This is a genomic window from Mycobacteroides immunogenum (genome assembly GCF_001605725.1).
GTDB classification, from domain to species: domain Bacteria; phylum Actinomycetota; class Actinomycetes; order Mycobacteriales; family Mycobacteriaceae; genus Mycobacterium; species Mycobacterium immunogenum.
The window spans coordinates 2,398,072-2,859,444 of the sequence record NZ_CP011530.1 but is presented as its reverse complement, the minus strand read 5'-3'; the positions used below and the strand labels follow the sequence as shown (position 1 = coordinate 2,859,444).

Genomic DNA, 461,373 nt, shown 5'->3' with positions numbered 1-461,373 from the left:
GCCGCGTAGGCGCCCACCAAACGGGCCTGGCACTCAACGAAGGGAAACAGCGATGGCACCGCCTGGGCCAACCCCACGAAAATCAGGTCATCAAGGCCCGGTTTGAACATCCGCTTGTACAAATCGATGCGATTGTCCGGTGCGCTGAGGAACTCCGGATCAAAGAACGGGAACGTGATGTTGTATCCGGTCGCGAAGATGATCACGTCGAAGTCCGCGCAGGTACCGTCTTCGAAACACACCGTGTCACCGTCAAGACGGCTGATGTTGGGTTTGGGGACAATATCGCCCGATCCCAGCCGCAGAGGTAGTTCGACGGACTGGGTGAAATGCGCCTCTCCGAACTTGTGGTTCGGCATCGGAAGACCGAGTTGATCGGGACGGCCCGACATGAGCGGCTGCATCATCTGAAAGAGCCTGCGCTGCCAGGACATCGGAATGTGCGGGCTGGTGCGGAAGTACTTGTCCGCAGGCTGCCCGGCGACGTACTTGGGCACGATCCAGGCGCCGGAGCGAGTGGACAGGGTCACCGAGTTTCCGGTGGCACGCGAGGACAGCTCAACCGCGATGTCTGCCGCACTGTTGCCAAGTCCAACCACCAGGATTCGTTTGTCCATGAGATTCAGCGGGGTGCGCGGATCGATGTAGTGATGCGAATGCAACGTGGTGCCGGCAAAGGAACCGGGAAAGTGGGGATATCTTGGATCCCAATGATGGCCGTTGGCGACAACGAGAAGCTCGAAGTGTCGCCGTTCGCCCGACTGTGTCAGCAGTTCCCAACCGCCGCGCGGTAGCCGTTCAGCGTGCACGATTCCATTCCGGAATTCGATGTTGCGCTTGAGATCAAATGCCGCGGCATAGTCCTCGAGATACTGCTTGATCAGCGTGTGATGCGGAAAGTGTGGATAGCTGTCGGGCATCGGGAAGTCACGAAACGAGAGTTGATGCCGCGAGGTATCGATATGCAGGGAGCGGTAGGCGCTGCTATGGCCGTTGGGATTGCCAAAGGCCCAATTTCCGCCGATCCGGTCTGAAGTCTCGAAGCAGGTATGAGGGATTCCGTAGTCGGAGAGCATTTTCGCGGTGGTCAGCCCGCTGATTCCAGCTCCGATGATTGCGGTACTAGGTCGGGTCACGGCACTCCTTGGGGTGCGACCGCGCCATTGCGGTCACCTGTGAACACTTCTGAAGATCTGTACATTCGGAGTGTACACAGATCTTGAAATGTGTCTACGCCTTGTTTAGATTGAGGGCATGACCGCAGCGTTCGAAGAAGGTCCGACGCCTGAATCCGACAATGACTCGGTGGCCTCGCGGCTACTCGATGCCACCGAGAAACTATTGTCCGACAAAGGTATTCGCGCAACCACGATGACTGACGTGGCGGAGGAGGCGGGCGTTTCCCGATCCTGGCTGTATCGGCACTTTCCCGACAAGCAGGCTCTGGTGGGGGCGGCGATCATTCGCTTGATCGAGGTCAGTTGGGCGCAGTCCGCCGCGGAACTAGCGGCCATTACAGGGTTCGAGGCACGACTGGTTGCCGGCGTGAAGATCGGCCGACGCGCCTATGACGATCCGGGCACCCTACTGATGCGCATGCGGCTGCGCGAACCCGAGGAATTCATGGCCTGCGCCGGCGCCGGCGTCCAGGGTCTGGTACCCGACCTGGCCGGATTCTGGCGGCCGTACCTCGAAGCGGCCCGCGACGCCGGAGAAATCCACGCACGCACGGATATTGACGAGGCCAGCGAGTGGATCGCGCGCGTGATGATCAGCCTGGGCACCGTGCCCGGAAACTGCATCGATCCTGACGACCCGAACTCACTGACGCGTCACTTCCGGCGCTATGTCCTACCGGCACTTCGCATTGCGCCAGCGAAATAGCAGCACCACAAGGAGAATCCGCATGTCCATGAGCAGCGCTGCCCATTTCGACACCGTGATACGGAATGGGCGATGGTTCGACGGAACAGGTGCGCCATCAGCCGTACGGAACATCGGTATCAAGAACGGCCACATCGCAGCGATCTCCGCCGACCACCTTGACGAAGCGGATTGCCCCAAGGTGATAGACGCCGAAGGAAAATGGGTGCTCCCGGGGCTGGTGGACATCCACACGCACTACGACGTCGAGGTGCTGGCCGCACCTGCACTGTCGGAGTCGGTGCGTCATGGCGTCACAACCGTGCTACTGGGTTCCTGCTCTCTATCGGTCGTACATGTCAATGGCATCGATGCCGGCGACATCTTCGGCCGGGTGGAGGCGATACCGCGCGACCACGTGATTCAGGCGGTCGATCGACACAAGACCTGGACCAACGCCGGGGAGTACATCGCCGCACTGGAGTCACTGCCATTGGGGCCGAACATCGCGACCTTCCTCGGGCATTCGGATATGCGAGCGGCGGTGATGGGGCTGGATCGCGCCACCCGCAAGAACGAGCGGCCTACCTCCGCCGAGCAGGCCCAGATGGACCGGTGGTTGACAGAGGCCCTGGACGCCGGATTCATCGGCATGTCGTCTCAGCAACTCTTGTTCGACAAGCTCGATGGCGAAATCTGCCGATCCCGCACGCTGCCATCCACCTATGCCAAACCGCGCGAACTCAGAAGACTGAAATCGCAATTACGCCAACGAGACCGGGCGCTACAGTCTGGGCCGGACATTGCGAACCCGCTCAATGTCTTGTCGCAGGCCGTCCAATCACTGGGCGTTCTGCGTAAGCGGCTCTCGACATCGCTGCTTTCGGCCGCGGACATCAAGGCCAACCCGTACGCGATCCGGGCGATGGGTCCGGTCGCCCGGATTATCAACAGACTGGGCGGCAACTTCCGCTGGCAGCACCTGCCGGTGCCATTCGAGGTCTACGCCGACGGAATCGACCTGGTGATCTTCGAAGAGTTCGGAGCCGGGGCGGCCGCGCTGCATCTACGTAGCGAGGTCGAGCGAAACAAGCTATTGCGCGATGAGGCATATCGCCGCAGGTTCCGCAAGGAGTACGAAAGCAAGTTCGGCGTAAGGGTATGGCACAGAGACTTTTTCGATGCCGAAATTGTCGCATGCCCGGATGCGTCCGTCGTTGGAAAGTCCTTTGGCCAGGTCGGCGTGGATCGCGGTGGCCTGCATCCAGTGGATGCATTCCTCGACTTGGTGCTCGAGCACGGTACGTCCATACGCTGGCGCACCACGATTTCCAACCACAGGCCTGAGGTGCTCAAACAGCTTGCCCAAGATCCCGGCGTCCAGATCGGCTTCTCCGACGCCGGTGCTCATCTCCGGAACATGGCCTTCTATAACTTCGGGCTTCGGCTCCTGCGCCATGTGCACCAAGCGCACCAGGCCGGACGACCGTTCATGACCATCGAGCAAGCAGTACACCGCCTCACCGGCGAGCTGGCCGACTGGTATCAGATTGACGCGGGGCACCTCAGAATCGGCGATCGCGCAGACCTTTTCGTGATCGACCCGGAGAAGCTCGATGAAACACTGACCGAGTACGCCGAGGAGCCAGTTCCCGCCTACGGCGGATTGTCGCGAATGGTCAATCGCAACGATGCCACGGTGAGCACTGTCTTGATCGGCGGGCAGCCGGTGGTCATCGACGGGCGACCGGCCGAGCTTCTGGGCAAGCGACGGACCGGTTGCTTCTTACGGGCAGGGGAGAAGGCGCGTGCGGTCACTGCGCACAGAGCGCCTGCGGCTGGTTAGTACATCTAGAACTGAATACAGCTCTTACTGTACTATTTTGGTGTGCAGACGCTGGTTCATCGTGACGCCCTGACGAGATTCGGATGCGCGCTGTCCGACCCGACCCGGGCAGCCATCCTGCTGAGCCTGCGCTCGCGGCCCGGGTACCCCTCCGATCTGGCCGAGGAGGTCGGGGTATCCCGGCAGATCACCTCGAATCACCTCGCCTGCCTAAGGGGTTGCGGGTTGGTCGTCGGAATTCCGGAGGGCCGGCGCACACGATACGAACTCGCCGACGAGCGGATCGGCCGGGCTCTCGACGACTTGGTGGACCTGGTACTGACGGTGGACCCGTCGTACTGCCCGGCAGATGAGGATTGTTGCTGATGACACTCACGCAGCGACGGCGGCAGCTGCTCAACCATCGGGTTCGGTTGTTCGTTGCCGCCACCATTACTTACAACGTGATTGAGGCCATCGTGGCCCTGGCCGAGGGCGCCCGGGTGTCGTCAACGGCTCTGGTCGGCTTCGGCCTCGATTCGGTAATCGAGGTGTCCTCGGCCACCGCCGTGGCATGGCAGTTCAGCGCCAAGGACCCCCAAGTCAGGGAGCGGGCGGCGCTTCGGGTCATCGCGTTCTCATTTTTCGCCTTGGCCGCCTATGTGAGCGTGGAATCCATCCGCGCACTGATGGGCTTCGGGGAGGCCAGGCACTCGACGGTAGGGATTGTCCTGGCGGCGGTCAGTCTTGTGATCATGCCCATGCTCTCCTGGGCGCAGCGGCGGGCCGGCAGGGAACTGGGGTCCGCCTCAGCGGTGGCGGACTCCAAACAGACGTTGCTGTGCACCTATCTCTCCGCGGTATTGCTTGTGGGGCTGCTGGCCAACTCCCTGCTCGGATGGTCATGGGCAGACCCGATCGCGGCGCTGGCGATCGCCGCGATGGCGGTGCGCGAGGGCATGAACGCTTGGAACGGCGAATCATGTTGTGCGCCAGTTCTTACCACTGGAGCTGAGCGATCTGACGACGTTCACCGCGATTGCTGCGAGCACTAGGCGGCGCGGTGGTCTATTATCTGCGTATCAATGCAGATATGCAGAAGGAGCGCTCCCGCGATGGGACAAGTGGACCGAGCGTCGCTCGGCGATGAACAGGTTGGTCTGGTAGTCGAGGTATTCCGCATGCTGGCCGATGCGACCCGAGTCCGGGTGTTGTGGGCACTCACCGCCGGCGAGTTGTCGGTCAACGATCTGGCCGATCTGGTCGGCAAGCCCGCGCCGTCGGTGTCCCAACATCTGGCCAAGCTGCGGATGGCCCGGCTGGTGCGCACCCGCCGTGACGGCACCACCGTCTACTACAGCCTGGAGAACGAGCACGTCGAGCAGCTGGTGACCGACGCGGTACACAACGCCGAGCACGCGGGCCCGGGAATCCCGCCGCACCACCGCACGGAATCAACCCTTCGTACCGTGGGGCGTACCGTGGGGCGCGGTGGTAAGTGATGAGCCACACCCGAACTGCCCCAGCCCATCACGATCACCACCACCATGACCACCATCACCGGGCCGGCCTGAAGGGGATGCTCGCCGACATCGTGGCCCCGCACAGTCACGACGCGGCCGACAGCATCGATGACGCACTGAGCTCCAGCGCGTCGGGCACCCGCGCGGTCAAGATCAGCCTGGTGGCGCTATTGATAACAGCCGCCTTCCAGGTGGCCATCGTGATGGTGTCCGGCTCGGTGGCGCTGGCAGCGGACACTATTCACAATTTCTCCGATGCCCTCACCGCGGTTCCGCTATGGATTGCCTTCGCGTTGGGCACACGCGCCGCGACACGGCGATACACCTATGGATTCGGCCGCGCGGAGGATTTAGCGGGGCTGTTCGTCGTGTCAATGATTGCCTTGTCGGCGTTGGTCGCGGGCTACGAGGCGGTGATGCGTCTCATCCATCCTGTGCACATCGGTCAGCTGGGCTGGGTAGCCGCGGCGGGTGTTGCCGGATTCGTCGGTAACGAGCTGGTCGCCATCTACCGCATCCGTGTGGGCCGGCGGATCGGCTCGGCAGCACTGGTCGCCGATGGGCTCCATGCGCGTATTGACGGGTTCACCTCGCTGGCCGTGGTGTTCGGCGCGTTGGGGGTCGCCCTGGGATATCCGTTGGCGGACCCCGTCATCGGATTGATCATCACCGTGGCGATTCTGGCGGTACTACGTACTGCGGTGCGAGATGTCTTCCGGCGGTTGATGGATGGGGTTGATCCTGCTTTGGTGGATGCGGCCGAGGAGGCGCTCGCCGCCCAGCCCGGAGTGCGAACGGTACGTAGTGTTCGCTTGCGCTGGATCGGACACCGGCTGCACGCGGATGCCGAACTCGACATCGATCCGGATGTCAGCCTTGTCGAGGCGCACCGCATTGCCCATGTGGCCGAACATGAGCTCACCCATGCGGTTCCCAAACTCGATACGGCTCTTATTCACGCATACCCGAGCCATTGATGTGACGCAATGCGTACACAACAACACCGAGTGCTAACACGCACGTACCGGCGAATACCGAGGACAGCGGCAACGCGAGTGCCACCACCACACACCCCATGAGACCGAGCACCGGAATGATCTGTGGGGGGCGCCCCTCGGCGGGGGACAAGGTCCAGGCCGAGGCATTTGCCACGGCGTAGTACACCAGCACCGCAAAGGAAGAGAAACCGATAGCACCACGCAGATCCACGGTGGCAGCAAGTATCGAAACCACCAGACCGACAAGAAGTTCAGCGCGGTATGGCACCCCATATCGGGGATGCACCGCAGCCAGGGCAGGGGGCAGGTGACGATCGCGGGCCATCGCGAAGGTCGTGCGAGATACCCCGAGGATGAGCGCAAGCAGCGAGCCGGTGGCGGCGACGACAGCGCCGACCCGCACCACCGGTTCCATCCAGCGCACACCCGCAACGGTGACGGTATCGAGCAGGGGGGCTGCCGACGTCGCCAGCCGCATGGGACCCAGCGTCGTCAACACCGCCACAGCGACAACGACATAGACGACCAGTGCGATGCCCAACGCGATCGGGATGGCACGGGGGATGGTGCGCGCGGGATCACGCACCTCCTCACCCAGGGTTGCGATACGGGCATATCCGGCGAAGGCGAAGAACAACAGACCCGCGCCCTGCAGCACCCCGGTGAGCGAGACGTCGGTGACGTCAAGAGCCGCGATATCGATTCCGCCGGAGCCGAATGCCGCGACCACGATCGCGGCCAACACCGACAGCACGATCGCCACGATCAGGCGCGTCAGCCATGCAGATTTCTGAACGCCCACATAGTTGATCGCTGTCAGGGCTACCACTGCGGCCACCGCGACGGCGTGTGCATGCGCCGGCCAGGCGTAGTAGCCAACTGTCAACGCCATGGCCGCGCAGGAAGCCGTCTTTCCGACCACGAACCCCCACCCGGCGAGATAACCCCAGAAGTCGCCGAGACGCTCGCGGCCGTATATGTAGGTGCCGCCCGAGGCGGGATACACCGCGGCTAGCCGAGCCGACGAAGTCGCGTTGCAATAGGCGATCACGCCAGCGAGGGCCAGACCCAGCAGGAGAGCGGACCCGGCGGACTGTGCGGCGGGGGCCAGGGCGGCAAAAATTCCCGCGCCGATCATCGAGCCCAGCCCGATCATGACGGCATCGAAAGTGCCCAGTTCTCGCCGCAGCGATTCGGGCCGTTCGCTGCTCATGCGCCCCGGGGCATGTACATGATGACCCCAACTCCCGTCAGGCAGACCATCGCACCGATAACGTCCCAGCGATCTGGGCGGAATCCATCCGCCGCCATGCCCCACAGCAGAGATCCGGCAACGAAGACCCCGCCGTAGGCCGCCAGAATCCGGCCGAAGTGAGCGTCAGGTTGCAGAGTCGCGACGAATCCATAAGCACCCAAGGCGATCACGCCCAGTCCCACCCATGCCCAACCGCGATGCTCGCGCACGCCCTGCCAGACGAGCCAGGCGCCGCCGATTTCCAGGACAGCGGCCACGACGAACAGCAGGATCGACCGTGCGACGAGCATGTCGGTGAGCCTAGTTGCCCACGCGAGGGCCGGGGTGTACACAGATCTGAGAATCTGTTTAGTCGGCGAGGGGAACCGGTGCATGTCGGCGGAAGCTGCGGTGGCTGTTGGTTTGTGGTTGGCCCTTTCGCAACGCAATTGGGAAGCGGCGAAGACCTTCCTTGGCGACGAGTGCATCTACTTGGACATGCCGGTGGGCCCGGCCGCGGCGGCGCGTGGACCGGAGGACATCGTCAAACGTCTGAAGATCGGATTGGAGCCCCTCCAGGACTACATCCACCATGGAGGTTTGATCGTCGCGAACGGCGCTGACGTGATGTACGAGCACTCGGAGACGTGGACCTGGGATACGGGCCATAGCGCGTTGCTGCGCTTCGCTTCGGTGCTACGGGTAGTCGACGGGAAGATCACCCTGTGGAAGGACTACTGGGACATGGGCGCGCTGACCAACTTCGCGCCACGGTCCTGGATGGAAGACCTCATGAAAGCGGACATGAGCTGGATCTACGACGCATCCGGGCAGGTCTGAGTTTCATCCCAGCTTTTGGCCATAAACCCGATCGACCTTCAGCGCCATGAGCACCCTGCGATCGGACACCATGACCGACCGGTACTCCTGCCAGTCGGGATGCTCGCCGGCGGCACCGCGGTAGTACTCGACAAGAGCCTCGACCTCCGGCCCGTTGGGGTCGGCCCCGGGGCCGGTGAGCATCACGCTTCCTTCGGCGGTAGCCCAGGACCGTCCGTCCGAGCTGGTGAACTCCAGGGCCGCGCGGGGATCGCGGCGCAGATTTACGGTCTTGGCACGCCCGTCCGTCATCGAGACGTAGATGACACCCTTGTCCTGGTCGTAGTAGGGGGTGACGGGCGAGAGCTGCGGTAACCCGTTGGACTTGATCGTCGCGAGGATGCCCAAACGGCTGCCGGCGATGAGGGCATAGGGATCAAACTGATCGGAGGCCATACTTGCCAAACCCGGTGCGTCACGCTGGTATTCCGCCCGCACAGGATATTTGAGGCTAGACCACCGTCACGGTGCCGGTACACTGAGCGAGGTTCTCATCGTTCCAGAAAAACCCGGAACGCCCGCCGTACTCGGTGTTGATCTCCACCTGGCCGGGGCCGGTGACAACGTTGAATGTCGACGCGCCCGCGGTACCGGAACCCTCACCATGAGCCTCACCCACAGCACCAGTGGTGAGGTTGCGCCAGTGAAAGTAAGCCTGCTTGGGGCCGGCGAGGCCGTCGGTCGCGTTCATGTTGATGGTGCCGGGAATCAGCGCGCGTCGTTCGTCGGCCTGGCTTGCTTGCCAGGCACTCACCCGTACATCACCGTCGAAGCAGAGAGCCACCTCGCCCGATGGTGCGGCCGCCGCTATCGGGCCGGTGATAAGTCCGGAGCCGACAACGGCGAGGGTGACGATGGCGGCGTGGCCGGCAGATATCGAACGCATGGGGGGAGTATTGCTCATGTGCGCTCGGTCTGGCCGCAGATTCTCCCGGGACAGATCTCAGGCGGCTCCGAGCGCGGCAGCGATCAGCCGCCATAGCCGCTCGGTGATCTCTCCTGGCTCGGGGAGGGGCGTGAGCTGGAGCTGCTGAGCTATTCCGTGCCTGATACCACCGATGATGAAGGCGCCGGCGCTATCCGGGTCGATGTCGGCGGGCAGTTGCCCCAATGCCTGTCCGCGCCGGATGTTCTTCGCGGCGTTGTGGCTGATGCGTCGCAGATATGTTGCCTCGAGCTCGGCGAGCTGCGGATCGAGTGCGGCCCGGTTCAGCAGTATCGGCGCCAGTGGATCAGCCACGTGATAGTCGACGAAACGGTGAGTGCGCTCCAATTCGTGAACGCCCCAGTCCGTTTCCAGGTCCAGATGCGTATCGGCGATGGCGTGGACAAGACCGTCGTAGAACTCGTCGTAAATCACCACGAGCAGACCACTTTTGGACCCGAAGTGGTGATAGAGCGCGCCTGTGCTTAGCCCCGCGCGGCGAGTCAAGCCGCCGAGGTCCATGACACCGTCGCCGCGGACGAGTTCGTCGCGCGCGGCATCCAGAAGTTGTTGACGTCCGATTGGCGAGCGTGCCATCATGTGATTCTACAAAACATAATTATCTTATGTTTAGGAGTCGAGATGGGTGCGGAAGTTTCTTCCTTGGTGAACCTCGCGGGCGATCTCGCGGGAACCTATCGATGGACACCCAGCAGCGGCGGCAGCGTTGATGCGGCGACCGCAGACGCCGATCTCGCAGCGCTGCAGCGCGACGGTTATGTGATTCTCCCGGACCTGCTGACCGCGGCAGAGCTCAGCGAGATTCGGGAAGCCGTTGTGCCACTACTCAATCCGCATGGGCGCAACCACTTCGAAGGGCACGCGACACAGCGGGTATACAGCGTCCTGAACAAGACACGCGCGTGCGATCGGATCGCCGATCACCCACGGGTGCTTGCATTGTTGGATCGGCTCTTCTTGCCCAACTATCTGCTGTCGATGCTTCAGGTGATCAATATCCTGCCCGGCGAGCAGGCACAGATGCTGCATACCGACGACGGCTTCTACCCGATCCCACGGCCCCGCGCCGCTCTCGGCGCGGCAACGATCTGGGCGATCGACGATTTCACCGCGGAGAACGGCGCCACCGATATCATTGCGCACAGCCATCTTTGGGGAGATCGTGCGCCCAGCGAGGCCGAACGCGCCCCGGTGGTGATGGCCGCGGGATCCTGTGTTTTCTTTCTCGGCACGCTGTGGCATGGTGGCGGCGCGAACCGATCCGACACGGCACGCCTAGCGCTGACCGCCCAATACTGTGAGCCGTGGTTACGACCGCAGGAGGCATTCACGCTCTCGATGACCCGCGATACCGTGCGCGCGGTCTCCGAGGACATCCGGCGCATGCTCGGATACAGCATCCATCCTCCTTTCATCGGCCAGGTCGACGGCATGCACCCCAAACGACTGTTGGAACCAGAGAGGCCCAGGTGCTCTGAGTGAGCACGCCCTCGTTCTCAGCGAAGTCTCAGCGGCACTGAGGCAATCTCGGGGCATGTCCAACTTCGACGATAAGAACGAATCGCCCGAATCCAACGTAGATGCCCCAGCAGCCGGCGCAGACGCACCGAGCGCTCCGGCGCCCGCGTCCCGCCGCAGGTTCGCGACGCCGTGGAAGATCGCGGGAGCGGTCTCGGCCGTCGCCGCTGCCGTCGTGCTGGCCTTCGGCGCAGGTGTATGGGCCGGTAGCGAGTTCTTCGAAGGCCACGAGCACGAGCACAGCGAGTCCCGTGGGAGTGATCGCGACGACATCGAGCGTCGACACGAAGACCACAAGACTCACGAGGGTAGCGAGCATCGGTTCCGTGACGATCGTGCGAATGATCGTGAGTCTGATGCGCGCACCGATCGCAGCTCTGCGCCTGGCGCGTCCCCGACAGCGACGGCCACCCCGACGTTGCCGCCGCGCCCGTAGGGCCAGCATGATTGTCTGATGTGGATGCTGAGCGGATGGTGAATGCTTCCGCATCCCTGCGTGCGGCACTGAGCAGGCTCCGACGTTGGTGCGGTGGCATCGCGACCCGGTCGGCATTCGTGGCCGCCGCGGTGGTCCTGGCAAGCCTGGTGATCGTGGGGATCGTCTCGGTCGAGCTCTTGTACCGGTCGATGTGCGCCGATGTTGATGACGCCGCCAAGGCCCGCGCACAAGCGGTCGCCGAAGCATTGCGCAAGGAGCCGCCCCGCGAGCTGGAATCGGTGCTGTTGTCCACGGATCAACGGGTCGTTGCGGTGCAGGTCGTCGACAGTGGCGGCGTAGTGGTGCGACGTTCGGAATCTTCGCCCAAAGACCCGTTGATCATGTTGCAGGAGAATGACTCCCGAGTCGGTGTGATCGCTTCCATCGACGACGATATGCGGGTCAGCACCGCGACGGTCACCGGCCGCAAGGGCCAGTACCGGGTGCTGGTCGGCGGCGGTATCGAGCCGATCGAGTCGATGGTGTCGACGGTGGCGACGATGCTGGGCGTCACCGCGCCGGTCGTGTCTGTGGTGGCGGGTGTGGTGACCTATCTGCTGGTACGGCGCTCGTTGCGATCGGTGGACGCGATAAGGTCCCGTGTCGCCGAGATCAGCACTTCCGACCTTGACGAGCGGGTGCCGGTGCCGAACCGATCCGATGAGATCTCGGCATTGGCTGTCACGATGAATGAGATGCTTGCGCGGATCGAGGCCGGTCATGCCGCCCAGCGCCGATTCGTCGGTGACGCGTCTCATGAGTTGAGAAGCCCGCTGGCCACGGTGATCTCGGCGCTGGAGATAGCGGCAAATCATCCGGAGGTCTTTGATCGGCAACTCGTGCGGAGTGCGCTGTTACCCGAAGCCCATCGCATGCAGGCGCTGGTGGAAGATCTCCTGCTGCTGGCGCGGGCTGACGAACACGGGCTACCGATGCGCCGCACCGAGATCGATCTCGACGACCTGGCTGTCGCGGAATCACAACGGCTCAAGCGAGAGACGCAACTGACGATCTCGGCGCAGCTGTCGGCGGTGAAGATCGTCGGCGACGCGCATGGTGTGGCACGAGTCCTGCGGAATCTGGCCGATAACGCGGCCCGCTACGCCGCCGGCACGGTGATGATCACGGTGAGCTCGGACGTGCACTACGCCTACCTGGAGGTAAGCGATGACGGCCCGGGCATTCCACCGGCCGAACGACATCGGGTGTTCGAAAGATTCGTACGCCTGGATTCTGCGCGCTCACGCCAGGGCGGCGGCAGCGGCCTAGGACTCGCGATAGTGGCTGAAATCGTTGCCGCGCATCACGGTACGGTCAAAATAGATGACCGAACCGGCGGTGGGGCAGCGGTGACGGTTCAGCTGCCACTGGCGAATTCGCCGGACTCAAGTCGATAGCCCACACCCCGGACCGTCATGATCATGCCGGAACCGATCTTGCGTCGCAGATAACCCACATAGACCTCGACGACATTGTCTGGTCCATCGTAGTGATTGTCCCAAACATTCTGCAGGATATCGGTTTTGGTAACCGCAGTGTCTTTGTTACGCATCAGATACTCGAGAAGGCCGTATTCACGGGGCGTGAGCGCCACCGGCATGCCATCGCGCTCAACAACTCGGCGACTGGGATCGAGTGACACGCCACCGGCGGTGAGCACCACTGGGCGCTTGGGTGCGCCCCGGCGCACCAGGGCACGCAGGCGGGCGGTGAGCACCATGAACGAAAAAGGTTTGGTCAGATAGTCATCGGCACCCAGGTCAAAGGCATCGGTCTGATCGTAGTCGCCGTCTTTGGCGGTGAGCATCAGCACCGGCGTCCACACCTCGGACGCGCGCAGCTTGCGCAGCACCTCATATCCGTTGAGGCCGGGCAACATGATGTCCAGCACAAGCACATCGAATTGATCATTGGTGGCTTGCCACAACCCATCTACACCATTGTCAACGGCGACGACAACGAAACCCTCGGCTTGCAGACCGGCGGTGACCGTCTCGGCAAGGAGGGGCTCGTCTTCGACCAACAGGACTCGCACGCGGGGCCTTTCAGGGGTTGATGGTGCCGTGCACCGAATAGTCTGACACCGATGCGCTCACCGAGGCGGCCGTCTGGGCATGAGCCCGTTCTTCTGCCTCGGCTACCGTGGTGGCGGCGCCGAACAACATCAAGGCGCCGATGATCAGGGTTATCGCTTCCCGCTTTGAACTCATGACATTCCGCCTTCTATTGAGACTGGGACATTCCGGTCCGAATTGGCCGGTGACGAAGGTAAGAGTCCCAGCCGGGTGCTGTGAGAACGCTGAGCGGCCGGCGCGGTGCGACTCTCAGCGGACTCTCAGCGCCGGATCGCTAGGGTGCGGTCGGAATGCGGTTGACGTCTAACAACGGGATGCGGTGGGTACGCAATGGCTACGTCGAGCTACAAGTTGCCTCAGGTCACGGCACTGTTCTGGATCTTGAAAATCGCGGCAACGACGCTGGGTGAAACGGGTGGAGATCTGATAGCCCAAACGCTGGGCCTCGGCTATGCCGCCGCGTCGATCCTCTTCATCGCGATCTTCATCGTGAGCCTGATCGTCCAATTGCGTGCCCGCCAGTTTCACCCGGCGCTCTACTGGACCGTGATCGCCGCGACGAGTACCGCGGGAACCACGATGTCCGATCTCATCAACCGCGGTCCTGGATCGGATACCTCTACCGACGGCGGGCTGGGCTACGGTGCGGGCGCAGCGCTTCTGATTACCGGGCTCGCCATTGTGTTCTTGGTCTGGAGGCTCAGCCGCGAAACGTTCGATGTGGCCAACATCAGCACCTTCCGTGGCGAGGTCCTCTACTGGGCGGCGATCCTGCTGTCCAACACGCTCGGCACCTCGCTCGGCGACTACCTCGCGGACAGCTCTGGGCTGGGCTATTGGGGCAGCGCGATGCTTATCGCGAGCATCATGCTGGTCATCTTGGCGGCGCACTACTTCACGAACGTGTCCGGTGTCCTGCTGTTTTGGGCAGCATTCATCCTCACTCGTCCGCTCGGAGCCACGGTGGGCGATCTGCTGTCCAAACCACTCGAGTCCGGCGGATTGGCGCTGGGGACGTGGGGCACATCTGCCGCGCTGTTAGCCGTCCTGGTTCTTGGGATCACCTTCGGGTATCGCCGGGTGCGGCCCGCAACACCCGATGATGAACCGGAGGCCGAGAAGCGTGAATTCGCACGCGACTAGTGCTGGTAGACGTCGTTGAGTGTGACGGTGCGCAGCTGTCGCTCCCCGATGACATCGAGGAGCTGGTGATAGACGGTGGTCACCGGTGGGTGGTTGAGGTGCCCGATGACGATCGCCTGTGGGTTGAAGTACTTGCGGGCCATATCGACGATGTATTGCGGTGTCACAACTCCGGAGTCCGATAGCGACCCGTACCACAGCACAGGCGGGCCGTAGCCCAGTCCATGTGTAACGGAATCAGTTGCGGCATTGCGCTTTCCGTACGGAGGCCGGAAGTACGGGGCCGGGTCGACACCGTAGGTGTTGGTCAGGAACTTCGTGTTGCGGGTCATCTGGTCGGCGATCTGCTCGGCCGTGAGTGTCGTGAGATTGGGGTGTGACCAGGTGTGATTACCCAACTGGATCTGTCCGCTGTCAACGAGCGGCCGCAGCAATGGGGCATGCTGCGTCCATCCCGGGTTCACCCCATTGACGAAGTAGGTCAGGCGAATTCCGGTGTCGCGGGCCAACTGGGTGTAGGCGGCGATGACATTTGCGTCGGTGCCGTCGTCAAGGGTCAAAGCCAGTAGCCGCTGGCCATCGGTGCGATCAGGCAGCGCGGTCAGGGTGCCGCCGCCCGGCAACGGTACTCGCGCCAATCCTGTGCTTGCGCCTCCAGCGGAAACCCCGGGGTCGGCCACGGCCGCGGACAGTGATTCGACAACAGCGGCACCGGCTGCGGCGGCACCTGCCAGCAGCGTCAAGAACCGACGACGGTCGAACACGATGTCAGGGTAGCGCCGGAACCTGGCTATCAGGCGGCGCCGCACTGGATGTCCGGCTAACGTTTCTTTTGTGATCAACTTTGCTCTGCGGTCGTGCGGTCTGCGTGGACACGCGACATTCAATCCCGATGAACAGCCGCTACGCGAACGGCTGCGGGTTGATACCCCGGTCGGCGAGGCCTGGCGTTGCTTGCGATGCGAGACATTTGTGGTGGGAACACCCCGCTATCGGGGCCCGGCCGACACCGCTCCCGAGGTACCCCGAGGACGGTTGCTGCGCGACCGGACCTTGATGCGAGTACTTGCCGTGGAGCGTGTGTTCCGTGGATTGGTGTTCATGCTGCTGGCGGTCGGTGTGGTGAAGGTTCGGGGGTCGCGTGAGCATCTTCAACAGGTCTTCGAGCAGGACATTCCGCTGATCCGTCCGCTGGCCAATCAGATCGGCTGGAACCCCGACAACTCCAAAATCATTCACCACATAGGCCAGGCCTTCTCGCTGTCGTCTTCGACGCTGATGTGGGTGGCGGTGGGTCTTGCCGCCTACGCCGCCATCGAATTCATCGAGGCGATCGGCCTCTGGATGATGAAGCGATGGGGCGAGTACTTCGCCGTCATCGCCACCAGCATATTTCTGCCGCTCGAGATTTACGAGCTCATCGAAAAGCAAACCGTACTCAGGGTTTTGGCGTTGCTGGTGAATATTGTGGCGGTGGTTTGGCTGCTCTGGAGCAAGCGGCTGTTTGGGCTCAACGGCGGCGGAAAAGCCTATGAGGACGAGCATCGCGCCGAGAGCCTGCTGAGTGTGGAGCGGGCGGCGCTGGGGGACAAGCTGCAGCAGGCCTAGCCTGCATCGGCGAGTAGCCGATCCAATGTCCGACGGCCGATTCTGCTCATGGCCGGATTGCTCTGCGCGTAATACCAGACGAGCCCCATGGCCTGCTGGAATGCCCATGCTTGCCCGCGTTGCCACTGTGGCTCGCTGGGCGCCAGAATGTCGCGGAACACCTCTCGTGGGCCGGTATTGAGAAGATGCCACGCACCTACCAGGTCGAGCGCGGGGTCGGCAGGCGCTAGACCACCGACGTCGAGGACTCCCACCAAACGCCGGTCAACGGACACGAGGACGTTGCCCGGTATCAGGTCGCCGTGACTCATCACGTCGACCTCAGCTCCGCGCGGCAGCCCGCACATGCGATCCCACATATCACGTAGTCGTGGAACATCGAGTAGTTTCTCGCTGCGCTCGAAGCAGGTACTCATCCAGGCCGTGTGGCCGCTGAGGGCACCGCCGCGCCCGGTACCGGTAAAGATCTGCTCGTCAGTGGGGATTGCGCGGACATCACCGATGAACTCGGCAAGGTCACGCGCGAAACTGTCGGAATCGGCCGGATCGCGATCGGTGGCCACCACCCCCGGTAGCCACGTCTGGACCGACCACGGCAGTCGGTAGCCTGCTCCCGGCTGCCCTATCGCGACCGGCCGCGGCGTTAAAAAGCTCGTCGAGTCAATAAGCTTCTCAGCAGCTACAGACTCGATCTCCAGTTGCCTGGCCAGCTGAACAGGATCGTCCCCCGACAGCGGGAACCGCAGCGCGAGACGATCACCGAGCCGAAAGATCGCGCTGACCGTTCCCGATCCGCAGATCGGAGTGATGGGCAGGCAGCGCCACCGGGGAAATTGCTCGTCGACCAGGGCGCGCGCCACCGGCGCGGTGATGTTGACCTGTCCGGCGTGCATGTCCACAACCGGAAGCATTCGCCGCCGTGTTCGCGGCACGCAAGCCGATAACCGGCGCGGCGGTCAATCGGCCAGTCGGTGACTCGTCAACCAGTCATCGACGGTCATAGCGGCCGTGACTTCGTCGAGGTCCAACACCAGGCGGGTCTGGTGATTGATCATTCGAACCGCGCGCTCGCAGACGGCGACGCTCTCATGGCGGACGGCGGCCTTGATCGCGTCGTTGATATCCGGTGACAGCCCGGTGTCATCGGTGAGCCGCGCCGCCGTGTTAGAGGCGGTGGCAGCTATGTCACGCAATGTGCGCCCCGCGTGGCGCCGGATCTGCTCCACCTTGGTGATCGCGGTGGCCAGCGCCAAGTATTTCTGGCGAGAGTCCGATTCAGGAGCCTGTTGGCTGCCTACCCAATTCGCGGCTTCCCGAAGCCGGTCGGAGTCATCGACGGCCTCAAAAGCCAAATAAAAGCCTGCGGCAGCGCGACCGATAGGAGTCGATGTGTCGGCAGCGGGAGAGGGCGGGCGCGACGGACGTTGCGGAGGCGCCGACAGAGATTCAGTGAGTGCCGATAGAGCGCACCGCGGGACGTCCATCTATACATACTGCCCGAAAAATAGACGGACTGTACAGAAGTTCAGCCGGAGAACATTTATCGGGGGAGAAGTCTGCGGAGGCTCAGCGTTGTCCGAACCGGTCGCGCAGTTGAGGATCGTTCTCCCACCATAGCGTCGATGGCGCCGGATCCTCAGTCGGGTCGGCGCGCTTCAGCGATGACGACCGGTCTACGCGGTCAAGTTCGGCGTCGATCTGAGCGGCATGCGCCTTGTCGTCCGCTGACAACGCGCGCATGAGCAGCAGCAGGAAAGGCAGCCCCAGCACATCGCCCAGGATCCAGAGAACTCCAGCACCGATCGTCTGATCGGTGCGCAGATCTGGCCCCCAGGACCGGTGCAGCGCGAGGTAATACGCCGATGCCAGGAGAGGCCCTTGCCACAGCACCAATCCGAGCACTCCGTCGCCGATGGTCTCGGCGACGCTGATCAGCAGCGATATCAACTGCGGATACTTGCGCGGAACCGGATCCACCTGCAGGCGGGCGTAGAAATACGCAAACCCAATTAATACCAACAGCATTCGCGTTACTGCCGCGAGCGTCCCATTCGAGAGCGACGCCGTGTACCAGGGGGACAGATACAGCAGCCAGGGCGTGGCCAGCATGGCCACAGATGTCGTGAGCGGATGCGTCAAGATCCTTGCGGGCGTTGACGATAACGCTTGGTCGAACCTTTCCTTCGTGGCCGGTTCCAGTGCGCCACGCAGCACCGTCACCGGCCTGCCGAGAGTGAGAAAGAAGGGCACGACCAGGAGTAGCAACACAACCTGCAACGCACGCACCCAAAACAAGATCGGCGCATAGACGCCCACGAAGCTCATACAGGCCAAAACCCAGCATGCGAGCCCGGCCACGTAACAACCCACCCATACGCCGCGGATATCCGATCGGTGACTCCGCGCACGGGACAGTGCCACGCCGTAGCCGGCGCCCAGTACGACGGCGCCCAGGACCCCCGCGATGTCGAGTTGCCACGCGAGACCCACCATCGTCCACGTGAGAGGCTCGGTGGCCATGTTGGGTGTCATGGTGCTCTCCTCGTCGGTTTGTAGATCAACGGATCAGGTTAGATCTCCTACCTGCAAATCTGCTGTAAGCGGGCCGGAAGCGTCCTCGCACGAAGGTGAGCATCTACCGAAACACGCTGCGCAGAAATCGATTAGGCCGGCGCAGGCCATGCGGTACCGCAGGTTCTCCCGGAGATAGCGGGTTGTTTTTCATTCTGGTGTTGCCGCCCGAGTTGTGCCGTATTGTCTTGCTTCCTACAACTGGATTTCGTTTGAAGGAGCAAGTCGGCATGAGCTTGGCGCGGCAAATTGCAAGTAGCGTGGCGGCATCGATCTATCGGCCCACCGACATTGCGGCCGATGAGTACCACCGGTGGTACTACGGAACCGGAATCTACGATAAGACCACATGGATGGGTGTTAAGTGCCTCAAGTCCGTCAGTGATATGTGGAACTACCAAGAGATTCTGTTCGACCTGAAACCGTCATTGGTCGTCGAGTTCGGCACTCGGCACGGTGGATCCGCCTTGTTCTTCGCAAGCACCATGCGCCAGATCGGACAACCCTTCAAAGTCCTTTCGGTCGACATCTCGCACGCCGTTTTGCACGACACAGCCCGCCGCGACCCCGATGTTTCGTTCATCGAGTCCTCGTCGACAGATTCGGGGGTCGCGCAGGAGATCGCCCGCCTCAAGGCCGAGTACCCAGGCAAAATCTTCGCCATCCTCGACAGCGATCACTCCATGAATCACGTCCTGGCGGAGATGAAACTGCTACGGCCCGTATTGTCTGCGGGAGATTATCTGTTGGTAGAGGATTCAAATGTCAACGGTCACCCGGTACTGCCCGGCTGGGGGCCTGGCCCATTCGAGGCAATCGCCCAATATGAGCGGGAGTATCCGTCCGACTATCGGCATGATCTAGACCGCGAGCGCAAATTCGGATTCACCTTCGCGACCAACGGATTCATGATTCGCAATTAGGCACGGGCCGAACCGTCTTCAAACCAAGCCGGGGGTAGAGGCTTCTTCGCGGGTATCACCCACGTATGCTCGCGAAGAAGTTAATGGCGGCTTACAGCCGGATGGTCAGAGTCCGCATCTTGTGTGGCGCTCACGCGATTCCTATGTGACACAGCCACATAGCGAAAGGATCAGCTGGCGCCATGACTGGCGATGAGCTTGAACAAGGTACACAGACGTTTTCCCGCCGCGCCCTGCTGGGTAGCACGGTTGCGGCTGGTGCTGTCGCAGCGGCCGCGGGTTTCGCAGCCGGGCACGCGAGTCATGGACAGTCGGCCACGAGCACAGCTGGCACGGCCTTGCCCACCCCCGAGAATGTTGGCGACGCGAAGGCGATCGGACTGCTGCTTTTCGACGGTGTCGAAGAGCTGGACTTCGCTGGCCCCTGGGAGGTATTTGGGGCGTGGTCCATCGACTTCCCTCAGGACAACTACCGGCCGGTCAGCATCTCTCTGGACTCGCGACAAGTCAGATGCGCACAGGGACTCGAAGTTGTCGCGCAACATACGTATCACGAGGCGCCGCCACTCGATGTCCTGCTGGTCCCGGGCGGCAAGGGATGGAGAAGACTCGTCAATGAGCCTGCATCGATTGCCAAGATTCAGAAATTGACGGAGCACGTCAATCTTGTCGCGAGCGTTTGTACGGGCTCCTTGCTACTGGCCAAGGCCGGCTATCTCAGGAATCGGCGAGCCACTACCCACTGGAGTGAATTGGACACGCTCACAACGCTAGACCCCACCATCTCGGTGGACCGCGACAGTCGGTACGTCGACGGCGGCGAGTATGTGACCTCGTCGGGAGTGAGCGCGGGCGTAGACATGGCGCTGTATATGGTCTCGAAACTGATCAGCCCCGCGCGAGCCGGCGAAGTGGCGCACGCGCTCCAGTACACGCATCGGTGGCAGCTCTAACCTTGCCTCGCCACTAGTAGGGATGCCGCGCTTCAGGGTGTTTCGACGGTGCGGCGTAGCAGTTCGAGGAAGGTCGCCTGCTCATCCGGCGAAAGATTCTGCAGTAGTTGGTCGGCGACGGCGGCGGCCGGCTGGGTGAGTCGCCGCACCGTCGCCGCACCACCCGCGGTAACCACCATCAGTTTTCTCCGCAGATCGCGATCATCGGAACGTGTGGTCACCAGTCCGCGCTGCTCAAGTCTTTTCAGGATGGGGGTCAGCGTTGATTTATCGAGGTAGCAGAGTTCGGAAAGCTCGGAATGATCGAGCTCGCCGATGTCGGTGAGCCGCGCGAGCACCGTGAACTGCTGGCCGGTCAGCTGCGCGTCCACGTTCTCGTGCCAGAGGCGGGTGTGCTTTTGATAGAGGCGCCGGGCCAGCGGGCCCGGCCCATCAAGCACGGGTCTCATGTTGTTCACTGGCTCCTCCTCACATCCGCTTGCCCAAATAGTACGTGTACGTCCTATACTAGTTAGTACGTACACAAACTAAATTGGGAGACGCGGTGAAATTGGTAGTCGGTATGACTGGTGCGACGGGGGCGCCGCTGGGCGTGCGACTTCTGGAAGCACTCCACGAGATGGGCATCGAAACCCATTTGGTGGTCAGCCGATGGGCACGGGCGACCCTCCGCCAAGAGACCGGCCTGAGCGTTGCGGCGCTCTCCACGCTGGCCACGGTGAGCTACTCACCAGAGGACCAGGCAGCCGCCATCTCCAGTGGGTCATTCCGCACCGACGGGATGGTCATCGTTCCGTGCAGTATGAAGACGTTGGCGGGCATCAGGATTGGCTTCGGTGAGTCGTTGATCAGCCGTGCGGCAGACGTCACCCTCAAAGAACGACGCAAACTCGTGCTGGTCACGAGGGAAACGCCGCTGTCGGTTATCCATCTGGAGAACATGCTCGAGCTCAGCCGCATCGGGGCAGTGGTGATGCCGCCGGTGCCCGCCTTCTACAACGAGCCCACGACGGTGGCCGACCTTGTTGAGCATCTGACCGCTCGCATCCTCGACCAGTTCGGTCTCGAGCTGCCGGGGGCGAAGCGATGGAACGGGATGCACCTTGCGGCCAGTGAGCTCTTGTCACAGTAAGGAAAGGGACTCATGGTGCAGCATGGCAGCGCACTTAATTTTCGTGACTTCGTCGACGAACTCGTTCGCGTGGGTGACGCGGTCATGATCGACGCGTCCGTGGACGCGCACTTGGAAGCCGCCGCCGTCGCACGGCGTGTGTACGAATCCGGCGGGCCGGCCCCGGTGTTCAACCATGTCAACGGAGCGGCACCGGGATACCGGCTGATGGGTGCACCCGCCGGAATGAGCGCTCTCGGTAGTGGTTACGGGCGGATCGCGGCGCACTTCGGCTTACCGCGCGCAAGCGGGGCACGAGACATCGTGGAGCAGCTGGTGGCAGCCATGGCCGCCGAGCCCATCGAACCGGCCATCGTCGATACCGGCCCGGCAAAAGAACACATCATGGTGGGGGACGAGGTGGATCTCGAGCGGTTCGGGGTGCCGCTTTTGCATCGGCAAGATGGAGGCCGGTACTTCGGCACCTACGGCATGCATATCGTCCGCACCCCGGATGGGTCATGGACAAGCTGGTCAATCAGCCGACTGATGTTGCGTGACAAGCGCTCTCTCGTTGGCCCGGCGATGGCCCAGCAGCACCTGGGGATGATCCATCGTCAGTGGGCAGCGTTGGGAAAACCCACACCATGGGCCTTCGTGCTCGGCGCTCCGCCTGCCGCTATCGCGGCTGCGGGCATGCCGCTGCCGGACGGCATCAATGAAGATGGTTACGTCGGCGCACTGACAGGCCGCGGCGTCGAGGTAACACGGGCCCAGCTGCACGACCTCATGGTGCCCGCAAATGCGGAGATCGTTGTTGAGGGATACATCGATCCGGTCGAAACCGACCTGGAAGGCCCAATGGGCGAGTATCACGGCTATCAGTTCGAGGACAGCAAGCCGCAGCCGATCTTCCGCGTCGAAGCAATCACGCACCGCGACCGCCCCATCTTGCCGTTTTGTGTCGCCGGAATGCCTCCCGAGGAAAACCATACGATCTGGGGCACCATGATCGCCGCCTCCGCACTTGACCTGTTGCGCCGAGCGAACTTTCCCGTGGACTTCGCGTGGTGCTCCTATGAAGCAGCGACCTGTTGGATCGTCGTCTCTGTAGATCTCGACGCATTGAGGCGACAACCGGTGGGTGAAGCAGAACTTGTCCGTCGTATCGCGGACATATTGTTCACTTCTCACGTCGGGTGGCTGGTACCGAAAGTCTTGTTGGTGGCCAACGACATCGACATCACCGATATCAATCAGCTGGTGTGGGCAATGGCGACACGGTACCGACCGGGCATGGGGGAGTATGTGTTCCGGGATGCACCCGGCATACCGCTAGTGCCCTACTTAACAGCCGAGGACGTCAGGAACCAGCGCGGAGGAAAAGCGATCACCAGCCTGCTTCAACCTGAACAGCTTGCCTCGGGCCGCACGCATGGAATTGCTGCTCAATTCACTACGTCTTATCCAGAAGGCTTGCAGCAGAAAGTGATAGATCGGTGGACCGAATACGGCTTCCCTGAGAACTCGAGCCTGGCCAACGGCACTTGAGAATTAACCCTTGCGTCAGTCCGTGATTGATCAGTCAGCGAACAAAGAACCGCCGTACCGATTGCAGAAACTCAAGAAAACCGTAGTAGTTCGTGGGCGCAAGACGCATCAGGGCGTCGAACATGTAGGCATCGGGACCCACCAAGATTCGGGCCTTCCCGTTCTCGACGCCACGGTGAATGATCTCGGCAGCCTTCTCGGGCTCTGTCATCGCCGTTGCCGCAAATTCATTGATGACCTGCTCTCGGGTGACGCCGACTTCCTCGGTGGGGAAGCGCCCATTGCGGACGATGTTGGTATTGATGCCGCCCGGGTGCACGTTGATTGCCTTGACGCCGGTACCTCGAAGCTCTTGCCGTAGGGCGTCGGTGAATCCACGGACGGCGAACTTGGCGGCGCAGTAAGCACTGTGCGTGGGCCAACCGGCCAGGCCGAGGACACTTGAGGTATTCACGATCGCACCGCTGTTTTGCTCGACAAGAATCGGGAGGAATGCACGAGTACCGTAGACGACTCCGTGAAAATTGATGTCCCACAACCATTCGTCGTCTGATGGATTGGTATCGAGTACGGTCGAGCCGAGGGTAACCCCGGCGTTGTTGAACACAGCGGCAATCGGCGTGGGCGCCCAGTTGCGAACCTGCTCAGCGAACTCGCGTTGCGCATCGGCGTCACGTACATCCAACACTTTTGTGAAAGTCGGTCCGTTTAGCGATAATTCCGTCTGTTTCAGGCCATGCTCGTCGATGTCCGCGATAGCGACCGCGTACCCGTGAGCCGTGAGGCGCTGGGCCAGAGATCGCCCGATTCCTGACGCGGCTCCGGTGACAACAGCTGTGCGACCCTCCACGGCCTTGCGCCGAGCGCTAGTCATGCGTGCTCCTTCAAAAGGTTTGGCGATCAGGAAATGGGCGCGCTGTTACATCCAGGGACTGCTATTTCCGAAATGCCGCTTGTGAAGGTGTGATTCGAAGTTAAACTGCTACCCCGCCCAATGCCGCGCATCTACTACGTGACGCTGATTCCCCACCCCCGGCACACGGCATACCCCGCGCCGCTCTAACGCTACGCGCGTGTACCCGCGGGGTGCAAGTGGTGGGTTTGGTTACGCGTGATGTTCGGTCCCCGAGAAGATTTGGATGCGGGGCGTGTCCAATTAGTCGGGCTAGGCCTGAACTCGGGCACAGAGGTCCGCGTTATGCCCCGGGGTGATGAGCGGCGAACACTCACTCGAGAGCCCGAAGCCAAAGCGAACGCACAGGCCGACTCACGCGCCTTCGTCGATTTCGCCGCGTCGCTCACGCCTATCCGGCCCCCGCTGTTACCTCCACCACGCCAATCGGTCACTAGCCGATCTTGCCGCCGGTCCGGTTCACCGGCGCGGCAGTGCTCGTCTCCCAAGAGATGGGCTACCCGCCGAAACGCAGCACCGCAGACAATGGAAGTCGCGAAGTAGGCACGGGCGGCGGATCCACCTTCAAACGACGCATCGCGTCCGCGTTCACATGGAAGCCTGCCACGAGGGACGCAACCCGTACGCGTAGCCGTCGTGAAGGTGGTCGAATCCCGCAGCGCAGGCAGCCAACGCTGGGACCCGCGCCGAACTGTTGATCAACGAAATCATCTACGACGTCGAGGAAGTGCTGAAGCTCTGCCTTGGTGAACACACGGCGCGCCGTGGGTACCGCATCTTCGGTGGAATACCGCGGCGTGTTCGACTCGAAATAAATCGGGGTCGGAAAGTCTCTGATTGGCTCTCGCAGAAGTCAACCCGTCCTGCGGTGGCCACCCTAGCGAGTCAGGCGGTGCTAGCTAGCCCACTAGGGCAGCCACCTTGCTGTGAAAGCGGGTTGGCTAGCCTTTTCCGGTCAGCTTATCCTTGACGGCCTCAACACCCTCTTTGACTTTGTCGGCAGCATCAGCAACCGTTTTCCTAGCAGAGGCGATAGCCTGATCGGCTTGTCCTTCGGCTTTGAGATCGTCGTCATTGGTGACGGACCCTGCGGCTTCCTTAGCGCGGCCCTTCAGGTCATCGAACTTGTGCTGAGCGTCATCGGCGATTCCCATGTGGTCCAACCTTTCTCATAGTTTGTACCCAACTTCGATCAGTTCCGGAGTTGTCAGCGGCACGGGTCGTCGGCGTTGATTCAGTGGCCGCCGACGACCCGTGCCAGTACTGGCGTTTTACCGGTCACTCAGTGTGTAAGTGAGACTTTCGCATCGGCATCGCCGGGTTTGAAAGTGATCGTTCCGTGCTCGAAGGTGGACTTGAACGAGCCGTCGGTCTCGGTCGTCTCATCGGCGGTGGGATAGCCAAGTTTGCCTTGTGAGGCTTGGTTGTCATTCCATGCGTCTCGGATCTTGCCCCACACGAAGTAGACCGGTTCTCCGTTGCGGTAGATCAGCACTCCGCCGTCAAACTGCTGGTAGATCCCGGTACGGTCCAGCGTTTCCTTTTGGTTGTCGTACGGTGCGCCCAGGTCTTTCTTCTGCACATCGCTCAGGGTGTTCCACTTGGCCAGGATCGGCCCCTCCACGGTATATGGAGTGCCGTTTTTGCCCGGAATCTCTGTGGTGCTGGGTTTTTCGGAGGGTGAGGCGGTGATGGAGGAAATCACCGACGAGGCGGCCGAGCTAGCAGAACTGACCGAAGGTGTGTCGCCAGTCTTGTGTGAGCAGCCCACCGCGACTAGAGCGATGATTCCGACTGCCGCGGGCAACGCGGTGGCGTGCAATTTTTTCATGCGCATCTTCTTCTCTCCTTGGCGTGTATCGATCTTCTGCAACAAACACGTACTGCGAACATCCCGATCTTGCCCGGCAAGACACATCCCGGCAATAGCCATCTACGCGGCGAACCAACCTCCGGTATCCGACGATGCTAGCAATTGTTTACGGCATAAACTAGGGTTTGTTGCTATGACGAGTGAGCCTTCACGCCACATAGACCACCGGATGTTTAGCGGAGCGCTGGTGGTGTGCGGAGTGGTAACTCTGTTCGGCGCCGCCGTCACCACCAATCACGGCAACGGCGGCGGTCTTTCCGTGGTGGCGGCGCTTCCCAGCGGTTCCGAGGTGTCTGATCCCGACGACGATTCCTCCGGGGGGTCGGGCGTCACTGGCCCGATTGGAACTTCCGATCGTTCCGATGTGACCGGTCCCATCGGCGGTTCACCCAGAGGTCCCATCGGCGGTTCCGCCGATATGAATGTTCCCCCTAGCGGTGGTCCAGGAGGCGATTCGGCGGGAGGTTCCTCCAATGGCCCCGCTGGTGTGAACGGTGCCGCCGGCGGGGCGCCCAGCGGCCCGGCCGACATGAACGGTCCTGTCGGAGGCGGTCCCGGCACTCAGTGATTTCTTCAGAGTTTTCCCACCCCGGGGACTATTTCGGTAGTTCGGGAGTGCGGATCGAAAACCTAGTCGCGGAGTCCGAAGATCCTGGCAGCGTTCTGTCGCCCGATCCGCTCGCGATCCCTCTCGCCGATCTCGGAGGCATCGAACCACGTGCAGGCTTCTTCCATCGACTCGAACGGATAGTCGGTGGCGAAGAGCACTCGGTCGGCGCCGAGTTCTTCCATGGCGTTGCGCATGGCGATGGTGCGAAAATCTCCGCTGGTGGTGACGTAGAAGTTTCGCCGAAAGCAATCGATGAACGACTGTTCGGTGGCCACGCCCATGGGGTTCTTGCCCTGAGGTGATGCCCAGTGTGAGGTGCGCCAGATATTGGTGGTTACCAACTCGCCGAGATGTCCCAGGATGACGGTCAGGTGGGGGTGTTCATCAAAGAGTCCACTGCCGATGAGCCGAAGTGCGTGGAGGCCCGTTTCCATGGAGAACGCCCAGGCTGGACCCAATAGCCAAGGGTGCCCGTGATAGCCAGATTGTTGACTTGTCGGTGGATTTCGGGGATGAAGGTAGAACGGTACGTGCAGTCGTTCGACCTCAGCCCAGAATGGACGATATTGGGGAAGGTCGTAGTAGGTCGCGTTCTCTGGTTTGTCGATCTGGCTGAATCCGTTGACCAGGGCGCCTTTGAAGCCCAGCTCAGTGACGGCGCGCCGCAATTCCGTGACTGCGGCATCGGGGTCTTGCATGGGCAGCGCCGCAAAGGCCCCGAGCCTATCCGGATATGCCGACACCTGTTCGGCTAGTGCGTCATTGGCCCGGCGGGCGACCTGAATGGCTCGGTTAGTGTCCGTGATTGACTGTACTGCAGGAGAATTCAACGACAGAATGCTGTATGCGATACCGCACGCATCCATTTTGTTGAGACGTTCACTAGCGAGGTCGAGGAGCTGACGTCGACGTTCGGGCCATGCCTCGGCCCCGAAGTACTCCTGCGAATCGTTGACGGTTTCCGCCGTGGCGAAGTGTTCCTCGAGGGCGATCTTGTTTTTCATGGTTCGCCTTTCTTTGGTGAGCATTGGGATTCAGTGTGATTGCGTATCGTTCTCGTTGTTGGAGGCCACGTTTGAGGCGGGAAGTCCCAGCAGACGTTCGGCATTTCCATAAGCGATCTTGCGACGGTCTTTCTCGCTGATCGGCGCGGTATCAAGCCAGGGGCCGGCAACCTCCGGGTCAGCGAATGGGTAGTCCACGGAGAACAGGATGTTGTCGGCGCCAACGCTGAGGATCGCACTGATCAGGGCCTGGTCATTGAAGTTACCGCTAGTTGTGATGTGAATATTGGAATAGAAGTATTCGGACAGCGGTCGCTGCAGGCTGTGGCCAAACGGATTTGCGTTGAAGTAGTGCTGGATACGACCCAGCAGCGCCGGCAATCCCTCGCCGAGGTGTCCAACGATGATCTGGACATCTGGGAACCTGTCCAGGACACCGCTGAATATGATCCGGAGCAGATGGGTGGCGGTTTCGGGAGCAAATGCCCATGTGGCACCGACGATTTCAGGATGGCCGCGTAGCGCGCAAACGTCTCCGGCCATCGGCCGTGGATGAATGTAGAGGGGCACTTTGAGTTCTTGCAGCGTGCTCCACAGCGGTTCGTTGATGTCTTCGTCTAGGTAGATCGCTTTGTCATCGCCTAGGCCGGTGTAGCCGTTAATCATGGCCCCGCGGAAGCCAAGCTGGTTGACCGCGCGTTGTAGCTCCGAGGCTGCCCGCGCCGGGTCAATTGTCGGCAGCTGAGCGAAGGCGCCGAAGCGGTCTGGATAGGCGCTGATCGACTCGGCAAGATAGTCATTGACCTCTGCGGCAAGGGAAACCGCAACGGCGGTATCGGTAATACCTTGAATGCCGGGGGCGTTGTGGGACAGTATCGAGTACCGCACGTTCGCGGTATCCATGGCGGCGATGCGCTCGGGGCCGATTTCCAGGAGCCGATCCCAGACCGGGCGGAACCAGTCGGGCTCTAGCCCCTGGGAGGTGGCGACGTAGGCGGGATCGTCAGACAAGCTCCCGGTGGCGTCGTGGGCGTAGTAGAACGCTTCCTCTAATGCAATCTTGGGCAACATCTGGGTCTCCTGACTGAGATTTCCTGAAAAGAGTCGCGCTGCGCGACATCACTGATCACGCTATTGGCGTATTCGCATGTCAGAAAGGGATGGAGAAGCCAACTGATGTGCATAATCAGACAATGCGCGGTGAAGAATCACCTATACCGAATGCCGCTTATGTCGAACGCGTCGGCACCCCGCCGGGGATCCAGATGCACCCCACTGCTCTTATTGCCGAGCGCTTGGCCAGCCGCGGACTGCGGCAGGGGGCGCCGTCGCGTTTGGGATTTCACCTGCTTCTCGGCGTCCGTGCCGACACACTCGAATGCGCCGTGGACTTCGTCGACTACACCATTTCCATCGGGGAGTGGCTTTGGATCCGGCCCCGGCAGGTACACCAATATCGGTGCGATTTGGCCGGCACGACCGGGACCGCGATTCTCTTCGCGAACGGATTTATCAGCCCCGCGACAGCAGGGCTCGTACGCCTCGATGATCCTCTTCGCCAACCACTTTGGTCCCCGTCGTCTGGTACGAACCGATCGGTCGAGACCTTGGTGGACGCTCTACGCGCCGAGTACGCGGCTGTATCGGGCGAGCGAATCACAGCGCACGTCGCCACCCTTCGCCACATTCTGTCAGCGCTGCTGCTGACAATCAGTGCAACGGGCGCCGTAAGTGACCAACCGTCTAATCGCGTATTCGACGCATTCTGTAAGGCCGTAGAGGCAAGATTCACGCAAACCCGCAAGGTTGCGGACTACGCCGATCTCTTGGGATTCAGCACCCGCACCTTGACGCGCGCCGCGATTGCCGCGACCGGGCACGGCCCGAAAAATTACATCGACGATCGCGTTCTATTGGAGGCCAAACGTCTACTTGCGCACACCGATTCCTCATCAGGTGCGGTAGCCCGTCTTTTAGGCTTTTCGACGCCATCTGATTTCAGCAGGTTCTTTCAGCTACGTACCGGCACGACACCCGCCCAGTTTCGAAGCATCACCTGAACACCGACGCAGCAGCGCTAAGTTGAACTCAGCTAGAGGACGAGCCGCTACGAATCTACGTAAGGTTCCCGACTCGGAACGTTGGCGGCCAATCATTCCGAACAAGGTAGTGATGGTGCCGGTAAAGGACATCCGGCACGAGTCGGTAGGCAAAACGCCGCTGAACTCTTTAAGTGCGTAGCTGAGTTCTCCAACACTAAGCGCTCAAAACCGGGCCCAGCACAACGAGTCTGACGAAGGCGCCGGCAGTGCCCGCACCTGACGGCTTACCGTCAACACACGCAATATGTACGCTGCCGGACGGTACGATCAGCTGCCATAGCGGCGTCCACATGCTGCCGTCTTCCGCCGGCTCCGGTTCCTCGTGTGTATGCGACCGGATCAGCTGTATCGACTGGCCGTCTGGGCTCACTGCGGTGCAGTTCAGACGCCCCCTCTCGGACTGGTCTTCCCCCTGGATCTCCAGCTGCAGGGACGAGGACGTCCTGACCGGAACCCTCAATCCGACTGGAATGCGGACTGAGTTCCCACTATGGCGCCGTTGGACCGCCGTGACGGGAACGGCATCTGAAGCGGTATCCGTGGGCTCGGCGCGATCGCCGATACGTGTGGGACCGACGGCGACCAGCGACAGCATGACGAACATCGTGCTGAGTTTCACTACTCGTTCCTCCTACTTCTGGTGGAGATGCCTGTCCCGCAGTGGAGCCTGTGAGGCAGCCGAGCCCGCGAGGTCGGTGCCTCCAACTTCGCTGAAGGCGATCTCAAACTTTGCAGGACGCGAACGTCAAGCCATAGGTAGATCCATGCTTAATTACGGTCAGAAATGGACATCGCTCGCCTTGCCATTGAGTTTTCGAAGGGATTTAGGTAAATCTCCAGTGATTAGACACACAGTTTGCCTGTGCTTCACGGGATGCGTTGCGTCAATGTCCATTTTCAATCGGTTTTAGGTAGGAAACCACCTGGCAAAAGCCATGTATCGCGACAAATATCGAAGCAGGCAGCCCGCCAGCCCGAGGTGAAACCTCTCTAGGGCTGCTTGCTACAGCCCCGTTGATCAGTGCTTCAGTGAGGAGATTCGATGCCCAGAGTAATGGTGGGAGAATCCGTGAAATTGCAGGAGGGTGGTCGGTTGATCGTCCAGGTCGGAGACTTGAGTGTCGGAGTTTTTCGCACAACTCAGGGTTTGCGTGCTTACGAAAATGTATGTGCGCACCAAGGTGGACCCGCGTGCCAGGGGCGCGTCGTGCCCCGCGTGCGGGAAGTGCTCGATTCAGGCAAGCGAGTTATCGGACAGGACTTCGACTTGAAAGAGATGCATGTCGTGTGCCCTTGGCATGGGGCCGAGTACAAGATCGATACCGGTGAGCACGCCACAATTCCGCGAATTGCTCTGCGCCGCTTCGAGGTAGACGAAAGCGAGGGGCATATCTATGTCAATGTCTGATGTACAAGACGTGACTGCCTTCTCGTCGATCAGTTCAGATCTAGAGAATCTGGTGGGGGAGTTGGAAGCTGGTGCCACCCAAAATATTTCGCGTGCAGACATGTCATCTGCCATCGGGTCGCTGGGGAAAATGCTCGCAGTGCTACATCAACGCGGAGTCGAGTCAGTTGTCACTCCGGAACACCTCAGCGTTACCGACGCCGTAATCATGATCCAGTACCTGATGGAATCGCACAACATCAACAATTTCGATCTCGCAATGTGGGTGTCCCGTGCGCGGGCGAGCGCGGAGGAGTGCTGACATGAAAAATGAACTGACAGTATCGCTTTCGACTGAACCTGAGATCACCACGCGGACCAACACTCTAAAAATACTGGAGAATGCGCAACGAGATCGAGAGCACTACGGTTTGGATGACTATTTCATCGTAGATGTCGATGCCCATCACGTAGAAAGCGATTCTTGGGAAGACATCATTGAGTTCATCCCGAATCCTGTGATACGCGACTATGGCGAACAATTCGTCAAGTACGTTCCGGGCGACACTCGATTTGCTTTGACCAACGAGATGCCGGGGCTAAAGTTTCAGGATGCCGGAGCGCGAATCCCGCATCAGGCGGCGTTGGCAGAGGACGTGCCGCTGTCGGATGTACATCGCGATGTGACTCTTGTCCGCCGCGCCATCGAAGCGATGTCGTTGAACTATCAAATCGTGTTTCCCCAGCCCATGCTCGAGGCGGGACTGCACCCAGTTCCTACTATCGCCGTTCAGATCAACCTGGCTTACAACGAATGGTTCACCCAAACAATTCTGGGGAAAGACCCGAACATTAAGACGATGTTAGGGCTGCCGTTTCACGATCCGGACGCGTGCCTGGAGACGATACGCCGATATCACAACAACCCTGACGTTATAGGGTTCCTCGTCACAAGTCAGCGGCATGTAGCAGTGCACGATAACCGTTACATGCCCGTGTATGCAGAATTGGAACGGCTGGGGATGCCGATAGGGTTCCACGCTGGTCCAACATGGGGTGACACCATGACGTCGACTATGAATCGCTTCCTCAGCGTTCATGCGATGTCGTTCGTCACCTGCAATATGACACACATGACCAACTGGATAATCAACGGAATCCCCGAAAGATTTCCCAAGTTGAAGACAATATGGATTGAGAGTGGACTGGCCTGGCTGCCTTTCATGGCACAAAGGTTGGATCACGAATACATCTTGCGGACCGCCGACGCGCCGTTGCTCACGAAGCTGCCGTCGGAGTATATGCGCGACATGTTTTATACCTCGCAGCCGCTTGAAATGACGGACTTCAAATTGTTGAAGTCAACATTCGAGATGATCGACGCGCCGAACACACTGCTCTACTCATCCGATTGGCCGCACTGGGATTTCGATCTTCCCGCCCAGATCCTGCGTCTCGATTTCCTCACCGAGCAAGAGAAGCGAAACATCCTGGGTGGCAACGCCCAGAGGCTCTTCGGCGCGGACAAGCTTCCCGATAACAGACACCGCTAGCAGGCGCGGTCCGTGAGGTGGTCATCCCGCCGACCTCACGGGCCGCGTTCGCCGTCGGCCAACACAACGTCAGGCAGGAGCACATGCGACTAATCGTCGGCATCACGGGTGCCACGGGTGCTCCGCTGGCGGTGTCTTTGCTTTGCGCATTGCGTGAAATCAACCAGCGGCGCCGCACGGAAAAAGGGGAGCCGGTTGTCGAGACCTATCTCGTGCTGACGCGCTGGGCCCGGACCACAATCCGGCTGGAAACAGCCTATACGGCAACGGATATTGCTGCGCTGGCCGATCACCACTTTGGTCCCGATGACCAGACTGCGCCGATCTCCTCGGGGTCATTCGCGGCCGACGGCATGGTGATCATCCCGTGCAGCATGAAGAGCCTCGCAGGTATTCGCAGCGGCTATGCGGACGGACTGCTAGGCCGTGCCGCCGACGTCACTCTGAAGGAGCGCAGAAGGCTGGTGCTGGTCCCACGTGAGTCGCCTCTGAGCGAGATACATCTCGAAAACATGCTCGCGCTCGCCCGGATGGGCGTTCACATCGTTCCGCCGATGCCGGCGTTCTACAACAAGCCGGAAACCGTGGCGGACATCGTCGATCACACCGTAGCAAGGGTACTGGATCAATTCGGGCTGCCCGCGCCCCGTGCACGTCGTTGGGCAGGGCTGACCAAGACAACCGATGAGGTGAATAACATTGAACGGTAATGCATTCGATGATCTACGCAGCTTCCTTGCTGAACTGGAGTCACACGGTCAGCTCCTGAGGATCACCGAGCAGGTATTGCCCGAACCGGATGTCGCGGCGGCCGCGAATGCTGCCTGTCGTCTAGGCGACACCGCTCCGGCACTGTTCTTCGACAACATCGCCGGCTTCGTGGATGCGCGTATCGCCATGGGGGTACACGGCTCCTGGCGCAATCATGCGCTCGCACTGGGCTTACCCGTGGATACGGGGGTGAAGGAGCAGATCGCTGAGTTCATCCACCGTTGGGAGACGTTCCCGGTACCGCCTGAACGTCGAGACGGCCCACCGTGGGCGCAGAACACATTGGCAGGAGATGACATTGATCTTTTCAACCTCCTGCCGTTGATACGCCTGAACGATGGCGACGGCGGGTTCTACCTGGATAAGGCTCCGGTCGTCTCGCGCGACCCAGAAGATCCCGGCAACTTCGGCAAGCAGAATGTCGGCATTTATCGGATGCAGGTCAAAGGAAAACGCAAGCTGGGCTTGCAGACCATCGCGATGCACGACATCGGGCTGCAGCTGCATAAGGCCGAAGAGCGCGGCGAGGATCTACCGGTCGCGATCGCCGTGGGCAACGACCCCATCATCACATTGATGGGTGGCACACCCCTGGAGTACGACGAGTCGGAGTACGAAATGGCCGGCGCGTTGCGCCAGGCGCCCTATCCGATCGCGGCGGCACCTCTGACGGGCCTTGATGTTCCCTGGGGGGCGGAGCTTATCTTGGAAGGCGTCATCGAAGGCCGCAAACGCGAGCTCGAAGGTCCTTTCGGGGAGTTCACAGGACACTACTCCGGCGGGCGCAAGATGAATGTAGTTCGTGTCAACCGTGTTTCGTTTCGCAGTAACCCCATCTTCGAATCCCTCTACCTCGGTATGCCGTGGACCGAGGTCGACTATCTCATAGGACCGGCGACGTGCGTACCGCTCTACCAACAGCTCAAGGCGGAATTCCCCGAGGTGGAGGCCGTCAATGCCATGTATTCCCATGGGCTGCTCGCCATCATCTCCACGCATAAGCGCTATGGTGGATTCGCCAAAGCCGTTGGAGTCAGGGCGATGACAACGCCGCATGGCCTTGGATACGTCAAAATAGTCATCGTCGTGGACGAGGATGTCGACCCCTTCAACCTGCCGCAGGTGATGTGGGCGCTGTCCACCAAGGTGAACCCGGCCGGCGATTTGGTGCAGCTTGCGAATATGTCTGTCATGCAACTAGATCCGGGCGCATCCCCGTCAGGAATTAGCGACAAGTTGGTGATCGACGCCACCACGCCCGTTGATCCCGATGTGCGTGGGCATTACGGACAGTCTGTCCATGACTTGCCCGAGACGGCCGATTGGATCGTTCGGCTGACCAAGATGATGGCCACTCGAGGATAGTGCCCGTAGATAACGAAAGGAGTTCTGATGACCATGGATAGCGTGCAAATACCTTGTCCACGTTGCGAAGACGGGACGGCGACAGTGATCGCGGTATCGCCCGTCCCGTTGGTCTGGCAGATCTATCAATGCGCAACTTGCCTGTACTGCTGGCGTTCGACGGAGCCCGCCAGACGCACTGACCGGGCTAGTTACCCCCGTGAATTCCGCCTCACTCGCGCCGGCATTGACGGTGCGCGCGACGTTCCGGCGATCCCGCCGTTGCGGCAACAGCCGTGACCGCACGGCCAGATCAAATGTCTACAGAGTATAGAAAGGTAACCCTGCGATGACCTCACCACAGCAACCGCCGTGGGAACGAAAGATATACGTCGGAGGCTGGGTCGACGGCGCTGGGGACACAGCTGATGTTGCCGAACCTGCCACGGGGGCAAGCCTCGGGAAAATAGGCCTCGCCAGCGGCGCGGACCTGGAACATGCAGTCAGCCTGGCGAAATCAGCCCAGCAGCCATGGGCCGCAGTCGACCCGGAAGGACGCGCGGGTCTGCTGCGACGCGTTGGAGAGGCATTGACCGCCATGAAGGAAGGCGTCGTGGGATGGCTGATACGAGAAGGCGGCGCTACCCATGAAAAGGCGAACTTCGAGACCGACCTAGCCATCCGCGAGTGCTACGCAGCAGCGGCATTGGCCCTGCACCCAACGGGCGAAATGATTAGCACCAACGGTGGTGACATGAGCTATTCAGTGCGGACTCCCGCCGGAATTCTCGGCGTGATCGCCCCATTCAACGCACCTCTACAGCTAGCGATTCACTCGATCGCACCGGCGATAGCGCTGGGTAATGCGGCCATTCTCAAGCCAGATCCGCGTGCCGCGGTGTCGGGCGGAATGATGCTGGCGATGGCGTTCGAAGCGGCAGGAGCACCTCGGGGAATCTTGGCGGTTCTCCCGGGTGGAGCAGAATTAGGTGAAGCGCTGGTTGCCCATTCGGGAATCGATGTGGTCTCGTTCACCGGCTCGACGAAGGCCGGCAGATCGGTGGGTCAAGCGGCCGCACGCCACTTCGCGAAGGCGCACCTGGAGCTGGGAGGGAACTCGGCGCTACTGGTCCTTCCCGGCGTCGATATCGACTGGGCGGCGCATATGGGTGCGCGAGGCTCCTTCTTTCATCAGGGACAGATCTGCATGGCTACGGGACGACACCTGGTGCATCGGGACGTCGTCGACGCGTACGTGGAGCGACTCGCGCAAATAGCGGCAAACCTGCGCATCGGTGATCCCACCGATCCCGAGGTAGAGATCGGGCCGATCATCGATGCGCACCAGCGCGATCGTATCCATGCGCTGGTCCTCGAAAGCCTGGAGCAGGGAGCCACGCTGGTAACCGGCGGCACCTATGACGAACTCTTCTATCGCCCCACAGTCCTGACCAATGTGGGCCCACAGACATCCGCGTACGCCAACGAGATATTCGGACCTGTCGCGGTGGTGCGTTCCTTTGCCTCCGACGAAGAGGCAGTAGCAATGGCGTGCGACTCCGAGTATGGGCTGACGTTGGGCATCCTCACCCCGGACATCACCAGGGCGCTTGACATCGCAGAACGAATTCCGACCGGGGCAGTGCATATCAACAACCAGACCATTGCGGACTCACCGCTAGCCCCAATGGGGGGAGTCCAAGCTTCGGGTGTGGGCTCACATTTCGGTGGCACCGCCAATCTCGATGCATTCACCGAAACACGCTGGGTGACAGTTCAACCAGCACAACGTCGATCAGTCTATTGACCGTCTTGACCGGGAGCGGCTACGCATCAGTCCGGTGTCAGCAACCCACCCTCGCATTTTACATAGCTATATTAGAATGTATGCATGTGTTATGACCAGAACCTCGCCAACGAGGACGGTTCAGCGTCGGGACGCTCGGCGCTCAGCTACAAGGTGCGCGACGAGCTAGGGCCCGAGCATTCGATCAAGGTCCACCGCACGCAGGAGCTCGCCGCCCCGCCGGAACCGCACCACCTGACGGCGCACCGTCTTCTGCTTGTCAGAAAGGGCAGCGCAACCATAGGCATCGACTCTGAACGATATGACTGCCCCGCGGGGACCCTCCTCTACACCCGGCCCGGCCAGGTGCAGCACATACCCGTCACGCCGGAGGGTGATGTCGAGTGGGCTGACGCGATCCAAATCTGTTTCACCGGCTCAAGTCCTACGAGGTTCGCCATCCGTGTGCCGAGCGTGATCGACGACGCCTTCGGTACACGGAAATGGCAGCTCGGAGGCGGCATGCTCACCGCATGCGACCAGTCTTTCGCCGAGATTGCGGACGAGTACGACAAGTCGGCCGGCGATGCCACGGGCGTCACGTGCGAGTTGGTCCGGATGCTGCTGGCGGGGCTGCTTCTACGGATCACCCGTATGGCGACAGAGAAGCAAACCGATGTCGTGGTGCTGTGCTCGCAGACCTATCACTTGTTTGGCTCTATTGCCATGAATGTGGGTCGGGTGGGGTGTGCTATGTCTCGCGTGGCGGAGTGGTCTGGGCGCACGGGTAGCTCATAGGTTCGAAAGCTCCTACACCTCGTACCAAGGAGCTTGCCCGTGCGCGCGACCACTTTACTCAACCGTGTCCTCGACCTGCCGAAGACCACGGTCCGCGACGTCGAGTGCGGCGACAAGGTGACGGTGTGGGTGCGCCCGCAACAGCGGGTGATGTCCTGTCCGCATTGCGATTTCCGTACCCGGCACCGCTACGACACACGGATGGTGGATTCGGCGTGGCGGCACCTGGACCTCAGTGGGCGGGTATGTGTGCTCAAACTGCGGCGACGTCGGTTGCGCTGCCCCGAGCACGGTGTCCTGGCCGAGTCAGTGCCGTTCGCGCGGCCGGGATCGGGGTTCACCCGCGACTTCGAGGACCTTGCGGTCTGGCTGGCCGCCAAGTGTGACAAGAAGACGGTGTCGACGTTCTGCCGCGTCACGTGGCGCACCGTCGGGGCGATGTGTTCGCGCGTCGTGGCCGAGAAACTGGACCCCGACCGGCTGGCCGGGCTGGTCGACATCGGCGTCGATGAGATCTCCTGGCGCAAGCACCACAAGTATTTGACTTTGGTGTCCGACCACGACACCGGCACAATCGTGTGGGGTGCGCCGGGCAAGAAGGCAGCCACTCTCGACGCGTTCTTCACCGCGGCCCTACCCGCCGATGGCGCGAAGAAGATCGAGGCCGTGTCGATGGACCTCGGGCCGGCATTCGCGAAATCCGTTCGCGCACATGCCCCGCAGGCGGTGATCTGCTTCGATCCGTTCCATGTCGTCAAACTAGCCACCGACGCCCTCGACGACGTTCGCCGTCAGGTATGGCAGTCCGCGCGCAAACTGTCGGACAAGCAGATCGCCAAAACCTACAAGGGAGCCCGCTGGGCGCTGCTGAAGAACCCCGAATCCCTCACCGACACACAGAAAGCCACCCTCGCCCAGCTCAAACGCGAGGGCGGCGCACTGGTCCGCGCCTACGAACTGAAGGAATCGCTGCGGGCGGTGTTCGCCGGGGATCTTGACGCCGACACCGTCACCGACATGCTCGGGAAATGGTGCTCATGGGCGCAGCGGTGCCGGATCCCGCAGTTCGTCAAGGTCGGCCGAACCATCAACAAACACCTCGATGGCATCCAAGCCGCGGTGGAGCGCGGACTGGCCAACGGCCGCCACGAAGGGCTCAACAACAAGGTCCGGTTGATCATCCGCAGGGCCTACGGCTTCCACAACGCCGAGAACGCGCTCGCCATGATCATGCTCGTCTGCGGACCGGTGACCCTCGAACTCCCATACCACACATGAGGTCATCCACATTCATGGCAATAGAGCCACTTGTTTCGCCGGGAACTCGAAGAATCGTTCACGCGACTTCATACGACGAATGAATACGCCAACGTATTGGGCTATTCCGCGCGCACTCTAAATCGCGCCTGCATCAAAGATAGCGGCCACACAGCGAAGGAACTCATAGATACCCGCATAGCCCTGGAGGCTAAGCGGCTGCTCACCTACACGAACCTTCCTGTATCGACTATTGCACGAAAGCTGGGATTCAGTGAGGCGACAAATTTTAGTAAGCATTTCCATCGAATGACCGAGTGCCAGCCTGGCGCGTTTCGGCGTGCCCATCAGGGGCTGTGGTGAACCACCCAGGCCCGAGGAATGTGTATCGATGGTCCATTCCTGACCATAACTAGACTCAAAAGTATCGGTTTCCAAGCATTTCGAGGTGCCGCATCGAAGTACTCTGCAACAGAGTCCTTTTGCGACAGGGCGCACATACATAGATCTGTGTGCTTGTCGCATTGAAAACACCAGACGGAATGGTGGTTGATAAATTGAGTACGCATTTTCCAGACGGGTGTTCGCGCAGTTATGAGTGACTACCGCACCACGATGTGGGAGGTGGTTGCTGCCGTGAACCAACTCGATCGATTACTGATCTGGGCATCCGAGGTTGTCACCCCGGTTCTTACGGAGGCAGACCCCTCGTGCGTGGTCCAAGTCTTCTATTCGTCCGACAACAGAGTCGCGATAGTCGCGACGGGAAGTTCCTCGCCCCCTGTTGTGCCGGATCCACCGTCGTGGCTGTGTTATCGAAAGCCGCATCAGTGGCTGTTTGAACGCCTGGATCGATTCGACGCCTCCGGTGATCAAAAACAGCAGCACCCTGACGTTGGGCGAGGGCACCCAAGGCGATTGCCATGATTCATGGCCTGGCGGGTTTTCAATCGGGTTGCCGGTGCCAACAGTGTTGGACGGCAGAATGTGGTCGCATGCGACGCATCGGTAAGGCCGAACGTTCTCGGTGGCGCGAGATCAATCGAATGGCAGATGAGAGCTGGTCAAGCTACTGCGTCGACGAGCTGGAGGAGCGCGGCGCGCCGAACCGTACCTGGAGCGCCGACGAAACTTCATTGGCAAACAACCGATCAGTTCCCGTACGGCGTGTTGCCGCAGTCCTTGGCCGCTCCATCGCAGCTGTCTCGACGGTGCGCTACAGACCAGCGCCGTCCCTGCCAGAAAACTCCAAACCAAGTGGCTGACTGATGATGCGCCCATGCACCCAGTTGACCTGGGGCGGTGGAGAAAATGGGGACACATTCCAGGAACCGCTCGACGAGTTCATGGCGGCCGCAGACGCGCTCTACTTCGCGACGCGACGCCGGCAGGAAGCACGCGGGTAAGGCCCGCTCTCAGCTTGAGCTGCTGACGCCACTACTCGATCGGGAGTTGATGTCCGTGAGCAAGCTTGTCGGTTGTGCACAACTCGATCTAACGCTTCTGTCTTCTGTGGCAAAGTATTTTCGGCTACAGAACCTCATGTCGGTCAGCCAGGAATCTTTTGGCTGAATCGGCGGCGGTCCATAGAGAGGCCCCGAGCATGATCGCGTCCTTAATTACAAGGCGTCCTGGTGCGGCCAAGAACGGAAATCCGTGGGTGCTTGATCCAAGGTCCGGAACCCACACTTCCGGTGTCGTTACGAGGAAGGAGAGTGTAACAAGACTCATCCCTGCCAGTAGCAGTCCACCGATCATTCCGGCGGCAGGGTAGGCGAAGCCTAGAGCGATCATGATTCCGATGGTCACGATGCATGCCCCGATAATCATGGAGGTGGTGTACGTCCCATTTTGTAAGTGCCAACTCATGTTGTCCCCGTTGACCGCACCTTCGGGAGTCCGGTGCAGTGGGTAGCCGCTAGGAGTTTTCAACATCCAGCTAAGAAATGGGCTGTTAGCGACGAACGGCACGATGCCCTCGGCCTCGTAGCTAGTGACTTTCAGGCCACCAATCCACAGGGTCACAATGACAAGTCCCAGCCGGGTAAGGAAGGTGGCGAGGCGGTCTAGTCGAACTGTCTGTCGCGCGATTGTGTTTATGAGATCCGTCATGATGATCCGACTCCTGTTGCACTGTCCATGGGTTTACTGGGCGCTTGGTTTGGCAGACGCCCCGTGGCTACGTCGCCACACCCAAAATGCCTTGGCATAGGTGAGTTATCAACGCATAATTGACTCACTATCATGCTTAATCGGCTCAATTTTGGCGGATGAGATCGGTATGGATTGGCTAAGTAAGCTCTTGCGGCAATCTCAGCCCGGTGCGCGTATCGACACGCGGTGTCAGCTGCCCGCGGGCGCGCGCCGCTTCCACGACGCGGTGTCCGGATCTACTGCCCCGTTTCATCTAGTTGTCGAGGGGCAGTGCGACATCGTTCTAAATGAGCGCATATTGGCGATGCGAGCTGGAGACTTCCTGCTACTGCCGCGCGGGCAAGAACATGAGATACGGATCAGTGGTAACGCAAACGCGGGACAACCGAGAGAGTCGGTGTCTGTGCACTACGGCCAGGCCCTTGCGCATGTTGTAGTAGGCAGCGCTGTTCCCACAATTGACTTATTCTGCGGCCACTACTCGTTCGAGACTGGGGCTGGACATGTGTTCCTGGCCGGCATTCCGAACCCCCTGCAAGTCAACGTTGCGGAGGCATCGCCGAGTGGCTTTCGTGATCTGGTGTCGCTGCTGCGGCTCGCGGCAGACAACGACAAACTGGGCGCGTCCGTGATGCTCGATTCCTTAGCGCAAGTGCTTCTTGTGCTTGCCTTGCAAGTTGATTCGACCGACCACGTCCCGAGCATTCTCAAAGCAACAGATACTGCAGTGAGAGCCGCAATAGCGGCAGTTGTCGCTCAACCGGGCGAGAAATGGACAGTCGACCGTATCGCAGAAGTCTGCTGCGTTTCCCGGTCCACGTTGGTAAGACGATTTCGCAGCGACACAGGAGCTACAGTCGCTGATTTCGTAACATGGGTACGCGTTATGTATGCCGCCGATCTTCTGCGTAAACCCGGTTACTCCGTAGCCAATGTCAGTGACACTGTGGGGTATTCGTCTGCATCTGCCTTCAGCAAGGCGTTTCAATCAGCCATCGGCATATCCCCAGGGCGATACGCTCGACAGGCGCGTGACTGACATTGCAGGTTCAGGCTGGCCTCAACAAGCGTCACCCGTTGAGTACGAATCCGAGCCGCCGCTGCTTGTCAGTTGACACGATGAGCAGTGATGTCGCGCAGCCGATACGGCTCGAACAGAAGGCTCATGGGGCGAAGGCTCCTCGCGTCCGATTCAGCTCTTGATGGGCGAGCATCTCTGCATTAGAAGCCCTAGGTAGATGCGTGAGGTAGCAAACATTCATGCCAAGCATGTGCCTATGGCATTGGTAGTCAACATGTTCCGTTCGGTTAGGTTGAAAGCCGCTCCCGTATTTCTTGAAGCTTCTGGGCCAGTTCCTCTTCGCTGAAGACTTCCCTCGTGATCAACGAATGAGCCAGGGAGACAAGCTGGTTCTCCGGATAGGGGAGTTCTGAGTACTTCTCTTGATTCAGTGCGTCTTCCTCGTGCCGGCGTTCAACGAAGCTAGGAATCTGGCCCGGGTTTCTACACGCTGACTCGTCTAGGGCATCGCACATACCGTCAAGGCTTGTCTTCCATGGCGGCAGAGGGTTTTCCACCCCCCACTTATCGGTGAGAGATTTCCAATAGTGAGCAGTCTGTTGAGTGATTATTTCAAGAACTCCTATTGACTCATCGCAGAGCTCAAACCCCTCTGTTTTAACTGGTGGGTCATCATTAGCGTGCACCTCGCCGCGCCTCCTTCACTCTTGCCGCAGTAGTGTTGGCGGTCACGCCAGGTTTGGGAAGCGCTACTCCGATCATGCAATCCCTCGTGATGATCTCGGCCAGCTGATCCTCGGACCATCCTTCAGTGCCAGCCGGTCTCACGGGCAACACCATGAATCGGTGCTTTTGGTTTGAGTCCTCCACGCGGACTTCAACATCTTCGGGCAGAAATGTACCGAATTCGGTTAGCACCGCACGAGGGTTCCGCACGATACGGCGTCGATAGTTCGGAGTTCGGTACCATTCTGGCGAGTTGCCAAGAATTGGCCGAGGGTAACAAGAACAGAGAGTGCAAACAACTACATGGTGCAGGTTTGGGGTGTCGCGGAGAATATGCAGTGCAGTGAAGTCGCTGGGGGTGCCAAAACCTGTCGGGTGTAGCCAATCGACGCCGACTTCCTTGCATGCACTCAGAGGGTCGTTGACCGCCTGATCCGCAAATTCCGGGTCAAGCCAGCATTTTGCAACCAAATGAGAGGCAGGTAGCGGCCCAATTTTCTCTGAGAACTCAGTAAAGGCTCGATGATCTTCGGCGGTAAAAATGCCCTTTTCGAGACAAAGCTCCCGCATAGCAACTTCGAGGACTTCAAAATCGGAAACCTCTTCAACCATCGGCGCGGGTGGATTATGCCCATGGTCGTGGTCATGTTCTGTGTCGTGGGGTGACATAACTAGCTCCTGATCTGCAGTCTGTCTATGAATTAATTTTAAGCTGGCATTAGCCAGCGTTCAGGCAACTCCGTTTGTAGAGTGTCGAATTCTGCGCCAGAATACTCCGGCCACAGGTCGACCATTTTGAATCGCACAATGTAGAACCATTCAGGCCTAGGTGAATTGATAGCCTCGTAGTCAAATCCCTCGTCCTCTGCTGCGGGTGATTCATAGGCCACGGTGGCGATCTCTCCGGTAACACCCCGAAGGTATTCCTGAGTTCTCGTATAAAAAAGTGCTTGCCATTCGCGCACAACCACGCGATCGCCGACGTTGAACGAGGCGGCTTCGGCCTGGCCTGTGTATATCTGTGGATCGCCTACCCCCACAGCGTGAATATGATGTCTGTTGCGGGGAATGTCATCTCCACTGAGTATCTCGCGGGGGCGTGGTTCTAGTAACTCTCCAGGCTTCAGGTTCGCGACGCGTTTCTTGACTGTATTGAATTTGGCAGTTATCTCCGTCAGCGTCATAATATGTTTGTCAATCAGGACACGTGGTACGCTCATTAGCCATCGGCCATAATAAGGAAACCCGAGGTACATGGCGCGGCCTATGTCGACATTATGTAGCCTACGGCGCTCTTCTGAAACCCAAATCCCCCTCAGCCCGAGTAGTTCGCACATGATGTAAGTATTGTGTTCCCAGTTTTCATCCTTCTTTTCGATCCACTCAATTGGTGCATCGAGCTCACCGCCGACGTCGTGCTGTGTTTTTAGGTAGGCTTCGATCCGGTTGTTGGGTAGCCCGTAGGGCGCCTCCGGTATATCTTCGAACGAAGACCGCAGTCGTCTGACCAGGGCGATTCGATTTGCGCGTTCACGGCTGGTGGACATGGTTGTACTCCTTTCGTTGCGATAAGTAGCTGTATGCATTGTTGTGCGGTATTTGGTGCGCTAACTTGCTGCGGCCCAGCCAATGTGGCGCAAGTCCGCAGAACATCGATACAGTCGGCGCCCTTCTAATATGCAGTGCGGCAGGCACCGCTTGACTGACTTAGGTCCAGTCTTCATCGAGATCCCGCCATCGAGTGGATAGGCTCAATCATTACTATTGAACTTGGCCCGTGCGAGGTAGCTTTCTGTCAGTCACTGATTAAAACCGGACAGGGAGAGTCATCACCGATGTTGCCGGTCATCGATAGGGCTAATGCGCTAACCGCCTCATCCAACGAACAGTGGGTACTCGATCAGTCGAGTTGTCGATGTACATGTTTCAATTAAGCAATCTCCCTTCCGTGAAAGATGTTGTGGGGTAGGGGATTTCGATATCATTATCGTCACGGTGACGAAATATTGAGGAGAAGGGGGAGTGTTGCTGATGGGGGAGCATTCAGCGGTAACTGTTTATGCGATTGCGCAGCCTCGGTTTACCGCCCGTACCAAGCGCGATTCCTTGAAGTGTTCAGAAAGTTCGATGGAACGTTGTTGACGGCAGATGGGTCGGCGCGGAGTATTGAAGCGATTCGATCCTAAAAAGGTCGTGCGGATGCCGTTTCCTGGCGAGACGCCATTTCACACCTAGGCAGATTCGGATGAACATCAGCGCGCCGGCGCCGTTGCATTGCTTGTCGACGGGTTGAGGTAGGTCCAGCCGAACTAGGTCATATCGTCACAGTGACGTTTTTCGAGTGTGGGCCGGGATCGGTAAAACAGCCCTGGATTCGCGAAATGGGTTGAACGAGAGAGGTTTCAGTCGCTCCAGTAATACCATGCGGGTGAATTTGTATCGGGCCCGATGATTGCGCCGCGATGACTCCCCAAAGTGAATCTCGCTTGTCGTCCACGTTTGGGTCATGGAGTGGGTGACTGGTGGAGTCGAGTCGCGCGGCCTGGTGCATCCCAAGCGTCTGTGCAGGTTGGACACTTCGGGCAGTTGTCGCTGGTGTGTTAAATGCCGATAAGACACATTATGTCAGTTAAAAGTCTCCGTTTTCATCAACAACCCGAGCCGGCGGATCGCCAGGCTCGTCATAGATTGCGCTACTGGTCTTCAGTGCCTCCTCGGCGGTGGCGAAAACGGCGGGAATCACGGCGAAATCCATGCTCACCCAACTAGTAAATCGCAACAGCCAATCGACCTGCGGTCGAATCACTGCCGGCGACTCATATCTTGAAGGCGCAGTACACCAACCGGTGTCCACCGAGGAACTCCCGCACCTCGGCAATAAAGTTCCCCGACAAGTCGTTCCAATTCCAGAACGTCAGCCCCAGAGCCGAAAATGCCCAGGGCGAGCCCCAATCCCAGTCATTGAGCCCGATCCCAACGCCGCACCCCCCACAGGCCACCAAGCCTCCGCCGCCGTCGAGCCATTCGTTGAACGCATCGTTGAACGCGGTGTCCCACCGACCTAGCTCTCTGGGCCACAGAGTTTCTCGGTATCCGCACCGGGGACAATCCACTGCCTCTAGCTCCAAGTTCCAGTACACCTGCCGGCCGACGTCGATCGACACCCCGTTCGTCAGAAACGGGGGTAGGGCAGCCGATGCGTCACCGATCGCGTGCCCATAATTGGCGCCAGGTGCGTAACCGCCTTCGCTACCTAATACGCAGTCGGTGAGCTCAGGCGCGATGATCCCCCCGCCAATCAGCCAGGACGTCAGCGGTTGCTTCATCTGAACCGCAGCCCGATCATCGATCTCCACGTCGACAAGTGTCTGCATGTAGTCACCCACACGACAATCGTAGAGTCGCCCCTGACACTTCCCGACGGGAAAGATCGTGTCACCGTCTGCGAATGCAGCACGCATCACGCATAAGGACTCCACGCGGTGCACCCTCTCCCTCACCAACGGCCAAACTCGCCTGGCAGCACCGATACCCCCACCACCTCATCGAGGCCAACTAACAACCGACCAATCCACAAGACTTGACGATTGCCCGGAACCAGAGGACCCGGACACGTCTCCGCGCTACCGGCGAGCTCCGTCGGCTCGGCCCGCCTGCCAGAAGCGCGCAGCAAATACAACAGGCGTTTCTGGGATCGCCCGGACATCGCCGACGAATACGGGCCTACGCAATTGGCTCCACGGCCCTCCTATCCGCGACTGCCGCTCGCTCCAGGGAGGAATACGGCGGAATCGAATACGGCGGGTTACCACTATTAGTCTGATTGTCGCAAAGGATGCCCGATCCGCCTCTGCCCTGTGTCCGTTCTCAATGGATATGGCAGTACTCTCAGCCATCATGGCAGTACCCGGAATCGGGGTGTTTTCTCTGAGATCTTGGCAGCACGAGGGTGCCGTTGGTATGTGAGGTCTGCCTGGAAGTTAGTAGAGCTGATGACCTTTCAGGGGTTTAAGCGGGTGTTGATGAGTCGTACAAAGCCTTTCATTACTGTGCGGCTGGCGTTGTGACTTATCCGTTCGACTAGGCTTCGCGGGTCGGAATTGACGGGCACCGAGCCGAGTCGCGGGAACAATGCGAGTGCATTGCTGCGCCCTATCGCGTTACGCGCCGAGGTGTCTAGTGCTGGATATGATTCCAGGCCCGCTGCGAAGTATTTACCCGCCGCGACGGGCGCGAAGGGCCAGTCGGATCCGAAAGTGATGTGCCCAGGTTTGGCGAAGGCCAGCAGCGTGGGTAGCGCCGCGGCGCTGGAGGACAGTGCGGTGTCGAAGTAGAAGCTCGCGAAGTCGTCCAAACTGTCGGCGGGACTGCGGCCCAGCTCCCCCATGATTGCCACAGCCATGCGGTGAGATGCATAGGGGACGAATCCGCCGGCGTGACTGAGGATGAACCGGATGTTGGGATACTTGCGGCGGATCCCGTTGCGTACCAATAGATAGGCGGCGCGGGTGGTGTCGAGGAGGAAGTCGGCGGCAAAGGGCGCCACTCCTGGGACGGTCGGGCCTGGCAGGTCTGCTGGGTGAATGAACACGACCGCTGAGCGTGCATCCAGTGCTCTGAACAGGTCGTCCTGGCCGTCCTCGCCGAGGTAGGTTCCCGCGTTGTTAGCGAGCAGCACTACCCCATCGGCTTTCAGGTCATCGAGTGCACGTGTCACCTCGGCGACCGCGTGATCGATGTGCGGCATCGGGACGGTAGCGAAGAATCCGAAGCGATCGGGGTGTTCTGCCACCATCGCGGCGGTGTAGTCGTTGAGATCACGCGCCAACGCCGCAGCATCGATGGCCGACGGCAGGAACGTGGTGCCGGGGGTCGAGACGGAAACGATGGCGGTACCGATGTCGAGATCGGCCATCGTCTGAAGCGAGCCTTCGGGGCTCCACTGTGGCAGTTCCCGTCCCCCGGCTTCATCGATTCCTGCTCGCTGTAACGCTTTACGGTAGTCGGGCGGAATGATGTGGTGGTGTGTATCGATGCGCAACATGATTGTCCTTGATGTCTAGTTGGGGTGTCAGGTATCGGCGATTCCGGCGCCTGCGAGTGCGGGCACAGCGTCTTCACGGCGCAGCAGTGACTGCGCGCCGGATTTCAATTGGGCAAGTTTGTCGCCAATGAGGTGTCCTTGGGGCGTGTGGCCCCAAATGCTTATACCCTGGTAAGTCGTTGGCCGCCAGGTGGCTTCGTCGACAACGATGGGGTTCCATCCGACTTCCCATTCGAAACCTGATGGAGTTACCGCGTAAAAGGAAAGTTCCTTGTCGTTGGTGTGCTGGCCGACGCTCAGTGCCATGCCGAAGCCGAGTTCTTTGACCCGCTGATAAGCCGCGGTCATGTCATCGAGTTGGGCTACTTGGATGTTGAGGTGCTGTACCCGGGTGCGGATCGGGTTTACGGGAAGTCGGTTCAGTGCCGCGATGGCGATGGAGTGGTGGCGTTCGTTGACGCGTAGGAACCTGATTTTCACCTTGACACCGCTGATGGTTTCGTCGATATAGTCACTCAGGCGAGCATTGAACACGGTGTCGTAGTAACCGCGCATCTGCTGGGGCTTCTTCGAGGTGATGGCAACATGCCCCAGTCCGGCCTCTCCGGTGACGAATCCGCCGCGGTTGGCCATCGTTAGTGGGGTTGAGCTGGTGTGGGCCTGGGTGAAGATTTCCTGAGTAAGGCCGTTGGGGCCCGGAAACCGTACGAGCCGCTCCACCCCGCGCAGCGCGGCTTCTTCGGCGGCACCGTCAGTAACAGGTACGCCGTGGCGGGTGATTCGGGAGATGATTTCGTCGAACGCCTGATGATTGTCGACGTGCCAACCTAGGGCGGTCACATCTTCTGCGGGCCCGCGCTGTAGCAAGAATCTGCAGTCATTGTCATCGAGACGAAAACGCATGACGCCGGGCAATGTCTCATCGACGTGCATGCCGATGGCGTCGCGACCAAAGCGACGCCAGTCGGCGAACATGTTCGTTTCGATGGCGATGTATCCGAGGTGCACATCGCCGAATACTGAGGTGCTGCCCCGCCCGTTCATGAGATGAAACTCGAATCGTCAGAGAGGAAATCGGCGACCAGCTGATTGAAGAACCGGGCCCGCTCCCATTGCATCCAGTGGCCGGTGCTTGAGGTCATGACCAACTGCGCGTTCGGCATGATGCTGGCTAGCATCGGCCCGCCCGCCGGACGGTTGACTTTGTCGTCTTGGCCCCAGAGCACGAGCGTAGGAGTCGGCAGGCTCTTGAGCCGGGAATCGCGGGTGAGGTCCATGCGCCACAGTGTGCGCAGTGCGGTCGGTCCGGCAGGACGGCGCAGTGGCGGGTTGGCGACGACCTCGGGGTCGATGGAGGCCTGGTATCTCAGGTCGATCAAATCGTCTGGCACCGAGGCGCCGTCGTAAACGAGGTACGTGCGGATGAAGGCTTCGAGCTTGTCTCGGGTGGGACCGTCGCCACCGTAGTAGCCAAGGAGGCTGTTGAGTCCGGCGGTCGGCAGGTTTCGTGTCGTGCCGATACCGCCGGGCCCCATCAGCACCAACTTGCCCACACGGTGCGGGGTGTCTAACGCCAACCGTAACGCCGCGGCCCCGCCGTAGGAGTTGCCGATCAGGTGCGCGGTATCTATGCCGAGTAGATCGAGCAGTCCCCTCATCGTGTCGGCGAGGTATCCGAACGGGTCGGATTGGTTCAGGCTCTTGGTGGAGCGTCCGTAGCCGGGCATATCGGGCACGATGACACGGAAGTGTTTGGCTAGTGCATCGATGTTGCGGGAGTAGTTCGATGTTCCGGTGGCACCCGGACCGCCGCCGTGTAGGAGGACAGCGGCAGGGCCGGAGCCGGTTTCGGCGTAGAAGATGTCTTTGCCGCGCACGGTTACTGTGCGTTCGGTGAGCTGTCCGGTAGTCATGCGATTTCTCCATTGCAGATAGTGGCGCTCGTGAGTGCGCGTGCGGAAAGACTGGTGAATCCAACCGGCGGCGAAGGCAACTGTTGGCCAGGTTCGACGGCCGCGTAGATGAAGCCGTCGGGCCGAACCACCACGGCGGCAGCCGATTTCTCGCGCAACCAACGCAGCAATGTGCCGCCGCTGTCGACCATCGCCTCAGGGTGTGGGCCGTTCTCAGGACCGGTGATCTGCACAACTGACACGCCCGCGGATATCCAGGCGTCGGCGCCCCCTGTGAGCGCGGCGGTGCTCACGATCGCCCATTGGCCGCCCAGGACATCATCTAGTCGCACAGCCGCACCATCTTTATCGATCAGCCACGGCTGTGGAATCAACCATCCCGTAGCGCGGTGCTTCTGGCCAGCAAACAGGCCGCCGTTGTATCGCGCAGCCGGGATCCAAATGATGCGCTGCAACAGATTCATGACGCCAGGGATTCGGGTCAGCGCCCGCAGGGCGTGGTTGCGGATCGCGGCGACAGCCTTGTGCCGCTCGGTGATCACCCGTCCCACCAGAACCGCCCGCCGCGTCGTCTCGGTTACGTGCGGCTTCCTTTCGATTTGATAGGTATCCAGGATCGACTCGGGCAGTATCCCTTTGAGCACTGCCGACAACTTCCAACACAAATTGGCGGCGTCGCGAACCCCGGCCGACATGCCTTGACCGATCCACGGCGGCATGGCATGCGCGGCATCGCCGGCCAAAAACACTCGCCCGACCCGCCATCGGTCGGCCACACGAACATGGTGGCTGTAGACCACCGCACGCAAGATCCTCACCTGTTCCTCAGTGATGCCTTGGTCATTGAGGATTTTCCACACTTCCGCATCGCTGGTGAGCACGTTGTCGTCCTCCCCCGTGCGGGCGGGGAACTCCCAACGGTGATGCCCCAACGGGGTTGGGCAGTCCACTGTCGGTCGTGCGGGATTGCAATGGAAGCGCAGACGGTCATGGCCGGGCCACTCGGTGAGGACCTTGGTATCGATGACCACCCACCGCTCGGCGTAAGTGCGCCCGGCATACCCGATACCCAATTGCCCACGAGTTGGCGATGATCCGCCCTCTGCCACGATCACGTAGGAGGCCCGCACCCGCTTGAAAGTGTCATTGCGCAGATCGGCCAGCATCAACTCGGCCACCGCGCCTCCGGCGGCTACACGCAGACATTCATGCTCAAGCAGGATCTCGACGTTGGGAAACCGCTCCACTCCCTCGCGCAGCACGTGGTCCATCGCCGGTTGATAGATGAACTGTTGAGGCGGGTGGCCACACCCACGCCCCAAGATCGTCGTCTCAGCGAAGGGCCTGCCCTCCGCATCAACAAAGGCCACCGGCCGGTCCGGCAGCATGTCGAGCTGCAACCGGTCGGCCAACCCCACTGACTGCCAAACACGCAACACCTCCTCGTCGGTGGAGATGGCGCGGGCCCGAGTGTAGACATCGGGATCACGTTCGATAACGAGCACTTTCAGTCCCGCTTGACCCAGCAGATTGGCGGCGGTGGCGCCAGTGGGTCCGTAGCCGATGACAGCCACGTCATAGATCAGATCGGTCACTGCGAGCTTCCATCTGTCGTGCGTCGTTGCCGACACTTGTTTCGTAGTGATCACTACGGTACTGTAATGATCACTACAGAGTCAAGGGTGTATGGGAGTGAACTGCGATGGGCAACGATTCACCGAATGAAAAGGGGCGGCGGCGGCGCTTAGACGGCGAGATTTCCCGTACGCGGATCCTCGACGCGGCTACCGAAATTGCGACCGAGCGCGGCTATGAAGGCACCAGCATCGGCGCGGTCAGTGCGAAATGCGGGCTGCCCGCTAGTTCGATCTACTGGCACTTCAAGGACAAAGACGACCTGCTGGCCGCGGTCATCGAGCGCAGTTTCGGCGACTGGCTCACTGCCTGGCAGCTGCCACCGCAAGGAACCGCCCTTGAGCGAGCCGAAGCGGTCGCCATACAGACCGCCAAGGCTCTGCTGGACTCACCGAGTTTCATTCGGCTGGGGCTAATGCTGGCCCTGGAACAACGACCGGTGGAACCCCGTGCGCGGGAACGGTTCTTGAGTGTACGGGCCGAAGCGCGCAGTGCCCTGGTTCTCAGCATGGGCGAACTGGCGCCCGGCCTACAGGACGCGCAGGTGCAGGAACTGGCCACCTATGCCATGGCAGGCGCCGACGGACTATTCATCGCCAAGGAGATCGGCGGAGACAGTGTGGACCTGATCGCCCTGTTCAAAGTGCATGCCCGCGCCATCGTGGACACCGCAGCACGCATGGTCGCCGAAGCGGGACAACTGTGAACGCCGAGGCCGCTGGCATCCGCAGCAGCGCAGCCAAACTCTGGTCCGCCCAGCACGACCGCGCTCCCATCGCCCCGCTGACCACGACCTACCCGGACCTGGATGTGGCCAGCGCCTACGCGATTCAACAAATCAACCTCGGTCGGCACCTAGAGGCCGGCGCGAGCTTAGTGGGCCGCAAGATCGGCCTTACCTCCACACCGATGCAGACCCTACTCGGCGTCAACGAACCAGACTTCGGCTTCATCCTCGATCAAATGGTGATCACCTCAGGCACCGTCGAGGCCGGTCAATTCTGTGCGCCCCGTGTCGAGCCCGAGGTGGCGTTCTTGCTGCGCACTGCCCTGCGTGGTCCCGGTATCACCGTCGCAGATGTATACGCGGCCACCGCCGCCGTGGCTGTGGCCTTGGAGATCGTCGACAGCCGAATCGCCGACTGGAAACTGACACTGCCCGACACGGTGGCCGATAACGCCAGCTCCGGCGCGGTAGTACTCGGCCACTGGCAGCCCTATACCGACCAGCTGGCACTACCAAACGCCACAGCATCGCTGACACTCAACAGCATCGAAATCGACTCAGGCGCAGGCTCGGCCGTTATGGGTGATCCTGCCGCCGCAGTGGCCTGGCTCGCCAACTCGCTCGCTGACTACGACACCGAACTATCGGCCGGTCAATTCGTCATGTCCGGTTCGTTCACCTCAGCGGCCTTTGTACACAGCGGTGATGTCGCGGCCGCCACGATCACTGGCCTCGGCTCGGTCTGCCTGGCTTTCACATAAGGAAAACTATGACTGCACAACACGAATATCCGGTGGCGATCATCGGTTCGGGCAACATCGGCACCGACCTCATGATCAAGATTCTTCGCAGCGACAGCCCGCTGCAGATGGCTGCCATGGTCGGCATCGATCCGCAGTCCGACGGCCTGGCCCGTGCCGCACGGATGGGCGTGCCCACCACATCAGCGGGCATTGACGGACTGCTGGACATGGCGCACTTCGCGGATATTCGCCTAGTGTTCGACGCTACCTCTGCCTCGGCGCACCGCTACAACTGGGACAAACTGCAACCAACTGGTGTGCGCGTGCTCGATCTCACGCCCGCCGCCATCGGCCCCTACTGCGTGCCGGCAGTCAATCTCCAAGAGCATCTCAACGCACCTAACCTCAACATGGTCACCTGCGGCGGCCAAGCCACCGTACCGATCGTCGCCGCCGTCTCTGCGCACGCCGTGGTGCCCTACGCGGAGATCGTATCCTCGATTTCATCGCAATCCGCAGGCCCCGGCACCCGGGCCAATATTGACGAATTCATCGAAACCACCTCGGCCGCATTACAATCGGTGGCAGGAGCGCAACGAGCCAAAGCGGTGATGATACTCAATCCCGCCGATCCACCGATCTTGATGCGCAACACCATCTACTGCCTAGTCGCAGGCGACGCCGACCAGGCAGCCATCGAGACCTCAATCAACGAGATGGTGGCGCGCGTCCACGACTATGTCCCGGGCTACCGACTCAAGCAACGCGTCCAGTTCGAGACATTCGGCCCCGGCGACCCGCTGTACATCCCCGAGACCGGCAAGTTCACCGGCACCCGCGTCACCGTCATGCTCGAGGTCACCGGCGCGGCACACTACCTGCCCGCCTACGCCGGGAACCTCGACATCATGACCTCGGCCGCCAAAGCTACCACTGAACACATCGCCACCCACACAGCCCAAACCACCGAAGCAACAACATGACTGAACAGGAAAACAGGCTATACATCAGCGATGTCACACTGCGTGACGGCATGCACGCCATCCGTCACCAATACTCCATCAAACAAGCGACCGCGATCGCCACAGCCCTCGACAATGCCGGGGTCGACTCCATCGAAGTCGCCCACGGCGATGGACTTGCCGGATCCAGCTGCATCTACGGATTCGGCGCCTACACCGACCTGGAATGGATCGCGGCCGCAGCCGCGGTGGTCCAGCACGCCAAGATCGCCACCTTGCTATTACCGGGAATCGGCAGCATACGCAACCTCAAAGATGCACACCGCGCCGGCGCGGACATCGTGCGCGTCGCCACGCATTGCACTGAAGCAGACGTGTCCGCCCAATACATCACGGCCGCGCGAGGACTGGGAATGGAAGCAGTCGGCTTCCTGATGATGAGCCACATGACCACCCCGGCACTGCTGGCCTGGCAAGCCTCACTCATGGAAAGCTACGGCGCCACCTGCATCTACGTGGTTGACTCCGGCGGAGCCATGACCATGCGCGACATCGCCGACCGCGTCGACGCGTTGCGGCAAAAACTATCGGAAACCACAGAAATCGGGATCCACGCACACCACAACTTGTCACTGGGAGTAGCCAACTCCGTGGCCGCCGTAGAACGCGGCGCCAACCGGATCGATGCCTCCCTGACCGGGATGGGAGCCGGAGCAGGAAACGCCCCCTTAGAGGTGTTCATCGCCGTCGCAACCAAACTCGGCTGGCAGCACGGCTGCAATCTACACGCCCTACAGGACGCCGCGGACGATCTAGTGCGGCCCTTGCAGGACCGGCCCGTGCGGGTGGACCGCGAAACCCTCACCCTCGGCTATGCCGGGGTGTACTCCAGTTTCCTACGCCACGCAGAGGCGGCATCGGCCCGCTACGGCATCGATGTACGCACCCTCCTGGAAGAAGCCGGGCGCCGCCACATGATTGGCGGCCAGGAAGACATGCTCATCGACATAGCCCTGGACTTAGCTGCCCCGCAAGGAAATACCGCATGAGAGGCGCCGCTGTCGCCATCGTTGCCGCCGCGACCCGCCCTGTCGTCGTGTGACTTACCGCTGGGATGTTCTGCGAAAGCAACTAACGGCTTGGGGCACAGCCTATTTGAAACCCGACGCTACCTGACACCGTTTCACCGTGAAGGACGTGGATCCGAACGCACTTCAAACATCGATCCCCTACTGGCAGTCCGCAATCAAGTTCTGCCAACCTAACTAGCTAGTCAAGAAGCTGTTACCAACCGAGCGCCGACCGCATAGTTCTAAGTCGAATATGCAGGATTACCAGTAGACGTCCGATTACTGCAACGGATGCACGATCCGCCCTGGTGTGCGGACTCTTTGTCCGGCAGGTAGGAATCGTCCTGTCCCCCAGCGTTTTCCGAATCCATCGGCAAAATGGCCGTTCTGGTAGACGACTTGGCCATTGATAATGGTCGCAGAGACGGCACGATCGTTCCTGTTGACCATCCGACAAAGATCGCCATATTCAGGGATCAGCTGTTGGGCCAATCCGTGTACCGACTGATCAAGGCCCTCAGGGTCGACAATCACGATGTCCGCGCGATCTCCCACGCGCAGATGGCCCGCGTCCAGGTTGTACCAGTCGGCCAGCTCGCCGGTGAGACGGTTCACGGCTTGCTCAATCGTCAGGAAGGGCTTGCGCTTTCCCTGAGCCGATTTGACACGCTCCAACAATCGCAGGTGATAGTTGTAGAACGCCATATTGCGAAGGTGAGCTCCAGCATCGCCGAACCCCATATGTACACTTCGGTTCGCCGCGAGCTTGTCGAGATACTTGGGGCGGTGGTTTGCAATCGTTGTCCGCCAGCGAATATCGCGACCATACTCGACGACCAGGTCCAAAAACGCGTCTACCGGGTGGATTCCACGTTCGTCGCCGATTTGGCCAAAACTCTTAGCGATCAGTGTGTGGTCTGGACACTCGACCACAGTGGCGTCGTAGAGATTGCGGTGCCAGATCTTAGGACTGAATTTATTCTCGTAGTCGCGACGGAACCAGCGTCGGTACTTCTCTGATTTCAGTAGCTCAGTGCGTTCGAGTTGATCCTTAATATCGAGTGCGGCTGCGCCTGAACCGAATTCCTCGAACACCACCAGATCAATTCCATCGGCGTATACCGTGAATGGCACCGGTAGGTGCTGCCATTGGAAGCCGCCCTTGAGCAGACGGTTGAGAATTGGGGCGCCGTACATCATGAAGTAGATCATCGGCGGGTAGGCCTTTGAGTCTGCGGCCGCCAGCAGCGAGACCTTGAGCTTGCCGCGCCGGAATCGGCTGCTAGCAGCTAGAAAGAACTTGGCCACGTTGGGGTTCAACGTTATGCGCGGCGTGCTCTGCAATATGCGACCCCGTCGCCGCAAGATCCGATTGAGTGCCCTGAACTCTCGGCCCTTTACGAATGTCGAGGGCAGCGCGCGTGAGCGGTAACGGTCTCCATCCAGCTTGTCGATCCAGTTGGTGGTGGCTGACAGTCCCAGAAAACCCTCGTCGAGTGCATCAGTGAGGATGGTCTCCATCGCTCTGATCTCGGACTGGCTGGGTACCACATTCTCGTCGACTGCCCGGTCCATTCCCATGACAGATACTCGTAGGTCTGATTGCCCAAGGAACGTAGCAACATTCGGCCCTAGATGCAGGTTGTCGATGGCCTTGACGTACTCCCCTGATGACAACCATGTGCGGTGCGATTCGAGGGCGCCCACTACTGCGCTGCGCGGCACTGCTTCTACCCGGCTGAAGATGTCTGCGCAGTCCTCATTCGAGGACAGGATGGTAGTAAGCGAGCAGTTCCCAATGATGACCGTGGTGACACCGTGACGGACGGATTCGGACAACTCCGGCAGCACCAACATCTCGACGTCGTAATGTGTGTGAACATCTACAAATCCGGGCATGACCCATTTCCCGGTGGCGTCGATCACGCGATCGGCGGTTGATGGGTCGATAGGTTTCGAGCTGACCTTCACCACCTCACCGTCCCGTACCGCTAGATCAGCGGTACGCGCCGAGGTCGCTGACCCGTCGAACCAGATCCCGTTACTGATCAGCAAGTCATAGTCACTCATGTCGCGACCTTCCCCTTTCGTGCAGGTTCGCACGGTTAGCTTGAGTCCGATCAGTTTCGATGGCTAATTGAAATTGACTGGTAATCAACGAATATTCATAAGCTCCCAAGCATGCTACGGTGAGCGCGCCACCTAAACCATGCATCACTGCATGGTTCTATCGCAAGTTGGGAAACGGAATGTCACAGACGCCACAGTCAGACCCCGTGCGCGCTAGCAATCCAGAGCCGCTCAGCGTGTCATTTCGGTTTGCCGAGGTGGACCTCAAAGCGCTGACGTGGGGCACCCCCGGGGATCCGGTTGCGATCTTGGTCCACGGGTTTCCCGATAGCGCGTGGACGTGGGATCAGATCGGGCCAGCTCTGGCCGCTCGTGGTTGGTATGTAATTGCACCGTTCACTCGCGGTTATGCGCCAACATCATTGGCACATAACGACGACTATTCAATCAGCTCCTTGGTCGCCGATCTACGCGACCTGTATCGCGCGATTGCCGCGGACTCGCGGACGGTGATCGTTGGCCACGACTGGGGCGGGGCCATCGCCAGCGCCGCCACAAACGCCCATCCAGAGATGTTTGCTCGGGCCGTCCTGATATCGATCCCTCCGCTTGCAGCGATCAAAGCACTTTTCTCGCCAAGCAAACTGTTGCAGAACCTGCCAACCCTACTGCGACAGTGGCCACGCAGCTGGTACATGCCTGTGCTGTCCACGCCCGTGCTGTCCGACCTACTCGGGCATCGGCTGGTTGCGACACTTTGGCGGCTCTGGGCGCCGACATCCGGCCTCTTCGCATATCAGACCCGGGGCCTGGCGGCACTCAACAGTCGTCGGCGTCTGCGCGCAGCATTCAGCTATTACCGAGCCGTCTGGAATCCCCTGTACCGTCGCAGCAACCCCGAGCCCGCCGCGCAACGGCAAGCGTTCTCCCCAGGGAACGTTCCCACGCTGTATCTCCAAGGCGCCGACGATACCTGCGGGCTAGAGCGCACTGGTGCCCGCGCTCTGGAAGTAATGCCCCCGGGCAGCCGTCGTGTGGTGGTCGCTGACGCTGGGCATTTCATGCATCTAGAACAACCCGACACCGTCACCCAACACATTGTTGACCACATCACGGAGGACATCGCGCCATGAAATTCAGGAAAAAGGATCGTTTCCCTATGGATACGGTCGACATTGGTCCGCTGCAGCTCAAAGCACGAAACGTAGCATTCGATCTCAGCGTGACGCCACTGCACTGGATCCCGGGACACCCCGTGGCCTCGCACACCATCAGTGCCTACCACTTGCTGTTTCCTGAAGTGGAACGCTTCTTCATCGCCGCGTTCCGAGAAGCACTGCCCCATATTGCCGACGCCAGACTGCGCGAGGACGTGTTGGGCTTCATCGGGCAAGAGACCATGCACGCCAACGCCCACGATGAGTCCCTCGACGATTTCTTCCAACGCAACGGCATCAACCCCGAGCCGTTGCTTGCTCAATCGCGCTACATGCTGGCGAATATGCTCGGGCCCCGTACATTTCGGTCTCCGAAGCAGGCACGTCAACACCTGATTAATCGTCTCGCCATCACCGCAGCTTTCGAGAACTTCACCGCGTTTCTCGGCCACTTCGTGCTGAATTGCCGCTGGAATCAATATCAAGCCGACCCAAACATGTCAGCCATATTCCGTTGGCACGGCGCCGAAGAAATGGAGCATCGAACGGTAGCCTGGGACGTCGCCATGTACTTCGACCGCCGTTACTGGCGGCGCGTCCGAACAATGTTGATGGTGTTCCCTCTGGTCATCTGGATCTCTAGCCGGTTCATCTGGTATTTGGTGCAGAACGACCCACAAGCTCCGAAGTCCAGACTCAAAGTGCTGTACAGCGTCATCCGGGACGGGCATCGCGGCCTGCTCCCCACGCTGACAATGGTTCTCGGGTCGGCATTCGATTACCTCAAGCCTCGTTTCCAGCCAGACGAGACGGGATCGATGGCACAAGCCCTGTCTTATCTCGCCACTGTCGAGACTCGCACGGCCGCCGCATAGGAGCCTCTTCGCATGTTCACCAAATATCGCAGGCTGGCCGTACCTGCGCATGCTCACGGCAAGTATCAACGCGATCCGCTGATGGTGTTGATGACAATTGGCTACAACGCCCTTAACTGGCTCGACCGGTACACGTCCGTCCCGCCGATGCCGACCGGAACCAACGAATTCTTCGAGGCAACGGTCGAAGCGCAGGACCACGTCAGTCCTGATCACTCAGTGATGGCTCTGACGCTCGTCCGCCCCGATCGACTTCCCCTGCCTGTGTGGTCACCGGGGGCACATATCGACATCAAACTACCGTCCGGCCTGCTACGGCAATACTCGCTGTGCGGAGATCCCACCGACTCGACTCGGTACCGCATCGCCGTCCGGCAGGTTAACGACGGCCGCGGCGGATCCATCGAGGTTCACACCAACCTTCGCCCCGGAACGGTGGTGAATATCAGCAAGCCGCGCAATGCATTTCCGTTGGCAGTGGGTGGCTATAACCAGCGCACCGAGGCCTTCAGACTCATCGCAGCCGGTATCGGGATCACCCCGATCTTGCCGATGATTCGCGTCCTGGAACAGGTTTCGGCGCAGTGGTCACTGATCTACTGCGGCCGAAGCCGCGAGTCAACAGCGTTCCTGAATGAACTTGAGGAATTTGGTGACAAAGTCACGATTCACTTCGACGACGATTGTGGCCCGCCTACCGCCGAAATGCTATGCGGTGAACTTGCCGGCTCTTCGGCGGTCTACATCTGTGGACCTGCCCCAGTGACCGCTGCGGTCGAGGACTTTGTCTCTGACCGTGCAGACGTCGAGTTTCACTACGAGCGGTTCTCTGCGGCACCGGTGGTGAACGGTCGGGAATTCGAGATTGCGTTCTCATCCTCGTCCGACTCAGTCACGGTCGCAGCAGATCAGACGGCACTTTCGGCGATCCTGACAGCTCGCCCCGATGCCACATACTCCTGCCAGCAGGGATTCTGTAGATCCTGCGCGGTACGTGTGCTCAACGGCGAAGTCGACCACAGGTCCACCTCACTGAGTCAGGTCGAGATGGACGCGGGATACTTCCTGCCATGCGTATCACGTGCGACCGGCCGCCTAACCGTCGATCTCTAAGCCTTTGATGACGCCGGCCAGCGGCAGTGGCCGCGCGCCCCAAAACGAAAACGGCATCGCCACCCACCAGCGCATCATGGACGCAGCCCTTGACGTTCTGTCCACCAGCGGCTGGCGTAACGCCAGTGTGGCCGAGGTCGCCGCACGCGCCGGCGTGACCCGTGGAGCGATTCAGCATCACTTCAAAGACCGCGACGGCCTGTTCACCGCCGCCATCTCATACATCCTGAACATGCGCGTGCACCAGATCGAAGCGCTCGTCCAAACGCGGCATCCCAACCTCGAACAGACCCGCGCGATCATTCGTGAGATCATCGAACTACACCAGGGCCCCACCTTCAAAGCAGCGCTGCAACTCTGCATTGCGGCTAGCGACGACCCCATCCTCCAGCCACGCGTTGCGGCCATGGAACTAGAGGTTGGTGCCCGCGGCTTCTGGGCGCTGATCAGCGTGCTCGAACTCGATGGCAACAACGCCACCGTAAGAACTACGGTTCAGGCATTCTTGGACTGCGCGCGTGGACTTGGCCTAGCGGGCATGCTCAACGACGACTCGCGCCGCCGCCAACACCTCGCCGACCACTGGGCCGAGACACTGTCGCAGCTACGCAGCCCATCTACGGCTCAGTAGACGAGCAACGCCTCCATAGGCGGGGTCCGGCCTAGAGTCCGGGAAAAGATGGCCAAATAGCATGTCGCAGTAGTTTGCCCGTCAACTGGATCCCGGTGGCCGCAGGGACGGTGAAGGAGTCGTTAGGGTGGCGAGCATGACTGCGCACGACCGGCTCAACGGGCTTTCCCAGCGGATCACCGCGCTGACGGGGCAAACCATCAGCGGCGACCAGCTGGTGTCAGTGGCCGACCAGGCCTTCAAGCAGCAGATCAATCTTGACGACGATGGCCAGCTGCGCGCGCTGGTAGCAGAACTCGCTGCACCGCTGGCTTCCGATGGACCCGCAGTAACGGGCATACAGTCTGGCCAGTCTGCTGAATCGCAGAGCGTCGCCTCGGCCTTGCCGGCCCCCACGCCTTCCGCCGCGGCGTCCGGGAACCGCCGGATGCGATGGGGGGTAGTCGGAGCTGTCGCAGTACTACTGATCGCGGGGGGCACCGCCGCCTACTTCGTGATCCGACGCGCCTCGAACCACTGCGACACTACGGTTGCCGCCGCCGAGCAGGTTGCCCGCCTGAGCTTCGAGTTCACCGGTCTGGCAGATCAGAACCTGCCCGCGCTCAAGGAATATCTATCCCCCGAGGTTTACACGCAGTCCGAACAGGCATTCCACTCCGTCAGCTCGATTCCGGGCGCAGATCGATACGTCTCGCATATCGCCGAGCTGACCAGCAAGCAGGTCGAGTGCTCCGATACCAACGCCCGTGTTGAGTCACAGATCACCTGGTCGGTAACGACACCTCGAAGCCCTGCACCGCAGACCACGCACGGGACCTGGGACACCGCTCTCGAGTACCAGAAGAACCGGTGGATCGTCACCAAGGTCGAGTACGCGTCTAAGCACTGATGTGGCTGGTCCTCAGCGATTTCGCCGCGAAACGCCCACCTCCGCGCCGGACGATTGGCGGCGTCTCTCGCCCGCCGCAACTCAATTGAATCGCAGATAGTCGTTGTAACGTGCGCGCTGCCGCTCGAGTCACGAGCCGACCGCCGAGGCCGGTTGACAGCCGCGCCAGAAATCCCGGGGCGTCCGCATTTTGCTCAGCGGAAAAAAGGTTCCACCGTGCCACTGAGCTTGACGACCATCGGATTTCCGCGGCGATCCTTCGCGGTGGGGACTTCAACACGCACCCAACCCTCGGCCACGTTGTATTCGTGAACATTGGTTTTCTCGACACCATTAAAGCGAATACCCACGTCGCGGCGAAGCACCTCTTCGCTATAGAAGGCGCTACGCGGATCGATGGAGAGGTGATTCGGTGGAACGTCTGTGTTCTGATCCTCGGACATGATGACCTTCGTTGAATGCTGCGTTAGATGCTCGGATTGTTCTCAAAGAATCTACGCGCCCCTGCGGTAGAGGGTTGCGCGTAGGTCTAGGAGGGGCCGCTCTCCCCTGCCACTTCTGATGAATTCCGCACGTTTGTATCGAGAGGTTGCTGCGTGCCTGGGTGGCGACTCGAACTGACGTCTGGCTCGGCGGCCTGACCACTGAATGTAGCCCGACTGCTCGGTGGGCACCACTTGGGTGGACACTATGACGTGGCCCTTTCTGCAACAGTCTTCAAAGTCGAACTTGGCGTCTCCGATATCGATCACGGTTACTACGCCGATCACGCACTGACCGTGGCCCGTCATCCCAGTGAGACCGATGAGCGGATGGTGGTGCGGTTGTTGGCTTTTGGACTCCGTGCACACAGACTCAGCGACGTCGACGGGGAGTTGGAGTTCGGGCCAGGCCTGTCCACTCCTGGTGTGCCGGACTTGCGGCTAGTTGACTACACCGGCCGGATCCAGGAATGGATCAACGTCGGCCAGCCCGATGAACGCGCATTGGGCAAAGCGGCCAGCCAGGCCGATCGGGTGCTGCTCTTCCCATTCGCCGCCGGCGTGACCACCTGGTGGCGCACCGTCGGCCCCAAAGTGGCGGGGCTGTCGAACCTGTCGGTAGTGCAGATACCGCATGCAGCAGTGCAGCAACTGGCCCAGACTGTCGCTCGACGGGTCTCAGCACAGGTGATGGTGATCGAAGGTCAGGTAACGATGACCGTAAGCGGGGTCGACCTCACATTCACGCCCGAGCCATTGGAGTGAAGGTCTGAGCCCAAGGTGCCACCGGCTCCCCTGACGCCGTTTTCACCTGTTGCCCAATTTTTCTCGGCCGCAAGCCCGCGCAGTGTTCACCTGCAGTCGGGACGTTCTACCGGACCAGTAGGCAGTGGAAGGTGCTGCAGCACCGAGAACGGGGTCATCGTCGTCTCTCTGGTGCGGCGGCGGAAAGGATAAAGCCCCAGTCGCATCCGGCGCTTTTGCGCGAGACGTCGACGCTGAGCTGCTACCGCGCGATTGGATCGACCGGTTCGGGCAGCAATCTCATGATCAGTGAGCGTGTCGGCTGTTATGAGTGCTATCTCGGCGGGCGACCAACGCCTACCACTGACCCGACCTAGCGGACTCGCAACCACAGCGCACCTTTCTATTGCTGGAATTTTTACTGCTACAAAGTATTTCGATGCAATTGGTTGTTTTTTGGTTAGAGAAGTCGGCAGGCTATCGAAGCGAACGTCGGCAGCCGAAGGTCGCCAACGGCGGTGAGACGACTACCGAGATGGTTGGTCACGAACGCTATTGACAAACCCGACGCAGGAAACGCCATGCCACCTGAGCCGCCGGTACCGTAATGCCCAAACCCGCTGGAGGTCGGCCCGCCCCGCAGTAGCGCGCGGTGGTAGCCCAGCCAGTGGTGCGGCGAGACACCGAGCACGTAGTCATAGCGGCTGTTGGGACGCATCTCCGCGATGTGCTCAACGGTCCCTGGCCTGAGGTACTCAATGCCTTCGACTTCACCGGCGTTGGCAAGCGCGCCATACATCTTGGCGAGAGCACGAGCTGTGAACACCCCGTTCCAGCCCGGTTGGACAGCGTCGTGGACCGAAGGGTGATTCTGCGACCCGACCAGTCCAGCCGGAATGCTCTCAACCAGCGCGCTGCCGCGTCGGTACCGTCCAGCTGCCGCCGCGAAGTTCTCATAGTCGAGCCCGGCAACGCGGACCGCCGGGAACAACGGGGCGATCCGAGCACGCTCCTCGCACGGGACTCGGAACCAGAAATCAGCCTCGCTAAGAGGCTCGCTGAGCTCGGTCTGCACAATTTCAGGGAAAGGCATGTTCGTGACGCGTTGTGCCAGCTCTGCGACAAGAGTCCCGAACGACACCGTGTGATATCCCTGCAGGCGCAGCCGGCGCGGATCTGGAGAGCTCGCTGCGAGTGCTGCGGCGACGGTGTCGTGGTCAAAGAATCCATTCCCTGGCACAAGTCCACGTTCGCGGTGCAGTCCAGCGCGGTGATTCAGCAGCTCCCGGACAGTGATCGACCCTTTCCCGGCGGAACCAAACTCGGGCCAGTAGTCCGCAACTGGCTGCTCGTAGTCGATCAGTCCACGGTCAACTAGGCGGTGGATGACTGTGGCCGCCACTCCCTTGCCGGTCGAGTACGACATCGCCATCGTGTCACGACGCCACGGGTTGCCGGGCCCGATGTCGCCTGCCCAGATATCCAGCACGGGCCTGCCGCGCAAAAAGACCGCGAGAGCACCGCCACCTGCACGACGGGACCTGAACACCCGAAAGAACTTGATGGCCAAAGGGATAAACCGGGGGTCGACAATCATCGAAGTTTCCTCGCCGCTGTCGATGGTGTCGCGTTCAGCACGTGCGGCAGTCATGGCGATAGCTCCCCTTGTTTTTGGTCCGGCTAGCCATAGTGCACGCCTTAAGCCATTCTGGCAAGAGTCTTGTCAGATACTCCTTCCGTGTCGTTCTACTAGCATCGACACGTGACGGCACAACGGACCTACGGCGGAATGAGTGCCGATCAGCGGCGCGCAGATCGTCGGATACGCCTACTGGCCGCCACCCGCGAGTTGTTGGAATCGGGAGGACTCGCCCAGATCACCGTCACTGCCGTATGCCGCCAAGCACAGCTATCCGAGCGCTACTTCTATGAGAGCTTTCCCGACACAGACAAACTGCTCGGAGGCGTTTACGACGCATTCGCCGACGAATACATCGGCGCGGTGCTGACCAAAGTCGCCCTCGCCACCGACCTCACCAGCCGGCTACGAGCCGCGCTGAGTGTGGCTCCAGAACTGGACGCCGCACACCCAGGCCTTCGTCATGTTCTCGGGCGTGAGGCCGACGACGGTGAAGCGGCACGCGCTCGTGCGCACGTCGGGCGCAAGATCCTTGATCTGTATCTTGCCAATCATTCGATTCTGTTCCAGGACCAGGCTGTCGACCCCCTCGATGCGGAGCTGGCACTGCGGATAATCGTCGCGGGTGGCTTAGATCTGACTTTTGCTTATTGCCAAGGAAAATTCGATGTTTCCGCTGACGAACTTGCGACTCGAATGGCCAGCTTGCTGGAACCGCTCACCCGATCATTTAGCGTTGACGGCCAGGCTAAGCCGTAGACATCAGTCGCACACCGCCGTGGGTTCGGACTGCGCTGCTCGCTACCCAAGGTTTCTAGAATGTCGAGCTGTCGTCTGGGCCCAACGCGAGGAGAATCGGCTCGTGCTTCGAAGCTATTGAATGGCCAAACATTATCCGGACGAACTGTTGCTCAATTTTCAAGAAAAGATGGCCAGGCATACTAGAGCAGGGCCGGACCATCGAACTCTGCCTAGTTCCAGCGTGAATGCCGTGGGTGTGCTTCGCGCAGACTTCACCACCAACCGCTCTGCGGTGGGACGGACGCCGTGTCCGCGGTTCAGCGTTCCATGGGCTTCGAAGTCGACGCCGCCCTTGACGACGTACACGTGACCGAACGGGCCATCGGGCACAGTGACCACGGCGCCCGCCGCGAGTCGGGCGGTATCCAGGGTAGCGCTGCGGTTTCCAATGCTGATCGTTGCGCCGTCGCGATGTTCCACAGTGCTCTCGGCTTCTAGACCACCTGGACGGCGGCCACTACCCCACTGTCGGTCGGTCTCATCAACGTGCGCCGCTACGTTGGCTCACTTTGTCGAACCACAAGCCTTCCGTGTCCGACTCCATGACTGAGCGCAGGAACGGCTTGCCGTCATCGACGTAGAGGTTTGCGTCGATGTAAGGCAACCGTAGGTCACGGATGCACTGGTCTGCGAAGTCGCTTCGGACGATCTCCTTGTCCGCGATGTTGGCTTCGAAGGCCTGCAGCTTGGCGAACGCATGGCTTTGATGCTGCAACCACGAATGGTGGAAACCGAGGAAATCCTCGGGGCAGTGCACGCTATCCATGAGCGCCTCGGCGATCCCCTTCTTGCGCAGATAGTCGCCGCTGAAGGGCATCTTGCGAAAGTACCTGCCGGTCATTACGTAGGTGCGGTAACTGAAGTCCTGCGCACCGTGGCTCTTGTCGCAGAACAGGTTCAGGTAGAACACCGAGAAGTGCATCCGCACGGTGATGATCTGGTGCTGCTTCACCGCATCGATGATGCGATCGGCCTGACGGCTGTCGAGGATCTCGTCGACGTCGGAGAGGATGACGATGTCGTCGTCGCCGACCGAATCCCTCAGGAGCGTGCACTGATTGCGCTGGACTGCCTCGTTGAAGTACGCGGAGTTGTTGGCGAGCAGGTCCCAGTACCACTCGTCGAAACCCTCGGCGCCACAGGTGTCCAAGTCAAAATAGGAAGCGTCCGGCCGAACGGGGTCGAAGCAGCCCTCAGCCTGCAACCGGTGGTACTTGACGCTGTCGTTCACGAGGGCGATGTCGAAGTTGAACGGCTTGTCCTGGTAGCTGAATGTTTTGTTCGCCTCGCACAGGTGCAGTTCGTCGATCCAGTGGCTGGCCTCCTTGATCTTGAGCTCGGCGATCTCGCGCTCGTTGAAGAAGGGGCTGTATTCGAAGATCTTCATCGGATGACCTCCTGGTGCAGGTTGATTCGGGCGATGTCCCGCAGGTGGCGCTCGAACGAGCTAGTGAGTCGGCTAATGGTGATTTGATCGAAGTGGGCGCCGCTGTAGTAGACGGTTAGCCCCAGGCCCGCCGCGTCTAGCGTGGCGGTGACGTTGATGAGGTAAGCGGACGGGTTTCGGGGCGAATGAGTCAACCCGACAGGGACTTTCAACGGTACGCAGAATTCATGCGAGGCGCTGTCGCGTTCGTCGGCGTAGTGGAACAGCATCGGGTACGGATGGTCGAGTCCGTCGTACCGTCCGCCGCCGAGCGGCATGAAACGGGTGACCAAGTAGTCCAGGCCTCCCTTTGGCACGCCGAGAAGTGCCTCCTTCACGTTCTGCGCCGTCTGATCGATGTCATGGGGTGAGATATCAAGCACGACGGGGTACGCGCCGGCGAAGAATCCCACCGATCTTGTCAGGTCGACATCCTCAAGGAACGATTCGCGTTGGGCGCTCATCACGTAAAGCGGCAGTGACGTGCGTGGCTGCAGCTCGTGACAGGCGTGACCGAAGGCAGCCAGTAGGAGGTGAAACGCGTTGGCCTGCAGAGCCTCTACCGCATGGTCTAGGCGCAACACATCCACGACGCCATCAAGGGGGCGGGTGGTGTGGTGGAGCATCTCCCGCTGAAATGCAAACGGCCGTGGGTTCGAGTCCGGCAAGAAGGGCTCCCCTCGCGCCACCATGGTCTGCAGTTCGGCCGCGGTCGTCGCGAACGATCCGTCGTTCGCGTAACGCCGCAGGCGCAGACACCATTCGTCGTAGGGAGTGGCACGGCTGGTGGGAATCGGTTCACCACGGCAGTGACGCCGAAACTCGTCGAGGACGATTTCCCGCGATGCACCGTCGAATACCAGATGGTGAAACAGGAACAGAATCACCGGTCGGCGACCGTGACAGTAATTGTCAAAGAGCACGACGCGGTACAGATGCCCTGTACCGATGTCGAATTGGGTCTGTAGCGCGGAACCGTACGCATGAATGGCAGCGTTGTGTTCCGACGCCGGCAGCCGTCCCAAGTCGACTCGCGCAAAACACTTCCTCGGCTCGGACTCTTGGTAGTGCTGACGCCATCGGCCCGGTCCGTACTCCTCAAAGCGCGCGGTGAGGATGCGGTGCCGGCGCGCGATCGAGCGCACAGCCTCTTCGACGATGTCGGGGGCTACGGGTTCCATCAATTCCACGAGGAACGGGCTGTTGAAAGTGTTGCGATCGACCAGATCGCGTTGAAAGAAGCGGTTTTGCACGGCAGATAAGGGGAAGCCATCCAGTGACGTCGCCCCGAGTGGCGCGCAAGCCGCGGCGCCGAGACGCCGCACGACCGGCGTCACCTCGCGGATGGTTGGGTGCCGAAACAGATCGCTCACGGACACCGTATAACCCCGCGACCGCAGCAGGCTGACAATCTGCAGCGCCTTCAATGAATGCCCGCCCAGCGCGTAGAAATTCTCGTCGATGCTCACCGCATCTAGCCCAAAAACACTGCACCACACGGTAACAAGCAGCTTCTCTATGAAGTGGTCCGGTGGCGTGTGGGTGCGACATGGCGACCGCGTGATCGGTCGGATGCCAAGTGCGCGGCGGTCGATCTTTCCGTTGCCGGTGAGCGGAAGTCGAGCAGCACGGACGAAGTAGTCGGGGATCATGTAGCAAGGCAGAGATGCCCGCAGATGGGTCTTGAGATCGGCGTCGTCGAGGGTTTCCGCACTGGTGTAGTGAGCGACAAGGCGGTCTCCGCTGACGACGACAGCACATTGTCCGATGTCGGGGTGAGCATGCAAGTGGGCTTCGATCTCAGCGGGTTCGATGCGGAAGCCACGCAGTTTGACTTGGTCGTCAATGCGCTTGAGGTAGAGCAGGTTTCCATCATTGCGCCATTTGACGAGGTCTCCGGTCTTGTACATGACCTGTCCCGGGGTCCAGGGGTCGGGAACGAAACGTTGGCTGGTGAGCGCGGGGGCTCCCCAGTAGCCCAGGGCTACCCCGTCGCCACCGACGTAGAGCTCGCCGGGCACGCCGAGCGGGGTGGGCTGGCGCCGCGAGTCCAGAACGTAGAGAACGGTGTTAGGTAGTGGCTTCCCGATTGGAACGTCGTCCACGGCGCAATCGATGGTGTAGGTGGTGCTGCACACGGTGGCCTCGGTGGGTCCGTACACGTTGACCAGCCTGCCTGCGCCCAGACGGGCGAAGGCCTTGTCGACGTGCGCGGCGGAGGCACGCTCACCGCCGAACAGCACCTTGCGTAGCGGGGCGAAGATTTCGGGATCGATGTCCACGTAGGCGTTGAACAAGGCGGTGGTCATCATCACCATAGTGACGGCGTACTCGTCGATGACGGACGCCAAACGTTCGGGATCAGTGATGTCGTCATGGTGAGGCAGCACCAGAGTAGCGCCGTTGAGCAGGGTGCCGAAGATGTCGAACACCGATAGGTCGAAGGCGTAGTTGACCAACTGCAGGACATTGTCCTCAGGGGTGACGGTGAGGTCGTTCGGTGACATGACCGTGCGCATCACGCCGTGATGGGTGACCGCGATCCCCTTCGGTATCCCCGTGGATCCTGAGGTGTACATGACGTATGCCGGTGCCACCGGCGGCCCCAACGGTGGCAGGCCCGAATTCTCGGCATTGCGCGTCGCCGCCTGGATCATCGCAACGGTCAGGCAGACCCGGACGCCGCTGTCGCACAGGATGGCCTGAGTTCGTCTGGGCGGCAAGGCTGGATCGATCGGAACGTAGGTGCCACCCACCCGCAGGATCGCCCAGACACCCACCACCATCTCCACCGAGCGTGGTGTCATCAGTGCCACCGGCTCCCCCGGGCTCACACCGAGTTCCTGCAGACGTACGGCCGTCGCCTCGGCGCGTTCGTGCAGCTGCGCGTAGGTCAGATCCCCATCGCGGGAACGCACCGCAGCACGCCGCGGGTATCGCCGAACACATTGCGCGAAGAGCTGATACAGCGACGCATCCTTCGCATACGTCACCACTGACGAGCCCGTCATGCCGAGGGCGCAGGGGTCATTTCCCTCAGGAAGGCACCTCAGCAGGCCTATGTGCTTTTCCGGATGGGCGATGATCTCCGATATCAGATGATTAAAGGACTTCGCCATCCGCGCGATGGTGTCCTCGTGGAACAATGCCGTCGCATAGGTGAATGACAGTCGTATCTCGTCGGCGTACTCGACCGCCTCGAGCGTCAAGTCGACTTTGGCCGAGGTCTCGGGTACCGGATAGGGCTCGATGCGCAGTCCGTCGATGTCGAGGATCGCCGGGCCGGTGCTATGGAACACGAACATGGTGTCGAACAGCGGGTTTCGAGACGGATCCCTGTGGCCTTGGACCTGCTGGACGATCCGTTCGAACGGGTATTCCTGGTTCTCGAACACGGCCACCGCCGCCGCTTTGATTGCCTCGACGTGGTCCCCGAAGGGCACGTCAGCCCTGGGCCAGGTCCGCCAGGGCACCATGTTCACGAACATGCCGGCGATCGACTCCACGTCGGGGTGGGTGCGGTTGGCCACGGGTACCCCGACAACCAGATCTTCGCAACCCGAGTACTTATGCAGCAAAACGGTGTATGCGGCGAACAAGATCGTGAACAACGTCGTCCGATGCGCGGCAGCCTCTCCACGCAGCTGGCGAGTCTGTGCGGGGTCCAATTGCAGAGTCACAGTGTGCCCGTTGAAGTTCATCTCGGCGGGGCGCGGATGGTCTAGCGGTAGCTCCAGCACCGGTAACGGCCCGCGGAGTTGCTTGCGCCAAAACCGTTCCTGCTCCCGATAACCGCCATCGCTCCAACGGCGCTGCTGCCACAGCGTGTAATCCGTGTACCGCAGCGCACACGGATTCAGCGACTCACCGCGATAGAGCAGGCTGATCTCCCTCATCAACAAGGCCTCGGTGACGCCGTCGGAGACGAGGTGATGATTGGCCAGGACGAAGATGTACCGCTGCTCCCCCACCTTCAACAGGCTGGCCCGAAACAGAGGCGGCGCAGTCAGGTCGTACTCCTCGCGAAGCCCCGCGACAAGGGCCGCGACGTCGGCTTCGGTTCCCTCGGCTTGTACCAGTTGGACGTCGACATGGTCGGCCACCGTCTTGACCGGAATGCCCTCGCGTAGCTGGAATCCGCTGCGAAACGCGTCGTGCCGTCGTATGACGGCGCGCAGCGCGCTCTCCAGGCGCACCACATCGAGGACACCGGCGATGAGCATCGGAAAGATGGAGTGATAACCGTGATTTCGCGTGACCGCGTGCTGATGGGCATACACCATGCGCTCTGCGAAACTCAGCGGATAGTACGGCAGCGTCGGGCCCCGCGGCACCCGGTGAGCTGGCCGCTGAGGGCGACAAATACCGGCAAGGTGGGTCGCGAGTTCGGCGATCGTCGGGCGTTCAAAGATGTCGCTGAGCCTGACGGGCATGCGCAGGGCTGACTCCAGCCGACTGGCCAGGATCGTCGCGGTCAGGGAATGTCCTCCACACTCGAAGAAGTCCTGATGGATATCCACGCCCCTGAGGTTCAGCACGTCCATCCAGATTGTCGAGATCGCCTTCTCATCCTCGGTAACTGGCGGGTGCTCCGTTGCCGCACAAGAGTTTTCCTCGGCAACCGCCGGCAGATACCTGCGATCGATCTTGCCGTTGCCGTCCAGTGGAAAGGCTTCGATTTCGGTTATGAGTGCCGGGATCATGTAGTCCGGCAAGCTTCCTCTGGCATGTGCGGCCAGCACTTCCGGGGCGAGCACGGGGCCGGTGGTCCGCGTGTACAGGGCCCGTAATCGCCTGTCTCCCCGCGGATCGTGATCGACGACCACGACGGCCTCCCGCACCCCGGGATGGCTCCGCAGGACGGCCTCGACCTCCTCTGGCTCGATCCGGAAGCCACGGATCTTCACCTGCCGGTCCCTGCGGCCGATGAACTCAATGGCGCCATCGTCCCGCCACTTCGCGATGTCTCCTGTCCGATACCACCGGTCACCCGCGATATGGACGAACCGCTCTGCGGTGAGCGCCTGGTCCAGGTATCCCGCGACCAGGCCGTCGCCCGCGATGCACAGCTCGCCGACGACCCCTACCGGGACCGGAGATCGGCCGTTCACGATCGATATCCGTCTGTTGGACAACGGGTATCCGATAGGAACAGTGGTCGCACCGTCGGCCACCTCGTCGACCGGGTAGTACGTGGTGAAGACTGTGCCTTCGGTGGGGCCGTAGACGTGCGACAACACGCCGGGGCGGAGGTAGCGCAATGCTCGCCGCATGTGATCGGCGGAGGCGCACTCGCCCCCTGTCAGGATCGCGCGCAGTCCGCTCAAAGCGCTCGGCTTCTCGTCGACCATTGCGTTGAAGAGAGCGGATGTCATGAACGTGACAGAGATGTGTTCCTCATCGAGCAGATGGGCGATGTGGCCGAGATCTCGCCGCGATGCTTGGTCGGCGATCACCACGGTCGCGCCGTTCAGCAGGCCGCCGAACACCTCCAGTAGCGACGCGTCGAACCCGAGGCCGGCCAACTGAAGAAGACGGTCGGTCGGCTGGATCTCGAGATAGTTACTGCCCACGACGGTGTGCACCACATTGAAGTGCCGCACCAACGTGCCCTTGGGACGTCCCGTGGAGCCCGAGGTGTACAGCACACAGGCGAGCGCGGCGGGATCGCATTCCGGCGGCGGCTGCGGCTCAGCGCAATGATCCTCGGCGAGACGGAGTTCGACAACGTCGGCGTCCAACTCACCAGCCGGAACATGTTCGACGAGAACCAGTTTTGCCCCTGCGGAGCACAGCATGTCCGCGATCCTCCCGGTGGGGAGATTCGGCGCGATGGGCAGGTAGGCACAGCCAACCTTGAGGATGCCCAGCATGCCCGCCACCGCATCCAACGAGGAGGGCGCGAGCAGTGCCACGACGTCACCGGCGCGGACGCCATGCGCTCGCACCATGTTCGCCATCTTGTTTGCCCGCGCGTCCAACTCGCGATAGCGGACCGTCTCACCTCGGCAGCGGATTGCCGGGCGTTCAGGTGAGCGGGCCACCTGCTCTTCGAACAGGCTATCAATCGTGCCCTGAGGAAAATCCCGCGTCGTGCCGTTGAACGACGCGATCAGTCGCCGCTCGTTCTCGTCGAGGACGTCGATGTCGCCCACGGCGATCTCGGGCGAAGAGACGATCGAATCCAGAACGGCAAGAAGGTGTTTTGTCATCCGGTCGATGGTTGAAGAGTCGAAGATCGAGGTGGCGAACTCGATGGAGAATTCCAGGCGATCGTCCGTTTCCAGCAGGCCGAAAGTGAGATCGACCTCCGCCTTGTCGTGACGGAACTGACGAGGCGTCGCCTTGAGCGTGCGGTAGGTCCGAGTTCGCACACGGTGATGGAAGAACAGAACATCGTAGAGAGGGTTCCGGCTCGGATCACGCGGCGGCCGCAGTCGCTCCACCAAATGGCCGACGTCACAACGGAAATGCCGACTGGCCTCATGCATCGAATCAGAGACCTCGGCCAGCAAGGTCTGAACGGCCTTATCTGTGCGCACGTCCGCCCGGATCGGCAACGTGTTCAAGAACAGGCCCACAACCTCCGCTAGGCCATCCTCGGGCCGGAACTCCCGTGGTACGCCGACGATGAGGTCATCCTGGAAGCTGTACTTGGCCAGCAAGACGAACACTGCGGTGAGCGCCACGTCCTCTATTGAGACTCCTTGCGACGCCGCGAAGGCGCGCAACGACGCAGTCCGCTCGATGCCCACCGGGAAGTGGCGAATCGTTCCACGGAAGTCGAAGATTGCGGGCCGACGGTGATCGGTAGGCAGCCGGAGCACGGGTAGCTCGCCGGCCAGCGTCGAACACCAGAAGTCTTCGTCCGTCTGCTGTGAGGATGCGGTCGACCGGGTGATCTCCCTGCGCGCGTGTTCGACGAAGGAGACGCCGATCTCGGGTAGCGGCAGGTCGTGATAGAACGCGAGCAAGTCGTGAACGAGAGTCTCCTCCGAGGAGAGATCGCAGACGATGTGGTGCAGATCCATCACAAGGACGTAGGAAGGCATGCCGTCCGCGCCGTCCGGCACATGGAGCAGAGCCACTCTCAGCAATGGCGCCTGATCCAGCGCGAACGGCCTGATGAATTCAGTGATTGTTCGTGATACATCCTCTGCCGCAATATCTTCCAGATAGTGAAACTCGGGTGACTCGACCTCGGTGATCGTCTGCACTGGTTCGCTGCCGAGTAGCGAGAAGGACACCTGAAGCTGGTCGTGCCGACGCGCCAGTTCACTGAGTGCCTGTTCCAGCCGTTGGGGATCGACCCGTCCCCGCAGCGTTCTTACGACGGGCGAGTTGTACGCGGTGCTCGCGGGATTCAACTGATGCACGATCCACATCCGTCGCTGCGCGGGTGTGAGAGGGTGCGGGCCGGTCGCTGTCACGGCAACTCCGACGCGGCGTGGGCGAAACACGCGCGGATGCGCGGCACGTCCACCGCACAACTCGTGCGAAACGTGCACAGCAGTGTGTCGGAAGACACTGCGGTAATGCCGTTGAGCAGTGTCTGGATGGGCAATGGGTGCGGCGTGACCCAACTCGTCTCGACAAGGGAATCGGCGGGAAGTTCCTCGACTTCGCCGAGGAAGTTGAACATCAAGGTATCGAGGTCCGCGAAATCCTCGCCGGCGTCTACGAGCCGGCCGACGTCCGACCAACACGCCTGCGACTCAGGGTCCAGCATCAAGTGCAGGAAGTTCACGTTGTGCCGCGTGGCGAGCTCGAGGCGCTCGACGATGGACTGGGTGATCGCGTGTACGGACTCGCGCGCATTCACCAGCATCGGGACCATGTCGGTGAATTCGCCGACCGTGTCGTAGTACCGCCGATTTTCGTACTGACGACCGTTTGTCACGAACAAGAGCGGCAATTCGTCCATCTGCAAGTATGTTTGAAGACCCTTCGCGTGAACACCGAGCGCCACGTCCAATGGATGCTCCTTCTGCCAAGCGCTGTGCAGCGGCACCACGATGGTGAAGTTGGTGGCCGAGGATGATCCAGTCGCCGCGACCACAGGCTTCGTGGACTGTTTGGCTCGGTGGAAGTCTTCGAGTCGAAACGCCCGGACGACGTCAGGTACGTCAAGTCCTTGGGGGCCGCGGGCCAACTGGCGAACGTAGTCCTCGAACGACGGCGCCTCGGTGAACGGCGACCGCCCCTGGCGCACGACGTCATAGTGACGGATCAGGTGCCGGGAGAGAATTTCCTGGGAAACCTGGTCGAAGATGACGTGACTCACGATCCATGCGAGCAGGTGCTGGTCTCCGTCCACTCGCACTACGGCGAGCTGATGCAATAACTGCGAGCCTGAGTAGATGCGCGTGCTGAGTTCCTCGATGAGCGTCGGCAGGGCGGAATCCGTCGCGGCGTAGATGGTCGCGTCGATTATCGGGACCCGAGGCGGATCCTCCGCGCGGTAGTCATGCTCGCGCCATAGGTGACGGTCATCCCCTTCCACCGGTACACTCCGAAGCAGCCCGTGCTGGGTGATCAAGGCGCCGTAGGCCTTTCGAAGAGAAAGAAGGTCAAGCGGTCGTCGCAGGGGTTCCATCGCGAAGCAGGCCGCGGTGTCGAAGCCAATCTGCAGCTCCTGCATGGCAGTCAACGCGTATTCCTTTATCACGGGAGTGCCCCCGATGAGCTGGCCATTGCCGGCGAGTGATTCATCGAGCAAGCCAGGCACGTCGTCGTCGAGGCGCACGACTGGCTGTCCATCCGGGTCGAATGTCCCGGAATCGCCTCCGCCCCCGGCCACGTCGCATATCTCCGCCAGTAATGCGTCGATCGTCTGGTGGTGCAGGATCTCGCGCGCCGTCACTGGATACCCGGCACGGGTCAGACGCGACGCCAGCGTCATCGCAACGATCGAGTTGCCGCCTATGTCGGAGAAGCACTCGTCCGGCCCCACATCGGGGACGTCGAGCACGTCCGCGAAGAGCCGGTGCATCACGTCCTCTCGCTCCGAGCCGTGCCGTCGCGGGACGTACGTGCGCGAGGGCGGCGTCGCGGTTTCCGCGGCGAGTCGTTGGCGGTCGATCTTGCCGTTGGGGGTCAGCGGAAGTTGGCTGGCGTACGCGAGATGATCAGGGATCATGTAGTGGGGCAAGGCTTCCCGAAGGTGATTCTTGAGTTCGGCGCCATCGACGGGTTGGCAGCCGGTGTAGTGAGCCACCAGCTGATCGCCGCTGACCACGACGACGCATTGCTTCACGAGGACGTGTTCCTGGAGCCGTGATTCGATCTCCCCGGGTTCTATGCGAAAACCGCGTAGCTTGATCTGCTCGTCGATACGCCCTCGATAGATCAATTCGCCATCTTCGGCCCGCTCGACCAAGTCTCCGCTCCTGAACATGATCGCGCCCGGTATGCCGGGTTCCGGCACGAACCGTTGGCTGGTGAGCCGCGAGTTTCGCCAGTAGCCATAGCCGACACCTTCCCCGCCGATGTAGAGCTCCCCAGGAACACCAGCCGCGGCGGGACGGCCCGCACTGTCGAGGACGTAGAGGCGGGTGTTGGGTAGCGGCTGCCCGATCGGCACCTCGTCCATGGGGGCGTTGACGGTGTGGGTGGTGGTGAACACGGTGGCCTCGGTGGGGCCGTAGACGTTGACCAGCTTGCCTGGACCCAGCCGACTGAGAGCTCTGTTGACGTGTGCAGCCGAGGCGCGTTCGCCGCCGAACAGCACCTTGCGTAACGGGGCGAAGATTGCGGGATCGATGTCGACGTAGGCGTTGAAGAGCGCGGTGGTGACCAATGCGATGGTGACCGCGCACTCCTCGATGATGCTCGCGAGGCGTTCGGGGTCGGTGGCGTCATCATGGTGAGACAGCACCAGTGTGGCCCCGTTGAGCAAGGCGCCGAAAATGTCGAACACCGATCCGTCGAACGCGTAGTTCACCAGCTGTAGGACGTTGTCCTCAGGGGTGACGGTGACGTAGTTCGGCGAGATCACCGTCCGTGTCACGCAGTGATGAGCAATGGCGATTCCCTTAGGGGTTCCAGTGGATCCCGATGTGTACATGACATAGGCCGGAGCCACGGGTGGCCCCAGCGGCGGCAGAGCCGAGACCTCGGCGTCATCGTCCTCCACCCGGATCATCGCCGCCGTCAGGCAGACCCGGGCGCCGCTTTCGTGCAAGATGGCCTGAATTCGTCTGGGCGGCAAGGCCGGATCTATCGGAACATAGGTGGCGCCCACCCGCAGGATTGCCCAGATGCCCACCACCATCTGTACCGATCGCACCGTCGCCAGTGCTACCGCATCCCCGGGCTGAACGCCCAACTGAAGTAGCCGTGCGGCCATCGACTCAGCGTGCGCGTGCAGCTGCGTATAGGTCAGTACCTCGTCCCGCGAGCGCACGGCAACACGCTGCGGATACCGCCCAACGCATTGCGCGAAGAGCTGATACAGCGACGCGTCCCGTGGATAGACGACCACTGTCGCCTGCTCTGGCTCCACTACCGCTCCGGTCATGAGCCAGGGTCCAGCGAGTAACTTGTCCGGCAAGACCCTGGAGGAACCGACTTGCCTTCTTCCACAGTGATACCCACAGGGCGATCTTGCGCCGTCACCGGTGGGCGGGGGTCAACCGAACGACTGAATCCCCTGTAAAGAGCGCACCTCGCGGGGTTAGCATCGCTCCATGGATGAGACCGGTCCGGCCGGTGGGCGGCCGTCGATCTGGTACACCTACGTAGTCGGCATCGGCGCGTTGGCTATTGTCGCTGTCCTGCTGCCGACCGATAGCTCTCAAGGTAGCCCCGATGCCGCCGCAGCGACATTGGTCGCCTTTCTGGGCTGCGCAGTGGCCTTCGCGCGCACTCCCCCGGGCACGGGCGAACTCACTTTTCGAACGCTCGCTGCTGCGGCAATTGTGGTGGCGCTGTGCATATCTGCGGTGTGGCTCGCTCCTGCCGCAGTGATGGCGATCCCGGCGCTCTACCCTGTCGTGCTTTCGTTGTTGCCTCTGACGTCGGCGCTCATGCTGGTTGCCGTGGCCAACGTCGCGCCCCTGGTGATCGAGCTGATCGCGCCACGATTCTTCAATCTTCCCCTGGTCGCGGTGGCCACGTTGGTCGCCATGATCGCGTCGGCGGTGACGGGCACAACGTTCAACATCATCGTGCGGCAGCGCGCTGAACTGGCCCAGTTGTCTCACGCGGCCGGGGCCGCCGATGAGCGGCAGCGGTTCGCTCGGGAGATTCATGACACCCTGGCACAGGGTTTCACCAGCATCATCGCGCTGGCCCAGGCTATCGACGCCGAGCTAGAAGCCAACCCGATAGCTGCCCGAAAACATCTGGAACTGATCAGTTCTAGCGCACAGGAGAACTTGACCGAGGCACGCATGATGGTCGAGAACTCGACACCCGACGCACTCCGTGACGATGTGCTTGTTGGCGCGCTGCGCCGGGTGTGTGACCGATTCATGACAGAAACCGGCATCGCGACCACAATATGGATAGACCCGGCGCTGCCAGCGCTGGGAACCGCAGTCGATGTTGCCGTGCTGCGAGTCACCCAGGAAGCATTGGCGAATGTACGTAAACATGCCCAGGCACAAGCTGTTCGGGTCGAGCTGAGATCTACGCGCGGTCGCATCGAACTGCTGATCATTGACGACGGTGTCGGGATCTCCGTCGATCAGGCCGAAGGTTTTGGGCTGCGCGGTATGCGGGCGCGCCTCACAGCGGTCGGCGGGGAACTAACAATCTCAGCCGAACCCGACGGCGGCACCAGACTGTATGCGGAGGTTATGCGATGACAACGATTCTGCTTGTCGATGACCACCCCGTTGTCCGGGAGGGCTTCCGTGGGATGCTCGATGCGGAACCGGATTTCACCGTCATCGGAGAAGCAAGCTCTGCACTCGAAGCAGTTGCTGCCGCCCAAACATTGCATCCTGACGTCATTCTCATGGACCTGCGGATGCCCGGCCAAGACGGGGTCTGGGCAACGGAACGTATTCTTAGCGTCCAACCCAGCACCCGAATCCTGATTGTCACCACCTATGAATCAGATTCGGATATCGTTCGCGCCGTTGAAACAGGTGCCGCGGGGTACATCCTCAAAAACGCGAGCCGGCACCAACTTGCCGACGCGGTGCGCCAAACTGCCACTGGTCATACGGTATTGGCGCCATCAGTTGCCGAACGTCTGACTCGGTCAACCCACCAACGCGCCGCGGTACCGAATCTTTCGGCACGAGAAATCGAGATACTCACCCATGTGGCCAAAGGCGCAACAAATGCTGATATCGGTCGCGCCCTGTTCATCAGCGAGGCAACGGTAAAGACCCACCTGCTCAGGACATTCAACAAACTGGATGTCTGCGACCGAACCGCGGCGGTGACAACGGCCCAGACATTCGGACTGCTTCCCCACTCTGGATGACGTCTAGTAATGCGCCACGGGACCTAACATGTTGCAGTACCGGCGAATAGGGCTAGACAGATTGTGCCGACGAGAAACCTGTCGCGATGCGGACGAGATCAGCGACGGCTTGGGATCGGCTCAGTGGCGGCCAGGCGATCACGGTTGTAACGGCCGGAGCGTCGGGTACGCGCACGGTGACAAGATCGTCGCGCAGCGACGCGCGGAGTGACTCTGGCACGAACGCGCAAACCCGCCCGAGCGCGATCAGCTGAAACAACTGGGTGTGATCGCGCACCCGTGGGCCGGGGCCGTCGCAATAGCTGCCGTCCGGCCGCGGCCAGCGCGGCATGGGCAGGTCAATCAGCACCTTGACCTCGGCGGTCGATATGTGTGCTCGATGAGCAAGAGGATGGCCCGCGGGTAGCACCAGTACCTGCTGTTCGGTGTACAGGTCCTCAGTATCGAATCCGGCGGTCGCGTCGTAGGGCCGCTGGAGTAGCGCGACGTCGGCGCGCCCGTCGCGCAGCATTCCTTCCTGCTCGCGGGGCCCACACAACACCACCTCGACATCGACGGCGCCAGACTCTCCGGCGTAGGCATCCAGCAGCCTCGACAATAGTTCGCTGGAGGCTCCCCCTTTGGTGGCCAACACAATGCCGGGCCGCTCGGCAGCGGCTCGACGAGTGCGGCGCTGAGCGGCTTCGACTGCCTCCAGAGCCGCCCGAGCCTCCACCAGCAGAACCTGCCCAGCTTCGGTCAGAGAGATTGCGCGGGTATTGCGGTGGAGCAGCATCACCCCAAGGCGCCGTTCGAGCTGTTGGATAGCCCGCGACAGCGGTGGTTGCGCGATCGCCAGCCGCTGCGCTGCCCGCCCGAAATGCAGCTCCTCGGCGACAGCGACGAAGTACCGTAACTCGCGCGTCTCCATCGGGTCACCATATCTGGCCTCCACCACTATCGATACCCATGCGGTATCGGCGCCTACCCAGCCGATCTTGGACGGATCATTCGGTCCAGTCCCAGGATTGAGGCATGAGTGAGCAAACGATCGCGCCGATGACCGTTCGGGACACAGGAAACTCGACGACTAACGTCGCAGTGATCTACTACAGCGAAACCGGCAGCGTCAAAGCACTCGCCGCAGCGGCCGCGGAGGGCGCTACCACGACTGGGGCCCACGTACGCCTGCTGTCCGTCGAAGCGGCGAGCAGCGCGGACATGGAATGGGCTGATGTTGTCCTGTTCGGGACGCCCAGTCACTACGGCACTATTGCCGCTGGGCTCAAGACGTTCATCGACAGCACCGGCGACCTATGGCGCGCGGGCAAGTTAGCAGACAAGGTGTACGGAGCCTTTGTCTCCAGCGCGAGCACACACGGCGGCCAAGAAACCACCCTGACGAACTTCACGACGATCTTCACTCACTGGGGCGGGATCATCGTGCCGCCCGGCTTTACTGCCCCAGTTCCGTTAGTGGAACAGATGCTGTCCGGCAACCCCCACGGGGCTGGACACGTCGCCGGCTTCGGAAACCCTCCCACGAAGTTCGCTCTCGATGCTGCCCGCCACCAAGCTGAACGCGCGGTCATGGTTGCCGCCCAGCTGATGAGCACTCGCCTTCTCGGCGGTGTTCATTGATGAGCGGGCTGTGCTGCCTATCGGGTGGGCTGACTATCGTCCAGCTGATATCCGATGAGACGCGAGCTGTTGGTCACCACCGCCACCGAGGATGCGTTATGCAGAATGGCCGCCAGCACCGGAGATAGTGCGCCTCCGGCCCCGACCACCAACCCGATGGCGTTTACCGCGATCGACATCGCATAGTTCTGCCGGATCACCGAGACGGCCCGTCCGCCCAGCCCCCGAATATCGAGCAGCCTCCGCAGGTCGTCGCTGGCCAGCGCAACATCAGCGGTCTCCACTGCCACATCGGTTCCGTTGAGTCCCATGGCTATTCCAATATCGGCGGCCGCCAGCGCCGGGGCATCGTTGACGCCGTCGCCCACCATTGCCACCACATGCCCCTCATCGCGCAGTCTGCTGACCGCCTGGAGCTTGTCCTCGGGCAGCACCTCGGCCTGCCATTCGGTGATGCCCAGTTCGTCGGCGACCGCCCGCGCGGTCTCGGCGTGATCACCGGTCAGCATCACCACCCGATGCACTCCGGACGAGCGCAGCGCGTCGAGCACCGCAGACGCTTCCGGACGAATCTCATCGCGCAAGCTGATGAGCCCGACGAGGACGCCATCGACGGCAAGCAGCAAGGGGGTCTCGGCGCGGCGCCGCAACCGGGCGACCCACTGCTCAGCCTCCGCGGTGACGTGAACCTGTTCCTTGAGGAGCAATGCCGGGCTGCCTAGCAGCAGGGTGCGCCCGTCGGCGCGAGTGCGCATCCCCAGGCCGACAAGCACTTCGCACTCTTCGTGCGGAGGAATACTGATGTGGCGTTCTTCCGTGGACCGGATCACCGCCTCACCCAACGGATGCCGAGCATGGATCTCCGAGCTAGCCGCATAGGCCAGTACCTGCTCCGGCTCCCAATCAGCATCGAACGCAACGATGTTCGTGACGACAGGCCGGCCGACGGTCAAGGTTCCTGTTTTGTCGAACACGACCGCGTCTACCCGGCCCGCCAGCTCCAGATGCGAGCCTCCCTTGACCAGGATTCCCCTACGCGCGCCGTTTCCGATGGCCGCACTGATCGCAGTGGGGGTTGCCAGCCCGACGGCACACGGACACGCCACCAGCAGCATGGTCATCGCCCGCCGTACATCGCCGGTCACGGCCAGGGTGAGAGCCGACAGCAGGAATGAGGCGGGTACGAACCGTCGGGAGAAATTCTCCCCGACGGTCTGGATCGGCGCGCGGTCTTGTTGCGCCTCTTCGACACGCGTAATGATCCGGCCGATGATGGTCTGACTTCCGACGGCGGAGGCGCGCACGATGATACGGCCGCGCATCACCACCGAACCGGCGTGCACCATGGCGCCCGCGGCGACGCTGACAGGCAGGGTCTCGCCGGTGATCGCCGACTGGTCGACGATGGCGTCGCCCTCCACGATCTGTCCGTCGACCGGTATAGCCACCTGCTCGTGGGCGATGACTTCGTCACCCACGGTGAGTGAGTCGGTGGACACCTGAACCTCGGTGCCGTCCGCGAGGCGGACCCAGGCCGTATCTTGTCCGCCCGACAGCAGGTCCGCGATCGCGCGCCGGGTGCGGCGCAGCGTGAGGTCCTGGAGGTACTCCCCTATGTTCAACAGCCACAACACAGTGAGCGCTACGACGTTTTCACGGAGGATCAGACTGGCCACGGTAGCCGCCGAGACCAGGAGGTCGGTACCGGCCGACCGCCCGCCACGTAGTGAGGCCAGCGCCCCCTTGAGGAATGGGTACCCGGTGAAAATCGTCACCCCGGTCGCCGCCAGCCTGCTCGCCGGACCCAGTAGCGGTGGCCGCCCCAGCGGATAGCGGCGGATACCCAGAAACACCAAGGCCAGACCGCCTGCGGCCATTCGGATCACGTCCGCGTTGCGCACGTCTGCCGAGTGCGGCATACGCGAAAGTGTTTGCGGCGGAACCAATTCAAGGGCTTCCTTGAGCGCCGCAAGCATATCGCCGGTCGTGGTGCGCTTGGCCGAGTACCAGACGACCACCGAAGCTGTTCGTGGGTAGGCGTGCACGGCACGAACGCCCGCTACCTGCGCCAGTGCGTCCTCGATCGCTACCGCTCGACGTACGTCGCCCCGGAATTGCTTGGCGGTGACCCGGAGCCGACCGGCTGCGTTCGACTCGATGGTTACCACAAGTGGCTCAGTGGTCGTGGTCGTGTTCGGCATCCACCGCAGTGGGTGGCGGAGCCTCCTCGCCTATACGTTCGCGCGCCTCAGCGACAACGTCTCCGACGGCGAGCCGGGCGCGTTCGGCGCCTTCCTCGGCTTTGCGTACGCCACGCAAGGACCACTCGGCAACGGTGACGCTCGCGTCGCGTACAGGCACCTTCGCGGCGGCCTTGCGAAGGACTTCATAGGCCGCGACTCCGACGGCTCCGGTCGCCACTGTCGAGGCTGCCTTGATCAACAACGCATGCCATGCCATATGCCAGTCACCTTTCCGCCGTGAGCATCCTGTGTGCGCGGACTTCGCATCAAATTACCCCGATTGCGGTCCGAGCAGGCGGTAGTTCACTAATGATAACGGTTATCGTTACCGGTAATGTATACCAGACTGGCCGCCGCGCCGTCGAGCAACCCCGTTCCCGGCGACCCCAAACTCAGGAAACGCGAATGACCGACAATGCACGATCAGTCCATCGCGCCATCGGACTGCTTATGCAGCTGCAACATTGCACCGAGCTGGACGCACACGCCACGCTTGCCGTTCTGTCCGCGTCGCCCTCGCGGATAACCGCGAACGACGCGATAGCTACACCCGCCGCCTATGACCACAGTCCACGACAGACACCCTCGCTGATGCAGGCGGAGTGGCGCCTCGGCGCCCGCTGCCGCGGATTGCCCACCGATATCTTCTTTCCGCCCTCGGATGAGCCACGCGCTAGCCGCCGGGACCGTGAGGACGCTGCCAAAGCGCTGTGCGGTACGTGCCCCGTGCTGGCCCAATGCCGTCGCTATGCACTGGACTCCGCTGAGCCGCACGGCATCTGGGGAGCGACCACGCCCGAGGAGCGGGCGGCCAGAAGATCGCGGTAGCACGGCATTCCACGGCAGGAGTCCGCCCTGATCCATGTAATCCGACCGACAGTTCTGCGCAGATATCCGGTTGACTCCCCGCGGCGGTGTCGTAAGGATGTCGCGATGCCCACGAACAACGGTGACGTCCTCCTGCGTACAGCGCGTAGACCCGGCGACTACCCCCAACTGGTCGATATCTGGTGCAGCGCGGTACGTGCGACGCACGATTTTCTCGCGGAGTCCGACTTCCAGCGCATCGAAAGCAATCTGGCTTCGGCATACTTCCCCGCGGTCACGCTCACCGTCGCTGAACGCGACGGACGGGCCGTCGGCTTCGCGGGCACCGCAGAGGGAAACCTGGAAATGCTGTTTGTCACGGACGACGCCCGCGGCAGCGGAATCGGAAGCTTGCTCCTCGCCGAGACGATCGCGAAGGACGGCGTCATCAAGGTTGACGTGAACGAACAGAACGTGGGAGCACTCGGCTTCTATCTGAGCCGCGGGTTCTCACAAGTCGGTCGCAGTGAACTCGACGGGGACGGTAGGCCGTATCCGATCCTCCATCTTGCCCTTCCAGGCTGAGGGCATACCAAGGAAAGCGACCCGCCCCTAGCCGGTCGCTTGTGGCCGGCTGAGCCCCATCATGGTTGTAGCGACCAGTAACGGACGAAGGTCGTCCGAATCGTCGGGCGCTATCAGCTGTGCTGCGGCACCTGATTGCGCCGCCATGACCGCACGAGTGAAAGTCGTGGCGTCAGTGGTCAATTCGCGCCCTGCGCGGTCGACCACGTCCAGCAGGTACGGCTCTAGAGTCTGACGAAGCCGATCCCGCTGCGACGTGAGCTGATCGGCCAGATGCGGGTTGTGTTGTGCGCGTGCAGTTAACGACGACTGTAAAGCGAGGCGGCCTCGATCGACCGTAATCGTCGAGATGAACGTGTTCACGAATGCCAAAAGGTCACCAGTGTCATCGACAACGCTACGCGCGTGAGCAAGCGCCGCCGCAACAGATTCGATCAGATCGGCGTTTTGACGTTCGTGAACGGCGACAAGATGGTCGTCCATTGACTCAAAACTGGAGTAAAACGCACCTCGCGTGTACCCGATGGAGTCGCACACGTCTTTGACGGCAAACCTGGTTCTTCCACTGCTATCAATGAGCCGGCGGGTGGCGTCGATCAGTTCCATTCGAGTTCGACTTCGATCTCGCAGTGCGGTGGCACTCACTCAACTCCCCTGTTCGACAAGTTTCGCAGTTCGCCCATCCGGTTATAGTATCGGCGACAGATCTCGATACATAGTGTATCGACACTGGTGGAGCAAGTAAGTTCGGCGCGGACCGGCACGCGATGAATGGAGGCTACCGATATGAGAGATAGCGAAAGATCGCCGTCCATCATCACGGCCGATCAGATCGATCAAGAGGTGGCGTTACTAAACCGATTGAAGAGTCGGGTCACCGGTGCCGTCGAGCACGAGGAGCTGATCAAGCACATCGAGACTCAACTCTTCGATTCGGGACTCGATGTGCGCAGCGACGTGCTGCCCTTTACGCGCTGGGCGCCGCAGGGTGACGCGGGTCCCACTCTCACGGTCGCCGGGCGGCCAGTTCCGATTGCGTCCGCCTTTCCGTACTCGGGGACTACTGGGCCTAACGGCGTATCCGGGCACTTGGTCCGGCTACGCGGACCAATACCCGCCTGGAGCAAGGCGCGAGGAGAGATCGCGGTTCTTGAAGTCAACAACTTCGGGTTGCCTTTTGCCGCAGTCATCGATACCTGGGGAAACGATGTGCCATGGCCTGCGGTGCGCAACCCGCTGATCGCCGCGACGATTGCCGGACTTGGCCTGTCACGTGCACGGAAGGCGGGAGTCAAGGCAGTTATCCTATTATGGCGCAACATAAGTGATAATCACGCGCGCGGCCAGTATATCCCGTTCACAATGGACTATCAGGGCATCCCTGTCGTATTCGTCAGCGGCGAAGCTGCCGCTACCGTGCGTGAGCGCGCGACCAGTCGCGAGCACGCGACGCTGGTACTGAACTATCAGATCATCCCTGATTCATCTACCCGGACCATCTGGACGACGGTAGAAGGAACCAGCAGGCCGAATGAGACCGTCTTTGTCGTGACTCATACCGATGGTGTCAATATCGTTGAGGAGAACGGGCATATAGCAATGGTTGCTATGGCCCGCGCCGCCGCAGCCGATCCCCCCGATCGCACGACTGTCTTCGTTTTCACCAGTGGGCATATGCGAATCCCTGCAGTCACGTCCAAGGGACAAGCGACCCAACGCTTCCTGGCCGACCACCCTGAGTTGTGGGCTGGCGGCGCTGGACAGCGGCGCGCAGTCGCGGGCCTCGCTGTTGAGCACCTTGGTGCTCGCGAATTTATTGACGACCCCGACGCAAACGAATTCCGGCCGACTGGCCGGGTAGAGCCCGAGCTTCTGTATGCGACCACGCCAGAACTCGCTCACCTTGCACGGGCGGAGTGGCAGGCTGCAGACGAGGGGACCGCCCGCGTTTCCAGACCTACTGCACTTGTTCATTTCGGCGAGGGCGAGCCTCTACTGCACGCCGGTATACCAGCAATTTCCCTCGTCACTGCACCGCTGTACCTGCTTGCCGAGCTGCCAGGCGATGAAACAGAACTGATCGATAAGGCAGCGCTGCAACGGCAAGTGGACAACTTTGAGCGCCTCTACCGGCGGATCACCTCGGTGCGCACCGTAGACTTCGGCCACGCCAAGAAGCCAACCAAAGCCGCCCAGCTCCGCGGTTTCGTCTTGCTCCTGTGGTCGCTCGCGGTGACGAAGCTGGCTGGCGTGCGATGCGCTTGCCCTGCGCTGGATCGCGGGTTGGGTCAACGCTCCACCGCAGAACCTCGGTGACGTCGCTCGTCCGCAGTCGATGAAGGCGGACACATCATGGCGGCTCCAGCCCGTCTATTGGACTGACTGCTACGCCAACACAGGATGATTGCTTCGGAACACGCTCCGAGGATCGTACCGGCGCTTAGCATCCCGCAGCCGGGCCAACGTAGGCCCATCGAAGGCTTCTGCCGCCTCTTGTTCCGGCGCGAGAAACGTAAACAGTGTGCGGCCGCCGTCTATGGGAGACAGCATGCCGAGATTCTCCGTGATGTGCCGACCGATCTCGGTCGCTGCTAGTTCCGCGGTCGGAACTCCGCCCAGGGTTATGTAGTAGGGCTCGGCAACCTGCCCGGCGGGACTGTCGGAACCGCGCGCCAACGCTCCGCCCAGATGGCGGATTTGTATAAATGACAGCGGAGCAATGGGTTTGGTGAATAGTTCGGTCATGCTCGCGTCATCGAGACTGGTCAGTAGTGTCCCTCGCTGGATCAACGGCGAGGGATCGGTGGGCTCATTCGTGATCGTTCCCAATTCGGCTGGCCGTAGCTTTCGGTGGCTGTCGAAGAATCGGCCAGTGATCTTCTCGAGGGGGCGAAGCCAGGACTGCTTAGGGTCCGACGAGCCAAGATAGGTGCTGTAAATGCCGACGAACGGCTCCATACCCGGCAGGTTCGCCAGACCGCACCAAACACTCAATCCGTCTGGTGCTGTTGCTGTTACATCACGGAAGGCTGTCAGTACGTCGCTCGCTTTAGCAGCGGGCCAAAGCATCGAACCTCCATAGAGCGATGTGAGGGGATGGAGTGCGAACTCTAGGGCGGTGACCAATGCGTAATCGCCTCCTCCACCGCGCAACGCCCAGAACAGCTCGGATGCTGAATCCGCCGTCACATGGATCGCGTCGCCTTCTGCACTGATGGCCTCATAGGCAATGACGCTGTCGGCCGCCCAACCGAAAGAGCGGCTGAACCAACTCAGCCCACCCCCCAGGGTGTAGCCGGCGACACCTACCACAGGAGAACTTCCGGATGCGCCTATCAAGTTGAACGATTCTCCCGCGGCCAGCACGGCTCCCCATGACACGCCCGCGCCAACTCGTACGGACCGCGCCTGCGGATCTACGCGGATCTCATTCATGCGCCGCGTTCGCACCAGTACCGTCCCGTTTAGCGCCTCGGTCGCCCCATGTCCGTTGGGCTGAGCCGCGATTGCGATTTCGTTATCGCGAGCGAACCGAACCAGCGCGCACGCATCCGCAGTGTCTGCGACCTCCGCAACGGCACGTACCGATTGATTCACGGTCAGATCCCACGGCATGCTCAGCCGCTCGAAATCGACATCCCCCGGTACAGACACGTTGCCCCGAATGGCAGTTCGTAGATCGCTGAGATCAACTGCCGCTGTTGATTTCTCCGCAGCCTGCTGATCTTGCGGCCGAACGTTCAGTTGCTCTTGATACCTACTGTGCGGTGCTGAAGACATCGACTCGCAACCTTCCTGATATGGCACTCAAATGAGAATTAGGCGCCTTCAACACGGTAACGCTCTCGCGACTGCCGGTTGGCTAGCCATCACGTGAAAAAGAACATGTTGCATTCGAGCAATATTTAGTGACCCATCTACGCGTCGGCGTGAGCCTGCTTCGACTGACATGCACGGACCGGCTCCCCAAACGAGGACTAACCGCCGTGGGTGAGGTATCGACTTCGTTATCCGGATAATGGTTTTCGTAAGCAGTTGGCCTTACGGAGAAGAATGGATGATGTGTGATCAGGGGCCGGGCCGTGCGACTGTAGAGAAAGACGGCGCAGACGAAGGGAATGGTTACCGTGATTCGAACCGTATACAGCAGTTGGACTGTCCCCCACAACGAAACACCCTGCGCTACATTGCATTCCAGCCGACGTGAAGATCCACTATTGGACGTACGCCCGTGGTGAGTGCGCGCGACCGTAACGCCTTGGCGGCAGCCAATTTCTTCATGGCGGACGTGCAGGCGGGTGTCGGTCCATTTCTAGGGGTCTTATTGGCCGGTCGCGGCTGGGCAACAGGAGCCATCGGCGCAGTCACCGCGCTGGGTAATGCTGTGGGACTGGCATCGACCACACCGGCGGGCGCCCTCATCGACGCGACGGGCCGTAAAAGGTTCTGGGTTGTCCTGGCTGCGTTATGCACGGTCGCGGCATCGGCGCTGGTCTTGGTTTCCGGAAGATTCTGGGTAGTGGCCGCCGCTCAGGCAGCGTCGGCAGTTGCCGCGGCTGTTCTTGGCCCAGCGATCATCGGGATCACCCTCGGGGTGGTGCGCCAGTCGGGGTTCGTGACACAAAATGGCCGTAATCAGGCATACAACCACGCCGGAAACATGGTGGGGGCAGCGCTCTCCGGGGTTCTTGGTTGGTACTTCGGATTCGCTGCGGTTTTCGCGCTCGCGGCCCTGTTCGCGGTAGCCGCGATCATCGCCGTATTGTCGATTCCTGCTCGCCACATCGATGACCAGGCTGCGCGCGGCGCTACAGACGAAAATTCCTACCCCGCAAGCGGTTTACAGATTCTGGCGCGCTCTCCCGTGTTACGCGCTGCGGCGGCAGCGATCCTGCTGTTTCACCTGGGGAATGCGGCAATGCTGCCCCTGTACGGTCTGGCGGTCGTCGCCCACCAGGCTGACCCGTTCATTACCGTCGCCGCGACTGTGGTTGTCGCGCAGGCGGTGATGGTGATCGCCTCGCTGGCCGCGACCCGGATAGCTCGCATACGCGGTTACTGGACGGTGTTTGCCATCGCCTTCGTCGCCCTGCCGGTACGTGGACTCGTCGCCGCCACCATTGTCACTACGTGGGGAATTGTTCCGGTTCAGATCCTCGATGGCATAGGGGCAGGGATGCTTTCAGTCGCGGTTCCCGGGCTGGTGGCACAGCTGCTGGAAGGGAGCGGACACATCAACATCGGGCAGGGAGCGTTGATGGCTGCCCAAGGCGTCGGAGCGTGTCTGAGTCCACTGCTCGGCGGGTACATCGCCCAGGAATGCGGGTTCCGGGTTGCGTTCGCGTTCCTCGGTGCGCTTTCCGTGGGATCGCTTCTTATCTGGCATAAGTACGCCCCAACGATACGAGCCGCGGCGCCGCGCCCGTCAGACTGCTAGCGTTCCGCGGCGGCCAGCTCGATGCCGGACATGAGTGGCCGGTGTTACAGCCCGGACGGTACGACCTTGCCGTTCACCGTCACCTCGACCTGGCCGGTCTTGGCGTTGTATTCGATCTTGCCGTGCTCGAAGGTCGACACCAGCAGATCGTCCTCGGTGTTCTCGTCGCTGGTGGGTAGGCCCAGCGGACCAGCGGAACCGTTGTTCCCCGTGACGGACGGTGTGCCGTCCGGGTCTCGCTGGATGTTCCACGCGTCCCGGATCTTGCCGACGACGATGTATGCGGGCGTGCCCGTCTGGTTGTTCTTGGCGATGATCGCACCGCCCTGGAACTGCTGGAAGACCGCGCCGCTGTCGCGCGTGCCCGCGTTGTGGTCGCCGGTCAGCGCCTCGCCGAGTGCCTTCTTCTGGTCCTCCGTCGCCGATGAGTATTTGGCGGCGATCGGACCGGACAGGGTCACCTCGACGCCCCTGTCCCCGATGAGCTTGACCTCGGTCGGCTGCGCCGGCGCTACCGACGAAGACGTGACGATCAACCCGATCTGAGGCGATTGAATGTCTGGGGTCTTGCCATTGCTGCAGCTCACGGTGATCAGCGCGACGGCAGTCAGACCGACGACTGCCTTCTGGCGGTATGCGATCGTCCTCATGGACTTCCTCTCGCGTCGTCCTACGATGTAGGTCAGTTCAGCTGAGCCCCTCGACCGGCCGGACTATACCTAACCAGGGCGATACCGACAGTGCTGGTCTCTTCCTGTTGTCACACCGATCAGGCGCCACCACGCAGCTGTTAGCGTGACAACCGTGAATCCCTCGCGTGTTTCCCCCTCCGTCGCACTTGCCGCCTGCGCCGCCTCATTCGTCGTGGCGCTCGCAGCGTGCGGATCCGATTCCGAGGCCAAATCTGCCCCGGCTGACCCCGCCACCACGGCGAGCGGATGCCCGACGGCAGCACCGCAGGGCGGTGGCACACCCGAGTGGACGCTGGCAGGGAGCACCGGCAATGTCGCGGTGACCGGCTCTACGGATACGGCGGCGCCGTCGGTGAATGTGACTGCCCCGTTCAGCGTGACCGAGACCCAGGTGCACACGCTGCAGGCCGGGTCGGGCACGATCGTCGGAGACTTGGCCACGGTTTCGGTCTGCTACATGGGCGTCAACGGGCGTGATGGGTCCGTGTTCGACAGCAGCTATGAACGCGGCACGCCGGCCCAGTTCCCGCTAGGCGGAGTAGTGCCAGGCTTCAAGAAGGCCATCGCAGGCCAGAAGGTCGGGTCCACGGTCGCTGTCGCCATGACCTCGGCCGACGGCTATCCGGCGGGTCAGCCCAGCGCGGGCATTCGCGCGGGTGACACTCTCGTCTTCGCCATCAAGATCCTCAACGCCACAAACTGATCGCCGGCGGGCACAATCGCACTTAGGTACAAGGGTATTGCCGGTTGAGCACACAATTCAACGGTGGCGTGTAGGAGCCACTCAGTACGCCTCGTAGGCCACCGGTGGCTGAACCACCCGCTGGAATGATGCGATTCCAATTCGCAGGGGTGAGCACATAGTGCGTGCCCGATTGGGTGATGGTGCTACTCCAGGTGTGCCGGATGGACTCGCCTATCGGCAAGTCGAATTCAAGCGCCCAATCAGACAGCGGTGTCGAACTCAAATTGGTGATGGTGAAATTGGCGATGAAACCCGTCTGCCACGTCGACGTCACCGACAAGGTGGCCGTGACCGCAGCCGCATGGGCTACGGGCACAACAGGGAGTCCGAGTGCAGCAAGCATCAAAGCTGACACACTTGCGTAAAGCGCTGCGCGCCATCGCTTCACGTAGTTGCCAAGTCCGGCCATAACAGCTGACACTAGGGTCGAGCAGGCAATTTCGACCCCCGCCTCGCGGGTGTGCCACGGTACCTTTGCGCAACTGAGACCATCGTGAGACTTGGCCTCGACCTCACTTCCTTCGTCGGGGCCATTCACTGGTTGAGCCCGGAAGTTGGCCGGTAGTGACTGATGCGTGGCACTTCACGGGTTTCGCTGGACAGGAACGGCGCGATGCCGGGGATCGGTGCGGCCTCGGTGTAGCAGTCGATGCGAATCTCGCCGGAGATCCAGTCGATTTCGTCCGCCGCGTCGTCGAGAACAGGGATAACCCAGTCCGCGAGAGTGCCGGTGACGAGGGACTTGTTCGGCACCTGGTCGAGGGGACCTGCGTGGAGTGGCTTCCAGCCGGGGTTCCGGTCTTCGTTACACATGACCTGGTACCAATACGACTGCCAGTACGGGCTCACGGGAGTCGCCTCTTTCGGTTCGGCTATGTCTTGGTGATCAGGCTAGCGGTGTCCCGCGCTTTGGTTATCGGTCCGAGGCTCTGATATGGTGAAAACGGTTGATTTTCTTAGTGACACGCTCGCGAAGATTTTCCGCGGCGGACACACTCCAATCTGCGTGACTTTTACCGGTTGCTTTGATTTCGCGTACCTCCGCAGACCCAGGATCGAACGTCGGTCCCGTATCTAGATACTCAGGAGAGTTATCGCATGGCCCAAGGCACCGTCAAGTGGTTCAACGCCGAAAAGGGATTCGGGTTCATCACCCCGGACAATGGCAACAAGGACCTGTTTGTTCACTTCTCAGCGATCGTCAGCAACGGCGGATTCCGCACCCTCAATGAGAACGATCGCGTTAGCTTCGAAGAGGAAGCCGGCGATCGCGGCCCCCAGGCCGTCTCGGTGCAGACCATCTAAGTTTCACTAGCTGGTAGAACAAAGTAAGGCTGGCCGTCCAGGATTTCTGGGCGGCCAGCCTTATTTCTGAATCTCACCGCCGCTGAATGCGAAGCTCACTAAAGTCCTCTGCCATGAATGGAATGAGCAGAGGCGGGCGGGGCCTTTTGTGTGTGGGTATGGCGGCAGGACTGTCCTGCTTAGCTGTTGCGATAGCAGGGCAGGCATACGCTGACGATTTGAACACCACCACATGCTCTGAGCAGCAGGTGATGTCGTCGCTGCAGCAGAACGACCCCTTGATCTGGCGCAAGATCAGCCGTGACCCGAAGCTGGAGAATGAGTTGCGGATCGGGCTCGCCGGACTTCTCGCGGCCCCGCCGGGACAACGCCAGCAGGAGTTGAACACGTTCGAACAAACCCTGGGCCACCAACAGTGGCGAGGCATCAGCGATGACATCATGGATTCGTCGTCGGGGCCGGTAGGCAGAGCAGTCAACAACTGCCACAACTTTTAAGACTGCGGCCGAAGGACTCCTGCTCTTACAGTTGTCGGCATGTCTGCGCCTGTTGTCGAGGACGCCCATAACCGCACTCCACCGTTCGCGACGGGCCCTGTCGCGGCCGTAACCATCGCAGCGGGGATTGTGGCGGTGTTATCGGCCACGAGATACGGCTACTACTACGACGAGCTGTACTTCATCGCAGCAGGCAAGCGACCCTCGTTCAGTTACGCCGATCAGGGTCCGTTGGTGCCGTTCCTTGCTCGTGGAGTGGACTGGGCTTTTCCGGGATCGTTTGTTGCACTGCGGGTTCCGGGAATTGTTGCCGTTCTGGTCGTCGTGGTGGTCAGTGCTCTCATCGCGTGTGAGCTGGGTGGCGGCCGCCGCGCGCAGGTTCTGGCAGCGATGGGCTGTAGCACCGCATTCGGCATACTGGGCGAGGCAGGCACCTTGACCACCAACATCATTGATACCGCGATGTGGGCGGTGCTGACCTGGTTGGTGGTGCGCTGGGTACGAACCCGGCACGACGGGTTGCTACTTGCCGCCGGGTTGGTAACCATGGCAGCCCTACAGGTGAAGTTCCTCATCCCGGTCTTCTGGATCGCAATGCTCATCGCCGTCGCGTGTGTAGGCCCCCGAGAATTGCTGCGCCGGCCCGCACTGTGGTGCGGCGCCATCGCGGTGACGCTGTCGGGTGTCCCGATGCTGGTTTGGCAGTCACAGCATGGGTGGCCGCAAGCAGCGATGGGCACGGTCATCCGCGGCCAGACCAGCATGCTGTACGGGTCGGCGACCTTCATTCCCCGAGCTATACAAATGTGCGGGTTAATCGGCGCGGTGCTCTTGGTGTACGGAACATGGCGACTGTGCCGATCACCGCGCTTGCGCCCGTACAGATTTCTCGGCGTGGCGTTCCTGATGGTGGTCACCGTGTTCGCATTAACCGGTGGGCGCATCCAGTACGGCATCGGCATCTACGCCGCGGTGATCGCCGCCGGAGCAGTTGAGTTGTCGGCATTACGCAATCGCTGGGTCATGGCTACTGCGATACCCCTAACGGTCGCGTCAATCGCTGTATTCGTGCTTTGGGCCACACCGTGGCGTCCTGCCTCACGACTGATCCCCGCAGCCGACTTCACTGAGGGACTGGCAAGTCAGGCCTACGGAGAGTTCGGCTGGTCCGAATTGACGACGGAGGTGAGTAACGCCTACCGGGAACTCCCGTCCGCACAGCGCAACAATGCGGTGATTGTCACGGAACGTTACATCCAGGCCAGTGCGCTCGACTACAACCGGGAGAGAGCCGACCTTCCCGCGATCTTCAGCCCCAAACGCGGCTTCGGTTACTTCGGCGCTCCACCTGATAATGCGGAAACCATATTGTGGGTCGGCAGCAACAGGGCCGACCTGCAAGCCCGATTCGCCTCCGTCGTAGAAGTAGAGAGATTCGGGGTACGCCTGGGGATGCCGCAAGTGACCCGGGGAATCACGATCTGGAAGTGCGTGGGTCCGCTGCAGCCCTGGTCGATCATGTGGCCGAGAATGCAATCCCTCTAGCTAATAGACGTCGCGCAAGTAGCGCTTATTGGCGACGAGTTCGCGTTTGTAATCTCGGGCTTGCTCGGCCGAAAGCCGTCCGTACGTCTCGATAACCGTGGTCAGGGCGTTATCGACGTCCTTGGCCATTTTACTTGCGTCACCGCAGACATAGAGATGAGCACCATCCTGCAGCCAAGACCATAGTTCGGCACCATGTTCGATCATCTTGTGCTGCACGTAGACCCGCTTCTTCTGGTCGCGGGAGAAGGCAAGCTCAAGTCTGGTCAGAAACTTGTCGGCAACCATATCAGTCAGGTCATCACGGTAGTAGAAGTGTTGGGCGGCATGCTGATCGCCGAAGAACAGCCAGTTAGGTCCGGTGTGACCGAGCGCGCGACGTTCATGCAAGAAGCCCCGAAATGGTGCGATGCCGGTGCCGGGTCCGATCATGATCATCGGCGTCCCAGAGTCCTCCGGTGGTCTGAAGTGAGGTGATTTCTGCAGAAAGATCGGCGTTGGCGTCTCCCCCGCGCGGTCGGCGAGAAACGTGGAGCACACACCACCACGTTCGGCACCATTCGCCGTCTGATATCGCACAACCGAGACAGTCAGCTGCACTTCGTCCGGACTGGTCAGCGGGCTCGACGAGATGGAGTACGAACGCGGCGTCAATCGCACCAGGACGTCCTGCCACTGCTCGATGTCTGCCCTCACCGGAAAGTCTTGCACCACATCGATTCCGTTGCGGCCGAATGCCCACGCGCTCAGCTCACCCCGGGCGGCACGCAACGTCTTGGCCGAGCCGGAATCCGTGGTGGTGTCGGCCAGAAAACTCAGCAGGTTCGGTGTGATCCGGCCGATGTCGTAGGACGTGGTCAACGCCTGTCGCAGTGATTGTTCGGTGCCGTCGACCTCGATGATCTCCTCTGCCCGCAAGCCGGTCGCGGCAAGCCAGGCGTCGACAGCGCGGTCACTATTGGTCGGATAAACACCGAGCGCGTCGCCGACACCATAACTAACACCCAACTCCGAGAGATCGAACCCGAACTGGCGCACCTCTTTTGCTGAACCCTCAGGTGTGAGCACTGTGTTGCGACAAAGTGGGGCGATTACCGGGTTGGCGCGCGTGAACATCTCGACAGTGGCGAGGGATCCACTTGGCATAAAGCTGGGCGTGACCACCTCAACCACTGGGGCGACAGTGACTTCGGCGACCGACTGATCGGGGCGTGCGCGCTGCGTCGCGATCAGTGCGGTGACCTGCTGGACCCACTGCTCGAGCGGTCCGTCGTCGTAGATCTCACAGTCCAGCCGATCCATCAGCCGAGTGGCCCCCAGCGCGGCCATCCGCTCGTCGATGGATTTGGCATGGCCGCAGAAATTTTCGTAGGCGCGATCACCAATTCCCAGTACCGCGAACCGCATTCCATGCAGTGATGGCGCCTCAGATCCGTGAAGTCCGTCCCAAAAAGCGGCGCCGTTGTCTGGCGGGCCTCCGTCGCCAAAGGTGCTGGTCACCACCAAAACGTCGTGGACCGCCGCCAGATCCTGCAGCGTGCACTGGTCCATGTTGACGATTCGTGCGGCGGTTCCGGAGGTATCGAATTGGGCGGCAACCCGAGCCGCGAATTCCTCGGCATTGCCGGTTTGCGACGCCCACAGCACCAGCGGAGCCGGCGTCGCGCGGTCCATCGGCGGATTCACGATGGGGGCCATGGTGGTTCCGTTGGCACGCGAATACATGCCGGCCAGCGCGCCATCGATCCACAGCCGGGTGTCGGCGTGCAGCGGTGCCGCGTGCGGCAACACTGGCACACCGGCGGCGCCGTTTCCTATCATGGCGAAAAACCCTGAGAGATACAGCTGCTCCTCGCCGGAAAGTACTGGCATGGGCAGCGCTGTCAGACCGATCGCCTCGGCGACAGGGTGCATGGATGGCGCCTCCGGCCGTGTTGGTGGTTGAACAGTTTTGGTGGGACGCATGCTGACGGCGCAGACCTTCAGCTCGGGCTGCAACGAATCGGGATCCACAGCATCGGAGGTCAAGGCATTGATGGCGAGGTACTCTCCGTGCTCGTCATTCCAATGGAACGGCACAAAGCAGTTCCCTGGCCGCACACGGTCGGTCACGACAGCGGGGAGTACCGCCCTCCCCCGCCGCGACTGCAGTTCGATCGCTTGCCCCTCCACGATATGGAGTTCAGCGGCATCATCGGGATGCACTTCGACGAAAGGGGCGCTGTTCAGTTTGTTGAGCTTGGCGACCTGCCCTGTCTTGGTCATGGTGTGCCATTGGTGTTGCAGGCGACCGGTATTCAGAATGAACGGGTAGTCGTCATCGGGCAATTCACGTGCATCCATATGCGGTCGCGGATGGAAGATCGCCCGGCGTGACGGGGTGGCGAAGGCCAGCCTAGGCCGTCCACCTTCTGCGTCGACGAACAGGTTTTGACTGATGCCGTCGTTGAGGTAGCGGATCGGATGCCGGTCATTGGTGTCATCTGGCGGGCAGGGCCACTGCAGTGGGGTCTGGCGTAACCGGTCATAGCTCGCACCGCGAAGGTCGTAGCCGGTCTTCGGATTCCAGAACCGTTTGATCTCGTCAAACACCTCTTCGCTGGACGCATAGGTGAAGTGATCCCCGAATCCCATCGCCGCCGCCACCTGACAGATGAGCAACCAGTCAGGCCGCGCCTCGCCGATCGGCTCGACGGACTGCTGCAGCAGGGTCAGGTTGCGCTCGGAGTTAATCATCACCGCGTCAGCCTCGGCCCACAGGGTGGCCGGCAGCGCGATATCGGCATACCGGTTCGTTGCCGTGGCTTCATAGGTGTCCTGCGTGATGACGAGCTCAGCTGTTTCCAATCCCGTGATGGCATTGGCACGATTCGCTACTGTCGCAACCGGATTCGTGCAGATGATCCAACACGCCTTGATGTCGCCCGCCGCCATCTGATCAAACATCGCAATGGTGCCCGGGCCTACATCGGTGCGTATGGTCCCCGGCGCCAGTCCCCAGACCTGTTCGACAAACTCTCGGTCGTCGGCACTGACCACCGACCGCTGCCCCGGCAAGCCCGGCCCCATGTAACCCATCTCGCGGCCACCCATCGCGTTGGGCTGACCGGTCAACGACATAGGGCCGCTACCCGGCCTGCAGATCGCGCCCGTCGCCAAATGCAGATTGCAGATGGCGTTGGTGTTCCAGGTACCGTGCGTGCTCTGGTTAAGACCCATCGTCCAGCAGGTCATCCATTCGCCGGCATCAGCGATCATCGCGGCGGCGGCCCGAATATCGGCTTCAGCGATCCCGGTGATCCCGGCCACCACCGCGGGCGGGTAGTCCGCCAAAAACTGCGGCATCGCCTCCCACCCCTCGGTGTGCTCGGCGATGAATTCTTGGTCAATCGCACCGGATTCCACCAGTAGATGTAGCAGCCCGTTGAGAAGCGCCAGATCGGTTCCCGGGTTGATCTGCAGGAACAGATCGGCTTTGTCCGCCGTGGCAGTGCGGCGCGGATCGACCACAATGAGTTTCGCGCCCGCCTTCAACCGGTCGGCCATCCGCAGAAACAGGATCGGATGGCAGTCAGCCATGTTCGCGCCGATAACGAAAAATACGTCGGCGCAGTCGAAGTCGGTGTATGAACCGGGCGGCCCATCGGACCCCAGTGACTGCTTGTAGCCCGTTCCGGCACTGGCCATGCAGAGCCGCGAGTTGGACTCGATGTGTACCGTGCGGATGAAACCCTTGGCCAGCTTGTTCGCCAGATACTGGGCCTCGATCGACATCTGCCCGGACACGTACAGGGCTATCGAATCCGGACCGTGCTCGTCGTGAATCGCACGCAGCCTCCGGCCTGCCTCGGCCACCGCGACGTCCACCGGCGTCGTCACGAATTCGGCACCTCGCTCGGGACGAACCAGCGCGCTCGTCATGCGCCCGTCGGCGGCCGCCATCAGCTCGGCGTGGGTGGCGCCCTTGGTGCACAACCGGCCAAAGTTCGTCGGATGCAGCTTGTCGCCGGACACGCGGGCGATCACAGTGCCCGCTGAACCGGACTTGGTCTGAACCTCGATCCCGCAGCCAACACCGCAGTACGAGCACGCTGTGCGCGTGGAATTACCCGTATCTGCTGGTCCAGACATGCCTCAACAGTCGCCAATTTCTGTTTCCAGACGGTTTCCGGCGACGTTAGGCCAAAGAAAAACTCCCCTCACAGCGGCCGAAGGCGAGAGGTGATCACACGACGCCGCGCGCTCCCCACCGGACGACGCGGCACGCGACGGGGTCGGGGGGGGGTCTTCGTCGCGTGCCGCATCCTGCACGATGGCCTCCACCGCGGGCTTGCCTCGCAAATGAATGCCGTGCAACCAAAAACTAGTGCGCCTGGATTTGCATGAGCTAGCTACAGCCTGTGCGTTCACTGTGAATGCCGAAGTCCACTCACCCGTGTCAGACCCGACAAGGCCGAACCTTCGTCCGTGCCGAAATGTGTGGTTGGTAAGTTCACTGATAAATGTCCTGTGCGGGAGAGGATTTGACTGTGAACGGTGCCGAGAGCCTGGTGCGTACCTTGGTGGCTTCTGGGGTAACGACGTGCTTCGCCAACCCAGGTACCTCAGAAATGCATTTTGTCGCCGCCGTTGACAAGGTTGAGGGAATGCGCACGATTCTTGGCCTTTTCGAGGGCGCGGTGACCGGCATGGCGGACGGCTACGGGCGCATGTCGGACTCGCCTGCCGCGACGTTGCTGCATCTGGGTCCGGGGTTGGCCAATGGGCTGGCGAACCTGCACAACGCTCGCCGCGCGGCCACGCCTATCGTCAACATCGTCGGCAATCACGCGACCTACCACGAGCAGTACGATGCCCCGCTGACTTCCGACGTCGCAGGATTCGCGCGGCCGGTGTCCGCCTGGATTCACTCATCGCCCAGCGCCCTGGACATCGCCGCCGATGCGGCGCGAGCGGTTCAGGCAGCACTGCAACCACCGGGGCAGATCGCCACGCTCATCTTGCCCGCGGATACCGCCTGGTCGGCGGCCGAGCGTCCCGCCGCGCCATTGCCGCGCCCGATCCCCGCCCCGGTGGACGGCGCAGCCGTGGATCAAGTGGCTGAGGCGCTGCGGTTAGGCAAGAAGTCCATGATTCTGCTCCGCGGCGCCGCACTGAGGGAAGACGGCTTGCTCGCCGCGGCACACGTCGCCTCACTCGCTGGTGCGCGCCTGGCCTGTGACACTTTCGTGCCACGGTGGCAGCGCGGCGCTGGGCGACCAGTCATCGAGCAGATCCCCTACTTCGCGGAACAGATCGTCGACTTCATGAAGGATGTCGAACTACTCATTCTGGTCGGGGCGAAACCCCCGGTGTCGTTCTTCGCATACCCGGGCAAGCCGTCCTGGTGCACTCCCGCGGATTGCCAGATTCTGCATCTGGCCCATCCACACGAAGATGGCGTCGGTGCGTTGCAGGCGCTCGCCGAGGCATTCGGCCCCACCTCCAAAGCACCTGTGCTTGCGTCATTTTCACCTCCCGATCTGCCCACCGGGCCGCTCAACGCCGTCACCGTGGCTCAGGTGATCGGCGCGCTGCTGCCCGAGCAGGCCATCGTCTCCGACGAGGCCGCGACCTCGGGTGTGGCGCTGAATGCCGCCACAAGTCATGCAGCCCCGCACGATTGGCTCGCCCTTACCGGAGGCTCCATCGGTCAGGGGATACCGCTGGCCGCCGGCGCGGCGGTCGCGTGCCCCGACCGCAAAGTCGTCTGTCTTCACGGAGATGGCGGTGCCATGTACACCCTGCAGGCGCTGTGGACCCAAGCGCGCGAAAACCTGGACGTCACAACGGTGATCTTCGCCAACCGTTCCTATGCCATCTTGAATGTCGAACTCTGGCGTGTCGGCGTGGAAGAGCCTGGCCCCAAGGCACTTTCGATGCTCGACTTGCATAACCCCACCCTCGATTGGCAGCACCTGGCCACAGGTTTGGGAGTCGAGGCCAGCCGAGCCACCACCATCGAGGAATTCACCGACCAGTTCGGGCAAGCCATGCGCCAGCGTGGACCGCGGCTCATCGAGGTAGTTCTGTAGACCAATTCGGGTGTTAGTCGTCATCTCGAGTTCTCGACCGCTGCGGAGACGGCTCACGCGCGCTCTTGATCGGATCAATCCGCGGGCAATTCTCTTACCGCGCCTCGATCGGCCGAGGTGGCCAGGGATGCGTACGCGCGCAGAGCCGCCGATACTGAGCGGTCTCGCTTGGCCGGCCGGTATCCGATCCCGGATTCCACGAGATCTCTTCGCGTTCGCAGCAACTCGTCATCCACATCGATGACGATCGCACGGCGGGCAATATCGATACGGATGATGTCGCCGTCCTCTATCAGCGCAATCGGACCGCCGGCGGCCGCCTCCGGAGAGACATGACCGATCGAAAGCCCCGACGTACCGCCCGAAAAACGTCCATCTGTGATGAGCGCACAGCTAGCACCGAGTCCTCGGCCCTTGAGAAAGGCCGTTGGGTACAGCATTTCTTGCATACCTGGACCACCACGCGGCCCTTCATAGCGGATCACCACCACGTCGCCCGGTCGCACCCGATTGTTCAGGATGGCATCGACGGCATCGTCCTGGGACTCGAAGACGATGGCCGGTCCCGTGAAGGTATGGATCTTCTCGTCGACACCGGCAGTCTTGACGATGCACCCGTTCGGCGCGAGATTGCCAGTGAGCACCGCCAGACCGCCGTCCGCGGAATAGGCGTGCGCGACGTCGCGAATGCAGCCGCCCGACGGGTCCAGGTCGAGCGCATGCCAGCGGCGGGACTGCGAAAACGCTTGTGCGGAACGCTCACATCCGGGCGCGGCGTAGAACAGCTCGATCGCCTCCGGCGACGGCGCCGTACCACGCACATCCCATTCGGTGAGCCACACGGACAAATCCGGAGCATGAACACTGTGCACGTCGCGGTGCAACAACCCCGCCCGATCGAGCTCCCCGAGCAGTGCGGGGACACCACCGGCACGGTGGACATCCTCGACCAGATACGCGCCGTTCGGAGCTACCTTGCACAGACATGGCACATGCCGCGAGAGTGCGTCGATGTCACCGAGGGTGAAATCCAGCTCCGCTTCGTGCGCTGCCGCCAACAGATGTAGCACAGTGTTGGTCGATCCGCCCATCGCGATGTCCATACACATCGCATTCTCGAAGGCCTTGCGCGAAGCGATCTGCCGCGGCAACGCCGCGATGTCGTCATGCTCGTAATACCGCCGGGCGAGGTCGACGACCAGCCGGCCGGCACTCTCGTACAAGCTCTTGCGCGCAGTATGCGTGGCCAGCGTCGTGCCATTGCCCGGAGGCGCCAGGCCAAGCGCCTCGGTCAGACAGTTCATGGAGTTGGCGGTGAACATCCCCGAGCATGATCCGCACGTCGGGCATGCCTGCTCCTCGATCCGGCGCAAATCCTCATCGGACACCTCCGGGGATGCGGACTCTGCCACCGCGGTGATGAGGTTCATCCCCGTACGCACTGTGCCGTCCTGCAGCGTGGTCCGCCCACCCTCCATCGGTCCACCGGACACGAAGACTGTCGGGATGTTCAGGCGCAGAGCTGCCATCAGCATGCCCGGAGTGATCTTGTCGCAGTTGGAAATGCACACCAACGCGTCGGCCCGATGAGCCTCGACCATGTATTCGATCGAGTCGGCGATCAGGTCGCGCGACGGCAGGGAGTACAGCATTCCCGCATGACCCATCGCGATGCCGTCGTCCACCGCGATCGTGTTGAACTCACGAGGCACCGCACCCGCCGCCACGATTGCTTCAGCGACGATCCGCCCGACGGGTTGCAGGTGGGTGTGGCCCGGGACGAACTCGGCAAAACTATTGGCAATGGCAACAATTGGCTTGCCGAAGTCCGAGGCGGACACGCCGGCCGCGCGCAGCAGCGCACGAGCTCCTGCCATGTTCCGGCCGTGGGTGACGGTACGTGAGCGAAGTGCGGGCATACCGTCTATTCGCCCATGAACTGACCGAACCCGGAAGACGGCGGTACTACTAGTAGTGGGACTAATAGGATCAGTCCATGGCGGGACGCGACGAACGACGTAGGGAGCTTGGCGCGTTCCTGCGTACCCGCCGCGAGCATCTTCTGCGCGCCGATTACGGGTTACCGCCCATCGGGCGCACCCGCACCAGCGGATTGCGGCGCGAGGAAATCGCGGTCCTCTCGGGGGTGAGCGTGACCTGGTATACGTGGCTTGAGCAGGGCCGCGATATCAACCCCTCCCGGCACGTGCTTGAGGCCATCGCCCACAACATGCGGCTCACCGCCGCCGAGCGTGGCTACGTACTGGAGCTGGCCGGCTTCACCGCGGCGCCTACCGATGCCACAGCTGAGCCGATCTCGGTGCCCGATCACCTCCGGCGGTTGATCGAGAGCCTGCTGCCCTCCCCTGCCTTTGTGGTATCGCCTGACTGGAACATCGGCGCATGGAATCGCGCTTACGAGATTCTCTACCCGAACATTGCCCAGGTGTGCGCGCAGGACCGAAACCTGCTGCAATTCATCTTCACCGACCCATATGTGCGGCAGATGTTGCCCGACTGGCCGACGACAAGCAGTCAATTCCTCGCCGAGTATCGCGCCGAGGCGCGCCCACTCCTCGGAGATCCGGCGCATGTCGCGTTGGTGGAGCGACTTCAGCGACAGAGCACCGAATTCGCCACGGCATGGGCCCAACACGAGGTCGGGCGATTCAGCTCGCGCGAACGCCGATTCCACCACCCGACCGCGGGCACACTGGCCTTCGAGCACCACCGGCTGGCACCGTCCGACGTGCCCAACATGCACATCGTCATCTACTTCCCGCTGCACGGCACCGAGACCCGCGAGAAACTCGAAACACTGTTGGCGACCGGCACGCAGTGACGGCCACTGAACACTCTGCGCGCTAGATGACGTTGATGGCGAGTTCAGCCAGCAGGTTTCGCACCCGCTGCTCGATATCGTCCCGGATCGGACGGATCGCTTCGGCGGATCCCGGTGCCCGACGCTCTCACCGCGCTGTGCACTGTGCTCGATCCTTCCTGCTGCCAGTGACCGACAGCGGAACTTGAGACCACCGCAGCGATGTTCAGCCGTTGCCCAGCGCGGTCCGCAACGCGTCCACGGCGAGCTTGCGCGCGACGATGGCCGCACGAGTACCGCGGAGACTGTCCAACAGCATGAAATCGTGGACCGTCCCGCTGATCCGGACGGCCGTGACCTCGACCCCCGCTTCGCGGAGCTTGTCCGCGTAAAGCTCACCACCGTCGCGCAGAACATCGGCCTCCGCGGTGATCACCAACGCTGGTGGCAGGTCTTTCAGCTGTGCCAGACTTGCCAAGAGCGGTGAAGCATAAGGCTGTTCACGTTCCGCCGGGTCGGTGGTGTACGCATCCCAGAACCATTTCATGCCATCGCGCGTGAGGTAGTAGTGCTCGGCGAACTGGTGATATGACTGAGTATCGAAATCGGCTGCGGTGACGGGATACAGCAAGATCTGCGCCTTCAATTCGAGTCCACCGCGCTCTTTGTTCTGCAGTGCGAACACGGCCGACATGTTGCCGCCCACGGACTCCCCGGCAACCGCGACTCGGGACACATCGAGTCCGTACTCGGCTCCATGCTGGGCGAGCCACTGCCCCACCGCGTAATTCTGTTCGATCTGGGTGGGGTACTTGGCTTCCGGGGCCCGGTCATAAACAGGGAACACCCCGGCCGCGCCTACACCGGCGGAGAGTTCACGAAAAATCCTGTCGTGTGTCTTGTCGTCGCCGAAAACCCAACCGGCACCGTGGATGTAGAACACCACAGGAAGTGTGCCGCCGACTCCTTTAGGGCGAATGATGCGCGTGCGCACCGTACCCCAGGAACCAGCGTCGACATCAACCCACTGCTCATCGACATCCGGCCTTGAGACGGAGACATCGCTCTGCAGATCGACAAGTATCTGTCGGCCTTCCTCCGGGGGAAGCTCGTAGATCCGGGGATGAGGGTCGGTGGCAGTGGTCAGCGCACGCGCGGCTTCCTCCAAGTAGGGCGTGATCGGTGCCGGTTGGTCAGACATGGCGTCCCTTCAATCGTTAACCGTGCCCACCGGGCCTTCGTGTACCCGAGGGTTGGAATTCCAAGGCTAGATAGTTACCAACGTGACGACAACGGCGGAAACGGCATGACTCTTATCAATGGGGATAACCGCCACCTGAGCGCCGACATCGCCGACGATACCCGGCAGCACCTGATCTCCTAAACAGGTTGCTCTACAGCGCTATTGGAAAATAGCCGTTCATACGAAGATCTTATGACCCAGTTCGGTGAAGTCCATCTCGATCTCGTCGCCGTCGCGCTCGACCTTGCAATAGCCACTGCGGCAAAGTTCGTCAAGTGCATCCCACGGCGGCTCATCATCAGGGAGGTACCAGCCAATCGCGGTGGGCCACTCCCGGTCGTGATGATGATCGACGAGTTGATCCACCAACTCGGTGGCGCCAGGGCTGAGCTGAACAGCCACTTCCTTCTTTCCCCGTCTCCGGGAGAACCAACTCATTGCGGAAGTGTACGTGGCAAGGCGGTCACCCGGTCGACGCCATAATTGCGCGTACCAACGAACTCGCTCATATCCGAATGCTTGGAATTGTTGCCTCCCAGTGAAACTGTCCCGAGCGCCGAGCTGGCTTGGCATCTGGAGCTACCGTTCTCGTCGGCCGATGGAGTTCCGTTCCAGATCTCCCCGAATGAAGTGGCCGAAAATCCGGCGACCCATCGGCAACAGTGGCAGCGAACCTTGGCCGCCGACCTTCGTCATCCCCTGGACACCTACCAGCACCCGAGCGGTCACGTCGTGATCCTGGATGGGATTCACCGACTCTTGAAAGCTGCGGTCATGAAGCAGGAATTCATTACGGTGCGCGCACTCGCCGCGTACCACTTCGATGCGATCGCCGTGCCCGTTCCGCGGTGAGTCTCGTAACTGCGGCCTGTCGACCGACCGCGTTTACTAGCCTCAATGGATATCCCGACTCCAAGGAGATGTCATGCGCCTGTCCACCCGCAATCAATTGACCGGAACTATCACGGAAGTCAGCATCGGAACAGTGATGGCCATCGTGAAAATTCGGCTCGACGGTGGCGATCAGGTCGTCACTTCTTCGATCACCAAGGACGCGGTAGCCGACCTCGGACTCACCGTCGGCCAAGCCGCGACGGTGTTCATCAAGTCCACCGAGGTGACCGTGGGAGTCGAGTAGCCCGCCCGAACCACATTGCGCTCAGCGGGATCTCAGCGGCTCGCAGGCACTCTTACGTCACGTCCGATACCTACACATCACTCGACATCGCCAACGATAACCGGACGGTCGCCAAGTCGTTGGTAGTGTGCGGCGCCACTACCGGTGCCATCGCTGCCTTGGGTTGGCTTATCGAAGCATTTCTCTTGCGATCAGCGCTGTCTCGGAGACCAAGTTCAGTGGCTGGCCTCGGCAGCGGCCGACTGGCTGTTCTCGGCCGCGCCGAATACTGCGACGGCCACCGCCGAAACAACCGCCGCGAGGAACGCCACCGTGACGAGCCAGCCCATTCCGGGGCGCGCGCTGTCCCCCAACAACACAACACCGATAACCCCAGGAACAACGGTTTCGCCGACCACCAACGCGGCGGCAGCACCGTTGACCGAACCAATCTGCAATGCGACGGTAAATAGATAGAACCCGCCTACGCCGGCGATGGCCACGGCATAGGCGGCCGGATCGGCGAGCAGTACTTTGAGGCTGAACGGATCAATACCGCTGACCACCCGCACCGCAACGGCCATCCCGCCATAGAGCACACCCGCCAACAACCCGGCCGGGATCGCGGCACCACTGCCGAGTATCCGGATCAGACAGATGCCCGTGAGCAGCACCGCGATTGAGACGATCAGCACCCCCCAATGAAAGGCCGGCGGCGCCGTATCGCGACCAAGAGGCCCCGCCGTCGCGGCCAACACGCACAACGACAGCAGGACGGCGGAGATCGCGATCCAATCGCGACGCTGTAGCCGAACACCTAGTATGACGATGCCGAGCAAAGCAGTGACCGCAAGGTTGGCGCTCATGATCGTCTGGGAGAGAAACAGCGGGATCAGTCGAGCCGAAATCAGGCTGCCCGCGAAGCCGACGAGATCGAGAACCATGCCGGCGATGAACGCGGGTGTCAGTGCGGCGGCCACGGTTGATTTGAGCGTGGGGCCGCGGTCACCGGTCTGCACATGCGTCTCGGTAGCGGATTGGCGAGCGCCGTAGCCCTGAAGAACAGAAGCCGTTCCATACCCGAAGCAGGCAAGCAGCGCCGCCGCAACGCCGATCAGCATTGGATAGTCCGGTCACAGGTTGTTTGCACCGGTCGATTGTATTTGCCGGGACCACGTACCACCGCTAGCCCGCAGATTCCCTACCGCAGTGGGAAATTCGTTCCATAGGCATCGCCCGATGTGTTTGGCCTGATCAAGATCGCCCTCGCTATATGCTCGGGCGGTGAGCGCGCGCAGCCTGAGCTTGGATGATTTGCGCTGCTTCGTCTCGATTGCGAACAAATTGAGTTTCTCCCAGGCCGCACGAGAACTGCATTTGACGCCGTCCGTCCTCAGCAGACGGATTAGCAACGCAGAGCGAGTGCTGGGTGCCAACCTGTTTGTTCGTGATACCCGAACCGTGGCTCTCACCGCCGAGGGAGCCCGACTGCTACCTCTCGCACGCGAAGTCATCGAGAAGTTCGACAGTGTCCCGGGCGAGATTTCAAAGGGCCCACTGCCGGTCAGGAGGATCCCCTGCGGCGTTCCCCCGTGGCTACCCCCCATTTTGCAAACCAGATTGACGAGCCTGGGCGACAGCAAGGGCGAGAAGTTCAAGCTCACTCAGTCGCCGCTGGTGAGCGCCGACATTATCGATGGGATCCTGCGAGGAAGGCTCGATTTCGGGTTCGTCAGACCGAACGCGCACGCTACGGTGCTGTCGTACACCACCGTGTGGAAGGAACGAATCGGCGCCGTGCTGTCGCGCGAGAAGTACGAATCCGTCGAATCCATCACCGTGGCCGAGCTACTCACCTTGGACTACATCGGCGATCGGCGCGATAGCGATACCGAGTACCGGCGCGACGTTGAAGCCGAGCTGGACAAGCTCGGCGAACTCAGGCGAGCTGAATTTACCCTCGGCGACGGAGCTCGCGTCAAGGACGCAGTCGCGTCGGGCCGCGCTTTCAGCCTGGCCCCACTTCCCTCACCCGGCGAGCCCACCTCATTGGAATACGACGAATTTGTCCTGGTCCCGGTAGCGGATTTGAATTTCAGACTGTTGACATGCCTGGCCTACCGCGACGACACGGCGGTGCGCGATCACGAGCTGCAAGATGTCCTTGACACAATAATTCTGCTGTTCCGTTAGCTTTCTCGTGCTTCACGCACTGCTGCCGCAGAAGTGACCGGCACCCACCGCGCGCTGCGGGCTGGATACTCACTGACGCGATCCAAACGCTCGGCCCCGGCAGGCAGCTGAAGACCTTTCAAGCCACACTGGCAGCAAATAGCTCCCCAGAAGATGGATTTATCTTGAAATTTGCCATCGACAGATAGGTACGAGAAGCCGATTTCCGTGGAATACGCCCGCGAACTTGAGATATGGTGCCACGTCAACCTTAATTACTAAAGCATGTTGCGTAGCCGTGGTAATTAATTGTTGGATTTCAGAAAATTTAGAGCAATGGCCAAACAGCTTGATTAATCACAAGTCGGGATTAGTCGAGCCGACGGAGGACCGGCAGCACTTGCGATTGTGCAGTATGTTCTTTTTGCAAAAGTAAAGACACCACATCGGCGCCCAAGGGGGTTTAATGAAGCTTGGGCAGGTGTTCGATCCGCGGCACAACGCACTCACCTCATGGCGCCTCATTCTCGCCACCGGCGTCGTCTTCTGGCATTCGTGGCCCCTTACCGGCCGCGAAATCGGCTATGCGCCGGCGGCGCGATTGCTCGGAGACATTTTTGCTGACGGGTTCTTCGTCATTTCCGGATTTCTCATCACGGCGGCGTGGATACGCCGCCCAAGCCTGAAGGAGTACTGGGCATCCCGGGTCTTGAGGATCTTCCCCGGCCTCTGGATATGCCTGGTGATGATCGCTTTCGTCATCGCACCGATCGCGGCGCGCGTTCAACACACTTCGATCACCTTCTCCGCAGAGCTCGGTTACGTAGTCAACAATGCCCTGTTGAACGTGGCCTACTTCGACATAGACGGAACTCCCACCGATGTGCCGTATCCGGGCGTGTGGAACGGATCCATCTGGACCCTGTTCTTCGTCTTGCTCTGCGATGTGATGGTGTCGGTACTCGGCGTGGCCGGCCTGCTGAAGCGAAACTGGGTGATTCCGACCCTGCTTGTCACCGCGCTGTATTGTTCCGCCCACTTCTCGTACAGCCCAGAGTCGTACACGTGGCCGCAGATGCTATCGCGATTCTTTGCCGTATTCCTCGCTGGTGCGCTTCTCCATGAGTACCAAGACAAGATTCCCGCGCGCTGGTGGTTGGTCGCATTGAGCATTGCACTTGTCGTGGCATCGGGTTTCACACAGAATTACCGAGTAATCGGCGCGCTGCCGCTGGCCTACGCAGTCATTGTTTCCGGTGCGCTGATCCGCAGGACACGACTGCGCAACGATCTTTCATATGGCGTATACATCTACGCATTCCCGATTCAACAGTTGCTGGCGACGTTCGGGCTCGCCCGGTTACATCCGTTCCTGTTCTTTATCCTGGCGACGACGGCCACTCTCCCTGTTGCCGCCTTGAGTTGGTTCGTCGTGGAGAAACGCGCCATGGCGCTCAAGAGGCGGATCTTCCGGAGACCAGTCGGTCAGGCCGTCGCTCATCGCGCGGCAGTCCCTTGAGCATGGCGGCATGGATATCGACACAAAGGAATTGCCGTGAGCCAAAACAACCATCGCCGGAACCGCGCTACTGCGACATAGGCCCCGCACTTGCGCGGGCACGCCCCCAAGGCTTTCGTAAAGCTTGATATGCAATGGATTTTGGCTATCAGGGCGGCCATCGATCGGGTGCGGATGCCGCTCCAAGCAGACCAACACTTCGCACGAATTGACAGTCACGGAACGGTGTCGATCCAGCACGCGATCGGCATGTCGACCCACACGCGACCAGAACGTGATAGCTTTCTGTAACTGCTGGATACGGGTACTGCTAGTTGCAGTTTCTGTCTGGCCCACCGACACGAGGAATGTATCCATGCAGAAGGATTTCACCGATCTCGAGCTGCTGTACGAGCTCGAACCTGTGGTCGAGGAGAATGTTCACCGTCACCTCGGTGTCACCAAGGACTGGAATCCGCACGATTACGTGCCGTGGGCCGAGGGCAAGAACTTCAAGGCCCTGGGTGGGCAGGACTGGGATCCCGAGCAGTCCAAGCTCTCCGAGGTCGCCAAGGTCGCGATGATCACCAATCTGCTGACCGAGGACAACCTGCCGTCGTACCACCGCGAGATCGCGATGAACTTCACCATGGATGGTGCGTGGGGCACCTGGGTGAACCGTTGGACCGCCGAGGAAAACCGGCACGGCATCGCCATCCGCGACTATCTCGTCGTCACCCGCTCGGTCGATCCGGTGGAGCTGGAGAAACTCCGTATCGCACAGATGACCAGTGGCTTCTCCCCCGGGCAGAACCGCCAGAACATCCCGTTCTCGGACAGCCTGTTCGATTCGGTGGTGTACGTGACCTTCCAGGAGTTGGCCACCCGCGTCTCGCATCGCAACACCGGCAAGGCCTGCGCCGAGCCCGTCGCCGACGAGCTGCTCAAGCGCATCTCCACCGACGAAAACCTGCACATGATCTTCTACCGGAACATGGTTTCGGCAGGTCTGGAAATCTCCCCGAACCAGGCGGTCAAGGCTGTTCACAAGGTGCTCGACAACTTCACCATGCCCGGCTACACGATTCCGGGATTCCGCCGCAACGCCGTCACCATCGCCACCGGCGGCGTCTACGACCCACAGTCGCACCTCGACGAGGTGGTGATGCCGGTGCTGCGCAAGTGGCGCATCTTTGAACGCGACGACATCAGCGGCGACGCCGAGTGGTACCGCGAGGATCTGGCCCGCGTGGTGTCCGACCTGAAAAAGACGTCGGCGGACTTCGAAGAGGTCAAGGCCAAGTACCTCGACCGTCAGGCCAAGCGCGCCGAACGCCAGGCCGCCAAAGTTCTTGTGTAACTCTGCAACTGCCGGGTAGGCAGGTCTATGAGATCAGGGCCAACCGTAGCCGGGTGTACCGAATCCCATGCCGAACCCGTCGTCGCCGGGCCACAGCCACGGTGATGTGACATCGTCGTCGTCCCGGGATTGCGTACAAGCGGCATCAGGTCCGAGGCCTCCCGAGAACTGACAGGGCGGCTCTCGCGTGGCGGACGCCCCCAGTGCCACTGCGGCGGCCAATATCGCCGTGGCACACACACTATGACGCATCTTCTACACCCCCTCTTTACGGCAGTGACCTGCGGGGTTGCCCATGAGATTAACATCAGAACCGTCCCCAGACCGGATATCGGGCGACCGGTTCACACATGCCGGCGTGCGCCACTTGCGACAATGAACGCATGGTGGAGCAGAGCCTCTGGATGCAAAAGGTTGCGGCCGACCCCGACCATTCGCAGTGGTACATCGAGCGCTTTCGGTCGATGGCGCGCTCGGGCGCGGACCTGGCCGGCGAGGCCCGGCTCGTTGACGCGATGGTGCCGCGCGGTTCCAGAATCCTTGACGCCGGGTGCGGCTCCGGACGGGTGGGCGGATTCCTGGCGGCGGCCGGTCACCTCGTCGTGGGTGTCGACGTCGACCCCGCGCTCATCGAAGCGGCCGAACACGACCACCCCGGACCACGTTGGCTCGTTGGTGATCTCACCGAACTCGATCTGCCCGCACGGGGAATCACCGAACCGTTCGACCTCATCGTGTCAGCGGGCAACGTGATGGCGTTCCTGGCCCCGAGCACCCGCGTCCGCGTGTTAAGCCGACTACACGCGCATCTTGCCGACGACGGCCGGGCGGTGATCGGCTTTGGCGCCGGCCGCGACTACGCGTTCAGCGAGTTCTTCGACAATGCCGCGTCGGCCGGACTTATCCCCGATCTGCTGCTGTCCACCTGGGATCTGCGGCCGTTCACCGACGGTTCCGATTTTCTGGTCGCGGTGCTTCGCCGAGAGATTCCGGCATGAACCCCGAAAGCCACCGGGTGACCGCCGTACGCGGCAAGGCGAAATCCTTGGCACTGGTGGCTCTCGCCTACGTTGTCGCCGTGGGAGTCGGCGCCGTGTGGCTCACCCTGGGTCCCGACACCAATCGCCTGTGGCTAGACACCTTGATCGCCGATGTGCTGGCCACCCTGGTGATCTTCGTGTTCAGCAGGCTGTATCGGAACTCCAGTTTTTACGACGCCTACTGGAGTGTGATACCGCCGCTGCTGCTGATCTATTGGTGGAGCCAATCCGGCATACACTCCGTGCGCTGCTGGCTCATCGTGCTGGTGGTGGCACTTTGGGCTATACGCCTCACGGCCAACTGGGTGTATAGCTTTCCCGGTCTGCACCATGAGGATTGGCGCTACCCCATGCTGCGTGCCAGGGCGGGCAGCTGGGCCTTCCTGGCCGATCTGGTGGCGATCCACCTCATCCCCACCGTGCTGGTCTTCGCCGGGATGGTGCCCGCATATGTCACGGTGACGCGGCCGGGCGGCGACCTGAGTTGGCTGACCGCCATCGCTTTCTTGATTGGGCTGGCCGCCGTCGCAATCGAATTCGCCGCTGACGGGCAGATGCGGCGGTTTACCCGTGATCGGCGGCCCGGCGAGGTGATGGACCGCGGCCTGTGGTCGTGGTCGCGGCATCCGAATTACTTTGGAGAGTTCAGTTTTTGGCTTTCCCTGGCCCTCTTCGGTATCGCCGTATCCCCTACCGACGCGTGGTGGCTGGGTCTCGGCGCGGTGGGTATGTTGGGTATGTTCCTGGGCTCCAGCATCCCGATGATGGAGCAACGCAGTCTGCAGCGCCGCCCCGAGTACCAGGACGTGATCGCCCGGGTATCGCGGTTTGTGCCGCGCCCGCCACGGATATCGGCGTGAGCCGACGACGGATTGTCGTGGCCGGTCTCGGCGACAGTGGGCTGCTGACCGCTATCCGGCTTGCTCGGTACAACGATGTGGTGGGCATCTCGGTGAAACCGGGGTTGGTCAGCGGACAGGAACTGGGTGTGCGGCTGTCCCGCCCTGAAAAGTGGGCGCAGAACTACTGGATCTCCTTCGACAGATTCCGCGCGCTGGATCGCGTACGCACCGCGCACGCCACCCTTACGGGCGTCAACCTCAGCGCCCGAACGATTTTCGCCCGGCACCGGGACGGCTCGCCGCTGACCGAGCCTTACGACACGTTGATCATCTCCACCGGAGTCAGCAATGGCTTCTGGCGACAGCCCAATCTGCAGTCCAGCACCGACGTGGCTTCTGACCTGTATGAGGCACACCAACGTCTGGCCTCTGCAGGCTCGGTGATCGTCATCGGCGGCGGGGCCGCGGCCGTGAGCAGCGCCGCCAATGTGGCAATGAGGTGGCCCGGGCTGACCGTCGATCTGTATTTTCCCGGCGAGCGGCCACTGACACACCATGCGCCGAAGGTCTGGGACCGGATCCGCAAGCGGCTCAATAAACTAGGCGTTGGATTGCACCCCCGGCACCGCGCGCTGATCCCCGATGGATTCGCATGTGACCGGATCACCGACCAACCCGTGGCATGGTGTTCGGGGCAGCCACCGGCATCCGCCGATGCCGTGATCTGGGCCATCGGACGGGTGCGACCCAACACGGATTGGTTACCGCCAGCGCTACTGGATGAACGCGGGTTCGTGCGCGTGACACCGCAGCTGCAGGTACCTGACCACCCCGATGTCTTCGCAGTCGGGGACGTCGCGGCCACGGACCCATTGCGCACTTCTGCCCGCAATCGTGCGGATCGACTGGTCGCTCACAATGTTCGCGCGGCGGCATCGGGACGCCCGCTGCGGAGTTACCGTCCACCACAGCACCGTTGGGGCTCGGTACTCGGCGTACAGCCAGACGGGCTGGAGGTGTTCACGCCCGCAGGTCAGGCTTTCCGCTTTCCAGCCTGGTCGATCGAACGGGTGCTACAACCGTGGATCGTCCGGCGCGGTATCTACCACGGCATCCGCACGAGTCAGGAATCCCCGCATCGTGCGGAAACACCCAATCCTCCCTGGAAGGACTGATGACATGAACGTGCGCAGCATGATCCTGGTCGCGGCCGGCGCGGCCCTTGCCGCTCTGACCGCGGCCTGCGGATCTTCGGACACCGATCCGGTACGTGAACCACTGAGCCGCACCGATTTACAGCGCCACGACCTGAGCGTCCCGGGCCGCGAAGCCCTGCAGACCCGCGTCGATTTTCAGCCGGGCGCTCAAGCTGCCCGCCATAAGCATCCTGGTGAAGAAATCATCTATGTGCTCAAGGGGACGCTCGTCTACGACATCGATGGGCAGGGGCCGAGGACCGTCACAGCCGGGGATGTGTTGTTCGTTCCCGCCGAGACCTACCATTCCGTCCGAAATATCGGCAATGACGAAGGGTCCGAGCTCGCAACCTACGTCGTCGAGAAGGACAAGCCGCTCCTGGAACTGGCCAAGCCGTGAGCCTGAAACTGTATCGGCGTCGCTGTATGGGTGCTCAGCTCGGCACTTCGTGGCGGATCTGACCGTTCATCATGGTCAGCACGACCGTTGCCCCGTGAATGTCATGCGGATCGCCCTCCAGGATGTTGCGGTCAAGGACGATGAGGTCGGCGAGCTTACCGACCTCGACCGAGCCCACCTTGTCTTCCATCCGGATTTGGCGCGCGGCACCTAATGTGTTGGCACGCACTGCTTGCGCGACCGACAATTTCTGGTCGACAGGAGCAAGCGTCTCGGCATCGGACACACCGATCAGCTGGCGAGTGACGCCGATCTGGATGGAGTCAAGCGGCTTGTAGGTGGAGAAGTAACCGGCGGCGGGCCAGTCCGTTCCGAGCGCGACATGCGCACCGGTCCGCAGAACGTCTTGGATTCGATACAGGTTGTCCTTACGCGGCGAGCCGTAACTGGCCGCCAGGTTGACCACGGTATCGGGGTCCGCCGAGAACCAATTCGCGGAGAACTGCGCACCAATCCCAAGCTTTGCGAACCGCGCGCTGTCCGCGTCATCGACGTAGATCAGGTGGGCGATCGAATGACGGCGGTCACGCGCGGGGTTCTTGGATATCGCCGCCTCAAACGCATCCAGTGCCACGCGAACCGTGCGTTCTCCGCAGGCATGCACGTGCATATCGATACCCGCGGAGTCGATCTCACCGACCAGCTGCCTCCATTGCTGCTCGGTGAACGGAGACACACCGATCGAATCGGGCTTGTCCGCATAGGGTTCGATCAGCCACGCGGTATGGCCACCCTGCGTGCCATCGCCCATGATCTTGACCATGCCCACGCGGACAAGTTCACTCGAGATCTGATCACGAGTCGCAAAGAACTCCGTCACCACGTCATCGAACGGAGGTGCCTTCACGAGGTAGGACGCCACCACACGAAACGGCAACCTGCCCTTGCGCTCAATGTCGGTGTACAGCCCAATGAGTGCGGCCTGGCTCCCCACAGCAGGCGCCCCGGCATCGAATACCGAGGTGATACCCGCGGCGGCGGCTTGGGGTAGCCAATCTTCTAGCGAACGTTGCAGGCTTTCGGCCGTGACCGGCTCGATGGCGTCGACCAAGTCCAGTACCGCGCTCATCTCCATGACGAAACCGGTTGGGTCACCCTTGTCGTCTTTGACGTAATAGCTGAAACCCGGTACTGGATCGGGCGTATGGCGATTGATGCCCGCCACCTCAAGACACTTGCTGTTGGCCCACATGCTGTGCGCGTCGACCGCGAAGAAGAACCCAGGACGATCGGGCAGCACGCGGTCCAGCTCCTGGCGCGTGGGCCCTTCTGGACCGAACATGTCGACGCGCCAGCCGAATCCGCGCACAGGACCCTCGGGGTTCTCCTTGGCGTACTTGGCGATAGCTGCCAGCGCGTCTTCTTTAGTGGGCACTTGCAGATTCACCCCGCCGCTCAGGAAGGCGCCGAAGAATGGGTGAATGTGCGCTTCGACGAATCCGGGCATGAGCAGCTTGCCGGCCAGATCGATGACACGGGTGGCCGATCCCACCATGGCCATCGCCGCCGCGTCGTCGCCGACGTGTGCAATGACGTTGCCCTTCACGGCGACGGCTTGGGCCCACTCCCGCTGCCCGGCCACCGTGTAGACGCGACCGTTGCGAAATACGAAATCCGCGTGGGAACCGTGCGGTTCGACCTTGTTTGAATCCGGCGAGGAATCCGTCGTAGTGGAGCACGCCGCGCCCGAGCCCGCAATGAGTGCCACCGCGGCAGCGGCCCGGAGGGCCGTCCTACGGGATGGCTTAGCGCTGAGCGATGAGAAGTGTGAAGACCACTCGCATGCGGTGCACATATGGACACGCTATCAAATCTTGACTGAATTTTCAGTTTGTCCTACGGTCCAGAGATGCCATCGGGATTTATCGTTGAAACCGCGTTCACCCCGCCGAACTCACCGGCCCGTGTGCGGGCCACGCGGCGCGCACCACTGCGGGTGGCCCTCGTGCAGCACCGCTGGCTCGCCGATCCACAAGACCTGCGTGACCAACTCCGCGAGGGCATCCGGCTGGCCGCCGGGCAGGGCGCACGGGCCGTGTTCCTGCCGGAGCTGACACTGTCGCGTTACCCCGCGGATGTACGTGCGGGCGCGAATCCGGGCGCGGCCGCCGAGGACCTGCTGACGGGCCCCACCTTCGCTCTCGCCGCCCAGGCCGCGCAGGAACACGACGTGCTGGTACACGCATCGCTGTACGAGCACGCCGATGCCGGCGACGGACTCGGCTACAACACCGCCATCTTGGTGTCTCCCGGCGGGGAGCTTGTCGGACGCACCCGGAAACTGCACATACCCGTCACCGCGGGCTACTACGAAGACACGTATTTTCGGCCAGGCCCCGCGGAGAACGCGTACCCGCTTTACCACGTGGATGAGCTCGATGGTGCCGCAGTCGGCATGCCGACCTGTTGGGACGAATGGTTTCCCGAGGTCTCGCGGATGTACTCGCTGGCCGGCGCGGAGATCCTGGTCTATCCCACGGCGATCGGCTCGGAACCTGCTTTTCCCGAATTTGACACCCAGCCGCTGTGGCAGCACGTGATCGTCGGAAACGGAATCACCGCAGGGACATTCATGATCGTGCCCAATCGGTTCGGGGATGAGGGAAGTGTGAATTTTTATGGTTCCTCGTTCATCTCCGACCCCTATGGCCGGATCATCGCGCAGGCACCCCGTGACGCCGCGGCGGTGTTAGTGGCAGATCTCGACCTTGAACAGCGCCGAGATTGGCTAGACCTGTTCCCCTTCAACACAACTCGCCGCCCCGATACCTATGCCCGCCTCGTGGCGCCCGTCGATCCCGCCAATCCATATGGGACGGACGCGTAGATGAATTGGCTCATGCCGCCAGAAACCGCTCGGCAAGAACGTATCTGGATGGCCTTCCCATCTCTGGGCGCCACCGTCTTCGAGAACGCGGCATCTGTTCACGACGCGCGCCGCGCGTGGGCGGCCGTGGCGCACGCGATCCTCGACTTCGAACCCGTCTCGATGATCGTTGATCCCGCCGATCACGATGCGGCGCGCGGGTACCTGTCGCGAGAAATCGAGGTCCACGAATCGCCACTCGACGATGCCTGGATGCGCGATATCGGCCCTACCTTTGTTCGGTCCGCAGATGGCGAGCTGGGTGCGGTCAACTGGGTATTCAACGGATGGGGTGCCCGTGACTGGGCCCGTTGGGACAACGACGCGCGCGTCGGCGAGATCGTCGGCCGGCTCGCCGGAGCGCAGGTCGTGCCCTCACCTTTGATCAACGAAGGCGGCGGCATTCAGGTTGACGGTCAGGGGACGGTGCTGGTGACAGAGACCGTACAGTTGGACCCGGCCCGCAATCCGGGGCTGGACAAGGCCGCAGTGGAGGCTGAGCTGGCGCGCACGATCGGTGCACGACATGTCATTTGGCTGCCGCGTGGGCTGACCCGCGACGCGGAACGGTTCGGCACAAACGGTCACGTCGATATGGTCGTGGCAATCCCCTCTCCGGGGCGGCTGCTGGTCCACACACAGAACAACGCCGCGCACCCCGACCACGAGATCACTCAGCAGATCATCGATGTGCTGGCACAGAGTCAGGATGCGCAGGGAAAGCCCTGGGAAATAACGCAAATACCGGCACCGGAACTGTTGCGTGACACCGAGGGATGGGTTGATTACAGCTATATCAATCACCTGGTGGTCAACGACGGTGTCATCGCCTGCCGCTTTGGCGATCGTGCCGACGACACCGCGAAAGCGATTCTTGCCCAGGAGTATCCGGGCCGGAACGTCGTGACCGTAGACGCGCAGGAGATCTTCGCACGCGGCGGCGGGATCCACTGCATCACCCAGCAACAGCCGGCCCTACCGGAGTAACGAGTTGGGTGCGGGGCGTAGCTCGGCACAGTGGACTTCCCTAGCATGTAGCGAGCCGACCGGATCGAAAGGAGGTGTCGGGGGTGAGTCGACAGGAAGCGATCCTGCAGGCCAGTGCGGCCGCCATCGCTCAGAACGGCGTCCGGGGTCTGCGCGTCAGCGACATAGCACGGGTGGCTGGGGTCTCGTCAGGCCTGCTCTACTACCACTTCAAGGACCGTGACGGTCTACTCGCGGCAGCACTCACCTATATCAATGACCAGTCGCGGGTCTACCGGCAGGCCGCAAGCGGTTCCGGGATATCGCGGGCACAGCTCATCGAACACATCCTGGGGGAAATCCAAGAGTCCGCCGCGGTGATGGAGAGTTCGTTGGTGTGGAACGAACTACGCGCCTCAGCCGTCTATGAAGAGCCGATACGCCAACCGCTGGCGCGAACCTCCGCGGAATGGACGCGGGAAACCGCCGGCGCCATCCGGGCCGCCCAGGAGGCCGGCGAAGTGCCCAAAAACGTTGATGCCGATAGCATCGCCATAGCCCTCAACGCACTCACCGAGGGCCTAGCGTCGCGCTGGCTCTCTCGTGAACTCACCACAGCAGAGGCACGTGCCCATCTGCGCGCCACGGCCGAAATTCTGTTGCCCGTAGATGGTCGAGAAGAAAACAAACCGGCAAGCTCGTGAAGCAGCGAAAAGCGTTATCCTGCGCTCGGATTCGAATAGACACGGACCGGGCTAATGAATACCGCGGCACGTCGCTCCGCTGCCATCACACGGTCATAGGTATCCCAATCATCATGGGTACCACCCGCCGCTTGAAAAATACCGCGCAGTAGCAGCCTCAACGATTCGCTATCGACTCCCGTCGCGGGGTCGTCGGGGCCGATGATCTCAGCGGTTCCTTCGACCGTCGCCCACTGCCACCCCGCACGAGCGACGATGGTGGTACGTGGGTTGGCACGCAGGTGGTCCAATTTCCGGGTACCGCCGGCCGCTACCAGAGCGACCACCGATTCCCCGGTTCGCGGATGTGGCATGACGCCGGCATTGATCACCGACGACTGGACGCTGCCGTCCCTGCGCACGGTACTCAACACGCACAGCCCGTGGTCGCGGGCAGCCAACTCGGAAAACGTAGCAATATCGGTCACGCCGGGGTTCCTTCCGCGGGGCATCACGACTGTCCTCACCCAACTGTAGGTCCGCCCGATTATTTGAATCCAATTCAGAAAATTCTTGACGCCGGCCTGTCGGCGCGGTTAGTTTCTGAATCAGATTCAAATAATGGAGGTGAGGATGGTCGGCAACCGCAGAGGCGTGGCATCACGTGCTGCGCTGCTCGAAGCGGGGCGCACCGCCTTCAGCGCACAGCGGTACGACGAAGTGTCGATCGTGGACGTGGCCCGCTCTCTTGGCGTGGCAGCGGGATCGATCAGCTATCACTTCGGCGGAAAGCGGGCCTTCTACCTGGCAGTCATTGAGCAGGCGGCAGACGAGTTCTGGGGTGATCTCATCCAGATGCGCGGCCCGGCACTGGACCGGCTGTCCGACGGTATCGGCAAGTTCCTGGATCGCGCGCAACGGCAGCCACGTGCCTTCGAGGCGCTACTGGCCGATGTGGCCGATGCCGAGGTCCGGCGCATTCGCGAACAGCATCGACAGCGTCTCGCCCGCGCGCTGGCCATCGAGATCACCGGCACCGAATCGACGCCGGTGCTGCGCGCCGCGATCAGTGGATGCCTCTCGTTCATGGAGGGCATCGTGCTGCACTGGATGCATTCCGGCGAGGTCTCCCGCGACGCCATACGCGACCTGATCACCGCCAACTTCATCGGCACGGTCCTCGGCGCGGTGCGATCGGATCCGAAAATCGAGCTGAGCCAACGCGTGGCCGAGGCGGTGCTGCCGGACACCCAACTGCTGTCGGAATTCACCGATCTCGCTTCGACATCCCTCTCAACACACCACACCGAATAGCCGAAAGCACAAGATGTCAACGTCTTTACCCTCTGGGCCCTCCCCTGTCGTGCATCACCCGATCGCCCGCGCGGCCGCCCACCTCATCGGGCCGCGCGGCCTGCGGAACATGGACCGGTTGCGCAACGAAGTGGCGGGCAAGGTCGTCGTCGTCACCGGCGCCTCCTATGGGCTGGGCGCCGCCACCGCCGAACTATTCGCGCGGGCCGGCGCGCAGGTGGTGCTGGCAGCACGATCTGTCGAGCAGCTGCGGCAGGTCGCAGCGGGAATCGCCGAAAAAGGCGGTGACGCAGCGGTTTATCAACTCGACTTGACCTCGGAAGAATCGGTGACAGAGTTCGCGGACGCGCTTCTGCACGATTTCGGCGGGGTCGACTATCTCGTCCACAATGCCGGCAAGTCCCTACGCCGCTCGATACATCTGTCCTATGACAGGCCGAAGGACGTCAACGCGACGTCCGGCGCAAACTACGTGGGCCCCATGCGGCTCACGCTGGCATTGCTTCCCAGCATGCGCGCTCGCGGAAACGGGCACATCGTGAATGTGTCGACGGTCGGTGTCATGTTCGGCGTGGTGCCCAAGTGGGGCTTTTATCTGTCGTCAAAGGCGGCGTTCGATATCTGGATGCGCGCGGTGGGGATGGAAGCCCGCGGCGACGGCGTCACGCTGACGACGTTCTATGCGGGCCTCATGCATACCCGGATGAGCGCCCCGAGCCGCTGGATGCGGCGGCTCCCCGGTCAGACACCGCAGGACGCGGCCCGAGTACTGGCCCGCGCGGTCGTGGAGAAGCCGAGAACGCTGACTCCGATTTACGGGCACCCGTTCGCGATACTCGCTCCAATACTGCGCTTTCCGATGGAACCGATCCTGGGTTTTGTCTATCGCCGATTGGGTGACACCGAGGCGTCACTGGCTCGGGCGGAGGCGATACGGCCAGGGGCCACCCGCATCCAGCTCGCGGAAACGGTGGGTTCCCATGCCGAGTGACGTCACCCAAAGCCTGCGCCGATGGGGGTCCGCAGTCCCCGCGGTGATCGCCTCCGGCGCGCTGGCTCCGGTCGGGCCGCGCGCGATGGCCGCGCTCGCCCGCAGCCTGTGGCAGTTCGGGCCCACCCCGGCGTTGCTGTTGGCCGCCAGTGCGATTCGTTTTCCTGAGCGAGCGGCCCTGGTCGATGATGCTGGGCAACTCACCTATCGCCAACTCCACGAGCGCGCCCAAGCGATCGCCGCTGCCGTGTACGCGCTCGCGACTTCGGCTCCCGGGTCGGTGGGGATCGTCTGTCGCAACCACCGCGGTTTCGCCGAGGCCATGCTCGCCGGCGCGCAGCTCGGTGCAGAACTGGTATTCATCAATACCGAACTAACACCTCAACAACTGCGCGCGATCCTGCAGCGTCATGAACCCGACGTCCTGGTCTTCGACGAAGAGTACACACAGGCCATCGCGGATGCGCAATACCGCGGACTTCGCGTCTTGGCCTGGCACGAATCCCCAGAAGAGGATCATTTGACGCTGGATTTCCTTGCCGCTCAACAGTATCCGAAGCCACCCCCGGTGCGCCGTCCCGTCAAGCTCACCTTGCTCACCTCCGGCACGACCGGACTGGCCAAGGGAGTCCCGCGCGCCATCAATCCGCGTCAACTGCTTCTCATGTGTATAACCGCGATGGCGACCGTGCGGCTTCGCTCCAACGACCGGGTGTTCGTGGCGCCGCCGTTCTTCCACGGCTTCGGCCTCGCGGCGCTGCTTGGCCCACTGGCACTCGGCGGCACCGCGGTATGCCGACGGCGATTCGATGCCGAGCAGGCCATGCAAGACATCGCGGATCAGCGTGTCACCGTATTGATGGCCGTGCCGGTCATGTTGCAACGGATACTGGCGCTGCCCGGCGTAGATCGGCGGATAGTCAGGGAACTGCCACTGCGGATAATCGTCACCGGCGCAGCACCCATCTCATCGTCAACCGTGACAGGAGTGCTGGACACCTTCGGGCCGATTCTCGTGAATGGCTACGGCTCCACCGAAGCTGGGGTGGTCACCATCGCCTCACCGGAAGACCTTGTCGCCGCGCCGAACACCATCGGCCGGACGGCTCTTGGAGTCTCGGTGCGCATCCTTCGGGAGGATCGCGCGGAGGTGCCTGCCGGGGAAACCGGGATGATCTTCGTGCGCGGCGGGCTCGCGTACGAGGGCTACACCCCCGACAAAGTAGCGCTTCCCACCGCAAAGGAGATAGTCGACGGTCACGTAAACACCGGCGATATGGGACATTTCGATATCCATGGTCGCCTGTACATAGACGGCCGCTCCGACGACATGATTGTCTCCGGGGGCGAGAACGTCTTTCCCGGCGAAGTGGAAGACCGCCTCACGATGCATCCGGCGATCGGTGATGCCGTCGTTATCGGTGTGCCCGACACCGAATTCGGCCAGGTCATGCATGCGTTCGTCGTCGCCGCCGCCGGCGCGCCAGCTCCTTCCGAGGACATGCTGAAGGCCCACGTCCGAGCGGGCCTGGAACGGTACAAGGTACCCAAACGATTCACCGTGCTTGACGAGATACCCCGCAACGCGAGCGGAAAAGTGCTCCGCGGAAAACTGAATTCACCTGGCGCCCGGTAAGCGTCACCTACACCCGAGGACAACGATGTCTTACACCCCGGTGCGCACCCGCCGCGACCGTGATTGGTTCTACCGGCCACCGTATCTCGACGAGACGGGCTGCCCCGGTGACCTACTGCGCGCCGCGCCCATGACTGCCAGAGTGCTTCCTGGCGTGGCACTGCCCGCGCGGGCGTGGCGCGTACTGTATCGATCGACGACCGCCACCGGCGAACCCACCGCGGTATCCGGGGTCGTGCTCGTCCCCAACACCCCAAACCCCCCGACGACGAGGTCACTGCTCGGATTCGCTCCCGGCACACAAGGATTAGCGCGATCCGCCACCGTCTCCCGGCTACTGGAACTCGGCCTGGAGTATGAGGCAGGGTTTCTGTCGGCGGCGGTACGCCGTGGCTGGGTGGTCGCCGTCACCGACTATCCGGGCCTAGGAACTCCCGGCGTGCATCCTTACGTGGTCGGCAAGGCCAACGGCCGCGCACTTCTCGACATCATGCGTGCGGCAAGGCATTTACCCGAGGCCGAACTGGATCCGGAAGGCCCCGCGGCCATTTACGGATACTCCGAGGGCGGGAACTCGGCAGCATGGGCCGCTCAACTGCAGCCAGGCTATGCCACAGAGGTACGACTGAAGGCGGTGGCGGTGGGCGCGGCGCCGGTGGACTTCCCGGAACTGATAGCCGACCTGGATGGTGGGCTGTTCTCATTTCTTCTGCTCTACGCAGGGCTTGGCTTGAACAGCGCTTACCCAGAGCTGAGATTTCAGGACTACCTGAACCGGGGCGGCCGGCTCGCGGCCGCGGTTCTCAGGCACACGCACATCCTCGCCGCCATCACGCTAGGACTGTTGTTGCCCAAGAAGAGACAGCGATATCTCTCGGCCGATCCTTTCGCAACACCAGATTGGATCATCCAACTGCGCGAGAACAGCCTCGGGCACCTCCCACCTGCCGCTCCCGCATTGATAGGCATCGGACGCCAGGACCAGGTGATCCCGTATCGACAAGCGGAGCTGTTGTTGCGGCGCTGGGGCGATCTTGGCGCAGATGTGCGCGAACATCCCATCCGGTTTGGTGAACACATCACGGCGGCACCGCAATTCGCCAAGGCCGGATTCGCCTTTCTCTCCGAACACCTCAGCCGCTCCGAATCGAGCACGCCATTCAGGGAAAGGGAAGCGGGATGACCCGGATACAGCGGAGCCTCAACGTGGTAGCCGCCGCCACGCGTGGTGTGGCCCGCGCCATCAACCCCGTATCGGCGGCGAAACGGTGGCCTGATCACGTGAATGACTGGAACGGACGTGCACAGTCCCTCAGTGGCATTCCCGTGGTGTTGGTGCCCGGTTCGTTCGTACCAGGCCAGTTCTATTGGCATCGCATCGCGCCCGTGCTGATCTCGGATGGGCATCCCGTTTTCGCATGCAATCTGCCAGGCTGGGGTACTCGCGGCCCAGATGTGATGGTGGCCGCACTGGAAACATTTGTGGAAAGAGTTAAGCGCGCCACCGGATCGGGCGAGGTGGTTTTGATAGGTCAATCGTTCGGTGGGGTGATCATCCGAGACCTGCTACAGAGAAGCCCTGAAAACGTCCTCTCGGCAATCACCATCAGTAGTCAGCACAATGGGTTTCGGCGCGTCTGGAACATCCTCTTCAGCGCACCAGGGATACGGCAGGCAGTTACGGTGATATGCCCGATGGCGCTCGAACTCGTGACCGGGTCCGACTACCTGAGCAAGATCAATTCTGCGGGCGATCCACGCTCCCCCATCACCACCGTCACGAGCGTCCTAGACGCATTCGCGCCTGCCGCCAGCTCGGCGATACCTGAGGCCACCAATATCGTGCTGCAAGAGCTTGATCCATCAGTCCGCAGTGGGCACATGCTTATCGGCTACGACCCCGCGACAATCAAGGTGATCCGAGACGCACTCGCCGACGTGCGCTGACCGGACTACCCGGACCGGCGCGATATCCGATAGCCGGCGGCGAGCAACAACAGCCAGGCCGCCCCGACGAACAAAGCCACCCGGGTATCCGTGCTGAAACCGAGCAGAACCATGACGAACACCAGGAACACTGTCGCGAACACCTGCAGATAAGGCCACCCCGGCACCGGGAAAGCCGGCGCAGATGCCGCGCCGATGGTTGTCTGCGCACGTGACCTGAAGTGGGACAAAAGGATCATCAGCCACACAAAGATCGTCGCGAAGGTCGCAACGGAGGCGATGATCACGAATACGCGTTCCTCTATCGCGTAGTTCAGCACCACACCGATAAGCAATGCCACGGTCATGACCACCACTGTCATCCACGGCACCCCATTGCGGGATACCCGCCGCATGACCGCCGGAGCTTGGCCGCGCTGAGCCATGCCGTAGATCATTCGGCCGGCGGCAAAGATGTCGCTGTTGATCGCCGACAACGCCGCCGTCACCACGACAACGTTCAGCACCGTCGCCGCCGAGGTGAACCCCAACCCCTCGAAGATCTGAACAAATGGGCTGCTGTTGGAGTCGATAGACCGCCACGGGTACAACGACATGATCACGGCCAGCGTCAGGACATAAAACAGGATGATGCGCACCGGAACTGTGTTGATGGCGCGGGGAATCGTGTATGCCGGATCCTTGGCCTCGCCCGCGGTGATTCCGATGATCTCGGTACCGCCGAACGCGAACATGACGATCATGAAGCTGCCCACGAACCCGGCCAGCCCGTGGGGGAAGAAACCTCCGTCGTTCCACAGATTTGCGATGCCCTGCGATTCGTCGTGCCCAGCAGAGTTGCCCCACACCAAGATTGCGATACCACCGCCGATCATCGCCACGATGGCCAGCACCTTCACCAGACTGAGCCAGAACTCGACCTCTCCGAAAACCTTGACGCTCAGGAGATTTATCGCCCCGATGAAGAAGATGATCGACAGCACCCAGATCCAGCGCGGCACGCCCGGGAACCAGAAACCCATGTACACACCGAATGCGGTGACATCGGCCAGGCAGACGACGACCATCTCGAGGGCGTAGGTCCAGCCGGTGAGCAGACCGGCCAACGGGCCCATGTATTGCGTCGCATACTCCCCGAACGATCCCGCGACCGGGCTACGTACCGCCATCTCTCCCAGAGATCGCAACACGATGTAAATGACGGCCCCACCCAGCAGGTAGGCCAGCAGCACCGAGGGGCCGGCTTGCCTGATCGCTTCTGCCGATCCGTAGAACAGTCCCGTACCGATCGCCGAGCCCAACGCGATGAAGCGGATGTGACGCGTAGACAGCCCTCGCGTGAGCGTTTCGGCGGCGCTGTTCACAAGGGCGAACTCCTATCGCGTGGCAGCACGCAGGCGTAAGGGATGACGGAAGTTAGCTGAGTCTAGGTGCTCTGCCGGAAATCTCTACTTGCCGGTGCGTTCGCGGTGCTTGCAGCCGGGCCAACAGCAGGGGCGCCGCTTGCCTTCTTCCAGCTCTTCCTGGGTGCGTCGAATGCGGCGCTCGCGGGTGGCCTCTTGTTTGGCGTCTTCGACCCAGCAGATGAACTCATTGCGCCCCAGCGGCGTGATGTCCTGCCACAGTGCCAGCGCCGAAGGGTTGGCGACCAGTGCCGCGCGCAGGTCGGCGGGCAGCTTGTGCACCACGCCACCGGCAATCTTCGGGGCGCTCACGGCGTGGTGCTGGCCGGCGCGGGACCTGTCGGCTCGTACCCGGGAGGCGGCGGTCCGTTCAGCGAGTGATACCCGGGCGGCAGCGGCGGCCCGGAGGGCTCGGGGGCGGCGTACGGATCCCGGATCCTGCCGGGATTTGAGGACTCGGGTGCGTTCGTGGAGATGTATCCCGGGGGCAGCTGGGGCGCCGGGCCCGCGCCCGCGGGACGTCCGGCCACGCCCTCGGGCGTATCGAGCGGACCGTCATGTGCCTGATGCCACAGGTCACGAATGGTGCCGAAAGGACCACCCGAACCCGAACCGTAGGACGGGTTCGCGATCTCGGGAACCGCCGGCTGTGCTGGCGGTGGTGGCGGCGGCCCCAGGGGCTCGTTGGCGGGCGCCGCGGCACCTGGAGTTGACGGACCCGGCGCGGGTCCCGGCACCGCTGGATCGGCCCCAGCGGACGTCGAGAGAGAGACCGCGGCGCCGGCGACGATCGCGCCAGCGATTAACAGCTTGGCTGCGTCCATCGGGTCATCGTCGCATAGCCGATCTACAGCCGCTGGTCAGTGGCGGTTCAGGACGGCTCACGCCATCCTGCACGGTAGAGTCCGACGCCGTCACCGCCCGGATTGAAGACGCCAACAGGCCACTCACAGAATCGGTTCCCCTGACATGATCAGCAGACGCGGATTTTCCAAGGTTGCGCTGGCCGCCGCGGTCGGCACCACCGCACTCGGGGCGTGCACCAGCGGTGCCAGCGTCGATACGACCCGGCCGCGCACAGAATTTCCGTCCCTCAAGCAGATCGATGCCGGCCTCCTCAACGTCGGTTACGTTGACGAGGGGCCTGCCGACGGACCACCGGTCATTCTGCTGCACGGCTGGCCCTACGACATTCATAGCTACCTCGATGTGGTTCCCCTCTTGACCGCCAAGGGGTTTCGCGTGTTGGTGCCCTACCTGCGCGGCTACGGAAGCACACGATTCAGGTCCGGCGATACCTTCCATAACGGCCAACAGGGCGCGCTGGCCACCGATGTCATCGACTTCATGGACGCACTGCAGATCCCGTCGGCCGTCTTGGGTGGATTCGACTGGGGCGCCCGTAACGCCGATATCGTCGCGGCCATCTGGCCTGAGCGCGTCAAAGCGCTTGTGCCCGTCAGCGGCTACATCATCGTCAACATCGACGCCAATCAACAGCCGCTCTCCCCACAGGCCGAACTGGGATGGTGGTACCAGTACTACTTCGCCACCGAGCGTGGCCTGCGTGGCTATCGCCAGAACACCCGCGACTTCAACAAGCTCATCTGGCATAACGCCTCACCTGCGTGGAAGTTCGACGATGACACCTTCAACCGTTCGGCCCCGGCATTCGACAACCCTGACCATGTCGACATCGTGATTCACAACTACCGATGGCGGCTCGGGTTGGCCAAAGGCGAACCGCGTTATGCCGCCCTCGAAGCCAAGCTGGCGGCCAGACCCACCATCGGCGTGCCAACCATCACCATCGGCAGCGATTTCGATGGGCCGACCAAGGACGGGACTGCCTACCGGAAGATGTTCACCGGGAAATACGCCCACCGAGTACTCGACGGAATCGGGCACAACGTCCCCCAGGAGGCGCCCCAGGAATTCGCCGCCGCCATCATCGACGCGCATGCCCTCTGAGCCTCTCCCCGGCGATCCCCCGCCTAGAATCACAGGGAACAGGCGAATAGGTAGGTAATGAACTCACTGGGAATGTCGATCGGGGCTACACAACTAGTTGCCACCGATGGCAACCCGGATGGTGTTCCTGTTGTACGAAGTTCGCTACTCACCCTGCATGAGGACCGCCCCTCCGAGGTCGGCATCCCCAAGAGGCCGGGCCTGGGACTGGCCGGATTCGTCGATCGGGTGGGAGACCCCGTAGGAATCGTCGGCGCCGACGGATCGGTGCACAGCGCCGATTGGGTGATGGCCGAAGCCATCAGAATCATGGTCGCGGACGCGGCCGTGATCGCGAACTTCGCCAGCCCACCGGCACTCGCCGCCGCCGTGCCCGCCCATTGGGACGCGCACTCCATCACTGCCCTGCGCGCCGCCATAGACAAGATTCCCGCATTGGCCCCGGGGGGCACGCCGATGAAGTTGGTGCCGGACGCCCGCGCCGCATTGGCGAGCATGCGCGACCGTCTACCCGGCCATGGCGTCGTCGCGGTCTGTGATTTCGGCGGCACCGGCACCAGCATCACGCTGGCCGACGCCGCGAGCCGATGTGCGCCAATAGGACGGACCGTTCGCTTTCGCGACTTCTCCGGGCAGCGGATCGACCAGGAACTCCTGACCCAGGTACTGGCCGACCTCAACCAGGATCCCGACGGAACGGCATCCCTGGGCGCACTGACACGTTTGCGTGATCGCTGTCGTGCCGCCAAGGAGCATCTATCCACCGACACCGCAACGGTTGTCCCGGTGGAGCTGCCGGGCCTGACCTCCGATGTCCGACTCACCCGCAGCGAGCTCGAAGAGCGCATCCGCCAGCCGCTTTCCGCGCTGATCAGCACAATCCAAGAAACCCTGGAATACAACAACATCGCGCCCGCCGATGTCAGCGCCGTCCTCACCGTAGGCGGCGGCTCCGGCATACCCCTTGTCACGCAACAGCTTTCCGAACGATTGCGCTGCCCAATCATCGTCGCCCCGCGACCCCAGCTGGCCGCGGCGTTCGGTGCCGCCATCATGGCCACCGAAACCGACGAAACACCTCCTGCCGAAACGACAACGCGGTCTCCCGAGGCCACCATGATGCGGCCCGTCGCTACCGGTGAGGCAACGGCCAAGAGCCCGGCATCGGTGCCCATCGATACCGTCGACTCCGGGCTGGCCTGGTCCGAATCCGATACCTCCCCAGAGCTTGAGGAGTTCCAGGACTACTCGGTGCCGACCACAGAGGCGCGGCCCGAGGTGACGTTCAATCCCGCACCGGGCGATTACCGGGACAACGAGCCGGTGCGCTGGTTCCAGCGGCCGATCCTGTGGTTCCTGGCCGCGACAGTGTTCTCGGCGACGGTGTTCACCGCTCTTTTCATCGCGTGGCAGGACCGCGACGAGGCGCCCGCGCCAAGCAACCGTACGTCCACCACCACGACGGTAACCAGCACCCCGCACCCCTAGTACGACGCGAGTCGCGGATTAGACCAAGATGTCGGGATGATGGTGTTCAGCAAGCAGAGACCATGACTGGCGCCAGGCGGTTCTGGGTCGCGCTGGCGATCGGAACCATGGTCGGCGTATTAACCGGGTCCTTGCTGCAGCGGTGGCAGGTGGCATTGCTCGCGGTGGTCATCGTGACCGCTGCCATCAACGTCGTGTGGTCGCTCGCCGTGCTATGGCCCATGGATCCCGATCAGACGCAGGCCCGCGCCAGCAGCGAGGATATGGACGACGAGCTGGGCGATCTCGCCATGCTGCTGATCTTGGTGGCCAGCCTATCGGCGATCGGGATTCTCCTGATCTCCGCCAACGACGAGGACAAGGGCGCCTACGCGGGACTGTGCATCGGCGCGATTCTGACGGTCTGGGCAATGCTGCACACGATCTACGCCGCCCGGTACGCACGCATCTACTACCAGGGCGCCCCCGGCGGCATCGATTTCAATACCGATGTGCCGCCCCGCTATGTGGATTTCTACTACTTCTCTTTCAATCTCGGCATGACCTACCAGGTATCCGATACCGCCGTCACCACATCGCACATTCGCGACGTGGTGTTGAAGCACTGCCTGTTCAGCTACATCTACGGCACGGTGATCATCGCCTGCACGATCAACCTGGTGATCAACCTCGTCGGCTAGCCTCCGCACCGCGTGCGCGATGATATCGGGCCGTGTGGAAGTCACGATTGCCGAACTCCGACTCAATGACGGTGAGACGCTTGAAGTAGTGGCCGATGGCCAACTCTTCTGTCATCCCCATGCCGCCGTGTAGCTGAACAGCTTCTTGCCCCACCAGACGCGCCGCCCGCGCGATCGTCGCCTTTGCCGCCGAGACCGCGCGGGCACGGCGTTGGCTATCGAGATTCAGCGAGGCCAGATAGGAAGCCGCGACGGCCTGCTCTACCTCGATGTGCATGTTCACCATGCGATGTTGCAACGCCTGGAAATTGGAGATCGCGACGCCGAACTGCTGACGCTGTTTGGTGTATTCGACGGTATCGGCGAGTACCTTGCGCAACACTCCGACCGCCTCGGCGACGGTCGCGGCGGTGGCTTCGTCGAGGGCGACATCGACGAGTGGCCACGCTTGATCGACTTCCGAGATTCGTGCCGAATCCGGCACGCGCAGATCGGATATCACAAGGTCGCTGGCATGGTGGTCGTCAATGGTGCGGTAGTGATGCGCCTCGATGCCCGAATTTGGGCCCGTGGGATCGAACGGCACCACGAACAGGGTCAGACCCGAGGTGTCGGTGGCGTCGCCGGATGTCCGTGCGGTGATGATCAGGTGAGTGGCGATCGGCGCGTCGCTCACTACGATCTTCTCGCCATCGAGCAGCCAGTGCTGCCCGTCACGACGGGCGGTGGTGCGCACCGAATGAAACGACTGTCCAGACGTGGGTTCCAGTGCCGCGAATCCGGTCACCACGTCACCAGCCGCGATTCCACCGATGAGGTCTTTGGCCACGGCGGTGCTCGAACGGCGCAACAGACCACCGCCGAGCACCACCGTGCCAATGAACGGCTCCACGACAAGGTGCCGTCCGAGCACCTCCGAGATGACTAGAACTTCCTCCGCGCCACCCCCAAGACCGCCCCGATCCTCCGGCAGTGGCGCGGCCAGAATGCCGAGCTCTTCGGCGAAGGACTTCCAGACCTGAGGCTGCCATCCGGCGTCTGAACGCGCCGCACGCCGGCTGGTGTCCAGCGCGTACCGATTGGAAAGATAGTCCGATACAGAGTTCTTGAGGAGTTGTTGTTCGTCGGTAAGACTGAAATCCATGTGATCTTCGCTCTTGTCTGTCAGAGGCCCAGCTGGGCCTTGGCAAGGATGTTGCGCTGAATCTCGTTGGATCCGGCGTAGATTGAGCCGGCCCGATCGTTGAAATAGTGCAATGGCGCCACCGCCTGCCACAGCTCACCGCTGTGGTAGCCGTCGGCCGGTGCCGTGTACTCGACCACCGGACCGCCCGGTTTAGTGACGTGTGGCTGATACGCCCGACCTCGCGGGCCCGCGGCCTCCAGCGCCAGCGTGGTCAGTACCTGCGATAGCTCGGTACCGAGGATTTTGAGCATGGAGGAAGCCGCGCCCGGATTACCGCCTGCCGCAACAACAGCCAGCACCCGATGTTCGAGAACCTCCAGCACGTCAACCCGAATCGCGAGGTCGGCCAGCTTGGCCTGAAACACCGGATCGTCTGCCAGGACGCCGCGCTCGGCAGGTAGCGACTGCGCATCCGCGCTCAGTTGGTCGAGACCCACCTGAAGCATCGGGGCCACCGCGCCACCGCCCCGTTCGAACTCGAGGAGGTATTTCGCGACGGTCCAGCCCTCGTCGACCTCGCCAAGGACGTTGGCCTTGGGGACGCGCACATTATCGAAGAACACGACATTCTGCACCTCCTCCCCCGAGCTCATTACCAACGGTTTCACGTCGATACCGGGCGAGGTGAAGTCGATGAGAATGAAGGTGATACCGAGTTGCTTCTTCGGGCCCTTACTGGTGCGAACAAGCGCGAACATCCAATTCGCCTCGCGCGCATGGGTAGTCCAGATCTTGGAGCCGTTCAGGATGAAGTCATCGCCATCGGCGACCGCCGACATCTGCAAAGAGGCCAGATCGGATCCCGATTCGGGCTCGCTATAGCCCTGACAGAAGAACACCTCACCCGTCAAGATGCGAGGCAAGAAGAACTTCTTCTGCTCGGGAGTTCCGAATTTGACGATGGCATGCGCGACCATCCGAATTCCCATGGGCGACAGCGCAGGTGCACCGGCAACCATCGATTCAACCGAAAAGATGTAATGCTGAGCGACACTCCACGGTTGGCCGCCATACTTGACCGGCCACGCGGGTGCGGCCCACCCCTTCTCGTGCAGGATCGCCTGCCATTGCATGCTCGCCTCGTGATCGCTGTACACGCTGGTCTGAAGGCGCCCCGCCGCCCGCAGATCCTCGGTGAGGTTCTCATCCAGAAACTCCTGGACTTCGGCACGGAATTGTTCTTCCACTGCCGAGAAGGACAGATCCATATGCACTCCGTTGCGTTGAGGCTGCGGCGATCAAAGCGATGACTGCGACCAATCTGGATGCAGGCGCATTCAGATTAATGTGCGTTCCGTTCCCAGGCAATACCAGCTCCTGCAAGACTGGGCACGTGTCCACTCCAACCGGCCGCTCCTACAGTGGCCTCGCCGCCGCCGAGCGCCTGGCCCGGCGCAGGCAGCGACTCCTGGAGGTGGGCCTGGACATTCTCGGCGCCCCGGATGGGTCCGGCGATCTCACCCTGCGCACCGTTTGCCAGCATGCCGGCCTCGCGCAGCGCTACTTCTATGAAAGCTTCGCCGACAAGGACGAGTACGCCGCCGCGATCTTCGACTGGGCAGTCCAACAACTCGCGTCCACCATCGAAGCCGAGGTCGCCGCGGCGCCCGCGCACCTGCAGGTACGTGCGGGGATTACCAGCGTCGTGCGAGCAGTCGGCACCGACCGGCGGATTGGGCAACTCCTCTATAGCCGCACACAGGTGAACCCGGTACTCGTGCACAGAAGATTCGAGGCGACGGCAATGTTCGTTTCGCTGTTCGCCCAGCATCTCCACGACTGGTTCCGCCCCGACGATCAAGGCAACCTGCCGGTGCTGGCGCACTTCATCGTCGGCGGCGTCGGGCAAGCCGTCACCGCGTGGCTGCACCGAGAGGTGGCGATCAGCGAGGACGAGCTGATCGAGCAGCTGATCACGATGCTGTTGGCCCATGGGCCCACCGGGTCGGCGCAGCGCTGACCGATCACCACATCGCGGCGGCCATCGAGCGTCCTTGTGCCATTGGGCGCGATGAGTCCAACCTCAATATTTGACAGTCAATACTGCGCAGTTTAGCCTGCGTATATGTCCCGACATGCGAGTGCACCGTCCCAGCGGGCTTCACGATCCGCCTACAACCTCAGGCTGCTGGTCAGCCGGTTGCGTCGTCGTCTCAAGGGGGTATACGACAACCAGGACATGACGCCCTCGCAGATTTCGGTGATCAGCCGCCTGTCGCACGACGGGCCCGCATCCACCAGCGATCTTGCTGTCGCCGAAGGCGTACGACGTCAATCGATGGCCACCATCATCGCCGCCCTTGAAGAGCGCGGAGCGATTCACCGGGCATCCGATCCGCTCGACGCACGCCGCCAGCTGATCGTCCTGTCCCCCAGCATTATCGAGGAGCTGGAAGGAAGCCGGCAGCTGCGGGATCGATGGCTTGCTGATGTGTTGGACGAGGCCTACGACAAGGAGGAGCTCGAAATCATCGACCGCGCGCTGATCTTGCTCGAACGAATCGCGACCACTGGTGACGATGCGGAGGCGAGTGCACGATGACCGCCGCGGCGACGCTCAAGAATTTGATCCAGTCCCCCGAAATAGTCGTGATGCCAGGCGTTTTCGACCCCTTTAGCGCCCGGTTGGCGGAACGGGCAGGCTTCTCTGCCCTGCAATGCAGCGGGGCGGCTATCTCAGGAGTGCATTTCGGCCGGCCGGACTATTCCTTGATCTCCATGGAAGACATGGTGGCGTGCACTGCTCGTATCGTCCGCAGCGTGCACGTACCGGTAATGGCCGATGGCGACAACGGATTCGGCAACGCCGTGAACACTCACTACACGGTGCGAGCCTTCGAAGAAGCCGGGGCTGCGGGCGTGAATCTGGAGGATCAGGTCACTCCAAAGCGATGCGGTCACCTCGATGGAAAACACATCCTGGACGTGGACGAGGCGGCCATCAAGATCCGGGCGGCCGCCGAAGCCCGCGCCGATCCCGACTTTGTCATCAACGCACGAACGGATGCGCTGGCCGTGGAAGGTATTCCCGGGGTCATCCGGCGCGGCAACGCGTATCTGGCGGCAGGCGCCACGATGGTCTTCGTGGAAGGTGTCACCTCCCGCGATGAAATCCGCGCGGCGGTGGCCGGCATTGAGGGCCCGGTAGCGGTCAACGTGATCGAAGGCGGGAAGTCGCCACATCACTTGACCTTTCGCGAGCTCCAGGACCTTGGCGTGGCCCGGGTCAGTCTGCCTGGAGCCCTATTGATGTCGGCGTTGGGCGGGATGCGCAATGCACTCGAACGTATCCAGGCCGACGGTGGCACTGCCGACCTGGATGACCTTTTTCTGCCTTTCCGTGAAGCGCACGACCTCATTGGTATGCGTGAGATCGAGAGCCTCGAAAGACGGTATCTCGCATGATCACACGAGCTCGCACCATCGTCGAGAAGATCTGGGACCAGCACACCGTCGATGAGTTGGCCGATGGCAGCTCCCTGCTCTACATCGACCGCGTGCTGCTGCACGACCGTAGCGGCGGTATAGCGCTGCGATCGTTACGCGACGACGGCCGTGAAGTGTTCGATCAGAAACTGGTCTTCGGAACCATGGACCATGTTGTTGATACCCGGGCGGGCCGCGGGTCGACAACTCCCGTACCTGCTGGGTCGATGTTCATCGACGCCTTCCGGACAGAAGCACGCCTGCAAGACATCACCTTGTTCGACATCGGTGATGAACGTCAGGGCATCTCCCATGTGGTCTTCCCCGAACAGGGCATCGCGTTGCCCGGCACCACCATGGTCTGCGCCGACTCGCACACCCCCACGCTCGGGGCTGTCGGTGCGCTCGCATGGGGTGTCGGTGTCACAGAATGCGAACACGCCCTCGCCACTCAGACACTGGTGATGCGCAGACCCGCTACCATGCGAGTCGAGTTCACGGGAGCTCCGGGAGAGCATGTCTACGCCAAAGACCTTGTGCTGGCCCTCATCGCGGCTATCGGCGCGGGCGGCGCCACCGGGTATGCGATCGAGTTCAGTGGCCCGGCTGTCGAACTACTCGACGTGGAGGCACGACTTACGCTATGCAACATGGCAACTGAGGCCGGTGCCCGCACCGGCCTCATCGCGCCCGACGCAACCCTACTGACGTATTTGAAAGGGCGCCCCTTCTGCCCTGTGGACGACGAATGGGAGGTGGCCGCGCAGGCATGGCTGGATTTGCGCAGCGACCCAGGCGCCGCCTACGACCGCACCGTGCGACTCGATGCTGGAGGACTAGGGCCTCAGGTGACTTGGGGTACCAGTCCGCAACACGCATCGCGAATCGATGCGCCGATCCCGCTTCCCGGGGACACCTCCGACCCTGTCGCGGCACAGCGCGCGCTGGACTACATGGCGCTGCGGCCGGGCATGTCGCTCACCGGGTTACCCGTTGACGCCGTCTTCATCGGGTCCTGCACCAATGCCCGGTTAAGCGATCTCCGGGTCGCGGCCGATGTGCTGCGCGGCCACAAGGTTGCCGCGGGAATCACGGCTCTGTGCACGCCCGGATCCACGGCAGTGCGCCGAGCGGCCGAAGCCGAAGGCATCGACAAGATCTTCATCGACGCGGGCTTTCAATGGCGTGAATCCGGTTGTGGGTTGTGCTTTTACGCCGGAGGTGACCGCTTCGAGCCGGGCACCCGCGTTATCAGTTCCACCAACCGGAACTTCGAAAACCGCCAAGGCCCCGGTGTGCGGACACATTTGGCCAGTCCCGCGACGGTGGCCGCATCGGCCATCGCCGGATGCATCAGCGATCCTAGGCGTGGGTGAGCCCATGGAGCCCTTCACGTACGTGACCGGCATTGCGGCACCGCTACTGCGTGCCAATGTCGACACCGATGCCGTCTGTCCCTCGCATTTCAAACCTGCCGAATTGTCCAAGCACGGGTTTGGGCAGGCCTTGTTCCTCGACTGGCGGTACCACCCTGATGGAACCGTCAACTCCGGCTTCGCGCTCAATCAGGATCGCTACCGTGCGGCGTCCATCCTGATCGCGGGGCCGAACTTCGGCTGCGGTAGCTCCAGGGAAACCGCGGTATGGGCGCTGCGCGACGCCGGCTTTCGGGCGGTCATCTCCCCCAGTTTCGCACTGATCTTCGAAACCAACTGCATACGCAATGGCATTCTGCCCCTTGCCATCCCGACAGATGTTCACAGAGAACTCGTCGATGATACTTTCGGATCAGGTACCCAATCCGTGCTCAGTATCGATCTCGTAGATCAGCTGGTCGGTGTACCCAACGGGCCGCGACACAGCTTCACCATCGATGCCAGAACGCGAGCGCAGCTGATCAGCGGTCTGGACGCAATCGGTCAGACCCTTGCGCATCGCGGCCTGATCGATGACTTCCGGCGCCTCGACCGACAGCGCCGCCCCTGGGTCTACGGCGGCCCCGACCGGAGGGCCACTGCCCCATGACACTGTCACTGGATTCATATCCCGCCCTGGTACTCATCGACCTACAAAAGGCCATCGCGCGGGCCGCTCCCGCGCGGCTCGCCATCAAACATGCCGCGCAACTTGCCGCCGCATTCCGGCGCTGTGGACTGCCCGTCGTGCTCGTCGGGCTGGCATCGCAGCATGGTTCGGCTCCCCCGGGCCGGACTGACCGCCCGCGACTCCAACCGCCCACCAGCGCAACACCTTCGGATGGACATCACTTCGTCGACGACCTGTCCAAGCACCCAGACGACATCGTCATCACCAAACGAAACTGGGGCGCGTTCTATGGAACCGACCTCGACCTGCATCTACGACGCCGAGGTGTAACCCAGATCGTTCTTGGCGGAGTCGCCACCAGTATCGGCGTCGAGTCCACCGCCCGTTCTGCCCATGAACACAGCTACCACCTGACACTCGTCACCGACGCCATGGCGGACCTGGATCCCGACGCACATCGGCACACCGTCGACAAGATCTTTCCCCTCATCGGCCAAATAGGCTCCACCGCTGAGGTTCTCACGCTCCTCCAACCGGCGGAGGTGGGTGCGGCGCCGATCATCCCTTAGGTGCCGCATCGTGCATGGCCAAGCTGATCAATCGGGCGACCTGTGTGGACACGATCTCGAGCGGGGCCTGTGATTGGCGTACACGGGCGAGCAAGGTAGCGCCCTCATATGCGGCGACCACCGTCACGGCGATCCCCTGGGCATCTGATTTCGATAGACCAAGATCCTCCAGGAGCGCGCTGAATCCGTTTTCCATGGAATCGAACGCCGATGCGCATGCGGCCCGGATCGTATCGACCTCGCTGCCACCATCGAGAGCCGGCGTGCCGACCGGGCACCCGCTCATCCACTGAGAGCCGGACAGTTTGGCCGCCATGAAATCGAACAACGATGTCGAGGTCGCAAATACATCTTCGGAGGCCTGCTGAATCATTCGGCCGACCAATTTCCCGGTTCCCGTGATCGCGGCGACCGCGATTTCTTCCTTACCCCCCGGAAAGTGATGGTAGATAGAACCATAGGGCAGGCCGGCCGCTTCGCTGAGCGCCTTCAATCCGAATCCGTGGTATCCGTGCCGCGCCAATAGCTCAGCGGCCGCCACCTCGACTCGCCGCTTCGAATCAGATGCCATGGGACAACCGTAAGGCTTACACCTTCTCGCATTTGATACTTGACTAGAAAGAACGTTCTAGCGAGACTGGTCGGGTGAGAAGACTGATGCTGGACGGACCCAGAAGTCTGCGATGGGAAGACTGCCCCGAACCCGTCATCGAGCAGCCATGGCAGGCGCTGATCCGGCCGGTCGCGCTCGCCACCTGCGATCTCGATCCGGCAGTGCTGCGTGGCGCATTCCCCCTGCCCGGACCGTTCCCCTTTGGACATGAAGGGGTCGCCGAGGTGGTGGCGGTTGGCGGGGAGGTTCGCACCGTCGCCGTCGGCGACCGCGTAGTCGTGCCTTTTCAGATCTCTTGCGGCACCTGCGTTCCCTGCGTGCAGGGCCGCACCGGTAACTGTGCCAACCACCCGATGATGTCGAGCTACGGCTTGGGGCCCATGGGCGGCCTGGAATGGGGCGGTCTGTGGGCCGATCTGGCTCGCGTGCCGTACGCCGACGCGATGCTCGTACCGCTGCCCCCGGAAATCGATCCGGTCGCAGTAGCCAGCGCCAGCGACAACATTCCTGACGCATTCCGTGCGGTGGGTCCGCAGCTCGCTGCCGCACCCGGGGCGGAGGTACTCATTCTGGGCGGACCGGCGGCGTCCTCCATCGGCCTGTACGCCGCGGGCCTGGCAGTGGCCCTTGGAGCGTCCCGCACCGTTTATCTGGATACCGACCCCGAGCGGCTGGCCATCGCGGCCAGATTGGGTGCCGAGCCGGTCGAAGGAGCGGCCGATGCGCGGGTTGGAAGGTTCCCGATCACCGTGGAAGCCTGTGGCATTCCCAGCGCACTGCGCGCGGCGATCAATGCGACAAGCCCGGACGGGGTCTGCACCAGCGTGAGCGTGCAGCGCGAAGATGTGGCCTTCCCGCTCTTGGCGATGTATTCACGCTGCTGCACTTTCCACACCGGCCGAGCTCACGCGCGCCGGCACATTCCGCAAGTGCTGAGCCTGGTCGCCAGTGGCGCATTCGATCCGTCCTTGGTGACAACGAATGTCTCCACGTGGGACGACTCTATCGACGCCTTGCTCGGCACACCTATCAAACTTGTTGTGACGAAGTGAATTCCAGCACTGGTGTACACCCGAATGAAATGCTCTCAACACCAACCGTTCACCCACATCACCGGTTGGCGGCACAGTTGACAATCACATCTGAAAAAGTCTTGAGAACACGGCGCACACCGCCAAAGATGTAGGCGTGAATTACGGCGAGGTGCTTGAGCGGTTGGTCGGGTGGGCTGCCCAGACGGACTCCGTCCGGGCCGTCATCCTGACCGGATCCGGCGCCAACGGAGACGACCATCCCCTGTCGGACCGAGATGTCGAGCTGTACGCGACAGACCCCGATGACCTGGCAGACGAGGAGTCTTGGTGGTCGGGACTGGGCGAGGTCCTCGTTGTCGAGCGTCTGGAAGATGAGGACTCTGGGTACCCCACCCGGTTGATCTACTACGCGGGCGGCAAGCTCGACTTCACCCTGATTCCTGCCGAGGATCTATCCACAATCGAGTACGACCGGCCCTTTCGAGTCTTACTCGACAAGGATGGTCACGCACCCGACCCGGATTCGGTAAGCACGCCGCGGGGTGAGCTACCCGATGAAGAAGAGTTCGAGGAATGCGTGCACTGGGGCTATGCCGCCGCGTTGATGTGCGCCAAAGCTGTGGTGCGCGAAGAACTCTGGTCGGCGAAGCTCCGTGACCAAGACCTCAAGGAAGAACTGCTGCGGATCATCGAATGGGATCACTTGGCTCGGTACGGCACCGCCCACGACACTCGGTATCTAGGGATTGGGATGAGCAGCTGGATGGATAGCGATATCCGCGATGAGCTCAACGAATGCTGGGGCCACTTCCCGGCCGATGACACCGTCAAGGCACTGAGACACACCATTGACCTATTCGCCCGGCTCGCCACACGCGCGGGCTCCGGTCTTGGCCTGCGGCCCTTCAACCACGACAGGCTTCGCCGTGAGATTGACGCGATATTGGCGCTGCGCGAAATCCCGGTGCACTCATAGGTTGACGCGCTAGTAGACGTCGCGCACGTACCGATGACTCTTGATGAGATCGTTGACATACGCGTGCGCTCCGTCGGCGCCGAATCCGCCACATCGGGCCACAATCTCATGCAACGTCGCGTCCACGTCCTTGGCCATGTGATCGGCGTCGCCGCACACATACAGGTACGCGCCGTCCTGCAGCCAGCCGAACAGCTCCGCGGCATTCTCCGACATACGGTGCTGGACATACTGTTTGGGATCACCCCCGGACCCGTCACGGGAAAACGCAAGATCGAGTCGAGTCAGGGTGCCCGAGTCCACGAAGGCCTGCAACTCCTCGCCGTAGAGAAAACTGGTGGCACGGCGCCGGTCCCCGAAGAACAGCCAGGAACGTCCCGGAGCGCCGATGGCCTGACGCTCTTGTAGGAAGCCACGGAACGGTGCGATCCCGGTTCCCGGCCCGATCATGATGATGGGGACGTCGGGAGCGGGCAGCCGGAAGGTGTGATTTGGGCGCAGATGCACCCGCATGGTCTGCCCGCGATCGGCCAGAAATGTCGACGCCACACCGCCATACGCGCGCTCGGCATCGGTGTATCTGATCGTCGCGACGGTCAGGTGAACGGCATCGGGGTGCACGACCGGGCTTGATGCGATGGAGTAATCGCGGAACTGCAGCGGGCGCGAGTTGTCGACCAGCTCGTCAACGGTCAACTGACCCAACCTGATCAGATCGAGAACGTCCTTGCCGTACAACCACGACCCCGGAGCGGGAGTGACATCGCCGCCGAGGGCGGCAATCGCGTCCGCGTTGTCGGTACGGGTGGCCACCAGTGCCCGTAGCGTCCGGGACGGGGTGCGGATCTCCAGATGATCGGACAACAGCTCGCCGAGCGGCTCATCGTGCCCGGCCACCCGATGTTCGGCCCCGACTCCCAGCTCGGCGAGTATCGCCTGAACCAGCGCAGGGTCATTGGTCGCGTGCACGGCGATCGAATCGCCTGCCTGGTAAGAGATTCCGGATCCGGCGAGATCCACCTCGTAGTGGCGAACCTCTTTGTCGGATTCGGCCGTGGTGAGCATCCGGTTGACGACAAGCCGAGCCTCGACTGCCTCATTACGTTCACGTTTGGGTGGCGCGGGGGCCTCGGCGACCGCTGGTGGTGCGGCACTGATGTGCCCCGCCGCCAGTCGCTTCACCAGGTCGGTGGTCCACTCCTTCGAGAGTTGGAGGTACGGCCCATCGATATCGACACGTTCGGTGAGCCGGCTACCGCCCAGCGCTTCCAAACGCTTATCTAGCAGCAGTCCCGCATTGCAGAAGAACTCGTAGCTGCTGTCGCCAAGTGCGAGTACCGCGAAATTCAGATGCTCCAGCCGCTCCGCTGCCTCGGCGCTGATCGCCTCCCAGAACAACAGCGCGTTGTCGGGAAATTCACCATCCCCGAATGTCGACACCACCACGACAAAATGGGATGCCGATTGCAGATCCGCGATATCGACCTGGTTGAGTTCGACCGCCTCGGACTTGATGCCGGTGGCCTCTTCCAGCGCCTCGGAGAACGACATGGCTGCGTCCTCGGCGTTGCCCATATCGGTGCCATAGCCGACGATCAACGAGAAATCCGGCTGGGCGGTCACAGCACTCCCTCACTCGTGCGCGGGGCTGGTCCCAACGCTGGGTAAGGGCGACCTTACTTCAATGACGGTGGCCATGGGGGTCCCCCACTTTCTCGGCGGGATACTCGCCTTAACCGCTAGCATCCGAACGTGTCGTGGCTAAACACCTGGTGGCACTACGACGTCGTGGACGGCTACAAAGGCCCGCTGCTGCTGGGTTTCGTCGCGTTCGTGGTGACCTTTGTGGTCACTCGCACGATCACACGGCTCATCCGCGACGGCAAGGGCCCCTTCCACAACATTTCCGGCGGCGGTGTCCATATCCACCATTCGACACCGGGCGTGCTGCTGCTCATCGTCGGCGGTTTCACCGCGCTGGGGTCGCCCCCACTGTCGGTGTGGACGTATGTGGCCGGCCTGCTGGTGGGAATCGGCGCCTCACTGGTGCTCGATGAGTTCGCGATGATCTTTCACCTCGAAGACGTCTACTGGTCCAACGAAGGACAGTTGTCGGTGGACATGGTGACGCTGGCTACCGCATGTATCGGCCTGGCCGCGGTCGGGGTGTCACCGCTGAACGTCGACGGACTGACCGGTGTGAACGCCATTGCGCGCGGCGTCGCAATGGTCGTGCTGCTGATCCACCTCGCGCTGGTGGCGATCACCGCGTTGAAAGGCAAATATCCCACCGCGATGCTCGGCATGTTCGTGGCCCCCAGTGCGTGGGTGGCCGCGGTTCGCCTGGCCCGCCCGACGTCGCCGTGGGCGCGATGGCGCTACTCGCCGGAGAAACTGACGCGTGCCCAGCAACGGGCCCGAGAATTTGATCTCCGTTGGGGTCCGGTGCGGCGGCGGTGGCTTGACGCCATCGGGGGAACACCGACGCCCGAGCTCGCTCACCCCCCGACGGATTCGCGGACCCGGTGAGCTATCTGGGCCAGTACCGATTCGTCGTGCACCGGTGTCGCCCACCGCGGATCGGTCTGTAGCTCTACCCAACTCGAGCACCCACGATGTTCATCGCCACGCACGATGGACACGGGCGCGACCAACGGGTAGGCGCGCACGACCAAGACCGTGAGGCGGTGCTTGGGCCGAAAATCCAGGCGCTCGGCCTGTATTGATTCTGCTGTCCAGATATGCAGTGCGGCAATCTCTTCGAGCGCCTCGGGGCGGTTTACCTCGACCGCCGCGACTACCTCGGCACCGGCTCGCACCACAACCTGCGCTTCGGCGCTATCCGCGGCCGCAGGTTCCAGCAGGTCGTGATGTTCGGGCCGTATCCGTTCAGCATGGCCGTGCACCGCCGTCGGGAAGAAGAGAAACCGCGAATCAGCGAGGGTGAATCGCTTCTCGTGAATCCCACCCTTGCGCAGCAGAATCGTCTGCCGGCCATCGAGGAGGGCATGTACGGCCGCACTCCATTCCTTAAGTGCGGTGCTCACTCTTCGAGGCTACGTGCGTGGCGCCACCAGCACCGGGCAGGTGGCCTTGTGTATCAGGGCATGGCTGGTAGATCCCAGGAAAAAGCCGGCGATATCACCGCGCCCCCGACTTCCCGTGACTATCAACTGCGCGCCCGCGGCATGTTTGAGCAGAACATCGGCGGGATGCCCGATTGCCACCACACGGCGAACCGGCACCTCCGGGTACTTCCCCTGCCAATCCGCCAGCTGATCGGCAAGAATCTCCTCCTGCCGCTGTTGCTCCCCGGTCGAATCCATCGCCGTCCAGGCGGTGTAGGCGTATACGTACCCCGGCGGAATGTTGTTCCACACACGCACCGCCACCAACTCGGCATCCCGCATCGCAGCCTCTTCAAATGCCCAGGCAATCGCGCTGTCGGCGGATTCGGAGTCGGCGACCCCCACGACCACCGGGCCGCCCGCCGGTATCGGCGATTCCCGCACGACGACAACCGGACCGTGCCCCTTCGCGGTCAATGACACCGACACCGAGCCGGCCATCATCCCGGTGAATCCGCTCAGCCCGCTGGAGCCGAGCACGGTCATCAGGGCGTTCCTGGAGAGCTCCACGAGGACGGGCACCGGCTTACCGGTCGCCTTGACCGTGGATACCTCGACATTGGGATGTAGTGCGTAGACATGGTCTTTGGCCTGACTCAGGAACTCGGCACCATCGGTCTCGAGATGCTGAAAGAAGCTCGCCGACGCGCCAAGGTTATAGCCCTGCGCGAGGCCGCTGTGGTCGATCACATGGACCAACGTCAGTGGCAGATTCCGCCGCTGGGCTTCGGCACCCGCCCAGGTCAGGGCATGCAGCGCCGATGTCGATCCATCGACACCGACGACGATGTGGGAGTGTGGCGTCGAGGTGGTCATGGCGTCTCCGATATCCGATAGGGCGATTGCTCCTATCCCCAACGCTAGGTAGCGCGGGCGGCGGCTCCCATGGGCCAAAATCCCTACTAGTAGTGACTTTCGGCCATATAAACGTGCGCTACGTCACTCAATGCGGGGTCATTCGTGTTGGCAGAGTTCCCTTTTGGGGTCCAAAGCCTGGTAGATAGCAAGTCTAAGGACTCTGCTGACCCTGCTAGCGTTGTGCGTAACGGAATCTCGCCGATCGTCGATATGGACGTCGGGGGAATTGGCGGAAGGTAGACGAGAATGGCCCTGACTGCGAAGTTGATTGTTGGTTCTGGCGCGGTGGCATTGTCACTGGTTGCCGGCGGTGGAATCGCTTCCGCCGACCCGGATGTGACCGCCATTGTGAACACAACATGCAGCTACCCACAGATCATGGCGGCACTGAACGAGCAATCGCCGGCTGCTGCACAGCAGGTGAACGCCAACCCGATCGCCGGTGCCTGGTTGCAGCAGTTCGTGGCGTCGCCGAAGGCCAAGCGCCAGCAGATGGTGAACGAGGTCAGGGGCATGCCCGCGGTCCAGGAGTACACGGTCCTGATCAACCAGGTCGCCAACTCCTGCAACAATTACTGACCGGCGATTTTCTCGCCGCTGCCCCATAATGGTGATGGGGCGGCCGGTCCACTGACGCGCCGGCTCCCTTGCTAAGGCTGACCGCCGGTGTGACGTATATCCCGCCGGCTATCAGAGCTTGTCGACTTAGGCTAGGCTTGGTTTAACTGACCCCAAGAGGCCGGGCAACCGGCGTCTGTCGGGTCGCGACCATGCGGAGCGCTGGTCAGGGCGGGTTCGCTCAACGGACGAGAGACCCAACGTCACACGCTGGATACGCCGTGCCACGGCGCTGGGTGAGGAGAATCGTCTGAACGGGTTGTATGACCAAGACCAGGAGAAAAGTAGCTGCGGCGTCGGTTTTCTGACCCGGAAAGACGGCGTCCAGACCCATGACGTCGTGCGTAAGCTGCACGAGGCCCTCTGCGCCGTTCCGCACCGCGGGGGCATGTCCTCGGAGGGCGTCGGTGACGGCGCGGGCGTCAACCTCGACCTCTCGCTGCGCTTCTTCTCCGCACTGACGGGCATTCCAGACCTGCGGCGCGGAGAGTTCGGAGTCGGCAACTTCTTCCTGCCCAACGATCCGGCATTCCACGGCGAGGCCGAGCTGGTGATCGAGGAAGCGCTGCGGGCACAAGGATTCACCATCCTGCTTGCCCGCGACGTGCCGGTGAACAACGACGCCATTCGCCCGGCAGCCATCAAATACCAGCTGCCGATACGGCAGTGGGTGTTCCGCTCGGACTCCGAACGCAAGACCCACGAGGCACTGATGGCGATCGAATCGGTCGCCTACACCCGTCCTGAACTTCTTGGGCTCTACCCGCTTTCACTGAGCACTCACACCCAGGTCCTCAAAGGGCGGCTCAACTCGAACGAGGTCGTGCCCTACTTCAGCGACCTGTCCGATCCGCGGATGGAAGTGCATTCGATGTTCTTCCACACACGGTTCTCCACCAATACCGCGCCGAATGCCACCATGGCCCAACCGTTCCGATTGATGGCGCACAACGGTGAACTCAACACCGACAAGAAGAACCGGCTGTCCGAGAACGCGATAGCCCGGGCCCGTAATCGCGCGATCATCCGGCCGGCTGGTCAATCAGACAGCTGCCGACTTGACCAGACGCTGCAGAGCCGGGTGCTCGAAGACGAGCTGGACCTGGTCACCGCCGTGGTGGCGATGATGCCGCCCGCCTGGGAGAACGACACGACACTGTCCCCGCGGGTGACCGCGATGCTGGAGTACTTCAGCCTCTACGAGGAGAAGAACGACGGCCCTGCCGCCCTGATCTTCGGCGACGGCAACATCATTGGCGCACGCCTGGACCGGCTGGGACTCAGGCCGCTGCGCACCGTCGAGACTGCCGAGTACCTCGGCGTGATGTCCGAGGCCGGACAGATCTACTTCGAACCCGACTCAGTGCTGGAGCGCGGCCGCATCGAAGCCGGTGGCATGCGCTACTACGACCATTCCGAAGGCAGGTCGTACGACACCGTCGAAGCGCTGGAAATGCTTGCCGCACGGCATGATTACCCAGCCATGCTGGCACAGGCCCGCGTCAACATCGCCGACTTGCCGCACGTGCCACCGGCGGGGCAGGGCTCGCCCGCCCGGTACGACGGCGACCTCGAGCGCCACCAGCGGTACGTGGCGTACTCGCTGAATCAGGAGAGCTTCAAGTTCCTGATGGACCCCATGCTGGCCACCGGGCAAGAGAAGATCTCGGCCATGGGGTACGGCGCGGCCATCAATGCGCTGTCGAATCAGGAAGGCGGCGTTGCGAAATACTTCTCGCAGCGGTTCGCACAGGTCACCAATCCGCCCCTGGACAGCATCCGCGAGGCGGACGGCATGACCCTGCGCGTCGCGCTGGGTGCCAAACCCAACAGCGGCGCGCAGCCCGCACCTCAGATCGTGGTGCCCTCCCCCATCCTCACGCATCTCGACATGCTCAAGATCCGTGAGCAAGAACGTACGCCGGTCCGGCGCTTCGGAATGCGCTACCGCGTGGACCTCACCGATCCCGCCTCCAACGCCGACAAAATTGTGCGGGCGATTGACGACCTGTGTGATGCGGTGGAGGAATTCGCCCGCGAGACCGGCGGCATCGCGGTGATCTCCGATCGCCACGTCTCCAGCGACCGTGCCGCGATGCCTCTCATCATCGTGATCTCCGCGATCAACCAGCGCCTGATCGAAGAGGGCCTGCGGCTTCGGGTCTCGCTGATCGCCGAGAGCGGTCAGCTGTGTTCGTCTCACCATGTGGCTTCGGTGCTGGGATTCGGGGCCTCCGCCGTGTATCCACTGGCGGTACAGATGCGGGCCGAGGAGAAGTACGGCGCCGACGCCGACAAGGCCTTCAAACACTTCGCCAAGGCGGCCGAGAAGTCGCTGATGAAGACGATGGGCCGAGTCGGGCTGTGCACTGTCGAGAGTTACATCGGTGGGGAGTTCTTCGAACCCAATTACCTGGACACCTCAGATCCGGTGTTGCGCAAATACTTCCCCAATGTGGTGTCGCCGGTGGCCGGTGTCGGGTTCTCGACACTGGCGGCGGCCGTCGCCGACTGGCATGCCCGGGCCCTCGCGGTCACCGGTGAGAAGGACGTCCCGCTACTCGGCCTGTTCAAAGAGCGCGCCGAGGGCGCCGGTCACTCCTACGGCACCACGGCGGTGCGCGGGTTCGTGGACATGACCGAAGAGGCGATCTCCTTCGGCGATGAGGCCCGGCCCGAGAACCCCGACATGGCAGACCCGACGTATCTGCGGTTGCTGCCCCTGCATCAGCTGGAGGGCGCGTTCGGACTGGACGACGAGGCATACCGCAACAACAGCTTTGACGAGCTTTCGACGCGTGCCATCGACAGTTTCGACATCACCCCCGGATACCGGAACTTCGTGCGTGCGATGAACTCCGAACGCACCAGGCGCCCGGCGGCGCTGCGCGACGTGCTGGCGTTACCCGCCGACGTCAACTTTGTGCGTACTGCCGATGAGTTCCGCAGGGAAATGGGCCAATTCGCGCGGTTCGGGAACAACGACTTCCAGGTCCGCGGCCTATCCTGCGAACAGACCGACGGCAGCTTCGTGCTGCGGCTTTCGCATTCCGCCGGACGGCTGACGGCCCTCGCGTCCTCGTTGCGTACGCGGTTCGGGGGCGAAATCACCAACCAGGAGATCGTGGGCGACGAACTCAGGCTGACGGCGACCGGCCAGGCTGAGGCCTACTTGGCCAAGATCAGGACAGCACCCGATTCGGTCCCGCTGTCCTCGGTACAGCCGGCCAGCGAAATCACCCCCGCACTGACATCGGGAGCCATGAGCCACGGCGCCTTGGTGGCCCCGGCCCATGAGGCCGTGGCACACGGAACCAACTTGGTGGGCGGCCTCTCCAACTGCGGCGAGGGTGGCGAACACATCAGCCGATACGGCACCATCCGCGGCTCCCGCATCAAGCAGTTCGCCTCCGGCCGCTTCGGGGTGTGGGCAGGCTACCTCGCCGACCCGATGCTCCAGGAGCTCGAGATCAAGATCGGCCAGGGAGCCAAACCCGGTGAGGGCGGACAGCTTCCGGCGCCCAAGGTGACCGTTCAGATCGCCGCGGCCCGCGGTGGAACCCCGGGTGTCGAGCTCGTCTCGCCCCCGCCACACCACGACACGTATTCGATCGAGGACCTCGCCCAGCTGATCCACGATTGCAAGGCGGCCCGGGTCCGGGTGATCGTCAAGTTGGTGTCTTCCGAGGGCATCGGAACCATCGCGGTGGGTGTCGCCAAGGCGGGCGCCGATGTCATCAACGTGGCCGGGAACACCGGCGGTACGGGCGCGGCGGCGGTGACTAGCCTCAAGTACGCGGGCCGGTCGGCCGAAATCGGTGTCGCCGAAGTACATCAAGCCCTCTGCGCCAATGGAATACGGCAGAAGGTGGTACTGCGCTGCTCGGGTGCGCACCAAACCGCCAGCGACGTGGTCAAGTCGGCGCTGCTGGGAGCGGACAGTTTCGAGTTCGGAACCACCGCGTTGATGATGCTCAAGTGCGTGATGGCCAAGAACTGCAACATCAAGTGCCCGGCCGGGTTGACCACCAATGCCGAGGTATTCGAGGGCGACCCGCGCGCACTGGCTCAGTACTTGCTGAACATCGCTCACGAAGTGCGGGAGATCCTGGGAGCGCTGGGGATGCGGTCACTGCGTGAAGCACGCGGTCGCAGTGACCTGCTGCACCTGCTTGATCATCCCTCCAGCATCGGCACCCTGGATCTGCGCCGCATGCTTGCGGTCGCCGAGGAATTTGTCGTCGAAAACCCGGTGTACATGGAGAAGGACTACTCGGTGGACGATGCGTTCGCCGCGCAGTTCGACGGGCACGGGGCCGTGCTGAGTCCGGTGGCACTGACCAACCAGAACAAGAGCGTGGGCGGGCAGTTCGCGATCGATATCGAGCGAATGCTCAACTACCGGAACGTCATCGGCTCGGCGGTGGCGACCGACGAGCGCGGCCGCCGCTACTTGCTACCGGAGAGCGTCACCATCACCACGACGGGTTCGGCGGGCCAAAGCTACGGCGTCTTCTGCAACGACGGCATGGCATTGACGCACACGGGTACGTGTAACGACGGCGTCGGCAAGAGCGCGTGCGGCGGCACCATCACGGTGCGCTCGCCCGGAGGCGGCTCGAGTGAACCGGGCGGAAACGTCCTCATCGGAAACTTCGCGCTCTTCGGCGCCTCCGGTGGGCGATTGTTCGTCGAAGGCCAGGCCGGAGATCGCTTCGCGGTCCGCAACTCCGGTGCGACAGCAGTTGTCGAAGGCACCGGTGAATTCCTGTGCGAGTACATGACCAACGGCGCCGTGCTCAACATCGGCGATTTCGGCAAGGGCGTGGCCAACGGGATGAGTGGCGGCTTCCTCTACCAGTACGACCCCAAGGGCCAGCTGCCGTCAAAGGTCAGCCACGATTCGGTGCTGGTGCTGCCCATCACCGACGCCCCGTTCCACGAGGCCGCGGCACACATCCTGCTGCAGTGGCATGTGGCAGCCACCGGGTCCGCCAAAGGCAAAGCACTGCTTGATGATTGGCAGTCCACCAGAGATCACATGGTGTACACCATGTCACGGGCGCTACTGCAGTACCAGGACTCCGACGCCATTCTGCAGGGCAAGACACGCAAAGAACTCTTGGATGAGCTCACCGCGGCCCTCGCCGGATATCAGGTGCACAAGTTCAAGCTGTCCTACCGCGACCAGCGCGATGTCCTGGGCGGATCGGTGCCCGCGTACGGAGACACTGACACCGAGGGCATGTATGCGCTGCTGAATACCTACACGGTGCTGAACATGGCCCAGCAGCTCGCACTGTCACGGATGCCGAACATCACGGATGTGACCGACCCCCGGATCGGCAAGGCGGTACGCAATCTCGTGCTCACGGAGGATTTCTTCCTGATCCAGAAGCTGCAGAAGTACGCGCGTGAGGCGATCGACGGGTACAGCGACGAAGACCTGGCCGTGCTGATCGCGGACAAGCGGCTCACCGATTACAAGGACGCACTGAGCCAGCGCAACGTCCTGTCAATGGACAGTCCCGGCACCTATGGCTGGATCCTGTACCAGAGCGCCAAGAACATCGACAAGATCGGCCGGTTGCCCTCCTTCGAAGAGCTGTTCGCGCACCGTGCGCTGCCGGCCGTCGCCCTCTCCGGACCGTCCCTCCAGACCACGTGAAGAAGCCATGAAGATCGCCTACATTCCCGAAGACGCACCGTTCAACGAGGACCAGAGAGCCTGGCTTTCGGGCTTCTTGGCGGGGTTGCACTCTCGCCTCGCCATGAACCTGGCGGCGCCCCCACCGGTTGCCACCGCAGACCTGGCGGCCCCACGGCCGCCGCTGCGCATCCTGTACGGCACCCAGACCGGCAACGCCGAAATCGTGGCGGGCGACGCCGCGGCAGCCGCCAAGGCGCAGGGGTTCGACGTGACGGTCAGCGGTCTCGACGAGATCGCTCTCGACGAGTTCGCGGGCCTGCGGTACGTGCTGATCGTCACGTCCACCTACGGCGAGGGTGAGATGCCCGATAACGCCGAATTATTCTGGGACGCACTGTCTTCTGCGGTAGCTCCGCGACTTGAAGGGGTTTCCTACGGCGTGCTCGCGCTGGGTGACACCAGCTACGACGGGTTCTGTCAGGCAGGCAAGCTGATCGATACCCGTCTCGAGCAGCTCGGAGCAAGCCGGGTGGTCGGGCGCGCCGACTGCGATGTCGACTACGAGGCACAGGCCGCGGAATGGGTTCAGGGCGCCGTGGGAAGCCTGGTCACCCTCGCCGGGGCCAGTGGCAGCCCGGGCACTCCCCCGCCAAGCACGGTCGTGCGCTCCGGATGGACGCGCAAGAACCCGTTCCCAGCCGAGGTCCCCGTCAACCGGCTGCTCTCACGGGCGGGCTCGGACAAGGAGATTCGGCACTACGAGTTCGCGCTCGCCGACAGCGGGATCACCTACGAAGCCGGGGACGCGCTCGCCGTCATCCCGGAGAATGACCCGGCGCTGGTCGAGGCGATCGCAGATCACTTCCGCGTCTCGGTCGGCACGCTTGTCGACGGAGAGCCACTGGGTGAGCTGCTGCGCCATCGGTACGAAATCAGCACTCCATCACGAGATCTGTTGAGTGAGGTGGAAAGCCGCGCCGAGAGCGAGGAGTTCTCACATGCCTTACGCGGCGGGGTGAAGGAAGTACTGGACACCTGGCTGTACGGCAAGGACATCCTCGACATCCTGCGCATCGGTGGAGACGCGCTGAGCCTCGAGGAGTTCATGGGACTGCTCAAGCCGCTTCAGCATCGCGCCTACTCGATCTCGTCGAGCTCACTGGCTCATCCGGATCGGATTCATTTGACCGTGGCCAGTGTGCGGTATCAGAGCCTGGGCCGCGAACGCGGCGGCGTCTGCTCGACCTTCCTGGCTGATCGCGGCAGCGGCGCACGAATCTTCCTGCAGCCCAACAAGTCATTCCGGGTACCGAGCGACGACGATGCTCCGATGATCATGGTCGGTCCCGGTACCGGTGTGGCCCCATTCCGGGCGTTCCTACAAGAACGCGAACAGCGCGGGGCGAATGGCCGCAACTGGTTGTTCTTCGGCGACCAGCACCGGGATCACGACTACATCTACGAGAGCGAGCTCGACGCCTGGCATGCCTCGGGCGTCTTGGACCGTTTGGATCTGGCCTTCTCGCGCGATCAGACCGAGAAGGTCTACGTGCAGACACGCATGCGCGAACAGGGCGGTGAGCTGTTCGCGTGGCTGCAGGACGGTGGCCATTTCTACGTGTGCGGTGACGCGACCAGGATGGCCAAGGACGTGGACAAGGCCTTGCACGAGATCGTCGGAGAGCACGGCGGATTCAGTACCGACGACGCGTCCGAGTACGTGAACACCCTCAAGCGGGAAAAGCGGTACGTCCGCGATGTGTACTGACGGCCGACGCTGCGAGCAGTGCCCCGCCCGCCGGATCGCGGCCGGGCCCAAGGCTATTGCCGAAGCGCTACCTGCCCTCGGCACAGTAGTCGCCGTCACCGCCAACGATGCCGCCTTGCTGAGCCACACCGGCGAATACCTTGAACCCTCGTTTCCTGGCGAGGCACTGAGCTGCGATGACGAGTACATCGCGCTGCGGCTCAACCCGGCGCTCGTCCGTGACGCGTTTCTGGCGCCGCGCGCCCTGACCATGGTCGGCGAAACCGGGACACACCGCGCCTATCTCACACCGCTCTCGGATCCGTTGACGGTCAGCGCCCTGGAACTGGCGCCGGCACCCGCCCCGGAGGCATTCCCCGTCACGGACTGGTCGGACATCAGCTGGCGTGACAGCGATCAGCTCACGCATCTGGACGCACTCACCCCGGGTCGCTATCGCGTGCTCCCCTTCACCGGCGCCCGCAAGATCGACGCGGGGGTCGTGCCGCACCTGCTGACGCATCTGGTGGACGTGGACATGCCGTTCACCATTGCGGTACCGGGAGGCGGCTGCGTGCAGCTGCATCGCGGCCACGCGGCGATGGCGGAACAGGCCGGTACCCACCTTGCGGTGATCTTCGGTGCCTCTCGGTATGCGATGGACCCGGTGTTCATCGCGGAAAGCTGGGTGACGCAGGCGCACGGAGCCCAGGGGGTGACGTCAGCGGTGGAGCTCTACGACCACGAACATCGATGCGTCACCGCCATCACCCAGACGGGGCCGATCACCCCCCGTCTGCACCGGGCGTGGGAGCACATGGTGGCCTCGCTTCCGGACTGTGCCTGACCCGCCGGAGTCCCGGCTGTTGATGCGCTTCTCACACGGAGTCGACGGCGCGGTGTGAACAGATTGAGATGTCCCGGTGAATTGGGGGCAGCGTCAAGGAAATTGGACGGTCCTAACGTGTGCCCATGAACGCGACAGCCGGAGGGCGCAATATGGGCGGTGAACGGTGAGCGGCCTGGTCAAGGTAGTCGATCCGATCGTTCCCGCGCGGAGCGCTGACCTGCGGCAGGCGCAGTACTACCAGGATATCCTCGGCGAATTGCGGTCGGTGGCGCACCGAGAATTGGATGAGCATCTCGCTGCCCTGGAGCGACGCAGGCAAAGCGGCAAGCCCTCCAGCCTGGCGCGGCTGCACCGGCTGGTCGGCGCCAAGCGGGCGGAGCTGGCGGCCCTGGATCAGCTCTTGGTAGCGCTCAGCGACCGATTCGGAGACCATTCGACCCTGTCAGCCGGGTAGCCGCACCCGGCGGTAGGCGGTACCCGGGTGATCATCGGCCAGGTGCGGACCCCCACCATCGAATTGTTCACGCAACGTGCGCCTTTCACGCCGATGGGGCACCCTGCCACGGCGGCGCAGTTCTGGCACCACCAAGCGTGCGAAGTCGGCGAAGGTTCCGGGTGTGATGACATACGCGATGTTGAACCCGTCGATATCGGCCTCATCGACCCACCGTTCCAATTCATCGGCAACACCGGATGCCGTGCCGACGAGAACCGGCCCGCGACCACCAATTCCTATCTCCTGCGCCAATTCCCGGGTGGTCCACGTACGGCCCGAGTCCTTGGTGAACGAGGCCAGGGCCGAACGGTTGGCATCCGTCTCGATGTGGCGCAGCGGCTCGTCGGGGCGCAGTTCAGCCAGATCCACACCTGTCCAGCCACCGAACAGGGCCAATGCGCCGGCGGGGCTGACGAACCGGCGATATTCATGCAGCATCGAAACCGCCGCGTCGTGCGTCTCCGCGACTATCGGCGTCACCATCGCGAAGACCTTGATGGACCGAGGGTCACGCCCCAACCGGGCAGTCTCCTGACGCAGTGCCCGCACTGGCCCGCGCACGACCTCGGGTGTGGGACCCGACACGAACACCGCCTCGGCATGCGCGGCGGCGAACCGCACTCCACGCGGCGACGCGCCGGCCTGGAAGAGTAGCGGGGTGCGCTGCGCCGACGGCTCACACAGGAATGGTCCCGGCACGGTGAAGTACTGACCCTGATGCTCGATGTCGTGCACCTTGGTGGGATCGGTGAACACCCCACGGACCGGGTCGCGCTCCACGGCATCCGGCTCCCAGGAGCCCTCCCACAGCTTGTAGCAAACCTGCAGGTACTCCTCGGCGATGTCGTAGCGCCGGTCATGCGGTAGCTGCGCATCCAGCCCCAAATTCCTTGCCGCGCTGTCCAAATACGACGTGACAATGTTCCACGCCACGCGCCCTTCGGTCAGGTGGTCCAGTGTCGAGAGACGACGGGCCAACGCGTAAGGCTGTTCGTAGGTAAGTGACACAGTGATTCCGAACCCCAGTGTTTCGGTGACCGCGGCCATCGCCGAGACCGCCAGCGTCGGGTCGTTGACGGGGAATTGCGCGGCGTCGATCACCGCGGCATCACGGGAGCCCCCGTACACGTCGTAGGCACCGAGCACATCGGCAAGAAACAGCAGGTCGAAGCCACCCGCCTCCAACGTCTTGGCCAGCTCTGTCCAGTAGCTCAGCGTCTTGTAGCGGTGTCCCTGATCTTCCGGGTGGCGCCAGAGACCCGGCGATTGGTGGCCGACACAGGCCATATCAAAGGCATTCAGATAGATCCTGCTCATGGGGTATCTCCGATCTGGTCTCGGTAGGTATCGCGCGCCAGGTATGCCGAGACGAATGTGAGCACCGACAGCGCCAGGTAGTAGACGACGATGAGCCAGGGGTTGCCGTGGTTCACCGCCAACAGTGCCGCCGCGATCAGCGGAGCGAAGCCTCCGGACAACACGGCGCCGATCTGGTAGCCCAGCGAGGCCCCGCTGTACCGGACCCGGGTATCGAAGAGTTCGGCGAACCACGCGGCCTGCGGTCCGTACATGGCATCGTGAACTACGTTGATGCCCAACATAATCGCAAGCACAATCAGGAGCTTCGACCCCGTCTCGGCGGCCAGGAAGAACAGCGCCAAGGCGACCGGGCCGGCGGCGGATCCAAACAGATACAGACGACGGCGCCCCAGTTTGTCCGAAAGCGCAGCCCACCCGGGGGTACTCAGCATGCCGAGCGCCGAGGCGATCAGCACGGCGGTCAGCCCCACCTGGCTATCCCTGCCGAAAAAATCTTGCAGGTATGTCAGCGAGTACGTTGTCAGGAGCACGAACAAGGCGATCTGAGACAGCCGCAAGCCGGTGGTGAGCAGCACGTTACGAGGTTGTGTGCGTAGCACTTCCACTACGGGAAGCCGCGCCACCTCCCCGCGCTCGATCACCTGCCGGAAGACCGCCGCCTCACTCAGCCGCAACCGTATCGCCACACCGATGGCTACCAGGATGATGCTGCTCAGAAACGGGATCCGCCAGCCGAATTCCAGAAATGCCTGCGGCCCGGCGAGAACGCGCGTGAGCCCAAACACTCCGGTGGCCAACAGCATTCCGGCGGGTGAGCCCAGTTGCGTGAAGCTGCCGAACAGACCGCGGCGGCCGGCAGGCGCGTGCTCGACCGCCAACAGCGCGGCGCCGCCCCACTCCGCACCGGCGGCGAGACCCTGCAACACCCGCAATGTTGCCTGCGCGGCGGGGGCGAGCACACCCACCTCGGCATAGGTCGGCAAGACACCGATCACCGCGGTGGCCACGCCCATGAGCAGCAGCGCGCCCACCAGAACGGCTTTCCGCCCCATCCGGTCTCCGAGGTGCCCGGCGATCACGGCCCCGATCGGGCGCGCGCCGAAGCCCGCCGCGTATGTCGCGAACGACGCGAGAGTTCCTGCCGTCGACGAGACGTTTGGAAAGAACAGCGGCTTGAGGACCAACGCCGCGGCCGTCGCGTACAGGTAGAAGTCGTACCACTCGATCGTGGTACCGACCATGCAGCTCAACGCCACCGTGCGTGCGCCGGGAGCGCGACCATCAGCCGTTTCACCCGCATGGACAACAGGTGCCGCGCTGGTGGTAGTCACGTGACGCCATGGTGTACTGCCTGGTGCTACACGGGAACCTTTGCGCTCGGCTGGATTTCAGGAAGGTCAGAAGCGCTCGGCTCGCATATCAGGCTGTGAATCCTCCAGCGGCGCCAGGATGGTCGCGAGCCAGGTGAGTGTGAGCGTGGCCGAGGAGAGTGCCGCGAACAGCGTCCACACCAATGGGTCGGATCCCACCGCGGTCTGATGCCACCACAGCGCGGCGAGGCTGGTCACTGTGCTGAGCGCCGCGGTGTAGGCCGCCGCGCAGCACCAGCGGAAACGTCGCCTGCGCAGCGCGATGAGCGAGACAGCGCAGGCCACCAGGAACATGACCGAGGTCGCCGGCACGACGGCGTCGACATGCAACGACGGACTGGCGTGCGCGCCGAGGTTCGACCAGCGCCCCAGCGCGGCCACGCCGAGGGCAACGGCCGCGAGTAACGCGGCCCAATGGCGGGGTCTGCTCATCCAGACGTCCTCAAGCACGCCGCGCTCGATGGCGCGCAGCGTCTCCTCAAACCCGACGTCCTGTCGCTGCGTCCTCACTCAATGCCTCCCAAAATCGAACACCTCTGAGACTAGAGGTCGGATGCGGTGGCCCGGCGGTTCCATGCCACATGATGCGCACAGCACCCCTGCTGCCGAGGACCTAGGTAACTGGTATCTAGACAGGCCGACCATTTAGCTGGGACCGCGGCTAGCATTGGGACATGACAACGCAGTTTGATGCCGTCATCGTCGGGGCCGGTTTCGGCGGCATGGGGGCGGCAATCCAGCTCAAGGAGCTGGGCCTGACCAATCTGGCGATCCTGGATCGCGAGGATGATCTTGGCGGTACGTGGCACGTCAACCACTACCCCGGCCTGGCGGTCGACATCCCGTCGGCAACGTACTCGTACTCGTTTGAGCCCAACCCCTACTGGTCCCGGCTGTTCGCGCCGGGCTCGGAGCTGAAGCAGTACGCCAGCCACGTGGCCGACAAGCACGACCTGCGCAAGTACATGCGTTTCAACACCCCGGTGTCGGGCGCCCGCTGGGATGAGGAACATCAGCACTGGGTGGTCGCCACCGAATCCGGCGACACCGTCACCGGCAAGTACCTGCTCACGGCCACCGGATACCTCTCGCAGCCGAAGATGCCCGATATCGAAGGCATCGAGTCGTTCGCGGGCAAGGTCATCCACACCACCAAGTGGGACAACAGCTATCGAGCCGCCGGCCACCGGATCGGCCTGATCGGCACCGGCGCCACCGCCGTTCAGCTCATCCCCGAGCTGGCCAAGGACGCACAGCACCTGACGGTGTATCAGCGCACGCCGATCTGGGTGGTACCGAAGGCCGATGCGAAGGTCCCCGGCGTGATCAAGAAGCTCTTCGCCCGGGTACCCCGCACCCAGAAGATTGCCCGGACCGTCGGTTCGGCGATCCTCGAAGTGATCATGGTGGGTGGTGTGCTGCATTTCCGCCAGTTCCGGCAGGCCAACAACGGGGCTTCGCTGCTGGCCAAGGCGCATCTGTTCGCGCAGGTGCGCGATCCGGAACTGCGCCGCAAGCTCACGCCCGACTACGATTTCGGCTGCAAGCGGCCCACCTTCTCGAACACGTACTTCCGCGCGTTCACCAAGAAGAACGTCAGCCTAGAGACGGCATCGATCGCACGCATCGAGCCCGACGGCATCGTCACCACCGATGGGCGCAAGACGGTCATCGACACGCTGGTGCTAGCGACCGGATTCAACCTGTGGGAGTCAACCTTCCCGGCATTCGAGGTGATCGGCCGCGAGGACTACAACCTCGGGAAATTCTGGCGCGACACCAGGTTCCAGGCTTTTGAAGGCATCGCGGTGCCCAAGTTCCCGAACCTGCTGACACTCAATGGGCCGTATTCCTACAGCGGACTGTCCTACTTCGACACCATCGAGTCGCAGATGCGGCACATCAAGCGGCTGTTCGAAGAGATGGCCCGGACCAGCACACAAACCTTCGAGGTGACCGACGAGGCCAATACCGAATTCCTGGACCGAATGACCCGCAACCTGGACAACTCGGTGTTCTACCTGGGCAGCTGCCAGACGTCGAGAAGCTACTACTTCAATCAGCACGGAGAAGCCGCGCTGCTACGCCCCACCTCGACGGCCAGCGCGTACAAAGAGCAGGAGTCCTTCCCGCTGGAGGCCTACCAGCTGGCCTAGCAGGTTCAGTCGGTCATCGGCTCCAGAACGCAGTCACCGCATACCGCCGAGCGATCGTCGGTGAGCTGGTAGATGAGGCAACAGCTGCGCCGGCGAAAGGCCGGCCCGGCCCGCAACGCTCCGCCATCGACACGCACGTCGCGCAGATAGCTGTTCGCGGCCTCATGAGCGGCGTCGCTCAGGTCGGGCCGTGCCGCGCCGATAAGCCGGGCCGCGCTGTTGGCGGACGATCCGACGTTTCCCCACAGCACACGGTCACTTACCCCGGTCTCGTCGAGCACACACTGTGTCACCGATTCCACGGCAGACCCGAGGCCGTTGTCCCCAGCTTCTCGTTCGCCGACTTGCTGCTGCAGTACGGATAGCGGAAACGGGCCGCCCAATTGATCCTGCCACCACACGTCGTTCAGTTTTAGCGAGATGCGCGGGCCACCGGTCACTACGGCGGCAATGGTCGGCGCGATGACACGCGCGATCACGCCGAGATGGGTGACCGAGGCCGCAACTCGCAGATCGACCCCGTCCGGGCTTTTCGCGACACGGTCGGCGAGATTGCGCCGGACAGCCTCGATCCGATCCCGTAGCGCGCCCGACCCATCGGCCAGGTCCGACAAGAACCGCCACGGAGGTTCGGGCTTCTCCCCCGCGACATGTGTCTGGACGGTGAAGAAGGGGCCGAAGGCTGACTGGTCCACCGCGCTCACAGGCCGATGATGCCACCAGCACGATCAAGATCACGCGCGGGCGGGGCATTCGGATTAGGTTGTTGTGCGTCGGCTCGCTTGGTGGGTGGTGCGCACGAAAGGTGTATTTGGGTGACGGAGCAGGTTGGGGACCTCACGACTGTCAAGTTCGATCATCACTACCCTTATCCGGCTCACCGGGTCTGGTCGATCCTTGTCTCACCGCATCTATTCGGGCAGTGGATCAAAGATTTCGAGACTGCGAGATATGAGACTGGACTTACCTTTTCGTTCAGCGTCTTCCCGTTCATGGGAAGCGGTTTCGTGGGCGAGATCGACGGTAGCTTCACCAAGGTGGTCGACGATGAGCTGTTGGCATACCGGATGACAACCCGGGACGGGTCGATCTCCATCGACTCGTGCTGGACGCTGAATCCAGATCCGAGGGGCACCCGGCTGATGGTCGATGCCACCGGTTTCCAGCCTGCCGACACCGATCAGATGCGGTTCCGGCAGTTGTGCCTTGTCGGATGGCCCGCGGTGCTGGACCGGATTGACGAGCTTCTGCGCGAACGCTGACCGCGCAGAAGCCCGACAGTCGGCGATCAGTCGATCACACGCACCAGGTACGGGGCCATGTCGTTGAAGCGAACCTGCGAGACCTGCACGGCGGGTTCAGACGCCTCCAGCATCAGGTTGTTTCCCAGGAACATGGTCACGCTCTGTGTCCCGTCGGGTCCGTAGAAGATGAGATCACCCGGAAGGGCCTGCGCCGGAAGGATTTTGCGACCAACGTTGTACTGGTCACCGGACCGGCGAGGCAGCTTCACGCCGGCGGCCGCATACGAGTACACCATCAGGCCCGAGGCGTCGAATCCCGGAACCTTCGGAGTGGGTGCGGCGACCGGGGCGGGGATCAGCCCGAGCAGGCTCGTCGTCGCATCGGCCGAGGCCGGCGCGGCGGGCGAGGTGTCGGTACTGGTGGTGGGGCCGTCGGTGTTGCCTCCGCCATAGGTATAGGGCACGCCACGTTGCGCGAGTCCCCTCGCGATCACCGCGTTGATGACCTGCTGTCTATCCACAGGGCTCCGCGGGACATCAGCGGACGCCAACCCGGGGGTGGCGAGCAATAGGGCGATGCCGACCATGGCGGCGAGGGTGCGTTTCATTCGATTGTCGCTTCTCTCCGGCCGCGGATTCTCTGACTCCCGGGTGGTTCCTTCCGGCCGGCGATGACCACCAAGATCATTTGTACCGCCGCCCGCTCGCAGATCCCAATTGGGTTCTGCGACATGGCCAATGAGTTGTCGTACCGTGACCGAACGGTGACACTGCGCGCCCGCGCGAATTAGTCAACCTTTGTACTCAACGTTTCCTGAGCGCCACTGGCCCACCCGCCGTAGGCTGGCGCCATGACCGATCACGATCGCCTTGCCACCCGTCGCGAGATTGCCGATGCACTCACGAGTGCGTTCGAACGGCGTCACGAAGTGCTTGACCTGATTGTGGAAGCCGATGACCGAAAGAGCGCCATCGAGGCGATCGCCACCCTGCTGGGCACGTCGCACTTGGGCGGCGAAGCGGTCATGGGCATGTCATTCGACAAGCTGACCAAGGATGAGCGCCGCAAGAACGCCGTAGAGCTTGAAGACCTCAACAGCCAGCTCACTTTCACACTCATGGAGCGCCCCGCGAGCTCGGGAGACAGCCTGGAGCTGCGCCCATTCTCCGGCAGCACCGATGCCGACATCTTCGCGGCGCGCACCGAAGAGGTAGGCGAGGCCGGTGATGGATCTCGCGCACCGGCGGGCGTTCTAGAAGATGAGTTGCGGGCGGCGCTGGCCCGTATCGACGATGAAGAAGCGGCCTGGTTCGTCGCGGTGGAAGGGCCCAGCAAGGTGGGCATGGTCTTCGGTGAGCTGATCGACGGCGAGGTCAACGTCCGGATCTGGGTTCACCCAGATCATCGGAAGAAGGGTTACGGCACAGCGGCTTTGCGCAAATCGCGATCAGTGATGGCGGCCTACTTCCCCGCGGTCCCCATGGTGGTGCGGGCTCCCGGCGCTCAGCCGTCCTGATCCCCTAGGGGCCGCACACCCATCAAGGGTGTTGATCAATGTGCTTGATGCACTGATGAATTGGCGCGAGCCGGCAGGCGACACGCCACTGTCCCACGCCACTGAGGACAGTGGAACATCGGTGAAGTCCGCTACTGTAAGCGCAGTATGAGCACATACGAGGAATCTCCCATGGGCATCCTGGTGTCTCAGATCTACCGACTGCTGTGGTCACGAGCCTCGGTGATCGTGCGCGACTTCGGGGTAACCGTTCCACAAATGGAATGCCTGGCCGTACTGTCCGCGCAGCCAGGGATATCCAACGTGGAGATTGCCGCGGAGCTTCGCATCACCCCGCAAGCGGTAAGCCTGGTTCAGCGTTCACTCGAAGAGGCAGGCCTGGTCCATCGTTCACGCCGACAAGCCGACGCCAGGGTGCTGACCACCGAGTTGACCGCCAAGGGCCGGAAGCTCTTCGAGCGTGCCGACGCGACGCTGCGCGAGGACGACGAAGAAGTTCTCGCAAACATGACAGAGCGGGATCGCGTCCAGCTGCGCCGACTGCTCGGCGGCGTCATAGAAACGATGTCGGCGAGGTAATCGCCGCCCATTGGCGCCCCCTTTCGGGCACTTCCCGCAGGTCGGGCGCATCTTCCCTGCCCGATCAACTGTTTTTCGCATTTCCTGGATTCATTCCAGATAATTGGGCATACTGGCCGCATGGCCTTCACATCGGATGAGTACGCGGCGCTGCTGCGCACGGCCGATCTGCGCGTGACCCGGCCCCGGGTCGCCGTGCTGGAAGCCGTGGAAGCGAACCCGCACGCCGATACCGAGACAGTTTTCGGTGTCGTCAGGACAGGGCTGCCCGAGGTGTCGCGCCAGGCCGTTTACGACGTCCTGGCAGCACTGACCTCCGCAGGCCTGATACGCAAGATTCAGCCTTCCGGCTCCGTCGCACGGTACGAATCGCGGGTCGGCGACAACCACCACCACGCGGTATGCCGCTCCTGCGGCGTCATCTCAGACGTCGACTGCGCAGTCGGTGCCGCCCCCTGCCTCACCCCATCGGATCACAACGGCTTCATCCTCGAAGAGGCGGAAGTCATCTACTGGGGCCTATGCCCCGACTGCGCTTCCCGGGAAGCCGCATCGCGAATTTCGGGATCACACACGTGATCACAGCCCACATCACCCCCTCCCGAAAGGAATGTTGTGTCTCAAGAACACCCTCCCATTGCAGAGGCGAACTCCGAACCTTCGAACGGTTGCCCGGTCGCGGGCGGTCGTCTCAACTACCCCGTCGAGGGTGGTAATGCCAATCGCGAATGGTGGCCCACCCAGCTCAACCTACAAATCCTGAAGAAGAACCCGCCCGCCGCCAACCCGCTGGGCGAGGACTTCGACTACGCCAAGGCTGTCCAGACGATCGATGTCGACGAGCTCAAGGCCGATGTCGCCAGGGTGCTCACCGACTCGCAGGACTGGTGGCCTGCCGACTTCGGTAATTACGGGCCGATGTTCATCCGCATGGCCTGGCACGCCGCCGGCACCTACCGGGTCGGCGATGGCCGGGGCGGCGCAGGCGCCGGCATGCAGCGCTTCGCACCGCTGAACAGCTGGCCCGACAACGTGCTGCTGGACCGCGCACGCCGCCTGCTGTGGCCCGTCAAGAAGAAGTACGGAAACACACTCTCGTGGGCCGACCTCATCGTCTTCGCGGGCAACCATGCCATGGATACCATGGGGTTCAAGACCTTTGGCTTCGCGTTTGGGCGCGAGGACCGCTGGGAGCCCGAGCAGGACGTCTACTGGGGCCCCGAGCACACCTGGCTGGGCGATGAGCGCTACACAGGAGATCGTGACCTGGAAAACCCGCTCGCCGCGGTACAGATGGGTCTGATCTACGTCAATCCTGAAGGCCCGAACGGCAACCCGGATCCGCTGGCCGCAGCGATCGACATTCGCGAAACCTTCGGCCGGATGGCGATGAACGACGAGGAAACCGCGGCACTGATCGTGGGCGGTCACACCTTCGGCAAGACGCATGGCGCGGGCGACGCAGGGCTGGTCGGCCCCGATCCCGAAGCCGCACCGCTGGAGCAGATGGGCATCGGCTGGAAGAGCTCGTTCGGTTCCGGCAAGGGCAATGACGCGATCGGAAGTGGGCTCGAGGTCATCTGGACCCACACCCCGACCAAGTGGGACAACAGCTTCCTGGAGATTCTGTACGGCAATGAGTGGGAGCTGACGAAGAGCCCCGCCGGAGCACACCAGTGGAAGCCGAAGGACGGCGGCTGGGCCAATTCGGTACCGATGGCTCAGGGCGCCGGCAAGACGCACCCGTCCATGCTCACCACCGACCTCTCGATGCGCTTCGATCCGATCTACGCCGAGATCACCAGGCGCTGGCTCGATCATCCCGAGGAACTCGCCGACGCGTACGCAAAGGCTTGGTACAAGCTGATCCACCGTGACCTGGGACCGCTCTCCCGCTACCTCGGTCCGCTGGTGCCCGAGCAGACCCTGCTGTGGCAGGACGTCGTCCCCGCCTCGGAAACCAATATCGGGGCAGAGGACATCGCCGAGCTCAAGAAGCAGATCCTGGCCTCTGGACTCACCGTGCCGCAGCTTGTTTCGACCACGTGGAAGGCTGCCGCGTCGTACCGCAACAGTGACAAGCGCGGCGGCGCCAACGGTGGGCGTATTCGCTTGCAGCCGCAGGCGGGCTGGGAGTCCAACGAGCCCGACGAACTTGCCCAGGTGATCCGCACCCTGGAGGGCATCCAGGAGTCGTTCAACGCCGGTGGCAAGAAGGTCTCGTTCGCCGATCTGGTCGTACTCGGTGGCGCTGCCGCCGTCGAGAAGGCGGCCAAGGATGCCGGGTTCGACATCACCGTTCCGTTCACACCCGGTCGGGGCGACTCCACGCAGGAACAGACCGATGTGGATTCGTTCTCCTACCTGGAACCGACCGCCGACGGCTTCCGCAACTACCTCGGTAAGGGAGCGCAGATTCCGGCTGAGTACAAGCTCATCGACAAGGCCAACTTGCTGGCGCTGTCACCGCCGGAGCTGGCTGTCCTGGTCGGTGGACTGCGCGTGCTCGGCGCGAACTACCAGGGCTCCGAACTCGGGGTGCTCACCGATAAGCCCGGAACATTGACCAACGACTTCTTTGTCAATCTGGTCGATATGGGCACCCAGTGGACGCCGTCGTCTGCCGACGACGGCACGTATGTGGGAACGGATCGTGCCACCGGGGCGGCGAAATGGACTGCCAGCCGAGTCGACCTGGTGTTCGGCGCGAACTCCGAACTGCGGGCTCTGGCAGAGGTCTACGCGCAGGACGACGCCAAGGAGAAGTTCGTCAAGGACTTCGTAGCGGCCTGGGTCAAGGTTTCGGACGCGGACCGCTTCGACGTGAAGTAGCCATTCGAGTGCGAGCCTGACGCGAGTTTCAGACCGAATTCTCGCGTCGGGCTCGCATTCGATTCGGGGGCTAGGACTCCGATGCCGGCTGTGCCGTCAGCGCGACCCCGGCCTCTTCGAAGATCTCCTCGATGGTCGCCCAGTCCTTCTTCCCCACGGCCGACTTGATGCGGACGGCATCGCGCAGCACAAATCGGAATGGTTCATCTTCGGGAGTACCGAATCCCCCGCGCAGGCAGTCGACGAGGGCGTCGAGATTGCTGCCGAAGTAGCCGCCGGGCCCGTTGACCGCACGTCCGAGTTCGGTGAAGAAGTCTGCCCGGGTGCGAACACGAGAGCCATCGACAACGTAGGTCTTCATGCGCCTTCCACCTCACAGAATGACTCGTAGTGATCGCCCGTGTAGTAGACGTGTGGCGGATCGTTCAGCGGGTTGCCGCCGGTGATGATGCGCCGCGTGCCCCGCGTCTTGCTGCCCGGCGTGCGGACCGTGTACTCGTGGTAGTAGCCACGAGGCTCCGACGGCAGCACCCTCTCGCGATTCTGGAAAACGACGCCGTCATTGCGCGGGTACGGGAACGGCCCGCCGGCATGAATGAGGTCCACGGTTCCGGTGGCCTCTGATGGAAGCTCCGAAAGGTTGCACTGGGCGATGGTGGCACGTGCCGGCGAAGGCTCCGTGCAACCGATGAGTGCCAGCGCAAGGAGCGCAGTACCCACCACACGCAAACGCTGCGACATGACTCGACGGTACTGCATGCCGGTTGCCTAGAAGACCGACCGATGCGGCTGCGGCTATCTTGCCCGCAGTGCGGCACATTCCGCCCGCGCGGCGGCATCGTCGGCTTCGGCCAGTGCGTGTTGTTCTTCGGTGGGGTCGGCGAACAGGAACGAGCCGGTACCGGGTGCGCCGGCGGAGCCCAGCTTGTTCATGCGCTGGGGCACCGGTGCGCCCTGGTATTCCAGCGGGATCGCGTGGCCGTGCTCATCGACACCGGCCAGCGGCTGGTGGATTTCGATGTACTCGCCGTGCGGCAGACGCTTGATGATGCCGGTCTCGATGCCGTGCTCCAGGACCGCGCGGTCGCTGCGCTGCAGGCCGATGGCCCACCGGTAGGCGATGTAGTAGACCACCGCGGGCAAGATGACCATGCCGATACGGCCGATCCACGTGGTCGCGTTCAGCGAGATGTGGAACTTCAGCGCGATGATGTCGTTCATGCACGACAGCGTCAGCAAGAAGTAGAGCGAAAAGGCCGATGCCCCAATGGCTGTGCGCACCGGGGCGTCACGCGGACGCTGCAGCAGATTGTGGTGAGCGTCGTCACCGGTGAAGCGCCTCTCCAGACAGGGCCAGGCGATGATCACCGCGAATGCCGCCATGATGCCCAGCACTCCCCGCAGCACCGCGGGCACGGTGTGGCCGAGTATGTACAGTTCCCAATTCGGGACGAGCCGCAGCAGGCCGTCGGTCCACATCAGGTAGATGTCCGGCGGCGACCCAGCCGCCACCTGAGATGGCTTGTACGGGCCAAGATTCCAGACCGGATTGATCTGCAACAGACCGCCCATCAACGCCAGGATGGCCGTCACGAGTGCGAAGAGAGCACCGGATTTCAGCGCGAACACCGGAACTATCCGTACCCCAACGACATTCGATTCGGCGCGGCGCGGACCCGGAAATTGGGTGTGCTTCTGATACCAGACAAGAGCAAGGTGCACGGCGATAAGCGCGATCATGATGGCGGGAACGAGAAGCACGTGCAGGGCGTAAAGCCTTGGCAAGATGATGTTCCCGGGAAAATCGCCCCCGAACAGAGCCCAGTGCAGCCAGGTGCCGATGATCGGCAGCGACATCATGCCCTGGGTAACCACCCGAAGCCCCGTTCCGGATAGCAAGTCATCGGGCAACGAATAGCCCGCGAATCCCTCTGCCATGGCAAGAATCAGCAGCACCGAGCCGATGGCCCAGTTGGCCTCGCGCGGACGACGGAATGCCCCCGTAAAGAAGATACGCGCCAGGTGCACCACGATCGAGGCGGCGAACATCAGCGCCGCCCAGTGATGGATCTGGCGCACAAACAGCCCGCCACGCACCTCGAAGCTGATGTTCAGGGTCGCCTCGTATGCCTTGGACATCGGCGTGCCACGTAACGGTTGGTACACGCCGTTGTAGGTGACCTCGGCCATCGAGGGGTCAAAGAAGAGCGCCAGGTAGATACCCGAGATCAGCAGCACCACAAAGCTATACAGCGCGATCTCGCCCAGCAGAAACGACCAATGCGCCGGGAAGACCTTGTTCAGCTGTCTTCGCAGCCCCGATGACGCGTGATAGCGCGAATCGACCGCACCTGCAAGCTTCGTTGCTTGACCCATAGCTGCTCCCTAGGGAAGAGACTTTGTGCCTACTACGAAGGGTAGTACGTAATTACTACCTGCGGTAGTACCCGTCGCTCATTGCTGTGTCGGAATCTTTTCCAATGTCAGCTGCTGTCGGACGTACCAGCCAGGAAGGGCCCCGTACCAGAGGCTCCAAGCGATCATGGGTCCACCGATCGCAACGACACCGCTGGCGGCGTTGAAGGGGCCGGACACCGTGAACAGTCCGCCTGCGGCGCATAGGTTTCCCGCTACAGCGATCGCGGCGATGACCACCAAGTACGTGGGGAACATTTTGGTGGCCCGCTGTAGCGCGATGATGGCGACAAAATAGGCCATTCCGGCGAATGCTACGGGCGCGGCGATCACGAACCCCGCCACGTGAAGCACGTAGAGCGCTTCATCGCCGATCCGGTCGGCCAGGAGATGCGCTGTGGCCCATACCCCAATCTCCACATTGAACACGGTCATGAACATCAGCTCGGCACCGAAGGTGATCCAGGTGTACGGCCCTATCCCCTCGGCGCGCCGTATCACGGCGGTCAGCCAGCCGAGCGACCAGATCTGTCCGAAGAAGAACACCGTCAACGCCACGAGGCCGAGTAGCACCCACGCAGACCAGTGGTTGTAGAAGGTGCGTATCTGTCCGCGAGCGGAGGCGTCGGGAAATACCGACAGCGCCAGGAATGTCGCCGCTATCACCAGCGCCGCTCCGGTCATGCCTGCCGCATCGACAAGGCGGGAATTCCTCTGGAGTAGTGCTGTGTAGCGACTGGACACCGTTATCCCTTCGGGGGTGGATTCTGTTCTGGATGGTTTGGAATTGCGATGAGGCGTACAACCTCGGTCAGATCCGACGTGAGCGCGGCGAGATCGCCGGGTTGATGGTCGGCAAGGAATTCAGTGATCAGCTCGATACTCGCCGCGACGATCAGGTGACAGTGTCTGCTGGTCAGTGGCGGAAGATGGGGGTCGGTCAGACGGCGCAATTCCTGCATGCCGGGAGTGATCGCCGCGACGAACTCGTCGATCGCGGCGTTGCGACGGGTCCGTACCCGTGGGCCAGCGCCCACCGCCTCCAGATAGAACATGCGAGTCGCAGATCCATTGGCAGCCATGGTCTCCAGCAGCGTGGCAATCGAACGTGACACTTGTTCGATGTTTCCGGCGGGCCGCTGACTCGTTGTCGCGCTCAGTCCGATCTTCTTCAGCAGCGCGCCCAGCGTCTGGTACGTGTCGAGAAAGACCGCCTCCTTGCTGGGGTACAACTCGTAGAAGGTCTTGCGGGATACGCCGGCTCTCTGCGCGATGTGCAGAACGGTGGTGGCGGCATACCCGGTGTCGGCAAAGAGTTCTATGGCAGCCGCCGAGATCCTGGCGCGCTGCGCTTGCAGCACATCCTCACGGGAAAGTTGGTGACGGTGCCGCGGCAGGCGCTGCGCTGCTCCCCCCGCCAGGAGGTCCAGAACCTGCGCCGATGCCTTGGGGATCATGTCGTCCATCCCGCCGACATTAGATGGCCGACGCTCGCTCGTGCGGCGCAAAGGGACGGTAATAGACCCGTGTTCCATGACGCGGTACCAGTACCACGGAGCGGCGCACCGGTTTTTCCGGCCTCTTTGCCGCAGCCCGAAACTCGCCGCTACGCAAGATCGTATGCAATACAGTTTGCAGTTCGAGCATCGAAAAACTTGCTCCGAGGCAACGTTTGATCCCGCCGCCGAACGGCAACCAGGCGTATGTCTGCGGCCGCGCGTCCAAGAAACGCTCGGGTAGGAATCGTTCCGGATCTGGATAGATGCCCGGATCGTGGTTGATCGCGTTGATGTGCACAACGATCCGCGTGCCGGGCGCGACGGTGCAGCCGGCGAGGCGGAACGGGGCCGCGGTGTAGCGGCCGGTGAAGGGCACCGGGGGGCGCAGCCGTAGTGTCTCGTTGATGACCGCCGTGGTGTAGCCGTGCTCACCGGTCCGGGCTTCGGCGCTCACGCGATCCAGCGCTTCGGGGCGGTGTAGCAGTAGATCCACAACCCAGGCGAGCGTGGTAGCTGTGGTTTCATGCCCGGCCAACATCAAGGTTATCAAGTCATCGCGGATTTCATTGTCGGACAGGCCTTCTCCGTGATAATCGACCGCGCGCATCAGGATGGAGAGGATATCGCGCCGCTCTCCCAGGTGTGGATCGAAGCGACGTTCGGTGATCAGCGACCGCACTGTGTGGTCGATATCGCGATTGATCCTGGATAGCCGCGGCCACCAGCGCAACGCACCCAGCTGCCGCATGGCGTAGCGAAGTGTCACCTGTTCGGACACGCCGAGTTCCAGCAGGCGTTCGAACGGGGCCCCGAGGCGACGGACATCGTCGGGTTCAGAGACGCCAAAGACTACCTTGACGATTACATCAAGCATCAGATGTCTTGCCGCATTCAGCATCTGGAAGGGTCGATCCGTGGGCCATGACGAGATGGCAGAGGTCGTGGCACGTTCGATCACTGGTAGGTACGAATCCAGCGCCCGTCCGTGAAGCGGCGGTGTCAACAGTTTCCGCCGACGAAGATGTTCGGGCTCTTCTTGGACGAACATCGAACCCGCGCCGTAAATCGCCGCAGCAGGTCCCACGCCCTCGCCGCCCAGCAGGATATCTGGCGCGGCGGTGAGGACCTCCTTAGCCAACACCGGGTCGGACACTATCGCCAGGTCTCCGAATCCCGGCATCGTCGCCCGCATGACGGGTCCGAAATGACGGAGAGTCGGCAAGAGTAGTCGCTCGCCGCCAAGTAGGTATCCCATGCCGTAGAGCGCTCCGCACGCGGCGCCCAGCACTCGCCCCGGCGTAGGGAGGCCGGGCATGGGTGCAGTCGCGACCGCTGATGAGTCGTTCTCTACATCCAGTGTCACGGAGCGTCCTGACGTCGATTAATAATGAGAAACAATCTGTATTTCTCTCAAGAGAGTACACACTGTTTCTCTGTAAGCAAGTCGTCGGCGCGGTAACAGAGCAGTTGCTCTGTTATCCTTCCCGTGTGCCTCGCCCGCGTATCCATTCCGTCGGCGATCTGCTCGATGCCACCGAGCGCATCGCGGTGGAAGACGGTCCGGCGGCAGTGACGGTTCGAGCGGTGTCCCAGGTAACGGGTATCTCCAATGGCGCCATCTACCACGCCTTCGGATCTCGCGGGGGGATGGTTGGGCAGGCCTGGTTGCGCGCTGCGCAAAGATTTCTCGATATGCAACGCGACGCCGTGGACGGCGCGCTGTCGGTGAGCGGGCCCGTTGAAACCGCTGCGGTGAACGCCGTGGTCGCCGCGGCCGATACTCCCGTGTCCTTCGCGGAACGCTTCCCTGAATCGTCTCGATTGGTCCTGCGCGTGCGGCGCGAGGATCTTCTCGGATCTGATGTGCCGCAGGGAGTTTCTGATGCCATGGCGGGTATCGACTCCCGGTTGGTCGCTCTGTTCGTCCGGCTGTCGCGAGCGCTGTGGGGCCGCGAGGACGGACGGGCGGTGCAGGTCATCGAGGATTGCATCGTGGGATTGCCCAGCGGTCTGCTACTGCGCGGGCGCCGCCCGCCCGACACGGCCACCCGCGCACGTCTGGCGGCTGCGGTACGCGCCATTCTCGCCCTCGATCCACCCCCGATGAGCCCAAAAAGCAAGGCCACCACCACGAAAGGAAACGCGTCATGACTCCCACCCTCGAATTTCAGGACACCATCGCGGTTCTGAATCTCGGCACCGACGAGAACCGCTTCTCCCCCGACTGGCTGGATACCGTCGACGGTCTGCTCGACGCCGCGCTGACGCAAGCACAGGCGTTGGTGACCGTGGCATCCGGAAAGTTCTATTCGAACGGGCTGGATCTGGATTGGCTCATGACCCATGCTGATCGCGCCGATTGGTATGTAGCGCGTGTGCAAGCCCTACTCAGCCGGCTGCTCACCTTCGGCCTGCCGACCGTGGCCGCGATCAACGGCCATGCGTTTGGGGCTGGTGCGATGCTTGCTGTTGCCCACGACTACCGGGTGATGCGGTCCGACCGGGGATACCTGTGCTTCCCCGAGGTCGATATCAACATCCCGTTCACGCCAGGAATGGCCAGCCTCATCCAGTCCAAGGTGGCTCCACAGACGGCGGTCACCGCCATGACTACCGGGCACCGCTACGGAGCAGAAGCCGCCGTAGCGGCCGGGCTGGCCGATCGGGCCGCCACTGAACACGAAGTGCTGAGCGCCGCAGTCGATCTGGCGAGGCCTCTGGTGGGCAAGGACAGCGGGACGCTCGGTGCCATCAAGGCGACCATGTTCTCCGCGACCGCAGCGGCGCTGGCGGCCTGACTTACTGAGGCGGGATCACCGGCGGGCGGCACACGTTGCCCACCGGGTCCCACCACCAACCGTTCTCACAGTTCAGGGGCGTCGTCGATACCGGTGGCCGACAGATGTTGGCGGCTGGATCCCACCATCCACCTGGGCAATTGGGCACGATCGGGTCGGCGGCGCCGATCGCGGGCGACATGCCGGAGAGCGCGGTGATCGGCATCAACGTCGCGGCCGCTGTCATGAGCAGACGGCGGGTAATCAAGTTCATGCGAACCACCTCCGGTATCGGGTAACGCGGTTCGGGTGAGCCTACCCGCCACCCGGTACGCGTAACCCCGGCGCCAGCAGCCTTCTCGCCGCCACATCCAGAGCGTATCCGAGCGCCCCTATCACCACGATGACCGCTACCACCTGGTCGTAGGCCAGCTGGTCGCGTGCGTTGAGTATCTGATAGCCCAAACCTGATCGCACACCCAGCATTTCAGCAGGAACAAGGACAACCCAGGCGATACCCAGGGCGATACGTACACCGGTCTGGATGTGGCTGCGTATCCCCGGAAGAAGCACCGAGGTGAGGACCTCGAATCGGGTGGCATGAAACGACCGCGCCACATCCAGGTACCCGGGTTCGATGGCGTGAATGCCCGCCGTGGTGTTGATGAGGATCGGCCATACCGCCGCCGCGGCGATGAGAAAAATGACCGGCTGGTTCCCGATGCCGAAGACAGCCACCGCGATGGGCGTCCAGGAAAGCGGTGAGATCATCCTGAGAAACTGGATGAGGGGACGTGCGGCACGCTCAGCGGTGGCGCTCACCCCCAGTAACAAACCCAGCGGGACGCCGATCACAGCGGCCAGCGATAGCCCGATCAACAATCGCCACAGACTGACTCCCGCATCCTGCAGCAATACCCCGCGATTCAACAGATCGATCGCGGCGGGCCACACCTTGTCCGGGCCTGTCTGCCGCAAGAGCGAATGTGGTTGGCTGAGCACTGCGCTAGCCAGCCACCACAGCACGATACTCGTCGCGATGGCCAGTCCGGGCGCCAATAACTTGTTCAACAGTAGGGACTTTCGCGGCGCCGGCGTGCTGGTGGCGGTGACAGGGGGCACGATGCTCATAACGTCTGTATCTGTTCTGTTCGAGTGAAGCCGGGCGTGATGCCGAAGGCCTCCGGTCCCCCGTACGCGGCAATCGCACTGCGCACAAAGGTGTCGTCGACCAGATCGTCGTGCACTCGCGCCGGATCGAGCCGATCCAGGAACCCGCGATCACCGTCGACAACCGTCTCGTGCATCGACTCAACCAATCGCTGGGTGAAGCTCCGATAGGGAAATGGCTGATATCCCACACGTTGCGGCAGCCAATCCGGGTGATGCAACGGATACGGCAGATTCGGGTAGGTCAGCGCCGTCTGGACCGCGGGTACGGGTTGCGGCAGATACTTGCCACCACCGAGCGCGGCCGCCGCCAGCTTTCTGTCGGCGGTAATCCGGAGCTGGGCGGTGACCACCGCATCGGTAACACCCTGCACTGCCGGGGCGTAGCTTTCGATCACATCCTCGCGGGTGACCAAGACGCAGCACGCGTGGTCACGCCACACATCGCCGAGAAATGTATGAATCCGCCCGATCTTCTTGATCTGTGCGATGGCGTTGAAAGGATCAGCCACGACATAGCCACCGATCGATTGATTCGCCAGCGCCGGAACCATATCGGAAGGACTCATGACCACCAGCTCGACCGTGCGCCGGGCACGCGAGGCGGCGCTGCGGATGACCGGCCGCAACCCATGATCGCGCAACAGTTCTTGCAACACGATGTTGTGAATCGACCACCAGAACGGAATGGCCACCTGAGTACCCGCGAGGTCTTCAAGGTGCTCGATGTCCGGGGCCACAGTGAGTGCCGATCCGTTGGTGTGATTCCAGCCAAGCACCCGAACACCGTGGCCCAGCACCTGCCGCAGCTGAATGGCCATGGGCATCAGCAGATGCGCGATGTCGATCTGCCGCGCCAGGAACGCCTCCGCCAGCGCGGCCCAACTGCGGAACAACACCGGTTTCGCGGCACTGACGGTGCCTGCCGGGTACAGCCCAGCGGAATGTGCGAGCAACAGTGGCGCCGCGTCGGTGATCGGCAGATACCCGATTCGCAGTCGCCCGGTGGCATTCGTGGCATCGGAGCCGGCGGCACGAATCAGCCCGGCGGCGCCGAAAAGACCTGCTGCGGCAGTTATCCCCGCCGCACCCGCCAGAACTGTACGACGCGGCGTGTCCCCGTTCACCGGAGCACGGCTTCGATCGGCTGATACTGGGCAAGGATCTGCCGGCGTATTTCGGGCCTGTCCCCCGGCGCATCGTCCGTGAGCACCCACTCCTGACGGATCGTCCCGTCGTCTCCGAGCAGCATCACCCGGTGGGCAAGGGACAACGCCTCATCGACGTCATGGGTTACCAGGACAACGGTGACCGCCAACTCATCGGCCAGCTTCGCCAGCCAGGCTTGCAGATCGGCGCGCGTCACGGGATCGAGCGCGCTGAACGGTTCGTCCAGTAACAGCAGCGCCGGCCGGGTCGCCGCAGCACGGAGAATCGCGACACGCTGAGCCTGCCCACCTGACAATTGGTCCGGATATCGGCCCGAAAGCTGTTGGAGCCCGAAATGGCTGACCAGGTCGCACACGTGCGCGTCATCGAAAGCCGCGCGGTGCGCCGCGAACCGCCCGGCGAAGGCGATGTTCTGCGCAACTGTCAGCCACGGCATCAGCAGGGCGTCCTGGAATACGACGCCGGTTCTCGGCCGTCCGCCGTGCGAGGCCCACACGATGTCTCCGGCGTCCAACTCGTCCAGTCCCGCCAGCACGCGCAACAGGGTGGATTTCCCGCTGCCACTGGGACCGAGAATCGCCAAGAATTCGCCGAAGGCCACCCGAACGTCGATATCGCGGAATGCCGTGGTCGACCCGAACCGCTTGGTGCCGTGAGTTATTCGTACTGCGTCAGTTCCCACCGCAGCTGTCCTTCCGAGGGTGACTGGATAGGGAGAAAGGCGGCCTCGCGGAACCGACGGTTGGCCGCGGTGCCCAGCGCGTACCCGGTGCCACCGGCCAAGGTGAACTCGAGCCGGGACGCCCGACCGGCCAACTCGGCCGCGTCGAGCCGCAATCTCAGCAGCTCCGCGACGCTCGGCGTCCCAGGAGCGGCCGCGTAGCGGTAAAGACGTTCTCGGAGCCCGTGGTATTGCTGGGCGAGCTCATCGAGTTCGGCGCCGAACTGATCGGCGAGTACCCCACGCGCGGATCGCGCTCCCCGTAGCGCCGTGCCGCTGACTCCAGAGCAAAAGGCTGTCTGAAGCAACAGGAAAGCCGGCCGGATGCGCGTCACAAACCCGGGCAGGTCGGTACTGAGCACGTTCTCATGGGGAACCCGGACATTGTCCAGCCGCAGCGCCGTCGACCCGGTAGCCGTCAGCGCCATCAGGTTGGGGGGCCGCTCGATGCACACCCCGTGCGCACCGACATCAATAGCGGCCACGTAGGTGGCGCCGTCCGCCCCGAGTGCCGGCAGCACCATCAGCGCGTTCGGGAAGACGTTGGAGGCCCATCGGATCGGACCGGTGATACGCAGCCCATCGGGATGCTTCGAGGCCCGTAGCGGAACCTCCCCCAAGCCCGCGACCTGTTTGAGGCCGGCCGCCATGGCGGTGACTCCGGGGCGCTGTCCGAGAATCAGCCCGGGCAGATGCGCGGAACGGAAGACCTCAGGAGCCAGACTCACATACTCGATGGTCATGCGGTGTGCCCAGGCCGAGAAGCCCACGGCCAGGCTGCCGGTAGCGACGCTCTCGATGACCCGCACCATCGGCGCGAGATCCGCACCGGCGATACCGGCATCGAACAATCCGTGCGCGCCCAGCGCCGCGATGTCCATCCGTACGTCGGTCTGATCAGTGTCGAGAGCGGCCGCGCGCGCAGTCACCTCATCGACGACGCGTTCCAGCGCATCGTCGATGTTCCGGGCCACTGCCGCCGTCATAGCGAGATTTCCCCGAGCCCATGCAATCTGTCGACGGGAGTATCCACAGCCTTACGCGCCCGCAGCACCGCATCCTCGTCAGGAGCATCGTAGAAGCACAGGCACTTGTCCATGTCCTCACGGACATACGTACGCAGAAAACTCACCTCGGGAACATCGGCATACTTGGGCGCCTTGGCCCTCTTGCGCGCCAGGTACGTCTCCATATCCAGATCCGCGGGCAGATCCCATTCCACCAGGTAGCCCGCTGCCGGGCGCACAGACTTCAGTTGGTCTAGGTCGGCACCCACCAGGCGCACCCGGTGCGGGCCCGAGACCGTCTCGACACCAAGGGAAGCCGCGTCCCACGGCACTGCGTCCCCACTGAACTCGGCGATGACGAAGATTCTCCGGGCAGCACGTGTCACCTGGGCTTCGATGAGCTCACCACCGTCTCGGTGAATGCGCGCGTCGATCTCCTTCAGGAGCTGCGTGGCGTCGGGCTTCTCCACGGGGGCAACAGCGATCTCATACAGGTGCAGCGGCACGGCACATTCCTAACTTCGGTGGACGACTTCTGTGCGACAACGTGACAGTTACATGGACAGACCGGTCTGTCTATGACCGCGGACTGAGCTACCCTGCTCTCATGAGCCCAGCCACATCGCCTGCTGCCGCCGATGCCGCACAGACGGCACGTGTGCTCGGACCTGCCGATCGGCTCCTTCGAACTGCCGCAGATCTCTTTGCGACGCAGGGCATTCGGGCGGTCGGGATAGATCAGATCTTGAGCGAGGCCGGAGTTGCCAAGGCCAGTCTGTACAGCAGCTACGGATCCAAGAACGCGCTCATCGTGGCCTACCTCGAAGAATTGGATCAGCGTGATCGCAACCGATGGAATGCGGCGGCCGCGACTCATCGGGATCCCATCACGAAGCTCCTGACATTCTTCGATCTGGCTGCCGCCGGTGCAGCGGCCAAGAACTTCCGTGGCTGCCTGTATGTCAATGCCGCGACCGAATTCCCCGATCAAGAGTGGGAACCGGTGCGTGACCATCGAGCGTGGTTTCGCGCCACCGTGGCGACGCTGTTGCGCGAGGCCGGCTTGTCCCGCCCGGACGCCCTGGCCCGGCAGGTGCAACTGCTCTACGACGGCGCGCTGACCGCCTCAAAGGTCGAGAAGTCCGTCGCCCCGATCGCCCTAGCGCGCAGGCTGACTCGCCAATTGATCGGCTAGACGTCGACACTCTGGTTGGATGGACCGTATGGCTGAAGATGATGGCAGAGTGGTGTCCGCGAGCCGTGAGGTGCAGGCGCCCGCTGCGGCAATATTCGAGCTCATCGCAGATCCGGCGCGACAGCACGAATGGGACGGCAACGAGAACCTCGCCGCGGCCGCCACCGGGCAACGAGCCCACGCGGTGGGAGATGTATTCGTGATGACCCTGACCACCGGCGCCGATCGCGAAAACCACATCGTCGAGTTCGAAGAGGGGCGCCTGATCGCATGGTTGCCGTCGGAAGTGGGCAAGCGCCCGCCCGGTCATCTGTGGCGGTGGGAGCTACAGCCGCTTGACGACGGGCAGACCCGGCTGACCCACACTTACGACTGGACGAACCTCACCGATGAGAAGAGGCTGGTCCGTGCGCGCAGCACCACATCGGATCGGCTACAAGCCTCGGTGGACAGACTCGCGGCGTTGGCAGAGTCTGGCGAATAGCGGCCAGCGCCGGACATATGGACCTGCATCAGCTCGAATGCTTTGTCGCGGTGGTTGATACCGGTACCTTCACCGGCGCCGCCAAACGAATTCATCTCGCCCAGTCCGGCGTCAGCGCCCATGTCAAGGCTCTTGAACGCGAGGTCGGACAGCCTCTCTTCGAACGGCGTCCACGAGCGGCCGTGCTCACCCAGGCGGGCGAGGCACTGCTCCCCCATGCCCGCGCGGCGCTGGACTCCCTGGCGGCAGGGCGCGCGTCCGTGGAGAGCGTGACCGGACTGCTGCACGGACATCTGGCGATAGGGACGATCACCTCGATCTCGCCGCGCAGTATCGATCTCCCCCGGGTATTGACGACCTTTCATCGCCAGCATCCCGGCGTGGAACTCTCGTTGGTCGAAGACTCCTCGGCGACGCTCGCGCGGCGCGTGTCCAACGGCGAACTGGACGCGGCCTTTGTGAGCCTCACCGAGGACTCGCCTACCGGTGTGCATACCCGAGAACTCACCCGTGAGCGGATTACGGCGGCGTTCTCGCCGTCACACCCGTTGGCGGACAACGGCACCACGGTTTCTTTAGCGGAGCTGGCACACTACCCGCTGATCGCGCTGCCACCAGGTTCCGGCATCCGCTGGCAGCTCGACAAGGCACTACACGCGGCGGGTGTCAGCGCCAGGATCAGCTTCGAGGCCAGCGATCCCGATGTGTTGGTAGCGCTCGCGACTCAAGGTCTCGGTGTGGCGGTGGTACCCGAGTCGGCCATCCGCCAGACCAAGAGCGCCGCACACGCCTTGCTGCCGGAGCTACCACCGGGCCGCATCGGAATGCTGTGGCGCCAGGGCAGGTCAACCAACCCCGCCACCTCGGTATTCGCCCGCCATGTTGTCGGATACGTCGAAAGCACGGTCGACTAGCGCCGCCTCGTGGCGAGCCGCGTCCAGCCCTTCCCATCGTTTTGCGTAGGGTGTCTCGACACCGAACTGATCGAGAATCCGGGTCACACAGTGATCCACGATGTCCCCGATTTTCTGGGGGCGGTTGTAGAACGCGGGCATGGGCGGAACTATGCGAACACCCATCTTGCTCAGAGCCAGCATGTTTTCCAGATGGATGGTGCTTAGTGGGGTCTCCCGTGGGGCCAACACCAGCCGTCGCCCCTCCTTGAGAACCACATCCGCGGCCCGGCAGATCAGGTTGTCTGCCAGCCCGTAGCGGATCGCCGCAAGGGTTCGCATGCTGCACGGGACGACGATCATCCCGTCCGTGCGGAACGACCCGGATGATATTGCCGCGCCCTGCTCCCCCAGCTTGTACGTCACATCGGCCAGCGCACACACCTCGCGAACCGAATGCGTGGTTTCCATCTCGATGTTGGTACGCGCCCAGGCACTCATCACCAGATGTGTTTCCACTGAGGGCGTTTGTTGCAGTGTCTCGAGCAGACGAACGGCGAACGGGGCGCCGCTGGCCCCGGTGATCCCAACGATTATCCGGGTCGACGAGTCAGCCACCGGCCACTCCCCGGCGCGGCGCGCCCCCGAGCGTCGCCAGCATCGCGGTGCTCAGCTGCCAGTTCTCCTGCTGCGCCAACTCTGCGGACGTCCGAAAGCACATGGGCTGCAGTGCGATACCAATGTCGTCTCGCCGGTATTCGGTCAGCGTGAACACACATCCCATGAGCCCGCGCTCGGTGGTGGACCCCGTCATACGAAGCTTGGCGTGATGACATGTGGTTCCCCGCACCGCGAGCAGGCTCGCGGTCCCCGTGCGTTTGAGATTAGCGCGGGTCACCCGGCCCGCCACCGCCGCCAGCAGGCTCACGCCGTCCGGGCCGGGCTCCAACTCGGACCGGGACAGCAAGGCAGTGTGCGGATATCCGCCCGTATCGACGGTCACGAAGGGAAAGGCCTGCTCCGTGGCATCGATCTCGGGGAATCCCCGGAGCAGATCGCTCAATTCGCCGGGTATCTGCTGGGCATTCATAGCGGCAGAGTCCCCTTCCAACGATCACGGATCTGGCTGCGATAGCCCTGATCGAATCGATTCGCCTTGGGATAGCTGTCTTTCCACGCGAACGGCTTGCACGCGTCGATGAGCACGATGCCCATCGACAAGTCATTGGCCTCACGTTGGGACGGCGATAGACGAGGGTCGATCGCCGTAGTGGGCGTGCGGATCACGTGAATGGACTCCGCTGGCTTGACCCGGGTGAAAATCGCCCACAGCACATGGTTGATGTCGGTGACGTCGATGTCTTCATCGACCACGACGAAGTAGCGGTCCATGCCGCCGGTGCGCTTGCGCCCGGCCGCCGCCAGCAGGGCCTGCATGGCGTCGCCGGCCCCGGTCTGCTTGATGGAGATGACCATCATCAGCTGACGTGCGTATGCCCAGACACCATGAATGTTCTGGACCCCGGCTGCCTCAAGGTGATCCCAGGTAACCGAGGCCGAGTACAGCGGCACCGCTTGATCACCCGCGGGAACCGTCGGGATCATCGGTGGCGCACCAAGGATGATCGGGTTGTTGCGGTGCAGAATTCGATGCACGCGCACGACCGTCTCATTTCCGGCGTGAGTGAAGTAGCCGGTCCACTCCCCAAAGGGGCCCTCGGGCACCGATTCCTCCGTCACGGGTGGCATCTCGCCCTCGATGACAATCTCTGCGTGTGCGGGAATCGGCAATCCGCTTCCGGGGGCGGCGAGTACCTCGACCCCCGTGCCCCGCAGTCCACCTGCGACGTCGTACTCACAAACCTCCGCAGGCGCTGCGATGGCGGCTGCCGTGGTGAGAATCGGATCGCAGCCCACCACGACCGCGATCGGGCATGACTTCCCGTTATCCCAGTACTTCTTGGCAATCGCCAGGGCGTGGCGATTACCAAGCATCCACAATGACAGGCGATCCTTGCCCTGCACGCACCCGCGATAAGTGCCGACATTGACCCAGCCGGAATCCGGATCCCGGGTGATCACCATGCAGGCGGTGCCGATGTAGCGGCCACCATCACCGTCGTGCCAACGTGGCGTCGGGAAGATGGTGAGGTCGACATCGTCTCCCTCGATGACATTCTCCAGGATGGTCCCGGTGGAAACCTCCACGGGCGGGATGGGATCGATGCGCTTGCTGAGGTCCTTCCAGGTGCGGACGACGTCTATCGCGGATGTGTCGGCCGGTAGCCCGAGCGCCACGGCGCATCGTTGCACCGTTCCCATGAAGTTGGTGAAGACCCGATATCCGGCCGGATATCCCGAGATGTTGTCGAACAACAGCGCCGGGCCCTCTTTCTCCGCGAGGAGCTCGGTGATACAGCCGATCTCCAGGTCCCAATCGGCCCCGTCGATCGTCATCACCTCGTCGTCACCCAGTTCACGAGTCAGTGTGTCGATGTAGTCCCGCAGATCACGAAAAGCAACCATGGCTCATTCGGGCCGCGCGCAGCACGCGGCCCTATCTCCTTTCGCCCGTGCGTAATTGGTTGGACATTGGTTGGACGCGGTGTGCCCGCATCGTTCATTTCACTGTGCGGCGACGCTTGACATAAGTCCAATAGCTAGTTCAGCTGGAAAGCATCCGTAAATCAGATGCCATCGAATAGGCCTCGACCTCAAGCCCACTAGAGGCCCGATCCTGCGGGAGACGCGCACCGATAGCCCCTTCGCCGGGCTGACCACCCACGCCTACCTGTGGACGTGCTGTTCCACAGCCCCGCCACCGAGTCGTCGGGGCATTCTCGGGGGCCTGGACCTGATCGACGCAAATCCGATGACTGACCGCGACTACGGCCGAACCGCCTGCGCGAACCCGAAGACCCCGTTCGGATCATAACTGGCGGCGATCGCTCTCAGCCGCGGCAGGTTTTCTCCGTAATACGCGGCCGCCCACTCGGGCAACCGAGGGTCGATGTAATTCACATACGCGGCGGGGCCGCAGATCTCACCAAGCCGGTCCCGAGCCTCGTTCACGCGCTCGTACGCCATGGCGGCGTCCCCACCGACACCATGGTAGATCTGCACCGAGGCCGCCGCTTTCCGGTGAGGGAAAGCCGTGGCGTCAGCCGGTATTCGGGCCGCAGCCCCACCCAGACTGTCGAAGATGAAGGTAAGCCCGGCCTTGTCCGTCAGGAGTGCTTCGATGCGCGCGGTATCGGCGGCCGCATCCGGAACCATGCGCGAGGACGCCACGAATGCCTCCCTGCGCAATTGACCCTCCTGCGCGCCGGTCCACGACGGATGGCACTGGGCAACAGTCAAAGTGGAGCATCCACCCATGAACTTCATGGCGTCGAGAAAGGGCATTTCGGCAATAAATCGGTCGGTGACCGTACCCCCGACCGAGCCGCGCAGGTCTTCGGCCAGCTCGCGCGGATCTTCCTCCTGGGCAATGCATCCCACAATCCGGCAGTGCGGCACGGCGCCGCCGATCGCTTGCAGCGTAGTCCACAACCCATCGGGAGCACCGGCCATGACGGCCAGCCATCGGCGCATGATCGCAGCCATGTCGCCTGGAGCGTAGTCAAGGGTGAACACCGTCAGCTCGACAGTCTCGGCCGTTTCGAAAGTGAACTCGGTTGCAATGCAGAAGTTTCCGCCGCCAACGCCGCGAATTGCCCAGAACAGATCCGGCTCGGAGTCCTTCGATACCACCCGAACCTTGCCGTCCCCGGTCACCACGCGAGCCGAAACGAGTTGATCGCAGGTAAGCCCGAGCTTGCGGGTGAGCACCCCCACCCCGCCGCCCAACGTCAATCCGGCGATGCCGACTGTCGGGCACGACCCCCCGGCCAGCATTCGGCCGGCGCCCGCAACGCCGGCATACACGTCGATCAGGCGCGCTCCGGCCCCGATCACTGCCTGCGTCCCGGTGACCGTGACCCCGGCCATACGGCCCAGATCTACCACCAAACCAGCATCGGGAACGCAGTAGCCGGCATAGCTGTGCCCGCCGCTGCGCGCCGCTATCGGCAACCGGGCACCCGCTGCGAATTCCACGCAGCGTGCCACGTCCTGCTCGGACGCGCAGAACGCCACCGCACCAGGGCGGTTCACGTCGAACAGTGGATTGAATGCCCGTGCGAAATCGTCCATGGCAGCCTCGCCACGCAGCACAAGAGTTCCAGATAGGCTGCGGCGCAGCACTTCCCATCCAAGATCAGACGGCGCACCGACGGGAGAATCGGGCGCGCATCCGCTCACCGATGTTGAGGCGAGTGCCAGCATGGCCCCAGCGCACAGCGCCGCACGCCTGCTGATCAGCACGGGGGCTCGTGCGGTGCGCGACCGTGGATCCATCACCCCATCTTGTCTTCACGGACCCGTGTGCGCCGGGCAACGGTAGATTGACGGCTATGACGGCCAACTCGGCATCCGATCCCGTGGCCGATCTGGCGCTCAGTGCCGGTGGCGCGCGAATAGGGGCCTTCTTCGATCTGGATGGCACCCTCGTGGCCGGATTCACGCCGACGGCACATGCCCGCGATCGGATGCGCCGACGTCAGGCCAGCGTGGGCGAGGTGCTGGGAGTTCTGGAGGCCACGTTCCGGTACAAGCTGGGCCGCATGGAATTCGAACGACTGGTGGTGCGGGCGGCCGGATACCTGCGCGGCGACTCACTGAGCGAGCTTGAGGCAGTGGGTGAACGAATCTTCCACCAGCACAACGCCTCGATGATCTACCCGCAGATGCGTGAGCGGGTACGGGCCCATCAGGAGCGGGGCCATACCGTGGTGCTGAGTTCCTCGGCACTGACCATCCATGCCGTGCCGGTGGCGCGTCACCTGGGGATCAGCCATGTGCTGTGCAACCACTTCGACGTCGACGATCGCGGACTGCTCACCGGCGATATTCGCAAACCCATTGTGTGGGGCCGCAACAAGGCGGCCGCCGTTCGGCGGTTCTGCGACTCCAACGCCGTTGACTTGCAGCGCAGTTACTTCTACGCGGACGGCGAGGAGGACATAGATCTGATGGCCCTGGTCGGCGCACCCTGCCCGGTGAATCCGCGCGGCAGGCTGGCGGTGCTGGCATCCGAGCAGGGCTGGCCGGTGCTGCGGCTGGACGATCCACGCCCACGCGGAGTGGGGTCGTCGCTACGGCGGCTTGCCGCACTCACCCGCCGATAGGCTGGGCATATGGCGGGACGCTACGTGGCCCTGGGAAGTTCGATGGCAGCCGGGCCGGGCATCGGCCCGCGCGTGCCAGGATCGCCCCGGCGGGCGGGGCGATCGGCACGCAACTACCCGCACCAGATTGCCGAGCGCATGGGGTACCAGCTGGTCGATGTCACCCATTCCGGGGCCACCACGGCACATGTCCTGACCGACCCGCAGCACACCGCCGCACCACAGATCGACGCGCTCGACGGCAGTGAGGAGCTGGTGACCGTCACCATCGGCGGCAATGACGTGGGATATGTGCCGTTCCTGGTGGCCGCCGCGCTACCGCGCATCCTGCGTGTGCTGCCCGTGGTCGGTGTTGCGCTACGAGAGCTGCTGGACACCGGCAAGCGCGAGGCGGCTGTGACGGTCATCGGGGAATCCCTGCGCGCGGTGGGTGAGCAGGTGCGAAGCAGGGCACCACGCGCCCGGGTGCTCTTTGTCGACTATCTCTCGTTGCTACCGCCTCAGGGCGAGCCCGCGCCTCCGTATACATCCAGCGAGACGGCAACCGGACATCGCATCGCCGCAGCCCTCGCGTCGGCGACCGCGGCGGCCGCGCACGCCACTGGCTGCGAGATCGTTCAGGCATCAGCCGCCAGCACCGACCGCCACGCCTGGTCAGCGCACCCCTGGACGACACGGCCCGGCATCCCCTGGCCGTGGCACCCGGCACCGCTGCACCCCAACGAGGAGGGCATGACAGCCGTCGCAGATCTCGTATTGGCCCTATTGGACGACGCGTCTAATGACTGAGGTTGTGTCTTGAGGGCGCCGCCGCATTGCGATACTTGACCCGTGCGCACAACTCCCCTGCTGATGGCTCCCGTCTTCGCAACCGCGCTGGGGATCGCCTGCGCCGGCCCGGCGGCGGCAGTGGCGCCTCCGGCCGACGGGACCTACCGGCTGATCGAGGAGGGCCTCGGCGATGTCACCTGGACAATGTCCGCCGTCTGCGTGCAAGCCTCAGGCACCCGCATCCAATCGGACTACACCGATCCCACGATCCAGGCCGACGGCTGCACCCTCACCGTCACCAGCGCAACACCGGACATCGTCAAGCACGCCGACAAGCTCCAGAACTTCTCCATCCCCGCCAAACTGGTTGATGACCAGTGGACCTTCATCCATGCCCGCCCGCAGGGTATGACCTGCCCCGACGGCAGCTTCGCCGCTACCCAGGAGAAGTACGTCTTCAACGACGAGACCCTCGCGGGCACGCACACCACCATCCACAGCGCGGTCTGCGGCGGTCAGCCCGGGATGACGAAGAAACCCTTCAGCCTGCAATTCGTGAAGCCCCTCGAGGTACCCGTCGAACGCTTCCCGCAGTACTGCGACGGATTCGCACACTGCTGGTAGCTGCTCAGGGCAGTAACGGCACCCGCCACAGCGCCATACCGGGCTCGATCACCAACAGTCGCGTCAACGTCAATCGTGTGATCAGCAACGCTCCCCGAATCATCACCACCGCAATGGGCAGCTCCACCGCGACAGCCGTCAGGATCGCCCACCACACTTCGCTCGGGCCGGCTGTCATCACATCGAACCAGGCATCACAGATGAGGAGCACTCCGGTGGTGAACGCCGTCAACACCAGCAGTTGACGGCGCAACAGGCCTAACACCGCGGTGGCTGCCATGAAGGCCACCAACAGCATGTCGAACCCGACCCACGTCACCGTCCACCGCTGTGCCACATAGTTTTCGGGCAGTGTGAACGCAAGGTAAGTGATCCATGGAATCAAGGCGACAGAGCCACCGATCATCAGGCCCAGCCGCAGCGCGCGAAACCTGGCCAGATTTGGCGGAGCCACCTCACTGAGCGGGCGTTCCAGCCGCTGGATCAGCTCTCGGCGCTCGTCGGCGGACATCAGCGCGATCGCCTGGTCCGACAGGTAACTCTGGGTCATGTACAGCTTCCTCCCAGGAAACGTCATCACAATGTCAGCGTGCCACCGACTACGCCGACGCCAGCTCCGGCGCCGACCCCTATCCCACAGTTGCCCGCCAACGATTTCCATCAGTACAGCCACGGGGTTTCCGCCCTCGGCGGCTGGTTTCCGATCGTTGTTCAGGTGCTGGCGGTGGTGGCACTACTGGTTGTCATCGGATGGCGCACCCGCCGCTGGCGTCTGCTGTGGGTGCCCGTGAGCGTAGCCGTCGGCGCGCTAGGCGCCGTGGCGGCGTGGGTCTACATGAACTCCGAGGGTCTGGCTTCGGATCCGGCGCCGTTGCGGCTGTGGTTGTGGATCGGGGTATTTGCCACATCGGTCGCGGTCGCCGTCATCGGCTTCCGCGGCGCGCCATGGTGGCGTCGCGGTATATCGCTGCTGGCCATTCCGCTCACGCTGCTCGCGGCGCTCGTCGCACTCAACACCTGGGTCGGCTACTACCCCACCGTGCAGGCGGCGTGGGGCGCGATCTCCGCGGGCCCGCTGCCCAATGAGGTCGATATGAACGACCTTGCCGGTCTGCGCAACTCGAACCCCGCGACCGGCAAGCTGGTGCAGGTGGACATCCTCGCCGACGCGAGTGGATTCAAACACCGCGGCGAATACGTCTACCTGCCGCCCGCCTGGTTCGCGGGTGATAGCCCGCCCCGGCTGCCCGTGGTGATGATGATCGCCGGGGAATTCAACACCCCCGCCGACTGGGTGCGCACCGGTAACGCCACCCAAATGATCGATGACTACGCCAAGTCGCACAACGGGCTGACGCCGATCTTCGTCTTCGTCGATGTCGCGGGAAGTTTCAACAACGACACCGAATGCGTCAACGGGCCCCGGGGGAACGCCGCGAACCATCTCACCGAGGACGTACGGCCATATGTGGTCTCGGAATTCAACGGATCACCCGACGCCGCGAACTGGGCGGTCGTCGGCTGGTCCATGGGCGGCACCTGCGCTATCGACCTGACAGTCATGCATCCGGACCTGTTCTCCACGTTCGTCGATATCGCCGGCGACCACGGACCCACTGCCGGAACCAAACAACAGACGATCGACCGTCTGTACGGCGGCGACGCCGCCGCATGGGATGCCTTCGATCCCCGAACTGTCATGGCCAAGCACGGACCGTACACCGGTGTGACGGGATGGTTCGAAGAGGCGATCCCGCCGGCCGACGCCAAAAAGCCGAGCGGTCCCAAGCGGCCCACGGCCGACACGCCCACCGGAATCGGCGGGCACGACGACGTGACCGACGACGACAGGGAGGGCGCCGCGCAGGATCTGTGCACGGCGGCGCAGCAGGTCCACATCTCCTGCACGATTCACCAGATGATCAGCGGGCACACCTGGCAGTTCGCCAGCCGCACCTTCTCGGACGCGTTGCCGTGGCTGGCCGCACAGATACGCACACCGGGGTCAACCAGCTAGGACTTCGGCCGTGCGGGCGCAGGCCTAGAGAAAGTGGACCATCGACACCGCACCCGCCAGCAGGCAGTACACCGCGAACGGGATCAGGGTGCGGGTGTGGAAGTACTTGGTGAGGAAGCGCACCGCCAGATAGGCGGCCACCGCTGCGACCAGGGAGCCGACCACGACCTGCCCGAGGATGCCGTCCCCCTGCGGGCCGGCCAATGTCGGCAGCTTGAGCACGCCTGCGGCCAGGATCACCGGAGTGGCGAGCAGAAACGCGAATTTGGCGGAGTCCTCATGGTCTAGCCCGCGAAGCAGTCCCCCGACCATCGCCACACCCGAGCGGCTGATGCCCGCGAGCAACGCCAGGCTCTGCGCCACGCCGATGGTGCCCGCGTCCACGTAACTCAGATCCGCGATCTGCTTAGGGCTCTGCGCGTTGTGTGCGTTGGCGGCCTGAGCTACTTGCCGCCGGCGCAGTACCTCGGCGCCGGCCAGCAGGAGCCCATTGATGAACAGGAACACGGCGGCGGCGCTGGGTTTGGCGAATAGGGTGCGCAGCGAGTGCTCAAGCAGTAGCCCGAGCAACCCCACCGGAATGGTCGCGACCACGATCAGCCAGCCAAGCCGCTGAGCCGAGGTCTCGATCTTTCGGGTGCGTACCGAGGTGATCAGCCCCGCGATGATGCCGACCCAATCGCGCCAATAGAACACCAAGAGCGCCAGCGCAGTGGCCACATGCAACCCGACCACAAATGCCAGGTACGGGGTGCCGGTATCCGAGTCACCCTGAGTCACAAGGTTCTGCCACGAGCCGCCGATCCATGCCGGCACCAGTACCGAGTGGCCGAGGCTGGACACGGGAAAGAGCTCGGTGACTCCCTGCAGGGCTCCGATGACGATGGCCTGGGTATAGGTCAACGCGGACAATGGCTTTCCTTACGAGTGGGCTGGTTGAGGGCTATCCGGGCGGTCCGGACGGAATGCGGCCCACACCCTGCCACAGAAACCTGGAGATCGTCCGGGCGGGTGCCCCGTGGCCGCAACCACGGCGTGCGGACGCAAAAGTCCCCGAACACGCGATGTGCCGGGGACTTTTGCGTCCGTGCGCGGAAAGAACGAGGCGCTGGGGATTGACCGCTAGGGATTGACCTTGGAGACGACGTGTTCGGCGAAGCTCTCCAGGTTTCTGATCTTGGTCTCCAGCGGCTCGGTGTCGTTTCCGATCATGTACGGAATACGGAAGCCCACGATGACGTCGGTGACGCCCTTGTCCTCCAAGCGCTTTACGCCGTCAACGGTGAATCCGTCGAGAGAGATGACGTGGACCTCGAACGGTTTGTCGGCGGTTCCTTCTTCTTCACGGAACTTGTTCAGCTTGGCCAGCAGCTCATCCAGGTCCTCGGTGCCACCGCCGTGCATCCAGCCGTCGCATCGGGCCGCGCGCCGCAGGGCCGCGTCGGCATGACCACCGATGAGGATCGGGATGGGCGCCGTCGGCGCAGGGCACATCTTGGTCTTGGGGATGTCGTAGAACTCGCCGTGAAACTCGAAGTAGTCGCCGGTGGTGAGTCCCTGAATGATCTCGATGCACTCGTCCATACGCTTACCGCGCTTGGCGAAGGGCACGTTCATGAGCTCGTAATCCTCGGGCCAGGGGCTGGTGCCCACGCCCAGACCCAGACGGTTACCGGTCAATGCCGCGATGGACGAGGCCTGCTTGGCCACCAGCGCGGGCGGCCGGATCGGCAACTTGAGGACGAAGATGTTGAACCGAAGAGTCGAGGTCACGGCGCCCAGCGCCGCGGTGAGGGTCAGCGCCTCGATGAACGGTTTGCCTTCCAGGAATTCGCGATTCCCGTCGGGCGTATACGGATACTTCGCATCCGACTCGTAGGGATACGCCAGACTGTCGGCGATGGTCATCCCGTTGTATCCGGCAGCCTCGGCCGCCTGGGCCAACGGGATGTAGTACGACGGGTCGGTCATCGCCTCGGCGAAGGTGAACCGCATAGATTCCTCCTGGAGTGCCTCCGGCAGCACCGGCGCTGTCGGTACTACGCACTCTAGCGGTTACGAAATCTGAACTCGCATATTGTTTTTGCGGCGTCAACGAGCCTTCTCGTCTGCGCCTGCGATGGCGAAAAACAGTGCCGGAACCGCGATTTCGACGACGAGCATAGCGATCCAGAACGGGTGCGGCTGCCCACTGTCGATCAATGAAACCACCCGGCCAAGGCCACCGGCCAGCAGCCCCGCCGCCAGCAGCCGAATCGCGATACCCGGAATCGGCGAGAGCCGCGCTACCCAGATCCACGCGACCCCGTACACGGCGAAGAGCCCGGCGAAGAACCGTTCCTGGCTGTCCGTACTCGCATTGACCTCGCCACCGCCGAACACCGTTTCCGGCCCGCCGACAACGTGATACAACCCGATCGCCACGCAGGTCACCCCGGTCAGGACGGCCAGATACTTGAGCACTTTGTCCATGTCACGTCCTTGGAAATCTCAACGGAATTGATAGAACGTTCTAGTAGGACCGTACAATGCGTGCCACGCGGAGACAAGGTTCTTGAAGGATCCGAAAGGACATGCGATGCCCGCCGACACTCGCGATCGAATAGTCGCGGCCACCTGCGAACTGTTCCGCCGGCAGGGCATGACCGGCACCGGGCTCAAACAGATCGCCCAGAGTGCGGGCGCTCCGTTCGGATCCATCTATCACTTCTTCCCCGGAGGCAAAGCCCAGCTGGCCGATGAGGCGATCCGGGCTTCGGGTGCGATGTATCGGGACCTGGTGATGGCGGTCTTCGACCAGGGCGGTCCCGACCTACCGGAAACCATTCGAACAGCATTCACCACGGCCGCCGACAACCTCATGGCAACCGACTACGCCGACGCCTGCCCGATTGCCACCATCGCACTGGAGGTGGCAAGTACGGACGAAACACTGCGTCGCGCCACTGCCGACGTCTTCACCGACTGGATCGAGCAGGGCACCGAGCGAATCGCCGGATCAGGCCTGCCGCATACCGTGCGCCGCCGCCTCATCCTGGGATTCATCAGCAGCCTGGAGGGCGCGTTTGTGCTGAGCCGGGCACTGCGAAGCCCCGAGCCATTATTGGCCGCGGGTGAGGCGGTGGCCGCCGCGGCCGCCTGCGCCCTCAACACCCGGCCGGAATAAAGCGGACTGCGGTCCGGTTGATGAGGGCATAGCGACACAACCCCCAAGGAGGTTCTCATGCCAGCTATCACCGTATCGTCGACGGAAGCCCTGACCCTGCCGCGCATCACAGCCCCCGAGCCCACCGACACCGAACGCCCGGTGCGATCCATCACCACCGGTCCGCGCGGTTACGAGGGCGAGGGCTTCCCCGTTGTGCGCGCCTTCGCCGGCGTGTCCTCCGCCGAGTTGGATCCGTTCATCCACATGGACCAAATGGGCGAGGTCGAGTACGAACCGGGCGAACCGCGCGGGACGAGTTGGCATCCCCACCGCGGCTTCGAAACGGTCACGTACATGATCGACGGCAGATTCGCGCATCAGGACTCCCATGGCGGCGGCGGGCTCATTCACGACGGTGCCACCCAGTGGATGACGGCGGGATCCGGAATTCTGCATATCGAAACTCCCCCAGCAGAACTGGTGGAGAGCGGCGGCACCTTCCACGGCATCCAGCTGTGGGTCAATCTTCCGGCACGTGACAAGTTCCTGACCCCCGCGTATCAGGCGATCGAGGGAGCGCAGACCACACTGGTGACCTCAACCGACGGCGGCGCGCTGGTGCGCATCATTGCCGGCGACATCGGCCCACATCACGGCCCGGGTAGCACCCACACGCCAATCACCCTGGCACATGCCACCATTCAGCCAGGCGCACAATTGAACGTGCCCTGGAACCGAGAGTTCAATTCCCTGGTTTATGTGCTCTCTGGGCGCGGTACCGTCGGCACGTTGGGTCACCCCATCGAACAGGGACAACTCGCGGTACTGGGCCCGGGAGACCGGATCACGGTCCACGCCGGTGAGACCCAGGATGGCAACCGTCCCGCGATGGAGGTGCTGCTCTTGGGTGGCCGGCCGATCCGCGAGCGCGTAGTGGCCTATGGCCCGTTCGTGATGAATACCAAGGCCGAACTGATTCAGGCGGTCGAGGATTATCAGGCAGGCCGCTTCGGCGTCATTCCGCCCGATGCCCTGATGCCACACGTCGCGCGCTGACGGCAACGCGCCTACCGCCGGAAGGCCCGGCGGTAGGCGCTCGGCGTGGTGGCGGTAACCCGGCGCAGGTGTGTCCGCATCGCGGTAACACTGCCGAATCCACACTGTGCGGCAATGGATTCCATCGTCATCTCGGTGTTCTCCAGCAGCTCGCGAGCCCGGGTGGCACGCTGTAGGTCAAGCCACCGTTTGGGGGTGGTACCCACCTCCTCGGCGAAGCGCCGGTTGAAGGTGCGCAGACTCAGATGCGCGCGGCGCGCAAGCGCCGACACGTCATCGATCTCGGCGAGGTGCCCTGCTGCCCAACTCAGCGCCGGACCAAGGCCGACGGAATCATGAAAGGTCTTGGCGGGCGGGATGAACTGAGCTTGGCCACCATCACGATGGGGCGCCATGACATTCCAGCGGGCCATATCGGATGCGGCCGCCGCACCCAACTCGCGCCGCACCACGTGCAGGCACAGGTCCATACCCGCCGACAGCCCCGCCGACGTGAGAATGTCACCGTCATCGACGTACAAGACGTCGGGCCGCACGTCGACCAGCGGATAAAGCCGGCGCATATCGCCGCAGTACTCCCAGTGCGTGGTCGCGGGCCTTCCGTCCAACAGGCCCGCGGCGGCCAAGACAAAAGCACCCAAGCAGATGCTGAACACCACGGCTCCGCGCTGATGCGCGGCCACCAAAGCGTTCAGCACGTCATCCGGTGGCGGATAGTCGTGTGGGGCACGCGCGGGGACGACCACGATATCGGCGGACTCGAGGGCATCGATGCCATGCTCCACCTCAAGAGTGAAACCGTCCGGTGTCCAGACACTCCCGGCCCGGTGACCGCAGGTCACCAGATCGAAGCCGTCCGGCGCACCCGCGCGCCCCGGCCCCCTGCGGAACATCTGCACAGCACACGCCAGGTCATAGGTGATCAGACCGTCGAGGGCCAGCGCCGCGACCGTCTTGGTGCCCATGACTCACTATGGCATGAATCCGAGTATCTGTGGCATTCATGCCACTGGCTGCTCTCGGCGCGCTCGACTTGACTTACGTCATGACGACATTCGAACTGGACTGGGAGTGGGCGACCCGAACCGGCGGGACGATCACAGCCACACAGCGGCGCGCACTGTTGGGGCGCCTGATCCGCACGCTGCCAGGGATGGTGAGCGACGCCGTCAGAACCCGGATCGGACGGCGCGGGCAGGGACGCGTCGAATTCGGATCAATTGCGGTGCCCGATTCCGCGCTCGCGTTGGCGGCCGAGCAGGAGGCACGCGACTGTGTCACGCCGCACGTGCTCGAACATTCGTATCGCACCTACTTCTTCGGAAAGGCATTGGCCGAGCTGGACGGGATCCGCGTCGACGATGAGCTGGTGTACGTCGCGAGCCTGTTGCACGATCTGCAGCTGGAACATCCGACACCCGGGCGATGCTTCGCCGTGGTGGGCGGTGAACGCGCCGCGCAGTTCGTGAGGGATCAGGGCGCGCCCGAGACGCGAGCACAGGCGGTCGGCGCGGCAGTCGCCGCGCATATCACCCTGGGCGCCAGTGAAAACCTGTCAGATCCAGGCGGATTCGTCTCAGCGGGGGCCGGAACCGATGTGTTCGGCCTGCGACTCTCCGACCTCGATACCGAGTGGGTACAGGAGCTGTTACGGCGCCATCCCCGACTGGATTTCAAACGGCACATGCTCAAGGCCTGGGCAGCAGAAAGCTCCGCGGTGCCGTCCGGACGTGCCGCTTGGCTGACCCGATACGCGGCCTTCCCGATGCTGATCAAGGCGGCCCCGTTCAGCGAATAGGACTATTGCTGTAACAGCCGGCGCAGCAGATGCAGGGCGACGGTAGTGGCGCGTTCGCGGATTTGGTTGCGGTTCCCGGGGATAACGACCCGCAGATCCGCCCGCTCCCCCGCTACCGTCTTGACACAGAAACACACAGTGCCCACCGGCTTGTCGGGCGAGCCGCCGCCCGGTCCCGCGACCCCCGTCGTGGACACCGCGATATCGGCACCCAGAGCCGTCAAAACACCGTCGGCCATGGCCGCTGCCACCTGCGGTGATACCGCCCCGTGAGTGGCGAGAAGCTGCGGGTCCACCTGCAACTGGCCGATCTTTACGTCGTTGGCGTAGCTGATGACACCGCCGAGGAAGTATGCCGAGGATCCCGGCACATCCGCGATCCGGGCCCCCAGCAGCCCTGCCGTGCACGACTCGGCGACGGCAAGGCGTCTTCCCCGCAGCAGCGCGGCCACCACCTGGTCGACGGTTGAACCATCGGAGGAGAACAGCGCCGCGCCATGTCGAGTCGCGATGAACTCGTGGAGGCGTTCCCAGGCGGGCCGGGCGGACGGTTCGAACCGGGTGACCACCTCGACCTCGCTGCGCCGCAGGCAGGTGGTGATCTCCAGCGCGGCAAGACTTCCCAGCGCTTCCTCGGCGAGACGAAGCGTCTCGGCGATATCCGGCTCGGTGATTCCGTACAGCCGCAGGATCGTCTGCTCGATGGCCACCGCATCGTCACCGACAAGTCCGCGAAAAGGCTCGGCACGCACCACCGCGGGCCACATCCGCTGCAGTTCGTGCGGCGGCCCAGGCAAAACCACAATGACCACTTTGCCCGCGGTCACGATCGCTCCCGGCGCGGTACCCACCGGATCCAGGATCTGTCCCCGAGCCGGAACCAGCGCCTGCTTGGCAATGCCGACCCGCAGCGCCTCCCAGTCGACATTTTCCCAGCGATCGGCCATCGGACGCAACCGGTCCATGATCGCCGCTTCCAGTGCGGCATCGAAAACAAGTGTGGTGTCGGCAAATTCAGCCACGGTAGGCAATGTCATATCGTCGGCGGTGGGCCCGAGGCCGCCCGATGTGATGATGAGATCGACGCCTTGATCGGTGAGAAACTGAAGCTGCGCAAGCAGATCGTCCTTGCGGTCTCCGCACACGCAGATATGCGCGACATCGATTCCCGCTTCGCGTAGGTGTTCGGAAAGCCATGGCCCGTTCGCGTCGGCGACCCGCCCGGTGAGGACTTCCGTGCCCGTGACCACGATTCCCGCTCGCAACATGTGAGCAGCCTAGGCCGGTAAGTTTGGCGCCATGGCTGTGGGCATCGACGAGGGCGCCGTCATCGAATACATCGTCACCACCTTCCCCGACCTCCAACACGAGGTCATGCAGGGTAATTGGTTCTTCTTCAGCGGCACCGATCGTCAAGTACCGGTGATCACGCTGATGTCGAACGCCGCATACGACTCCCACTCCGATTTGGAGCGCCCGTCGGTGTACCGCCTCAACATCGGGGTGGGTGGCACCACATTTACCAACCTGCTGCGAGGCCAGGATGCGTCGAGTGCCATCGACTACACCGAATTCGACCGGGTCTTGCCGCATCCGGAGTACAGCGGTGCCAAATGGGTGTGCGTGGTCAACCCCAGTGAGGACACATTCGCCGAGGTGGTGCGACCGCTGCTGGCCGAGGCCCACGCCCGTGCGGCGCGGGATTAGTCAGCCGTGAGATACGTCCACAGATGGCGAGTGATACCCGACTCGCCATAGGTGGGCAGAGTAGGCCCCTCGCCCTGGAAGCCCGCTGCCGCGAGGGCCTCGATCAGGACCAGATCGTCGGCGCGCGCGGCCACGACGACCCGCCGCGTGGGTGCCGGAGCCGCCCGCACCCGCGCCGCGAGTTTCACGAGATCCGGCGTGAACGCGTCCTCGGGCGCATCAGCATGCGCTCTGACGATGAGCTCGGTCGTGGAGCTTCCGGGGTCGACGGATATCTCGATCACCCCCGCCGGACGTCCCGAAATATCAACCGGTACTGTCGAATTAGCGTTCGGTGTGGTGCGCCGAAGCCGATTGCGCAGCTCGTAATGGCCGCACGCCAACAGCTGGCTCCACGGGATCGCCGGACGGCCGGCGCGGACCCGTTCGGGCGCGCCGTTCGACAGCGCGTCCCGTTTGCCGCGCAAGGCGGCGAGGTTCTCGGCGGAATTGGCCTGAAACCAGATCTCGTGATCGCTGGGAGCGCCATCGAAGATGCGGAGTCTGCGACACGTCTGCAGCCTGGACCAACCCACGGCCTGGGCAAGTCGGTGAACGGCCACGTTCTGCACCGCCAACGGTGCCACCGCGTGCGGAACATGCGGATCGGCCTCGAATCCGGCGATGATCAACGCGGTCTGCGCCCACATGGTGACCGAGTGCGGAACCCCGGCCGTCCATGTCGACACCTCCGTACCTCCGGTCCGTGGGTGTCGACCAGCCATGACCAGATGACCGGCCACGCGCTCTTGGCCACTGTCGAGATGGACCAACAGGTACGAAACCCAGCCGCGCGCCGCGTCGGCAAGCGCCTGCCGCCGGGTGTGGACCCACATGTACGGCGAGTGAGCTTCGGGCCACGACATCTCCTGGTGCGCGAAGGCCGGCGCCAAACGCCGCTCGTAGCGCAGGTTCGTTTCCCGCCAGGACGGGCCATCTGACAGTCGGGGTTTACGCAACATGACGGTCATGCCGTCAACCCGGACCGGCCCCAGGCAAGCCGGGGCGCTATGTCGATCGCGTGCGCGCACCTGGGCAGGGTAGCGCACCACACAAACACGCGATGCGGTGATTAATCAACTACTGCGAGAACATCATTGCGTGTACATCGTGTCTATTTCGCATCCGGATTCCGCAGCCGCGTCCACATCCGTCGCGGTGGCCCATCTTCACCCAACGCGGCCGGCGCCGTGCCCTCGTCGGCAAAACCGAGTGCCGCGAGCCGATCCGCGAGCATCGCATCGCTTTCCTGGGCCACGACAGTTGTTCTGCACGACACCGCCGGACCCTGCGCCAGGTGACCCGCGAGCCCGGACACCACGGCGACGCGGGCGGAATCGGATACCCACAGGGGCAGCCGGGGCACCAATTCCGTTGTTGCCGTTCCTATATCGGAATAGACGTCAATCGAGCCGGCCGGACGGCCGCCAATCGAGACACGATACTGACCTGACTCACCGCGTTCGATCCGAGCCACTTCCCCACTACCGGAAGGAATTTCCAGAGGTGACTCCGCTATCGCCTTGCGGCGGAGAGTGCCGAACCGCAGGCGCGCGCGTATTGCCACGAATCGCAGCCACGCGGCCAGATATTCGGCGCTCGGCATGCGGGGCGCCGGCGCGGTGAACGGCGCTCGGGTGAAGGGGATTGCCGAAAGGCGCCGCCGGGCCCAATCCCGGTACTCGGCCGTATTGGGCAAGAACCAGATGTGATGGTCAGACACCTGCCCGCCGTAGCGGCGCAGCGCACGTCGTGTCTGTAGCTGGGTCCACCCCATCGATTCGGCGAACCTGTTTGCACCCACATTGGAAACTGCCGCCGGTGCCAGGGCGTGCGGGATGGCGGGGTTACCGTCGAAGGCGGACAAGACCGTGGTCAGCTGCGCCCACGCGCTCACCGCGGAGGGGACGTCCGCGGCCCAGGTGGAGATCTCAGCCCCGCCGGTGCGGTGATCTCGGCCCGCCATCAAGAAGTGGCCCACCACCCGCTCGGAACCATCGTCGATGCGCACCAAGAGGTATGAGACGCCGCCGGCCCGGGCGTCGGCGCTCGCCGCGCGCCAGGTATCCACCCACATGACCGGCGAATGCGCGCTTTCCCAGTCCATATCGTCACGGTCGAATGCCGGCGAGAGCCGTTCCTCGAAAGCCAGCGCTGTCTCCCGCCACGACGGCCCGTCGGCCAACCGGGGCGGCCGCAGCAGCACCGTCACCCCATCGATCGTGACGGGGCCAAGGTGCACCGAAGACCCAGTACTGAATTTGCTGCGCACGGCGCCAGGCTACCGCAGCAGCATTCGCCCCGCGGCAATAGTCAGACGGCGGGCACCAGCACCAGCGGGACTCGCCGCGCGCCGATGAGGCGATGCGACACCGATTGACCCAGCAGCGTGTCGAGTGCGGATGCGGGACCACCCCGAGGGCTGCCCAAGATGATCATCAGTGCGTCGCACTGCTGCGCCAAGGCCAGGAGCTGAACCGCGGCGGGTCCATGCGCACGGTGGTACTCCCACGACACGTCGCCGGTCACCAACTCTTCGCGCGCCGCACTTTCGGCTTCGGCAATTGCCATGCGCGACTGCGATTCCCAGCTGTCACAATCGGGATCCACCGGTTCGTCGTCCATGTCCTGGATGTGCACCACGTGTATGTGCGCATGCAGCCGCCGGGCCATATCTATCGCGAAGCGCAACGCGGCAGTACTCGGCGGATAGTGGTCCCATCCGATCACCAATTGCGCAGCGGGCGACTCGCTCATGACTCCATCCTCACGCTAGTACCCACCCCAGCGCCAGACCTGCCGCACACGCGCCCACGGTGCCCAGCAGCGTGCCGAATGTGTTGTACAGGGCCAGGGACCATTGGCGTTGTTCGACAAGGCGCACCGATTCGACACTGGCTGTGCTGAAAGTGGTGTATCCACCGCAGAACCCGGTACCCAGGACGGTGAGCAGTTGCGGTGCGCTGTGGTGGAACATCACCAATCCCGCCAGCAGGCCGATGAACGCCGATCCGGTGAGATTGATGAACAGGGTCGTCCATGGGAAGCGATGGGTCCACCGCTGTTTGACGGCCGAATCCACCACAAACCGCAGCACCGCACCGAGCGCCCCCGCCAGGACGACGACCAGAACCGTCACTCGGCCCCTCCCGAATAGCGAGCGAGAACTTTTGCCGCAGTAGCTATTCCACCGATCGCGGCGACCATACCGGCGAGCACACTCACCAGCGCGTAGACCACGCCCGTCACCAGGAAGCCGTTGCGGGATAGGTTGCTGATTTCCAGCGCGAGGGCGCTGTACGTGGTGAAGGCGCCACAGAAGCCCGTTCCGAGGAACAGCCGGACATGCCGGCGCCACCCGCCGTCGGGCCCGAGCAGCGTGAGTGTCTCCAGAACCGCGCCGAGCACGAACGCCCCGCAGAGGTTGGCCGCGAAGGTCCCCCACGGCCAAGAGGTTCCGGAGGCCGGCCACAGCTGCTCGAACCAGTAACGCAGCGCCGTCCCGCACACGCCGCCGAAAAAGACCCAGAACAGCGCGGAAGGCCGCAGATACGGCCGTGGGAGCTGGGGTTTTTGGCGATTCGCAGCGGTCACATTCGGTCCCATCGTGTCACGACACATCAACACAGGAACTATCAGCCGTCAGTGGCGGTTCGGGACAAGCCCTGGCGAGATCCATCGCGCGTCACGAATATAGCCGACGTGTCCTAGTACACGTCGCGGACATAACGCTTCTGCGCCACCAACTCCTTGCGGAACTCTAGAGCTTGCTCTCCCGAGAGCCTTCCGTACTTCTGGGCGATGGCCAGTAGCGTGCTGTCGACATCCTTGGCCATCCGGCTGGCATCGCCACACACGTACAGATGCGCACCCCCACAGAGCCACCGCCACAGTTGTGCTCCCTGTTCCATCATGCGGTGCTGAACATAGATGCGTTTGGCCTGGTCACGCGAGAACGCGAGATCGAGCCTGCGCAATGAGCCGTCGCGCAGGAAACCGTCGAGCTCGTCGCGATAGTAGAAATGCTCGGACCGGTGCTGATCACCGAAAAACAGCCAGTTGGCTCCGGTATGCCCGAGTGCCCGACGTTCCTGCAGGAACCCCCGGAATGGCGCGATCCCGGTGCCGGGCCCCACCATGATCATCGGCGTGTCAGAAGCCTCCGGCGGGCGGAAATGTGGCGACCGCTGCAGGAAAATCGGGACGGGCAGTCGCTGGGCCCGGTCGGCCAGGAAGGTCGATCCCACACCACCTCGCGACGAGCCGTCCGGCCCGCGATACCGCACGATCGACACCGCCAGCGAAATGGCCTGTGGGCTGACCAAAGGGCTCGACGAAATGGAGTATTGACGCGGAGTGAGCCGGATCAGAACCTGCCGCCACTCCTCGAGATCGGCGCGGACCGGGAATTCGCGGATCACGTCCAGGGCATTACGGCCCCGCAGCCACACCGCACGCGCCTCAGTATCGGAACCCCGCAACAACTTGATCGAGTGTTTGTCGCGGCGCCGCTCGGCGACGAAACGCAGCAGATCATCGGTGACCCGGCAGATGTCGTAGTGATCGGTCAATGCGGTGGCCAGGGGAAGCTCGCCCCCGTCGACGGCTATGGGAAGCCCGGCATCCAAACCGGTTGCTTCGAGCCAACGCTGGACATCTTCCTCACGGTTCGTCGGATAGATCCCCAGCGCGTCACCCACCGAATAGGCCACATCGTGGCCCGTCAGATCGAACTCGATGCGGCGCACCTCTTTATCAGAGCCCGGCGCGGAGAGAATCTCGTTGTGCGACAGTGCCGCCAGAATGGGCGCTGCCCGCGTGAAGCGTTCCGGTGCGGCCGCCGGTAGCCCCGTGCTGCGCAGCGTTCTCACGGTCTCGGTGATCGCGGTGGCACCCTCCCCGATCGTCTCCAGCAAGTCGGCAGTCCAGGACGCGACAAGCGTTCGATCGGTGGCCTCACCGTCCACCCGGCCGAGCACCGGGCTTGCGCCCAGCTCACACAGCCGTTCGTCGAGCGCCCTGGCATGACCGCAGAAGTTCGCGTACGCACGGTCACCGAACCCCAGCACCGCATAACGCAGGTGGTTCAAGGGTTTTACATATCCTGACAACGCTTCCCAGAATCGCGATCCATTGTCAGGCGGCCCACCCTCACCGAAACTACTGGCGATGACCACTGCGGTGCGGACCGCCACCAGATCATCGGGATCACACTCGTCCATCGCGGTGATCGTGGCCGAGATTCCCGCCGTTCGCAGGACCCGGCACACCGAGACCGCCGCCATCTCGGCATTCCCGGTCTGCGAGGTCCAGAGAATTGCGATGTCCCCCAAGGTTTTCGTCTGCTTCGCCGGCGCGGTGTCGGCGACCGCCCGCCCGGTCGGTCGCAGCGCGACGGCGCTCACCTTGAACTCGGGTTGCAGTGAATCCGGATCGACGGCATCGTTTGTCACGGCGTTGATCGTCAGGCCCGGTCCGTGCGCGTCATTCCAGTGAAAGGGCGCAAAACAGCTGCCGCGCTTCACCTTGTCGCTGACGATTGCGGGCAGCTCCGCGCTACCCCGGCGCGAGGCGATTTCGACGATGTCGCCGTCGGCGATGCCCAACGTCGCAGCATCGTGCGGGTGGATCTCCACGAACGGCGATGGGTGCAATCGGTCAAGAGTCTTGATCCGCCCAGTCTTGGTCAACGTATGCCAATGGTGTTGCAGGCGTCCGGTGTTGAGAACCATGGCATATCCCTCGCCGGGCAGCTCCGCGGGCTGACGGTGCGCGCGGGCATGGAACACTGCCCGGCGAGACGGGGTCGGGAAGGCCAGCCGCGGTACGACGTCAGCGCCGTCGGTATGAAGGTGCTGGCTGATTCCGTCGTTCAGGTAGCGAATCGGGTTGCGATCCCCCGAATCCACGCTTGGACAGGGCCATTGCACCGGCCCCTGCCGCAGCCTCGCATAGCTGATGCCGCGCATGTCGTATCCGGTGCGCGGGTTCCAGAATGCCCGGATCTCCTCAAAGATCTGCTCACTCGAGGAGTAGTCGAACGCGTCCCCGAAACCCATCGCGGCGGCAATATCACAGATCAGCCGCCAGTCGGGTTGGGCGTCACCAGGGGCCTGCACCACCTGGCTTGTCAGGGTGGCCGTGCGCTCGGAGTTGATGGATACACCGTCTGATTCAGCCCACAGCGCGGCCGGCAGAAGTATGTCGGCGTACCCGTTGGTGGCCGTGGCCAGGAATGCGTCCTGGGCGATCACCAATTCCGCGCGCCGCAGTCCTTCGATGACGTTTTGTCTATTCGCCACCGAGGCAACTGGGTTCGTACAGATGATCCAACACGCCTTGATGCTCCCTGTGGCCATCTGGGTGAACATATCGACAGTGCCGGTACCGAATTCCGCGCGGATAGAGCCTGGCGCCAGTCGCCATTGCCGCTCGACGAACTCGCGATCGGCCGCGGATTTGACGGAGCGTTGACCCGGTAGCCCGGGCCCCATGTAGCCCATTTCCCTGCCGCCCATCGCATTTGGCTGTCCGGTCAAAGAAAACGGTCCGCTGCCGGGTCGGCAGATGGCTCCGGTCGCGAGATGCAGATTGCAGATGGCATTGGTGTTCCAGGTGCCGTGAGTGCTCTGGTTGAGCCCCATCGTCCACAATGTCATCCATTCGCGCGCTTCCCCAATCCATCGGGCGGCGGTACGAATATCGTCCTCGGCCAGTCCGGTGATCGCCGCCACGACAGCCGGCGCATAGCCAGCGAGGAACTCGGGCATGCCCGCCCAGCCCTCCGTATGTCCGGCGATGAATTCGGCGTCGATATCACCGTTCTCGACCAGTAGGTGCAGTAACCCATTGAGTAGAGCCAGATCGGTGCCCGCGGTGATCTGCAAAAACAGATCGGCCCGGTCGGCGGTGGCAGTGCGCCGCGGATCCACCACGATCAGCCGTGCACCACTGCCAAGCCGGTCGGCCATGCGCAGGAACAGGATCGGGTGACAATCGGCCATGTTCGCGCCAATGACAAGAAACAGGTCGCTGTGTTCGATGTCCGAATAAGAACCGGGCGGTCCGTCGGCACCCAGCGACTGTGTATATCCCGTGCCCGCGCTTGCCATGCAAAGCCGGGAGTTCGACTCAATATGCGAGGTGCGGAGGTAGCCCTTGGCAAGCTTGTTGGCCAGATACTGCGCCTCCAGGGTCATCTGGCCGGACACATACAGCGCGATCGCGTCCGGCCCATCAGTGTCGAGGACCTGGCGCAGCCGACGGCCCGCCTCGGCGATCGCTGTCTTCAACGGTGCGGGAACCGGTTCCTGCCCCCGCGCGGCACGGATGTGCGCCGCCGTCATTCGTCCGTCGGCCGCCATCAACTGCGCATGGGTAGCTCCCTTGGTGCACAAACGCCCGTGGTTACTCGGGTGCAAGGTGTCGCCTTCGACAGTGGCGATCGTGACCGGGCCCGCCGCGCGGTCGTCAGCGCGCACCACGACACCGCAGCCGACGCCGCAGTACGAACATGCGGCGCGACGCGCGGCGGGCGGCGCGCTTGTCTCAGTCACTCCGCCATGGTGTGCGAGGCAGATTCCCGGATTCTTCCGTCAGCGTTATCCGGCTGTCACAGCGTCCTCACGGCACCGACCCACGCGGTGTGAGGCGCTCATTGCCCGTCGCGCGCGGTAATAGCGCCCAGGAAGCGCCGTTCCACTAGCATCAGCACCGGGTCGACGCTCGTTTCCTGAAGTACAGATACGCGAGGAGCTAGACATGGTGTTGAACATCATTTGGATGATCATTCTCGGCCTGATCGTGGGCTGGATCGCTCGGTTGATCGTGCCCGGCAAGGAAAACTTCGGCTGGATCGCGACGGCGTTGCTAGGCATCGTCGGCGGATATGTCGGCGGCACGCTGGGAAGCTTGGTGTTCGCTCCGCACAAGTTCACCGTTACCCCGCCGATCAATCACGCGTTCCTCGGCGCACTGGTCGGCGCGGTGATTCTGCTGGTCGTCTACAAATTCATCGCGGGGAAGACCAAAAGCTAGGCGCTTCCCCGGCGCGCACGCCGACCGGTCGGGCAACGAACTACAAAGTGCCCTAAACCGGCACGCCGGGCGCAGCAGGTGCGGCGGGCGGTGCCGGCGGCGCGGGTTGTCCCGGCGCGGCCGGCTCCGGCGCGGGTGCTGCGGGTGCGGCAGGCGCCGCCGGAGCAGCGGGCTGGTTCGGATCAGCCGGCGGCAGCGGCGGCTGATTCGGGTCCGCGGGCGGCGGTTGGTTCGGGTCCGCGGGCGGTGCGGCCGCGGGAGATGGCGGAGTCGGCGGTGTCCAGGGACGGATCGACTCGGTCAACGCCTTGGCCACACCCTTGTCGACGGGCGACGCAGAGGTACCCAGCCAGACGATGAACCAGCGATCCTTGCCCTTCCCCACGGCGGCGGCCCAGATTTGGCCCGGCTCCTTGGCCGCGTCATCAAACTTGACCTCGTAATATGAGGAAGCCGCGGACATCCCCGCCACATCGAAGCTCTGATCTTCCTGATTCACGCGGTTGCCCGGGTACGGCATGAAGAATTCACCCATATCCGAGGCAAGCCGGCGCGCGGCCTTCTGGTTGTCCGGCTCGGCCCCGGCGAAAAGCTTGAGGTCCAAGCGTCCCAACAGAATGCTGCCGTTGGGCGCGGCGGGATTGGTCAGCAGCGCCGACCCGTACGTCAGCCGGCGCGCGTCCGACTGCATCCAGCCTTGGGGCACAACGAAACTGAACCCACCTTGATCGTTGTTGACGCGGCCGCCGTCGGCCGGGGCGCCGGGGACCGGCGGCGGGGTAGGCGCGGGTTGACCCGGAGCCGGTGCCGGCGGAGGCGTCGTCACCGTCGTAGGCGTTTCCGGGTTGGGCGCGGGTTGACCGGGAGCCGGCGTTGCGGGCGGTGCGGGCGGCGGCGGTGCGTCGGTGGTCACCAGGTGGATATTCGCCGTGCGCACCGATGCCGGCGCCTGACCGACGGGCACCGCACCCAAGGCGCCCAAGGTGTAGGCCCCCGCCCCGGACAGCGACGTGACCGCGATGGCCGCCGCTATCACTCGCGCCCGGTGTGTCCGATTCGGCGCCGCTATCGCCCGTGGTTGCTGCATGCCAATGAACGTACCGTTTTGTTGTGCACGTGCAAGCGTAACCGGCAATCGGCGCGCCCTATTTGGCGAAAGCCGCCAGAAGCGCCCATTCGAGATTATTCGACGCGGTGACAAGGGGTTTGGTCGACCAGAAGCAAACATAGGTTTCCTCTCCAAGTCCCCGTCCCCAGCTATTGCGCCGCCTGAATGACGACCTCGTGGGCCTTCACGGCAAAGTATGCCGACGCGCCAGGCGTCAACCTCAGTTCTGCCGCGGCAGCCGCGGTGATGTGCGCCGTGAATATCGTGACCCCAGCGGTTGCCGTTACAACCACGCTGTCGTCATGTGCGGTGAGGGTCGTGATGGACACGGCAATCACGTTGCGCGGACTTCCGCCCGGCGCGGACAGGTGTACCGCGACATCACGCGGCCTGAACACCGCGACGGCATGCTGCTCGTGTGCCGGGCCGCCGGGCCCGGACCATACCCCGTGGAGCACGAGGTCGCCGGCGTGCAGGGCTCCGCCCTCCCCCGCAATGCCGCGGACAAAGTTCACTCCCGCAAAACGCGCACCGAACTGGCTGGTGGGACGCGCCAATACGGTGGCCGTATCCCCGAGCTCGGCCACCCGCCCAGAATCCAGAACCATCACGCGGTCAGCAATCGCGACCGCGTCCATAATGTCGTGGGTCACGATCAGCGCACTTTGGCCATCACGTCCCAGCACCTGACCCAGCAGCGCCCGGATGGCGGGCGCGCTGTCGGCGTCCAGCCCAACCAACGGCTCATCGAGCAGCACCAGATCGGGTTCGGTCGCGAGTGCGCGTGCGATGGCCACCCGCTGCGCCTGCCCCCCGGACAATTCACCGGGGCGACGCGTGGCGAGGTCGCCCGCGCCGACAGCGTCGAGCCAATGATCGCGCCTGGTGGATACGTCACCGCGCCCACCACGAATCCCGAACTCGACATTGCCCGCCACACTCAGATGCGGGAACAACAGCGCCTCCTGCAACAGCAGAGCTGTCCGTCGCCGATGAGTGGGAACGAATGTGCCGGTGCCACAGTGCGCCAGCACATGATCGCCAAGACTGATCTCCCCGGTGTCGGGACGCAGCAGCCCGGCGACGAGTGCCAGCACGGTGGACTTTCCCGCTCCGTTCGGGCCGACGATCGCCAATGTCTCGCCGGCAGCGACGGTGAAGGCCGCCCGCACTCCCCGGCCGGCATGTCCCGCGTCGAACCGCAGCTCGCTCACTACCGCCACCCAACGGGGCGCCAGGTGCGCGCACCGACCACGGCAAGGACCACCGCCGCGACTGCCACCAACAGCAGCGACAGCGCCACCGCCGACTGTGGATCGGATTCGCGTTGTAGGTAGATCTCCAAAGGCAGCGTGCGTGTCACACCTTGCCTCGATCCCGCGAATGTCAGCGTCGCACCGAACTCGCCCAGCGACCGCGCGAACGCCAGCACCGTGCCCGAGGCCAACGCCGGCATCACCAGGGGCAGCGAGACCCGGCGCAGCACGGTGGTGGGAGGTGCGCCCAGGCTCGCCGCCACATCGTCGTACCGCTGCCCGGTCGCGGCGAGCGCACCCTGCAGACTGATGACAAGAAACGGCAGGGAGACGAAGGTCTGTGCCAGCACCACGGCAGAGGTGGAGAAGGCGATGCGGATTCCCGCCGCGTCCAGGTAATGGCCGAGCAGCCCCAACTTGCCGAAGGCGTAGAGCAGCGCGATACCGCCAACGACGGGCGGAAGCACCAGCGGTAGCAGGATCATCGGGCGCAGCACCCGGGTCAGCTGCCGGGGCCCGCGCGCCAGCACCACGGCCAGCGGCACCCCAAACAGCAGACACAGCGCTGTACTTGCCAGGCATGTCCTGACACTGAGCAGCAGTGCCGCCTGTGACGCGGGGCTGCCGACCAGCGCCGGGAATTGCGCCCAGTCGGCTTTCACCACCAGCGCGAGCAGCGGCAGCACAATGAGTACTGCCCCGATGGCCGCGGGCAGATAAACCCAGCGCGGCAGGCCCGGGGCCGGACTCACGGCGCGGAGAACCCCGCCGCCGCCAAGATCTGGTGCCCTACATCGCCGTTGACGGTTTCGATGAATTGGTTGGCACGTTCGGGATTACGCGAATTCGACGTCACCGCAATGGGATAGGTATTCGAGATCGATTGCGCCTCGGGGAACCTCACAGCGGTGACCTTGTCGCCCGCCGCCTTCGCGTCGGTGAAGTACACCAGTCCGGCATCGGCCTGGCCCGCGATCACCTTATTCAACACATCGGTCACCGAGGATTCCTCACTGACCGGATTCAATTGCACCCCAGCCTCTTTCGAGGTAGCGGCGGCCGCCGCTCCACACGGGACCTGCGGAGCACACACCACCACATCTAGGCCCGGGCGGGCCAGATCGGCAAAACCGCCGATGCCCTTCGGGTTTCCCGGCGCCACCACGATGGTCAACGTATTTGCGGCGAAGTCCACAGGGTTGATCACCGAGTGCGCCTTCCAAGCCTTGTCCATGGTCGCCGAATCCGCGGTAGCCAGCACGTCGGCCGGCGCTCCCTGAGTCAGCTGGGTGACCAGATCGGAGGAACCCGCGAAGGTGAACTCGACCGTCGTCCCGGCATGGGTCGACTCGAAGGACTTCCCGATGTCCGTGAAGGCCTTGCGCAGCGACGCCGCGGCCAGCACATGCAATTGGACGCTCGCTGCGCCGGAGCCCGCAGAGGTGGCCGTCGAGCCCTCCTCGGACGCGGTCGGCGAGCCACAACCGGCCACCATCAGCGAACCCGAGAGAAGGGTTGCGGCGAGAAATTTGCACGTTCTGCTGGTCAGGACAATCCATGTGCTGCCGGTCACCGGCACAACCCTAGCCGCAGCCGGGCCGATACGCGGTGGTCAAGGGTATTGCTACCGTCCAGTAATATTGGGCGTCAAACCCGCGCGACCCGGCCGCTAAATCCGGGGCATGAGGTCCGGGTTGTGTCACGATCAAGCTGATCAGGCCTGGCAACAGGTGCAGATCGGTAAGGCTTGCAGGAAGGTGAGGAAGGTACCGCCATGGACGTACTGGTAACCGGAGCGGTTAACGAGGTCGGCCGGGCGGTGGCCGCGGAATTCCGCAACGCCGGCCATCGCGTCGTCATCACCGGCCCCAACGCAGATGAGCTGGAGATCGCCGCCAAGGAGCTCGAGGTCGACGCCATCGTGTGCGATAACGCCGACCCGGACAGCCTGGAAGAGAACGTCGAGCTCTTCCCCCAGCACCTCGATGCCATCGTGAACATCCCCAATCCCGTGTGGAGCGAGCCGGGGCCGCATCTGGGCACCCTCACCGACACCGGCGAGGCGTGGTTGTCGCGATACGAGTCGAGCGTGTTGACCGCGGTGCTGACCGTGCAGGCCATCGGGGATCACCTCCGTTCGGGGGCGGCGATCATCAACCTGTGCACGCTGGGCAGCCGGGACCGATCGGGCGCCACCACCGCGGCCAAGGCCGCGCTGTCGGCATGGACCGCCGAGCAGGCCGAACGCATGGGCACCCGCGGAATCACCATCAACACCATCGCCCCCGGACAGTCGGCTGAGGCCAACTACGACGGCCTCGACAGCACCGAGGACACGCACGAGCTGATTGCCGGCGAGATTGCCCGGCTGGCGTTGTTCCTCACCAGCCCGCAGGCGCGTCACATCACCGGCCAGACCCTGCACGTCAGCCGCGGCGTCCCCGCCGGAGTTAGCTGACCGAAGCTGGAGTGCACTCCAGCTTCATTTCCCGAATTGCCTTGCCGGGCAAGACCGTAATGCCGCACCGGCAGATCGGGCGTACGCTGACCGAGTGACCATTCGGCTCGGATATCAGATTCCCAATTTCTCCTACGGCACCGGTGTCGCGGAACTCTTTCCCACCGTCGTCAAACAGGTGCGCGACGCGGAAGCGTCGGGCTTCGACACCGTCTTCGTGATGGATCACTTCTATCAGCTCCCCATGATCGGTACCCCCGATCAGCCGATGCTGGAGGCGTACACGGCGTTGGGCGCATTGGCGAGTGCCACCAGCACCATTCAGCTCTCCACGCTGGTCACGGGCAATACCTATCGAAACCCGACACTGCTCGCCAAGGCCGTCACCACGCTCGACGTCGTCAGCGGCGGACGCGCGATCCTGGGCATCGGAGCCGGATGGTTCGAGCTGGAACATCAGCAGCTCGGCTTCGAGTTCGGCACCTTCACCGATCGGTTCGAGCGGTTGAGCGAAGCGCTGGAGATCATTCCGCCGATGCTGCGTGGCGAGCGCCCCACCTTCGAGGGCAAGTACTACCGCACCGAGACCGCGCTGAACGAGCCGCGGCTACGGCCGAACATCCCGATCATGATCGGCGGCAGCGGCGAGAAGAAGACCTTCGGCCTGGCGGTGAAGTACGCCGATCACCTGAACCTGCTCAGCTCACTGGACGAGATTCCACACAAGCTGGCGGTGCTGCGGCAGCGCTGCGAGGAGGCCGGCCGCGATCCGTCCACGCTGGAAACCTCCGCCTTCTTCTCCGTCTTCATCGACGACGACTCGGCGACGGCATGGAAGTTGGCCGCGGCACAGCTGAGTAAGAACGGAATCGACCTGGACACGCTGCCGGACGAGGCCCGGGCGCAGGTACTCGGGCGCACCCTGGTGGGCAGCCCCGACGAGATCGCCGAGCAGGTACAGACCCGAGTCCTGGACCAGGGCATCGACTCCGTCACCCTCAACGCGCCTGCCAATGGGCATCTGCCGGGAGTGGTGGAGCTGATCGGCAGTACTCTTCGCCCCCTGTTCAAGGACTAGTCGGCGGGATCGGGGTTCACCTCTCACCGGCCGTCGGGCAGGATGTGAGATGTGGAAGTACCGTTCAGTTTGCGGCCGGCGGCAGCTGCCGTGGAGGCACTGCTTCCCGGAGTCCGCGACGACGCACTCGACAGCCCGACGCCCTGCACGGGCCTGACGGTGCGCGCCTTGGTGAACCACCTGATGGGGCTCTCCTCGGCTTTCCGGTACGCCGCGATCCCCGAGGAGGCCGCGACGGCGGGCTTTGTGCCGTCGGGACCCACGTTCACCGAGGATCTCGATTCGCAATGGCGCACCCTGCTGCCCCGGCGGCTGGCCGGTCTCGTCGAAGCATGGGAGCGCCCCGCGTCCTGGGTGGGCGAGTCGACGATCGCCGGCAACGTGATGCCCAACGACCAGGTCGCCATGGTGGCCCTCGACGAATTGGTGCTGCACGGTTGGGATTTGGCGGTCGCCACCGGTCAGCCATTCGAACTGCCGGAAGGGACCGATCCGGGCCTTTTCGGGTTCCTCAGCGCCCTGGCGTCCGACGGCGGAATACCCGGCCTGTTCGGCCCACGGCTGCCGGTGCCCCCGGGCACCGGCCGTTTCGATCAGATGCTGGCCATGTCCGGACGTGATCCAGGCTGGCGCCCGGAGGCCATGTGAGATATTTCGCTAAGCTAACTGACGCGACGTACGGGGAAATCCCAGCTACGGTTGGGGTGTTGCACAAAGTGTCAGACAAGGTGAAAAACCCCAGTTGAGACACCATTCGACGAGGAGTGATCGATGAGCACGACACCAGACGCCGCCGGTGCCGCGGCGCCTGTCGCGGCCGACCCCAAGACCAAGATCAAGGACGCGCTGACGCCGAAACACCGAGTGGTGATCATCGGGTCGGGATTCGGCGGCCTGACCGCCGCCAAGACACTCAAACGTGCCAACGTCGACGTCACATTGATCGCGCGCACCACCCACCACCTGTTCCAGCCGCTGCTGTACCAAGTGGCCACCGGCATCATCTCCGAGGGCGAGATCGCGCCCCCCACTCGGCAGATCCTGAAGGATCAGGACAACGCCCAGGTCGTCCTCGGCGACGTGACGAGCATCGACCTGGCGAATCAGGTCGTGCATTCCTCGCTGCTCGGACACGACTACTCGACCCCCTACGACAGCCTGATCGTGGCGGCCGGCGCGGGTCAGTCCTACTTCGGAAACGACCACTTCGCCGAGTGGGCCCCGGGGATGAAGTCCATCGATGATGCCCTGGAGCTGCGCGGACGCATCCTCGGCGCGTTCGAGCAGGCCGAACGGTCCAGTGACCCAGTTCGGCGCCGCAAGCTGATGACTTTCACGGTGGTCGGGGCCGGCCCCACCGGTGTGGAGATGGCCGGACAGATCGCCGAGCTGGCCAACGAGACCCTCAAGGGCACCTTCCGCAACATCGATTCCACCGATGCCCGGGTGATCCTGCTGGACGCGGCCCCCGCGGTGCTGCCGCCCTTCGGCCCGAAGCTCGGCGACAAGGCCCGTAAGCGCTTGGAGAAGCTCGGCGTCGAAATACAACTCAGCGCCATGGTCACCGACGTCGACCGCAATGGGTTGACCGTCAAACACGCGGACGGCACCGTCGAACGCATCGAATCGTGGTGCAAGGTTTGGTCGGCAGGTGTTTCGGCGAGCCCCCTCGGCAAGAACCTGGCCGAGCAGTCGGGTGTGGAGTTGGACCGCGCCGGACGCGTCAAGGTGGGTCCTGACCTGTCAATTCCGGGTCACCCCAACGTGTTCGTGGTCGGCGACATGATGGCGGTCGACGGCGTGCCCGGTGTGGCCCAGGGGGCCATCCAGGGTGGGCGCTACGCCGCCAAGCAGATCAAGGCCGAACTGAAGGGCCGCAGCCCACAAGAGCGCCCGCCTTTCAAGTTCTTCGACAAGGGCTCGATGGCCACCGTGTCTCGCTACAGCGCGGTCGTCAAGATCGGCAAGATTGAGTTCAGCGGATTCATCGCCTGGCTCAGCTGGCTGGCGCTGCACCTGGTCTATCTGGTCGGATTCAAGAATCGGTTGGTCACACTCATCCTGTGGTCGTTCGCCTTCGTCACCCGCTCACGCGGTCAGATGGCGATCACCGAGCAGCAGGCTTGGGCGCGAACACGTTTGGATCAGCTCGAGGAACTCGTCGCGGAGAAGAACGGCGACGAGGAGCAGGCCACCCAGCCCGAGACGGAAAGGGCCGCAAGCTAGCCCAGGCCGACAAGCGGCGGTAGACGCTGTCCCTGCCAGGTGAGCAGGGACGCGTCGCCCGCCAAGCTCAGCACCGTGGCACCTGCGGGTTCCGGCACCGCGGAAGCTGTTGTCGGGTAGCGGAGTTCACTGATCAACGCCAGCGGGCAGCCCAGTTCGTCATCGGTCACCGACCCGGCACCCAGCTCGATGCGATGCCGCAGTAGCGGGTTGTCGTTGATGTCGACGTGAAGCTGGCCGCTCCAGAATCCCGATGACTCCCCCGCCCGCCCGATCTGCACCCGTTCCCGCATCCGCAAGCCGGCACCGGCCGCCCCGCGAACGGTGACATCGGAGTGATGGGAGGCGTTCGCAGCCACAATGGTCGGCGCCGGGTCCAGGTCCAACTCGCCGGCCACCGCGCAGTCCCATGCCGTCGAGGATCGCCCGGTCACGCGGCCAGGCAGCGCGACAGCCGCTGCCACCGATCGCACCCGCAACGTCGCCCCCTCCCCGACTTCGATGCGCACCGAGATCTCGTCACCACCGAGTGGATTGGCGGCGATCCCGACGAGATGAACGGTGTCCGGATCGGTGATCCGGCCCTGCAGGCTGCCGGTACACCGCAGCCGAGGGAACCGCCCTTTCTCCGCAATGATCTGGACGTCAGTGCGCATGATCCGATTGGTGCGCTTCGGCGAGATGCGCACGCACCCAAGCCAATACCTCGGATGCGGCCGGGTCTTCGGTCAACGAGATCATCGCTGTCGGTCTGCCCTCGCGCACGGCCGCGGCATCCCGGGCCATCACGGCCAGGTCGGCACCAACCATCGGAGCCAGATCGGTCTTGTTGATAACCAACAGATCCGAGAACGTCACGCCCGGGCCGCCCTTACGTGGCACCTTGTCGCCGCCGGCGACATCGATGACGAAGATCTGCACGTCGATCAGTCCGGACGAGAAGGTTGCGGTGAGATTGTCGCCGCCGGATTCAACGAGAATGAGATCGAGCGCGTCGTTGGCGGCGATCAGATCCTCTATCGCGTCGAGATTCGCGGTGATGTCGTCGCGGATGGCGGTGTGCGGACAGCCACCGGTCTGCACCGCGGTGATGCGCTCATCGGGCAGCACCGCGTGGCGGCGCAGGAAGTCGGCATCCTCGGTTGTGTAGATGTCGTTGGTCAACACCGCCACCGAGATCTCGTCGCGCAGCGTGCGGCACAGCGCGGCGACCAGCGCGGTCTTTCCCGATCCCACCGGGCCGCCGATACCGATGCGCAAAGGCTCGCCGGGTTGACGAACGCGTCGCGGGCGGTCGATGTGCTGGTGCGGCTGGCCGTCGATCAGGTGCGGGGGCATGGGGATCCAATCTTGTGAGAACTACGAAACAAAAAGGGGGCGTTCACGCATCAGGTGCTGCTCGGCGAGCACATCCAACAAGGGGTCGGACAAGCTGGCCAGCTCGGTGTCGGCCAGGGTAGCCGTCTGCTCGCACAAGCCCGTCAACTCCAGTGTGCCCACAGCCACCTCGGCCGGATCCAGCGCCAGCAGACGCTGGCCGGCGGTCGCCGACCCGGTCAACGTGGTGTACACGACCACCAGCGCGATATCGCGCCCCGTCAATCCCGTGGCTGCCCCGATGATGCCGTACACGACCGCCAGGTGCGGCTGACGCCCGTGCGGGCTCCAATCGATATGTGGCCACGCGATACTCGCCAGGCGCCGCAGCCCGCGGCCCTGCGCCCGGGACGCGTCGCGGGCCGCACGCGACGGTGTACGGGCGTCCGTTTCGGCGTCGGCGCGCACCGGGTCGAGCCTGCCGGTGCTGATCGCGGCGGCAATCGAGCCCGCCACCAGGCCGTGGGTCCGGATACGTCGACGCAGATAGGCCATGAGTGTCGAACGGTCCCACACGAGTCCCTGGGCGATGGCCTCCTCCACCCCGCCGGAATGCACGTGCGAACCGGTGGGCAACCGGGAATCCGCGAGCGACAACAGCAACGCGGTGGTGGCAGAGGTATTGGCTAGGTCCATCAGAACAGGAAATATCGTTGTGCCATCGGCAATTCTGTCGCCGGTTGCTCTTCCCATATCTCACCGTCGATGCGCACGGTGAAGGTATCGGGATCCACTCGGATGTCGGGCATCGCGTCGTTGAGTGGCAGATCCGCCTTGCCGCGATTTCGGACATCGCGCGTGGGGACGAGTCTGCGCCGCAACGCGAGTCGTGCCGCCAGGTCGTCTTCGATGGCCGTCGGCGATACGAAATGCACTGCCAGTCCCGCCGCGACGGCATGCATGGCACTGAACATCGGACGCGGAAACACCGGTTGTGGCGTGGGAATTGACGCGTTGGCGTCACCCATGGCCGCCCAGACGATGCCACCGCCCTTGATGACGGCATGGGGCCGCACCCCGAAAAAAGCCGGTTCCCACAACACCAGGTCGGCGAGCTTACCCACTTCCACCGAACCGATCTCGTGGTCGATGCCGTGCGTTATCGCCGGGCAGATCGTGTACTTCGCGACGTATCGGCGCACGCGATTGTTGTCGTTTCCGTTGGGCCCGGAGGGATCCCCCGCCAATGCGCCGCGACGTTTCTTCATCACGTGTGCCGTCTGCCAGGTCCGCATGACCACCTCACCGATGCGCCCCATGGCCTGACTGTCGCTGCCGATCATGGAGATCGCACCGATATCGTGCAGCAGATCCTCGGCGGCGATGGTGGACGGCCGGATGCGGCTCTCCGCGAAGGCCAAGTCCTCCGGCACCGCGGCATTGAGATGATGACAGACCATCAGCATGTCGAGATGTTCGTCGAGGGTGTTGACCGTATGCGGCCGGGTGGGGTTGGTGGAACTGGGCATCACGTTCGGATAGCTGGCCACGGTGATGATGTCAGGTGCATGACCGCCGCCCGCGCCCTCGGTGTGATACGCGTGGATCGCGCGCCCACCGATGGCCGCCAATGTCCCTTCCACGAAACCGGTCTCATTGAGGGTGTCCGAGTGCAAGGCGACCTGGACGTCGGCCTCGTCGGCGACCCGCAGACAGGCGTCGATCACCGCCGGGGTGGTGCCCCAATCCTCGTGCAGTTTGAAACCTGCTGCCCCGCCCCGCAATTGCTCCCACATCGCGTCCGGGTTCACGGTGTTGCCCTTGCCCAGCATCAGGATGTTCATGGGCCAGCCGTCCAGGGCCTGCAGCATCCGTCCCAGATGCCACGCACCGGGCGTCACCGTGGTGGCCTTGCTCCCCTCGGCCGGCCCGGTACCGCCGCCGATCATCGTGGTGATACCGCCGCTAAGCGCCTCGGGCAAGATCTGCGGGCAGATGAAATGCACGTGACAATCGATGCCCCCGGCGGTCACGATCCGGTTGTTGCCGGCGATGATCTCGGTGGACGGCCCGACGATCAGGGCGGGGTCTACCCCATCCATGATGTCCGGGTTGCCCGCCTTGCCGATGCCGACAATACGGCCGTCACGGATACCTATGTCGGCCTTGATGACTCCCCAATAGTCGATGATGATGGCGCCGGTGATCACCGTGTCTGGCGAACCGCCGGCCCGCGTGAGACGGCTCTGCCCCATCGACTCCCGGAGCACCTTGCCGCCGCCGAAGACGGCTTCTTCGCCCGCCAGACCGGGTCCCCCAGAACGATCTTCGGTGATTTCGATGATCAGATCGGTGTCGGCCAAACGAATCCGGTCACCGGTCGTTGGGCCGTACAGCTTGGCGTAGTGCTCTCGCGTCAACCTGGTCATGCCGGATCACCTCCGTCCAACCGCCCCGGCGGATCAAGGGTCAGCCCATGCACTTCGCGGCGGCCACGCAACGGCACCAACTGAACTCTTTGCGCGACACCGGGTTCAAAGCGCACCGCGGTGCCCGCCGGAATATGTAGCCGGTGACCGTGCGCCGCTGTGCGGTCAAAATCGAGCGCCGGATTCGACTGCGGAAAATGCACATGGCTGCCCACCTGGACAGGGCGGTCTCCGGTATTGACGACATCGACCTCGATGACGGCCGCACCCGCGTTGAGCTCGATTTCGTCTGACGCGAAAAGGTATTCGCCGGGGATCATCTGGCTCATCCGATCGGGTGATGCACGGTGACGAGTTTGGTGCCGTCGGGAAACGTCGCCTCCACCTGGACATCCGGAATCATCTCGGGCACGCCGTCCATGACGTCGTGACGCCCAAGCACTTCACGGCCGCTGACCATCAGTTCCGAGACGGTGCGACCGTCGCGGGCACCTTCGAGCAGATGGTCGGTGATGACCGCGATGGCTTCGGGATGGTTGAGAAGCAGGCCTCGGGACTGGCGGCGGCGCGCCAATTCCGCCGCGTACGAGATGAGCAGCCGTTCCTGCTCGTGCGGGGTCAATCGCATAAGGGGCGATCCTGCCACGATCCGTGCGGCCCGGCATTTTCACAGAACCCGCACAGGCAGTACCGGGTTTTGCGGCGCAGTAGAGATCGTGAATGCAAGAATCTCCCCGAGTTCGCTGTGTAGTGAGTCGATCAGGAGGGTGCACATGCGGTATCGAATGGCGTTGGGGTGTGTGGTGTCGGCAGCGGTGCTGATGACCGGATGCACGCAACCCAGCGAGGGGATCAAGCCGGTGGCAGCGCCGTCCACCACTACCGCGGACATGCCGATGACCGCGGGCACCTCGGCGCCCCAGTCCGTCCCCACCACCACCAAGGCGCCCGCGCCGCCACCTCTGGTGGTCACGCCGGACAAGATCGAATCGATCCTCGGCTCACGTGCCGATATCGGGAAGATTCTGGGCACCACGCTGGAGTTCGATCAAAACCGTTCGTCACCGCCGACAGACACGCTGACCGGCCCGCCTGATTGCACCAACCTGGACCATCCACGGGCCGCGCAATTGGGATCCGAGTGGACCACGTACCGCTGGAACTACTACCGCGAGACCAAGGACCAAACCTCGTACATCGTCGGACAGGTGGCGGTTCTGTACCCCACGCGTGAGGAGGCCGCCGCGGCGTTCGCGCAGGCATATCCGGCCTCCGCGTTCAAGACCTGCCAGGGTGCGGAACTCACCGTGCTGGATCAGCACTGGAAGATCAGCAGCCTGGCACAAACCTCCCCTACCTCGGCCACCTGGGCTCAGCTGCAGACCACGGAGAGCTCGCCATGGCACTGCTTCTTTGACTTCCGCACCAAGAACAACGTGCTCTTCGGGGGATATCTGTGCCAGTACGGCGACGGCGTTCCCGGAGTCACGACCATTACCGATCGGATCGCCGCATGGATCCCACAGTGAAAGGACCGACGGTGACTGGCGCATCGGTTTTCCGTAAGGCCGCGATCGTGGCCGGTGCAGGAATTGTCGTGACGGGGTGTTCGTTCTTCGGCAGCAGCCAACAGGGCACGACGACATCCGGGCCTTCGGCGGCCTCGGGCGCGTCGCAGACATCGGCGGCGGCCACGGCAGACGTGATCAGCCCGGATAAGGCCAACTCGCTCATCCTGCCGAAGGACGACGTGAGTCAGCTGGTCGGTTCCGAACTTGACTACGAGGGAAAGTCCTCCAACCCGGGGAAGCCGACGATCGATGGCAAGGAGTCGTGCCGGTCGCTTGTCGCTCCTTTGACCCTGAGCCTCGGCGAATCGTGGACGACCTACCGCAATGTGTGGTTGCAGGAGGCCGAGAAAACCTATGACCATTGGGTGAGCCAACGCGTGGTGCTGTATCCCAAGGCAGATGCGGCAGCAGAGGCATTCGCCAGCCAATATCCGGCGGATATCCGCAGCTGTACGGGCGAGGTGCTCAAATCCGGTGAATCGTCGTGGCGGGAGACGGTCAAGGACGTGACCTCCGACCGGGCGCAGTGGGCGGACGAATCCCTCGATAACGGGCAAGCCAACGGATGGCGCTGCAGCGATGAAGCACGTGTTATCGACAATCTGCTGCTATCGGTGACCGTATGCCAGCGTGGCAACAGCGCGCCGGCAATGAAGGCGATCATCGACCGGATGGTGGCCGGCGCTACCAAATCGAAGTAGGTAGTCGATTTCGGCGCTCGTGTAACACTGGGCGCGGGCGATCCGATCTAGCCATGATTTGGGTCGATGTGGGCCCATGTCGACAGGGAGGGAATGGGATGCGTCACGTGTTGACCGCCGGATGGCTTGGCCTGGTGGCGGTGCTCGCGGTCGGGTGCGGCACACAAAGCGGTGGTATCAAGCCGATACCGGTCGGGGCGACCCAGACGTCGACCGCTTCCGACAAGGGACCGGACGCGGCAATCGCGAGCCCCAAGTCCAGTGCACCACCGGTGACGACCTCGCTGGCACCACCTGCGCCGGTGGTCGTGACACCGGACAAGGCGGGGTCGATCATCATTTCCGCCGACGATGCGGGCCGACTCGTCGGCTCCCCGCTGACATACGAGTTCAAGTCGTCCAGCCCGAGCGATTCGCTCGCATCGGGCAAGTGTCAGGCATTGACGGGGCTGCGCACCGAGGTGCTGGGCGACGAATGGACCACCTACCGGGGTGCTCGCCAGCAGGAAACGGAAAAGCGCTACGACCACATCGTCTGGCAGTCCGTGGTGCTGTTCCCGGACCCTAAGGCCGCGGCGAGCCAGCTACAGGCGGCCTATCCACGGTCGTTGTCCTCCTGCACGGGCTCCCGTCAAACCGAGGGTGATGCCGAATGGCAGATCGGCGACATCACCAACGACGGCACCAGCGTGAAATGGATGCGGCAAGCAACCGAGAACGGGAAGCCCACGGGATGGCGGTGCTTCTACGACTACCGCACGAAGAACAACGTGCTCTTCGGAAGCCTGTTGTGCCAGAACGGCAATGGCGCTCCGATAGTTTCCGCGATCGTCGATCGCATGGCCGAGTGGATTCCGGCATGACCGCGGTGAAGAACACAGCAGGGGGGCTCATGGCGGGAAAGGCCGTGCGGAAGCAGGTCAGCGCGGCGCTGTGTGCGACGGCGATCGCCGTGCTGGCACTGGCCGGGTGCGGCGCCCAGCAGGACACGCACGAGACTGCCGCCCCTGCCACGGCGACAACCTCACGGAGCGTGAACGCACCGGCGCCGTCGCTGCCGGACACTGGACCGGCCGGGCTGACGGGATGGCCCGGCCAGGACAAGATCACCGAGGAAGCCATGGTGGCGGCGCTGTTCACCGACGAGGAGATCGCCAGGGCCCTGGACACCGAAGTCGCCAAAACGAACAAGCGGGACAAGCCCTTCACGGCCACCGCATCCGACGACACGAGCTGCAATGTGACGCAGGGGCTTACGGTCGAGTCGGTCGGTAAGGACTACGAGACGTTCCGCGGTACCGAGATGCTGCTCGGCGACGCCAAGAGCCCGGACGCGCAGGTGTATCAGGCCATCGCCGCCTACAGCGACAAGAACGCGGCTCAATCGCAATTCGCGACGGCCAGCGACCAGGTCAAGGAATGCGACGGGAAGACCTACAACTTCACTGATCCGGAGGGCAACAAGGTGCCGGTGACGGTTTCCGTGTCGCGCACCGAAGCCAAGAGGGCGAACTGGGTCTTGACCTACGGGCCGAGCAAGTACCGCTGCTTCGTGTCGTACAACGGGGTCGCCAATGTCGTTGTGCAGACCCAGGTGTGCGCGCGAAGCAATTCAAAGCAGCTGGTGCAGAAGATGGCCGACATGATCGTCGACAAACTGCAGCTGAGCTGAAAGGCCTTCCCGGATCCTTGCGGGGACCGGATTCGGGGGGGACGAGGGTGGCGGCCCGACCATCGGGGGGCCGGCCGACATCTCTCGCATGGGCTCGGGTGGGCGTACGGGGAGTCGCGCCCACCCGAGTCTCACAGGTTCTGCAGACGCACCTGCCCGCGCGCGATTGTTCGGCCTTGATCGTCGGTGATGGTGACGAGCCACAGCTGCTGGCGACGGCCCCGATGTATGGGCGTGGACGCCGCGGTGAGCGTGCCGGTCGAGATCGCTCGCAGAAAGTCGGTGTTGTTGTTGACGCCGACCACCGCGCTCTCCTCGCCCAGCGCATGGGCCCGCCACACGAATCCGGACACACTCGCCACACTCTCGACCACCGAGCAGTACACGCCGCCATGCACGATCCCGTTGGGCTGCAGAAGGTTCTCGGTGATGGTGAGGCTGGCGGTCACACCGTCGGGTGTCAGCGACGTGTATTCGAGCCCCACAAGTTTGTCGAAGGGCGCGGTGGGCATGGCGCTGAGCTGCTCCGGCGTGTCTGGCATCTGATGTTCATATCAGTGCGACACCGATAACGAAGAAGTGCCCCACCCGCCGAAACGGGTGGGGCACTTCCTTCGAGTGGACCGGGGGTCTCTGCAGCCCTCAGGACTCCGGCGCGGTCCGGGTGTCTGGTCGCGCTGTGGCGCGTTCGACAAGACTTAGGATAGGCAAGGCTGCCCTAAATAGCAAGGGCTTTGTGGCGGACCGGCAATCCGAGTGTCATGAACCGGTCCAGGATCGCCTGCCCGCGCCGCATTCCGTCGGTCTCACTGGACCGCGCCAGCAGCGGAACGTGGGTGGCCGCACCCACCACTGTCGAGCCCACCAGCTGCCACATCTGGCCGATTTCCATCGCGCCGGAACCGACCTGCGACAGGCGCGTGAACAACGGCGCCAGCGCGCGGTGGCATCGGTGCGCGGTCCAGGCCGCCAAAGCGTCCTCGCCCGGAAAAACCACCACCTGCTCACGGTCCCGATCAGGGTCGTCGGGCAACACGCGCAGCGTCGGGTCGACCACGCCGGCCCAGTCGATGCAGCCTTCAGAGTCGAAGTAGACCCATAGGTTGCCGAGCCCCGGATCCCAGGCACGACCCTCCAGCACCACAAGAGCCACCAGGCGCCCGACCACGGTGTGCACCAGCGCGTCCGCGAGCTGATGGACGGCAATCGAGCCACTGCCAGTCTCATCGACAGCGCGGGCATACATCTGCTCGAGCCGATCGGTATTCAGCGCGCGCGCCAGCGGCCACCATCGTCGTCGGCCCACATCGGACATCACGGCGACGCCGTACGCGCGCGGACATTCCGGGTACAGCTCACGAAGCCGCGCGCTGGATTCATGCAGCGGCAGCGACCGGCGGATGGACATCCCGGCGATCAGCGGATCGTCGGCGATGAGACTCCTGGTCGAAGAGGTTCGGTCGATGGCCAGCGTCACAGTTGGCAGCCTCCCTTCACGTAGACAAGATAGGTAAGCCTAACCACATGTACGATGACATCGCCAGGTGCGGGTGTTGTGACTGCCCTCACCGAAGTTCCTGATCGTGGGGCCGTATAGGCAGCGAGCGGCCCGCGCTCTCCAGGACGAGCGAGAACGGATCGAGCGCCGGAACAAAGACCGCGTCCCGGATCGTTGGCTGTCAGAAGCAGTACGACTGGATGTAGTACGGCATTGCGTCGGAGGTGAACGTAGAATGTTCGGAATGGCACGCCTGGGCGAACTTGAACGCGCGGTGATGGACCACCTGTGGTCCTCCCCCGAGCCTCAGACCGTCCGTCAGGTCCACGAAGCGTTGTCGGTGCGGCGTGATCTCGCCTACACGACCGTGATGACCGTGCTACAACGCCTTGCCAAGAAAGACCTGGTCGTTCAACACCGCGATGACCGCGCGCACCGCTATGCCCCGGTGCATGGCCGCGACGAACTGGTGGCCGGCCTGATGGTCGACGCATTGGCGCAGGCCAACAACTCTGGCGCGCGCGAGGCCGCATTGGTGCACTTCGTGGAGCGCGTCGGCCCCGATGAGGCAGACGCACTACGCCGTGCGCTGGCCGATCTTGAGGCGAAAGATCCATCTGCTGGCGGTCGCCCCACCGCGTAAGGGACACTAGTTATGTGTCCGCCCTGGCGTTCGCGATTCTCGCGCTGCTGCTGACCGGTCCCGTACCGGCGTTGCTCGCGCGTGCGCGCTGGCCGTACCGCGCACCCCGCGCCGCCATGGTCTTGTGGCAAGCCATTGCCGCGGCCGCCGTCCTCTCCGCCTTCAGTTCCGGGCTCGCCATCGCCAGCAGACTGCTGGCCCCAGGTCCGGACGGCCACCCCACCGCCACCATCACCGGCGAAATCGACCGTCTCGGTTGGGGTTTGTGGCTGCTCTACGTGACGGTCTTCGCGATCACGATTCTGATCGGTATCCGGCTGATGGTGTCGGTGATCCGGGTCGGGGTACGCACCCGGCGCCGGCGCGCCCGGCACCGGGCGATCGTCGACCTGCTGGACCACAAGCGCTACTGCGAGAACTGGCGCGGTGGCTACGACATCCATCGCCGGCGCGACCACGATCTGCGTGTTCTGGAAGTCGACGAGCCCCTGGCCTACTGCCTGCCCGGCGTACGCAGCCGGGTCGTTGTCAGCGAAGGCACGCTGAGCACCCTGGGGCACAAGGAGGTAACCGCGATCGTCGCGCATGAGCGCGCGCATCTGCGAGCCCGCCACGATCTGGTGCTGGAGGCGTTCACCGCCGTACACGATGCCTTCCCCGTCATTGTCCGCAGTAAGAACGCGCTGGACGCGGTCAAGCTGCTGGTCGAACTGCTTGCCGACGACGCCGCGGTCCGCACTGCCGGCCCGACTCCCTTGGCCCGCGCCCTGGTCGCCTGTGCCGGGGGCCCAACACCGGTCGGCGCGATGGCCGCCGGCGGACCCACCACCCTGATCCGGGTGCGACGTCTCGGCGGCAGCGGCAACAGCCTGATGTTGTCCTGCGGCGCCTACGTCGCGGCGGCGGCCATTCTGGTGGTACCCACCCTGGCCGTTGTCATCCCGTGGTTCACCGAACTGCAACGCCTCTTCAGTAAGTAACCTCCAAGTAGACGACCCGCACTCGCGGGCTGATTGTGACTGCGCGAGAATCCGTGGAGCACAACACGTCAACGAAAGGATGTGCTGGTGACGGCTGCAGAGGGCTCGGCGCAGGGTAAAGCTCAGATCGGCGTGACGGGTCTGGCCGTCATGGGATCGAATATCGCGCGCAACTTCGCGCGACATGGCTACACGGTTGCGCTGCACAACCGATCGGTAGCCAAGACCGACGCCCTGCTCGCCGAGCACGGATCCGAGGGAAACTTCATCCGCAGCGAAAGCATCGAGGAGTTCGTGGCGGCCCTGGAGCGGCCGCGTCGCGTGCTCATCATGGTCAAGGCCGGTGATCCGACCGACGCGGTGATCAACGAACTGGCCGATGCCATGGAGCCCGGCGACATCATCATCGACGGGGGCAACTCGCTGTACACCGACACCATCCGCCGCGAGAAGGCGATGGCCGACCGTAACCTGCACTTCGTGGGGGCCGGCATCTCCGGTGGCGAGGAGGGCGCACTGAACGGCCCGTCGATCATGCCGGGTGGGCCGAAGAAGTCGTACGAATCCCTCGGCCCGCTGCTGGAGGAGATCTCGGCACACGTCGACGGTGTGCCCTGCTGCACCCACATCGGCCCCGACGGCTCCGGCCATTTCGTGAAGATGGTGCACAACGGCATCGAATACTCCGACATGCAGCTCATCGGCGAGGCCTACCAGCTGCTGCGCGACGGACTGGGGATGAGCGCACCGCAGATCGCCGACGTGTTCACCGAGTGGAACGCCGGTGAGCTGGAGAGCTACCTCATCGAGATCACCGCGGAGGTGCTCCAGCAGGTCGACGCCAAGACCGGCAAGCCGCTGGTGGACGTGATCGTCGACGCCGCCGAGCAGAAGGGCACGGGGCGCTGGACGGTCAAGTCGGCCCTCGATCTCGGGGTGCCGGTCACCGGCATCGCCGAGGCCGTGTTCGCCCGCGCACTGTCCGGCTCGAAGCCGCAGCGTGCGGCATCGGCCGGCTTCACCTCCGGCAAGCTCGGCGAAAAGCCAAGCGATGCAAAGCAGTTCATCGAAGACGTGCGACAGGCCCTGTACGCCTCGAAGATCGTGGCCTACGCGCAGGGGTTCAACCAGATCGCGGCGGGCAGCGAGGAATACAACTGGGACGTCAAGCCCGGCGACCTGGCCACCATCTGGCGCGGCGGCTGCATCATTCGTGCGCAGTTCCTCAACCGCGTCAAGGAAGCCTTCGCCGAACAGCCCGACCTGCCGACGCTCATTGCGGCTCCGTACTTCCGGGACGCAGTCGAGAAGGGCATCGACAGCTGGCGGCGCGTGGTCATCACAGCGACGGCGCTGGGCATTCCGGTGCCCGGGTTCGCCTCCTCGCTGTCCTATTACGACGGCCTGCGCACCGATCGCCTGCCCGCGGCACTCACCCAGGCGCAACGAGATTTCTTCGGAGCGCACACCTATGAGCGCATCGACTCCCCCGGTAAATTCCACACGCTCTGGAGCGGCGACCGTAGCGAAGTAGAGGCGTAGCGGCCGGACGACGAGGCATAGGGCAGCACACGATGAAGTTTCTGGACGAGCAGCGGCCGCCGTACGACCTCACGTACGACGACGTCTTCGTGGTCCCGAACCACTCCGATGTGACCTCCCGGTTTGATGTCGACCTGACCACCGCCGACGGCACCGGCACCACGATTCCGATCGTGGTTGCCAATATGACGGCGGTGGCGGGGCGGCGGATGGCCGAGACCGTGGCCCGCCGCGGCGGCATCACCGTGTTGCCCCAGGACCTTCCGGTGCAGGCCGTCGCGGAGACCGTCGAGTTCATCAAGAGCCGGGATCTGGTCTACGACACTCCGGTGACGCTGGCCCCGGACGACTCGGCCGGTGAGGCCATCGCGCTGATTCACAAGCGCTCGCACGGGGCTGCGGTGGTACTCCAGGACGGCAAGCCACTGGGCCTGGTCACCGAGGCCGCATGTACCGGCATCGACAGATTCACCCGCGTCCACGAGATCGCGGCCACCGACTTCGTCACGGTGCCCACGGGGACCGATCCGCGGGCGATCTTCGACCGGCTGGCCGAGGCGCACGTGCCGGTGGCGGTGCTGACCCGCCCGGACGGGACCATGGCGGGCATCCTGACCCGCACCGGGGCGATTCGGGCGGGCCTGTACACGCCGGCCGTTGACGCCGCCGGGCGGCTGCGTATCGCCGGTGCCGTCGGCATCAACGGCGATGTGCGGGCCAAGGCCAGCGCCCTGGTGCGGGCAGGGGTAGATCTGCTGGTCATCGACACCGCCCATGGGCATCAACAGAAGATGCTCGAGGTCCTGACGTCGGTCGCGGAGTTATCCCTGGGCGTACCGATCGCGGCGGGCAACGTGGTGTCGGCCCAGGGCACCCGGGACCTGATTCGGGCCGGCGCGGACATCGTGAAGGTAGGCGTGGGTCCGGGTGCCATGTGCACCACCCGGATGATGACCGGAGTGGGCCGCCCGCAGCTCTCCGCGGTCATCGAATGCGCTGCCGCGGCAAGGGAACTCGACGCTCACGTGTGGGCGGACGGCGGGGTTCGGCATCCGCGCGATGTCGCCCTGGCGCTCGCGGCCGGTGCCGCCAACGTGATGATCGGCTCGTGGTTCGCGGGGACTCATGAATCCCCCGGCGACCTGCAGCTCTCCCCCAACGGCCGCCGGTACAAGGACAGTTTCGGGATGGCCTCCAAACGTGCCGTCGCGGCCCGCACCGCCGGCGACAGCGCCTTCGACCAGGCCCGCAAGAGCTTGTTCGAGGAGGGCATCTCCACGTCCCGGATCGAAGTGGACCCGCAACGTCCCGGTGTGGAGGATCTGATCGACCACATCATCTCGGGCGTGCGCAGTACCTGTACCTATGTCGGTGCACGCACACTGGGCGAGTTGCATGAGCGCGTGATTTTGGGCGTTCAGTCCGCCGCCGGATTCGCCGAGGGACGCCCTCTTCCCGAAGGTTGGTGACCGGTCGGTACCCTGCCGGCCACCTGCCCGGTTACCATTGAGCCTCACGATGGTCACACGGTGTGACCGCTCAACCTAAGGGGCCAGCAAGCGGTGACGGTCTTACTCACCGGGCTGAGCCTGCTTGCCTTCGTCGCGCTGACCGCCGGGACCGCACTGTTCGTGGCGGCAGAATTCTCGCTGACCGCGCTGGAACGTAGCGGTATCGAGGCACGTGCCAAGACCGGAGACGGCCGGGACAGATTGGTCCGACGAGCGCACAGCACGCTCTCGTTCCAGCTGTCCGGCGCCCAGCTGGGCATCACCATCACCACGTTGGTCACCGGATACCTCGCCGAACCGGTGATCGCGCGCCTGCTGTCGGAGCTGTTCGGATACACCGGAATCGCGGTCAGCAGCGCCATATCGCTGACGTTGGCGTTGCTCATCGCCACCTCTGTCTCGATGATCTTCGGCGAGCTCGTCCCCAAGAACTTCGCGCTGGCGCGTCCCATTTGGACCTCGCGCGCCACCGCGGGCCCCATGGTGCTGTTCTCGGCGGTGTTCGCCTTCGCCATCCGGGCCTTGAACGGAACGGCCAACTGGGTGCTGCGCCGCATGGGCATCGAGCCGGCCGAGGAACTGCGGTCGGCACGCTCGCCACAGGAATTGGGGTCGTTGGTGCGCACCTCGGCCCGCAGTGGCGCACTCGACGAAACCACCGCGGTGCTGGTAGACCGCTCGCTGCGGTTCGGCAGCCGAACCGCGGAGGAACTCATGACCCCGCGCACCGAAATCGAATCACTGGAGGCGACGGACACGGTGGCCGATCTCGTCACGATCGCCGTCGAGACCGGATTCTCACGCTTCCCCATCACCGAGGGCGATCTGGACGCGACCATCGGGATCGTCCACGTCAAGCAGATCTTCGAGGTGCCGCGGGAACGGCGCGCCACCACGACACTGGCTAGTCTGGCCCGGCCAGTGGCGGTGGTGCCCTCGACCCTCGACGGCGACGCGGTCATGGAGCAGGTACGGGCCAACGGCATGCAAACGGCGCTGGTGGTCGATGAGTACGGCGGTACCGCGGGCCTGGTCACGGTCGAGGACATGATCGAGGAGATCGTGGGCGATGTCCGTGACGAGCACGATGACGCGACGCCCGATGTCGTCTCATCCGGCGGGGGTTGGGTGGTGTCGGGTCTGCTGCGCATCGACGAGGTGGCCGCGGCTACCGGCTACCGGGCGCCCGAGGGTGAATACGAGACCATCGGCGGCCTGGTGCTGCAGGAGCTCGGCCACATCCCCACGGTGGGCGAGACCGTCGAGTTGTCCGCGGTAGTGCCGGATCATCCGCTGGCCGAGCTGCCTCGCTGGCGGGCCCGGGTGGCCAGCATGGATGGGCGCCGGATCGATCAGATCGAGCTCACCGAGCTGAGCGATCCCGAGGGTCAGGGGCATGACCACGATGGGTAGCGACATATTCGGCGTATTACTCACCGCCGCATTGCTTTTGGCGAACGCGTTCTTCGTGGGCGCCGAATTCGCCCTCATCTCGGCGCGCAGGGACCGGCTGGAGGCCCTCGCAGAGGCCGGCAAGAAGCGCGCCGTGACGGTGATGATGGCGGGCCAAAATCTGTCGCTGATGCTCGCCGGCGCCCAACTCGGCATCACCATCTGTTCGATTCTGTTGGGCCGCATCGGAGAACCGGCGGTAGCGCACCTGCTGGAGCGCCCCTTCGAGCTGTTGGGCGCACCGCCCGCGGTGATGCACACCGTCGCGTTCGTGGTCTCACTGTCGATCGTGGTGCTGCTGCACGTGCTGCTCGGCGAGATGGTGCCCAAGAACATCGCCATCGCCGGCCCGGAATCGGCGGCCATGCTGCTCATCCCGCCATACCTGGTCTACATCCGGTTGGCGCGGCCCCTGATCGCCTTCTACAACTGGTGCGCCAACAGCGCGCTGCGGCTCATCAAGGTGCCGGTGAAGGATGAGCTCGAGGTGACTGTGTCCACCGTGGAGCTCTCCGAGATGATCGCCGAGTCGCTGTCCGAGGGGCTTCTGGATGAGGAGGAACACACTCGACTGCGCCGCGCGCTGCAGATCCAGCACCGCGTGGTCGCGGACGTGGTCGTGCCCGCTAACCAGATTCGGGCGATCGCCGTATCGGGCTCGGCACAGGCACCTTCCGTCGCCGCGGTAGAGCGCGTCGTGGCCGAAACTGGATACTCCCGTTTCCCAGTTATTGGCCCTCGCGGGGATTACCTCGGCTATCTGCACATAAAGGACGTCCTGACAATGGGCGACGATCCGGACGCGATTGTCGACCCCGCCTTCATTCGGCCGCTGCCCCGCTTACACGGGTCGGTTCCGCTACCGGAGGCGCTGTCGACCCTGCGTCGTAGCAACAGTCATCTGGCACTCATGTCAACCACCGACGGCAGCGTAGTGGGCCTGGTCACACTGGAGGATCTAGTGGAGGATCTCGTCGGCACCGTGCGTGATGGAACTCACCGCATATAGAGCGGTTTCGGGGTTGGTGGCTACCAATGAGTAGGATCAATGTTTACCGATTCGCAGCAGCGTCCGGTCCCTGACCCCCGACAACACAGAGGAGTTGCGATGAGTGATCGCGTCGATGTGGGCAACTTGCGCGTGGCGCGGGTGCTGTATGACTTCATCACCAATGAGGCCCTTCCGGGCACCGGTGTGGATGCCGACGCTTTCTGGGCAGGGGTCGACAAGGTAGTCACCGATTTGGCTCCGCGGAACCGCGAGCTACTCGAACGGCGCGACGATCTGCAAACTCAGATCGATCGCTGGCACCGCCAGCGTGCCATCGAGCCGCTCAATGAGTCCGCGTACCAGGAGTTCCTCACCGAAATCGGATACCTGGTTCCCGAGCCCGAAGATTTCACCATCACCACCACCAACGTGGATGACGAGATCACCACGACGGCCGGGCCGCAGCTGGTGGTGCCGATCCTCAACGCGCGCTTCGCGCTCAATGCCGCCAACGCACGATGGGGCTCCCTCTACGACGCGCTGTACGGCACCGACGTCATCTCGGAAGCCGATGGCGCCGAGAAGGGCTCGTCGTACAACACGATCCGTGGCGACAAGGTCATCGCGTACGCCCGTGAGGTGCTCGACGGTGCGGCGCCGCTGGCGGCCGGGTCGTGGAAGGACGCCGTCGGCCTGAAGATCGACGACGGCCAGCTGCTCATCGAACTGGGCGACGAATTCTCGACAGGCCTGCAGAACCCCGATCAGTTCGTCGGCTACACCGGCAAGCTGGGCAAGCCGCAGTGGTCGGTGCTGCTGATCAACCACGGCCTGCACATCGAGATCTTGATCGACCCCGACTCCCCCATCGGAGCCACCGATAAGGCCGGCATCAAGGATGTGGTGCTGGAATCGGCGATCACCACGATCATGGACTTCGAGGACTCGGTCGCGGCGGTGGACGCCGAGGACAAGGTGCTCGGATACCGAAACTGGCTGGGGCTCAACAAGGGTGACCTGTCCGAGGAGGTGTCCAAGGGCGGCAAGACGTTCACCCGCGTGCTCAACGCGGACCGTGTCTTCACCACCCCCGACGGCAAGGGCGAACTGACACTGCCCGGGCGCAGCCTGCTGTTCGTTCGCAATGTCGGTCACCTCATGACCAACGACGCCATCGTCGATGCCGAGGGCAATGAGATGCCCGAGGGTATCCAGGATGCGCTGTTCACCAGCCTCATCGCCATCCATGGCCTGCGTTCCGGCAAGAAGAACGGCGCGCTGAAGAACAGCCGCACCGGCTCCATCTACATCGTGAAGCCCAAGATGCACGGGCCCGAGGAAGTCGCCTTCACCGCCGAGCTGTTCGGGCGTGCGGAAGAGGTGCTCGGACTGCCGCACGCCACTCTCAAGGTCGGCATCATGGACGAGGAGCGCCGCACCACCGTCAACCTGAAGGCCGCCATCAAGGCCGCCTCGGACCGCGTGGTGTTCATCAACACCGGGTTCCTGGACCGCACCGGCGACGAGATCCACACCTCGATGGAAGCCGGCCCGATGTGTCGCAAGGCCGTCATGAAGTCGCAGCCGTGGATCTTGGCGTACGAGGACCACAACGTCGACACCGGACTGGGCGCCGGCTTGGCAGGAAAGGCACAGATCGGCAAGGGCATGTGGGCCATGCCCGATCTGATGGCCGACATGGTCGCGCAGAAGATCTCCCAGCCGCGCGCGGGTGCCACCACGGCGTGGGTGCCTTCCCCCACTGCGGCGACCCTGCACGCGCTGCACTACCACCAGGTGGACGTCAAGGCGATCGACCAGGAATTGGCCGGGAAGCACCGCGCCAAGCTGGAGTCTTTGCTCACCATCCCGCTGGCCGAGTCGCGTCAAGGCTGGACCGCCGAGGACATCCGCGAAGAGATCGACAACAACTGCCAGTCCATCCTGGGCTACGTGGTCCGCTGGATCGATCAGGGCGTCGGCTGCTCCAAGGTTCCGGACATCCACGACGTCGGGCTGATGGAAGACCGCGCCACCCTGCGTATCTCCAGCCAGCTACTGGCCAACTGGCTGCGCCACGATGTGATCACCGAGGCCGAGGTGGTCGAGGGTCTGCAGCGGATGGCTCCGGTGGTCGACCGGCAGAACGCCGGCGACAAGGAGTACCGCCCGATGGCTCCGGACTTCGACAGCAACATCGCTTTCCAGGCCGCCAAGGAGCTCATCCTGGAGGGCAAGGACCAGCCGAACGGCTACACCGAGCCGATCCTGCACCGGCGTCGCCGCGAGTACAAGGCCGCTACGGCCAAGTAGCCGATGACGGCCCGGCATGCCTCTACCTGTGATGCCGGGTACGTCTGCGTGTCTTTTCGGACGCGGTTTGGTTTCGCGTACCCGGGTTTCGGCGGTCAGGGACAGTAGACTCGGGCCGACGCGCAGCGGGGCTCGTCACAGCCGTAGGACAAGTATCTAAGACAGGATCAGAGGGGTCGCGACAACATATGGGCAGGCACAGCGCATCTGGGTCGGATAGCCCAAACGATCCGGACGAAAATGACGGCTGGGACGCGAACGCCGAGCAGGGCTACGAATCGAACTACGAATCGGGCCCCGCTTCGGAGTTCGATACCGGCAGCTGGCAGCGATCGCATCGCAGTGGCGGTAGCAACTGGGGTGTCAGCAAGGGATTGATCGGAGTCGTCGCGGCGGTACTGGTCGTGGCGGTGTCCATCGGCCTGTGGTGGTACTTCGACAGGCGGACCTCCGACAACCAAGCCGAGGCCGCTGCCACCTGCGTGCACGGAAACAACGCCATCGCCGTTGTTGCTGACCCATCCATCGCGGACCGGATCGGCGAACTGTCTGAGCGGTTCAATAAGAAGCACGAGGTGATCGGCGACTACTGCTTCACCGTCTCGGTACGCCCCGCGGACACGGCCAATGTGATCAAGGGACTGACCGGCCAGTGGCCCGCCGAGCTCGGTGAGCAGCCGGCCCTGTGGATTCCGGGCAGCTCGATCTCTTCCGCGCGCCTGAAGGCGGCCTCGAAGACCAATATCGTCAGTGACAGCCGCTCCCTGGTGAGCACACCCGTCGTGATCGCGACGACGCCGCGGCTGCGCCAGGCCCTTCCGAACGACAAGAGCTGGGCGGATGTGCCCGCCCTGCAGAACGTGCCGAACTCCCTGGACGGTGTCGGCCTGCCCGGCTGGGGTTCGCTGCGGCTGGCCTTGCCGTCAAGCGGCAACGCCGACGCGGCGCAACTCGCTGCCGAAGCGGTGGCCGCGGCCAGCGTCCGCCCCGGCGATTCGCCCGAGTTGGGCGCGGGTGCTGCCGGATCCTTGACCGCGACGGCCCCGAAGCTGCCCGCGAACAACCTGTCCGACGCCATCGGCGCGCTGTTGGACGGTGGCGAGCAGCCGGGTGCCGCCGTGCATGCGGTGGTCACCACCGAGCAGCAGCTCTACGCACGCACCCGCAATAACAGCGACGCCAAGAAGGTCATCGCCGAATGGCAGCCCGCCGGGGCCACCCCGATCGCCGACTACCCCACCGTGCAGTTGGACGGTGCGTGGCTGTCCGAGGAGCAGCACACCGCGGCCAGTCAATTCGCGCGCTTCCTGGGCGACAAGGACCAGATCAAGGACCTGGCCGCTGCCGGTTTCCGGGCCGAAGGCACGGACCTGCCCAGCAGCGATGTGGTGAGCTTCGCCAAGATCGACAAGCCGCTGAGCATCGAGGACAAGGTTCGTGTCGCGCTGGCCGATGGCACCTCGTCGGGCTCCGGCAGCACCACGATCATGTTGGCCTCCTCGCCCGCTCCCGACGCGAAGCTGTCCGATATCACCGGCGCCCTTGCGAATCGGGTTCGATCGCTAGCCCCTGGTTCGGGTATCGGCTTGTGGGTGTACGACGGCAAGGAAGGCAACACCGTGGTGCGTCTGGGTGGTGCCGGCGATGACGTGGAGGGCGTGCCCCGTTCGCAGAGCGTCGCCGACGCGCTGACGGCGCTGCAGCCGACCGGCAATGGTGCGGTGGCGTATACGACTCTGCGCGCGCTGTATCAGGACGCTGTCGGCGGTTTCCGCCCCAACCAGGTGAATTCGGTGTTGGTGATCGCGGGGCGCTCGCACACCGACCAGACCCTGGACGGTCCTGGCCTGATCGACACCATCAACCGGCTCAAGGATCCGGCGAAACCGGTGCGCATCAACGTGATCGACTTTGGTGCCGATTCCGATCAGCAGACCTGGCAGACGCTCGCCCAGCAGAGCGGCGGTGTCTATCAGAACGTGCCGGCCTCGAACAGCCCGGAGCTGGCCGCGGCCATCACCCGCTTCGTGTCCTAGATTCCCTACCGCGAGCAGGCCCCCGCAATCGGGGCCTGCTCGCGCGTGCGGCGACTACTGCGCGAACGCCTCGATCGGCGGGCAGGAGCACACCAGGTTCCGATCTCCGTACGCCCCGTCGATGCGACGTACCGGCGGCCATACCTTGGGGCGGAAGCCCTTTCCGAGCGGGTACGCGGCCTCGGCGCGGGTGTACGGGTGATTCCATTCGTCGGCGATGAGGGATTCGGCGGTGTGCGGGGCCCCGCGCAGCGGGTTGTCCTCCACCGGCCATGCTCCGGAACCAACCTTGTCGATCTCGGCCTTGATCGCGATCATCGCCTCGCAGAAGGCGTCCACCTCGGCCAGGCTCTCGCTCTCGGTGGGTTCCACCATGAGCGTGCCCGCCACCGGGAAGCTCATGGTGGGCGCATGGAAACCGTAGTCGGCCAGGCGCTTTGCCACATCGTCGACGGTGACGCCGGTGTTTTTCGTGATGTCCCGCAGGTCCAGGATGCACTCGTGGGCCACCATGCCGTTGTCGCCGGTGTAGAGCACCGGGTAGTACTCGTCGAGACGGCGCGCCAGGTAGTTGGCCGAGGCGATGGCGGTCAGCGATGCCGCCCGCAGACCATCGGGCCCCATCATCCGAATGTAGGCCCAGGTGATCGGCAGAATCGATGCCGACCCGTACGGCGCCGAGGAGACGGCGGGGCCACCGGGCAATTCGCTGGCGTACGGGTGTCCCGGCAGGTACTGCGCGAGGTGGCTGCGTACCGCGACGGGTCCGACACCCGGACCGCCGCCACCGTGTGGGATGCAGAACGTCTTGTGCAGGTTCAGGTGACTGACATCGCCGCCGAAACGCCCGGGACGGGCTAGGCCCACAAGGGCGTTCAGATTCGCGCCGTCCACGTACACCTGTCCCCCGGCATCGTGCACGGCCGCGCAGATGTCGGCGATGTCGTGCTCGTAGACACCGTGGGTGGACGGGTAGGTGATCATGATCGCGGACAGCGCGCTGGCGTTGGCCGTGATCTTCGCGCGCAGGTCGTCCAGGTCGACATCGCCGTTCTCGCGGCACGCCACCACGACGACCCGCATGCCGGCCAGTGCGGCCGAAGCGGCATTGGTGCCATGGGCGCTCGACGGGATCAGGCACACGTCACGATCGCTGTCGCCGCGGTCGATGTGGTACTGGCGAATGGCCAGCAGGCCCGCGTATTCGCCTTGTGATCCGGCGTTGGGCTGCAGGCTCACCTTGTCGTACCCGGTGATATCGGCCAGCCAGCCCTCCAGATCGGCGATCAGCGTGCGCAGGCCACGCGAATCGCCCGCCGGCGCGAACGGGTGCTGGGCGGCGAACTGCGGCCAGGTGATGGGTTCCATCTCGGCGGCGGCATTCAGCTTCATGGTGCACGATCCGAGCGGAATCATGCTGCGGTCCAACGCAATGTCCTTGTCGGACAACGCGCGCAGGTACCGCATCATCTCGGTCTCACTGTGGTAGCGGTTGAACGCCGGATGCGTCAGATAGTCCGAATCGCGGGTCGCGATGTCCGAGGTGTCTGATGTTCCGCCGCCGAAATCGGACCCGAAGGCCCGCAGCACCGAGACCAGGTGCGGCAGCGTCGTCGCCTCATCGCACGCGATGGAGACGTGGTCGCCGTCGGGACTCCAGATGTTGATGCCCTCGGCCTTGGCCGCGGCCTGGATCTCGGCGGCCTTGCCCGGCACGTGCACCAGCACGGTGTCGAAGAAGCGCTCGTGTACCACGGTGTGCCCGCCGCGGGTCAGCCCGGAGGCCAGCAGCTGCGCGTTGCGGTGGACACGGGTGGCAATGGCACGCAACCCTTCCGGACCGTGGTAGCTCGCGTACATGGCGGCCATCACGGCCAGCAGCACCTGCGCGGTACAGATGTTGCTGGTGGCTTTGTCGCGCCGGATGTGCTGTTCGCGGGTCTGCAGCGAGAGCCGGTAGGCGGCCGCGCCGTCGGCATCCATCGACACTCCGACGAGACGGCCCGGGAGCTGCCGGGCATGCTTGGTGTGGACCGCGAGATATCCGGCGTGCGGACCGCCGAACCCCATGGGCACACCGAAACGCTGAGTCGTCCCGAAGGCGACGTCCGCGCCGATGTCCCCGGGCGGCGCGACGAGGGTGAGGGCCAGCAGGTCGGCACCGACGGATACCAGCGCACCGCGCTGGTGCGCCTCGGCGATGAGGGCCGACCAGTCGCGCACCACGCCGGAGGCGCCGGGCAACTGCACGATCACACCGAAGAACTCGCCGTCCGGCAATCCCGCGCTCAGGTCGGCGGTCACCACCTCGATACCGAGCGGTTCGGCCCGGGTGGCGATCACGGCGGCAGTCTGCGCGTACAGATCGGCGTCGACGACAAGGCGATTGGACGCGGACTTCACGGCGCGATGCATCAGCGTCATCGCCTCGGCGGCGGCGGTGCCCTCGTCGAGCATGGACGCGTTGGCGATGTCCAGGCCGGTGAGCTCGGCGACCATGGTCTGGAAGTTCAGCAGCGCCTCGAGGCGGCCCTGGCTGATTTCCGGCTGGTACGGCGTGTAGGCCGTGTACCAGGCCGGATTCTCCAGGATGTGCCGGCGCAGGACCGGCGGGGTGAGGGTGTCGAAGTAACCCTGCCCGATCATGGATACGGCAACGGTGTTGTGGCTGGCTAGTTTTCGCAGCGCATCCAGAGCTTCGTGCTCGGAAGCCGCGGCCGGGAGCGCGTCGAGCCCGCTGGCTCGCGGCCCGTCGGGACCGCCGTGCAGTGCGTCCAGGATGCTGGCCGGAACCGCTTTTTCGGCGAGCTCGTCAAGACTGGCGACGCCGATGGTGGCGAGCATGGTGTCGATATCGGCGGCGGTCGGACCGATGTGGCGGTCGGCGAAAGACATGGCGCTCCCGGAGGCCCAGTCGTGTGCCAGGCACACGACAAACGTCTCCCCTCCCTCTGTCATCAACCCGTCTCGGGCGCCTGAGAGATTCGGTCGTTCTACCTGCCGAATCTGCTGGTAGAAGCCTTTCCCCGTCGGCGGGTGGTCCGGTTAGGTAACCGCATCACCGCTTTTCAGAGGCATCGGGGCCACGAGCGGTTCGGGGGCCTGAGAGATTGACGGAGAGGTGTTGCTCCTTCGGCGGTCATGACTGGCCGTCATGACACTCTCCCGCTGGCGGGCGATGCGCGACCAGTTTACGCCAGTTAACGACCCGGTCGAGACCAGAGGGAATCGCCGGCCGAATCAGCCGATCTTGCGGGCGCGGTCCTTGCGGCGCGAGGCCAGCTCATCCTCGGGCGCCTCGATGGCTTCGCCACCATCGGCACGCTCGCCGGGGAACTCCGCGATGGCACCGGTCAGCTCGCGCATGGCGCCGCTGACGGCGATGCCGAAGACACCCTGCCCGCCCTGCAGCAGATCGACGACCTCTTCGGCAGAGGTGCATTCGTAGACGGTGGTGCCGTCCGAGAACAGCGTGATGTTGGCCAGGTCCTCGACGCCGCGCTGACGCAGGTGCTCGACCGCGACGCGGATGTTCTGCAGCGAGATTCCGGTGTCCAGCAGTCGCTTGACGATCTTGAGGACCAGGATGTCCTTGAACGAGTACAGACGCTGGCTCCCCGAGCCGGCCGCGCCGCGGATCGAGGGCACCACGAGGGAGGTGCGGGCCCAGTAATCCAGCTGGCGGTAGGTGATGCCAGCAACCTGGCAGGCGCTCGGGCCGCGGTAGCCGACGAGCTGGTCGGGAACTGAGTCATCCGGGAAGAGACCCGGCTGGACAGGACCGGAAGACGCGGCATCAGCGGAGCCCGTCGCCCCACCGTCCAACGTCATCTCCAGCTGCCCCTGCTGCGGCTTTTCGACCACTTCTGCTCCCTCTCGCCGATCGCTTCGCCGGCTCTCGTGGCGCGGTTTCTGGGAAACCCCGCAGGGATTTCCTGGAACCGAGTCCGCCGGTAGTGCGTTCGTCCAAGCACGAATTCTCCGAGCATACGCCCCTTGCGCTGCCCCGTGCCGGCCGCTGAGTCAAATTATGACCCTCGTGAAATTACGGTCAATGCGACGCGCCCGGGGTGTGACTGTCAAGGTCAGGTTGAGACTTACTCGTTACTTAAGGCCCTGTCATGGGCCTTCGGTGGCCTTGAAGTCATCGGGCGACACGCTGTCGAGGAACTCCTTGAACTTCTCCACCTCGTCTTCGCGCAGCGCTCCGCCGGAATCCTCGTCATCCTCGTCGGGAATGATCAAACCCGCTTCGGCCAGCACGGCTTCCTCGACGTAGATCGGCACCCCGACCCGCAGCGCGATAGCCACCGAATCCGACGGACGCGCGGAAACCCGGATATCGCTGTCGAAAACCAGGTCCGCGTAGAAGGTGCCCTCCTGCAGGTCCACAATCCGCACTTCCTTGAGCGAATGCCCAAGGGCCACAATGAGATCGCGGATCAGATCATGAGTGAGCGGGCGCGCCGGCTCAACCCCCTGTTGCTCCAGCGCGATGGCTGCCGCCTCCGACTGGCCAATCCAGATAGGCAGGTAACGATCCCCCGCGGACTCGCGCAGCAACAACACCGGCTGGTTCTGGGGCTGTTCCACGCGGATTCCCACGACTCGAACTTCGCTCATCGGGCCTCCAACACCAGTACTTCTGTCGTACCGCGAGTCTAGTCCTCAGCGATCGAGGACGCCGCGCACCGCGGACTTGATCATGGCGCCGTGCAGCGCGATGGACAGCGCCGCCACTTCCCGGATGAGGTCATCGGCGCGGTCGCGGGCTCCCGCCTTGTTCGCCTTGACGGTGGGACCCACGATCTGGGCGATCAGATCGGTCTCCCTGTCGACCGCCGACCGGAAGGTACGCAAGTGCCGCGGTTCTACACCGTAATCGGCCAGCTCAGCGGCGCACTGGACGATCAGCACGGTGTACTCGTCGAAGAAACCGCCCGGTCCGGACGTGATGATCCCCGACTTGATGAGCGAAGTCAGCAGTACCTCGTCGGCGCCGGACCGCGACAATAGGTCTTCGCGGCTCAACCGAGTGGGCCGCGACGGCGGAAAACCTTGACGGGCAACACCGTTGGCATCTTCGCCGTCGGTGATGGCAAACAGCCGGGGGCCGCCGGTGAAGCCCGCCACATCGGGTAGCGCTCCGTCGGGCTGGGCGTCCAACTGCTCCTTGATGACCTTCAACGGCAGATAGTGATCGCGCTGGGCGGTCAGGATGAAGCGAAGCCGCTCGGCGTCATAGGCCGAAAACCGGCGATACCCCGACGCGCTACGCGACGGGGTAACCAGTCCCTCTGATTCGAGAAATCGAATCTTCGAGATCGTGACGTCCGGAAACTCCGGACGCAACAGGTCGAGTACCGACCCGATCGACATTCCGGTGAGAGCCGGCCGGTCGGGAGCTGTCACTGGCCACCCGGAGCGGAGTCGTCGCCGGCCGACTTCGGCCCGGTCAAAAAGACCAGACGGAACTTTCCGATCTGCACTTCGTCGCCGTTGGCCAGCACTGCCGAGTCGACGGGCTCGCGGTTGACATAGGTCCCGTTCAGGCTGCCTACGTCGACGACCTGGAATTCGCCACTGTCAAGCCGGAATTCGGCATGACGACGACTCACCGTGACGTCATCGAGGAAGATGTCGCTATCGGGGTGCCGCCCTGCGGAGGTGGTGGCCTGATCAAGCAGAAAGCGGGATCCGGCGTTGGGGCCGCGCTTGACCACCAGCAGGGCCGAACCGGCGGGCAATCCTTCGACACCGGACACGTCGCTACCGGCCTGCGCGGGCGCTTCCAGCTCGGTGGCGAAATCGGCGCGGAACACCGAGGTCGTTTCCGCGGTGACCTCGCCTGACGTGTCGTCCTTGTCGTTATCGGTCACCATCGCTCCTTCTTCCTCGCCCCTGGGAGGATTCGATTGTCAGTGCGGATCTTGCTGAGCCTGATGCTCATCGCGACCCTCATCTGCCCTCATGCTCTTCGCGGCGAGCGCTCATCGCCGCTCATTTCCGACCGTACCGTCTGACTGCCCGTGACGGGTCACCTCTGCCGTATCCGCCAGTGGTCTGCCCGAAATCATGGCCGCCGGACTAGTTGGAGAACAGGTGCCCTCCTAGTCGGTGGCGTCACCATATCCCGATGCGTCTAAGAGGTCATTAAGAGCGGCGTCGAGATCGGCCGCGCTGGCGGCTTCGAGATCGACCAACCAGCCCTCGCCGTAGGGATCGGAATTGACCAGCTGCGGGTTGGAATCCAGATCGCCATTCGCGGCAACGACTTTCGCGGTAATGGGCGCGAACAGGTCTGATACCGATTTGGTCGATTCCACTTCACCGAAGGTGGAGCCCGCGGTCAGATCGGATCCGACGTCCGGCAGCTGCACAAACACCACGTCACCCAACTGCGATTGCGCATAGTCGGTGATTCCGATTCGCACGGTGCGCTCACCGGTGCGCCGCACCCATTCGTGTTCCTCGGTGTAATGCAGGTCGGCAGGAATTTCGGTCACGGTGAGTCGTCCTTGCTCTCGGTCAATGGTCTGTGTAGTCGCTGGGCTCTCAGGGCTACTTGCCGGGCTGAGCGTATTGGCGAGGTTTCGGTTCTCGCAAGGTGGTGATGTCCACACGGGCCGGCTGGTCGATGGTAACGCTGCCGCCGACTCGGGAAACGGTGTCCACGGCACCGCCGGGAATGTTCATCGCCGCCGCGAGTGTCGGTGGATCGCCTATCGCCAGAACCGAATACGGGGGTGCCAGGGTGGTGCCATCCACCACGAGCTGTCCGGGAGCGCCGATGACCCACGAATCGGCTCCGATGCGCACCGACTTGTCGCCCGCCGTGATCTCTATCGCCTCGGCGCCCGCCGCCCGCAGCTCGTTGACGATATCGAGCAGTGCTTCCGGACCGAGGCCCTGCCCTGGATCGTTGATGGTGAGGACGACACCCGGCCCGGTGGCGCCGACAGTCCCCACCATGATGGACAGCGCGGACAGCCGCGCCTTGGCGTCGTTGATCACGGCCTGGTTGCCGGTTCCGCTGGCACGCATCGTGATTAGGCTCTGCTGCAGATCGGCGATCTCCTTGTTCAAGTTGGCCTCGCGTTGCTGTAAGGAGTCCAGCAGCACCAGCAGATCAGCCGGCCGGGCGGTGTCGAGTCCATCGCCCGATTCGGTCTGACGCACCTGTGTGGTGATCGCAAGCCCCAGCAGCGCGCAGAGCGCCACGCCCAGTACCCCGAAGGTGATCTGGCTGCGCGTCGGGGGCCGACGCGTCTTGGGCATCTCGTGCTTGCCGGGGTGTGAATCCGGCTGTGCGGGATGGGATTGGTTCACCGGCTCACGCCCCAAACAACCTGCGCCGCAGGGCGGCAGCGTTTCCGAAGATGCGGATACCAAGCACGACGATGATGGCGGTGGACAACTGGGTGCCGACACCGAGCTGGTCGCCCACAAAGACGATCAGCGCCGCCACCAGCACGTTGAACACGAAGGACACCACGAAGACCTTCGAATCGAATATCTGGTCCAGGTAGGCACGCGCGCCGCCGAACAGTGCGTCGAGCGCCGCCACCACCGCGATCGGCAAGTACGGGGCGACGGCGTCGGGAACGTTCGGGTGAAACACCAGCCCCAGAACCACGCCGATCGCCAGCGCGACTATGCCGATCATCGTCCACTTCCTCTCCACGTCACGGTCGGGCCCATCTCACCGATTGCCCGCCGGAATCTCTTTGGCGTATTTGACATCCCGGCTTGCTGCCGGGGCCATCTGCACGTTTTCCTGGGTCGCGAGGGTAAGTCGTATGCCATACGACTTCTGCAGCAGCCGCATCCGGGCCATGCCCGGGCTGCGTTCAAACGCCGATTTAATGGTATTGGCCGGCCCGATCGCCACGATCCGATACGGCGAGCTGGTGGGCTGGTTGTCCACCAGGATCGCTCCCCCGGCCTGCCGCATGGTCACGTTCGGCCCGATGCGCACATCGGAAACCGAAATCGCCTCTGCGCCACTGGTCCACAACGAGTTCACGACCAGCTGCATATCGCGGTCCAAAATGACCTGCTGGCTGCGTGGGATGCGTTCCTTGGAGACATCCGAGAGATCACCGCTACTCCCTGGGTCTGCCAGCGTGACGATCAGTGCGGGTCCGCGCACCTCGGTGGTCGCCGCGGCAAGACCCAACTGGTCCAGGCGGTTCAGCAACTCCTTGCCCTGCTCGTTGCCTTCGAGCTGGCTGCGCCGCGCCCCGGCCACCTCGGATGAGAGCTGGTCACGGGTGGACTCCAGTGCCCCCGAATCGCGCTGTTCACCGCGGATGCTCGCCAGCAGACTCTGCTGCTCCTGCATCACGCCGGGTGCGATCCGTGTGGTCTGCGCGACCGCTGCCGCGAAGACCACCGCGATGGCGATGGCAGCGATTGCCTGCCAACCCCATTCGGCCAGCCGCGCACGCGGCGCGGCCCCGTTCTTGCGAGCCTCGGCGGCCTCGAGATACCCGGCGTCCAGGTGATCAGAGAGCAGCGTGCGCAGCAGCGAAGGCACCGGATTGCGCTTGGGCCGGTTGGCGGTGTGGTGGCCCAGCCCTTCTTCGGGCTCGAAACCACCCATGAGATGTGGGCCGGTGCCATGTATCTGCGGTTCCCTGCCGTCCCCGGAGGCGTCCTGCGCGTTCATCTCAGGTACTCACCTTCGGCAGCTGCCGCACGATCATCACGATCTGCGCGACGTAGAGCACGAACGTCCACAGGTACATACCGAGGCCCCAGATCAGGAACGCCCACCCGCACGGGCCGATCACCCTGCCCCACAAGGAGTCCCATTCACCGATCAAGATCAGCGGGAAAGCCGACATCAACGCGAAGGTTGCCGCCTTGCCGATGTAGATGACCGGCAGCGCCTCGATGCCGCGGCGGCGCACGATGGGTAGCCCCAGGGTGAGGATGAGGTCGCGGGCCAACAGGGTGACAACGATCCACCACGGCACGATGTCCCGGATCGCGAAAGCAATCGGCGTCGTCACCATGTAGAGGCGGTCGGCGGCCGGATCCAGCAGCGTTCCCAGGTGCGAAGACTGGTTCATCAGCCGCGCGATCTTGCCATCGGCCCAGTCGGTGAAGCCGCTGAGCATCAGGATGGCCACGGCCCAACCATCGGCATGCTTGGCCAGCAGCAGGTACAGGAACAGCGGGATGAAGGCCAGCCGGATGACGCTCAGCAGGTTGGGGACCGTCAGGATCCTGTCGTCTCCAGTGGACGGCTCCGCGGTTCCCATCCGGCCAGCCTCTCATATTCGCGAGGTGATGCCCCGCGCAAATGGGTGGCTTGTCGTCAGCTGAAGACGCCGGGCAGGTTCAGGATCGACAGGCTGTCGTTCTTGCGTGGGTCGTCGTGGATCATGTAGGTCCACGTCGATGTCGGCCGGGCGAGCTTCGACAGATCCAGCCCCTGTTCCTCGTCAACCAGGTTCGCGGTCTCGAAGGTCTGCTGAGCGGCCTCCACCGCGTCGGCGGCCAGCGACGCGAAGGCGTCGACGGCGAGCCGGTGGAATTCGTCGATCGGGTTCTGGCGCCCGAGCGCACGCAGGTGGATGCTCTCACGCACATCCGAGAGGTACGCCAGATGGTCGGCCCAGCCCCGGTCCAGGTGGTAGAGCATGATCTGCCGTGAGATGCGCTCCAGCCGCTCTTCGGAAAGCTCCTCGGCCAGCTCGTCATAGCGCTCGGCAGAGCGCTCGCGCAGTTCTTTACGGGCGGTGTCGGTGCGCAGCAGCATGTCCCGCCGATCGGAGATGATGGCGCGCTGCTGCGCGATCAGTTGGTTGTACCGCCAGGTATTGGCGTGCAAGTCGAGCATCGCGCCCTCGGCCACCCGCTGGGCGTGGTCGATGAGGCCGCCGGCCTTGGGGCTGACAATCTGCCCGTCCTCGTCGGTTTCGGTGGGCAGCTTCGCCGAATCCAGGTGTGCCACAACGACCTCGTCTTCCCAGCTGGAAAAGAAGACCGAGGACCCGGGGTCGCCCTGTCGTCCCGCGCGCCCGCGCAGCTGGTTGTCGAGCCGTTCGGTGCGATGCCGCCCGGTGCCGACCACGTGCAGCCCGCCGGCCTCGACGACGGCGTCGTAGTCGGTCTCCTCGGAGCCGCCGAGGCGGATATCAGTACCGCGACCGGCCATCTGAGTGGATACCGTGACCACCTTGAGCGCACCGGCTTCGGCGATGACGCGGGCTTCTTCGGCGTCGTTCTTGGCGTTCAGCACGACGGCCGGAACTCCGGCGCGCACCAGACGGTGATGCAGCGCCTCGGATTCGGCGACATCGTGGGTGCCGACGAGCACCGGCTGACCAGTGGCATGGATCTCCGCGATATGCGCGACGATGGCATCGTTCTTGCTCGCCTCGGTGATGTACACCCGGTCCGGCTGGTCTTCGCGGATGTTCGGGGTGTTGGGCGGGATCGGTGAGACGCCCAGCTTGTAGAACTGCCGCAGCTGTTCACCGGCCGCGAGCGCTGTACCGGTCATTCCGCATACCCGGGGGTAGCGGTTGATCAGCGCCTGCACCGTGATGGTGTCGAGAACCTCACCGGTGTCGGTGGTTTCGATTCCCTCCTTGGCTTCAACCGCCGCCTGCAGACCATCGGGCCAGCGCTGCAGGGTCGCGATGCGCCCGCGTGAGGAGTTGATGAGGTGCACGGCGCCGTCCCGCACGATGTAGTGCACATCGCGCTCCAGCAGCACGTGCGCGTGTAGCGCGACGTTCACCTCGGTCAAGGTGGTGCCTACATGGTGCTCGGAGTACAGGTCGATATCACCGAGTTGCTTTTCCAGCTTCTTGGCGCCGGTGTCGGTGAGGAAGATGTTGCGCCGGTCGTTGTCGGCCTCGTAGTCCTCACCGGCGATCAGCTCGCGTACCGCTTCGATCACCTCCGAACTCGGAGCTTCACGATGGCTGGTGCCCGCGAGCACCAGCGGCACCAGGGCCTCGTCGACAAGTACCGAATCGGCTTCGTCCACCACAGCGACGTCGGGGCTCGGCGAGACCAGATCGTCGACGTCGATCGCCAGCTGGTCACGCAGCACGTCGAAACCGATCTCGTTGACCGATCCATAGGTGACATCGCAGGCGTAGGCCGTGCGGCGCTCGTCGGCCGTTGATTCCTCGGTGATCCAGCCGACCGTCAGGCCCAGGCGTTCCAGGAACGGCCCCATCCATTCGGCGTCGCGCCGGGCCAGGTAATCGTTGACGGAGATGACGTGCACACTGCGCCCGCCGAGGGCGTATCCGGCAGCGGTGATCGCACCGGTCAGCGTCTTGCCTTCACCGGTGGCCATCTCGATGACGTCGCCATCGAGCATCCGCAGCGCGCCCAGCAGCTGAACGTCGAAAGGGCGCTCGTCGATGGTTCGTTCGGCGGCCTCACGCACGATCGCGAGGAACTGGCCGATGTCCTTGGACTCAAGACCCTCGCTGAGGTCGAGTTTCTTGGCCGCCTTGGTGAGCTGTTCGTCGGTGAGATCCTTGGCCTTCTCGTCGTACTTCTTCGAGGTCTCCACAAGGGCCAGCGACTCGCTCTGGTTCTTGTCCGTGGATGCACCGAGCAGTTTCCAGAACTTCCCGGTGAACCGTGAGGCGGTGTTCGACTTGCGCACATGCACACGGTACGTGAGGTTCCGAAAGGCCCCGATATGCACCGTCAGGCGAGCTCCCGGACCCGTCCGCGATATCCGTTTGATGGATGCAACACGATCGGTGGAGTACCGCGGCCCTGCCAGAGCCGAGTACTCCACCAGATCCGTGCTATTTGCCCGCCAGCAGCCCCTTGGCGATGTGGGTGATCTGCACCTCGTTGCTCCCGGCGTAGATCATCAGCGATTTGGCGTCGCGCGCCAGCTGTTCGACCCGGTACTCGGTCATGTAGCCGTTGCCGCCGAAAAGCTGCACGGCGTCCATCGCGACGTCGGTGGCCGCCTCCGAACAGTAGAGCTTGATGGCCGAGGCCTCTGCCAGGGACGGGGTCTTGTTCTCCGACAGACTCTCGATTGCGTGGAAAAGCATGTTGCGCACGTTCAGCCGGGCGACTTCCATCTTGGCCAGCTTGAGCTGGATGAGCTGGAACTGAGCTATTTCCTTACCCCACAAGGTGCGCGACTTCGCGTAATCCAGCGAAAGACGCAGGCATTCCTCGATGACACCGAGTGCGAGCGCCGCCACCCCGATGCGTTCCATCGAGAAATTGGCGCGTGCGCTGTCGCGGCCGTCGCCCTGATCGTTCGTCTCGGTCTCACCGAGAAGCCGGTCCTTGCCCAGGCGCACGTTCTCGAAGAACAACTGACCCGTGCGGGAACTGTGAATGCCCATCTTGCGGAACGGCTTGGACTGCGTGAAGCCCTCCATGCCCCGGTCCAGCACGAAGGTCAACACCTTGCGATCCCGCGGATCAACGGCTTCCTTCCCGGCGCCTTCGTTCAACTTTGCGTAGACGACGATGACGTCGGCGTCGGGGCCGTTGGTGATGAAGGTCTTCTGACCGTTGAGGATGTAGTCCTCGCCGTCACGTGTCACGTAGGTTTTCATGCCACCGAAGGCGTCCGAACCCGAATCGGGTTCGGTGATGGCCCAGGCACCAACCTTCTCGTAGGTGACCAATTCGGGCAGCCAGCGTTCCATTTGCGCGGCGGTGCCGCGTGAGGCGATGGTCGGCACCGTCAGTCCCATGCTGACGCCCATGCCGGTCACCAGACCCATACAGACGCGCGAGATTTCGCTGGTGAGAACAAAGCCCATGCCTGCCGATCCGCCGGCCAGGCCCATGGCGCCACCGCCGTCGGATTTTTTGGATTGTGCCGGCTGCTCCCCTGCCGCCAGCGCGGCCTCGCGCGCCTTCTTCTTCTCGATTTGTTTCTGCAATCCCTCCTTGGCGAGTGCGTCAATTCCGAAGGTGGAAAACATCTTTCGGATGATGGGGTACGGCTCCATCTCGCCGGACTCCAGGGCGTCGACGTGAGGCCGAACCTCTTTGTCGATGAACTGGCGAACAGCGTCACGCACCGCGAGATCAATGGGTGACCAGTCGAGCATGTGTCCTGCTTTCTCCCGTGACAGTGATAGGTGCCGACGTGGCCGGTTAGCCGAGTTCCTTGGCCAGCAGCTCCTTGAGCCGTGCGACGGAGTTCTCGAGCTCCTCTTGGACGGCCTTGTCGATGGCGGTACCGATCGCTCCGGTCAGCATCTGGCCGGTGAAGGAGGAGTCCACATTCACCCTGGTGTTGTCGGCATCGATCTCCTCGACACTGGATTTGATGATGGCCTCGACCCCGGCCATCCCGGTACCACCCAGCTTGAAGGCACCGCGCTTGGCGGACAGCACCTCGTCGGCCGGCGTGAATTCCTGCACAGTCCACTCAACCGTGTTGGCCATGCCCATCAGGGTCACGATCTCGGAAAACTTGGTGCCGACCTTGATGTCCTCGACCGCGGGGACATCGCCCTTGAATCCGGTGTGGATGGTCATCCATTCGTCGTATTTGTTGAGGTCCGGCAACACCGACCAGAGCTTGTCGATGCTGTACGGGAGGTCGATGCTGGAGTGCAGCTCGGACATGGGCGAAAGACTCCTTTGTCATTGGTCTGGCACGGATTGATGCCAACGATTTCGAACGTAACATACATACCCTCGTGTATGTAAGATGCAATTTCCGCAGATCTGACCCCTTAAAGTGACAAATTGCAGGTGTACAGGGGTCAAATACCAACAGGCTTGTGGGTGTTGGAGTGCGATTCGACAGCTACTCCGCGGTAGCCCGGGCGCACGTTACATACAACTGTGCTCGTATGTATTACAGTGGCGCACATGACCACCCCCGAGGGCGCGGGCAACGACGCGGCGCCCCTGGCTGCCGCATTATCCGAGGGCGGGAAGCAACCGCCCGTCGTCCCGAAATCTACCTCGGAGCCACCCTCCTCCGGGGCGGATTCGATTCCTTCGGCGGCAGCCATAGATCTCGAGATCACGCGGCCACGAGTCACACTGCGCCAGCCGCCGTTGCGCGTGGAAGCGGGACGGTTTGGCGTGACGGTCTCCCGGCTCGCCGGATCGGGCGCCCGGCTACTCGTCAAACCGCGACGCGGAAGATCTCTGGAAGTACGCGCCGCGCATGAGCTGCGGCGGACCTTCGCACTCATGGGGCCCACCTACGTCAAGCTCGGTCAGCTCATCGCCTCCTCCCCCGGCGTCTTCCCCGAGACGCTTTCCAACGAATTCCGCACGCTGCTCGACAGGGTGCCCCCGGCCTCCTCCGACTTGATCCGCCAGACCGTACGCGAACAGCTGGGTGCCGATCCGACAGCGATATTCGCGACATTCGACGAACACCCGTTCGCGTCGGCGTCCATCGCTCAGGTGCACCACGCGACCCTCAAATCCGGTGAGCGCGTGGTGGTGAAGATTCAGCGCCCAAAGATCCGCACCAGGCTTGCCGCCGACGTCCGGATCATCGGGCGCCTTGCCCGCCTGATCGTCAAGACCGATCTGGGCCGAGCCACCAACGCCACTGAGGTTGTCGAGGATTTCGAACAGAACCTCAATGAGGAGCTCGACTTCGCGGCCGAGGGACACGCGATGGAACAGTGGATCGCCAGCCTTGCCGATACCGAGTACGGCGATAAGGTGCGCGTCCCCACGGTGTTCTGGGAGTACACCACCGAACGGGTGCTCACGATGGAATATGTCGAAGGCATCCGCATCGACAACATCACCGAGCTGGCCGCGGCCGGATTCGACGGGGTCGCCTTGGTCAAGGCCGTGGTCTATTCCCTGTTCGAGACGGGATTCCACAAGGGGCTCTTCCACGGAGACCTGCATGCCGGAAATCTTCTGGTTGATCCCGACGGGCGAATTGTGTTTCTGGACTTTGGGATTGTCGGACGCATCGATGATCGCAGCCGCAAGATCTTCACCGAGATCATGGTCGATCTGTTCGTGAAGAATGATCACGCGGCAGTCGCCCGGGGCATTTACAAGCTTGGCGCGATCGGCGATCGAGGCAAGGCGGCCGACTCCCAAACCGCCGCCAAGACGATCTCCAACTTCACCAGCCCTCTGCAGCAGTCAAAGCTCTCGGCGATCGAGTATGGCCAGCTGGGCAAGCAGTTGGCGATACTGGCCAAGGAATATGACGTGCGGCTGCCCCGGGAACTTGTGCTGATCTCCAAACAGCTGCTCTACGTCGAGCGCTACATGAAGCTGCTGGCACCCGACTGGGCACTTCTCGCAGATCCGTCGTTCATCGGGTATTTCGGGAACATGGTGATCGCGGCCGAACAGTCACGCATGGAGGAAGCAGCGCGGGAATCGTTGCGCGGCAGCTGAGCTAGTCGGAAAGACTCAGCTTTCCCGGGTCCATGGTGCGTAGTGCGGAGTCCAGCGGGGCACCGACCGTGGGCGATTCGACGATGTTCAACAACATCGCCTTGGCCCGGGCCCAGCGCTGATCGCGAACTTCCTGGGCCACCGTCATGCTGTTGACCAAGATTCCCCGCACCGCGTCCATCGCGGTCAGTGTGATGTTGCGAATCACACGCAACTCCTCATCGGTCTGACTCACCGATTGTCCGAGCGTCGAGAACTGCTGCATCACAATGAATTCAAACTGATCCATCTGGGCAGACAGCTCGGGATCGGTGCGGGCGGCTATCCACAGCTCCATGGTGGCGATGAACATCGACCCCTGATGCATTCGCCAGAGCGCATCAAGACAGCGGCCGATGAAATCGGCACCGCTACCCCGGTCCAGCGCGATCAGCTCGGAGAGAATCTCCTGGCCTTGCTTGAACGCCAAGTGCCGCACCGATTCTCCGAGAAGTTCGGATTTCGATTGAAAGTGGTGCACCAATGCGCCGCGGGTGACTCCGGCCCGTTGCGCCACCCGGGTGGTTGTCGTACCCGCGTATCCATACTTGACCAGGCAGTCCACCGTGGCATCAAGCAGCCTGCCGCGCATCGCCGCGCTACGTTCTTCCTGAGTGCGTCGCTCGGCACGCTGACCCCGTCCGGTAGACCGTGCGGGACTGCCGACAGTGCGTGTCATTCTGCGAGCCCGTCTGTGTTGTTTCTACTGTCCTTCTTACTGTCCTCGACCACGTCGCGAGCCTGCTGATACTCCGATATCAGGGCACCGAAGTAGGCGAGGATTTCCGGGTCACCCACCGGCTGCCACTCGGGGGCAAGCAATTTGGTGTAGCGCTCGACATAGAGCAGCTGCTTTCCCACCAGGATGAATTCCTTGGGCAAGATGGCGTCGTGTTCGCGCCCCAGCGCGGTGAGCTGGCGGCCGATGGTGCCATAGGAAATCTTGCCCAGCGAGGTGCCCATGGGGCGGGTCACCTTGCGAAGCGACGCGGCCACCTTGGCCGGATCGGCATTCGCGTCGATGGCCCCGAGTTTGATCAGGGTGCGCGCCGCCGCTTCATCGTCGGGTTCCAGAATGAGCGCACCGATCAATTCCCGCAGCGTCTTGCGGGTCCGCTCATTGAGGCGGCCCACAATTCCGAAGTCCAGGAATACGATTCGCCCTTGCGTATCCACCATGAGATTGCCGGCATGCAGATCGCCATGGAAAGTGCCCGCGGCGAATGCCGAGTCGAACAGGGTGAGCATCAGGGTCTTCACCACCTCAGGGCCCTCGAACCCCGCATCGCGGATCGCATCGGCGTCGTCAATCCTGATGCCCTCGACGTATTCCATGGTGAGCACCTTGTCGGTGCACAGCTCCGAATAGAGCTCGGGGACACGTACTTTCGGTGCATAGCTGGATGCCGCGAGCCCCACCGTCCAGTCCCGCATGGCCTGGGCTTCCAGGGTGAAGTCCAGTTCCTCGGCCAGATTGGCCTCGAAGTCTCGCATTACCTCGTAGATGTTCGACATCCGGCCCATCTCGGTCAGCTCGAGACCGCGGGCGATTTGCTTGAGGATCTGCAGGTCGGCCGCGAGCCGGGTACGGATGTCCGGGCGCTGGATCTTCACGACGACCGCACTGCCGTCCTTCAATGTCGCCCGGTGCACCTGCGCGATGGACGCCGACGCGAACGGAACCTCGTCAAACGAGGCGAACACCTGTTCCGGCGGCGCGCCGAGCTCGTGGGTCAACATGGAGCGGATGGTCTGCGGATCGGCCGGCGGTACCTGATCGAGAAGTGACCGGAACTCCGCGGAGAGATCTTCCGGGAACATCCCGGGCGACGAGGCGATGAGCTGCCCAAACTTGACGTAGGCGGGCCCGAGCTCGGCAAATGACCTGCGCATCTCCTTGGCGACCACCTGGCGCAGATCGCGCTCCGTGGGGCGCTGACTGAGGATTCGCGACCCGGCCTTGAGCAGCTGACCGGCCGTCGCGGCCAGACGGTCAAACTGAATCTCGGCGGAAACCGGATCCAGTTTCCGGGGCCGCCGAGGTTCATCGGATGTATCGCTCACCGCGACTCCCTCCCGTCCGCAACGGTCGTATACGTCGGTGAGACATTACCGACAAACTGGTATGTATGTTAATCGAATGCGGCGAGTGGCCGACGATGACCAGCCAGGAGAGGTGACGCCGTGCGCAGACTTCAGCGCAGGGCGCGTTCGATCTGAGCGATCCGGTCGTCGGCGAAGTCCAGCACGATCTTCGTGGGATACAGCGCGACCTTGAGCACCCGGATGAGCGGGTCCACCACATCAATGAGCGTTTCGAGGCTCGTCATCGTTCTGGCCAGCGTCGTCGTGGTTTCGGCCAGGTTGTTCAAGGTGAGGTTCAGCGAATCCAGGGAATCATCGAGGCGCTCCAGGCTCGAATCGAGATGATCGAGCATGCCGCCGACCCGGTCGGTGAGGTCGTGCACCTCAACCGCCATCGACTCGATGCTGCCGACGGTGCCATCGATGTTCAGCGCGACGTTGGCCAGCTTGCGGATCTTGCCGGTCGGCGCGGACCGATGCCCGTTCCTGGTATAGACCTCCGCCATTGGAGTCACCTTTCCGTTGCGCCCAGCCTAGGCGACAGGTTCGCGAACACCCATCGGCTACCTCGATGGGCGAACATTTGATACCCGTTTGTGACCGGCATCACATAGCGTGCCGAATGCGTCTAGCCGACAGATACCCGCGCTGACGCGTGCGAACCTGCCCGCCGCCCGAAGAACGAGGCTTCGCCAAGCCTGGTTCCACTGCTGTATCCCTTACCGTCCTGAGCAATGTTCGACGCACTGGCACCGGCCGCGTAGAGACCGGGAATGGCCTCACCCGATTCGGTGAGCACTCGCCCGTCGGCATCGGTGCGCAGACCGCCGAGCGTGAAGCCGGCATACATCGCCTTGCCGAGCGTTAGATCAAACGCGCCCCAGGGGCCGACCCCTTGCGAGGCAAGGTATTTCGGATGCTTGTGGAAATCGGGGTCCTCACCCCGGTCGGCGTGCTCGTTGTAGCGCCGCAGCGACGTTTCCAGGTTGCCGGCCGGGATACCTAGGGCCGCTTCCATTTCCGCCACCGTTTCCCAACCGTCGATGAACGGCGTCAACGGCAGCGCCGGTCGATCCATGTGCTCGGAATCGACAATCAGGTACGCCGCGCTGTCCGGCTGATCCATCACGTACCCCGAGGTCCGGGAATGGTAGGAATCTTCGGCGACGAACCGCTCTCCGTTCTTGTTCACAATGATTCCGGTGAGCAGTCCGGACGGCGGATACACCGGAGCCGTCACGAAAATCTGGTGCATATTGCGGGTACCCGCCCCCACGGACACTCCCAGCCTGATGCCCAATCCGTCGTCGTAGGTGCTGCCGAGCACGAACGGCTTCTCGGCCAGCTTGGGCGTGTATTCGGCCACCATGGCGGGGTTCATCACGAATCCACCAGCGGCGATGATCACCGATTTGGCGCGTATCGCACCGGTTTCGGCGAAATGCTTCCAGGTCGCGCCGACGACCACTCCCTCGCCGTCGACGATGAGCGCGGTGGCACCGGTCTCGTAGCGGATCGGCACACCCAGCTCGCCCGCGCGGCGCGCGAGTAGTTCCACGACCATGCCCGCACCGCCCGTGTCGCCGGGCTTGGGAACCTTGTGCCCGCGGGGTGCGGGGACAGCCTGGTCCCGATACGGCCACACCAGTTCGTTTCCGGTGAACATCAGTCCTTCGGTATTGGGCTGGATGACAGCCTTCTCCGGATAGAAACTGCGCTCGAACTGAAAACCAAGCGCCTCAAGCCAATTGAAGTGATCAACGCTTCCGTCACAGTAGAGGCGGATCTTCTCCGGATCCGGATCCGGAGACACGGCCATCAGGTACTTGTACATCTCGTCGGCGCTGTCAGCATGCCCGGTGGCCTCCTGAACAGCTGTGCCGCCGCCGAGGTAGAAGTGCCCACCCGCCATCGCGGTGGTGCCACCCGCGGAGGCAGCACGCTCCAGCGCCAACACCGTCGCTCCGGCCTCGGCCGCGGCGACGGCGGCGCAGCCGCCTCCCATGCCGAAGCCGACAACGAGCACGTCGACCTCATCGGACCACTCGGTGATGCTTTGGGCTGCTATGGTTTCCGGGATCGCTGCGCTCATGCCTGCTCACTCTTGATGTAGTCGTAGAACGCCCGGATTTCGGGCGGGACGAAGGCCAGTTCCAGGTACGGCAGGGCGGCCGCGGGCGCCGATAGGTAGGCGAATCGCATGCCGCCGGGCATCACACCGTCCTGGATGACCGCCATGCCGCGCGCGGTGGCGTGGTCGAGCGCCCCGTCGAAGTCGGGTGGCTCGACGCAGACATGATGCAGTCCCGCGGGATTGCGCTCGAGGAACTCGCTGTAGATACTCCTCCCGCTCACCGGGAGGATCAGCTCGAGCTGCATATCGCCCAGGTAGCTCAGCGCGATGGTCGCGGTGAAATCGGCCGGCGCGCCGCGGTACACGCATGCCTCCGGGCCAAAGTGCACATCTGGTATCCGCGTCCATTTCTTGACCCCGAATACCGCGCTGAGCATGGATTCCGTGGCATCGAGATCATCAGTCACCCAGGCAATTTGGGTGACGTGTCCAAATCCAGATACATCCGGCGGCATTGCCGATGTGGTCATGCGCCGATAGTAGCGCCCACTGTGGCGAGGGACACTGCAGCCCACCTCAGCCCGCGGTATAGGCCGCCGTCGTTCGGTCCGCCATCTCGCGGGCCCGCACCGGATCCATGCCCGAGGCGACGGCCGCCCCGAACCAGAGGTCGCTGGACTCGGCCATGAAGGCACGGCCCTCCTCGGTGGCCACCCACGCCGCGCCCTCTTCTGGGGTAATGCGATCGCCGGGCGAGGCGAGGTACCCAGCCAGACCGAGTAGGCCGGAATCCCAGCCGACTCCAACGGCGCCCGGCCCGAACTGCTGCCAGTGCTCGTCGTCGTCGCCGATATGGAAGATGTGTTCCAGCGTGAAGATGGCCCGTTCCTCCGGATTCTCCGGTTCGGGGCTGATCGTCACCTCGATCCAGCTGACCTCCCCCATGGCCTCCCAGGTCGCGCCGAAAGAGCGTGGTGCGTCGCAGCTGAGCACCGTCCCAGATGCGTTGCCTTCCAGGGAATAATGCCCACCAAGGCGTAGCTCACCGGTGATCGGCAGGAACCATCGCGCAATGCGCTCGGCGTTCGTGCACGCGTCCCATAGATCCACGGCGTCGGTGTCATAGGTTTGACTCACCGTCACGACGCGTGCCTGTCTGGCCTGAAAGGTCTTGGTACCGACAGTGCGCCGCACAGCGTTGAGTTGGTGCCGAACATCGATCACGAGGCGCTCTCCTTGGTTGTGGTGGCAGAATTTCGGCGTTGTCGCTTGCCACGGGCTATCTCCGTGGCCAGCGCGTCCAGATGCGGGGTCCAATTGCGGCGGAAGGTATCGAGCCACTGGTCGACCTCACGCAGCGGTGTGGTGTCGACGCTGTACAGCCGCCGGGTTCCCTCTGTGCGAACTGTCGCGAACCCGTTCTCACGCAATACTTTCAGATGTTGCGACACGGCCGGCTGACTGATCGCGAACTCGGAACGGATGATTTCGGTGACGGCTCCCGAAGACATCTCCCCCGCGTGGATCAGCTCGAGGATGCGCCGCCGCACCGGATCTCCGAGGATGTCGAAGACGTGCACGCGTCCGACATTAGAACCGCTTACTTATATAAGTCAAGACTGAATAACTAGCCCCAGGTGAGCGGATCCAACCGCAAGTAGAAATCCAGACGTCCCGAATCGATGGGTGTTCGGTATATCTGCGCGAACCGCGCCTGCGCGGTGGCCGCGCCGGCATCATCGCACCAGGTCTCCCGCGAGTTCGCGAAGAGCAGAGCCAGGTCTGCGTGGCGGTCTGCCAGCCCTAGGCGGCCCAGGTCGATATGGCCCGCCACCGAGAAGGCTCCCGGGGTGATGATGATGTTCGGCAGACACAAGTCCCCGTGGCACACCACAAGGTCGTCGGGCTCCTGAGCAAGGCGCTGTTCCAGTTCGGCCGTCACGCGGGAGAGCAGTTGCTTCGCGGGCACCGCACGGTCCCCGTCTGGCAGGAAATCCGGATTGACGGCACCTCGGGCTACCACGTCCCGTGCCACCGCCGTCATCGCGGCGAGATCCCGGGAGAATGGGCAGCCCGCCGTCGGTAGCTCGTGCAGTCGCCGTACCGCCTCGGCGATGGCAGGCCACGCCCGCTCCAAATCGTCGGCGTCGAGCTGGTCGGCGGGAATACCCGGCACCGCCGAGGTGATCAACACCGGACCGTCCGGCCCGGTGAACCACTCAAGTACCGATGGGCCTGGGATACGTTGGGTGCTAAGCCATTCAATGCGGTCTCGCTCGGCCTCCAGGTCGGCGGTGCCCGCTTTCGCATAACGCGACCTGTCGGGCGATCGGTAGACCAGGGCCCCGGACTCCCCTGTCGTGACCGATTCCCAGCCCGCGAGATCGGTCAAACGCCCGTCCACGCCTCGTCGAGCCGGTGCGCGACGTCGATGGTGCGGGCCGCCATTGCCTTCGGGTTATCCACCTCGTGGGCCACGTAGCTGGCGATGAACCGGCTGATCAGCTGGTCCACTCCGGCCAAGATACGCAGCAGCTCGCCGCGGATGGTGTTGGAGGAAACATCGACGGTGATGTCCGAGGGCCCGGGCGGTGCGACGTCGATGACCAGCTGCAGCGGCGCCGCGGCGCGGGCGGTGGCCTTGAGTGCGATGTTGCCCGCGACCTTGAAACGGCTCTTATCGAGCTTCAGGTCGATCAGCAGGTCGATGGCCAGCGGCACCTGAATGTCGAAGGTGATGGTCTCACCGTCGTTGCGGGTGACGATCGGGTCCAGGATCTGGACCTTTGCCGTCACCTTCGCGATCTTGCCGGGACCTTGGGCCATGGGGCCGACCTCGAATGGTTCGCCGGCGATCGAGGCGACAGCGGCCCTAACCCGGGCTTCGCTGACGGCTATCTCGAAGAACGCCCTGCCGAATTCCTCGTAGGTGAGGTACTGGTGGCTATCCGTGATCATGATGGGAACTACGTTCTCACAAAGGGGGCGGAAGTGTTAACTGTCTCCGCTCCCGTGTGTCGAGAATCCCGGGTCCCGAGCCGGCGCGACGGTCATCGCTCCCCCAGCAAATATGTGATCGAAGTTACGCGGCATGTGGGCGGCCCTAAGATGCCAGACCAGCTAGAGGCATCCTAGGGGGCGGGCGGTGGCGGCGCCGTGACCTCGATGGCCGCGTGCACCTTGTCTATACCCCCGCGCAGGATGGCCTGAGGAATGAAATAGATGGCGTGATGCCAGTAACGCCGGACGATCTTGTCGAAAACGCGCCGTGTCTCCGCCTTCGGCAGCATCCGTGCCACCGCCTCGACGGGTTCGCCCTTGACCTTGCCGAAGATGCCGCATTTCTGGATGGTCACACGTGGCGTGTTATTGATGCGCCTGGTCTTCCATGACCCGTCATCGGTGATGATCAGCAGTTTGTCGCCCTCGGGGACACCCCATACTGGCGTGGGCTTGGGCTTACCGTCCTTAGTGAATGTGGTCAGAAGAAGGTACTTCTCGCCGTAGACGTCACTGAATGTCGGGGCCATGGCCCAGTTATACCTGGCAGAGCCCGAGCATGATCGGCTCGCCTTGTCGGGTCGCCACATACCGTCGCAACATGAGCGGACACCGGTCGAGATCTCCACGCGGACGCTACCTCCGAGGCGACAAATGCCCCGGCTGCTTGGGTGATGAGCCACATTCGTCACGGTTGGAGATCGAAGTCTTCACCTTGTTGCACCACGTCCTTGGCGCAGGCGAACAGAACGTTGCCGTTCCAAGTGACGGGCGCATGCACCTGGACATGCGTTTTCGGCAGGATCACGGTCCCGTAATCGGAGTCGAGTACGACGGGGCGTATTGGCATGCGGGCAAAGAGATCTCGGACACCAGGAAGGCTCGTCGGGTTGTCTCGGAGCGAGTCACCGACGTGGTGATGCGCATTCGCGAGGAGCCGCTCACCATCCTGTCCTCCGAGGACGTCGTGGTTCGACGGAACGAATCGGCATCGACCATCGCCACGGTCGCACTCCTGCACCTCGTTCACATGGACGTCGTCGATTCGGTCGCCGCCAAGCGGGTGGCAGACATGGTGAGCGCATCCGCCACCACCATCTCCGAACAGAGCGTTACGTGCGACGACTGTTGGCTCCTAGACGGGTCGTTCCGGCATGCCGACCCCGACAGCCGATGGAATGACATCGACCGGAGGCACTCAACTCGCCGCCGCCCCCTCAGGCGAGGTTTCAGCCGCCACGGCTCTGAGCGAGGGTATCTACGCTGAGCGCCCGGCGAACAGTGGCCCTTCGTTCTTCGATCGTGCGGCCGAGTTCCTGCATGAGCAGGGGGTTCCGATGCACGAGTGTCTCGACCTGCCCCCGTTCGATCCGCACCACGGTGACCTCGCCGACGGCATAGGCGCAACCGATCACAGGTTGGTTACAAGTCGTTGATCTACCTGCTTCTTGCCTGCATTCTCCCAGTGTGGCGCTGGTGAGCGTGAGCAAAGCTGGGTGAGCGTCAACGTACGTACTGAAGCCCGTACACGATCTATGGGGTTGTGCCGCCTCCCTCTGAGTGAAGTCTCTTCAGATGTTGTCATCGCCTGTGGAGCATGCAGCCAATGACGATCCGCTTGGCCTGCTCGTACTCGACCTAGGCGGTCTAGTGCTCCCGCGAGGGTGAACTTACGCCGCCCGACGCAGGCTGCGACCTCATGCCCAGAGTTCGCATTGCGCCTGGACTATCCACTATCCAACGGCTCTTCCCGATCGCGTCCGGAATTACTGCCATGCAGGCTTGTCGGCGTCGGTGCCTGGCTTGTTTACTCCCAGTGAGCCGTGGAGTTCTTGTGAGGGATCGGTAATCAATCGTACGACGAGTGCCGCGATGCTTTTTCGGGATACCTCGGTGCCTTTGAAAGGTTCTCCTTTTTGGGTGATCTCGTAGTCCACTTCGTCTTTGTCTGTAAGCCATGCGGGTCTGATGATTGTGTAGTCAAGGCGCGAAGACTCGATCACTTTCGCCGCTGCGGCGTAGGTTTCGAGATAGCCGCCGTCGAGCATCCGATGGTTCCAACGGCCAAACTCGCCGGGGACTTCGTCGTAGATCCCTAGCGTCGAGATCCAAATGAGCCTTCGCACGCGAGCGCCCTCAAGTGCAGTGACGACCCCACGCGCTTGGTCCACGATATCTTTACCGCCAAGGTTGGCATAGACGATGTCTTGTCCCGCGACCGCTTGTTTCAGGAGACTTCCGTTAAGGACATCACCTTCTACTGCCGTTGCGCGGAGGTCGGGCAAGTCGTGCAAGCGTTGGTCGTTCCGTAGGTAGAGGGTGAGATTCACGCTCTCGTCGTGGAGCAGTTCGCGTACTACGATTTGCGCGATTCTGCCTCCGGCACCAAGTACAAGAACTCGTGTCATGAATGCTGCTCCTTCTGTCGTCGTGTGTGGTGGGCGTTATAAGCGGCGATCAAGGTATTTCCTACTCGGCCGAGTCCGGCACGACAGTTACTGGCGAGCTGGCGGCCCCTCGGTTGTGCTGATCGCATGCTGCGGGAGAGCACGTGCCTATCGTGCAGATAACCCGTCAGCTAGCGACTATCCCGCACTGCTCCAGCAAAGGGGAGTTAGCGATTCACGTCAACGATGATGCGGCCCCTCACTCGGCCCTCAAGAAGATCTGTTGAAGTGGAGATAGCGTCAGTGAGGCCGATCTCGTGGCTGATCTCGCCTAGGTGTCCGGTGTCGAGGTCGCTGCTCAGCCGGCCCCACGCTGTGACGCGTTTGGCGTGGGACTGCGTGACACTGTTGATACCCAACAGGCTCACTCCGCGCAGGATGAATGGCGCAACAGTGCTTGGGAATTCCATGCCTTGAGCCATGCCACACGCGGCGACGGCTCCCTCGGCACTGGTAGTGGCACACACATTGGCCAGTGTGTGGCTGCCCACGGAGTCGATAGCGCCGGCCCAGCGCTCGCTGCCCAAGGGGCGGCCCGGTTCGGCGAGTTCGGCTCGGTCGATCACCGTAGCCGCACCCAACCTCCGCAGATAGTCTGCCTCAGCGAGGCGGCCGGTTGCCGCGACGACCGTGTAGCCGTTGCTCGCGAGCAGCGTGACCGCGATGCTTCCGACGCCGCCACTGGCACCGGTGACGAGTACTTCGCCGTCGCTAGGGGTGACCCCGTGTTGTTCGAGTGCCATCAGGCAAAGCATCGCTGTATAGCCCGCAGTGCCGATGGCAGTGGCCTGCGCCTCGGTGAACGAGGGGGGGAGTGGCACTAGCCAGTCCGCCTGGAGCCGAGCGATCTGTGCAAGCCCTCCCCAGTGGGTCTCGCCCAGTCCCCAACCGTTCACCAGAACGTGATCACCGGGTTTGTAGCGCGCGTCATTGCTGGCCTCAACGACGCCGGCTAAGTCGATTCCCGGGACCATCGGGAAGCGACGGACGACGGGGCCCCTACCGGTGATGGCCAGGGCGTCTTTGTAATTGAGGCTGCTGTATGCGACCCGGACGGTCACTTGCCCCTCAGGTAGGTCGTCGCTGCCGAGCCGCCGCATTTCCGCACGGTAGTCCGTGTTGGTCTTCTCAACCACAATCGCGCTGAACATCGTATTCCCTTCTCCTACGCGCGGGCACATGCGAGGAATCCACTGAAAAACACGTCGAGCGGTTCGACTGTCCGAGCGAGTTTGGTGCGCAATACCGCTCCCTCCCAACCGATCCAGAAGAACCGTGATAGCGCGGCGCAGTCGGTGTCGGCCGGAAGATCTCCTACGTCAACGGCCAGTCGCAGGCAATCCTGTAAGCGCTGCTCCCAGTCCTCAAGTGTTTCTTCGAGTTTCGTGCGATAGCTCTCGGGAAGTGTCCGAACTTCTTGCCCAAGATTGCCAACAAGGCATCCACGATCAAACCTGTGTCTGGCCATTCCGGCTTTCGCGTCCTCGACGAAAAGGGTCAGACGTTGCAGTGGTGGCAGACTGTCGTCCAACAGCCAGCGATCAAGTTTGCGCGCGAAATACTCCGCGTAGCTCTGCAGCACCTCCAGACCGAATGCGTCTTTGCTGTCGAAGTAGTGATAAAACGAGCCCTTCGGTACATCGACGCGCTTGAGCACCGATTCAATACCTGTCGCAGTGAGGCCCTGCGCAGTCAGGATTTCCGGCTCTATTGCCATGAATGTGGATGACCTCATGTGTGGTATGGGAGTTCGAGGGTCACCGGTCCGCAGACGAGCATGATCATGGCGAGCGCGTTCTCGGCGTTGTGGAAGCCGTAGGCCCTGCGGATGATCAACCGGACCTTGTTGTTGAGCCCTTCGTGGCGGCCGTTGGCCAGTCCGCGCTCCACCGCGGCTTGGATGCCATCGAGGTGTTTGTTGATGGTTCGGCCGACCTTGACGAACTGCGGGATCCGGCACCGCTGCGCCCATGAGCACCATTTCCCGAGCATGTCGGTGACGGTGTCGGCGTCAAGATCCCCGGCGAACACCGCCCGCAGCGATTCCTTCAGTTCGTAGGCGCGGACCAGTGCGCCGCCCTCGCGTTTGAGCTGGGCGAGGGTGGCTTTCTGTGTGTCGGTGAGGGATTCGGGGTTCTTCAGCAGCGCCCAGCGGGCTCCCTTGTAGGTTTTGGCGATCTGCTTGTCCGACAGTTTGCGCGCGGACTGCCATACCTGACGGCGAACGTCGTCGAGGGCGTCGGTGGCTAGTTTGACGACATGGAACGGATCGAAGCAGATCACCGCCTGCGGGGCATGTGCGCGAACGGATTTCGCGAATGCCGGCCCGAGGTCCATCGACACGGCCTCGATCTTCTTCGCGCCATCGGCGGGTAGGGCCGCGGTGAAGAACGCGTCGAGAGTGGCTGCCTTCTTGCCCGGCGCACCCCACACGATTGTGCCGGTGTCGTGGTCGGACACCAAAGTCAAATACTTGTGGTGCTTGCGCCAGGAGATCTCATCGACGCCGATGTCGACCAGCCCGGCCAGCCGGTCGGGGTCCAGTTTCTCGGCCACGACGCGCGAACACATCGCCCCGACGGTGCGCCACGTGACGCGGCAGAACGTCGACACCGTCTTCTTGTCACACTTGGCGGCCAGCCAGACCGCAAGGTCCTCGAAGTCGCGGGTGAACCCCGATCCCGGCCGCGCGAACGGCACTGACTCGGCCAGGACACCGTGCTCGGGGCAGCGCAACCGACGTCGCCGCAGTTTGAGCACACATACCCGCCCACTGAGGTCCAGGTGCCGCCACGCCGAATCCACCATCCGTGTGTCGTAGCGGTGCCGGGTACGGAAATCGCAATGCGGACAGGACATCACCCGCTGTTGCGGGCGCACCCACACCGTCACCTTGTCGCCGCACTCGACGTCGCGGACCGTGGTCTTCGGCAGGTCGAGGACACGGTTGAGTAAAGTGGTCGCGCGCACGGGCAAGCTCCTTGGTACGAGGTGTAGGAGCTTTCGAACCTATGAGCTACCCGTGCGCCCAGACCACTCCGCCACGCGAGACATAGCACACCCCACCCGACCCACATTCATGGCAATAGAGCCGGATTTCCATCCCGCAGCGAAGCAATGCTCCCCGCGTGTCTTCGTGGTCACGGCTGACTTTTGGCGGCCGTCCACGACGAGGCCGGACAATGGGAGCGCTCATGGTGATGAGATTAGACCGACTGTCTCTAAATGTCCACGGGCGCGTTCAGCGCCCGGTGAGTTCGCGCTACGCAATGGCGCACCAAAAATGCTCACTTGACCGGATATGTGCGTCTGGACGCGCGTGGTCGAGTTGGTGCCGTGCACGGCCAAGGTCCTTGTTCGGTCAGTTACTCTGCTCCTGTGCCTCGCCCGGGGAACCCGGATATCCGCAGACGGTTACTCGCTAGTGGACTCGAGCTCTTCTATGCCCGTGGCGTCAACGCGACAGGTGTCAAGGAAATTGCCGATCGTGCCCACGTACCGAAGGCGGCGTTCTACACGTACTACGAGAGCAAAGAAGCCTTTGTTGTCGCAGTGCTAGAACAGTACTGGCTCGAACTTCAGGACCGGTCCGGATCCTTGCTGCTAGGTCGCGGGAGACCGGTTCGCCGCCTGCAACGCTACTTCGCGGTGATTGCCGACGAGCACGAGCGCCATACCTTTATGCGCGGCTGCCTAATTGGCAATCTCGCGCTCGAAGTCTCAGCCACCAGTGCGTCGGTCCACGAAAAGCTACGCGGCATTGTTTGTGCTTGGGAGCACGAACTGGCCGCTGTTTTCACAGAGGGAACGCCTCAACGGCGTCGCGAAGTCGCAGGTTTGATTATCGAAGCGTGGGAAGGGGCAGTGCTTCGCGCCAGGATCGATCGCACCCGCGCTCCATACGACCGTTTCTCACGAATAACCTTGCCGCAGTTGGTGGGTTTGGTCGGCACGTCCTGAAGTCCCGCCTCCATTGAGGTGAGCCCTTCGTAGTGGTCCAGTCGTTGTGCGACTCTGTTGCCCGGTCTGCGGGCAAGGAAGAATCAACAACGACATGGCATCGAACAAGCGCCGGCGGCACACCCCGGACCAGATCATCCGCAAGCTCGCCGAGGGCAACAAGCTCCTTGCAGCGGGCCAGGAACTGAGCGAGGTGTGCCGACACCTAGAGATCGCGGAGTCGACGTGGCATCGCTGGCTTGCCCAGTACGGCGGCATGAAGGCCAACGACGCCAAGCGTCTCAAAGAACTCGAAGCCGAGAACGCCCGGCTCAAGAAGATGGTCGCCAACCAGGCCCTCGACATCGACATGCTCAAGGAGATCTCGGCGGGAAACTTCTGACCCCGAACCGCAAGCGCAGCGCCGTCACGGTGCTGCGCGAGCGGTTCGGGGTGTCTGAACGCCGCGCCTGCACGGTCGTGGGTCTGCACCGCTCCACGATGCGCCTGACGCCGGCGCCGATCGCCACCGAGGAGGCCGAGCTGCGGGCTTGGTTGCGCCGGTTCTCCACCGATCGACCTCGCTGGGGGTGGCGACGGGCAGCCAAGATGGCCCGCAAGGCCGGCTGGAAAGCCAACAACAAGCGCATCCGCCGGCTGTGGCGTGAAGAGGGCTTGCGGGTCCCACAGCGCCGCCGCAAGAAGCGGCTGACCGGCATCGGTGTCGCCGTGGGTGCGATGTCACCGATCCGCCCGAACGTGATCTGGGCGATGGACTTCCAGTTCGACACGACCGCCGATGGCCGCATCCTCAAGATGCTCAACGTCATCGACGAGTTCACCCGCGAAGCACTCGCGATTGAGGTCGACCGCGCCATCAACGCCGACGGCGTCGTCGACGTCTTGGATCGCCTGGCCCTCACCCACGGGGCGCCGCACTACGTGCGCTTCGACAACGGGCCCGAGTTCGTGGCCCACGCCGTGAGCGATTGGTGCCGATTCAACAGTGCCGGTTCCCTTTTCATTGATCCCGGCTCGCCGTGGCAGAACGCCTGGATCGAATCCTTCAACGGCCGCCTGCGTGATGAACTGCTCAACTCGTGGCGCTTCGACTCGCTTCTGGAGGCCCGGGTGATCATCGAGGACTGGCGCTGCGATTACAACGCCAACCGACCCCACTCCGCCCACGGCGAACTTACCCCAGCGGAGTTCGCTCTACAGTGGACCACGACCCACCAACCCCAAGTCGCATAGCGACTGGACCACCAAACGGGTCCCCCTCACCATCATCGAGGTCCGAAAGGCCGGACTTGTTGATATCCGACCGGTCGTCTATTTATACTTTCCGGGCGCTGCCGTGTGTCGCGCACTAGCGCCCGATAGGAAAGGGACTCCCATCCAATGTCGACTTCATCCGTGTACGACGAGCCCGCAGAGCCCGGACTTCCGCCATCTGGCTTCCAGCTTGACGTGACGCACGCTGCGCTCGTCGTGACTGACCCGCAGAACGACTTTCTCAGCCCCGATGGTGCAACATGGTCGGTGTTCGGCGCCAGCGTCGAAGACAACGGCACTGTCGAGCACATCGACCAACTACTGTCAGCTGCCAAGAGCGCGGGGATCACGGTTGCGATCTCTCCGCACTATTACTATCCATCCGATCAGGACTGGCAATTCGCCGGACCGCTTGAGCGCTTCATGCACAGTGTCGGCATGTTCGCGCGGACGCATCCGCTGCAGCTGGAAGGGTTCGACGGTTCGGGCGCGGACTATCTCGAGCGGTACAAGAACCGCATCCTGGACGGAAAGACGGTGGTCGCTTCTCCCCATAAAATCGTGGGTCCGCAGTCCAACGATCTCGTACTTCAGCTTCGCAAACGCGGTGTGACCCAGGTTCTTCTGGCTGGAATGGCCGCGAATCTGTGCACCGAAAGCCATTTGCGCGAGCTGATCGAACAGGGTTTCGAGGTTGTCGTCATCCGTGACGCGACTGCGGGTGCACGGTTGCCCGAAGGCGACGGATACTTGGCTGCCCTGATTAATTTCCGATTCCTCGCCTCAGCTATCTGGACCACCGATCAAGCGGTGGCTGAGTTGGCGCAAGCCACCTAAAGACCGATGGGCGCTGACGGCAGCAAAGTTGGTGTATCCATTGTTGCTGAGCTGAACTCGGTTGCCCTGCGAAGCTCAGCGGCGCCGTTGGTGTAAGTGCGCCGATAACGTATCGCGCAGCGTGCGCTTGAAGCCGGCCACGGGGATCTGATTCAAGATTGCGATCGTCGATATGTATTGAGTGCGATAGTTTGCGCATCCGGCGCACTCGGACAGGTGCGTTTCGAGCCTCACGTGGTCGCTCGAACCGAGCGAGTCGTCCAGGTATTCGGTGAGTAGTTCGGCGAGTTCGTTGCATCTCATCTGTCTGCATCCTTTCATGTAGTGCATGAGCGACCGGCTCGCCGGCGACCATGCTCCCCGGTGCTTGAGGAAAAATTCCCGAGGATGGCTTCGTTGCTCCGACTCCTCGTCCAGTTTCTCGTCGTCAAGGGACTGCGACCTTTCCTCCTATGAAAGTTCGCAGACAGCTCTGTGAACCGAGGTGACTGATCCTGGGAAGAGCCGATTCCTTTGTGTAAGAGGCCTTCCTGTAGGGGGCCTTCGGCGATCTGGTGTCCTGACGTAGTCGCGTGCGAGGCGTGGCGTCGTGGGGCTTGCAAGTCGACAACTTGCACGAAGCCGCCCTCGTCACCCGCACGAAGCGAGGTGACGAGGGCGGCTTCGGCCTCAGCGGCGTGTGAGTGCATCGACCAGCGTCCAGGCAGAGATTCCGAGCAGTGCGACGTCCTTGATCAGGAACTGACCAGTCGACGACAACACCGGGAAACCTCCTGCTGATGCTTCGAATGCACCAGGCGTACTGAGCACGAATGTCAGTGTTGTGGCGAACATGCCGATGGCCATGAGGCTACCGATCGCTGAGAGTCGAGGGAACCACGGTTTGACGGCGAGCAAGACCGCGATTGCGATCTCGACTACACCGAGTAGCGACGAAAAGGTGGTGATCGAGAAAATGTCGTACAGCCAAGACATGAAAGGGCTGTTCGACACGAATGGCGCGATGCCGTTGGCTTCGTACTCTGTGAACTTCAGCATGCCGATCCAGGCGATGACGACGGCCAGCCCGTACCGTGCCAGGCCCGCGCCGCCACGTGCTACTGGCGACTCTGGGCGCACGCCGGCTTGAATCTGCTCGCGGATGGTAGCGATCATGATGACTCCCTTGCTAGTTGGGTTGACTACACCACTGAGTGCTATGCACTTCGGAAAGCGTTACAGCGCTTCCGTTTAGGTGGGTGTGCCGTACGTCATAGTTCCTGCGGGGATCTTGTGGGTCGAGACCGACGACGCGGATTGCGAGGTCTCGCCCTCGACCATTTGGGTGCCCACGCCCTTCCGCGCGGCGCTGCGGTCGTCGACGCCAAGTTCCTTTAGTCGCGGTAACCCCAGAAGTCGGCTTATCCGCCCCGTGTCGGCGCAATCGACCAGCAAAGCACGGACCATTTAGCAGCGCAGCGCTGTCAGGGAAAACGCCGGCGTGGTCTGTCGGCCCTCGTAGTGCCGATTTGCTGTGTCGCGACTAACTAACGGCCGAACAGATTTGGCGACCAATCTGCTTTGAGCAAGGCGATGAACGCAACCCTAAACGCACTGACCGCCACCAGACAGTGCTGGGTCTCTCCAGTTTTGGGCGACCTTGAGAGGCTATCGACGGCTAGGAGCGATGGTCCGACCATGTTGCGCAATCGCAGCCTGCGACAGCTTCTCCGACCGATACAGCCGGCGAATCTCCGCCCAATCCTCCACAGTGATCACTCTCCAATCGAAAGGTGAAGTGCTCACTTTTCAACCGGAACTACCTGCTCACTTTTCGACCGGAGCTGACAGGCATGGTGCACATGACGAGGTCGACGATGCTCGGCAAGCTTGCGGCGTTGCAGCAGACCTCGGCCCAGGAAGTAGACGCTGCGCGAGAATCGATCAAGTGGCCACCGCACCGCCGGCTTGGCACCGCCTCCCAAGCACTTTGAACCACCCCGGGTTTGATCCGCGTCAAACCTGGGGTGGTTCACGGTTTTCGTATCGTTGCCGATTTCATTCGACTGCGGGTTCCTGGCCGGATGGCACGGTCGAACCTGCGCAGTTCGGCGAGTCCCTATTGAGTGGGGATCGTCCGAGTTAAGCCGCGCAGCAGAGCGCACCTCAAGCACGGTCACGCACCGACGGCCACCAACCAGCCGACCCGGCGGTGTTAGCGCAGGAAGACACCCCCTTTACGCCCATCTGAATATCGCGCTATTGGGATATTGACGTATCTCGATATCTAGGTTAGGGTTGGTGGCACCACGTCGTCAGGGGTGGTGAACAACGAAATCACGGAAGAGGTTGAGCCGGTTGTACTTCCGGCCCGCCCGCCAATCAGAAGGAGAAGCGCGCCATGTCCACGTCCCAGTATGCTCCGGACCGCAGCTACGGAATGTTCATCGACAACCAATGGGTGGACGCGGAGTCCGGGGAGACGATCGAGAGTATCAATCCCGCGACGGGTGAGGTGCTGACTCGTATTCCTAGTGGAACAGCCGCTGATGTCGATCGCGCGGTCCAGGCGGCGCAGCGTGCGTTTGCGGGCTGGAGGGCGACCACGGTGACGGAACGTGCGAACGCGTTGAACAGGATCGCCGACCTGCTGGAGGCTGACGCCGAGCGTTTCGCGGTCCTGGAGTCGCTGGATGTGGGCAAGCCGATTCGCGAGTCGCGCGTTCTCGACGTGCCCATCGCCATTGATCACTTCAGGTACTTCGCCGGAGTGATTCGCAGTCACTCAGACGAGGCGGCCGTGCTTGATGAACAGACCCTCAGCCTCGTGCTGAGCGAACCGCTTGGTGTGGTTGGTCAGGTGATCCCCTGGAACTTTCCGTTGTTGATGGCAGCCTGGAAGATTGCCCCGGCAATCGCCACAGGGAACACCGTGGTGATCAAGCCATCGGAGATGACGCCGGTCAGCATTTCCGAACTGGCAAAGATTTTCGCGCAAGTTCTTCCCCCCGGTGTCGTCAACATCGTCACCGGCACAGGGCCGGTTGCCGGCCAGGCCGTGCTGGATCACCCGACGGTACAGAAGCTGGCATTCACCGGTTCCACCCGAGTCGGCTACACCGTCGCCGAAGCCGCAGCCAAAAGACTGGTACCAGCAACGCTGGAGCTGGGCGGCAAATCGGCGAATATCGTTTTCCCCGACGCGAATTGGGACAAGGCCGTCGAGGGGGCAGCCCTGGCGATTCTATGGAATCAAGGCCAAGCCTGCGAATCCGGAGCTCGCCTCTTCATTCACGAGTCGATCTACGACCGTTTTATCGACGAACTAAAAGCCAAGTTCACCACGGCCCGCGTGGGGGATCCCCTCTCACCAGACACCCAGGTGGGCTCGTTGATCAGCAAAGCCCAGCTGGAGCGCGTGTTGGGCTATGTAGAAACCGGTCGTGCTGAAGGTGCCACGGTTTTGACGGGTGGTCGCCGGCTCACTGGCGGGGACTACGATTCCGGATTCTTTGTCGAGCCGACAATATTGGTCGATGTGCGCAACGATATGCGCGTTGCATCGGAAGAGATCTTCGGCCCCGTTCTCGTTGTTATCCCATTCAAGGACGAGGATGAAGTTATCGCCTTGGCCAACGACTCAGAATACGGACTCGCCGGCACAGTGTGGACCCAAGACATCAACCGTGCACTTCGCGTGGCACGCGCGGTGGAGACCGGTCGGATGTGGGTGAACACCGCCCATGAGATCCCTGCGCATGCACCTTTCGGGGGCTACAAGAAATCCGGCCTGGGCCGCGAAGCCTACAAATCCATGCTTGACGCGTACACCCACAAGAAGAACATCTACGTGAGCATGAACGAAGCTCCGCGCGGACTGTTCTAAATCGCGTATCCCATCGCTGCACAAGATTTAAACCATCACACCAACACCGGAAAGAAAAGAAATGAAAGACTCAGTGCTGTTCACCGCTACCAAGCTCGGCCCCTATGAGGTCAAGAATCGCATCGTTCTTCCCCCGTTGACCCGTTCGCGCAGTTCGCAGCCCGGCAACGTACCCAACGAACTCATGGCGGATTACTACACGCAGCGCAGTGGCGCCGGGTTCATGGTGACCGAAGGTACGCAGATCGAACCGCGCGGGCAGGGCTACGCCTGGACACCCGGGATCCACAACCTTGAACAGGTTGCGGGTTGGCGCAAAGTCACCGATGCGGTTCACACCGCCGGTGGGGTGATCTTCAACCAGCTCTGGCATGTGGGACGGGTGTCGCACACCTCGTTGCAGCCCGACGCCGGCGCACCGGTCGCCCCGTCGGCCATCACCGCGGACGCCGTGAAGGTTTTCGTGGAAACGGGCCCGGGAGCCGGAGCGCTGGCGCCGCCGTCGCCGCCGCGGGCTCTGACGACCGGCGAGGTCAAAGACGTCGTGCAGCTCTACGCCGACGCCGCGCGCAATGCTCTCGACGCCGGATTCGACGGGGTGGAAATCCACTCAGCCAACGGGTACTTGGTCAACCAGTTCATGTCCACCCATACCAACCACCGCAACGACGAATACGGCGGTTCCCTGCAGAATCGCCTCCGGTTCCTGCGCGAGGTGGTCGAGGCAGTTGCCGGCGTCGTCGGTAAAGACCGTCTGGGTGTGCGGTTTTCGCCATTGTTCACCACTACTGGCGAAGACCGTGTCTACCTTGGCCTGGTTGAAGATGACCCCCATGAGACCTACATCGAGGCGGTAAAGATCCTCGAAGAGGTTGGCATCGCATATGTGTCGTTGGCTGAGGCCGACTGGGACAACGCTCCCGAAATGCCGGAAAGCTTCCGTGTCGCAGTGCGCGAAAACTTCAGCGGAACCATCCTACTGGCGGGCAAGTACACCGCCGAACGCGCAGTCCGTGCCATTGAGGCTGGCTGGGCCGACTTGATCGCCTTCGGCCGACCGTTCATCGCCAACCCAGACCTGCCCGAACGGATCGCCAACGACTGGCCGCTCAACACCCCGGACCCGAGCACCATGTACGGCGGCACCGAGAAAGGCTACACCGATTACCCCACCTACCGTAGCTAGTAACCGAACCACGTCTTGCCGTGCAGTCGATCAGGCTGCACGGCAAGACGAGTCGCACCTCGGACGCTCCGCGGCCCAGCCGAACCGCCTACGAGAAACGTTTCATGCGGACCCAACCGCGAAGCCGCCAACGAGGTACGACATGCGCCGACGACGATCACCGATGGGCCGCGCAGCGTTCTGGCCAACTACCCAGCGCATCGGCACAAACTCGCAGGTACGCTAGTCCCTATACACGACAGGATCCGCAACATGTCCGTTCTCCAGCTCCCGGTGTGTCGAACTAGCAACGCCGCCACTGGATGTAGGCCCACGTTTACTAACTACTGTGCAACATCCGTCAGATCGGCGGCCCACCCGCGTAGCATGACCACGAAAGGGATCATAAAATGCTGAGCACTTCACCTGAACGTACTAATTCCCAGAATTCAATAAGTATTGATGTCAACGAGGCATTGAAAGCCCTCGATAACCCTACCCGATTAACGATACTCAGTTGGCTCAAGGATCCGCGAAAAAATTTTCCCGAACAGGATATCGATCCACAAGAAGTCGGCGTGTGCGTGAGTATCATTCAAAAGCATGTCGGCTTATCACAGTCGACAGTGTCGTCATATATGGCAGTTCTGCAACGCGCGCAATTGGTAACCTCCCGACGGATCGGGCCCTGGACGTACTACAAAAGGCACGAAAAGAATATTGAGTCGCTGCTGGAAGCCTTGAATGCGCTGATTTAACCGCTGCGCGCTCTCCTTCGCTGACCAACTGAGCACGAGCCAGCCAGGTAATAGCCTGCGGTAAAAGCTACAGCCGTCATTTCACTTTTAACTGAACACGCAAGGACGCGGGGCTACCATCATTAACTGAGACGGCTTGATATTGCTTCGCGCAGCCCAGCCCGGCATCCACGTCAACGCCATACCGTTACAGAGGCAACTCCACTATGTCACCAAGTTCTGACAAACAGATCGGCGCCGCCCCAATCGCTCTTCCCGAACGTTCTCGATACATCCGGCACATGCGGCAGGTCAGTCATTTCGCGGAGTATCGATGACGCCAACGCCTGTCGTATTCAGCGACCTGGACGGTACGCTATACGTTGGTGACGAGCTCGTTCCCGGCGCGCCTGAGGCTGTGACAAGACTCCGAAACATGGGTTGCACGCTCCGTTTTCTCACCAACACCGATACTGTGCCACCACAGACCCTCCAAGAAACACTGCGCGAGCGCGGATTCGACGTTCGTGTCGGCGAAGTTTTCACCCCCGTATCCGCTGCCCTGCAACTCTTTGAAGCAACGCGCGGCCGGATCAACGTATTGCCGGTGGTGTCAAGCGCCTTGCTTCCGACATTTGCCCCCTACCGCCACGCCGGCGGTGCGATCACCCATGTCGTCGTCGGCAACACTCACGACACGCTAACGCATCAGCTACTCGACTTGGCGTTTCGCGCTCTCGAGCGCGGTGCGACCCTTATAGCACTCCAAAGAGGGAAGTATCGAAAACGCCCCGACGGCAACCATATCGACACCGGTGCGATCACGGCAGCGCTTGAGCACGCCACCGGCGTCACCAGCAAACTCCTCGGCAAACCATCACCAGAATTTCTGCGATCCGCCGCAGCGAGCGTGCCCGTCAAGCCGAACGCACTCTGGCTGATCGGCGACCAACCCGCCAACGATATTGCCATGGGAAACGCGGTAGGCGCACACACAATCCAGGTACGCACCGGCATGTATGCCGACCAAATCGACCTTACCCAGACACATCCCGCAGAAACCACTCTGGACTCCATCGTTGACATGCCCGCTTGGCTAACGCGCAACGAGCACCAGCACTGATAGCCATCTAGCCGTACGACGGTGCCTGCGCTGTGAGTGTGGCAGTAACCGGTGTACGCGGCTTTACGGCCCGTGCCGCCAGACGTGCTCATCCACCCCGCGCACCGCCACGCCATCCAAGCGGGCCTGGTCAGCGATGAGCAAACCGCTGGCCCACCGTCAGTTCGGCTGAGAGCGCCCCGCGGCGCCTTCGGCCCACACTGGACCGCCTATGACCGATCAACCGAAAGGCCCTCTGGCACTGGGAAGCCCGTCCCACCCGGCGCCACGAGACCAGCAACCGCGACCCGCCCACAAGCCTGACCCCGTCAACTGCGACCCGGAGTCCGGCGACCATCGCCTTGGACGGAAATCGAGACTAAGACGCCCTAATACCACCTTCCTAGATATAGCGATATCGCGATATCTGGATTAGAATCGTAGGAGTGACGCTCCGATCGGCAATTAATCTGCGAGGGCCGCAACTGACGCGGCGCCCAGCGAAAGTCGCCCAGCTGCTACTTGCCGGGTCGGCGTGCGTCGCTGCGATAGTATTCGCCGCAACGGCGACAGCTGAGGATTCTGCTAGCGATGCTGGAGCTGAATCGCCCAGCATCAGAATGACACTCGGCGAGACGACGACCAAGACGACGGCTCCTTCTGAACCTCGCACTCCGTTCGCTGAGCCAGCCGTCAAGGCAATGGTGCCCTGCGGATTCACATTCGGCTGCTGAGCGTGCCCAAGAGACTGCCAAGGTCATCCCAATCGATCCAAACGACAGACCCAGTCTAGCCACCCGGATCTTTCATCCGAAACCCGTGAAGTGGAGGGTGTTTCGTGATCAGCAAGGACATGCCTGAGGCTGGGCGGCCGTCGCTGATGGCCATGTCTAATGATTTGACCACCAAGGTGGCAATCGCCTTCGAGGCTATCGGTCAGCCGACGATGCTGCGACTGACCCTGTCGATGACAGCGCAGCAGTGCAACAGCCTTCGATGCTGCGGTGTTGGACATATAGCATTGACCTGCAACTTATTTGGAACGAGATGCTGTAGCAGGGGCTGACCAGATAATCGACTGTGACCGCACCGCAGTGGACGTTGGAGCCACTCTGGTCCGGGCAAGTGTAGATGCCGGTCAGCCGTATCAGGGACCGACTTGGTGCGGGGGCTCCCTCGTCGGGACACCTTGGCGCACTTGGTGTTCGATGTCGTTTTGCTTGGTCCACTGAGAAGGGTGACCGGGTAGATGCCCAGATTGCCGGCGGACTAGCTCGGTGAAGTTCCCCGAGAGCGTGGAGGCATCGACAATAGGGGTCGAGATGCCAGAGAAACGGAAGAAGTACGACTAGGAGTTCCGTGAGGGTGCGGTCCAGATCGTCGAAGAAACGGGTAAGCCGGATCGCCCAGGTTGCTCGTGACCTGAGCGCGTATGAGGGCACGCTGGGTAGCGCGGACACGGGCGGCCCGCGAGGGTCGCGGTGAGCTGACCCAGTCTAGCTGTATGTATCGCGCCAGTGGATCATATCTTTGAGTTCGCGAAAGTCGAATCCGTCTGCATCCGGGTGGATTTCAGTGGTAAAGAACGTTACCCCCATACTCGCAAATGCGTCGGCGTCGGCGCGGCCTGTCCAGTGCACTGCGCGTTCAATCGCCGACTCATCGCGCCCTACTACCTGTGCCAACTCGCCAAGCAGTGCATTCTTACGCCGGTACTCGGCGGGGCTGGCGAACGTATGCCAGATGTCGGCGTACCGTGCCACCAAAGGCAGCGTGCGGCGCACCCCCATGCCGCCGATGAGAATCGGGATGCTGCGTGTCGGAGCCGGTATCAGTTTGTCGAGCCGCTCGCTTATGCGTTTCAGGCTGCGCTCGAATAGGTCCATCCGTGACTTGACGGTACCGTACTCATAACCGTAAACGACGTAATCCTTTTCATACCAACCGGATCCAATCCCCAGAATCAGGCGGCCATCGCTGATGTGATCGACTGTGCGGGCCATGTCAGCGAGAAGATCCGGATTGCGGTAACCGACACCAGTTACGAGCAAGCCGATCTCGGCGCGTGAGGTGATCTCGCCCCATGAGGCCAGCGACGTCCAGCCTTCGAAATTATTGACGTCGGGCTGCACGGGTAGGAGCTCGGGCAACCCGTCGGAGGTCGGGGCGGTTGCGGGTTTATGGAAATGGTCGTAGCCGAAGATTGCGTCTACGCCGAGTTGTTCAGCGGTGATCACTGCGTCGCGCCAGGTGCGGTAGTCAGGGGTGTCTCCTGGCCACAGCTGCACACCGACGCGAATAGGCAGGTTCCGACGGCTAGACATATTGATATACCTCATATTTCAATGGGATGAGCAGGACACTTATTAATCGATGCACGCTGCATTCGGCTCCCGTGTGATCGGAATTGATGGCAGCATGGACTGTGCGGTTAGCCGGTGTTCAGACGGCGGTGCGGCCGCCATCTACAGCGAGGGTGACCCCGTGGATGTAGCTGGCTTGGTCGCTCGCCAAGAACACAATCGAGTTGGCGATTTCTTCAGCCTGCGCGGGACGGCCCGCGGGAGCAGGGCCAACCAGCCTGCGAAGCCCCTCACCCATAGCTGCGGTGCCTTCGGTGAATGTCGGTCCTGGACTGACCGCGTTGACCCGTATGCCCCGCGGTCCGTACTCGGCTGCCCACGTTTTGGTGAGGGATACGACCGCAGCTTTGCTGGCGCCGTACAGACTGGTTCCGACGTTTCCGTACTCGGCGACCATCGTAGTGACATTGACGATCACGCCATTGCCGCGTTCGGCCATCTTGGGGGCTAGTTCGGCTACCAAGAAGAACGGAACGCGAACGTTGAGATTGAACACCGCGGTGAAATCTTCTTCGGTCATCGATTCGGTTGGTCCGAACGGATAGACGCCGGCGTTGTTCACCAGCACGTCGATATGGCCGAGCCGTGTAACAGCCTCAGCAGCGAGCAGCCTCGCGGATTCGGCGTCGTGCAGGTCACTGCTGAGAAACTCGGCCTTGCCGCCCGTGGACTCGATCTCTCCTACTACCTGTTGCCCACGCTCCGCGTTCCGGCCTGACACTGCCACTACGGCACCGTGACTAGCCAGAGAGACGGCAACAGCCCGCCCGATTCCGCTAGTTCCGCCGGTGATGAGAACGCGTGCCTCGGACAGTTGGACAGCCATCGTTCATCCTGCTTTCTTATGGTCGACCGGATTGTGTGCCGCGGCCAAGGTTTTCTTCGTACTATCACGTGCGACTAATGAGTGTGCGGACGACGGTCAAGCGTTACAAGTCTCGGCCGTCCCGCAGAGTGCTATAGGGTTCAGCGTGGCGATGCTCGCGCTGGAGCACCCGTGTGTGCAGGGTCTGCTGGCAAGCCGATCCCGAGTGGAAGGACAAGTATTGCGTTCGTCGGGCTTACGACCCCGCCCACCGCGAACTGGACACCGCGGGCGGACTGACACATCCGGCCAGTTCTAGCGATGAGGAGGTCGTCCCGATGAGCAATTCAGAACGCGTGACGTTCGCTGGCAGTAGCGGTTCGCTGTCTGGGCGGCTGGAGACTCCAGAACAGCCGCCCACGACGTGGGCGGTATTCGCGCACTGCTTTACCTGTGGAAAAGACAACTCGGCTGCGGCGCGAATCTCTCGTGCCCTCACCGGCAGTGGTATCGGCGTCCTACGCTTCGACTTCACGGGGTTGGGGGACTCCGAGGGCGACTTCGCCGCGACAGGATTCAGTTCCAATGTCGATGACTTGGTGTGTGCAGCCGACTTCATGCGAGCGAGCCACGGTGCGCCAACGATGCTGATTGGGCACTCCCTCGGTGGGGCTGCGGTGCTTGCGGCGGCGTCGCGAATCAATGATGTCAATGCCATTGCCGTTATTGGTACACCGGCAGATCCCGGTCACGTAGCGGGCCTGCTGCGCCAGTCACGCGACGACATCGCGGCAGGTGAGGCGACTATATCTATCGCCGGTCGCGAGTTCCGTCTGCAGCGGCAGTTCCTCGACGACATCGCAGCACAGCCCCAGCGGGAACGTATCCGAGCGGCCGACGCTGCACTCCTAGTGTTGCACTCGCCGACCGACCAGGTGGTCTCAGTCGACAATGCCCGAGAGATCTTCGACATCGCGCGGCACCCTAAATCCTTTGTCGCACTTGACGGCGCTGATCATCTGCTCAGCTGCCGCGACGACGCCGAGTACGCCGCTACTGTGATAGCTGCCTGGGCTGGCCGTTACCTGAAGCACCATGCGAGCACAGCTCTGACTCGCAGCGGCCCTCCGCCTAGTGACGACGGTGTCGTACGGGTCGCAGAGCGGGGTGATGCGGGAAGTCTCACCCAGGACATCACGGTCGGCTCGCACCGCCTTGTTGCGGATGAACCTCGTCCGATCAGCGACGACATGGGCCCCACCCCGTACGACCTATTGCTCGCCGCGTTGGGAGCCTGTACGTCGATGACGATCAGGATGTACGCCGAACGCAAACGATGGCCACTGGAAAGCGTGGTTGTCGATGCCCGCCATTCCCGTGTCCACGCGCAGGACTGTGCCGAGCTCGACAAAACGAAAGGGTTCATCGATCGCATTGAACGCCACATTATGTTGCAGGGACCACTGAGCGCCATCCAACGCGACAGGCTCATGGAGATCGCCAGCAGGTGTCCAGTGCACCGCACTCTCCGCTCCGAAGTGGACATTCGCACCACCGGGCGACTCCGTGACAGTAATCATTCCCAGCTTTCACCAGCATCCTCGATCATCGGCGACCGCTGAGTCACCCACGAGCCCGAAGCGCGGATCATGGGCCGCGAACGCTTCATCGCATGAGCCCATTGCGTCCCGTTGGCGTCGTGCGGATTAATGTCCGGTACAGAAGTGGTGACAGGATAGTTTGCGCGAATGCGCATCCGACCGGGCACCGTGGTGCGCCGGAACCGCCCACAGGTAGCCCGAACCCCGCGGCGATGAGCTCGAAACGACTGCGTTGCTGTGCCGCAAAGTACGCCGATACTTTTCTCACGAACGCGATATCGCGTTCCTTCTCGGCGATCCCCGTACGGAACCGGGTGCCAACTCGGCACGCTCGATCGCGGTCAGCCACCATCCGGTGGAACCCTGTGCGCATCGGTGGCAGCGCCGTCCCGGAGCCTTTCGGCCGCCACCCATTTACGTAACAGGTGCTCGTGAACATTGAGCTCCCGGCCGATCTCGGCGACCGGCTGGGCCACCATCAATCGCCCGCCGAGCGGCCTGAGCCTTGAACTCCGCCGTGAACGACCGACGAGTCCTGGACATACCCACATCCTCCCAGCGGAACCCCGTGCCCCGCTATCTCGGGTGTCCACTGAAACCGGGGAGGCTCACCATACACCAATGCCGCTGACCAAGAGCGTAAGCATGCAAATAGTTGCGCACGAATAGGTTTGGTCAAGTTACTCGGGACGAAGCCCGCTGCGACCTTCGCAAGCCGATGCCCGAGTCAAATAGCGCCTACCAACAACTGTGGCGCCATCCCCGCACGATCGCGCGTGCTTGCCAGGCGCCGGGACTGCTTCATTTGGCCCGCAGGTGGCACTCTGTGGTTGTAAAAGGGCGTCACCGCCAATCCTTGAAAGCCTCAAGTAGTTGCGCGCGGAATTCCGGTGCCAACTCGCTTTCACGGATCCGGCCGACCGTGCTGATAGTGACCCGAAACTGCTGCAGGTAGTTATCGCATCCGTCGCATTCGAGCAGGTGCTCGTCGAAGCGCGCCCGCGTTTCGAGGTCGAGTGAGCCGTCCAGATAGGCAGTGACAATTTCGACGAGCTCGTTGCAATCGAGTGGGTTCACGACGCATCTTTCAGGTAATTTTCGAGAGCCTCTCGAATGACCGCACGGCCACGATGAAGCAATACCCGCTGGTTCGCAGCGCTGATCTCGAGTAGTGCACAGACCTCATCGGAATCGAGACCGAGCATGTCGCGCATCGTCACGACAATGCGCTGACGCTCAGGCAAGGTATCGAGATTGCGCTTGGCGACGTCGGTGAGTTCTCTGCTGAGAGCCGAGCCCTCAGGGGTGTCCGGGAAAGGAGTCGGTGTCTCCTCCGCCTTCCAGTGCCCGGGTAGCTCGTCGCCAGCAGCACGGAACCGCTCGGGGTCAACTGTGCCGCCGGTGAACGCTTTGATCTGAGTGTCGACGTGCCTGCGTTCCTTGAGCCCTCTAGTCTTGGCGATATTGACAAGAACCGTAAAAAGCCAAGTACGTAGGGACGACCGTCCCTCGAATCTGTCCAAGCCCTTGAGGAGCGCGATCCACGTCTCCTGCACGACGTCCTCGGCATGCTGCTCACTCGGCACGTAGCCACGTGCCACCCGCAGCATCGCCGGAGTGTGACGATCGACCAACCGAGCAAAAGCTCGATGGTCGCCGGCGCGAAGTGCAGCGACCAAAGCGCCCTCGTCTTCCGAAACCGTGGCTGCGGTCATGGTCACTCAGCGACTGTACCTACCGGTATAGCGATGGCGCTACCGACGGCTCAGCCATACCCGTCATACCTCTATTGACCGGGATTCCCAATCGGGTGCGAGCCGAATTGCCTACATTTCGGCAGGCCTGCGCTCTCGAACGATTTGGTGAAATACATGTACAGTTCGGCCGGACGATGCGCCGCGTGGTCTCGTCCTTGATAGCAGTAAGGAAAGTTATCACACCGCAGGTCAAGGCGGTCAGGCGGGCATCGGTCGCGCCTGCTGCGCGCGGCGTCTCGATGCGGCGGGGGCGAGGACAGTGAGGCTGGTCGTGCTGCCAGGGTGTGGTGGGCATTGAGATGCGGGCACTGGATGTCTGCGCGGGCTGGTGTTGGCGGCGGACGGAGGGCGAAGCGTAGGGAGCGGCGCGGACGGGAGCGCCAGCGGACGGGAGCAGAGCGAGCGTAGCGAAGCCCGCAGGTAGCCGCCGGATTTCTACGGGCTTCGGAGACGAATGCTGCAACGGCCATCAGCTATGGGCCTGCACAGTGGCGGTGGGACTCGTAGGCTGGCGGTTGTGAGCGGGGTTCTGACGCAGCGTGCACGGCGAGAGGCGGAGGCACGGCTGGCTGGGTTGCCGCGGTTGGCGCATGTGCGGGGTGTCGCGGCGGCTGCCGAGCGGTTGAGTCGACGTTTCGATGCGGACACAGCGGACTGCTTGGTGGCGGCGGCGTGGCTGCACGATATCGGCTACGCACCGTCGGTGCGCCAAACCGAGTTTCATCCTCTCGACGGCGCGAAGTTTGCCCGGTGGGCGGGTTTTGGGGAATTGGTCGCGTCGTTGGTGGCGTTTCACACCGGTGCGCTCGCGGAGGCTGCTGAGCGAGGCGTGTCGGGTTTATCGGCGTTCGGCGATCCACCCAGCGATGTTCTGGATGCGTTGACCTTTTGCGATCTCACGACCGGACCTGACGGGTTACCGATACCTCCGCAGGATCGCCTGAGCGACGTGTTAGCGCGCTACGGGCCCGAGGATCCGGTGCACCGGGCGGTCGACGCAGGTCGCGACGAGTTGCTGGCGACAGTAGGACGGGTACGCGCCTGGAAGTAGCCGCCCTTACTGCTCGCGGATCAGCCGAGGTAGGGAGCGTCGCGGTGTTGCAGGTAGTGGTCGATGCGCAGCCGCATCGATGGGTGCATGTCCAGGCCGGTCATGTCGTCGGGATGGGTCCAGGCGATTTCGGTGCTTTCATCGTCGATCGCCAGGGTTCCGCCGAGCACCTTGGTGGTGAAGGACAGCGAGAACTGTTGGCGGACTTCACCATCGGAGAACGCGACCACGTGCTGCGGGTTGGTGTAGACACCGACCAGTCCGGTGACTTCGACGTCAAGCCCGGTTTCTTCTTTGACCTCGCGTACCGCGGTATCGGCGATGGTTTCGCCGATGTCGTGTCCACCGCCGGGTAGCGCCCACAGGGTGTTGTCGCGGCGTTTGATGAGCAGGATGCGTCCCTGTTCGTCAGTGACGATGGCCGAAGCCGAGGGGACGACACTGTTGGGCTGCGGGGCGTTGGGGTCGTTGTAGTAGTCGGTGCGCATCGATGGGTTCAGCCTTTCGCGGTCAGGGGTGTGGCGTTGTCCCATACCTGGGTGAAGGCCTGTTCGAGGGTGGCCCAGAGGCGGGGTTCGTGGTGGCGCGATAGCACGAGGACGGGGTTGTTGCGTCCGGGTGAGCCGTAGATGTGGAAGTTGACGATCATCGCATCGTCGACGCGGAAGATCGACGTGTAGAGCGTGGTGTCGTGGGTGCGGATGTTCAGTCCTGGGGTGCCGGCGTGGGGGGTGAGCAGTTCGACGGAGGTGCGGCATCGGGCGATGACGGCTTCACCGATCCCCTCGTCTTGACCGCGCAGGATCGTGGTGGCGGTGTCGGGGTTACCAACGAGAAATCGCACTGCAACGCCGCGGGCGGCGGCGCCGAGGAGGGTGTCGAGGAATCCGTCGAGGGTGTCGAAGAGGAACGTGGCGGCCAGGACGAGGATGTCGATGCTGGTGGTGGCGTCGGCGAAATGCTGCTGCCATGCGGTGATCGGTAGCTGGGTGCGGCTGGCATACAGCGTCGCGGTGAACGGCCCACCCGATGACGTTGTCGCCAGTGGGTGCGCAGTGGAGGGCGGGTATTGGTTGGGCCACAGGTCGTACGGGGTGCAGTCGAGCACATCGGCGGCCCGGTGGGCGTTGTGTTCTCGGACCTTGTAGTCACTGTCGGCCAGCCAGCGTCGCACTGTCTTGATATCCACACCCACGGCAGTGGCGAACCGTGCGTGGGATAGGCCCTTGGCCCGTAGCCGCTGTGCGAGGCGCTCGTTGGGGATCGTCACGGCCTCAGCATCGTCGTGATCGTCCATCGTGTCAGCGCACATCTTCCCGTGTCGATTCTGTCCATCCTCTACGCGTGGTTCCTAGTTTGCCATGGGTCCGTCGCCACTCCGTGACGGTAATGCCCGTGCGACGTCCGCTGGTGTGTCTCGGTCGTGTCTGAAACGTCCGAGGCCGTGTCGGCAATGCCTGTAAATGTCCCTCGCTACGTCCCCGGTGTCCACGTGAACTGTGCCCAGCATTCGAAACGGGTGCAAGCAGATCATGAAAGGACCAGTAGGACAATGCGTTTGAGAATCGATACGTCAGGAACCCGGTTCATCGTCACCCGTGCGGCTGAGCCAAGGCTGAACTTCGAGACCGGCAGCCCGAAAGTCGACACCGCCACCGGGGTGCCGCTGTTTGCCACCCAGGTGCTGGCGTTGGATGACACCGGCGGTGAAGTCCTCAACGTCACCGTCGCAGGTGACCCGAAAGTGACAGTCACGCAACCAGTCTCAGTGTCGGGGTTGGTGGCCATCCCATGGGCACAAGGCGATCGCAGTGGTGTGGCGTTCCGAGCCGACGCGATCAGCCCCACCACCCCGAACGGTGCTGGGTCGAGTGAGCAGGCCCGTCCGCAGAAATAACCGCTGAGCGGGTTGGGGCGCGCGTTGAGCAGATCGTCGCGCCCCACCCCCGGGGAACTCCTGCCGACCATTTCGCTCACGAAGGGCACCTGACATGGCATTAAACAATAGGAACACCAACAACACTGAGCAGAATAATGATGATGACTGGTTCGGGGATCTGGTCATGTCTCTGTTCACCGCGGCCGGATATCTGCTGTGGTGGGCGGCGCTGTTCCCGGCCATCAGCCTCCCCATCATCGCCAGCCTCGCACTCGGCATCACCCATGGCCCGCGTGCGGGCCTAGTCTGCGCGCTCGCACCGAGCGTCGCGTATGCAGGCTGGGCGTGGCTCGATCGAGGCTCGTTTCGCGGCTGGGTGACCGAACCGGTACGCCGACGGTGGCTGACCTGGTCGCGCTACACCCGCAGCTGGGAATCGACATGCACCCTGCACGGCCTGGCCGCCCGCCTCGGCGAACGCACCCTCACACCCACACTGCGCTACGTGCGCATCGGCAGAACCACCGATGTGTTGGCGGTGCGGATCGTCACCGGCCAATCGACGGCCGACTGGCACAAGCAATCCGATGCGTTGGCCGCCGCGTGGCGCGCCGACCGGATCACCATCCGCGCGACCGCCCCCGGCGAACTGAAGATCACGTTGATGCGCGGGGATGTGCTCGCCGAACCCATTGGTCTGCCGATACCCACCGCGGTGACCCCGGTGGATCTGGGGGCCGTGCCGGTGGGGATCACCGAAACCCGCCACAGCTGGCAGCTACCGCTGCTCGGCCATCATGTGCTGATCGCGGGAGCCACCGGCGCCGGGAAAGGCTCGGTGTTGTGGTCGCTGATTGCCGGGATCGCCCCAGCGGTGAAAACCGGGCTGGTGCGGTTGTGTGTCATCGATCCCAAAGGCGGCATGGAACTGGGCGCCGGGGCACCGATGTTCACGGTGTTCACCCACGACGCCACCGACACCACCCTGGAACTCCTCCGCCAACTCGTGACGGTGATGCACGCACGGGCCAACCGGCTGCGTGGCCACACCCGGCTACACACCCCGACATCGGCTGAGCCGTTGTTTGTAGTGGTGATCGATGAGATCGCCGCGTTGACTGCGTATGTGACCGACCGCAAGGTCCGCACCGAAATTGAACAACTCCTCGGCCTGCTGCTCTCCCAAGGCCGCGCAGTGGGGATCAGTGTGGTGGCCGCGGTGCAAGACCCGGCCAAAGACACCCTGCCGGTGCGGCAGCTGTTCACCGTGCGGATCGGGTTGCGGCTGACCGAAGCCACCCAAACCACCATGGTCCTCGGGCAAGGAGCCCGTGACGCCGGGGCGGAATGCGACCGGATCCCCGACACCGCCCCGGGTGTCGGGTACATGCTGATCGACGGCACCGCTCAGCCGCAGCGGGTGCGGGCCTTCCACGTCACCGACCACGACATCACCACCCTCGCGCGCCGCTTCCGCCGCCCCACCAGCCGAGCAAGCAGCACCCGCCGGCCACGCGCCACCGATGCCGGCCACACTTCGGGTGAGGGCAACAGTGAACAGCGTTGATTACCTGGGCCAGCTCGCCCTGCCCGGGGTGCCGGACACGGTCGACACGGCGAAGGTGGTCGAGCAGATGGTGCGCCGAGCATCTTCGATGGGGTTCGAATCATGGTGGCGGCGAGCCGAATCAGTTGGATTCTGCGCCCACCCCATCCAACTCGTCGGTGCCGATGAATACAGGCGGGATCGGGTGGTGTGGACGCGGTGCAATAATCGCCGCGCCCACATCTGCCCCTCCTGCTCGGACCTCTACGCTCGCGACACCTGGCAACTCGTCCATGCCGGCGCCGCGGGCGGGCATCACGGCATGCCCATCACGGTGGCCGACCGGCCGCAAGTGTTCCTCACCCTTACCGCCCCCAGCTACGGGGCCGTTCATGCGGCCACACGCGGTGGCGACGGCAAGCGCGGCGTGTGTCGGGATCATCACCGCATCGGTGGCTATCGCCGCTGCCCTCATGGAAAACCGTTGTGGTGCAGCACCGTCCATGATCATGGCGAAGGCCGTGTCGGTCAGCCGCTCTGTAGCGAGTGCTACGACTACGTCGGGCATGTGCTGTTCACCTGGCACCTACCTGAACTGTGGCGCCGCTTCACCATCACCCTGCGACGCGCCCTACACAAAGAACTGAAAGCCACAGGTGTGGATCCGGACGGGGTGCGGGTCAGCTTCATCAAAATCATTGAACTGCAAGTCCGCGCCATCCCGCACATCCACGCCCTGATCCGCCTCGATCCGCACGAGAACGGTGACGACCCGGATCAGACCGATTGGGAATCACCCACCAGTGCAACCAAACTTGCCGCCATCATCGAGCACGCGGCCCGCACCGTGACGCTCGCCCTGACCGATCCCACCACCGACAGCGCCGTGCGGAGGATCAGGTTCGGTACGCAGATCGACACCCAACCCCTCACCGCATCCTCGGCTCCCGAGAAAACGGGTTCGGCTGAGCAGAATTCAGGTATCGCCGGGTCACTGTCAGGGAGGCGGGTGGCGCGCTATCTCGCCAAGTACGTCACCAAGTCCCTGGCCGACCTCGGAATCAGCGCACGACGCCTCTCCACCGAAGCGATCGGCGACCTGGACGTGTCCGAGCATGTGCGTGCCATCCTGACCACCATCAGCGCGCTCGCCGACAAAGGACTCAGCGGGATCAGACGGTGGCTGCACACTCTCGGGTTCCGCGGTCACATCACCTCCAAGTCCCGCCGCTACTCCACCACCATGACCGCCCTACGGCAACGGCGCGCCACCTGGACCCGCAAACAACAATCGAAGAGCACTGCACAACACCCTGATCAGAGACCGTATAGGGGTTCCAGCGGCGCTGTTGACGATGACGATCTGGTCGCGTGGGAATTCGACCGCGCGGGGCACGCGAGCCTCGGCGAACGCACACTGATCATCAGCGCCTCACTACGCCGCATCCAGCAGCGTCATACCGCGCGCGAGGCAAGACAGCCCCGCCGTGGCGCTCCTGTCGAGGTGCTCGATGGTTAGCCCACAACCCCACACCGCCAAGAATGTCCGAGACGAAAGATCGTACAGCCGTGAAGAGTTCACCGAATGGCTCACGGAATCGTGCGAACGCCAACAGGTATCGGTTGCCGTCACCAACCCCACCGTGCTGGCTGACATCGCGATGTTGCTGCGGTAAACCACGAGTAGTCGATCCCGCCGAGCATGACGAAGCGCCTATATGGCACTGTTCTTCTCCTGGATGCAAGAACTCCAAGCTGAGTTGTGACGGGTGATGTCAACGCCAGCGCCGCGTGCGGGCGAACCACGGTTCGAGCCTTGACATCACCCGTCACGACCCGCACCGTCGCCTGCGACCAGAGAAGACGAGGGGACGGTTGTTGTTGTCGTCGATGTAGTGCTTTATCGATGGTCTCGGTCCGGCGGCGACATCAGGAGTCGTCGGGGAGAGTGGAAACCGACGTCGATCTGTGACGCTGGGCGTCAGCTGTTCTCGCCGCGAATCTGAGGGCGGTATATCCCTGGGAGACGACCTGCCGGCCGCACTATTGAGGGCAGTAAGTGCTGCGGTTCAGCCTGCGATGACTCGGCGCACGTCGCTGCTCGTCGAGCTGTTTGGTGCCCGATTCCGGGCATTGTCACTGCGAGCGGCTTCGGTGATCGGCACCTCACCTTCCGTCCCGTCCGCCGCCGTAGTCGGCGCGTAGACGTCGACTTCGGGGAAGCGGTGGCGTAGCCGCGTGATGAGGAACTGGGCCCGGTCGATGTCGCGGCGAAGCTCGGCGGTGACCGAGCGCATCTCTTGTGCCCGTGCCGGGTGGTGCCCGCAGGCCCCTTCACGCTCGGCGACCGCCAGCCTCCGTGTCATGTCGCGAAGCTGCTCGTTGATGGCGGTGATCAGCAGCGCGGCCTGAGCGACATTCGGATCGGTCATGAGGATTATCGTGTCACTTCTGCGGTGACCTGGTGTGCCAGCGGACTACCTTCGCCGGCCGTCTGAGGTTCATAGTTCTGTTGGTTGACGGCGATCGGACTGGACATGGATCCTGGTGGCCGATGATCGAGATTGCCGAGCAGACGGTGTTGGCCGAGGTTGAGCGCAGACTGATCCAGGAGTTTCCCGGGGTCACGTTGGCGGATGTTGATGCTGCGGTCCGTAAGGCTCACGCTCGGTTTGATGCGAGTCCGATTCGAGATTTCGTTCCGCTGTTCGTCGAGAAGCACGCGCGCAGCCATCTTGCACAGCATCACATGGCAACCAGCGCCTAATTCCGCTTGGGTCGAGTCGCCCCCTGCCGTCAAGACCGGGGGCGGAGCCATGCGGACTCTGATCGCTTACACCTATTTAGCCCAGTTAACAGCAACGGCCGCGATACTCTGCCGGTTGACGTTGCCGTCAATCGGAAGGTGATCAGTGGCAGGGTTCGATGACAAGTTCCGCAGCGACCTTGCTGCGCATCTCGCGCGCTTCGCCGCTGCGCCGATCCTGTTCGCTGGGTCGGGGGTTTCGCGGCGATATCTCAACATGCCGGACTGGCAGTCACTGCTGGAAATGCTGGCAGGCATGACCGACCGTGAGTTCAGTTACTACAGGTCGACCGCCAGCGAAGACCTGCCGAAGATTGCCGAGCTACTCGTGGAGCCGCTCAAGGACAGGCTGTGGACTGCCAAGGAGAAGCCGCTGCGGAATAAGCACTCCGACAAGCTGATTCGACCCGACAGCGCGCTCAAGATCTATGTCGCCGAGGTTCTGAAGGACATAGGTTTAAAGAGTTCGATTCCCAGAGCGCTGAGGTCAGAGGTCGATGCACTGCGTAACGCCAAGGTCGACGCGATCATCACGACGAACTACGACCCGTTCCTTGAGACGGTCTTCCCCGACTATCGTGTGTTCGTCGGGCAGGATGAGCTTGTCTTCTCCGATCCGACTGGAATCGCCGAGATTTACAAGATCCACGGCAGTCTGGACGACCCGAACAGTTTAGTCATCACAGAGTCCGACTACGCAGTGTTTCGCGACCGCAACGCCTACCTCGCGGCGAAGCTCCTGACGTTCTTCGCCGAGCATCCGGTGATCTTCATCGGCTACAGCATGACCGACAGCAACGTCCAGTCGATCCTTGGAAGTCTTGCCAGTTGTCTCACCGACGAGCACATGTCGCGGTTGCAGGATCGGTTGCTGTTCGTGAACTGGCAGGAAGGTAGCCAGCATTCGATGGTGCCGACGGTTATTGGTGCCAATGCCCACAACGTGCCCGTTCGCGCGATCACCGTGCCCGACTTCCAGGCGATCTTCGATGTCCTAGCCGCTCTCGATCAGAAGATTCCGAGGCGGACCCTGCGCCAGATCAAGGAGAAACTGTACAAGCTCGTACTCGACAGTGAGGCTCAGGACAGGCTCCTGCACGTGACCGACCTCGACGCAGTTGTTGACGACGATGCAGAGTTCGTCGTCGGAGTGGGAGTTATTGCCGCGGTTCAGAAGCGTGGATACAAGATGGTCGCCCGCCAGGATCTCTGCCACGACGTGCTGCACGAGACAGCGGAATTCGATTCTGACTTCGTGGTGAAGATGACGCTGCCCGAGATGATGAGTCGTGCCGGCAATTTCCCGATGTACAAGTATCTGAGGGCGGCGGGGTATCTCGACACCAGCGGGCACATCAAGGACGACCAGGACATCTCACCAAAGTTGCTGAAACGCATTCAGGACACCAGCAACCTGCGGCCCAGCACCAGCATTATGCGCAAGGCGAAAACTCTTGCGCAGACACATAAGTCGCTCAAGGGGATGATCCAGTACTGCACGACCGATGAGGTGCTGGCACACTTCGGGGCGTTCGCGCACACCGCAATAGAGCCTCGGGTGCTCAAGAACTTCCTAATCGAATGTGAGAATGAATACACCGACGAGGACGGCAAAATGACCTCACAGTTCACGAAGGCGGTGTGCATCTACGACCTACTCAAGTACGGTCCCAAGGCGGACTGGACCGCTGCGTGAGTCCGATCTCGCCGGCTCCGGAGACCGTGACCATCTCCCATGGTTCTGCGGCAGTGGTGTCGTTGGGCTGGGAACTACAGCCGCGTAATTCCGCAGGTAGAGGGCCCGGTATCGACACTCCGACCTTCATGTGTGAAAATCGCACACATGGACCACGTAACGCTTGGACACCGTGTTGCCCGAGCGCGAGAAGACGCGGGCATCCCTCAGAGCAAACTCGCTGAGCTGGTCGACATGGAGCGCACGGCGCTGGTTCGTGCCGAGAAGGGCGAACGCAAACTCGCCATGACCGAGATGGTCGCCATCGCAGAGGCGCTGAGGCGTCCGCTCGCCTTCTTCGTCAACGAGCCGCTGCCAGCAGTGGTCAGCCGCCGGTCAGACAGCGCCCGACCCGATGAGACCTCGCGGGCCCTCGACGACGAGATCGAGTTGTTCGCCAGCGATACGCGGACGCTGCTCGACATGGGCCTGCTTCATCCCGTCAAGCGGGACCAGGAGGCACGTACCCCGCACACTCACCAGGATGCCGAGCAATTGGCGAGGCACGTCCGAGACCAGCTCGATATCGGCAATGAGCCCGTACACCACCTCGCGCACGTGTGCGAACGATTGGGGCTGTACACCTATGCGGCGTCGCTGGGCGAGAACGGACCTGACGGTGGGTGCGTTGAGGTCAGCCACGGCGTGGCGGTTGCCGTTGTCAACGGGCACGTTCGCTCTGGTCGACGGCGTATGACCCTCGCGCATGAACTCGGGCACTGGCTGTGTGGCGACGCCTATGACGGGTCACCAGGTGATGATCACGAGAAGATGATCATGTCATTCGCCATCCACTTCCTCGCTCCTCGTGCAGGAGTGGTAAAGGTCTGGAACGAACACAGCGAATGGAGCACCCGTGACCGTGCACTCGCTGTCGGAGCACAGTTTCGGCTGAGCTGGAAGGCGGCGGTCGGTCAGTTAAAGAACCTGGACCTCATTTCATATGAGGTGTTTCAGTCTCTACTGGACCATGAACCCCGCCACGGGGATTACGTTCGGCTGGAACTATCCTGGGACGACGAACCGAAATGCCCTTATCTTTCACCAGGGTTCGCCGCCGCATGTGTAGAGGGCTACACATCCGGTCGATTGACCGCCGCCAGGACAATCGAACTGCTTCGCGCAACGATGACCCGCGACGATCTTCCAGAGCGGGAAACGGAATCTCTCGCCAGCCTACGAACGCTGTTCGCGGTCGGTGGGGACTGACCCCGCCGCGCAATGGGTGATGGACACCAGCACATTCACCCATTTCTGCCGCGCCGGTCACAGCGGTGTCCTTGAGCGCTTGGCTCCTCAGGGCATCGTGCTGGTGCCGCGCGAGGTCGAAGTGGAGATCGACAAGGCAAGAAACCTCCATCCTGGTGTGCCTTCTGTGGATTCGGCAGCGTGGGCAGAGCGGATATTCATGAATGACGACGAACAATGGACAGCACTGCACGTCAAAGTGGTGCTTGGGGGCGGCACTGGTGAGCACATGGGCGAGTGCGCCGTCATCGCCTGTGCCAAACATCGTGGACTGGTTGCAGTTCTCGATGAACGCGCGGCAGTGGAACAAGCGAAACTGCGCCACATACCGTTCATCGATACGATGCGGCTGGTCGCGCAAGCTCACACCGAGATCTTCGACCGAGACCAAAACCAGACTATCGCTCTGATCGATGCCCTACTCGCCACAGATATGCGCCTGCCCGTGAGATCCGGCGCTGAGCTGTTCAGGTGACCCGGTTTCACACTGCCGGTCAGGTGTCACTCATGGCTGATCATGGCGCACCGGTCGCCAGGACTGATCTGCACAGTGCGCCCTCTGTGATCCGATGCTAAGTCGGCAGCGCCTGTCGCCGTTGACCAGGACGCCTGGCATGAACGACGAAATAGCAAGTCGGACACCAGCCGGATTGTCACACGGGTCCAATCTGGAACAGTTTGCGACAGTCGTGCCTGCGCGACAGAAGCGCGATCTACACACGCCAAACTGGCTGGACGCGGTTGATGTCGAGGCCGCGGGAGCCGGGGGTGCCGGGTGCGATGACGGCGTGGTCGAGTACTGATTTGATGATGGCTTGTTGGCGGTCGATGTCGAGGCCGTCCCATTGGCCGCGTAGCGCGTTGCCGGTGCCCACGAGGTCCACTATTGAGCTGGTGTCGGTGGCTTTTGCGATGTCGCGGCGGGTTTGGGTGATGCGGTTGGTGATGGGGTCGCGGGCAGCGATCCATTCCCGTGCGGTCACCGCGCCCTCGGCATAGAGTGCGGCGAGCTCGTCGAGGCGGGCCTGGTCGGCTTCTAGCTGCGCAGCGAGCGCGGCGACATCAGCGTCGACTCTGGCTTTCCCGTTCAGGGCGTCGGCGAGCTGCGGGGAGTCCAGTCGGGTCAGTACCGCGTCAGTCAACAGTTCTTCGACTGGTTGCGCGACCACGGTGAGTCGGCCGCAGCCGCCGTGGTCGGGGCCTTTGAGGCAGACGTAGCGGCGGACTCGGTTGGTTGGATTGTTGTGGCGGGCTTGGGAAAACAAGCGGTTCCCGCAGCGTCCGCAGCGCAGCATCCCAGACAGTAGGTAGGTGCGTGGGGCGCGGGTCTTGGTCACTGAGCGGGCAGTCATCCGGGCGAGGATGCGGTCCCGCTCGGCGGGGGTGATGATCGCCGGCCACGCCGCGGGACCGATCACCTCCCCGTGATGCTCGCGCAACCCGGCAATCCGTCCTGAGGCCAGGATGTGGCGGACGGTGGTGGTCTGCCACGACGTGGACGCGGGCGGGGCGATCCCGGTGTCGTTGAGCCAAATCGTCAACGATCGGATCGATGCCCCGGCCAGGTAGCGGTCCACCATCTCCCGAACGACTTTCGCTTCGTCGGGGCGGAGGGTGATTTTGTCGGGTTCGTAGCCGAACGGCCGCGCTGGGCCGTGCGGCAATCCTTGTTCGGCGTTCTGCAGCATTTTGCGGCGGATACGCGCGGATTTGCGGCCGGATTCTTTGGCGGCGAACGCGGCGAAAATCCGGGCCATGAACAACCCGTCATCGTTGCCGAGATCGATGTCGGCGGTCACGGTGGCGACATCGCGCACGCCCGCCACTTCACACAGGGTGACGAAGTCTTCCAACTCGACCGGGCGACGATGCAGACGGTCGAGGTTGTAGACGATCACCGCATCACGCGCACCGGATTTCAGGTCATCCAACATCCGGGCGTACTCGCGACGCGGCTTGCCCGAGTAGGCCGATACATCGTTGTCGACGTACTCATCGCCGACCTGCCAGCCCCGATCAGCGGCGAGCTTGCGGCAGTCCTCCAACTGACGTGCCACTCCCAGCCCGGTGCCCTCCACATCGGCGGAGATCCGGGCGTAGATCGCCGCCGACCGCACCCCGACGCGTTGACCGGGAGTTCTCGGTTTCGCCATGAGGGTAGTTTAGCGACATTTGAGCTTGGCGCGTCAGCGTGCTCTGCCCCAGAAATGACCCTTCATCGAGCGTACCGACCGATATCTCCGAACCTTCCGCCGTACCCGCCGTCAGCAGCACCCGGCCCGAGACGATGAACAACATGTGACTCGGTACCTCGCCAGAGCCCTGGATCTTTTCATCGGCGCCATACCGCTGAAGCGTCGAGTGCGCGGTCAACGTCTGCTGATCCTCCGGCCCCAGCCGCAATGTCGGTGCGACCACCGTCTGTATCGCGTCGGCGAGCCGCTCGGGTGTTGAGAACGGCTCTGCCGCCCGGTCGAGATGCAGCCCGTCCCGGCGAGCCGCGTACCAGATCCAGCGAAGGAAGGTCGCCTTCAGTTGGCCATCATCGTCGAATGATCGCAGCGGGATCATGGTGCGGTATTCCCCGCCGCCCAACGGGATCGCCGAAGGCTCTGCGTCCTCCCGCAGCCGGGGCAAGTCGGCCGCAACGCGCAGCAGCATGGCACAGACCTGATCCGGTGGATCTTCGACGGAGAAGACGCTGACGATCGCGATGTTGTGCCTGCCCGCCGGCCTGCTCACGTTTGTGAACGAAGCGGTTGCCAGCACGGAGTTCGGCGTGATCTGCAGACCACTGTCGGTCTGCAGATGTACGGCACGCCAATTGACTTCGACCACATGGCCGTGCGCGGTGGGCGTGTCCAGCCAGTCCCCTATCCGAAACGGCTGTTCGAAGAGCATCAACAGCCCAGAGACAATCTGGCCGACGGACTGTTGTAGCGCGAGCCCCATCACGATGGATGTCACGCCGAGCGCCGTGAACAGTCCACGCACATTGGCGCCCCAGATGTAGGAGAAGATCATGCCTAGGCCGACGATGATCACCACGAACCGTGCCACGTCGACGAAAATGACCGGAACCCGTTTACGCCACGTTCCTTCGGGGGCGCCGTGGAACAGGGTGGCGCCCACGCCGGAGAGCACCAGCACCAACACCACAAACGCGAAGAGGGTGCCCACCAGGCGGACCCAAGTTTCCTCTGGCGGTATCTGTTTCGCCTCGATCAGGAGCAACAGGAGCGCACCGAGCGGTAGCAGATAATTGCGCAGCACAGTGACCGGCCGCACCAGGACGCTGTGCTTGCGGCGCAGCGCCTGCTGCCACTCCGTCAGCATTATCAATCCCAACGGCAACCCGACCGCGATACCGATCGACCAGAAGAACCAGGGCGAGGTGAGTATGTCGGTCATCACAGGTGCTCCGTGAGCCGCCAGATCGGTTGTTCTTCCCCGTCAACCGTGACCACTCCGGCCGAGGTGAACTCGAACGTTTCCCGCAGGGCTTCGTGCACTCGCGACGTGACGTAGATGCCCTGCTGCGGCGAGCCGCTCTTCACTTGATAGGCCAGATTGACCGCAGCTCCCCACATTTCGTAGACCATCGTGGGACGCCCAACCAACCCGCTGCTCACCGTGCCGGTATCGACCCCTGCCCGCAAGCCCAGTTCATGCCCGGTCTCACTGTTGAATCGCCCGATGATTCCCTGGCAGGCCAGAGCGAAGTCGATGATCCTGCGCACGTTGTCCAGCCGCGGAGTGTTGAGGCCGCAGCTGCCGAGATAGCCGTTGTGCGCTGTCCGCACCCGCTCGATTCCAAGATCGTCGGATACCGCATCCAGTTGGCGCACAAGATCATTGAAGAGTGCGAGGGAATCTTCGGAAGCCAGCTCGGCCTGAAGACGATCCAAACCGACGATATCGGCGAATATGACCGACACGTCATGACGTTCGGTGGCGATAAGCTCTTCGCCTTGCCGATACCGCACGGCGAAGGGTTCGGGCATCAGTGCCCGCAGCAGTCGGTCGTTTTCCTGGCGTTGTTCGGTGAGCAGATCTTCCTTGATGGTCAGACTTCTGCTCATTTCATTGAATGCCTTAGTCAGATCGGCGATTTCATCGCGTGTTTCGATCGGGACCGCGACCGTGTAGTCGCCGGCGCTGATTCTCCGCGCCCCTTCCTCCAACCGCCTGATCGGCCGCACGAAGAGCTGGGCGAAAAACGCCGCGGCCAGGCAGACCACGAAGATGATGCCGGTGGTCGATACCACGATGGTTTTGGTAAAGGACACCTCACCTTCGAATGCCTCGGCGGTATCGACCGTGGCGATCACCGACCAGTGCACATCGGAATCCGGCAGTACCAGTGGCGCGTAGGCCTGTAACGTCTGCTGCCCCAGGTAATTGGTCGCAATGACGGTTCCGGATTGCCCGCGCTGTGCCGCCTGGGTGGCATCGGAAGCGACCGGCTGCACCAGTGTCGTGCCACCGAGTCGGATTGCCCGATCGGCTACCTCTGACGGGGTTCCCGCCGCGACGACGTCCCGCTTGTAGCTCTGCGGGTCTTCCAGGAACAGACGCGAATCCGACCGCATCAACCCGTCCGGGCCCGCCAGGTAAGACTCGCCGGTCTTACCCATGCCTGCCGCCTGCCAACGTTTGTCGAAGGTCATCAGACTGTTGATCTTCGAGACCGGGAACTGCAGGGCGAGCACACCGGCCGCCCTTCCGTTGGGAATGATCGGCGCCACGATCCACGCGGTGGGCTCGTTCTCGGCGGGCTGATAGATCTCGAAGTCGGTGAACAGCACAAAGTTCGAGTCGTTGGACGTCAGCGCCCGCTGGTACGCGTCATGCAGTTTCGATCCGTTGTATGGGCCGGTGAGAATGTTGGTCCCCAGGTCGACATCTTTGAACGCCGTGTAGACGATGTTTCCGCGGGTGTCGAGCAGCAGCGCATCCTGAAACTCGAAGCGGGTAGCGATCTCACGGAAGTACTCCTGATACCGGGCGTTCGCCGCCGACCAGGCGCTGCCATCATGTGGATCGTTGATGGTGATGGCCACGTCGTCAGACTTACGTGCGGCGGTGTACACCGCCTGTAGATAACGTTGCGCGTTCGTGGTGGGCAGTACAGCGGCGGCGTCGAGTTTGATCCCGCTGTTCTGCTCGGTCTGCTTGAGAAAGTTGTTGTTGTAGTAGTTGACGATCGATTGCCACTGGGCGGGGTCGATGGTGGCATTGGACAGTTGATCAAAGCCATTGGTGAACGCGGCAAGCGCGTCGGTGACGGTAGTACCGCGAGAATAGACGGCCAGCGAATTCTTCAGGTCCGAAAGCTGCCCTGAGAGCGCTCGCGATTGCCCCTCCCGTACCTCGGTAAGCCGGGTGAATGCCGCGGTACGCAGTCCAGTGCGGCCGACCTGGAAGGCGATGATGCCGACCACGGCGGCTCCCACAATGGTGCAGACCACCATCATCGCGATCAGCTTGGACTGGATGCTGACCCTGGACAACGGACGGTAGCGCAACAGCCTGAACCTTCTGCCTCCACTGGCGTCCGAGGAAGTCCCCTCCGCCTCACGCGTAACCCGCACCCTCGGCGTCCCTTCGACGGCCCAGCTAGACGACGGCTCAGTCTGGCAGAAAGGAGTGCTCCCGGGAACGACTCTGATCAAGATCACCGAGAACACGTGATATGACCGCGGGCCCGGCGAACGGAAAACAAAAAACCACCCGGTATCGGGTGGTTTTGTTGTCGGGCTGACAGGATTTGAACCTGCGACCACTTGACCCCCAGTCAAGTGCGCTACCAAGCTGCGCCACAGCCCGCCGCTGCGATGAGCAGCAGACGGAAGCCTACCGTAGGTCTGGCCATTTTCTGAATTCGGTTCCCCCTTGACGGCCACGGATTCCCGAAATCACTTGTGTCACACGTGAATCATTCAAAACATTTGACACCTACTTGTCGGAGTGGCGCGCTATCATTCGAACATGCGTTCGATAGTGGATGTCGATGCGGCAGAGGTCCTCGCCGGGCTCTGCGCTGCGGTCGACGCCCTCGCGGAGCTCGATACCTACGCACTTACCCACCATGAGCGGCTGGCGATTCTGCGCGATCTGGAGACGCTCACGCGTCGCATCCCGGCAGCCACCCACGGGATCGTCAATGAGCTTGTCGCCGGACATGTTCCGGGACAGTTCGGCGGCGCCTGCCTGGGCGATGTCCTAGCCGATACCTTGCGCATCAGCCGGACCGACGCGCGCCGACGCATCCGGGATGCCGCAGAGCTGGCGCCGACCACCGCATTGAGCGGCGAACCTGTCGAACCGGTGCTGGTGGCCACGGCCGCCGCGCAGCGTGCGGGCACCGCCGGAGCCGACCATATCGCGGTCATTCGCCAATTCTGGGACCGCATCCCCGGCGCCATCGACATTCAGACCCGGATGGCCGCCGAGAGACAGCTCGCCTGGCTCACCGAGACGTTGCGGCCGGACGAGCTCCGCAAGGCCGCGGATCGGCTGCTGGCCCACCTTGATCCCGACGGCAGTCTCACCAGTGAAACCGATCGGGCTCGACGGCGCGGATTCCGGCTCGGCCGTCAGGGCGCCGACCTCATGACACCCGGCACATTCGATCTCGATCCGGAGTTGCGCGCCTACCTGGACGCGATCTTCGCCAAGCTCGCGGCGCCCGGTGCGTGCCATCCCGACGATGAAAAACCCTGCGTGGGTGGTGATCCCGATCTCGAGATGGCGCAGCATGACACTCGTTCGACTGCGCAACGCCAGCACGACGCACTCAAGGCCGCCTGCCGATCGGTGCTGTCTTCCGGAGAACTGGGGCATCACCGTGGGCTGCCGGTAGCCGCCGTTGTCACCACGACTCTACGAGAATTAGAGACCGGTGCGGGTCACGCGGTGGCAGGTGGGGGCTCGCTCGTGCCGATGCCGGACCTGATTCGGATGGCCAGCCATGCCCACCACTACCTGGCGATCTTCGATGATGACGGCCGCGCCCTCTATCTTGGTCGCGCGAAGCGGATCGCCACCGCAGATCAGCGAATTGTGTTGACGGCCAACGAGCGTGGGTGCACATATCCCGGCTGCGATAGACCGGCATATCACTGCCAGGTACATCACATGAATGAGTGGGCGATCGGCGGCAACACCGATGTCGATAACCTCACCCTGGGCTGCGAGCGGCATCACAAGCTACTCGGGACCGGCGATCAGCACTGGCGGGCCATCCGCGGCCCGGACGGGCGCACCTGGTGGATCCCGCCCGCGCATGTCGACCCGACCCGCACCCCGCGGATCAATTGGTTTCACCACCCGGACGGTTACTTGCGGCAGTAAAACAACATCGGCCCCGCCGGGGATTAACCCGACGGGGCCGATGGGGCAATACTGCGTGCTCTAAGCCGGCGTGATTACTCCGGGATGGTCAGCACCTGGCCGGGGTTGATCAGATCCGGGTTGGCGATGCCGCTGGCATCGGCGATCTTCTGGTACTGGTTTCCGTCGCCGTAGAAGCGCTCAGCAATGGCCCAGAGGGTGTCGCCGGACTCGACGGTGTAGGTACGGGGCTCCGGCGCGGGAGCCGGCTCCTCGACGGCCGCGGGAGCGACCTCAACGGACTCGGCGGCCGGGGCAACCGGGGTGTCGGTCTGAGTGCCCGAGGACCACACGGAGTCAGCACCCGAGTACAGCACCAAGTTGCGGTCGTCCTGCAGAACCAGCTTCACGTCGGAACGACCCTCGGTGTTGCTGCTCCACAGCGCGCCGCCGCCGTTGTCGTACACGACGAAGTTGCCGTCGCCCTGCACCTCTGCGCGGCCAGCGGAGTGTCCGCTGGTGTCCGAGGCCCATACCGGGCTGCCGCCATCGGTCAGCACCAGGTTGCCGTCATCCTGCAGGGTCAGGGTGTACGCGCCGTTGTTCGAGGTGAGGCTCTGTCCCGAGTCCAGCTTCTGGCCCTGGGTGAGTGTGTCCGCCACTGTGTGCGCCTTTCAGTAGGTGGTTTTGATACCGCCGCAGGATGGTAGACGGTCACGCCAGCCTAGGTCGGCAAACGGAAAAAGTGGGCGATTCGGATCGGGTAGATCACAACGCGAGCGCGAATATTCGGTGAACGGAGCCTGAGAGAGCAATGTGCATGCGGTCTTTTAGCTTGTGCCCGTTGCCATCTCGCGGCGAGTTAGCGTTTGGCGCTTCGCTTTTCACGCACCCGGACATTTATCCGGATCGGAGTTCCATCGAAGCCGAAACTCTCGCGCAACCTGCGTTCGAGGAATCTGCGGTACCCCGCCTCCAGGAAACCAGTGGTGAACAACACGAAAGTGGGCGGCCGCGAAGTGGCCTGAGTGGCGAACAACACGCGCGGCTGCTTCCCTCCACGCACCGGAGGCGGCGTGGCGGCAACCACTTCCTTGACCCAGGTATTGAGCTGACCGGTGGAAATCCGCTTGTCCCAGGAATCCAGCGCAGACTCCAGCGCGGGTACGAGCTTCTGCACGGCTCGTCCGCTTTTAGCTGAAATATTCACGCGTTGTGCCCAATTGAGCTGGGCAAGCTGAAGGTCTACCTCACGTTCAAGGAGCTCGCGGCGGTCCTCATCCACCAGATCCCATTTGTTGAACGCCAGCACCAGCGCCCGTCCGGATTCAATCACCATCGACAGCACCCGCTGGTCCTGTTCGGTGATCGGCTGCGACGCGTCCAGCAAGACGATGGCGACCTCGGCTGCCTCGATGGCGCCGTGCGTGCGCAGTGATGCGTAGTACTCGTGCCCCGAAGCCTGGCCGACCTTGCGCCGCAGACCGGCCGTATCGACGAAACGCCAAGTCTTGCCACCGAGTTCGATCAAAGTATCCACGGGGTCGACGGTGGTGCCCGCGGTGTCATGAACCACCGCCCGTTGATCGCCCGACAACCTGTTCAGCAGAGAGCTCTTGCCCACGTTCGGTTTTCCAACGAGTGCCACCCGTCGTGGGCCGCCCTCCCCCGCTCCCCGCGAGGACACCTCGGGCAGATCGGCCACCACACGGTCCAGCAAGTCCGCCACCCCGCGCCCGTGCATGGCGCTGATCGGCATGGGCTCGCCCAATCCCAGCGACCACAGCACCGCGGCATCTGCCTCGGCACGATCGCTATCAACCTTGTTGGCCGCCAAGAAGACCGGTTTACCGGAGCGGCGCAATAGCTTGGCCGCTTCTTCGTCGGTTGATGTCGGGCCCACCGTGGCGTCTACCACCAGGATGATCAGGTCCGCGGTGGCCATCGCGTGCCGGGCCTGCTCGGCCACGAGCTGCTGCAGACCGGTCGCGTCGGCCTCCCAGCCACCGGTGTCCTGCACCGTGAAGCGCCGGTCAAGCCACTCGGCGGGATACGAGACACGGTCCCGGGTGACACCGGGGATGTCCTGCACCACGGCCTCGCGCCGACCGATGATCCGGTTCACCAATGTCGACTTGCCGACGTTGGGCCGACCCACCACCGCAACCACGGCGGGTGGGGCGCTGGGCTCGTCGGTGTCCTCGTCTGCGTCGAATTCGGTGAGCTCCCACTCACTTTCATCTTCCCACGTGCCATCGGTCATCGAGATGCCCCTGCCCTAGTACGCACCAGGTCCAGCAGGTGGGCCACGACCTGATCCTGTGTCATATCGCTGGTGTCAACTTCCACCGCGTCTTCGGCCGGGCGCAGCGGCGATACGGCCCGGGTGGAATCCAGGTGATCGCGGCGTTGCACATCGGCCAGCACCCGCTCGTATTCGTCAGCGCCACCGCCGGAGACGTTCTGCGCGTTACGCCGCTGTGCCCGCGCCTGTGCCGACGCGGTGAGGTAGATCTTTACATCCGCGTCCGGCAGCACCACGGTGCCGATATCGCGACCCTCTACCACCACCGCGCCGCTCGTCTCGGCAAGCTCGCGCTGCTGGCGTACTAAACGTTCGCGCACCGCCGGCACCGCCGACACCGCGGAGACCGCTCCGGTTACCTCGGCACCCCGGATTGGGACCGAAACATCTTCGCCCGCAAGCAGGGCCGTCTGCGCGTCGGGATCGGAGCTCACCGACATGGGCACCTGCTCGGACGCGGCCGCGATGGCCGCGGAATCGGTGAGATCGACGCCGGCACGTAGCACCCACAGCGTCACGATCCGGTACATCGCCCCGGTATCAAGGTACGAGGCCCCCAACTGGCGGGCCAACTCCTTTGCCACAGAGGATTTTCCGGTACCGGAGGGGCCGTCCACGGCCACCACGACGCGCGTCACAGGCCTACCGCCTTGTACAGCGAGCCGACCTCATCGCGGCCCAGGGCCCGCAGGCTGCCGGGGCGCTGGTTCCCCAGCGCCACCTCGCCGATCTTGGTGCGCACCAACTCCACCACCGGGTGTCCCGCGGCGTCCATCATCCGGCGCACGATGCGGTTGCGACCCTCGTGCAGCGTCAGTTGCACCATGCTCTGACCGTCTGTGGTGCCCAGGAACTTGAACTCATCCACCTTGGCCGGACCATCGGCGAGTTCGACGCCGTCACGCAATTGTCGGCCCAGGCCACGCGGGATGGTGCCGGCGACCGTGGCGATGTAGGTCTTGGGCACCTCGTACGACGGGTGCATGAGCCGGTGGGTCAGCTCGCCATCATTGGTCAACAGGATCAGCCCGACTGTGTCGGCGTCCAGGCGGCCGACGTTGCGTACGCCCTGGTTGCGGCGGACCCGCTCCTCGATCAGCTTTCCGATGCAGGGCCGGCCGCGATCATCCGACATGGTCGAGAGCATTCCGAACGGCTTGTTCAGAGCCAGATACACCAGGTCGGTGTTCATGATCACGCGTGCGCCATCGACCCGAACCACGTTGACCGCGGGGTCGATTCGCTTGCCTTGCTCGGTGACGATCTCGCCGTCGACCTCGACGCGGCCGTCGTAAATCATCCGCTCAGCCACCCGGCGTGACGCAATTCCTGCCTGCGACAACACCTTCTGGAGCCGAATACCTTCTTCGCTCATGGTTTCAGTCCTGATCAACGGTAAAGGCGGGTGCGGCACCAGATCCAGCACCGCCATCGGGCGTCCGGTTGAGCCGCGCGAACCGCGGCTCGTCACCGAGGTTTTCGGATAGGTCGTCGATCACATCGATGTCGGGAAGCAGCGGTGCGATATCGGGAAGGTCGGACAGCGACGTCAGCCCGAGCCGCTCGAGGAACAACTCGGTGGTGCGGAACATCACCGCACCGGATTCGTCGTCGGTACCGGCCTCGGCGATCAGGCCGCGCATCAGCAGGGTTCGCATCACGGCATCGACATTGACACCGCGCACGGCGCTGACCCGCGAGCGTGTCACCGGCTGCCGGTAGGCCACCACGGCGAGGGTCTCCAGCGCGGCCCGGGTCAGCTTGGAACGTGCCCCGTCCAGGAGCAGTTTCTCGACATACGGGGCGTACCGGGCACGCGTGTACATCCGCCAGCCGTCGACGGTCTCACGCAGATCGATGCCGCTGCTGCGGTCGGTCAGGATCTCCGAAATCCGCTGCAGCGCTTCGGCTACGCGATCCAGGGGCTGCGCGACGACGGCGGCCACGGCCGCGGCGGTGATCGGGGTGTCGACGACCAACAGCAGCGCCTCCAGGGTGCTGATGAGTTCGCTCTCGGTCATCGGGACGAATTCGTCGTCGCCCGTTTCGTCCTGCAGAGACTCCTCGGTGCCGGTCTCCGCTGGTGCTTCGGGCTCGGTGGACTCGTCCGTGCTTTCGACCGCGGTCGTCTGCTCGCTCATGTGTAGTCCACTGCCTTTTCTAGATCATCCTGCGCCGGGCGCTCACCGGTCCATGAAACTTGGAGCGGTCCAAGCGGTTCGGATTGCTCGAATAGTACCGCCTTGGAGCGGTACAGCTCGAGCACGCCCAGGAAGCGGGCCACGATCTCGATGGGCGCCGTGCATTCGGCCACCAGCTCGGTAAAGGTCATCCACTGCCCCGCGCCACGTTCGGCAAGCAGCTCCACCATTCGCTTGGCGTGCTCGGGTACCGAGACGCGGGGAATGTGCAGATGGCTGAGCCCCACCGTCGGCACCGGCCGTGGCGTGAACGCACCAGCGGCGAGCTGGGCGAACTGGTCCCCATCGAGCCCCAAGTGAACCGGCGGCAGCAGGTCGCTGAAGCGTTCTTCCAACGACACCGCGCGCGGGTACGAACGCAACGCGGCCGCCTCCAACTCCGCGAACATCTCCGCCACATGCTTGAACGCCCGGTACTGCAGCAGTCGGGCGAACAGCAGGTCGCGGATTTCCAGGAGGGCCAGATCATCGGCATCGTCCACCTGACCGGAGGGCAGCAACCGCGCCGCCTTCAGGTCCAGCAGGGTGGCCGCCACCACCAGGAAGGCCGTCACCTCGTCGAGGCTGTAGGTATCGCCCAGCGTCTTGGTGTACGCGATGAACTCGTCGGTCACCTGGTGCAGCGCCACTTCGGTGACATCCAGTCGATGCTGCGAAATCAGTTGCAGCAGTAGATCGAATGGCCCCTCGAAGTTCGTGAGCCGAATACGAAAGCCGTGCGCGTCGGCGGCCTCCGGCTCCGCGGCGGGCACGGCGGGTTCGGCCGCGGCCTCGACGGCTTCCGGCTCCTGGTCCACGCCGACCGTCACGATTCGAACCGGTCGATTACCTCGCGAGCCAAGGAAATGTAGGCCTGGGCACCCGAAGACTTGGGCGCCCACGTGGTGATCGGCTCCCCCGCCACACTGGTCTCCGGGAAGCGGACGGTGCGGGTGATGACGGTATGGAAGACCTGATCGCCGAATACCTCGATGACCCGGGCCATCACCTCACGCGCGTGCAGCGTCCGGGCATCGAACATGGTGATGACAATTCCCGACACGGCCAGCTTCGGGTTCAGCCGATCGCGCACCTTGGCCACGGTATCGGTGAGCAACGCCAGGCCGCGCAGCGAGAAGAATGCGCATTCCATCGGGATGACCACGCCCTCGGAGCAGGCCAGCGCGTTCACTGTCAGCAGCCCCAGCGACGGCTGGCAGTCGATGAGCACGTAGTCGTAGCGATCGAGCACCGGGTGCAGCGCACGGGCCAGCGAGTGTTCCCGGCCCACCTCGTTGACCAGCTGAATCTCGGCGGCGGAGAGGTCGATATTGCTGGGAATGAGGTCCAGACCGTCGACCCGGGTGCGCATGAGCACGTCGTCCACCGACACCCGCGGCTCCACCAGCAGGTTATGCACCGTGGTCTCCAGCTCGTGGTGCGCGATGCCCAGGCCCGCGGAGAGCGCCCCCTGCGGATCCAGGTCGACCAGCAGGACGCGTCGGCCATACCCGGCCAGCGCCGCACCCAGATTGATGGTCGACGTGGTCTTACCCACCCCACCCTTCTGGTTGCACATCGCGATGACCTTGGCCGGCCCATGGCTGGTCAGCGGCTTTGGCTCGGGAATGTCTTTGGGGGGACGACCGGTGAGATCAAGGTCGCCGTCTTCGGCGGGGAAGTCAGAGTCGAGACTGCCGTCCGTCACGTCACCTCCCGGTCATCTCTTCGACCCTCTTCGCGCGCGCGGCTCATCGAAGGCATTCGGGCAAGTCTAGTGGGGTTGCGGCCTTCGTTAGCGGCAACCCGCGCATGTGGCGGCTACTAGCGGGCACGGGGGTGCGCGCCTGCCCACACTTCGCGCAGCGCACTGACGGTGACCAACGTGTAGATCTGCGTGGTGGTCACCGACGCGTGGCCGAGTAACTCCTGGACAACACGAACATCGGCGCCGCCCTCCAGCAGGTGTGTTGCGAAGGAATGCCGCAGGGTGTGCGGGGAAACCGCGGCACTGATCTTGGCCCGCTCGGCGGCATCGGCCAGTACCTGCCACGCGCTCTGCCGAGAAAGCCGCCCACCGCGCGAGTTCAGAAACAGCGCGGGGACACCGCCGCGCCCCCGCCGGGCCAGATCCGGTCGGCCGCGCACCAGGTACGCCTGCAGCGCTTCGACGGCGGGCCGCCCCACCGGCACCAGACGCTGCTTGCCGCCTTTACCCCAGAGCAGCGCCGAACGCGCCTGGACGTCCACATCATCGACATCCAGGCCTACCGCCTCGGAGATGCGCGCTCCGGTCGAATACAGCAGCTCCAGCAGAGCGCGGTTGCGCAGATCCAGGGGCCCCACGGCGGCGCCGTCCACGCCACCGGCGGCATTCAGCAGTGCCTCCACCTGCTCGACGGTCAGGCTTTTCGGAAGCCGACGATTGGGGGTGGGCGGCTTCACGGCCCGGGCCACATCTGTCGGCGCCAGCCCTTCGATGGCGGCAAACCGGTGCAGCCCGCGCACGGCGATCAGCGCGCGAGCCGCCGACGAGGCCGATAGCTCGGGCACGCCGTTCTCCGGATCGCCACGGCGCAGCGTCACCACGAAATCGCTGACATCGGGTTCGGTGACATCGGCCAGCCGGTCGATCCTGCGCTCGGCAAGGTGCTGTTGATAGCGGCGCAGGTCCCGGCGGTAGGAGCTCAGCGTGTTGGCGGCGACGCCGCGTTCCACGTCAAGGTGATCCAGATAGGACTGGATCTCGCCGTCGAGGAGTCCTACCGCTGCCGTCATGTAGTGGCCTTGCGCTTCGCGAAGGCGGTGGGCCGGTCCGGCCACGGTGCTCCGACGGGCCGGGTGTCATGGCCTTGCAGTGCGACATGTGCGGCCAGAATGCCTGCCGCCGCGATCGCGTTGACCACCTCCCCGCCGAGCACCATGGAGACAGCCTCGGCCAGCGGTACCCAATGCACCGTCATATCGGCCTCTTCGTCATGACTTTCGCCCCGGCCCGGGTGCGACAGCCCGGTGGCCAGGAACACCCTGACCACTTCATCGGTGAATCCGGGCGAGGCGGCCGCGTCCACCAGCACCCGCCAGGTGCTGGCCGCGACGCCGGCCTCCTCCAGCAGCTCACGAGCCGCCGCCCGCTGGATGTCCTCCCCCGCGATGTCGAGCAGCCCGGCGGGTAGCTCCCACAGCCGATGGCCCAGCGGGTGCCGGTACTGGTGCACCAGCGCGACCTGCCCCGCTTCATCGATGGCCGCGACCGCCACCGCCCCGTAGTGCTCGACCACCTCCCGGATGGCGCTGCGGCCTCCGGGCATCGCCACCCGATCCCGGCGCAGCGCCAGGATGCCGCCCATGTAGACGGGTTCGGACTCCAGGGTGACGAACTCGTGGCGTTCGCTGTCTGCGGAAGCCTCGTCACTCACTGTCGGGGTCCAGCGGAAGACGCTCGGCCGCTTTGTATTCCATGGCAGCCCGGATGAACGCGCTGAACAGCGGATGCGGTCGGGTGGGACGGCTCTTGAGTTCCGGGTGCGCCTGGGTGGCCACCGCGAACGGATGGACCTCACGCGGGTACTCCACGAATTCCACCAGATGGCCGTCGGGCGATGTCCCGGAGAATCGCAGACCACTCTCGGCGATCTTGTCGCGATACGGGTTGTTCACCTCATAGCGATGCCGGTGACGCTCGGACACCTCGGTCGTTCCGTACGCCTCGGCCACGATGGAATCGGGCTCCAGCACAGCCGGATAGGCGCCCAGGCGCATCGTTCCACCCAGATCCGCCTCGCCGGCGACCGCCCGCACCTGGTCGGCCATGGTGGCGATCACCGGACTCGGAGTCTCGGGATCGAACTCGGCGGAGTTGGCGTCGGCAAGACCCGCCGACCGCGCCGCCTCGATGACCATGCACTGCAATCCCAGACACAGCCCGAGTATCGGCACGCGGCGCTTGCGGGCGTAACGAATGGCGCCCAGCTTGCCCTCGATGCCCCGGATGCCGAAACCGCCGGGAATCAGTACCCCGTCGACGTCGCCGAGCGCTGCTTGCGCTCCGCTCTCGGTCTCACAGTCATCCGACGGCACCCACTTGATGTCCACCTTGGTGTGGTGCCGAAATCCGCCGGCACGCAGCGCCTCGGTCACCGACAGGTAGGCGTCGGGAAGGTCGATGTACTTGCCCACCAGGGCGATTCGAACCGACTCGCTGGGCTCGTGGACACGCTGCAGCAGTTCGCCCCACTCGGTCCAGTCCACGTCGCGGAAAGGCAGGTTGAGCCGGCGCACCACGTAGGCGTCGAGCTCCTCACGATGCAGCACCTTGGGAATGTCGTAGATGGACGGCGCGTCCGGCGTGGAGATGACACCGTCGACGTCCACGTCGCACATGAGGGCGATCTTGTTCTTGAGCGGCTCGGGCACATCCCGGTCGCAGCGCAGGATCAACGCGTCCGGGGTGATACCGATACTGCGCAGCGCGGCGACGGAGTGCTGTGTCGGCTTGGTCTTGAGCTCGCCGGACGGCTTCAAGTACGGCACCAGCGAGACGTGCAGGAAGAAGACGTTGTCGCGGCCGACGTCGTGCCGGATCTGCCGCGCGGCCTCCAGGAACGGCTGCGATTCGATGTCACCGACCGTGCCGCCGATCTCGGTGATGACGATGTCGGGCCGTTGCCCGTTCTCGTTGGGCTCGGCCATCGCCAGGATGCGGCTCTTGATCTCGTCGGTGATATGCGGAATCACCTGCACGGTATCGCCCAGGTACTCGCCGCGCCGCTCCTTGGCGATGACCGACGAATAGACCTGTCCGGTAGTGACATTCGCCGATCCGGACAGATCACGGTCCAGGAAACGCTCGTAATGCCCGACGTCGAGATCGGTCTCCGCGCCATCCTCGGTGACGAACACCTCACCGTGCTGGAACGGGTTCATGGTGCCCGGATCGACGTTCAGATAGGGGTCCAGCTTCTGCATGGTCACTTGCAAGCCGCGTGAGGTCAGAAGTTGCCCAAGGCTGGAGGCGGTCAAACCCTTACCCAGTGAGGAGGCGACTCCGCCGCTCACAAAAAGATGCTTGGTAGCGGATTGCGGATGCTTACGTAGACCTGCCAAGTTGGCTCCCGTGACGACTGCGCAGGGCAATTCTTCATAGCTCGGGGCCCTGCTGACCCACGGAACCTCACCCTAACAAATCCGGCGACAACCGGCGCCGAACACGCCGCGTGATGTGGGCTAGATCCCCCTGCTATGGCACCGTGATCGAGGTAGCTCCGGGCCCGAGTCCGTACCGGCCCGAGTGCCCATCGGCCTGTTCCCGCAGCGCCAGCACGGTGGTGATGCGACCGGAAGCCATCTCGATGTCGTCGACGGTGCTCGCCGCCGAAGCCATCGAACTGTCGGCGCGGGTGACCGCGACCGCCGCGATGCCGTTGGCCGAGCCGCTACGGCCGGTCAACACGGCACCCGAGCCACGCCGGTCCAAGGCCGCGGTGAACCGCGCCACCGTGGAGCCCTTGTTCCCGGCGTCGTTGGGTAGCGCTCCCCCGGTGATGACGACGGCCAGGTTCCCGGGCGCCACCTGCCCGTCGGTGTAGGTGATGAATCCGCTTTGACGCAGCGCCGTGAGCGCCGTGTTCCGCTGCTCGTCGGTCACCGCTGGCGGGGGTTCCTCCGGTTTGTGCTGGGGAATCTGCAGGACGATCCCCACCAGGTCGCCCGCCTGCGATCCCTGGTCCACCGCGTCCGTGCGTAGTTGCGTGCCCGCGGGCAGGATCGACGAGTTCACGATGGTGCGCAGCCGCTCACCCTGGTTGGCGTCGGTGAACTGATCGGTCAACCCGATCCGGCCCGAAACCGAGCCGCCCGCGGTCGAGATCAACTGGGCGATGCCGTCCACGTCGGATCGATCGGCCTCCGGAGTGGTGATCAACACCACCTTACGATCGGCGAGCGAGTCCCTCACCATGCGTGGCGCCATCGTCGCATCGAAATTGCTTGCTGCATTGAGCTTTTCGTTCAGCGCGTTCTTGTCTTGGTTCAGGTCCTCGATCTGGCGCTGTTGGCTGCGTTTGTCCTCACGCAGGCCTGACAGCAATGTGTCGTTGAGCAGGCCGGAACCTAGTACCACACCCACCGCGAGGGCAAGGAAAACCGCGGCAAGAGATATCGCGTGCTGGCGCAGGGTGATCATGTATGCCTCAGCTGACCAGGTTCTGCACCCACACCATCAACCGGTTCCAGTAGGCGAGCAGCCATTCGGCCGCGCTATCGCCCGCACTGGTGACCCACAGCATGGTGATCACCGCCACCAGCACCGCCAGGATCAGCAGCGCGATCGCTCCGCCCGAGAACCGGTTGCGGTACAGCGTCGCAACAGCTTTGGAATCGACCAGCTTGGCGCCGACCTTGAGCCGGGTCAGGAAGGTCGACGGGTTGGACTGCTGGCGTTCACGATCGAAGAACTCCTCGATGGAGGCGCTGTGTCCCACCGTGACAATCAGTGACGCGCCATGGTGATCCGCCAAGAGCAGCGCCAGATCGGCCGCCGAACCCGCGGCCGGGAAGGTCACCGCCCCGACCCCCAGGTCCTGGATGCGTTCCAATCCGGCGGCATGGCCATCGGAGTCTGCCGGAAGGACAACCTGCGCACCGGATTTCAGCACATCATTGCTCATCAGCAACGGATCACCCACCACGATGAGCGGCCGGTAACCGGCCTTGCGGAGAGTGTCGGCACCGGTACCGACACCGATCAGAACCGGCTGGTACTCCTTGATGAAAGGCTTCAGATTCTTCAAATCGTGCGCGGCGCCAACGCCATCGGATACCACGACAACATGGCGGTTGCGCAGATCGACGTCGACATCCGGGATGCCGATGCCGTCGATCAGCAGCGGACTCTCACTGCGGATGAACTCGATGGTGTTACCGGAGAACGCTTCCAGGTGGGCGACCAGCCCCGTCTTGGCCTCGGTCATCAGATCGTGGACATCGGCGTCGGTGCGCGGAGTCCCGGCGATCAGCCGCCGATCACCGTTGTAGATACCGCCGTTGTGCACCCGGACCGTGGAGCCGTCCTTGACCTTCTTGAAGACCTCCGGGCCGATGCTGTCGATCAGGGTGATGCCGTTGGCCACGAGCACCTCGGGTCCCAGATTCGGGTAGCGGCCCGAGATCGAGGGTGAGGCGTTCACCACCGCACTGACACGCGCGTCGACCAGAGCGTCGGCCGTGATGCGGTCCAGATCGAGGATGTCGATGACGGCGATATCACCCGGATTGAGGCGCTGCAGCAGCCGGTTGATGTCCCTGTCGGTGCGCACTGTTCCGACGATGCCGGGCCGGGAGCTGCTGCTTCGAGTGAGCATCGTGGTCAAGTTCATAGGGGTGATCATGACGCCGCGCCCCGGCGAGCCAGCGGAGGCGCGCCGTAACACCTGTCACATTAGTCACTCCAGCCACCCTGGTTTCAGGCCGCGGACAGCACGTATCCGCAGTTAGGGGGGTTGCGTCGGGGAAAGTTAGGCCCGCTCGGCGCGGGCAGCATCGAGCAGCTCGCGGGCATGCGCGCGGCCGGTGTCGGAGTCGCCGAGCCCGGCCAGCATCCGGGCCAATTCGGCGACCCTGTCCTCGTCGTCGAGGCGGCGGACACCGCTGCCCTTGCTGTTCACCCGGTCGACAGTGAGATGAATATCGGCGAACGCCGCCACCTGTGGGAGGTGGGTCACCACAATCACCTGATGGGTACGTGCCAGCTTTGCCAATCGCCGCCCGATCTGCACCGCTGCCCGCCCACCGACACCGGCATCGACCTCGTCGAACACCATCGTGGTGCCGGCCGTCGAGGCGGCGAGCACCACCTCGAGCGCCAGCATCACACGGGACAGCTCACCGCCCGAGGCACTCTTGGCCAACGGCAGCATCGGATTGTCACGGTGCGCGGCGAATCCGAACTCCACGGCGTCGGCACCCGCGGATCCGGCGTGCACGGTCTGCCCGGTCGGCAGCGTCAACGGCGCCGAGTCGTCGGCGCGGGCGGCCATCGGCTCCACCCCGATGGTGAACGCGGCGCGGTCCATCGCCAGACCGGCCAGTTCGGCGGTCACCGCCTTGCCCAGCGCCTTGGCGGCCTTGGTCCGCGCCTTGGTCAACGCCGTTGCCGCGGTAGCAAGTTCAGCCGCCAGCCGATCCACGCGAGCCGAGATCGCGCCGAGTGCTTCTTCGGAGGTATCCACCTCGGCCAGCCGCGCACGGGCGTCGTTGGCCCACGCGATCACCCCGTTCAGATCGGCGGCATACTTGCGGGTCAACGTGCGAAGCTGCCCCTGCCGCGCCAGCTTCTCCTCCAGTGTGCTTGCATCACTGGGCAATTCGTCGGTAAAGGCGGTCAGCTCGCGGGAGACATCGCTGACCACCGCCAGGGCCTCGGCCAGCTGCGGCGCCAGGGCCCGCAACACGGCGTCGTCGGTGGCTTCCAGCAGCACCTTGGCCTTGGCAATGCGGTCGATCGCCGAAAGAGAATCTCCGGCTTCGCCTTCCGTCTCTACGCCCGCCAAGGCGCCCCGGGCCGAGGCTGCCGCGTCCCGTAGCGCGTCGAGCTCGGACAAGCGGTGGATATCGGCAGTAAGCTGGTCGTCCTCACCCGGTTTGGGGTCAACGGTGTCGATCTCATTGAGCGCGAAGCCCAGTCGATCCGCCTCTTGCGCGAGTTCACGCGCCCGATTGGTGCGGTCGATCAGATCACGTCGCGCGGTGAGCCATTCCTCGCGCAGTTTGCGGTAGGTGGTCAGCAGCGCCTCAATGCTGTCGGTCGCGAACCTGTCGAGGGCGGCGAGCTGCTGCTCCGGGCGCATCAGCCGCAGCTGGTCGTTCTGGCCGTGCACCGTGAGTAGCCCCGCGGTAAAACCGGCCAGCGATTTGGCGGGCACACTGCGCCCACCCAGATACGCCCGTGAGCGGCCATCAGAGGTCACCGACCGCGCCGCGATTACGCTACCGTCGTCATCACGTTGCGCCCCTGAGGAATCCAACACCTCAGTGACGTCCGCGGGCTCGGCACCCAGTGGGTCGGCGGTGAGAAATCGGCCCTCGACCACCGCCCGGTCGGCACCGGCCCGTACCCGATTCGCATCGGCACGCGCCCCGCCGAGCAGGTGCAGGCTGGTGACCACCATGGTCTTTCCGGCGCCGGTCTCACCGGTCAGCACGGTCAGCCCACTGTCGAACTCCGCAGTAGCTGCCGGTATGGCGCCAAGCGACTCGATGCGAATCTCGGTGAGCACGGCTACCTTCCCCGCCAGCCCTTGACGGGCAAATGGAACTTGCGAACAATCCGGTCCGCGAAAGGCTTGCTGTCCAGCCGCGCCCACAGCACCGGCTGATGCCCGCGCACCACTTCGACCCGGCCACCGGGTGGCACCCGGATCTCACGTCGCCCATCGCAGAACAGCAGCGCGTCATGCCCGTCGGCCTCGATTTCCACGGCAACGGTCGATGCCGGACTGATGACCATGGGCCGCGCGAACAATGCGTGGGCATTGTTAGGCACCACCAGAATTGCGTCCAGGTCCGGCCACACCACCGGGCCGCCCGCCGAGAACGCGTAGGCCGTGGAGCCGGTGGGCGTCGAGACGAGCACCCCGTCGCAGCCGAACGCCGACACCGGGCGCGCGTCCACCTCCAGCACCACACCGAGGACGCCGAGCCGGGGCCCCTTCTCGATGCTGACCTCGTTGAGCGCCCAGCCGCGTTCGGTGACCTCACCACCGATGCGTACCTGCACGTCCAGCGTCATCCGGGTCTCCACGCGGTAGGTACCTTCCACCACGTGGCCGAGCACCGAATCAATGGCCTCCGCTTCCACCTCCGCGAGAAACCCGATACGGCCCAAGTTGACCCCGAGCACCGGGGCGGTCGCGCTGCGCGCCAGATCAGCTGCCCGCAGGAAGGTCCCGTCCCCGCCCAGCACCAGCACCAGCTCGCAACCGGTGGCCGCGTCCTGGTCCGCGTCGACGACTTCGACATCGACGCCCAGCGAACGGAATTCGGCCGGGTCCAGGTGTACCGGGCCACGGTCGATGGCCTCCGCGGACAACACCCGCAGCGCTATACCGTTCTGCCCCAATATCTTCGCAACACGGCGCGCTGTCTCGGTCACCTCATCGCGACCGGTGTGTGCGACAAGAAGGATTTTGCGTTCGTTCACTGAGGTCCCCTCGACACGGCGTCGGCGACAGCGGCCTCCACATCGACATCGGAATCTGTCGTGCGCAGCCACAGGAAGTATTCGACGTTCCCGGACGGCCCGGGCAGCGGGCTTGCCGTCACACCCGCGGTGAACCAGCCTTGAGCCTGCGCACGCCGGGCGACGGATACGACGGCATCGGCACGCAGCTGAGGATCGCGCACCACGCCTCCCGCACCGACAAGCTCCTTACCCACCTCGAACTGTGGCTTGACCATGGGCAGGATATCGGCATCCGGTGTTGCGCAGGCGATGAGAGCGTCGAGCACCAGCCCGAGCGAGATGAACGACAGGTCGGAAACAATCACCTGGGCGGCGCCGCCGATCTGTTCCGGTGTCAAGGTGCGCACATTCGTCCGGTCGAGAACGGTGACGCGGTCGTCGGACTGCAGCGACCAGGCCAGTTGGCCGTATCCGACGTCGGCCGCCACCACTTCGCGCGCACCCGATCGCAAGAGCACTTCGGTGAATCCGCCGGTGGAGGCTCCGGCATCCAGGCATCGCTTACCCTCCACGGAAAGCCCCTGCGGCCCAAACGCGTCGAGTGCCCCCAGTAGCTTATGGGCACCGCGCGAGACCCAGCGGTCCTCGGATTCTCCTTGCACCACAAGGGAAGCCGTCGCAGGAACCGCGGTAGCCGCCTTGACGGCGGGTATGCCGTCGATACGGACCCGGCCCGCGTCGATCAGCTCAGCCGCCTGCTGACGAGAACGAGCGAGCCCGCGGCGCACCAACTCGGCGTCGACCCTGGCATGCCGGGCCATGGCTATCCCTGCTCCGCCGATTCCAGTGCTCGGACCAACACGTCATGGGCCTGTTCCAAGACCTGTGCCTGAGTTTCCAGGTCTGCCGTGGCTGCGTCCATGCCCGCGGCAGGAGTGAGCTGTCCCAGGAGCGCCTGCACCTGGGACCTGACCTCATCGGGGTCCGGTCCTGCGGCCTGGCGTGCGACATCGTTCGGGGTGGTCATCGGGCTCAAGGCTAGTAGATCTCCCCGGAGCGGCCGGGCCGACGACACACTATCCGGCAGAAAGCTGCCGCAAGGCGCGTTCGGCCGGCTCATCAGCGGCCACGATGGGCCTGCTGACGGGTGCCGGATCTGTCGCCCACACCGCGGCCGCCAATGCCTGTGCCAGCGACACAGCCGATCCGTCAGGGTCGCTGGACGTGACCGATACCCGATCGGGGGTTACGGAGATCTGCCAGCCCGGCTTCGATTCGATGCGCACATCGCCCAGCGGCAGATGCAGGGCGCTCAAATCCGCGCCCAAGAACGTGGGACGGTGTGCGGCATCGGCCCAGATCGCGTCGATCGCGCTGTTCACGCCGGTCAGCACCATGAGGCTGGGCAGGCCCGCACCATTGGCCCCCGATATGTCCGTGTCGAGACGGTCGCCGACAACGAGCGGCCGGGCAAAGCTGCCACGCGCCAACGCGTCTTCGATGAGTGCCCGTCCCGGCTTTCCCGCCACGACCGGATCGGCATCGGTGGCCGTGCGCAAGGCGGCGACCATCGATCCATTGCCGGGCAGCAGACCACGCTCGGTCGGCAGGGTCGCGTCGACGTTGGCCGCAACCCAGTAAGCACCTGCCCGGATGGCCAGCGCGGCCTCGGCGAGGGTGGTCCAGCCGGTATCCGGTGAATGCCCCTGCACCACCGCACGTGGCGCCTTGTCAAAGCTGCGCACCGGGGTAAGGCCGACGGCAGATACCTCGGCGGCCAACGCCTCGGTACCGACCACCAGCACGGCATCATCGCGCTGGAGCGCCTCGGCGAGCAGCCGGGCCGCGCTCTGCGCGCTGGTAACAACGTCACCGGCGGCCGCGCTGAACCCGAGCGCGGTGAGATGCTCGGCCACCTCGGGCGCCGAGCGGCTGGCGTTGTTGGTGACATACAGCTGGCGCGCTCCGTCGGCGGCCGCCAGCGACTCGATGGCATTCGCGGTGGGCTCGGCGCCCCGGAACACGGTCCCGTCGAGATCCAGCAGCAAGCAGTCGTACGAGCTGGCGAGTGTGTCAGGCAAGTTCGGCAGCCCGATCCTCGGCGTCGGTGTGGCCCTCGACATCGGCGTCGGCCGCATGCAGGAACCACTGCACCGCCTCGGGCTTGCGGTCCAGCGCCAACAGAATGTCGGCGTAGGCGTAGAACAGCCGGGCGGCGACCACGCCGACACGCTTGGGATCCGGTGCCGGAGTGGACAGCACCGCCAGTGCCTGATCGAGCTGTCCCATATCGGCACGGGCTCCGGCGGTGACGATGCGCAGTTCGTCGGCGGCATCGCCGGTAAGGGCCTTGGCCTCATCGCCGCGGGCAAGCTCCAAAGCGCGTTCGGGCCGCCCCACTCCCCGTTCGCAGTCGGCGATCAGCGCCAGCAGCGGTGAGCGGGTACCCATGCGCTTGGCCGCCCGCAGTTCGGACAACGCCAGCGCCCAATCCCCGCAGTGATACGCGGCGATGCCGAGCGCCTCACGAACAGCCGCGATGCGGGCCGCACGGCTCTTGGCCGCCTTGGCATGCGCCAGAGCGGTCTCGGGGTCCTCGTCCAGCAGATTCCCGGCGGTCACCAGATGCCGGGCCACCGTCTCCGCGGTGTTCTTGTCGAGACTGAGCAATTCGGCGCGGACATCCGGAGCGAGCTGCTTGGCCTCCACCTCGTCGGGAATGACGGGGCCGAAGTTTCGCGGAGCCGGTCGGTCATCGGTGCGCCGGGGGCGCGGTCCCTGATCCCGCCGCGGACGGTCACCGCCACGCTCATCGGAACGCTGACGACGCTCGCCGCCGCGCTCGTCCGACCGGTGTGGACGTGCAGAGCCACCACCGCGGTCGTCACGCTGGGCGCCTGAATCGCGTGCGGGCCGACTCGGGCCTTGCCTTCTCGGGCCCTGCTGCCTGTGCCCTCGCTGGTTGGCATCTTGCCCCATGGGGGTGTCCTCCTTCTACCAGCGCGAGTATGCCGGTAGCGGGCCCTCCGCCGGAAATTCGGTGGCGTTCTATGTGACCGGTTCCGCAGACTAGGCGCCATGAGCCATGTGCAGCTCGATGCCATCGGCTACCACTTACCGGACGGCAGAGCACTCCTTCACGATGTCAGCCTGCGCGTGGGCGAGGGCAGTAAAACGGCGTTGATCGGCCCCAACGGCACCGGCAAGACGACGCTGCTGCGCATCATCGCCGGCGATACCGATCCACACGACGGCGCCGTAACCCGTGGCGGGCAGCTCGGGGTGATGCGGCAATTCATCGGATCGGTTCGTGACGATTCGACTGTCCGCGATCTGCTGCTGTCGGTAGCGCCCGAGCGCGTCAGGCAGGCCGCCGAACGTCTGGACCGCGCCGAGCTGGCGCTCATGGAGCGCGACAGCGAGCGGGACCAACTCGCCTACGCTCAGGCACTAGCCGATTGGGCCGACGCCGGCGGCTACGAATTCGAGACCCAGTGTGATGTGCACACCATGGCCGCGCTTGGAATTTCCTACGAGCTGGCTAGATTTCGCGGAGTCAACACACTGTCCGGCGGCCAGCAGAAGCGGCTGGTTCTGGAATCGCTGCTGAGCGGGCCCCATGAAGTACTGCTGCTCGATGAGCCCGACAACTACCTTGATGTGCCGGCCAAGCGGTGGCTCGAGGAGCGACTCCTCGAGTCTGCCAAGACCGTGCTGTTCATCAGCCATGATCGCGAGCTGATCAACCGCGCGGCCGGGCAGGTCGCCACGCTCGAACCCGGCCGGGCCGGATCCAGCCTGTGGGTGCATCCGGGTTCCTTTGCGACGTATCACCAGGCGCGGGAAGATCGCAACGCCAGACTCGCCGAGTTGCGCCGCCGGTGGGATGAACAGCGGGCAGCACTTCGCGATCTGGTGCTGATGTATCGGCAAAAGGCGGCCTACAACTCAGATATGGCCAGCCGCTTGCAGGCGGCCGAAACACGGCTGCGCCGCTTCGACGACGCGGGACCGCCGGAGGCCGTGCCGTTGCGGCAGAACGTGCGCATGCGGCTTACCGGCGGACGCACCGCCAAACGTGCGGTGATCGCGGACAGCCTTGAATTGACCGGTCTCACCAGTCCTTTCGACGCCGAGTTGTGGTACGGCGATCGTGTTGCGGTGCTGGGCGGCAACGGAACCGGCAAGTCGCACTTTCTACGGTTGCTGGCAGGCGGCGGCACTGACCCGGAACAGGATCAGCTGCCGGTCGGCGAGATGATCCCCGAGCCCGTGCGCCACGCCGGGCGGCTTCGGTTGGGCGCGCGAGTGCGCCCCGGCTGGTTCGCGCAGACGCACCATCACGAGGGGCTGATGGATCGGACGCTGCTGGACATCCTGCATCACGGGGATGAAAGGCGGCCGGGACACGGGCGAGAGCAGGCTTCGCGAATCCTCGATCGCTACGGGCTGGCCCCCTCCGCGGAGCAGACGTTCGGCTCGCTGTCCGGCGGTCAGCAGGGGCGCTTTCAGATTCTGCTGCTGGAACTGATGGGCTCGACTCTGTTGTTGCTCGATGAGCCGACCGACAACCTGGACCTGCACTCGGCCGAGGCACTCGAGGACGCGCTGGCGGCGTTCGATGGCACGGTCATCGCCGTCACCCACGACCGGTGGTTCGCCCGTACCTTCACCCGCTTCCTCGTCTTCGGCGAAGACGGCAAGGTAAAGGAATCCGTTGAACCCCAATGGGTCTAACGGACCCGGCGGCTAGCGGACTCGCTGTACCCCGGCGATGTTCCGCTTGCCCCGCCGCAGCACCAACCAGCCACCGGTGAGGTAGTCGCCGTCGCCCGGGGTCCAATCCTCGGCGTCGACCCGGGCGTTGTTGACGTACACGCCGCCCTCCTTGATGATGCGGCGCGCGGCGCCCTTGCTGTCCGAAAGCCCGCTGCTCACCAGTAGATCGACGATGGTGTCGGGTTCGCCGTCGGCGAGCCGGGCCGGCTCACCGTTACCGGCTTCGGTGAGCGCCGCGGTCAGGGTGCCCTCGTCAAGCCGATCCAGCTCGCCGCGACCGAACAGCGCGCCGCTGGCGTGTTCTACGGCCTGCGTAGCACTTTCCCCATGCACCAGTGTGGTGACCTCGGCAGCCAATCGGCGCTGCGCGGCGCGCTCATGCGCCCGTTCCGCCGTCGCCGTCTCCAGCTCATCCACCTCATCGGCGGACAGGAAGGTGAACCAGCGCAGGTAACGCACCACGTCGGCATCGGCGGTGTTGATGAAGTACTGGTACCAGGCGTACGGGCTGGTCATCTCCGGATCGAGCCAGAGGTTGCCACCTCCGGTGGACTTGCCGAACTTGGTCCCGTCGGCCGATGTCACCAGCGGAACGGTCAACGCATGCACCGAAGCGCCGTCCTGCTGACGGGCAAGCCGTACTCCGGCAACGATGTTGCCCCATTGATCGGAACCACCGATCTGCAAGGAGCAGCCGTACTTACGGTGCAACTGCACGTAGTCGTTGGCTTGCAGCAGCATGTACGAGAACTCGGTGTAGGAGATGCCGTCACCCTCCAGGCGCCGCCGGATGGTGTCGCGGTCCAGCATCACATTGACCGAGAAGTGCTTACCGAGGTCACGCAGAAACTCCAGGGCGGTGAGCTGACCGGTCCACTCAAGATTGTTCGCGACGACGGCCCCGGTTGGCGTGCCGTTGAATTCGACGAACCGCTCTAATTGTCCACGGATCCGGTCGGCCCATTCGGCGACCACGTCGGCGCCATGCAGATTGCGTTCCGAGGTGTCGCGGGGGTCACCGATGAGTCCGGTCGCTCCCCCGGCCAACACGATGGGCCGATGCCCCGCGCGCTGAAATCGGCTCAGGGTCAGCAGCGGCACCAGGTGTCCGGCGTGCAGACTCGCGGCGGTGGGGTCGAACCCCCCATAGACACTGATCGGCCCCTTCGCGATGTCCGCGGCGAGCGCGTCGCGGTCGGTCGTTTGCGCGATGAGACCGCGCCAGCCCAGCTCGTCAAGGATCGATGAGCCGCTTGCGCCAGGGTCATGAGTCGGGGAAGCCACGCCGACAATCATCCCCTATGGGGTCTAGCCCGGCGGATACCGCTCATCCCAGGCCGGCCCGGGCTGCGCGACGAGGTCGTCGGCGATCGTCGTGATGACCTCACGCAATTCGAGTTCGTTCAGCCAATCGCTGGGCAGAGCCGACGTTCCCCACATTGCCCCCAAGATGTTCCCGGTGATGGACCCGGTCGAATCGGAGTCTCCGGAATGGTTCACCGACAGCCGGATTCCGTCCTTGAAATCGTGTGCGGCCAGTGCCGCGTAGACACCGATCGCGAGTGCCTCCTCCCCGACCCAGCCACCGCCCAGCCGCGCCGCCAGCTGCTCAGGTGTCAGCCGCGTATCCGCCAACTCGACGGCATGGCGCAACGCCCGATAGGTCTCGTCGTGGTCCGGTTCCTTACGCAGCAGCAGGCTCGCCGTGTCGATTGCCGCCGGGAGCGCCTTACCAGCCCGGACCTCCACGATGATCGCCGACAACGCGGCCGCGCTGAGGTACCCGCTCGGATGCGAATGTGTCAGCGCACCAAGGTCGGCAGATAGCGAGAAGACGCCGGCCGGATCGTCACCCATGAATCCCACCGGCGCGGCGCGCATCACCGCACCGCATCCCTTGGAGTTGTTCAGCCGGTGTGTGCGTGAACCATGTTGCCGGGCAGCCGAACTAGTCGATTCCAGCGCAGACAGACAGGTGTTGCCGGGGGCCCGCAGGGAATGCAGGCCGGGGATGGCGACCAACCACCCGTCGAGCACGTCGCGCGGCGCCTGACCGCCCTGGGTATGCAACCAGCGCAAGTATGCGCGGTGCGCGATCTCAACCGGGTCGTGCCCGGGTGCGCGGCGGGAACGGATGAGCGCCTCGGCGGTGAACAGGGTCATCTGGGTGTCGTCGGTAATGAGCATCGGTTGTCCGGCGGGCGGTTCGGTGATGCCGTCACGGCCGAACTGCAGCCTGATCCGCTCGATGCTGTCGAACTCGATGAACCCGCCGAGGGCGTCACCGAGCGCCCCACCGAGCAGTGTTGCGCGTGCCCGATCCTCAGCCATACAACTCCGTATCGGGTTGCGGCGCACGGGGACTGCGCCGATAAGCGGATACTTCCGGATATCCGGGCAGCCAGAATCGCCACGGCCGATCCGCCGCCACGCTAACACCTACCCGCGGACCCGCCAGTGCCCTGCGCCGCCTGCTCAATGTCAGCCGTACGGGGCTGGACGGCGAGAAAAGATCAAGGCCACCATCGGCCAGAGTGATGGCCAGAGCCGCCCCAAGATTCCCGGGCCCGCGCGCCAACCCGGCATCACCACGCGCGGTGGGCCGTCGCTGCCAACACAGCGGTGCCCCGTCGACGATCGCCGCGGCGCGCATCAGCACACCGGCGGCAACACCATCTGGGCCGCACACCACGTTGGCACACATATGAATCCCATGGCTCTGATACACGTACAGGTGCCCAGCGGGGCCGAACATCACCCGGTTGCGATTCGTCGGGCCACGGAACGAATGCGCGGCAGGATCGGGCCAGGGCCCGTCGGGCACGCCACCATAGGCCTCCACCTCCACAATCACGGCCGAGACTCCCCGCGATTCGATGGTGGCGCCGAGCAGGCGCTGCGCGGCCTTCACCGGATGGGTCGTCAGCACTTCGGCACTCACTCCACGATTGTCCTTGAACTCACCTACCGGGTGGCAGCGGCGGTTCAGTAACGTAATGCCGATGAGTTCCAAGCGGCCAGGACGCCGTCCCGGTGCCAGCAGCACTCGCGACGATATTCTCGCGAGCGCCCGAAAACTGTTCGCCGTCAATGGAATCGACAAGACCTCAATACGGGCCATTGCCACCGAAGCGGATGTCGATCCCGCGCTCATCCACCACTACTTCGGCACGAAGCTCGATCTCTTCCGTGCGGTGGTGCAGCTGCCCGTCGATCCGAGTGTGGTGCTACAGCCGCTACGTGAGGTTCCGATCGACCAGTTGGGGGTAACAATTCCCCGGCTCATCGTCACGCTCTGGGATTCCGAGCTCGGTGCCAATGTGCTGGCGGTGTTCCGCGCCGCGCTGACCGGCGCCGACGACGGATTGGTGCGGGCTTTCTTTCGGGAAGTCCTGGTCGACATCATCGCCGAACGCGTCGACAACCCGGTCGGTAGCGGCGTACTGCGTGCCGAGTTCGTCATCAGCCAGATGTCGGGAATCCTGGTTACCCGGTACATCATGAAGATCGAGCCGCTGGCTTCGCTGACGGTGGATCAGATCACCGCGACCGTGGGCCCGAACATCCAGCGCTACCTGACCGGGGAGCTGACGGGCCTCACGCAGTGAAGCGCTGGTGCTCCTCGTCGGACACATCACGCGCCTCGTCCGGCAACAGCACCGGGATCGAGTCCTCTATCCGGTAAGCCTTACGCAGGCGCGGGTTGTACAGAATCCCGTCGGTATCGCCGCCGACGAGCAGGAGCGTCCCGCGGTCGATCGGGCAGACCAGAATGTCTAGGAGTGCGGCATCAAGTGGCATATCGGTGGATCAGCCCAGCGGGATGTTCTGGTTGAAGATCTGCTGGCCACCGCCACCACCGACACCGATACCCGTCCCGGGATTGACGTTGGGAGGTCCACCGTTCGGGTTATTGGTTCCGTTGGTGCCGCTGATGCCGATGTGGATGGGCTGTTGCGGCTTCTGCGCGGCCTTGAGGAACTGCGTCTGCGTGGCGATGACCGACTTCAGGGTGTTGATCAACGGCATCTGGCTGGGCCGTTTGTCCAGCGCGACCTTGAGGGCGTCGTTCTGCGCCGAACTGACCTGAGCACCCTTTGCCCGCAGCTGCAGTGACGTGCGGACCAGATTGGAAACCTGACCACCGCTGGTACCCGTCGAGTATTCGTGCGCGATGTCGTCCAATACATCCGCGCCGGCGGTGCCGACACCGGGTCCCAGCACCAGCGCGGCGGATAGACCGGCCGTGGCCAGTGCGGCGCCCGCGAGGGCGCGTAGGCGTGTCGGCATGACGAGTTCCTTCCGGTATCGCGAACGTCAGCGTAACAACACGCCCGCACATGAGCAGCGGAAGGCGACACGAGCAGCGCGCCGGCGGGTGGGCGCCGTTACGGCGCGGCGCCCTGTAGCACCTCATACGTCGCCGCGGTGAGGCGGTGATAGGCGCCCGATTCCGAATCGAGATGCCACGTCTGCCGCCCCGGCTTGGGTAATCCGGACGCACGCAGATGCGCAGTCGACGGCCGATAGGAGGCGCTCAGTGGCAGATTGGGCACGACCTTGATGATGTCCGGCCGTTCGGAGATCGGGACGGAGACGAAGGCCTCGGCCAGATCCGCGGGCGACAGCGCCTCACCGGGGCGCAACACCACCGCAGTCACCGCGAGTGTCGTTTCACCCACCTCTACCGGGTACGTCGCGACCAGGTCGATGGCGCCGAGGGCCCCCAAGACATTGCTGGTGGCTTCCGCATAAACGACACCGTGCGCGTTGCGGATCGCGGTGCCCCGGCCGTCCAACATCCAGAAATCGCCATCTTCGTCACGGCGGAAGAGGAACTCGGACGAGACCCAGGTGTCGCCGGGAGCGAACACCCCACGTCGTACCGCGGCGGTGGGGTCCACGTCACCCGGCGGTTTGGCCAGCAGCAGGCCGACCTCGCCGGGCTCGGCGATCTGCACGAAGCCGTCCTCCCCCTCGATGATCACGTCTTCGATGGGGTCGTATGCGGCCAGCCTGACCTTGCCGCCGCCCGGCAGCGGGCGGCCCTTGCTTCCCACCTTGGTGCCAGAAACATTGGCCAACACCGCTTCCCCATCGGTCGTCGCGAAGAACTCGACGACGTGGGCGGGATCGAACTTCTCGGTGACCCGGCGCCACAGCCCGGCGGGCATACCGGATCCGATGAACAGTCGAACGGGATGGTGCGCACCGAGAGCCAGCGCCGGATCGTCGATCACCTCGTGCATCATCGCCCAGGTGTAGGAGACCACGCTGACGCCGTACTGGTGAATCTCCTGGACGAATCGATCAGGATCCAGCCCGCGTGACAACGCGATGCGCGCGCCGCCTGCCACCGCGCCGCCGATGCTGACCAACAACCCGGACTGATGGTGCAACGGCGTGAGGCAGTACACGGTGTCATTGGAGCTGAGCGCGGCGGCCGATGCGGTGCCGAACGCGGACAGCGCCCATCGGTGGTTGGTGATCTGTTTGGGGAGCAGCTTGGCGCCCGTGCCACTGAACATCACGAAGGCCAGATCGCGCGCCTGGCCCGGGTCGGGCCGGTACCAGCCGGGCAGCTCCACCGCGTCGGGGTCGATCTTCTCCATGTCGATGGTCGAACCGTCATCGGGAATCGACAGGTCACGCGACTCGCCGCCGCCGAGTACCAGTACGTGCACCGGAAGATTCTGTGCGGCAGGAAGATTTGGCGGGTCGGTGAGTAGCTCGGAGATCTCTCCCAGCTTGACCGCGACCTCGAGATCGGCGTCCGGCGGCAACAGCACAGCCACGGCGCCCAGCCGCGAGAGCGCCGCGATGGCGACCAGCGCACTGGGTCTGGTCTCCATGAGAATGCCCACCCGCACGCCTTGGCGGACCCCCACCTCGATGAGCCCCTTGACCACGTTGTTGATGCGGCGGTCCACCGCCTCGTAGGTGTGCACCCGGCCGTCGAACAGGAAGCATTCGCCATGCGGTGTGCGCCGCGCCTGCTCGGTCATCAACCGGCCCATGGAGATTCGGGTGTGATCGTGAATCTGCCCCAAGCGTGTCAGCCGCGGAAGTGTGCGAACCGCCTCCACGGCAATGGATTTCACCGACTTGTTGGCGGCGGCCGCTGCCGCTCCCGCGGTGCGGGCGGCAGTGATAGCCACCTCGGTGGTGGTACTCAGACCGTGTGCGACACGGGAGGCGAGCGGAACACCGCCGCGATCGAGCTGGCCGGCCTCGTGCTCGTACATGAGGTCCACTGAGGGAGGCTTCGCCGCCTCGCCTTCGCGCCACTGCACCCACTGGCTGACGGTGGGCCAGGTTTGGGCGACCGCGGTGGAGCCCACAACAAGACCGAAATGACCCGCGCGGATGAGGTATTCGTAGACATCGGCCTTGGGCGCCGCGCGCAGAATGCCGCGTACCGACGCGGGCTGCCCGATGTCGTCGACCTCACCCACGACCGCCAGCACCGGGCAGGTGATGTCACTGAGGGTCACCACGCGGTCATTGACGGTGAAACCGCCTGTGGTCATGCGGTTGTGCACCACGAACTGGCGCAGCAATTCGGCGATCGCCGGACCCGACCACGCTATCCAGCCCTCGTTGGCCAGGAACTTACGCTGCTGCTCGCGCGGAAGCAGGGCATCGCGGTCGTGCAGCTGCCGCAGGAAATCGAGGCGTCCCTTGATGGTTTTGACCGGATCCAGCATCTGGAATCCGATGCGGGCCGACCACGCCGGTATCGAAAATCGGCTGAACACATGGTCGGCCATGAATTCGGCGATGTCGGCCGAAAGCCCGGCCGGCATGCCCATGGGCATCGCGGCGTTGGCGTCGACAGGCGAGCCGAAGGTGATGATGCTTGCGATGGTCCGCGATTTACGTAGCGCCGCAGTCTGATAGCAGAACATGCCGCCCTGTGAGTAACCGGCCAGATGCACTTGGCGGCCAGTGATGCGGTGCACGGTTTCGATGGCGTCGCTGACCGCGACGACGTGATCGGACAGCGTGCGCTCCATGCCTCCGGCCATACGATCGGGGCTGCCGAAGTCGATGACCCATGGGTCGATGCCGGCCCGGTGCAGGATTCCCACCGCGCCGCCGTCCTGGGTCACATCCCACATATCGGCGGCCATCATCATCGGGTGCACCATGAGCACGACCGGGCCGGCGTCTTCTGTGCCCGAGCCCGGCGCGAAGTAGCGGCGCAGCCGGTACATGGGCACGCTCTCGACGATCTGATGCGATGAAGCGGTGCTGCCGGTCTCGAGTCCTCCCAGTCGCAGGACCTCCAGGCCGTTCTGCGCGGTGGCCGCCAGGCGAGCGACGGGCTTGGTCAAGGAGGAAATATTGAAGGCCACTGCTGCTCCTTAGATACCGGTCGTCCACCATATTGCCCAGGTGAGGCCTGCACATCCTGTCACAATGGGCGCACCGGCCAGACCAAATCCCTGTCACCCGGATCGGAGGCAGCAAGGGCAGGTGAGCCTCTACGATGGCGCGGTGGGGAATCTGTTGCTACGGCCGCTACGCCTCTGGGTGATGTACCTGCCCCAACTGGCGGCGTGCTATCTGTTGGGCCTGCTGGGACGCAACATCGTCATCGAGCTGGCGGCCAAGTATGCGTGGAACAACTATCTCGTGGTCGACCTACTGATGCCGTTCGCGGGTTTGGCCCGGCTTGGGTCGATCATTGCGATGTTCCTGGTCCTGCGCTCGGCGATTCCGGCGTTGGCGGCCATGCCCAAGATCTCTTTACGCAATGTCGACATATTCGCCAATATCGTGCTGCCATTTTTTGTTATCTATCTGGCTTGGAAGATGTTCCAGGATGACTGGCTGACCTACGAGCAGAAGGCTATGTGGCACCGTGTGGGCGCCCACATGACAACCGGCACCCGGGTAGTCAACTTGGGGGATGTTCCGGTTACCAATTACGTCTGGGTGCTGATTGCCGGTGCGTTTATCCTCCGGATGCTCTTGAACGTCAAGCCCATAAAGAACCGGCTGCCTGCATGGTTTGTCTTCATCAGGGTGTATTTGGATGCTTTGTGGGTCTTCCTGGTCCTGTCCTTCTCTGCCAGCAAGGGCGTGAACTTCTTCCTGAGTCCATCGGCGTGGTTCAAGGAACGCCGTATCGTCGTGTGGCTTGACGAAATGCGCAGCGAACTGTTCTCGCATTTTCGCCCTCTGGAAGTTCTCTGGACCTTCGTGAGTGACGCGTGGCAGATCGTCTGGGGTGCGGCGGCCGTACCACTGATCTGGCTGGCTATTGCCGGCATCGTTTACGGCTCGTCCAGCAATGCCAGCTGGCGGGGAGTACTGCGGCGGCTGGCAGGTGTTGACGGCAAAGTGGTGGCAGACAGACTCGCTCCCACCCGCGACCAGGTACAACGCCGGGTGACTGGCCGGGTGTCCGAGCAGACCCGAGGTAAGGCCAAGGATTGGCTGCTATCACAGTTCGGCAGCGCCAAGCCCATTATCGATTCGGCCCGCCTGGTGCTGCACGGAGGATTAGTCCTGCTGTCCGGCTATGTACTGGTGTACCTCTGCTTGGCGTGGTTGGACATGTCCGATAGTTTCCTGGCCACGCAAATGCAGGTCGGCGGATACCTGACTCGTGGTTTCGCCTGGGTGTTAGGCCCCCATCCACTGTCCTTCTGGAATGGTGTCGCCCCGGTATTAACGGCGATCTCAGGCGTGCTTGTCGCGTCCCTGAGAGTTTGCGTCATCACGTCGGTCTTCGCCCATTGTGTCGAAAAGGCAGAAGCGGAAGCAGCGGCGCTACACGACAACGAGGTTGTCGACTACCCAGCCGACTCCGACGACGCTCTCGCGGTAAATCCTGTTGTCGCCGATCAGTAGAACTAGGACAGCTCAAATCTGACCAAAATTTGATCCGAGCCGCCTACGGGGTTGACGAGATCGACAGCGGTCATGGTCACATCGTCCGGCACCAGGAAGGTGAACTCAAGGTTTCCTGGCTTGTCGCAGTGGTCGACCACACCGTCAACGAGCGGCACTGTGTAGATCAGGAAGGGGGCCTTCGACCACAGATGCTCACCATCGGTGATTTTTCCTTCGCAGAAGAAGTTCTGCGGAACCGGGCCGGAGCGTTCTATTGTCACCACCGCAAGTTCGGCCCCCTTGGGAACCACTCCGTTGGCTCCGTGAGGGGCTTTGCCGAGATGCCTGACTCCGGTGAGCCGCCAGGTCTGGCCGTATGCCTCCCCCGACTGGCCAGCCGCAATCACATGGAGCGGAACGACACTCGCCCGATAGTCGCGCCACGAATCACGGAACGAGACGGCCCATACCCCGGCGAAAACCGCGATGACGATTAGTCCTGCGATGGTATTGCGAAACCAGAGGCGTGACCGCAACGGTAACCGGCCTTGTTCGTGCTCACGCCGATGTCGTGGGCTTTCAGTACTCTGAATCTCACTCATTGCTTACCCACCAACGTCTTTGGCAGCGCGATGACGGATGCGTGCGGCGCGTGCTCCGCGTCGAGCGGAATGTCTATGACGAGCCGCGAATCCCATTTGTACTGCCCAGCGGCATAGAAAATGTACAACTTCGCGGAGCGGGCCTGCTCAAGAACCTGCGGGCTGACCTCGAATACGAATACACCGGTCGCAGGGATCAGTGGAGTCAGCGGCGCGCCAAGCAAGGTGGAACCCTCAAGCCGGCTGTCCGGTGTATAGCCCTTGTCGCCTAGCCCCAATATCGCGTCGGCTTGGGTAGCCTCGCTCATTGAAGTGATGGTGAGTTTGACGACGACCCATTGACCGGCGGACTTGATGTTTCGTTGACGCGGATAAAAACCGGTGTGTTTGACGACCGGCCCGATCCCTACCTTGGTCACCGTGGCCGAGAACAACCGGCCGGTTACCGAACTTCCCATGGTGCCGTGAACATCGAAGGCGTTCTGAGTTTCCGCGGCAGATGGCAGACGATTCCAGACGAAAACGGAGGCAGACAGCAAGAGAGCCACCACTACCGCCGTGCTGGAAATACGGAGAAGCGGTGAGGAGGTCCGGAAGGCCGCGAATTTTTCCCAGAAGATCACGAAGACACCTCCACCGGCACACTGGTTGTTGCGTTCTTGCCGTCATCAACCCAGCCCTCGCCGTAGAGCACCAGGCCACGGCTGAATTTCCGGTATGGCACCTGAACCAACACTTGGGATCCGGGGAGCACGGCGCCAGAAGGGATGCTCCACACCACCGCCACCTTCTCGGTGATGTCAGGTTGCAGCGCGATCACGAAGCTGCCGTCCTCGATGCGAAAAACCGAGGGTCTCTGGCTCTGAATCAGGGAAGCATCTTGTGCGTCTGCCACATTCGGCACGGAAAAATTGCCGCTGACGACGTCGGCCCTGTCCGAATTGTTGGTGACCTCCGCGAGGACCGCAAGGTAGGTGCGCCCGGGCTTCTCTTTCGCGATCACACCTCCGCCACCCGTGATTTCCGAAAGCAGCACGGCCTTTTTCACGGTAATGGTGAACTCACCATTGTCGAAGGGCTTGCCAAGATCGAAAGTCTGCGGTGTCTTGTCCACGGCATCCAAGCCGCCGAACCCCGCAGTGGCGAGAACCGCCACCACCGCGACAACGTGCCACATCTGAACGAACTCAAGGTCTTGCCACCACGACCGGACCCATGCGGTCAACCGGCCGACAACACCGTGTGGCGCCGGCAGCGTCGGGCTTTCCGTGCTCGACGAAGCGACTTCCACCGCTTCCGTCGCATCGGGGCGGCGCCATACCGCGTTCGGGTCGTCCGGTGTCTCTCCCCCCGGACCAGGGCCCGACAGTGTCGGGTCCGGCTCACCGTCCATGGCTGGATATTAGCCTGGATGGTGTCCGTTCCGGCCGCGAAGCACGTTCAGACGGGCCAACACCAGCTCACGCTGCTCCGCGACTCGCTCCGGGGCGGTGCCGCCACGCGCACTGCGTGAGGCAACGGACCCAGCGGTGGTGAGCACGTCGCGCACCTCACCGGTCAGGTCCGGGTGAATGGCCGTGAACTCATCGTCGGTGAGGTCCTCAAGCCCGACACCGCGGGCCTCCGCCACCCGCACCGCCTCCCCCGCCGCCTCATGGGCGATACGGAACGGAATACCTTGTCGCACCATCCATTCCGCCAGGTCGGTGGCCAGTGTGAACCCCGCGGGCGCGAGCTGCGCCATGCGATCGGTGTGGAATCGCAATGTCGCGACCAGCCCCGCCATCGCGGGCAGTAACAGCTCCAGCTGGGCCACCGAATCGAACAGGGGTTCCTTGTCTTCCTGCAGGTCCCGGTTGTAGGCCAACGGTTGCGCCTTCAAGGTGGCAAGCAATCCGGTGAGGTTACCGATCAACCTCCCCGACTTGCCACGGGCCAGCTCGGCGATATCCGGATTCTTCTTTTGCGGCATGATCGAACTGCCGGTCGACCAGGAGTCATCCAGCGTGACGTACCCGAATTCGGTGGTGCCCCACAAGATGATGTCTTCCGACAGGCGAGACAAGTTGATCGCGATCATCGCGAAAACAAATGCGGCCTCGGCGGCGAAATCGCGCGCCGAGGTCGCATCTATCGAGTTGTCGGCGGCCGCGGTGAAACCCAGATCCAAGGCAATGGCATCCGGATCCAGGCCCAACGAGGAACCCGCGAGCGCCCCGGCGCCGTACGGCGAGACGGCGGTGCGCCGGTCCCAGTCGACCAGGCGGTCGACATCCCGCAACAGCGGTTGTGCGTTCGCCAGTAGATGATGCGCGAGCAGCACGGGTTGCGCGGCTTGCAGATGGGTCTTACCCGGCATGATGGCATCGGGATGTGCGCCGGCTTGATCTGCCAGCGCCTGCACCACGTCCAGCACACCCTCGGAAACCCGCGCCGCGGCATCCCGCAGCCACATCCGAAACAGTGTGGCCACCTGATCATTTCGCGACCGACCGGCACGCAACCGGCCACCGATGTCGGCTCCGACCCGTTCGATCAGCCCGCGTTCGAGAGCGCCGTGCACATCCTCGTCGGTGTCCGCCGGCACGAATACGCCCGACGCGACATCGCGATCCAGCAGCCGCAGACCCTCGACCAGCGCGGCGAGCTGCTCATCGGTGAGCAAATCCGCCTTGCGGAGCACCCGGGCATGAGCGATCGATGCCCGAATGTCATAGGGCGCCAGGGCCCAATCGAAATGGGTGGACTTGCTCAGCGCCGCCAGCGCGGGCGCCGGGCCGCCGGCGAACCGGCCGCCCCACAGCGAGCCTTCGTTGGTGCTCACTTGCCCGACAGATCCCGCTGTGCGGAGATCTTCGAGGACAAGCCGTGAATGTGCACGAAGCCCTTGGCACTCGACTGATCGAAGCTGTCGCCCTCGTCGTAGGTCGCCAGGTTGAAGTCGTACAGGGACTCCGGGCTGCGCCGGCCGTTGACGGAGATGTTCCCGCCGTGCAGTACCAGGCGGATGTCGCCGGACACGTGCTGCTGCGTGTCGGCGACAAATGCCTCCAGCGAGCGCTTGAGCGGCGAGTACCAGAGACCGTCGTACACCAGCTCGGCCCACTTCTGGTCGGTGCGCCGCTTGTAGCGGCCGAGTTCACGTTCCAGGGTGACGTGCTCAAGCTCCTCGTGCGCGGTGATGAGAACCATCGCCCCCGGCGCCTCGTAGATTTCGCGACTCTTGATACCGACCAGGCGATCCTCCACCACGTCGAGCCGACCCACACCCTGTGCCCCAGCCCGCCGGTTGAGCTCGACGATGGCCTCCAGCACGGTGACAGGATTGCCGTCGATGGCCGTCGGTACACCCTTGTCGAAGCTGACGATCAGCTCGTCGGGCGCACCCCAGTTGAGGGTCGGATCTTCGGTGTAGTCGTACACGTCCTTGGTCGGCGCGTTCCAGAGGTCTTCCAGGAAGCCGGTTTCCACCGCCCGGCCCCACACGTTCTGATCGATCGAGAACGGCGACTTCTTCGTGACATTGATCGGAATCTCGTTCTCCGTCGCGAAGGCAATGGCCTTCTCGCGGGTCCAGGCGTAGTCACGAACGGGCGCGAGCACTTCCAAATCCGGTGCCAGCGAGGCAAAGCCGACCTCGAAGCGCACCTGGTCATTGCCCTTGCCGGTGCAGCCATGGGCGACGATCCCGCCGCCGTGCTCACGTGCCGCGGCAACCAGGTGCTTGACGATCAGCGGACGGCTGATCGCGGACACCAACGGGTACCGGTCCATGTACAGCGCGTTGGACTGGACGGTGGGCAAGCAGTACTCGTTGGCGAATTCGTCGCGTGCGTCCACCACCACGGCCTCGACGGCACCGCAGTCCAGGGCGCGCTGGCGCACCACTTCCATGTCCTCGCCGCCCTGGCCGAGGTCAATGGCGACGGCAACGACCTCGCGGCCGGTCTCCTTACCGATCCAGCTGATCGCCACGGACGTGTCAAGGCCGCCCGAGTAGGCGAGGATTACGCGGTCAAAGTGCTGTACGGGCATTCCTACTTCTTCTTTCTAGTTTCTAGGCAAGCTGTTCGAACTGTGCGGCGAGCTGGGCTCCGGTCAAGGGTTCGCGGGCGATCACCGCAATGGTGTCATCCCCCGCAATGGTCCCGACAACGTCGGGTAATGCGGCGCGGTCGATGGCGCTGGCGAGGTAGTGCGCGGCGCCGGGCGGTGTGCGCAGTACCGCGAGATTACCGCTGGCATCGGTCGATACCAGCAGCTCCCCCAGCAACCGGGAGAGCCGGTCGGTGCCACCGGACACTCCGCGGACGGGACTGCCGTCCTCGGGCACCACGTAGACACCCACACCGCCGTCGGCCGCGCGGAGTTTCACCGCGCCGAGCTCGTCGAGATCCCGGGACAGGGTGGCCTGGGTGGTTTCGATGCCCTCGGCGGCCAACAGCGCTGCCAATTCGCTCTGGCTGCGCACCGACTGCGTGGACAGCAGCGCGATGATGCGGGCTTGCCGTCCGGCCCGGGTATCGGCCGCGTGCGAGGCTGTCATCGTCGTTGTTCCAGCAGCCACACCAGCAGCGCCTTCTGCGCGTGCAGGCGGTTCTCGGCCTCGTCCCACACAGCACTGCGCGGTCCGTCAATCACCTCATCGGTGATCTCGTGGCCGCGGTGCGCGGGAAGACAGTGCAGGACAACGGCTTCGGAGTCGGCCAGGCCGAGCAGATCCTCGTTCACCTGGAACGGCCGGAACGGGCGCACCCTGTCAAGACCGTCATTTTCCTGGCCCATCGACGTCCAGGCGTCGGTGACGAGCACATCGGCGCCGGACACGGCGGCACGCGGATCCGCGGTGACCGACACCGAAGCACCGGTGCTCGCGGCGACCTTCTCGGCCTCGGCAACGTATTTGGCGTGCGGCGCGAACCCGCCGGGCGCCGCGATGGTCACGTGGATGCCCGCGGTGACACCACCGAGCATCAACGAGTGCGCCATGTTATTGGCGCCATCACCCAGATAGGTAAGGCGCAGCCCGGACAGCGAGCCCTTGCGCTCGGCGAGCGTCTGCAGGTCAGCGAGCACCTGGCACGGGTGAAAGTCATCAGACAACGCATTGACAATAGGGACGGAGGCGCCGCTTGCCATGGCGGTCAGGCGTTCCTGGGCGTATGTGCGCCACACGATGGCTTCCACGTAGCGCGACAGCACCTCCCCGGTGTCTTCGAGGGTCTCTTCACGGCCGAGCTGCGTCGTGCGGCTGTCGACCACGACCGCGTGCCCGCCCAGCTGTGCGATGCCCATTTCGAACGAGAACCGGGTTCGGGTGGAGTTCTTCTCAAAGATGACCGCGACACCGCGCGGTCCCTCCAGCGGGCGCCGCGAGAACGGCGCCTTCTTGAGTTCAGCTGCCAGCGTGAGGACTTCGGCCTGCTCTGCCGGTGAGAGGTCGTCGTCCCTGAGAAAATGACGGATACTCATGCCTGCTCCTGTTCTGCGGCGGTGTCGAGGATTCCCGGCAGCGCGGTGACGAATTCCTCGATCTGTGCGTCGGTGATGATCAGCGGTGGCGCCAGGCGCAGCACATCGGGCGCGGCCGCGTTGACAAGGAACCCCGCTTCACGGGCGGCCGCCTCCGCAGTCTTGGCGCGAGGCTCGGTCAGCACGATGCCGAGGAGCAGCCCCGCACCACGCACCCGGTCGACCAGAGGGTGTTCGAGCCCCTCGATGGAGTGGCTCAGCGACTTACCCACGGCTGCCGCGTGATCGAGGAGGTTCTGTTCGTCCAGAACGCGAAGCACCGCCAGTGCTGCCGCGGCGCAGACCGGATTGCCGCCGAATGTGCTGCCGTGCATGCCCGGGGTGAGCAACTCAGCGGCGGCCCCTGTCGCGATGCAGGCGCCGATCGGAAGCCCACCGCCCAGGCCCTTGGCAAGAGTGACGACATCGGGTGTGATGCCAACCTGCTGATGGGCGAAGAACGTTCCGGTACGGCCGATTCCGGTTTGTACCTCGTCAAGCACCAGCAGTGCGCCATGGCGCGCGGTGATCTCGCGGACCCCGGCGAGATAGCCCTCCGGTGGCACGACCACTCCCCCTTCGCCCATGATCGGCTCCAGGAACACCGCGGCGGTATCGCCGTCGACCGCCGCCTCGATGGCAGCCAAGTCGCCATACGGCACATGGACCACTCCGGCGGGCAGCGGCTCGAAGGGCGCCTGCTTGGCCGGCTGCCCGGTGAGCGCAAGCGATCCCATGGTGCGGCCGTGGAACGCACCCTCGGCCGCGACGACCTTGGTGCGCCCGGTAAGCCGAGTCAGCTTGAACGCGGCCTCGTTGGCCTCGGTACCAGAATTGCAGAGAAAGACCTTGCCGGGCACGCCCAGCCGTGCGACCAGCGCCTCGGAGAGTTCGATGGCGGGCCCCGTCGCGTACAGATTCGAGGTGTGGCCGAGCGTGGAAAGCTGTTGCGTGACAGCGTCGATGACAGCTTGGTTACGGTGGCCCAACACGTTGACGGCAATGCCACCCAGCAGATCCAGGTATTGCTTGCCATCGACATCGGTGACCACGGCGCCCTCGCCCTCGGCGAGAACGACCGGCGGGGTGCCGTAGTTGTTCATCATGACGTGCTCCCAGCGCTGCTGGGCCGCAGACGTACCGTCTTGTGTCTCGTTCACGACACCTTCCTCACGATTGTCCCGACACCCTCGTCGGTGAATAGTTCAACCAGCACACAGTGTTCGACACGTCCGTCGATGATGTGGGCACTGGGCACCCCGCCATCCACGGCGCGCAGGCACGCCTCGATTTTCGGGATCATGCCCGATTCCAGCTTCGGCAAGAGCAGCCGCAGATCTTCCGCCGCGATTTCCGTCACCAGGGATCCTCGGTCAGGCCAGTCGGTGTATAGGCCCTCGATATCGGTGAGCATCAACAGACGCTCGGCGCCGAGGGCTTCCGCGAGAGCACCGGCCGCGGTATCCGCGTTCAGGTTGTGCACCACACCGTCGGCATCCGGCGCCACCGTGGACACCACCGGAATCCGCCCGGCGTCTATCAGGTCGAGAATCGCTTCCGGGTTTACCTGCGCAACATCGCCAACCAATCCGATGTCAGTCTGGACTCCGTCTACCGTCGCGGTGCGCCGGACTGCCGTGAACAGCTGAGCGTCCTCACCCGTGATACCGACGGCGTAAGGCCCGTGGTTGTTGATCAACCCAACCAGCTCGCGGCCCACCTGGCCGAACAGCACCATGCGTGCGATGTCGAGGACCTCCGGCGTGGTTACCCGGAAGCCGCCCTTGAATTCACCTGCCACGCCGAGCTTTTTCAGCATGGCACTGATCTGCGGGCCGCCACCGTGCACGACAACCGGATGGATGCCGCAGTTGCGCAGGAACACCATGTCTTCGGCGAAGGCGTTCTTCAGCGCGTCGTCGGTCATCGCATTGCCGCCGTACTTGATGACGACGATGGTGCCGTGCAGCTTCTTGAGCCACGGAAGTGCCGCCGCGAGCACCGCGGCCTTCTTGATCGCCTTCTTCGTCGCCTTCACGAGCTGTACGCCGAGTTCTCTTCGACATAAGCGTGCGACAGGTCCGTGGTGCGGATGGTCGCCGACCTCTCTCCGGCGCCAAGGTCGATGAGCACCTCGACATCCGGCCCCGACAGATCGATGTCCCGGGCACTGGGCAGGCCGGTGCAGTTGGCGCACACAAGATTTCCGTTGAACGACACCGTGACCCGATCTGGGTCGAGCTCGATCGGGGCCATGCCGACTGCGGCCAAGACCCGGCCCCAGTTGGGGTCGGAACCGAACAGAGCCGTTTTCACCAGGCTGTCGCGGGCGACTACCCGGGCGGTGGCTACCGCGTCGTCCTCACTGGCGGCACCGGTGACGGTGATCAGTACCCGTTTGGTGACGCCCTCCGCATCGGCCTGCAACTGTGCCGCGAGATCGTCACACACCCGAAGCACGGCTTGCGCGAATTCCTCTGCGTCCGGGGTCATCTCGCTGGCCCCGGAGGCCAACAGCAGTACGGTGTCATTGGTCGAACAACTGCCGTCGACATCGAGCCGATCGAAGGTGCGTGTGGTGGCAGCACGAAGCGCCGATTCCAGCTGCTCGGCCGGTACGACGGCATCGGTCGTGATGACCACGAGCATGGTGGCAAGGGACGGGGCAAGCATGCCCGCACCCTTGCCCATGGCGCCGACCGTCCAGCCCGCTTTGTGATGCAGCGCCACTTCTTTGGGCACGGTGTCGGTGGTCATGATGGCGTGCGCGGCATCGGTTCCGCCGCCCAGGCCGCCGGCCAATTCGTGCACGATCTCCTGCACCCCGGCCAGCACCTTGTTCATCGGCAGCCGGTCACCGATCAAGCCGGTGGAACACACCGCCACCTCGATGGCACCGGTTTCCGTGCCCCAGTCACTCAAGGTCTTGGCGACTTCTTCGGCGGTGGCGTGACTGTCCTGGAATCCCTGTGGGCCGGTACAGGCATTGGCGCCACCCGAATTGAGAATCACCGCACGCAGACGGCCCGTGGTGAGCACCTGCTGCGACCAGAGCACCGGAGCGGCTTTCACCTTGTTACGGGTGAAGACACCGGCCGCGGCGTAGTCGGGGCCCTCGTTGAACACCAAGGCGAGGTCCGCCTTCCCGGACGCCTTGATGCCCGCGCTGATTCCGGCGGCCTTGAAGCCCGCGGGCGCCGTGACGCCCTGGGTACGTACGAGCGGTGAAGCGACAACGTCATTGGTCATGGTGCTACCCCCACAATGGAAAGGCCGTCGGCTTCGGGCCAGCCGAGCGCAAGGTTCATGGACTGGATCGCGGCGCCGGCGGTGCCCTTCACCAAGTTGTCGATGGCCGCGATGGCGACCAGCACACCGGCGTCAGGGTCCACGGCAAGCCCGATATGTGCCGCGTTACTGCCTGCCACCGCTTTGGTGGTGGGCAGCTGTCCTTCGGGCAGCACATGAATGAATTCTTCAGTGCCATAAGCCTCTTCGTAGGCACCACGAATCTCGGCAAGGGTGGCCGTGGTGGGCGCCGTGCAGGTCGCGAGGATGCCCCGGGGCATCGGAATGAGTACCGGGGTAAACGAGACACTTACCGGCTTGCCCGACGGGTGCTTGAGCCCTTGGGCGATCTCCGGAGTGTGCCGGTGCGCCCCGGCGATGTTGTACGCGCGGGCCGACCCCATCACCTCGGAGGCAAGCAGGTCCGCCTTGGGAGCCCGTCCCGCGCCGGTGGTGCCGCTCACCGCCACCACGGTGACCGACGGTTCCACCAAACCCGCGGCCACCGCGGGCGACAGTGCGAGCAGGGCGGCCGTCGGATAACAGCCCGGCACCGCCACCCGCTTGGTGCCGTGCAGTACGTCACGCCCACCCGGCAGCTCCGGCAGCCCGTACGGCCAACTTCCCGCATGTTGCGACCCGTAGTAGCGCTCCCACGCCGCGGCATCGGTCAGCCGGAAGTCGGCGCCGCAGTCGATGATGAGGGTCTGCGGGCCAAGTTCTTCGGCAATCTTTGCCGAGGAACCATGAGGTAGAGCAAGGAACACCACGTCATGACCACGCAGCAGCGCGGGATCGGTCGGCTGTAACTTATGGTCAGCCAGCGGCGTCAAATTTGGGTGATGCTCGATGAGGCCACTTCCGGCATTGGAACCGGCGGTCAGCACTCCAATACGAAGACGGCCCGCGGCGTATGCCGGGTGCGCCAGCAGCAGGCGCAACAACTCGCCGCCCGCATATCCGCTGGCACCGGCGACCGCGACCGAGAACCCAGTAGTCATAGCGCCAATTCTGTATCATTATGCAGACAAGCGCAAATATATTCGAAAATTGTTCGCTTGCACATTCTCAACCTCAACTTGAGCTAAACGGTGTAGTGCTCAGTTCCCACAGTTACGGTGAAGTAGCTGGCGTACAGCGCCGGCAGTTGATAACGAACGAATACGAGAAGGGAGCCTTCCATGTCGGATCGTGCCGATCGTCAGCGCCAGGAGCAGCACCGCGAGCAAGCGGACCAGCGCCGAGGACAGTAACGCCGCTAGGCGCGTTGGATCGCCCCGACGCGCTCGGCCGTAGAAGCCACCGCCGCCACCCGCGCGGCGGTGGCTTCGTCTTCGGTGAGGGTTCGATCCGCCGCCCGGAAACGCAGCCGGAAGTTCAGCGATTTGTTGCCCTCGCCAACCTGGGGCCCCGTATAGACCTCCACCAGCCGGACGTCTTCGAGTAATTCCCCCGCGCCCTCGCGCAGCGCACCGGTGACCGCATCGGCCGGCACCGTCGCCGCGACCACCAGCGAAACATCTTGATGAACCGCCGGGAACGGCGAAATCCTGGGCGCCGGAAGTGGATTGGTAGCGGGCAGCGCATCGAGGCTGAGCTCCAGGGCGCAGGTCCGCTGCGGCAGACCGAGCCGCTCGATCACCGCGGGATGCAGCTCCCCAGCATGCCCGACGACCTGGCCGTCCACCACGATCTGGGCGCAGCGCCCCGGATGCCATGGCAATTCCTCACCGGCACGCAACGAGACATCAACGTACGCGGCGCGGCCGATGATCCGGGCCGCCTCCAGCGCGTCGGTGACATCGGCGATACGCCCACGGCCCCACGGACCGCTCGGCTCACGCGCCCCCGCCAGCACCAGCGCCACATGCACGGGTTGCGCCGGCAGCGACTCGAGTAGCGCGTTGAGCTCGGCCTCCGAGGGCCGGTCACTCACGTCGAGCAGTGGAATCGCCCGAGTGGTCTCCGTCGGCCGTACCACCTGACCGATGGTGAACAGTGCGACATCGGTGGCTCCGCGGGAGATATTGCGGGACAAAGCTTCCAGCACTCCGGGCAACAAGGTGCTGGCCAGTTCCGGCCGATCCGATTCCAGCGGGTTGAGCACCTTGGTGGTGCGGCGCCGTGGGTCGTCGTCGGCCAGACCCCAGGCATCGAACACTCCCGCGGGGAGGAACGGCATCGGCAAGATCTCTGTGTATCCGCTCAGCGCCAGCGACTTCCCTACCGCGCGCCGACGGCGTTGGGTCGGCGTGAGGCCGCCGCCTTGTGGCGCCGCGGGCAGTATCGAGGGGATGTCGCCCAGACCTTCGAGCCGGAGCACCTCCTCCACCAGGTCCGCGCCCTCTGCGATGTCCGGGCGCCAGCTCGGCGGCGTGACTCGCAGTGTGTCGCCCTCGACGACCACCTCGGCCCCGATCTGACGAAGCCGGCGTTCCACCACGCCGTCGGCATAGGCGATCCCGGCGATCCGCGAGGGCAGGTCGACGGCCATCACGATCTCCGGCCGGGCCTCGGCCGCGGCACTCCAGTCGGTGAGTTCAGCAGATATGGTCCCGCCGGCGATCTCACGCAGCAGAGACGCGCAACGGTCAAGCGCCGCAACGGATATACCCGGATCCACGGAGCGCTCGTAGCGACGTCCGGCCTCGCTGTGCAGGTGTAGTCGCCGTTGGGTGCGTAGCACCGCGGCCGGGTCCCAGACCGCGGCTTCCAGCAGCACGTCCGTGGAATCCGCACGCATCTCCGTGCTGCCTGCGCCCATGACACCGCCGATGGCGGTGACACCGGCATCGTCCGCGATCAGCACATCGCCGGGCTCGAGCTTGCGGTCCACGTCGTCCAGCGTGACCACCGTTTCGCCGGGCGCCGCGAACCGGACCCGGAAATCACCGCTGACACGTGCCTTGTCATGCGCATGCATCGGATGACCGAGTTCAAGCATCACATAGTTGGTGGCATCGACCGCCGGCGAGATCGCCCGGATTCCGCTGAGCAACAATCGCCGCTGCAGCCACCACGGCGAGACCGCCGCCGGGTCGATCCCGATCACCGGACGCAGCCCAAAGCGCTTGACGCCGGTTCCGGCGTCGACATGCACAGGCAACGACGGCCCATCGGCGGGGAGGGGCGGTACTGCGGCGGGATCGACGAAGTCCAGATCGTAGGCACAGGCCAGATCACGAGCGAGTCCCCGGACCGATAGGCAGTACCCACGATCCGGCGTGATGGACAGATCGAAGATCGCGTCGTCCAGCCCGACAACAGCGAGAGCGTCGGCACCGGGGACCGCGGTGCCCGGAGGCAACACCAGAATCCCCGATGATTCGGCACCAAGGCCCAGTTCGGCCGTCGAACAGATCATGCCGTCGGACGTGTGCCCGTAGGTCTTTCGCGTGGCGATGGTGAAATCGCCCGGCAGCGTGACGCCCGGAAGCGCGACCACCACCAGGTCATCCACCGCGAAATTAGATGCCCCGCACACAATTTCACGAGGCCCGGGCTCACCCACATCAACCAGGCAGAAGCGGATCGGCTTCTTGAATTCAGTGAGCTCGGTGATCTGGGCGACCCGCCCCACCACCAGCGGGCCGCTCACCGGGCCGGGAATCACGACCTCTTCGACCTCGTGGCCGATTCGGATCAGGGTCTCTTCGATATCGGCGGGGGTGGCGGAAAACTCCGGTGCGCCTACCCGTAGGACGTCGATCAGCCAGCTGTAAGGAATACGCATCAGGCACTCACTCCGAACGGAAGGCTGAAACGGACATCGCCCTCGATCATGTCGCGCATATCCGGCAACCCATTGCGGAACTGCAAGGTGCGCTCCAATCCCATCCCAAATGCAAAACCGCTGTATACCTCGGGATCAATACCGCTGGCCCGCAAGACATTAGGGTTCACCATGCCGCAACCACCCCATTCGACCCAGCCTGCGCCCCCCTTCTTGTTCTCAAACCACACATCGACCTCGGCCGAGGGTTCCGTGAACGGGAAGAAGTGCGGCCGCATCCGGGTGTGCGCCTGTGCGCCGAACATCGCCCGGGCAAATGCGTCGAGCGTGCCCTTGAGATTGGCCATGGTCAGTCCCCGGTCCACCGCGAGTCCTTCGACCTGATGGAAGGCGGGCAGATGGGTCGCGTCGATTTCGTCGGTGCGGAATGCGCGACCCAACGAGATCACATAGACGGGCAATTCGCGTGCCAGCAGAGTCCGCACCTGGACCGGTGACGTATGCGTGCGTAACACCTGACGAGAGTCTTCGGGGGCGATGTAGAAGGTGTCCTGTGTACTGCGCGCGGGGTGATCGGGCAGAAAGTTCAGCGCGTCGAAGTTGAAATGCTCGGTCTCAACCTCGGGACCGTCGGCCACCTCCCAGCCCATGGCGATGAAGGTGTCGGCAATGTGCTCGGACAAGATCGTGATGGGATGGCGCGCACCGAGCGGCTGCCGTGTCGTCGGTAGGGTGACGTCGATACGTTCTGCCACGAGTACCGCCGCGTCGCGTTCGGCACGCAGCACTTCCAGCCTCTCGTCGTACGACTGTTGCGCCTGCGTGCGCGCGGTGTTGACGAGCTTGCCTGCCTCGGCCCGTTGCTCCTTGGGAAGCGAACCCAGGGCTTGACGCGCCTGCGCCAGCGGCGATTTCTCCCCCAGATGGTCGACCTTCGCCTGTGCGAGGTCGTCAAGGTTGCGGGCGCCGTCAAATGCCACGCGGGCAGCGTTAACAGCAGTCGCTAAAGGTTCCGTTGAAGACTCCACCGAAGGATTCTGGGTGTGTTCGGCCACGGATGCCGATCATAGGGTAAGGCGGGTTAGCCACCTTCCCGTCATACCGGACGGACGCCGTGCCGCACGCCTAATCTCGACGGTATGAAGGGCGAAGCGGTACGCCACTGGGTCTTCCAACGACACTGCCACCCGATAAGCGCTTGGTCCCGCTTGGCGACTACACCCCTGTTGCTTGTTCCGCTGTGGACCAGACGATGGCGCTGGGCGATCCCCATCGGGGTGTGGCTGGCGATCAATCCGATCATGACACCGCCACCCGCCGACGATCGTTCGTTCGCGACCCGGGCCATACGCGGCGAGGAGATCTGGATGTCCAGACCCACCTCGGATCCCGCGCTCACCGCGCTCAGCCTCGCGGGCAGCACGGCACTGGTGTCGGCGCTTACTGCCGCATGGCGGCGTTCACCGCTGTGGGCAGCGACGGGCACCGCAACATCCATGATCGTCACCTTGCTGGCCTGGGACAGGTACGGCCGAATATGGGAGGCGGCCCGGAGCGGACGATGATGTCTGATTTCCGCTAGCGTCGGCCGGTGGGCAGAGGCATGCTCGTGTCATGGAACTTGACGCCGAGGCGTGTTACCGGGCAGTCCAGTCCCGCGACACACGATTCGACGGGCAGTTCTTCACCGCGGTACGCACTACCGGGATCTACTGCCGGCCATCGTGCCCGGCCATCACACCCAAACGCCAGAACGTTTCATTCCACCCCACAGCGGCCTCCGCGCAGGCCGCGGGATACCGCGCCTGCCGACGCTGTCTGCCCGACGCGGCACCCGGATCTCCGCTGTGGAACATCAAGTCCCATTTGGCTGTCCGTGCCATGCGCCTCATCGGCGACGGAGTGGTCGAACGCGACGGCGTGGACGGCTTGTCGCGCGCGCTCGGGTATTCGAGCCGCCAGCTCAACCGAGTCCTGCTGGCCGAGCTCGGCGCCAGCCCCCTGGCACTGGCCCGGGCGAATCGGGCCACTACCGCACGCCTGCTGATTCAACGGACCGATCTGCCGATGTCCGATGTTGCCTTTGCAGCGGGGTTTTCCAGCATCCGGCAGTTCAATGACACGATCGCGGCGGTCTTCGCAACAACACCGTCGAAACTGCGCAGCGAGCTCCCCGGCAGAGAACGACCCGCGCCCGAGACCATCCCTGGTGCCGTCAGCCTCAAACTTCCGCTACGACAGCCCCATAACGTCGCGTGGTCGACCTGGCTGCTGGAACACCACTGCGCGCGGGGTGTTGAGGACTTCTCCGAGGGGCGCTACACCCGCGCCCTGCGGATGCCCCATGGCCCCGTCATCGCAACACTGACGGTGGGCACCGAGCAGGTCCGCGCGGACCTGCAGCTGACAGACATGCGGGACCTGGCCCCCTCGGTGGCGCGGCTGCGGCACCTGCTGGACCTGGATGCCGATCCCTCGGCCGTTGACCAAGCCCTGCGATCTCATCCCGCCCTTGTTCCACTCGTCGCCGAGGCGCCGGGAATCAGAGTCCCCGGCACCGTCGATGGTGCAGAGCTTTTGTTGCGCACCATGATCGGTCAACAGATCTCCGTTGCCGCGGCCAACACGGCGACCGCATCCCTGGTGGCCGCCCTCGGCGAACCCGTCACCGACACCACCGGAAGAGTGACCCACCTCTTTCCGACGGCCGAATCGGTTGCCGCCGCCGGTGGGCAGGTCATGACGGGGCCATCGGCACGCATCGCAGCAATAGTGGGAGCCGCTGAGCGGGTCTCGACCGGGAAGCTGGAGCTACATCACGGCTTGACCGCGGCCGATCTGCGCCGACAACTTTTGGATATCAAAGGAATTGGCCCGTGGACGGCCGATTACGTGGTCATGCGCCAATTGGCCGACCCCGACGTCCTGTTGGAGCATGACCTCGTACTGCGGCGCGGCGCTGACGCCGCGGGTATCCCCATGGCCGCCGCCCGCGCCGGCTCACCATGGCGGTCCTATGTCTCTATGCACCTGTGGCGCAAGGGAATCACCGCACTGCCACGGCCACGCACTCGCAAACCGAAGGGAAATTCGTGACCGATCACGCGACATTGATCACCCCGGTGGGTCCGTTTACCGCCATCGTTGATGCTGCCGGTGCCGTTCTCGCATCGGGATGGACCGACTCTCCTGAGCTGCTCCGGGCGCTGATTCACCCGTCATTGCGACCACAGACCCTCACCCCCAAAGCTGATCTGGGAAAGGTCACCAAGGCAATCGCCGACTATCACGTGGGCGATCTGACCTGCATCGACTCGATTCCTGTCGTCCAGCATTCCGGGGAGTTCCTGATGCACGCCTGGGAGGTACTGCGGATGGTCGATCCGCAGGCACCCATCACCTACAGCGAGTTCGCCATCCGTGCGGGGCGGCCAGCCGCCATCCGTGCGGCCGCGAGCGCCTGCGCACGGAACGCTGCGGCGTTGTTTGTGCCGTGTCACCGGGTATTTCGTATCGGTGGCGCCTTGGGCGGCTTTCGCTACGGACTCCCGATCAAGCGATGGCTACTTGACCACGAGGCCGCCGCCGCTCACTGACCCAGTGTGTGATCAGCACCGCCGCCACCCCAGCGGGCAGAGCCGCGGCCAGCGTCTGCGCGTCCTCCGAGAACAGCATGAGGGCAAAGAGGCCACCAAAAGCCAACAACGACAGCCGAAGAGTCGACCACTGCGGCGCATGCGATGGAGCCAGCCATGCCCCGAACATCCCGAGTAGCAGCGCGGTCAGGTGGCCGACTTCGGTGAAGGTCTGATTGCACACAATGGACACGACCCCTACCGTGATCCACCCCCATACCCAGGATGTGCGCCATCGCGGCGGGATCGAGAAGGTGAGCGCGCCGAGCACGGCCGCCGTCCCGTAGCTCATTCCGACATCACTGGCGCGCGCGATGGACACAGGGGCCCAATGAAGTGAAATCGCGAAAGCCAGCCCCAAACCGACGATGAGGGTTGCTCCGATATGCCCCAACACAAATGTGAGCGCCAATCGTCCACTACGCCACTGCAGTTCAGCCAGCGCAAGGATGCTCATCAGCCCCGGAAGCCATAGGTAGATCGGCCCGGCGTCGGTCACGAACGCACTGCCGATGAGGGTGCCCAAATGCCCCTGGTGGAGATTGTGCAGATTGGTGCTCGCATGCGCGACGACCCGATCTTGCATGCGGGGGCCTTCTGCCACCAACACCGCGGCGACCACGACCAGGGCCGCCGCGTAGCCGATCGTCACGCGCAGCCGTACTAGCGCGGCCCATACTCTCCGCATGACCCATGATCGCACCGTCTAGGTGCGACCGTCGTCTCCCGGGGCTGGCAGTTCCCTACGAGTTTCAAGTAGGTACATCTTCATATTCTCGGGGACTCCGGCGGGCCTGCTGGAGAAAAGCGGGCGTCGTACCGGGGTGGGGGTAAGACCCATGTGGTCGAGAAAAACCAGCGGTACCTTCGCCAGCGCAGGTTGCGAGATGGCCAGGCCGCCCTTGGCGGCGCTCTCCATGACTCGCGCCGCGATGTTCACGTCGACTCCCAGCCAATCCGAGCCGATACGCTGGGGTGTGCCGGTGTGGATACCGATCCGCATTACCGGCGTATAACCCTGGATATCAACACTTTTCAGTGCATCGCGGGCCGGAATGATAGCGCGTAGCGCCGTCACGGGGTCGTCGAAGACAGCCATGATGCCGTCGCCCATACGCTTGACCACCTGGCCCCCCGCGCTGAGCATCGGCGGTTCGGAGACGGCGGCCACCCGGCGCAGCAGCTTGAGAGTCGCCTCGTCACCGGCCTCAAGCGCCCACCCTGAGAAGCCCACAAGATCGGTGAACACCAGGGTCACTTCCCGGTTGGCCGGTTGCTTGCTGACCTTCTCCGTGAAGGCCTGCCAAATCTGCAACGCCCCGAACCCGAACTCACGTACGGCGGTGTCCCTGTCCGTCACCAGTCGGTCGGCCGCACGCGCGACCGCACTCGCTCCGCCAAAACCGCTGGTGGACAACGGGTCACCAAAATAGGGATCACCAGGAAGGGAACGCCGCGCCCGGCGTACCGCAGCCACGACTGCTGGGTCACGGTCCATTTTGCGAAACCAGCTACCGGCGGTGCGTGACGCACGCGCGATATGAAGGGATGCGGGTTCAGTGGGCTCGACGTCGCTCTCGGCCGACTCGGCGCCCTCAGCAGCCAGGGCGGGGTCATGCCGCACAGGTCCACGGGTACGACCTCGCCTGCGCTTACGGATCCCAGAGTCGTGCTCACCGTCCGGTTCGGCATCGAGGCCCGACGGCTCGACATCCACAGAGTCAGCCTATGTGCTGCGATGAATGGCGGCAATCTTGCGGCCGCCGGTGTCGCCCGGTTTGCAGCCGCCCGCTAAATCCCTGGTCGCAGGGCATTCATGCTGGTAGCGACGACGCATTGGTGGATGCCTGTTTTTCGCTACTCCCCCAATATCAGCGACGTCTTCGCCGCCAACGCCGGATATCTCGCGGCATGAAAGTGATGGGCGCCACATGGAAGATTCGCGAAGGGATACGCCACTTCGGCGAAATCCACCATCGGCGGACCGCAGGACCATTCAGCCCGGATTCGCTGACGCCATGGACGCGCGGCGCCATGGCGAGACCGCCAGATCACACCACAACTCCGCTCACGGCAAGTAGCGGGCGTCGCACCCATTTCCATGATCGGGCCATAGACCGGCCCGGCAGGGTGGTCGAGCTACCGAATCACTGCCGCCCCGTGCGCACAATTCTCCGAGGTCGCGACCAGGCGTAACACCCGTTTACGCAGCTTTTACAGGGCTTTACTATGGCGTAGGCCACATTTTCTCATCGGGAATTTCTATCGTCTGACAGACGAAATTGTCTCGTCCGGACAACGGGTTTACCCCGGCGTGGATGGTTCGTCACATGCCGTTCATCAGGTGATTGGCCCTGTACAACAATATATTTGGACAGCCTGTCCTTTGCTATTTGCCAGCATCCAGCAACACTTCATCAACTCACAATGAACGAAACCCGAAAGTGAGCAGCTTTGTCTCCGACGGCAATTTCTGTGAAAAACCTGTGAAAAGTGGCTCTATTGCCATGAATGTGGGTCGGGTGGGGTGTGCTATGTCTCGCGTGGCGGAGTGGTCTGGGCGCACGGGTAGCTCATAGGTTCGAAAGCTCCTACACCTCGTACCAAGGAGCTTGCCCGTGCGCGCGACCACTTTACTCAACCGTGTCCTCGACCTGCCGAAGACCACGGTCCGCGACGTCGAGTGCGGCGACAAGGTGACGGTGTGGGTGCGCCCGCAACAGCGGGTGATGTCCTGTCCGCATTGCGATTTCCGTACCCGGCACCGCTACGACACACGGATGGTGGATTCGGCGTGGCGGCACCTGGACCTCAGTGGGCGGGTATGTGTGCTCAAACTGCGGCGACGTCGGTTGCGCTGCCCCGAGCACGGTGTCCTGGCCGAGTCAGTGCCGTTCGCGCGGCCGGGATCGGGGTTCACCCGCGACTTCGAGGACCTTGCGGTCTGGCTGGCCGCCAAGTGTGACAAGAAGACGGTGTCGACGTTCTGCCGCGTCACGTGGCGCACCGTCGGGGCGATGTGTTCGCGCGTCGTGGCCGAGAAACTGGACCCCGACCGGCTGGCCGGGCTGGTCGACATCGGCGTCGATGAGATCTCCTGGCGCAAGCACCACAAGTATTTGACTTTGGTGTCCGACCACGACACCGGCACAATCGTGTGGGGTGCGCCGGGCAAGAAGGCAGCCACTCTCGACGCGTTCTTCACCGCGGCCCTACCCGCCGATGGCGCGAAGAAGATCGAGGCCGTGTCGATGGACCTCGGGCCGGCATTCGCGAAATCCGTTCGCGCACATGCCCCGCAGGCGGTGATCTGCTTCGATCCGTTCCATGTCGTCAAACTAGCCACCGACGCCCTCGACGACGTTCGCCGTCAGGTATGGCAGTCCGCGCGCAAACTGTCGGACAAGCAGATCGCCAAAACCTACAAGGGAGCCCGCTGGGCGCTGCTGAAGAACCCCGAATCCCTCACCGACACACAGAAAGCCACCCTCGCCCAGCTCAAACGCGAGGGCGGCGCACTGGTCCGCGCCTACGAACTGAAGGAATCGCTGCGGGCGGTGTTCGCCGGGGATCTTGACGCCGACACCGTCACCGACATGCTCGGGAAATGGTGCTCATGGGCGCAGCGGTGCCGGATCCCGCAGTTCGTCAAGGTCGGCCGAACCATCAACAAACACCTCGATGGCATCCAAGCCGCGGTGGAGCGCGGACTGGCCAACGGCCGCCACGAAGGGCTCAACAACAAGGTCCGGTTGATCATCCGCAGGGCCTACGGCTTCCACAACGCCGAGAACGCGCTCGCCATGATCATGCTCGTCTGCGGACCGGTGACCCTCGAACTCCCATACCACACATGAGGTCATCCACATTCATGGCAATAGAGCCTGAAAAGTGATCTGCGGCGCCGATTGCGTCGGCGTATCTTTCCGTCAGCTCACATAACGAACCCATCACACCGATACGTAATCGACGACGCCGCATAGCTCTCAAACTTCAGGCATTGGTTCACCACCGTTCACATCCACAAGGGGAAACGAGGCATCCACATGGCAGTACGTAAGCGCGTTGGCGCCGTCATGGCGCTGGTCACTGCGATCTGCACTCTGGCAACGGCTCCGGCGCATGCCGATCCCGTCGCCATGGCACCCCAGACGTACACCAAGGTGACTCGTGACGGCTGGACACTGGTGATCCGGATCGACCACGAGACCATCAACTCGGTGCCCAACTTGGCCGAGGCCTCCAACTCGCGCGAGGCGTTCGTGACCTTCGACGCGACAGCGATCGCCACCGGTGGTGCCGCCCCTATCACCGACAGCCTGTTCATCGCGGGCTACCAACTGGGATGCCAGACCGACGTCTCCAGCGGCCTACAGATCGGTGGCACCGGCGGTCTGGCTGGATCGGTGGGGTATCCGGCGAGCGTTGGCGGATCAGGCGGTATCGCTGGGTTCGTGCAGACCATCCTGCAGCCGGGTGTGATCACCGACCTGCCTTTGGCCAACATGGCGCTCAGCGATGGCGGAAAGGCCATGCTGGACGTGGACAATCTGCACATCAAGGCGGATGCTTGCGGTGGCGATGTCACCATTCGCTCGTATGTCTATCTGCGCATCTCGACCGCGTCGGCGCATACTGAGTTCGCCATCTACGGCGACCCGATGAAGATCTAAGGAGGAGATCCCTATGCCGAAGAAAAAGATCGCCGCCGCCGCGGCCGGTGTGGCCGGAGCCCTCGCCCTGGCGGGATTCACCGCACCGACCGCAGCAGCCGACCCGCCCGGCATCCCCTTCGTGCCCGGCGTGCCGGCGCCCCTGCCGGCCACCCCGGGCAGCTACACCTACATCTACAACAACTTCCCGGCGGTGGCCCCGGCCACGGTCGATGCCCGCGGAGTCAGAATCGCGGCCAACGCCGATCCGACCGCCGGCGCCGCCGGTCTTCCGGGCAGCAAGCTGGGCAACAGCGCGCACCTGGCCAACGTGCTGACCTCGTCGAGCACGCGGTACGGGATTCAGGGCGGCGTCACTCCCGCCGCCCCGGCCTCCACCACCGGCGTGCAGTTCGGCGCGGGCAACGAGAACCCGGCACTGGAAGACGCACACGGCCAGCCTCCTCAGAGCATCGCGCCGATCGAGGCCGCCGCACCCACAGTGATGCCGGGCGCACCCACACCGCCGGTGCTGGAATCTCCCGATGGGCAGCCGCCCAAGCCAGCGGAGGCCCCGGCGGGCGGTTAGTCCGAGCGCAAGAAAACTCAACGGAAAACGCGGTGACCCTCTTCGGAAGGTCACCGCGTTCTCGTTTGTTCTGAATAGAGCGAGTGACGGGACTCGAACCCGTGTGAACGGCTTTGCAGGCCGGTGCCTAGCCTCTCAGCCACACCCGCGTCGAGCACCGATAATGCCGAACAACGGTGCGCGACACGAGCGTTGGACTCAGAGTGATCCGAGCACTGCCTAGCCGGTGAGGCCGGAGTAGTTCGCTCCGGTGAGCTCCACAGACTTCTCCCACAGCTCTGCTGCCAGCTTCGGGTCGCGCGCTTCCTTGGTCCGGGGTGCACGCGCCACCGGCCCACGGGCACCGGTGAGCTGAGTGGGGCCAAGGTAATCGTCGGGCTGAACATCGGGCATGGACGCCGCGTACAGCTCGGCCTCGGCGCCCTGGCGCTCATCCTGCAGCACCAGGCCCATCCCGAAGTAGAAGGCCTTATGCAGCCCCGGGATCTTGGGGATCATGGAATCGAAGAGGTTGGTCGCGGCGACTCCGGGGTGCACGTTCACCGAGAGCAACGAGGATCCGGCGGCAGCGGCCTTGCGCGACAGCTCCGAGCCGAACAGCATGCACGCCAGCTTCGAGGCGCGGTAGGCGGTCATCCGGTTGTACCGGCGTTGAGTGAAGTTCAGGTCGTCAACCTTGAGATTGTTGCGTCCCTGCGCGTGCGCGACGCTGCCCAGCGAGATGACCCGCGGCGCGTTGGCAGCCAGTAGCGAGGGCAGCAGCGCGTCCGTCAGCACGAAGTGACCGAGGTGGTTCACACCGATCTGCATCTCGAATCCTTCGGCGGTGCGCTGCAACGGAATCGCCATGACACCGGCGTTGTTCAGCAGCACATCGATGGTGGGCGCCTGGGTACGGATGGCGTCCGCCGCAGATCGCACCGATGCCAGACTGGTGAGATCCAGCTCGACGAGCGCATGATCGGCATCTGGGCCCAGTGCTCGCACCTTGTCCAGCGCCGCACGCCCGGTCTGCTGGTTGCGGCAGGCAAGCACAACCCGGGCACCGGCGCGCGCCAGGGCCTCTGCGGCGACCAGACCCAGACCGTTGTTGGCGCCCGTGATGACGTGCGTCTTACCGGCCTGGTCGGGAACGTCCGACTCGCGGAAGTGCCTGATCTGCAGGGGTGCGGGCATGAGGTTCCTCGATCCGTAGAAGTTACTAGTACTCGTCGTTACGGCTTTGTCGGATAGTACTGGAGGCTATTGACGGCGATGCATCCGCGCCGTGGCGTACAGACAAATCGACGCGGCGCTGGCCAGGTTGAGGCTCTCGGCTCCCCCGCGCATCGGGATGTTGATCCGATGCGTCGCCAGGGCGGCGGTCGCGTCGTCGAGCCCGTGGGCCTCATTTCCGAAGAACCAGGCACAAGGCCCGGCGAGCACGGCATCCGCGTCGTCGAGCGAGAGATCACCGTCGAGCGTGGTGGCCAGCATCGCGGTACCCCGCGCTCCCAGATCAGCGGCGACGGCAGCGACGCCCGGCTCAGATACCACCGGAATGTTGAAAATGCTTCCCGCCGAAGCGCGCAGGCTTTTTCCGTTGAACGGATCGACACTGTTCCCGGCCAACACAACGGCATCGGCGCCCATCGCGTCGGCCACCCGGATCAGGGTGCCCGCGTTGCCCGGCTCTGAGATATCAACGGCCACAACGACGAGCCGAGGTGAGCGGGCGGCAATGTCGGACCATGCCGCCGTGACAACGCGGCACTGAGCTACCAGACCCACCGGAGTCACGGTCTCGGACAACGCTTTCGCGGCCCGCTCGGTGACCAGGCACAGCGGCGCGTCGGCCAACAGATCGGCGAATCGCTCTACCGCCGACTCCGTCGCGAAGACACGTTCGACCACCCCAGCACGCAGTGCGCCCTCGACAAGGTTGGGGCCTTCCGCAAGAAAAAGACCGGCCCGCCGACGAGCGGCGGGCCGGTGCAGTTTGACCGCGTCGATCACTGTTTGTGATCGCTCAGTCAGTGCCATTGAGCCAGGCGGAACGCTCAGGCGGCTTCCCCGGCCGGAGCATTGACGTCCTCAGGCAGCGCGGCCTTGGCGACCTCAACCAGGGCGGTGAACGCGGCAGCGTCGCTGACGGCCAGCTCGGCGAGGTTCTTGCGGTCAACCTCAACGCCGGCGATCTTCAGGCCCTGGATGAAGCGGTTGTAGGTGATGTCGTTGGCGCGGGCCGCAGCGTTGATACGCGCGATCCAGAGCTTGCGGAACTCACCCTTGCGGGCGCGACGGTCCCGGTAGGCGTAGGTCAGCGAATGCAGCTGCTGCTCTTTGGCCTTCCGGTACAGGCGGGACCGCTGACCGCGGTAGCCCTTGGAGGCCTTCAGGATTGTCCGGCGCTTCTTCTGGGCGTTGACGGCCCTTTTCACGCGTGCCATAAGTGTGTTCCTTCTAGTGATGCAGTGTGGTGCTGTGTATTGGGGGTGGTCGTGGCGGAGGCGGTTAGCCGGCCAGCATCTTCTTGACGCGCTTGGCGTCGTTCTCCGCTACGACGGCGCGGCCGTCCAGGCGGCGGGTGCGGGTGGTGGGCTTGTGCTCCAGCAGGTGGCGACGGTTCGCCTTCTGCCGCACGATCTTTCCGCTGCCGGTGGTGCGGAAGCGCTTCGACGCACCGCTGTGGGTCTTGGCCTTAGGCATCTTGGTGTTCCCTGTCCTTCGTTTTCCGTACTAGGTCTGTTCGGTGGGCGCTTGCTCGGCGGGCGCAGCCGCCTGGGCTGGGGCCGATCCCGCTGGAGCCTCCGCCTGCTGGGCCGCCTTGGCCCGGGTCTTCGCGCCCCGGTGCGGCGCCAGCACCATCGTCATATTGCGGCCGTCCTGCTTCGCAGAGGTTTCCACGAAGCCGTATTCGGCCACGTCTGCGCCGAGCCGCTGCAGCAGCCGGTAGCCCAGCTCGGGCCGGGACTGCTCGCGTCCGCGGAACATGATCGTGACCTTGACTTTGGATCCGGCTTCCAAGAAACGGACCACATGGCCCTTCTTGGTTTCGTAGTCGTGATCGTCGATCTTCGGCCGAAGCTTCTGTTCCTTGACAACGGTCTGCTGCTGGTTCTTGCGAGACTCGCGTTCCTTCAGAGCCGTCTCGTATTTGAACTTGCCGTAGTCCATGATCTTGCAGACCGGCGGCCTGGCGTCTGGGGCTACCTCGACAAGGTCGAGATCGGCGTCGGCTGCGACGCGGAGCGCATCTTCGATCCGCACGATGCCGACCTGCTCGCCTTTCGGGCCGATCAGGCGGACTTCGGGTACGCGGATACGTTCATTGATGCGGGTCTCAGTGCTGATGTGGCCTCCCTGGCTCGTCCTCTAACTGTCGTGACCGAAGCGCGGTTCGACGGGGACAAAAGCGGGCCCATCAGCACTCTGCCCAAAAAATGAACAGAAAGGCCCTGCTCATGGCAGGGCCCCTAGCCGACCGGTCACGACGAAAACGTCGCTCTGCACAGTGCAGAAACACCCACCCGAAGGTGACTGGACCGGACCGCTGTACCTTATGGCCAGCGGTGGGAGCGGGACTCCACTTGATGTCCCCGACGGAGTCGGGAACGGTCGCACATGACAGTCTAGCAGCCGTGACCGATGACCTTGACCATGATGATCAGCACGACCAGTCCCCGACCGAAGACGTCCGCGAGCTAGCCGACATCCCCGCGATCGAAGTCATTACCAAGGCCATCGTGATGTTGATGAGCTCCAGCGCCGAGAAACTGGGCTTGTCCTCCCCCGATCCTGACGAAAGCCCGCACCGTGATTTAGATGAGGCACGCCGGTTGATCACCGCACTCGCAGGTTTGGTGGCGGCCTCGGTGGAATACCTGGGTCCACACGCCGCGCCGATTCGCGACGGGCTACAAAGCCTGCAGAAGGCTTTTCGTGAGGCCAGCGCGGTCCCCGACGAACCTGGGCAGGGCCCCGGCGAGAAGTACCTGCGTTAAAACGCCGGGAACTCAAACTCGCAGGGAATGCCAAGGCATGCCACTTATTCTCGCAAGGTGACATCCACCAAACCGGCAGTTGAACCTCCCGTCCCGGACCATTCAGTAGTCACAGCACTTCCTGGGATCGGGGCACGACCGGCCGCACGGCCACCCCTGACCTCGCGGTGGCGGTGGGTTCCGGCGTTCTTCGGCTGGTTTGTCGGCATACAGGCGATTCTGAATTTCCTGTCCAGCATTTCGCCATTCATCCGAATGGTAACCAGGCTGCCACGCGAGTTCGTCGATGAATATCTGTTCGGCTGGCCCGACGGCAGCCTGTCCTGGGCATTTGTGCTGTCGCTACTGGCCGCTGCTCTCGCCGTACGCAAGAGCATCGCGTGGTGGGTGCTGCTGATCGATTTGCTGGGCCGATCGGCACTGAACGTAGGTGGCTTTATCGAGTACCGCGACACCACCGAGCTGATCGGCTTGGTCGTACACGGCGCGTTCATCCTGCTGCTGTTGCTCGCGCGCAAAGAGTTCTACGCCAAGGTGCGACGCGGGGCGACGGTCAAGGCCGCGTTGGTGCTGACCGCCGGATTGGCGGCGGGCACGCTCATCGCGTGGGGCCTCTTGGAGCTCTTCCCCCGCACTCTCGTACCCGGCGACCGATTCTGGTGGGCGTTGAACCGTGTCGCCGGTTTCTCCATCGCATCGCACCGCGATTTCGACGGAGTCCCACCGCATTTCCTGAACTGGTTGTTTGGGCTATTCGGGGCGCTGGCCCTGATCGCCGCGGCCATCGTGCTGTTCCGCTCCCAACGGGCCGTCAACGCGCTCACCGGTGATGATGAGTCACTGATCCGTGGACTCCTGGAGCGCTACGGCCAGGATGATTCTCTGGGCTACTTCGCCACACGCCGGGACAAGGCGGTCATCTTCGCGCCCAATGGCCGTGCGGCCGTGACCTATCGGGTGGAGGTCGGCGTCTGTCTGGTCAGTGCGGACCCCATCGGCGACAAGTCGGCATGGGGTCAGGCCATCGCCGCATGGTTGCAGGTATGCGACGCATACGGCTGGGCTCCGGCGGTGATGGGCGCCAGCGCAGAGGGCGCACTCGCGTATCGCGAACATGGCCTCAACGCCTTGGAACTCGGCGACGAGGCGATCTTGTACCCGCGCTCCTTCTCAATTTCGGGTCCGCATATGGCCGCCGTGCGGCAGGCGGTCAACCGCGCCCGGCGATCGGGACTGTCGGTGCGTATCCGCCGCCACCGCGAACTGAGCGCCGAAGAGACGAAACAGATCACGGTGAACGCCGACCTGTGGCGCGACGGCAACACCGAACGCGGATTCTCCATGGCTCTCGGGCGGTTGGGCGACTCCACCGACGGCGACTGCCTACTGGTGGAGGCAATCGACGCCAACGGCGGCCCGGTAGCCATGCTCTCGCTCGTGCCCTGGGGAAACAACGGGGTATCGCTCGAATTGATGCGCCGTTCGCGCCAATCACCCAATGGCACCATCGAATTCATGGTTACCGAGCTGCTGACTCGGGCCGAGAGCATGGGGATCACCCGGGTTTCCCTGAACTTCGTGATGTTCCGCTCGGTCTACGCCGACGGCTCGCGAATCGGGGCCGGACCGGTGCTGCGGCTGTGGCGCTCGGTGCTGATGTTCGCGTCACGCTTCTGGCAGTTCGAGCAGTTGTACCGCTCGAATGTGAAGTACCAGCCCGAATGGGTACCCCGGTTCGCCTGCTACGAGGACGCCCGGCTCATCCCCCGGATCGGTATCGCTTCGGTGATCGCCGAGGGCTTCTTGGTGCTGCCCTTCGGAAACCGCGACAAGCCGCGGCACACTGGCCAATACAGTGCGGTCCCCCAAGCCATCGTGGCCACCGGGCTGTTGCATCACGACGGCAGCACGCCCGATCTGCTGCCTCAGGCCACCCCCAAGCAGCGCGTGCCCGAGCAGGTGAAGGTGCGGCTTGGCAAGCTAGCAGCCTTGCAGGAGAAGGGAATCGACGCATATCCGGTGGGGTCGCCGCCGTCGCATACCGTCGCCCAAGCGCTGGCCGCACCCGACGGTAGCGAGGTGGTCATCAGCGGTCGCCTCCTGCGGATCCGCGACTACGGCGGTGTGCTGTTCGCCCAGCTGCGCGATTGGTCGGATGAAGTGCAGCTGCTCATCGATGATCCGCGTCTGCATGAAGAGTTCACCGCTGCTGTCGACTTGGGCGACTTGATCGAGGCCAGCGGGGTCATGGGCCGATCGCACAACGGCACCCGGTCGGTCCTGGTGCGGTCGTGGCGGATCATCGGCAAGTGCCTGCATCCCCTCCCGGACAAACGCAAGGGGCTTATCGACCCGGAGGCCAGGGTGCGCGCGCGATACCTCGATCTGGCCATCAATCCCGAGGCCCGTGAGCAGATAGCAGCACGCAGCGCGATCATCACATCGCTGCGCAGCACCTTGTTGTCCGAGGGATTCCTCGAGGTGGAGACACCGATCCTGCAGCAGGTGCACGGCGGCGCCAACGCGCGTCCATTCCTGACCCATATCAACGCGTACAACCTGGATCTGTATCTGCGTATCGCGCCGGAGCTGTATCTGAAACGACTCTGTGTCGGCGGCGTGGAGCGAGTCTTCGAGCTGGGCCGGGCCTTCCGCAATGAGGGGGTGGACTTCAGCCACAACCCCGAGTTCACGCTGCTGGAGGCCTACCAGGCGCACGCGGACTACATCACCTGGGCCAAGACCACCCAGCGGCTGATCCAGAATGCCGCGAAAGCCGCGCATGGCAGCGAAGTGGTGATGCGCCCCGGCGCCGATGACACCGACGCCAAGCTGGTGCCGGTGGATATCAGCGGCGAGTGGCCGATCATCCCCGTACATGACGCGGTCTCACGCGCTCTCGGCGAGCAGGTCGACGCGACGACGGAAATCCCGGCGCTGCAACGGTTTTGCCAGTCGGTCGAAGTGCAGTTCAATCCGCGGTGGGATGCCGGCCATCTGGTGCTGGAGCTCTATGAACGGCTGGTCGAGAAACACACGACGACCCCGACGTTCTACAGCGATTTTCCCGTGTCGGTGTCGCCATTGACCCGCCCGCACCGCAGCATCGCCGGTCTCGCCGAGCGGTGGGATCTCGTCGCGTGGGGCGTCGAACTTGGCACCGCCTACACCGAGTTGACCGATCCGGTGGAGCAGCGACGGCGCTTGTACGAGCAATCACTGCTGGCTGCGGGCGGAGACGCCGAGGCGATGGAACTCGACGAGGATTTCCTGCGGGCCATGGAGTACGCGATGGCGCCGACCGGAGGTATGGGAATGGGTGTCGACCGGGTGGTCATGCTGATCACCGGACGCAGCATCCGCGAGACGCTGCCCTTCCCCCTGGCCAAGCCGCGCTAGGTCGTGGCCCGCACTGAGTAGTCTGGAATTGTTGGCGTTCCGTATCCGGACTCGTCGGACAGCTGACAGATAATTCACAGAAACCTAGGTCATCATGAGTGCCGTGTCCGGTCATGACATCTCGCTGTTACATGGGAACTTTGCCGTCTCCATGCAGGTCATCGCCGGCTTTGCGCTCGTCATCGCGATTGGTTTGCGTACTCGCCGGTGGTTTCGCCGCTGGGTACCCGTTGCGGTAGGCATCGGCGCGGCCCTCGCCGCCTGGGCCTATTGGTACATCCAGTCCGAGGGCTGGGCAGACAGAGGCAACCCGGCTCCGCTGATGCTCTGGGTGTGGATCGCGCTCACCGGCGTCGCTGCCACCGTCCTGGTGGTGGGCTGGCGCACGGCGCGCTGGTGGCGCCGCGCAGTCGCACTGACCGCGGTCCCACTCGCCGTACTGTCGGGCTCACTCATGTTGAATCAATGGGTCGGCTACGTGCGTAGCGTCCAATCCGGATGGGCGCAGCTAACCGCCGGTCCGCTCCCCAATCAAGCCGATATGGCGACCGTGACCGCCGCACGCGCGGAGCGGCGCGGGCCGACCATGACCAAGGGCAAGCTCGTCCCGGTCGATATCCCAGCCGATGCCAGCGGATTCCGGCACCGCAAGGAGATCGTGTACCTGCCTCCGGCCTGGTTTGACTCCACACGTGCCGAGCTGCCCACGATCATGATGATCGGCGGCGAGTTCAACACCCCCAGCGACTGGATTCGGAGCGGAAACGCGGTCGACGTGGCCGACGCCTTCGCCAGCCAGCATGGCGGCAACGCGCCGGTGATGGTGTTCGTCGATGCCGGCGGTTCGTTCAACAACGACACCGAATGTGTGAATGGGCCGCGCGGCAACTCCGCCGATCACCTGACAAAAGATGTCGTCCCCTTCATGGTGTCGCGCTTCGGAGTCAGCCCACGCCCGCAGAACTGGGGCATCGTGGGCTGGTCCATGGGTGGTACCTGCGCCGTGACCCTTGCCGCCAGGCACCCCGAACTGTTCAGCGCCTTCGAGGACATCGCCGGCGACATGTCGCCGAACACCGGAAACAAGGCACAGACGATCGCCCGCCTCTTCGGCGGCGACGCCGGCGCCTGGGATCAGTTCGACCCGGCGACGGTGATGACCCGTCATGGACGTTATGCCAACACCGCGGGCTGGTTCGACGTCAACGGGATGCACCGGGCCGGATCCGGCGCGATCACCAGTAGCGGAGCATCACCCGGCGCGGCAGCGGCCGTCCCGCTGAGCGATCAGGACCGTGCCGCGCACAAACTGTGTGAGGTGGCTACGGCACAGGGGATCTCATGCACGGTGCAGCACAAGCCCGGTGAGCACAAGTGGCCGTTCGCGCAGACTGCCTTCACCTCAGCACTTCCATGGATGGCGGGCCGGATCGGTACGCCCACGGTCCCCGATATGCCGCTGCCGCGCTAGCCGCGAAGGGTAGCGTCGATCGGTATGACCGATACTCCTGATCCGGGGTACACCGACAGCGGTGTACCGACGTTCGAGTCGGTGCGCGAGAAGATCGAGACCCGCTCGGGCACCGCCGCCGGGTCGGCCGAGCTGGATGCCGAAAGTGACGAAGGTCGCGCGCTTGAGGAACAGTTCGAGGCCAGAAACCAGGCCGCGGCCGAGCGGCTGGAGGAGATCCGTAGGTCGATGCGCCAGGACGCTAGCCGTCAGCTGCCCGACGGGCAATCGCCTGCTCACGGATGAGACTGCGCCGGACCTTGCCGGAATCTTCCCGCAACGGTTCGGCGACGAACTCGATGGTGCGCGGCACCTTGTATCGAACTATCTGGTCGAGCAGATAGTCGCGCAGCTGATCCTCGGTGACGTTACGTTCAGCGTGCACCACAGCATGCACGCTCTGACCAAGATCGTCATCGGGTAGGCCCACCACAACGCTGTCGATCACGCCCGGGTAGCCGTTCATGATCGATTCCACTTCTGCGGGAAACACATTCGCGCCACCGGTGACGATCAAGTCGGTACGTCGATCACTCATGTAGAGGTAGCCGTCATCGTCCAGCCAGCCGAGATCGCCGATCGACTCCCAGGTGCCGAATCGCTTGATCTGTGCCCCCAGGTACTTGTATGGCGTGGGCATGCCCTCCCATGGGCGCATGAAGATCTCCCCCACCTCGCCGGCAGGCAAAGGATTTCCGTCCTCGTCGAGGATGGCGAGTTCACCGAGCGCCGGCTTTCCGACGGAGCCACGGTGAGCCAGCCATTCCTGCCCGGTGATGATGGTGCCGCCGATGGCCTCCGTACCGGCGTACAGCTCCCAAATCACTTCCGGTCCCAGCAGATCTATCCACGCTTGCTTCAGCCACACCGGACACGGAGCCGCCATATGCCACAGCACGCGAATGGTGGAGAGGTCGAACCGTCCGGGGTATTGCCGGAGCTCACGCAGCATGCGCGACATCATGGTGGGCACCACCTGCAGCCAGGTGACCTTGTGGGCAGCGATCAGCTCGAGCGCCTCGAGTGCGTCGAACTTCGGCTGCACAATCAGGTGGTGTCCGAGCAGCAACCCGTACGACGAAAACATCAGCGGCGCATTGTGATACAGCGGGCCCGCGACAAGCTGGGCGTCCGCGTGCTGCATACCCACCATCTCACCCGCCGCGGGTCCGGTGATGGTGGCGGGAGTGGGTGCCAGGATGATCTTGGGCCGGCCGGTGCTGCCCCCGGAGGTGGGTGCCTTCCAGGCGGGTGAAACCACCTCGGGCAGTGGATCAGCGGCAGCGTCTTCGGCGGTTGGCTCGAATCCTGCTGGGACACAAACCCGATCGGGATGTTCTGCGGGGTCTACCCCGACCACGAGCGTCGAGTCGGCCAGTTCCACGATTGCCCGGCGTTCGGCGAGAGGCAGCCGCCAGGACACCGGTTGCGGGGTGGCACCCAGCTTCCATACCGCGATTTGGGCAGCGAAGAACTCCACCGAGTTGGGCAGTGCGATGGTGACGAGATCACCCTGCCGCACCCCGAGCCGCCGGTATGCGTGCGCCAGCGCGGTGGCGCGCCGCTCCAACTCCGCCCGGGTGACCGAGTCGGTACCGCAGGTGACGGCCGGGGCATCCGGTTCTGCCTGCGCCAGGTTGGCGAGGATACGGACGAACGGTTCACCAACCACGGCGTCAGTCATGACTGCCACCCTAGACCGCAGTGACAACCTTCCTGGTCCTCGCTTTGGCGGCTGTGGTTCCGGCGCTCTTGGCAGGAGCTTTCGCAGGGGTCTTGCCGTTGCGCTCCGGCTTGGGCAACAGGTCCACCAGGAATTCACCGGTGTAGCTGCCCCCCGTCTGCGCGACGGATTCCGGCGGCCCCTCCGCCACCACGGTGCCGCCCCCCGATCCGCCCTCGGGACCCATATCGATGATCCAGTCCGATGTCTTGATGACATCGAGGTTGTGTTCGATGACGATGACGGTGTTGCCCTTGTCTACCAAGCCGTTGATGACCGTGAGTAGCTTGCGGATGTCCTCGAAATGCAGACCAGTGGTGGGTTCGTCGAGGATGTAGATGGTCTTGCCCGTCGAGCGCTTCTGCAGTTCGGCGGCCAGCTTGACGCGCTGCGCCTCACCGCCGGAGAGGGTCGGTGCGGGCTGCCCCAGCCGCACATAACCCAGTCCGACCTCGACGAGGGTTTTCAGATAGCGGTGGATCGAGGTGATGGGCTCGAAGAACTCGGCGGCCTCCTCGATGGGCATGTCGAGTACCTGGGCGATGGTCTTGCCCTTGTAGTGCACCTCAAGCGTTTCCCTGTTGTAGCGGGCGCCGTGGCACACCTCGCAGGGCACATAAACGTCCGGCAGGAAGTTCATCTCGATCTTGATGGTGCCGTCGCCGGTACACGCCTCGCAGCGGCCGCCCTTGACGTTGAAGGAGAACCGGCCCGGTTGATAGCCGCGGACCTTGGCCTCGGTGGTCGCCGCGAAGAGCGTGCGGATCTTGTCGAAGACCCCGGTGTAGGTAGCGGGATTCGAGCGAGGTGTACGCCCGATCGGCGACTGATCGACCCGCACCAGCTTGTCGACCTTGTCCAAACCGGTCACCCGGGTGTGCCGGCCAGGCACCTGGCGTGCCCCGTTGAGCTTGTTGGCCAGCACGGTGGCGAGAATGTCGTTGACCAGAGTCGATTTCCCCGATCCCGACACGCCGGTGACGGAGGTCAGCACCCCGAGCGGAAAGGAGACGTCGATGCCGTTGAGGTTGTGCTCGCGCGCGCCCACCACGGTCACCTGACGTTTCGGGTCAATCGCGCGGCGCATCGGCGGCAGCGGAATGCTTTCTGCGCCAGACAAATACGAACCGGTGACGGAGTTCTTGTTTTTCAGCAGCTCCGCGTAGGTGCCGCTGTGCACCACCTGGCCGCCATGCTCGCCGGCCGCCGGACCGATGTCCACCACCCAGTCGGCATGTTTGATGGTGTCCTCGTCATGCTCGACCACGATGAGCGTGTTGCCCAGATCCCTCAGCCGCGTGAGGGTGTCGATAAGGCGCCGATTGTCCCGCTGATGCAGACCGATTGAGGGTTCATCAAGAACGTAGAGCACGCCGACCAGGCCCGAGCCGATCTGGGTCGCCAGTCTGATGCGCTGCGCCTCACCGCCGGACAACGTGCCCGCCGCACGCGACAGCGACAGGTACTGCAGGCCCACGTCCAGCAGGAATCCCAGCCGGAACTGAACCTCCTTGAGCACCTGCCCGGCGATGGCCTGCTCGCGATGCCCCAGAGTCAGTGCGTTCAGGAATTGCGCACAGTCCGCGATGGACAGCTCGCACACCTCTGCGATCGATTTGGTGCCGTGCTCCCCCGCCGTCAGGGTGACCGACAGAATCTCGGGCTTGAGGCGGGTGCCGTTGCATTCGGGGCACGGGATGTCCCGCATGAACCCCTCATAACGTTCCTTGGCCCATTCCGATTCGGTTTGTTCCATGCGGCGTTGCAGGAATGCCAGCACGCCTTCGAATTCCGCGTAATAGGAACGGGTGCGCCCATACCGGTTCTTGTACCGCACATGAACCTGCTCGGTGGAGCCGTCCAGGATTGCCTTCTTGGCCGCCGCGGGCAGCTTCTTCCACGGTGTGTCCACATCGAATCCGAGAGCGTCGCCGAGTCCGGACATGAGCCGGACGAAGTAGTCGGCGTTCTGCCCCATCGACCAGGGTGCGATCGCCCCCTCGGCCAGTGTCATGTCAGGGTCAGGGACCACCAGGTCGGGGTCCACTTCCTTCTTGATGCCCAGGCCGGTGCATTCGGGGCAGGCGCCATAGGGCGAGTTGAACGAAAAAGACCGTGGTTCAAGATCATCCACGGCAAGCGGGTGGCCGTTGGGGCAGGCAAGTTTCTCGGAAAACCTGCGTTCGCGGTGCGGGGAATCTTCGTCCGCGTCGACGAACTCGAGCACCACGATGCCGTCGGCGAGCCGCAGCGCGGTCTCCACCGAGTCGGTGAGCCGCTGCTTGGAGGTCGCCTTGACCGATAGGCGGTCGATGACCACCTCGATATCGTGTTTCTCCTGCTTCTTGAGCTTGGGTGGATCGGTGAGCGAGTGCACTACACCGTCCACGCGAATTCTGCTGTAGCCCTGCGAGTTCAGCTGCTCGAACAGGTCGACGAACTCGCCCTTGCGGGTGCGCACCACCGGAGCGAGTACCTGGAACCGCAGGCCCTCCTCCATGTCCAGCACCTGATCCACGATCTGCTGGGGCGTCTGCTTCGCGATCTTCTCCCCACATACCGGGCAGTGTGGTGTGCCGGCGCGCGCGTACAGCAGACGCAGATAGTCGTAGACCTCGGTGATGGTGCCCACCGTGGACCGTGGGTTGCGGTTGGTGGACTTCTGGTCGATCGACACCGCCGGGGACAGCCCCTCGATGAAATCGACATCGGGTTTGTCCATCTGCCCGAGGAACTGCCGGGCGTAGGCCGATAGCGATTCGACGTATCGGCGCTGCCCCTCGGCGAAGATGGTGTCGAACGCAAGACTCGACTTTCCGGAACCCGACAAGCCGGTGAAGACAATGAGGCTGTCGCGGGGTAGGTCAAGGTCGATACCGCGCAGGTTGTGCTCACGCGCGCCCCGCACAATCAGACGGTCGGCCACCTGTCTCCTTTCACACTGCCCCATGCAGGTGTTTTCGCATGACCCAGCCCCTGTAGCCCCATGCGGAATCCAGGCCGACTGAGTCGTCGACTCCATGCTAGGACGAGGTACCGACAACCTTCGCGTCACTATCGGCCACTACGGTTGGAGCATGACCTCGATCACCATCGACGACGACTATTCCGGGCACATCGAGCCGGGCTCCGGAGTGGCACGTCGCACCGTGGACGGTGCGACCATCATCAAGGCCTCGGTGGGCCCGATGGACAACAACGCGTACATCGTGACATGCGCGAACACCGGCAAGTCGCTGCTCATCGACGCCGCCAACGACGCCGAGCGGCTGGCCACCCTGCTGGACGAGAACGCGCCGAACATCGAACTGATCGTGACCACACATCAGCATTTCGATCACTGGCAGGCCCTGGAAGCAATTGTCGGGAAGACTCAATCCCCCAGCGCCGCACATGATTTGGATGCCGGACCACTCCCGGTCCCACCCACCACGCTATTGGCCGGTGGCGACAGCTTCGATATCGGCGACCTGCACTTCGACGTCATTCATCTGCGTGGACATACGCCGGGCTCGGTAGCGCTGGCGTTCTCCGCCGGCGGAGTCACGCATCTGTTCACCGGGGACTCGCTGTTTCCCGGGGGTGTGGGACGGACTTCCGGTCCAGAAGACTTCAACCAGCTGCTGGACGATGTCAGTGAGCGGCTGTTCGGGGCATACCCGGATTCCACCGTTGTATACCCGGGGCACGGAGACGACACCACCCTGGGTGCCGAGCGCGGATCACTCGGTGAATGGCGCGAACGAGGCTGGTGATTCCGCCTCGTTCGAGCCCCTACCGAATCTAGGTGGTGTGAACGATCAGCACGTCGCACTTGGAACGGCGTGCGACGTCGGAGGGCACCGATCCCAGCAGGCGTCCGGCGATGGTGTTCAGACCGACGTTGCCGACGACCAGTAGATCGGCCTTGGAGTTGATCACCAGGTCAAGTAGCGCATCCACCGGCGCTCCCTCGATCGAGCGCTCTTCAACATTTCCCGCACCCGCGGCAGTCGCGCGCTCGCGTGCGGTGCGCAGGATGTCGTAGACGGGCGCCTTGCCGGTGACCTTGTACGCGTCGTCCTTGAGCACATCGGCCGAATGAGGGTTGTTCTCGGGGAAATACGCGGTCGCGACGATGAGCTTGGCGCCGGCGGCGCCCGCGATGGCTCCAGCGCGGTCGACCGCCCGGTACGACGAATCCGATCCGTCTGTACCGACAACGACAGTGCTGTATGCACTCATGAAAGGTCCTCCAGTTCCGTTTGACCAGGCCAGATGAGATTAGCCGGGAAGGGCCCCCACCATGCGTCATTTGGCCGATTGTGTCGGGCTATGCGCGCGATTTTCCCTCGTCGGACGGTCGCACCGGTATGGCGCGCGCCTCAATCTGGTTATGAGGACAATCACGCACCATTCGCATACAGCTTGACGACTTGATAGAGGAAGGCTCGCCCGTCATAGAGGGATTTGACCTGGATCCGCTCGTCCAGACCATGTGCGTGCGTCTCCCCGGGCTGGGCGAATATGCCGCTGAGGCCGTAGACCGGCGTCTGGCCGAAGTAGATCGCATCCGTCGCGCCGGTGGACATGGTGGGCACCAGGGGTACGCCCGGCCACATCGAGCCGGCGACGGCCTTGATGGGTTCGACGATCTGTGGGGACAACGGCGGGACGCTGGCGACATTGGTACGGAACGGTGCGGCGGGCCTCACCGTGACCTTCGGGTCGTTGACCGCCTTCACGATGGCGTCCTGAACCCCCTGTTGCACCCCGACCCCGGGCAATATCCGGCAATTCACGTTGGCGGTGGCGCGTTGTGGCAGCGCGTTGTTGGCATGCCCACCTTCGATTTTGGTGGGAACGCAGGTGGTACGCAGCATGGCGTTGTAGAGCGGGTTCCGGGATAGCACCGCGATGGCACCCGGATCCTGTGGATTGACAACGATTGTCGACATGGCCTGACCCACCTCACCCGGCTGTAGCGCGGCCTGTGCCTTGAAATAGGCCCGGGTCACCTCGTTGAGCTGCACCGGAAACGGTGCGGCGGCAAGCCGGTTCAGCGCGGAGCCGAGCGCCTGTATCGCGTTGAAAGGACCGGGCTGGCTGCTGTGCCCGCCCTCGTCGGTGACCTCGAGGGTGAAGTCCTGATAGATCTTCTGACCGGCCTGGATTTCAAGCAGGATGGGTTTGTTGTCCTCGTTGAGGTCGCCGCCCGCGCCCTCGTTGATGACGAACTCGGCGTCGACGAGATCGGGCCGATTCTGATGGAGCCACTCCGCACCATTCACCTGGCCGCCGCCCTCTTCCCCACAAGTAAGCGCAACCCGGATTGGGCGTTTCGGGACAAAGTTCTCTGTGCGGTACCGGATGAGACTGTCGACGAAGATAGCGGCCATGGCCTTGTCGTCCTCGGCGCCGCGCGCAAAGAAATACCCGTTCTCCTCGGCGAGCGTGAACGGATCACGCTTCCAGTCCTCGCGTTTGGCCTCCACGACATCGATATGTGCCAGGAGCAGGATGGGTTTGGCGGCGGAGTCGGAGCCCGCGAGCGTCGCCACCAGACCGCCGTCCTTGGGGTGATCAGGCGGGCTGAACTCGACCAGATCCTTGTCGGCGTATCCGGCACCTTTGAGACGCGTGGCCATCTTTTGCGCGGCGTCGGTGCAACTCCCCTGCGACGCCGTGGTGTTCGTTTCGATCAGTTCCCGATACAGGTCCCGAAACGCGCCACGGTCATCGTTGGTGGAAGGGGCTGTGGCCGTCGGGGAACTCTGGTTCTGCGTCGTCCCGCAGGAGGCGAGAGTGAGCACGGCGGCGGTCAGCGCAAGAATCCGGTGCATGGTCTGTTCATACACCGGCAAGGCTCATAACGGGGCGCTAACCGTCTCTTCGCTGGCCGTATCCGTCACCTCCGGCGCGGTGCCCGCGTGAAACATCCTGAAAGACACCGCAACACCGGACACCACAATTGCGGCGAATCCCAGGAACAGCAGTTGCGCCCCGTGCGCCGACGGACCGCCGAAATTGACGAGCACGCCGGCCAGCCCGGCCCCGAAGGCTCCGGCGATCAACTGCACGGTGCTGATGGCGGCGGCCGCGGCCCCGCCTTCCGACGCATCCGTGGACACCGACATCGCCGCCGCGGCCAGATGCGGCCAGGCCATGCCGATACCGGCACCGGCGAGGGCGAACCCGAGTGCCCACAGCATGATCTCGGGCACGGTGGCGCCATCGCGTTGTAGCGCGCCGGCCAGCACCAGACCCACCGCAACCACTACCGGAGCGATACTCACTATCCGGCGAACCGTGCGCCCGTGCGCCGATGCGCTGATCATTTCGCCGACGGTCCAGCCGAAAGCCAAGGTGGCACCGAGGAATCCGGCGGCCACCGGAGTCAGGTGGCCCAGTCGCTGCCCGAAGAACGGAATGAATGTCTCGACCATCGAGGCCACCGCCAATACCGCGATCGTCAGGTAGATCCATTTCAGCGGGTTCCGCGCGAAAACCGACTTCGGTAGTACCGATGCGGGGGAACGGCGATCGAGCATGACGAACAGGACCACCAGGGCCGCGGCGACCATGATGAGAACGGCCATGGACGACAACGCCGACTGCAGCCCTGCCACGGCCACCAGACTTGCCGCCACCGTGAGTACAAGCAATGACCGCACCGGTACCCGGTGCCGCGCCGCCGTGGAGTTCGGCGTCTGGGCCTGTGTCAATACCGCGGGCACCATGGCGGCTATCGCCACGGCGACGAGGGCCAGCGCTCCGAATGCCCATCGCCAGAGCCCCCATTGCGCGAAGAACCCGCCCGTCGCCGGTCCCACAAACGTGCCGACCCCCCACACCGCCGACGTGAGTGCCGAGGCACGGGTCCACAGACGTTGTGGCAGTGCCAGATTGATGACGGCGTAAGCGAGACCCGCCAACAATCCGCCGGCCGCCCCCTGGACCGCGCGTCCGGCGAGCATGGTCTGTATTCCGGGAGCAACCGCACAGACCAGGGTGCCCGCCGCGAATGCCCCGAAGGCCATCAGGTACGCGCCGCGAGGGCCCGCCCAGCTCAGCAGTGGATTCACCACCGTGGCGGCGCTCACCGACGCGACCAGATAGACCGTTGTCACCCAGGCGTAGAAACGCTCACCGCCGATGTCCGCGACCGCGCTCGGCAACAGACTCGTGGTGAGATAAACGTTCGTGGCATACAGCATCACACCACCCGCCAGCACCGTGACAATCCCGAGTTGTCGCCCACCCAACAGATCCCGCCAACTACCGGTGCCCAATCCTTGATCCATGCCGACACCGTATGAGCTAAAGTCCACTTGAGATCAACACGCGCCATAGCCAACAGCAGCTGCGCCGTCCCGGGAGGTCTTATGAAGGACAAAGCCGAGCTGCTACCGATCGGCGAGGTGGCCCGGCGCAGCGGAATCGCGGTGTCCGCGGTGCGCTACTACGCCGATATCGGTCTGGTCCCCGCCGAACGCACATCCGGGAACGCACGCGTCTTCCGCCGCCACGCCCTACGCCGCATCTCGTTGATCCGGGTAGCGACCGGATTCGGCATCCCCTTGTCCGAGGTGGCCGAGGTGCTGTCCAGCCTCCCGGATGACCGGGCACCGAGTACCCGTGACTGGCAACGAATCTCCCGCGGGTGGCACGCACATCTGGAAGCCCGCAAAAACGCCATCGCCGATATGCAGGACAAGCTCACCGGATGCATCGGCTGCGGTTGTCTCTCGATGACAAAATGCACTTTGTTCAACCCCGCCGACGTGCTGGCCGATGACGGCGCTACCGGCGCACTGTTACTCGCCGATCCCGGCTGATCACTGCAGACCGGCGGCATCCATACCGCGCAATTCCTTTTTCAGATCGGCGATCTCGTCGCGGAACCTGGCCGCCAACTCGAACTGCAGATCACGCGCCGCGGCCATCATCTGCTCGGTCATGTCCTTGATCAGATCGGCCAACTCGGCGCGCGGCATGCTCTTGGTATCGCGCCCCTCGAAGACCCCGGCGCTCACCGCGCGGCCGGGCTCGCCCTGGGCGCGCCGGCCACGGCTGGCGTTGCGGCCGGAGCCTCCGACCGCCACTTCCTCGGTGTCTTCGGCTTCCCGGTACACCTGGTCCAGGATGTCGGCGATCTTCTTACGCAACGGTTGGGGGTCGATCCCGTTCGCTTCGTTGTAGGCAATCTGTTTGGCCCGTCGACGATCCGTCTCATCGATGGCCTCCTTCATCGAGTCCGTCATGGTGTCGGCGTACATGTGCACCTCACCGGAGACGTTGCGCGCGGCACGACCGATGGTCTGGATCAGGCTTCTGCTGGATCGCAGGAACCCTTCCTTATCGGCGTCGAGAATCGCCACCAACGACACCTCGGGTAGGTCCAAGCCTTCCCGCAGGAGGTTGATACCCACCAGGACGTCGTACTCACCGAGCCGGAGCTGCCGCAGCAGTTCGACGCGTCGCAGCGTGTCGACCTCCGAATGCAGGTACCGGACCCGGATACCCATTTCCAGCAGATAATCGGTGAGGTCCTCCGCCATCTTCTTCGTCAGCGTCGTGACCAGCACACGTTCGTCGGCCTCGGTGCGCTGCCGGATCGACGCGATGAGATCGTCGATCTGCCCCTTGGTGGGTTTGACGACCACCTTCGGGTCCACCAGCCCGGTCGGCCGGATGACCTGTTCTACGAACTCCCCACCGGCCGCACTGCGTTCGTAGTTACCAGGAGTCGCGGACAAATACACCGTCTGACCGATGCGCTCGGCGAACTCTTCCCAGGTAAGGGGTCGATTGTCGACTGCGGACGGAAGCCGGAAACCGAAGTCCACCAGGTTCCGCTTACGCGACATGTCCCCCTCATACATGGCACCGATCTGCGGCACCGTCACGTGCGATTCGTCGATGACCAGCAGGAAATCGTCAGGGAAGTAGTCCAGCAGGGTGGCCGGCGGTGTGCCGGCTCCACGCCCGTCGATATGCCGCGAGTAGTTCTCGATACCCGAGCAGAAGCCGACGTTGCGCATCATCTCGATGTCGTAGTTGGTCCGCATCCGCAGGCGCTGCGCCTCCAACAGCTTGCCCTGCCCCTCCAGCTCGGACAGGCGGTCCTCAAGTTCCTGCTCGATACCTTCGAGCGCCTTCCCCATCCGCTCCGGTCCGGCGACATAGTGCGTGGCCGGGAAGATGCGCAACGAGTTGGTCTGCCGCACAACATCTCCGGTGAGCGGGTGCAGATAGTAGAGCGCCTCCACCTCGTCACCGAAGAATTCGATGCGAACGGCCAGCTCCTCATAGGAAGGGATGATCTCGACGGTATCCCCGCGCACCCGGAAGGTGCCCCGGGTGAATGCCATGTCGTTGCGGTTGTACTGCATATCGACCAGCAGACGCAGCAGCGCGTCGCGCGGCACTTCCAGTCCCACGTCCAACTGCACGGAACGATCCAGATAGGACTGCGGTGTACCGAGGCCGTAGATGCACGAGACCGAGGCCACCACCACGACGTCCCGGCGGGACAGCAGGTTGGACGTCGCCGAGTGCCGCAGCCGCTCCACATCGTCGTTGATGGAGCTGTCTTTCTCGATATAGGTGTCGGTCTGGGCGATATACGCTTCCGGCTGGTAGTAGTCATAGTAGGAAACGAAGTACTCGACAGCATTGTGCGGCAACATTTCCCGAAGCTCGTTGGCCAGCTGCGCGGCGAGGGTCTTGTTCGGCGCCATGACGAGCGTCGGCCGTTGTAACCGCTCGATGAGCCAAGCTGTGGTCGCCGACTTACCCGTACCGGTGGCGCCCAGCAGCACCACGTCCTTCTCCCCCGCCCGAACTCTGCGCTCGAGCTCGGCGATGGCGCCCGGTTGGTCACCGGCGGGCTCGTATTGACTGACGACCTCGAATCGCCCATCGGCGCGCAAGATGTCCGTGACCGGGCGGTACTCGGAATGCGCAACGATGGGGTGTTCTGTTGCGAAAGCCATGAGCCCAGAGTAAGCCGAGGGTCTGACATCCCTCCGATAGCAGTCAGGAAGGCCGGTAAGAAATCACCGTGCACCCGCCCAAACGCGAGATCTTCGACCTCGAGGCACAGACCAACACCGACCCAAAGGGAATCGTGCGGTCGGTGGACCAGTACCGGGTGCGGCCTTGGGGACTGTATATGGCACGCCCAACCCCCGGCCGGGCGCAGTTTCACTATCTGGAATCCTGGCTGATCCCGGCGCTGGGGTTGCGAGCTAACATTTTTCATTTCAACCCGGGATACGAGCGAGATCAGGACTATTACCTGGACATCGGGGAGTTCGCCGCCGGGGCATCGCAATGGCTGGCCACCGACCACTATCTTGACCTGGTGGTGCGTACCGGGCGCGAGACCGAATTGGCGGATGTCGACGAACTACTCGAAGCGCATAAGGCCGGACTATTGTCCACTGCTACAACCGAACTCGCCCTTCGACGGGCGATGGCGGCCATCGACGGCCTGGCCCAGCACCAACACGATGTGAACGTGTGGCTCCGCGAAGCGGGGATGCCACTGACCTGGCGCGACGGAAGTGGAGATGCTCATGGCTGAGAACATTCGATGGGGAATCATCGGGCCGGGCCGCATCGCCGGCAATGTGGCCCGAGATTTCCCGCTCACCCGGGGCGCCGAGCTGGTCGCCGTCGCCTCCCGGTCCCTCGAGCGCGCCCAGGCCTTCGCCACGGCGCACGAGATCCCGCGCGCTTTCGGTTCGTATCGAGAGCTTCTGGCCGACCCCGACATCGACGCGGTGTACATCGCCACGCCGCATCCGCAGCACCGGCAGGCCGCCGTAGCGGCACTGACCGCAGGGAAGGCGATATTGGTAGAGAAGACCTTCACCGCCACCGTTTCCGGAGCACAGGACATCATCGACATCGCAAGGGCCCGAGGCGTTTTTGCGATGGAGGCAATGTGGACACGATTCCAGCCGGCGATCGTCGAGGCCAAGAAGCTGGTCGACGACGGGGCGATCGGCGAGGTACGGCAGGTGCAGGCAGATCTCGGGGTCGACCGTCCGTTCGACCCCGAGGACCGATTGTTCAATCCCGCGCTCGGGGGTGGTGCGCTGCTGGACCTCGGCGTCTACGTGGTCTCGTTGGCCCAGTACTTTCTCGGCGATCCAGCGGCGGTCGTGGCCCAGGGCTCGTTGTTTCCCACCGGAGTGGATGCCGAGGCCGGGCTGCTGTTGCGCTACGACGACGGCCGCACCGCCACCCTGCTGTGCTCGCTGATGCATCACACGCCGGGCCAGGCCCGCATCTTCGGCACGCAAGGCTGGATCGACATATTGCCCCGCTTTCACCACCCCCGCGAAATTGTGTTGCACCGCAAGGGCTCCGACCCCGAACCGATAGTGCGCCCACCTGTCGGCGGCGGCTACAGTCACGAACTCGCGGAGGTCACCGAGTGCCTCCTCGAGGGCCGAGCACAGAGTTCTGTGATGCCTTTGGCCGATACCTTGGCGGTGCAACGAGTACTCAATACGGCCTGCGAACAACTCGGAGTTGATCACGCCGAAGACCCCGCTGACCTGGACTAATCACGTTGCCGCAGTTTGCCGGGCCCCGTAAGATCTGGGCATGCGCCCCCTCCTTCGAGGGCTTGGCACTGTCGGAACGGCGGCGGTTTGTCTCGCTCTCCCGGCAGCGCCAGCCTCCGCAGCCGAGCTGCACAACATCAGCTACATCGCCCGCGTCGACGGGATCGGCCGCGGCATCTCTGTGACGTTCAAGACCGATCCGGTGGACCGGCGTACCGAGCAACCTCGCCTCGGACCTGGCGAAAGCTGGGAGGTCAACTTGGTCATGGAGGATCCACAACAGGCAGGGATGACGGTTCGGGTGCTACCTCCGTACGGAGTCGGATTGCACTGCGAGATACAGGTCGACGACGTGGTGATCGACTCCCAGGACCTGACGGTGCCCCCGGCTCTCGGAATCTTCAACGGACCCGTCAATGACACCGTCACCTGCGGCCACTTCAACTCGTAATCACGAGTCAAATTAGTCACTTCCGTACCCCGGACCTGCACGAAAACCGCTACAATGGCGCCATGCGCCTGAACTCTATTCGTGCTTATCTTCGTGGTCCCGCCCGCAGCGCGGGAATTGCGATAGTCACCGCGGGAATTGCCGCGAGCACATTTCCCGCTATCGCCTCCGCAGACTCCACCGATGATTACCCGGTTCCCCGGCGAATGCTGAAGACCACATGTACAGCGGAGCAGTATCTGGCCGCCGTTCGCGATTATGACCCCATCTACTACACGCGGTACATGATCGACAAGAACAACAAGCCTCAGCAGGTCCAGGACGCGACGATCGATCGCATTCACCAATTCTTCGCCAAGGACTACGCAGGTCGTCGTGAAGAGTCCGAGGTCTTCGCGGTTAACTACCCGCCCGAGGGGCTGACATCGCAGTGGCCCAACTGGGGCAAGATCTTCTTCAACAACAAGGGTGTCGTTGCCAAGGGCACCGAGAATTGCAGCAAGTACCCGTCCGATATGTCGGTCTGGGACGGCCCGTAAACACAAGCGCACAGACAAACGCCCCGTGGTGATCACACCACGGGGCGTTTTTCTATCTGTGCCAAAGGAAGTCAAAGGAAGCTGCGTCATGGGAAGCCCGGAGACGAGTTCGGCCTCCATGCTCAATGGCGTGGAGGCCGAACTGCGCTAACCGTCTAGACCTGCGGCCGGGGGAACTCCGTGGTGACCGCTTCGTCATGCACGGGCCCCGGACTCGGGCCCACCGGAACAGGAGCCGGCGGCAGAACCTGTTGCTCGACGGGCACCGGAGGCGGCGGCGGATCTGTCGCGTACTTGCTCACCTTCATCGGCCACCAGAACCACCGGCCCATCAGGGCGGCGATCGCCGGCGTCATGAATGCCCGGATGATGAAGGTGTCGAAGAGCAGACCCAGGCAGATGGCCGAGCCGGCCTGTCCGATCGCGATGAGATCACTGGTGATCATCGAACCCATGGTGAACGCGAACACCAGACCCGCCTGGGTGGCCACGCTGCCCGAGCCGCCCACACCGCGCAGGATCGCGGTGTTCAGGCCACCATGCAGCTCTTCCTTGAATCTGGACACCAGTAGCAGGTTGTAGTCCGATCCGACCGCCAACAAGATGATGACCGTGAACGGCAGCACGAACCAGTGCAGCTGCAGGCCAAGGATGTGCTGCCACAGCAGTACCGAAAGGCCGAAGGACGCACCCAGCGATATCGCGATGGTGCCGACGATCGTGAACGCCGCCACGAGACTTCGCGTAATGACCAGCATGATGACGAAGATCAGGCACAACGACGCGACGACCGCGATCATCAGGTCGTACTTCACCATCTCCCCGATGTCGTGATACGTCGGGGCGGTGCCGCCGAGATAGAGCTTGGCCTCGTCCAGCGGTGTGCCCTTGATGGCGTTCTTGGCGGCCTTGAGTTCGACCTCGGTGTTGGCGAGCGACTCCTTGCTGGCGTAGTCACCCTCGTGCGTGATGATGAACTGCGCGGCCTTGCCGTCCGGCGACATCATCAGCTTGACGCCCTTCTTGAAGTCTTCGTTGTCGAAAGCTTCCGGCGGCAGGTAGAAGAAGTCATCGTTCTTCGCCTCATCGAATGCCTGACCCATCACCGTGGCGGTGTCGGTCATGCGATCCATCTGGCCGATCATGCCGTTCATCGTGCTGTACATGGTCAGCATGGTGTTTCGCATGTTCTTCGTGATGGCGATCATGGGTGGTAGCTGCTCCACCACCTGCGGCATCAGCCTGTCCATGTTGACCACGTCATCCAGCAGCCCACGCATGCTTTCCGTGAGCTTGTCGATGCCATCGAGCGCATCGAATAGCGAACGCATGGACCAGCACATAGGAATATCGAAGCAGTGCTTTTCCCAGTACAGGTAATTGCGCAATGGGCGGTAGAAATCGTCGAAATTCGCCATATTGTCGCGCATTTCATCGGCAACATGAATCATGTCCGGTGTCGTAACAGTCGCCATATGGTGCGTTACGCCCGTCAATTCCTTCATGAGGCTGTACATGCGCTCCATGATCGCGATCATCGAACCCATATCGTCGGTCATCTTCAACATGTCCGACATGCTGTTCTTGAGGTAATTCATGTTCTCGGTCATCGACACCGATTGCATACTCACCTGGAACGGCACCGAGCTGTGGTCGATAGGCGCACCCATGGGGCGGGTCATGCTCTGCACCTTGTTGATGCCCTCGGTACGGAAGACGTTTTTGGCAATACGGTCCAGCACCAGCATGTTCGCCGGAGTCCGCAGATCCTTGTCCGCCTCGACGATCAGGATGTCCGGGTTCATTCTCGCCTTCGAGAAGTGCCGGTCCGAGGCCTGGAATCCCTGGATCGAGGGCAGGCTGCCCGGGATGTAATACCGGTCGTTGTAGTTGACCGAGTACGACGGAAGAATGCCCAGCCCCAGCAGCGCGATGATCATGGTGACCGCCAGGATCGGCCCCGGCCAGCGCACGATGGCGGTGCCGACCTTGCGCCACGTCCGGTTCTTGATGGTCCGCTTGGATTCCAGCAGCCCGAACTTCGTCGCGACAAGTATCACCGCGGGCCCGATGGTCAGCGATGCGGCGACCACGACGAGCATGCCGATCGCACACGGCACACCCAAGGACTCGAAGTACGGCAGGCGGGTGAACTTCAAGCAGAACGTAGCGCCGGCAATGGTCAGACCAGATCCCAAGATCACGTGCGAAACACTGTGATACATGATGTAGAAGGACTCGAGGCGGTCCTTACCCTCGGCCCGTAGCTCGTGATATCGGCCGATCTGGAAGATCGCATAGTCCGTACCGGCGGCGATCGCGAGCGAGGTAAGCAGGTTCACCGCGAACGTCGACAGACCGATGATCTCGGAATTACCCAGGATCGCGACCACGCCGCGGGCGGCTCCCAGTTCCACGAACACCATGAACAAGATGAGCAGCACCGTCGTAATCGACCGGTAGATGAGGAGCAGCATGACGGCGATGACGATGAACGTGATGCCCGTCATCTTGAGCATGCTCTTGTCACCGGCGTCGTTCATGTCCATGGTCAGCGCCGCCTGACCGGTGACGAAGACCTTGAGACCGTCCGGGTAGGTGCCGTTCTTCTTGCTCTCGTCGATGAGCTTGGCGACGATGTCCTGGACCGCGGTAACGGACTCCTTGCCCGTCGTCGTGCCTTGATCCCCACGGAGATTCAGCTGAACGTAAGCAGATTTTTCGTCGACACTCTGCGCGCCACCGGCAGTGATGCGGTCACCCCAGAAGTCCTGGGCGTACTCCACATGTTTGGTGTCGGCCCGCAGACGCTTCACCATCTCGCGGTAGAAGGTGTGCGGCTTGTCGTTCATGTCCGTAGAGAACTTGGTGTCGTTCTCCAGCAGGACCATGACCATGCTGTCGTCCTTGAACTGCTCGAACAGTTCACCCTGACGCTTGATGGCCTGGTATGACGGTGCATCCTTGGACGCCAGCGACACCGAATGCTCTTTACCGACCTCTTCGAGCTGTGGCACAACCACGTTGACGATGACGGTCAACACCAGCCAGGCAAGAATAATCGGTACGGAGAACGTGTGAATGAAACGCGCTATGCGCGAAGGCTTTTGAGTGGCGCCTTGGGTGGGAGCGCTGTGTGTACTCATGCAGATTTCACCATGCAGAAGACTTGGGCGTTGTGGTTGGACGCGTTTTGTTCGTCCTTGACTTCACCGTTGGACAGAATGCGGCAGCCGATTTCGTCGCTATCCCCCATCGCGACGACATTGGCGAAGACAGAAGTCATGGTCGTCGTGATGGTCAGCTTCCACGGCAGCGTGGTAAAGACCGCACGCTGCGGCTGGGCCCTATCGTCCAGATAGTTCACCTCACCCTTTGTCCCCGCGGGGCCAAAGATCTCGTAGACGATGTCCTTGGGGATGATGTTCTTGGAGTCATCCTTGATGCCGATCGCCTGATTGATGTTGGTCGAACCGAACACCCCGTGGAGCCGATAGACGCCGAATGCGGCGGCCGCGACCACCAGCACAACGACGAGCGGGATCCATGCCCGCGACAAGACCTTTAAAATCGTCCAATCCCCTTCACCCGTGTGGCCCGGGGGCCAATAACTCGATACTGCTCACCGCTTACGGCTACGCATGGGCGCTATTCGCGCGCAAATTGTTACCGGCCAGTACGGCACCGTGTTGTTTTTGCGGAGTCTGCAGGCGTTCGGGGTGTCCATTCACATCGCCGGTTCATCCCACAAGGCTCCGATCATGCCGATTTCTCAGTAATTCGTAAGGGATACTACATACGTTTGTCAGGGAACTGTACATGTGTCATGACTCACAACTTGCCAGTTCGCTCCCCTGAGCACTCGCAATAGCCTAGTTAGCTACAAGCAGATGTCAACAACCGGTGACACAGATGTATTCCCCGCTTCTTTTCCTGCATGTAACGAAAGCACCAGCTTGCACATCAACATTGGTGACTGGTCCGAGAATCACACCAGCTAATGGACCTACCCAGTGTTTGCGGCCGCTAATTCCGGGGGTGACGATCGGGTCCCACCGCGACGCGCGGAGTAGCCATGGACGGTGCGGGCGGCGTCGAGCGAAACGTGACCGGCGGCCAATTTTCGCGCCGGGCGTGTCGTTCGTCACGAATAGCCGCGCGTGTCTACGCAGGGCCCATAGAGACAGGCGCGCGCATTCGACAGCTAGGTAACCAGCAAACACTTTGAGCCCACCGCCGGTCCCGTACCCGTTTTCCGACGGTAAATCAGCAGACGCCAGCTGGACGCCGGAGGAAGTTACACAGAAGGTCGGGGGAACTCCGTCGTAATGGGGTCATCGCCATGGGCCGGCCCGGCCGGCACCGGCGACGGTGCGGGCTCCGCGCCCTCGGGCGTCCGGGGCGGGGGCAACGGCCGGGTGCGCACATTCAGCGGCCACCAGAACCAACGTCCCAGCAGTGTCGCCACGGCCGGTGTCATGAAAGACCGGACGATCAGCGTGTCGAAGAGCAGACCCAGCGCGATCGTCGTACCCACCTGGCCGATGATGCGCAGATCGCTGACCACCATCACGGCCATGGTGAATGCGAAGACCAGACCCGCCGAGGTCACCACGCTGCCGGTACCGCCCATCGACCGGATGATGCCGGTCTTCAGCCCGCCGTGTAGCTCCTCCTTGAGGCGCGATACCAACAACAGGTTGTAGTCGGAGCCCACAGCCAGCAGCACGATGATCGCCATCTGCATGACAAGCCAGTGCAATTCGATACCGAGGATGTACTGCCAGATGATGACCGACAAACCGAATGAGGCGCCGAGGGACAGCGCGACGGTACCCACGATCACCAGCGAGGCCACGAAGCTTCGGGTGATCAGCAGCATGATCAGGAAGATCAGGCACAGTGCGGAGATGCCCGCGATCATCAGGTCGTACCTGGCGCCGTCGGACATGTCCTTGAAGACTGCGGCGGTACCACCCAATTCGATCTTGGCGTCCTCGAGGGGCGTGCCCTTGACGGCCTCGATCGCGGCCTGCTTGATCGGCTCGACATGCGAAAGGCCTTCGGGTGTCGCGGGATCGCCGCGGTGCGAGATGATCATCCGGACTGCCTTGCCGTCCGGCGAGAGGAACGATTTCATCCCTCGTTTGAAGTCCGCGTTGTCGAAGATCTCGGGAGGCAGATAGAAGGAGTCGTCGTTCTTGGCCGCATCGAACGCCTTACCCATGGCGGTCGAGTTCTGGCTCATCTCGTCCATTTGGTTGTAGAAGCCAGACATGGTGCTGTGCTGCGTCAGCATCATCTGCTGCATGTCTTCCATGATCGGAACCATCGCCGACATGTCCGACACCATCTTGGGCATCAACTGATCCATCCGCTCCATGTTGACGACCATGCCGTCCATGGTTTCGGTCATCTCATCGATCTTGTCGAGTACATCGAAGATCGACCGGATGGCCCAGCACATCGGGATGTCGAAGCAGTGCTTCTCCCAGTACAGGTAGTTGCGAATCGGCCGGAACCAGTCATCGAAGTTCGAGATGCTGTCCCGCATCTCGTGGATGGTGCCCTGCAGCGTGTGCATATCGCCGACCAGTGAGTGGGTAATGCCCGCCATGGTGGTCATATTGGCCAGGGTCCGCTTCATGATGACGACGTTTTCGCCCATCTTGTCGGCCTGGACCTTCATATCGGCCATGCGGTCCTTCATCAGCTTCATGTTCTGCAGCTGGCCCACGCTTTGCATGCTGATGAGGAACGGGATGGAGCTGTGCTCGATCGGTGTCCCCTGCGGACGCGTAATCGCTTGCACCCGAGCGATTCCCGGCACCCGGAAAACGGCCTTGGCGACCTTGTCGATCACCAGGAAGTCCGCCGAGTTGCGCATATCGTGATCGGACTCGATGAGGAGCATCTCCGGATTCATCCGGGCCTGGGAGAAGTGCCGGTCGGCAGCCTGGAAGCCCGCGTTGGCGGGAATGTCCTTGGGAATGTACTTCTTGTCGTCGTAGCTGGTCTTGTAGCCGGGCAATGCGGCCAGACCGATGATCGCGATGGACATGGCGGCCGCCAGGACCGGGCCCGGCCAGCGCACGATCGTCGTCCCGATCTTGCGCCAGGTGCGAATACGCATGGCGCGCTTGGGTTCGAAGAGTCCGAAGCGGCTACCGATGGTGATCAAGGCCGGACCCAGCGTGAGCGATACGAGCACGCCGACAAGCAAGCCTACCGAGCAGGGCACGCCCAGGGTCTGGAAGTAGGGCATGCGGGTGAAGCTCAGGCAGTACATGGCGCCGGCGATGGTCATACCCGAACCGAGAATCACGTGCGCGGTGCCGTGGAACATCTCGTAGTACGCCGCATCCTTGTCGGCGCCCATCGCGCGGGCTTCCTGATAACGACCGATCAGGAAGATGGCGTAGTCGGTACCCGCGGCGATGGAGAGCATCACCAGCAGGTTCACCGCGAAGGTGGACAACCCGATGATTTCGGTGTTGCCGAGGAACGCGATCACGCCGCGCGCCGCGCTCAGCTGGATACCGACCAGCATGAACACCATGATCACGGTGAAGATCGATCGATAGAAGAACAGCAGCATCACCACGATGACGAGGAAGGTCAGTCCCGTGATGAGCTGGAGGCTGCCGTCACCGGCGTGGTTCATGTCGGTCTGCAGGGCACCCGGGCCGGTGACGTACACCGTGAGTCCGTCGGGCAGCTTGGTGCCGTCCTTGGTCCAATCGGCCTCAAGTTGTTTGACGATGTTACGAGCTGCCTCGGTCGACTCGTTGGACAGCGTCTCACCCATGTTTCCGGCCAGGTTCACCTGGACGTAGGTGGCCTTGCCGTCGGTGCTTTGCGCCCCGGCCTCGGTGAGCGGATCACCCCAGAAATCCTGAACGTGCTGAACGTGTTTGGTGTCGGCACGCAGCCGCCCGACCATCTCGTCGTAGAACTTGTGCGAGCCGGGGCCGAGCCGCTCCTGCCCTTCGAGCACGATCATGACGACGCTGTCGGAGTCGGACTCCTTGAACATCTTGCCCATGTGCTTCATCGCCTGCATCGACGGCGCACTCTGCGGGCTCAGCGAAACGGTGTGTTCCTTGCCCACCTGCTCCAATTGCGGAACAAAGGTGTTCAGGGCGAAGACGATGGCCAGCCAGGCGATGACAATGGGAATCGACAACCGGCGAATCCACTTGGCCAAAAAGGTAGGCTCCGCTGCCGAACGTCCTGGGTGTGACCCGCTCATGCGGACTTCACAAAGCAGTAGACGTAGGCGCTCACCTCGTTGGTATACCTTTCATCTTTTTTCTCATCGTTGGCCGTGATACGGCAACCCAGCCCGTCGGCGTTGCGGGTCTGGGCCAGGATGTTGCCCGTCATCGACGGCGCGGTCGTAATGATCTCGATCGACCAGGGCAGGACCGCACCATTGATCTGATGCGGTTCACCTTCCTTGTCGATGTAGTTGATGTCGGCAATGGTGCCGGGAGGGCCGAAGATTTCGTAGAGCACGTGCTTGGGCTTGGAGTTGTTTTTGTCGTCGGTCATGCTGCCGGCGTAGGTGGGCAGCTGATGCGAGCCGAAGATGCCACGAATCCGCCAGACCGCGAAGCCCGCGATGACCAGGACGAGGACCATCACCACCGGGATCCAAGCCCGCTTCAGAACGCTGAGAATCGTAAAACCCCTTCACCCGTTGGCGTTTCGCAAGCCGATAACACATGCCTGCTCGAACCTGGCTCAACTACCGATCGGATTCCGCACCGTCCGCCCACCCGATAGGGCGCCGCAGCGATCGCTGCGTGCTGGTCGCTTCGAGCCTGCGCCGTCCTGGGCACGGCGCCCAGACGTTTCCCGAAGTAAACCATGCCTAAGGTCGGAACAGTTGGCTCCCTTCCAGCGCGTTTCATCAGGCGTTTTTAACGCATACCACGTGCGTAACGCACGCTACCGGGTGGTTCGTTGCCTCGCAAATCACACGCCGTGCGTTATCCTCGGCAAGTGGCGCAACTGACATTCCAACGCGCCCGAACTGACGAAAAGAAACGTCAGCGGGCCGCAGCAATCGTGGAAGCTGCACGGTCGCTGGCGGTGGAATCCGGCGTCACCTCGGTGACTCTGACGGCCGTCGCCAATCGCGCTGGGGTGCATTACTCCGCCGTTCGGCGGTACTTCAGCTCCCATAAGGAAGTGCTGTTGCATCTGGCCGCCGAAGGCTGGACCCGGTGGTCTGCGACAGTATGCGCGGCGCTTGCCGAACCTGGCCCCGACTCCCCCGCCCGCGTGGCCGAGTCGCTGGTACACGGACTCGTCGAGGATCCCTTGTTCTGCGATCTGCTGGCCAACCAGCATCTGCATCTGGAGCACGAGGTCGATGTGGAACGCGTCGCCGAGGTCAAGCAGATCAGTAACGTGGCCGTCATGTCGATCGCCGAGTCGATCGAACGCGTCCTGCCGCAGATCGGGCGCAAGGGCTCGCTGGACATCTTGGTCGCCGGGTTCTCACTTGCCGCGATGCTGTGGCAGATCGCGCATCCCCCCGAGGGGCTTGAACACGACTATCGCAGCGAGCCGGGTGTCCCCGCGGACTGGAGTCTGGACTTCGAACCCGCGCTGACCAGGCTTTTGACCGCTACCTGTGTCGGCATCGTCGAGCAGAAACACTGAGTCGACGCGTTCTAGGGTGTCCACCCTGATTGCTCGGCCCACGCCAACGCTCTGGGGTATGCCTGCGCGAACCAGGGTTCCTTCGCATCGACGTAGGCGCCGGGATCGCCGTCGGCCGCCGCCGCCGCGCGCGCGGCGGCTTGTTTGACGGCGAGGTACTCTGCGCGCACCTGCTGATCGGATCGCAGCCAATCCCGGAAGATCAATGCGAACCGCTGCCCCGGCCACCCCTCCACCCGCAGATGCACCAGCACAGCACGTCCCGGATCCGCGGCGGCGTGAATGCGCTTGCCCCACCTAGCGATATCGGCATCATGGGGATCGTCCGCGGTGATACCCGGTATCGGCGGCAGCCCGATTGCGGCCAGAGGATCCGCCAGTGCGTCCGCCACGTCGAGAGATTCAACGGTCACCTGAACATCGATGACATCCTTGGCGTCGAGCCCGGCTACGGCGGTGGAGCCGATATGGTCGATCCGCAGCGCCTTGGAGCCGCACGCCACCGCAAGCCTGTTGATGACGCGTTGCGCCTGCACCGGCCACGTCGGATCCGCGGGCACCAGCTCGGGCTCCCAGGGTGCGCGTTGACGGGTGCGCAGATTGTGCGCGTAGGGCAGCAGCCGTTCGGCCCAGAGGTCACGAACAGTCTGCGCGAGCACCTCGGTATCACCTGAATTGTCCAGCCACACATCGGCAATGGCGCGTCGCTGTTCGTCGGAGGCCTGCGCCGCAACGCGTGCGCGAGCATCCTGCTCATTCATTCCGCGATGCGCGGCAAGCCGTGCCACCCGGGTTTCGACGTCCGCGTGAACCACCAGCACCAGGTGGTAGAACGCCGCGAGCGAGTTCTCGGTCAGTAGCGGGATATCTTCCACCACAATGGCATCCTCGCCTGCGGTGGCCATCAATTCGGCCCGGCGCGCCCCGACCAGCGGATGCACGATCGCATTGAGGGTGGCACGGTGCGCGTCGTCCTGAAATGCGATCGCCGCCAGTGCGGGCCTGTCCAACGCGCCATCGGGGTGCAGGATCGATTCTCCGAAAGCTTCGACCAATGCCGCCAGGCCGGGGGTGCCGGGTTCCACCACCTCGCGCGCGATCACATCGCTGTCCACGATGAAGGCCCCGCATTCGGCGAGAGTCCGCGACACCGTGGACTTTCCCGCGCCGATTCCCCCGGTTAGCCCAATACGCAACATGCCCGCAGTCTGTCACCCCCGAAGCCTCGGCTATGCGTTGGGGGCGTTGCCCTCTCGTCGTCTCCCGATATTGCGGCCGGCCAGGCGAACAAAAGAAGGCCCCGGTCGCTATGACCGGGGCCTTCTTTTGAGAACACGTGCTTAGGCGTTGCCCGCCAGCTTCTCGCGCAAAGCGGCGAGCTGCTCGTCGTTGGCGAGCGAACCACCCTGCGAACCCGAATCGTCGGAACGCGAGGAGCTGCTCGTGGACGCGGCCGCGGCCTCTGCCTCGGCAGCTGCCGCAGACTTCTCCATCTGGACGGTGTGCATCTTGTGACGGCGCTCGGCCTCGGCGTACCGGGCCTCCCACTCTTCACGCTGCTTGTCGAAGCCCTCGAGCCACTCGTTGGTCTCGGCGTCGAAGCCCTCCGGGAAGATGTAGTTCCCGGCCTCGTCGTAGCTGTCGGCCATACCGTACTTCGAGGGATCGAATTCCTCGGTGTAGTCCTCGTTGGCCTGCTTGAGGCTCAGCGAGATCCGGCGACGCTCCAGGTCGATGTCGATGACCTTGACCATCGCGTCGTCGCCGACACCCACAACCTGGTCCGGCACCTCGACGTGGCGCTCCGAGAGCTCGGAGATGTGCACCAGGCCCTCGATGCCTTCCTCGACGCGGACGAACGCACCGAACGGAACGAGCTTCGTGACCTTGCCGGGCACGATCTGGCCGATGGCGTGCGTGCGCGCGAAGTGACGCCACGGATCTTCCTGGGTTGCCTTGAGCGACAACGAAACCCGCTCGCGGTCCATGTCGACGTCGAGAACCTCGACGGTGACCTCGTCGCCCACCTGAACAACCTCGGACGGGTGGTCGATGTGCTTCCAGGACAGCTCGGACACGTGAACCAGGCCGTCAACCCCTCCGAGATCGACGAAGGCGCCGAAGTTGACGATCGAGGACACGACACCCTTGCGGATGGCGCCCTTGGTGAGCTGGTTGAGGAACTCAGAGCGAACTTCGCTTTGAGTCTGCTCGAGCCACGCGCGACGCGAGAGCACCACATTGTTGCGGTTCCGGTCGAGCTCGATGATCTTGGCTTCGATCTCCTTGCCGATGTACGGCTGCAGATCGCGGACGCGACGCATCTCGACCAGCGACGCGGGCAGGAAGCCGCGCAGACCGATGTCCAGGATCAGGCCGCCCTTGACGACCTCGATGACGGTGCCCTTGACGGCCTCGTCCTTCTCCTTGAGCTCCTCGATCGTGCCCCACGCCCGCTCGTACTGAGCGCGCTTCTTGGACAGGATCAGGCGGCCTTCTTTGTCTTCCTTGGTGAGAACCAGGGCCTCGACCTCGTCGCCCACGGAAACGACCTCGTTGGGGTCGACATCGTGCTTGATCGAGAGTTCGCGGGACGGGATGACACCTTCGGTCTTGTAACCGATGTCAAGAAGAACTTCGTCGCGGTCGACCTTGACGATGGTCCCTTCGACGATGTCGCCATCGTTGAAGTACTTGATCGTCTTGTCGATAGCGGCGAGAAAATCCTCGGCCGAGCCGATGTCGTTGACGGCTACTTGCGGCGAGGTCACGGTGGGACTTGGCATGTGTGGGGTTGCTCCGGACAGGTTGTGTAGTAGGGACAATGCTGGTGCAGCTAGCCTCAGCTGCGGACGCGCTTTTACCTCCGCACATTCGGCAGAGATGCAGTTCACCTTACTAGACCGCCCTCCACCAGCACAAACCCGGCCACCCCGACGGGCAACGCCGACGGGCCGTCGCGACACCAGCCAGTGGGCGCACAGCTACTCTTCGGTGGTGTCCTACGCGCCCACGCCCGCACCTATGCCGCCCATGCCCGGATTCGGCCAGCGGATCAAGAAGGTGGGCGCGCCGATCGGCGTCATCATCGCCCTTGCCCTGGTGACGGGGTTGATCATCGCGGGCCTGCTCCTGTCCAATCCGGTCGGCGCGATGATCGGGCTGGTTCTCTCCAGCGTCGCGATCGGGATCGTGGTGCTGTGTTATCTGTGGCTGGATCGCTGGGAACCCGAGCCCTCACGGCTCCTTGTACTGGCGTTTGTCTGGGGCGCGTCACTCGCCGTCATCGTCTCGATCGTTCTTGAGGTGGCCTTGGGCTCGCCGGACGGCAGCACGTCCTTCGCGTCGGTCGCCATCCGTGCGCCCTTCATCGAAGAGGCCGCCAAGGGCGCATTTCTGCTCCTGATGCTGACGGGTCGGCGCCGCCTTGAACTCAACTCACTGACCGATTGCCTGGTGTACGCGGGCATCACCGCCGCCGGATTCGCATGGCTCGAAGACATCGCCTACATAGGTAGTGGCAACACCCTCGGCGAGTCGGTGCTGACCGCGATAGTCCGCCTCGGACTCGGCCCGTTCGCGCATTCGCTGTTCACGAGCATGACCGGCGTCGGCGTGTACTACGCCCTGCGGCAACGCAGTGCCGCAGGGAAACTTCTCTGCATCGCGGCTGGATACCTGGTCGCCGTGCTCATGCACGGGCTATGGAACGGCTCTTCCTTCCTCGGATTCAAGGGCTACCTGGCCGTGTACGTGTTGTGGATGGTGCCGATGTTCGTGCTGATGATCGTGGTCGGCGTGCGGAGCCGGCGCAAGGAACAGCGCGTGGTCGCCGCGAAGCTACCGGGCATGGTGGCAGCCGGGCTGATCACCCCCAATGAGGCAACCTGGCTCGGATCACTCAAGGAACGCAAACACGCTATTGCGACGGCCAGAGGAATCAGCGGAGGTCCTGGAGCTGCCGCGGTGAAGAATTTCGCGGCGCAAGTCGTGGAACTCGCCTTCGTGCGGGACCGGATCGAGCAGGGTTCCCGGGATCCGCGCGACATCGCGATGCAGACCGAAGAGGCATACGCGGTGATGGCAGCCCGAGCCGCCGCACCGGTCTTGCAAGCACTCTCGGGCTATCGGGCACCCCTCACGAGGTAGCGTGATGGATCAGATGTTGTCTCATCAACGACGATCAGGAGCATCATGTCGGATATGTCGAGAGACGAGCTCGTAGACGTTCTCATCGTGGGTGCCGGAATCTCCGGCATCAATGCGGCCATCCGGTTGAGCGCCGCCGGACGCAGTTTCCGCATCGTCGAGCGCCGCGAACGCATCGGCGGAACCTGGGACCTGTTCCGGTACCCAGGAATACGCTCCGACAGCGATATCTACACGCTGAGTTTTGGCTACCACCCCTGGCACGAACGTAACACCATCGCCGACGGTGCGGACATTCGTGACTATTTGGAGCACGCTGCCCGGGACTACGACATCGCCGGGCGTATCACCTTCTCCGCGAAGGTCACTGGCGCCGACTTCGGAACCGGCACCGATACCTGGTCAGTGCGCGTCGAGACCCCGGAAGGGACGATGACCTATCGCGCACGGTTCCTGTACCTGTGCACCGGCTACTACAACTATGACGATGGATACACGCCGGAGTTCCCCGGGGTGGAGAACTTCTCCGGACAATTGATCCATCCCCAGCACTGGCCCGAGGACCTGGACTGCGCCGGCAAGCAGGTGACGGTCATCGGCAGCGGCGCCACGGCCATTACCCTGGTGCCCTCGCTGGCGCGCGCCGGCGCCAAGGTGAGCATGCTGCAGCGTTCCCCGAGCTACATCTACCCGATCGCCCGCGTCGACACGGTGGTGAATTTAGCTCGAAAAGTGCTACCACTCAGCGTTGTCCAACATTTCGCACGCATCTGGCTGGGTGGATTCAACTGGATCATGTACCAGGTATGCCGCAAGGCACCCGGTTTCGCGAAATGGTTCCTCAGGCGCCGCATCACCAAGCTGCTCCCCGCCGATTACCCGGTCGATGTGCACTTCACGCCGCGCTACAACCCGTGGGATCAGCGCGTGTGCGCAGACACCGACGGCGACCTCTTCGAGGCCATCAGCAACGGCGGAGTCCGGATGGTCACCGACACCATCGACACCTTCACCCCTTCTGGTATCCGGCTGGGCTCGGGCGAGGAACTGCCTGCCGATGTGGTGATCACCGCAACGGGGTTGAACCTGCAGATTTTTGGGGGCATCGCGTTGAGTGTGGACGGCCTCCCCATCGACTCCCCCAGCCGGTTCATCTACAAGGGCTATCTCATCGAGGGCGTGCCGAACGCCGCATGGAGCGTGGGGTACACCAATGCGTCATGGACACTGCGCGCCGATCTGAGCGCGCGGGCCGTGGTGCGGCTTCTCGACTACATGGATAGGCGCGGATACACCCACGCCTATCCGGACCGTCACGGCGAGGAACTCGAAGCGCGGCCATTCTTCAATCTGTCTTCCGGATACGTGCAGCGTGGAGATGCCCATATGCCGCGCTCGGGAGTGTCGGGGCCGTGGGCCATCCGGCACAACTATGTGCTGGATTTTCTTGCGTTCCACCGCGATCGGATTGACGAGAACATGCGGTTCGGTACCGCCGCATCGAAGGCGATCTCGCCAGCGGCCTAGCTTCTGGGCGCGATCTCCGCATCGCCAAGGCTCGCCAAATGCGTCAGTACGCGCAAGAATGCGTCGCGATCCGCCGCCGATACGCCGGCCAAGATCCGTCTTTCGTTGTCTTGAATCGCTTTCTGCGCCGCCGCAACGGTTTTGCGGCCGGCCGCGGTCAGTGAGAGCAGATTGCTTCGCCGATCACTGGGGTCGGGTTGCCGATTGATCAAATTCCGTTCCTGCAAATCGTCCAGTACCGCGATGATGCGGGTACGGTCGGCGCCAATGGCATCGGCCAGGCTGGCCTGACTGCTTGCCTCATTGTCGCGCAATGCCGTAAGCACGGCGTAGGCCCACATCGATACACCGTGCGCCTCCAAAAGAGGCAACTCCGCACGCATCAAGGACCGGCCGAGCGGAACCATCAGCGCCGCGAGATCGGGCCGGCCTTCGGGATTCTGTTGCGCCACGGGCACCACACTAGTCGAATCGTCCGATCATATTCATTGTTAAATGATGTGCGCGTGCCTATCATATGCCTAATGATACCGACCGAGGATCGCACCGTGGCCGTCGAGCTGGTTATCGACAGCGCCGCGTCACGGATATTCGATGTGCTGGCCAATCCGGCGAATCATGCCGCGCTCGACGGGACGGATGCGGTGCGCACTCCCATGCTGGACGCACCCGACCGCCTCCATCCGGGCGCGATATTCACCATGCGAATGCGCACCAGGCCGTCGAATCTGACCCTCTCCGCGCTCGTCCAAGCGGCCGTCGCGCTCACGCACCGCGGCCGGCTGACGAATGTCGTCACCGAATTCGACGAACCGTACCGAATCGCCTGGCAGAACTTCGGCCGGCACACCTGGCGATACGAGCTGGAACCGCTGACGCCGACACGAACCCTGGTGCGGGAAACCTTCGATTACTCAACCAACATCGCACCATGGTTGCTCGAGCTGGCGCGATTTCCCACGGTAAATCATCGAGCCATGCGAGAAACACTGAACAGGCTCGCGGCAACTGTCAGCATGAAGGTATGACTCCGGTACGCATCGGCGCGATAGTCCTGCGGGTCGACGACCTGGACCGCCAGCTACGGTTCTGGTCCGCGGCTTTGGACTACGCCCCACGCCAAGCACCGAGTGAGGACTGGGCGGTACTGGCGCCGCGAAGCGGTGTCGGCCCCAACCTCTCACTGGACAAACGGCATTCGGTCGCGCAGGTACCTCCGCGTACCCATCTGGACCTCTACACACACGACCAGGAACGCGAGGTGACGCGACTCCTCGGCCTCGGCGCCAAACGCATCGACTGGCCGCGCCCGCCGGCAGCCGATTTCGTCACCCTGGAGGATCCCGAGGGGAACCGTTTCGACGTCGTGCAGTTGCGCTAATCGTCTGCACCACAACACGATCAGCCACTGACCGACTCAGGAATCTCCGCACATCGGTACACCGATTCCGATTCCCAGTCATCGCGGCAGCCCGGCCGCTATCTCCATACCGAAATATTGCAACCGACTACTACTTGCCTACCGACTCGAAGTCGGTTACTTTGAGGGCAGCTGCTTCACCGACTTGACATTAGTTAGACCGAAGGGAGCGCCCTGCTCATGAGCAATATCCAGCCGAAGGTTCTTGTCATTGGCGCATCGGGGGCGCTGGGCAAGGCTGTTTGCGATGTATTCAGTGCCCGTCACTGGAATGTAGTGCGGGGCCTGCGCACTCCCGATGGACAATCCGATTCCGTCTATGTCGATCTCGAGGATGAGCATTCCGTTGCCGAAGCCATGGCTGAAGCGGACATCGTTGTGAACACGGTGCCGCTGAACTACACGGCCGAAAGGATTGCGTTGACCACCGGGGCCAAGCTGCTCAGCCTCGCCATCACCGAGATGTCCGCACAACAAGGGTTGCGGAACCAATATCTGAATGCCTCAGGGACCGTTGTGCTGAATGCCGGTCTCGCGCCAGGCGTAACGAATCTGGTTGTCAGAGATCTACTTTCGTTTGACCGGTACTGGAAGGGGCGCATCACGATCGCCGTACCGCTGCCGTGGAATGGGTATCGGGGCACCGAAGGAATTCGGATGGTCCACGCAAACTTCACCACATCAGGGCGGCACGGGGCTTACTCGGGCTCTCATGACGCGGTGGTCATTTCGTTCCCGGAGCCGATTGGTGACACCGAGTGCATCGGATGGTCCGAACGTAACGACGGCTGGGTGCAGCGGCTGGCCGCAGGCCGCATGGTTCGCGCTTACTGCTACATCGACAACCGCCGACTCAACTCCTGGATTGTGCGCTTGAACAAGCGTGACATCTTGGGACGGCTTCCGTTGTGGCCGTTCTTGAGATTTCAGCGCAGGTTTGAGACCCCCACGCAGGAGCCCGTTTCCATTTGGGTTTCCTTGAAAACGCCCGATTTCGAGCATTCCAGAATCATCACCTGCAGCGGGTGGTACCTCGGTTCCGCCAAGGCCGCCGAGGTGATGGCCGCGCAGCTCCTCAACAGCGAGCATCTCGCGGGCCGCGGCTGCCTGGACGCTAACGAAGCGTTCACCCTGGCCGATATTGCCGGTCCGCTGCAAGAATCCGGCATCGTGGTGCATAACCACATTCCCGAGATCGGGATTCACCGCGCGGTGCCTGCATACGCGGGCCGCCCCGCCGCGGGCTGGGCACCCGGCCTGGGCGAACGCGATCGCTGGAGCGGTACCGACAACACCCGTTAGACGGCCCTATCGGGTGGCGCGAGCCTCAAGCGCGGATTGCGCAGCGTCGAGGACCTGAGAGAATGCTCGACCAAATAGCCGTGGCAAGACCAGTCGCGTTGCTTGTTCGGAGAGAACGGGCAGCCGAAGCTCGGCGGTGGACGACCAGACGAGGTTCGTGCCCTGGGCAGTTGACGTCAGGACTACCGCACCGCCTTCGTGCCGCACCGGCGGGTTGCTCTTGATGACGCGATAGCCGAATGAGTGGGGTGGGTCGAAGTGTGTGATCTCTTCGTGCACAACGGCGAAGGGGAAGATGAATCGCCGAATGGCGCCGGCTCCATATGCGGCACCGCTGCCGGGACGTACCAGCTTGGCCGCCACGAACAGCGGCGCGTTGGTGTAATTATCAGCGTTGCTGACCCAGTCGAAAACGTCGGCAATCGGGGCAGCGATGATGCGGCGTACCTCGATGGTCTCCATGAGGCTCTGCTAGCTCTTACGCCGTGCGCGTGCGGTCGCCGGCGGTTTACGCAGTCCGGCGAACATGTACAACATCACTGTTTCCACCTCTTGCGCCGCTTCGGTGTAATCGGCGGAATTGGCGATCAATAACGAAGATTCACACAGAACACGGAAAATCAGCTGGGAAGCCTTTTCGATCGAGAGGTCCCGCAATTCGCCGTTCTCTTCCGCTTCGGTAAGCAGCGTACGTATGAGGGGTAGCGCCAACTCACCCTCCAGTGCCTGGGTGCGTTCCGCGCCCAGCACACCCATGACCTGACGTACGAGCACGCGCGGCTCACGGTTGTCGGTGTATCCCTTGATCACCGCGCTCGCCGCGGCTTCAATCCGATCCCATGACCCGGCGGGTACATCGATGAGAACCTTCACGACGTTTTCGATGACACCTTTGGTGGCATCGCGGTACACGTCGATGAATATCTCTTGTTTGTCTTTGAAGTGGTGGTAGATGGCACCTTTACTCACCTGGGCCGCGTCGGCGATGTCGTCCACCGATGTGTCGTCGAACCCTCGGTCGACAAATAGCATTCTGGCGGCCTCGACTATCGCCGAGCGTGTCAGCGCGGCATAGCGCTCGCGGCGACCCGGCTTGGATTCGCTCATAGACCCTGATACTACTCTCTGAACTCTATTTTGTAATCGACTCCCGGTATCTGGAAATCGACGGACTCATGAAGCCGGAGCGGTAGATGTTCCCCTCCGCGGGCGTGTCGTCAATTCGCCACCGCAGTTCGGGCACGTTTTCAGGGCACTGTGACATTGGGGGCAGAACGTACATTCATAACTGCAAATCCATGCGGTTGCGCCGTGATTCAGTGGTGCTCCGCATTTCTCGCAGTCGGGCTTCATCTCCAACATCTCAACCCCCCACCTCGGCGGAGGGTTCCCGCTGACCCACCGAATCCCAGTGTCTGTACAGCAGCGGCAGAAGCCGATCTGCGTCCTCATCGGGAAAGTACAGTTTGGCGTCGGGCACAGTCTCGAAGGTCACGGGACCACCGAAAAGTTCGGCCAGGCGTTGCCCGTACTTGAGTGGAAAGAAGTAGTCCCCTAGCCCCCACGCGATCAACGTTGGCTTGCTGAACGCCGCCAGACCGGCGCGCGCAGCCTCAAGGTCACGTGTATCCATGGCCCGCAGCATCTTTGACAGGAAGCGTGACGACTCAGCGGTGCCAAACACGGGCCGTCCATACGATTCGACGATGTCGTCCGGCAGGCGGCCGGGTTTCCGATAGCCAGCACCCAAGAGCGTTCTGAGCACTGCGGGCCGCGCAAAAAATCGTGGACCGATCGCGGCCATCAGTGATGGCCGGGCCAGCGCCACTACCGGTTTGAACAGTTTCGGCGGCACGTGACCTTCGGTATCACAGTTGGTCAGGGCCAAGGTCCTGATTCGATGGGGGTGGCCGGCGGCCATGATTTGCGCGACCGCTCCCCCGGTGTCGTTGGCCACCAGGTCGAACTGGTCGATTCCGATGCCGTCGAGGAAGGCGACGACAAGTTCGGCGAGCCCAGACAGGGTGACGTCGACATGTGCCGCCGGAACGGATGTGCGTCCGTGACCGGGCAGATCCAGGGCAATACAGCGCCGCCCAGTTGCCGCGGCCGCGGTCACCACGTTGCGCCAGAGCAGGCTGTTGGTGAGCACTCCGTGAACGAACACCACGACCGGGCCGGTGCCGATATCGAGGTAGCTGAGGCGGCCGTGGTCAGTGTTGACGCTGTGGCGGTTCTCCTCGAGCCTCGCGCTCATTGCTCCCTCATCTCCTGGTGTTCAGCGTTAGATCTGTTGATGCGCCGCCATTCCCGTATGCCTAGTGCGGCCAGCACCGCGCTGGTCGAGCACAGCAGTATCGCTTCGACGGGTCCGAGAAATTTGGTGTTGGCCATGTCCATGTCAACGATGTGGAAATAGCCATGCAGGCCATTCCAGATCGCAGCCAAGATCAGTGTCGGCGCGCGCCACTCCGGTGCCCGCCAACCCAACAACAGCCCCGTGCCAAAGGTGATGGAACACACGGCGTAATCGTGGATCAGATGCGGGTTGTACACACCGAAATTCGCGATGGTACTGCCGAATGATGCCGGGTCGCTGGCCCCCCAGATGCCCAGCCCCACGAAGACCGCACCGAACACCGCCATGACCGGCCCCAGCAGGCCACCGCTGGGCTCTGCGGCCGCCGATCGCGTCATGCGCCACCGCCCCAACGTCTGTACATCGCCGTCATCGGTGCGCCGCCGAATCCAGCGGGTTGGTGTTGATCGGGATTGCCATGCCTACCTTCCACAGCACCGCTGCCCGTGATGCCCTGCGCTGCAAGGACTCGTATTTCATCGCATCGCTGAACGCGCGGGCGAAGCCGGTGCGCGGATGCCGCCGTGCGACCAGGCGCGTGTAAGTCGACGGCACCTGCGCCGCACGAGTGCCTGCCACATCAAGATGGGCGGCCTCGTGGAGCAGATACGGCTCAACTCCGGTGGCCGAGCCGGAGGGCACATGTACATCCATATGAGCGGCGATTACTTCGGCCACGCCGGCGGCAAAGGCATCGGTGGCGTTGTTCCGCGAAAGCCACTCTTTGGCAATGTCCGCGCCCTCGACGGCAAAGCAGGCGTAGGGGCGGTGGTCACGGAACTGGCGAGTCAGCGCCACGTCGTGAAACAGACTCGAAATGTACAGCAGTTCAGGGTCATATCGGTGGCCTTCCAGCTGGGCGAAGAAATCCCCGAAGTACCAGCAACGCAAGCAATGGTTGTACAAGCTCGTGGTGTAGTGCTCTGTCACAAAACGTTCGGCGTCCAACGCCAGCGCGGAATCCGGCGGGGCGCTTTCACGGGCCAGCGCACTGGAATCAGCGCGTCCGAGCCGGGCCCGGATGGTGCCGGGAAGAGACTTCACCTGGGCGGCCACTGCGACCCGCGCGAAGCGCATCTGCTCGGCGCGGCTCAGGCTGCCAGGTTGCGCGCTCATGGTTGTCATGGTGTGGCCTTCCGGATGAAAGTGGGTGATTTTGGCGAATGTATTTGCACAGGTATGCGTTTAGAGGGCATTGGTCAAGCGCAACAGGTGCCATACCGACGAAAGGCGCGGACCGTTGGCGAACGCGAGGTACTCCGGTTCGATGACATGGGGCGCCCATTTACGTTTGAACGCTTCTTGCGTCTTGGCCGGATAGACCTTGTCGCCCTTCTCGGCGAGTTGACGCACCATCCAGCGCACCACGCCGCTGGATCCATCGGGACATTGTTCACCGATGCTCGCGAAGGGCGTCAGACCCAGGTGCAGCCAACCGGCGCCTTCGCCGCGGAACTGCTCGATGGCCGCGAGGTTGATCATCTCAATGGTGCCCACCGAAGCGTCCGGGTGCCGGCGGGTCAGGTCATACAGCCAACCCGGCCTGGCTCCGAATGCCGGCGAGTACGAGATGTAGCCGGTGACCTGCCCTTCACGCTCGGCGATGAACAACCGTTTGCGATCACTGCCACGCCCGGCTCGCTGCCCCACCATGAAGTCGAGTTTTTTGACGTGCCACCCTTTGGCGCGCAACCATGTACGGTCGATCTCCTCCAATTCGCCTGGTGCGTTGGCGATATCGATTTCGCGCACCGCTGTGCCCTCACGGCCGGCCCGCGAGACGTTCTGGCGGACCTTGGCCAGAGGCTTGCCCTTCTTGGTGAAATCGGCCAGATGCACCGAATAAGAGCTGCCAAATTGGTCGACGGTGAAGCCGCGAGACGCGAACAATGCGGTGTCCTCTTGCCGGACTTGCACCGCGACCATGTTGCGGCCCGCGACAATCTCGTCGAGGAACCGGTCGAGCAAGGCACCACGTTCCGGCCCGGCGGCGAACGGGCCGCCGAGCACGAAGACCGTTCGGCCGCGGCGGCGATAGGCGACAATTCCGGCGATGTCCGGTGTGCTGAAGTGGCTGGTGTCGTCGTTACAGGCAATGAAAGCGCTGGGATGGTCAGCGTATGCGGCAATGGCGGCCACCGGGTCGCCGGTGTTGACGGTTTTCTCGGGCACGACTATCACTTCCCTTGTTTTGCAGGAATTTATCGGTTGAGCGCGGGCTCTTTCGTGGGATTGGAAACCGGAGCCACTGGAAGTCGGCTGGGCGCCAGCGCGCGGGTGAGGACCGGACCGGCGATCGCTGTTGTGGCGATGGTGGTTACCACGAGTGCGGTGAACACTTCCGGGCTGAACACCCCGCATCGCACCCCGACCATGGCGATCACGATCTGAATGACACCGCGCGTGTTGAGGCCCGCTCCTATCGCGATGGATTCGGGCCAGCTGAATCCACTGATCCTGGCGCCCAGCCCCGCACCGAGGAATTTCGAGAGAACCGCGACCACACATATGGTGGCGGTCAGCGCCAGCACCGGTCCGGAGAGCAGCCTGCCCAGGTCCAGCTGCAGCCCGATGGTCGCGAAAAATATCGGACCGAAGAAAGCAACAGCCATGGCATGCAACGGTTTATGGACTCGGCTGCCCGACGGTGTCGCCGCGGTCACCAATATGCCCGCGAAGAAGGCCCCGATGACCGGTTCAAAACCCAGTAGTTGGCCCGCGGTGGCGCACACGATGATGGTGGCCACGGTGACCGTAGTGGATGTCGGGGCACTCCACCGCGAGCACTGGCGTGCTAGCCGCTTCCGTAGCGCGGGGCGGACCAGCACCGCCAGCGCGGCGACCGCGGCGATGGCCACAGCTGCCATTTTCAGAGCGGCAAGGCCTCCGGCGCCGGCATCGGCGGCCATGCCGGTCACCACCGACAGCAGCAGCCACCCCGCGACATCGTCGATGATCGCGGCGGCCAGGATCACCTGTGCGATCTCATGCGATGCCAGGCCCAGATCCATCAGGATCCGGGCAATCACCGGTATCGCCGAGACCGCTACCGCGGTGCCCAGGAACAACGCGAACACCGTGCGATCGACGGCGGCTGGCCGCAGCGGTTCGGGCACCATGTATCCGATCGCGATACCCCCGGCCAACGGTATGGCGAGCCCCAACGCACTGATCGCGGCGATACCGGCCAGCCGCTGCTTGAGCTTGTCGACGTCGACATGCATGCCCGCGACCCCGACCAACAGCACCACCGCCAGCAGGCACAGGCCCGAGATGATTTCCGAACCGGCACCGGCCGAGGGAAAAAGTACATCCGCGGTTTCCGGGAAAAGTCGCCCAAATACCGTGGGGCCCAGCAGGACACCCGCGGCGATCTCGCCGACCATCTTGGGTAGCCCGATCTTGTTGGCGGCCGCCCCGCATGCGAGAGCCGCCACTAACAAGATAACCAGGTCGGCGAAAAAGATCAGGGACACGTCTTTGGGCAAGGCCCCCGCGGCCAGCACCGCTGCGTTGCTCACGACCGGGGCTACTTCCAGTCGCTGTTTCTCGAGGTCACCATGTCCCGTATCGCATGATTCGCCTCGCGGACACCGGTTTTGACAGTACCGCCATAGAACTTGGCGGCTTCTTTGATGACGGGACCAAACCCGGACTTGAAGTACTGCCCGCGCACATGCTCGGGGCTTTGATACTTGCCCCAGGTGAGAATCCGGGTCATCGAGAACAAGGTGAAGGCACCCGACGGGCATTGATCCGCGGGATCGAGGGTGTTCCAGAATCCCGGGATGAGTTCACTTTCGCGCAGCGCGGCATAGATCTGCTGCTGAGCCTGTGCCGCGTCGATCAGCCCCGCGTCATATTCGTCGATGGCCGCCAGAGCCCGATTGAACATGGCGGAGATGACCGTGTTGTCGATGCCCTGGATGCCACGGTACGGTGCGCACTCCAGCACCCCGAAAGCGGATCGATTGTGCGACCGATCGAAGTCGAATGAGGCCTCCATCTGCCCGTTGACGCCGTACAGGGTTCCGATCGTCCAGACCCGGAACCAGGCGTTCCACAGTTCGAAACTGTCAAAGCTGGTGTACGAAGCGGAGACCAGCTTGTCGTAGTAGTCGAACGAAAGCTTGGTCCATTCCTGGACATATGAGAACCGTTCGGTACTGAAGCAGTTGTTCCGCACGGCGTCAATCAGCCGGTGCCCCAACGCATTGAGGATCATCACCGTGACAGCCAGGCCGCTGGAGAACAGCGGATCGATGAAATCCGAGGCATGCGGCAATAGGCACCACCGGTCGCCGACCACTTGCTTCGACGCGAACTGGCTGCGCCGTGAAGCAGTGTAGGGGCGTACCGCACTGGCGCCGGCCATTTGTGCGGCGAAATCGGGGAACCTGCCGATGTGCTTCCAGAATTCCGCCTCCGCCGATAGTTCGGGCTGAACCGGGTAGCGGTCCAGATCCAAGTTGATTCCGACGCTGCACAGCCTGCTGGTGGATCCCAGGTAGTTGTCGAAGGGGATCACCCATGCCCAGCCGCCATGGAACAGGTGGTGCAGTGTTCCTTGACTGAACGGGCTCACCGCTCCTTGGCGCGCTTGCGCTTCCACCACATCGTCGAACGGCCGCACTCCGGTGAAATGACTGAAAATGGTGCGCGATTTCGTCCGGTAGGGCGGGTCGATTCGAAGATCCAGCTTCTCGCCCAGGATGCTGCGCATTCCCCCGGCATCCACGAGGTAGCTGGCAGTGAACTCGCCTGCACCGTCCGTCTCGATGGTGACCTCCTCGGCGCCGAAGGTCACATCGGTCACCGGGGTGTGGGTGAGGCCCTTGGCACCGTAGGAGAGGGCTACTTGGTACATGTAGGCGTCGACGTCTTGGCGGAAAAAATGCGAGTCCGGACCGATCGGTGGTCCCCAGGTGGGGTATTGGGTGTACTCGGTGGGCTTGGACCGCATCCCTTCCTGGTGGTAGACGAAACTGAAATTGCGTTTGACTCCGGATCCCGAGCTGACCTTCTTCGAAAGGGTGCCGTGCGCCGACAGGTCACCTATCTCAGGGACGTCGTAGCGCAACGCGAGGTTGCGCAGTCCCATAATGGTTTCCGGGACCGTCGACTCGCCGATCGCGAACCGCGGATGCCCGCTGGCTTCAACCATCAGCACCCGCACCCCATGCCGCGCCAAAATGGCCGCCAGGGTCGAGCCACCGATCCCACCGCCCACGATGATCACATCGTGATTATGTGCCAGTTCTGGTGTCGTCATTTCTCTGCCTCCGCCAATGTCGTTGTACCCGTGCTTGTCTGCGATCGCGTGACTGGTCGCGACTGCTGCGGCGGCGCGCTGGTCTTAGTGTCCAGCGCGTCAGCGGCATCAAGGGCCTTCAAGTAGGCGCCGATGGCCACGTTGCGCAGCAGCGTGGTGGGCACACGCTGAGCGCCCGAGCGGAACCATGGGATGTTGGACGGCAACGGTTCGCCCACCAGGGTCTTGGCGAAACGCCAGCCAGTGTCCACCGACGTGGAAAACCCATGTCCGCACCAACTTCCGGCAAACCAGAGGCCGTCCATCCCTGGTACCGGACCCACCACCGGGTTGCGATCAAAGGAGCTGGCGGTAATGCCAGACCAGGCGGCGTCAACTTCGACGTCGGCCAGAACCGGGAATCGCTCTGTCAGTTCCTGACGGACACGCTGCTGAATTACCCGAGATCTCTTGATGTCTCGAGAAGGCACTCGCGACGGCACAAACGCGGGCCCACCGCCGAATACCACCCGCTTGTCCGCGGACATACGGTAGTAGTTGAAGAAGGTTCGTTGATCGATGATGGCGCCCCGACCCGACCAACCCAATTCCGCGAGTTGCGCGTCGGTCAGTGGTGCGGTCGCCAGTAGATGAGTACGCAGCGGAATGACGGAAGATTTCAGCGGATTGAGGCCCCCGGAGTAGCCGTCGGTGGCCAGGAAGACGCGCCGGGCCCGCACTTGAGCACGTGCCGTGGAAACACATACCCCGGTGGCGTCGGCTTCGACGTTGATCACCGGGCTGTGCTCGTACACCGCGGCACCGCGCCGGCGCAGGGTGTCAGCCAGGCCGGTGACCAACCGGTAGGGGTCCACGACCATGGCATTGCGGTAGGCGAATCCCGCCTTGTAGCCCGGCCCGGCCCACTCGGTGACTTCTTGGGAACTCAGCCAAGGCACCTCACGGCCCAGTTCGGCGAGGTTTTCCAGATGCGTGACCATGCGCGCCAGCGAACGGTCGGTGAGGGCGACGAGGGTGTGCGGCTCATTGCGCGCATCGCAATCGATGTTCTCTTTGGCCACCAGGTCACGCAGTAGTTCGACGCCGTGGAACGTGGCGTCGAACGAGGCGATGGCGGCATCATCGCCGTACTTGCGCCGAAACGCGGCCATCGGCATGCTCAAGCCGGGCGAGACGATGCCCGTGCTGCGCCCGGTAGCGCCCGCACCCACGTGTTTGGCTTCCAGCACCGCTACGGACAGTTCCGGGCGTAACTCGGTGACGAAGTACGCGGCCGTCAGCCCGGCCAGACCGGCCCCTATCACCAGCACGTCGACGTCGTGGTGCCCGTCGGTGATCGCGGGCGCACTCGCCGGCGAGTCTGGCCACCAGATGGGGGCGGTCTCGGCGAGGTGCCCGATTTCTATTCCGTTCATTGATCCCTCTCTTGATGTTCGGTGACGGGCAGGAAGCTGCTGTCGTGCCAGACCAGCGGTGCGTTCTTGGCGCCTTCGTGGGTGTGGATGACGTGCCCTATCAGCAGCGTCCGATCGCCGTATCCACATGTGTCGACAACCTCACAGACGGACCAGGTTTCGGCCTCCGTCAAAATCGGCACCCCGAAGGAGTGCTCGAATCCGTGCCCACGGAACCTCGGAGTGTGCGTGGTGGCGAATTCGGTGGCCAAGCCTTGTTGGTGCGCTTGCAGAACATGGACCGCGAAGCGTCCGGATTCCGCGGCAGCGCGCAGGGTTTGCGACTCGTGGGCCAGGCAGACGGACAACAGGGGCGGCTCAGCGGAGACCGCGGTGACCGCGGAAACTGTCAACCCCAGGGGCCCGAGTTCATCGCTCATCGCCGAGACGATGCTGACAGTGGATGACAGGGTTCGGTAGAAGCTGAGGGTGCGGGTCCGGTCTACATCGGTACGGCTGTGGCGCAGCCGCCGATACTCATCCAGCGATGTCGGCATATCCCGGCGCTTTCGTGGAGTGCTGAGTGCGCTGGCTCAACTTCTGCTCGAATTCTTGAAACTCAGGTATGGCTTTGGGCTCAAAGGGAATCGAAAACTGCTTCATGAAGTTTCCGAACAGCGCGCGGTCTCCGCACAAGTGCAGCGGGATGACGAGGAGCGCCCATTCCCATCCCACGAAGTACGCCCACAGTGCGATGACCACCGACTGAGTCAAGAAACTGTGCATGGTGTTGTAGAGGACGTAGTAGTACTTCGGTAGAGGTTCTCGCTTTTGGGTGAAATGGGCGATGACACCAGGTATATAGCCGACCAGATCGATGTAGCTGAACAACAAGATCGCCGGCAGCCACCGCACATCGGAGATGTTCCAGATCAGGAGAGCCCCTGAGACTGTCATGCCGACGAAGTATTCGGCACGCAACAGCCCGAACGTGGTCTTCGTCTCGAAACGGTTTATGTGGTCCATATTCTTTGTCCCCTAATTCTTTTCGTAGGAGTTGGGGTCAGCGCGCGGCGACGGATTCGGCGGCCAGTCCCAGGCTCTCGCGGGTCACCGGCCGCACGTCGGCGATGGTGCGGGACATTATGGTGAAGATGCTCTCTTTGAGTACACGTTCGGCGATGGGCTCGAGAACCCCTGCCAGGCTGGGAATCCCGAAGTCGAAGGTGACTTCGAAACTGACCCGGGATCCGACCGGGCCGGGTTCCACCAGCCATCTGCCCCGGAAAACCTCAAAGTCACCTGATAGCTGTTCGAAGGCGATGCTGCGGTCAACGGGGTTGTGGTAGTCGACCTCGGTCCAGCGCAGTGGGCCATTGCGGAAAATCACTTCCCAGTCGCTGTAGGTGGTTTCCGGCACCAGGGCGCTCGGGTCGTCCGATCGCACGGTGATCGAGGAGATGTCCTCGACGTATTGGGGGTACTCCTCGAATTGAGCGATGGCGCGATACGCCTCATCGGGATGGGAGCTGGAGTCGACGATCAGTTGTGCGGTACGCATGAGCTGTCCTTCCTACTTCTGTGTGCTTATGTGTGATCAGCCGGGCAGCGCTGCCTTGGCACGGACGGCCACCCGCTCAATCGCGTTCTGGTAGCCCTGGATGAGAAATTCGACATCCTCATCGGAGATGACGGCCGGCGGTGTCAACCGCAGGACGTGATCAGAATTCAGTGAGTGGTTGACGATGATGTTGTTGCTGATGAGCTCGATCAACAGGTCCCCCACGATCGAGGCGTCTGCGAACTCGATACCGATCAGTAATCCGCGGCCGCGCACCTGCACGTGCTCGGGGGCGAACCACTGCGCGCTTGCCGCACTGATCCTGTCCAGGAGAATCTGCCCGAGCGCCGCGGCCCGTGCGACGAGTCCCTCCTCGGCAATTACGCGCAGCGCCCCGCTGACCGCTGCCATGCCCAGCGGGCTGGTCGAGAATGTCGAGGTGTGCAGATAGGGGTCGCGGTCGAGCTGGCGGAAACACTCGGTAGTGGTGATGGCCGCCGAGACAGGCATCACTCCACCACCAAGCATCTTGCCGGACAACAAGATATCGGGAATGACATGCTCCCGGTCCACGCCCCACCACTGCCCAAGCCGGCCGAGTCCGGTTTGGATCTCGTCGGCGACCAGCAGCGCCCCGTACTCGTCGCATACCGCACGCAGACCCGCCAGATACCCGCTGGGGGGAATGATGACGCCGGCCTCGCCCTGTACCGGTTCAACGATCACGCACGCGCGCGCCGTGCTCATCGCAAGTTCGGTGCGCAGTGCCCCGATATCTCCGTACGGCACATGACTCACTCCGGGCAACAGCGGCCGGAACGGGGCCTGGAACACCTCCCGCGCCGTTAAGGACAGTGCGCCCAGCGTTTTTCCGTGGTAGCCGCCCGTCATCGAAATGAACCGCCGGCACCCGTTCAGGCGTGCGAGTTTCATGGCGGCCTCGGTGGCCTCGGCACCCGAGCACGCGAAGTGAATGCGGTCGAGACCGTTGGGGGTGATGGCGGCCAGTGCGGCCGCGGCTTCGGCGGCGGCCGGTTCGTAGAACATGCGGGAGGACACCGGATGGTGATCCAGCTGTCGACGGATGTGCTCGACGATGACCGGGTGCCGATATCCGGCGAGGGCGACGCCGTATCCACCGGCATTGAGGAAACGCACACCTTCCGCGGTGGTGAGCCAGGCTCCGTCGGAGGATGTTTCGATGTGGCCACCGAATATGTCGCCCAAGGTGGCGCGGCCACTGCTGAGATGCGTTTTGTATATCCGGGCGATATGCGCGGCAGTCGGCGCCTGCGGCCTTGCTGTTACTGACATGCTGGTGTCCTCTCCCCTAGTCCAGGCGCAGCGGTTCGCCGATGACCGCGCGCGCCAGAGCGTCGGCCAGCGATAGCCGTGAGGGCGGATGGAAGGGCGCACATTGGCAGACGCTCGACAGGTAGGCGATGTCGTTCGAGCTGATAAAGCCGATTCCGCCAAGGGCTTCCACGGATAGCGCCGCGGCATCACGAATGGCGTCCTGCGCACCGTAACGGGCTTGGAGGGCGCCCACCAAGGAACGGTTGTCCACCGTTTCGTACTGCAAATGCATCGCGACTCTCTCCAGCAGCAAGGTAGCCGTCTCCAGACGTACCGACAGCTCCGATAGCACGCTCGACGAGGCCCGGCGTCGCTGGAACACCTTCTCCGCCAGGGCGGTAGCCGCCCCCAGGTAGCAGCTGGTGATCAACAGCTCAAACCAGACGAATCCGATCGTCTGCAACAAATCCAGGGCGCCACCCTCGTTGTTGGCCGGCACCGTCAGTTGGTCGTCGATGAACACGTCGGTGAGACGGACTTCATCGCTTTCCGCGCCGGCCAGGATGTCCGTACCCCAGAACGGATGAATAGTGACGCCTTCGGTTTGCGCGGGGATCAGCGCGAAGACAGTCTCCGGGGCAGCTCCGTTTTGGGCTGGTAGAGCCATGCTCATTGACAAAAAGTCCATGGATGCCGAAAGACTGCAGGGCTTTTTGGAACCGTTGACTATCACACCGCCTGCCGCCCGCCGGGCCGTGACAGTCGGCGAGATCACGCTCTGCCCTGGACTGCCCTCGGCGAAGGCAGAGGAGACCAGCATGCGCTGGGATGCGATCACCTCCAGCATCGCCCATTCAAATCCGCTGGCCTGCAGGCTATCTGCCAAGGTAAACAACGTAGCGACCGAAAAATGGTGCATCGCGGTCGCTACCGCCAGCGATGGCGATTTGGTGGCGATCGCACGCATCACCGCCACCGTTTCCAAGGGGGTGGCGCCGACCCCGGAATGTGCCGTGGGGATGACCAGCGCAGGCCCATTGAACTTGCGGAAAATCTCGATTCCGCGGCTACCCGGCGACTCCAGCTCACGCAGGGGGTCCTCCGCGAGCGCGTCGAGGATTCCCGGCAACAGATTCTCCGTGATTTCGTACGCGGTACCGGTGGTTTCCAGGATCATGACTGCTCCTTGTAGTGCCGCGGCGGATGCGGGGTGTAGGAGATCGCCACACCCTGGATGTGGGAAGTGCGCAGGGCCGGATAGTTCGCCTCGCCGAATGCCCCACCCGTCAGGGCGGTTCCACCATGCGTGGGCAGCGGCGCACCGAACGCGATATGCGATTCGTTCACCTTGATGATGCCGGTATTGGTGACGTTCGCCACGTACGTATCGATAATCGTTGCGCTACTTGACCATAGTGAGTTGCGCAGCCCATACAGGTTCGTGTTCACAAAGTCGACGACCGTCGAGACGGTGAAGTCGCCGTCGCTGCCGTCCGGCACCACGATCGGCAGCAAGGGAAAGAAGGTCTCGTGTTCGACAGCCTTTACTCTGCGTGAGTTTTTCAGCCCATCGACACGGATAACCGTGGGCTGCAAAAACATTCCGGTCTCCGACGGAGAGCCGTCGACATGCACGCTACCGCCACCGGCCAACAACTGAGCCCCGTTGTCCAGAGCGTCGCCCAGGACGCTGTGGAACTTGTCGTGCCGCAGCACCGGAGATAACAGCACACCGTCTTCGTCGGGGTATCCAATCCGGATGGCCGCAGCCTTCGCGATGACCAGAGCGATGAGATCATCGGCAATATCAGGATGAGCTACAACAAGATTGGGAATCATGCAGAGCTGTCCGGAGCCAAAGAACGCCTCGAGGAGAGCATCAGAAGCGTAGTCCAGATTGGCGTCCGACCACACCACGACGACATCGTTGCCGGCCAGTTCGAGGATCGGCTTCTTACCTGCCGCCACGCACTGGCGCTCGATTTCGAGCCCGGGCTCGACCGCCCCGAAGTACATGATGTCGTTGACCAGCGGACTGTCCAACCATTGCTCGAAAGCCGGTGCCGGCTCGGAGCAGACCACGTTGATCGTGCCCACGGGCGCCCCGACAGCCTCGAGGACAGGGGCGATGATCTCGATCATGCTGTAGAAGACACCCAGCGGTACAGACCTGGGCGCACGGATAACCACGGCGTTGCCCGCCATCACACTGGTGGCCGCGAGCATTGCGCTGGACATGGGCGCGTTCGCCGGCGGATTGATGCACACCACGCCGTCGGCGCAGCGGCGCACGATGCGCCGTGAGTCCCCGTCGAACGTCTCGTACCACAGCTGGCTGCGGTAAAAGTCTCTGGACTGCGGGGTCGTGGTGGCCAGCCAGCCCGAGACTTCCCATTTCACCAGTTCCCGGGGATGACCCTCATACAGGGCCATCTGCTCGATTTTCTCCCGCTGGCCGAGAATCTGCGCACCCAGGTGCGCGAGGAAGTCATCCACCCGCACCTGCAGTGGGGCCGCGCGCCATACCTTGGCGGCCCGGGCCGCGGCCGCGATGGCGGCGCGCATCTGCGCGTCCGTGCCGACGGCGACTCGGCCCACGATGCCCGTCATGTCCGGGCTGTACTGCTGCTCACCGGAGTCCAACCGTCGCTTCAGAGTCAAAGTAGCAAACGAATCTTCAAGCACTGCACGTGGGTCAGCAACGTATATCCACCGGTCGTCAGTTACTTGTTCGCCACCGATATAGCTCCCGTAGGAGACCAGTGTCGCCGCGGGCGCGGTGTCGCTGATCGTCATGTGTGCCCTTCTGTCCGTGGTTCTCTTCCGACCTTCGGCAGGACAGTGCCAGAGCCCTCTGAAACGATGCTGACTTGTCTCTGAAATGGTCGATATAGGTACTACAGGTGCAGTGCAGCTACTTGTCAGAGTCATTTTCCCGACACCGCCTGGCCGATCCTCAAGATGACATGGGTTTCGTTTACGGCTAAGCTCAATACGCAAACATGACCATGGGTTTAACCAAACCTGGTAGCTGTAGGGGGCCTTATCGATGCATGCACAAATCGATCTGTTGGGACCCGTTCAGGTAAGGGTCACCGACCGAATCTGCATCCCATCAGGGGTAAGACTTCAGTGCGCGTTGGCATTGCTCGCCATTCGTCCGCGGGAGGTCATGCAGCGTGATGAATTGATTGAGGAACTCGGTCTTAATGAGACTACTAAAGATACAATCAACGCATTACATGCCCATGTACGCCGTTTAAGACAATGGCTCCATACCGAAGGCGCGACTTCCGATATTCTGCAAACAGCAGGCCGATCCGGCTATTTCCTCGATATTCACCGCCGAGATGTAGACGCGCATCAATTTATCGACTCGGTAAATGAAGCCGTCACATTGCAAACCAAGGTTCCTTCCATTGCCGTGGCAATGCTGGAGAACGCACTGGCACAGTGGCGGGGCGTTCCGTTTGCCGCCATGCCCGAAAGTGCCCGGGCACAGGGGTTCCTGCGTGAGCTGAACTCCCACAAGGAGCTTGCCCAGGAAGTCTTGCTCGACTGCTACCTGGCGTTGCAGCGTTTCCACAAGGCTGCGGTTGTCGCTCACCAGTTCACATTGGAGATGCCGTACAACGAGAAGATCTGGGAGAGCCACATCGTGGCTCTCCGCATGCTCGGCCGCCATGCCGAAGCCGCCCACATCTTTCGCCAGGTGCAGAAGCTTCTCTATGACGAGCTCAGGGTGGCGCCGTCCAAGTCGTTGCGCAGCGCATTGACCGATACTCGGTGGGCCACCGCCTGAGTGTGCGCGCCCCCCTAGGGCCCAATGCGGCCAACAGGCCGCTAGCGCACCGGGTCCGGCTCGCGTGCCACTACCGGTTCGGCGGCAATTTCCGGCTCTTCGACCAGACCCCAGCGCTGATGCCAGCGGGCAAGAGGACCCGGTGCCCACCAGTTCAGTCGTCCCATCAGCTGCATGAACGCTGGAACCAGCAATGGGCGGACCAGAAATGCGTCCACTGCCACACCAACAGCCAGGCCAACTCCGAGACCCCGCATGAATGCCACTTGGCCTGCGCTGATAGCGATGAACACCACGATCATCACGGTGGCCGCGGCCGTAACGATTCGGCCTGTGCGAATGAGCCCGAACGCCACTGCCTGTTTGTTGCGGTTCGGGGTGTTGTCGGGCAAGACCAGCCAAGCTTCGCGAATCCGCGAGAGAACGAATATTTCGTAGTCGATGGCCAGTGCGTAGGCGATACAAGCAAGTAGCGGCGGGATGAACGCGGTGAAGTGGCCGGTGGCGACGGTACCCAGGCCACCCAGGTGCCCATCCTGGAAGATCCACACCAAGGCACCAAAGGCCACACACAGCGACAGCAGATTCATCACCAGTGCCTTTATGGGCAAGATCACACTGCCCGTCATCAGGAAGATCAGCACGAATGTCACCACTGCGATGGCGGCCATGACCAACGGCAGCCGGTCCGTGATCCCGCCGATGTTGTCCAGGTTCCGCTGAGCCAAGCTGTCCACGAGCACTGGGCCGGGCGCGGGCACACTCTTAATGGCCTCCAGCTGCCGCTTGCCCAGATCACTGAACGGATCGGTATCCGTACTCAAGGAGATATAGGCACCGGTGCCGTCAATACCTGCCCGCCCGGCATCGCCGGGGCCCACTCGATGGCCGTCTACAAATGTCGCATTCGGGGCACTGACCGATTGAATTCCGTGGATTTGAGAGATCTTCATCGCGTAGTCGTCGATGGTTGCACGCGACGGCGCATTGTCTCCAATCAGAATTCGCGTATCCGCCGTGAAATTCTGACTGAATTCAGTGCGCACAATATCGCCCGCTAAACGCGCCGTCTGCGATGCCGGCAGAACACGGTCATCGGGATACGCAATCTTTATCCCGAGGACCGGTAGCCCTAGTAGCAGAAGGATAGCTCCCACCATTACCACCACAATAATGGGCCGGTTGGTGGAAAAAGCGGCGATACGAGCCCAAACACGATCGCTGGTTGCCTGTGAACCAACCTTGCCGGTTTTGAAAAGGTTGCCGAACCCCTTGCGTATGTCGAAACGCTCCAGCCTGTGGCCCAGGATCAATAGCAAAGAAGGAGCTAGAACCAGAGCACCTATCAAAGATAGGAGAACGCTCAACAAGCTGGCGTATGCGAGGGATTTCAGCAAATACTGAGGGAAAACCAGCATCACCGCGACCGTACACGCCATCGTCAGCGCCGAGTACAGCACGGTTCGCCCAGCGGTCAGCATCGTCACATGGAATGCGCGCTCCGGTGTCGCACCCGCCGACTGTTCTTCGCGGTACCTGCTCACGATGAACAAGGTGTAGTCGATAGCAAGCGCCAAGCTGAGCGCGGTAGCTACGTTAACGCCAAAAATAGAGACATTTGTGGCTAAATTTAGAGCACTGAGGGCCGCCGTTGTGCCCGCGATCGCGAACACGGAAACAGCCAGCGGGAGTAGCGCGGCGACGAGACTGCCGAAAATCCACACCAGCGCGAGGAAAGTGACTGGAAATGCGATGACTTCCATGACGATCAGGTCTTCGCGCGACTGCCTATTTCCGGCGTCGTAGGTGAGGGCTTGCCCTCCGGCCTGAATGGAGACACCATCGCGATCTCCTATCAGGGGATCGGCCAGGTTACGTGCGCGCGCAGGCGCATCCGTGTCATCCCCCTCAAGGCGGGCCGCCACGAGCCCCGTCTTACCGTCCTTGGACAGCAGCGGGTTCGCAGCGCCGGCGGGCACTGCGCCCCACCAGGTGACCTGCCGGATATACGGGGATTCGTTCAGCGCGGTGAGTACCCGGTGTCCCGCGGCCAACGCGGCGGCATCGGCAGCCCCGTTCTGAGAGGTCACAGTGAAGTAGATCGGATTGCCGCCGACTCCAAACTTGTCCTGCAACATCTGCTGAGCCTGCATCGACTCCGAGTTCGGGACGTCGTAGCCGCCGGCAGGTAGCTGTTGGCTGGCCGGCAGGCCGTAGATACCCGCGCAGATGGCAAACAAAGCTCCAAGGAAAACCAATAGTTTCGGAGATTTTTGCACTATTCCAGCAACCACTCCGAGAAGTCCTTGTGCGTTCGTGCGGTCCACCATTGGCTGCATACTGGGGACGTTAACACACTCTGAGTCGGTTAACATAGAGTAGTAGGTGAACAATTCTCGGCCTGTGACGTACTCTAGTTAGAACAACGTACGCGAATATCCTCTAGCGCCCACGTGTTTCCTGTTAGCAAACAGCGTGCGAATTCATCGCCCGCGACCGAGTCGGTGCGTGGCGTGGTGCACGGTAAACCTAAATATCCTGTATGCCAACATGATTGGGAACAAGAAGCTGCCCTGTTCCCTAGGAAACTCGGCTCGGATGTGTTCTACTAACCGCATGATCGAGACTTCGCAGCAAGCGCGCGCCCTAACCCTGCTGGCCACCTTCCAAGCCGTGGACGCGGCCTTGTGTGTGCGCCCCATTGACTACGTCACCAAATGCCTGGACACAGTGCAGTTTCCGCAGCAGGGACGGTGGTTGTTTCCCCTGGTGAAAGGGGCCTCGGCGGCCGGCTTGTTCATCGGCACCCGAGTACCCGCGATCGCGAAACTGACCCTGGTGATGCTGACGCTTTACTTCTCACTTGCGGTTGGCGCTCACGCCAGGGCCCGGGATCTCAGCTTCAACGCACTCGCCGCGAGCTCCTTGCTCGCGACTTACGCCGTGCTGTCGATCAATGCTTTGCGGCCCTCAAAGACCGACAAGTAGCCACAGTCACGGATTTACCGTGAGTCCGGAAGCGCCGCAAGTCCGGTACGGGTACCTCGCAGTACCTCTCAGCCGCGGTTCCAGGTGTCTTCCAGCATCCGGGGCTTGCAGGCCTGGAACGCCCCGATACCCAATACGGTGATCGCGACAACCAGGAGGCCGAACGGCGCGTACCAGCCGCCGCTCACATCGTGCAGCACGCCGAACAGCAAGGGGCCCAGGCACGCGACCCCATAGCCGACTCCCTGAGTGAAGCCCGACAGGGCGGCCGAGCCAGCCGGCGTACGGGTGCGCAGATTCACCAGTGTGAGCCCCAACGGGAAGGTAGACGGACCGAACCCGAGCGCAATCACCCACACGGCGGTCGCTGTCATCGGAAGCCACAACAGTCCGGCGAACCCGATCAGAAAGCACACCAGGCACGCGATCACCAGCCCAAAGGGATTGCGCATGCGCGCGGCCAATGGCGGGATGGCAAGCGTGCCAACGAATCCCACTGCCGAGAAGAGCGCTACCATCACGCCGCCCAACGCGGCGCTACCACCGGCCGAGGTCAAGATCGCCGGGATCCAGGTGAACATCGAATACGTCACCAGCGATGTCATGCCAAACATGCCGGCCATGCCCCATGCCAGCGGTGAGCGCCAAACCTGCCCGGTGGCAGAAGAATCGGGATGTGAATCAGCGGAATGGTCTTCGACATCGTGGCCGCGCCGCGCGATGACCACACCGATCCATGGCAACAGCGCAGCGACGGGAACCAGCACCCACGCCGCCAGGGAGAACCGCCATCCGTAAGCCTGGGCCAATGGCACCGCGGTAAGGGCCGGAACTGTGGTACCGATCTGCAGCACCGTGAGGTAGGCCGCGCTCATCAGCGCGACGCGATGAGAGAAGTAGCGCTTGACCAGCGGAGGAATCACCACGTTGCCGATGCCCATGCCGAGCAATGCCACGCACGACAGCACCAACAGCCCGCTGGTCGAGTTCATCGCGGTGCGCGCGGCCATCCCAATGACGGTGGCGACGACCGCGGCCAGCGTGGTGCGTTCCAGGCCGAACCTCTCGGTGAGCGCGGGTGTAATCAGTCCCGCCACCGCGAACATGGCAGTCGGCAGCATCCCGAACACACCGATGACCGCCGAACCGAATCCGATCTCATGCGATATCTGCGTCAGCAGCGGGCTCAACGAGGTGACCGCCGAACGCAGGCACAGCGCGAAGAGCAGGATCGCGGCCAGCACCATCAAGCGCCCGCGCCTCAGTGCGGAAGCCGAGATCGCATGGGTTTCGTCACGCAGGGTCGCGGTCACCGTTCATCCTCCTCAAAAGCAGCCCGGCAAATCATAGGATGAATGGATGAATTAGTTCAACGTGATATCCACCGCACGCTACGATGAGCCGTCATGCAGCCGGTCCGTCGCCAGACACTGATTGGCCAGGTCACCGAACAACTCCGCGAGGAGATTCGGTCGGGACGCTGGGCCATCGGTGCTCGCATCCCTACCGAACCTGAATTGTGTGAGCTCACCGGGACTTCCCGCAACACAATTAGAGAGGCCGTCCAGGCCCTGGTCCATGCCGGCATGCTCGAAAGACGCCAAGGCTCCGGTACTTATGTGCTGTCCCTCGGCGGCAGCGGCGCGGCCATCGCCGACTACTTCGCCGCCGCCAGCGATCGCGATCTCATCGAGCTGCGGCAGACCCTGGAAGTGACCGCCGCAGGCCTCGCCGCCCAGCGACGTGACGAAGATGACATCGAGCAGCTGCGTGCGCTGCTGCGGCGCCGCAACGAACTGTGGACACCCCGGCAGGTCGCACCCCAGGACGTCGAGGACGCCATCTCTACCGACATCGCACTGCACCGGACCGTCGTCGCCGCCAGTCACAACGCCCTCTACCTGGAGCTTTATGAATCGCTACTGGGCTTGATGGACCACTACATGCGCGGCAATCCAATAGGCGCGGAATGCTCGTTCGAGCATGAACACACCAGGCTCGTCGAGGCCGTCATCGCCGGGGATACCGGAGCCGCCAAGTCAGCCACCGAGCAGCTCTTCGCCGAGCTGAGGCTGCGCCGTGATCAGCCCGGGCGGAACTTTCCCCACCATCCGCACGACTAGCTGAACGTGAAGATCGTCATCCCGGCAGCAGTCGCGCTGTCATTGCTCGCCGGCTGCTCGGCGCATGAGTCCACCCCTGCCGAGCAGGCCTCCGAGGTAACCATTACCGACCAGTGGGCCAAATCCGCACCCGATGGGTCTATGACCTCGGTGTTCGGCACGGTCCACAACAACGGATCCACCGAAGCGCGCATTGTCTCCGCGACCTCACCCGCCGCGAAGTCGGTGGAACTCCACGAGGTCACTCCCGGCGGATTGATGCGCCCCAAGGAGGGCGGGGTCGTCATTCCGGCCAACGGCGAGCACAAGCTCTCTCCTGGTGGCGATCACGTGATGCTCATGGGACTGACCACTCCCCTGCGTCCTGGCCAGGATGTTGTCATCACGCTGTCCTTCCAGGACGGTTCGACAAAGCCCATGACCGCCCAGATCCGCGACTTCGCAGGCGGCAACGAGAACTACCAGCCCTGACCATGACGTCTCGTTCTCTGTCCCGGCGCGGGCTCATCGTCGGAGGTGGTGCGGCAGCAGCCCTCACCGCGGGGGCCGGCCTGTCGGTGTGGTCCGCGCAATCTCAAGCGGCACGACCGAACAACGAACCCGCCATCGAACCTTTTTACGGCGAACACCAAGCCGGGATCGCAACTGCGCCACAAGCACACGCGATGTTCCTGGCACTGGATCTGCTGCCAGGAAACGCCACAGATCCGCGGGCAGTACGCGAGAACCTGAAGTCGATTCTGCGGCTGTGGAGCACCGATGCGGCCAGGTTGACCCAGGGCCGTCCCGCACTGGCCGATACCGAACCGGAATTGGCAGTCTCCACAGCACGATTGACTATCACGGCGGGGCTTGGCCCATCGGTGTTCGAGAAGGCCGGCCTGGCCGACAGCTGCCCCGCCTCGGCGCGGAGTTTCCCGGCGTTCTCCACAGATCGGCTCGAGAAGCGTTGGTGCGGAGGCGATCTACTGCTGCAAATCTGCGCCGAGGACCCACTGCTGGTGGCGCACACGGCTCGGGTGCTGCTCAAGAATGTGCGCTCGCTGGCCGTTGAACGGTGGCGCCAGAACGGGTTCCGCACACCGCGCCCCGAAGACCCCACCGGGGGCACGATGCGCAATCTCATGGGACAGGTCGACGGCACCGTTAACCCCAGCACCCCAGAGCTGGACAGCCTGCTGTGGCATCACGGCGAAGACCATGAGTGGCTTAGGGGCGGAACGCTTCTGGTTCTCCGGCGAATCACCATGAATCTGGACGGATGGGACCAGTTGGATCGCAAGCTGCGGGATTTGATCATGGGCAGGCGGTCAGACAACGGCGCACCCCTATCGGGCGACAAGGAATCCGACGAACCCGATTTGACGATGACCCGCGGCGGTATCCCGGTAATCCCCGCCACCTCACATATCGCTCTTGCTCGCCACCGCAATCCGCACGAGAAGTTCCTGCGCCGCCCATACAACTTCGATGACGCGCCATTGCCCGGCACATCGTCGAACTCGGGCCTGATTTTCGCGGCCTACCAACGCGATATCGCCACGCAGTTCGTTCCCGTACAGCAACGGCTATCCGAAAGGGACGAGTTCAACCAGTGGAACACCGCGGTGGGATCCGCCGTGTTCGTCATGCCGCCCGGCACGGTCGAAGACGGATACCTCGGACAGACCCTCTTGGGCTAGGCGCTGTCCACGCCGAATGCGGCGCCAACGGCAACTCCTTGCAAGTTAGGGTTACCTAAGTTTCAATGGTGAGGTGAGCTTGATGCCAAGACCCGCCACCACGGAAGCCACGGTGAACATCGGCGAAGCCGCCGCGTTGTATGACCTGGCGCCGTCCACACTGCGGTGGTGGGAGAAGCAAGGCGTGCTCAATTCGCCACCGCAACACAGTGGCCGCCGCACCTACACCGAGCGAGACCTGCGACGCATCGGCATCGCATATCTGTGCTGCATCACCGGGATGATGCCGTTGCGCCAGGCCGCCGTCGTGACATCCCATTCGGCTCAACCGAATACCTGGCGCAATGCGGTCACCGAGCAAGTCGCGGAGATCTCCGCACGGATCGAACAACTCGACCGCGCTCGCGAGTACCTCAACCACTTGCTGTGCTGCCAGAACGAAGACATCGTGGATTGCCCATACCTGGACGGCGAACTGCGCATCCGCACCCCACGTGGCCGCGCATCCGGCACCGACCTGGTGTCCGCGGCACGCAGCGCCTGTTACGCGTCCACCCCAATGGGTGACGAAACCACCGACAGCCAAGCCGGATGTTGCGGTTTCTGCGGTAGGCAGCTGGCCACCCACGGCAAGGGCCGCCCGCAGCGCTACTGCTCCCCAGCCTGTAAACAGCGCGCCTACCGGCATAGGCACGGTATGAAATGACGTGTGACCCCGCCCGCGCCTGAATCGCCGGATCCACTTCCGCAGATCGCCCGGGCCCGTTCCATCCTGTTTTCCGCTCCTCCGGCCGGCCGGCGCTGGAGCATCGGGCTGCGCGCCGCTGCCGCCGTCGCCATTCCCGGAGCACTCGTGGTCGCCGCCGGTTACCCGAACGCCGCGCTTTACGTCACCTACGGCGCCTTCGCGGTCCTATATGGCGAAGGCCGCCCCTATCGGGTGCGCGCCGCCGTGGTGGCAACCGCAGGTATCGCGCTGATGCTGGTGACCGCGGTCGGGGTGGCGGTGGGCACCGGCGCGCCCGCAGGCGCCGCCGGTAAAGCAGCCACCATCATCACCCTGACAGCCGTCGCCGTCCCGGTGGTGTACACCGTGGCAGCCCTACGGCTGGGTCCGCCGGGAGCGCTGTTCTTTGTCCTGGTGTGCGGTGGCGCACTCGGGGCTACCGAATGGGGTGTGAGCCCGATACGGATCCTGACCTGCGCGAGCCTGGGAGCCCTTGCAGCGGTGATTGTTTCGATGACAGGCGCCGTTGTCGACCGCCGCAAACCCGAACGCGTCGCCACGCAGCGAGCGGTCGATGCTGTCGATATCTATGCCCAGCCGGGCAACGCGTCGGTCGATGCGCGCCACAGCGCCGGCGCCGCCATCTCGGCCGCATGGACCGCCCTGCACGACGCCGGATTGTCGACGCAGTCGGATTCACACCTGGTGACCACCATGCTGGACACCCATCGCCGATTCACTGAAATCGCCGTCGGCAACAAGATGGTGCTCGACCATCTCATCCCCGGTGACCATGTTCTCGTCGTACGGCCCAGCATCTGGTACCGGCTGCGACGATCCATACGGCTCCGTTCACACGCGACCATCACCGCCTGGCGCGTCGGGATCGCCTGCCTGGGCGCGGGGGTCATCAGCGCAGCCGTCGGCCTCGCCCGGCCGCAATGGGCCATCCTGAGCGCCCTCGTGATCGTCCACATGGGACCCGACCGGCTGCATGGCACGGTGCGCGGACTGCACCGCTTCGCCGGAACCATCATCGGCCTCGCCCTCTTCGCGGTGTTGTACCAGCTGTCCCTCACCGGGTACACACTCATTGCGGCGGTAGCAATACTGCAGTTCTGCACCGAGCTCTTCCTGCCACGCAACTACGCGGTCGCCGTCATGTTCGTGACCCCGATCGCACTACTTTCGGCGGGCATGGTCACTCTCCAGGGGTCGGTCACCACGATCGTGCGCGACCGGCTCGCCGAGACGATGATCGGCGTCGCGGTGGCCATGGCCGCTATCTATCTGATCGCACCGCGCGCGCACCGACGGACCTTCACGTTCACCGAGGCCCGGATTCGCACCGCGGCCCTCGGACTTGTCGCGGCCGCACGAGTGCAGCCCGCACACGACGCCGCCTACGCGGAGGCCCGAGATCTGTCCTTCGAACTCGAAGGCGCGATTCGGGCGGGCCTGGACAGCGCGCACAACGAGCCCGAGTGGCTGGAGGCGCACTGGCCCGCCCACGCCGCACTCATTCACCACGGTTACGACCTGGTGGCCGCATGCTGGGCCACACCACCCGGACAGATGCTCGACGACCCGGACCGCTGGGAGCGCCGCTTCGCCGGCCACAGCTGACCTGGCTCCGGCAATCTCAGCGCGTAGCCGTCAAGATCCCGTCAAGTTCTCATAGTCACACAATAATGTGACGAGGGTCACATCACGCGGATACCCTCGGCAAACGCCATCAGTTGGCGCGGTTCACCGGTGCCGGTCCTGGCTATTCGGGTGTCGATGTGGTTACGGTCGAACGGTACGAAACCCGAGTTGATACGAAAAACGTTGGCGTGATGGTGATTTTTAGTGGTCGATACTGAACTGCAGACTGAAAAACGTTGTACCCCCGTGTGGACGCTTAACCACCCGACTCAGTCGGATGCTCGCCACATGTGGCGCATAGCCCGCGATTCCGGGGTGCTGGATCTCAATTCTTCATACTCATACCTGTTGTGGTGCACCGATTTTTCTTCTACTTCGGCCGTTGCACGCGTCGACGGCGACCCCATCGGATTTGTCTCCGGATATCTTCGCCCCTCTGGTTCACTGATGATCTGGCAGGTCGGTGTCGATGAGGCGTATCGTGGTAAAGGATTAGCCGCCAGCATGCTGGCTTGGCTCTCGGATTCTCTTGCGACCTCGCAGGGCGAACCCCTGATCATGGAAACCACTGTCACACAGTCAAATACCGCCTCGCGTGCGTTATTCGCCGGATTTGCCCGCCGGCGGGACATGGAACTCACCGAATCCACGGGATTTGGCGTAGATCTGTTTCCCGACGCACACGAGGCCGAGCCGCTGCTCCGGCTCACTCCGCTGAAACACCTAGATCACCCAAAAAACAGTGCCTAAAAATATTGGGCCGAAAGGGGATACAGAAATGACCGCCACCTTGCCCGCTCAGGAAGCCGGGCTGCCTAGGGTCATCAATGAGCGCGAATCGCAGGTGCGGAGCTACTGCCGCACCTGGCCGACCACCTTCGTATCCGCCTCCGGATCCTGGCTCACCGACACCAGCGGTGAGCGCTACTTGGACTTCTTCGCCGGCGCCGGCGCACTGAACTACGGGCACAACAATCCCGTGCTGAAAACCGCCCTCATCGACTACCTCACCACCGATGGCGTGGTCCATGGCCTCGATATGGCCACCGTCGCCAAGCAGCAGTTCCTCGAAGAATTCGAGCGGACCATCCTGGCGCCCCGCGGTATGGACTACAAGGTGCAGTTCCCCGGCCCAACCGGAACCAACGCCGTGGAGTCCGCGCTCAAGCTGGCGCGGAACATCACCGGGCGCGAATCGATCATCAGCTTCACCAACGCATTCCACGGAATGACACTGGGATCGCTTGCAGTGACCGGTAACTCGATGAAGCGCGCGGGCGCCGGAGTGCCGCTGGTGCATTCGACGCCCATGCCGTACGACAACTATTTCGGCGGCGTCACCGAGGACTTCCATTGGTTTGAGAAGGTGCTCGACGACGAGGGCGGCGGTCTCAACAAGCCCGCCGCGGTTATCGTCGAGACCGTCCAGGGCGAGGGTGGTGTCAATGTCGCGCGCGCCGAATGGCTGCGGGCACTGGCCGATCTGTGCCGCAAACGCGAGATCATCCTGATCGTCGACGACGTCCAGATGGGTTGCGGCCGCACAGGTTCGTTCTTCTCGTTTGAGGACGCCGGCATCCGGCCCGATATCGTGACCTTGTCCAAGTCCATCAGCGGCTACGGCCTGCCGATGGCACTGACACTTATCCGTCCGGATCTGGACCAGTGGGCTCCCGGCGAGCACAACGGAACCTTCCGCGGAAACAACCCCGCGTTCGTCACCGCGACCGCGACCTTGCAGAAGTATTGGCAGGACAGCACATTCAGCGATGACGTGCGCCGCAAGGGCGACCGGCTGCATGACGAACTGACGGCCCTGGTGGCCGATGACGACTCAGTGTCGATCCGCGGCCGCGGCATGGTGCAGGGCATCGCATTCGCCGATGCGGAGCGGGGACCGCGAGTGAGTCGGGCCGCGTTCGAGCGAGGGCTGCTGGTCGAGACGTCCGGCCCCAAGGACGAGGTTGTCAAACTGCTGCCGGCACTGACCACCACCGACGAGCAGCTCGATATCGGCATCTCCACGCTGCGCGAAGCCATCACGGAATCTGTTCAGTAAGTCCACATCACACCAGAACAAACAACGAGAGAGAGGAAGTATCTTGATCGTCCGTACTACCCAACAGATCACGGGTACCGAACGCGATGTCAGCGGTGAAGGCTGGCACAGCAAGCGGATCGTGCTGGCGGATGACGGAGTCGGGTTCTCCTTCCACGAAACCACCATCGACGCGGGCACTGTCCACGTCTTCCACTACCAGCACCACATCGAGGCCGTGTGGCTTACCGCAGGCACCGGCACGCTGACCAACCTGGAGAACGGGGACGTGTTCACCCTCGGCCCGGGCAGCATGTACCTGCTCGATGGCAATGAGCGGCACCAGCTTTCCGCCGACACCGAGATGCGCATGATGTGTGTGTTCAACCCTCCCGTCACTGGACGGGAGGTCCACGACGAGTCCGGCGCATACCCGGCTGCGCCCGCACTGTCATGAGCGCGCCCGCGATCACCGATCGCTACCCCAGCCGCCTGGAGGCCGAGCAGCCGCCGATCGTCCGGAGCGAACCCGTGGTGTGGGGCGGTACCGATGGTGGCCCGCTGGCCCCACCAGCGCTCACCCAAATGTCCGAGCAAGGCTTCTTGATCCGGCCGAGCACGGTCTACGACGCCACTGTCAGCGCGTTGCGTAACGAGATCGACAGGGTGCCAGCACGACTCGGTGATGATCCGCGGATCATCCGGGAAGCCGGATCCCAGGAGGTGCGCTCCATCTTCGAAGCGCACGTCTTGAGTTCGGTGGTAATGGATGTGGCGTGCTCACCAGGTGTGCTTGATGTCGCCGAGCAGCTGCTGGGCGGGCCCGTGTATCTGCATCAGTCACGCATCAACGCGATGCCCGCATTCCGGGGTCGCGGCTTCTACTGGCATTCGGACTTCGAAACGTGGCACACCGAGGACGGACTGCCTCAGATGCGCACGGTGTCCTGCTCGATCGCCCTGACCGTCAACGTCGCGTACAACGGGACTCTGCAGGTGATGCCGGGCACGCATCGCACCTTCTATCCGTGTGTCGGCGCCACTCCCCGCGATAACCACCGGAAGTCATTGGTAGAGCAAGAGGTTGGCGTTCCCTCTACACAAACCTTGGCGGAGGCCGCACTGACGAGCGGCATTGAACTGTTCCTCGGCCAGCCCGGGGACGCCTTGTGGTTCGACTGCAACTTGATGCACGGGTCTGGCTCGAACATCAGCCCATATCCGCGGTCGAACGTGTTTCTGGTGTTCAATTCGGTGGAGAACACTCCGCTGCGACCCTTTGCCGGTTACGAACCGCGCCCGGGGTACATCGCGGCTCGAGATTTCACCCCGCTGACTCCCCGACCGCCGAGCACTTCCTGATGCCGGCCGCCGGCCCCAATCAGGGTGAAACGGAACCCAATCCGCTTCCGAGACCGGACTTCCGTTCATCCGAGGGCCGGCGCCAGCTGCACCGGGCCATCACGGCATCGGCGATGGGCAACGCCACCGAGTGGTACGACTATGGCGTCTATGCGGCAACCACCACGTTCCTGACGCAGGCCTTCTTCCCCACGCTGGGAACAGCGTTCACCATGCTCGGCTACGCGATCTCCTTTCTGCTGCGTCCGCTTGGGGGCATGGTCTGGGGACCGCTGGGTGATCGGTTGGGCCGTAAGAGTGTCATGGCGATCACCATCGTGCTCATGGCCCTGTCCACCTCGCTGATCGGTGTTTTGCCCAGCTGGGCAACCATCGGGATGGCGGCGCCGGCTCTGCTGATCCTGCTGCGCGTCGTCCAGGGTTTCTCTACCGGCGGTGAATATGGCGGCGCGGCGACATTCATGGCGGAATTCGCACCGGACAAGAAGCGCGGCAAGTACGGCTCGTTCCTCGAGTTCGGAACCTTGGGCGGGTTCGCCATCGGGGCAGCCTTTGTCCTCGTCCTGGATGCCACCCTCAGCGATGAGGCCATGCACGCCTGGGGTTGGCGGATTCCTTTTCTGGTAGCGCTTCCGATGGGGCTCATCGGCTGGTATCTGCGAAGCCGGCTCGATGACCCGCCGTTGTTCAAAGAAATGCAGGAACAGGAGCCTCAGGGCCAGGAAACGGCCTTCGAGCGGCTCAAGGATCTGGTGCGTGACTACAAGCGGCCCATGATCGTGATGATGCTGCTGGTGATCGCGCTCAACATCACCAATTACACCCTGCTCAGCTATCAGCCCACGTACCTCAAGACCAGGCTCGGCATGTCCGAGACCCAAGGGCAGATCGTGATTCTCATCGGAGAAGTCGCGATGATGGCTTTTCTGCCTTTCTGCGGCGCTCTGTCCGACCGCGTAGGACGCAAACCGATGTGGCTGTTCTCGCTGACCGGGCTACTGGTGCTCTCGTTGCCGATGTTCTGGCTCATGGGGCAGGGATTCGGTTGGGCGATCGTCGGTTTCGCGGTCCTCGGCCTGCTGTACATACCGCAGCTCTCGACGATCACCGCGACCTTCCCCTGCATGTTTCCCACCCAGGTGCGCTATGCCGGCTTCGCGATCTCGTACAACCTGTCCACCGCGGCGTTCGGTGGGACCGCACCGCTGGTGAACGACCTCATGGTGGACAGAACCGGCTGGGACCTGTTTCCTGCCGCCTATCTCATGCTGGCCTGCGTGATCGGGCTCTGTGCCCTGCCCCTCCTGATCGAGACGGCCGGGGCCTCAATAGCCGGAACAGACATTCCGTGCAGCGAACCGACCGAGGAAGCCGACCGCGTTCGCACCTGACCCGGCCATACGCCTTAGGTTAGCATGCACTAAGTACAGGCGGGCACGAACAAAGGTCACATAAGCATGGGTAGAGGCTTCCAGGGCGCGATGCTGCGCGGACTCGGGGCGCGCGATCACGTGGCCACAGTCGTCGGCACCGCACCCGTCGCACCGAACTGCGTACGCATCACTATGTCCGCACCGACACTCTTCGAAGACCTCCTACACACCCCGGCGGAATGGCTCCGATTCTGGTTCCCTGATCCTGACGGCGGAGCCACCGAGCATCAACGGGCCTACACGATCGTCACGACCAACGAGGACGTGGGCGAGTTCAGCATCGATGTGGTCATCCATGAGCCGGCCGGCCCCGCCTGCCAGTGGGCAGCGTCCGCACAACCTGGGATGACCATCCCGGTGGTGGCCTTCGGTTCCGCGCGTTTCGAAGTGCCCGAGGATCTTCCGGCCGGATTCCTTCTGATCGGCGACTCTGCTTCCATTCCAGCGATCAACTCAATCATGTCCGCGCTGCCCGCCGATGTGGATGTCGAAGTGTACCTGGAGCGGCACAGCCCCGACGATGAGTTGATACCTTTGACTGATCATGCCCGGCGCCAACTGCATTGGGTAGATCGCATCGATGAGACCTCGCTGGCAGCAGCTATCGAGAGCCGCGACTGGTCCAACTGGTACGGGTGGGCGACCTCTGAATCGGGCTCGCTTAAGCATCTACGCAAGCGGCTGAAGGACGAATTCGGATTCCCTAAGGCCGAGATACACGCCGCCGCATACTGGACATTCGGCCGCGCGATGGGAAGCCGCCGCGGAGACACCGAGGCACCTAAGCCAGCCACGCCGAAATACGCAGCAACGCAACCGGAGACGCTTCCATCCACAGCGGCACAACCCGCACCGATTGCCGAACCCGCTGCCCCGCAAGGGCGATGGCGATCACAGGGCGCTGGCGAGCTGCTGAAACCCGTCAAGAAACAGATGATCGCCGGCGGTGCGTTACAGGCGGTCATCTCTCTGGTCGAGTTGGCACCTTTTGTTGTCCTCGTCGAGTTGACGCGTCAGCTGCTGGCCGGTGCGGACGAAACTCGTTTGCGACAGACCGGATTCATCTTCGTGGTGTTGCTGGTGCTGGGCGCTACTCTGGGAATGGCACTCACCCTGTGGTTACACGTCGTGGACCTTCGCTTCAGCGCGAGCATCCGGCGACGACTGTTGGACAAGCTTTCCCGAGTTCCGTTGGGGTGGTTCACCCAGCGCGGTTCCGGTCCGGTCAAGAAGCTCATCCAAGACGACACGATCTCCTTGCATTATCTGATTACCCACTCGATCCCCGACGCCGTAGCGGCCGTCGTCGGACCGGTCGCAGTGTTGGTGTATCTGTTCGTCATCGAATGGCGGATGGCGCTCATCCTGCTCATCCCGATCCTCATCTACCTACTGACGATGATGGCGATGATGTACCAGAGCGGACCGAAAATCATCGAAGCCTCACGTTGGGCAAACCGGATGAGCGGCGAGTCGACCGCGTATCTCGAAGGGCAGCCGGTGATCCGCATATTCGGCGGCGCCGCGGCATCCTCATTCAAGCGTCGACTCGACGACTATCTCCGATTCCTCAATGACTGGCAGCGGCCGTTCATTGGGAGGAAGACGTTCATGGACTTGGTCACCCGACCGACGACCTTCCTGTGGCTCATTGCCACGACTGGCACGTTGTTCGTCGTGTCCGGAACCATGCAACCCGTGACGCTGCTGCCGTTCCTGGTGCTCGGCACTACCTTTGGCGCCCGGTTGCTGGGAATCGCTTACGGACTCGGCAGTATTCGCGGCGGTCTCGAGGCAGCCCGCCACATCGCCAATGCGCTCGACGAAACCGAACTTGATGTAGTCGACGCACCAGCCGCGGCCGACGGCACGTCGTCGGTGTCGTTTGAGGGCGTGACGTTTGGTTATCGACCCAGCATTCCTGTCATCCATGATGTGACTGTGACGTTGCGGCCCGGAACCGTGACGGCGCTAGTGGGACCGTCCGGCTCGGGCAAGTCGACGTTGGCTTCGTTGTTGGCGCGATTCCACGACGTCGATGGCGGCGCTATCCGCATCGACGGCAACGATATTCGGGCGCTCACCCCCGATGAGTTGTATGCCAAGGTGGGATTCGTTTTCCAGGATGTGCAGCTCGTCGCTGGAACGGTTCGGGAGAACATCGCGCTGGCACTCCCGGAGGCCACCGACACCGACATCGAATCCGCGGCGCGTGACGCGCAGATCCATGACCGAATCCTGCGGCTGCCACACGGCTACGACACCATGTTGGATACCAACACACAGCTCTCCGGCGGCGAAAAGCAACGGCTCACCATCGCCCGCGCACTGCTGGCCGATACCCCGATCCTGATACTGGACGAAGCCACCGCATTCGCCGACCCTGAATCTGAATACCTGGTGCAACAGGCTCTGGCCAAGCTCATCGACAATCGCACGGTACTTGTCATCGCACACCGCCTGCATACCATCGCCGATGCCGACCAAATCGTGGTCCTCGATCACGGTCGGATCGTCGAGACCGGTACCCACACCGATCTGCTCGCACACAATGGCCGGTATCGGCGTTTATGGGAGGGCCACCGCCACGAGCCCTCGAGTGCTCTTGCCGGAGGGAACGTCTGATGCTTTCTAGCCTGATCCGCTTGATTCCGTCCACGCATCGCGGAGCCCTGTACACATATAGCGTGCTCGCGGTGGCCTCGGTGGCACTAAGGGCGGCAAGTTGTCTGCTCTTGGTGCCTCTACTTGGCGCGCTGTTCGGCGCGGCCGCGGCCGCCGCCCTGCCCTGGCTCGGAATGCTGACCGCAGTCACCGTTGGCGGCTGGATCGTAGACACCGCGCTAGCACGCACCGGCTACGGCATCGGATTCGCGCTGCTCAACGACTCTCAGCACCAGGTCGCCGACCGGCTCACCCATATCCCTCTTGGCTGGTTCACCGCCGAACGCACTGCCCTAGCGCGCCAGGCGATCTCATCCGGCGGGCCCGAACTGGTGGGATTCATCACCAATCTACTGACCCCGCTGATCGGCGCGGCGTTACTGCCCGCAGCCATCACTATCGGACTGTTCTTCATTTCGTGGAAGTTGGGGGTCGCCGCCGCGATCACCTTGCCGCTGCTACTCGGCGCGCTGCTGGCCGGAATCCGCATAGTGCGCTCGGCCGATGAGGCAGACACCCAGGCCCACAGCGTATTAACCGAACGCATTCTGGAATTCGCACGCACCCAAGCCGCATTGCGCGCTAGCCGACGCGTCACACCGGCGCGTAGCCAAACCGGCCAAGCCGTCGCCGCCGCGCGCGGTACCACCATGCGTCTGTTGCTATTTCAAATCCCTGGACAACTGCTATTTAGCGTAGTGAGCCAAATCGCGCTCATCCTGCTGGCCGGCACCACAGCAATGCTGGCACTGCACGGTGAAATCGGTGCCCCCCAGGCCGTCGCACTGATGGTTGTAATCGTGCGATTCCTGGAACCCTTCACCGTCCTGGCCGACCTAGCCGGCGCTGTGGAAAACTCCCGCGCCGTCTTCGAACGCCTCAACACCATCATCACCGCGGATGCCGCGGACCAACCCGCACACACCCTCGACTGCACCCAAACGCCGGCCCCTCTAATCCAATTCCGCGATGTCACCTTCCGCTACCCCGGCACAAGCGAACACGTGCTCACCGGTATCAACTTCACTCTCGAACCGGGCACCACCACCGCTATCATCGGGCCGTCGGGCTCCGGAAAAAGCACCATCTTGTCTCTCATCGCCGGCCTACAACAACCCGAGAGCGGCCAAATCCTAATCGATGGAACCGATATCACCAGCCTCAACCCCGCGACCCGCCGCGCACAAGTCAGCATGATCTTCCAGCACCCCTACCTCTTCGACGGCCCCATCCGTGACAACATCCTCGTCGGCCACCCCAGCGCAAACGAGGAACAGGCCCACCAAGCCATCACACTGGCCCGCGTCGATGAAATCATCGGGCGCCTACCGCAAGCCGAACAAACCCGCGTCGGCGAAGCCGGCACCGCACTGTCCGGAGGCGAGCGTCAGCGCGTCAGCATCGCCCGCGCCCTCCTTAAACCCGCGCCAATTCTGCTCATCGACGAAGCCACGAGCGCCCTGGACACCGAGAATGAGACAGCAGTCACCGACGCTATCGGTAACGATCCGCGCGTCCGCACCAAGGTGATGATCGCCCATCGGCTCAGCGCCATCCGCAATGCCGATCACGTCTTGTTCATTGACGACGGCCAGGTGGTTGAGGAGGGTTCGATCGCCGAACTCACCGAGCTAGGAGGCCGTTTCGCCGAGTTCTGGCGTCGTCAAGAATCGACCTCCGGATGGCGCATCGCCGCGGCCTCCGAGTAACCGGCCGCCACCAACAGCTCGTCGACGCACTCCCCTTGCTGCCGGGCGTTCATTTGGGTATGACGTTTCCTCTCGTGGGCCAAGGGACGCGGCCTGGTCTGGAGCCAAGAGGCTCACCCCCAGGACTCGCGGCCCCTGACCTACGACATACCTGCTATGCCGGGCGAGATCAATTGCCGCTGTATAGGTATCCCCCGCGACGGAAGTATTCTTCGCCGCTGACTTCGCTCCCGTCAGCACACCGAATACGGGTAATCACCAATCCGCGGTTTTCGGCACGATAAGCGTCAGAACCGCACACCACCGCGCCGCCTTGTTCCTGCACGGTCACCCGCCCTGGCGTGCCGCCGTATCTAGCCTCGGACACGCGCGCCTCCAAAACCTCTATCCGTTCGGTGTTGTAGTAGGTGAACGCCCGGGGGTACGGGTCAGAGAGCGCACGAACAAACCGTTCCAGGACCTCCGCCGGCCTCGCCCAATCGAGCGCGCTGTCCCGCTCCGAACGCTTGTGACAGAACGTCCGCTCGGACTTGTTCTGCGGCCGCCAAACGGCCGAGCCGGACTCCAGTGCGCTCAGTGCTTCTGCCAGCACGTCCGGAATCAGTTCCATCCCGCGCAATACCAACTCGGTGCCGGTATCCGTGGGGCCAATCGGCACCGAACGCTGTACCAGGATGTCGCCAGTATCGAGCCCACTGTCCATTCGATGCACGGTCAATCCGAACTCGGACTCACCACTGATCAAAGCCCATAGGACTGGGGAGAATCCGGTAAATCTCGGCAACAACGAGTCGTGAAAGTTCAGGGTGCCGTGCGGGGGTAAATCGTAGAGCTCAACCGGCATCCGGTTGTACCAGCTATTGACGACGATAACATCGGGTTCAACACTCTTGACTAAATCGATGGTCTCCTCATCGACCCTCTTGGTGCAATGCGCCGGGATGCCGTGGTCGCGCGCAAGTTGGTCGACCGGCGCTGACCAAATCGCCTTATAGGACTCGTCACTCGTGGGGTGGGTGACCGCAAGCACAACCTCGTGCCCCAAATCGATCAATGCTTGCAAAGTCCGGTAACCCCAAGTCTGATACCCGAAAAACACTACGCGCATAACAATCCCTTCAACTCTTCACCACTCCCCAAAGCAGGGGTTGCGAATCATATTGATAGCCATGGTTTTTTCTGCTCTTATCTCGCCTATGGACCTCAGAACCTGGACAAGTAGGCGACCCTTATCTACGTTTTCAGATGCGCCACGGCCGGCAGCATGCCGCGCAGCGGGGGAACCCGAAGGAACAGCGGCTTCACCACATTCAGGATTCCGTGGACGGCACCGAAACTCTGCACCTCGACTTTGGAGATACCCGCGTGCCACCGATGAAGTAGCGGGGCGACGTCGCTCCACTTGATACCCCATGGGGCGGGCGGGAATTCATAGTTCTCGGTCGGCTTGTATCCGTTAACCATTTTTTGGGAAATGGCCGGCGAAATCGTGTCGAAGACGATTTCCACACCCGGAAATCGGTCGATGATAGCAACAAGCAACTGTCGCGCCTGCTCCTCCTGTAAGAACATGAGAAAGCTTTGCGCTGTGACAAGAACGGGGCCTGGTTCGACCTGGTCAAACCACGACACGTCGCAAGCATCGGCAGCAATGTAACGGCATCTTTCGTTGGGAGCCAGGAACTTTCCCCGCACTGCAATCACTTCGTGGAGATCCACACATACCCATGAAACTGTGCCGTTGTCGAGACGATGGAACTGAGTTTCCAGACCGGCACCCAGTTCTACGATGGTGCCGCTGGGGTTCTCGGCGAGCCAGCTGCGTACCACGGTGTCGAAGATTCGAGATTTCTCGCCGTGCAAGCCGGTCTGATCTTTTCCGAACTTGCTTTCATAGGGGTAATCAATCGCCTCGAATAGCTCGACACACTGCGGGTCCTTCAAAACCCCGTCAGGCCGTTGCGCTTCATTCGCGCGCGTGTAGAGCGTCCACATCGCTGTCTCCGCCACACCACTCAGCTCGATCTGTGTCATCTCATCACTCCTCATGTCAGTACAAAAAACAATCGGTACAAGTAAGAACTCAACCGCCTACTGTGTCCGGCGACGGCGGCGCGCTTCCCGACGAATCCGTGCACGGTCGATACCCACGCCGGGACCGGGGTCACTCACAACAGGATCGGGATCGGGACCGCCTGGATTGGAGGCGATCTCGCTACTGGACAGATACGCCGACAGACTCGATACCGTCGGATACCGGAATAGATCAACGAGGGCGATCTGACACTCGAATTCCTCCTGCACCAGCCTCTGCGCCAGCGCTAGCAGCACCGAGTTCCCACCGATATCGAAGAAGCTGTCGGTCACTCCGAAGTTGTCAGACCCGAGCACTCGTCGCCAGATCTCCGACACGCGCCGCTCGGTGTCGTCGCGCGCCGCCATCCAGTTGCGGACGGTGCCCCCCGTCTCGACCCGAGTGGGCACGATGCGGTCGTACTTGTCGCGTACCGTAGTGTCCGCACACTCGGGTGCGGCCTGCGGCAAATCTGCCACCAGCACCTGGCCCGCCGGTGCCGCATGGCTCAATCGGGCACGAATCGCGTACTTGGTGTCGTCCAGACCCACCAATACGTGCGGCTCGTCGTAGGTAAGTGCAACAAGCAGCGAACTCAGCGCTTCGGCACGGCCGACGACGTGGTACCCCCTAGCCCTGGTGCCCTCCAGATGCTCTACCTGAGCTGACATCCCAATGCGGTCCCACATCGTCCACGCGACGCTATATGCCGCAACACCAGTGCGGCGCTGATAGCGGGCAAAGGCATCCAGATAGGCGTTCGCGGCCGAATAACCGCCGACGGTGGAGCCGCCGAAGAACCCATTGACCGATGAGAAGGACACAAATCGAATACCCTGGCGCCGCAAGGCAATATCATGTAGAGCGCGAACTCCGACAATCTTCGCTCTCGCGACTTCCGAGAGTTCGGCATCAGTCGTGGTGGCCAACGATTGTTCGCCATAGGCGCCAGCTAGATGCCAAATGCAAGCCAGCTCCGTACCCCACTCATCCTCCGTACCCTTGACTGCATCCCACACCTGGTCGGTATCGCACACATCAGCGACCCTGAGTCGAATCGCCTCACCCCCAGCGATATCGGACAACCGCCGGTAGGCCGCCGACTGTCGCTCATTCGGGTCCCGATGCCCCACCAGCAGGACCCTGCCATCGAACCGCTCTATCAACATCCGGGCCAGCTCGTAGGCCAGCCCGCCCAGGCCCCCACTGATCAGATGCAGAGCACCAGCAGGAATCTCGGCAGAGGCCGTGGCGTCATCGGGCAGCCGTTCCAGCCCTTTTACCCAGCGCACGCCGTCCCGATATGCGACCTCAATGTCATTGTTGGAGTTGCCCAGTTCGCTCACCACGTGATCAGCTCCGACAGCTGGATCTGAGCGGCCCAGGTCGACAAGGCGGACCCGTAGTCCCGCCGTCTCGGCCACTGCACTACGCAGCAGCACCGGAATCGGGGCGAGCTCGGGATCGGCCTCGTCCGCATCCGTAACCTGATCGATCCCAGCCCCGATGACATAAAGCGCCGGAGGCGGCCCGTCGAAACGTCCATTGGTGACGCTCCGAACTATGCGCGCCACATCAAGAACGCTGTTGGACAAAGGATCTTGATTATCTTGTGTCTTCGCACTGTCTGTCTGCGATGCGATGAGGTAGACGACGGTGTGGATCGGCGGTGCTTGCGTCGACGAACCGAAGCTCTCGGCAATATCCGCTACGCTAGCGCGCACCGCGTGTACACCTTGTGCGGCCAACCGATCCGCCAACGGGGCACCAAGGTTCCCCGAATCACCCAGCAGCAGCACCGCGCCCTCGACAGGAACGATGGGCCGAAAGAGATCGCGCCGGTGCCATACCGGCCGAAAGAACCAGTTCGGAATGGTGCCCACGGAAGTGCTGGACGTGCGCACCCTGCGCACAACGTCGGCGAACTCACCCTCAGCGAACCGTTGCCGCAGCAGGCTCCGCTGAATCTTGCCGATATCCGTTTTCGGAATGCTCTCCGGCGGAACAGGAATGAGTAGATCAGGGTTCGGCCCGACCGCCAGCACACGGGCTCGGACATCGGCGAGAACGTCTTGTTCCGCTGTTCCGGCCGCAGGACTGAACACGATGGCCAGCGCGTCCGTATCGCTGCCCGGCGGCCGCACCGCGATCGCCGCCGCGTAGCTGCCCATCACCATCGATGATTCCTCCACCGCGGACTCGATCGCATGGCAGGAGTAGTTCACGCCGTTGACGATGATGATGTCCTTGGCCCGGCCGGTAAGCGTCAGCGCACCAGCCCGAATCCGGCCAAGATCGCCTGTGTCGAACCAGCCGTCGGCGGTGAACGCCTCCGCGGTACGTTCTGGGTCAGCGTAGTATCCGCGTGTCACCGTTGGCCCGCTGATCTGCACCCGCCCGACCTTCCCTACGGGAACAGGCACGTCATCCATACCGACGACCCGTAATCGCGTGCCCGGAATCGGTTCACCAAGATCGGTGAATTCGTCGGCATCGGTGGTCGTTTCCACAGAAAACTTCTGGGAGAAAACCACACCCGACGAGGTCTCCGACATCCCCCACGACGGCCGCATGGCATTGCGCGGTAGGCCGAAGCCTTCCATCATGCGCAGGAATCGTCGTGCGATACGCGGCACGATCGCCTCACCACCATTGAGAATGAAGCGCAATCGGGTCAGATCAAACCGGTTGGCATCGGGGGTCTCGGCAAGTCTCTCGGCGATCAGGCCGAACGCAAAATTAGGCGCCCAGGTGTTGGTCACGCGGTAGCGGTCGACGATGGACAGCCAGCGCAGCGGATCCGCCAGCACCCATGAGGTGGCTGCGTGTACCTGCTGACAACACACGTACACGTCCTGAAGGTGGGACATGACGATGCCGCCGACATGCTCGAGTGGCATCCAGTTGAACGAGATATCCGCCGGGGCGAACGCATTCGTCTGCACGGTCGCCGCTGACCGGCTCAGGATATTGCGATGTGTGAGCTGTACGCCCTTCGGCTGCCCTGTACTACCGGAGGTCAGCAACAGTAATGCGACCGCGTCCGGATCGGGCTCATGGTGCTCGGTATCTGGGTTGCCCGCCAAAAGGTCGCTGATCAGGGCCACCCGCGCCGCCAGGTGCATCTGAAGCTGCCCGGCCTCGCCGATGATCAATGGCTGGTTGAGCGCACCCCAGGCCGTTGCCAACTTCTCGGCGCCGCCGACCGCGTTCGAAGCCACCGGCACCGGCACGATACCGCCGAGGAAACATCCCCAAATCCCCGCCATGAACTCGTCGTTGCGGGACAGGTGAACAATCACCAGATCTCCCGGAGCAAGTCCCGCTGCGCGTAGTCCGCCGAGCACACGTCGCGCGGCATCGAGTAGCGCCGCATACGTCAGCGTGCGCTCGGCACCCGATTCGTCAAGAAAGACCAGCTCTGTCGTGGCCGCATCATGTGCCGCACGATCCAGCGCATCGGGCAGCGACGCCACCACCGGAACAACCGGTGGCCCGCCATCGAGCACCGAGAGCTCGTCGACATCGTGTTGCGCCGCAGGCGCTCCCGAAGCCTGCTTGGACGGTGCTGTCGGATCGCCGATAAGAATGCGCGGCGTCTCAGCGATATCGGGCACGGCCTGTATGCGGGTGCCATCGGGTAACTGCGTCGACCATTGTGCGATCAGCTCTTCGTCAATGACCGGCAGCCGGTACAGCGCCGCGGTGTCGAGCACTCCGGTCGTGGTCACCGGCAGTGCGGGAACAGGAACGAATGCACGCGGTACCAACGACTGCGGTAGCACCATGCGCGCGAATTCTGACAACCGTTTCGCCGAAATCGGTGCAGAAGTCGCTACATAGGCCACCAATTCGGTGGTGCCCGAGATGGTTCGGCGTGACAGTACCGCACAGTCGTCGATCAGTTCGTGCTGCATCAGCACGGCGTCGACGGTTGCCAGGTCCGCCCAGCGGTGACCGTCCCAAGCGCGTCCACGAGAAGAATGCGCGATCTGCACCGAAGTGTCCCTGCGCATGCGTGCCGCAATCCCCGTAGGGAGCACAGCCTCACCCGGTCGACCGACGCATAGCTCCCCCAATACTCCGGGGGGTGCCAGTCGGCGATCGGCGGTCAGCACTACCTGCGGAACAGGTTCTGGATCAACCAGATTGGCAAGGCCGGAATGCAGCAAGGTGACGATAATGCCGGCGAGATAGTTGTCGAGAAGTCCTATCGACGCGTCGGTGTTCAATGGACCGGGCGCATCGCCCGCTCGCGGTTCGGCCACGACGGCATCGTTCATGACAACTGCGGGTGCCAGCTCGCGCAACGAGCGCTCCCGGTACGGGGCGGGTAGCGATGGGGGTAACCACACGACACGGCGTGCGCCTACGGATACCGCCGCTACCGTCGCGGCAACGAGGTCTGGTCCGGGCTCGAGCACGAGAACCACCGTCTCGCCATGCGCACCGAGCATTTCTACGGCCAATTGTGCTGCATACGTGCGTAATTCGGCGTGGGTGAGCGACATACCGTTATCGATAACCGCCACGGAGCTCTCGGCGTGCCGGAGCATCGGCGCCAGGCTCTGAGCCAGATAGGCCTCGTGCGCACCGAGCGGCAGGCGGTCGATCGGCAAGTGTGGCGACGCGATCGCCGCGCGTAACAGCGTGGTGTAGTCGTCACGCATTTGCTCCATCGTCGCCGCATCGAATAGTTCGGTGCTGTAGACGAACTGCACCCCGATGCGCTCCCCGAGAGGCCAGAAATGCAGTTCCACATCGGCGCGAGTGGTACCTGTCGGCACCCCGACGAAGGATACGGCTGTGCCGGCGAAATCAAGGTCGGTCGGCGGCGGGCTCTGCATCGCGAACAGCACGGCGACCATAGGATTGCGTCCGGGAAGCCTTGCAGGAGCGACCTCGTCGATGATCTGCTCGAGCGGTAGCTCCTGGTGTTCGTACGCGCCCAGGGTTACCTCGCGTACGTGGTTCACCAATTCTGCGAATCCGGCGGAGGGTTTGATCTTGGCACGCAACGGAATTGTGTTCACGAAGAGCCCGATCAGCGCCGAGACGCGGTGGTCTTCCCGATTCGCCATCGGGGCGCCGACCACCTGGTCATCTGAGCCGCTATAGCGGTACAACAGTGTGTAGAACGCCGCGAGCAGCGTCGCAAAGACGGTCGCGTCCATGTCGCGCCCGAACGCGGCCATTGCTGCCGTGTCCGAGGCCGACAAGGTGAAGTCCAGGGTGGCACCGTGGAAAACGTTGTCCGATGGCCTGTTTCGATCGAAGGGAAGCGCAGGAGAGCTCAGTTCGCCCGCCAACTGCGACCGCCAGTACGCGAGATGCCGCTCGCGTACGGGCCCGGACATGACGTCGTGCTCTTGTTCGGCCAGGTCGCCAATCTGAAGTTCCAGTGGCGGCAGTGCCGCAGGCACACTTGTCACTTCGGCCACGTACAGCTGGCGAAGCTCTTCGCATAGCACACCGATGGACCACCCGTCGACAATGATGTGATGCATCGTCAACACCAAGAGGAACTCCCCGTCCCGCAGGTCGAGTAGATGTGCCCGCATCAACGGACCGGCGCTCAGGTCGAAAGGCGCACACACGAGGTCGAGAACCGCCGCGCGCACCTCGGGACGCTGTATCGGCGACACAGACTGCGCACTGGAATGCTCGATTTCCTTGATCGCCAGCGTAATAGCCGTGTCAGCGGCCACCGCCTGCATTACTTCGCCATCCACCTCGACAAACGTTGTGCGCAGGATTTCATGCCGGGCCACCATTTCTGCCAGCGCGCGTCGCAGCGCGTCCGGGCGCGCGGCGCCGCGGAAATGCAGAACAATCGGCACGTTGTAGTAGTGACTGTCCGGGTCGAGTCGACTCAGGAACCACATTCGCCGCTGGGCGAAGGATGCCCGGAATAGGATGATCTCCTCTCCCGGTGTGGACGCGGAAAGGTAGTCGATAGTGGTCAATCTCGCACTCCCTCAAGCAGGATGACTCCGTCTGCGGTACGCAGCGCGGCACGCCCGCGACGCGCGGGCGGCGCAGGTTTCGAGGACGTCTCAGACTCACCCGACGGTGTTGTCATGACTGCGGCAACATCCGCCACGGTGACCGATTCAAGCAATTTACGCATGCTCATTTCGATCCCTAGCGCATTGCGCTGCTCGGCAGCGATCTGCATGGCCAATAGCGACTCGCCCCCCAGCTCGAGAAAACGATCATGGACACCGATCCGGTCGTACCCGAAGAAGCGCTGCCAGATCGCCGCGATACTTTCCTCCAGTTTCGACCGTGGCGCGCAGTACTCGGTCGACAGCGCCGGGCGGTGATTGAACGAGACGTTCGCCGATGAGGCAGCAGGCGTATCCGGCACCGGGGCCGGCTCCTGCTCAGTACGTGTCGCTACGGTAGTCGAACCACCCAGCACCACCGTGGGTACCGGGGGCGCTCCGAGCACCTCACCGAATCGGTTTGGGGGAACGCTGATCTCGTCGTACGCCGAGATATCGACAAACGTCCAATCTCCGAAACCGGCACGATGCCGAACAGTGAGTGTGCCGCGTGCATACCCTTCGACCAGCGCCACGTCTAGGGAGTGCTCGTCTGGCCTCGTGAGCAGGATGCGTTGCTCCGACTGTTCGGACGCCGCGATCTCCTGCAGCATGGCGATAGCGCGATCGAAGTCCGGATCCAGGGTAAGCACCGGCTCGGGACGCTCCGCAACGATCAACGCATGGTCACCCGCCGGACCGGAATCGTAGACGCGCGCGTCGATGAATCCATTCGCGTCGAGCAGCCCTGCCCACTGCTCGGGCGCCACCAACGGTGAATCCGTTCGCACGTCGTCGTCGAAATCTAGCCATCCGGTCAACAGCGGGTCGATCAGCGAGTCGCAACGCTCCTCAGTCTTGGCTTCCAGCAAGAACATCAGGCCGCCGGGAGCGGTGAACGCCGCGGTGTTGCGGATAGCGGTCGGCAGATCCGGTGCCACATGCAGCACGTTGAACGCCAGGACAACGTCGAACCCAGCAAGCGGCAGACTCTGCCCGGCGGGATCGTCGACGATATCGAGAGAGGCGAATCGGACGAAATCGAGACCCTCCGCTTCGGCTTGCCGCTGGGCGGCCACCACAAATGAGCGTCCGATATCGGTGACGTGGTACTCGACCGAGCCGGCCGGCAGACCACGCAGCGCGTCGACCACCGGCCACGTCAGGTAGCCACGGCCCGCACCGATTTCGAGGATTCGCAGTGGCCGCCCTGGGGTGGCATTGACGGCCAGCCCGGCGAGTGTCGCACCGATCAGATCGCGGTACGTTGCGAAATCGCTATGCGCAATGCGTTGTTCGGTGAGGCTCCGATACAGACTGTCGTCTCCGTTCGGCGTGACCACCTCATTGCCAGCGATCTGCCCGCGCAGCACCTGGTCGTAGCCGCGCATGCATTGGTCCAGGAGCTGGGCCCATGTCGCCAGCTCGGGATTATCGGCGCACCAGCGCCCGAGTTCGGGAACGTCTGCCGGCGCTTCCTCGCGGACTCGGAACCGACCATTGTGGCCGGCGACGATTCCGTCCTCGATCAAGATGCGCACGAATGCGTCCACGATCTTGTGATAGTCCGGCACCACTCCCGTCCTGGCGATCAAATCATCACGTGTGAACTCGGTTCCTGGAGTGAGGGCTATGCCGGCGCTTCGTAAGTGCGCGCATACGTACCGGGTGCACAAGTCATCCACTGCATTCGATGTCCGTGTCGAGCCCTGGACGGCCACAACGTCAATTGGCTCACCGCGCAACCATGTGCCGGCATTCGACCACACTGCTTCGGCACCCTCGAGCGGCTCACTGTCCAGGATCCACCGTCGCCCGTTGCGATAAGCGACCGTTCGATTCGTGGTCGGCACGGAGAGCTCCGCGACCAGCGCCCGAACATCGGCCCGGTCCAGGTCCAGCACATCCACGGTGCGCGTTTCGGTGTTGCGGCGCAGCCACTGCGCGGCTCCGAACGCAAGCCACTGGTTCACATCAAGGTCTTCGACCCCGGTGACATCGAACGCGTTGCAGATACACACATGAACCGACACGTCTGAAGCGGCGGCATCCACAATATGTGCCAGTTGCGCATACCGAGCACGGTCTGGGGCCATTCCGTGGGCATCGGCAAGGAATACGACGTGCTCGTATTCGCCCGCAGGAGGTGGCAGCCCCGGTCCCAGCAGATCGACTGCGGCGCCGGTTGTTTCGGCGAGTTCCGCAGCGAGCTGCCGCGCGGTCGGTCCTTCGTCAAACAGGACCAGCCATCGAACCGCAGGAAACTCGGCGGCGGGAATCACCGGTGTGCTGCTGCGCCACACCGGAACAGTCGTATCCGGACGGGCGGTTGGCTGTGCGCCGTCGGACGGTGCGATCCAGTACCGCTGCCGCTCGAACGGATAGCCCGGCAACTCGACGCGTGCCGGACGCCGATCACCCGACAACAAGCTCCAGTCGATATCAACGCCGCACTCCCACGCCTTCCCCACCGCGGCAAGTAGCGCGCGCCGGTCGCTGCGCCGGTCGTCTCGGTGCCTCATTGTGGCGAAAGCGAACGAGGCGCCACCTTCCGGCTGGGCAAGCCGGGTCAAGGTCTGACCGGGGCCAACCTCCAGGAGTACGGCACCCGGAAGGCCTGCCAACGCACCGAATCCAGCCGCCAGTTGCACCGGCTCGCGGCTGTGTCTGATCCAGTAACCCGGGTCGGTTGCCTCCTCCGGGCGGATCCAAGCGCCGGTGACATTCGACAGGTACGGCACTCGCGGTGAACGCAGCGTAACGCCGGCCAAGATATCGGCGAATTCGCCGAGCACGGGATCCAACTCGGGCGAATGTACGGCCATCGATACCCGCACTCGCTGGAATTGCACGCCACGCAGTTCCAATTCCTTTTCCAGCAGCGCGATCTCGGCGGTGGGTCCGGATACCGTACACGAGGACGCGTCGGTGATTCCGGAAACAACCAGCCGACCACTCAACAGCGGCGTGACATCGGCCGCAGACAGCAGAATGCTAGTCGTGGCGCCGCCCATACGGGCGAACAATCGTCCGCGCGCGGAGACCAACGGCAGCACTTGGTCAATATCAATGACGCCGGCCAGGCACGCCGCGGCGTACTCACCGAGGCTGTGGCCGAGCATCGCGCTCGGAGTCAGCCCCCAAGCCGCGAGCTGGGTGGCGAGGGCGTACTCGGTGGCCACCACGGCCGGGAAAACGACATCAAGTCGCTGCTCGTCCAGCCCACCGTCCCCATACAGGTGGCTACGTAGGTCGATATCGCAGTGCTGCGACAGGATCTGGGCGCACTGATCGATCGACGACCGAAAGACCACCTCGGTTTCGTAAAGTCCGCGGCCCATCCCGACGTACTGCGCCCCACCACCCGGCAACAGCAGAACCAGCGGAACCGCGCCATCATTCGCGCGAGTCGCCTGGACAGGAGCGGTCAGCAGCGATGCCGCCTGCTTCGCCGACCCACACACCACCGAACGTCGATAGGATAATTTTCGACGGCCGAATTGGAGGGTATCGGCAACATCAGCTGGATTGATTTCACTATTACTGCGCAGATAATCTGCCAATTGCGTGGACTGTTCGGCTAGCGCCGTCGGCGTGGCAGCCGACAAAACCAGCAAGGACTCGGAGCTGCCCCCGGTTCCTGGGGACTCAACCTCGGCATGGACAGGGGCCTGCTCAAGCACCACATGCACGTTGGTGCCGCCGATCCCGAAGGCGCTCACACCGGCGCGCCGCGGTCCATCTCCCTCGGGCCAGTCCATGGTGTCTGCGGCCACGCGAAACGGACTGCCGGCAAGGTCCAGCAGTGGATTCTCGACGCTGTAGTGCAGATTCGCGGGTATCACACCATGCTCGATGGACAACGCCGCCTTGATGAGTCCCGCTACCCCCGCTGCGGTATCTGTATGGCCGATATTTGTCTTGGCCGAGCCAAGCATGCAGTAGCCGGTCCGGTCGGTGGATTCCCGGAATGCCTTGGTCAGTGCTGCCACCTCGATGGGATCACCCACCGGCGTGCCCGTCCCATGTGCCTCGACCATGCCAATCGAGCTCGCCTCGACGCCGGCAACCGCGTGCGCCGCCATGATGACCTCGCTCTGGGCGGTGACACTGGGCGCGGTGAATCCGGTCTTGTGGCGTCCGTCGTTGTTGACCGCACTTCCTTTGATGACGGCCCGGATTCGGTCGCCATCGGCCAGTGCATCGGACAGCCGCTTGAGCAGAACAACTCCCACGCCGTCGCCGGGGAACATGCCGGCTGCGCCGGCATCGAAGGCCCGGCAGCGGCCGTCGGGAGAGAGCGGCCCATTCGGCGTGTACCGATATCCTTTGCCGGGGTGTGGATTCAGGCTCACTCCGCCGGCCAAAGCCAGGTCACATCGATAGTCCAGCAGTTCCTGGCATGCCAGGTGAACCGCGACCAGTGACGTCGAGCACGCCGTGCTGACCGCAATACTCGGGCCGGTCAGATTGAGATGGTAGGAGACGCGGCCCGGAAGCGACCCCGGCGAATTGGCGAATCCCGCAGGCAATGCGTCCGCCGAGGAAGGGCTGACCCCCAGATGAGGGAGCACGTTCGCGATGAGGTAGCTCGATTGCCCGGAACCCGCGTAGACGCCGACCAGTCCCTCGTAGCGGTCTGGGTCGCAGCCGGCCTGCTCGAACACGTGGTACGCGCACTCGAGGAAGAGCCGATGCTGCGGATCAATCATCGCGGCCTCGGCGGGCGGGTAGCCGAAGAACTTGGCGTCGAACAGTTCGACTCCCTCGATGACGGCCTCGCGGTAAACCCATCCGGGCACGGCCTCCAGGCCATCCAAAGATCTTGCGCCTTCTCGCTTTTCCGAAAGCAGAGACCAATACTCGCCGACGTTCTGGGCACCGGGGAAGCGGCACTGCATCCCCACTATGGCAATGTCGGCAAACTCCGTCTCGGCGGTGGGTGCACTCATATCCACTGTCACTTAAGTTGTTCTCCCGCATTGTTGTTGCTGTCACGGCGCCGCTCTACCAGATCGACAAGGTCGGCGAGAGTCGCGCCCTGATCCCAGAGTTCGGCCACCGACACCTTGATGTGGCAGCGCTCCCCTATCGCCGTCACGATGCGGGCAGCGATCAGGGAATCGCCCCCCAGGTCGAAGAAGTTGTCATCTGGTTCAACACTCGGCACCCCGAGGGCATCGCACCAGATCTGTTTCACCACAGCGGAATCCGGCATATCGTCCTGTGGAGCCGTCCCGGCCACGAGCGGTGCCGGCGCGGCGGGCACAATAGGCGCCTGCCTGGCAGGCTTGCCAGCGACCGGTCGCGGCGGAGTCATCCACAACCGCTCCCGTTCAAACGGATAGGTAGGCAGTGGTACCCGCTGGCGCGGTGCCCCGAAGTGCTGCCACGCCAGCTCGGCACCCGCGGCCCACAGGCGTCCGGCCGCTGCCGCGGCGACGGTCGCACTCTCACCGGTCCGATCACCGAGCATCGAAACAAATTCGGGCGTAGGCGTATTCGCTGCAACTATGCCGCGCAGGGTATGACCAGGACCGACCTCGACAAGCACCGCGTCCGGGTACTCGGCACACAGCGTGGCCAGGCCGCGTGCGAACTGCACCGGCTCGCGCAGCTGCCGCCCCCAGTACTCGGGGTCGGTGGCCTGCGCCCCGGTAATCCAGGCACCCGACACATTGGACATGAACGGAACCTGCGGCTGTTGCAATCGCATCTGAGCCACGGCGGCCGAGAATCGATCGATCGCCGGGTCCACGAGGGCGGAGTGGAAGCCACGATTCACCGGCAGGCGAGTACAGCGCACACCGACATTCGCAACCTCACCCACGAGTGCATCGATCCCGTCCACACTGCCGGCGACAACAATTTGCTCGGGGCCGTTGACGGCCGCCACTGACACTCCCGCCGGCAGCATCGCGGTGACGGCATCGAGCGATGCGCCGACCGCGGCCATGGCGCCGGTCTCGCACTGCTGGATCAAGTCCCCGCGCATCGCCGCCAGCTGGACCGCCTCCTCCAGCGTGAACACCCCGGCAACGCAGGCGGCGACCAACTCGCCGATGCTGTGGCCGAGCATTGCGACAGGTTGCACACCCCATTCACCGAGGAGTTGCGTGAGCGCGTACCCGACCGTGAACAGCGCAGGTTGGGTCAGGCGGGTCTGCATGAGCGCGGCATCCATAGCCTCATCGCCCCCCGTGCACAGCATCGTGCGCAGGTCCACTCCGATCAGCGGCTCGAAGCGAGTCGCACACTCATCGATGTGCTGGCGGTATACCGGTGACGTCGCGTACAACTGTGCGCCCATGCCACTGAACTGGCTCCCCTGCCCGGGGAAGAGAAAGACCACTGGCCGGGGTTTGTCCGCCGCGATGCCGGTGCGAACTGACGCGCGCCCCGTGCCTTCAAGGACCTGCTGGGCTTCCACCGTGTCCGCACACACCGCGGCGAACCGATGACTAAAAGCACGCCGCCCGAGGCGCAATGTGGCGGCAACCGCTGCCAGATCTTGTTCGGGATGCCGTGCCAAGTGAAGCGCAAGGTTCTTCCTTGCGGCCTCGAGCGCCGGTGCAGTTCGCGCGGAAAGCAGGAGCAGGTGCGGGCCGTCCTGACCGGAGGCAGGCAGCCGTGAAACCGGAGGCTCCTGCAGCACGGCATGGGCATTGGTGCCGCCCATGCTGTACGAACTAACTCCCGCGCGGCGCGGCCTCCCGTTGAGCGCATTCCAGCGCCGCAGGCGTGTACCCACATAGAAGGGGCTCTTCGAGAACTCGATCTGCGGGTTGGGCGCCGTGAAGTTGGCCGCAGGCGGGTACATCTGATGCCGAAACGCCAACAAGACTTTGATGAGGGCGAGGACGCCAGAAGCGGGGCCCGTGTGCCCGATATTCGGCTTCAGGGTGCCGATGCGGCAGGCCTCTGTTCGAGTATCACCCGCTTCGCGAAAAGCGTTGTGGAGAGCCGCGATCTCGATCGGATCACCCAGTGGAGTACCGGTGCCATGTGCCTCCACATAGTCAACGGTCTCGGCCGGCACCTCGGCTACCGCCAGGGCCTCCGTGATGACCTCGACCTGGCCGCTGATGCTCGGCGCCGCGAAACCGGCCTTGTTCCCGCCATCGTTGTTGACAGCGGTTCCTCTGATAATGCCCAGAATCGAATCACCGTCCGCGACAGCGCTTGACGCCCGTTTCAGCAGAACGATGCCGATGCCGTCGCCTACCAACGTGCCGTCGGCGGACGCATCAAACGCACGGCATCGACCGGACGTGGATATGGCTCCGCTTTCGGTAGCCACGTATCCGGCAGTCTGCGGAAAGGTGATGGAGGCGCCACCGGCCAACGCCATATCGGACTCGCCGGACAAAACGCTCTGCACCGCAAGATGAATGGCCACCAGTGAGGTAGAACAACCGGTGCCCAACGAGATGCTGGGGCCGCGTAAGTTCAGCTTGTAGGAAACCCGGGGCGCCAGAAAATCGTTCTCGGTCGCCAATGCCGTCTGAAGATATTCGGTACCGTTGAGATTCCCGTAGTCCGTCGACAGGACTGCTCTGTAGTACGTCGAGCCGGCACTTCCCCCGAACACGCCGACCGAACCGTCATACCGCTGTAGGTCATAGCCTGCTGATTCCACTGCCTCCCAGGCACATTCGAGAAAGAGCCGCTGCTGCGGATCAATCGAGCGGGCTTCGCTCGGGGCATATCCGAAAAACTTGGTGTCAAAGTCGGCCACATCGGTCAGGATCGGCCGAACCCTCACCAGCCGCGGATCGCGCAGCTCCTCCTGGGTAACCCCCGCCGACAGCAATTCCTCATCGGTGAAATGCGTGAGGGATTCCACTCCCGCGCAGAGATTAGCCCAGAACTCATCGAGACTCGTGGCACCGGGCACTCGCGCAGCGATGCCAATCACCGCTACGTCGTCGTCGCGAACCTCGTGGTCCGCGCTGGCATCTGACCCACCGTCTGCCACAGCCAGGCCGGTACCGCCATCGAGCTCTGCCCACCACTGCCGCACCGTCTCCAGAACCGCTTCTCGCTCGGCGGCAAGATAGAAGTGCCCGCCCGGGAAAGTCGCCGACCGATAGCCGCCCCGGGTCACATCCGCCCAAAGATCCATATCCGCAGGATCGATGGCCTCATCATCGCCCCACAGCGCGAGGATCGGCGCATCCACAGGAGGTTTTGGGTCGGTCCGATACTGCTCGACCAACTGAAAATCGGCCCGCAGACCGGAGACGACCAGATCACGCAGCGCCGCGACATCGAATGCGCTGGTTTCCCCCTTGGCGGCGCTCACCTCGCCCGTGGCCGAACGGCCATACGAGACAAACGCGTCATCGTCCATGTTTCGCAATCCACCACTGCGGATGAGGTGGGGCGCGGTGTACGAGGAGACACACAACCGGAGCTGCCGAAACCTGCCCACCGCCTCCAGCCGCCGCGCGACCTCAAAGGCCACCAACGCTCCCATGCTGTGGCCGAAGAGATACAGCGGCCGATCACCCAAGGTCAACAAGGCCTCGGCCACACCATCGGCAAGTGCGCCCAGACTCGGCGGCAGTTGTTCGGAAATGCGGTCTTCGCGACCCGGATATTGCACGACGTGTACCGAGAAGTCGGGATTGGTCAACCACGAGCGGTAGAACGTCGCTCCACCGCCAGCATGTGGGAACACCACCAACGCAGGATGCCCATCGGGGTCAAAAGCTCCGCCCCGCAACCATTTGCGCTGAAGTTGGTCCGCCGATGTCGAAGAGTGCTGCATGATTGGATCTACCGCCTTTGTCGTTGCTGTGATAGACGCTGGGCCCGGGCATCTCGCCCACGCTCGGCTCGGCTGCGCGCAGCGATGAGCCCGCCGCTGCCCGTTACTTCGGATTGGGTGTCCTGATCGCTGGCACGGTTCAGGAATGTCGCGAGCTCCGCGACTGTCGGATGTGCGTACAGATCGAGCAGCGATACAGAAAACCCAAACTGCTCAGAGAGTTTGGCCTGAACGCGAGTCAACAACAGCGAATGCCCACCCATGTCGAAGAAGTTGTCGTCAACGCCGATGCGGGGAACTTTGAGCACCGCCAGCCACAGGTCCACCAGCACCCGTTCCATGGCGTACCGCGGCTCAAGGTAAGGGACGGTCGCGGCGCTCGCTTCGACGGGAATCCGCTGTACCGCAGCGCGATCAATCTTTCCCGATGGCAACTCCGGCAGTGCGTCGAGGATGGTTCCGGCCGGCGGCACCAGATGCTCCGGCAATCGTTCACGCAACCAGTCACGTAGCTGCAGCCAGGTCAGCGCGGTGTCGTCGCAAGCACAGTAGCCAACCAATCGGTCGCCTTGTCCCATCACCACAGCACGGCGGACGGATGGATGCGCGGTGAGCGCATTCTCGATCTCTTCCGGCGCAATCCTGCGGCCCCGGATTTTCAACTGATTGTCCACTCGCCCAAGGAACTCGATGGTTCCGTCGGGGAGAAAACGTGCCTGATCCCCGGTTCGATAGATACGGGCACCTGGGGCGCCCGAAACTGGATCAGCGACGAACCGCTCAGCAGTGCGGACCGGATCTTCAACATATCCACGTGCCAGTTGCACGCCTCCGACGTATAGTTCGCCGGATACGCCCGGCGGTACAGGGTGCAGCGTCTTGTCCAGGATGAAGGCTTGGCAGTTGCCAATCGGGGTGCCGATGGTCACTCCATGTCTGCGCGAGCCGGACCGGAAGATCTCGTACGTGCATGCCACCGTCGCCTCAGTGGGTCCGTACCCGTGGTACATGGGAACGGCACAGACGGAAAGGTAGCGCTCGAGCAGCTCTGGGCTCAGCGCTTCGCCGCCGGTCCACACCGAAGCCAGGGAACGAGTCGCGTCACCGAACTCGGGCCGATCCAGCATTGTTTCCAGCAGCGATGGCACCAGATCGATGAACGTGACGCCGGTGCGCGCGATCAAATCGAGCAAGTACGCCGGGTCCGACTCTGCCCCCGGCTTCGGCAGGACCATCCTGCCACCGCAGACCAGCGGCAGAAGTATCTCGTTGATTCCCATATCGAAACCGAGTGACGACTTGTGCAGAGCGGCATCGTCGGCACCGAATCCCAGGACATCGGCTTGCCACAACAGTCGGTTACAGATTCCCGCATGCGACACCATCACCCCCTTCGGCGTGCCCGTGGAACCGGACGTGAAGACGACGTAGGCGAGATCGGCCATCTGAGAGGCGAACGAAGATGCGAGAACGGTGCTTGCGCTGGCGGGATCGTCGTCGAGATTCAGCACCGGTATCGCCAGGCTCGGCAGCCTTGTCGCCGGATCACCATGGGTGAGCACCAACGCAATCCGAGAATTTGCGCACACCTCCGCTATCCGGCTCGATGGCCATGCCGGCTCCAGCGGCACAAACGCGGCACCGGCCTTTGATACGGCAAGCAGAGCCACCGCGAGGTTGGTCGACCGCTCCATGTTGATTCCGACGAGACTGTCGCTACCGATGCCCATCGAGCGCAACAACGAGGCCAGTCGCCCGGCACTCTGGTCCAGCTCGCCGTAACTGAGCTGGGCGCCCTCGGTGACGACTGCGATGGCATCTGGATTCTGTTGCACATGCCGCTCAAACAGTTTGTGTAGTGGAGTATTGACGAGATGGCGGGCGTCGGCCGTGGCATTCCAGTCGCGAACGATGCGCTGTTGTTGCTGCTCGGTGAGCAACGGCAGATCACGCACGCGCTGCGCCGGATTCGACACTCCGTGGGCCAACGCCGACGCGAGATGCTCCAGCACTTGCTGTACGAATTCTGGCGCGTACTTTCCGGTGCGGAAGGTGGCCACCAGCGCCTCCCCATCGACCAGGTCGATGGCGAGCTCAAACATAGATGTTGGGTTGCGAAGTCTCAGATCAGTCGTCGTCACTCCGGCCAAGCTCAATTCGCTTGTGACCGAGCGAGTCGCCGCGAACATGACCTCGAACAGCGGCGAACGGCCGGTTGTTCGTTGCGGTGCGACCCTTTCGATGATCGCCTCAAAGGGGATGTCGCGATTCTCGTAGGCTTCGAAAAACGCCGACCGGGTGCGCGCCAGCAAGTCCAGGAAGGTCGACCCACCCTCCACGTGCAGTCGCATCGCCAGCGTGTTGGTGAAATTTCCCCAGACACCTTCGAGTTCAGAAACATCGCGGATCAGCGCCGGAATACCGATCACCACGTCTGTTGCTTCAGTGTACCGATGCAATACCGAGGCTAGCCCCGCCAACACAATCGTGAACGGCGTGGTCTCGTGCTCTCGCGCCAGATCGCGCAATCCCGCAATGGTGCTGTCCCGCAGCGCATACCGGCACCGCCCACTTGCGGTGCCGTCGACTTCTGAAGATTGGGGCATGGCAGGAAAACCAACAGCGGCAGGCAACGGGGTAAGTCGATCGACCCAGTACTGCAGTTGGCCGTCAAGATCACCACGCAGCAGTCGCTGTTGCTCCCACACCGCATAGTCCGCGTATTCAATATCCGGAGTCATTGGCGCAGCGCCACTCTGACCGGTTTCGAAAGCGTACTGAGCAGATAGATCCGCGAACAGCAGATCCCAGGTGACCTCGTCCGCTGCGACGTGATGCAGCACCAGAATCAGAAAATGGACATGCGATGACGCCCTCAGGAGCTCCACCCGCACCGGGGGCTCCGAAGCCAGATCGAAAGGCCGGTCGATGATTTCCCGCGCGATGGCCTGCACCGTACCCTCAAGTGCCGCCGACGATACGGCGTCAATGTCGACCACCGGAAACTCGATGTCTTCGGCCGGCGCGATCAGCTGCGTCAGCTCACCGTCCGAGCCATGACCGTATCGGGTGCGCAGAATGGCGTGCCGGAAGATCAATCGGACCACGCTCCTGCGCAATGCACCAAGATCCAGCGCGCCTTCAATCCGGAGGCCCACCGGCATGTTGTAAGCCCCATCATCAGGAAAAATGGCCTGCGCGAACCACATCCGCCGTTGTGTTGAAGACAAGGGAACCGCCGCCAGAGGCGATCGCGCCTGAATAGTCACATTCCGGGTGCCCGAGGCCGATTCCGTAAGCCCACGTTCGGTAAGCACTGCCCGCAGCATTCGCAAGCGCTCCGCAGCGGTCGCACTACCTGCTGGGGACGACGGCATTCTCATGTCTCCTTTGTCCACTAAAGCCGCATATTCACAGCGGTTTTCACCCTCGGATTCGCACAGCGCTGGACGCAGAGCCGAAAGTGCTTCGAGGCGAGTCGAATTCACCCCACATGGCAAGTAGATAAGCCCATCTTTACTTTGGCAAGGCTAGCCTATCTCAATCCGTCTCGTTAGGGTGAGCTAAGTGCACGGCGGATTTGAGCTGCACAAACAGAAGATCCACGACGAAACCCTCGACAAATTAGGTAAGCCAATGCTAATTTACCGAGCGAATGGGTCATAGGGGCAAGCCTTGAAATCACGGAGAGGCTGTGAGTTGAACAATCGGGAGCGGGCGGTCAAGCCCGAATGCAATTGGGCCGAACACATGGACACACAGGGTTAGCCGGATGTCTGCTCCGATCTGGATGGCGTTTCCCCCGGAGGTACATTCGGCGCTGCTCAGCGCGGGCCCCGGACCTGGCCCCCTACTGGCTGCGGCCGCACAGTGGCAAGCACTTTCCGCCGAATATTCCACTGCTGCAACAGAATTAACACACCTACTGGGGGCAACAGCGGCAGGAGCATGGCAGGGTCCCAGCGCCACCCAATACGTGGCCAGCCATGCGTCGTACCTGACCTGGCTTGCTCAGCAGAGCGCGACTAGCGCCACAAACGCCGCGCTACACGAGACAAGTGCAGCCGCCTACACTGCGGCCTTGTCAGCCATGCCGACATTGCCCGAGTTGGCAACGAATCATATGCTCCATGGCGTCTTGGTTGGTACCAACTTCTTTGGGGTCAATACGATCCCAATTGCACTCAACGAGGCCGACTACATTCGAATGTGGGTGCAGGCCGCTACCACGATGGATGTCTACCAAGGGGTTTCGAGTACCGCTGTAGCCTCGGCCGCGCCGGCCACACCAGCTCCGCTGATCATGGCGCCCGGAGGCGAGATGAGCCGTTTGGCCGCCGACATGTCCGGACTCGCGGCGCAGGCTCAGGCTTCCGAATCCGGTTCGGCGCTGGACAGCAGCAACAGCGTCATAGATCAGCTGTTGAACTTCTTCCGCGACCCGCTGGGCACGTTACGCCAGATCATCGAAGACTTCATACGAAACCCCGGCGCTGCGCTCGCCACCTGGTTGCCGTTCCTACTGGTACTAGCTTCGATGACGTATGTTCTTTTTGCACAAGTATTTTGGTTGTTCTGGGCCGCATTGCTCTCGGCACCGCTCTGGTTACCGCTGCTGATCGTGGCGGCCTGGCAGTATCTGCAGCCCCCCGCAGTCGACGCGGCACCGTCCGAAGAAGTTCAGCCTGATCTCCGCAGCACCACCGACAGACCGCGCGAGCATATCGAGCCCCTTCCCGCGATCGCGTTGGCACCGACAGTCGCCCCGGTACCAACCGCAACTGCACCTGCGCCGTCTGCCCCAGCGCCGGCCCCCGCGCCGGCCACCGTTACCGCCGCTTTTGCGCCGTACCTTGTCGGTGTGATGCCCGGCGAACCACCGGCCATCCAGTTCGGACCGACGCTGAATGAGGGCAGCAAGGCCCAAGCTCCGGCCTCCGGAATCTCTGCGGCGGCAGCAGCGGCTGCATCTGCCCGCTCCAGGGCCCGACGCAAACGCGGCGCGCGAATGAAAGACCCAGCACCACAACACATGGACATGAACGTGACAGTTGACGCCGACTACGGTGGGCAGTCCGGGGCAGCACGCAGCCAGCACCGGGCGTCCACTCGTGGCACCGAACATCTTGGGCTAGCCGGCACCGTTCCAAAGGGCGCTGCCACGACCTCCGCGGCAGGTCTAGCCTCGCGCGAAAACATCGGTCGCGATACCAACTCGGCGGAGGGCATTAGAACTGCGCCCATGCTCCCGACCACTTGGAACACAGATTCCGACGAAACCCCCTGCACACCAACGCCGGATGAGGAATAAAGATCAACTGTGCTAACGGTGCCCAAACCCCCACTAATAGTCCGATCACGTGGGTAAGTGGGTGTGCCGGCCGGTCCAGCATCGCACGCAAGGACCTAACAGGACGGCACGTGCCGGAATACGGCTCACGGTTTGGGTCTTGTGAATGGGGAGGACCTCCGGGCTTAGTGGAGATGTCTGACGTCTCTGCGAAACCACGGAAGTCCTTGTGTTCCACGCGAATGTTCGTTTGACGGTTCATGGTCGCCAGCTGCTGATCGAGCGCATCATCGGGGGCGCCGTCCGGTGTCTCATGTCGCGGCCGAGCTAGGGGTGTCTCGCCAATGTACCCATCGCTGGAAGCGCCCGCCGGATTCGACTATGTGCACTCTGTCGTCGATGATCATCCGCGGCTGGACTAATGCAAGATCCTGCCCGACGAGCAAGGCCTCACCTGCGCGGCGTTTCTACACAGGGCTCATCAGACCCCATTGCACTTGGCAAAACGGGAAAGTGGAGCGATTCAACCCGCACCTTGCATACCGAGTGGGCCTACCGGCAGGTCTTCACGACCAACGACGCCCGCAGCGCAGCTCTTGCACCCTAGCTTGACGACTACGCCAATCGACGACACCACTCAGCCATCGGAGGCAAACCCCCGATCAGCCGACCGTCACCAACCTAACTGCCGGGTACAACTAGTTGCCCGCCATCGCGTCGCGCAGGCTCTTCGGGCGCATGTCCGACCAGTTGGCCTCTACATACTCCACGCAGTCCGCGCGTGGTGCCGCGCCGAAGACCACCCGCCACTGCTCCGGAACCTCAATAGCCTTGGGCCACAGACTGTGCTGCTCCTCATCGTTGACCAGCACGTAGAACTCGCCGCTCTCGTCATCAAATGGGTTGATACTCAACTATTTTCCTTTCACGACGAGCCGAATCCGTGCCGCTGTGCCCACCGAGCACCCGGTCGGACAGCAATCCAAGACAGCTGAGATTAGGGAACCCAGGCCCCTGGGTCAGACCAGAAAGGGTTGGAAGAATGAGCTTGGGCGTAAGGCCGTTGACGGACAGATCGTGCCCCAGCGACTCCTGTAGCACGTTCCCATCCACGGGAGCACCGAGCTTGAGCTCCATGAGATCGAGTGCACTCTGGTCGAACAATGGCAGGAACCACAATGCGTCCGCACCCGCTCCGTCGATCACCAGATCGAAGCCGTGCACAGTCTCCGACGGCTCGCCCGCGCGGTCGCTGCGCAAGGTCAACCTGATCCGGTCCTCCAAGGCAACGGCGTGCGCGACCCTGCCGCGCAGATGCCGGATGCGGTCGTCGGCCAGGAGCGAGTCCTGCACACGCGCCGAGAACACCCCACGATCGGTCCGGTTCAGCGCGTCGCGGCGCTCGTCCATGGTGTGGTGAAGCCAACCGGTCGGATCACTGAACAGTGAATTCTCGAAGTAACCCTCACCGCGGGTAAACAGAGTGACACCGGGCGAGATGACCGTGACGGTCGAAACGCGGTGCCCGAAAAGCTCGTTGAGAACCGAAGCGGCCGTCTCGCCGCCGCCGATCACTGCGACACGCTCTGCGGTGAGCCGCATGGGACCCGCACACCGGCGCCAAAACTCCGCGATGGAGAGGACATTCGGATGCTCGGGCAGTACGGAGCGCTCCGGTTGACCGGGCCCCGTGACCATCACGGCATCAGCAGCGATCGAGCAGTCGTTGGTGCCGACGACCCATCGGTTGCCATCGATGGATAACCCGGTCACCTCACCGTGGACGACCTTCATGTCGACCGTGGTGGCAACCCATGTCAGATAGTCGGCCCACCGCTTATGTGTCGGCGCCGGCTTGTCGCGGTCAACCCACTCGGCGAATTGGCCGGTCGCGATCAGATAAGACTGCCAGCTCAGGCGCATCATCCGGGCATCGATTTCGGCATTGCGCCCCGGCAGGATGGCCGACCGGTACGGGAAACCGACATCCTTCTCGGGGCTGGTACCCAGCCGGTGCTGCCCGTCCGTCCAACCACCGCAAGCCTGCCAGTTGGCTCCGACTTGTTGGCGTTCTATCGCCACCACATCGGGCACCTCGACGCCACATTCGCGCAGTGCGGCGGCCTTCGCGGCCACCGCGACTGCCTTGGCACCCGCGCCTATCACTGCCAGTGTCGACGTCACCATTGCTCCTTTGCCAGAATTCCCAGCTGTTCATGCCATATCGATTGCAGTTCGGCGATCTCTGCGCGACTGAGTACCTCGGGAATCGCGCGCCACATGGTCCCGATGGTTGTCCCCTCGGTGGTTTTCATGATCAGCACGGCGATGGACAGTTCATGACGCACCGCCGAATCAGGCTCGGGCACAGGCGAACCCAATACCGAAAGCCACTCATCACGGCGAAGCAAGTCGCCTTCAAAACCCTGGTCATGGCCGAGATACGTCAGCAGGACTTGCGGATCGCGATAACGTCGCAGCACAGCCGCGGTATCGCTACGCAGATATCGCAGCAACCCGTAATCAATGCTCCGGCCCGGCATCGCGCGGTGCTGGCGGGCCACCCGCTCCAGCAGGCCCCGCGGCCCGGCCCCCAAGGGATCGGTGCCGCCGAGGCGCAGTGGGTAGGCCGTACTGAGCGGCCCGACGGTTCCAGCGGTTGACTCGCCCCGGCCCGATACCTGTATCGCCAGCAGGGGCTCGACCGCGAGTTGTCCGCGCGCGCGACGCCACTGCGCAATGGTGCGCGCCGCCGCCGCGGCGAGCAGCTGCTCCATCGGTACTCCGGAATTCAACAGACGCTCGCTGACATCCACCGGCGCGGACTCAACGGTGATGGCCACCTCGCTGTCCCTATCCGTCTCGGGAGCGATTCTGCGCGAACCGATGGCTGGATCGTCACCGTCGAGCTGAGCGACCCAGAACGGCAGACTTCCGATGTCGTGCGCCTCGGCCGCCAATGAGTTCGCCCATCGGCGAAGGCCAATGCCGGTATCGGCAATCACCGGCGCGGCCTGGCTTGTCATGGCATGCCAACGTGATTCCAACTCGGACATGATGACCCGCCAGGAAACCGGATCAGCGGCAAGATGGTGCACTGCCAAGATGAGGACACCCGGCTCGTTCTCCGGGTGCAGCCACACCGCCGACAGCATCCAACCCTGTTCTGGGTCAAGCCGATCCACCGCTCGTGCGATCTCGGCACCCGCGGCGACCGAAGGATCCGCGGCCACGATCTCGACGAACCGGAGGGCCGGGCGCACTCGCGGGACCAGCATCATGCTCTGGCGGTCCAGCCTGCTGCGCAGCGCCTCATGACCGTCGACAACGGCACCGAGAAGCTGCTCCAGCGCGGGCCGGGCGATGTCGTCATGAAGCCGGAAAACACACGTCACCGCCAGCCTGCGCGGGTTTCCGTGCTCATACAGACTGTGTCCGCCGGGCAACAGCGGAATCGGCTCACCTTCCGCCACGCCATCCGCCGAATCCGCTGAACTGCCAAGATGTTGGTCGATCAGCTCGGCAAGGCGCGCGATGCTGCCGCTGTACAGGATTTCACGGATATCGATCCGCATGCCGTAGTCCGACAAGATCGCGGCCGAGAGCTTACTCGCGAGCAATGAATGACCACCGAGAGATTCGAATGAATCATCGATCCCCGTCGCGGCATAACCCAGTACTCGCGTGAAGAGGTCAGCGACCTGCCGTTGTGTCGGCGTCTGTGCCTGCTGAGGTTCTGCGGCAATCCCGCTGCCGGGAGCGGGTAGTGCATCCCTGTCGATCTTGCCGTGCGGGGTGATGGGAATCTCGTCCAGCACCACGTACGCGGCGGGAATCATGTAGTCGGGCAGGGCCGCCACGATCCGGGAACGGATCCGGTCGATATCGACCACATGTCCGCCTACCGGTGTCAGGTAGGCGACCAGACGCTTCCCGAGGCGCGGCAGCTCATCAACCACCACCAGTGCCTGGCTGACACTGGGATCGACCTCGATAGCAGAGGAAATCTCGCCGAGTTCGACCCGGAACCCCCGAATCTTCACCTGTTCATCGGCACGGCCGACGAATTCGATGTCGCCGCCGGCATTGCGCCGCGCGAGGTCACCCGACCGGTACATGCGCTGTCCGGAGGTGAAGGGGTCGGCAATGAAACGCTGTGCCGTGAGGCCGGCCGCAGCGTGATAGCCGCGCGCCAGATGTGTTCCACCGATGTAGATCTCACCTACAACGCCCACTGGAACCGGCCGCAGCGCCGCATCCAAGATATGAATCTGCGTGTTGATCTTCGGAGTACCGATCGGCACGGTCCGCGTGCCCTGGATGCCCCGAACCTTGTACCGGGAGGCGTTGATGACAGCCTCCGTCGGTCCGTAGAAGTTATGCAGCGAAGCGTCGAAGGTTGCGTGGAATTTATCCGCAACCGGCCCCGGTAACGCCTCGCCGCCCACCGGTACCCGTCGCAACGATTTCCATTGCGTCACACCGGGAAGCGACAGGATGAGCCCAAGGAGCGAGGGCACCATATGCATCGACGTGACACCCTCACTATTCAAGAGGTCCGTCAAATAGGCGACGTCGGTGAGGCCACCTGGGCGCGGAATGACTAAGCGGCCACCGCAACTGAGGATCCCGAAGATCTCCCCTATTGACACGTCGAAGCTTGGAGACCCCACCTGCAGCACACGGTCCGAGCCGCTCACCCGGTACTCGGCCCGAAACCAGTTGAAGTACTCGGTAAGCGGACGGTGGCTAACCGTGACTCCCTTGGGCATGCCCGTCGAGCCGGAGGTGTAGATCAGATAGGCGGCATTGTCCGGAGACAACGGCCTTATTCTGTCGGCATCAACCGGCGCTCGAACATCGAATCGGTCGAGGTCCGTTACCGGAGCACGGATCACCAGTTTGGGCTGCGCGTCGGCGAGGATATGCGCGATGCGGTCCGGCGGGTACTCGGGATCGATCGGCAGGTACACCGCCCCTGCCTTGGCGATGGCGAGCGCGGTGATGATCAAATCCGGCGACCTATCAAGGAGGACCGCGACGTGATCCTCGGTGCCGATACCCTGCTGGATGATCCAGTGCGCCAAACGGTTCGCCAGATCGTTGGTTTCTCTGTACGAGTAATGACGGCCCTCGTACACAAGAGCGGTGGCTTCCGGCTGGGCGGCCACACGCTGGGCCACCAGGTCGCCCAGCGTGGCCGGCGGCGCGTCAAATCGTTCCCCGGATGACGCGGACCACAGCCATTGGGCCTCTCGGCTGTCCATGAGATCCAGCGCGCCCAGCGCACGGTCCGGGTCATCCAGCACGGCGTCGAGCACATTGACGAAGTGCCGGAGTATCTGCGCGGTCAGCCGCTCATCGAGCACCCCCACCAGATACTCGGCGACAAGATCAGCGCCTTCGGGCGTCATCTCAACGCTCACGCCCAGTGGCACATACGCCAATTGACTACTGAATCCCGCCTTTTCGCAATGAATTCCCGGCGGACAGAACAAGGCGGCAGGATCGACGCCCATCGCGAAGCCAACGCGTGGGATCACCCGGTCCAGACTCGCGCCCTGATGCCTGATTCCGTTCAGGGTAGTTCGCCGCACCTGGCCCAGCAGATCTCGGAAGCTTCCCGCGCCGCGCGGGCGTATGCGCAGTGGGAGGACATTGCCGAAGTGCCCGATCCGACCGGTTACGTGGGTGTCGGGCGCGGGTACCGGAGACGCCACGATGAAATCGTCGGCATGTGTGTACCGATGCAGCAGAGCCGAATACGCGGCCAGTAACACCACGTGAGGCGTGGTATCGGCATCTCGCGCCAGCTGCTCGACCCGTGCCAGCACCGAGCTGGAAAGCCGTGCGGCACAGCGCTGCGCCTTCCACTCAGTCGGCACCACCGAACCATTGCGCCCCGGAAGCTCCAGCGGCTCAGCCGGATTCGCCAGCTCACGGCTCCAGTAGTCAGCATCCGCATCGCTGGGGACATCCCACGGGGGCGTCAGCGGCAGCGGTGTAGCGATATCGCCGTGGGCATAGGTGCCGGTCAGGTCGGTGAGGAAGACCGCCCAGGACTCGTCGTCCCACGCGATGCGATGGGCGACGACGAGTACGACATGCTCGGCGACACCGGTCCGGATGACGGTGACACGCAGCGGAGACTCCGTGGCCAGATCGAACGTGGCGCCAAACTCTCGCTGCGCCAGCACGGCCAGCCGCAGCTCTTGTGCGGTGCCGGCCAAGTCGGTCACGTCGTGCTCAACCCATCGCGCCGGCAGGTCCTGGTGCAGCACCGCGAACGGCTTACCGTTGGCACCGCCGTGGACCGTCGTGCGCAACGCCTCGTGCCGGGCGACCACAGCGGCCAGCGCCGCACGCAGCCTGCCGGAATCGAGCTCGCCGCGGAGCCGGAAGGAACGGCACAGGTTCATCAGAACGGGAGTCGCCCCGTGCGCGTACCAGATGCGCTGCTGGCCGGCGGACAACGGTGATGCGGCGTGAGGATCGAGACCTTCCGCCGCTTCTCCGCTGGTAACGCCCATCTCGACGTCACCCTCGCTCACGGTGCGCACCTCGATCTCACCTCGCGTTTTCACTATTAGTACAGGCTGCCCTAACTACGAGGAGGCTACCCTATCTAGACTATGACGGGTCACCCACGAGGAGCCCCGATGACTCAGGCCAGATCGACCACCGCGGCATCTGCCGCGACCCCCGCCCTTGACGGTTTCGTCCCATTTCCCTCGGCGCGCGCCGAGGCCTACCGTCAAGCCGGCTACTGGAGCGGTAGCACCGTTGAATCCTTGCTCCGCTCGTCTGCGGCCAGACGACCCCAGCACCCCGCAGTGATCGATGAGCATCGCGCACTGAGCTACCGCGAACTCGATGAGGCGGCCGACCATGTCGCACATGCCTTCATCCGGCTCGGGATAGCACCGGGCGACCGAGTGCTACTCCAGCTGCCCAATCGGGCCTCCTTCGCCGTCGCGTTCTTCGGCCTGATGCGCGCCGGAGCCATACCGATCATGTGCCTACCCGGACACCGGGCCGCCGAACTGTCCCATTTCATCGCGGTCTCCGGCGCCTGCGCATTGGTGATCGCCGATTCTGCCGGTGGTTTCGACTACCGCACACTGGCCGTCGAGCTGACCCAGAAACATCCAAGCCTGCGCACCGTGGTGGTCGACGGCGACGCGGGACCGTTTACCTCCTGGGATAGCCTGCTGGAAAGCGTTGAGACTCAAGGCCCCCTACCCATCCCCCAGCCGGACGCCCCGGCGGTGCTGTTGGTTTCGGGAGGCACCACTGCCGCCCCCAAGCTCATCCCCCGCACCCATGAGGACTACGTCTACAACGCGACGCAGGCGGCACGGGTGTGCGGCATCACCGAGGACGATGTCTACCTCGTCGCACTGCCCGCGGGCCATAACTTCCCGTTGGCGTGCCCTGGTCTACTCGGCGCGATAAGTACTGGTGCCACCACAGTTTTCCTGTCGGACCCGAGCCCCGAGTCGGCGTTTGAGACGATCGCCCGTCATCGGGTGTCCGTGACGGCCCTGGTGCCCTCGCTTGCCCAGCTGTGGGCCCAGGCCACCGCGTGGGAACCCGTGCTGCCGACGACTCTGCGGCTCCTTCAAGTCGGCGGCGCCAAACTCGGCGCCGATGACGCGCGCACGGTACGAGAGTCACTCACCCCGGGCCTGCAGCAGGTATTCGGCATGGCCGAGGGTCTGCTCTGCCTCACGCGCCCAGGTGATCCCGCCGATCTCCTGGACAACAGCCAGGGCCGCCCCATGTGCGATGCCGACGAAGTTCGCATCGTCGATGAGGACGGCGCCGACGTCGCCCCGGGCGACGCCGGGGAGCTGCTGGTACGTGGGCCGTACACGCTCAACGGCTACTACCGCGCCGAAGCGGACAACACCCGCTCATTCACCGCTGACGGCTTCTACCGCAGCGGAGACCGCGTCCGCGCACTGGCGGACGGGTACCTGGAGGTCACCGGCCGCGTCAAGGACGTGATCCTTCGCGGCGGCGAATCCATCGCCGCGCTGGATCTGGAATCACACCTACAGACCCATCCGGCGGTTCACGCGGCCGCAGCCGTCGGCCTACCCGATCAGTATTTGGGCGAGATAGTCTGTGCCGCAGTGGTGTTCAAAGGAAAGCCGCTAGCCGCCGCCGAACTCAACCAGCATCTACAGGATCGCGGCGCCGCGGCTCACTCGCGCGTCGACAAACTGGTCGCGGTTCCCACGCTTCCGCTGACCGCGGTCGGCAAGATCGACAAGCGGGCGCTACTCGCCTCCCTGTCGAACTAGAGCGTGTCTGACAAATATCGGGACCCGGCGATCACATGTTCACGCCGGCCGGAACTCGGTAGCCGTTGGCGAGTTCGTCCAGGACAGTAACCTGCGCCACTACTGCTGGTAGCAGAACCCGCGTTCGACCACATTGCCTCCGCTGGTCGACCGTGTTTGTCAATCAGAAAAACTCGTCGAGCAACGTGTAGAAGGCGATCTTCTCGGTGTCGAACCGATCCGAGCCGTAGCGCTCTTTGAACCGATGCACATATCTGGGACCGAACCAAGGGTCATCCTCAATCTTCAACTGACGCACTGCCAGCGCAAGGTCGAGATGCCTGTCCGCGCGCCCAAGCCGACCCACATCAATCAACCCGGTCACCTGCCACGTCACCGGGTCGAGCAACACGTTGTCCGGACACAGATCGCCATGGCAAACGACGACATCCTCAGTGGCGGGGCGCGTTCGATACAGCTCAGCAAGGAGCTGCTCACCCGAGCATCCGGAATAGTGGTCCTCAAGACCATCCAAGTCGACGAGGTCCTCGCGAACGGCATTCTCGGCCTCGGCTACCGTTACCGCCAACCGACGGTCGAATGGGCAATCCGCCGCCGGCAGATCATGCAGAGTCAGCGCAAGGTCCGCCATCGCGTCTGCCACCGCATCCCGCTGCGACTCAGGCCACCTCCGAGAAGCGGGAATCCCACGAACAGCCTCCGTCACAAACCACGTCGTCGAATCACAGCTCCCCCGGTCCACCAGCCGAGCGACGGGAACACCAGTTCCGGCAAGCCACTCAAGGCGGTCGGCTTCCGCGGCAAGATCGTGGGCCGGATTCGCAGACGCGATCGGAGCCACTTTCACATAGAACTCGGGAAGCGCAGATCCGTCGGCCGTGAGGCCATGCACCGATGCCCCGGATTCCCCCTCGGAGACCGATACCCAGGAATGTCGAGGGAACATTCTCCGTACAGACGAGGGGCGCATAGCCATCTTCCTTCAACTCGATGCGATACCGACTGTAGCTGCGAGTCGATCTTGCGGGCACCCAGGTAAGTTCGACCCCACGCCTGTCAGCCTTGCGCAGGCTCCGCAGCGGTTCGATGTGTCGCGTCAGCCCGGGCCAATCCGGAGTTGTTGCGGCGCCTCGGGATCGGCGCGGTGATCGCCGAGCCGGACGATCAGGCCGGGCATCGGCGCCTGGACCCGCCATTTGTCAGACACGCCTGAGACCGGGGATCCACACGCTAAAACCTCGCCCGGCTCGTCCCTGCCCCTTCGGGGCGGAGTCGAGCCGGGCGAGGTGGTAATACGAAGTAGTTATGCCTCACGCTTGATGACGTAAGGAGCGATGCTGCCGAGCTTCTCGCAGGTCTCCTCGAATTCGCGCTCGGGGGTGGACGCCTCGATGATGCCCGCACCCGCTCGTAGCCAGGTATGTCCATCCTTCTCATAGGCGGAGCGCAATGTCAGCGCCGCGTCCAAGCCGCCGTTCGGGGACATCATGACCACCGCGCCGGAATAGAGGCCGCGCGGATGATCGTCGAGCCGCAGAATGGCGTCGACACCTTCGGCCTTGGGGATGCCCGAAGCGGTCACCGCGGGGAAGAGCGCCTCCAGCGCATCCATCCTCGTCATACCGGCACTGAGCTCTCCGCTGACGGTCGATCCGAGATGCTGCACGCTGCCACGCTCGCGCACGGTCATGAAGTCGGTCACCTTGGTGCTGCCCGGATCCACCACCTCGGCGATCTCGGCAAGCGAGCTTCGCACTGAGATCGCGTGCTCAACAATCTCTTTCGCATTCGATTCGAGATCGTCGCGCGCGACGCGGTCGGCGTCCTCGCCCCGGCCGAAGGCCCGGGTGCCCGCCAGCGGCTGGGTGACGACGGTTCCGTCGGCCTCGACGGCGGTGACCAGCTCGGGGCTGTACCCGAGGGCGCGGATGCCGCCGAGCCGCAACAGGAAGGAACGTACTGGCGTGTTGTTGTGGCGACCCAGACGGTAGGTGGAGGGGAAGTCCATGACAAAGGGCACTTCGACCCGCCGCGACAGAATCACCTTGTGATAAAGGCCCGATCGGATCTCTGCGGTGGCGATGCCAACGCGTCCCCGGTAGTCGGATGGGTCCGGAGTCAGGTCGATCGAGGCCGGTTCCGGAATCGCCGGGGCGCCCAGACCGATGAGCCGGCTGATGTCGTCGACATAGCTCTCGTCAGAGACCGATACCCGCTCGGCCGTGATCACGACCTCGGCACGAGGCGCGAAGACCCGCGCCAATGGGGTACCCGGGGCCAACCGATGCTGAAGGTTGAATCGATAGGTGCCGAACTCGAACGCGACCCAACCGAACACACGATGCACGCCGTCGGAGATCTCGTTCACGGCGGCCTCGAGAGCCGCGCCCGGATGCCCGGACCAACCACGTTTCTCGACGGACCCGTCGCGCACGATGCGCAGCCCGTCGCTGTCCAGTTCGACGCCGGCACGGGCACCGATGGCAAGCACCCATTCGCCGTCGCGCTCGTAAATCAGGTACTCGTCACCGTTGCGCTCAGGGATTTCCTGCGCGAGCACACTCGCCAGGTCAGCCGGCGCAAAACCATCCGGTAGGCCGTCCTGTACAGAAACCCAGGTCCGGGCGCCGGTATCGGGATCTACAACCGCACTCATCTTCGACACCTGAGTAAGCCTAGCCTATGCTAAGTGGCCCCGGAACCCGCCCGTAACATGACCTCCGCCACGTTGCCGGGCAGGACCTAATGTGCTTTGGCGTTCCGATCAGCCGGCCGCAAGTGCCTGTCGCGCATAGGCTCTCACATCGGCATCACCGTCTTGAAGCGCACCCGTCAGTGCGTCACGGACAGTGGGCTCCGACGGCGCCCACTGACTCAGACTCAGCACCGCGGACTTACGTACGTCCAGATGTTCATCGATCAACGTCCGCGCAAGCCGGGGAACGGCCAGTTCCGCCGATGCGCCTGCCAACGCACGCACCGCACCCTGCCTGACCTGCCAGGCCGGCGCCTTGAGCGCCTCATCAACCGCGCCGAGAATCCCGTCATCGACTCCCAACACGCCCAGAGCCGTCAGAGCAGCGGCCCGCACCAACGGATCACCGTCATGCACCAAGGCCCGGACCGTCTCCTCACCGGCGGACAGCTTGGCCAGACCGTTGGCCACGGCGATTCGGACCTCACGGTTGTCGTCCGCGGCCGCGGTGCCGATGGACGTCGCGTCATCGACCGACACCAGGGCCCGCACCGCTTCGATACGGACGCGATGATCAGGATCGCGTAGCGACGCGACATACGCCGGCGGATCGCCAACGCGCCGGGCACTGGCCACGTAGAGCGCGGTACTGCGCACCAACGGATCGGGCGCCGCGACGTGACCGCGGATCGCCGCCGGGTTGTCCAGAACCTCGACGAGCTCACGCACCCCTTCAGCGGCGGTGTGACGGACCGAGGAATCGTTGTCACCCAACGCATCTAACAGCGCGTCCGCATAGCCGGTGGGAATATGTTCGGTCAGCGCCGCGATGGCGGTGCGGCGGACACCCGGGTCGTCATCGGTGAGGTACTGCCACAAGTCCGCCACGGTCGGCGCCTCCAGCGCGAGCACCGCCGCGATCCGCGGGGACGGTGGCTGCTCGCTGTTCGCGGGAATGACCGCAGTAACCCGGGTGGCCGGAGCCTTGCCACCCAACAACTCAGGCTGGTGAACCGCGATGGGTTCGGTCTCCCCCGATGGAAGATCGTCCAGACCCGGAACCGGAACGAAGTAGGGCGCAACAGGCCGCTTCACAAAATCCATATCGCCGTCGCTGCCCTTACGCAGGTTCAGGTGATAGCGCCAGTTCTCATCGTCGCGATTCGGCAGGTCGGCCCTGTCGTGGTACAGACCCCACCGAGATTCGGTGCGGGTCAACGACGAGCGGGCCGCCATCTCGGCGCAATCCCTGATGAATGACACCTCGGCCGCCCGCATCAGCTCATGCGGGGTGCGCGCGCCGATCTGACCCACCTCATCGGTCATCCGCTCGAATGTCTGCACGGCCAGAGACAGCTTGGCCGCTGTCTTCGGCGGGGCCACATAGTCATTGACGAAGCGGCGTAGCTTGTATTCGACCTGGGGCTGGGGCGGGCCATCGGGGTGGCGCAGCGGGCGATAGATCAACTCGTGCGCCTCTTTGAGCTGGTCGACCGGCAACTCCAGCGGCGCCGGCGTTTTCGGCAGGGTGGAGGCCGCGTGCTCACCAGCCAGATCGCCATATACGAAGGCGCCAATCATGTAGTTGTGCGGCACGCACGCCAGATCACCGGCCGCGTAGAGGCCCGGCACCGTGGTACGCGCATGCTCGTCCACCCACACCCCCGAAGCGGAATGCCCACTGCACAAACCTATTTCGGATATATGCATCTCGATGTCGTGGGTGCGGTAGTCGTGCCCGCGGTTGGCGTGGAAGGTCCCCCGGGTGGGGCGCTCAGTGGTGTGCAGGATGCCCTCCAACGCCGAGAGGGTCTCCTCCGGTAGATGAGTCACCTTCAGGTAGATGGGACCCCGCGCGGACTCGATTTCGTTCTTGACCTCCGTCATCATCTGACCCGACCAATAGTCGGAATCGACGAACCGCTCCCCCTGCGCGTTCACCTGGTATCCACCGAAGGGGTTGGCGACGTATGCGCAGGCGGGGCCGTTGTAATCCTTGATGAGCGGGTTGATCTGGAAGCACTCGATCCCCGACAGCTCCGCTCCGGCGTGGTACGCCATCGCGTATCCGTCTCCGGCGTTGGTCGGATTCTCGTAGGTGCCGTACAGGTAGCCGGATGCCGGCAGGCCGAGGCGTCCGCATGGCCCGGTCGCCAGGATCACCGCCTTGGCGCCAACCGTGACGAATTCACCGGTGCGCGTGTTGAAACCCGCCGCACCAACCGCTCGGCCGTTATCGGTGAGAACGCGCACCGGCATGACCCGGTTCTCGATGCGGATCTTCTCTCGCATCGACTTCTGCCGCAGCACGCGGTACAGCGCCTTCTTGACGTCCTTGCCCTCGGGCATCGGCAGCACATAGGAACCCGATCGGTGCACGCGACGCACCGCGTACTCGCCGTGCTTATCCTTCTCGAACTTGACGCCATAGCGTTCCAGACGCTGCACCATCGCGAAACCGCGTGTCGCTGTTTGGTACACGGTGCGCTGGTTGACTATTCCGTCATTGGCGCGAGTTATCTCCGCGACGTAATCTTCCGGCTCGGCCTTGCCGGGAATGACGGCGTTGTTGACGCCATCCATTCCCATGGCCAGCGCCCCGGAGTGCCGCACATGAGCCTTCTCCAACAGGATCACCTGCGCCCCATTTTCTGCAGCCGTCAGTGCCGCCATGGTTCCGGCGGTACCGCCGCCGATGACCAGCACATCGCAGTCCAGGCGGACGGCACTATCGAGTTCAGGGGTCTCCATCAGGCAACAAGCTCCGTATTATTCAGTGCCGCAAGGATTTCAGCGCGCAGTACGCTGCGATCGATTTCGGCCTCGCGAGGTTGGGGAACATCCAGTAGGGCACGCAGCGGTTGGCCGGCCCGGCCCAGCACCGCGACGCGATCTCCCAGCAGCAGCGCCTCGTCGACATCGTGGGTCACGAACACCACCGTGGTGGGATGACTGCGCCAGGTCTCGATGAGCAGACGCTGCATGCTGGCGCGGGTCTGGGCATCTAGTGCCCCGAATGGCTCGTCCATCATGACGGCGCGCGGAGCTCCCGCCAGGCCGCGGGCCAGCTGCACGCGCTGACGCATACCACCGGAGAGGCTCTTGGGCAGGTAATCCTCGAACCCGGTCAGTCCCACATCATCGATCCAGGCTTGCACCGCCGCGCGGCGCCCCTGGCGCGGCACACCACCCAGCTTGAGCGCCAGATCGATGTTCGATTGCACTGTGCGCCAAGGCAGCAACGCGTTGTCCTGGAAAACCATGGCTCGGTCGCGCGAAGTCGTGACGACCTTCTCGCCGTCGGCCCGAATGATGCCGGAGTCAGGCGGCAGCAGCCCTGCCAGGGCGCGCAGCACGGTGGACTTACCGCAGCCCGATGGTCCGGTGAGAACCAGTATCTCTCCGGGGCGCACGGTAAGGCTGAGGCGATCCACGACGACGCGTCCGCCGTAACCGAGCCGGACCTCGTCGAGCACCAGGGCGGAAGCGCGCGTCATGATCGTGCCTCTTCCGCGCGGGGCAACCAGCGCGTGACACGGCGCCCAACCAGCTCGACGGCAGCCGATGTCAGGAATCCGAGCACACCGATGGTGATGATGCCCACGAACACATCCGGGTAAGCCAATACCGTGTACGACTGCCAGGTGCGGTACCCGACTCCCAGACGTCCCGAGATCATCTCGGCGGAGACCACACAGATCCAGGCGACACCGATGCCAACCGACAGGCCACCGAACACGCCGGGGAGGCTGCCGGGGAGCACGACGCGCAGCAGCACATCCCACCGGCTGCCGCCCAGGGTGCGTACCGATTCCTCCCACAGGGTCGGCAGGGCACGCACCGCATGCCGCGTGCTGACCATGATCGGGAAGTACGCGGCGAGGAAGGTGATGAACACGATCCCGGCCTCATCGCTGGGGAACAACAGAATTGCGACAGGCACAATCGCGATCGCGGGGATGGGACGCGCGAGTTCGGTGAGCGGACCAAAGATGTTGGCGAATAGCGGAGAACGCCCCAGCCAGATGCCGGTGATGATGCCCAGCACCGCGGCCAGTCCGAAACCGGTGAGGATACGGATCGTGGATTGGCCTAGGTCCAGCCAATACTGTTCGGTACTAACGCGCTTGGTAAGCGCCGTGACGATCTCCGTGACCGTCGGCAAGGTGTCGAATCGCAGTCCGAAACGCACCTTGTTGGCCGTCAGCAGCTGCCAGAGCAGCACCGCGACTGTCACCGACGATGCCCGGATACCCCAGGCGACATATCGCGAACCCGAACGCCGGACAGGTGCGGGCTCGCCGGCCCGGTCTTCGACCGGGGTTGCCGCACGCGCGCGCGGGCGAGCCTCGAGGATGGGCAGGCTGCTCATGACGCGGCCGCCAGTGCTTGCGGATAATCCAACGGCGTGGCACCCGGATGTGCGGCGACGTATCGAGCGGCGCCGGCACTGGTCGTGAAGGGGTGCAGCCCCGCCGAATCCCGAACCCACCGGGCATGGTCGGCGAACCAACGGGTGCCCAGTTCGGTGTCGGCGACATATGCGGCACGGACCCGCTGGCCGGCCGCGCCTGCGGCGTTGACGGCCTTCAGCAGCTCCTCAGCGGTGCCATATACCTGCGTGGAATCCTTTCCATCGAACCAGATCTCGGCGGCCTGCCCCGGGTCTGCCCCGCCCGCCGGGTGCAGCACCAGCGGGTTGACCTTGGCAGCCAACTCGGTGTCGTAGCTCTTCGCACGAGTTGTGTATGCCTGCCGGAGTGGGCCGTCTTGCACGAACTCGTCGATGTTCAGATCGGCGAAGTCCCCGATCGACTTCAGATAGGGCACATCGCTTTTGAACGCGTCGATGAGCGAGGGCTTGAGAGTGGTATCGAACGACGTGCCACCGGGCCCGTTGTAGAGGTACACCACTTCCTGCGGCAGGCCGCTGCCCTCGGCGACGATGCGGGCCGCGTCAAGCGGCTTGTCGTGAATGAAATCGGTGGCGTCGAGCTGAGCCTGCAGGAAGGCGTCGAGCACGTCAGGATGCTGCTTGGCGTAGTCGCGCCGCACCACCACACCATGGAAGGTCGGGACATTCAGTTCGGCACCGTCATAGAGCAGCTTGGCCTTCTTCTGAAAGACCAGCAGGCCCGGCCAGGCCACGAACTGCGAGAGTGCTTGCACCTGGCCGGATTCCAGGGCAGAGGCGCCGACCTGCGGCTGCTGGTTGAGAACCTCGACATCCTTGGTCGGGTCCAGTCCGTCATTGCGCAGGGCGCGCACCAACGTGCCGTGCCCCGCCGAGCCCACACTCGCCGACACCTTTTTGCCCTTCAATTCGGGAAGTTGGGTGATCGGCGAATTCGGGGGCACCACAACCATGTTGAGCGCGCCCTTGGCGTTGTAGCCCGTAATCGAAACCAGTTCGGTGCGCGCCTTCTCGTTGGCCTGAGTTTTGGAGCCGTTGATCAGCAGCGGGTAGTCACCCATCGAGCCGATGTCGATCTTCTCGGCGAGCATCTGGGCGGTGATCGGCGCGCCGGTGTCGTAGTCCTGCCACTGCACCGTGTATTTGGTTCCGGTGCGCGACGTCACGTCACCGAGCCGCTTCTCCAGGTAGCCCTGAGCGCGCAGCAGCGTGCCCGCGGTGACGGTGTTGATGGTCTTCGACTGATAGCCGACAACCACCGTGACCTCATTGGATGAACCGGAACCGGCGTCCAGCGAGCAGCCGGTGGTGAGGGCGAGGAGCAGGGAGACGAGAAGGGCTGTTCTCTTCATGGGTGTCCTGACTTATCGAAGTAGGTAGGGCATGTTGACGGTGACGGCCCCGGTAGGGCAGCGGGCCGCACAAGGGCCGCAGTACCAGCACTCGTCGACGTGCATGAAGGCCTTACCGTTTTCTGGGTTGATGGCCAGCGAGTCCAGCGGGCAGATATCGACGCACAAGGTGCAGCCATCGATGCATAACGATTCGTCGATGGTGACCGGAACGTCGATGCGGTTGTTGACCAATGTCATGGGGCATCCCTTAATAGATTGCTGCGTAAGGTGATTCGATCCCCACGCATTCTGATGTACTCGAGATCGACGGGGGTCCCATCGTCGAGGTGGGTCAAACGCTCCAGGAGCAGCAATGGGGCACTGTCCGGCACTTGCAGTGTTGCCGCCGAATGCGAGTCGGCCGCAACGGCTTCCAGAGCCAAGTTGGCCGAGCCCAGTCGGTGCCCGGTGACGCGTTCGATCAAGGCGAACACGTCGTTGGTCTCAAGCTGATGCTCGATCACCGCCTCCCCCACATCCGGGGTGAGGTATGTCTTATCCAGGCTGAGCGGCAGGTCGCCCAGGTATCGCAACCGCTCGATGAAGATGACACGCGCACCCGGGTCGAGCCGCAATCTATGTGCGACCGCCGGCGGGGCGTTTACCTCCTGGATGACCCTGACCTCGTTGCGAACCTCGCCGTATCCCTTGAAGGTCTCCTTGAGCCCGAGCAGGGCATCCAGTCCGTGTTCGTACTTGCGCAATGCGACATGAGTACCGGTCCGGGGCCCCCGTTCGATCAGTCCCTCGTCCTTCAGCGTGGTGAGCGCCTCGCGAACGGTATTGCGCGAGACGAAGAACTCGGCGGCCAACTCCTGCTCACTGGGCAGGCCGCCATCGGCGTAACCCCCGGCGTGAATTTGATGGCGCAGCACGTCGGCGACCAACCGCGCCTGATCGGCGCGCGGGCGGCGCAATGGCGTGGGCTCGGCAGCGGCCACGACTCCTCCTGACGTGAATCAACCTCGCCAACACGCTAAAGGCCTGTTCAGCGGCTACCTGCCGGGTGAATTGAAAATCTGTCAGGTCCGTTCCATTGCGCCGGTCGGCACCACCTGCGACCTGCTGCGCACCGCGACGGGCGCGGCATTGCGCCACCGTGACACGCGGCGCCTGATTGCATTCAGGGTGATCGGAACCACAATCAGAGAACCGCGCGGGCGCGCTCCAGGAAGACGCGCGCCGCGGGACCCACCGGACCTTGCAGGCGCCACGCCAACGCGAGCCGCCCGCGCAATGCGGGCCGGATTTCCAGTGCCACCACCCCGTCACGGTTACGTACATACGGGGCGGGCACCACCGCGACGCCAAGCCCTTGCCCGACGAGACTTACCAAGGCCCGCGGTGAACTCGCCTCAAAGGCCACATTCGGGGTGAGCCCGGCCGCTCGAGATGCGGTCTCCAGGATCGACCGGACGCCGCTGCCCGTCGGGAGACAGATCAGCGTGCGCTCGCAGAGCCGCTCCAGGGTGATCGAGCGCCGCTGTGCCAACGGATCGTGGGCCGCGACCGCCGCCACCAGGGGCTGGTCATCGATCACCTGCAGACCCAACCCCTCGAGCGGTCGCGCTCCCAGTGCCACGATCGCCCCGTCCAACCGGCCCTCCAGCAGTGCGGCGACAAGTTCTTCGCGACCGGCCTCGGTGAGCGTGATGGTGATCGCGGGATGGTCGCGATGAAATGCCGAAAGTAGCGAGGAAAGGTCGGCACCATGCGATGTCACGGTGCCGAACGCGATATGCCCACGCAGTAGCCCGCCGATCTCTTCGGCCGCCTCGCGCACTCCGTCGATGGCCGCGAGCGCCGACCGCGCGTAGGGCATCACCGCCTCGCCCGCATCGGTAAGCCGGACCTGACGACCCGATCGATCAAACAGGTCCTGACCCAATTCGCGCTCCAAGAGCCGTATTTGGGCGCTCACGCCGGGTTGGGCAACGTGCAGTGCGGCAGCCGCCTTCGTGAAACTCGACGCTTCCGCCACCGCCACCACGTAGCGCAGCTGATGGATTTCCATAAGCATTAATTATAGGACTGCTAATCAATAGATCTTGGACTTCTAGTTGGCGCCACCTGAAACTGGACTACATGAGCACGCACAAGACATCGATCGTGATCGCCGGAGCCGGCATCGGCGGACTCACCTCCGCGCTGACCTTGCACGCCGCGGGATTTGAGGTGACGGTGCTGGAGAGTGCGCAGCAGGTCAAACCGCTGGGCGTTGGCATCAATATGCTTCCGCACGCCGTTGGTGTACTCATCGAACTGGGGCTGGGTCCACAGTTGACGCGCATGGGAATCGCCACCACCGAGATCAGATTCTGCGACAAACACGGCACCGTTCTGTACTCGGAACCACGCGGCCTCGCAGGCGACTACCCATACCCACAGATCTCGGTGCACCGCGGCCAGTTGCAACTCATGTTGCTGGACGCGGTACGGGAACACCTTGGCCCAGGGTCGATCCGAACAGCTAGCCGCGTGCTTGGTTTCGAGAGCCACGAGACCGGAGTGCGTGTACGTACGGCCGACGGCGATGTCGAGGCGGCCGTCTTGGTGGGAGCCGATGGGGTCAACTCGGCTGTACGGGCTCAGCTGCATCCGGTAGACCCGTTGCGTTGGTCGGGAGTGCGGATGTGGCGCGGCGCATCCGAGATCGGCCCATTCCTCACCGGGAAGACCATGATCGCCGCGCACGACGACACCGATCACGAACTCATCGCCTACCCGATCAGTGAGCACACCGTGAATTGGGTTGCCCTCGCGCGCACCGACCCTGCCGGCGAGCTCCCTGCCAGCGCCCGATGGAATGACCCCGTCAGCGCCGATGAGGTGCTCGATCACTTCCCGGGTTGGGATTTTGGTTGGCTGGACCTCGACAAGATGGTTCGCAGCACACCGCACATCGTCGAATACCCCATGGTCGACCGAGACCCCTTGTCGCGCTGGGGCGACGGCCGTGTCACCCTGTTGGGCGATGCCGCGCATCCGATGTACCCGTTGGGCGCCAATGGCGGATCGCAGTCCGTGGTCGACGCCCACGTACTGGCACGTGCGCTATCGGCCACACCCGGCGATCTCGCCCGCGGACTGACCGAATACGAGTCAGAGCGCATCGGGGCTACCCGAGATGTCGTGCTGGCCAACCGCGCGATGCTGCGAACCTGGGGCGAGGAGTCCGCCGACGGACTGCGGGACGCGGCGCGGTCCTACCGGCAGCGCACCCGGGCATGACCATCGCGGCCTCGACGTGAATGTAACCAATCGCTGAGGTCATCCAACCAATCCACATGGCGCTCACATCCGGGGTCCAGGAATCGCTGGCTCAATAGGGACATGCAGATCCACGCGAACCCGGACCCGGATGTGGTTGTCGTCCTCAACGCCGACGCTCCCCATGGCCGCCAGATCGTCCAGATACTGGTGCGCAACGGGCATCGGGTCGTCATCTGCGGCCGGCACGCGACCGACCTGACGAGGATGTTGCACGGATACGACGCCGATCAGGTGATGGCCATCGCCGCCGACACCACCGACCCGCGCCAGCTCCGCGAGTTGTGCCGACGTGCCACCGACCGGTTCGGCACCGTCACCCGGATCATGGACACCACAGGCCGTCAGATGCCCCGTTTGCGGCTTGCCTCCTAGAACCCCGCCTAGGACCCCCAGGGTTAGGAGGCCATCCAGTAGGCCTGGGACTTCATCGACCGGCGCGGAATGCCGAACTCATCCTTGAGCACGTGCGCCACCTGTCGCGTGGTCCGGGTATCGCATGCCACCCAGCCGAAGTACCCCGAAGCGTCGAAGGCGGCGGCGCGCACCACCTCGACAAGCGGCAGTCCGCCGTGACGATCCACCCAGATCGCCTCTCTGCCGACGGGAAGGGTCTTGTCGCTGTCGTGCGCGGCTTCCAAGAACACCGTGGCCGGGCAGTCCCCGATCGCCGCGAGCAGGGAATTGATGGCGGGAAGCGATGCGGTATCCCCCACAACTATGTAGCCGCGCGGAGCGGGATCCGGCAGCGCGAAGTTACTGCCCAGCACCGTGGCGCCGATCGTGTCGCCTATCCGCGCCGACTGCGCCCAGCGAGCTGCCAGGCCGTCGTGCAACGCAAACTCGATATCGACGGTATCGGCCACTGAATCGGGGTTGACCAGTGTGTATCCACGCTGGTGCAGTTTCTCTCCATCGGAGAACCACAGCCGGATCCACATGGTCGGGTGAACATCGCGACCATGCAGCAACCCACCCGCCGCGAAGCTGAGCCGCAGGTAGTGATCCGACAGTTGCCGGCGGCCCGTCACTGTTAGCTGATAGTCACCGACCCCGAATAATTTGAGGACCGCTCCCTGCCATCCACGGGTCGGTTGGGTCACTGTGCTCGGCATTACACACCCTCGATTCGTCTGCCACCTTCGTTAGATTAGGCTATCCTAACTATTCAGTCTTCAATAAGGCTAGGGTTAGCTATCGACACTTAGGTAAGGGAATGCTAATCTCTTGCCGAGCAAGCAACGGTGCCATGAATAAAGGCGGTAGATGAGTACTCGCGAGCGAGTTAGTCAACTCGAACGCCCGGGTGTGGTGGCAGTCACACTCCGATGCTCCGCCTTCAATCAGGTGCACCGGCTTAACCATCTCCAGCACCACGGAGAGCGCGCCGGCGGCAGCAGGCGATCTGTCAAGAATTTGCTGACAGCTCAAGGGAGCTATGTCAGGAACCAATCACGTTCGCGAGCCGACTACTCCAATCAGCGAGCGTGTCGATCGGGCGAAGGGCTGTAAGTGGATATTCGTGAACGAGTTGGTGAGCGTGGCTGGGTGGCTCCAGAGGTGGCCGCCGCGACACGCATCGACCCCGAATTGGAGAGCCGGTTCG

424 protein-coding genes, 2 tRNA genes, 2 pseudogenes and 3 riboswitches (2 of these 431 cut by a window edge) are annotated in these 461,373 nt (G+C 63.1%); of the genes and pseudogenes, 189 read left to right on the top strand and 239 right to left on the bottom strand.

Annotated features, from left to right (window positions below; genetic code table 11):
- On the bottom strand, window positions 1–1,136 hold the 5' portion of the coding sequence (locus ABG82_RS13960; protein WP_043075737.1) for a flavin-containing monooxygenase. It extends 187 nt beyond the left edge of the window; 1,136 of the gene's 1,323 nt are visible here — the first part of the coding sequence; the start codon lies at window positions 1,134–1,136; the stop codon falls past the left edge of the window.
- A gap of 118 nt (window positions 1,137–1,254) precedes the next feature.
- Here ABG82_RS13960 and ABG82_RS13955 point away from each other — a divergent pair, with 118 nt between their 5' ends.
- From ABG82_RS13955 to ABG82_RS13930, 6 genes are read left to right on the top strand one after another with little or no spacing between them, the layout of a single operon-like run.
- Window positions 1,255–1,884, top strand: coding sequence for a TetR/AcrR family transcriptional regulator (locus ABG82_RS13955; protein WP_043075738.1), 630 nt, complete (start codon window positions 1,255–1,257; stop codon window positions 1,882–1,884).
- Between the two features lie 28 nt (window positions 1,885–1,912).
- Window positions 1,913–3,709 (top strand): N-acyl-D-amino-acid deacylase family protein, encoded by a 1,797-nt coding sequence (locus tag ABG82_RS13950; RefSeq protein WP_234707959.1) that lies wholly within the window; start codon window positions 1,913–1,915, stop codon window positions 3,707–3,709.
- A gap of 42 nt (window positions 3,710–3,751) precedes the next feature.
- Window positions 3,752–4,075: an ArsR/SmtB family transcription factor gene (locus ABG82_RS13945; RefSeq protein ID WP_043075740.1), complete on the top strand. Its 324-nt coding sequence runs from the start codon at window positions 3,752–3,754 to the stop codon at window positions 4,073–4,075.
- Complete coding sequence (locus ABG82_RS13940; protein ID WP_043075741.1) at window positions 4,075–4,743, top strand: cation transporter; 669 nt, start codon at window positions 4,075–4,077, stop codon at window positions 4,741–4,743. Before ABG82_RS13945 ends, ABG82_RS13940 begins: the two co-directional genes overlap by 1 nt.
- Before the next feature lie 60 nt (window positions 4,744–4,803).
- Window positions 4,804–5,190: an ArsR/SmtB family transcription factor gene (locus ABG82_RS13935; RefSeq protein ID WP_043075742.1), complete on the top strand. Its 387-nt coding sequence runs from the start codon at window positions 4,804–4,806 to the stop codon at window positions 5,188–5,190.
- Window positions 5,190–6,188 carry a cation diffusion facilitator family transporter gene (locus ABG82_RS13930; protein WP_043075743.1) on the top strand — a complete coding sequence of 333 codons (999 nt, stop codon included), beginning with the start codon at window positions 5,190–5,192 and terminating at the stop codon, window positions 6,186–6,188. The genes ABG82_RS13935 and ABG82_RS13930 overlap by 1 nt, the downstream gene beginning before the upstream one ends.
- On the opposite strand, the gene ABG82_RS13925 is transcribed toward ABG82_RS13930, so the two are convergent.
- Together ABG82_RS13925 and ABG82_RS13920 are read right to left on the bottom strand one after the other, a co-directional pair.
- Window positions 6,163–7,422 (bottom strand): APC family permease, encoded by a 1,260-nt coding sequence (locus tag ABG82_RS13925; protein ID WP_043075744.1) that lies wholly within the window; start codon window positions 7,420–7,422, stop codon window positions 6,163–6,165. The genes ABG82_RS13930 and ABG82_RS13925 overlap by 26 nt on opposite strands.
- Window positions 7,419–7,754 (bottom strand): YnfA family protein, encoded by a 336-nt coding sequence (locus ABG82_RS13920; protein ID WP_043075745.1) that lies wholly within the window; start codon window positions 7,752–7,754, stop codon window positions 7,419–7,421. Before ABG82_RS13920 ends, ABG82_RS13925 begins: the two co-directional genes overlap by 4 nt.
- Before the next feature lie 82 nt (window positions 7,755–7,836).
- Between ABG82_RS13920 and ABG82_RS13915 the strand changes: the two genes are divergently transcribed.
- Window positions 7,837–8,283 carry a nuclear transport factor 2 family protein gene (locus ABG82_RS13915; RefSeq protein WP_043075815.1) on the top strand — a complete coding sequence of 149 codons (447 nt, stop codon included), beginning with the start codon at window positions 7,837–7,839 and terminating at the stop codon, window positions 8,281–8,283.
- Window positions 8,284–8,286: 3 nt separating this feature from the next.
- Here the strand turns inward: ABG82_RS13915 and ABG82_RS13910 are convergent, their stop codons facing one another.
- From ABG82_RS13910 to ABG82_RS13900, 3 genes are read right to left on the bottom strand one after another with little or no spacing between them, the layout of a single operon-like run.
- Window positions 8,287–8,718 (bottom strand): PPOX class F420-dependent oxidoreductase, encoded by a 432-nt coding sequence (locus tag ABG82_RS13910; RefSeq protein ID WP_043075746.1) that lies wholly within the window; start codon window positions 8,716–8,718, stop codon window positions 8,287–8,289.
- 55 nt (window positions 8,719–8,773) lie between these two features.
- Window positions 8,774–9,208, bottom strand: a complete 435-nt coding sequence (locus ABG82_RS13905) for a hypothetical protein (protein WP_043075747.1) — start codon at window positions 9,206–9,208, stop codon at window positions 8,774–8,776.
- Window positions 9,209–9,265: 57 nt separating this feature from the next.
- Window positions 9,266–9,844: a TetR/AcrR family transcriptional regulator gene (locus ABG82_RS13900; RefSeq protein WP_043075816.1), complete on the bottom strand. Its 579-nt coding sequence runs from the start codon at window positions 9,842–9,844 to the stop codon at window positions 9,266–9,268.
- Between the two features lie 45 nt (window positions 9,845–9,889).
- Here ABG82_RS13900 and ABG82_RS13895 point away from each other — a divergent pair, with 45 nt between their 5' ends.
- From ABG82_RS13895 to ABG82_RS13885, 3 genes are read left to right on the top strand one after another with little or no spacing between them, the layout of a single operon-like run.
- Window positions 9,890–10,750: a phytanoyl-CoA dioxygenase family protein gene (locus tag ABG82_RS13895; RefSeq protein ID WP_043075748.1), complete on the top strand. Its 861-nt coding sequence runs from the start codon at window positions 9,890–9,892 to the stop codon at window positions 10,748–10,750.
- 52 nt (window positions 10,751–10,802) lie between these two features.
- Window positions 10,803–11,222, top strand: a complete 420-nt coding sequence (locus tag ABG82_RS13890; RefSeq protein ID WP_043075749.1) for a hypothetical protein — start codon at window positions 10,803–10,805, stop codon at window positions 11,220–11,222.
- Between the two features lie 35 nt (window positions 11,223–11,257).
- A complete protein-coding gene (locus ABG82_RS13885; protein ID WP_043075750.1) occupies window positions 11,258–12,661 on the top strand; it encodes a sensor histidine kinase in 1,404 nt (467 codons plus the stop codon).
- On the opposite strand, the gene ABG82_RS13880 is transcribed toward ABG82_RS13885, so the two are convergent.
- Together ABG82_RS13880 and ABG82_RS28270 are read right to left on the bottom strand one after the other, a co-directional pair.
- Window positions 12,622–13,299, bottom strand: coding sequence for a response regulator transcription factor (locus ABG82_RS13880; RefSeq protein ID WP_043075751.1), 678 nt, complete (start codon window positions 13,297–13,299; stop codon window positions 12,622–12,624). The genes ABG82_RS13885 and ABG82_RS13880 overlap by 40 nt on opposite strands.
- 10 nt (window positions 13,300–13,309) lie before the next feature.
- Window positions 13,310–13,474, bottom strand: a complete 165-nt coding sequence (locus ABG82_RS28270; protein ID WP_155772772.1) for a hypothetical protein — start codon at window positions 13,472–13,474, stop codon at window positions 13,310–13,312.
- A 195-nt stretch (window positions 13,475–13,669) separates the two neighbouring features.
- Here ABG82_RS28270 and ABG82_RS13875 point away from each other — a divergent pair, with 195 nt between their 5' ends.
- Window positions 13,670–14,482 (top strand): COG4705 family protein, encoded by an 813-nt coding sequence (locus tag ABG82_RS13875; protein WP_043075752.1) that lies wholly within the window; start codon window positions 13,670–13,672, stop codon window positions 14,480–14,482.
- Here the strand turns inward: ABG82_RS13875 and ABG82_RS13870 are convergent.
- Window positions 14,479–15,246: a polysaccharide deacetylase family protein gene (locus ABG82_RS13870; protein ID WP_043075817.1), complete on the bottom strand. Its 768-nt coding sequence runs from the start codon at window positions 15,244–15,246 to the stop codon at window positions 14,479–14,481. The two genes, ABG82_RS13875 and ABG82_RS13870, sit on opposite strands and share 4 nt — an antisense overlap.
- 70 nt (window positions 15,247–15,316) lie before the next feature.
- Here ABG82_RS13870 and ABG82_RS13865 point away from each other — a divergent pair, with 70 nt between their 5' ends.
- On the top strand, window positions 15,317–16,090 hold the full coding sequence (locus ABG82_RS13865; protein WP_043075753.1) for a DUF2127 domain-containing protein: 774 nt from the start codon (window positions 15,317–15,319) through the stop codon (window positions 16,088–16,090).
- Here the strand turns inward: ABG82_RS13865 and ABG82_RS13860 are convergent.
- The 3 genes from ABG82_RS13860 to ABG82_RS13850 all read right to left on the bottom strand — a co-directional run bounded on the left by ABG82_RS13860 (window position 16,087) and on the right by ABG82_RS13850 (window position 18,622).
- Window positions 16,087–17,001, bottom strand: coding sequence for an aminoglycoside phosphotransferase family protein (locus ABG82_RS13860; protein ID WP_109475883.1), 915 nt, complete (start codon window positions 16,999–17,001; stop codon window positions 16,087–16,089). The genes ABG82_RS13865 and ABG82_RS13860 overlap by 4 nt on opposite strands.
- Window positions 17,002–17,046: 45 nt before the next feature.
- Window positions 17,047–17,574 carry a hypothetical protein gene (locus tag ABG82_RS13855; protein WP_078343199.1) on the bottom strand — a complete coding sequence of 176 codons (528 nt, stop codon included), beginning with the start codon at window positions 17,572–17,574 and terminating at the stop codon, window positions 17,047–17,049.
- Window positions 17,575–17,656: 82 nt separating this feature from the next.
- Complete coding sequence (locus ABG82_RS13850; RefSeq protein WP_043075754.1) at window positions 17,657–18,622, bottom strand: cytochrome c oxidase assembly protein; 966 nt, start codon at window positions 18,620–18,622, stop codon at window positions 17,657–17,659.
- Between the two features lie 269 nt (window positions 18,623–18,891).
- Between ABG82_RS13850 and ABG82_RS13845 the strand changes: the two genes are divergently transcribed.
- Together ABG82_RS13845 and ABG82_RS13840 are read left to right on the top strand one after the other, a co-directional pair.
- Window positions 18,892–19,584 carry a rhamnosyl O-methyltransferase gene (locus ABG82_RS13845; RefSeq protein WP_054173119.1) on the top strand — a complete coding sequence of 231 codons (693 nt, stop codon included), beginning with the start codon at window positions 18,892–18,894 and terminating at the stop codon, window positions 19,582–19,584.
- 182 nt (window positions 19,585–19,766) lie between these two features.
- The gene (locus ABG82_RS13840) at window positions 19,767–20,537 is read left to right on the top strand and encodes a DJ-1/PfpI family protein (protein WP_043080521.1); all 771 of its coding nucleotides are present in this window, start codon (window positions 19,767–19,769) and stop codon (window positions 20,535–20,537) included.
- Between the two features lie 32 nt (window positions 20,538–20,569).
- On the opposite strand, the gene ABG82_RS13835 is transcribed toward ABG82_RS13840, so the two are convergent.
- A complete protein-coding gene (locus ABG82_RS13835; RefSeq protein WP_043080522.1) occupies window positions 20,570–20,986 on the bottom strand; it encodes a MarR family winged helix-turn-helix transcriptional regulator in 417 nt (138 codons plus the stop codon).
- 95 nt (window positions 20,987–21,081) lie between these two features.
- Here ABG82_RS13835 and ABG82_RS13830 point away from each other — a divergent pair, with 95 nt between their 5' ends.
- Window positions 21,082–21,669, top strand: a complete 588-nt coding sequence (locus ABG82_RS13830; protein ID WP_078343198.1) for a UbiX family flavin prenyltransferase — start codon at window positions 21,082–21,084, stop codon at window positions 21,667–21,669.
- Window positions 21,670–21,681: 12 nt separating this feature from the next.
- The gene (locus ABG82_RS13825) at window positions 21,682–23,199 is read left to right on the top strand and encodes a UbiD family decarboxylase (RefSeq protein ID WP_043080524.1); all 1,518 of its coding nucleotides are present in this window, start codon (window positions 21,682–21,684) and stop codon (window positions 23,197–23,199) included.
- 34 nt (window positions 23,200–23,233) lie between these two features.
- Here ABG82_RS13825 and ABG82_RS13820 read toward each other — a convergent pair whose 3' ends face one another.
- The 3 genes from ABG82_RS13820 to ABG82_RS28725 all read right to left on the bottom strand — a co-directional run bounded on the left by ABG82_RS13820 (window position 23,234) and on the right by ABG82_RS28725 (window position 26,045).
- Window positions 23,234–24,073, bottom strand: coding sequence for an SDR family NAD(P)-dependent oxidoreductase (locus ABG82_RS13820; protein WP_043080525.1), 840 nt, complete (start codon window positions 24,071–24,073; stop codon window positions 23,234–23,236).
- Window positions 24,074–25,053: 980 nt separating this feature from the next.
- Window positions 25,054–25,266, bottom strand: coding sequence for a CsbD family protein (locus ABG82_RS13815; RefSeq protein WP_043080526.1), 213 nt, complete (start codon window positions 25,264–25,266; stop codon window positions 25,054–25,056).
- Between the two features lie 128 nt (window positions 25,267–25,394).
- Window positions 25,395–26,045 carry an LGFP repeat-containing protein gene (locus ABG82_RS28725; RefSeq protein ID WP_234708122.1) on the bottom strand — a complete coding sequence of 217 codons (651 nt, stop codon included), beginning with the start codon at window positions 26,043–26,045 and terminating at the stop codon, window positions 25,395–25,397.
- Between the two features lie 73 nt (window positions 26,046–26,118).
- Between ABG82_RS28725 and ABG82_RS13805 the strand changes: the two genes are divergently transcribed.
- Complete coding sequence (locus ABG82_RS13805) at window positions 26,119–26,553, top strand: hypothetical protein (RefSeq protein ID WP_131676364.1); 435 nt, start codon at window positions 26,119–26,121, stop codon at window positions 26,551–26,553.
- A gap of 62 nt (window positions 26,554–26,615) precedes the next feature.
- Here ABG82_RS13805 and ABG82_RS13800 read toward each other — a convergent pair whose 3' ends face one another.
- Entirely contained in the window at window positions 26,616–27,599 is a 984-nt protein-coding gene (locus ABG82_RS13800) for an amidohydrolase family protein (RefSeq protein WP_043080528.1), read from the bottom strand.
- Window positions 27,600–27,629: 30 nt separating this feature from the next.
- Window positions 27,630–28,670 carry an amidohydrolase family protein gene (locus ABG82_RS13795; RefSeq protein WP_043080529.1) on the bottom strand — a complete coding sequence of 347 codons (1,041 nt, stop codon included), beginning with the start codon at window positions 28,668–28,670 and terminating at the stop codon, window positions 27,630–27,632.
- A gap of 122 nt (window positions 28,671–28,792) precedes the next feature.
- On the opposite strand from ABG82_RS13795, the gene ABG82_RS13790 reads away from it, so the two are divergent.
- The 11 genes from ABG82_RS13790 to ABG82_RS29325 all read left to right on the top strand — a co-directional run bounded on the left by ABG82_RS13790 (window position 28,793) and on the right by ABG82_RS29325 (window position 38,960).
- Complete coding sequence (locus tag ABG82_RS13790; RefSeq protein ID WP_043080537.1) at window positions 28,793–29,659, top strand: helix-turn-helix transcriptional regulator; 867 nt, start codon at window positions 28,793–28,795, stop codon at window positions 29,657–29,659.
- 1,084 nt (window positions 29,660–30,743) lie between these two features.
- Window positions 30,744–31,109 carry a Rieske (2Fe-2S) protein gene (locus ABG82_RS13780; protein WP_043080531.1) on the top strand — a complete coding sequence of 122 codons (366 nt, stop codon included), beginning with the start codon at window positions 30,744–30,746 and terminating at the stop codon, window positions 31,107–31,109.
- A gap of 10 nt (window positions 31,110–31,119) precedes the next feature.
- A complete protein-coding gene (locus ABG82_RS13775; RefSeq protein WP_131676366.1) occupies window positions 31,120–31,410 on the top strand; it encodes a hypothetical protein in 291 nt (96 codons plus the stop codon).
- A 1-nt stretch (window position 31,411) separates the two neighbouring features.
- The gene (locus ABG82_RS13770; protein WP_043080538.1) at window positions 31,412–32,641 is read left to right on the top strand and encodes an amidohydrolase family protein; all 1,230 of its coding nucleotides are present in this window, start codon (window positions 31,412–31,414) and stop codon (window positions 32,639–32,641) included.
- Window positions 32,642–32,724: 83 nt separating this feature from the next.
- The gene (locus tag ABG82_RS13765) at window positions 32,725–33,351 is read left to right on the top strand and encodes a UbiX family flavin prenyltransferase (RefSeq protein WP_043080539.1); all 627 of its coding nucleotides are present in this window, start codon (window positions 32,725–32,727) and stop codon (window positions 33,349–33,351) included.
- On the top strand, window positions 33,341–34,777 hold the full coding sequence (locus ABG82_RS13760; RefSeq protein WP_043080533.1) for a non-oxidative hydroxyarylic acid decarboxylases subunit C: 1,437 nt from the start codon (window positions 33,341–33,343) through the stop codon (window positions 34,775–34,777). Before ABG82_RS13765 ends, ABG82_RS13760 begins: the two co-directional genes overlap by 11 nt.
- Window positions 34,778–34,804: 27 nt before the next feature.
- Window positions 34,805–35,056, top strand: a complete 252-nt coding sequence (locus ABG82_RS29160) for a non-oxidative hydroxyarylic acid decarboxylases subunit D (protein ID WP_322788740.1) — start codon at window positions 34,805–34,807, stop codon at window positions 35,054–35,056.
- Between the two features lie 49 nt (window positions 35,057–35,105).
- Window positions 35,106–36,563 (top strand): aldehyde dehydrogenase family protein, encoded by a 1,458-nt coding sequence (locus tag ABG82_RS13755; RefSeq protein WP_043080534.1) that lies wholly within the window; start codon window positions 35,106–35,108, stop codon window positions 36,561–36,563.
- 84 nt (window positions 36,564–36,647) lie between these two features.
- Window positions 36,648–37,340: a hypothetical protein gene (locus ABG82_RS13750; RefSeq protein ID WP_062826689.1), complete on the top strand. Its 693-nt coding sequence runs from the start codon at window positions 36,648–36,650 to the stop codon at window positions 37,338–37,340.
- A gap of 39 nt (window positions 37,341–37,379) precedes the next feature.
- A complete protein-coding gene (locus ABG82_RS13745; RefSeq protein ID WP_043080596.1) occupies window positions 37,380–38,618 on the top strand; it encodes an ISL3 family transposase in 1,239 nt (412 codons plus the stop codon).
- A 30-nt stretch (window positions 38,619–38,648) separates the two neighbouring features.
- Complete coding sequence (locus ABG82_RS29325) at window positions 38,649–38,960, top strand: helix-turn-helix domain-containing protein (RefSeq protein WP_078343863.1); 312 nt, start codon at window positions 38,649–38,651, stop codon at window positions 38,958–38,960.
- Between the two features lie 1,167 nt (window positions 38,961–40,127).
- On the opposite strand, the gene ABG82_RS13740 is transcribed toward ABG82_RS29325, so the two are convergent.
- Window positions 40,128–40,709, bottom strand: a complete 582-nt coding sequence (locus tag ABG82_RS13740; RefSeq protein WP_078343862.1) for a DUF417 family protein — start codon at window positions 40,707–40,709, stop codon at window positions 40,128–40,130.
- Window positions 40,710–40,878: 169 nt separating this feature from the next.
- Here ABG82_RS13740 and ABG82_RS13735 point away from each other — a divergent pair, with 169 nt between their 5' ends.
- Entirely contained in the window at window positions 40,879–41,790 is a 912-nt protein-coding gene (locus ABG82_RS13735; RefSeq protein WP_054173220.1) for an AraC family transcriptional regulator, read from the top strand.
- A 269-nt stretch (window positions 41,791–42,059) separates the two neighbouring features.
- Here ABG82_RS13735 and ABG82_RS13730 read toward each other — a convergent pair whose 3' ends face one another.
- From ABG82_RS13730 to ABG82_RS13695, 9 genes are all read right to left on the bottom strand, one after another.
- Window positions 42,060–42,398, bottom strand: coding sequence for a hypothetical protein (locus tag ABG82_RS13730; protein WP_043079670.1), 339 nt, complete (start codon window positions 42,396–42,398; stop codon window positions 42,060–42,062).
- A gap of 49 nt (window positions 42,399–42,447) precedes the next feature.
- Window positions 42,448–43,167: a thiocyanate hydrolase subunit gamma gene (gene scnC, locus ABG82_RS13725; protein WP_043079657.1), complete on the bottom strand. Its 720-nt coding sequence runs from the start codon at window positions 43,165–43,167 to the stop codon at window positions 42,448–42,450.
- Between the two features lie 38 nt (window positions 43,168–43,205).
- Window positions 43,206–44,045 (bottom strand): SH3-like domain-containing protein, encoded by an 840-nt coding sequence (locus ABG82_RS13720; protein WP_043079656.1) that lies wholly within the window; start codon window positions 44,043–44,045, stop codon window positions 43,206–43,208.
- Window positions 44,046–45,127: 1,082 nt separating this feature from the next.
- Window positions 45,128–45,259: a hypothetical protein gene (locus tag ABG82_RS29155; RefSeq protein WP_264032213.1), complete on the bottom strand. Its 132-nt coding sequence runs from the start codon at window positions 45,257–45,259 to the stop codon at window positions 45,128–45,130.
- A gap of 55 nt (window positions 45,260–45,314) precedes the next feature.
- Window positions 45,315–45,884, bottom strand: a complete 570-nt coding sequence (locus ABG82_RS13715; protein ID WP_131676310.1) for a hypothetical protein — start codon at window positions 45,882–45,884, stop codon at window positions 45,315–45,317.
- Between the two features lie 614 nt (window positions 45,885–46,498).
- Window positions 46,499–47,542 carry an amidohydrolase family protein gene (locus ABG82_RS13710; protein ID WP_043079654.1) on the bottom strand — a complete coding sequence of 348 codons (1,044 nt, stop codon included), beginning with the start codon at window positions 47,540–47,542 and terminating at the stop codon, window positions 46,499–46,501.
- 27 nt (window positions 47,543–47,569) lie between these two features.
- Complete coding sequence (locus ABG82_RS13705; RefSeq protein ID WP_043079653.1) at window positions 47,570–48,586, bottom strand: VOC family protein; 1,017 nt, start codon at window positions 48,584–48,586, stop codon at window positions 47,570–47,572.
- Window positions 48,583–49,455 (bottom strand): alpha/beta fold hydrolase, encoded by an 873-nt coding sequence (locus tag ABG82_RS13700; protein ID WP_043079652.1) that lies wholly within the window; start codon window positions 49,453–49,455, stop codon window positions 48,583–48,585. Before ABG82_RS13700 ends, ABG82_RS13705 begins: the two co-directional genes overlap by 4 nt.
- Entirely contained in the window at window positions 49,452–51,050 is a 1,599-nt protein-coding gene (locus ABG82_RS13695) for a bifunctional 3-(3-hydroxy-phenyl)propionate/3-hydroxycinnamic acid hydroxylase (protein WP_043079651.1), read from the bottom strand. The genes ABG82_RS13700 and ABG82_RS13695 overlap by 4 nt, the downstream gene beginning before the upstream one ends.
- A 107-nt stretch (window positions 51,051–51,157) precedes the next feature.
- Between ABG82_RS13695 and ABG82_RS13690 the strand changes: the two genes are divergently transcribed.
- Genes ABG82_RS13690 through dmpG form a run of 4 tightly spaced genes read left to right on the top strand, consistent with a single transcriptional unit; the run spans window position 51,158 to window position 54,571 of the window.
- Window positions 51,158–51,796, top strand: coding sequence for a TetR/AcrR family transcriptional regulator (locus ABG82_RS13690; RefSeq protein ID WP_005099608.1), 639 nt, complete (start codon window positions 51,158–51,160; stop codon window positions 51,794–51,796).
- The gene (locus tag ABG82_RS13685; RefSeq protein WP_043079650.1) at window positions 51,793–52,578 is read left to right on the top strand and encodes a 2-keto-4-pentenoate hydratase; all 786 of its coding nucleotides are present in this window, start codon (window positions 51,793–51,795) and stop codon (window positions 52,576–52,578) included. Before ABG82_RS13690 ends, ABG82_RS13685 begins: the two co-directional genes overlap by 4 nt.
- Window positions 52,579–52,610: 32 nt before the next feature.
- Window positions 52,611–53,543 (top strand): acetaldehyde dehydrogenase (acetylating), encoded by a 933-nt coding sequence (locus tag ABG82_RS13680; RefSeq protein WP_043079669.1) that lies wholly within the window; start codon window positions 52,611–52,613, stop codon window positions 53,541–53,543.
- Window positions 53,540–54,571 (top strand): 4-hydroxy-2-oxovalerate aldolase, encoded by a 1,032-nt coding sequence (gene dmpG, locus ABG82_RS13675; protein WP_043079649.1) that lies wholly within the window; start codon window positions 53,540–53,542, stop codon window positions 54,569–54,571. Before ABG82_RS13680 ends, dmpG begins: the two co-directional genes overlap by 4 nt.
- 300 nt (window positions 54,572–54,871) lie before the next feature.
- Here the strand turns inward: dmpG and ABG82_RS13670 are convergent, their stop codons facing one another.
- Entirely contained in the window at window positions 54,872–56,662 is a 1,791-nt protein-coding gene (locus ABG82_RS13670) for an N-acyl-D-amino-acid deacylase family protein (protein ID WP_043079648.1), read from the bottom strand.
- 236 nt (window positions 56,663–56,898) lie between these two features.
- On the opposite strand from ABG82_RS13670, the gene ABG82_RS13665 reads away from it, so the two are divergent.
- From ABG82_RS13665 to ABG82_RS13645, 5 genes are all read left to right on the top strand, one after another.
- Entirely contained in the window at window positions 56,899–57,795 is an 897-nt protein-coding gene (locus ABG82_RS13665; RefSeq protein WP_043079668.1) for an alpha/beta fold hydrolase, read from the top strand.
- A gap of 26 nt (window positions 57,796–57,821) precedes the next feature.
- Window positions 57,822–58,694, top strand: a complete 873-nt coding sequence (locus ABG82_RS13660; RefSeq protein ID WP_052511102.1) for a metal-dependent hydrolase — start codon at window positions 57,822–57,824, stop codon at window positions 58,692–58,694.
- Between the two features lie 12 nt (window positions 58,695–58,706).
- Complete coding sequence (locus ABG82_RS13655; protein WP_043079646.1) at window positions 58,707–59,807, top strand: PDR/VanB family oxidoreductase; 1,101 nt, start codon at window positions 58,707–58,709, stop codon at window positions 59,805–59,807.
- 7 nt (window positions 59,808–59,814) lie between these two features.
- Complete coding sequence (locus ABG82_RS13650) at window positions 59,815–60,438, top strand: TetR/AcrR family transcriptional regulator (RefSeq protein ID WP_043079645.1); 624 nt, start codon at window positions 59,815–59,817, stop codon at window positions 60,436–60,438.
- A 136-nt stretch (window positions 60,439–60,574) separates the two neighbouring features.
- Window positions 60,575–61,327, top strand: a complete 753-nt coding sequence (locus tag ABG82_RS13645; RefSeq protein ID WP_043079644.1) for a hypothetical protein — start codon at window positions 60,575–60,577, stop codon at window positions 61,325–61,327.
- A 194-nt stretch (window positions 61,328–61,521) separates the two neighbouring features.
- Here the strand turns inward: ABG82_RS13645 and ABG82_RS13640 are convergent, their stop codons facing one another.
- A complete protein-coding gene (locus ABG82_RS13640; RefSeq protein ID WP_005058085.1) occupies window positions 61,522–61,770 on the bottom strand; it encodes a DUF3297 family protein in 249 nt (82 codons plus the stop codon).
- A gap of 252 nt (window positions 61,771–62,022) precedes the next feature.
- Here ABG82_RS13640 and ABG82_RS13635 point away from each other — a divergent pair, with 252 nt between their 5' ends.
- On the top strand, window positions 62,023–62,574 hold the full coding sequence (locus ABG82_RS13635) for a YaeQ family protein (RefSeq protein ID WP_043079643.1): 552 nt from the start codon (window positions 62,023–62,025) through the stop codon (window positions 62,572–62,574).
- A gap of 439 nt (window positions 62,575–63,013) precedes the next feature.
- Here ABG82_RS13635 and ABG82_RS13630 read toward each other — a convergent pair whose 3' ends face one another.
- Window positions 63,014–64,204, bottom strand: a complete 1,191-nt coding sequence (locus ABG82_RS13630) for a serine hydrolase domain-containing protein (protein ID WP_043079642.1) — start codon at window positions 64,202–64,204, stop codon at window positions 63,014–63,016.
- A gap of 111 nt (window positions 64,205–64,315) precedes the next feature.
- Between ABG82_RS13630 and ABG82_RS13625 the strand changes: the two genes are divergently transcribed.
- Both ABG82_RS13625 and ABG82_RS28265 read left to right on the top strand, forming a co-directional pair.
- A complete protein-coding gene (locus ABG82_RS13625; protein WP_054491375.1) occupies window positions 64,316–64,951 on the top strand; it encodes a TetR/AcrR family transcriptional regulator in 636 nt (211 codons plus the stop codon).
- A 288-nt stretch (window positions 64,952–65,239) separates the two neighbouring features.
- Window positions 65,240–65,431 carry a hypothetical protein gene (locus ABG82_RS28265; RefSeq protein WP_054173206.1) on the top strand — a complete coding sequence of 64 codons (192 nt, stop codon included), beginning with the start codon at window positions 65,240–65,242 and terminating at the stop codon, window positions 65,429–65,431.
- Between the two features lie 43 nt (window positions 65,432–65,474).
- Here the strand turns inward: ABG82_RS28265 and ABG82_RS13620 are convergent, their stop codons facing one another.
- The 3 genes from ABG82_RS13620 to ABG82_RS13610 are packed head-to-tail and all read right to left on the bottom strand — an operon-like array spanning window position 65,475 to window position 76,938.
- A complete protein-coding gene (locus ABG82_RS13620) occupies window positions 65,475–66,380 on the bottom strand; it encodes a glycosyltransferase family 17 protein (protein ID WP_043079641.1) in 906 nt (301 codons plus the stop codon).
- On the bottom strand, window positions 66,377–73,849 hold the full coding sequence (locus tag ABG82_RS13615) for a non-ribosomal peptide synthetase (protein WP_054417038.1): 7,473 nt from the start codon (window positions 73,847–73,849) through the stop codon (window positions 66,377–66,379). The genes ABG82_RS13620 and ABG82_RS13615 overlap by 4 nt, the downstream gene beginning before the upstream one ends.
- On the bottom strand, window positions 73,846–76,938 hold the full coding sequence (locus ABG82_RS13610) for a non-ribosomal peptide synthetase (RefSeq protein ID WP_052511100.1): 3,093 nt from the start codon (window positions 76,936–76,938) through the stop codon (window positions 73,846–73,848). Before ABG82_RS13610 ends, ABG82_RS13615 begins: the two co-directional genes overlap by 4 nt.
- A 169-nt stretch (window positions 76,939–77,107) precedes the next feature.
- On the opposite strand from ABG82_RS13610, the gene ABG82_RS13605 reads away from it, so the two are divergent.
- Together ABG82_RS13605 and ABG82_RS13600 are read left to right on the top strand one after the other, a co-directional pair.
- Entirely contained in the window at window positions 77,108–78,229 is a 1,122-nt protein-coding gene (locus ABG82_RS13605; protein ID WP_043079639.1) for a sensor histidine kinase, read from the top strand.
- Entirely contained in the window at window positions 78,226–78,858 is a 633-nt protein-coding gene (locus tag ABG82_RS13600; protein ID WP_043079638.1) for a response regulator transcription factor, read from the top strand. Before ABG82_RS13605 ends, ABG82_RS13600 begins: the two co-directional genes overlap by 4 nt.
- Window positions 78,859–78,910: 52 nt before the next feature.
- Here the strand turns inward: ABG82_RS13600 and ABG82_RS13595 are convergent, their stop codons facing one another.
- Window positions 78,911–79,768: a LysR family transcriptional regulator gene (locus ABG82_RS13595; RefSeq protein ID WP_043079637.1), complete on the bottom strand. Its 858-nt coding sequence runs from the start codon at window positions 79,766–79,768 to the stop codon at window positions 78,911–78,913.
- A gap of 104 nt (window positions 79,769–79,872) precedes the next feature.
- On the opposite strand from ABG82_RS13595, the gene ABG82_RS13590 reads away from it, so the two are divergent.
- Window positions 79,873–80,478, top strand: a complete 606-nt coding sequence (locus ABG82_RS13590; protein WP_052511099.1) for a flavodoxin family protein — start codon at window positions 79,873–79,875, stop codon at window positions 80,476–80,478.
- A 17-nt stretch (window positions 80,479–80,495) separates the two neighbouring features.
- Here the strand turns inward: ABG82_RS13590 and ABG82_RS13585 are convergent, their stop codons facing one another.
- Together ABG82_RS13585 and ABG82_RS13580 are read right to left on the bottom strand one after the other, a co-directional pair.
- On the bottom strand, window positions 80,496–82,646 hold the full coding sequence (locus ABG82_RS13585) for a heavy metal translocating P-type ATPase (protein WP_407661874.1): 2,151 nt from the start codon (window positions 82,644–82,646) through the stop codon (window positions 80,496–80,498).
- 7 nt (window positions 82,647–82,653) lie between these two features.
- Complete coding sequence (locus ABG82_RS13580) at window positions 82,654–82,938, bottom strand: DUF1490 family protein (protein WP_043079635.1); 285 nt, start codon at window positions 82,936–82,938, stop codon at window positions 82,654–82,656.
- 188 nt (window positions 82,939–83,126) lie between these two features.
- Here ABG82_RS13580 and ABG82_RS28975 point away from each other — a divergent pair, with 188 nt between their 5' ends.
- Complete coding sequence (locus ABG82_RS28975) at window positions 83,127–83,549, top strand: WhiB family transcriptional regulator (protein ID WP_234708090.1); 423 nt, start codon at window positions 83,127–83,129, stop codon at window positions 83,547–83,549.
- Between the two features lie 105 nt (window positions 83,550–83,654).
- A complete protein-coding gene (locus ABG82_RS13570) occupies window positions 83,655–84,113 on the top strand; it encodes a GNAT family N-acetyltransferase (protein WP_043079634.1) in 459 nt (152 codons plus the stop codon).
- 27 nt (window positions 84,114–84,140) lie between these two features.
- On the opposite strand, the gene ABG82_RS13565 is transcribed toward ABG82_RS13570, so the two are convergent.
- Window positions 84,141–84,719, bottom strand: coding sequence for a TetR/AcrR family transcriptional regulator (locus tag ABG82_RS13565; protein ID WP_078343861.1), 579 nt, complete (start codon window positions 84,717–84,719; stop codon window positions 84,141–84,143).
- Window positions 84,720–84,899: 180 nt separating this feature from the next.
- Here ABG82_RS13565 and ABG82_RS13560 point away from each other — a divergent pair, with 180 nt between their 5' ends.
- A complete protein-coding gene (locus tag ABG82_RS13560; RefSeq protein ID WP_234708089.1) occupies window positions 84,900–86,429 on the top strand; it encodes a hypothetical protein in 1,530 nt (509 codons plus the stop codon).
- A 69-nt stretch (window positions 86,430–86,498) separates the two neighbouring features.
- Here the strand turns inward: ABG82_RS13560 and ABG82_RS13555 are convergent, their stop codons facing one another.
- A complete protein-coding gene (locus ABG82_RS13555; RefSeq protein WP_078343860.1) occupies window positions 86,499–87,893 on the bottom strand; it encodes an FAD-dependent oxidoreductase in 1,395 nt (464 codons plus the stop codon).
- Window positions 87,894–88,347: 454 nt separating this feature from the next.
- On the opposite strand from ABG82_RS13555, the gene ABG82_RS13550 reads away from it, so the two are divergent.
- Window positions 88,348–89,550, top strand: coding sequence for an MFS transporter (locus ABG82_RS13550; protein WP_234708087.1), 1,203 nt, complete (start codon window positions 88,348–88,350; stop codon window positions 89,548–89,550).
- Window positions 89,551–89,594: 44 nt separating this feature from the next.
- Here the strand turns inward: ABG82_RS13550 and ABG82_RS13545 are convergent, their stop codons facing one another.
- A complete protein-coding gene (locus ABG82_RS13545) occupies window positions 89,595–90,200 on the bottom strand; it encodes an LGFP repeat-containing protein (protein WP_043079632.1) in 606 nt (201 codons plus the stop codon).
- A 214-nt stretch (window positions 90,201–90,414) separates the two neighbouring features.
- Here ABG82_RS13545 and ABG82_RS13540 point away from each other — a divergent pair, with 214 nt between their 5' ends.
- A complete protein-coding gene (locus tag ABG82_RS13540) occupies window positions 90,415–90,945 on the top strand; it encodes an FKBP-type peptidyl-prolyl cis-trans isomerase (RefSeq protein ID WP_043079660.1) in 531 nt (176 codons plus the stop codon).
- 22 nt (window positions 90,946–90,967) lie between these two features.
- On the opposite strand, the gene ABG82_RS13535 is transcribed toward ABG82_RS13540, so the two are convergent.
- Entirely contained in the window at window positions 90,968–91,396 is a 429-nt protein-coding gene (locus tag ABG82_RS13535; RefSeq protein ID WP_043079631.1) for a cellulose-binding domain-containing protein, read from the bottom strand.
- Between the two features lie 125 nt (window positions 91,397–91,521).
- The gene (locus ABG82_RS13530; RefSeq protein ID WP_043079630.1) at window positions 91,522–91,836 is read right to left on the bottom strand and encodes a hypothetical protein; all 315 of its coding nucleotides are present in this window, start codon (window positions 91,834–91,836) and stop codon (window positions 91,522–91,524) included.
- A gap of 249 nt (window positions 91,837–92,085) precedes the next feature.
- On the opposite strand from ABG82_RS13530, the gene ABG82_RS13525 reads away from it, so the two are divergent.
- The 3 genes from ABG82_RS13525 (at window position 92,086) to ABG82_RS13515 (ending at window position 94,334) form a co-directional block, all read left to right on the top strand.
- On the top strand, window positions 92,086–92,292 hold the full coding sequence (locus ABG82_RS13525; protein WP_043079629.1) for a cold-shock protein: 207 nt from the start codon (window positions 92,086–92,088) through the stop codon (window positions 92,290–92,292).
- Window positions 92,293–92,510: 218 nt separating this feature from the next.
- Complete coding sequence (locus ABG82_RS13520) at window positions 92,511–92,789, top strand: hypothetical protein (protein WP_054491374.1); 279 nt, start codon at window positions 92,511–92,513, stop codon at window positions 92,787–92,789.
- 39 nt (window positions 92,790–92,828) lie between these two features.
- Window positions 92,829–94,334, top strand: a complete 1,506-nt coding sequence (locus ABG82_RS13515) for an ArnT family glycosyltransferase (RefSeq protein ID WP_043079627.1) — start codon at window positions 92,829–92,831, stop codon at window positions 94,332–94,334.
- Here the strand turns inward: ABG82_RS13515 and ABG82_RS13510 are convergent, their stop codons facing one another.
- A complete protein-coding gene (locus ABG82_RS13510) occupies window positions 94,335–98,465 on the bottom strand; it encodes a bifunctional nitrate reductase/sulfite reductase flavoprotein subunit alpha (RefSeq protein WP_043079626.1) in 4,131 nt (1,376 codons plus the stop codon).
- A 398-nt stretch (window positions 98,466–98,863) separates the two neighbouring features.
- Between ABG82_RS13510 and ABG82_RS13505 the strand changes: the two genes are divergently transcribed.
- Complete coding sequence (locus ABG82_RS13505) at window positions 98,864–100,408, top strand: acetolactate synthase large subunit (protein ID WP_043079625.1); 1,545 nt, start codon at window positions 98,864–98,866, stop codon at window positions 100,406–100,408.
- Between the two features lie 74 nt (window positions 100,409–100,482).
- Here ABG82_RS13505 and ilvD read toward each other — a convergent pair whose 3' ends face one another.
- Window positions 100,483–102,327, bottom strand: coding sequence for a dihydroxy-acid dehydratase (gene ilvD, locus ABG82_RS13500; protein WP_078343859.1), 1,845 nt, complete (start codon window positions 102,325–102,327; stop codon window positions 100,483–100,485).
- A 77-nt stretch (window positions 102,328–102,404) separates the two neighbouring features.
- Between ilvD and ABG82_RS13495 the strand changes: the two genes are divergently transcribed.
- Window positions 102,405–103,250: a helix-turn-helix transcriptional regulator gene (locus ABG82_RS13495; RefSeq protein ID WP_043079624.1), complete on the top strand. Its 846-nt coding sequence runs from the start codon at window positions 102,405–102,407 to the stop codon at window positions 103,248–103,250.
- A 205-nt stretch (window positions 103,251–103,455) separates the two neighbouring features.
- On the opposite strand, the gene ABG82_RS13490 is transcribed toward ABG82_RS13495, so the two are convergent.
- On the bottom strand, window positions 103,456–104,430 hold the full coding sequence (locus ABG82_RS13490; protein ID WP_043079623.1) for an alpha/beta hydrolase: 975 nt from the start codon (window positions 104,428–104,430) through the stop codon (window positions 103,456–103,458).
- 219 nt (window positions 104,431–104,649) lie between these two features.
- Window positions 104,650–104,838, bottom strand: coding sequence for a hypothetical protein (locus ABG82_RS13485; RefSeq protein ID WP_043079658.1), 189 nt, complete (start codon window positions 104,836–104,838; stop codon window positions 104,650–104,652).
- Between the two features lie 162 nt (window positions 104,839–105,000).
- Between ABG82_RS13485 and ABG82_RS13480 the strand changes: the two genes are divergently transcribed.
- Together ABG82_RS13480 and ABG82_RS13475 are read left to right on the top strand one after the other, a co-directional pair.
- Window positions 105,001–105,324, top strand: coding sequence for a hypothetical protein (locus ABG82_RS13480; RefSeq protein ID WP_131676308.1), 324 nt, complete (start codon window positions 105,001–105,003; stop codon window positions 105,322–105,324).
- A gap of 73 nt (window positions 105,325–105,397) precedes the next feature.
- Complete coding sequence (locus ABG82_RS13475) at window positions 105,398–105,610, top strand: TOBE domain-containing protein (protein WP_043079621.1); 213 nt, start codon at window positions 105,398–105,400, stop codon at window positions 105,608–105,610.
- A 215-nt stretch (window positions 105,611–105,825) separates the two neighbouring features.
- On the opposite strand, the gene ABG82_RS13470 is transcribed toward ABG82_RS13475, so the two are convergent.
- Complete coding sequence (locus ABG82_RS13470; RefSeq protein WP_043079620.1) at window positions 105,826–106,710, bottom strand: DMT family protein; 885 nt, start codon at window positions 106,708–106,710, stop codon at window positions 105,826–105,828.
- Between the two features lie 163 nt (window positions 106,711–106,873).
- On the opposite strand from ABG82_RS13470, the gene ABG82_RS13465 reads away from it, so the two are divergent.
- The 3 genes from ABG82_RS13465 (at window position 106,874) to ABG82_RS13455 (ending at window position 110,619) form a co-directional block, all read left to right on the top strand.
- Window positions 106,874–107,782: a LysR family transcriptional regulator gene (locus ABG82_RS13465; RefSeq protein WP_043079619.1), complete on the top strand. Its 909-nt coding sequence runs from the start codon at window positions 106,874–106,876 to the stop codon at window positions 107,780–107,782.
- 445 nt (window positions 107,783–108,227) lie between these two features.
- Window positions 108,228–109,280 carry an acyltransferase family protein gene (locus ABG82_RS13460; RefSeq protein ID WP_043079618.1) on the top strand — a complete coding sequence of 351 codons (1,053 nt, stop codon included), beginning with the start codon at window positions 108,228–108,230 and terminating at the stop codon, window positions 109,278–109,280.
- A 355-nt stretch (window positions 109,281–109,635) separates the two neighbouring features.
- Window positions 109,636–110,619 carry an acyl-ACP desaturase gene (locus ABG82_RS13455; RefSeq protein ID WP_054175748.1) on the top strand — a complete coding sequence of 328 codons (984 nt, stop codon included), beginning with the start codon at window positions 109,636–109,638 and terminating at the stop codon, window positions 110,617–110,619.
- A gap of 33 nt (window positions 110,620–110,652) precedes the next feature.
- Here ABG82_RS13455 and ABG82_RS28260 read toward each other — a convergent pair whose 3' ends face one another.
- The gene (locus ABG82_RS28260) at window positions 110,653–110,871 is read right to left on the bottom strand and encodes a hypothetical protein (RefSeq protein ID WP_131676341.1); all 219 of its coding nucleotides are present in this window, start codon (window positions 110,869–110,871) and stop codon (window positions 110,653–110,655) included.
- A gap of 131 nt (window positions 110,872–111,002) precedes the next feature.
- Here ABG82_RS28260 and ABG82_RS13450 point away from each other — a divergent pair, with 131 nt between their 5' ends.
- Genes ABG82_RS13450 through ABG82_RS13435 form a run of 4 tightly spaced genes read left to right on the top strand, consistent with a single transcriptional unit; the run spans window position 111,003 to window position 114,097 of the window.
- Window positions 111,003–111,617, top strand: a complete 615-nt coding sequence (locus tag ABG82_RS13450) for a class I SAM-dependent methyltransferase (protein WP_043080029.1) — start codon at window positions 111,003–111,005, stop codon at window positions 111,615–111,617.
- Entirely contained in the window at window positions 111,614–112,519 is a 906-nt protein-coding gene (locus tag ABG82_RS13445; RefSeq protein ID WP_078343857.1) for a DUF1295 domain-containing protein, read from the top strand. Before ABG82_RS13450 ends, ABG82_RS13445 begins: the two co-directional genes overlap by 4 nt.
- Window positions 112,516–113,676: an FAD-dependent oxidoreductase gene (locus ABG82_RS13440; RefSeq protein ID WP_043079983.1), complete on the top strand. Its 1,161-nt coding sequence runs from the start codon at window positions 112,516–112,518 to the stop codon at window positions 113,674–113,676. The genes ABG82_RS13445 and ABG82_RS13440 overlap by 4 nt, the downstream gene beginning before the upstream one ends.
- Before the next feature lie 4 nt (window positions 113,677–113,680).
- A complete protein-coding gene (locus tag ABG82_RS13435) occupies window positions 113,681–114,097 on the top strand; it encodes a cupin domain-containing protein (RefSeq protein ID WP_043079984.1) in 417 nt (138 codons plus the stop codon).
- A 34-nt stretch (window positions 114,098–114,131) separates the two neighbouring features.
- On the opposite strand, the gene ABG82_RS13430 is transcribed toward ABG82_RS13435, so the two are convergent.
- Window positions 114,132–115,952: an amidohydrolase gene (locus tag ABG82_RS13430; protein WP_043079985.1), complete on the bottom strand. Its 1,821-nt coding sequence runs from the start codon at window positions 115,950–115,952 to the stop codon at window positions 114,132–114,134.
- 54 nt (window positions 115,953–116,006) lie between these two features.
- On the opposite strand from ABG82_RS13430, the gene ABG82_RS13425 reads away from it, so the two are divergent.
- From ABG82_RS13425 to ABG82_RS13415, 3 genes are all read left to right on the top strand, one after another.
- Window positions 116,007–116,984, top strand: coding sequence for a nitrilase-related carbon-nitrogen hydrolase (locus ABG82_RS13425; protein ID WP_043079986.1), 978 nt, complete (start codon window positions 116,007–116,009; stop codon window positions 116,982–116,984).
- On the top strand, window positions 116,985–118,010 hold the full coding sequence (locus tag ABG82_RS13420; protein ID WP_043079987.1) for an agmatine deiminase family protein: 1,026 nt from the start codon (window positions 116,985–116,987) through the stop codon (window positions 118,008–118,010).
- A 74-nt stretch (window positions 118,011–118,084) separates the two neighbouring features.
- Window positions 118,085–118,693, top strand: a complete 609-nt coding sequence (locus ABG82_RS13415; RefSeq protein ID WP_043079988.1) for a TetR/AcrR family transcriptional regulator — start codon at window positions 118,085–118,087, stop codon at window positions 118,691–118,693.
- Between the two features lie 14 nt (window positions 118,694–118,707).
- On the opposite strand, the gene ABG82_RS13410 is transcribed toward ABG82_RS13415, so the two are convergent.
- Window positions 118,708–119,160, bottom strand: coding sequence for a TIGR03618 family F420-dependent PPOX class oxidoreductase (locus ABG82_RS13410; protein WP_043080031.1), 453 nt, complete (start codon window positions 119,158–119,160; stop codon window positions 118,708–118,710).
- Between the two features lie 145 nt (window positions 119,161–119,305).
- On the opposite strand from ABG82_RS13410, the gene ABG82_RS13405 reads away from it, so the two are divergent.
- The 5 genes from ABG82_RS13405 to ABG82_RS13385 are packed head-to-tail and all read left to right on the top strand — an operon-like array spanning window position 119,306 to window position 124,560.
- Complete coding sequence (locus ABG82_RS13405; RefSeq protein WP_043080032.1) at window positions 119,306–119,986, top strand: TetR/AcrR family transcriptional regulator; 681 nt, start codon at window positions 119,306–119,308, stop codon at window positions 119,984–119,986.
- 13 nt (window positions 119,987–119,999) lie between these two features.
- The gene (locus tag ABG82_RS13400) at window positions 120,000–120,977 is read left to right on the top strand and encodes an SDR family NAD(P)-dependent oxidoreductase (protein ID WP_043079989.1); all 978 of its coding nucleotides are present in this window, start codon (window positions 120,000–120,002) and stop codon (window positions 120,975–120,977) included.
- The gene (locus ABG82_RS13395) at window positions 120,967–122,613 is read left to right on the top strand and encodes an AMP-binding protein (RefSeq protein WP_043079990.1); all 1,647 of its coding nucleotides are present in this window, start codon (window positions 120,967–120,969) and stop codon (window positions 122,611–122,613) included. The genes ABG82_RS13400 and ABG82_RS13395 overlap by 11 nt, the downstream gene beginning before the upstream one ends.
- A 25-nt stretch (window positions 122,614–122,638) precedes the next feature.
- Window positions 122,639–123,796, top strand: a complete 1,158-nt coding sequence (locus ABG82_RS13390; RefSeq protein WP_043079991.1) for a lipase family protein — start codon at window positions 122,639–122,641, stop codon at window positions 123,794–123,796.
- Window positions 123,793–124,560: an alpha/beta fold hydrolase gene (locus tag ABG82_RS13385; protein WP_043079992.1), complete on the top strand. Its 768-nt coding sequence runs from the start codon at window positions 123,793–123,795 to the stop codon at window positions 124,558–124,560. The genes ABG82_RS13390 and ABG82_RS13385 overlap by 4 nt, the downstream gene beginning before the upstream one ends.
- Window positions 124,561–124,565: 5 nt before the next feature.
- Here the strand turns inward: ABG82_RS13385 and ABG82_RS13380 are convergent, their stop codons facing one another.
- The 3 genes from ABG82_RS13380 to ABG82_RS13370 form a co-directional block, all read right to left on the bottom strand.
- Complete coding sequence (locus ABG82_RS13380) at window positions 124,566–125,924, bottom strand: amino acid permease (protein WP_043079993.1); 1,359 nt, start codon at window positions 125,922–125,924, stop codon at window positions 124,566–124,568.
- Window positions 125,925–126,008: 84 nt separating this feature from the next.
- Window positions 126,009–126,275 (bottom strand): YdeI/OmpD-associated family protein, encoded by a 267-nt coding sequence (locus ABG82_RS13375; protein WP_043079994.1) that lies wholly within the window; start codon window positions 126,273–126,275, stop codon window positions 126,009–126,011.
- Window positions 126,272–126,787, bottom strand: coding sequence for a hypothetical protein (locus ABG82_RS13370; RefSeq protein ID WP_043079995.1), 516 nt, complete (start codon window positions 126,785–126,787; stop codon window positions 126,272–126,274). The genes ABG82_RS13375 and ABG82_RS13370 overlap by 4 nt, the downstream gene beginning before the upstream one ends.
- Window positions 126,788–126,932: 145 nt before the next feature.
- Between ABG82_RS13370 and ABG82_RS13365 the strand changes: the two genes are divergently transcribed.
- The 3 genes from ABG82_RS13365 to ABG82_RS13355 all read left to right on the top strand — a co-directional run bounded on the left by ABG82_RS13365 (window position 126,933) and on the right by ABG82_RS13355 (window position 130,102).
- Window positions 126,933–127,934: an alpha/beta fold hydrolase gene (locus ABG82_RS13365; RefSeq protein ID WP_043079996.1), complete on the top strand. Its 1,002-nt coding sequence runs from the start codon at window positions 126,933–126,935 to the stop codon at window positions 127,932–127,934.
- A 57-nt stretch (window positions 127,935–127,991) separates the two neighbouring features.
- On the top strand, window positions 127,992–129,422 hold the full coding sequence (locus ABG82_RS13360; protein WP_043079997.1) for an Hsp70 family protein: 1,431 nt from the start codon (window positions 127,992–127,994) through the stop codon (window positions 129,420–129,422).
- Between the two features lie 62 nt (window positions 129,423–129,484).
- Window positions 129,485–130,102, top strand: a complete 618-nt coding sequence (locus ABG82_RS13355) for a DUF1345 domain-containing protein (protein WP_043079998.1) — start codon at window positions 129,485–129,487, stop codon at window positions 130,100–130,102.
- Here the strand turns inward: ABG82_RS13355 and ABG82_RS13350 are convergent.
- Together ABG82_RS13350 and ABG82_RS13345 are read right to left on the bottom strand one after the other, a co-directional pair.
- Window positions 130,086–131,246: an acyl-CoA dehydrogenase family protein gene (locus ABG82_RS13350; RefSeq protein ID WP_043079999.1), complete on the bottom strand. Its 1,161-nt coding sequence runs from the start codon at window positions 131,244–131,246 to the stop codon at window positions 130,086–130,088. The two genes, ABG82_RS13355 and ABG82_RS13350, sit on opposite strands and share 17 nt — an antisense overlap.
- Before the next feature lie 20 nt (window positions 131,247–131,266).
- Window positions 131,267–132,496: an acyl-CoA dehydrogenase family protein gene (locus ABG82_RS13345; RefSeq protein ID WP_043080000.1), complete on the bottom strand. Its 1,230-nt coding sequence runs from the start codon at window positions 132,494–132,496 to the stop codon at window positions 131,267–131,269.
- Between the two features lie 125 nt (window positions 132,497–132,621).
- On the opposite strand from ABG82_RS13345, the gene ABG82_RS13340 reads away from it, so the two are divergent.
- From ABG82_RS13340 to ABG82_RS13315, 6 genes are all read left to right on the top strand, one after another.
- The gene (locus tag ABG82_RS13340; protein ID WP_078343856.1) at window positions 132,622–133,248 is read left to right on the top strand and encodes a TetR/AcrR family transcriptional regulator; all 627 of its coding nucleotides are present in this window, start codon (window positions 132,622–132,624) and stop codon (window positions 133,246–133,248) included.
- A gap of 105 nt (window positions 133,249–133,353) precedes the next feature.
- Window positions 133,354–133,830, top strand: a complete 477-nt coding sequence (locus tag ABG82_RS13335; RefSeq protein ID WP_043080001.1) for a MarR family winged helix-turn-helix transcriptional regulator — start codon at window positions 133,354–133,356, stop codon at window positions 133,828–133,830.
- Window positions 133,827–134,693, top strand: a complete 867-nt coding sequence (locus ABG82_RS13330) for an isocitrate lyase/PEP mutase family protein (RefSeq protein ID WP_043080002.1) — start codon at window positions 133,827–133,829, stop codon at window positions 134,691–134,693. The genes ABG82_RS13335 and ABG82_RS13330 overlap by 4 nt, the downstream gene beginning before the upstream one ends.
- Window positions 134,690–136,090 carry a 3-isopropylmalate dehydratase large subunit gene (locus tag ABG82_RS13325; protein WP_043080003.1) on the top strand — a complete coding sequence of 467 codons (1,401 nt, stop codon included), beginning with the start codon at window positions 134,690–134,692 and terminating at the stop codon, window positions 136,088–136,090. Before ABG82_RS13330 ends, ABG82_RS13325 begins: the two co-directional genes overlap by 4 nt.
- A gap of 4 nt (window positions 136,091–136,094) precedes the next feature.
- A complete protein-coding gene (gene leuD / locus ABG82_RS13320; RefSeq protein ID WP_043080034.1) occupies window positions 136,095–136,739 on the top strand; it encodes a 3-isopropylmalate dehydratase small subunit in 645 nt (214 codons plus the stop codon).
- Entirely contained in the window at window positions 136,736–137,329 is a 594-nt protein-coding gene (locus ABG82_RS13315; protein ID WP_043080004.1) for an isochorismatase family protein, read from the top strand. The genes leuD and ABG82_RS13315 overlap by 4 nt, the downstream gene beginning before the upstream one ends.
- Here the strand turns inward: ABG82_RS13315 and ABG82_RS13310 are convergent.
- A complete protein-coding gene (locus ABG82_RS13310; RefSeq protein ID WP_043080005.1) occupies window positions 137,319–137,900 on the bottom strand; it encodes a TetR/AcrR family transcriptional regulator in 582 nt (193 codons plus the stop codon). The two genes, ABG82_RS13315 and ABG82_RS13310, sit on opposite strands and share 11 nt — an antisense overlap.
- 74 nt (window positions 137,901–137,974) lie before the next feature.
- On the opposite strand from ABG82_RS13310, the gene ABG82_RS13305 reads away from it, so the two are divergent.
- Together ABG82_RS13305 and ABG82_RS13300 are read left to right on the top strand one after the other, a co-directional pair.
- The gene (locus ABG82_RS13305; RefSeq protein WP_043080006.1) at window positions 137,975–138,994 is read left to right on the top strand and encodes a zinc-dependent alcohol dehydrogenase; all 1,020 of its coding nucleotides are present in this window, start codon (window positions 137,975–137,977) and stop codon (window positions 138,992–138,994) included.
- 136 nt (window positions 138,995–139,130) lie between these two features.
- On the top strand, window positions 139,131–139,952 hold the full coding sequence (locus tag ABG82_RS13300) for an aminoglycoside 6-adenylyltransferase (RefSeq protein WP_043080007.1): 822 nt from the start codon (window positions 139,131–139,133) through the stop codon (window positions 139,950–139,952).
- A 9-nt stretch (window positions 139,953–139,961) separates the two neighbouring features.
- Here the strand turns inward: ABG82_RS13300 and ABG82_RS13295 are convergent, their stop codons facing one another.
- Window positions 139,962–141,575: a diflavin oxidoreductase gene (locus ABG82_RS13295; protein WP_043080008.1), complete on the bottom strand. Its 1,614-nt coding sequence runs from the start codon at window positions 141,573–141,575 to the stop codon at window positions 139,962–139,964.
- Between the two features lie 129 nt (window positions 141,576–141,704).
- On the opposite strand from ABG82_RS13295, the gene ABG82_RS13290 reads away from it, so the two are divergent.
- Window positions 141,705–142,481, top strand: coding sequence for a hypothetical protein (locus tag ABG82_RS13290; protein WP_043080009.1), 777 nt, complete (start codon window positions 141,705–141,707; stop codon window positions 142,479–142,481).
- Here the strand turns inward: ABG82_RS13290 and ABG82_RS13285 are convergent.
- Complete coding sequence (locus tag ABG82_RS13285) at window positions 142,451–142,999, bottom strand: DUF1802 family protein (protein ID WP_043080010.1); 549 nt, start codon at window positions 142,997–142,999, stop codon at window positions 142,451–142,453. The two genes, ABG82_RS13290 and ABG82_RS13285, sit on opposite strands and share 31 nt — an antisense overlap.
- A gap of 9 nt (window positions 143,000–143,008) precedes the next feature.
- Window positions 143,009–143,896 carry a universal stress protein gene (locus ABG82_RS13280; RefSeq protein WP_043080011.1) on the bottom strand — a complete coding sequence of 296 codons (888 nt, stop codon included), beginning with the start codon at window positions 143,894–143,896 and terminating at the stop codon, window positions 143,009–143,011.
- Between the two features lie 288 nt (window positions 143,897–144,184).
- Between ABG82_RS13280 and ABG82_RS13275 the strand changes: the two genes are divergently transcribed.
- The 5 genes from ABG82_RS13275 to ABG82_RS13250 all read left to right on the top strand — a co-directional run bounded on the left by ABG82_RS13275 (window position 144,185) and on the right by ABG82_RS13250 (window position 153,257).
- Window positions 144,185–144,517: a hemophore-related protein gene (locus tag ABG82_RS13275; protein ID WP_043080012.1), complete on the top strand. Its 333-nt coding sequence runs from the start codon at window positions 144,185–144,187 to the stop codon at window positions 144,515–144,517.
- Window positions 144,518–144,806: 289 nt separating this feature from the next.
- The gene (locus ABG82_RS13265; RefSeq protein ID WP_174544363.1) at window positions 144,807–150,224 is read left to right on the top strand and encodes a glutamate synthase-related protein; all 5,418 of its coding nucleotides are present in this window, start codon (window positions 144,807–144,809) and stop codon (window positions 150,222–150,224) included.
- 7 nt (window positions 150,225–150,231) lie between these two features.
- Window positions 150,232–151,974 carry a diflavin oxidoreductase gene (locus ABG82_RS13260; protein ID WP_043080014.1) on the top strand — a complete coding sequence of 581 codons (1,743 nt, stop codon included), beginning with the start codon at window positions 150,232–150,234 and terminating at the stop codon, window positions 151,972–151,974.
- Window positions 151,964–152,800: a ChuX/HutX family heme-like substrate-binding protein gene (locus ABG82_RS13255; protein ID WP_043080015.1), complete on the top strand. Its 837-nt coding sequence runs from the start codon at window positions 151,964–151,966 to the stop codon at window positions 152,798–152,800. Before ABG82_RS13260 ends, ABG82_RS13255 begins: the two co-directional genes overlap by 11 nt.
- Window positions 152,801–152,966: 166 nt before the next feature.
- Complete coding sequence (locus tag ABG82_RS13250) at window positions 152,967–153,257, top strand: hypothetical protein (protein ID WP_043080016.1); 291 nt, start codon at window positions 152,967–152,969, stop codon at window positions 153,255–153,257.
- On the opposite strand, the gene ABG82_RS13245 is transcribed toward ABG82_RS13250, so the two are convergent.
- The 3 genes from ABG82_RS13245 to ABG82_RS13235 all read right to left on the bottom strand — a co-directional run bounded on the left by ABG82_RS13245 (window position 153,246) and on the right by ABG82_RS13235 (window position 156,499).
- Window positions 153,246–154,616 (bottom strand): LLM class flavin-dependent oxidoreductase, encoded by a 1,371-nt coding sequence (locus ABG82_RS13245; RefSeq protein WP_043080017.1) that lies wholly within the window; start codon window positions 154,614–154,616, stop codon window positions 153,246–153,248. The genes ABG82_RS13250 and ABG82_RS13245 overlap by 12 nt on opposite strands.
- A complete protein-coding gene (locus tag ABG82_RS13240) occupies window positions 154,613–155,860 on the bottom strand; it encodes an MFS transporter (RefSeq protein ID WP_162269257.1) in 1,248 nt (415 codons plus the stop codon). Before ABG82_RS13240 ends, ABG82_RS13245 begins: the two co-directional genes overlap by 4 nt.
- Before the next feature lie 156 nt (window positions 155,861–156,016).
- A complete protein-coding gene (locus tag ABG82_RS13235) occupies window positions 156,017–156,499 on the bottom strand; it encodes a hypothetical protein (protein ID WP_043080019.1) in 483 nt (160 codons plus the stop codon).
- Between the two features lie 164 nt (window positions 156,500–156,663).
- Here ABG82_RS13235 and ABG82_RS13230 point away from each other — a divergent pair, with 164 nt between their 5' ends.
- On the top strand, window positions 156,664–158,145 hold the full coding sequence (locus ABG82_RS13230; protein ID WP_043080020.1) for a flavin-containing monooxygenase: 1,482 nt from the start codon (window positions 156,664–156,666) through the stop codon (window positions 158,143–158,145).
- A gap of 5 nt (window positions 158,146–158,150) precedes the next feature.
- Here ABG82_RS13230 and ABG82_RS13225 read toward each other — a convergent pair whose 3' ends face one another.
- Entirely contained in the window at window positions 158,151–158,849 is a 699-nt protein-coding gene (locus tag ABG82_RS13225; RefSeq protein ID WP_043080021.1) for a (2Fe-2S)-binding protein, read from the bottom strand.
- 111 nt (window positions 158,850–158,960) lie between these two features.
- On the opposite strand from ABG82_RS13225, the gene ABG82_RS13220 reads away from it, so the two are divergent.
- Window positions 158,961–159,407: an SRPBCC family protein gene (locus tag ABG82_RS13220; RefSeq protein ID WP_043080022.1), complete on the top strand. Its 447-nt coding sequence runs from the start codon at window positions 158,961–158,963 to the stop codon at window positions 159,405–159,407.
- A 26-nt stretch (window positions 159,408–159,433) separates the two neighbouring features.
- On the opposite strand, the gene ripD is transcribed toward ABG82_RS13220, so the two are convergent.
- Entirely contained in the window at window positions 159,434–159,997 is a 564-nt protein-coding gene (gene ripD, locus ABG82_RS13215) for an NlpC/P60 family peptidoglycan-binding protein RipD (protein WP_043080023.1), read from the bottom strand.
- Window positions 159,998–160,240: 243 nt separating this feature from the next.
- Here ripD and ABG82_RS13205 point away from each other — a divergent pair, with 243 nt between their 5' ends.
- The 4 genes from ABG82_RS13205 to katG all read left to right on the top strand — a co-directional run bounded on the left by ABG82_RS13205 (window position 160,241) and on the right by katG (window position 164,317).
- Window positions 160,241–160,906 carry a GNAT family N-acetyltransferase gene (locus ABG82_RS13205; protein WP_043080024.1) on the top strand — a complete coding sequence of 222 codons (666 nt, stop codon included), beginning with the start codon at window positions 160,241–160,243 and terminating at the stop codon, window positions 160,904–160,906.
- A gap of 171 nt (window positions 160,907–161,077) precedes the next feature.
- Window positions 161,078–161,485, top strand: a complete 408-nt coding sequence (locus tag ABG82_RS13200) for a MarR family winged helix-turn-helix transcriptional regulator (RefSeq protein ID WP_043080035.1) — start codon at window positions 161,078–161,080, stop codon at window positions 161,483–161,485.
- Between the two features lie 120 nt (window positions 161,486–161,605).
- A complete protein-coding gene (locus ABG82_RS13195; protein ID WP_043080025.1) occupies window positions 161,606–162,064 on the top strand; it encodes a Fur family transcriptional regulator in 459 nt (152 codons plus the stop codon).
- Window positions 162,065–162,100: 36 nt separating this feature from the next.
- Complete coding sequence (katG, locus tag ABG82_RS13190; protein ID WP_043080026.1) at window positions 162,101–164,317, top strand: catalase/peroxidase HPI; 2,217 nt, start codon at window positions 162,101–162,103, stop codon at window positions 164,315–164,317.
- A gap of 70 nt (window positions 164,318–164,387) precedes the next feature.
- Here the strand turns inward: katG and ABG82_RS13185 are convergent, their stop codons facing one another.
- The 6 genes from ABG82_RS13185 to ABG82_RS13160 all read right to left on the bottom strand — a co-directional run bounded on the left by ABG82_RS13185 (window position 164,388) and on the right by ABG82_RS13160 (window position 169,546).
- Entirely contained in the window at window positions 164,388–164,678 is a 291-nt protein-coding gene (locus ABG82_RS13185; protein ID WP_043080027.1) for a barstar family protein, read from the bottom strand.
- Complete coding sequence (locus tag ABG82_RS13180; protein ID WP_043080028.1) at window positions 164,675–165,076, bottom strand: ribonuclease domain-containing protein; 402 nt, start codon at window positions 165,074–165,076, stop codon at window positions 164,675–164,677. The genes ABG82_RS13185 and ABG82_RS13180 overlap by 4 nt, the downstream gene beginning before the upstream one ends.
- A 36-nt stretch (window positions 165,077–165,112) precedes the next feature.
- Complete coding sequence (qcrB, locus tag ABG82_RS13175) at window positions 165,113–166,693, bottom strand: cytochrome bc1 complex cytochrome b subunit (protein WP_054173197.1); 1,581 nt, start codon at window positions 166,691–166,693, stop codon at window positions 165,113–165,115.
- 78 nt (window positions 166,694–166,771) lie between these two features.
- Window positions 166,772–167,416 (bottom strand): hypothetical protein, encoded by a 645-nt coding sequence (locus tag ABG82_RS13170; protein WP_234708054.1) that lies wholly within the window; start codon window positions 167,414–167,416, stop codon window positions 166,772–166,774.
- Between the two features lie 62 nt (window positions 167,417–167,478).
- A complete protein-coding gene (locus ABG82_RS27725) occupies window positions 167,479–168,198 on the bottom strand; it encodes a TetR/AcrR family transcriptional regulator (protein WP_234708055.1) in 720 nt (239 codons plus the stop codon).
- A 10-nt stretch (window positions 168,199–168,208) separates the two neighbouring features.
- Window positions 168,209–169,546: a cytochrome P450 gene (locus ABG82_RS13160; protein ID WP_043079004.1), complete on the bottom strand. Its 1,338-nt coding sequence runs from the start codon at window positions 169,544–169,546 to the stop codon at window positions 168,209–168,211.
- A 173-nt stretch (window positions 169,547–169,719) separates the two neighbouring features.
- Between ABG82_RS13160 and ABG82_RS13155 the strand changes: the two genes are divergently transcribed.
- The gene (locus ABG82_RS13155; RefSeq protein ID WP_043078930.1) at window positions 169,720–170,382 is read left to right on the top strand and encodes a TetR/AcrR family transcriptional regulator; all 663 of its coding nucleotides are present in this window, start codon (window positions 169,720–169,722) and stop codon (window positions 170,380–170,382) included.
- Entirely contained in the window at window positions 170,379–171,029 is a 651-nt protein-coding gene (locus ABG82_RS13150; RefSeq protein ID WP_043078931.1) for an enoyl-CoA hydratase-related protein, read from the top strand. The genes ABG82_RS13155 and ABG82_RS13150 overlap by 4 nt, the downstream gene beginning before the upstream one ends.
- Before the next feature lies 1 nt (window position 171,030).
- Here ABG82_RS13150 and ABG82_RS27720 read toward each other — a convergent pair whose 3' ends face one another.
- From ABG82_RS27720 to ABG82_RS13120, 6 genes are read right to left on the bottom strand one after another with little or no spacing between them, the layout of a single operon-like run.
- The gene (locus ABG82_RS27720) at window positions 171,031–171,282 is read right to left on the bottom strand and encodes a hypothetical protein (protein WP_054416781.1); all 252 of its coding nucleotides are present in this window, start codon (window positions 171,280–171,282) and stop codon (window positions 171,031–171,033) included.
- A gap of 41 nt (window positions 171,283–171,323) precedes the next feature.
- A complete protein-coding gene (locus tag ABG82_RS13140; RefSeq protein ID WP_043078933.1) occupies window positions 171,324–172,139 on the bottom strand; it encodes an ABC transporter permease in 816 nt (271 codons plus the stop codon).
- On the bottom strand, window positions 172,136–173,305 hold the full coding sequence (locus ABG82_RS13135) for an ABC transporter substrate-binding protein (RefSeq protein WP_043078934.1): 1,170 nt from the start codon (window positions 173,303–173,305) through the stop codon (window positions 172,136–172,138). Before ABG82_RS13135 ends, ABG82_RS13140 begins: the two co-directional genes overlap by 4 nt.
- Window positions 173,302–174,030 (bottom strand): ABC transporter ATP-binding protein, encoded by a 729-nt coding sequence (locus ABG82_RS13130; protein WP_043078935.1) that lies wholly within the window; start codon window positions 174,028–174,030, stop codon window positions 173,302–173,304. The genes ABG82_RS13135 and ABG82_RS13130 overlap by 4 nt, the downstream gene beginning before the upstream one ends.
- Complete coding sequence (locus ABG82_RS13125; RefSeq protein ID WP_043078936.1) at window positions 174,006–175,055, bottom strand: acyl-CoA dehydrogenase family protein; 1,050 nt, start codon at window positions 175,053–175,055, stop codon at window positions 174,006–174,008. Before ABG82_RS13125 ends, ABG82_RS13130 begins: the two co-directional genes overlap by 25 nt.
- A complete protein-coding gene (locus ABG82_RS13120) occupies window positions 175,052–175,582 on the bottom strand; it encodes a DUF4242 domain-containing protein (RefSeq protein WP_043078937.1) in 531 nt (176 codons plus the stop codon). The genes ABG82_RS13125 and ABG82_RS13120 overlap by 4 nt, the downstream gene beginning before the upstream one ends.
- A gap of 101 nt (window positions 175,583–175,683) precedes the next feature.
- Between ABG82_RS13120 and ABG82_RS13115 the strand changes: the two genes are divergently transcribed.
- From ABG82_RS13115 to ABG82_RS13105, 3 genes are read left to right on the top strand one after another with little or no spacing between them, the layout of a single operon-like run.
- Window positions 175,684–176,271 (top strand): TetR/AcrR family transcriptional regulator, encoded by a 588-nt coding sequence (locus ABG82_RS13115; protein ID WP_043078938.1) that lies wholly within the window; start codon window positions 175,684–175,686, stop codon window positions 176,269–176,271.
- Between the two features lie 28 nt (window positions 176,272–176,299).
- Complete coding sequence (locus tag ABG82_RS13110) at window positions 176,300–176,755, top strand: SRPBCC family protein (RefSeq protein ID WP_407661873.1); 456 nt, start codon at window positions 176,300–176,302, stop codon at window positions 176,753–176,755.
- Between the two features lie 17 nt (window positions 176,756–176,772).
- Complete coding sequence (locus ABG82_RS13105) at window positions 176,773–177,669, top strand: LysR family transcriptional regulator (protein ID WP_043078940.1); 897 nt, start codon at window positions 176,773–176,775, stop codon at window positions 177,667–177,669.
- Here ABG82_RS13105 and ABG82_RS13100 read toward each other — a convergent pair.
- The 4 genes from ABG82_RS13100 to ABG82_RS13085 all read right to left on the bottom strand — a co-directional run bounded on the left by ABG82_RS13100 (window position 177,601) and on the right by ABG82_RS13085 (window position 182,046).
- The gene (locus tag ABG82_RS13100) at window positions 177,601–178,266 is read right to left on the bottom strand and encodes a non-oxidative hydroxyarylic acid decarboxylases subunit B (RefSeq protein ID WP_078343854.1); all 666 of its coding nucleotides are present in this window, start codon (window positions 178,264–178,266) and stop codon (window positions 177,601–177,603) included. The genes ABG82_RS13105 and ABG82_RS13100 overlap by 69 nt on opposite strands.
- Complete coding sequence (locus ABG82_RS13095; protein WP_043078941.1) at window positions 178,259–178,738, bottom strand: hypothetical protein; 480 nt, start codon at window positions 178,736–178,738, stop codon at window positions 178,259–178,261. The genes ABG82_RS13100 and ABG82_RS13095 overlap by 8 nt, the downstream gene beginning before the upstream one ends.
- Window positions 178,735–180,156 carry a UbiD family decarboxylase gene (locus ABG82_RS13090; protein ID WP_043079006.1) on the bottom strand — a complete coding sequence of 474 codons (1,422 nt, stop codon included), beginning with the start codon at window positions 180,154–180,156 and terminating at the stop codon, window positions 178,735–178,737. Before ABG82_RS13090 ends, ABG82_RS13095 begins: the two co-directional genes overlap by 4 nt.
- 378 nt (window positions 180,157–180,534) lie before the next feature.
- Window positions 180,535–182,046, bottom strand: coding sequence for an FAD-binding oxidoreductase (locus tag ABG82_RS13085; RefSeq protein WP_043079007.1), 1,512 nt, complete (start codon window positions 182,044–182,046; stop codon window positions 180,535–180,537).
- 56 nt (window positions 182,047–182,102) lie between these two features.
- Between ABG82_RS13085 and ABG82_RS13080 the strand changes: the two genes are divergently transcribed.
- The 3 genes from ABG82_RS13080 to ABG82_RS13070 are packed head-to-tail and all read left to right on the top strand — an operon-like array spanning window position 182,103 to window position 184,271.
- Entirely contained in the window at window positions 182,103–182,876 is a 774-nt protein-coding gene (locus ABG82_RS13080; RefSeq protein WP_043078942.1) for an HAD family hydrolase, read from the top strand.
- A 9-nt stretch (window positions 182,877–182,885) separates the two neighbouring features.
- A complete protein-coding gene (locus tag ABG82_RS13075; protein WP_043078943.1) occupies window positions 182,886–183,665 on the top strand; it encodes an SGNH/GDSL hydrolase family protein in 780 nt (259 codons plus the stop codon).
- Window positions 183,666–183,707: 42 nt separating this feature from the next.
- Window positions 183,708–184,271 (top strand): hypothetical protein, encoded by a 564-nt coding sequence (locus tag ABG82_RS13070; protein ID WP_052511062.1) that lies wholly within the window; start codon window positions 183,708–183,710, stop codon window positions 184,269–184,271.
- A 4-nt stretch (window positions 184,272–184,275) separates the two neighbouring features.
- On the opposite strand, the gene ABG82_RS13065 is transcribed toward ABG82_RS13070, so the two are convergent.
- Complete coding sequence (locus tag ABG82_RS13065) at window positions 184,276–184,821, bottom strand: hypothetical protein (protein ID WP_043078945.1); 546 nt, start codon at window positions 184,819–184,821, stop codon at window positions 184,276–184,278.
- Between the two features lie 39 nt (window positions 184,822–184,860).
- On the opposite strand from ABG82_RS13065, the gene ABG82_RS13060 reads away from it, so the two are divergent.
- Window positions 184,861–186,288, top strand: a complete 1,428-nt coding sequence (locus ABG82_RS13060; RefSeq protein ID WP_078343853.1) for an alpha/beta hydrolase — start codon at window positions 184,861–184,863, stop codon at window positions 186,286–186,288.
- 24 nt (window positions 186,289–186,312) lie between these two features.
- On the opposite strand, the gene ABG82_RS13055 is transcribed toward ABG82_RS13060, so the two are convergent.
- The 3 genes from ABG82_RS13055 to ABG82_RS13045 form a co-directional block, all read right to left on the bottom strand.
- Window positions 186,313–187,200, bottom strand: coding sequence for an undecaprenyl-diphosphate phosphatase (locus ABG82_RS13055; protein WP_043078946.1), 888 nt, complete (start codon window positions 187,198–187,200; stop codon window positions 186,313–186,315).
- Window positions 187,201–187,410: 210 nt separating this feature from the next.
- Window positions 187,411–188,283 carry an LLM class flavin-dependent oxidoreductase gene (locus ABG82_RS13050; protein ID WP_043079009.1) on the bottom strand — a complete coding sequence of 291 codons (873 nt, stop codon included), beginning with the start codon at window positions 188,281–188,283 and terminating at the stop codon, window positions 187,411–187,413.
- 96 nt (window positions 188,284–188,379) lie between these two features.
- Window positions 188,380–188,760: a DUF4345 domain-containing protein gene (locus ABG82_RS13045; protein WP_043078947.1), complete on the bottom strand. Its 381-nt coding sequence runs from the start codon at window positions 188,758–188,760 to the stop codon at window positions 188,380–188,382.
- A gap of 106 nt (window positions 188,761–188,866) precedes the next feature.
- Between ABG82_RS13045 and ABG82_RS13040 the strand changes: the two genes are divergently transcribed.
- Together ABG82_RS13040 and ABG82_RS13035 are read left to right on the top strand one after the other, a co-directional pair.
- Complete coding sequence (locus ABG82_RS13040; RefSeq protein ID WP_043078948.1) at window positions 188,867–189,454, top strand: TetR/AcrR family transcriptional regulator; 588 nt, start codon at window positions 188,867–188,869, stop codon at window positions 189,452–189,454.
- Window positions 189,455–189,511: 57 nt separating this feature from the next.
- A complete protein-coding gene (locus ABG82_RS13035; RefSeq protein ID WP_043078949.1) occupies window positions 189,512–190,492 on the top strand; it encodes a pirin family protein in 981 nt (326 codons plus the stop codon).
- Between the two features lie 11 nt (window positions 190,493–190,503).
- Here ABG82_RS13035 and ABG82_RS13030 read toward each other — a convergent pair whose 3' ends face one another.
- Window positions 190,504–191,457, bottom strand: coding sequence for a GlxA family transcriptional regulator (locus ABG82_RS13030; protein WP_043078950.1), 954 nt, complete (start codon window positions 191,455–191,457; stop codon window positions 190,504–190,506).
- A gap of 38 nt (window positions 191,458–191,495) precedes the next feature.
- Here ABG82_RS13030 and ABG82_RS13025 point away from each other — a divergent pair, with 38 nt between their 5' ends.
- Window positions 191,496–192,290 (top strand): HD domain-containing protein, encoded by a 795-nt coding sequence (locus tag ABG82_RS13025; protein WP_109475903.1) that lies wholly within the window; start codon window positions 191,496–191,498, stop codon window positions 192,288–192,290.
- 2 nt (window positions 192,291–192,292) lie between these two features.
- On the opposite strand, the gene ABG82_RS13020 is transcribed toward ABG82_RS13025, so the two are convergent.
- Window positions 192,293–193,558: a competence/damage-inducible protein A gene (locus tag ABG82_RS13020; protein WP_043078952.1), complete on the bottom strand. Its 1,266-nt coding sequence runs from the start codon at window positions 193,556–193,558 to the stop codon at window positions 192,293–192,295.
- A 31-nt stretch (window positions 193,559–193,589) separates the two neighbouring features.
- Between ABG82_RS13020 and ABG82_RS13015 the strand changes: the two genes are divergently transcribed.
- Complete coding sequence (locus ABG82_RS13015; protein WP_043078953.1) at window positions 193,590–193,997, top strand: DUF6194 family protein; 408 nt, start codon at window positions 193,590–193,592, stop codon at window positions 193,995–193,997.
- On the opposite strand, the gene ABG82_RS13010 is transcribed toward ABG82_RS13015, so the two are convergent.
- The 6 genes from ABG82_RS13010 to ABG82_RS12985 form a co-directional block, all read right to left on the bottom strand.
- Complete coding sequence (locus ABG82_RS13010) at window positions 193,994–195,067, bottom strand: GNAT family N-acetyltransferase (protein WP_131676283.1); 1,074 nt, start codon at window positions 195,065–195,067, stop codon at window positions 193,994–193,996. The genes ABG82_RS13015 and ABG82_RS13010 overlap by 4 nt on opposite strands.
- An 83-nt stretch (window positions 195,068–195,150) precedes the next feature.
- Entirely contained in the window at window positions 195,151–196,308 is a 1,158-nt protein-coding gene (locus ABG82_RS13005; RefSeq protein WP_054173196.1) for a GNAT family N-acetyltransferase, read from the bottom strand.
- A 41-nt stretch (window positions 196,309–196,349) separates the two neighbouring features.
- Entirely contained in the window at window positions 196,350–196,793 is a 444-nt protein-coding gene (locus ABG82_RS13000) for a universal stress protein (protein ID WP_043078956.1), read from the bottom strand.
- Window positions 196,794–196,803: 10 nt separating this feature from the next.
- Window positions 196,804–197,166 (bottom strand): fluoride efflux transporter CrcB, encoded by a 363-nt coding sequence (gene crcB, locus ABG82_RS12995; protein WP_276049459.1) that lies wholly within the window; start codon window positions 197,164–197,166, stop codon window positions 196,804–196,806.
- 5 nt (window positions 197,167–197,171) lie between these two features.
- Window positions 197,172–197,642, bottom strand: coding sequence for a fluoride efflux transporter FluC (locus ABG82_RS12990; RefSeq protein WP_078343852.1), 471 nt, complete (start codon window positions 197,640–197,642; stop codon window positions 197,172–197,174).
- 13 nt (window positions 197,643–197,655) lie between these two features.
- A riboswitch (Fluoride riboswitch) is annotated at window positions 197,656–197,728 on the bottom strand.
- A 15-nt stretch (window positions 197,729–197,743) separates the two neighbouring features.
- A complete protein-coding gene (locus tag ABG82_RS12985) occupies window positions 197,744–201,517 on the bottom strand; it encodes a bifunctional nitrate reductase/sulfite reductase flavoprotein subunit alpha (RefSeq protein WP_043079011.1) in 3,774 nt (1,257 codons plus the stop codon).
- A gap of 280 nt (window positions 201,518–201,797) precedes the next feature.
- On the opposite strand from ABG82_RS12985, the gene ABG82_RS12980 reads away from it, so the two are divergent.
- Window positions 201,798–202,073 carry a GlsB/YeaQ/YmgE family stress response membrane protein gene (locus tag ABG82_RS12980; RefSeq protein WP_043078958.1) on the top strand — a complete coding sequence of 92 codons (276 nt, stop codon included), beginning with the start codon at window positions 201,798–201,800 and terminating at the stop codon, window positions 202,071–202,073.
- A gap of 52 nt (window positions 202,074–202,125) precedes the next feature.
- Here the strand turns inward: ABG82_RS12980 and ABG82_RS12975 are convergent, their stop codons facing one another.
- From ABG82_RS12975 to modA, 4 genes are all read right to left on the bottom strand, one after another.
- Window positions 202,126–203,160, bottom strand: a complete 1,035-nt coding sequence (locus ABG82_RS12975; protein ID WP_043078959.1) for an APA family fibronectin-binding glycoprotein — start codon at window positions 203,158–203,160, stop codon at window positions 202,126–202,128.
- A gap of 170 nt (window positions 203,161–203,330) precedes the next feature.
- The gene (locus ABG82_RS12970) at window positions 203,331–204,395 is read right to left on the bottom strand and encodes a sulfate/molybdate ABC transporter ATP-binding protein (RefSeq protein WP_043078960.1); all 1,065 of its coding nucleotides are present in this window, start codon (window positions 204,393–204,395) and stop codon (window positions 203,331–203,333) included.
- On the bottom strand, window positions 204,395–205,189 hold the full coding sequence (locus ABG82_RS12965) for an ABC transporter permease (protein WP_043078961.1): 795 nt from the start codon (window positions 205,187–205,189) through the stop codon (window positions 204,395–204,397). The genes ABG82_RS12970 and ABG82_RS12965 overlap by 1 nt, the downstream gene beginning before the upstream one ends.
- Window positions 205,186–206,016: a molybdate ABC transporter substrate-binding protein gene (gene modA / locus ABG82_RS12960; RefSeq protein WP_043078962.1), complete on the bottom strand. Its 831-nt coding sequence runs from the start codon at window positions 206,014–206,016 to the stop codon at window positions 205,186–205,188. Before modA ends, ABG82_RS12965 begins: the two co-directional genes overlap by 4 nt.
- 195 nt (window positions 206,017–206,211) lie before the next feature.
- On the opposite strand from modA, the gene ABG82_RS12955 reads away from it, so the two are divergent.
- From ABG82_RS12955 to ABG82_RS12940, 4 genes are all read left to right on the top strand, one after another.
- Complete coding sequence (locus tag ABG82_RS12955) at window positions 206,212–206,895, top strand: SDR family oxidoreductase (protein WP_043078963.1); 684 nt, start codon at window positions 206,212–206,214, stop codon at window positions 206,893–206,895.
- A 94-nt stretch (window positions 206,896–206,989) separates the two neighbouring features.
- Window positions 206,990–207,973, top strand: coding sequence for an LLM class F420-dependent oxidoreductase (locus ABG82_RS12950; protein WP_043078964.1), 984 nt, complete (start codon window positions 206,990–206,992; stop codon window positions 207,971–207,973).
- Window positions 207,974–208,024: 51 nt separating this feature from the next.
- The gene (locus tag ABG82_RS12945) at window positions 208,025–208,621 is read left to right on the top strand and encodes a TIGR03086 family metal-binding protein (protein WP_043078965.1); all 597 of its coding nucleotides are present in this window, start codon (window positions 208,025–208,027) and stop codon (window positions 208,619–208,621) included.
- A 123-nt stretch (window positions 208,622–208,744) separates the two neighbouring features.
- Window positions 208,745–210,199, top strand: a complete 1,455-nt coding sequence (locus ABG82_RS12940) for an NAD(P)/FAD-dependent oxidoreductase (protein WP_078343850.1) — start codon at window positions 208,745–208,747, stop codon at window positions 210,197–210,199.
- Here the strand turns inward: ABG82_RS12940 and ABG82_RS12935 are convergent.
- Genes ABG82_RS12935 through ABG82_RS12910 form a run of 6 tightly spaced genes read right to left on the bottom strand, consistent with a single transcriptional unit; the run spans window position 210,196 to window position 214,573 of the window.
- Window positions 210,196–210,855: an urease accessory protein UreD gene (locus ABG82_RS12935; RefSeq protein WP_043078966.1), complete on the bottom strand. Its 660-nt coding sequence runs from the start codon at window positions 210,853–210,855 to the stop codon at window positions 210,196–210,198. The two genes, ABG82_RS12940 and ABG82_RS12935, sit on opposite strands and share 4 nt — an antisense overlap.
- Window positions 210,845–211,537 (bottom strand): urease accessory protein UreG, encoded by a 693-nt coding sequence (ureG, locus tag ABG82_RS12930; RefSeq protein WP_043078967.1) that lies wholly within the window; start codon window positions 211,535–211,537, stop codon window positions 210,845–210,847. The genes ABG82_RS12935 and ureG overlap by 11 nt, the downstream gene beginning before the upstream one ends.
- A 21-nt stretch (window positions 211,538–211,558) precedes the next feature.
- The gene (locus ABG82_RS12925; RefSeq protein ID WP_043078968.1) at window positions 211,559–212,212 is read right to left on the bottom strand and encodes an urease accessory protein UreF; all 654 of its coding nucleotides are present in this window, start codon (window positions 212,210–212,212) and stop codon (window positions 211,559–211,561) included.
- Window positions 212,212–213,945, bottom strand: coding sequence for an urease subunit alpha (locus ABG82_RS12920; protein WP_043078969.1), 1,734 nt, complete (start codon window positions 213,943–213,945; stop codon window positions 212,212–212,214). The genes ABG82_RS12925 and ABG82_RS12920 overlap by 1 nt, the downstream gene beginning before the upstream one ends.
- On the bottom strand, window positions 213,942–214,265 hold the full coding sequence (locus ABG82_RS12915) for an urease subunit beta (RefSeq protein ID WP_043078970.1): 324 nt from the start codon (window positions 214,263–214,265) through the stop codon (window positions 213,942–213,944). The genes ABG82_RS12920 and ABG82_RS12915 overlap by 4 nt, the downstream gene beginning before the upstream one ends.
- A gap of 5 nt (window positions 214,266–214,270) precedes the next feature.
- Window positions 214,271–214,573, bottom strand: a complete 303-nt coding sequence (locus ABG82_RS12910; RefSeq protein ID WP_043078971.1) for an urease subunit gamma — start codon at window positions 214,571–214,573, stop codon at window positions 214,271–214,273.
- Window positions 214,574–214,718: 145 nt separating this feature from the next.
- Between ABG82_RS12910 and ABG82_RS12905 the strand changes: the two genes are divergently transcribed.
- The 4 genes from ABG82_RS12905 (at window position 214,719) to ABG82_RS12890 (ending at window position 217,889) form a co-directional block, all read left to right on the top strand.
- Window positions 214,719–215,474 (top strand): sensor domain-containing protein, encoded by a 756-nt coding sequence (locus ABG82_RS12905; protein ID WP_043078972.1) that lies wholly within the window; start codon window positions 214,719–214,721, stop codon window positions 215,472–215,474.
- An 11-nt stretch (window positions 215,475–215,485) separates the two neighbouring features.
- Window positions 215,486–216,217, top strand: coding sequence for a sensor domain-containing protein (locus ABG82_RS12900; RefSeq protein ID WP_234708058.1), 732 nt, complete (start codon window positions 215,486–215,488; stop codon window positions 216,215–216,217).
- A gap of 98 nt (window positions 216,218–216,315) precedes the next feature.
- Window positions 216,316–217,080 carry a sensor domain-containing protein gene (locus ABG82_RS12895; protein ID WP_043078974.1) on the top strand — a complete coding sequence of 255 codons (765 nt, stop codon included), beginning with the start codon at window positions 216,316–216,318 and terminating at the stop codon, window positions 217,078–217,080.
- Window positions 217,077–217,889 (top strand): sensor domain-containing protein, encoded by an 813-nt coding sequence (locus ABG82_RS12890; RefSeq protein WP_043079013.1) that lies wholly within the window; start codon window positions 217,077–217,079, stop codon window positions 217,887–217,889. The genes ABG82_RS12895 and ABG82_RS12890 overlap by 4 nt, the downstream gene beginning before the upstream one ends.
- 131 nt (window positions 217,890–218,020) lie before the next feature.
- On the opposite strand, the gene ABG82_RS12885 is transcribed toward ABG82_RS12890, so the two are convergent.
- Both ABG82_RS12885 and ABG82_RS12880 read right to left on the bottom strand, forming a co-directional pair.
- Window positions 218,021–218,431: a PaaI family thioesterase gene (locus ABG82_RS12885; RefSeq protein WP_043078975.1), complete on the bottom strand. Its 411-nt coding sequence runs from the start codon at window positions 218,429–218,431 to the stop codon at window positions 218,021–218,023.
- A gap of 176 nt (window positions 218,432–218,607) precedes the next feature.
- A complete protein-coding gene (locus ABG82_RS12880; protein WP_043078976.1) occupies window positions 218,608–219,366 on the bottom strand; it encodes a hypothetical protein in 759 nt (252 codons plus the stop codon).
- A gap of 256 nt (window positions 219,367–219,622) precedes the next feature.
- Here ABG82_RS12880 and ABG82_RS12870 point away from each other — a divergent pair, with 256 nt between their 5' ends.
- The 8 genes from ABG82_RS12870 (at window position 219,623) to ABG82_RS12835 (ending at window position 230,855) form a co-directional block, all read left to right on the top strand.
- Window positions 219,623–220,030, top strand: coding sequence for a BlaI/MecI/CopY family transcriptional regulator (locus tag ABG82_RS12870; protein ID WP_043078977.1), 408 nt, complete (start codon window positions 219,623–219,625; stop codon window positions 220,028–220,030).
- Between the two features lie 14 nt (window positions 220,031–220,044).
- A complete protein-coding gene (locus tag ABG82_RS12865) occupies window positions 220,045–221,010 on the top strand; it encodes a M56 family metallopeptidase (RefSeq protein ID WP_043078978.1) in 966 nt (321 codons plus the stop codon).
- 87 nt (window positions 221,011–221,097) lie between these two features.
- Window positions 221,098–222,552: an NADP-dependent phosphogluconate dehydrogenase gene (gene gndA, locus ABG82_RS12860; protein ID WP_043079014.1), complete on the top strand. Its 1,455-nt coding sequence runs from the start codon at window positions 221,098–221,100 to the stop codon at window positions 222,550–222,552.
- A 32-nt stretch (window positions 222,553–222,584) separates the two neighbouring features.
- Window positions 222,585–224,021 (top strand): GuaB1 family IMP dehydrogenase-related protein, encoded by a 1,437-nt coding sequence (locus tag ABG82_RS12855; RefSeq protein ID WP_043078979.1) that lies wholly within the window; start codon window positions 222,585–222,587, stop codon window positions 224,019–224,021.
- 93 nt (window positions 224,022–224,114) lie between these two features.
- Window positions 224,115–225,476 (top strand): hemolysin family protein, encoded by a 1,362-nt coding sequence (locus tag ABG82_RS12850; RefSeq protein ID WP_043078980.1) that lies wholly within the window; start codon window positions 224,115–224,117, stop codon window positions 225,474–225,476.
- On the top strand, window positions 225,469–226,524 hold the full coding sequence (locus ABG82_RS12845) for a hemolysin family protein (protein WP_043079015.1): 1,056 nt from the start codon (window positions 225,469–225,471) through the stop codon (window positions 226,522–226,524). The genes ABG82_RS12850 and ABG82_RS12845 overlap by 8 nt, the downstream gene beginning before the upstream one ends.
- Window positions 226,525–226,623: 99 nt before the next feature.
- On the top strand, window positions 226,624–228,819 hold the full coding sequence (locus tag ABG82_RS12840) for a malate synthase G (protein ID WP_043078981.1): 2,196 nt from the start codon (window positions 226,624–226,626) through the stop codon (window positions 228,817–228,819).
- A gap of 188 nt (window positions 228,820–229,007) precedes the next feature.
- Window positions 229,008–230,855 (top strand): vWA domain-containing protein, encoded by a 1,848-nt coding sequence (locus ABG82_RS12835; protein ID WP_043078982.1) that lies wholly within the window; start codon window positions 229,008–229,010, stop codon window positions 230,853–230,855.
- Between the two features lie 54 nt (window positions 230,856–230,909).
- Here the strand turns inward: ABG82_RS12835 and gcvP are convergent, their stop codons facing one another.
- The 13 genes from gcvP to ABG82_RS12770 form a co-directional block, all read right to left on the bottom strand.
- Window positions 230,910–233,780 (bottom strand): aminomethyl-transferring glycine dehydrogenase, encoded by a 2,871-nt coding sequence (gcvP, locus tag ABG82_RS12830; protein ID WP_174544361.1) that lies wholly within the window; start codon window positions 233,778–233,780, stop codon window positions 230,910–230,912.
- A 16-nt stretch (window positions 233,781–233,796) separates the two neighbouring features.
- A riboswitch (glycine riboswitch) is annotated at window positions 233,797–233,935 on the bottom strand.
- A riboswitch (glycine riboswitch) is annotated at window positions 233,936–234,033 on the bottom strand.
- A 62-nt stretch (window positions 234,034–234,095) separates the two neighbouring features.
- The gene (locus ABG82_RS12825) at window positions 234,096–234,719 is read right to left on the bottom strand and encodes a MerR family transcriptional regulator (RefSeq protein WP_052511063.1); all 624 of its coding nucleotides are present in this window, start codon (window positions 234,717–234,719) and stop codon (window positions 234,096–234,098) included.
- A 255-nt stretch (window positions 234,720–234,974) separates the two neighbouring features.
- Window positions 234,975–235,478, bottom strand: coding sequence for a bifunctional nuclease family protein (locus ABG82_RS12820; protein ID WP_043078983.1), 504 nt, complete (start codon window positions 235,476–235,478; stop codon window positions 234,975–234,977).
- A gap of 45 nt (window positions 235,479–235,523) precedes the next feature.
- Window positions 235,524–236,267: a transcriptional regulator FtsR gene (gene ftsR / locus ABG82_RS12815; protein ID WP_054173195.1), complete on the bottom strand. Its 744-nt coding sequence runs from the start codon at window positions 236,265–236,267 to the stop codon at window positions 235,524–235,526.
- Window positions 236,264–236,737 (bottom strand): glycogen accumulation regulator GarA, encoded by a 474-nt coding sequence (garA, locus tag ABG82_RS12810; RefSeq protein WP_043078985.1) that lies wholly within the window; start codon window positions 236,735–236,737, stop codon window positions 236,264–236,266. The genes ftsR and garA overlap by 4 nt, the downstream gene beginning before the upstream one ends.
- Window positions 236,738–236,965: 228 nt before the next feature.
- Window positions 236,966–237,361 carry a glycine cleavage system protein GcvH gene (gcvH, locus tag ABG82_RS12805; RefSeq protein ID WP_043078986.1) on the bottom strand — a complete coding sequence of 132 codons (396 nt, stop codon included), beginning with the start codon at window positions 237,359–237,361 and terminating at the stop codon, window positions 236,966–236,968.
- Window positions 237,362–237,416: 55 nt separating this feature from the next.
- Window positions 237,417–238,184 (bottom strand): DUF881 domain-containing protein, encoded by a 768-nt coding sequence (locus tag ABG82_RS12800; protein ID WP_043079018.1) that lies wholly within the window; start codon window positions 238,182–238,184, stop codon window positions 237,417–237,419.
- A 4-nt stretch (window positions 238,185–238,188) separates the two neighbouring features.
- Complete coding sequence (locus ABG82_RS12795; RefSeq protein ID WP_005058551.1) at window positions 238,189–238,521, bottom strand: small basic family protein; 333 nt, start codon at window positions 238,519–238,521, stop codon at window positions 238,189–238,191.
- Window positions 238,522–238,557: 36 nt separating this feature from the next.
- Complete coding sequence (locus ABG82_RS12790; protein WP_078343848.1) at window positions 238,558–239,526, bottom strand: DUF881 domain-containing protein; 969 nt, start codon at window positions 239,524–239,526, stop codon at window positions 238,558–238,560.
- A gap of 1 nt (window position 239,527) precedes the next feature.
- Window positions 239,528–240,124 (bottom strand): CDP-alcohol phosphatidyltransferase family protein, encoded by a 597-nt coding sequence (locus ABG82_RS12785; protein ID WP_043078987.1) that lies wholly within the window; start codon window positions 240,122–240,124, stop codon window positions 239,528–239,530.
- Between the two features lie 56 nt (window positions 240,125–240,180).
- The gene (gene secA2 / locus ABG82_RS12780; protein WP_162269256.1) at window positions 240,181–242,505 is read right to left on the bottom strand and encodes an accessory Sec system translocase SecA2; all 2,325 of its coding nucleotides are present in this window, start codon (window positions 242,503–242,505) and stop codon (window positions 240,181–240,183) included.
- A 142-nt stretch (window positions 242,506–242,647) separates the two neighbouring features.
- Window positions 242,648–243,928, bottom strand: coding sequence for an acyl-CoA dehydrogenase family protein (locus ABG82_RS12775; RefSeq protein WP_043078988.1), 1,281 nt, complete (start codon window positions 243,926–243,928; stop codon window positions 242,648–242,650).
- A gap of 46 nt (window positions 243,929–243,974) precedes the next feature.
- Window positions 243,975–244,451, bottom strand: a complete 477-nt coding sequence (locus ABG82_RS12770) for a type II toxin-antitoxin system Rv0910 family toxin (protein WP_043078989.1) — start codon at window positions 244,449–244,451, stop codon at window positions 243,975–243,977.
- Between the two features lie 249 nt (window positions 244,452–244,700).
- On the opposite strand from ABG82_RS12770, the gene ABG82_RS12765 reads away from it, so the two are divergent.
- A complete protein-coding gene (locus ABG82_RS12765; protein ID WP_078343847.1) occupies window positions 244,701–246,218 on the top strand; it encodes an ABC1 kinase family protein in 1,518 nt (505 codons plus the stop codon).
- Between the two features lies 1 nt (window position 246,219).
- Here ABG82_RS12765 and ABG82_RS12760 read toward each other — a convergent pair whose 3' ends face one another.
- The 10 genes from ABG82_RS12760 to ABG82_RS12715 form a co-directional block, all read right to left on the bottom strand.
- Window positions 246,220–246,849 carry a TetR/AcrR family transcriptional regulator gene (locus ABG82_RS12760; protein ID WP_043078990.1) on the bottom strand — a complete coding sequence of 210 codons (630 nt, stop codon included), beginning with the start codon at window positions 246,847–246,849 and terminating at the stop codon, window positions 246,220–246,222.
- Window positions 246,850–246,932: 83 nt separating this feature from the next.
- Window positions 246,933–248,321 carry an ABC1 kinase family protein gene (locus ABG82_RS12755; RefSeq protein WP_043078991.1) on the bottom strand — a complete coding sequence of 463 codons (1,389 nt, stop codon included), beginning with the start codon at window positions 248,319–248,321 and terminating at the stop codon, window positions 246,933–246,935.
- 131 nt (window positions 248,322–248,452) lie between these two features.
- The gene (locus tag ABG82_RS12750) at window positions 248,453–248,848 is read right to left on the bottom strand and encodes a hypothetical protein (RefSeq protein WP_043078992.1); all 396 of its coding nucleotides are present in this window, start codon (window positions 248,846–248,848) and stop codon (window positions 248,453–248,455) included.
- Window positions 248,849–248,970: 122 nt separating this feature from the next.
- Complete coding sequence (locus ABG82_RS12745) at window positions 248,971–250,434, bottom strand: FAD-binding protein (protein ID WP_043078993.1); 1,464 nt, start codon at window positions 250,432–250,434, stop codon at window positions 248,971–248,973.
- On the bottom strand, window positions 250,431–250,946 hold the full coding sequence (locus tag ABG82_RS12740) for a VOC family protein (protein WP_043078994.1): 516 nt from the start codon (window positions 250,944–250,946) through the stop codon (window positions 250,431–250,433). The genes ABG82_RS12745 and ABG82_RS12740 overlap by 4 nt, the downstream gene beginning before the upstream one ends.
- 46 nt (window positions 250,947–250,992) lie before the next feature.
- Window positions 250,993–251,640 carry an SRPBCC family protein gene (locus tag ABG82_RS12735; protein ID WP_043078995.1) on the bottom strand — a complete coding sequence of 216 codons (648 nt, stop codon included), beginning with the start codon at window positions 251,638–251,640 and terminating at the stop codon, window positions 250,993–250,995.
- Complete coding sequence (locus tag ABG82_RS12730; RefSeq protein WP_043078996.1) at window positions 251,637–251,996, bottom strand: ArsR/SmtB family transcription factor; 360 nt, start codon at window positions 251,994–251,996, stop codon at window positions 251,637–251,639. The genes ABG82_RS12735 and ABG82_RS12730 overlap by 4 nt, the downstream gene beginning before the upstream one ends.
- A gap of 47 nt (window positions 251,997–252,043) precedes the next feature.
- A complete protein-coding gene (locus tag ABG82_RS12725; protein ID WP_043078997.1) occupies window positions 252,044–252,820 on the bottom strand; it encodes an APH(3'') family aminoglycoside O-phosphotransferase in 777 nt (258 codons plus the stop codon).
- Window positions 252,805–253,374, bottom strand: coding sequence for a hypothetical protein (locus ABG82_RS12720; protein WP_043078998.1), 570 nt, complete (start codon window positions 253,372–253,374; stop codon window positions 252,805–252,807). The genes ABG82_RS12725 and ABG82_RS12720 overlap by 16 nt, the downstream gene beginning before the upstream one ends.
- A 173-nt stretch (window positions 253,375–253,547) precedes the next feature.
- Entirely contained in the window at window positions 253,548–253,946 is a 399-nt protein-coding gene (locus ABG82_RS12715; RefSeq protein WP_043078999.1) for a PPOX class F420-dependent oxidoreductase, read from the bottom strand.
- Window positions 253,947–254,110: 164 nt separating this feature from the next.
- Here ABG82_RS12715 and ABG82_RS12710 point away from each other — a divergent pair, with 164 nt between their 5' ends.
- Complete coding sequence (locus tag ABG82_RS12710; protein WP_043079000.1) at window positions 254,111–254,683, top strand: hypothetical protein; 573 nt, start codon at window positions 254,111–254,113, stop codon at window positions 254,681–254,683.
- 499 nt (window positions 254,684–255,182) lie between these two features.
- Here ABG82_RS12710 and ABG82_RS12705 read toward each other — a convergent pair whose 3' ends face one another.
- The 4 genes from ABG82_RS12705 to ABG82_RS12690 form a co-directional block, all read right to left on the bottom strand.
- Window positions 255,183–255,824 carry an SDR family oxidoreductase gene (locus ABG82_RS12705; protein WP_036391071.1) on the bottom strand — a complete coding sequence of 214 codons (642 nt, stop codon included), beginning with the start codon at window positions 255,822–255,824 and terminating at the stop codon, window positions 255,183–255,185.
- A gap of 206 nt (window positions 255,825–256,030) precedes the next feature.
- The gene (gene acuI, locus ABG82_RS12700) at window positions 256,031–257,014 is read right to left on the bottom strand and encodes an acrylyl-CoA reductase (NADPH) (protein ID WP_031354507.1); all 984 of its coding nucleotides are present in this window, start codon (window positions 257,012–257,014) and stop codon (window positions 256,031–256,033) included.
- 14 nt (window positions 257,015–257,028) lie between these two features.
- Window positions 257,029–257,598, bottom strand: a complete 570-nt coding sequence (gene acuR, locus ABG82_RS12695; RefSeq protein ID WP_043079001.1) for an acrylate utilization transcriptional regulator AcuR — start codon at window positions 257,596–257,598, stop codon at window positions 257,029–257,031.
- Entirely contained in the window at window positions 257,595–258,833 is a 1,239-nt protein-coding gene (locus tag ABG82_RS12690; RefSeq protein ID WP_043080596.1) for an ISL3 family transposase, read from the bottom strand. Before ABG82_RS12690 ends, acuR begins: the two co-directional genes overlap by 4 nt.
- Window positions 258,834–259,241: 408 nt before the next feature.
- Here ABG82_RS12690 and ABG82_RS12685 point away from each other — a divergent pair, with 408 nt between their 5' ends.
- The 3 genes from ABG82_RS12685 to ABG82_RS12670 all read left to right on the top strand — a co-directional run bounded on the left by ABG82_RS12685 (window position 259,242) and on the right by ABG82_RS12670 (window position 261,914).
- On the top strand, window positions 259,242–259,823 hold the full coding sequence (locus ABG82_RS12685; protein ID WP_036391083.1) for a TetR/AcrR family transcriptional regulator: 582 nt from the start codon (window positions 259,242–259,244) through the stop codon (window positions 259,821–259,823).
- A 94-nt stretch (window positions 259,824–259,917) separates the two neighbouring features.
- Window positions 259,918–261,056 (top strand): IS3 family transposase gene (locus tag ABG82_RS12675; protein WP_095762103.1). Its coding sequence is split into 2 segments (ribosomal slippage): window positions 259,918–260,188 and window positions 260,188–261,056, totalling 1,140 coding nucleotides; the frame shifts between segments, so codons are not numbered across the junction.
- A gap of 147 nt (window positions 261,057–261,203) precedes the next feature.
- Window positions 261,204–261,914, top strand: a complete 711-nt coding sequence (locus ABG82_RS12670) for a cysteine hydrolase (protein WP_033710423.1) — start codon at window positions 261,204–261,206, stop codon at window positions 261,912–261,914.
- Between the two features lie 75 nt (window positions 261,915–261,989).
- On the opposite strand, the gene ABG82_RS12665 is transcribed toward ABG82_RS12670, so the two are convergent.
- Window positions 261,990–262,217, bottom strand: coding sequence for an anti-sigma factor family protein (locus ABG82_RS12665; RefSeq protein WP_033710422.1), 228 nt, complete (start codon window positions 262,215–262,217; stop codon window positions 261,990–261,992).
- Between the two features lie 366 nt (window positions 262,218–262,583).
- Window positions 262,584–263,066, bottom strand: a complete 483-nt coding sequence (locus ABG82_RS12660) for a YkgB family protein (protein ID WP_031354506.1) — start codon at window positions 263,064–263,066, stop codon at window positions 262,584–262,586.
- A 1,228-nt stretch (window positions 263,067–264,294) separates the two neighbouring features.
- Between ABG82_RS12660 and ABG82_RS12645 the strand changes: the two genes are divergently transcribed.
- From ABG82_RS12645 to ABG82_RS12635, 4 genes are all read left to right on the top strand, one after another.
- Window positions 264,295–265,779 carry an aldehyde dehydrogenase family protein gene (locus ABG82_RS12645; protein ID WP_016343721.1) on the top strand — a complete coding sequence of 495 codons (1,485 nt, stop codon included), beginning with the start codon at window positions 264,295–264,297 and terminating at the stop codon, window positions 265,777–265,779.
- Window positions 265,780–265,840: 61 nt separating this feature from the next.
- The gene (locus tag ABG82_RS12640) at window positions 265,841–266,965 is read left to right on the top strand and encodes an alkene reductase (protein ID WP_016343720.1); all 1,125 of its coding nucleotides are present in this window, start codon (window positions 265,841–265,843) and stop codon (window positions 266,963–266,965) included.
- 389 nt (window positions 266,966–267,354) lie between these two features.
- Entirely contained in the window at window positions 267,355–267,702 is a 348-nt protein-coding gene (locus tag ABG82_RS27710; protein WP_196760141.1) for an ArsR/SmtB family transcription factor, read from the top strand.
- A gap of 313 nt (window positions 267,703–268,015) precedes the next feature.
- Window positions 268,016–268,804 (top strand): HAD-IIA family hydrolase, encoded by a 789-nt coding sequence (locus ABG82_RS12635; protein ID WP_031354504.1) that lies wholly within the window; start codon window positions 268,016–268,018, stop codon window positions 268,802–268,804.
- A 1,475-nt stretch (window positions 268,805–270,279) separates the two neighbouring features.
- Here the strand turns inward: ABG82_RS12635 and ABG82_RS12630 are convergent.
- Both ABG82_RS12630 and ABG82_RS12625 read right to left on the bottom strand, forming a co-directional pair.
- On the bottom strand, window positions 270,280–271,122 hold the full coding sequence (locus ABG82_RS12630; protein ID WP_225341763.1) for an LLM class F420-dependent oxidoreductase: 843 nt from the start codon (window positions 271,120–271,122) through the stop codon (window positions 270,280–270,282).
- Window positions 271,123–271,225: 103 nt separating this feature from the next.
- Window positions 271,226–271,972 carry an SDR family NAD(P)-dependent oxidoreductase gene (locus ABG82_RS12625; RefSeq protein WP_023870431.1) on the bottom strand — a complete coding sequence of 249 codons (747 nt, stop codon included), beginning with the start codon at window positions 271,970–271,972 and terminating at the stop codon, window positions 271,226–271,228.
- A 317-nt stretch (window positions 271,973–272,289) separates the two neighbouring features.
- Between ABG82_RS12625 and ABG82_RS12620 the strand changes: the two genes are divergently transcribed.
- A complete protein-coding gene (locus ABG82_RS12620) occupies window positions 272,290–273,573 on the top strand; it encodes a bifunctional alpha/beta hydrolase/OsmC family protein (RefSeq protein ID WP_043079263.1) in 1,284 nt (427 codons plus the stop codon).
- Window positions 273,574–274,395: 822 nt separating this feature from the next.
- Here ABG82_RS12620 and ABG82_RS12610 read toward each other — a convergent pair.
- Both ABG82_RS12610 and ABG82_RS12605 read right to left on the bottom strand, forming a co-directional pair.
- On the bottom strand, window positions 274,396–274,629 hold the full coding sequence (locus ABG82_RS12610; RefSeq protein ID WP_023870429.1) for a zf-HC2 domain-containing protein: 234 nt from the start codon (window positions 274,627–274,629) through the stop codon (window positions 274,396–274,398).
- The gene (locus ABG82_RS12605; protein WP_031354461.1) at window positions 274,626–275,267 is read right to left on the bottom strand and encodes an RNA polymerase sigma factor; all 642 of its coding nucleotides are present in this window, start codon (window positions 275,265–275,267) and stop codon (window positions 274,626–274,628) included. The genes ABG82_RS12610 and ABG82_RS12605 overlap by 4 nt, the downstream gene beginning before the upstream one ends.
- 559 nt (window positions 275,268–275,826) lie before the next feature.
- Here ABG82_RS12605 and ABG82_RS12600 point away from each other — a divergent pair.
- Window positions 275,827–276,360, top strand: coding sequence for an HD domain-containing protein (locus ABG82_RS12600; RefSeq protein ID WP_031354460.1), 534 nt, complete (start codon window positions 275,827–275,829; stop codon window positions 276,358–276,360).
- A 20-nt stretch (window positions 276,361–276,380) separates the two neighbouring features.
- Here ABG82_RS12600 and ABG82_RS12595 read toward each other — a convergent pair whose 3' ends face one another.
- Both ABG82_RS12595 and ABG82_RS12590 read right to left on the bottom strand, forming a co-directional pair.
- The gene (locus ABG82_RS12595) at window positions 276,381–276,848 is read right to left on the bottom strand and encodes an NUDIX hydrolase (RefSeq protein ID WP_023870426.1); all 468 of its coding nucleotides are present in this window, start codon (window positions 276,846–276,848) and stop codon (window positions 276,381–276,383) included.
- An 8-nt stretch (window positions 276,849–276,856) separates the two neighbouring features.
- Entirely contained in the window at window positions 276,857–277,657 is an 801-nt protein-coding gene (locus ABG82_RS12590; RefSeq protein ID WP_033720763.1) for an XRE family transcriptional regulator, read from the bottom strand.
- 255 nt (window positions 277,658–277,912) lie between these two features.
- On the opposite strand from ABG82_RS12590, the gene ABG82_RS12585 reads away from it, so the two are divergent.
- The 4 genes from ABG82_RS12585 (at window position 277,913) to ABG82_RS28590 (ending at window position 281,461) form a co-directional block, all read left to right on the top strand.
- Complete coding sequence (locus ABG82_RS12585) at window positions 277,913–278,257, top strand: hypothetical protein (protein WP_023870424.1); 345 nt, start codon at window positions 277,913–277,915, stop codon at window positions 278,255–278,257.
- 94 nt (window positions 278,258–278,351) lie between these two features.
- A complete protein-coding gene (locus ABG82_RS12580) occupies window positions 278,352–279,806 on the top strand; it encodes an FtsK/SpoIIIE domain-containing protein (protein ID WP_033720764.1) in 1,455 nt (484 codons plus the stop codon).
- Window positions 279,807–279,873: 67 nt separating this feature from the next.
- Window positions 279,874–281,304, top strand: coding sequence for a replication initiator (locus ABG82_RS12575; RefSeq protein ID WP_225332406.1), 1,431 nt, complete (start codon window positions 279,874–279,876; stop codon window positions 281,302–281,304).
- On the top strand, window positions 281,297–281,461 hold the full coding sequence (locus tag ABG82_RS28590) for a hypothetical protein (protein WP_023870421.1): 165 nt from the start codon (window positions 281,297–281,299) through the stop codon (window positions 281,459–281,461). The genes ABG82_RS12575 and ABG82_RS28590 overlap by 8 nt, the downstream gene beginning before the upstream one ends.
- A gap of 393 nt (window positions 281,462–281,854) precedes the next feature.
- On the opposite strand, the gene ABG82_RS12570 is transcribed toward ABG82_RS28590, so the two are convergent.
- Window positions 281,855–282,217 carry a hypothetical protein gene (locus ABG82_RS12570; RefSeq protein ID WP_023870420.1) on the bottom strand — a complete coding sequence of 121 codons (363 nt, stop codon included), beginning with the start codon at window positions 282,215–282,217 and terminating at the stop codon, window positions 281,855–281,857.
- 131 nt (window positions 282,218–282,348) lie between these two features.
- On the opposite strand from ABG82_RS12570, the gene ABG82_RS12565 reads away from it, so the two are divergent.
- From ABG82_RS12565 to ABG82_RS12550, 4 genes are all read left to right on the top strand, one after another.
- Complete coding sequence (locus ABG82_RS12565; RefSeq protein WP_078336429.1) at window positions 282,349–282,552, top strand: three-helix bundle dimerization domain-containing protein; 204 nt, start codon at window positions 282,349–282,351, stop codon at window positions 282,550–282,552.
- Window positions 282,553–282,697: 145 nt separating this feature from the next.
- Complete coding sequence (locus tag ABG82_RS12560; protein WP_033720768.1) at window positions 282,698–284,287, top strand: SIR2 family protein; 1,590 nt, start codon at window positions 282,698–282,700, stop codon at window positions 284,285–284,287.
- Window positions 284,288–284,434: 147 nt separating this feature from the next.
- Window positions 284,435–285,535, top strand: a complete 1,101-nt coding sequence (locus ABG82_RS12555) for a helix-turn-helix domain-containing protein (RefSeq protein WP_023870417.1) — start codon at window positions 284,435–284,437, stop codon at window positions 285,533–285,535.
- A gap of 19 nt (window positions 285,536–285,554) precedes the next feature.
- The gene (locus ABG82_RS12550) at window positions 285,555–286,049 is read left to right on the top strand and encodes a hypothetical protein (protein ID WP_023870416.1); all 495 of its coding nucleotides are present in this window, start codon (window positions 285,555–285,557) and stop codon (window positions 286,047–286,049) included.
- A 238-nt stretch (window positions 286,050–286,287) separates the two neighbouring features.
- Here ABG82_RS12550 and ABG82_RS12545 read toward each other — a convergent pair whose 3' ends face one another.
- The 4 genes from ABG82_RS12545 to ABG82_RS12530 form a co-directional block, all read right to left on the bottom strand.
- Window positions 286,288–287,691 (bottom strand): recombinase family protein, encoded by a 1,404-nt coding sequence (locus ABG82_RS12545; RefSeq protein ID WP_234708069.1) that lies wholly within the window; start codon window positions 287,689–287,691, stop codon window positions 286,288–286,290.
- Window positions 287,591–288,985 carry a mechanosensitive ion channel family protein gene (locus ABG82_RS12540; protein ID WP_052511077.1) on the bottom strand — a complete coding sequence of 465 codons (1,395 nt, stop codon included), beginning with the start codon at window positions 288,983–288,985 and terminating at the stop codon, window positions 287,591–287,593. Before ABG82_RS12540 ends, ABG82_RS12545 begins: the two co-directional genes overlap by 101 nt.
- Window positions 288,985–291,102 (bottom strand): adenylate/guanylate cyclase domain-containing protein, encoded by a 2,118-nt coding sequence (locus tag ABG82_RS12535; protein WP_080890273.1) that lies wholly within the window; start codon window positions 291,100–291,102, stop codon window positions 288,985–288,987. The genes ABG82_RS12540 and ABG82_RS12535 overlap by 1 nt, the downstream gene beginning before the upstream one ends.
- Window positions 291,103–291,329: 227 nt before the next feature.
- A tRNA-Pro gene (locus tag ABG82_RS12530) sits at window positions 291,330–291,403 on the bottom strand.
- A gap of 162 nt (window positions 291,404–291,565) precedes the next feature.
- Between ABG82_RS12530 and ABG82_RS12525 the strand changes: the two genes are divergently transcribed.
- A complete protein-coding gene (locus ABG82_RS12525) occupies window positions 291,566–292,930 on the top strand; it encodes an HNH endonuclease signature motif containing protein (protein ID WP_043079307.1) in 1,365 nt (454 codons plus the stop codon).
- A gap of 74 nt (window positions 292,931–293,004) precedes the next feature.
- Here ABG82_RS12525 and ABG82_RS12520 read toward each other — a convergent pair whose 3' ends face one another.
- The 18 genes and pseudogenes from ABG82_RS12520 to ABG82_RS12435 all read right to left on the bottom strand — a co-directional run bounded on the left by ABG82_RS12520 (window position 293,005) and on the right by ABG82_RS12435 (window position 310,283).
- Window positions 293,005–293,571: a LysM peptidoglycan-binding domain-containing protein gene (locus tag ABG82_RS12520; protein ID WP_043079265.1), complete on the bottom strand. Its 567-nt coding sequence runs from the start codon at window positions 293,569–293,571 to the stop codon at window positions 293,005–293,007.
- 200 nt (window positions 293,572–293,771) lie between these two features.
- Window positions 293,772–295,172 carry a ribosome biogenesis GTPase Der gene (gene der, locus ABG82_RS12515; protein WP_043079266.1) on the bottom strand — a complete coding sequence of 467 codons (1,401 nt, stop codon included), beginning with the start codon at window positions 295,170–295,172 and terminating at the stop codon, window positions 293,772–293,774.
- Window positions 295,169–295,840 carry a (d)CMP kinase gene (gene cmk / locus ABG82_RS12510; RefSeq protein ID WP_078343997.1) on the bottom strand — a complete coding sequence of 224 codons (672 nt, stop codon included), beginning with the start codon at window positions 295,838–295,840 and terminating at the stop codon, window positions 295,169–295,171. Before cmk ends, der begins: the two co-directional genes overlap by 4 nt.
- Window positions 295,841–295,848: 8 nt before the next feature.
- A complete protein-coding gene (locus ABG82_RS12505) occupies window positions 295,849–296,589 on the bottom strand; it encodes a pseudouridine synthase (RefSeq protein WP_043079268.1) in 741 nt (246 codons plus the stop codon).
- Window positions 296,590–296,593: 4 nt separating this feature from the next.
- Window positions 296,594–297,355, bottom strand: a complete 762-nt coding sequence (gene scpB, locus ABG82_RS12500; RefSeq protein WP_043079269.1) for an SMC-Scp complex subunit ScpB — start codon at window positions 297,353–297,355, stop codon at window positions 296,594–296,596.
- On the bottom strand, window positions 297,352–298,224 hold the full coding sequence (locus tag ABG82_RS12495) for a segregation and condensation protein A (RefSeq protein ID WP_043079270.1): 873 nt from the start codon (window positions 298,222–298,224) through the stop codon (window positions 297,352–297,354). The genes scpB and ABG82_RS12495 overlap by 4 nt, the downstream gene beginning before the upstream one ends.
- Window positions 298,221–299,102 carry a ParA family protein gene (locus tag ABG82_RS12490; RefSeq protein WP_043079271.1) on the bottom strand — a complete coding sequence of 294 codons (882 nt, stop codon included), beginning with the start codon at window positions 299,100–299,102 and terminating at the stop codon, window positions 298,221–298,223. Before ABG82_RS12490 ends, ABG82_RS12495 begins: the two co-directional genes overlap by 4 nt.
- A 116-nt stretch (window positions 299,103–299,218) precedes the next feature.
- Complete coding sequence (gene xerD / locus ABG82_RS12485) at window positions 299,219–300,172, bottom strand: site-specific tyrosine recombinase XerD (RefSeq protein ID WP_043079272.1); 954 nt, start codon at window positions 300,170–300,172, stop codon at window positions 299,219–299,221.
- Window positions 300,169–300,744, bottom strand: coding sequence for an NUDIX domain-containing protein (locus ABG82_RS12480; RefSeq protein WP_043079308.1), 576 nt, complete (start codon window positions 300,742–300,744; stop codon window positions 300,169–300,171). The genes xerD and ABG82_RS12480 overlap by 4 nt, the downstream gene beginning before the upstream one ends.
- Before the next feature lie 76 nt (window positions 300,745–300,820).
- Window positions 300,821–302,500 (bottom strand): annotated as a pseudogene (locus tag ABG82_RS12475) (CTP synthase); the annotation flags it as partial.
- 133 nt (window positions 302,501–302,633) lie between these two features.
- Complete coding sequence (locus tag ABG82_RS12470; protein ID WP_043079274.1) at window positions 302,634–303,578, bottom strand: copper transporter; 945 nt, start codon at window positions 303,576–303,578, stop codon at window positions 302,634–302,636.
- Window positions 303,579–303,585: 7 nt separating this feature from the next.
- Complete coding sequence (gene steA / locus ABG82_RS12465) at window positions 303,586–304,770, bottom strand: putative cytokinetic ring protein SteA (protein ID WP_043079275.1); 1,185 nt, start codon at window positions 304,768–304,770, stop codon at window positions 303,586–303,588.
- Window positions 304,771–304,908: 138 nt separating this feature from the next.
- On the bottom strand, window positions 304,909–306,669 hold the full coding sequence (recN, locus tag ABG82_RS12460; RefSeq protein WP_043079276.1) for a DNA repair protein RecN: 1,761 nt from the start codon (window positions 306,667–306,669) through the stop codon (window positions 304,909–304,911).
- Window positions 306,670–306,671: 2 nt separating this feature from the next.
- On the bottom strand, window positions 306,672–307,592 hold the full coding sequence (locus ABG82_RS12455; protein ID WP_043079277.1) for an NAD kinase: 921 nt from the start codon (window positions 307,590–307,592) through the stop codon (window positions 306,672–306,674).
- On the bottom strand, window positions 307,589–308,395 hold the full coding sequence (locus ABG82_RS12450) for a TlyA family RNA methyltransferase (RefSeq protein ID WP_043079278.1): 807 nt from the start codon (window positions 308,393–308,395) through the stop codon (window positions 307,589–307,591). Before ABG82_RS12450 ends, ABG82_RS12455 begins: the two co-directional genes overlap by 4 nt.
- 2 nt (window positions 308,396–308,397) lie before the next feature.
- Window positions 308,398–308,601: a hypothetical protein gene (locus ABG82_RS12445; RefSeq protein WP_043079309.1), complete on the bottom strand. Its 204-nt coding sequence runs from the start codon at window positions 308,599–308,601 to the stop codon at window positions 308,398–308,400.
- Window positions 308,602–308,650: 49 nt separating this feature from the next.
- Window positions 308,651–309,655 (bottom strand): HAD-IIA family hydrolase, encoded by a 1,005-nt coding sequence (locus ABG82_RS12440; RefSeq protein ID WP_043079279.1) that lies wholly within the window; start codon window positions 309,653–309,655, stop codon window positions 308,651–308,653.
- Window positions 309,648–310,283 carry a hypothetical protein gene (locus tag ABG82_RS12435; protein ID WP_043079280.1) on the bottom strand — a complete coding sequence of 212 codons (636 nt, stop codon included), beginning with the start codon at window positions 310,281–310,283 and terminating at the stop codon, window positions 309,648–309,650. The genes ABG82_RS12440 and ABG82_RS12435 overlap by 8 nt, the downstream gene beginning before the upstream one ends.
- 369 nt (window positions 310,284–310,652) lie before the next feature.
- On the opposite strand from ABG82_RS12435, the gene ABG82_RS12430 reads away from it, so the two are divergent.
- Window positions 310,653–312,311: an ABC-F family ATP-binding cassette domain-containing protein gene (locus ABG82_RS12430; RefSeq protein ID WP_043079281.1), complete on the top strand. Its 1,659-nt coding sequence runs from the start codon at window positions 310,653–310,655 to the stop codon at window positions 312,309–312,311.
- 12 nt (window positions 312,312–312,323) lie between these two features.
- Here ABG82_RS12430 and tyrS read toward each other — a convergent pair whose 3' ends face one another.
- The 3 genes from tyrS to ABG82_RS12415 are packed head-to-tail and all read right to left on the bottom strand — an operon-like array spanning window position 312,324 to window position 315,294.
- Window positions 312,324–313,649 carry a tyrosine--tRNA ligase gene (gene tyrS, locus ABG82_RS12425; RefSeq protein WP_043079282.1) on the bottom strand — a complete coding sequence of 442 codons (1,326 nt, stop codon included), beginning with the start codon at window positions 313,647–313,649 and terminating at the stop codon, window positions 312,324–312,326.
- Window positions 313,650–313,661: 12 nt separating this feature from the next.
- Complete coding sequence (locus tag ABG82_RS12420; protein ID WP_109475906.1) at window positions 313,662–314,711, bottom strand: ADP-ribosylglycohydrolase family protein; 1,050 nt, start codon at window positions 314,709–314,711, stop codon at window positions 313,662–313,664.
- Window positions 314,677–315,294, bottom strand: a complete 618-nt coding sequence (locus ABG82_RS12415; protein WP_043079284.1) for a DNA-3-methyladenine glycosylase — start codon at window positions 315,292–315,294, stop codon at window positions 314,677–314,679. The genes ABG82_RS12420 and ABG82_RS12415 overlap by 35 nt, the downstream gene beginning before the upstream one ends.
- A gap of 61 nt (window positions 315,295–315,355) precedes the next feature.
- Between ABG82_RS12415 and ABG82_RS12410 the strand changes: the two genes are divergently transcribed.
- Window positions 315,356–315,961, top strand: a complete 606-nt coding sequence (locus ABG82_RS12410; RefSeq protein ID WP_078343995.1) for a TetR/AcrR family transcriptional regulator — start codon at window positions 315,356–315,358, stop codon at window positions 315,959–315,961.
- Here ABG82_RS12410 and ABG82_RS12405 read toward each other — a convergent pair.
- The 3 genes from ABG82_RS12405 to ABG82_RS12395 all read right to left on the bottom strand — a co-directional run bounded on the left by ABG82_RS12405 (window position 315,951) and on the right by ABG82_RS12395 (window position 319,711).
- Entirely contained in the window at window positions 315,951–316,154 is a 204-nt protein-coding gene (locus ABG82_RS12405; RefSeq protein WP_043079286.1) for a Trm112 family protein, read from the bottom strand. The two genes, ABG82_RS12410 and ABG82_RS12405, sit on opposite strands and share 11 nt — an antisense overlap.
- A gap of 9 nt (window positions 316,155–316,163) precedes the next feature.
- A complete protein-coding gene (locus ABG82_RS12400) occupies window positions 316,164–316,643 on the bottom strand; it encodes a hypothetical protein (protein ID WP_043079287.1) in 480 nt (159 codons plus the stop codon).
- 98 nt (window positions 316,644–316,741) lie between these two features.
- The gene (locus ABG82_RS12395) at window positions 316,742–319,711 is read right to left on the bottom strand and encodes an acyl-CoA synthetase (RefSeq protein WP_043079288.1); all 2,970 of its coding nucleotides are present in this window, start codon (window positions 319,709–319,711) and stop codon (window positions 316,742–316,744) included.
- A gap of 121 nt (window positions 319,712–319,832) precedes the next feature.
- On the opposite strand from ABG82_RS12395, the gene ABG82_RS12390 reads away from it, so the two are divergent.
- A complete protein-coding gene (locus ABG82_RS12390) occupies window positions 319,833–321,215 on the top strand; it encodes a hypothetical protein (RefSeq protein WP_043079289.1) in 1,383 nt (460 codons plus the stop codon).
- Window positions 321,216–321,217: 2 nt separating this feature from the next.
- On the opposite strand, the gene ABG82_RS29245 is transcribed toward ABG82_RS12390, so the two are convergent.
- The 13 genes from ABG82_RS29245 to pheS form a co-directional block, all read right to left on the bottom strand.
- The gene (locus tag ABG82_RS29245; RefSeq protein ID WP_043079310.1) at window positions 321,218–321,508 is read right to left on the bottom strand and encodes a hypothetical protein; all 291 of its coding nucleotides are present in this window, start codon (window positions 321,506–321,508) and stop codon (window positions 321,218–321,220) included.
- Window positions 321,509–321,795: 287 nt separating this feature from the next.
- Complete coding sequence (locus ABG82_RS12380; protein ID WP_043079290.1) at window positions 321,796–322,422, bottom strand: hypothetical protein; 627 nt, start codon at window positions 322,420–322,422, stop codon at window positions 321,796–321,798.
- Window positions 322,419–323,192 carry a DUF4352 domain-containing protein gene (locus ABG82_RS12375; RefSeq protein WP_043079291.1) on the bottom strand — a complete coding sequence of 258 codons (774 nt, stop codon included), beginning with the start codon at window positions 323,190–323,192 and terminating at the stop codon, window positions 322,419–322,421. Before ABG82_RS12375 ends, ABG82_RS12380 begins: the two co-directional genes overlap by 4 nt.
- A 9-nt stretch (window positions 323,193–323,201) precedes the next feature.
- The gene (gene argH / locus ABG82_RS12370; RefSeq protein ID WP_043079292.1) at window positions 323,202–324,623 is read right to left on the bottom strand and encodes an argininosuccinate lyase; all 1,422 of its coding nucleotides are present in this window, start codon (window positions 324,621–324,623) and stop codon (window positions 323,202–323,204) included.
- Window positions 324,620–325,834 carry an argininosuccinate synthase gene (locus ABG82_RS12365; RefSeq protein WP_043079293.1) on the bottom strand — a complete coding sequence of 405 codons (1,215 nt, stop codon included), beginning with the start codon at window positions 325,832–325,834 and terminating at the stop codon, window positions 324,620–324,622. Before ABG82_RS12365 ends, argH begins: the two co-directional genes overlap by 4 nt.
- Before the next feature lie 22 nt (window positions 325,835–325,856).
- Window positions 325,857–326,345 (bottom strand): arginine repressor, encoded by a 489-nt coding sequence (locus ABG82_RS12360; RefSeq protein WP_043079294.1) that lies wholly within the window; start codon window positions 326,343–326,345, stop codon window positions 325,857–325,859.
- Window positions 326,342–327,271, bottom strand: coding sequence for an ornithine carbamoyltransferase (argF, locus tag ABG82_RS12355; RefSeq protein WP_043079295.1), 930 nt, complete (start codon window positions 327,269–327,271; stop codon window positions 326,342–326,344). The genes ABG82_RS12360 and argF overlap by 4 nt, the downstream gene beginning before the upstream one ends.
- Window positions 327,268–328,470 carry an acetylornithine transaminase gene (locus ABG82_RS12350; protein ID WP_078343996.1) on the bottom strand — a complete coding sequence of 401 codons (1,203 nt, stop codon included), beginning with the start codon at window positions 328,468–328,470 and terminating at the stop codon, window positions 327,268–327,270. The genes argF and ABG82_RS12350 overlap by 4 nt, the downstream gene beginning before the upstream one ends.
- A complete protein-coding gene (gene argB, locus ABG82_RS12345; RefSeq protein ID WP_043079296.1) occupies window positions 328,467–329,348 on the bottom strand; it encodes an acetylglutamate kinase in 882 nt (293 codons plus the stop codon). The genes ABG82_RS12350 and argB overlap by 4 nt, the downstream gene beginning before the upstream one ends.
- Window positions 329,345–330,559: a bifunctional glutamate N-acetyltransferase/amino-acid acetyltransferase ArgJ gene (argJ, locus tag ABG82_RS12340; RefSeq protein ID WP_043079297.1), complete on the bottom strand. Its 1,215-nt coding sequence runs from the start codon at window positions 330,557–330,559 to the stop codon at window positions 329,345–329,347. Before argJ ends, argB begins: the two co-directional genes overlap by 4 nt.
- Entirely contained in the window at window positions 330,556–331,599 is a 1,044-nt protein-coding gene (gene argC, locus ABG82_RS12335) for an N-acetyl-gamma-glutamyl-phosphate reductase (protein WP_043079298.1), read from the bottom strand. The genes argJ and argC overlap by 4 nt, the downstream gene beginning before the upstream one ends.
- A 257-nt stretch (window positions 331,600–331,856) precedes the next feature.
- Window positions 331,857–334,331 carry a phenylalanine--tRNA ligase subunit beta gene (gene pheT, locus ABG82_RS12330; protein ID WP_043079299.1) on the bottom strand — a complete coding sequence of 825 codons (2,475 nt, stop codon included), beginning with the start codon at window positions 334,329–334,331 and terminating at the stop codon, window positions 331,857–331,859.
- The gene (gene pheS / locus ABG82_RS12325) at window positions 334,331–335,386 is read right to left on the bottom strand and encodes a phenylalanine--tRNA ligase subunit alpha (RefSeq protein WP_043079300.1); all 1,056 of its coding nucleotides are present in this window, start codon (window positions 335,384–335,386) and stop codon (window positions 334,331–334,333) included. The genes pheT and pheS overlap by 1 nt, the downstream gene beginning before the upstream one ends.
- Before the next feature lie 84 nt (window positions 335,387–335,470).
- Here pheS and ABG82_RS12320 point away from each other — a divergent pair, with 84 nt between their 5' ends.
- Genes ABG82_RS12320 through ABG82_RS12310 form a run of 3 tightly spaced genes read left to right on the top strand, consistent with a single transcriptional unit; the run spans window position 335,471 to window position 337,927 of the window.
- On the top strand, window positions 335,471–335,896 hold the full coding sequence (locus tag ABG82_RS12320; protein WP_109475905.1) for a DUF6653 family protein: 426 nt from the start codon (window positions 335,471–335,473) through the stop codon (window positions 335,894–335,896).
- Between the two features lie 49 nt (window positions 335,897–335,945).
- Window positions 335,946–337,427 (top strand): Ada metal-binding domain-containing protein, encoded by a 1,482-nt coding sequence (locus ABG82_RS12315; RefSeq protein WP_043079301.1) that lies wholly within the window; start codon window positions 335,946–335,948, stop codon window positions 337,425–337,427.
- Window positions 337,424–337,927: a methylated-DNA--[protein]-cysteine S-methyltransferase gene (locus ABG82_RS12310; RefSeq protein WP_043079302.1), complete on the top strand. Its 504-nt coding sequence runs from the start codon at window positions 337,424–337,426 to the stop codon at window positions 337,925–337,927. Before ABG82_RS12315 ends, ABG82_RS12310 begins: the two co-directional genes overlap by 4 nt.
- Here the strand turns inward: ABG82_RS12310 and ABG82_RS12305 are convergent.
- The gene (locus ABG82_RS12305) at window positions 337,884–338,618 is read right to left on the bottom strand and encodes a rhomboid-like protein (protein ID WP_052511079.1); all 735 of its coding nucleotides are present in this window, start codon (window positions 338,616–338,618) and stop codon (window positions 337,884–337,886) included. The two genes, ABG82_RS12310 and ABG82_RS12305, sit on opposite strands and share 44 nt — an antisense overlap.
- A 54-nt stretch (window positions 338,619–338,672) precedes the next feature.
- Entirely contained in the window at window positions 338,673–339,683 is a 1,011-nt protein-coding gene (locus tag ABG82_RS12300; protein ID WP_043079304.1) for an adenylate/guanylate cyclase domain-containing protein, read from the bottom strand.
- Window positions 339,684–340,584: 901 nt separating this feature from the next.
- On the opposite strand from ABG82_RS12300, the gene ABG82_RS12295 reads away from it, so the two are divergent.
- From ABG82_RS12295 to ABG82_RS12285, 3 genes are all read left to right on the top strand, one after another.
- Window positions 340,585–341,823 carry an ISL3 family transposase gene (locus ABG82_RS12295; protein ID WP_043080596.1) on the top strand — a complete coding sequence of 413 codons (1,239 nt, stop codon included), beginning with the start codon at window positions 340,585–340,587 and terminating at the stop codon, window positions 341,821–341,823.
- 219 nt (window positions 341,824–342,042) lie between these two features.
- Window positions 342,043–342,639, top strand: coding sequence for an MspA family porin (locus ABG82_RS12290; RefSeq protein WP_043078609.1), 597 nt, complete (start codon window positions 342,043–342,045; stop codon window positions 342,637–342,639).
- A 13-nt stretch (window positions 342,640–342,652) separates the two neighbouring features.
- The gene (locus ABG82_RS12285; protein ID WP_043078608.1) at window positions 342,653–343,207 is read left to right on the top strand and encodes a hypothetical protein; all 555 of its coding nucleotides are present in this window, start codon (window positions 342,653–342,655) and stop codon (window positions 343,205–343,207) included.
- Between the two features lie 78 nt (window positions 343,208–343,285).
- On the opposite strand, the gene ABG82_RS12280 is transcribed toward ABG82_RS12285, so the two are convergent.
- The 6 genes from ABG82_RS12280 to infC form a co-directional block, all read right to left on the bottom strand.
- Window positions 343,286–343,356 (bottom strand) — tRNA-Cys (locus tag ABG82_RS12280).
- A 70-nt stretch (window positions 343,357–343,426) separates the two neighbouring features.
- Window positions 343,427–344,383 (bottom strand): oxidoreductase, encoded by a 957-nt coding sequence (locus tag ABG82_RS12275; protein WP_043078607.1) that lies wholly within the window; start codon window positions 344,381–344,383, stop codon window positions 343,427–343,429.
- Window positions 344,384–344,449: 66 nt separating this feature from the next.
- Window positions 344,450–345,202 (bottom strand): TrmH family RNA methyltransferase, encoded by a 753-nt coding sequence (locus ABG82_RS12270; RefSeq protein ID WP_043078606.1) that lies wholly within the window; start codon window positions 345,200–345,202, stop codon window positions 344,450–344,452.
- A gap of 44 nt (window positions 345,203–345,246) precedes the next feature.
- Window positions 345,247–345,636 carry a 50S ribosomal protein L20 gene (gene rplT / locus ABG82_RS12265; RefSeq protein ID WP_005058700.1) on the bottom strand — a complete coding sequence of 130 codons (390 nt, stop codon included), beginning with the start codon at window positions 345,634–345,636 and terminating at the stop codon, window positions 345,247–345,249.
- Between the two features lie 64 nt (window positions 345,637–345,700).
- The gene (gene rpmI, locus ABG82_RS12260) at window positions 345,701–345,895 is read right to left on the bottom strand and encodes a 50S ribosomal protein L35 (protein WP_043078605.1); all 195 of its coding nucleotides are present in this window, start codon (window positions 345,893–345,895) and stop codon (window positions 345,701–345,703) included.
- Window positions 345,896–345,925: 30 nt separating this feature from the next.
- The gene (gene infC, locus ABG82_RS12255) at window positions 345,926–346,540 is read right to left on the bottom strand and encodes a translation initiation factor IF-3 (protein ID WP_078343444.1); all 615 of its coding nucleotides are present in this window, start codon (window positions 346,538–346,540) and stop codon (window positions 345,926–345,928) included.
- 287 nt (window positions 346,541–346,827) lie between these two features.
- Here infC and ABG82_RS12250 point away from each other — a divergent pair, with 287 nt between their 5' ends.
- From ABG82_RS12250 to ABG82_RS12235, 4 genes are all read left to right on the top strand, one after another.
- The gene (locus ABG82_RS12250; protein ID WP_043078603.1) at window positions 346,828–347,190 is read left to right on the top strand and encodes a DUF1844 domain-containing protein; all 363 of its coding nucleotides are present in this window, start codon (window positions 346,828–346,830) and stop codon (window positions 347,188–347,190) included.
- A gap of 57 nt (window positions 347,191–347,247) precedes the next feature.
- On the top strand, window positions 347,248–350,589 hold the full coding sequence (gene lysX, locus ABG82_RS12245) for a bifunctional lysylphosphatidylglycerol synthetase/lysine--tRNA ligase LysX (RefSeq protein WP_043078602.1): 3,342 nt from the start codon (window positions 347,248–347,250) through the stop codon (window positions 350,587–350,589).
- A 94-nt stretch (window positions 350,590–350,683) separates the two neighbouring features.
- Window positions 350,684–352,060 carry an alpha/beta hydrolase gene (locus ABG82_RS12240; RefSeq protein ID WP_043078601.1) on the top strand — a complete coding sequence of 459 codons (1,377 nt, stop codon included), beginning with the start codon at window positions 350,684–350,686 and terminating at the stop codon, window positions 352,058–352,060.
- Window positions 352,061–352,084: 24 nt separating this feature from the next.
- Entirely contained in the window at window positions 352,085–352,345 is a 261-nt protein-coding gene (locus ABG82_RS12235; protein WP_043078600.1) for a PspA/IM30 family protein, read from the top strand.
- On the opposite strand, the gene ABG82_RS12230 is transcribed toward ABG82_RS12235, so the two are convergent.
- Both ABG82_RS12230 and uvrA read right to left on the bottom strand, forming a co-directional pair.
- A complete protein-coding gene (locus ABG82_RS12230; protein ID WP_043078619.1) occupies window positions 352,302–353,783 on the bottom strand; it encodes an AMP-binding protein in 1,482 nt (493 codons plus the stop codon). The genes ABG82_RS12235 and ABG82_RS12230 overlap by 44 nt on opposite strands.
- Before the next feature lie 10 nt (window positions 353,784–353,793).
- Complete coding sequence (gene uvrA, locus ABG82_RS12225; RefSeq protein WP_043078599.1) at window positions 353,794–356,748, bottom strand: excinuclease ABC subunit UvrA; 2,955 nt, start codon at window positions 356,746–356,748, stop codon at window positions 353,794–353,796.
- 151 nt (window positions 356,749–356,899) lie between these two features.
- On the opposite strand from uvrA, the gene ABG82_RS12220 reads away from it, so the two are divergent.
- Window positions 356,900–357,577, top strand: a complete 678-nt coding sequence (locus ABG82_RS12220; RefSeq protein WP_043078598.1) for an MBL fold metallo-hydrolase — start codon at window positions 356,900–356,902, stop codon at window positions 357,575–357,577.
- Window positions 357,578–357,605: 28 nt separating this feature from the next.
- On the opposite strand, the gene ABG82_RS12215 is transcribed toward ABG82_RS12220, so the two are convergent.
- The 3 genes from ABG82_RS12215 to ABG82_RS12205 all read right to left on the bottom strand — a co-directional run bounded on the left by ABG82_RS12215 (window position 357,606) and on the right by ABG82_RS12205 (window position 361,105).
- The gene (locus ABG82_RS12215) at window positions 357,606–358,046 is read right to left on the bottom strand and encodes a universal stress protein (protein WP_043078597.1); all 441 of its coding nucleotides are present in this window, start codon (window positions 358,044–358,046) and stop codon (window positions 357,606–357,608) included.
- Between the two features lie 161 nt (window positions 358,047–358,207).
- Window positions 358,208–359,644: a M20/M25/M40 family metallo-hydrolase gene (locus ABG82_RS12210; protein ID WP_043078618.1), complete on the bottom strand. Its 1,437-nt coding sequence runs from the start codon at window positions 359,642–359,644 to the stop codon at window positions 358,208–358,210.
- 24 nt (window positions 359,645–359,668) lie between these two features.
- On the bottom strand, window positions 359,669–361,105 hold the full coding sequence (locus ABG82_RS12205) for an MFS transporter (protein ID WP_043078596.1): 1,437 nt from the start codon (window positions 361,103–361,105) through the stop codon (window positions 359,669–359,671).
- A gap of 81 nt (window positions 361,106–361,186) precedes the next feature.
- Here ABG82_RS12205 and soxR point away from each other — a divergent pair, with 81 nt between their 5' ends.
- Window positions 361,187–361,639, top strand: coding sequence for a redox-sensitive transcriptional activator SoxR (gene soxR / locus ABG82_RS12200; protein ID WP_043078595.1), 453 nt, complete (start codon window positions 361,187–361,189; stop codon window positions 361,637–361,639).
- Here soxR and uvrB read toward each other — a convergent pair whose 3' ends face one another.
- Window positions 361,640–363,799, bottom strand: coding sequence for an excinuclease ABC subunit UvrB (gene uvrB, locus ABG82_RS12195; protein WP_043078594.1), 2,160 nt, complete (start codon window positions 363,797–363,799; stop codon window positions 361,640–361,642).
- Window positions 363,800–363,867: 68 nt separating this feature from the next.
- Here uvrB and ABG82_RS12190 point away from each other — a divergent pair, with 68 nt between their 5' ends.
- The 4 genes from ABG82_RS12190 to ABG82_RS12175 all read left to right on the top strand — a co-directional run bounded on the left by ABG82_RS12190 (window position 363,868) and on the right by ABG82_RS12175 (window position 366,373).
- Window positions 363,868–364,392 carry a DUF402 domain-containing protein gene (locus tag ABG82_RS12190; protein WP_043078593.1) on the top strand — a complete coding sequence of 175 codons (525 nt, stop codon included), beginning with the start codon at window positions 363,868–363,870 and terminating at the stop codon, window positions 364,390–364,392.
- The gene (locus ABG82_RS12185; RefSeq protein WP_043078617.1) at window positions 364,385–365,383 is read left to right on the top strand and encodes a Gfo/Idh/MocA family protein; all 999 of its coding nucleotides are present in this window, start codon (window positions 364,385–364,387) and stop codon (window positions 365,381–365,383) included. Before ABG82_RS12190 ends, ABG82_RS12185 begins: the two co-directional genes overlap by 8 nt.
- Before the next feature lie 40 nt (window positions 365,384–365,423).
- Complete coding sequence (locus ABG82_RS12180) at window positions 365,424–365,834, top strand: hypothetical protein (RefSeq protein WP_043078592.1); 411 nt, start codon at window positions 365,424–365,426, stop codon at window positions 365,832–365,834.
- Between the two features lie 62 nt (window positions 365,835–365,896).
- The gene (locus ABG82_RS12175; RefSeq protein WP_043078591.1) at window positions 365,897–366,373 is read left to right on the top strand and encodes a DUF5078 domain-containing protein; all 477 of its coding nucleotides are present in this window, start codon (window positions 365,897–365,899) and stop codon (window positions 366,371–366,373) included.
- Between the two features lie 155 nt (window positions 366,374–366,528).
- Here the strand turns inward: ABG82_RS12175 and ABG82_RS12170 are convergent, their stop codons facing one another.
- The 4 genes from ABG82_RS12170 to ABG82_RS12155 all read right to left on the bottom strand — a co-directional run bounded on the left by ABG82_RS12170 (window position 366,529) and on the right by ABG82_RS12155 (window position 374,017).
- Window positions 366,529–369,519, bottom strand: coding sequence for an MMPL/RND family transporter (locus ABG82_RS12170; protein ID WP_043078590.1), 2,991 nt, complete (start codon window positions 369,517–369,519; stop codon window positions 366,529–366,531).
- A complete protein-coding gene (locus ABG82_RS12165) occupies window positions 369,516–369,932 on the bottom strand; it encodes an MmpS family transport accessory protein (RefSeq protein ID WP_162269194.1) in 417 nt (138 codons plus the stop codon). The genes ABG82_RS12170 and ABG82_RS12165 overlap by 4 nt, the downstream gene beginning before the upstream one ends.
- A gap of 738 nt (window positions 369,933–370,670) precedes the next feature.
- A complete protein-coding gene (locus ABG82_RS12160; RefSeq protein WP_043078589.1) occupies window positions 370,671–373,625 on the bottom strand; it encodes an MMPL/RND family transporter in 2,955 nt (984 codons plus the stop codon).
- A complete protein-coding gene (locus ABG82_RS12155) occupies window positions 373,622–374,017 on the bottom strand; it encodes an MmpS family transport accessory protein (RefSeq protein WP_005118172.1) in 396 nt (131 codons plus the stop codon). The genes ABG82_RS12160 and ABG82_RS12155 overlap by 4 nt, the downstream gene beginning before the upstream one ends.
- Before the next feature lie 363 nt (window positions 374,018–374,380).
- Here ABG82_RS12155 and ABG82_RS12150 point away from each other — a divergent pair, with 363 nt between their 5' ends.
- A complete protein-coding gene (locus ABG82_RS12150; RefSeq protein ID WP_043078588.1) occupies window positions 374,381–375,046 on the top strand; it encodes a TetR family transcriptional regulator in 666 nt (221 codons plus the stop codon).
- 11 nt (window positions 375,047–375,057) lie between these two features.
- On the opposite strand, the gene coaE is transcribed toward ABG82_RS12150, so the two are convergent.
- Together coaE and rpsA are read right to left on the bottom strand one after the other, a co-directional pair.
- A complete protein-coding gene (gene coaE, locus ABG82_RS12145) occupies window positions 375,058–376,245 on the bottom strand; it encodes a dephospho-CoA kinase (protein WP_043078587.1) in 1,188 nt (395 codons plus the stop codon).
- A gap of 141 nt (window positions 376,246–376,386) precedes the next feature.
- The gene (gene rpsA / locus ABG82_RS12140; RefSeq protein WP_043078586.1) at window positions 376,387–377,832 is read right to left on the bottom strand and encodes a 30S ribosomal protein S1; all 1,446 of its coding nucleotides are present in this window, start codon (window positions 377,830–377,832) and stop codon (window positions 376,387–376,389) included.
- A gap of 247 nt (window positions 377,833–378,079) precedes the next feature.
- Between rpsA and ABG82_RS12135 the strand changes: the two genes are divergently transcribed.
- Both ABG82_RS12135 and ABG82_RS12130 read left to right on the top strand, forming a co-directional pair.
- Window positions 378,080–379,195, top strand: coding sequence for a PrsW family intramembrane metalloprotease (locus tag ABG82_RS12135; RefSeq protein WP_234708045.1), 1,116 nt, complete (start codon window positions 378,080–378,082; stop codon window positions 379,193–379,195).
- A 45-nt stretch (window positions 379,196–379,240) separates the two neighbouring features.
- Window positions 379,241–380,722, top strand: a complete 1,482-nt coding sequence (locus ABG82_RS12130) for a flavin-containing monooxygenase (protein WP_043078584.1) — start codon at window positions 379,241–379,243, stop codon at window positions 380,720–380,722.
- On the opposite strand, the gene ABG82_RS12125 is transcribed toward ABG82_RS12130, so the two are convergent.
- Complete coding sequence (locus tag ABG82_RS12125) at window positions 380,719–381,174, bottom strand: MarR family winged helix-turn-helix transcriptional regulator (RefSeq protein ID WP_043078615.1); 456 nt, start codon at window positions 381,172–381,174, stop codon at window positions 380,719–380,721. The two genes, ABG82_RS12130 and ABG82_RS12125, sit on opposite strands and share 4 nt — an antisense overlap.
- A gap of 72 nt (window positions 381,175–381,246) precedes the next feature.
- On the opposite strand from ABG82_RS12125, the gene ABG82_RS12120 reads away from it, so the two are divergent.
- The 3 genes from ABG82_RS12120 to ABG82_RS12110 all read left to right on the top strand — a co-directional run bounded on the left by ABG82_RS12120 (window position 381,247) and on the right by ABG82_RS12110 (window position 383,444).
- Window positions 381,247–381,750: an SRPBCC family protein gene (locus ABG82_RS12120; RefSeq protein ID WP_043078583.1), complete on the top strand. Its 504-nt coding sequence runs from the start codon at window positions 381,247–381,249 to the stop codon at window positions 381,748–381,750.
- Window positions 381,747–382,103 carry a VOC family protein gene (locus ABG82_RS12115; RefSeq protein ID WP_043078582.1) on the top strand — a complete coding sequence of 119 codons (357 nt, stop codon included), beginning with the start codon at window positions 381,747–381,749 and terminating at the stop codon, window positions 382,101–382,103. Before ABG82_RS12120 ends, ABG82_RS12115 begins: the two co-directional genes overlap by 4 nt.
- A gap of 219 nt (window positions 382,104–382,322) precedes the next feature.
- Window positions 382,323–383,444 (top strand): NAD-dependent epimerase/dehydratase family protein, encoded by a 1,122-nt coding sequence (locus ABG82_RS12110; RefSeq protein ID WP_043078581.1) that lies wholly within the window; start codon window positions 382,323–382,325, stop codon window positions 383,442–383,444.
- 6 nt (window positions 383,445–383,450) lie between these two features.
- Here the strand turns inward: ABG82_RS12110 and ABG82_RS12105 are convergent, their stop codons facing one another.
- The 16 genes from ABG82_RS12105 to ABG82_RS12035 form a co-directional block, all read right to left on the bottom strand.
- Entirely contained in the window at window positions 383,451–383,906 is a 456-nt protein-coding gene (locus ABG82_RS12105; protein WP_043078580.1) for an SRPBCC family protein, read from the bottom strand.
- A gap of 9 nt (window positions 383,907–383,915) precedes the next feature.
- Complete coding sequence (locus ABG82_RS12100; RefSeq protein ID WP_043078579.1) at window positions 383,916–384,551, bottom strand: TetR/AcrR family transcriptional regulator; 636 nt, start codon at window positions 384,549–384,551, stop codon at window positions 383,916–383,918.
- Between the two features lie 66 nt (window positions 384,552–384,617).
- The gene (locus tag ABG82_RS27705) at window positions 384,618–384,797 is read right to left on the bottom strand and encodes a DUF1272 domain-containing protein (protein ID WP_234708044.1); all 180 of its coding nucleotides are present in this window, start codon (window positions 384,795–384,797) and stop codon (window positions 384,618–384,620) included.
- Window positions 384,798–384,807: 10 nt separating this feature from the next.
- The gene (locus ABG82_RS12095; protein WP_043078578.1) at window positions 384,808–385,701 is read right to left on the bottom strand and encodes an alpha/beta fold hydrolase; all 894 of its coding nucleotides are present in this window, start codon (window positions 385,699–385,701) and stop codon (window positions 384,808–384,810) included.
- Window positions 385,698–386,090 (bottom strand): hypothetical protein, encoded by a 393-nt coding sequence (locus ABG82_RS12090; protein WP_043078614.1) that lies wholly within the window; start codon window positions 386,088–386,090, stop codon window positions 385,698–385,700. Before ABG82_RS12090 ends, ABG82_RS12095 begins: the two co-directional genes overlap by 4 nt.
- Window positions 386,091–386,172: 82 nt before the next feature.
- Entirely contained in the window at window positions 386,173–386,928 is a 756-nt protein-coding gene (locus ABG82_RS12085) for an HD domain-containing protein (RefSeq protein ID WP_043078577.1), read from the bottom strand.
- A gap of 60 nt (window positions 386,929–386,988) precedes the next feature.
- On the bottom strand, window positions 386,989–387,975 hold the full coding sequence (locus ABG82_RS12080) for a bifunctional lysylphosphatidylglycerol flippase/synthetase MprF (RefSeq protein ID WP_043078576.1): 987 nt from the start codon (window positions 387,973–387,975) through the stop codon (window positions 386,989–386,991).
- Window positions 387,976–388,004: 29 nt separating this feature from the next.
- Window positions 388,005–389,324 (bottom strand): cation:proton antiporter, encoded by a 1,320-nt coding sequence (locus tag ABG82_RS12075; RefSeq protein WP_043078575.1) that lies wholly within the window; start codon window positions 389,322–389,324, stop codon window positions 388,005–388,007.
- 8 nt (window positions 389,325–389,332) lie between these two features.
- The gene (locus tag ABG82_RS12070) at window positions 389,333–391,075 is read right to left on the bottom strand and encodes an NAD(P)/FAD-dependent oxidoreductase (RefSeq protein WP_043078574.1); all 1,743 of its coding nucleotides are present in this window, start codon (window positions 391,073–391,075) and stop codon (window positions 389,333–389,335) included.
- On the bottom strand, window positions 391,072–392,490 hold the full coding sequence (locus ABG82_RS12065; protein WP_043078573.1) for an NAD(P)/FAD-dependent oxidoreductase: 1,419 nt from the start codon (window positions 392,488–392,490) through the stop codon (window positions 391,072–391,074). The genes ABG82_RS12070 and ABG82_RS12065 overlap by 4 nt, the downstream gene beginning before the upstream one ends.
- The gene (locus tag ABG82_RS12060) at window positions 392,487–393,026 is read right to left on the bottom strand and encodes a flavin reductase family protein (protein ID WP_043078572.1); all 540 of its coding nucleotides are present in this window, start codon (window positions 393,024–393,026) and stop codon (window positions 392,487–392,489) included. The genes ABG82_RS12065 and ABG82_RS12060 overlap by 4 nt, the downstream gene beginning before the upstream one ends.
- A complete protein-coding gene (locus tag ABG82_RS12055; RefSeq protein ID WP_043078571.1) occupies window positions 393,007–393,495 on the bottom strand; it encodes a hypothetical protein in 489 nt (162 codons plus the stop codon). The genes ABG82_RS12060 and ABG82_RS12055 overlap by 20 nt, the downstream gene beginning before the upstream one ends.
- Before the next feature lie 37 nt (window positions 393,496–393,532).
- Window positions 393,533–394,030 (bottom strand): SRPBCC family protein, encoded by a 498-nt coding sequence (locus ABG82_RS12050; RefSeq protein ID WP_043078570.1) that lies wholly within the window; start codon window positions 394,028–394,030, stop codon window positions 393,533–393,535.
- Window positions 394,031–394,066: 36 nt separating this feature from the next.
- Complete coding sequence (locus tag ABG82_RS12045; protein ID WP_043078569.1) at window positions 394,067–395,344, bottom strand: aspartate aminotransferase family protein; 1,278 nt, start codon at window positions 395,342–395,344, stop codon at window positions 394,067–394,069.
- 16 nt (window positions 395,345–395,360) lie between these two features.
- On the bottom strand, window positions 395,361–396,503 hold the full coding sequence (locus ABG82_RS12040) for an acyl-CoA dehydrogenase family protein (protein WP_043078568.1): 1,143 nt from the start codon (window positions 396,501–396,503) through the stop codon (window positions 395,361–395,363).
- Window positions 396,500–398,122, bottom strand: coding sequence for an aldehyde dehydrogenase family protein (locus tag ABG82_RS12035; RefSeq protein WP_043078567.1), 1,623 nt, complete (start codon window positions 398,120–398,122; stop codon window positions 396,500–396,502). Before ABG82_RS12035 ends, ABG82_RS12040 begins: the two co-directional genes overlap by 4 nt.
- Before the next feature lie 253 nt (window positions 398,123–398,375).
- On the opposite strand from ABG82_RS12035, the gene ABG82_RS12030 reads away from it, so the two are divergent.
- On the top strand, window positions 398,376–399,128 hold the full coding sequence (locus ABG82_RS12030) for an AfsR/SARP family transcriptional regulator (protein ID WP_043078566.1): 753 nt from the start codon (window positions 398,376–398,378) through the stop codon (window positions 399,126–399,128).
- A 41-nt stretch (window positions 399,129–399,169) separates the two neighbouring features.
- On the opposite strand, the gene ABG82_RS12025 is transcribed toward ABG82_RS12030, so the two are convergent.
- On the bottom strand, window positions 399,170–401,458 hold the full coding sequence (locus ABG82_RS12025) for an MMPL family transporter (RefSeq protein ID WP_043078565.1): 2,289 nt from the start codon (window positions 401,456–401,458) through the stop codon (window positions 399,170–399,172).
- A 286-nt stretch (window positions 401,459–401,744) separates the two neighbouring features.
- On the opposite strand from ABG82_RS12025, the gene ABG82_RS12020 reads away from it, so the two are divergent.
- Entirely contained in the window at window positions 401,745–402,116 is a 372-nt protein-coding gene (locus ABG82_RS12020) for a DoxX family protein (protein ID WP_043078564.1), read from the top strand.
- 68 nt (window positions 402,117–402,184) lie between these two features.
- Here the strand turns inward: ABG82_RS12020 and ABG82_RS12015 are convergent, their stop codons facing one another.
- Complete coding sequence (locus tag ABG82_RS12015) at window positions 402,185–403,429, bottom strand: CynX/NimT family MFS transporter (protein WP_043078563.1); 1,245 nt, start codon at window positions 403,427–403,429, stop codon at window positions 402,185–402,187.
- Window positions 403,430–403,522: 93 nt separating this feature from the next.
- Between ABG82_RS12015 and ABG82_RS12010 the strand changes: the two genes are divergently transcribed.
- From ABG82_RS12010 to ABG82_RS11950, 12 genes are all read left to right on the top strand, one after another.
- Complete coding sequence (locus ABG82_RS12010) at window positions 403,523–404,239, top strand: FadR/GntR family transcriptional regulator (RefSeq protein WP_043078562.1); 717 nt, start codon at window positions 403,523–403,525, stop codon at window positions 404,237–404,239.
- 6 nt (window positions 404,240–404,245) lie between these two features.
- Window positions 404,246–404,710, top strand: coding sequence for a copper chaperone PCu(A)C (locus ABG82_RS12005; protein WP_043078561.1), 465 nt, complete (start codon window positions 404,246–404,248; stop codon window positions 404,708–404,710).
- Window positions 404,711–404,712: 2 nt separating this feature from the next.
- Window positions 404,713–405,921, top strand: a complete 1,209-nt coding sequence (locus tag ABG82_RS12000) for a Dyp-type peroxidase (RefSeq protein ID WP_043078560.1) — start codon at window positions 404,713–404,715, stop codon at window positions 405,919–405,921.
- Between the two features lie 82 nt (window positions 405,922–406,003).
- Window positions 406,004–406,627, top strand: a complete 624-nt coding sequence (locus ABG82_RS11995) for a MerR family transcriptional regulator (RefSeq protein ID WP_043078559.1) — start codon at window positions 406,004–406,006, stop codon at window positions 406,625–406,627.
- Between the two features lie 3 nt (window positions 406,628–406,630).
- Complete coding sequence (locus ABG82_RS11990) at window positions 406,631–408,274, top strand: FUSC family protein (protein ID WP_043078558.1); 1,644 nt, start codon at window positions 406,631–406,633, stop codon at window positions 408,272–408,274.
- A gap of 267 nt (window positions 408,275–408,541) precedes the next feature.
- The gene (gene ectA / locus ABG82_RS11980) at window positions 408,542–409,045 is read left to right on the top strand and encodes a diaminobutyrate acetyltransferase (protein ID WP_264031482.1); all 504 of its coding nucleotides are present in this window, start codon (window positions 408,542–408,544) and stop codon (window positions 409,043–409,045) included.
- Window positions 409,046–409,073: 28 nt separating this feature from the next.
- A complete protein-coding gene (ectB, locus tag ABG82_RS11975) occupies window positions 409,074–410,354 on the top strand; it encodes a diaminobutyrate--2-oxoglutarate transaminase (protein ID WP_043078556.1) in 1,281 nt (426 codons plus the stop codon).
- Between the two features lie 43 nt (window positions 410,355–410,397).
- Window positions 410,398–410,790, top strand: a complete 393-nt coding sequence (locus ABG82_RS11970; RefSeq protein ID WP_043078555.1) for an ectoine synthase — start codon at window positions 410,398–410,400, stop codon at window positions 410,788–410,790.
- On the top strand, window positions 410,787–411,695 hold the full coding sequence (thpD, locus tag ABG82_RS11965) for an ectoine hydroxylase (RefSeq protein WP_043078554.1): 909 nt from the start codon (window positions 410,787–410,789) through the stop codon (window positions 411,693–411,695). The genes ABG82_RS11970 and thpD overlap by 4 nt, the downstream gene beginning before the upstream one ends.
- Window positions 411,696–411,808: 113 nt before the next feature.
- Window positions 411,809–413,086, top strand: coding sequence for an MFS transporter (locus ABG82_RS11960; protein ID WP_043078613.1), 1,278 nt, complete (start codon window positions 411,809–411,811; stop codon window positions 413,084–413,086).
- Window positions 413,087–413,152: 66 nt separating this feature from the next.
- The gene (locus tag ABG82_RS11955; RefSeq protein WP_043078553.1) at window positions 413,153–415,753 is read left to right on the top strand and encodes an ABC transporter ATP-binding protein/permease; all 2,601 of its coding nucleotides are present in this window, start codon (window positions 413,153–413,155) and stop codon (window positions 415,751–415,753) included.
- A complete protein-coding gene (locus ABG82_RS11950; protein ID WP_043078552.1) occupies window positions 415,753–417,501 on the top strand; it encodes an ABC transporter ATP-binding protein in 1,749 nt (582 codons plus the stop codon). Before ABG82_RS11955 ends, ABG82_RS11950 begins: the two co-directional genes overlap by 1 nt.
- Before the next feature lie 169 nt (window positions 417,502–417,670).
- Here ABG82_RS11950 and ABG82_RS11945 read toward each other — a convergent pair whose 3' ends face one another.
- The 6 genes from ABG82_RS11945 to ABG82_RS11920 form a co-directional block, all read right to left on the bottom strand.
- A complete protein-coding gene (locus ABG82_RS11945; protein WP_043078551.1) occupies window positions 417,671–418,609 on the bottom strand; it encodes a methionyl-tRNA formyltransferase in 939 nt (312 codons plus the stop codon).
- Between the two features lie 125 nt (window positions 418,610–418,734).
- The gene (locus ABG82_RS11940) at window positions 418,735–419,535 is read right to left on the bottom strand and encodes a class I SAM-dependent methyltransferase (RefSeq protein WP_043078550.1); all 801 of its coding nucleotides are present in this window, start codon (window positions 419,533–419,535) and stop codon (window positions 418,735–418,737) included.
- Window positions 419,536–419,592: 57 nt separating this feature from the next.
- The gene (locus ABG82_RS11935) at window positions 419,593–425,541 is read right to left on the bottom strand and encodes an SDR family NAD(P)-dependent oxidoreductase (RefSeq protein WP_043078549.1); all 5,949 of its coding nucleotides are present in this window, start codon (window positions 425,539–425,541) and stop codon (window positions 419,593–419,595) included.
- Complete coding sequence (locus ABG82_RS11930) at window positions 425,538–430,586, bottom strand: type I polyketide synthase (protein WP_052511043.1); 5,049 nt, start codon at window positions 430,584–430,586, stop codon at window positions 425,538–425,540. Before ABG82_RS11930 ends, ABG82_RS11935 begins: the two co-directional genes overlap by 4 nt.
- A complete protein-coding gene (locus ABG82_RS11925; RefSeq protein WP_043078548.1) occupies window positions 430,583–434,395 on the bottom strand; it encodes a type I polyketide synthase in 3,813 nt (1,270 codons plus the stop codon). The genes ABG82_RS11930 and ABG82_RS11925 overlap by 4 nt, the downstream gene beginning before the upstream one ends.
- An 8-nt stretch (window positions 434,396–434,403) precedes the next feature.
- On the bottom strand, window positions 434,404–437,772 hold the full coding sequence (locus tag ABG82_RS11920; RefSeq protein WP_078343485.1) for a non-ribosomal peptide synthetase: 3,369 nt from the start codon (window positions 437,770–437,772) through the stop codon (window positions 434,404–434,406).
- 395 nt (window positions 437,773–438,167) lie between these two features.
- On the opposite strand from ABG82_RS11920, the gene ABG82_RS11915 reads away from it, so the two are divergent.
- Both ABG82_RS11915 and ABG82_RS27700 read left to right on the top strand, forming a co-directional pair.
- Window positions 438,168–439,706, top strand: a complete 1,539-nt coding sequence (locus ABG82_RS11915; protein WP_043078547.1) for a PPE domain-containing protein — start codon at window positions 438,168–438,170, stop codon at window positions 439,704–439,706.
- A gap of 296 nt (window positions 439,707–440,002) precedes the next feature.
- Window positions 440,003–440,370: pseudogene (locus ABG82_RS27700) on the top strand (integrase core domain-containing protein); the annotation flags it as partial.
- A 13-nt stretch (window positions 440,371–440,383) separates the two neighbouring features.
- On the opposite strand, the gene ABG82_RS11910 reads toward ABG82_RS27700, so the two are convergent.
- The 3 genes from ABG82_RS11910 to ABG82_RS11900 are packed head-to-tail and all read right to left on the bottom strand — an operon-like array spanning window position 440,384 to window position 446,245.
- Complete coding sequence (locus ABG82_RS11910) at window positions 440,384–440,599, bottom strand: MbtH family protein (RefSeq protein WP_043078546.1); 216 nt, start codon at window positions 440,597–440,599, stop codon at window positions 440,384–440,386.
- A complete protein-coding gene (gene mbtG, locus ABG82_RS11905; protein WP_043078610.1) occupies window positions 440,580–441,869 on the bottom strand; it encodes an NADPH-dependent L-lysine N(6)-monooxygenase MbtG in 1,290 nt (429 codons plus the stop codon). Before mbtG ends, ABG82_RS11910 begins: the two co-directional genes overlap by 20 nt.
- Window positions 441,866–446,245: a non-ribosomal peptide synthetase gene (locus ABG82_RS11900; RefSeq protein ID WP_043078545.1), complete on the bottom strand. Its 4,380-nt coding sequence runs from the start codon at window positions 446,243–446,245 to the stop codon at window positions 441,866–441,868. The genes mbtG and ABG82_RS11900 overlap by 4 nt, the downstream gene beginning before the upstream one ends.
- A gap of 99 nt (window positions 446,246–446,344) precedes the next feature.
- Here ABG82_RS11900 and ABG82_RS11895 point away from each other — a divergent pair, with 99 nt between their 5' ends.
- Window positions 446,345–447,994: a (2,3-dihydroxybenzoyl)adenylate synthase gene (locus ABG82_RS11895; RefSeq protein WP_043078544.1), complete on the top strand. Its 1,650-nt coding sequence runs from the start codon at window positions 446,345–446,347 to the stop codon at window positions 447,992–447,994.
- Between the two features lie 163 nt (window positions 447,995–448,157).
- On the opposite strand, the gene ABG82_RS11890 is transcribed toward ABG82_RS11895, so the two are convergent.
- The 9 genes from ABG82_RS11890 to ABG82_RS11850 all read right to left on the bottom strand — a co-directional run bounded on the left by ABG82_RS11890 (window position 448,158) and on the right by ABG82_RS11850 (window position 458,511).
- Window positions 448,158–448,964, bottom strand: a complete 807-nt coding sequence (locus ABG82_RS11890) for an APH(3') family aminoglycoside O-phosphotransferase (RefSeq protein WP_043078543.1) — start codon at window positions 448,962–448,964, stop codon at window positions 448,158–448,160.
- Window positions 448,965–449,297: 333 nt separating this feature from the next.
- Window positions 449,298–450,650: a salicylate synthase gene (locus ABG82_RS11885; protein WP_276049904.1), complete on the bottom strand. Its 1,353-nt coding sequence runs from the start codon at window positions 450,648–450,650 to the stop codon at window positions 449,298–449,300.
- A 108-nt stretch (window positions 450,651–450,758) separates the two neighbouring features.
- Window positions 450,759–453,440: a fumarate reductase/succinate dehydrogenase flavoprotein subunit gene (locus ABG82_RS11880; RefSeq protein WP_043078541.1), complete on the bottom strand. Its 2,682-nt coding sequence runs from the start codon at window positions 453,438–453,440 to the stop codon at window positions 450,759–450,761.
- Complete coding sequence (locus tag ABG82_RS11875; protein WP_043078540.1) at window positions 453,440–454,186, bottom strand: ABC transporter ATP-binding protein; 747 nt, start codon at window positions 454,184–454,186, stop codon at window positions 453,440–453,442. Before ABG82_RS11875 ends, ABG82_RS11880 begins: the two co-directional genes overlap by 1 nt.
- On the bottom strand, window positions 454,183–455,061 hold the full coding sequence (locus ABG82_RS11870; protein WP_043078539.1) for an ABC transporter permease: 879 nt from the start codon (window positions 455,059–455,061) through the stop codon (window positions 454,183–454,185). The genes ABG82_RS11875 and ABG82_RS11870 overlap by 4 nt, the downstream gene beginning before the upstream one ends.
- Window positions 455,058–456,455 carry an ABC transporter substrate-binding protein gene (locus tag ABG82_RS11865; protein ID WP_043078538.1) on the bottom strand — a complete coding sequence of 466 codons (1,398 nt, stop codon included), beginning with the start codon at window positions 456,453–456,455 and terminating at the stop codon, window positions 455,058–455,060. The genes ABG82_RS11870 and ABG82_RS11865 overlap by 4 nt, the downstream gene beginning before the upstream one ends.
- 12 nt (window positions 456,456–456,467) lie before the next feature.
- Window positions 456,468–456,695 (bottom strand): 4Fe-4S dicluster domain-containing protein, encoded by a 228-nt coding sequence (locus tag ABG82_RS11860; RefSeq protein WP_005058882.1) that lies wholly within the window; start codon window positions 456,693–456,695, stop codon window positions 456,468–456,470.
- Complete coding sequence (locus ABG82_RS11855; RefSeq protein WP_043078537.1) at window positions 456,692–457,438, bottom strand: GntR family transcriptional regulator; 747 nt, start codon at window positions 457,436–457,438, stop codon at window positions 456,692–456,694. Before ABG82_RS11855 ends, ABG82_RS11860 begins: the two co-directional genes overlap by 4 nt.
- A 203-nt stretch (window positions 457,439–457,641) precedes the next feature.
- Window positions 457,642–458,511 carry a LysR family transcriptional regulator gene (locus tag ABG82_RS11850; RefSeq protein ID WP_043078536.1) on the bottom strand — a complete coding sequence of 290 codons (870 nt, stop codon included), beginning with the start codon at window positions 458,509–458,511 and terminating at the stop codon, window positions 457,642–457,644.
- A 71-nt stretch (window positions 458,512–458,582) separates the two neighbouring features.
- Between ABG82_RS11850 and ABG82_RS11845 the strand changes: the two genes are divergently transcribed.
- Together ABG82_RS11845 and ABG82_RS11840 are read left to right on the top strand one after the other, a co-directional pair.
- Window positions 458,583–459,728 (top strand): flavin-dependent oxidoreductase, encoded by a 1,146-nt coding sequence (locus tag ABG82_RS11845; protein WP_043078535.1) that lies wholly within the window; start codon window positions 458,583–458,585, stop codon window positions 459,726–459,728.
- A 102-nt stretch (window positions 459,729–459,830) separates the two neighbouring features.
- Window positions 459,831–460,142 carry an SDR family NAD(P)-dependent oxidoreductase gene (locus tag ABG82_RS11840; protein WP_043078534.1) on the top strand — a complete coding sequence of 104 codons (312 nt, stop codon included), beginning with the start codon at window positions 459,831–459,833 and terminating at the stop codon, window positions 460,140–460,142.
- A 23-nt stretch (window positions 460,143–460,165) separates the two neighbouring features.
- Here ABG82_RS11840 and ABG82_RS11835 read toward each other — a convergent pair whose 3' ends face one another.
- Entirely contained in the window at window positions 460,166–460,882 is a 717-nt protein-coding gene (locus ABG82_RS11835) for a siderophore-interacting protein (RefSeq protein WP_043078533.1), read from the bottom strand.
- A 397-nt stretch (window positions 460,883–461,279) separates the two neighbouring features.
- On the opposite strand from ABG82_RS11835, the gene eccA reads away from it, so the two are divergent.
- Window positions 461,280–461,373, top strand: partial view of a type VII secretion AAA-ATPase EccA gene (eccA, locus tag ABG82_RS11830; RefSeq protein WP_043078532.1) — the start only. It continues 1,769 nt past the right edge of the window; only the first 94 of its 1,863 coding nucleotides appear in the window; the start codon lies at window positions 461,280–461,282; its stop codon lies beyond the right edge, outside the window.

Excerpts from the sequence above, each read along its gene's own strand:
- ABG82_RS13955 (WP_043075738.1), top strand. The coding sequence starts at position 1,255 with ATGACCGCAGCGTTCGAAGAAGGTCCGACGCCTGAATCCGACAATGAC.
- ABG82_RS13950 (WP_234707959.1), top strand. The coding sequence starts at position 1,913 with ATGAGCAGCGCTGCCCATTTCGACACCGTGATACGGAATGGGCGATGG.
- ABG82_RS13940 (WP_043075741.1), top strand. The coding sequence starts at position 4,075 with ATGACACTCACGCAGCGACGGCGGCAGCTGCTCAACCATCGGGTTCGG.
- ABG82_RS13935 (WP_043075742.1), top strand. The coding sequence starts at position 4,804 with ATGGGACAAGTGGACCGAGCGTCGCTCGGCGATGAACAGGTTGGTCTG.
- ABG82_RS13930 (WP_043075743.1), top strand. The coding sequence starts at position 5,190 with ATGAGCCACACCCGAACTGCCCCAGCCCATCACGATCACCACCACCAT.
- ABG82_RS13925 (WP_043075744.1), bottom strand. The coding sequence starts at position 7,422 with ATGAGCAGCGAACGGCCCGAATCGCTGCGGCGAGAACTGGGCACTTTC.
- ABG82_RS13920 (WP_043075745.1), bottom strand. The coding sequence starts at position 7,754 with ATGCTCGTCGCACGGTCGATCCTGCTGTTCGTCGTGGCCGCTGTCCTG.
- ABG82_RS13915 (WP_043075815.1), top strand. The coding sequence starts at position 7,837 with ATGTCGGCGGAAGCTGCGGTGGCTGTTGGTTTGTGGTTGGCCCTTTCG.
- ABG82_RS13910 (WP_043075746.1), bottom strand. The coding sequence starts at position 8,718 with ATGGCCTCCGATCAGTTTGATCCCTATGCCCTCATCGCCGGCAGCCGT.
- ABG82_RS13905 (WP_043075747.1), bottom strand. The coding sequence starts at position 9,208 with ATGCGTTCGATATCTGCCGGCCACGCCGCCATCGTCACCCTCGCCGTT.
- ABG82_RS13900 (WP_043075816.1), bottom strand. The coding sequence starts at position 9,844 with ATGGCACGCTCGCCAATCGGACGTCAACAACTTCTGGATGCCGCGCGC.
- ABG82_RS13895 (WP_043075748.1), top strand. The coding sequence starts at position 9,890 with ATGGGTGCGGAAGTTTCTTCCTTGGTGAACCTCGCGGGCGATCTCGCG.
- ABG82_RS13890 (WP_043075749.1), top strand. The coding sequence starts at position 10,803 with ATGTCCAACTTCGACGATAAGAACGAATCGCCCGAATCCAACGTAGAT.
- ABG82_RS13885 (WP_043075750.1), top strand. The coding sequence starts at position 11,258 with ATGGTGAATGCTTCCGCATCCCTGCGTGCGGCACTGAGCAGGCTCCGA.
- ABG82_RS28270 (WP_155772772.1), bottom strand. The coding sequence starts at position 13,474 with ATGAGTTCAAAGCGGGAAGCGATAACCCTGATCATCGGCGCCTTGATG.
- ABG82_RS13875 (WP_043075752.1), top strand. The coding sequence starts at position 13,670 with ATGGCTACGTCGAGCTACAAGTTGCCTCAGGTCACGGCACTGTTCTGG.
- ABG82_RS13860 (WP_109475883.1), bottom strand. The coding sequence starts at position 17,001 with ATGCTTCCGGTTGTGGACATGCACGCCGGACAGGTCAACATCACCGCG.
- ABG82_RS13855 (WP_078343199.1), bottom strand. The coding sequence starts at position 17,574 with ATGGACGTCCCGCGGTGCGCTCTATCGGCACTCACTGAATCTCTGTCG.
- ABG82_RS13850 (WP_043075754.1), bottom strand. The coding sequence starts at position 18,622 with ATGACACCCAACATGGCCACCGAGCCTCTCACGTGGACGATGGTGGGT.
- ABG82_RS13845 (WP_054173119.1), top strand. The coding sequence starts at position 18,892 with ATGAGCTTGGCGCGGCAAATTGCAAGTAGCGTGGCGGCATCGATCTAT.
- ABG82_RS13840 (WP_043080521.1), top strand. The coding sequence starts at position 19,767 with ATGACTGGCGATGAGCTTGAACAAGGTACACAGACGTTTTCCCGCCGC.
- ABG82_RS13835 (WP_043080522.1), bottom strand. The coding sequence starts at position 20,986 with ATGAGACCCGTGCTTGATGGGCCGGGCCCGCTGGCCCGGCGCCTCTAT.
- ABG82_RS13825 (WP_043080524.1), top strand. The coding sequence starts at position 21,682 with ATGGTGCAGCATGGCAGCGCACTTAATTTTCGTGACTTCGTCGACGAA.
- ABG82_RS13820 (WP_043080525.1), bottom strand. The coding sequence starts at position 24,073 with ATGACTAGCGCTCGGCGCAAGGCCGTGGAGGGTCGCACAGCTGTTGTC.
- ABG82_RS13815 (WP_043080526.1), bottom strand. The coding sequence starts at position 25,266 with ATGGGAATCGCCGATGACGCTCAGCACAAGTTCGATGACCTGAAGGGC.
- ABG82_RS28725 (WP_234708122.1), bottom strand. The coding sequence starts at position 26,045 with ATGGCTATTGCCGGGATGTGTCTTGCCGGGCAAGATCGGGATGTTCGC.
- ABG82_RS13805 (WP_131676364.1), top strand. The coding sequence starts at position 26,119 with ATGACGAGTGAGCCTTCACGCCACATAGACCACCGGATGTTTAGCGGA.
- ABG82_RS13800 (WP_043080528.1), bottom strand. The coding sequence starts at position 27,599 with ATGAAAAACAAGATCGCCCTCGAGGAACACTTCGCCACGGCGGAAACC.
- ABG82_RS13795 (WP_043080529.1), bottom strand. The coding sequence starts at position 28,670 with ATGTTGCCCAAGATTGCATTAGAGGAAGCGTTCTACTACGCCCACGAC.
- ABG82_RS13790 (WP_043080537.1), top strand. The coding sequence starts at position 28,793 with ATGCGCGGTGAAGAATCACCTATACCGAATGCCGCTTATGTCGAACGC.
- ABG82_RS13780 (WP_043080531.1), top strand. The coding sequence starts at position 30,744 with ATGCCCAGAGTAATGGTGGGAGAATCCGTGAAATTGCAGGAGGGTGGT.
- ABG82_RS13770 (WP_043080538.1), top strand. The coding sequence starts at position 31,412 with ATGAAAAATGAACTGACAGTATCGCTTTCGACTGAACCTGAGATCACC.
- ABG82_RS13765 (WP_043080539.1), top strand. The coding sequence starts at position 32,725 with ATGCGACTAATCGTCGGCATCACGGGTGCCACGGGTGCTCCGCTGGCG.
- ABG82_RS29160 (WP_322788740.1), top strand. The coding sequence starts at position 34,805 with ATGACCATGGATAGCGTGCAAATACCTTGTCCACGTTGCGAAGACGGG.
- ABG82_RS13755 (WP_043080534.1), top strand. The coding sequence starts at position 35,106 with ATGACCTCACCACAGCAACCGCCGTGGGAACGAAAGATATACGTCGGA.
- ABG82_RS13750 (WP_062826689.1), top strand. The coding sequence starts at position 36,648 with ATGTGTTATGACCAGAACCTCGCCAACGAGGACGGTTCAGCGTCGGGA.
- ABG82_RS13740 (WP_078343862.1), bottom strand. The coding sequence starts at position 40,709 with ATGACGGATCTCATAAACACAATCGCGCGACAGACAGTTCGACTAGAC.
- ABG82_RS13735 (WP_054173220.1), top strand. The coding sequence starts at position 40,879 with ATGGATTGGCTAAGTAAGCTCTTGCGGCAATCTCAGCCCGGTGCGCGT.
- scnC (WP_043079657.1), bottom strand. The coding sequence starts at position 43,167 with ATGTCACCCCACGACACAGAACATGACCACGACCATGGGCATAATCCA.
- ABG82_RS13720 (WP_043079656.1), bottom strand. The coding sequence starts at position 44,045 with ATGTCCACCAGCCGTGAACGCGCAAATCGAATCGCCCTGGTCAGACGA.
- ABG82_RS13710 (WP_043079654.1), bottom strand. The coding sequence starts at position 47,542 with ATGTTGCGCATCGATACACACCACCACATCATTCCGCCCGACTACCGT.
- ABG82_RS13705 (WP_043079653.1), bottom strand. The coding sequence starts at position 48,586 with ATGAACGGGCGGGGCAGCACCTCAGTATTCGGCGATGTGCACCTCGGA.
- ABG82_RS13700 (WP_043079652.1), bottom strand. The coding sequence starts at position 49,455 with ATGACTACCGGACAGCTCACCGAACGCACAGTAACCGTGCGCGGCAAA.
- ABG82_RS13690 (WP_005099608.1), top strand. The coding sequence starts at position 51,158 with ATGGGCAACGATTCACCGAATGAAAAGGGGCGGCGGCGGCGCTTAGAC.
- dmpG (WP_043079649.1), top strand. The coding sequence starts at position 53,540 with ATGACTGAACAGGAAAACAGGCTATACATCAGCGATGTCACACTGCGT.
- ABG82_RS13670 (WP_043079648.1), bottom strand. The coding sequence starts at position 56,662 with ATGAGTGACTATGACTTGCTGATCAGTAACGGGATCTGGTTCGACGGG.
- ABG82_RS13660 (WP_052511102.1), top strand. The coding sequence starts at position 57,822 with ATGGATACGGTCGACATTGGTCCGCTGCAGCTCAAAGCACGAAACGTA.
- ABG82_RS13655 (WP_043079646.1), top strand. The coding sequence starts at position 58,707 with ATGTTCACCAAATATCGCAGGCTGGCCGTACCTGCGCATGCTCACGGC.
- ABG82_RS13650 (WP_043079645.1), top strand. The coding sequence starts at position 59,815 with ATGACGCCGGCCAGCGGCAGTGGCCGCGCGCCCCAAAACGAAAACGGC.
- ABG82_RS13645 (WP_043079644.1), top strand. The coding sequence starts at position 60,575 with ATGACTGCGCACGACCGGCTCAACGGGCTTTCCCAGCGGATCACCGCG.
- ABG82_RS13640 (WP_005058085.1), bottom strand. The coding sequence starts at position 61,770 with ATGTCCGAGGATCAGAACACAGACGTTCCACCGAATCACCTCTCCATC.
- ABG82_RS13630 (WP_043079642.1), bottom strand. The coding sequence starts at position 64,204 with ATGACTGCCGCACGTGCTGAACGCGACACCATCGACAGCGGCGAGGAA.
- ABG82_RS13620 (WP_043079641.1), bottom strand. The coding sequence starts at position 66,380 with ATGAAGATCTTCGAATACAGCCCCTTCTTCAACGAGCGCGAGATCGCC.
- ABG82_RS13610 (WP_052511100.1), bottom strand. The coding sequence starts at position 76,938 with ATGACCGGAGCGGTAGTGGAGCCAGAGCAGGCGACAGTGGTCGTCTAT.
- ABG82_RS13605 (WP_043079639.1), top strand. The coding sequence starts at position 77,108 with ATGGATGAGACCGGTCCGGCCGGTGGGCGGCCGTCGATCTGGTACACC.
- ABG82_RS13600 (WP_043079638.1), top strand. The coding sequence starts at position 78,226 with ATGACAACGATTCTGCTTGTCGATGACCACCCCGTTGTCCGGGAGGGC.
- ABG82_RS13595 (WP_043079637.1), bottom strand. The coding sequence starts at position 79,768 with ATGGAGACGCGCGAGTTACGGTACTTCGTCGCTGTCGCCGAGGAGCTG.
- ABG82_RS13590 (WP_052511099.1), top strand. The coding sequence starts at position 79,873 with ATGAGTGAGCAAACGATCGCGCCGATGACCGTTCGGGACACAGGAAAC.
- ABG82_RS13580 (WP_043079635.1), bottom strand. The coding sequence starts at position 82,938 with ATGGCATGGCATGCGTTGTTGATCAAGGCAGCCTCGACAGTGGCGACC.
- ABG82_RS28975 (WP_234708090.1), top strand. The coding sequence starts at position 83,127 with ATGACCGACAATGCACGATCAGTCCATCGCGCCATCGGACTGCTTATG.
- ABG82_RS13570 (WP_043079634.1), top strand. The coding sequence starts at position 83,655 with ATGCCCACGAACAACGGTGACGTCCTCCTGCGTACAGCGCGTAGACCC.
- ABG82_RS13565 (WP_078343861.1), bottom strand. The coding sequence starts at position 84,719 with ATGGAACTGATCGACGCCACCCGCCGGCTCATTGATAGCAGTGGAAGA.
- ABG82_RS13560 (WP_234708089.1), top strand. The coding sequence starts at position 84,900 with ATGAGAGATAGCGAAAGATCGCCGTCCATCATCACGGCCGATCAGATC.
- ABG82_RS13555 (WP_078343860.1), bottom strand. The coding sequence starts at position 87,893 with ATGTCTTCAGCACCGCACAGTAGGTATCAAGAGCAACTGAACGTTCGG.
- ABG82_RS13545 (WP_043079632.1), bottom strand. The coding sequence starts at position 90,200 with ATGAGGACGATCGCATACCGCCAGAAGGCAGTCGTCGGTCTGACTGCC.
- ABG82_RS13535 (WP_043079631.1), bottom strand. The coding sequence starts at position 91,396 with ATGGCCGGACTTGGCAACTACGTGAAGCGATGGCGCGCAGCGCTTTAC.
- ABG82_RS13525 (WP_043079629.1), top strand. The coding sequence starts at position 92,086 with ATGGCCCAAGGCACCGTCAAGTGGTTCAACGCCGAAAAGGGATTCGGG.
- ABG82_RS13515 (WP_043079627.1), top strand. The coding sequence starts at position 92,829 with ATGTCTGCGCCTGTTGTCGAGGACGCCCATAACCGCACTCCACCGTTC.
- ABG82_RS13510 (WP_043079626.1), bottom strand. The coding sequence starts at position 98,465 with ATGTCTGGACCAGCAGATACGGGTAATTCCACGCGCACAGCGTGCTCG.
- ilvD (WP_078343859.1), bottom strand. The coding sequence starts at position 102,327 with ATGCCCGCACTTCGCTCACGTACCGTCACCCACGGCCGGAACATGGCA.
- ABG82_RS13495 (WP_043079624.1), top strand. The coding sequence starts at position 102,405 with ATGGCGGGACGCGACGAACGACGTAGGGAGCTTGGCGCGTTCCTGCGT.
- ABG82_RS13490 (WP_043079623.1), bottom strand. The coding sequence starts at position 104,430 with ATGTCTGACCAACCGGCACCGATCACGCCCTACTTGGAGGAAGCCGCG.
- ABG82_RS13475 (WP_043079621.1), top strand. The coding sequence starts at position 105,398 with ATGCGCCTGTCCACCCGCAATCAATTGACCGGAACTATCACGGAAGTC.
- ABG82_RS13470 (WP_043079620.1), bottom strand. The coding sequence starts at position 106,710 with ATGCTGATCGGCGTTGCGGCGGCGCTGCTTGCCTGCTTCGGGTATGGA.
- ABG82_RS13460 (WP_043079618.1), top strand. The coding sequence starts at position 108,228 with ATGAAGCTTGGGCAGGTGTTCGATCCGCGGCACAACGCACTCACCTCA.
- ABG82_RS13455 (WP_054175748.1), top strand. The coding sequence starts at position 109,636 with ATGCAGAAGGATTTCACCGATCTCGAGCTGCTGTACGAGCTCGAACCT.
- ABG82_RS28260 (WP_131676341.1), bottom strand. The coding sequence starts at position 110,871 with ATGCGTCATAGTGTGTGTGCCACGGCGATATTGGCCGCCGCAGTGGCA.
- ABG82_RS13450 (WP_043080029.1), top strand. The coding sequence starts at position 111,003 with ATGGTGGAGCAGAGCCTCTGGATGCAAAAGGTTGCGGCCGACCCCGAC.
- ABG82_RS13445 (WP_078343857.1), top strand. The coding sequence starts at position 111,614 with ATGAACCCCGAAAGCCACCGGGTGACCGCCGTACGCGGCAAGGCGAAA.
- ABG82_RS13435 (WP_043079984.1), top strand. The coding sequence starts at position 113,681 with ATGAACGTGCGCAGCATGATCCTGGTCGCGGCCGGCGCGGCCCTTGCC.
- ABG82_RS13430 (WP_043079985.1), bottom strand. The coding sequence starts at position 115,952 with ATGTGCACCGCATGCGAGTGGTCTTCACACTTCTCATCGCTCAGCGCT.
- ABG82_RS13425 (WP_043079986.1), top strand. The coding sequence starts at position 116,007 with ATGCCATCGGGATTTATCGTTGAAACCGCGTTCACCCCGCCGAACTCA.
- ABG82_RS13420 (WP_043079987.1), top strand. The coding sequence starts at position 116,985 with ATGAATTGGCTCATGCCGCCAGAAACCGCTCGGCAAGAACGTATCTGG.
- ABG82_RS13405 (WP_043080032.1), top strand. The coding sequence starts at position 119,306 with ATGGTCGGCAACCGCAGAGGCGTGGCATCACGTGCTGCGCTGCTCGAA.
- ABG82_RS13400 (WP_043079989.1), top strand. The coding sequence starts at position 120,000 with ATGTCAACGTCTTTACCCTCTGGGCCCTCCCCTGTCGTGCATCACCCG.
- ABG82_RS13395 (WP_043079990.1), top strand. The coding sequence starts at position 120,967 with ATGCCGAGTGACGTCACCCAAAGCCTGCGCCGATGGGGGTCCGCAGTC.
- ABG82_RS13390 (WP_043079991.1), top strand. The coding sequence starts at position 122,639 with ATGTCTTACACCCCGGTGCGCACCCGCCGCGACCGTGATTGGTTCTAC.
- ABG82_RS13385 (WP_043079992.1), top strand. The coding sequence starts at position 123,793 with ATGACCCGGATACAGCGGAGCCTCAACGTGGTAGCCGCCGCCACGCGT.
- ABG82_RS13370 (WP_043079995.1), bottom strand. The coding sequence starts at position 126,787 with ATGGACGCAGCCAAGCTGTTAATCGCTGGCGCGATCGTCGCCGGCGCC.
- ABG82_RS13365 (WP_043079996.1), top strand. The coding sequence starts at position 126,933 with ATGATCAGCAGACGCGGATTTTCCAAGGTTGCGCTGGCCGCCGCGGTC.
- ABG82_RS13360 (WP_043079997.1), top strand. The coding sequence starts at position 127,992 with ATGAACTCACTGGGAATGTCGATCGGGGCTACACAACTAGTTGCCACC.
- ABG82_RS13355 (WP_043079998.1), top strand. The coding sequence starts at position 129,485 with ATGACTGGCGCCAGGCGGTTCTGGGTCGCGCTGGCGATCGGAACCATG.
- ABG82_RS13350 (WP_043079999.1), bottom strand. The coding sequence starts at position 131,246 with ATGGATTTCAGTCTTACCGACGAACAACAACTCCTCAAGAACTCTGTA.
- ABG82_RS13345 (WP_043080000.1), bottom strand. The coding sequence starts at position 132,496 with ATGGATCTGTCCTTCTCGGCAGTGGAAGAACAATTCCGTGCCGAAGTC.
- ABG82_RS13335 (WP_043080001.1), top strand. The coding sequence starts at position 133,354 with ATGTCCCGACATGCGAGTGCACCGTCCCAGCGGGCTTCACGATCCGCC.
- ABG82_RS13330 (WP_043080002.1), top strand. The coding sequence starts at position 133,827 with ATGACCGCCGCGGCGACGCTCAAGAATTTGATCCAGTCCCCCGAAATA.
- ABG82_RS13325 (WP_043080003.1), top strand. The coding sequence starts at position 134,690 with ATGATCACACGAGCTCGCACCATCGTCGAGAAGATCTGGGACCAGCAC.
- leuD (WP_043080034.1), top strand. The coding sequence starts at position 136,095 with ATGGAGCCCTTCACGTACGTGACCGGCATTGCGGCACCGCTACTGCGT.
- ABG82_RS13315 (WP_043080004.1), top strand. The coding sequence starts at position 136,736 with ATGACACTGTCACTGGATTCATATCCCGCCCTGGTACTCATCGACCTA.
- ABG82_RS13310 (WP_043080005.1), bottom strand. The coding sequence starts at position 137,900 with ATGGCATCTGATTCGAAGCGGCGAGTCGAGGTGGCGGCCGCTGAGCTA.
- ABG82_RS13280 (WP_043080011.1), bottom strand. The coding sequence starts at position 143,896 with ATGACCACCTCGACGCCACACTCCCACATCGTCGTCGGTGTCGATGGA.
- ABG82_RS13275 (WP_043080012.1), top strand. The coding sequence starts at position 144,185 with ATGGCCCTGACTGCGAAGTTGATTGTTGGTTCTGGCGCGGTGGCATTG.
- ABG82_RS13260 (WP_043080014.1), top strand. The coding sequence starts at position 150,232 with ATGAAGATCGCCTACATTCCCGAAGACGCACCGTTCAACGAGGACCAG.
- ABG82_RS13255 (WP_043080015.1), top strand. The coding sequence starts at position 151,964 with ATGTGTACTGACGGCCGACGCTGCGAGCAGTGCCCCGCCCGCCGGATC.
- ABG82_RS13245 (WP_043080017.1), bottom strand. The coding sequence starts at position 154,616 with ATGAGCAGGATCTATCTGAATGCCTTTGATATGGCCTGTGTCGGCCAC.
- ABG82_RS13240 (WP_162269257.1), bottom strand. The coding sequence starts at position 155,860 with ATGGTCGGTACCACGATCGAGTGGTACGACTTCTACCTGTACGCGACG.
- ABG82_RS13230 (WP_043080020.1), top strand. The coding sequence starts at position 156,664 with ATGACAACGCAGTTTGATGCCGTCATCGTCGGGGCCGGTTTCGGCGGC.
- ripD (WP_043080023.1), bottom strand. The coding sequence starts at position 159,997 with ATGAAACGCACCCTCGCCGCCATGGTCGGCATCGCCCTATTGCTCGCC.
- ABG82_RS13205 (WP_043080024.1), top strand. The coding sequence starts at position 160,241 with ATGACCGATCACGATCGCCTTGCCACCCGTCGCGAGATTGCCGATGCA.
- ABG82_RS13200 (WP_043080035.1), top strand. The coding sequence starts at position 161,078 with ATGGGCATCCTGGTGTCTCAGATCTACCGACTGCTGTGGTCACGAGCC.
- ABG82_RS13195 (WP_043080025.1), top strand. The coding sequence starts at position 161,606 with ATGGCCTTCACATCGGATGAGTACGCGGCGCTGCTGCGCACGGCCGAT.
- ABG82_RS13185 (WP_043080027.1), bottom strand. The coding sequence starts at position 164,678 with ATGAAGACCTACGTTGTCGATGGCTCTCGTGTTCGCACCCGGGCAGAC.
- ABG82_RS13180 (WP_043080028.1), bottom strand. The coding sequence starts at position 165,076 with ATGCAGTACCGTCGAGTCATGTCGCAGCGTTTGCGTGTGGTGGGTACT.
- qcrB (WP_054173197.1), bottom strand. The coding sequence starts at position 166,693 with ATGGGTCAAGCAACGAAGCTTGCAGGTGCGGTCGATTCGCGCTATCAC.
- ABG82_RS13170 (WP_234708054.1), bottom strand. The coding sequence starts at position 167,416 with ATGACCGGAGCGGCGCTGGTGATAGCGGCGACATTCCTGGCGCTGTCG.
- ABG82_RS27725 (WP_234708055.1), bottom strand. The coding sequence starts at position 168,198 with ATGGACGACATGATCCCCAAGGCATCGGCGCAGGTTCTGGACCTCCTG.
- ABG82_RS13160 (WP_043079004.1), bottom strand. The coding sequence starts at position 169,546 with ATGCCCGGCCTCCCTACGCCGGGGCGAGTGCTGGGCGCCGCGTGCGGA.
- ABG82_RS13150 (WP_043078931.1), top strand. The coding sequence starts at position 170,379 with ATGACTCCCACCCTCGAATTTCAGGACACCATCGCGGTTCTGAATCTC.
- ABG82_RS27720 (WP_054416781.1), bottom strand. The coding sequence starts at position 171,282 with ATGAACTTGATTACCCGCCGTCTGCTCATGACAGCGGCCGCGACGTTG.
- ABG82_RS13140 (WP_043078933.1), bottom strand. The coding sequence starts at position 172,139 with ATGAGCATCGTGCCCCCTGTCACCGCCACCAGCACGCCGGCGCCGCGA.
- ABG82_RS13125 (WP_043078936.1), bottom strand. The coding sequence starts at position 175,055 with ATGACGGCGGCAGTGGCCCGGAACATCGACGATGCGCTGGAACGCGTC.
- ABG82_RS13115 (WP_043078938.1), top strand. The coding sequence starts at position 175,684 with ATGAGCCCAGCCACATCGCCTGCTGCCGCCGATGCCGCACAGACGGCA.
- ABG82_RS13110 (WP_407661873.1), top strand. The coding sequence starts at position 176,300 with ATGGCTGAAGATGATGGCAGAGTGGTGTCCGCGAGCCGTGAGGTGCAG.
- ABG82_RS13105 (WP_043078940.1), top strand. The coding sequence starts at position 176,773 with ATGGACCTGCATCAGCTCGAATGCTTTGTCGCGGTGGTTGATACCGGT.
- ABG82_RS13095 (WP_043078941.1), bottom strand. The coding sequence starts at position 178,738 with ATGAATGCCCAGCAGATACCCGGCGAATTGAGCGATCTGCTCCGGGGA.
- ABG82_RS13085 (WP_043079007.1), bottom strand. The coding sequence starts at position 182,046 with ATGGATCCACGGTCGCGCACCGCACGAGCCCCCGTGCTGATCAGCAGG.
- ABG82_RS13080 (WP_043078942.1), top strand. The coding sequence starts at position 182,103 with ATGACGGCCAACTCGGCATCCGATCCCGTGGCCGATCTGGCGCTCAGT.
- ABG82_RS13075 (WP_043078943.1), top strand. The coding sequence starts at position 182,886 with ATGGCGGGACGCTACGTGGCCCTGGGAAGTTCGATGGCAGCCGGGCCG.
- ABG82_RS13065 (WP_043078945.1), bottom strand. The coding sequence starts at position 184,821 with ATGACCCAGAGTTACCTGTCGGACCAGGCGATCGCGCTGATGTCCGCC.
- ABG82_RS13050 (WP_043079009.1), bottom strand. The coding sequence starts at position 188,283 with ATGCGGTTCACCTTCGCCGAGGCGATGACCGACCCGTCGTACTACATC.
- ABG82_RS13045 (WP_043078947.1), bottom strand. The coding sequence starts at position 188,760 with ATGGACAAAGTGCTCAAGTATCTGGCCGTCCTGACCGGGGTGACCTGC.
- ABG82_RS13040 (WP_043078948.1), top strand. The coding sequence starts at position 188,867 with ATGCCCGCCGACACTCGCGATCGAATAGTCGCGGCCACCTGCGAACTG.
- ABG82_RS13035 (WP_043078949.1), top strand. The coding sequence starts at position 189,512 with ATGCCAGCTATCACCGTATCGTCGACGGAAGCCCTGACCCTGCCGCGC.
- ABG82_RS13030 (WP_043078950.1), bottom strand. The coding sequence starts at position 191,457 with ATGGGCACCAAGACGGTCGCGGCGCTGGCCCTCGACGGTCTGATCACC.
- ABG82_RS13025 (WP_109475903.1), top strand. The coding sequence starts at position 191,496 with ATGCCACTGGCTGCTCTCGGCGCGCTCGACTTGACTTACGTCATGACG.
- ABG82_RS13020 (WP_043078952.1), bottom strand. The coding sequence starts at position 193,558 with ATGTTGCGAGCGGGAATCGTGGTCACGGGCACGGAAGTCCTCACCGGG.
- ABG82_RS13015 (WP_043078953.1), top strand. The coding sequence starts at position 193,590 with ATGGCTGTGGGCATCGACGAGGGCGCCGTCATCGAATACATCGTCACC.
- ABG82_RS13000 (WP_043078956.1), bottom strand. The coding sequence starts at position 196,793 with ATGAGCGAGTCGCCCGCTGCGCAATTGGTGATCGGATGGGACCACTAT.
- ABG82_RS12990 (WP_078343852.1), bottom strand. The coding sequence starts at position 197,642 with ATGGGACCGAATGTGACCGCTGCGAATCGCCAAAAACCCCAGCTCCCA.
- ABG82_RS12980 (WP_043078958.1), top strand. The coding sequence starts at position 201,798 with ATGGTGTTGAACATCATTTGGATGATCATTCTCGGCCTGATCGTGGGC.
- ABG82_RS12975 (WP_043078959.1), bottom strand. The coding sequence starts at position 203,160 with ATGCAGCAACCACGGGCGATAGCGGCGCCGAATCGGACACACCGGGCG.
- ABG82_RS12955 (WP_043078963.1), top strand. The coding sequence starts at position 206,212 with ATGGACGTACTGGTAACCGGAGCGGTTAACGAGGTCGGCCGGGCGGTG.
- ABG82_RS12940 (WP_078343850.1), top strand. The coding sequence starts at position 208,745 with ATGAGCACGACACCAGACGCCGCCGGTGCCGCGGCGCCTGTCGCGGCC.
- ABG82_RS12935 (WP_043078966.1), bottom strand. The coding sequence starts at position 210,855 with ATGCGCACTGACGTCCAGATCATTGCGGAGAAAGGGCGGTTCCCTCGG.
- ureG (WP_043078967.1), bottom strand. The coding sequence starts at position 211,537 with ATGCCCCCGCACCTGATCGACGGCCAGCCGCACCAGCACATCGACCGC.
- ABG82_RS12925 (WP_043078968.1), bottom strand. The coding sequence starts at position 212,212 with ATGGACCTAGCCAATACCTCTGCCACCACCGCGTTGCTGTTGTCGCTC.
- ABG82_RS12920 (WP_043078969.1), bottom strand. The coding sequence starts at position 213,945 with ATGACCAGGTTGACGCGAGAGCACTACGCCAAGCTGTACGGCCCAACG.
- ABG82_RS12915 (WP_043078970.1), bottom strand. The coding sequence starts at position 214,265 with ATGATCCCCGGCGAATACCTTTTCGCGTCAGACGAAATCGAGCTCAAC.
- ABG82_RS12910 (WP_043078971.1), bottom strand. The coding sequence starts at position 214,573 with ATGCGATTGACCCCGCACGAGCAGGAACGGCTGCTCATCTCGTACGCG.
- ABG82_RS12905 (WP_043078972.1), top strand. The coding sequence starts at position 214,719 with ATGCGGTATCGAATGGCGTTGGGGTGTGTGGTGTCGGCAGCGGTGCTG.
- ABG82_RS12895 (WP_043078974.1), top strand. The coding sequence starts at position 216,316 with ATGCGTCACGTGTTGACCGCCGGATGGCTTGGCCTGGTGGCGGTGCTC.
- ABG82_RS12890 (WP_043079013.1), top strand. The coding sequence starts at position 217,077 with ATGACCGCGGTGAAGAACACAGCAGGGGGGCTCATGGCGGGAAAGGCC.
- ABG82_RS12885 (WP_043078975.1), bottom strand. The coding sequence starts at position 218,431 with ATGCCAGACACGCCGGAGCAGCTCAGCGCCATGCCCACCGCGCCCTTC.
- ABG82_RS12870 (WP_043078977.1), top strand. The coding sequence starts at position 219,623 with ATGTTCGGAATGGCACGCCTGGGCGAACTTGAACGCGCGGTGATGGAC.
- ABG82_RS12855 (WP_043078979.1), top strand. The coding sequence starts at position 222,585 with ATGAAGTTTCTGGACGAGCAGCGGCCGCCGTACGACCTCACGTACGAC.
- ABG82_RS12845 (WP_043079015.1), top strand. The coding sequence starts at position 225,469 with ATGGGTAGCGACATATTCGGCGTATTACTCACCGCCGCATTGCTTTTG.
- ABG82_RS12840 (WP_043078981.1), top strand. The coding sequence starts at position 226,624 with ATGAGTGATCGCGTCGATGTGGGCAACTTGCGCGTGGCGCGGGTGCTG.
- ABG82_RS12835 (WP_043078982.1), top strand. The coding sequence starts at position 229,008 with ATGGGCAGGCACAGCGCATCTGGGTCGGATAGCCCAAACGATCCGGAC.
- ABG82_RS12820 (WP_043078983.1), bottom strand. The coding sequence starts at position 235,478 with ATGAGCGAAGTTCGAGTCGTGGGAATCCGCGTGGAACAGCCCCAGAAC.
- garA (WP_043078985.1), bottom strand. The coding sequence starts at position 236,737 with ATGGTGACCGATAACGACAAGGACGACACGTCAGGCGAGGTCACCGCG.
- ABG82_RS12795 (WP_005058551.1), bottom strand. The coding sequence starts at position 238,521 with ATGATCGGCATAGTCGCGCTGGCGATCGGCGTGGTTCTGGGGCTGGTG.
- ABG82_RS12790 (WP_078343848.1), bottom strand. The coding sequence starts at position 239,526 with ATGAACGCGCAGGACGCCTCCGGGGACGGCAGGGAACCGCAGATACAT.
- ABG82_RS12785 (WP_043078987.1), bottom strand. The coding sequence starts at position 240,124 with ATGGGAACCGCGGAGCCGTCCACTGGAGACGACAGGATCCTGACGGTC.
- ABG82_RS12775 (WP_043078988.1), bottom strand. The coding sequence starts at position 243,928 with ATGCTCGACTGGTCACCCATTGATCTCGCGGTGCGTGACGCTGTTCGC.
- ABG82_RS12770 (WP_043078989.1), bottom strand. The coding sequence starts at position 244,451 with ATGTCCGAGCTGCACTCCAGCATCGACCTCCCGTACAGCATCGACAAG.
- ABG82_RS12765 (WP_078343847.1), top strand. The coding sequence starts at position 244,701 with ATGACCACCCCCGAGGGCGCGGGCAACGACGCGGCGCCCCTGGCTGCC.
- ABG82_RS12760 (WP_043078990.1), bottom strand. The coding sequence starts at position 246,849 with ATGCGCGGCAGGCTGCTTGATGCCACGGTGGACTGCCTGGTCAAGTAT.
- ABG82_RS12750 (WP_043078992.1), bottom strand. The coding sequence starts at position 248,848 with ATGGCGGAGGTCTATACCAGGAACGGGCATCGGTCCGCGCCGACCGGC.
- ABG82_RS12745 (WP_043078993.1), bottom strand. The coding sequence starts at position 250,434 with ATGAGCGCAGCGATCCCGGAAACCATAGCAGCCCAAAGCATCACCGAG.
- ABG82_RS12740 (WP_043078994.1), bottom strand. The coding sequence starts at position 250,946 with ATGACCACATCGGCAATGCCGCCGGATGTATCTGGATTTGGACACGTC.
- ABG82_RS12720 (WP_043078998.1), bottom strand. The coding sequence starts at position 253,374 with ATGATCACGGATAGCCACCAGTACCTCACCTACGAGGAATTCGGCAGG.
- ABG82_RS12715 (WP_043078999.1), bottom strand. The coding sequence starts at position 253,946 with ATGGCCCCGACATTCAGTGACGTCTACGGCGAGAAGTACCTTCTTCTG.
- ABG82_RS12705 (WP_036391071.1), bottom strand. The coding sequence starts at position 255,824 with ATGACACGAGTTCTTGTACTTGGTGCCGGAGGCAGAATCGCGCAAATC.
- acuI (WP_031354507.1), bottom strand. The coding sequence starts at position 257,014 with ATGTTCAGCGCGATTGTGGTTGAGAAGACCAACACGGACTACCGTGCG.
- acuR (WP_043079001.1), bottom strand. The coding sequence starts at position 257,598 with ATGAGGTCATCCACATTCATGGCAATAGAGCCGGAAATCCTGACTGCG.
- ABG82_RS12670 (WP_033710423.1), top strand. The coding sequence starts at position 261,204 with ATGTCGACTTCATCCGTGTACGACGAGCCCGCAGAGCCCGGACTTCCG.
- ABG82_RS12665 (WP_033710422.1), bottom strand. The coding sequence starts at position 262,217 with ATGAGATGCAACGAACTCGCCGAACTACTCACCGAATACCTGGACGAC.
- ABG82_RS12645 (WP_016343721.1), top strand. The coding sequence starts at position 264,295 with ATGTCCACGTCCCAGTATGCTCCGGACCGCAGCTACGGAATGTTCATC.
- ABG82_RS12640 (WP_016343720.1), top strand. The coding sequence starts at position 265,841 with ATGAAAGACTCAGTGCTGTTCACCGCTACCAAGCTCGGCCCCTATGAG.
- ABG82_RS27710 (WP_196760141.1), top strand. The coding sequence starts at position 267,355 with ATGCTGAGCACTTCACCTGAACGTACTAATTCCCAGAATTCAATAAGT.
- ABG82_RS12635 (WP_031354504.1), top strand. The coding sequence starts at position 268,016 with ATGACGCCAACGCCTGTCGTATTCAGCGACCTGGACGGTACGCTATAC.
- ABG82_RS12630 (WP_225341763.1), bottom strand. The coding sequence starts at position 271,122 with ATGAGGTATATCAATATGTCTAGCCGTCGGAACCTGCCTATTCGCGTC.
- ABG82_RS12625 (WP_023870431.1), bottom strand. The coding sequence starts at position 271,972 with ATGGCTGTCCAACTGTCCGAGGCACGCGTTCTCATCACCGGCGGAACT.
- ABG82_RS12620 (WP_043079263.1), top strand. The coding sequence starts at position 272,290 with ATGAGCAATTCAGAACGCGTGACGTTCGCTGGCAGTAGCGGTTCGCTG.
- ABG82_RS12605 (WP_031354461.1), bottom strand. The coding sequence starts at position 275,267 with ATGACCGCAGCCACGGTTTCGGAAGACGAGGGCGCTTTGGTCGCTGCA.
- ABG82_RS12595 (WP_023870426.1), bottom strand. The coding sequence starts at position 276,848 with ATGCGCACCGACTACTACAACGACCCCAACGCCCCGCAGCCCAACAGT.
- ABG82_RS12590 (WP_033720763.1), bottom strand. The coding sequence starts at position 277,657 with ATGGACGATCACGACGATGCTGAGGCCGTGACGATCCCCAACGAGCGC.
- ABG82_RS12585 (WP_023870424.1), top strand. The coding sequence starts at position 277,913 with ATGCGTTTGAGAATCGATACGTCAGGAACCCGGTTCATCGTCACCCGT.
- ABG82_RS12580 (WP_033720764.1), top strand. The coding sequence starts at position 278,352 with ATGGCATTAAACAATAGGAACACCAACAACACTGAGCAGAATAATGAT.
- ABG82_RS12575 (WP_225332406.1), top strand. The coding sequence starts at position 279,874 with ATGGTGCGCCGAGCATCTTCGATGGGGTTCGAATCATGGTGGCGGCGA.
- ABG82_RS28590 (WP_023870421.1), top strand. The coding sequence starts at position 281,297 with ATGGTTAGCCCACAACCCCACACCGCCAAGAATGTCCGAGACGAAAGA.
- ABG82_RS12570 (WP_023870420.1), bottom strand. The coding sequence starts at position 282,217 with ATGACCGATCCGAATGTCGCTCAGGCCGCGCTGCTGATCACCGCCATC.
- ABG82_RS12555 (WP_023870417.1), top strand. The coding sequence starts at position 284,435 with ATGGACCACGTAACGCTTGGACACCGTGTTGCCCGAGCGCGAGAAGAC.
- ABG82_RS12550 (WP_023870416.1), top strand. The coding sequence starts at position 285,555 with ATGGACACCAGCACATTCACCCATTTCTGCCGCGCCGGTCACAGCGGT.
- ABG82_RS12540 (WP_052511077.1), bottom strand. The coding sequence starts at position 288,985 with ATGACCGACATACTCACCTCGCCCTGGTTCTTCTGGTCGATCGGTATC.
- ABG82_RS12525 (WP_043079307.1), top strand. The coding sequence starts at position 291,566 with ATGCGTTCGATAGTGGATGTCGATGCGGCAGAGGTCCTCGCCGGGCTC.
- der (WP_043079266.1), bottom strand. The coding sequence starts at position 295,172 with ATGACCGATGGCACGTGGGAAGATGAAAGTGAGTGGGAGCTCACCGAA.
- ABG82_RS12505 (WP_043079268.1), bottom strand. The coding sequence starts at position 296,589 with ATGAGCGAAGAAGGTATTCGGCTCCAGAAGGTGTTGTCGCAGGCAGGA.
- scpB (WP_043079269.1), bottom strand. The coding sequence starts at position 297,355 with ATGAGCGAGCAGACGACCGCGGTCGAAAGCACGGACGAGTCCACCGAG.
- xerD (WP_043079272.1), bottom strand. The coding sequence starts at position 300,172 with ATGACGGCAGCGGTAGGACTCCTCGACGGCGAGATCCAGTCCTATCTG.
- ABG82_RS12480 (WP_043079308.1), bottom strand. The coding sequence starts at position 300,744 with ATGGGCGGCATCCTGGCGCTGCGCCGGGATCGGGTGGCGATGCCCGGA.
- ABG82_RS12470 (WP_043079274.1), bottom strand. The coding sequence starts at position 303,578 with ATGATCACCCTGCGCCAGCACGCGATATCTCTTGCCGCGGTTTTCCTT.
- steA (WP_043079275.1), bottom strand. The coding sequence starts at position 304,770 with ATGAACTTGACCACGATGCTCACTCGAAGCAGCAGCTCCCGGCCCGGC.
- ABG82_RS12450 (WP_043079278.1), bottom strand. The coding sequence starts at position 308,395 with ATGGCCCGGCATGCCAGGGTCGACGCCGAGTTGGTGCGCCGCGGGCTC.
- ABG82_RS12445 (WP_043079309.1), bottom strand. The coding sequence starts at position 308,601 with ATGACCACCCCGAACGATGTCGCACGCCAGGCCGCAGGACCGGACCCC.
- ABG82_RS12430 (WP_043079281.1), top strand. The coding sequence starts at position 310,653 with ATGAGCCATGTGCAGCTCGATGCCATCGGCTACCACTTACCGGACGGC.
- tyrS (WP_043079282.1), bottom strand. The coding sequence starts at position 313,649 with ATGATTGTCGGCGTGGCTTCCCCGACTCATGACCCTGGCGCAAGCGGC.
- ABG82_RS12410 (WP_078343995.1), top strand. The coding sequence starts at position 315,356 with ATGAGTTCCAAGCGGCCAGGACGCCGTCCCGGTGCCAGCAGCACTCGC.
- ABG82_RS12405 (WP_043079286.1), bottom strand. The coding sequence starts at position 316,154 with ATGCCACTTGATGCCGCACTCCTAGACATTCTGGTCTGCCCGATCGAC.
- ABG82_RS12400 (WP_043079287.1), bottom strand. The coding sequence starts at position 316,643 with ATGCCGACACGCCTACGCGCCCTCGCGGGCGCCGCACTGGCCACGGCC.
- ABG82_RS12375 (WP_043079291.1), bottom strand. The coding sequence starts at position 323,192 with ATGGACGGTGAGCCGGACCCGACACTGTCGGGCCCTGGTCCGGGGGGA.
- ABG82_RS12365 (WP_043079293.1), bottom strand. The coding sequence starts at position 325,834 with ATGCCCGTACAGCACTTTGACCGCGTAATCCTCGCCTACTCGGGCGGC.
- ABG82_RS12360 (WP_043079294.1), bottom strand. The coding sequence starts at position 326,345 with ATGACAGCCTCGCACGCGGCCGATACCCGGGCCGGACGGCAAGCCCGC.
- argF (WP_043079295.1), bottom strand. The coding sequence starts at position 327,271 with ATGAGTATCCGTCATTTTCTCAGGGACGACGACCTCTCACCGGCAGAG.
- argJ (WP_043079297.1), bottom strand. The coding sequence starts at position 330,559 with ATGACCAATGACGTTGTCGCTTCACCGCTCGTACGTACCCAGGGCGTC.
- argC (WP_043079298.1), bottom strand. The coding sequence starts at position 331,599 with ATGACTACTGGGTTCTCGGTCGCGGTCGCCGGTGCCAGCGGATATGCG.
- pheT (WP_043079299.1), bottom strand. The coding sequence starts at position 334,331 with ATGCGTATTCCTTACAGCTGGCTGATCGACGTCCTACGGGTAGGCGCA.
- ABG82_RS12320 (WP_109475905.1), top strand. The coding sequence starts at position 335,471 with ATGAAGGGCGAAGCGGTACGCCACTGGGTCTTCCAACGACACTGCCAC.
- ABG82_RS12315 (WP_043079301.1), top strand. The coding sequence starts at position 335,946 with ATGGAACTTGACGCCGAGGCGTGTTACCGGGCAGTCCAGTCCCGCGAC.
- ABG82_RS12290 (WP_043078609.1), top strand. The coding sequence starts at position 342,043 with ATGGCGCTGGTCACTGCGATCTGCACTCTGGCAACGGCTCCGGCGCAT.
- ABG82_RS12285 (WP_043078608.1), top strand. The coding sequence starts at position 342,653 with ATGCCGAAGAAAAAGATCGCCGCCGCCGCGGCCGGTGTGGCCGGAGCC.
- ABG82_RS12275 (WP_043078607.1), bottom strand. The coding sequence starts at position 344,383 with ATGCCCGCACCCCTGCAGATCAGGCACTTCCGCGAGTCGGACGTTCCC.
- rplT (WP_005058700.1), bottom strand. The coding sequence starts at position 345,636 with ATGGCACGCGTGAAAAGGGCCGTCAACGCCCAGAAGAAGCGCCGGACA.
- rpmI (WP_043078605.1), bottom strand. The coding sequence starts at position 345,895 with ATGCCTAAGGCCAAGACCCACAGCGGTGCGTCGAAGCGCTTCCGCACC.
- ABG82_RS12240 (WP_043078601.1), top strand. The coding sequence starts at position 350,684 with ATGAGTGCCGTGTCCGGTCATGACATCTCGCTGTTACATGGGAACTTT.
- ABG82_RS12235 (WP_043078600.1), top strand. The coding sequence starts at position 352,085 with ATGACCGATACTCCTGATCCGGGGTACACCGACAGCGGTGTACCGACG.
- ABG82_RS12230 (WP_043078619.1), bottom strand. The coding sequence starts at position 353,783 with ATGACTGACGCCGTGGTTGGTGAACCGTTCGTCCGTATCCTCGCCAAC.
- ABG82_RS12220 (WP_043078598.1), top strand. The coding sequence starts at position 356,900 with ATGACCTCGATCACCATCGACGACGACTATTCCGGGCACATCGAGCCG.
- ABG82_RS12215 (WP_043078597.1), bottom strand. The coding sequence starts at position 358,046 with ATGAGTGCATACAGCACTGTCGTTGTCGGTACAGACGGATCGGATTCG.
- ABG82_RS12210 (WP_043078618.1), bottom strand. The coding sequence starts at position 359,644 with ATGCACCGGATTCTTGCGCTGACCGCCGCCGTGCTCACTCTCGCCTCC.
- ABG82_RS12205 (WP_043078596.1), bottom strand. The coding sequence starts at position 361,105 with ATGGATCAAGGATTGGGCACCGGTAGTTGGCGGGATCTGTTGGGTGGG.
- soxR (WP_043078595.1), top strand. The coding sequence starts at position 361,187 with ATGAAGGACAAAGCCGAGCTGCTACCGATCGGCGAGGTGGCCCGGCGC.
- uvrB (WP_043078594.1), bottom strand. The coding sequence starts at position 363,799 with ATGGCTTTCGCAACAGAACACCCCATCGTTGCGCATTCCGAGTACCGC.
- ABG82_RS12185 (WP_043078617.1), top strand. The coding sequence starts at position 364,385 with ATGGCTGAGAACATTCGATGGGGAATCATCGGGCCGGGCCGCATCGCC.
- ABG82_RS12180 (WP_043078592.1), top strand. The coding sequence starts at position 365,424 with ATGCGCCCCCTCCTTCGAGGGCTTGGCACTGTCGGAACGGCGGCGGTT.
- ABG82_RS12175 (WP_043078591.1), top strand. The coding sequence starts at position 365,897 with ATGCGCCTGAACTCTATTCGTGCTTATCTTCGTGGTCCCGCCCGCAGC.
- ABG82_RS12170 (WP_043078590.1), bottom strand. The coding sequence starts at position 369,519 with ATGAGTACACACAGCGCTCCCACCCAAGGCGCCACTCAAAAGCCTTCG.
- ABG82_RS12160 (WP_043078589.1), bottom strand. The coding sequence starts at position 373,625 with ATGAGCGGGTCACACCCAGGACGTTCGGCAGCGGAGCCTACCTTTTTG.
- ABG82_RS12155 (WP_005118172.1), bottom strand. The coding sequence starts at position 374,017 with ATGGTCCTCGTCCTGGTCATCGCGGGCTTCGCGGTCTGGCGGATTCGT.
- coaE (WP_043078587.1), bottom strand. The coding sequence starts at position 376,245 with ATGTTGCGTATTGGGCTAACCGGGGGAATCGGCGCGGGAAAGTCCACG.
- rpsA (WP_043078586.1), bottom strand. The coding sequence starts at position 377,832 with ATGCCAAGTCCCACCGTGACCTCGCCGCAAGTAGCCGTCAACGACATC.
- ABG82_RS12135 (WP_234708045.1), top strand. The coding sequence starts at position 378,080 with ATGCCCGGATTCGGCCAGCGGATCAAGAAGGTGGGCGCGCCGATCGGC.
- ABG82_RS12130 (WP_043078584.1), top strand. The coding sequence starts at position 379,241 with ATGTCGGATATGTCGAGAGACGAGCTCGTAGACGTTCTCATCGTGGGT.
- ABG82_RS12120 (WP_043078583.1), top strand. The coding sequence starts at position 381,247 with ATGATACCGACCGAGGATCGCACCGTGGCCGTCGAGCTGGTTATCGAC.
- ABG82_RS12115 (WP_043078582.1), top strand. The coding sequence starts at position 381,747 with ATGACTCCGGTACGCATCGGCGCGATAGTCCTGCGGGTCGACGACCTG.
- ABG82_RS12110 (WP_043078581.1), top strand. The coding sequence starts at position 382,323 with ATGAGCAATATCCAGCCGAAGGTTCTTGTCATTGGCGCATCGGGGGCG.
- ABG82_RS12105 (WP_043078580.1), bottom strand. The coding sequence starts at position 383,906 with ATGGAGACCATCGAGGTACGCCGCATCATCGCTGCCCCGATTGCCGAC.
- ABG82_RS12100 (WP_043078579.1), bottom strand. The coding sequence starts at position 384,551 with ATGAGCGAATCCAAGCCGGGTCGCCGCGAGCGCTATGCCGCGCTGACA.
- ABG82_RS27705 (WP_234708044.1), bottom strand. The coding sequence starts at position 384,797 with ATGAAGCCCGACTGCGAGAAATGCGGAGCACCACTGAATCACGGCGCA.
- ABG82_RS12095 (WP_043078578.1), bottom strand. The coding sequence starts at position 385,701 with ATGAGCGCGAGGCTCGAGGAGAACCGCCACAGCGTCAACACTGACCAC.
- ABG82_RS12090 (WP_043078614.1), bottom strand. The coding sequence starts at position 386,090 with ATGGCGGTGTTCGGTGCGGTCTTCGTGGGGCTGGGCATCTGGGGGGCC.
- ABG82_RS12085 (WP_043078577.1), bottom strand. The coding sequence starts at position 386,928 with ATGACAACCATGAGCGCGCAACCTGGCAGCCTGAGCCGCGCCGAGCAG.
- ABG82_RS12070 (WP_043078574.1), bottom strand. The coding sequence starts at position 391,075 with ATGACGACACCAGAACTGGCACATAATCACGATGTGATCATCGTGGGC.
- ABG82_RS12065 (WP_043078573.1), bottom strand. The coding sequence starts at position 392,490 with ATGAACGGAATAGAAATCGGGCACCTCGCCGAGACCGCCCCCATCTGG.
- ABG82_RS12060 (WP_043078572.1), bottom strand. The coding sequence starts at position 393,026 with ATGCCGACATCGCTGGATGAGTATCGGCGGCTGCGCCACAGCCGTACC.
- ABG82_RS12055 (WP_043078571.1), bottom strand. The coding sequence starts at position 393,495 with ATGGACCACATAAACCGTTTCGAGACGAAGACCACGTTCGGGCTGTTG.
- ABG82_RS12050 (WP_043078570.1), bottom strand. The coding sequence starts at position 394,030 with ATGCGTACCGCACAACTGATCGTCGACTCCAGCTCCCATCCCGATGAG.
- ABG82_RS12045 (WP_043078569.1), bottom strand. The coding sequence starts at position 395,344 with ATGTCAGTAACAGCAAGGCCGCAGGCGCCGACTGCCGCGCATATCGCC.
- ABG82_RS12040 (WP_043078568.1), bottom strand. The coding sequence starts at position 396,503 with ATGATCCTGGAAACCACCGGTACCGCGTACGAAATCACGGAGAATCTG.
- ABG82_RS12035 (WP_043078567.1), bottom strand. The coding sequence starts at position 398,122 with ATGACGATCAGCGACACCGCGCCCGCGGCGACACTGGTCTCCTACGGG.
- ABG82_RS12030 (WP_043078566.1), top strand. The coding sequence starts at position 398,376 with ATGCATGCACAAATCGATCTGTTGGGACCCGTTCAGGTAAGGGTCACC.
- ABG82_RS12025 (WP_043078565.1), bottom strand. The coding sequence starts at position 401,458 with ATGGTGGACCGCACGAACGCACAAGGACTTCTCGGAGTGGTTGCTGGA.
- ABG82_RS12020 (WP_043078564.1), top strand. The coding sequence starts at position 401,745 with ATGATCGAGACTTCGCAGCAAGCGCGCGCCCTAACCCTGCTGGCCACC.
- ABG82_RS12010 (WP_043078562.1), top strand. The coding sequence starts at position 403,523 with ATGCAGCCGGTCCGTCGCCAGACACTGATTGGCCAGGTCACCGAACAA.
- ABG82_RS12000 (WP_043078560.1), top strand. The coding sequence starts at position 404,713 with ATGACGTCTCGTTCTCTGTCCCGGCGCGGGCTCATCGTCGGAGGTGGT.
- ABG82_RS11995 (WP_043078559.1), top strand. The coding sequence starts at position 406,004 with ATGCCAAGACCCGCCACCACGGAAGCCACGGTGAACATCGGCGAAGCC.
- ectB (WP_043078556.1), top strand. The coding sequence starts at position 409,074 with ATGACCGCCACCTTGCCCGCTCAGGAAGCCGGGCTGCCTAGGGTCATC.
- thpD (WP_043078554.1), top strand. The coding sequence starts at position 410,787 with ATGAGCGCGCCCGCGATCACCGATCGCTACCCCAGCCGCCTGGAGGCC.
- ABG82_RS11960 (WP_043078613.1), top strand. The coding sequence starts at position 411,809 with ATGGGCAACGCCACCGAGTGGTACGACTATGGCGTCTATGCGGCAACC.
- ABG82_RS11955 (WP_043078553.1), top strand. The coding sequence starts at position 413,153 with ATGGGTAGAGGCTTCCAGGGCGCGATGCTGCGCGGACTCGGGGCGCGC.
- ABG82_RS11950 (WP_043078552.1), top strand. The coding sequence starts at position 415,753 with ATGCTTTCTAGCCTGATCCGCTTGATTCCGTCCACGCATCGCGGAGCC.
- ABG82_RS11945 (WP_043078551.1), bottom strand. The coding sequence starts at position 418,609 with ATGCGCGTAGTGTTTTTCGGGTATCAGACTTGGGGTTACCGGACTTTG.
- ABG82_RS11940 (WP_043078550.1), bottom strand. The coding sequence starts at position 419,535 with ATGACACAGATCGAGCTGAGTGGTGTGGCGGAGACAGCGATGTGGACG.
- ABG82_RS11925 (WP_043078548.1), bottom strand. The coding sequence starts at position 434,395 with ATGCAGCACTCTTCGACATCGGCGGACCAACTTCAGCGCAAATGGTTG.
- ABG82_RS11920 (WP_078343485.1), bottom strand. The coding sequence starts at position 437,772 with ATGCCGTCGTCCCCAGCAGGTAGTGCGACCGCTGCGGAGCGCTTGCGA.
- ABG82_RS11915 (WP_043078547.1), top strand. The coding sequence starts at position 438,168 with ATGTCTGCTCCGATCTGGATGGCGTTTCCCCCGGAGGTACATTCGGCG.
- ABG82_RS11895 (WP_043078544.1), top strand. The coding sequence starts at position 446,345 with ATGACTCAGGCCAGATCGACCACCGCGGCATCTGCCGCGACCCCCGCC.
- ABG82_RS11890 (WP_043078543.1), bottom strand. The coding sequence starts at position 448,964 with ATGCGCCCCTCGTCTGTACGGAGAATGTTCCCTCGACATTCCTGGGTA.
- ABG82_RS11885 (WP_276049904.1), bottom strand. The coding sequence starts at position 450,650 with ATGAGTGCGGTTGTAGATCCCGATACCGGCGCCCGGACCTGGGTTTCT.
- ABG82_RS11880 (WP_043078541.1), bottom strand. The coding sequence starts at position 453,440 with ATGGAGACCCCTGAACTCGATAGTGCCGTCCGCCTGGACTGCGATGTG.
- ABG82_RS11875 (WP_043078540.1), bottom strand. The coding sequence starts at position 454,186 with ATGACGCGCGCTTCCGCCCTGGTGCTCGACGAGGTCCGGCTCGGTTAC.
- ABG82_RS11870 (WP_043078539.1), bottom strand. The coding sequence starts at position 455,061 with ATGAGCAGCCTGCCCATCCTCGAGGCTCGCCCGCGCGCGCGTGCGGCA.
- ABG82_RS11865 (WP_043078538.1), bottom strand. The coding sequence starts at position 456,455 with ATGAAGAGAACAGCCCTTCTCGTCTCCCTGCTCCTCGCCCTCACCACC.
- ABG82_RS11860 (WP_005058882.1), bottom strand. The coding sequence starts at position 456,695 with ATGACATTGGTCAACAACCGCATCGACGTTCCGGTCACCATCGACGAA.
- ABG82_RS11850 (WP_043078536.1), bottom strand. The coding sequence starts at position 458,511 with ATGGAAATCCATCAGCTGCGCTACGTGGTGGCGGTGGCGGAAGCGTCG.
- ABG82_RS11845 (WP_043078535.1), top strand. The coding sequence starts at position 458,583 with ATGAGCACGCACAAGACATCGATCGTGATCGCCGGAGCCGGCATCGGC.
- ABG82_RS11840 (WP_043078534.1), top strand. The coding sequence starts at position 459,831 with ATGCAGATCCACGCGAACCCGGACCCGGATGTGGTTGTCGTCCTCAAC.
- ABG82_RS11835 (WP_043078533.1), bottom strand. The coding sequence starts at position 460,882 with ATGCCGAGCACAGTGACCCAACCGACCCGTGGATGGCAGGGAGCGGTC.